General features: G+C 67.3%; 418 protein-coding genes, 3 tRNA genes, 1 other RNA gene and 3 pseudogenes (2 of these 425 only partly in view). 243 read left to right on the top strand and 182 right to left on the bottom strand.

Going from position 1 to position 449,888, the window contains the following annotated elements; genetic code table 11:
* On the top strand, window positions 1-36 hold the final stretch of the coding sequence (locus ACCD06_RS06860; protein ID WP_413339673.1) for an acetate/propionate family kinase. The gene continues 1,149 nt to the left of window position 1, outside the view; only the last 36 of its 1,185 coding nucleotides appear in the window; its start codon lies beyond the left edge, outside the window; it ends in the stop codon at window positions 34-36.
* Window positions 37-309: 273 nt separating this feature from the next.
* Window positions 310-1,200, top strand: coding sequence for a LysR substrate-binding domain-containing protein (locus tag ACCD06_RS06865; RefSeq protein ID WP_413339675.1), 891 nt, complete (start codon window positions 310-312; stop codon window positions 1,198-1,200).
* Between the two features lie 60 nt (window positions 1,201-1,260).
* Here ACCD06_RS06865 and ACCD06_RS06870 read toward each other — a convergent pair whose 3' ends face one another.
* Window positions 1,261-2,079 (bottom strand): hypothetical protein, encoded by an 819-nt coding sequence (locus ACCD06_RS06870; protein WP_413339677.1) that lies wholly within the window; start codon window positions 2,077-2,079, stop codon window positions 1,261-1,263.
* 263 nt (window positions 2,080-2,342) lie between these two features.
* On the opposite strand from ACCD06_RS06870, the gene ACCD06_RS06875 reads away from it, so the two are divergent.
* Window positions 2,343-2,957, top strand: coding sequence for a calcium-binding protein (locus ACCD06_RS06875; protein WP_413342468.1), 615 nt, complete (start codon window positions 2,343-2,345; stop codon window positions 2,955-2,957).
* A gap of 161 nt (window positions 2,958-3,118) precedes the next feature.
* On the opposite strand, the gene ACCD06_RS06880 is transcribed toward ACCD06_RS06875, so the two are convergent.
* Window positions 3,119-3,373, bottom strand: a complete 255-nt coding sequence (locus ACCD06_RS06880) for a hypothetical protein (RefSeq protein WP_413339679.1) — start codon at window positions 3,371-3,373, stop codon at window positions 3,119-3,121.
* Between the two features lie 151 nt (window positions 3,374-3,524).
* Window positions 3,525-5,177 carry a glucose-6-phosphate isomerase gene (gene pgi / locus ACCD06_RS06885; RefSeq protein ID WP_413339681.1) on the bottom strand — a complete coding sequence of 551 codons (1,653 nt, stop codon included), beginning with the start codon at window positions 5,175-5,177 and terminating at the stop codon, window positions 3,525-3,527.
* 205 nt (window positions 5,178-5,382) lie between these two features.
* Between pgi and ACCD06_RS06890 the strand changes: the two genes are divergently transcribed.
* On the top strand, window positions 5,383-5,550 hold the full coding sequence (locus ACCD06_RS06890) for a hypothetical protein (RefSeq protein ID WP_169055046.1): 168 nt from the start codon (window positions 5,383-5,385) through the stop codon (window positions 5,548-5,550).
* A 138-nt stretch (window positions 5,551-5,688) separates the two neighbouring features.
* On the opposite strand, the gene ACCD06_RS06895 is transcribed toward ACCD06_RS06890, so the two are convergent.
* The 5 genes from ACCD06_RS06895 to ileS all read right to left on the bottom strand — a co-directional run bounded on the left by ACCD06_RS06895 (window position 5,689) and on the right by ileS (window position 12,982).
* The gene (locus tag ACCD06_RS06895) at window positions 5,689-6,960 is read right to left on the bottom strand and encodes a M16 family metallopeptidase (protein ID WP_413339683.1); all 1,272 of its coding nucleotides are present in this window, start codon (window positions 6,958-6,960) and stop codon (window positions 5,689-5,691) included.
* Between the two features lie 248 nt (window positions 6,961-7,208).
* Window positions 7,209-8,606, bottom strand: a complete 1,398-nt coding sequence (locus tag ACCD06_RS06900) for a M16 family metallopeptidase (protein ID WP_109073407.1) — start codon at window positions 8,604-8,606, stop codon at window positions 7,209-7,211.
* A 123-nt stretch (window positions 8,607-8,729) separates the two neighbouring features.
* The gene (locus ACCD06_RS06905; RefSeq protein ID WP_109073408.1) at window positions 8,730-9,320 is read right to left on the bottom strand and encodes a DUF3035 domain-containing protein; all 591 of its coding nucleotides are present in this window, start codon (window positions 9,318-9,320) and stop codon (window positions 8,730-8,732) included.
* Window positions 9,321-9,426: 106 nt separating this feature from the next.
* On the bottom strand, window positions 9,427-9,930 hold the full coding sequence (gene lspA / locus ACCD06_RS06910; RefSeq protein ID WP_109073409.1) for a signal peptidase II: 504 nt from the start codon (window positions 9,928-9,930) through the stop codon (window positions 9,427-9,429).
* Window positions 9,931-10,138: 208 nt separating this feature from the next.
* A complete protein-coding gene (ileS, locus tag ACCD06_RS06915; RefSeq protein ID WP_413339686.1) occupies window positions 10,139-12,982 on the bottom strand; it encodes an isoleucine--tRNA ligase in 2,844 nt (947 codons plus the stop codon).
* 375 nt (window positions 12,983-13,357) lie between these two features.
* On the opposite strand from ileS, the gene ACCD06_RS06920 reads away from it, so the two are divergent.
* The 5 genes from ACCD06_RS06920 (at window position 13,358) to ACCD06_RS06940 (ending at window position 19,709) form a co-directional block, all read left to right on the top strand.
* The gene (locus ACCD06_RS06920; RefSeq protein WP_413339688.1) at window positions 13,358-14,335 is read left to right on the top strand and encodes a glycosyltransferase family 10 domain-containing protein; all 978 of its coding nucleotides are present in this window, start codon (window positions 13,358-13,360) and stop codon (window positions 14,333-14,335) included.
* 18 nt (window positions 14,336-14,353) lie between these two features.
* Complete coding sequence (locus ACCD06_RS06925) at window positions 14,354-15,076, top strand: hypothetical protein (protein WP_413339690.1); 723 nt, start codon at window positions 14,354-14,356, stop codon at window positions 15,074-15,076.
* 8 nt (window positions 15,077-15,084) lie between these two features.
* Window positions 15,085-17,739: a tetratricopeptide repeat protein gene (locus ACCD06_RS06930; RefSeq protein ID WP_413339692.1), complete on the top strand. Its 2,655-nt coding sequence runs from the start codon at window positions 15,085-15,087 to the stop codon at window positions 17,737-17,739.
* Window position 17,740: 1 nt separating this feature from the next.
* Window positions 17,741-18,553, top strand: coding sequence for a galactosyltransferase-related protein (locus tag ACCD06_RS06935; protein WP_413339694.1), 813 nt, complete (start codon window positions 17,741-17,743; stop codon window positions 18,551-18,553).
* 175 nt (window positions 18,554-18,728) lie between these two features.
* Window positions 18,729-19,709 (top strand): hypothetical protein, encoded by a 981-nt coding sequence (locus ACCD06_RS06940; RefSeq protein WP_413339696.1) that lies wholly within the window; start codon window positions 18,729-18,731, stop codon window positions 19,707-19,709.
* A gap of 52 nt (window positions 19,710-19,761) precedes the next feature.
* Here the strand turns inward: ACCD06_RS06940 and ACCD06_RS06945 are convergent, their stop codons facing one another.
* The 3 genes from ACCD06_RS06945 to ACCD06_RS06955 form a co-directional block, all read right to left on the bottom strand.
* Entirely contained in the window at window positions 19,762-20,445 is a 684-nt protein-coding gene (locus tag ACCD06_RS06945; RefSeq protein ID WP_014247028.1) for an orotate phosphoribosyltransferase, read from the bottom strand.
* Window positions 20,446-20,556: 111 nt separating this feature from the next.
* Complete coding sequence (locus ACCD06_RS06950) at window positions 20,557-21,078, bottom strand: bacteriohemerythrin (RefSeq protein WP_413339698.1); 522 nt, start codon at window positions 21,076-21,078, stop codon at window positions 20,557-20,559.
* Between the two features lie 140 nt (window positions 21,079-21,218).
* Window positions 21,219-22,925 carry a methyl-accepting chemotaxis protein gene (locus ACCD06_RS06955; RefSeq protein ID WP_413339700.1) on the bottom strand — a complete coding sequence of 569 codons (1,707 nt, stop codon included), beginning with the start codon at window positions 22,923-22,925 and terminating at the stop codon, window positions 21,219-21,221.
* 246 nt (window positions 22,926-23,171) lie between these two features.
* On the opposite strand from ACCD06_RS06955, the gene ACCD06_RS06960 reads away from it, so the two are divergent.
* On the top strand, window positions 23,172-24,809 hold the full coding sequence (locus ACCD06_RS06960; RefSeq protein WP_413339702.1) for a S10 family peptidase: 1,638 nt from the start codon (window positions 23,172-23,174) through the stop codon (window positions 24,807-24,809).
* A 105-nt stretch (window positions 24,810-24,914) separates the two neighbouring features.
* Here ACCD06_RS06960 and ACCD06_RS06965 read toward each other — a convergent pair whose 3' ends face one another.
* Window positions 24,915-26,777, bottom strand: coding sequence for a flagellin (locus ACCD06_RS06965; RefSeq protein WP_413339704.1), 1,863 nt, complete (start codon window positions 26,775-26,777; stop codon window positions 24,915-24,917).
* A gap of 366 nt (window positions 26,778-27,143) precedes the next feature.
* Between ACCD06_RS06965 and ACCD06_RS06970 the strand changes: the two genes are divergently transcribed.
* Together ACCD06_RS06970 and ACCD06_RS06975 are read left to right on the top strand one after the other, a co-directional pair.
* A complete protein-coding gene (locus tag ACCD06_RS06970; protein WP_085088381.1) occupies window positions 27,144-27,611 on the top strand; it encodes a RidA family protein in 468 nt (155 codons plus the stop codon).
* Window positions 27,612-27,705: 94 nt separating this feature from the next.
* Complete coding sequence (locus ACCD06_RS06975) at window positions 27,706-28,869, top strand: GNAT family N-acetyltransferase (protein WP_109157703.1); 1,164 nt, start codon at window positions 27,706-27,708, stop codon at window positions 28,867-28,869.
* Window positions 28,870-28,872: 3 nt separating this feature from the next.
* Here the strand turns inward: ACCD06_RS06975 and ACCD06_RS06980 are convergent, their stop codons facing one another.
* The 5 genes from ACCD06_RS06980 to ACCD06_RS07000 all read right to left on the bottom strand — a co-directional run bounded on the left by ACCD06_RS06980 (window position 28,873) and on the right by ACCD06_RS07000 (window position 35,251).
* Window positions 28,873-29,985 carry a CaiB/BaiF CoA transferase family protein gene (locus ACCD06_RS06980; protein WP_413339707.1) on the bottom strand — a complete coding sequence of 371 codons (1,113 nt, stop codon included), beginning with the start codon at window positions 29,983-29,985 and terminating at the stop codon, window positions 28,873-28,875.
* Between the two features lie 229 nt (window positions 29,986-30,214).
* Window positions 30,215-31,255: a GTP 3',8-cyclase MoaA gene (gene moaA, locus ACCD06_RS06985; protein ID WP_413339709.1), complete on the bottom strand. Its 1,041-nt coding sequence runs from the start codon at window positions 31,253-31,255 to the stop codon at window positions 30,215-30,217.
* Between the two features lie 133 nt (window positions 31,256-31,388).
* Window positions 31,389-33,443, bottom strand: a complete 2,055-nt coding sequence (locus ACCD06_RS06990; protein ID WP_413339711.1) for a 4Fe-4S dicluster domain-containing protein — start codon at window positions 33,441-33,443, stop codon at window positions 31,389-31,391.
* Between the two features lie 129 nt (window positions 33,444-33,572).
* Window positions 33,573-34,430, bottom strand: coding sequence for a substrate-binding domain-containing protein (locus tag ACCD06_RS06995; protein WP_413339713.1), 858 nt, complete (start codon window positions 34,428-34,430; stop codon window positions 33,573-33,575).
* Window positions 34,431-34,549: 119 nt separating this feature from the next.
* Entirely contained in the window at window positions 34,550-35,251 is a 702-nt protein-coding gene (locus ACCD06_RS07000; protein ID WP_109157708.1) for an ABC transporter permease, read from the bottom strand.
* An 86-nt stretch (window positions 35,252-35,337) separates the two neighbouring features.
* Between ACCD06_RS07000 and fdhD the strand changes: the two genes are divergently transcribed.
* The 11 genes from fdhD (at window position 35,338) to ACCD06_RS07055 (ending at window position 44,816) form a co-directional block, all read left to right on the top strand.
* Window positions 35,338-36,219: a formate dehydrogenase accessory sulfurtransferase FdhD gene (fdhD, locus tag ACCD06_RS07005; RefSeq protein ID WP_413339715.1), complete on the top strand. Its 882-nt coding sequence runs from the start codon at window positions 35,338-35,340 to the stop codon at window positions 36,217-36,219.
* Window positions 36,209-36,847 (top strand): molybdenum cofactor guanylyltransferase MobA, encoded by a 639-nt coding sequence (gene mobA / locus ACCD06_RS07010; protein ID WP_109157707.1) that lies wholly within the window; start codon window positions 36,209-36,211, stop codon window positions 36,845-36,847. The genes fdhD and mobA overlap by 11 nt, the downstream gene beginning before the upstream one ends.
* Window positions 36,844-37,353 carry a DUF3305 domain-containing protein gene (locus ACCD06_RS07015; protein ID WP_413339717.1) on the top strand — a complete coding sequence of 170 codons (510 nt, stop codon included), beginning with the start codon at window positions 36,844-36,846 and terminating at the stop codon, window positions 37,351-37,353. The genes mobA and ACCD06_RS07015 overlap by 4 nt, the downstream gene beginning before the upstream one ends.
* A complete protein-coding gene (locus ACCD06_RS07020) occupies window positions 37,350-37,868 on the top strand; it encodes a DUF3306 domain-containing protein (protein ID WP_413339719.1) in 519 nt (172 codons plus the stop codon). The genes ACCD06_RS07015 and ACCD06_RS07020 overlap by 4 nt, the downstream gene beginning before the upstream one ends.
* Window positions 37,869-38,265: 397 nt before the next feature.
* Complete coding sequence (locus ACCD06_RS07025) at window positions 38,266-38,892, top strand: molecular chaperone (RefSeq protein ID WP_413339721.1); 627 nt, start codon at window positions 38,266-38,268, stop codon at window positions 38,890-38,892.
* A 17-nt stretch (window positions 38,893-38,909) separates the two neighbouring features.
* Window positions 38,910-39,161, top strand: coding sequence for a formate dehydrogenase (locus ACCD06_RS07030; protein ID WP_413339723.1), 252 nt, complete (start codon window positions 38,910-38,912; stop codon window positions 39,159-39,161).
* 13 nt (window positions 39,162-39,174) lie between these two features.
* A complete protein-coding gene (locus ACCD06_RS07035; RefSeq protein WP_136705270.1) occupies window positions 39,175-42,075 on the top strand; it encodes a formate dehydrogenase subunit alpha in 2,901 nt (966 codons plus the stop codon).
* 18 nt (window positions 42,076-42,093) lie between these two features.
* Window positions 42,094-42,771 (top strand): formate dehydrogenase FDH3 subunit beta, encoded by a 678-nt coding sequence (gene fdh3B, locus ACCD06_RS07040; RefSeq protein WP_109156041.1) that lies wholly within the window; start codon window positions 42,094-42,096, stop codon window positions 42,769-42,771.
* Between the two features lie 2 nt (window positions 42,772-42,773).
* Window positions 42,774-42,956 (top strand): hypothetical protein, encoded by a 183-nt coding sequence (locus tag ACCD06_RS07045; RefSeq protein ID WP_136705271.1) that lies wholly within the window; start codon window positions 42,774-42,776, stop codon window positions 42,954-42,956.
* A gap of 25 nt (window positions 42,957-42,981) precedes the next feature.
* Window positions 42,982-44,034, top strand: coding sequence for a formate dehydrogenase subunit gamma (locus tag ACCD06_RS07050; protein WP_413339726.1), 1,053 nt, complete (start codon window positions 42,982-42,984; stop codon window positions 44,032-44,034).
* 92 nt (window positions 44,035-44,126) lie between these two features.
* Window positions 44,127-44,816, top strand: coding sequence for a class II aldolase/adducin family protein (locus ACCD06_RS07055; protein ID WP_413339728.1), 690 nt, complete (start codon window positions 44,127-44,129; stop codon window positions 44,814-44,816).
* 13 nt (window positions 44,817-44,829) lie between these two features.
* On the opposite strand, the gene ACCD06_RS07060 is transcribed toward ACCD06_RS07055, so the two are convergent.
* The 10 genes from ACCD06_RS07060 to ACCD06_RS07105 form a co-directional block, all read right to left on the bottom strand.
* Window positions 44,830-46,833: an ATP-binding protein gene (locus tag ACCD06_RS07060; protein ID WP_413339730.1), complete on the bottom strand. Its 2,004-nt coding sequence runs from the start codon at window positions 46,831-46,833 to the stop codon at window positions 44,830-44,832.
* 199 nt (window positions 46,834-47,032) lie between these two features.
* Window positions 47,033-47,842 carry a DODA-type extradiol aromatic ring-opening family dioxygenase gene (locus ACCD06_RS07065; protein ID WP_413339732.1) on the bottom strand — a complete coding sequence of 270 codons (810 nt, stop codon included), beginning with the start codon at window positions 47,840-47,842 and terminating at the stop codon, window positions 47,033-47,035.
* Window positions 47,843-48,011: 169 nt separating this feature from the next.
* Window positions 48,012-48,491, bottom strand: coding sequence for a F0F1 ATP synthase subunit B (locus tag ACCD06_RS07070; protein ID WP_109156035.1), 480 nt, complete (start codon window positions 48,489-48,491; stop codon window positions 48,012-48,014).
* Window positions 48,488-49,138, bottom strand: a complete 651-nt coding sequence (locus tag ACCD06_RS07075; RefSeq protein WP_109156034.1) for an ATPase — start codon at window positions 49,136-49,138, stop codon at window positions 48,488-48,490. The genes ACCD06_RS07070 and ACCD06_RS07075 overlap by 4 nt, the downstream gene beginning before the upstream one ends.
* A 94-nt stretch (window positions 49,139-49,232) precedes the next feature.
* A complete protein-coding gene (locus ACCD06_RS07080; protein WP_012973363.1) occupies window positions 49,233-49,457 on the bottom strand; it encodes an ATP synthase subunit C family protein in 225 nt (74 codons plus the stop codon).
* A 79-nt stretch (window positions 49,458-49,536) separates the two neighbouring features.
* A complete protein-coding gene (locus tag ACCD06_RS07085) occupies window positions 49,537-50,280 on the bottom strand; it encodes a F0F1 ATP synthase subunit A (protein WP_109154072.1) in 744 nt (247 codons plus the stop codon).
* Between the two features lie 12 nt (window positions 50,281-50,292).
* A complete protein-coding gene (locus tag ACCD06_RS07090) occupies window positions 50,293-50,661 on the bottom strand; it encodes an AtpZ/AtpI family protein (protein ID WP_109154071.1) in 369 nt (122 codons plus the stop codon).
* 263 nt (window positions 50,662-50,924) lie between these two features.
* Window positions 50,925-51,539, bottom strand: coding sequence for an SCO family protein (locus ACCD06_RS07095; RefSeq protein WP_413339736.1), 615 nt, complete (start codon window positions 51,537-51,539; stop codon window positions 50,925-50,927).
* Window positions 51,540-51,612: 73 nt separating this feature from the next.
* Complete coding sequence (locus ACCD06_RS07100; protein WP_413339738.1) at window positions 51,613-53,802, bottom strand: bacteriohemerythrin; 2,190 nt, start codon at window positions 53,800-53,802, stop codon at window positions 51,613-51,615.
* Window positions 53,803-54,030: 228 nt separating this feature from the next.
* Complete coding sequence (locus tag ACCD06_RS07105) at window positions 54,031-54,786, bottom strand: PhoH family protein (RefSeq protein WP_109154068.1); 756 nt, start codon at window positions 54,784-54,786, stop codon at window positions 54,031-54,033.
* Between the two features lie 765 nt (window positions 54,787-55,551).
* Here ACCD06_RS07105 and minC point away from each other — a divergent pair.
* The 8 genes and pseudogenes from minC (at window position 55,552) to dgcA (ending at window position 63,849) form a co-directional block, all read left to right on the top strand.
* Window positions 55,552-56,319 carry a septum site-determining protein MinC gene (gene minC, locus ACCD06_RS07110; protein WP_136705279.1) on the top strand — a complete coding sequence of 256 codons (768 nt, stop codon included), beginning with the start codon at window positions 55,552-55,554 and terminating at the stop codon, window positions 56,317-56,319.
* A gap of 94 nt (window positions 56,320-56,413) precedes the next feature.
* The gene (gene minD / locus ACCD06_RS07115; protein ID WP_085088446.1) at window positions 56,414-57,229 is read left to right on the top strand and encodes a septum site-determining protein MinD; all 816 of its coding nucleotides are present in this window, start codon (window positions 56,414-56,416) and stop codon (window positions 57,227-57,229) included.
* Window positions 57,226-57,474: pseudogene (gene minE / locus ACCD06_RS07120) on the top strand (cell division topological specificity factor MinE); the annotation flags it as partial. The gene minD and the pseudogene minE, both read left to right, overlap by 4 nt.
* 379 nt (window positions 57,475-57,853) lie before the next feature.
* Complete coding sequence (locus tag ACCD06_RS07125) at window positions 57,854-59,239, top strand: CRTAC1 family protein (protein ID WP_413339741.1); 1,386 nt, start codon at window positions 57,854-57,856, stop codon at window positions 59,237-59,239.
* A 242-nt stretch (window positions 59,240-59,481) separates the two neighbouring features.
* Window positions 59,482-60,006: a PAS domain-containing protein gene (locus ACCD06_RS07130; protein WP_109156028.1), complete on the top strand. Its 525-nt coding sequence runs from the start codon at window positions 59,482-59,484 to the stop codon at window positions 60,004-60,006.
* Window positions 60,007-60,034: 28 nt separating this feature from the next.
* On the top strand, window positions 60,035-61,339 hold the full coding sequence (locus ACCD06_RS07135; RefSeq protein WP_305764678.1) for a methyl-accepting chemotaxis protein: 1,305 nt from the start codon (window positions 60,035-60,037) through the stop codon (window positions 61,337-61,339).
* Between the two features lie 391 nt (window positions 61,340-61,730).
* Window positions 61,731-62,777, top strand: a complete 1,047-nt coding sequence (locus ACCD06_RS07140) for a methyl-accepting chemotaxis protein (RefSeq protein WP_109156026.1) — start codon at window positions 61,731-61,733, stop codon at window positions 62,775-62,777.
* Window positions 62,778-62,856: 79 nt separating this feature from the next.
* On the top strand, window positions 62,857-63,849 hold the full coding sequence (gene dgcA / locus ACCD06_RS07145) for an N-acetyl-D-Glu racemase DgcA (RefSeq protein ID WP_413339744.1): 993 nt from the start codon (window positions 62,857-62,859) through the stop codon (window positions 63,847-63,849).
* A 159-nt stretch (window positions 63,850-64,008) separates the two neighbouring features.
* On the opposite strand, the gene ACCD06_RS07150 is transcribed toward dgcA, so the two are convergent.
* On the bottom strand, window positions 64,009-64,419 hold the full coding sequence (locus tag ACCD06_RS07150; RefSeq protein WP_109156024.1) for a 4a-hydroxytetrahydrobiopterin dehydratase: 411 nt from the start codon (window positions 64,417-64,419) through the stop codon (window positions 64,009-64,011).
* Window positions 64,420-64,555: 136 nt separating this feature from the next.
* Between ACCD06_RS07150 and ACCD06_RS07155 the strand changes: the two genes are divergently transcribed.
* Complete coding sequence (locus ACCD06_RS07155; RefSeq protein WP_136705285.1) at window positions 64,556-65,161, top strand: uracil-DNA glycosylase; 606 nt, start codon at window positions 64,556-64,558, stop codon at window positions 65,159-65,161.
* On the opposite strand, the gene ACCD06_RS07160 is transcribed toward ACCD06_RS07155, so the two are convergent.
* A complete protein-coding gene (locus ACCD06_RS07160) occupies window positions 65,151-65,810 on the bottom strand; it encodes a class I SAM-dependent methyltransferase (protein WP_413339747.1) in 660 nt (219 codons plus the stop codon). The genes ACCD06_RS07155 and ACCD06_RS07160 overlap by 11 nt on opposite strands.
* Window positions 65,811-65,952: 142 nt before the next feature.
* Between ACCD06_RS07160 and ACCD06_RS07165 the strand changes: the two genes are divergently transcribed.
* Window positions 65,953-66,795: a CHAP domain-containing protein gene (locus tag ACCD06_RS07165; protein ID WP_413339749.1), complete on the top strand. Its 843-nt coding sequence runs from the start codon at window positions 65,953-65,955 to the stop codon at window positions 66,793-66,795.
* 167 nt (window positions 66,796-66,962) lie between these two features.
* Here the strand turns inward: ACCD06_RS07165 and ubiA are convergent, their stop codons facing one another.
* The gene (ubiA, locus tag ACCD06_RS07170; RefSeq protein ID WP_413339751.1) at window positions 66,963-67,910 is read right to left on the bottom strand and encodes a 4-hydroxybenzoate octaprenyltransferase; all 948 of its coding nucleotides are present in this window, start codon (window positions 67,908-67,910) and stop codon (window positions 66,963-66,965) included.
* On the opposite strand from ubiA, the gene ACCD06_RS07175 reads away from it, so the two are divergent.
* The 4 genes from ACCD06_RS07175 to ACCD06_RS07190 all read left to right on the top strand — a co-directional run bounded on the left by ACCD06_RS07175 (window position 67,909) and on the right by ACCD06_RS07190 (window position 70,824).
* Window positions 67,909-68,157, top strand: a complete 249-nt coding sequence (locus ACCD06_RS07175; protein WP_136705289.1) for a hypothetical protein — start codon at window positions 67,909-67,911, stop codon at window positions 68,155-68,157. The two genes, ubiA and ACCD06_RS07175, sit on opposite strands and share 2 nt — an antisense overlap.
* Window positions 68,154-68,537: a response regulator gene (locus tag ACCD06_RS07180; RefSeq protein ID WP_247870947.1), complete on the top strand. Its 384-nt coding sequence runs from the start codon at window positions 68,154-68,156 to the stop codon at window positions 68,535-68,537. Before ACCD06_RS07175 ends, ACCD06_RS07180 begins: the two co-directional genes overlap by 4 nt.
* Window positions 68,538-68,631: 94 nt before the next feature.
* Complete coding sequence (locus tag ACCD06_RS07185) at window positions 68,632-69,411, top strand: 16S rRNA (uracil(1498)-N(3))-methyltransferase (protein ID WP_109156019.1); 780 nt, start codon at window positions 68,632-68,634, stop codon at window positions 69,409-69,411.
* A gap of 48 nt (window positions 69,412-69,459) precedes the next feature.
* The gene (locus ACCD06_RS07190) at window positions 69,460-70,824 is read left to right on the top strand and encodes a glutamate--cysteine ligase (protein ID WP_252137063.1); all 1,365 of its coding nucleotides are present in this window, start codon (window positions 69,460-69,462) and stop codon (window positions 70,822-70,824) included.
* A gap of 165 nt (window positions 70,825-70,989) precedes the next feature.
* Here ACCD06_RS07190 and fdxB read toward each other — a convergent pair whose 3' ends face one another.
* From fdxB to nifE, 6 genes are read right to left on the bottom strand one after another with little or no spacing between them, the layout of a single operon-like run.
* The gene (fdxB, locus tag ACCD06_RS07195; RefSeq protein WP_109050545.1) at window positions 70,990-71,283 is read right to left on the bottom strand and encodes a ferredoxin III, nif-specific; all 294 of its coding nucleotides are present in this window, start codon (window positions 71,281-71,283) and stop codon (window positions 70,990-70,992) included.
* A 56-nt stretch (window positions 71,284-71,339) separates the two neighbouring features.
* Window positions 71,340-71,540, bottom strand: coding sequence for a CCE_0567 family metalloprotein (locus ACCD06_RS07200; protein WP_413339754.1), 201 nt, complete (start codon window positions 71,538-71,540; stop codon window positions 71,340-71,342).
* A gap of 19 nt (window positions 71,541-71,559) precedes the next feature.
* The gene (locus ACCD06_RS07205) at window positions 71,560-72,015 is read right to left on the bottom strand and encodes a NifX-associated nitrogen fixation protein (protein ID WP_413339756.1); all 456 of its coding nucleotides are present in this window, start codon (window positions 72,013-72,015) and stop codon (window positions 71,560-71,562) included.
* Between the two features lie 2 nt (window positions 72,016-72,017).
* A complete protein-coding gene (gene nifX / locus ACCD06_RS07210; protein ID WP_413339758.1) occupies window positions 72,018-72,416 on the bottom strand; it encodes a nitrogen fixation protein NifX in 399 nt (132 codons plus the stop codon).
* 50 nt (window positions 72,417-72,466) lie between these two features.
* On the bottom strand, window positions 72,467-73,849 hold the full coding sequence (gene nifN, locus ACCD06_RS07215; protein WP_413339760.1) for a nitrogenase iron-molybdenum cofactor biosynthesis protein NifN: 1,383 nt from the start codon (window positions 73,847-73,849) through the stop codon (window positions 72,467-72,469).
* Window positions 73,850-73,854: 5 nt separating this feature from the next.
* Window positions 73,855-75,261, bottom strand: a complete 1,407-nt coding sequence (gene nifE / locus ACCD06_RS07220; RefSeq protein ID WP_413339762.1) for a nitrogenase iron-molybdenum cofactor biosynthesis protein NifE — start codon at window positions 75,259-75,261, stop codon at window positions 73,855-73,857.
* A 275-nt stretch (window positions 75,262-75,536) separates the two neighbouring features.
* Here nifE and ACCD06_RS07225 point away from each other — a divergent pair, with 275 nt between their 5' ends.
* Window positions 75,537-76,037 carry a hypothetical protein gene (locus ACCD06_RS07225; RefSeq protein ID WP_413339764.1) on the top strand — a complete coding sequence of 167 codons (501 nt, stop codon included), beginning with the start codon at window positions 75,537-75,539 and terminating at the stop codon, window positions 76,035-76,037.
* A 30-nt stretch (window positions 76,038-76,067) separates the two neighbouring features.
* Here ACCD06_RS07225 and ACCD06_RS07230 read toward each other — a convergent pair whose 3' ends face one another.
* From ACCD06_RS07230 to ACCD06_RS07250, 5 genes are all read right to left on the bottom strand, one after another.
* Complete coding sequence (locus ACCD06_RS07230) at window positions 76,068-77,558, bottom strand: methyl-accepting chemotaxis protein (RefSeq protein WP_413339766.1); 1,491 nt, start codon at window positions 77,556-77,558, stop codon at window positions 76,068-76,070.
* A gap of 461 nt (window positions 77,559-78,019) precedes the next feature.
* Complete coding sequence (gene nifK / locus ACCD06_RS07235) at window positions 78,020-79,579, bottom strand: nitrogenase molybdenum-iron protein subunit beta (RefSeq protein WP_413339768.1); 1,560 nt, start codon at window positions 79,577-79,579, stop codon at window positions 78,020-78,022.
* A gap of 31 nt (window positions 79,580-79,610) precedes the next feature.
* On the bottom strand, window positions 79,611-81,062 hold the full coding sequence (nifD, locus tag ACCD06_RS07240; RefSeq protein WP_109156009.1) for a nitrogenase molybdenum-iron protein alpha chain: 1,452 nt from the start codon (window positions 81,060-81,062) through the stop codon (window positions 79,611-79,613).
* 204 nt (window positions 81,063-81,266) lie between these two features.
* Window positions 81,267-82,163, bottom strand: a complete 897-nt coding sequence (gene nifH, locus ACCD06_RS07245; RefSeq protein WP_109156008.1) for a nitrogenase iron protein — start codon at window positions 82,161-82,163, stop codon at window positions 81,267-81,269.
* Between the two features lie 262 nt (window positions 82,164-82,425).
* Window positions 82,426-83,736 carry a hypothetical protein gene (locus ACCD06_RS07250; RefSeq protein ID WP_413339771.1) on the bottom strand — a complete coding sequence of 437 codons (1,311 nt, stop codon included), beginning with the start codon at window positions 83,734-83,736 and terminating at the stop codon, window positions 82,426-82,428.
* Between the two features lie 204 nt (window positions 83,737-83,940).
* Between ACCD06_RS07250 and ACCD06_RS07255 the strand changes: the two genes are divergently transcribed.
* Window positions 83,941-84,813: an NAD(+)--dinitrogen-reductase ADP-D-ribosyltransferase gene (locus tag ACCD06_RS07255; protein ID WP_413339773.1), complete on the top strand. Its 873-nt coding sequence runs from the start codon at window positions 83,941-83,943 to the stop codon at window positions 84,811-84,813.
* Window positions 84,814-84,919: 106 nt separating this feature from the next.
* Window positions 84,920-85,813: an ADP-ribosyl-[dinitrogen reductase] hydrolase gene (gene draG / locus ACCD06_RS07260; protein ID WP_413342470.1), complete on the top strand. Its 894-nt coding sequence runs from the start codon at window positions 84,920-84,922 to the stop codon at window positions 85,811-85,813.
* A 174-nt stretch (window positions 85,814-85,987) separates the two neighbouring features.
* Here draG and ACCD06_RS07265 read toward each other — a convergent pair whose 3' ends face one another.
* A complete protein-coding gene (locus ACCD06_RS07265; RefSeq protein ID WP_413339775.1) occupies window positions 85,988-86,932 on the bottom strand; it encodes an IS110 family transposase in 945 nt (314 codons plus the stop codon).
* A 187-nt stretch (window positions 86,933-87,119) separates the two neighbouring features.
* On the opposite strand from ACCD06_RS07265, the gene ACCD06_RS07270 reads away from it, so the two are divergent.
* The 3 genes from ACCD06_RS07270 (at window position 87,120) to ACCD06_RS07280 (ending at window position 89,167) form a co-directional block, all read left to right on the top strand.
* Entirely contained in the window at window positions 87,120-87,533 is a 414-nt protein-coding gene (locus ACCD06_RS07270) for an ArsC/Spx/MgsR family protein (protein WP_413339777.1), read from the top strand.
* 80 nt (window positions 87,534-87,613) lie between these two features.
* Entirely contained in the window at window positions 87,614-88,384 is a 771-nt protein-coding gene (locus tag ACCD06_RS07275; protein ID WP_413339779.1) for a class II glutamine amidotransferase, read from the top strand.
* A gap of 159 nt (window positions 88,385-88,543) precedes the next feature.
* Window positions 88,544-89,167: an FMN-dependent NADH-azoreductase gene (locus tag ACCD06_RS07280; protein WP_413339781.1), complete on the top strand. Its 624-nt coding sequence runs from the start codon at window positions 88,544-88,546 to the stop codon at window positions 89,165-89,167.
* A 222-nt stretch (window positions 89,168-89,389) separates the two neighbouring features.
* Here ACCD06_RS07280 and ACCD06_RS07285 read toward each other — a convergent pair whose 3' ends face one another.
* The 8 genes from ACCD06_RS07285 to ACCD06_RS07320 all read right to left on the bottom strand — a co-directional run bounded on the left by ACCD06_RS07285 (window position 89,390) and on the right by ACCD06_RS07320 (window position 98,065).
* Window positions 89,390-90,898, bottom strand: coding sequence for an AMP nucleosidase (locus ACCD06_RS07285; RefSeq protein WP_109075256.1), 1,509 nt, complete (start codon window positions 90,896-90,898; stop codon window positions 89,390-89,392).
* A gap of 96 nt (window positions 90,899-90,994) precedes the next feature.
* Window positions 90,995-92,338, bottom strand: coding sequence for a signal recognition particle-docking protein FtsY (gene ftsY, locus ACCD06_RS07290; protein WP_413339783.1), 1,344 nt, complete (start codon window positions 92,336-92,338; stop codon window positions 90,995-90,997).
* 22 nt (window positions 92,339-92,360) lie between these two features.
* Window positions 92,361-93,629, bottom strand: coding sequence for a tRNA (N(6)-L-threonylcarbamoyladenosine(37)-C(2))-methylthiotransferase MtaB (gene mtaB, locus ACCD06_RS07295; RefSeq protein ID WP_109075255.1), 1,269 nt, complete (start codon window positions 93,627-93,629; stop codon window positions 92,361-92,363).
* The gene (locus tag ACCD06_RS07300; protein WP_413339786.1) at window positions 93,619-93,900 is read right to left on the bottom strand and encodes a DUF2442 domain-containing protein; all 282 of its coding nucleotides are present in this window, start codon (window positions 93,898-93,900) and stop codon (window positions 93,619-93,621) included. The genes mtaB and ACCD06_RS07300 overlap by 11 nt, the downstream gene beginning before the upstream one ends.
* A 3-nt stretch (window positions 93,901-93,903) precedes the next feature.
* Window positions 93,904-94,746 (bottom strand): diaminopimelate epimerase, encoded by an 843-nt coding sequence (gene dapF, locus ACCD06_RS07305; protein ID WP_413339788.1) that lies wholly within the window; start codon window positions 94,744-94,746, stop codon window positions 93,904-93,906.
* Window positions 94,747-94,837: 91 nt separating this feature from the next.
* Complete coding sequence (locus ACCD06_RS07310) at window positions 94,838-95,266, bottom strand: GtrA family protein (protein ID WP_109075251.1); 429 nt, start codon at window positions 95,264-95,266, stop codon at window positions 94,838-94,840.
* A complete protein-coding gene (locus ACCD06_RS07315; RefSeq protein WP_136705307.1) occupies window positions 95,266-96,324 on the bottom strand; it encodes a glycosyltransferase family 2 protein in 1,059 nt (352 codons plus the stop codon). The genes ACCD06_RS07310 and ACCD06_RS07315 overlap by 1 nt, the downstream gene beginning before the upstream one ends.
* A gap of 70 nt (window positions 96,325-96,394) precedes the next feature.
* Complete coding sequence (locus tag ACCD06_RS07320; protein WP_413339790.1) at window positions 96,395-98,065, bottom strand: hypothetical protein; 1,671 nt, start codon at window positions 98,063-98,065, stop codon at window positions 96,395-96,397.
* A gap of 295 nt (window positions 98,066-98,360) precedes the next feature.
* On the opposite strand from ACCD06_RS07320, the gene leuD reads away from it, so the two are divergent.
* A complete protein-coding gene (gene leuD / locus ACCD06_RS07325; RefSeq protein ID WP_109075248.1) occupies window positions 98,361-98,972 on the top strand; it encodes a 3-isopropylmalate dehydratase small subunit in 612 nt (203 codons plus the stop codon).
* 71 nt (window positions 98,973-99,043) lie between these two features.
* Window positions 99,044-100,159, top strand: a complete 1,116-nt coding sequence (gene leuB, locus ACCD06_RS07330) for a 3-isopropylmalate dehydrogenase (RefSeq protein WP_109075247.1) — start codon at window positions 99,044-99,046, stop codon at window positions 100,157-100,159.
* Between the two features lie 105 nt (window positions 100,160-100,264).
* On the opposite strand, the gene ACCD06_RS07335 is transcribed toward leuB, so the two are convergent.
* Both ACCD06_RS07335 and ACCD06_RS07340 read right to left on the bottom strand, forming a co-directional pair.
* Complete coding sequence (locus tag ACCD06_RS07335; protein WP_085088553.1) at window positions 100,265-100,555, bottom strand: general stress protein; 291 nt, start codon at window positions 100,553-100,555, stop codon at window positions 100,265-100,267.
* Window positions 100,556-100,720: 165 nt separating this feature from the next.
* A complete protein-coding gene (locus ACCD06_RS07340; protein ID WP_413339793.1) occupies window positions 100,721-101,602 on the bottom strand; it encodes an HpcH/HpaI aldolase/citrate lyase family protein in 882 nt (293 codons plus the stop codon).
* Window positions 101,603-101,788: 186 nt separating this feature from the next.
* Here ACCD06_RS07340 and pdxY point away from each other — a divergent pair, with 186 nt between their 5' ends.
* The gene (gene pdxY / locus ACCD06_RS07345) at window positions 101,789-102,649 is read left to right on the top strand and encodes a pyridoxal kinase PdxY (RefSeq protein WP_413339795.1); all 861 of its coding nucleotides are present in this window, start codon (window positions 101,789-101,791) and stop codon (window positions 102,647-102,649) included.
* A gap of 7 nt (window positions 102,650-102,656) precedes the next feature.
* Here the strand turns inward: pdxY and ACCD06_RS07350 are convergent, their stop codons facing one another.
* A complete protein-coding gene (locus ACCD06_RS07350) occupies window positions 102,657-104,846 on the bottom strand; it encodes an ATP-binding protein (protein ID WP_413339797.1) in 2,190 nt (729 codons plus the stop codon).
* 265 nt (window positions 104,847-105,111) lie between these two features.
* Here ACCD06_RS07350 and zapE point away from each other — a divergent pair, with 265 nt between their 5' ends.
* Window positions 105,112-106,284: a cell division protein ZapE gene (gene zapE, locus ACCD06_RS07355; protein ID WP_109075243.1), complete on the top strand. Its 1,173-nt coding sequence runs from the start codon at window positions 105,112-105,114 to the stop codon at window positions 106,282-106,284.
* Here the strand turns inward: zapE and bioB are convergent.
* From bioB to ACCD06_RS07405, 10 genes are all read right to left on the bottom strand, one after another.
* Entirely contained in the window at window positions 106,226-107,290 is a 1,065-nt protein-coding gene (gene bioB / locus ACCD06_RS07360) for a biotin synthase BioB (protein ID WP_413339800.1), read from the bottom strand. The two genes, zapE and bioB, sit on opposite strands and share 59 nt — an antisense overlap.
* Window positions 107,290-107,883 (bottom strand): biotin transporter BioY, encoded by a 594-nt coding sequence (locus tag ACCD06_RS07365; protein WP_413339802.1) that lies wholly within the window; start codon window positions 107,881-107,883, stop codon window positions 107,290-107,292. Before ACCD06_RS07365 ends, bioB begins: the two co-directional genes overlap by 1 nt.
* Window positions 107,884-107,974: 91 nt before the next feature.
* Window positions 107,975-108,619, bottom strand: a complete 645-nt coding sequence (locus tag ACCD06_RS07370; protein ID WP_247882706.1) for a GntR family transcriptional regulator — start codon at window positions 108,617-108,619, stop codon at window positions 107,975-107,977.
* A gap of 74 nt (window positions 108,620-108,693) precedes the next feature.
* Window positions 108,694-109,629: a lipoyl synthase gene (gene lipA / locus ACCD06_RS07375; RefSeq protein ID WP_109075239.1), complete on the bottom strand. Its 936-nt coding sequence runs from the start codon at window positions 109,627-109,629 to the stop codon at window positions 108,694-108,696.
* Window positions 109,629-110,738, bottom strand: a complete 1,110-nt coding sequence (locus ACCD06_RS07380) for a 2,3-butanediol dehydrogenase (RefSeq protein WP_413339805.1) — start codon at window positions 110,736-110,738, stop codon at window positions 109,629-109,631. The genes lipA and ACCD06_RS07380 overlap by 1 nt, the downstream gene beginning before the upstream one ends.
* 52 nt (window positions 110,739-110,790) lie before the next feature.
* Window positions 110,791-111,576 (bottom strand): glucose 1-dehydrogenase, encoded by a 786-nt coding sequence (locus ACCD06_RS07385; protein WP_413339807.1) that lies wholly within the window; start codon window positions 111,574-111,576, stop codon window positions 110,791-110,793.
* A gap of 81 nt (window positions 111,577-111,657) precedes the next feature.
* Window positions 111,658-112,782, bottom strand: a complete 1,125-nt coding sequence (locus ACCD06_RS07390; RefSeq protein WP_413339809.1) for an acetoin dehydrogenase dihydrolipoyllysine-residue acetyltransferase subunit — start codon at window positions 112,780-112,782, stop codon at window positions 111,658-111,660.
* 188 nt (window positions 112,783-112,970) lie between these two features.
* On the bottom strand, window positions 112,971-114,002 hold the full coding sequence (locus ACCD06_RS07395) for an alpha-ketoacid dehydrogenase subunit beta (protein WP_413339811.1): 1,032 nt from the start codon (window positions 114,000-114,002) through the stop codon (window positions 112,971-112,973).
* Between the two features lie 38 nt (window positions 114,003-114,040).
* A complete protein-coding gene (locus ACCD06_RS07400; RefSeq protein WP_109075236.1) occupies window positions 114,041-115,024 on the bottom strand; it encodes a thiamine pyrophosphate-dependent dehydrogenase E1 component subunit alpha in 984 nt (327 codons plus the stop codon).
* A 32-nt stretch (window positions 115,025-115,056) separates the two neighbouring features.
* Window positions 115,057-116,124, bottom strand: a complete 1,068-nt coding sequence (locus tag ACCD06_RS07405) for an ATP-NAD kinase family protein (protein ID WP_109075235.1) — start codon at window positions 116,122-116,124, stop codon at window positions 115,057-115,059.
* Between the two features lie 345 nt (window positions 116,125-116,469).
* On the opposite strand from ACCD06_RS07405, the gene ACCD06_RS07410 reads away from it, so the two are divergent.
* On the top strand, window positions 116,470-117,873 hold the full coding sequence (locus ACCD06_RS07410; protein WP_109155518.1) for an FAD-binding oxidoreductase: 1,404 nt from the start codon (window positions 116,470-116,472) through the stop codon (window positions 117,871-117,873).
* 192 nt (window positions 117,874-118,065) lie between these two features.
* Here the strand turns inward: ACCD06_RS07410 and ACCD06_RS07415 are convergent, their stop codons facing one another.
* A complete protein-coding gene (locus ACCD06_RS07415; protein ID WP_199231854.1) occupies window positions 118,066-118,530 on the bottom strand; it encodes a YaiI/YqxD family protein in 465 nt (154 codons plus the stop codon).
* A gap of 177 nt (window positions 118,531-118,707) precedes the next feature.
* On the opposite strand from ACCD06_RS07415, the gene ettA reads away from it, so the two are divergent.
* Window positions 118,708-120,384, top strand: coding sequence for an energy-dependent translational throttle protein EttA (ettA, locus tag ACCD06_RS07420; RefSeq protein WP_109155516.1), 1,677 nt, complete (start codon window positions 118,708-118,710; stop codon window positions 120,382-120,384).
* Window positions 120,385-120,464: 80 nt separating this feature from the next.
* Here ettA and ACCD06_RS07425 read toward each other — a convergent pair whose 3' ends face one another.
* From ACCD06_RS07425 to ACCD06_RS07450, 6 genes are all read right to left on the bottom strand, one after another.
* Entirely contained in the window at window positions 120,465-121,586 is a 1,122-nt protein-coding gene (locus tag ACCD06_RS07425) for a YsnF/AvaK domain-containing protein (RefSeq protein WP_109155515.1), read from the bottom strand.
* A 5-nt stretch (window positions 121,587-121,591) separates the two neighbouring features.
* Window positions 121,592-122,056 carry a YsnF/AvaK domain-containing protein gene (locus tag ACCD06_RS07430; RefSeq protein WP_413339815.1) on the bottom strand — a complete coding sequence of 155 codons (465 nt, stop codon included), beginning with the start codon at window positions 122,054-122,056 and terminating at the stop codon, window positions 121,592-121,594.
* Window positions 122,057-122,075: 19 nt separating this feature from the next.
* Window positions 122,076-122,216, bottom strand: a complete 141-nt coding sequence (locus ACCD06_RS07435; RefSeq protein WP_158282065.1) for a hypothetical protein — start codon at window positions 122,214-122,216, stop codon at window positions 122,076-122,078.
* Between the two features lie 158 nt (window positions 122,217-122,374).
* Window positions 122,375-123,871 (bottom strand): pentapeptide repeat-containing protein, encoded by a 1,497-nt coding sequence (locus tag ACCD06_RS07440; protein WP_413339817.1) that lies wholly within the window; start codon window positions 123,869-123,871, stop codon window positions 122,375-122,377.
* Between the two features lie 193 nt (window positions 123,872-124,064).
* Window positions 124,065-124,739 carry a phospholipid-binding protein MlaC gene (locus ACCD06_RS07445; RefSeq protein ID WP_247871099.1) on the bottom strand — a complete coding sequence of 225 codons (675 nt, stop codon included), beginning with the start codon at window positions 124,737-124,739 and terminating at the stop codon, window positions 124,065-124,067.
* Window positions 124,740-124,901: 162 nt separating this feature from the next.
* Window positions 124,902-125,687: a VacJ family lipoprotein gene (locus ACCD06_RS07450; protein WP_109155513.1), complete on the bottom strand. Its 786-nt coding sequence runs from the start codon at window positions 125,685-125,687 to the stop codon at window positions 124,902-124,904.
* A gap of 468 nt (window positions 125,688-126,155) precedes the next feature.
* Here ACCD06_RS07450 and ACCD06_RS07455 point away from each other — a divergent pair, with 468 nt between their 5' ends.
* From ACCD06_RS07455 to ACCD06_RS07505, 11 genes are all read left to right on the top strand, one after another.
* Window positions 126,156-127,151 carry an ArsR/SmtB family transcription factor gene (locus ACCD06_RS07455; protein WP_109155512.1) on the top strand — a complete coding sequence of 332 codons (996 nt, stop codon included), beginning with the start codon at window positions 126,156-126,158 and terminating at the stop codon, window positions 127,149-127,151.
* The gene (gene metF, locus ACCD06_RS07460; RefSeq protein ID WP_109155511.1) at window positions 127,148-128,053 is read left to right on the top strand and encodes a methylenetetrahydrofolate reductase [NAD(P)H]; all 906 of its coding nucleotides are present in this window, start codon (window positions 127,148-127,150) and stop codon (window positions 128,051-128,053) included. Before ACCD06_RS07455 ends, metF begins: the two co-directional genes overlap by 4 nt.
* Before the next feature lie 75 nt (window positions 128,054-128,128).
* Window positions 128,129-128,602 carry a DUF29 domain-containing protein gene (locus ACCD06_RS07465; RefSeq protein WP_413339821.1) on the top strand — a complete coding sequence of 158 codons (474 nt, stop codon included), beginning with the start codon at window positions 128,129-128,131 and terminating at the stop codon, window positions 128,600-128,602.
* A gap of 4 nt (window positions 128,603-128,606) precedes the next feature.
* Window positions 128,607-129,080, top strand: a complete 474-nt coding sequence (locus ACCD06_RS07470) for a DUF29 domain-containing protein (RefSeq protein WP_247871098.1) — start codon at window positions 128,607-128,609, stop codon at window positions 129,078-129,080.
* A gap of 51 nt (window positions 129,081-129,131) precedes the next feature.
* The gene (gene metH, locus ACCD06_RS07475) at window positions 129,132-132,623 is read left to right on the top strand and encodes a methionine synthase (protein WP_413339823.1); all 3,492 of its coding nucleotides are present in this window, start codon (window positions 129,132-129,134) and stop codon (window positions 132,621-132,623) included.
* Window positions 132,624-132,689: 66 nt separating this feature from the next.
* Window positions 132,690-133,022 carry a nucleotidyltransferase domain-containing protein gene (locus tag ACCD06_RS07480; RefSeq protein ID WP_085088676.1) on the top strand — a complete coding sequence of 111 codons (333 nt, stop codon included), beginning with the start codon at window positions 132,690-132,692 and terminating at the stop codon, window positions 133,020-133,022.
* Window positions 133,012-133,413 carry a HEPN domain-containing protein gene (locus ACCD06_RS07485; RefSeq protein ID WP_413339825.1) on the top strand — a complete coding sequence of 134 codons (402 nt, stop codon included), beginning with the start codon at window positions 133,012-133,014 and terminating at the stop codon, window positions 133,411-133,413. The genes ACCD06_RS07480 and ACCD06_RS07485 overlap by 11 nt, the downstream gene beginning before the upstream one ends.
* 3 nt (window positions 133,414-133,416) lie before the next feature.
* The gene (locus ACCD06_RS07490; RefSeq protein WP_109155506.1) at window positions 133,417-133,749 is read left to right on the top strand and encodes a nucleotidyltransferase domain-containing protein; all 333 of its coding nucleotides are present in this window, start codon (window positions 133,417-133,419) and stop codon (window positions 133,747-133,749) included.
* A 107-nt stretch (window positions 133,750-133,856) separates the two neighbouring features.
* The gene (locus ACCD06_RS07495; RefSeq protein ID WP_413339828.1) at window positions 133,857-134,354 is read left to right on the top strand and encodes a thioesterase family protein; all 498 of its coding nucleotides are present in this window, start codon (window positions 133,857-133,859) and stop codon (window positions 134,352-134,354) included.
* A 46-nt stretch (window positions 134,355-134,400) separates the two neighbouring features.
* Window positions 134,401-134,937: a pentapeptide repeat-containing protein gene (locus tag ACCD06_RS07500; protein WP_109155504.1), complete on the top strand. Its 537-nt coding sequence runs from the start codon at window positions 134,401-134,403 to the stop codon at window positions 134,935-134,937.
* A gap of 120 nt (window positions 134,938-135,057) precedes the next feature.
* A complete protein-coding gene (locus ACCD06_RS07505; RefSeq protein ID WP_109155525.1) occupies window positions 135,058-136,086 on the top strand; it encodes a GGDEF domain-containing protein in 1,029 nt (342 codons plus the stop codon).
* 37 nt (window positions 136,087-136,123) lie between these two features.
* On the opposite strand, the gene ACCD06_RS07510 is transcribed toward ACCD06_RS07505, so the two are convergent.
* Window positions 136,124-137,215, bottom strand: coding sequence for an NAD(P)H-dependent flavin oxidoreductase (locus ACCD06_RS07510; RefSeq protein WP_413339830.1), 1,092 nt, complete (start codon window positions 137,213-137,215; stop codon window positions 136,124-136,126).
* A 116-nt stretch (window positions 137,216-137,331) separates the two neighbouring features.
* The gene (gcvA, locus tag ACCD06_RS07515; RefSeq protein WP_413339831.1) at window positions 137,332-138,240 is read right to left on the bottom strand and encodes a transcriptional regulator GcvA; all 909 of its coding nucleotides are present in this window, start codon (window positions 138,238-138,240) and stop codon (window positions 137,332-137,334) included.
* Window positions 138,241-138,359: 119 nt separating this feature from the next.
* On the opposite strand from gcvA, the gene ACCD06_RS07520 reads away from it, so the two are divergent.
* A complete protein-coding gene (locus tag ACCD06_RS07520; RefSeq protein WP_413339832.1) occupies window positions 138,360-139,304 on the top strand; it encodes a DMT family transporter in 945 nt (314 codons plus the stop codon).
* 76 nt (window positions 139,305-139,380) lie between these two features.
* Here ACCD06_RS07520 and ACCD06_RS07525 read toward each other — a convergent pair whose 3' ends face one another.
* Entirely contained in the window at window positions 139,381-141,003 is a 1,623-nt protein-coding gene (locus ACCD06_RS07525; RefSeq protein ID WP_413339833.1) for an ABC-F family ATP-binding cassette domain-containing protein, read from the bottom strand.
* A gap of 321 nt (window positions 141,004-141,324) precedes the next feature.
* On the opposite strand from ACCD06_RS07525, the gene ACCD06_RS07530 reads away from it, so the two are divergent.
* Window positions 141,325-142,554, top strand: coding sequence for an MFS transporter (locus ACCD06_RS07530; protein WP_413339834.1), 1,230 nt, complete (start codon window positions 141,325-141,327; stop codon window positions 142,552-142,554).
* A 60-nt stretch (window positions 142,555-142,614) separates the two neighbouring features.
* Here ACCD06_RS07530 and cysC read toward each other — a convergent pair whose 3' ends face one another.
* From cysC to ACCD06_RS07545, 3 genes are read right to left on the bottom strand one after another with little or no spacing between them, the layout of a single operon-like run.
* Entirely contained in the window at window positions 142,615-144,483 is a 1,869-nt protein-coding gene (gene cysC, locus ACCD06_RS07535; protein WP_413339835.1) for an adenylyl-sulfate kinase, read from the bottom strand.
* Window position 144,484: 1 nt separating this feature from the next.
* On the bottom strand, window positions 144,485-145,282 hold the full coding sequence (gene cysD, locus ACCD06_RS07540; protein WP_085088709.1) for a sulfate adenylyltransferase subunit CysD: 798 nt from the start codon (window positions 145,280-145,282) through the stop codon (window positions 144,485-144,487).
* Window positions 145,279-145,989, bottom strand: a complete 711-nt coding sequence (locus ACCD06_RS07545) for a phosphoadenylyl-sulfate reductase (protein ID WP_413339837.1) — start codon at window positions 145,987-145,989, stop codon at window positions 145,279-145,281. The genes cysD and ACCD06_RS07545 overlap by 4 nt, the downstream gene beginning before the upstream one ends.
* Before the next feature lie 272 nt (window positions 145,990-146,261).
* On the opposite strand from ACCD06_RS07545, the gene ACCD06_RS07550 reads away from it, so the two are divergent.
* From ACCD06_RS07550 to ACCD06_RS07570, 5 genes are all read left to right on the top strand, one after another.
* Window positions 146,262-146,819 (top strand): bifunctional precorrin-2 dehydrogenase/sirohydrochlorin ferrochelatase, encoded by a 558-nt coding sequence (locus ACCD06_RS07550; protein ID WP_413339838.1) that lies wholly within the window; start codon window positions 146,262-146,264, stop codon window positions 146,817-146,819.
* 129 nt (window positions 146,820-146,948) lie between these two features.
* Entirely contained in the window at window positions 146,949-147,251 is a 303-nt protein-coding gene (locus tag ACCD06_RS07555) for a DUF2849 domain-containing protein (protein WP_109155522.1), read from the top strand.
* A 57-nt stretch (window positions 147,252-147,308) separates the two neighbouring features.
* The gene (locus ACCD06_RS07560; protein ID WP_109155497.1) at window positions 147,309-149,000 is read left to right on the top strand and encodes a nitrite/sulfite reductase; all 1,692 of its coding nucleotides are present in this window, start codon (window positions 147,309-147,311) and stop codon (window positions 148,998-149,000) included.
* A complete protein-coding gene (locus tag ACCD06_RS07565; protein WP_109155496.1) occupies window positions 148,987-149,487 on the top strand; it encodes a DUF934 domain-containing protein in 501 nt (166 codons plus the stop codon). The genes ACCD06_RS07560 and ACCD06_RS07565 overlap by 14 nt, the downstream gene beginning before the upstream one ends.
* Window positions 149,488-149,738: 251 nt before the next feature.
* Window positions 149,739-150,440 carry a hypothetical protein gene (locus tag ACCD06_RS07570; protein WP_413339839.1) on the top strand — a complete coding sequence of 234 codons (702 nt, stop codon included), beginning with the start codon at window positions 149,739-149,741 and terminating at the stop codon, window positions 150,438-150,440.
* Between the two features lie 96 nt (window positions 150,441-150,536).
* On the opposite strand, the gene ACCD06_RS07575 is transcribed toward ACCD06_RS07570, so the two are convergent.
* Window positions 150,537-151,187, bottom strand: coding sequence for a DUF882 domain-containing protein (locus ACCD06_RS07575; protein ID WP_247871097.1), 651 nt, complete (start codon window positions 151,185-151,187; stop codon window positions 150,537-150,539).
* A gap of 559 nt (window positions 151,188-151,746) precedes the next feature.
* Between ACCD06_RS07575 and ACCD06_RS07580 the strand changes: the two genes are divergently transcribed.
* Entirely contained in the window at window positions 151,747-153,051 is a 1,305-nt protein-coding gene (locus ACCD06_RS07580) for a pentapeptide repeat-containing protein (protein WP_109153254.1), read from the top strand.
* Window positions 153,052-153,077: 26 nt separating this feature from the next.
* Here ACCD06_RS07580 and ACCD06_RS07585 read toward each other — a convergent pair whose 3' ends face one another.
* From ACCD06_RS07585 to ACCD06_RS07595, 3 genes are all read right to left on the bottom strand, one after another.
* Window positions 153,078-154,796: a sensor histidine kinase gene (locus tag ACCD06_RS07585; protein ID WP_413339842.1), complete on the bottom strand. Its 1,719-nt coding sequence runs from the start codon at window positions 154,794-154,796 to the stop codon at window positions 153,078-153,080.
* Window positions 154,797-154,932: 136 nt separating this feature from the next.
* Window positions 154,933-155,529, bottom strand: a complete 597-nt coding sequence (locus tag ACCD06_RS07590) for a response regulator transcription factor (RefSeq protein WP_109153252.1) — start codon at window positions 155,527-155,529, stop codon at window positions 154,933-154,935.
* Window positions 155,526-157,709: a two-component system sensor histidine kinase NtrB gene (locus ACCD06_RS07595; protein WP_413339844.1), complete on the bottom strand. Its 2,184-nt coding sequence runs from the start codon at window positions 157,707-157,709 to the stop codon at window positions 155,526-155,528. Before ACCD06_RS07595 ends, ACCD06_RS07590 begins: the two co-directional genes overlap by 4 nt.
* Window positions 157,710-157,886: 177 nt before the next feature.
* On the opposite strand from ACCD06_RS07595, the gene ACCD06_RS07600 reads away from it, so the two are divergent.
* From ACCD06_RS07600 to ACCD06_RS07650, 11 genes are all read left to right on the top strand, one after another.
* Window positions 157,887-158,909: a TRAP transporter substrate-binding protein gene (locus tag ACCD06_RS07600; RefSeq protein WP_109155492.1), complete on the top strand. Its 1,023-nt coding sequence runs from the start codon at window positions 157,887-157,889 to the stop codon at window positions 158,907-158,909.
* Window positions 158,910-159,147: 238 nt separating this feature from the next.
* Window positions 159,148-159,717, top strand: a complete 570-nt coding sequence (locus ACCD06_RS07605; protein ID WP_199231850.1) for a TRAP transporter small permease — start codon at window positions 159,148-159,150, stop codon at window positions 159,715-159,717.
* Window positions 159,714-161,012 (top strand): TRAP transporter large permease, encoded by a 1,299-nt coding sequence (locus tag ACCD06_RS07610; protein ID WP_109155491.1) that lies wholly within the window; start codon window positions 159,714-159,716, stop codon window positions 161,010-161,012. Before ACCD06_RS07605 ends, ACCD06_RS07610 begins: the two co-directional genes overlap by 4 nt.
* Window positions 161,013-161,200: 188 nt before the next feature.
* Window positions 161,201-163,252: a molybdopterin-dependent oxidoreductase gene (locus ACCD06_RS07615; RefSeq protein WP_413339848.1), complete on the top strand. Its 2,052-nt coding sequence runs from the start codon at window positions 161,201-161,203 to the stop codon at window positions 163,250-163,252.
* A gap of 292 nt (window positions 163,253-163,544) precedes the next feature.
* Window positions 163,545-165,341: a single-stranded-DNA-specific exonuclease RecJ gene (recJ, locus tag ACCD06_RS07620; RefSeq protein ID WP_413339850.1), complete on the top strand. Its 1,797-nt coding sequence runs from the start codon at window positions 163,545-163,547 to the stop codon at window positions 165,339-165,341.
* Window positions 165,342-165,450: 109 nt separating this feature from the next.
* A tRNA-Glu gene (locus ACCD06_RS07625) sits at window positions 165,451-165,526 on the top strand.
* Window positions 165,527-165,670: 144 nt separating this feature from the next.
* A complete protein-coding gene (locus ACCD06_RS07630) occupies window positions 165,671-169,912 on the top strand; it encodes a hypothetical protein (RefSeq protein WP_413339852.1) in 4,242 nt (1,413 codons plus the stop codon).
* Between the two features lie 59 nt (window positions 169,913-169,971).
* Entirely contained in the window at window positions 169,972-171,024 is a 1,053-nt protein-coding gene (dusA, locus tag ACCD06_RS07635; RefSeq protein WP_413339854.1) for a tRNA dihydrouridine(20/20a) synthase DusA, read from the top strand.
* Between the two features lie 185 nt (window positions 171,025-171,209).
* Window positions 171,210-172,631, top strand: a complete 1,422-nt coding sequence (gene thrC / locus ACCD06_RS07640; RefSeq protein WP_413339856.1) for a threonine synthase — start codon at window positions 171,210-171,212, stop codon at window positions 172,629-172,631.
* Entirely contained in the window at window positions 172,628-173,887 is a 1,260-nt protein-coding gene (locus ACCD06_RS07645; protein ID WP_109155486.1) for a M16 family metallopeptidase, read from the top strand. Before thrC ends, ACCD06_RS07645 begins: the two co-directional genes overlap by 4 nt.
* Before the next feature lie 151 nt (window positions 173,888-174,038).
* Window positions 174,039-174,629 (top strand): GNAT family N-acetyltransferase, encoded by a 591-nt coding sequence (locus ACCD06_RS07650; protein ID WP_109155485.1) that lies wholly within the window; start codon window positions 174,039-174,041, stop codon window positions 174,627-174,629.
* Between the two features lie 37 nt (window positions 174,630-174,666).
* On the opposite strand, the gene ACCD06_RS07655 is transcribed toward ACCD06_RS07650, so the two are convergent.
* The 6 genes from ACCD06_RS07655 to efp form a co-directional block, all read right to left on the bottom strand.
* Window positions 174,667-174,933, bottom strand: a complete 267-nt coding sequence (locus tag ACCD06_RS07655) for a hypothetical protein (RefSeq protein WP_211103601.1) — start codon at window positions 174,931-174,933, stop codon at window positions 174,667-174,669.
* Between the two features lie 68 nt (window positions 174,934-175,001).
* Window positions 175,002-176,396, bottom strand: coding sequence for a peptidoglycan -binding protein (locus tag ACCD06_RS07660; protein WP_413339859.1), 1,395 nt, complete (start codon window positions 176,394-176,396; stop codon window positions 175,002-175,004).
* A 35-nt stretch (window positions 176,397-176,431) separates the two neighbouring features.
* Complete coding sequence (locus ACCD06_RS07665; RefSeq protein ID WP_413339861.1) at window positions 176,432-177,625, bottom strand: flagellar motor protein MotA; 1,194 nt, start codon at window positions 177,623-177,625, stop codon at window positions 176,432-176,434.
* Window positions 177,626-177,673: 48 nt separating this feature from the next.
* Window positions 177,674-178,468: an OmpA family protein gene (locus ACCD06_RS07670; protein WP_413339862.1), complete on the bottom strand. Its 795-nt coding sequence runs from the start codon at window positions 178,466-178,468 to the stop codon at window positions 177,674-177,676.
* A 117-nt stretch (window positions 178,469-178,585) separates the two neighbouring features.
* Complete coding sequence (locus tag ACCD06_RS07675; RefSeq protein WP_109154967.1) at window positions 178,586-179,383, bottom strand: inositol monophosphatase family protein; 798 nt, start codon at window positions 179,381-179,383, stop codon at window positions 178,586-178,588.
* A 97-nt stretch (window positions 179,384-179,480) separates the two neighbouring features.
* Window positions 179,481-180,047: an elongation factor P gene (gene efp, locus ACCD06_RS07680; protein ID WP_063634101.1), complete on the bottom strand. Its 567-nt coding sequence runs from the start codon at window positions 180,045-180,047 to the stop codon at window positions 179,481-179,483.
* 347 nt (window positions 180,048-180,394) lie between these two features.
* Here efp and epmA point away from each other — a divergent pair, with 347 nt between their 5' ends.
* On the top strand, window positions 180,395-181,477 hold the full coding sequence (epmA, locus tag ACCD06_RS07685) for an EF-P lysine aminoacylase EpmA (RefSeq protein WP_413339865.1): 1,083 nt from the start codon (window positions 180,395-180,397) through the stop codon (window positions 181,475-181,477).
* Window positions 181,478-181,643: 166 nt separating this feature from the next.
* Here the strand turns inward: epmA and ACCD06_RS07690 are convergent, their stop codons facing one another.
* From ACCD06_RS07690 to ACCD06_RS07715, 6 genes are all read right to left on the bottom strand, one after another.
* Window positions 181,644-182,978, bottom strand: a complete 1,335-nt coding sequence (locus ACCD06_RS07690; protein ID WP_109155480.1) for an OmpP1/FadL family transporter — start codon at window positions 182,976-182,978, stop codon at window positions 181,644-181,646.
* Window positions 182,979-183,224: 246 nt separating this feature from the next.
* Window positions 183,225-184,031, bottom strand: coding sequence for a TSUP family transporter (locus ACCD06_RS07695; RefSeq protein WP_109155479.1), 807 nt, complete (start codon window positions 184,029-184,031; stop codon window positions 183,225-183,227).
* A 31-nt stretch (window positions 184,032-184,062) separates the two neighbouring features.
* Window positions 184,063-184,728, bottom strand: coding sequence for a thiamine phosphate synthase (gene thiE / locus ACCD06_RS07700; RefSeq protein ID WP_109155478.1), 666 nt, complete (start codon window positions 184,726-184,728; stop codon window positions 184,063-184,065).
* A gap of 3 nt (window positions 184,729-184,731) precedes the next feature.
* A complete protein-coding gene (locus ACCD06_RS07705; RefSeq protein WP_109155477.1) occupies window positions 184,732-185,661 on the bottom strand; it encodes a class I fructose-bisphosphate aldolase in 930 nt (309 codons plus the stop codon).
* A gap of 166 nt (window positions 185,662-185,827) precedes the next feature.
* On the bottom strand, window positions 185,828-186,064 hold the full coding sequence (locus tag ACCD06_RS07710; RefSeq protein ID WP_247871096.1) for a hypothetical protein: 237 nt from the start codon (window positions 186,062-186,064) through the stop codon (window positions 185,828-185,830).
* 110 nt (window positions 186,065-186,174) lie between these two features.
* Complete coding sequence (locus ACCD06_RS07715) at window positions 186,175-186,648, bottom strand: hypothetical protein (RefSeq protein WP_413339869.1); 474 nt, start codon at window positions 186,646-186,648, stop codon at window positions 186,175-186,177.
* Between the two features lie 201 nt (window positions 186,649-186,849).
* Here ACCD06_RS07715 and ACCD06_RS07720 point away from each other — a divergent pair, with 201 nt between their 5' ends.
* On the top strand, window positions 186,850-187,194 hold the full coding sequence (locus tag ACCD06_RS07720) for a type II toxin-antitoxin system HicB family antitoxin (RefSeq protein ID WP_085088791.1): 345 nt from the start codon (window positions 186,850-186,852) through the stop codon (window positions 187,192-187,194).
* 162 nt (window positions 187,195-187,356) lie between these two features.
* Window positions 187,357-189,045: a methyl-accepting chemotaxis protein gene (locus ACCD06_RS07725; protein WP_413339871.1), complete on the top strand. Its 1,689-nt coding sequence runs from the start codon at window positions 187,357-187,359 to the stop codon at window positions 189,043-189,045.
* 206 nt (window positions 189,046-189,251) lie between these two features.
* Here ACCD06_RS07725 and gap read toward each other — a convergent pair whose 3' ends face one another.
* A complete protein-coding gene (gap, locus tag ACCD06_RS07730; RefSeq protein ID WP_413339874.1) occupies window positions 189,252-190,259 on the bottom strand; it encodes a type I glyceraldehyde-3-phosphate dehydrogenase in 1,008 nt (335 codons plus the stop codon).
* A 59-nt stretch (window positions 190,260-190,318) separates the two neighbouring features.
* Entirely contained in the window at window positions 190,319-192,313 is a 1,995-nt protein-coding gene (tkt, locus tag ACCD06_RS07735) for a transketolase (protein ID WP_109156243.1), read from the bottom strand.
* Window positions 192,314-192,710: 397 nt separating this feature from the next.
* Between tkt and ACCD06_RS07740 the strand changes: the two genes are divergently transcribed.
* The 19 genes and pseudogenes from ACCD06_RS07740 to ftsH (ACCD06_RS07830) all read left to right on the top strand — a co-directional run bounded on the left by ACCD06_RS07740 (window position 192,711) and on the right by ftsH (ACCD06_RS07830) (window position 208,064).
* Window positions 192,711-192,935 (top strand): hypothetical protein, encoded by a 225-nt coding sequence (locus tag ACCD06_RS07740; protein ID WP_085088803.1) that lies wholly within the window; start codon window positions 192,711-192,713, stop codon window positions 192,933-192,935.
* 4 nt (window positions 192,936-192,939) lie between these two features.
* A complete protein-coding gene (locus ACCD06_RS07745) occupies window positions 192,940-193,248 on the top strand; it encodes a cell division protein ZapA (protein ID WP_014247204.1) in 309 nt (102 codons plus the stop codon).
* 14 nt (window positions 193,249-193,262) lie between these two features.
* A non-coding RNA gene (ssrS, locus tag ACCD06_RS07750) (6S RNA) lies at window positions 193,263-193,426 on the top strand.
* A 31-nt stretch (window positions 193,427-193,457) separates the two neighbouring features.
* Window positions 193,458-194,042, top strand: coding sequence for a 5-formyltetrahydrofolate cyclo-ligase (locus ACCD06_RS07755; RefSeq protein WP_413339877.1), 585 nt, complete (start codon window positions 193,458-193,460; stop codon window positions 194,040-194,042).
* 22 nt (window positions 194,043-194,064) lie between these two features.
* Window positions 194,065-194,889 carry a YmdB family metallophosphoesterase gene (locus tag ACCD06_RS07760; RefSeq protein ID WP_413339879.1) on the top strand — a complete coding sequence of 275 codons (825 nt, stop codon included), beginning with the start codon at window positions 194,065-194,067 and terminating at the stop codon, window positions 194,887-194,889.
* Between the two features lie 172 nt (window positions 194,890-195,061).
* Window positions 195,062-195,814 (top strand): YebC/PmpR family DNA-binding transcriptional regulator, encoded by a 753-nt coding sequence (locus tag ACCD06_RS07765; protein ID WP_109156246.1) that lies wholly within the window; start codon window positions 195,062-195,064, stop codon window positions 195,812-195,814.
* 90 nt (window positions 195,815-195,904) lie between these two features.
* Window positions 195,905-196,396, top strand: a pseudogene (ruvC, locus tag ACCD06_RS07770) (crossover junction endodeoxyribonuclease RuvC); the annotation flags it as partial.
* A gap of 135 nt (window positions 196,397-196,531) precedes the next feature.
* Window positions 196,532-196,936 (top strand): endonuclease domain-containing protein, encoded by a 405-nt coding sequence (locus tag ACCD06_RS07775; protein WP_413342472.1) that lies wholly within the window; start codon window positions 196,532-196,534, stop codon window positions 196,934-196,936.
* Complete coding sequence (gene ruvA, locus ACCD06_RS07780) at window positions 196,933-197,559, top strand: Holliday junction branch migration protein RuvA (protein WP_252137148.1); 627 nt, start codon at window positions 196,933-196,935, stop codon at window positions 197,557-197,559. The genes ACCD06_RS07775 and ruvA overlap by 4 nt, the downstream gene beginning before the upstream one ends.
* Entirely contained in the window at window positions 197,556-198,641 is a 1,086-nt protein-coding gene (gene ruvB, locus ACCD06_RS07785) for a Holliday junction branch migration DNA helicase RuvB (protein WP_109074593.1), read from the top strand. Before ruvA ends, ruvB begins: the two co-directional genes overlap by 4 nt.
* Window positions 198,628-199,116, top strand: a complete 489-nt coding sequence (gene ybgC, locus ACCD06_RS07790; protein WP_136705361.1) for a tol-pal system-associated acyl-CoA thioesterase — start codon at window positions 198,628-198,630, stop codon at window positions 199,114-199,116. Before ruvB ends, ybgC begins: the two co-directional genes overlap by 14 nt.
* Before the next feature lie 63 nt (window positions 199,117-199,179).
* Window positions 199,180-199,911, top strand: coding sequence for a protein TolQ (gene tolQ, locus ACCD06_RS07795; protein ID WP_109074591.1), 732 nt, complete (start codon window positions 199,180-199,182; stop codon window positions 199,909-199,911).
* A gap of 3 nt (window positions 199,912-199,914) precedes the next feature.
* Window positions 199,915-200,397: an ExbD/TolR family protein gene (locus ACCD06_RS07800; RefSeq protein WP_109074590.1), complete on the top strand. Its 483-nt coding sequence runs from the start codon at window positions 199,915-199,917 to the stop codon at window positions 200,395-200,397.
* Window positions 200,398-200,413: 16 nt separating this feature from the next.
* The gene (locus ACCD06_RS07805) at window positions 200,414-201,613 is read left to right on the top strand and encodes a hypothetical protein (protein WP_413339883.1); all 1,200 of its coding nucleotides are present in this window, start codon (window positions 200,414-200,416) and stop codon (window positions 201,611-201,613) included.
* Between the two features lie 2 nt (window positions 201,614-201,615).
* Window positions 201,616-202,968, top strand: coding sequence for a Tol-Pal system beta propeller repeat protein TolB (tolB, locus tag ACCD06_RS07810; protein WP_109074588.1), 1,353 nt, complete (start codon window positions 201,616-201,618; stop codon window positions 202,966-202,968).
* Window positions 202,969-203,116: 148 nt separating this feature from the next.
* A complete protein-coding gene (pal, locus tag ACCD06_RS07815; RefSeq protein ID WP_109074611.1) occupies window positions 203,117-203,587 on the top strand; it encodes a peptidoglycan-associated lipoprotein Pal in 471 nt (156 codons plus the stop codon).
* A gap of 247 nt (window positions 203,588-203,834) precedes the next feature.
* Window positions 203,835-204,692, top strand: a complete 858-nt coding sequence (gene ybgF, locus ACCD06_RS07820) for a tol-pal system protein YbgF (protein ID WP_413339886.1) — start codon at window positions 203,835-203,837, stop codon at window positions 204,690-204,692.
* Window positions 204,680-206,044 (top strand): tRNA lysidine(34) synthetase TilS, encoded by a 1,365-nt coding sequence (tilS, locus tag ACCD06_RS07825; RefSeq protein WP_413339888.1) that lies wholly within the window; start codon window positions 204,680-204,682, stop codon window positions 206,042-206,044. Before ybgF ends, tilS begins: the two co-directional genes overlap by 13 nt.
* An 82-nt stretch (window positions 206,045-206,126) precedes the next feature.
* Window positions 206,127-208,064 (top strand): ATP-dependent zinc metalloprotease FtsH, encoded by a 1,938-nt coding sequence (ftsH, locus tag ACCD06_RS07830; RefSeq protein WP_109074586.1) that lies wholly within the window; start codon window positions 206,127-206,129, stop codon window positions 208,062-208,064.
* Between the two features lie 214 nt (window positions 208,065-208,278).
* Here ftsH (ACCD06_RS07830) and ACCD06_RS07835 read toward each other — a convergent pair whose 3' ends face one another.
* Together ACCD06_RS07835 and fabI are read right to left on the bottom strand one after the other, a co-directional pair.
* Window positions 208,279-209,442: a hypothetical protein gene (locus ACCD06_RS07835; RefSeq protein ID WP_109074583.1), complete on the bottom strand. Its 1,164-nt coding sequence runs from the start codon at window positions 209,440-209,442 to the stop codon at window positions 208,279-208,281.
* A 135-nt stretch (window positions 209,443-209,577) separates the two neighbouring features.
* Window positions 209,578-210,426, bottom strand: a complete 849-nt coding sequence (gene fabI / locus ACCD06_RS07840) for an enoyl-ACP reductase FabI (RefSeq protein WP_109074582.1) — start codon at window positions 210,424-210,426, stop codon at window positions 209,578-209,580.
* A 118-nt stretch (window positions 210,427-210,544) separates the two neighbouring features.
* Between fabI and ACCD06_RS07845 the strand changes: the two genes are divergently transcribed.
* Entirely contained in the window at window positions 210,545-211,900 is a 1,356-nt protein-coding gene (locus tag ACCD06_RS07845) for a YihY family inner membrane protein (RefSeq protein WP_413339891.1), read from the top strand.
* Window positions 211,901-212,055: 155 nt separating this feature from the next.
* Here ACCD06_RS07845 and ACCD06_RS07850 read toward each other — a convergent pair whose 3' ends face one another.
* The 3 genes from ACCD06_RS07850 to ACCD06_RS07860 all read right to left on the bottom strand — a co-directional run bounded on the left by ACCD06_RS07850 (window position 212,056) and on the right by ACCD06_RS07860 (window position 215,143).
* Complete coding sequence (locus ACCD06_RS07850; RefSeq protein WP_413339893.1) at window positions 212,056-213,405, bottom strand: class I SAM-dependent methyltransferase; 1,350 nt, start codon at window positions 213,403-213,405, stop codon at window positions 212,056-212,058.
* A 237-nt stretch (window positions 213,406-213,642) separates the two neighbouring features.
* On the bottom strand, window positions 213,643-214,605 hold the full coding sequence (locus tag ACCD06_RS07855) for a DnaJ C-terminal domain-containing protein (RefSeq protein WP_413339895.1): 963 nt from the start codon (window positions 214,603-214,605) through the stop codon (window positions 213,643-213,645).
* A 64-nt stretch (window positions 214,606-214,669) separates the two neighbouring features.
* On the bottom strand, window positions 214,670-215,143 hold the full coding sequence (locus ACCD06_RS07860) for an RT0821/Lpp0805 family surface protein (protein WP_109074578.1): 474 nt from the start codon (window positions 215,141-215,143) through the stop codon (window positions 214,670-214,672).
* 198 nt (window positions 215,144-215,341) lie between these two features.
* On the opposite strand from ACCD06_RS07860, the gene pdxH reads away from it, so the two are divergent.
* From pdxH to ACCD06_RS07885, 5 genes are all read left to right on the top strand, one after another.
* Entirely contained in the window at window positions 215,342-215,950 is a 609-nt protein-coding gene (gene pdxH / locus ACCD06_RS07865; protein ID WP_413339898.1) for a pyridoxamine 5'-phosphate oxidase, read from the top strand.
* 120 nt (window positions 215,951-216,070) lie between these two features.
* Window positions 216,071-217,006, top strand: a complete 936-nt coding sequence (locus ACCD06_RS07870) for a cation diffusion facilitator family transporter (RefSeq protein WP_199231942.1) — start codon at window positions 216,071-216,073, stop codon at window positions 217,004-217,006.
* Between the two features lie 270 nt (window positions 217,007-217,276).
* Window positions 217,277-218,671, top strand: a complete 1,395-nt coding sequence (locus tag ACCD06_RS07875; RefSeq protein ID WP_247871281.1) for a methyl-accepting chemotaxis protein — start codon at window positions 217,277-217,279, stop codon at window positions 218,669-218,671.
* A gap of 123 nt (window positions 218,672-218,794) precedes the next feature.
* On the top strand, window positions 218,795-219,907 hold the full coding sequence (gene hypD, locus ACCD06_RS07880) for a hydrogenase formation protein HypD (protein WP_109074576.1): 1,113 nt from the start codon (window positions 218,795-218,797) through the stop codon (window positions 219,905-219,907).
* Between the two features lie 195 nt (window positions 219,908-220,102).
* A complete protein-coding gene (locus tag ACCD06_RS07885) occupies window positions 220,103-220,924 on the top strand; it encodes a universal stress protein (protein WP_109074575.1) in 822 nt (273 codons plus the stop codon).
* Window positions 220,925-221,148: 224 nt separating this feature from the next.
* Here the strand turns inward: ACCD06_RS07885 and ACCD06_RS07890 are convergent, their stop codons facing one another.
* The 5 genes from ACCD06_RS07890 to ACCD06_RS07910 form a co-directional block, all read right to left on the bottom strand.
* Window positions 221,149-222,834, bottom strand: coding sequence for a methyl-accepting chemotaxis protein (locus ACCD06_RS07890; protein ID WP_413339902.1), 1,686 nt, complete (start codon window positions 222,832-222,834; stop codon window positions 221,149-221,151).
* Between the two features lie 326 nt (window positions 222,835-223,160).
* A complete protein-coding gene (locus tag ACCD06_RS07895) occupies window positions 223,161-223,637 on the bottom strand; it encodes a GNAT family N-acetyltransferase (RefSeq protein ID WP_413339904.1) in 477 nt (158 codons plus the stop codon).
* A gap of 13 nt (window positions 223,638-223,650) precedes the next feature.
* Window positions 223,651-224,061, bottom strand: coding sequence for a hypothetical protein (locus ACCD06_RS07900; protein ID WP_413339905.1), 411 nt, complete (start codon window positions 224,059-224,061; stop codon window positions 223,651-223,653).
* Window positions 224,062-224,100: 39 nt separating this feature from the next.
* Entirely contained in the window at window positions 224,101-224,520 is a 420-nt protein-coding gene (locus ACCD06_RS07905) for a hypothetical protein (protein ID WP_109074571.1), read from the bottom strand.
* Between the two features lie 114 nt (window positions 224,521-224,634).
* Entirely contained in the window at window positions 224,635-225,147 is a 513-nt protein-coding gene (locus ACCD06_RS07910) for a ferritin-like domain-containing protein (protein ID WP_413339907.1), read from the bottom strand.
* A gap of 139 nt (window positions 225,148-225,286) precedes the next feature.
* Between ACCD06_RS07910 and ACCD06_RS07915 the strand changes: the two genes are divergently transcribed.
* A complete protein-coding gene (locus ACCD06_RS07915) occupies window positions 225,287-225,541 on the top strand; it encodes a DUF6898 family protein (protein WP_109074569.1) in 255 nt (84 codons plus the stop codon).
* Window positions 225,542-225,969: 428 nt separating this feature from the next.
* Window positions 225,970-226,428, top strand: a complete 459-nt coding sequence (locus tag ACCD06_RS07920; protein WP_413339909.1) for a hypothetical protein — start codon at window positions 225,970-225,972, stop codon at window positions 226,426-226,428.
* Between the two features lie 209 nt (window positions 226,429-226,637).
* On the opposite strand, the gene ACCD06_RS07925 is transcribed toward ACCD06_RS07920, so the two are convergent.
* Entirely contained in the window at window positions 226,638-227,081 is a 444-nt protein-coding gene (locus ACCD06_RS07925; RefSeq protein ID WP_042701716.1) for a MucR family transcriptional regulator, read from the bottom strand.
* 569 nt (window positions 227,082-227,650) lie between these two features.
* Between ACCD06_RS07925 and rpiB the strand changes: the two genes are divergently transcribed.
* From rpiB to nrdR, 3 genes are all read left to right on the top strand, one after another.
* Entirely contained in the window at window positions 227,651-228,088 is a 438-nt protein-coding gene (gene rpiB / locus ACCD06_RS07930) for a ribose 5-phosphate isomerase B (RefSeq protein WP_109074567.1), read from the top strand.
* Between the two features lie 149 nt (window positions 228,089-228,237).
* On the top strand, window positions 228,238-229,539 hold the full coding sequence (gene glyA / locus ACCD06_RS07935) for a serine hydroxymethyltransferase (RefSeq protein ID WP_109074566.1): 1,302 nt from the start codon (window positions 228,238-228,240) through the stop codon (window positions 229,537-229,539).
* A 20-nt stretch (window positions 229,540-229,559) separates the two neighbouring features.
* Window positions 229,560-230,027 (top strand): transcriptional regulator NrdR, encoded by a 468-nt coding sequence (nrdR, locus tag ACCD06_RS07940; RefSeq protein WP_014247245.1) that lies wholly within the window; start codon window positions 229,560-229,562, stop codon window positions 230,025-230,027.
* Window positions 230,028-230,187: 160 nt separating this feature from the next.
* Here the strand turns inward: nrdR and ACCD06_RS07945 are convergent, their stop codons facing one another.
* The 9 genes from ACCD06_RS07945 to ACCD06_RS07985 all read right to left on the bottom strand — a co-directional run bounded on the left by ACCD06_RS07945 (window position 230,188) and on the right by ACCD06_RS07985 (window position 238,858).
* Complete coding sequence (locus ACCD06_RS07945) at window positions 230,188-232,290, bottom strand: sodium-translocating pyrophosphatase (RefSeq protein WP_413339913.1); 2,103 nt, start codon at window positions 232,288-232,290, stop codon at window positions 230,188-230,190.
* Between the two features lie 244 nt (window positions 232,291-232,534).
* Window positions 232,535-232,990: a hypothetical protein gene (locus ACCD06_RS07950; RefSeq protein WP_109074564.1), complete on the bottom strand. Its 456-nt coding sequence runs from the start codon at window positions 232,988-232,990 to the stop codon at window positions 232,535-232,537.
* Window positions 232,991-233,081: 91 nt separating this feature from the next.
* Complete coding sequence (thiL, locus tag ACCD06_RS07955; protein WP_109074563.1) at window positions 233,082-234,074, bottom strand: thiamine-phosphate kinase; 993 nt, start codon at window positions 234,072-234,074, stop codon at window positions 233,082-233,084.
* A 163-nt stretch (window positions 234,075-234,237) separates the two neighbouring features.
* Complete coding sequence (gene nusB / locus ACCD06_RS07960) at window positions 234,238-234,828, bottom strand: transcription antitermination factor NusB (RefSeq protein ID WP_413339916.1); 591 nt, start codon at window positions 234,826-234,828, stop codon at window positions 234,238-234,240.
* Between the two features lie 35 nt (window positions 234,829-234,863).
* Window positions 234,864-235,328, bottom strand: a complete 465-nt coding sequence (ribH, locus tag ACCD06_RS07965; protein WP_109074562.1) for a 6,7-dimethyl-8-ribityllumazine synthase — start codon at window positions 235,326-235,328, stop codon at window positions 234,864-234,866.
* 22 nt (window positions 235,329-235,350) lie between these two features.
* A complete protein-coding gene (gene ribB, locus ACCD06_RS07970; RefSeq protein ID WP_109074561.1) occupies window positions 235,351-236,520 on the bottom strand; it encodes a 3,4-dihydroxy-2-butanone-4-phosphate synthase in 1,170 nt (389 codons plus the stop codon).
* Window positions 236,517-237,104 carry a riboflavin synthase gene (locus ACCD06_RS07975; RefSeq protein WP_413339918.1) on the bottom strand — a complete coding sequence of 196 codons (588 nt, stop codon included), beginning with the start codon at window positions 237,102-237,104 and terminating at the stop codon, window positions 236,517-236,519. The genes ribB and ACCD06_RS07975 overlap by 4 nt, the downstream gene beginning before the upstream one ends.
* Window positions 237,105-237,182: 78 nt before the next feature.
* The gene (ribD, locus tag ACCD06_RS07980) at window positions 237,183-238,337 is read right to left on the bottom strand and encodes a bifunctional diaminohydroxyphosphoribosylaminopyrimidine deaminase/5-amino-6-(5-phosphoribosylamino)uracil reductase RibD (protein ID WP_413339920.1); all 1,155 of its coding nucleotides are present in this window, start codon (window positions 238,335-238,337) and stop codon (window positions 237,183-237,185) included.
* Between the two features lie 26 nt (window positions 238,338-238,363).
* A complete protein-coding gene (locus tag ACCD06_RS07985) occupies window positions 238,364-238,858 on the bottom strand; it encodes an outer membrane protein assembly factor BamE (RefSeq protein WP_136705379.1) in 495 nt (164 codons plus the stop codon).
* A 132-nt stretch (window positions 238,859-238,990) separates the two neighbouring features.
* On the opposite strand from ACCD06_RS07985, the gene ACCD06_RS07990 reads away from it, so the two are divergent.
* The 8 genes from ACCD06_RS07990 (at window position 238,991) to ACCD06_RS08025 (ending at window position 244,050) form a co-directional block, all read left to right on the top strand.
* Window positions 238,991-239,572, top strand: a complete 582-nt coding sequence (locus ACCD06_RS07990; RefSeq protein ID WP_413339922.1) for a ubiquinol-cytochrome C chaperone family protein — start codon at window positions 238,991-238,993, stop codon at window positions 239,570-239,572.
* 169 nt (window positions 239,573-239,741) lie between these two features.
* Complete coding sequence (locus ACCD06_RS07995; RefSeq protein WP_109074556.1) at window positions 239,742-240,329, top strand: YceD family protein; 588 nt, start codon at window positions 239,742-239,744, stop codon at window positions 240,327-240,329.
* Between the two features lie 190 nt (window positions 240,330-240,519).
* A complete protein-coding gene (gene rpmF / locus ACCD06_RS08000; protein WP_012973646.1) occupies window positions 240,520-240,708 on the top strand; it encodes a 50S ribosomal protein L32 in 189 nt (62 codons plus the stop codon).
* Window positions 240,709-240,790: 82 nt separating this feature from the next.
* On the top strand, window positions 240,791-241,843 hold the full coding sequence (gene plsX / locus ACCD06_RS08005) for a phosphate acyltransferase PlsX (protein WP_413339925.1): 1,053 nt from the start codon (window positions 240,791-240,793) through the stop codon (window positions 241,841-241,843).
* Window positions 241,844-241,846: 3 nt separating this feature from the next.
* Window positions 241,847-242,818, top strand: a complete 972-nt coding sequence (locus ACCD06_RS08010; RefSeq protein WP_413339927.1) for a beta-ketoacyl-ACP synthase III — start codon at window positions 241,847-241,849, stop codon at window positions 242,816-242,818.
* 157 nt (window positions 242,819-242,975) lie between these two features.
* Window positions 242,976-243,308, top strand: a complete 333-nt coding sequence (locus tag ACCD06_RS08015) for an integration host factor subunit alpha (protein ID WP_014247260.1) — start codon at window positions 242,976-242,978, stop codon at window positions 243,306-243,308.
* A 106-nt stretch (window positions 243,309-243,414) separates the two neighbouring features.
* Window positions 243,415-243,879, top strand: a complete 465-nt coding sequence (locus ACCD06_RS08020; RefSeq protein ID WP_413339930.1) for a MerR family transcriptional regulator — start codon at window positions 243,415-243,417, stop codon at window positions 243,877-243,879.
* Between the two features lie 94 nt (window positions 243,880-243,973).
* Window positions 243,974-244,050, top strand: a tRNA-Pro gene (locus ACCD06_RS08025).
* 368 nt (window positions 244,051-244,418) lie between these two features.
* Here the strand turns inward: ACCD06_RS08025 and ACCD06_RS08030 are convergent.
* The gene (locus tag ACCD06_RS08030) at window positions 244,419-245,855 is read right to left on the bottom strand and encodes a glycosyltransferase family 87 protein (protein WP_413339932.1); all 1,437 of its coding nucleotides are present in this window, start codon (window positions 245,853-245,855) and stop codon (window positions 244,419-244,421) included.
* Window positions 245,856-246,531: 676 nt separating this feature from the next.
* Window positions 246,532-248,163 carry a copper resistance CopC/CopD family protein gene (locus ACCD06_RS08035; protein ID WP_413339934.1) on the bottom strand — a complete coding sequence of 544 codons (1,632 nt, stop codon included), beginning with the start codon at window positions 248,161-248,163 and terminating at the stop codon, window positions 246,532-246,534.
* A gap of 449 nt (window positions 248,164-248,612) precedes the next feature.
* Here ACCD06_RS08035 and ACCD06_RS08040 point away from each other — a divergent pair, with 449 nt between their 5' ends.
* The 10 genes from ACCD06_RS08040 to ACCD06_RS08085 all read left to right on the top strand — a co-directional run bounded on the left by ACCD06_RS08040 (window position 248,613) and on the right by ACCD06_RS08085 (window position 256,248).
* The gene (locus ACCD06_RS08040) at window positions 248,613-249,104 is read left to right on the top strand and encodes a DUF2946 family protein (protein ID WP_413339936.1); all 492 of its coding nucleotides are present in this window, start codon (window positions 248,613-248,615) and stop codon (window positions 249,102-249,104) included.
* 62 nt (window positions 249,105-249,166) lie between these two features.
* A complete protein-coding gene (locus ACCD06_RS08045; RefSeq protein ID WP_109074550.1) occupies window positions 249,167-249,703 on the top strand; it encodes a YcnI family protein in 537 nt (178 codons plus the stop codon).
* Between the two features lie 29 nt (window positions 249,704-249,732).
* Entirely contained in the window at window positions 249,733-250,398 is a 666-nt protein-coding gene (locus tag ACCD06_RS08050) for a MotA/TolQ/ExbB proton channel family protein (RefSeq protein WP_413339938.1), read from the top strand.
* 5 nt (window positions 250,399-250,403) lie between these two features.
* Window positions 250,404-250,847 (top strand): protein TolR, encoded by a 444-nt coding sequence (tolR, locus tag ACCD06_RS08055; protein WP_413339940.1) that lies wholly within the window; start codon window positions 250,404-250,406, stop codon window positions 250,845-250,847.
* Between the two features lie 2 nt (window positions 250,848-250,849).
* Window positions 250,850-251,692 (top strand): TonB family protein, encoded by an 843-nt coding sequence (locus ACCD06_RS08060; protein WP_413339942.1) that lies wholly within the window; start codon window positions 250,850-250,852, stop codon window positions 251,690-251,692.
* Between the two features lie 10 nt (window positions 251,693-251,702).
* Window positions 251,703-252,104 carry a hypothetical protein gene (locus tag ACCD06_RS08065; protein WP_413339944.1) on the top strand — a complete coding sequence of 134 codons (402 nt, stop codon included), beginning with the start codon at window positions 251,703-251,705 and terminating at the stop codon, window positions 252,102-252,104.
* 49 nt (window positions 252,105-252,153) lie between these two features.
* Entirely contained in the window at window positions 252,154-254,250 is a 2,097-nt protein-coding gene (locus ACCD06_RS08070) for a TonB-dependent receptor family protein (protein ID WP_413339946.1), read from the top strand.
* Window positions 254,251-254,540: 290 nt separating this feature from the next.
* Complete coding sequence (locus ACCD06_RS08075) at window positions 254,541-254,960, top strand: organic hydroperoxide resistance protein (RefSeq protein WP_012973667.1); 420 nt, start codon at window positions 254,541-254,543, stop codon at window positions 254,958-254,960.
* A 128-nt stretch (window positions 254,961-255,088) separates the two neighbouring features.
* Window positions 255,089-255,544 carry a MarR family winged helix-turn-helix transcriptional regulator gene (locus tag ACCD06_RS08080; RefSeq protein ID WP_109074545.1) on the top strand — a complete coding sequence of 152 codons (456 nt, stop codon included), beginning with the start codon at window positions 255,089-255,091 and terminating at the stop codon, window positions 255,542-255,544.
* 113 nt (window positions 255,545-255,657) lie between these two features.
* Complete coding sequence (locus tag ACCD06_RS08085; RefSeq protein ID WP_413339949.1) at window positions 255,658-256,248, top strand: N-acetyltransferase family protein; 591 nt, start codon at window positions 255,658-255,660, stop codon at window positions 256,246-256,248.
* On the opposite strand, the gene ACCD06_RS08090 is transcribed toward ACCD06_RS08085, so the two are convergent.
* Together ACCD06_RS08090 and serA are read right to left on the bottom strand one after the other, a co-directional pair.
* Window positions 256,239-257,219: an alpha/beta fold hydrolase gene (locus ACCD06_RS08090; protein WP_413339951.1), complete on the bottom strand. Its 981-nt coding sequence runs from the start codon at window positions 257,217-257,219 to the stop codon at window positions 256,239-256,241. The two genes, ACCD06_RS08085 and ACCD06_RS08090, sit on opposite strands and share 10 nt — an antisense overlap.
* 119 nt (window positions 257,220-257,338) lie before the next feature.
* A complete protein-coding gene (serA, locus tag ACCD06_RS08095) occupies window positions 257,339-258,583 on the bottom strand; it encodes a phosphoglycerate dehydrogenase (protein WP_413339953.1) in 1,245 nt (414 codons plus the stop codon).
* Between the two features lie 241 nt (window positions 258,584-258,824).
* Here serA and arsC point away from each other — a divergent pair, with 241 nt between their 5' ends.
* The 3 genes from arsC (at window position 258,825) to ACCD06_RS08110 (ending at window position 260,937) form a co-directional block, all read left to right on the top strand.
* On the top strand, window positions 258,825-259,166 hold the full coding sequence (gene arsC, locus ACCD06_RS08100; RefSeq protein ID WP_109074543.1) for an arsenate reductase (glutaredoxin): 342 nt from the start codon (window positions 258,825-258,827) through the stop codon (window positions 259,164-259,166).
* Between the two features lie 34 nt (window positions 259,167-259,200).
* A complete protein-coding gene (gene prmB, locus ACCD06_RS08105; protein ID WP_109074542.1) occupies window positions 259,201-260,145 on the top strand; it encodes a 50S ribosomal protein L3 N(5)-glutamine methyltransferase in 945 nt (314 codons plus the stop codon).
* 69 nt (window positions 260,146-260,214) lie between these two features.
* Entirely contained in the window at window positions 260,215-260,937 is a 723-nt protein-coding gene (locus ACCD06_RS08110) for a hypothetical protein (protein WP_413339956.1), read from the top strand.
* 6 nt (window positions 260,938-260,943) lie between these two features.
* On the opposite strand, the gene ACCD06_RS08115 is transcribed toward ACCD06_RS08110, so the two are convergent.
* Complete coding sequence (locus tag ACCD06_RS08115; protein ID WP_109151515.1) at window positions 260,944-261,288, bottom strand: HNH endonuclease; 345 nt, start codon at window positions 261,286-261,288, stop codon at window positions 260,944-260,946.
* 86 nt (window positions 261,289-261,374) lie between these two features.
* On the opposite strand from ACCD06_RS08115, the gene ACCD06_RS08120 reads away from it, so the two are divergent.
* Window positions 261,375-261,602, top strand: coding sequence for a hypothetical protein (locus ACCD06_RS08120; protein ID WP_136705397.1), 228 nt, complete (start codon window positions 261,375-261,377; stop codon window positions 261,600-261,602).
* A gap of 51 nt (window positions 261,603-261,653) precedes the next feature.
* On the opposite strand, the gene carA is transcribed toward ACCD06_RS08120, so the two are convergent.
* Window positions 261,654-262,826: a glutamine-hydrolyzing carbamoyl-phosphate synthase small subunit gene (gene carA / locus ACCD06_RS08125; protein WP_413339959.1), complete on the bottom strand. Its 1,173-nt coding sequence runs from the start codon at window positions 262,824-262,826 to the stop codon at window positions 261,654-261,656.
* Between the two features lie 376 nt (window positions 262,827-263,202).
* Between carA and ACCD06_RS08130 the strand changes: the two genes are divergently transcribed.
* The 10 genes from ACCD06_RS08130 (at window position 263,203) to ACCD06_RS08175 (ending at window position 273,821) form a co-directional block, all read left to right on the top strand.
* Window positions 263,203-263,667, top strand: coding sequence for a GatB/YqeY domain-containing protein (locus tag ACCD06_RS08130; protein WP_413339961.1), 465 nt, complete (start codon window positions 263,203-263,205; stop codon window positions 263,665-263,667).
* 82 nt (window positions 263,668-263,749) lie between these two features.
* Entirely contained in the window at window positions 263,750-264,346 is a 597-nt protein-coding gene (locus ACCD06_RS08135) for a Uma2 family endonuclease (protein WP_413339962.1), read from the top strand.
* 113 nt (window positions 264,347-264,459) lie between these two features.
* Entirely contained in the window at window positions 264,460-266,370 is a 1,911-nt protein-coding gene (gene dnaG, locus ACCD06_RS08140) for a DNA primase (protein WP_413339964.1), read from the top strand.
* A gap of 198 nt (window positions 266,371-266,568) precedes the next feature.
* A complete protein-coding gene (rpoD, locus tag ACCD06_RS08145) occupies window positions 266,569-268,581 on the top strand; it encodes an RNA polymerase sigma factor RpoD (protein ID WP_109074534.1) in 2,013 nt (670 codons plus the stop codon).
* Between the two features lie 145 nt (window positions 268,582-268,726).
* Window positions 268,727-268,802 (top strand) — tRNA-Ile (locus tag ACCD06_RS08150).
* Window positions 268,803-269,015: 213 nt separating this feature from the next.
* Window positions 269,016-270,170, top strand: a complete 1,155-nt coding sequence (locus tag ACCD06_RS08155; RefSeq protein ID WP_413339966.1) for an efflux RND transporter periplasmic adaptor subunit — start codon at window positions 269,016-269,018, stop codon at window positions 270,168-270,170.
* The gene (locus ACCD06_RS08160) at window positions 270,167-271,300 is read left to right on the top strand and encodes an ABC transporter permease (protein ID WP_413339968.1); all 1,134 of its coding nucleotides are present in this window, start codon (window positions 270,167-270,169) and stop codon (window positions 271,298-271,300) included. The genes ACCD06_RS08155 and ACCD06_RS08160 overlap by 4 nt, the downstream gene beginning before the upstream one ends.
* Before the next feature lie 4 nt (window positions 271,301-271,304).
* The gene (locus ACCD06_RS08165) at window positions 271,305-271,994 is read left to right on the top strand and encodes an ABC transporter ATP-binding protein (protein WP_109074532.1); all 690 of its coding nucleotides are present in this window, start codon (window positions 271,305-271,307) and stop codon (window positions 271,992-271,994) included.
* Between the two features lie 370 nt (window positions 271,995-272,364).
* Window positions 272,365-272,874, top strand: coding sequence for a sigma-70 family RNA polymerase sigma factor (locus ACCD06_RS08170; protein WP_085089022.1), 510 nt, complete (start codon window positions 272,365-272,367; stop codon window positions 272,872-272,874).
* Window positions 272,874-273,821: an anti-sigma factor family protein gene (locus ACCD06_RS08175; RefSeq protein WP_413339971.1), complete on the top strand. Its 948-nt coding sequence runs from the start codon at window positions 272,874-272,876 to the stop codon at window positions 273,819-273,821. The genes ACCD06_RS08170 and ACCD06_RS08175 overlap by 1 nt, the downstream gene beginning before the upstream one ends.
* Window positions 273,822-273,837: 16 nt before the next feature.
* On the opposite strand, the gene ACCD06_RS08180 is transcribed toward ACCD06_RS08175, so the two are convergent.
* Window positions 273,838-274,488, bottom strand: coding sequence for an alpha/beta hydrolase (locus ACCD06_RS08180; protein ID WP_413339973.1), 651 nt, complete (start codon window positions 274,486-274,488; stop codon window positions 273,838-273,840).
* 232 nt (window positions 274,489-274,720) lie between these two features.
* On the opposite strand from ACCD06_RS08180, the gene ACCD06_RS08185 reads away from it, so the two are divergent.
* The 7 genes from ACCD06_RS08185 (at window position 274,721) to ACCD06_RS08215 (ending at window position 282,574) form a co-directional block, all read left to right on the top strand.
* The gene (locus ACCD06_RS08185) at window positions 274,721-275,464 is read left to right on the top strand and encodes an SRPBCC family protein (RefSeq protein ID WP_413339975.1); all 744 of its coding nucleotides are present in this window, start codon (window positions 274,721-274,723) and stop codon (window positions 275,462-275,464) included.
* On the top strand, window positions 275,461-276,642 hold the full coding sequence (locus tag ACCD06_RS08190; protein ID WP_109074529.1) for a zinc-dependent alcohol dehydrogenase: 1,182 nt from the start codon (window positions 275,461-275,463) through the stop codon (window positions 276,640-276,642). Before ACCD06_RS08185 ends, ACCD06_RS08190 begins: the two co-directional genes overlap by 4 nt.
* Before the next feature lie 20 nt (window positions 276,643-276,662).
* A complete protein-coding gene (locus ACCD06_RS08195; protein ID WP_109074528.1) occupies window positions 276,663-276,917 on the top strand; it encodes a hypothetical protein in 255 nt (84 codons plus the stop codon).
* A 153-nt stretch (window positions 276,918-277,070) separates the two neighbouring features.
* Window positions 277,071-279,065, top strand: a complete 1,995-nt coding sequence (gene treZ / locus ACCD06_RS08200) for a malto-oligosyltrehalose trehalohydrolase (protein ID WP_413342474.1) — start codon at window positions 277,071-277,073, stop codon at window positions 279,063-279,065.
* Between the two features lie 12 nt (window positions 279,066-279,077).
* Entirely contained in the window at window positions 279,078-281,129 is a 2,052-nt protein-coding gene (locus ACCD06_RS08205; RefSeq protein WP_109074527.1) for an amylo-alpha-1,6-glucosidase, read from the top strand.
* A 592-nt stretch (window positions 281,130-281,721) separates the two neighbouring features.
* Window positions 281,722-282,072: a hypothetical protein gene (locus ACCD06_RS08210; protein ID WP_109074526.1), complete on the top strand. Its 351-nt coding sequence runs from the start codon at window positions 281,722-281,724 to the stop codon at window positions 282,070-282,072.
* Window positions 282,073-282,211: 139 nt separating this feature from the next.
* A complete protein-coding gene (locus ACCD06_RS08215; protein WP_109074525.1) occupies window positions 282,212-282,574 on the top strand; it encodes a hypothetical protein in 363 nt (120 codons plus the stop codon).
* 27 nt (window positions 282,575-282,601) lie between these two features.
* On the opposite strand, the gene ACCD06_RS08220 is transcribed toward ACCD06_RS08215, so the two are convergent.
* Window positions 282,602-284,236, bottom strand: a complete 1,635-nt coding sequence (locus ACCD06_RS08220; protein ID WP_413339979.1) for a polysaccharide deacetylase family protein — start codon at window positions 284,234-284,236, stop codon at window positions 282,602-282,604.
* Between the two features lie 327 nt (window positions 284,237-284,563).
* Between ACCD06_RS08220 and ACCD06_RS08225 the strand changes: the two genes are divergently transcribed.
* Window positions 284,564-284,932, top strand: coding sequence for a DUF2934 domain-containing protein (locus ACCD06_RS08225; protein WP_109074523.1), 369 nt, complete (start codon window positions 284,564-284,566; stop codon window positions 284,930-284,932).
* Window positions 284,933-284,936: 4 nt separating this feature from the next.
* On the opposite strand, the gene ACCD06_RS08230 is transcribed toward ACCD06_RS08225, so the two are convergent.
* On the bottom strand, window positions 284,937-286,256 hold the full coding sequence (locus ACCD06_RS08230) for a L,D-transpeptidase family protein (RefSeq protein ID WP_413339981.1): 1,320 nt from the start codon (window positions 286,254-286,256) through the stop codon (window positions 284,937-284,939).
* Between the two features lie 380 nt (window positions 286,257-286,636).
* On the opposite strand from ACCD06_RS08230, the gene ACCD06_RS08235 reads away from it, so the two are divergent.
* Window positions 286,637-287,281: a DUF882 domain-containing protein gene (locus ACCD06_RS08235; RefSeq protein ID WP_109074521.1), complete on the top strand. Its 645-nt coding sequence runs from the start codon at window positions 286,637-286,639 to the stop codon at window positions 287,279-287,281.
* 638 nt (window positions 287,282-287,919) lie between these two features.
* Here the strand turns inward: ACCD06_RS08235 and ACCD06_RS08240 are convergent.
* Window positions 287,920-288,172: pseudogene (locus ACCD06_RS08240) on the bottom strand (helix-turn-helix domain-containing protein); the annotation flags it as partial.
* A 541-nt stretch (window positions 288,173-288,713) separates the two neighbouring features.
* Window positions 288,714-289,433: a hypothetical protein gene (locus ACCD06_RS08245; RefSeq protein ID WP_413339983.1), complete on the bottom strand. Its 720-nt coding sequence runs from the start codon at window positions 289,431-289,433 to the stop codon at window positions 288,714-288,716.
* A 149-nt stretch (window positions 289,434-289,582) separates the two neighbouring features.
* Between ACCD06_RS08245 and ACCD06_RS08250 the strand changes: the two genes are divergently transcribed.
* The 13 genes from ACCD06_RS08250 (at window position 289,583) to ACCD06_RS08310 (ending at window position 305,977) form a co-directional block, all read left to right on the top strand.
* On the top strand, window positions 289,583-291,055 hold the full coding sequence (locus ACCD06_RS08250; RefSeq protein ID WP_413339985.1) for a dynamin family protein: 1,473 nt from the start codon (window positions 289,583-289,585) through the stop codon (window positions 291,053-291,055).
* 107 nt (window positions 291,056-291,162) lie between these two features.
* Entirely contained in the window at window positions 291,163-292,026 is an 864-nt protein-coding gene (locus ACCD06_RS08255; protein ID WP_413339987.1) for a substrate-binding periplasmic protein, read from the top strand.
* 153 nt (window positions 292,027-292,179) lie between these two features.
* Window positions 292,180-292,629: a type II 3-dehydroquinate dehydratase gene (aroQ, locus tag ACCD06_RS08260; RefSeq protein ID WP_014247329.1), complete on the top strand. Its 450-nt coding sequence runs from the start codon at window positions 292,180-292,182 to the stop codon at window positions 292,627-292,629.
* Window positions 292,630-292,651: 22 nt separating this feature from the next.
* Entirely contained in the window at window positions 292,652-293,101 is a 450-nt protein-coding gene (locus tag ACCD06_RS08265; RefSeq protein ID WP_109074517.1) for an acetyl-CoA carboxylase biotin carboxyl carrier protein, read from the top strand.
* 19 nt (window positions 293,102-293,120) lie between these two features.
* Entirely contained in the window at window positions 293,121-294,461 is a 1,341-nt protein-coding gene (accC, locus tag ACCD06_RS08270; RefSeq protein ID WP_109074516.1) for an acetyl-CoA carboxylase biotin carboxylase subunit, read from the top strand.
* Between the two features lie 499 nt (window positions 294,462-294,960).
* A complete protein-coding gene (locus tag ACCD06_RS08275; RefSeq protein ID WP_413339990.1) occupies window positions 294,961-297,444 on the top strand; it encodes a methyl-accepting chemotaxis protein in 2,484 nt (827 codons plus the stop codon).
* A gap of 211 nt (window positions 297,445-297,655) precedes the next feature.
* A complete protein-coding gene (locus ACCD06_RS08280) occupies window positions 297,656-300,133 on the top strand; it encodes a PAS domain S-box protein (protein WP_413339992.1) in 2,478 nt (825 codons plus the stop codon).
* The gene (locus ACCD06_RS08285; protein WP_109074513.1) at window positions 300,130-301,791 is read left to right on the top strand and encodes a sensor histidine kinase; all 1,662 of its coding nucleotides are present in this window, start codon (window positions 300,130-300,132) and stop codon (window positions 301,789-301,791) included. The genes ACCD06_RS08280 and ACCD06_RS08285 overlap by 4 nt, the downstream gene beginning before the upstream one ends.
* On the top strand, window positions 301,791-302,228 hold the full coding sequence (locus ACCD06_RS08290) for a response regulator (protein WP_085089060.1): 438 nt from the start codon (window positions 301,791-301,793) through the stop codon (window positions 302,226-302,228). Before ACCD06_RS08285 ends, ACCD06_RS08290 begins: the two co-directional genes overlap by 1 nt.
* 12 nt (window positions 302,229-302,240) lie before the next feature.
* Window positions 302,241-303,644: a diguanylate cyclase gene (locus ACCD06_RS08295; protein ID WP_413339995.1), complete on the top strand. Its 1,404-nt coding sequence runs from the start codon at window positions 302,241-302,243 to the stop codon at window positions 303,642-303,644.
* Between the two features lie 18 nt (window positions 303,645-303,662).
* On the top strand, window positions 303,663-305,102 hold the full coding sequence (locus ACCD06_RS08300; RefSeq protein ID WP_413339997.1) for a response regulator: 1,440 nt from the start codon (window positions 303,663-303,665) through the stop codon (window positions 305,100-305,102).
* A 135-nt stretch (window positions 305,103-305,237) separates the two neighbouring features.
* On the top strand, window positions 305,238-305,642 hold the full coding sequence (locus ACCD06_RS08305; protein WP_109151486.1) for a response regulator: 405 nt from the start codon (window positions 305,238-305,240) through the stop codon (window positions 305,640-305,642).
* On the top strand, window positions 305,639-305,977 hold the full coding sequence (locus tag ACCD06_RS08310; RefSeq protein WP_109074508.1) for a hypothetical protein: 339 nt from the start codon (window positions 305,639-305,641) through the stop codon (window positions 305,975-305,977). The genes ACCD06_RS08305 and ACCD06_RS08310 overlap by 4 nt, the downstream gene beginning before the upstream one ends.
* A gap of 6 nt (window positions 305,978-305,983) precedes the next feature.
* Here ACCD06_RS08310 and ACCD06_RS08315 read toward each other — a convergent pair whose 3' ends face one another.
* Together ACCD06_RS08315 and ACCD06_RS08320 are read right to left on the bottom strand one after the other, a co-directional pair.
* Complete coding sequence (locus ACCD06_RS08315; protein ID WP_247871287.1) at window positions 305,984-306,604, bottom strand: nitrogen fixation protein NifQ; 621 nt, start codon at window positions 306,602-306,604, stop codon at window positions 305,984-305,986.
* A gap of 109 nt (window positions 306,605-306,713) precedes the next feature.
* Window positions 306,714-307,175, bottom strand: coding sequence for a CoxG family protein (locus ACCD06_RS08320; protein ID WP_109074506.1), 462 nt, complete (start codon window positions 307,173-307,175; stop codon window positions 306,714-306,716).
* 138 nt (window positions 307,176-307,313) lie between these two features.
* Between ACCD06_RS08320 and ACCD06_RS08325 the strand changes: the two genes are divergently transcribed.
* The 5 genes from ACCD06_RS08325 (at window position 307,314) to ACCD06_RS08345 (ending at window position 313,309) form a co-directional block, all read left to right on the top strand.
* Entirely contained in the window at window positions 307,314-307,733 is a 420-nt protein-coding gene (locus tag ACCD06_RS08325) for a secondary thiamine-phosphate synthase enzyme YjbQ (RefSeq protein WP_109074505.1), read from the top strand.
* A gap of 171 nt (window positions 307,734-307,904) precedes the next feature.
* On the top strand, window positions 307,905-309,503 hold the full coding sequence (locus tag ACCD06_RS08330; RefSeq protein ID WP_413340000.1) for a DegQ family serine endoprotease: 1,599 nt from the start codon (window positions 307,905-307,907) through the stop codon (window positions 309,501-309,503).
* A gap of 110 nt (window positions 309,504-309,613) precedes the next feature.
* Complete coding sequence (locus ACCD06_RS08335; RefSeq protein ID WP_109074503.1) at window positions 309,614-310,294, top strand: response regulator transcription factor; 681 nt, start codon at window positions 309,614-309,616, stop codon at window positions 310,292-310,294.
* 228 nt (window positions 310,295-310,522) lie between these two features.
* Entirely contained in the window at window positions 310,523-311,953 is a 1,431-nt protein-coding gene (locus tag ACCD06_RS08340) for an ATP-binding protein (RefSeq protein ID WP_413340002.1), read from the top strand.
* A gap of 252 nt (window positions 311,954-312,205) precedes the next feature.
* The gene (locus ACCD06_RS08345; RefSeq protein ID WP_413340004.1) at window positions 312,206-313,309 is read left to right on the top strand and encodes an AI-2E family transporter; all 1,104 of its coding nucleotides are present in this window, start codon (window positions 312,206-312,208) and stop codon (window positions 313,307-313,309) included.
* 19 nt (window positions 313,310-313,328) lie between these two features.
* On the opposite strand, the gene ACCD06_RS08350 is transcribed toward ACCD06_RS08345, so the two are convergent.
* The 3 genes from ACCD06_RS08350 to ACCD06_RS08360 form a co-directional block, all read right to left on the bottom strand.
* Window positions 313,329-314,885 carry an MDR family MFS transporter gene (locus tag ACCD06_RS08350; RefSeq protein ID WP_413340006.1) on the bottom strand — a complete coding sequence of 519 codons (1,557 nt, stop codon included), beginning with the start codon at window positions 314,883-314,885 and terminating at the stop codon, window positions 313,329-313,331.
* 85 nt (window positions 314,886-314,970) lie between these two features.
* On the bottom strand, window positions 314,971-316,722 hold the full coding sequence (gene sppA / locus ACCD06_RS08355; protein WP_413340008.1) for a signal peptide peptidase SppA: 1,752 nt from the start codon (window positions 316,720-316,722) through the stop codon (window positions 314,971-314,973).
* Between the two features lie 42 nt (window positions 316,723-316,764).
* Window positions 316,765-317,337, bottom strand: a complete 573-nt coding sequence (locus ACCD06_RS08360; protein ID WP_109074497.1) for a peroxidase-related enzyme — start codon at window positions 317,335-317,337, stop codon at window positions 316,765-316,767.
* Between the two features lie 167 nt (window positions 317,338-317,504).
* On the opposite strand from ACCD06_RS08360, the gene ACCD06_RS08365 reads away from it, so the two are divergent.
* Window positions 317,505-318,572, top strand: a complete 1,068-nt coding sequence (locus ACCD06_RS08365) for a response regulator (RefSeq protein ID WP_109074496.1) — start codon at window positions 317,505-317,507, stop codon at window positions 318,570-318,572.
* Window positions 318,573-318,737: 165 nt separating this feature from the next.
* Here the strand turns inward: ACCD06_RS08365 and ACCD06_RS08370 are convergent, their stop codons facing one another.
* Window positions 318,738-320,810: a methyl-accepting chemotaxis protein gene (locus ACCD06_RS08370; protein WP_413340011.1), complete on the bottom strand. Its 2,073-nt coding sequence runs from the start codon at window positions 320,808-320,810 to the stop codon at window positions 318,738-318,740.
* A 293-nt stretch (window positions 320,811-321,103) separates the two neighbouring features.
* On the opposite strand from ACCD06_RS08370, the gene ACCD06_RS08375 reads away from it, so the two are divergent.
* From ACCD06_RS08375 to ACCD06_RS08395, 5 genes are all read left to right on the top strand, one after another.
* Window positions 321,104-322,378: an LL-diaminopimelate aminotransferase gene (locus ACCD06_RS08375; protein WP_109151472.1), complete on the top strand. Its 1,275-nt coding sequence runs from the start codon at window positions 321,104-321,106 to the stop codon at window positions 322,376-322,378.
* On the top strand, window positions 322,378-323,682 hold the full coding sequence (locus ACCD06_RS08380) for a homoserine dehydrogenase (RefSeq protein WP_413340013.1): 1,305 nt from the start codon (window positions 322,378-322,380) through the stop codon (window positions 323,680-323,682). Before ACCD06_RS08375 ends, ACCD06_RS08380 begins: the two co-directional genes overlap by 1 nt.
* 100 nt (window positions 323,683-323,782) lie before the next feature.
* A complete protein-coding gene (gene glpX, locus ACCD06_RS08385) occupies window positions 323,783-324,784 on the top strand; it encodes a class II fructose-bisphosphatase (RefSeq protein WP_174757304.1) in 1,002 nt (333 codons plus the stop codon).
* A 210-nt stretch (window positions 324,785-324,994) separates the two neighbouring features.
* Window positions 324,995-325,207 carry a DUF1127 domain-containing protein gene (locus ACCD06_RS08390; protein WP_158281976.1) on the top strand — a complete coding sequence of 71 codons (213 nt, stop codon included), beginning with the start codon at window positions 324,995-324,997 and terminating at the stop codon, window positions 325,205-325,207.
* 283 nt (window positions 325,208-325,490) lie between these two features.
* On the top strand, window positions 325,491-326,702 hold the full coding sequence (locus ACCD06_RS08395; RefSeq protein ID WP_413340016.1) for an ATP-binding protein: 1,212 nt from the start codon (window positions 325,491-325,493) through the stop codon (window positions 326,700-326,702).
* A 34-nt stretch (window positions 326,703-326,736) separates the two neighbouring features.
* Here ACCD06_RS08395 and ACCD06_RS08400 read toward each other — a convergent pair whose 3' ends face one another.
* On the bottom strand, window positions 326,737-327,054 hold the full coding sequence (locus ACCD06_RS08400; RefSeq protein WP_413340018.1) for a hypothetical protein: 318 nt from the start codon (window positions 327,052-327,054) through the stop codon (window positions 326,737-326,739).
* 129 nt (window positions 327,055-327,183) lie between these two features.
* On the opposite strand from ACCD06_RS08400, the gene cutA reads away from it, so the two are divergent.
* The 5 genes from cutA to pbpC all read left to right on the top strand — a co-directional run bounded on the left by cutA (window position 327,184) and on the right by pbpC (window position 337,318).
* A complete protein-coding gene (gene cutA / locus ACCD06_RS08405; protein WP_413340020.1) occupies window positions 327,184-327,540 on the top strand; it encodes a divalent-cation tolerance protein CutA in 357 nt (118 codons plus the stop codon).
* A gap of 109 nt (window positions 327,541-327,649) precedes the next feature.
* A complete protein-coding gene (gene glp / locus ACCD06_RS08410; RefSeq protein WP_413340022.1) occupies window positions 327,650-328,888 on the top strand; it encodes a gephyrin-like molybdotransferase Glp in 1,239 nt (412 codons plus the stop codon).
* On the top strand, window positions 328,885-329,796 hold the full coding sequence (locus ACCD06_RS08415; protein ID WP_413340024.1) for a LysR substrate-binding domain-containing protein: 912 nt from the start codon (window positions 328,885-328,887) through the stop codon (window positions 329,794-329,796). The genes glp (ACCD06_RS08410) and ACCD06_RS08415 overlap by 4 nt, the downstream gene beginning before the upstream one ends.
* A gap of 220 nt (window positions 329,797-330,016) precedes the next feature.
* Entirely contained in the window at window positions 330,017-335,230 is a 5,214-nt protein-coding gene (locus tag ACCD06_RS08420) for an MG2 domain-containing protein (protein WP_413340026.1), read from the top strand.
* Window positions 335,231-335,233: 3 nt separating this feature from the next.
* Complete coding sequence (pbpC, locus tag ACCD06_RS08425; protein WP_413340028.1) at window positions 335,234-337,318, top strand: penicillin-binding protein 1C; 2,085 nt, start codon at window positions 335,234-335,236, stop codon at window positions 337,316-337,318.
* 17 nt (window positions 337,319-337,335) lie between these two features.
* On the opposite strand, the gene ACCD06_RS08430 is transcribed toward pbpC, so the two are convergent.
* Window positions 337,336-337,608 carry a hypothetical protein gene (locus ACCD06_RS08430; protein ID WP_247882721.1) on the bottom strand — a complete coding sequence of 91 codons (273 nt, stop codon included), beginning with the start codon at window positions 337,606-337,608 and terminating at the stop codon, window positions 337,336-337,338.
* Window positions 337,609-337,758: 150 nt separating this feature from the next.
* On the opposite strand from ACCD06_RS08430, the gene ACCD06_RS08435 reads away from it, so the two are divergent.
* Together ACCD06_RS08435 and ACCD06_RS08440 are read left to right on the top strand one after the other, a co-directional pair.
* Window positions 337,759-338,121 carry a hypothetical protein gene (locus tag ACCD06_RS08435; RefSeq protein ID WP_413340030.1) on the top strand — a complete coding sequence of 121 codons (363 nt, stop codon included), beginning with the start codon at window positions 337,759-337,761 and terminating at the stop codon, window positions 338,119-338,121.
* A 70-nt stretch (window positions 338,122-338,191) separates the two neighbouring features.
* A complete protein-coding gene (locus tag ACCD06_RS08440; protein WP_413340032.1) occupies window positions 338,192-339,820 on the top strand; it encodes a multicopper oxidase domain-containing protein in 1,629 nt (542 codons plus the stop codon).
* Between the two features lie 84 nt (window positions 339,821-339,904).
* Here the strand turns inward: ACCD06_RS08440 and ACCD06_RS08445 are convergent, their stop codons facing one another.
* From ACCD06_RS08445 to map, 4 genes are read right to left on the bottom strand one after another with little or no spacing between them, the layout of a single operon-like run.
* Entirely contained in the window at window positions 339,905-340,342 is a 438-nt protein-coding gene (locus ACCD06_RS08445; RefSeq protein WP_413340034.1) for a cupin domain-containing protein, read from the bottom strand.
* 7 nt (window positions 340,343-340,349) lie between these two features.
* Window positions 340,350-340,943, bottom strand: a complete 594-nt coding sequence (locus ACCD06_RS08450; protein WP_413340036.1) for a Uma2 family endonuclease — start codon at window positions 340,941-340,943, stop codon at window positions 340,350-340,352.
* Between the two features lie 38 nt (window positions 340,944-340,981).
* Window positions 340,982-341,572, bottom strand: coding sequence for an NUDIX domain-containing protein (locus tag ACCD06_RS08455; RefSeq protein WP_413340038.1), 591 nt, complete (start codon window positions 341,570-341,572; stop codon window positions 340,982-340,984).
* The gene (gene map, locus ACCD06_RS08460) at window positions 341,569-342,378 is read right to left on the bottom strand and encodes a type I methionyl aminopeptidase (RefSeq protein ID WP_413340040.1); all 810 of its coding nucleotides are present in this window, start codon (window positions 342,376-342,378) and stop codon (window positions 341,569-341,571) included. Before map ends, ACCD06_RS08455 begins: the two co-directional genes overlap by 4 nt.
* A 187-nt stretch (window positions 342,379-342,565) precedes the next feature.
* On the opposite strand from map, the gene radA reads away from it, so the two are divergent.
* The 4 genes from radA to ACCD06_RS08480 all read left to right on the top strand — a co-directional run bounded on the left by radA (window position 342,566) and on the right by ACCD06_RS08480 (window position 347,085).
* Complete coding sequence (radA, locus tag ACCD06_RS08465) at window positions 342,566-344,014, top strand: DNA repair protein RadA (protein WP_413340042.1); 1,449 nt, start codon at window positions 342,566-342,568, stop codon at window positions 344,012-344,014.
* Between the two features lie 44 nt (window positions 344,015-344,058).
* Window positions 344,059-344,748 (top strand): CvpA family protein, encoded by a 690-nt coding sequence (locus ACCD06_RS08470; RefSeq protein WP_109074476.1) that lies wholly within the window; start codon window positions 344,059-344,061, stop codon window positions 344,746-344,748.
* A gap of 103 nt (window positions 344,749-344,851) precedes the next feature.
* Window positions 344,852-346,300, top strand: a complete 1,449-nt coding sequence (gene purF / locus ACCD06_RS08475; protein ID WP_413340045.1) for an amidophosphoribosyltransferase — start codon at window positions 344,852-344,854, stop codon at window positions 346,298-346,300.
* Window positions 346,301-346,377: 77 nt separating this feature from the next.
* The gene (locus tag ACCD06_RS08480; protein ID WP_413340047.1) at window positions 346,378-347,085 is read left to right on the top strand and encodes an SDR family NAD(P)-dependent oxidoreductase; all 708 of its coding nucleotides are present in this window, start codon (window positions 346,378-346,380) and stop codon (window positions 347,083-347,085) included.
* A 129-nt stretch (window positions 347,086-347,214) separates the two neighbouring features.
* Here ACCD06_RS08480 and mutS read toward each other — a convergent pair whose 3' ends face one another.
* Window positions 347,215-349,848 carry a DNA mismatch repair protein MutS gene (gene mutS / locus ACCD06_RS08485; RefSeq protein WP_413342477.1) on the bottom strand — a complete coding sequence of 878 codons (2,634 nt, stop codon included), beginning with the start codon at window positions 349,846-349,848 and terminating at the stop codon, window positions 347,215-347,217.
* Window positions 349,849-350,095: 247 nt separating this feature from the next.
* On the opposite strand from mutS, the gene ACCD06_RS08490 reads away from it, so the two are divergent.
* Window positions 350,096-350,602, top strand: a complete 507-nt coding sequence (locus ACCD06_RS08490; RefSeq protein ID WP_413340049.1) for a hypothetical protein — start codon at window positions 350,096-350,098, stop codon at window positions 350,600-350,602.
* Window positions 350,603-350,786: 184 nt separating this feature from the next.
* Here the strand turns inward: ACCD06_RS08490 and ACCD06_RS08495 are convergent, their stop codons facing one another.
* Window positions 350,787-351,137 (bottom strand): hypothetical protein, encoded by a 351-nt coding sequence (locus tag ACCD06_RS08495; protein WP_136705446.1) that lies wholly within the window; start codon window positions 351,135-351,137, stop codon window positions 350,787-350,789.
* A 230-nt stretch (window positions 351,138-351,367) separates the two neighbouring features.
* On the opposite strand from ACCD06_RS08495, the gene ACCD06_RS08500 reads away from it, so the two are divergent.
* The gene (locus tag ACCD06_RS08500) at window positions 351,368-354,214 is read left to right on the top strand and encodes a [protein-PII] uridylyltransferase (RefSeq protein ID WP_413340051.1); all 2,847 of its coding nucleotides are present in this window, start codon (window positions 351,368-351,370) and stop codon (window positions 354,212-354,214) included.
* A gap of 159 nt (window positions 354,215-354,373) precedes the next feature.
* On the opposite strand, the gene ccoG is transcribed toward ACCD06_RS08500, so the two are convergent.
* On the bottom strand, window positions 354,374-355,891 hold the full coding sequence (ccoG, locus tag ACCD06_RS08505) for a cytochrome c oxidase accessory protein CcoG (RefSeq protein ID WP_413340053.1): 1,518 nt from the start codon (window positions 355,889-355,891) through the stop codon (window positions 354,374-354,376).
* Window positions 355,892-356,053: 162 nt separating this feature from the next.
* The gene (locus ACCD06_RS08510) at window positions 356,054-356,632 is read right to left on the bottom strand and encodes an HD domain-containing protein (protein ID WP_413340056.1); all 579 of its coding nucleotides are present in this window, start codon (window positions 356,630-356,632) and stop codon (window positions 356,054-356,056) included.
* 84 nt (window positions 356,633-356,716) lie between these two features.
* On the opposite strand from ACCD06_RS08510, the gene ACCD06_RS08515 reads away from it, so the two are divergent.
* From ACCD06_RS08515 to ACCD06_RS08550, 8 genes are all read left to right on the top strand, one after another.
* A complete protein-coding gene (locus tag ACCD06_RS08515) occupies window positions 356,717-357,907 on the top strand; it encodes a vWA domain-containing protein (protein WP_413340058.1) in 1,191 nt (396 codons plus the stop codon).
* A gap of 332 nt (window positions 357,908-358,239) precedes the next feature.
* Window positions 358,240-360,003, top strand: a complete 1,764-nt coding sequence (locus ACCD06_RS08520) for an AIPR family protein (RefSeq protein WP_413340060.1) — start codon at window positions 358,240-358,242, stop codon at window positions 360,001-360,003.
* 219 nt (window positions 360,004-360,222) lie between these two features.
* Entirely contained in the window at window positions 360,223-360,963 is a 741-nt protein-coding gene (locus ACCD06_RS08525) for a hypothetical protein (protein ID WP_413340062.1), read from the top strand.
* Between the two features lie 183 nt (window positions 360,964-361,146).
* Entirely contained in the window at window positions 361,147-363,243 is a 2,097-nt protein-coding gene (locus tag ACCD06_RS08530; protein WP_413340063.1) for a multicopper oxidase family protein, read from the top strand.
* 140 nt (window positions 363,244-363,383) lie between these two features.
* Window positions 363,384-364,829, top strand: a complete 1,446-nt coding sequence (locus ACCD06_RS08535) for an NADP-dependent isocitrate dehydrogenase (RefSeq protein ID WP_413340065.1) — start codon at window positions 363,384-363,386, stop codon at window positions 364,827-364,829.
* A 42-nt stretch (window positions 364,830-364,871) separates the two neighbouring features.
* Window positions 364,872-365,423, top strand: coding sequence for an RNA polymerase sigma factor (locus ACCD06_RS08540; RefSeq protein ID WP_109074463.1), 552 nt, complete (start codon window positions 364,872-364,874; stop codon window positions 365,421-365,423).
* Window positions 365,423-366,223 (top strand): anti-sigma factor family protein, encoded by an 801-nt coding sequence (locus ACCD06_RS08545; RefSeq protein ID WP_413340068.1) that lies wholly within the window; start codon window positions 365,423-365,425, stop codon window positions 366,221-366,223. Before ACCD06_RS08540 ends, ACCD06_RS08545 begins: the two co-directional genes overlap by 1 nt.
* A 174-nt stretch (window positions 366,224-366,397) precedes the next feature.
* On the top strand, window positions 366,398-366,766 hold the full coding sequence (locus ACCD06_RS08550; protein WP_109074461.1) for a GcrA family cell cycle regulator: 369 nt from the start codon (window positions 366,398-366,400) through the stop codon (window positions 366,764-366,766).
* 93 nt (window positions 366,767-366,859) lie between these two features.
* Here ACCD06_RS08550 and ACCD06_RS08555 read toward each other — a convergent pair whose 3' ends face one another.
* From ACCD06_RS08555 to rpsF, 9 genes are all read right to left on the bottom strand, one after another.
* Entirely contained in the window at window positions 366,860-367,303 is a 444-nt protein-coding gene (locus ACCD06_RS08555; protein ID WP_247871594.1) for an NfeD family protein, read from the bottom strand.
* A gap of 4 nt (window positions 367,304-367,307) precedes the next feature.
* Window positions 367,308-368,264 (bottom strand): SPFH domain-containing protein, encoded by a 957-nt coding sequence (locus ACCD06_RS08560; protein ID WP_109074459.1) that lies wholly within the window; start codon window positions 368,262-368,264, stop codon window positions 367,308-367,310.
* A gap of 105 nt (window positions 368,265-368,369) precedes the next feature.
* On the bottom strand, window positions 368,370-368,750 hold the full coding sequence (locus tag ACCD06_RS08565; RefSeq protein ID WP_413340071.1) for an oxidoreductase: 381 nt from the start codon (window positions 368,748-368,750) through the stop codon (window positions 368,370-368,372).
* 148 nt (window positions 368,751-368,898) lie between these two features.
* Window positions 368,899-370,122, bottom strand: coding sequence for an NADP-dependent isocitrate dehydrogenase (locus ACCD06_RS08570; protein WP_085089173.1), 1,224 nt, complete (start codon window positions 370,120-370,122; stop codon window positions 368,899-368,901).
* A 325-nt stretch (window positions 370,123-370,447) separates the two neighbouring features.
* The gene (locus ACCD06_RS08575; RefSeq protein WP_413340073.1) at window positions 370,448-371,716 is read right to left on the bottom strand and encodes a class I SAM-dependent methyltransferase; all 1,269 of its coding nucleotides are present in this window, start codon (window positions 371,714-371,716) and stop codon (window positions 370,448-370,450) included.
* Between the two features lie 254 nt (window positions 371,717-371,970).
* Window positions 371,971-372,534, bottom strand: coding sequence for a 50S ribosomal protein L9 (gene rplI / locus ACCD06_RS08580; RefSeq protein WP_136705457.1), 564 nt, complete (start codon window positions 372,532-372,534; stop codon window positions 371,971-371,973).
* Window positions 372,534-373,493 (bottom strand): DUF2232 domain-containing protein, encoded by a 960-nt coding sequence (locus ACCD06_RS08585; RefSeq protein WP_413340075.1) that lies wholly within the window; start codon window positions 373,491-373,493, stop codon window positions 372,534-372,536. Before ACCD06_RS08585 ends, rplI begins: the two co-directional genes overlap by 1 nt.
* Before the next feature lie 50 nt (window positions 373,494-373,543).
* Window positions 373,544-373,813 carry a 30S ribosomal protein S18 gene (gene rpsR, locus ACCD06_RS08590; protein WP_012974291.1) on the bottom strand — a complete coding sequence of 90 codons (270 nt, stop codon included), beginning with the start codon at window positions 373,811-373,813 and terminating at the stop codon, window positions 373,544-373,546.
* Window positions 373,814-374,254, bottom strand: coding sequence for a 30S ribosomal protein S6 (gene rpsF / locus ACCD06_RS08595; RefSeq protein WP_085089177.1), 441 nt, complete (start codon window positions 374,252-374,254; stop codon window positions 373,814-373,816). It lies immediately after the preceding gene.
* Window positions 374,255-374,672: 418 nt separating this feature from the next.
* Between rpsF and ACCD06_RS08600 the strand changes: the two genes are divergently transcribed.
* From ACCD06_RS08600 to ACCD06_RS08630, 7 genes are all read left to right on the top strand, one after another.
* Window positions 374,673-375,659: an acyltransferase family protein gene (locus ACCD06_RS08600; RefSeq protein WP_247871596.1), complete on the top strand. Its 987-nt coding sequence runs from the start codon at window positions 374,673-374,675 to the stop codon at window positions 375,657-375,659.
* A 266-nt stretch (window positions 375,660-375,925) separates the two neighbouring features.
* A complete protein-coding gene (fabD, locus tag ACCD06_RS08605) occupies window positions 375,926-376,867 on the top strand; it encodes an ACP S-malonyltransferase (RefSeq protein WP_413340078.1) in 942 nt (313 codons plus the stop codon).
* 41 nt (window positions 376,868-376,908) lie between these two features.
* Window positions 376,909-377,646, top strand: coding sequence for a 3-oxoacyl-[acyl-carrier-protein] reductase (gene fabG / locus ACCD06_RS08610; protein WP_109074453.1), 738 nt, complete (start codon window positions 376,909-376,911; stop codon window positions 377,644-377,646).
* 188 nt (window positions 377,647-377,834) lie between these two features.
* Window positions 377,835-378,074 carry an acyl carrier protein gene (locus ACCD06_RS08615; protein WP_014247969.1) on the top strand — a complete coding sequence of 80 codons (240 nt, stop codon included), beginning with the start codon at window positions 377,835-377,837 and terminating at the stop codon, window positions 378,072-378,074.
* Window positions 378,075-378,201: 127 nt separating this feature from the next.
* Entirely contained in the window at window positions 378,202-379,464 is a 1,263-nt protein-coding gene (gene fabF / locus ACCD06_RS08620; RefSeq protein ID WP_136705461.1) for a beta-ketoacyl-ACP synthase II, read from the top strand.
* Window positions 379,465-379,512: 48 nt separating this feature from the next.
* Window positions 379,513-380,520, top strand: a complete 1,008-nt coding sequence (gene mltG, locus ACCD06_RS08625; RefSeq protein WP_136705462.1) for an endolytic transglycosylase MltG — start codon at window positions 379,513-379,515, stop codon at window positions 380,518-380,520.
* Window positions 380,521-380,644: 124 nt separating this feature from the next.
* Complete coding sequence (locus tag ACCD06_RS08630) at window positions 380,645-380,935, top strand: DUF2934 domain-containing protein (protein ID WP_413340081.1); 291 nt, start codon at window positions 380,645-380,647, stop codon at window positions 380,933-380,935.
* A gap of 26 nt (window positions 380,936-380,961) precedes the next feature.
* On the opposite strand, the gene ACCD06_RS08635 is transcribed toward ACCD06_RS08630, so the two are convergent.
* Window positions 380,962-381,201, bottom strand: a complete 240-nt coding sequence (locus ACCD06_RS08635; RefSeq protein ID WP_109074449.1) for a hypothetical protein — start codon at window positions 381,199-381,201, stop codon at window positions 380,962-380,964.
* A 701-nt stretch (window positions 381,202-381,902) separates the two neighbouring features.
* Between ACCD06_RS08635 and recG the strand changes: the two genes are divergently transcribed.
* The gene (recG, locus tag ACCD06_RS08640; RefSeq protein WP_413340084.1) at window positions 381,903-383,984 is read left to right on the top strand and encodes an ATP-dependent DNA helicase RecG; all 2,082 of its coding nucleotides are present in this window, start codon (window positions 381,903-381,905) and stop codon (window positions 383,982-383,984) included.
* Here recG and ACCD06_RS08645 read toward each other — a convergent pair.
* Both ACCD06_RS08645 and ACCD06_RS08650 read right to left on the bottom strand, forming a co-directional pair.
* Window positions 383,936-384,772 carry a DUF502 domain-containing protein gene (locus ACCD06_RS08645; RefSeq protein ID WP_247871597.1) on the bottom strand — a complete coding sequence of 279 codons (837 nt, stop codon included), beginning with the start codon at window positions 384,770-384,772 and terminating at the stop codon, window positions 383,936-383,938. The two genes, recG and ACCD06_RS08645, sit on opposite strands and share 49 nt — an antisense overlap.
* An 82-nt stretch (window positions 384,773-384,854) precedes the next feature.
* Window positions 384,855-385,256, bottom strand: coding sequence for a hypothetical protein (locus ACCD06_RS08650; RefSeq protein ID WP_109074447.1), 402 nt, complete (start codon window positions 385,254-385,256; stop codon window positions 384,855-384,857).
* A 203-nt stretch (window positions 385,257-385,459) separates the two neighbouring features.
* Between ACCD06_RS08650 and ACCD06_RS08655 the strand changes: the two genes are divergently transcribed.
* Complete coding sequence (locus tag ACCD06_RS08655) at window positions 385,460-386,206, top strand: Crp/Fnr family transcriptional regulator (RefSeq protein WP_413340086.1); 747 nt, start codon at window positions 385,460-385,462, stop codon at window positions 386,204-386,206.
* A gap of 111 nt (window positions 386,207-386,317) precedes the next feature.
* Here ACCD06_RS08655 and ACCD06_RS08660 read toward each other — a convergent pair whose 3' ends face one another.
* Together ACCD06_RS08660 and ACCD06_RS08665 are read right to left on the bottom strand one after the other, a co-directional pair.
* Window positions 386,318-386,515 (bottom strand): hypothetical protein, encoded by a 198-nt coding sequence (locus ACCD06_RS08660; RefSeq protein ID WP_413340088.1) that lies wholly within the window; start codon window positions 386,513-386,515, stop codon window positions 386,318-386,320.
* 42 nt (window positions 386,516-386,557) lie between these two features.
* Window positions 386,558-386,752, bottom strand: a complete 195-nt coding sequence (locus tag ACCD06_RS08665) for a hypothetical protein (protein ID WP_247870680.1) — start codon at window positions 386,750-386,752, stop codon at window positions 386,558-386,560.
* 260 nt (window positions 386,753-387,012) lie between these two features.
* Between ACCD06_RS08665 and hisE the strand changes: the two genes are divergently transcribed.
* Window positions 387,013-387,453: a phosphoribosyl-ATP diphosphatase gene (gene hisE, locus ACCD06_RS08670; RefSeq protein WP_413340090.1), complete on the top strand. Its 441-nt coding sequence runs from the start codon at window positions 387,013-387,015 to the stop codon at window positions 387,451-387,453.
* Here hisE and ACCD06_RS08675 read toward each other — a convergent pair.
* Window positions 387,450-389,144, bottom strand: coding sequence for a sensor histidine kinase (locus ACCD06_RS08675; protein ID WP_413340092.1), 1,695 nt, complete (start codon window positions 389,142-389,144; stop codon window positions 387,450-387,452). The two genes, hisE and ACCD06_RS08675, sit on opposite strands and share 4 nt — an antisense overlap.
* 481 nt (window positions 389,145-389,625) lie before the next feature.
* Here ACCD06_RS08675 and ACCD06_RS08680 point away from each other — a divergent pair, with 481 nt between their 5' ends.
* The 4 genes from ACCD06_RS08680 to ACCD06_RS08695 all read left to right on the top strand — a co-directional run bounded on the left by ACCD06_RS08680 (window position 389,626) and on the right by ACCD06_RS08695 (window position 393,508).
* Window positions 389,626-391,386: a DUF3369 domain-containing protein gene (locus tag ACCD06_RS08680; protein WP_413340094.1), complete on the top strand. Its 1,761-nt coding sequence runs from the start codon at window positions 389,626-389,628 to the stop codon at window positions 391,384-391,386.
* An 81-nt stretch (window positions 391,387-391,467) separates the two neighbouring features.
* A complete protein-coding gene (locus ACCD06_RS08685; RefSeq protein ID WP_247871602.1) occupies window positions 391,468-392,040 on the top strand; it encodes a SiaB family protein kinase in 573 nt (190 codons plus the stop codon).
* A gap of 23 nt (window positions 392,041-392,063) precedes the next feature.
* Complete coding sequence (locus ACCD06_RS08690; RefSeq protein WP_413340096.1) at window positions 392,064-392,462, top strand: DUF1987 domain-containing protein; 399 nt, start codon at window positions 392,064-392,066, stop codon at window positions 392,460-392,462.
* Window positions 392,459-393,508 carry a sensor histidine kinase gene (locus tag ACCD06_RS08695; RefSeq protein ID WP_109155527.1) on the top strand — a complete coding sequence of 350 codons (1,050 nt, stop codon included), beginning with the start codon at window positions 392,459-392,461 and terminating at the stop codon, window positions 393,506-393,508. Before ACCD06_RS08690 ends, ACCD06_RS08695 begins: the two co-directional genes overlap by 4 nt.
* A gap of 1 nt (window position 393,509) precedes the next feature.
* Here ACCD06_RS08695 and ACCD06_RS08700 read toward each other — a convergent pair whose 3' ends face one another.
* From ACCD06_RS08700 to ftsH (ACCD06_RS08715), 4 genes are all read right to left on the bottom strand, one after another.
* Complete coding sequence (locus ACCD06_RS08700; RefSeq protein WP_109155528.1) at window positions 393,510-394,268, bottom strand: response regulator transcription factor; 759 nt, start codon at window positions 394,266-394,268, stop codon at window positions 393,510-393,512.
* Between the two features lie 165 nt (window positions 394,269-394,433).
* Window positions 394,434-396,032 (bottom strand): SpoIIE family protein phosphatase, encoded by a 1,599-nt coding sequence (locus tag ACCD06_RS08705; protein ID WP_413340099.1) that lies wholly within the window; start codon window positions 396,030-396,032, stop codon window positions 394,434-394,436.
* Window positions 396,029-396,817 carry a substrate-binding periplasmic protein gene (locus ACCD06_RS08710; RefSeq protein ID WP_413340101.1) on the bottom strand — a complete coding sequence of 263 codons (789 nt, stop codon included), beginning with the start codon at window positions 396,815-396,817 and terminating at the stop codon, window positions 396,029-396,031. Before ACCD06_RS08710 ends, ACCD06_RS08705 begins: the two co-directional genes overlap by 4 nt.
* Window positions 396,818-396,946: 129 nt before the next feature.
* Window positions 396,947-398,728: an ATP-dependent zinc metalloprotease FtsH gene (ftsH, locus tag ACCD06_RS08715; protein ID WP_413340103.1), complete on the bottom strand. Its 1,782-nt coding sequence runs from the start codon at window positions 398,726-398,728 to the stop codon at window positions 396,947-396,949.
* A gap of 251 nt (window positions 398,729-398,979) precedes the next feature.
* Between ftsH (ACCD06_RS08715) and ACCD06_RS08720 the strand changes: the two genes are divergently transcribed.
* The 3 genes from ACCD06_RS08720 to ACCD06_RS08730 are packed head-to-tail and all read left to right on the top strand — an operon-like array spanning window position 398,980 to window position 401,686.
* On the top strand, window positions 398,980-399,801 hold the full coding sequence (locus ACCD06_RS08720; RefSeq protein WP_109151415.1) for an ABC transporter ATP-binding protein: 822 nt from the start codon (window positions 398,980-398,982) through the stop codon (window positions 399,799-399,801).
* A 5-nt stretch (window positions 399,802-399,806) separates the two neighbouring features.
* The gene (locus ACCD06_RS08725; RefSeq protein ID WP_109155532.1) at window positions 399,807-400,607 is read left to right on the top strand and encodes an ABC transporter permease; all 801 of its coding nucleotides are present in this window, start codon (window positions 399,807-399,809) and stop codon (window positions 400,605-400,607) included.
* Between the two features lie 35 nt (window positions 400,608-400,642).
* Window positions 400,643-401,686 carry an ABC transporter substrate-binding protein gene (locus ACCD06_RS08730; RefSeq protein WP_413340106.1) on the top strand — a complete coding sequence of 348 codons (1,044 nt, stop codon included), beginning with the start codon at window positions 400,643-400,645 and terminating at the stop codon, window positions 401,684-401,686.
* Window positions 401,687-401,805: 119 nt separating this feature from the next.
* Here the strand turns inward: ACCD06_RS08730 and ACCD06_RS08735 are convergent, their stop codons facing one another.
* The gene (locus ACCD06_RS08735) at window positions 401,806-402,201 is read right to left on the bottom strand and encodes an acyl-CoA thioesterase (RefSeq protein ID WP_085089201.1); all 396 of its coding nucleotides are present in this window, start codon (window positions 402,199-402,201) and stop codon (window positions 401,806-401,808) included.
* Window positions 402,202-402,309: 108 nt separating this feature from the next.
* Between ACCD06_RS08735 and parE the strand changes: the two genes are divergently transcribed.
* From parE to ACCD06_RS08760, 5 genes are all read left to right on the top strand, one after another.
* On the top strand, window positions 402,310-404,298 hold the full coding sequence (gene parE, locus ACCD06_RS08740; RefSeq protein ID WP_109155534.1) for a DNA topoisomerase IV subunit B: 1,989 nt from the start codon (window positions 402,310-402,312) through the stop codon (window positions 404,296-404,298).
* Window positions 404,299-404,343: 45 nt separating this feature from the next.
* Window positions 404,344-404,781, top strand: coding sequence for a hypothetical protein (locus ACCD06_RS08745; RefSeq protein ID WP_109155535.1), 438 nt, complete (start codon window positions 404,344-404,346; stop codon window positions 404,779-404,781).
* Between the two features lie 141 nt (window positions 404,782-404,922).
* Entirely contained in the window at window positions 404,923-405,399 is a 477-nt protein-coding gene (locus tag ACCD06_RS08750; protein WP_136705478.1) for a hypothetical protein, read from the top strand.
* Between the two features lie 125 nt (window positions 405,400-405,524).
* Window positions 405,525-406,331 carry a hypothetical protein gene (locus ACCD06_RS08755; protein WP_413340109.1) on the top strand — a complete coding sequence of 269 codons (807 nt, stop codon included), beginning with the start codon at window positions 405,525-405,527 and terminating at the stop codon, window positions 406,329-406,331.
* A gap of 89 nt (window positions 406,332-406,420) precedes the next feature.
* Window positions 406,421-406,975, top strand: a complete 555-nt coding sequence (locus ACCD06_RS08760; RefSeq protein WP_109155591.1) for a hypothetical protein — start codon at window positions 406,421-406,423, stop codon at window positions 406,973-406,975.
* Between the two features lie 6 nt (window positions 406,976-406,981).
* Here ACCD06_RS08760 and ACCD06_RS08765 read toward each other — a convergent pair whose 3' ends face one another.
* Window positions 406,982-407,698, bottom strand: coding sequence for an alpha/beta fold hydrolase (locus tag ACCD06_RS08765; protein WP_413340111.1), 717 nt, complete (start codon window positions 407,696-407,698; stop codon window positions 406,982-406,984).
* A gap of 16 nt (window positions 407,699-407,714) precedes the next feature.
* Window positions 407,715-408,260 carry a hydrolase gene (locus tag ACCD06_RS08770; RefSeq protein ID WP_413340113.1) on the bottom strand — a complete coding sequence of 182 codons (546 nt, stop codon included), beginning with the start codon at window positions 408,258-408,260 and terminating at the stop codon, window positions 407,715-407,717.
* Between the two features lie 257 nt (window positions 408,261-408,517).
* Here ACCD06_RS08770 and ACCD06_RS08775 point away from each other — a divergent pair, with 257 nt between their 5' ends.
* Together ACCD06_RS08775 and ACCD06_RS08780 are read left to right on the top strand one after the other, a co-directional pair.
* Window positions 408,518-410,077, top strand: coding sequence for a DEAD/DEAH box helicase (locus ACCD06_RS08775; RefSeq protein WP_109155539.1), 1,560 nt, complete (start codon window positions 408,518-408,520; stop codon window positions 410,075-410,077).
* A gap of 4 nt (window positions 410,078-410,081) precedes the next feature.
* Entirely contained in the window at window positions 410,082-410,324 is a 243-nt protein-coding gene (locus ACCD06_RS08780; RefSeq protein WP_085089209.1) for an Lrp/AsnC ligand binding domain-containing protein, read from the top strand.
* 64 nt (window positions 410,325-410,388) lie between these two features.
* Here ACCD06_RS08780 and ACCD06_RS08785 read toward each other — a convergent pair whose 3' ends face one another.
* From ACCD06_RS08785 to ACCD06_RS08795, 3 genes are all read right to left on the bottom strand, one after another.
* Complete coding sequence (locus ACCD06_RS08785) at window positions 410,389-410,808, bottom strand: winged helix-turn-helix domain-containing protein (RefSeq protein WP_109155540.1); 420 nt, start codon at window positions 410,806-410,808, stop codon at window positions 410,389-410,391.
* 17 nt (window positions 410,809-410,825) lie between these two features.
* Complete coding sequence (locus tag ACCD06_RS08790) at window positions 410,826-411,953, bottom strand: PLP-dependent cysteine synthase family protein (RefSeq protein ID WP_413340116.1); 1,128 nt, start codon at window positions 411,951-411,953, stop codon at window positions 410,826-410,828.
* Between the two features lie 92 nt (window positions 411,954-412,045).
* Window positions 412,046-413,734 (bottom strand): methyl-accepting chemotaxis protein, encoded by a 1,689-nt coding sequence (locus ACCD06_RS08795; RefSeq protein ID WP_413340118.1) that lies wholly within the window; start codon window positions 413,732-413,734, stop codon window positions 412,046-412,048.
* A 234-nt stretch (window positions 413,735-413,968) separates the two neighbouring features.
* Here ACCD06_RS08795 and ACCD06_RS08800 point away from each other — a divergent pair, with 234 nt between their 5' ends.
* A complete protein-coding gene (locus ACCD06_RS08800) occupies window positions 413,969-414,700 on the top strand; it encodes a DUF6065 family protein (RefSeq protein ID WP_413340120.1) in 732 nt (243 codons plus the stop codon).
* Here the strand turns inward: ACCD06_RS08800 and gmk are convergent, their stop codons facing one another.
* Window positions 414,701-415,348: a guanylate kinase gene (gene gmk, locus ACCD06_RS08805; protein WP_109155544.1), complete on the bottom strand. Its 648-nt coding sequence runs from the start codon at window positions 415,346-415,348 to the stop codon at window positions 414,701-414,703. It lies immediately after the preceding gene.
* Between the two features lie 22 nt (window positions 415,349-415,370).
* Entirely contained in the window at window positions 415,371-416,237 is an 867-nt protein-coding gene (locus ACCD06_RS08810; protein WP_136705485.1) for a YicC/YloC family endoribonuclease, read from the bottom strand.
* A gap of 142 nt (window positions 416,238-416,379) precedes the next feature.
* Here ACCD06_RS08810 and ACCD06_RS08815 point away from each other — a divergent pair, with 142 nt between their 5' ends.
* Window positions 416,380-417,141, top strand: a complete 762-nt coding sequence (locus ACCD06_RS08815) for an SDR family NAD(P)-dependent oxidoreductase (RefSeq protein ID WP_413340123.1) — start codon at window positions 416,380-416,382, stop codon at window positions 417,139-417,141.
* 25 nt (window positions 417,142-417,166) lie between these two features.
* Here ACCD06_RS08815 and ACCD06_RS08820 read toward each other — a convergent pair whose 3' ends face one another.
* On the bottom strand, window positions 417,167-418,453 hold the full coding sequence (locus tag ACCD06_RS08820) for a hypothetical protein (RefSeq protein WP_109155547.1): 1,287 nt from the start codon (window positions 418,451-418,453) through the stop codon (window positions 417,167-417,169).
* A 284-nt stretch (window positions 418,454-418,737) separates the two neighbouring features.
* Window positions 418,738-419,928, bottom strand: coding sequence for a ribonuclease D (gene rnd / locus ACCD06_RS08825; protein WP_136705488.1), 1,191 nt, complete (start codon window positions 419,926-419,928; stop codon window positions 418,738-418,740).
* A gap of 343 nt (window positions 419,929-420,271) precedes the next feature.
* Here rnd and aspS point away from each other — a divergent pair, with 343 nt between their 5' ends.
* From aspS to gloA, 16 genes are all read left to right on the top strand, one after another.
* Window positions 420,272-422,098, top strand: coding sequence for an aspartate--tRNA ligase (aspS, locus tag ACCD06_RS08830; protein WP_136705489.1), 1,827 nt, complete (start codon window positions 420,272-420,274; stop codon window positions 422,096-422,098).
* A 241-nt stretch (window positions 422,099-422,339) separates the two neighbouring features.
* Window positions 422,340-423,122, top strand: coding sequence for a 30S ribosomal protein S2 (rpsB, locus tag ACCD06_RS08835; protein ID WP_109155550.1), 783 nt, complete (start codon window positions 422,340-422,342; stop codon window positions 423,120-423,122).
* Between the two features lie 149 nt (window positions 423,123-423,271).
* Window positions 423,272-424,204: a translation elongation factor Ts gene (gene tsf / locus ACCD06_RS08840; protein ID WP_136705490.1), complete on the top strand. Its 933-nt coding sequence runs from the start codon at window positions 423,272-423,274 to the stop codon at window positions 424,202-424,204.
* A gap of 67 nt (window positions 424,205-424,271) precedes the next feature.
* A complete protein-coding gene (pyrH, locus tag ACCD06_RS08845) occupies window positions 424,272-425,027 on the top strand; it encodes a UMP kinase (protein ID WP_109155552.1) in 756 nt (251 codons plus the stop codon).
* Window positions 425,028-425,031: 4 nt separating this feature from the next.
* Window positions 425,032-425,589, top strand: coding sequence for a ribosome recycling factor (gene frr / locus ACCD06_RS08850; protein ID WP_012974236.1), 558 nt, complete (start codon window positions 425,032-425,034; stop codon window positions 425,587-425,589).
* 6 nt (window positions 425,590-425,595) lie between these two features.
* A complete protein-coding gene (locus tag ACCD06_RS08855) occupies window positions 425,596-426,336 on the top strand; it encodes an isoprenyl transferase (RefSeq protein ID WP_413340128.1) in 741 nt (246 codons plus the stop codon).
* Between the two features lie 19 nt (window positions 426,337-426,355).
* A complete protein-coding gene (locus ACCD06_RS08860) occupies window positions 426,356-427,168 on the top strand; it encodes a phosphatidate cytidylyltransferase (RefSeq protein WP_413340130.1) in 813 nt (270 codons plus the stop codon).
* The gene (locus tag ACCD06_RS08865) at window positions 427,159-428,367 is read left to right on the top strand and encodes a 1-deoxy-D-xylulose-5-phosphate reductoisomerase (RefSeq protein WP_109155555.1); all 1,209 of its coding nucleotides are present in this window, start codon (window positions 427,159-427,161) and stop codon (window positions 428,365-428,367) included. Before ACCD06_RS08860 ends, ACCD06_RS08865 begins: the two co-directional genes overlap by 10 nt.
* A 36-nt stretch (window positions 428,368-428,403) precedes the next feature.
* A complete protein-coding gene (gene rseP, locus ACCD06_RS08870) occupies window positions 428,404-429,537 on the top strand; it encodes an RIP metalloprotease RseP (protein WP_136705493.1) in 1,134 nt (377 codons plus the stop codon).
* A gap of 27 nt (window positions 429,538-429,564) precedes the next feature.
* Entirely contained in the window at window positions 429,565-431,904 is a 2,340-nt protein-coding gene (bamA, locus tag ACCD06_RS08875) for an outer membrane protein assembly factor BamA (protein WP_199231857.1), read from the top strand.
* 1 nt (window position 431,905) lies between these two features.
* On the top strand, window positions 431,906-432,550 hold the full coding sequence (locus ACCD06_RS08880) for an OmpH family outer membrane protein (protein WP_109155557.1): 645 nt from the start codon (window positions 431,906-431,908) through the stop codon (window positions 432,548-432,550).
* Window positions 432,551-432,765: 215 nt separating this feature from the next.
* Window positions 432,766-433,248, top strand: coding sequence for a 3-hydroxyacyl-ACP dehydratase FabZ (fabZ, locus tag ACCD06_RS08885; RefSeq protein ID WP_413340133.1), 483 nt, complete (start codon window positions 432,766-432,768; stop codon window positions 433,246-433,248).
* Window positions 433,245-434,039: an acyl-ACP--UDP-N-acetylglucosamine O-acyltransferase gene (gene lpxA, locus ACCD06_RS08890; RefSeq protein WP_136705494.1), complete on the top strand. Its 795-nt coding sequence runs from the start codon at window positions 433,245-433,247 to the stop codon at window positions 434,037-434,039. Before fabZ ends, lpxA begins: the two co-directional genes overlap by 4 nt.
* Before the next feature lie 12 nt (window positions 434,040-434,051).
* On the top strand, window positions 434,052-434,909 hold the full coding sequence (locus ACCD06_RS08895; protein WP_413340135.1) for an LpxI family protein: 858 nt from the start codon (window positions 434,052-434,054) through the stop codon (window positions 434,907-434,909).
* On the top strand, window positions 434,906-436,117 hold the full coding sequence (gene lpxB, locus ACCD06_RS08900; RefSeq protein ID WP_413340137.1) for a lipid-A-disaccharide synthase: 1,212 nt from the start codon (window positions 434,906-434,908) through the stop codon (window positions 436,115-436,117). Before ACCD06_RS08895 ends, lpxB begins: the two co-directional genes overlap by 4 nt.
* A 17-nt stretch (window positions 436,118-436,134) precedes the next feature.
* Window positions 436,135-436,530 (top strand): lactoylglutathione lyase, encoded by a 396-nt coding sequence (gene gloA, locus ACCD06_RS08905; RefSeq protein WP_109151382.1) that lies wholly within the window; start codon window positions 436,135-436,137, stop codon window positions 436,528-436,530.
* Window positions 436,531-436,542: 12 nt separating this feature from the next.
* Here the strand turns inward: gloA and ftrA are convergent, their stop codons facing one another.
* Window positions 436,543-437,571 carry a transcriptional regulator FtrA gene (gene ftrA / locus ACCD06_RS08910; protein ID WP_413340139.1) on the bottom strand — a complete coding sequence of 343 codons (1,029 nt, stop codon included), beginning with the start codon at window positions 437,569-437,571 and terminating at the stop codon, window positions 436,543-436,545.
* 100 nt (window positions 437,572-437,671) lie between these two features.
* Between ftrA and ACCD06_RS08915 the strand changes: the two genes are divergently transcribed.
* Complete coding sequence (locus tag ACCD06_RS08915) at window positions 437,672-438,070, top strand: rhodanese-like domain-containing protein (RefSeq protein WP_109155560.1); 399 nt, start codon at window positions 437,672-437,674, stop codon at window positions 438,068-438,070.
* A 9-nt stretch (window positions 438,071-438,079) separates the two neighbouring features.
* On the opposite strand, the gene ACCD06_RS08920 is transcribed toward ACCD06_RS08915, so the two are convergent.
* The 3 genes from ACCD06_RS08920 to gltX all read right to left on the bottom strand — a co-directional run bounded on the left by ACCD06_RS08920 (window position 438,080) and on the right by gltX (window position 441,096).
* Complete coding sequence (locus ACCD06_RS08920; protein ID WP_158280154.1) at window positions 438,080-438,253, bottom strand: hypothetical protein; 174 nt, start codon at window positions 438,251-438,253, stop codon at window positions 438,080-438,082.
* Between the two features lie 22 nt (window positions 438,254-438,275).
* The gene (gltA, locus tag ACCD06_RS08925; RefSeq protein ID WP_109155561.1) at window positions 438,276-439,589 is read right to left on the bottom strand and encodes a citrate synthase; all 1,314 of its coding nucleotides are present in this window, start codon (window positions 439,587-439,589) and stop codon (window positions 438,276-438,278) included.
* A gap of 100 nt (window positions 439,590-439,689) precedes the next feature.
* On the bottom strand, window positions 439,690-441,096 hold the full coding sequence (gene gltX / locus ACCD06_RS08930) for a glutamate--tRNA ligase (RefSeq protein WP_109155562.1): 1,407 nt from the start codon (window positions 441,094-441,096) through the stop codon (window positions 439,690-439,692).
* Window positions 441,097-441,252: 156 nt separating this feature from the next.
* On the opposite strand from gltX, the gene ACCD06_RS08935 reads away from it, so the two are divergent.
* Window positions 441,253-443,406, top strand: coding sequence for a ComEC/Rec2 family competence protein (locus ACCD06_RS08935; RefSeq protein WP_413340142.1), 2,154 nt, complete (start codon window positions 441,253-441,255; stop codon window positions 443,404-443,406).
* 134 nt (window positions 443,407-443,540) lie between these two features.
* Here the strand turns inward: ACCD06_RS08935 and lexA are convergent, their stop codons facing one another.
* From lexA to ACCD06_RS08975, 8 genes are all read right to left on the bottom strand, one after another.
* A complete protein-coding gene (gene lexA / locus ACCD06_RS08940; RefSeq protein WP_413340144.1) occupies window positions 443,541-444,266 on the bottom strand; it encodes a transcriptional repressor LexA in 726 nt (241 codons plus the stop codon).
* Between the two features lie 198 nt (window positions 444,267-444,464).
* Entirely contained in the window at window positions 444,465-445,694 is a 1,230-nt protein-coding gene (gene glp, locus ACCD06_RS08945; RefSeq protein WP_136705502.1) for a gephyrin-like molybdotransferase Glp, read from the bottom strand.
* Window positions 445,695-445,698: 4 nt separating this feature from the next.
* A complete protein-coding gene (gene moaC / locus ACCD06_RS08950; RefSeq protein ID WP_413340146.1) occupies window positions 445,699-446,202 on the bottom strand; it encodes a cyclic pyranopterin monophosphate synthase MoaC in 504 nt (167 codons plus the stop codon).
* Window positions 446,199-446,672 carry a GNAT family N-acetyltransferase gene (locus tag ACCD06_RS08955; RefSeq protein ID WP_109155567.1) on the bottom strand — a complete coding sequence of 158 codons (474 nt, stop codon included), beginning with the start codon at window positions 446,670-446,672 and terminating at the stop codon, window positions 446,199-446,201. Before ACCD06_RS08955 ends, moaC begins: the two co-directional genes overlap by 4 nt.
* Window positions 446,673-446,676: 4 nt before the next feature.
* Window positions 446,677-447,480 carry an indole-3-glycerol phosphate synthase TrpC gene (trpC, locus tag ACCD06_RS08960; RefSeq protein WP_413340149.1) on the bottom strand — a complete coding sequence of 268 codons (804 nt, stop codon included), beginning with the start codon at window positions 447,478-447,480 and terminating at the stop codon, window positions 446,677-446,679.
* Complete coding sequence (trpD, locus tag ACCD06_RS08965) at window positions 447,480-448,514, bottom strand: anthranilate phosphoribosyltransferase (protein ID WP_413340151.1); 1,035 nt, start codon at window positions 448,512-448,514, stop codon at window positions 447,480-447,482. The genes trpC and trpD overlap by 1 nt, the downstream gene beginning before the upstream one ends.
* Window positions 448,511-449,119 carry an anthranilate synthase component II gene (locus ACCD06_RS08970; RefSeq protein ID WP_109155570.1) on the bottom strand — a complete coding sequence of 203 codons (609 nt, stop codon included), beginning with the start codon at window positions 449,117-449,119 and terminating at the stop codon, window positions 448,511-448,513. Before ACCD06_RS08970 ends, trpD begins: the two co-directional genes overlap by 4 nt.
* Window positions 449,120-449,231: 112 nt before the next feature.
* On the bottom strand, window positions 449,232-449,684 hold the full coding sequence (locus ACCD06_RS08975) for an STY0301 family protein (RefSeq protein WP_413340153.1): 453 nt from the start codon (window positions 449,682-449,684) through the stop codon (window positions 449,232-449,234).
* A 139-nt stretch (window positions 449,685-449,823) separates the two neighbouring features.
* Here ACCD06_RS08975 and ACCD06_RS08980 point away from each other — a divergent pair, with 139 nt between their 5' ends.
* Window positions 449,824-449,888, top strand: partial view of a divergent polysaccharide deacetylase family protein gene (locus ACCD06_RS08980; RefSeq protein ID WP_413340155.1) — the 5' end (the start) only. The gene runs 1,075 nt beyond the window's last position; only the first 65 of its 1,140 coding nucleotides appear in the window; its start codon is at window positions 449,824-449,826; the stop codon falls past the right edge of the window.

Genomic DNA, 449,888 nt, shown 5'->3' on the forward strand with positions numbered 1-449,888 from the left:
GCACTGCACACCCGCAAGGTGCTGACGGGGCGGTGAGTGTTTTTGGGGCGTTAGACCCCCACCCTAACCCTCCCCCGCTGGGCGGGGGAGGGGATACGCGCTTGTTCGGCAGAGTGGCGGCAGTCCCTCCCCCGCCCAGCTCTCGCACAAAGCTTTGCTTTGTGCTGACGCGGCAGGCGGACCGTAGGTCCGCTGAGAGCGGGGGAGGTTAGGTGGGGGTCTAACTCATCCGCCCCCACATCCCCCTGGAGCCCACCCCGCATTCGATGCTAGCTCACCCCCGGCATCAAGCATTTGTCCGGGGAACCCGTGGTCCGGCCCTATCTGCCTTTGAACGCCCTGCGCGCCTTCGAGGCGTCGGCGCGGCATCTCAGCTTCACCCGTGCGGCCATCGAGCTGTGCGTGACCCAGGCCGCCGTCAGCCATCAGGTCAAGCTGCTGGAGGAGCGGCTGGGCGCCAGCCTGTTCCACCGCCTGCCGCGCGGCCTTGCCCTGACCGACGAGGGACGGGCGCTGCTGCCGACGCTGGAGGAGGCGTTCGACCGCATCGGCGGCCTGCTCGACCAGTTCGAGGGCGGGCGGTTTCGCGAAGTGCTGACGGTCGGCGCGGTCGGCACCTTCGCCGTCGGCTGGCTGCTGCCGCGGCTGGCCCGCTTCCGCGAGGCTCATCCCTTCGTCGACCTGCGCCTGTCCACCAACAACAACCGCGTCGACATCGCGGCGGAGGGGCTGGACTATGCCATCCGCTTCGGAGACGGCGCGTGGCACGGCACCGACGCAATCCGCCTGTTCGACGCGCCGCTGTCGGTCCTGTGTGCGCCGGAGATCGCCCGGCGGCTGCGCGAGCCGGCCGATGTCGGGCGCGAGACCCTGCTGCGCTCCTATCGGTCGGACGAATGGCCGGGCTGGTTCGCCGCCGCAGGGGTGGAGCCTTCGGCAATGCCTTCGATCAAGGGGCCGGTCTTCGACTCCTCCTCGCTGATGGTGGAGGTGGCGATCCAGGGGGCGGGGGTGGCGCTGGCCCCGGTGTCGATGTTCCGCCGGCCGCTGGTGCTGGGCCTGATCGAGCAGCCCTTCGCCGTCACCGTCTGCAAGGGCGCCTATTGGCTAACCTCACTGAAGTCGCGGCCGGAGACGCCGACCATGCGCGCCTTCCGCGACTGGCTGTTCGCCATGGTCGCGGAAGACGCGGCAGCTTGAAAGGGCAGGGTGAAAGCGCGACGTCGGACTACAGCCGACGTCGCTCCGAGCCTCCCTGTTTTATTGGCTACCGGTGCCGCTCTCGGCCAAGCCGGGCAAGTAGCGGCCGACCGCCTTGACGATTGCCAGCGCTGAAGTCGCGAAATCGTCCATACCGACGGAACGGATCGCGGCGGCGACTCTCGCGTTCTGCCCTGCGTCGCCATCGGTGACCGCGAACATGCTTGCATCATCTCCGCCGTTGGGCGACAGCAACTTGGCCAGCGCGCCGCCATTCCGCGGATCATCCAACCGTACCAGCGTCATGGACTCCGGTGCGATTCCGGCGGAACGGTTGAACGCGACATCCAGCTTTTGGCCAAACCGTGGATCCTGCCGGTCGGTGACGCTCAACCCGATGAAGCCTGTACCAGCCTTGCGATCCTCTGCAGTTGCTCCCGCCTCGCTCTCGCCGGCCTCCGCCAGTACGGATGGCAGTTTGGGCTTGGCGATTCCCCGGCTGGTCGCGACTGCGTCCATCATGGCCGTCCCTGCCCCGCCGGAGGTGATCGAGATGCTGTCGGATAAGCCAAAGGCGGTGCGAAATGCGTCGGCGGCCTTTCCCATATAGTCGCTTGTCGCACTGGCCCAATCCGCCATTGCCGGAATTGCCGCGCCGATGCGTCGGATCTCCTGATCACGTTCCGCCGATAGGGCTGTCGGTTGTTCACGCCCCATTGTTCGGCGCGCAGCATCGGACAGATCCACAATATCCGTAAGGGGCGGGCGCGGGGGAGTCTGAGAAGCGACGGTGGACGAAGCGCGCGCAGGTAACCCGGTGGGCTTGACCATGCCGGTGGTTGCGTCGAGCAGAATCTGCGACCCAATGATCTTGGTCATCTCACAGCCCCTCGGTGCATATTGCTTGATAGTACACGCCATAAAATGGCGCACCAAGAAAAATGAGATGACTTACGATGATAAAAACTTATTTATTTGCCTTTCTAAGTTTATTTTCTGCTTGGTGGAGCCCATTGAAAGTAGAAAATTTTCCAATTCATCAACTTCCCAAACTGGGTGGTCGCCATGCCCTACTCGATATCTTTGAACGAGAAAGATAATCCTTTCAGGTTCCTACATCTGGCTCTCAAGTCGGGGACTGGATTGTTGATGCAAAGTCTGGAAATGACACCGTTGTCGGATGGACCGGGGCAGATACCTTGCTAGGAGGCGATGGCAATGACCATCTAAACGGTCATTTGGGAAATGACAGGTTATATGGTCAGTATGGTGATGATTGGCTTTGGGGTGACGTTGGGAACGACAGTCTGGATGGAGGCCCCGGACGTGACGCTCTCTATGGCGGAGATGGAGACGATACATTGATCGGTGGAGGGACTGATCCTGGCTTTGGTTTTGCTGACCTTTTGCAAGGTGGATCAGGAAACGATCTTTATTATCATGACTTTTCTGTTCCCGGAATCACTCTTATAAATGACGCGGCAGGCTCGGAAATAAACAATCAGGACATAATTTATTTTGCGAATGTTACAACAAATCTCCAAATAACCTTTGGGGACGACCGGTCTACGCTTTACGTTTATAAGCCGGGAGAGTTGGACGACGGGAGTTTTGATAATGGAGATATTATCCAATCTCAGACAACGAATACTGGATACAATGGGGTAGGAACTGTTGAGTATGCGTTTGTGAATGGAACGCAGTCTACGGGATGGATGGCCAGCGTCTATAACACCTGGGATTCTCTGTTCACTTAAAGGTCCGAAGATATTTGAGAATCTATGCGGAGACGCCGCGATATGCGACGTCTCCGCTCCTCATAACTGGTCAGGCATCACACCCAATGCGTCGGCCACCGCGCCGTTCTTCCGCGACTGGCTGTTCGGCAAGGTCGCGGAAGACGGCACGGACTGAGCGGTCAGGACAGCGTAACCCGGCGCGGCGCCTGCTGCCGTTCCTCCCGCCGCTGCCAGAAGCGCAGCCGCAGCCGCGGCGCCATGAACCAGGCGATGGGGGCGGCCAGAACGATGCTGAGAATCACCACGGTCGGCATCAGCGTCATCGCCTGCTCGGAAAGGCTGGGGACGCCGAGGACCAGGACGGTGCCGATGCCGAAGACCACACCCTGGATCATTCCGTAGATCAGGATGGCGAGGCGCAAGCGTGTGGACATTGGGTCGCTCCGGTTGTGTGGGTTGGTGCAAGGACCGTTTCCCTCTTCAACCGGAACGCAACCGCAATGTTCCGAACGCCATCGGGGGGAGGTTGTCCCGCCCGATTGCGTTCGCGCACATACAATTATTTGGCGTAAGCCGGGCCGTTCCTTAGCGGTGCGCCCGCCACCATGCCATCAGCCCGGTGGTGGAGCTGTCATGCGCCCCCTCGGCCGGACCGCTCTCCATCTCCGGCAGGATGGTGTTGGCCAACTGCTTGCCCAGCTCGACGCCCCACTGGTCGAAGCTGTTGATGTCCCAGACGATGCCCTGGACGAAGACCTTGTGCTCGTACAGGGCGATCAGGGCGCCCAGCGTCGCCGGCGTCAGGCTCTGGATCAGGATGGTGTTGGACGGACGGTTGCCGGGGAAGACGCGGTGGGGGACCAACGCCTCCACCTCGTCGGCCGGCTTGCCGGCCCTGGTCATCTCCGCCCGCACCTCGTCGGCGGTCTTGCCGCGCATCAGCGCCTCGGCCTGGGCGAAAACGTTGGACAGCAGGATGCGGTGATGGGCGCCGGCCTCCGCCCCGATCGGGTTGTGGGTGGTCGCCGCCGCGATGAAGTCGCAGGGGATCAGCGAGGTGCCCTGGTGGATCAGCTGGTAGAAGGCGTGCTGGCCGTTGGTGCCGGACTCGCCGAACAGCACCGGGCCGGTCTGGTAATCCACCGGCTCGCCGCCGCGGGTCACCGACTTGCCGTTGCTCTCCATGTCCAGCTGCTGGAGATAAGCGGGGAAGCGGTGCAGATACTGGTCGTAGGGCAGCACCGCGTAGGACGAGGCGTCCCAGAAGTTGCGATACCAGACGCCGAGCAGCCCCATCAGCACCGGCATGTTGCGCTCCAGCGGCGCGGTGCGGAAATGCTCGTCCATCGCATGGGCGCCGGCCAGCAGTTCGGCGAAGCGCTCCGGCCCGATGGCGATCATGATCGGCAGGCCGATAGCCGACCACAGCGAATAGCGGCCGCCGACCCAATCCCAGAAGCCGAACATGTTGGCGGGGTCGATGCCGAACTTGCGCACCTCCGCCTCGTTGGTGGAGACGGCGACGAAATGCTTGGCGACATGCGCCTCGTCCCGCGCGGTCTCCAGGAACCAGCGGCGGGCGGAGTGGGCGTTGGTCAGCGTTTCCTGCGTCGTGAAGGTCTTGGACGCGATGACGAACAGCGTCGTCTCCGGATCCAGCCACTTCAACTGCTCGGCCAGATGGGTGCCGTCGACGTTGGAGACGAAATGCAGGGCGACATGGGCATGGGCGAAGGGCTTCAGCGCCTCCGTCGCCATGACGGGGCCGAGGTCGGAGCCGCCGATGCCGATGTTGACCACGTCGGTGATCGGCTGGCCGGTATAGCCGCGCCACTCGCCGTCACGCACCGAGTTGGCGAAGGCGTCCATCCGCTCCAGCACGGCGCGCACCCCCGGCATCACGTCGCGGCCGTCGACGGTGACGGCGCGGTCGGAGCGGTTGCGCAGCGCGGTGTGCAGGACCGCGCGCTTTTCCGTCAGGTTGATCGGCTCGCCGCCGAACATGCGGGCGCGGGCACCCTCCACATCCTGCTGGCGGGCGAGGTCGAGCAGCAGGCCGACCGTGTCCTGGGTGATGCGGTTCTTCGAATAATCGAGGAACAGACCCGCGGCCTCCATCGAGAAGGCTTTGAACCGGCCGGGATCGGCGGCGAACAACTCACGCATGTGCGTGCCGGCCATGTCCTGGCGGTGTCGGGCGAGAGCGGCCCAGGCGGGGGAACGGGTCAGCGCGGTCATGATGCTTTGGACTCCTTGACGTCAGCGGTCCTTTGACGCGGCCCATCTGCGGGGCGCAGGGAGCCTAACACCGACCGCCGGTGACGGCCACGGGCCAAAACGCGGCGGTTGGCGCGGCTTAACGGCCTATGCGGGGCGGCCGAGCCGTGCAACCGGATGGCGGGCGGAGTGTTGTGGTTTTCAGGATTTGCGACAGGAGGAAGCCATGTCAGACAAGCCCGCCACGCCGCCTCTGGAAGAGCGCGAGGACGACCGCGACCGTGACGATGCTGCGCGGCCGGATCAGGTCGGCATCATTCCGGGCAAGGTGCCGGGGAGCCCGGTCGATCCCAGTGATCCGCGCTTTCCGGGGAGTCAGCCGGATTTGGCGTAGAATCTCGAGGAGTTAGACCCCCACCTAACCTCCCCCGCTGGGCGGGGGAGGGACTGCCGCCGCCTTCGCGAACAAGCGCTGAATCCCCTCCCCGGCCCAGCGGGGGAGGGTTAGGGTGGGGGCATTCGAAGCCGACACTCAACTCCCGCCGTCGATCGTCCGCGTCGGAGAGACGCCCTCCGGCTTGCCGACCAGCACGGTCAGCAGTTTGGCCGGGTCGAGCAGGCGCTGGGCGATGCGCTTGATGTCGGCCTGGGTCACCGCGTTGATGTAGCGGTCGCGCTGGTTCAGGTAATCGATGCCCAGATTGTCGCGCTTCACCTGCAGCAGGATGCGGGCGATCGCCTGGGTCGAGCCGAGTTGTAGCGGGAAGGAGCCGGTCAGGTAGGTCTTGGCGTCGGCCATCTCCTGGTCGGTCAGCCCGTCCTTCGCCATGCGCGCCCATTCCTGCCGCATGATGTCGAGCGCCTGTCCCGCCTTGGCGTTCACGGTCGACCCGCTGGCCATCACCAGCGCCGCATGGTCCATCGGGATCAGATAGCTGTACACGCCATAGCTGAGGCCGCGCTTCTCCCGCACCTCTTCCATCAGGCGGGACCCGAAACCGCCGCCGCCCAGCACGTAATTCATCACCGTGGCGGCATACCAGTCGGGATCGTCGCGCTTCACCCCCGGCTGACCCATCAGCATCACCGTCTGGGCCGTCGGCCGCGGCAGCAGGATGGTCTGGCCCAGACCGGACATCGTCACGTCGGGAATGGGCGGCACGTCGGCCTTCGCCGGCAGGCCGCCGAACACCTTGTCGAGCGCCTTGCCGAGATCCTCCGGCGAGATGTCTCCGGTGGCGGCCACCACCAGCCGGTCGCGGCCGAACTGACCCTTCACGAAGCGGCGCAAGTCGTCCGGAGTGATGGTCGGCAGGCTGTCCAGCGTGCCGCGGACCTCGTCGCCATAGGGATGGTTGGGGAAGGCGGTGGCGTAGAACTGACGCCGCGCGACATAGTTGGGGTCGGCGAGATCGCGCCTCAGGCTGGCGGTGATCGAGGCGCGCATGCGGTCCAGGGACTCGGGCGCGAAATGCGGGTCGGTCAGGGACAGGCGGGTCAGTTCCAGCGCCTCGTCGCGGTGCTCGGTCAGGGTGCGCATCGACCCGCTGAAGCCGTCGCGGCCGGCATCGAAGCCAAGCGCGATGGCTTTGTCCTGCAGCCGCGCCTGGAACGCCTGCGAATCGTACGGCCCGGCACCCTCGTCCAGCATGGTGGAGGTCAGGTTCGCCAGCCCCTCCTTGCCCTTTGGATCGGTGCCGCCGGCGCCTTCGAAGGCCCATTCCAGTGCCAGAACCGGCACCTTGTGGTCCTCGACCAGCCACGCCTCGATCCCGCCGGGGCTGACCACGCGCTTGATGTCCATGGCGTGGGCGGGGGAGATGAGCGCGATGACCGTTATGAATACGGCTGCCAGACCGACGCGCAGATCCCCTCTCCCCCCCGGGGAGAGGGTTAGGGTGAGGGGGAGCCGCAGCGAGGAGAAGCTCTTAGGCATACGCTTCGCCAGTCGGGAAAAGCCACGCCGTGCATCCCCCTCACCCCGACCCTCTCCCCGGGGGGGAGAGGGGGGAAGCCCGCGGGCAGATGAAACATCGTGAAACAAGCTCATCCTCAACTGTCCTTTCCGGTCGGGGGCAGCAGCAGGCCGGTGACGTGGTTGGTCTGGCTCAGCACGGCGCGGGCGGCGGCGTTGACCTGATCGGCGGTGACGGCGTCGATGCGCACCGGCCAGCTTTCCACATCGTCGATGCTCTGGCCGGTGGCGAGCGCCGCGCCCAGCGTCTGGGCCGGCCCGGTCAGGCTGTCGCGGGCATAGGCCGCGGCGGCCAGCATGCGCTTGCGGGCGGTGGCGACCTCCTCCTCCGTCACGCCGGACTTCAGCAGCTTGTCGATTTCGGCCCACAGCGCCGATTCGAGCTTATCCATCGGCACCCCGGCGGCCGGGCTGGCGCCGACGCTAAGCGTCGCCATGTCCCAGGCGGTCGGGCCGTAGCCGAGCCAGGCCGAGGTGGCGAGCTTCTGATCGACCACAAGGCTGCGGTAGAGGCGGGAGGTGGTGCCGCCGCTCATGATCTCGGCCAGCACCTGCAGCGCATAGGCCTGATGCTCCGGGTCGAGGCGATAGGACGGCGCGGTCCAGATGCGGCGGACCGACGGCTGCCGCACCTCCTCGTCACGCAGCACCACTTGGCGGGAGGAGTTGAGCGGCGGCTCGGACACGCGCTTGCGCTCCGGCACCGGGCGGGCGGGGATGGCGCCGTAATAGCGCTCCGCCAGCGGCTTCAACTCCGCCGCCGTGACGTCGCCGGACACCACCAGGATGGCGTTGTTGGGCGCATACCACGTCTTGTAGAAATGCTCCGCCATTTCCCGCGTCAGGGTCGACATCTCCTGCGGCCAGCCGATCACCGGGGTGCCGTAGGGGTGATGGACGAACATGGTGGCGTTGATCTGCTCGCCGATCCGGTCGGCCGGTTCGTTCTCGATGCGCTGGCGCCGCTCTTCGATGATGACGTCGCGTTCGGGATAGACCACCGCGTCGGTCAGCTTCAGGTTGGCCATGCGGTCGGCCTCCATCCGCATCACCATCTCCAGCCGGTCGCGGGCGACGTTCTGGTAATAGGCGGTGTAGTCGTAGCTGGTGAAGGCGTTGTCGCGCCCGCCGTTCTTGGCGATGATGCGGCTGAACTCGCCGGGCGGGATGACATCCGTTCCCTTGAACATCAGATGTTCCAGGAAGTGCGCGACGCCGGATTGGCCGCGCTCCTCGTCGGCGGCGCCCATCTTGTACCAGACCATGTGGGTCACGACCGGCACGCGGTGGTTGGGGATCACCACCACCTGCATGCCGTTGGACAAGGTGAAGCTTTCGGGGAAGAACACCCCCTTTTCCGCCGCATGGGCAGGCGCGGGGCCAAGCGGCATTGGGGCCAGGGGGGCCGCGACGGTCATCGTCAGGGCCAGGAGACCGGCCACGGCGAAGCGGCGGGCGGATAGGACGGCAGGCATGAGGGCTCCCGGATCAGGAGGTCCGAATCGAAAGGGCGCCCTTCATTGGGAAGGGCGCCCCCGGAAACTGGTGTGATGTCGTGCCTTGGACAAGGCTGAAACGCCCGTTCGGATGGCCGTCGCTTAGAACAGGCCTTCCAGCGGCGCCTTGCGCTTGCGCTCGATCGTCGGGGTGGCGGCACCGTCCAGCGACTTGCCCTGGGCCTGGGCCTCGCGCAGGCGCTGCTGCTCCTTGGCAGGGTCGACCAGCGAGTAGGGCTGTTCCTGCTTCTGCCAGAACAGCAGCGAATCGATCCAGCTCTTGTCGGCGATGATCAGCTGGGTGGTTTCCTGATCGACCTTGGCACGGATGTTCGGGTCGATGCCGTCGCGGGCCGAGGCCTGGGCGACCAGCGAGCGTTCGCCGGTCGATTCGCCGGCCGCCTTGCCGGTGCGGCGCGCGCCGCCGCCGAACACGGCGCCGGCCGCCGTCTGGGTCGGCGTGCTGTCCTGCGGGCGGGCAGCGCCGGGGCGCGGCTTCGGCAGGTCCTGCATGCTGGGCGGCAGGGTCAGCGGAGCGCGGGAAACGACGGCGAATTCGTCGGGGCTCTGGCGGTCGAGACCGATGGACCGGCGCACATCCGAGCAGCCGGCGAGCGCCAACGCCGCAAGCGCCAGCCCGATGAGCGGAAGCCGATTCCGGGGGAAGGAGAGGGCGGAGGAGATGCTGGTCACGTTCGGAAGATCCCGTCGTCTGTCACGTCGTAGCGACCCGGCCCGAAGGTCGGGACCGCATGGTCAGCGCTCGCCGGCGGTTATAACGCCACCGGCGACGGAACTCTTACGACTTTTCGCGGCCCGCGAACAGTCCGTCGATCAACAGCAGCACCACGCCGACGCTGATTCCGCTGTCGGCCACGTTGAAGGCCCAGAAATGCCAGCCGGCGAGATGGAAATCGAGGAAGTCGACCACCGCGCCGTGCAGCAGCCGGTCGACGACGTTGCCCACCGCCCCGCCGATGATGAAGCCCAGCGCCAGTGCGATCAGCCGCCGTTCGGCCTGCCGCAGCCAGAAGATCAGGCAGACGGCGATCACCGCGGCGATGGCGCTGAGGATATAGGGCATCAGCGCCCCGCCGCCGGCGAAGGTGCCGAAGCTGACGCCGTAGTTCCACACCAGCACGAGGTTGAAGAAGGACGTCACCTCGATGACATGCGGCACCGGCTGCATGACCTGTTCGAGGATCCACCATTTGCTGCCCTGATCGAGCACGACCACCACCACGGCGACGATCAGCCCGAACAGCCAGTAGGAGCGGGATTGGTTGGCGACGAAGGCGTTCATGGGGCCATACATCCTTCCTCTCCCCTCTGGGGGGAGAGCCGGGGTGAGGGGGATGCGCGGCGAGGGGCGTCCGGCAGGCGGACCCCCCTCACCCTAACCCTCTCCCCGCTTTCGGCGGGCCGGGGGTGCGCCTGTCGCGTCAGCGCAAACGAAGTTTGCGCGAAAGCGGGGGGGAGAGGGAATAGAGCCGCGGATGTGGTAACTGGCCTCATGCCACCGCGTCGGAGCAGCGGACGCACAGCGTCGGGTGGTCGGCGACCGTGCCGACTTCCTCCAGGACCTTCCAGCAGCGCTCGCACTTCTCGCCTTCGGCCAGGGCCGGGGCGACGGCGATGCCGGGGACGTCGGGCAGGGTGAAGGCCCCCTCCGGCGCCGCGGCATCCGTCACCTCGATGGCGGAGGTGATGCAGACGTCCTGGAAATCCACGTCGGCCAGCAGGGCCTTGGTCGCCGAGTCGACATAGACGGTCGGGTCGGCCTGCAGCGACGAGCCGATGGTCTTGTTGGCGCGTTCCAGCTCCAGCGCGCCGGTGACGACGCGGCGGACGTTGCGCACCGACTCCCACTTGGCGGCGAGAGCGTCGTTGCGCCAGTCAGCCGGGACCTCCGGGAAACCGCGCAGATGCACGCTTTCGTCGGTCCAGCCATCCCCCTCCTCGAGGCCTTCCGGACGCGCCAGCCAAGCCTCCTCGGCGGTGAAGCAGAGGATCGGGGCCAGCCACGCGGTCAGGGTGGAGAACAGGTGCTCCATCACCGTCCGCACCGACCGGCGGCGCACCGAATCGACCGGATCGCAATAGAGGCTGTCCTTGCGGACGTCGAAGTAGAAGGCCGACAGCTCCACCGCACAGAAGTTGTGCAGGGCCACGAACAGGGCGTGGAAGTCGTAGGCTTCGACCTTCTCGCGGACCAGCGCATCCAGCTCCGACAGGCGGTGCAGGACCCAGCGCTCCAGCTCCGGCATCTGGGCGGCGTCGATCCGTTCGGCCGGGGTGTAGTCGGCGAGCGCGCCCAGCAGGTAACGCAGGGTATTGCGCAGGCGGCGGTACAGGTCGGCCTGGGTCTTGATGATCTCCTTGCCGATGCGGAGGTCTTCCGAATAGTCGGAGTTGATGATCCACAGGCGCAGGATGTCGGCACCGTACTGGTCGCAGACCTCCTGCGGGGCCACCACGTTGCCCAGCGACTTGGACATCTTGCGGCCCTGCTCGTCCAGCACGAAGCCGTGGGTCAGCACCGCGTTGTAGGGCGCCCGGCCGCGCGTGCCGCAGCTTTCCAGCAGCGACGAATGGAACCAGCCGCGATGCTGGTCGGAGCCTTCCAGATAGAGGTCGGCCGGCCAGGCCAATTCCTCCAGCCGCTGTTCCAGCACGAAGGCGTGCGAGGAGCCCGACTCGAACCAGACGTCTACGATGTCCCGGACCTGCTCGAACTCCTCGGCGGAATAGGCGTTGCCGAGGAAGTCCTGCGGATCGCGGGCGAACCAGGCGTCGGCACCCTCCTGCTGGAAGATGTCGGCGATGCGGGCGAACACCGCCTCGTCGCGCAGGATCTCGCCGGTCGCCTTGCGGACGAACAGCGCGATCGGCACGCCCCAGGCGCGCTGGCGGCTGATGCACCAGTCCGGACGGCTCTCGATCATCGAACGGATGCGATTCTCGCCCTGCGGCGGGACCCAGCGGGTGTCGGAGATCGCCTGCAGCGCCACCTTGCGCAGGTCGTTCGTCTCCATCGAGATGAACCACTGCGGCGTGGTGCGGAAGATCAGCGGAGCCTTCGACCGCCAGCTGTGCGGATAGCTGTGCTTGATGCGGTTGCTGGCCAGCAGCGACCCGGCTTCATCGAACGCTTCCAGCACCGCCTTGTTGGCCGGGCCGGACTTGCCCTGGTCGGTGTAGACCGCCAGACCGGCGAACAGCGGCACATGGGCGTAATAGCGCCCGTCCTCGCCCACCGTCTGCGGCACCTCGATGCCGTTGGCCTGACCCAGGCGGAAGTCGTCCTCGCCATGGCCGGGGGCGATGTGGACGAAGCCCGAACCGGCGTCGGTGGTGACGAAGTCGCCGGCCAGCAGCGGCACCTTGAAGTCGTAGCCCTTGCCGTTCAGCGGGTGGCGGCACCAGGTGCCGGCAAGGCGCGCGCCGGGGAAGCGGTGCAGTTGCTTCCACTCGGTGACGCCGGCCTCCTTCAGCACGCCCTCGGCCACGCCGGTGGCGAGCACCAGACGCTCGCCGACCACGGCCTTGCTGCCCTCGGCGACGGCGGTCACCTTGAAGGTGGCGTATTCGATCTCCTCGCCATAGGCGATGGCGCGGTTGGCCGGCAGGGTCCAGGGCGTGGTCGTCCAGATGACGATGCTGGCCTCGTCCACCTCCGGCGCCGACGACCCCCAGACGGGGAAGCGGGCGAAGACGGTGGTGGAGGTGTGGTCGTGGTATTCCACCTCGGCGTCGGCCAGCGCGGTCTTCTCGACCACCGACCACATCACCGGCTTGGAGCCCTTGTAGAGGCCGCCGTTCATCGCGAACTTGTGGATTTCGCGGACGATCTGGGCCTCGGCCGGGAAGGTCATGGTGGCATAGGGGTGCTTCCAGTCGCCCTCCACGCCCAGACGGCGGAACTCGGCGGCCTGGATGCCGACCCATTCCTCGGCGAACTGGCGGCATTCGGCGCGGAACTGGATGAGCGGCACGTCATCCTTGTTCTTGCCGGCCTTGCGGTACTTCTCCTCGATCTTCCATTCGATGGGCAGGCCGTGGCAGTCCCAGCCGGGGACATAGTCGGCGTCGAAGCCCTGCATCTGGCGGAAGCGGACGATCACGTCCTTCAGGATCTTGTTGACGGCATGGCCGATGTGGATGTTGCCGTTGGCATAGGGCGGGCCGTCGTGCAGCACGAACTTCTTCCGGCCCTTGGCGCCGGCGCGCAGCTTGCCGAACAGGTCCATCTCGGCCCAGCGCTTCAGCAGCTCGGGCTCCTTGGTCGGCAGGCCGCCACGCATGGGGAAGTCGGTGCGCGGCAGGAAGACGGTCGATTTGTAATCGCGGGTCATATCGGATCCCTGGGGGAAGGCGTCACCATCGGGCGGCTGGTTCCTGCCACCCGACGCACATAAGGTCTCGATCCCGGCCCTCCTCAGAGAGCCGGGCCGGTAATTCGCGCGCGATGCGCCGGTGCGCGCATCATCATCGGGATCCGTACAGAGACGTCCATGGCGCCGGATATTAGCGGCGCGGGCCGTCCGGTCAAGGACCGCTCACATCCGTTGTGTGCAACTGCGAACCGGCTTTGCGGGGGCAGGCCCGGCCCGGCGGCTCCAAAAATACCGCTGGCAGCCCGGCGATGGCATAACTACGGTGTGTCCGCCGAGCTTGTCCGGGCAAAAGGGCCGCTCGCGGCAATCAGTGCGTGCGGGAGCGTCTTGGGCATGATCGACCAGCGGACCAGCGATTTCCTTTCGGAATTTCTGGCGTCTTCCCATCAGGACCCGGCACGTCTCGACCGTTTTCTGCTGCATGGACCGGACCGCGGCGGGCGCGGCGCGAAGCCTCGGCTGAAGATCGCCTTCTTCGATTTCTGGCCGGAGTTCGATCCGGCCACGAACTTCTTCGTGGATATCCTGTCCGCCCGCTTCGACGTATCGGTCGTCGACAACGACAGCGATCTCGCCATCATATCGGTGTTCGGCACCAGTCCCCGGGAAATACGGACCGCCCGGTCGATGTTCTTCACCGGCGAGAATGTGCGGCCGCCGCTCGACGCCGTCGACATGTCGGTGTCGTTCGACCGCATCGACGATCCCCGGCATTACCGCCTGCCGCTCTACGTCATGCATGCCTGGGACCACAGGCGCGAGGGGGCGACGCCGCATTTCTGCCATTCCGTCCTGCCGCCGGTGCCGCCGACGCGGGAAGAGGCCGAGAAGCGGAAATTCTGCGCCTTCCTCTACAAGAACCCCAACTGCGCCCGCCGCAACGACTTCTTCCAGATGCTCTGCGCCCGGCGGCACGTGGAGTCGGTCGGCTGGCTGCTGAACAACACCGGCAGCGTGGTGAAGATGGGCTGGCTGCCGAAGATCCGCGTCTTCTCGCGCTACCGCTTCGCCTTCGCGTTCGAGAATGCGAGCCATCCCGGCTATCTGACGGAGAAGATCCTGGACGCCTTCCAGGCGGGCGCCGTGCCGCTTTACTGGGGCGATCCGGGGGTCCTGCGGGATGTCGCCGCCGGCAGCTTCATCGACGTGTCGCGCTATGCGTCCGACGAGGAGGCCTGCGACGCCATCCTGGCCGCCGATGACGACTACGACACCTACCGCCGCTATCGCAGCACGCCGCCCTTCCTCGGCGCGGAGGATTTCTATTTCGACGCCTTCCGTCTGGCCGAATGGATCGAAAGCCGACTTTGAGCGGCGGGAGGACGGACGATGAAGCGGGTGCTGCTGAACTATGCCGACGGGGCCTTCACCACGGCGCAGAAACACAATGCGAAGACCGGTCTTGCCGCGGGCGGCTTCGACGGCGTGGCCATGATGGGGCGGCAGCACATAGACGCTACGTTCGCCGCACGGAACCGCCATATCCTGGAGCAGCCGCGCGGGGCCGGATATTGGCTGTGGAAGCCTTATTTCATCGATCTCATGCTGCGGGAGCATCTGCAGGATGGCGACATGCTGTTCTACAGCGACAGCGGCGCCCATTTCGTCCACAGCGCCGATCCGGTGATCGAGATTTGCCGCCAACGGCGTGACCTGCCGGTGCTGCTGTTCACGCTGGAGGACCATCACAGCAACCGCGTCTGGACGAAGCGCGACTGCTTCCATTTCATGGGGCTGGACCGTCCGCCCTTCATCGACGCGCCGCAGATCCTGGCCAGCTTCATCGTCTGCGAGCGTGGGCCGGAAAGCAGGGACTTCATTTCCCGATGGCTGCGGTATGCCCAGGATGCCCGGCTGATCACCGACGCCCCCAACGAATGCGGCCTGCCGAACTATCCGGAGTTCCGCGACCATCGCCACGACCAGAGCATCCTCAGCCTGCTCGGCCGCCGGTACGGCGTGACCACCATTCCCGACATCTCGAACTGGGGTGATGCCAGCCGTCCGGCCGAGATCCCCCGCATCCTGGAACACACGCGCTGGCGCGATTGAGGTCGGCTATGGCAGACAAAAGCCAATCGACCGGCTTCACCCGCGCCCTGTCGGCGGAAAGGGCCGGCAAGTTGGAGGAGGCGAGGGCCCGTTACCTCGAAGCCCTGCAGGCCGAGCCGCAGAACCCGAAGGCCCTGCACCGGCTGGGCGTCGTGGAGTTGCGGCTGGGTCGGGCGCGCGAGGCGGTGATCCTGTTCCAGAAGTCGTTGGCCATCGCCAAGGATCCGGAGGTTTATCTCGATTTCGGCGCGGCGATGGCCGGCATGGCCCGCTGGGATGCGGCGGCGACGGTCTATGCGGCGGCGCTGCGGGTCGCGCCCGATTCGGTCGATGCCCATTATGGTCTGGCGCTGGCCCTGCACAGCCAGGGACGGCCGCAGGACGCGGAACCTCATTACCGCAAGGTACTGGCGACCCATGCCCATCTGGGAGAGGTCCACAACAATCTCGGCGTCGCCCTGCAGGATCTGGGGCGCTTCGCCGAGGCGGTGGCCGCCCACTGGGAGGCGGTGCGGCTCTCTCCCGCCGACGCCTCGTCACTGTCCAGGCTGGGCGTGGCGCTCCATCACCTTGGCCAAAATGCGGAGGCGGAAGCGGTATTCCGCAAGGCCATCGGGTTGGCGCCGCTCGACGTGGGCATCCGGCACGACCTGACCTGCCTGCTCCATGCCGTTGGCCGGCCGGCCGAAGCGGTCGCCGCCGGCCGTCCTGCGGTGGCGCTCGATCCGTCGAGTGCGCGAAGCTGGCTGGCATTGGGCAACGCGGCACATGATATGCGCCATCGTGAGGACGCCTGGCGCGCCGCCGCCGCCGCGGTCCGGCTGGAACCGTCCGATCCGGCCGCGCACAACAATCTCGCCAACGCCCTGCGGGAACTCGGCCGCCTGCAGGAGGCCGTCGCCCAATATCGCACGGCGTTGGACCTGCAGCCCGACTTCCCGGTGGCGGAGATCAATCTGGCCCAGGTCCTGTCGATCATGCGCGAGTCCAACGGCGCGCTGGCGATCCTGAGAAGCCTGCTCGTCCGGCAGCCGCTGAACGCCGAGGCATGGCGGCGGCTGGCGGGCGTGCTGGCGGAGGCATTCCGCCCCGATCTCGCGGTCGCCGCCCTGCGCAATGCCGTCGCCGTGGCTCCCGACGATACCGACGCCTCTGTCGATCTGGCGATGGCCGCCGCGATGAGCGGCTGGAGCGCGGTATCGGCGGAGGCCTGCCGGCGGGTACTGTGGCTGGTTCCCGGCCATGGCGCGGCCCTGGGCCAGTTGGTTCACCAGCAGAGGCTGCTTTGCGATTGGCGTGACCTGGACGGTCTGGAGGCGCTGCTTCTCCGCCGGGTGCGGGAGGGGGCGGAGGGCGTATCCCCGTTCGACGTCCTGTCCTGCGCCTCGACCCTTGCCGACCAGCAATCGGCCGCGACCCGCTGGGCGGCGGCGAAGGCCCGCGGCGCCGTTCTTGTCCACCGATCCGCCCCCGCGCCCGCCGCGCTTCCACGGGATGGCCGTCTGCGCATCGGCTATCTGTCGTCGGATTTCCGGGAACATGCGATGGGCCATCTGATGGTGGATGCCCTGGAGACGCATGACCGGTCCCGCTTCGCCGTCACCGCCTATTCGACCGGCATCGACGACGGCAGCCCGCTGCGCCGTCGGTTCGAGCAGGGACTCGAACGGTTCGTCGACCTGTACCGCCATGGCGACGCCGATGCGGCGCAGGTCATCGCGGCGGACGGCATCGACATTCTGGTCGATCTGACCGGTTTCACCACCTTCTCACGGACGTCGATCCTGGCCGCCCGCCCGGCTCCGCTGCAGGTCAACTGGTTGGGTTATCCGGGCACGCTGGGAGCCGGCTATGTCGATTACATCCTCGCCGACCCCGAGGTGATCGCGGAGGGCGAGGAGGCGTTCTTCACCGAGCGGGTGGTGCGGCTGCCGGATTGCTACCAGCCCAACGACCGCCGCCGTGCCATCGCCGCCACCACCCCGTCGCGCGCGGATTGCGGGCTGCCGGCCGATGGATTCGTCTTCTGCTGCTTCAACAGCGCCTACAAGCTGACTCCCGCCCTGTTCGACGGCTGGGCGCGCATCCTCGCCGCGGTTCCGGGCAGCGTCCTGTGGCTCTATGCCGGAAATCCGCAGGTGGCGGCCAACTTGCGCCGCGAAGGCGAGGCCCGCGGTCTTGATCCCGACCGTCTCGTTTTTGCCGGCCCGATTCCCCATGCCGAGCATCTGGCGCGCCACCGGCTGGCGGACCTGTTTCTCGATACGCTTCCCTACAACGCGCACACCACGGCCAGCGACGCGCTGTGGGCGGGGCTGCCGGTGCTGACGCGGCGCGGCACGACCTTTGCCGGGCGCGTGGCGGCCAGCCTGCTGCGGGCTGCCGGACTGCCGGAACTGATCGTCGACGGGCAGGAGGCCTACGAGGCGGCGGCGGTGGACCTCGCCCGCTCGCCCCAACGGCTCCGCGCCCTGCGGGAGCGGCTGATGCGCAATCGGCAGACCTGCCCGCTGTTCGATACCCCACGATTCACCCGGCATATCGAGGCGGCCTATCGGGCGATGTGGGACATTCATCTTGCGGGCGGACAGCCGCGCGTGATCGCCATCGCGGCCGAGGGCGGCAGCGGTTTGCCATCCGCCGCACAGGGAGGGAAGGACTGACATGACGACCGGCGACAGCGCGGACGCGCGCCTCCACATCGTCGTCCCCTATCGGGACCGGGAAACCCATTTGCGGCAGTTCGTTCCGTGGGTGAGCGCGTATCTCGACCGGCTCGTGCCGCGGATCGACCATCGCATCACCATCGTGGAGCAGGAGGCCGGCCTTCCCTTCAACCGCGGGGCGCTGATGAATGCCGGTTTCCTGCTGGGCGAGGGGCAGAGCGACTACACCTGCCTGCATGACGTCGATTACCTGCCGGTCGATGCCGATTATTCCCCGGCCGACTGCCCCACGCCCATCCTCTGGTACGGGGCGGAGCAGCGGCCGGTGGCGCCGGGGCGCTCGGACCGGACGGTGACGACCGACCTTGCAAGCAATATGGGCGGCGTGCTTCTGATGCCGAACGCGACGATGCGGCAGGTCGACGGCTATTCCAACCTGTACTGGGGCTGGGGATACGAGGATTTCGACTTCTCGCTGCGCATCCGGGCGCGCCGCATCCCCACCGGCCGGCGCAAGGGCCGCTTCCAGCCGCTCGACCATGACAATGACGGCTTCACGCCGGATGCGACGCCGTCACCAATCTCGCGCGTTAACCGCCGCGTCTTTCAGGAGCTTTGGTCCACCGGGAAAATCCCGACCGGCGACGGGCTGTCGACGCTTTCCTTCGACGTGCTGGACCGCCGCCCCTGCGATGGCGGTGCCGTGGAGGGGCAGGGGCGGTGTGAAATCGTCCGCGTGCGCTTCAACCACCGCCCCCGGCCGGAGCAGGAAGCGGCCGTCGGAGCCGATGCGGCCTCCCGTTCGGCATAGGCCGCCGCGGTATCATTCCACCGCTTCCCCATCCGTCGGGTATTTGCGAACAGCCATCCGGCCAAGGCTCCGATTTTCGAGTTTGCGAAGCTGTGTTAAGCACGTCCGGTCGGGCGAGACTTTGGAATTCCGCCTATGGCGGGCATATGGCGAACTCTGCAGAAGTGGAAGCATCATGAGCAGCGGACAGGAACTTTCCAATCCTTCCTGGAAAATCGCAGTCACCTATCAGAATGATAAGATGACCGACGGCGTCGGTGCCCAGTTGCAACGGATTTACGGCATCTACGCTCTTTCGCGGCTCTTGAAGGTTCCCTACATCCACTCTCCCCTGGCCAAGGTCGATTACCAGGGTTTGAAGTCACTGGAAGAGAACAGTGGGAGCCAGGATTTCGTCGACGCGTTCAATCGCCGATTCACGATCAAATCGGATGTTGCGGTTCCTCAATCCTACTACGTCGTGAATGTTCACAATATTACGCCTGAGGCAATGGAGGCCATCACCGCGCAGGCCCAGTCTGTCGATCGGCCGATCATCGTCAGGATATCGCTTCCCTACGGCATCACAGACGCTCATCCGGCATGCTACGAATGCTGCAGGGAGATTTCCCCCTTCTCCCATCTGCCTCCGAACAAGGAGAAGCTGCGCGTGGCGGTTCACGTCCGTCGCGGCGAAATGATGGTGGTGGCCGCCAACCGCATGCTGCCGAACGATTATTACATCAAGGCGTCGCTGCGCGTTTCGCGGCTGCTGGAGGAAATGGGCGTCCCCTGCAGCTTCGAAATTCACACCGAGATACCGACCAAGGAGGTCGAGCTAAAGCCCGGCGAGAACGGGATCGAAAAATCCATTGGGGAGCCGAAGCGGATTAGCCCCGAGGAATCGAAAATCGAAGAGTTCGCCGCCATCCCGAACGCGACGATCATGGCGAATGCCGAGGCGCTCGATTGCCTGTCCCTGTTTTCGACCGCAGACGTGCTGATAACCAGCCGGTCGTCCTTCAGCTATCTGGGTGGAATGCTGAACAGGAAGCGGTCGGTGATCCTCTACAACCCGTTCTGGCACCCGGCTCTGCCCGGTTGGATTTCAACCGCCAACGACGGCACTTTCGACGAGGCGGCTTTCAGAGACAGGATCCAGGCGCTGATGGCCTGACGGCCACCGGCGGAGCCGGGGGCGGGAAGCGTTTCCCCGCCCCCATTTGGCATCACATGCTCGACTTGCCGCCGTGGGCCGACGACCAGCCGACCGGGTCGTTCAGGAACTTCTCGACTTCCGACAGGGTGTTCTCGTCGAAATAGCGGTTGTCGCGGGCGACCTTCAGCACGTCCCACCAGGTGCACAGCGCGTGCAGGCGGACGCCGATGGCGTCCATGTTGACCTTCGACTGCGGGAAGATGCCGTAGTGGAAGATCACGAAGGTATCGGTCACCTGGGCGCCGCCGTTGCGTAGCGCGGTGACGAAGTTCTCCTTGCTCTTGCCGTCGGTCGCCAGATCCTCGACCAGCAGGACGCGCTGCCCCTCCGTCAGCAGGCCCTCGATCTGGGCATTGCGGCCGAAGCCCTTCGGCTTCTTGCGCACATACTGCATCGGCAGTTCCAGCCGGTCGGCGATCCAGGCGGCGAAGGGGATGCCGGCGGTCTCGCCGCCCGCCACCGCGTCGATGGCCTCATAGCCGATCTCGCGCTCGATGGTGGCGACGGCGAAATCCATCAGCGCCTTGCGGGCGCGCGGGAAGGAGACGATGCGGCGGCAGTCGGTGTAGACCGGGCTCGCCCAGCCCGAGGTGAAGATGAAGGGCGTCTCGGCGTTGAAGTGCAGCGCCTTGATCTCCAGCAGGATCTTGGCCGCGGTGGCGGCGATGGTGGCCTGATCGGGCAGGGTCGACATGGAAGAACGCTCCGGAAAACGGGATTGCTCGCGCGGATGCCCCCTGTGTAGCGGCGGTTCCGGCGAATCGCAACGGCGGGCGGTCCGGATCCCGCCCGAGCGGGACGGGAATCAGACGGGAATGTCGCCGAACACCCGGCCATCGGGACCCGCCGGGCCCCCAGGGGCGGCGCCGGACGCGGTGCCGGGAGCCATCGTGCCCTTCAGCCAGCGGGCGAACTGGCGGTCGGCGGTGTTGATGTGCAGCATCAGCCACTGCGGCAGGAATTCGGCCAGGCTCCGCCGCATTTCCTCGTCGGCCATCTCGCCGGCCCCTTCGACTGAAGCGAAGGCATGCACCCGGTCCCAGGCGAGTTGGTGCTGGCCGATATGGTCGTCGAGGAAGGGATAGCCCGCCTCCTCCATCACCCGCTGCTCGTCGGCGAAATGCGACTCGGTGTAGGCGACGGCGGCGGCCAGGGTGCTGCGCATCTCCTCGGCCGGCCGTCCTTCGGTGACGGCGCGTTCGAAGGCCTGGACCAGCGCGATCCATTCGCGATGCTGCTCGTCAATGGAGTTGACGCCCAGAACCAGATCGTCGCTCCAGACGAGGCGGCCGTAATCGACGGGGCCGGTGTTTTCGCTGTCGCTCATGGCGGACCCGTGACGGTCGAAGGGTGCATCCGGCGGATGGCTCGCGCAGGAGATGCAGCGGCCGGGAATTTCCTAGAGTTCCCGGCCGCCACCCGCAAGCATGGGCTTTGCTACCTTTTGCCCCACCCCCCGTTCCAGACTCAGACCTTGCCGCGCACGCTGCCGAGGAAGCGGTCGACCTGCGCGTGCAGCAGTTCGGCCTGCTTCGACAGTTCCCCGGACGAGGAGAGCAGGCGGCTGGCGCCGCTTCCGGTCTCCGACGCGGCCTGCAGGACGCCGCCGATCGAGGAGGAGACCTCGTTGGTGCCGGCCGCCGCCTGCTGGACGTTGCGGGCGATCTCCATCGTTGCGGCGTTCTGGCCGTCGACCGCCTGGGCGATTGTGCCGACGATGACGTTCACTTCACCGATGGTGGCGGCGATGCTCTGGATCGCCTGGACCGCGTCGGCGGTCGCCGTCTGGATCTCTGCGATCTGCTGCGAGATGTCGCCGGTCGCCTTGGCGGTCTGGTTGGCCAGGCTCTTCACCTCGCTGGCGACCACGGCGAAGCCCTTGCCCGCCTCGCCGGCCCGCGCCGCCTCGATGGTGGCGTTCAGCGCCAGCAGGTTGGTCTGCCCGGCGATGGAGTTGATGAGGTTCACCACGTCGCCGATCTGGTTCGCCTTGGACGACAGGCCGTCGACGATGCGGTTGGTGCCGTCGGCCTGATCGGCAGCCTGCTTTGCCTTGCGGCTGCTCTCGCCGATCTGCCGGCCGATCTCGGCGATGGAGGCGGCCAGTTCCTCGGCGGCGGCGGCCACGGTCTGGACATTGACCGACGCCTGTTCGGATGCGGCGGCGACGGTGGTCGCCTGCGTCTCGGTATGGTCGGCGGTCGTCGCCAGCGACTGCGCCAGGGACCGCACCTCGGTGGAGGAGGAGGCGACGCTGTCGACCACGCCCTTCACCTCGCTTTCGAACCGGTCGGCCAGCGCCGCCATCTCGGCCCGCTTGCGCTCCTCGGCGGCATGCTCGGCCTCGGCCTGACGGCGGCGGAAGGCGTCGGCCTCCACGGCGTTCGCCTTGAAAACCTCGACGGCGCCGGTGATCTGCCCGATCTCGTCCTTGGCCTCGGACGGCGGCACGGCGACGCTCAGATCGCCCTTGGCCAGCATCAGCATCGCGTCGGTCAGGCGGCGCAGCGGGCGCAGGGCCGCCACTGTCCACAGGCCGAAGGCGCCGGACAGCAACAGGGCGGCGGCGCACAGCGACAGCATCAGCGTCTGGAAACCGCTGGCGACCGTGCGGGTGCGGGCGGCGATCTGCTGGTTCTTGTACTCCTGCAGGTCGATGAACGCGTTGATGCGCTTCAGCCATTCGGTGAAGGCGGGACGGGCGTCCTGCATCAGGGCCTTCTGCGCGGCGGCCATGTCACCGGCCTTGCGGGCGGTGGTGACCGCCTTGATCGCCGGCAGGGTCTTCGCCTCGATCTCCTTGATGCCGGCGAGCATGGCCCGCTCTTCCGGCTCGATGTCGGTCATGGTCGCGAACATGGCGTCGAGCGGCTTGGCCGCCTGGTCATAGAAGCTGGCCAACCGGTCGATGTCGGCCAGGACGGCGGACAGGGTCGTCGCATCGCTGGTCAGCACCACGTCGCGGAGCGCGATCGCGCGGTCATGCACGCTGCCGCGGAAATTGATGGCATAGCGCTGTTTGACGCTGTTCACGTCGTTGATCCGGGTGAGATCGGCATCGATCTTCCGCACCTCGCGGACCCCGATGACGGTCAGGCTGATCAGAAGCACAAGCACCGCGCCGAAGCCGAGGAACAGCCGTGCGCGTATGGTGGCATGCCGTGGAAGGAGCATGTCGGCGGGATCCCGTCAAAGTTGGCCCGGGTGGGCGGTGGAAGAACTCTAACCCGGAAGATGTTACCTTTTCGGGTTAATCAGTATGTATCGCGCGGCGCAACCGGCAAGCCCGGCGCCGACGCCGTCGCCGAAAAAATATGTCCTAAAAATGGCACCGGACTGCGGGCCGGTTGCGGATCGCGGGCGGGACCGCAATATGCGGTGGCTGGAGATCGCCCCGCAGAAACTGTCTTGGATTCCCAGATGCCGCTCCTGTCCGCGCCTTCCCGCTCCCGCAGCCTGTCACGTCTGTTGGCGATGGCCCTGCTCCCGGCCCTGCTGATGCCGCCGCTGGTCCCCGGTTCCGCGGCAGCGGCGGACCGGCCGGAAGGCGGCACGGCCGAAGCGGGAAAGGCCGAAGCGGGAAAGGCGGATGCGGCAAAGCCGGACGAACGCAACTCGGACGGCCGCAAAGCCGACAGCCTCCAGGGTTTCGACCCCCAGCGCAGCGTCACCCGGCACAGCCTGCCGCTGCCCGGCGGGGCGCTGTCCTATAGCGCGACGGCCGAATTCCTGCCGCTTCGCGACGGCGTGAAGGAGGAACTGGCGGCGCGCATCTTCACGGTGTCCTACACCGCCGAACCGGCCGAATCGAAGAGTCCCTCCGACGGTCCGCGTCCGGTCACCTTCGTCTTCAACGGCGGGCCGGGGGCGGCATCGGCCTATATGCATCTGGGCGCCGCCGGTCCGAAGGTCGTCGCCTTCGGGCCGGACGGAACCCTGCCGCGGCCGCCGGCGCCGCTGGTCGACAATCCCGACAGCTGGCTGGCCTTCACCGATCTGGTCTTCATCGATCCGGTCGGCACCGGCTACAGCCGCGCGCTGAAGCCCGACGAGGATGAGAAGCGCTTCTGGTCGGTGGAAGGGGATGCACGGTCGATGGCCGAGATCGTCCGGCTGTGGCTGACCCGCAATGGCCGCTGGTCGTCGCCGACCTTCCTGGCGGGAGAAAGCTATGGCGGCTTCCGCATCGCCAGGATGGCGGACGAGCTGATCGAGCGGGTCGGGCTTGCAGTCAACGGCCTGATCCTGGTCTCGCCGGTCGTCGATTTCGCCGCCATCGACGAGGACGGCATCCTCGGCCCGGCCCTGAAGCTGCCGTCGATGGCCGCCTCCGCCGCGGCGCTGGGGCGCACGGCCGGCACGCCGGAGCAGGCGGCCGAAGCGGCGGAACGCTTTGCGCTCGGCCCTTACCTGACCGGACTGGCCCGGCTCGATTACGGCCGCCTCGACGCGGAAAAGGACCTCTTCGCCGAGGTGGCGCGCATCACCGGCCTGCCGGTGGAAACCGTGCGGCGCCAGCGCGGGCGCGTTCCGATGGGCGTCTTCACGCGCGAGCTTCTGCGCGACCGGGAACGGATCCTCAGCATCTATGACGGCACCTTCACCGCGCCCGACCCCGATCCGGGAGCGCCGCGCGTGCCGTTCGACCCCTTCCTGAAGGGCACGATCCCGACCTACACCACGGCCTTCGCCGCCTATGTCCATGATACGCTCGGGGTGCGGACGGACGAGCCTTATCGGCTGCTCAGCGACCGGGTGAACCGGAACTGGGACTGGCCGCGCATGACGGTGCCGAGCGCCGTGGACGCGCTGCAGACGGCATTGACCCTGCAGCCGGCGCTGCGGGTGCTGATCGCCCATGGCCGCACCGACCTGATCACGCCCTACATGGCGTCGCGCTGGGTTGCGTCCCGGCTGGAACTGCCGGAGGGAGAACGCGGCCGGGTTTCGGTGACGGTGCATCCCGGCGGCCACATGATGTACACGCGGGGCGAAGGCCGGGCCGCGCTGGCCGCCGACGCCCGGGCGCTGATCGGGGACGCCCTGCGGCCGCGCTGACCGGCGCCCAAATAGTATTGAATGGGCCTGTTCGGAAAGCCCGGAAACGAAAAGGGGCGCCCCGGCGGGGGCGCCCCTTTTCGTGTGTCTGGCTGTCGTTCCGGATCAGAACAGGCGCAGGATCGACTGCTGCGACTGGTTGGCCAGCGAGAGGGCGATGGTGCCCAGCTGCTGCCGGGTCTGCAGCATCAGCAGGCTGGCGCCTTCCTCGTTCTGGTCGGCCAGCGTCAGCTTGCTGGCACCTTCCGTCAGCACGTCGCTGAACTCCTTGGTGAAGCTCTCGCGGGTCGTGATGATGTTCAGGTTGGTCGACAGGTTCTGTGAGGCGGAGCGGATCGTCGACTTGGCATGATCCAGGCCGGCGACCGCCTTGTCGATGTCGGAACGGTCCATCCAGCCGTTCTGCGCCGCATCCATCTGCAGGCCCTGGCCGCTGGTCGACAGGTTGACCGCGTTCACCGTGATCGAGTTGGTGTTGCGTTCGTTCAACTGGACGGTGATGTCGTTCGACGTGTTGGCGTCGGAGATCTGCTTGGTGACGATGTTGGCCGAGCAGTTGCTCGAAGCAGCCTGCTTGATGGTCTTGGCATCGACGTTCAGGCGCACCGTGCCGCTGTCGAAGTTGAAGGACTGCTCGCCGCCGTCCAGCTTGCCGTCGCCGCGGTCGCTCATGCCGTCGCGGGTGATCTGGGCGCCGTTGGAGTTGGTGACCTGGATTTGCAGGTCGACCTTCTTCTCGATGGTCGAGATGCCGTTGCCCTGGTTGTTCGCCGCTTCCAGCAGGCGGCGGTCGACCGTGAAGGACACGATGGTGCCCGACGCGAAGCTCTCCGAGATCTTCTTGGTCAGCGCGTTGGTGGCGCCGGTCGTCACCGTCATCTCCCGCACCACGCCGGTCGTGGTGTTGCCGGTCAGGGTGATGGTGCCGCTGCCGCCGATGGCGGCGGAGGCGACATCCTTGCCGGCCAGACGGCCGGTGCCGGCGATGGCGCTGGTGATCGAGTTCTTCAGGTTGGTCGCCACGTTCTTGGCGGCGTTCTGGCCGACGGCGACGTCGCCGCTGGTGGCGGTGTAGCTGAAGGACTGGCCTTCCACCGTGATGGTGAAGATGTCGCCTTCCTCGATGGTGCCGCTGATGTTGACGTTCGAAATCTGGGGCTGCGTCGAGGTCGCCGCCTGCGTCAGCTTGGCTTCGATCGTCTGGGTGTTGTCGAAGTAGGAGATCGTGCGGCTCTCGTCGCCGTCCTTGACGATGAAGTCGCGGGTGCGGCCGTTGGCGCCGCGCACCTCGATCTGGACGTCGGAGAAGCTGCCCAGCGTGCTGGACATCGTGCCCGACAGCTTCAGACCGACCAGGCCATGCGCGTTCTCCGCGGTGGAGATGTCGGCGGTCTTGCCTTCGACCGAACCGTCACCCTTGATGCGGATGGCGTAGGTGTCGGCTGAGATGACGTTGGTGACGCGGGCGTTGTCGACGCCGACGATGGTGTTGACGGCGGCACGGGACGCGCTGGTGCTGTCCATGCTGAGGCCGTTGCCGTTGATCAGGTTCTTGCCCTGATAGCCGCTGTCGGAGGCCAGCTTGTCGATCTGGTCCTTCAGGGTGTTGAACTGCGAGGCCAGCGACTTGCGGGTGGCGATGGAGGCGGCGTCGTTGCCGAGCGCCGCGTAGGCGGCGGTGGTCAGGCCCTTGGCCTGGTCGACCAGCGAGTCGATCGAGGTCAGGCCTTTGTCGGCGGCCTGGATGGTGCTGATCGACTGACCCATCGCGTCCTTCAGCGACGTCAGGTCGCCGGCGCGCTGGTTCAGACCCTTGGCGGCGAAGAAGGCGGTAGGACCATCCAGAGCCGAGTTGATCTTGTTGCCCGTCGACAGGATGTTCTGCTTCTTGTCGATACCGGCCTGCGTGCTCTGCAGCTGCAGGAGGTTCGTGCGCATCGAAGCGGTCAGGGTCACATTTCCGGCCATGGTCCTAGTCTCCTTCTGAGGCTGTCCCCGCCCCTGGTCATTTGACCGGCGAGGCAACGTGCGTTTTCCTGACACCACTCTTTCAAGCGCCGTGCCAACTGCGGTGGTGTGGCATAAGTGACTGATTTCGCTATGAAATAAAAATAGGTCGGCAAAAAGGGCAGGGTTGGGCCCGCGCTTCTCGGTCCGGCGTCCGAAAAACTTTCCCGGAATCTTTTGCCGCTGACGGACGGTTCTGCCGGGATGCCGGGCGGCAAGAATCTTCCCACCACCCGGCAGGCCCGGCTATGGTCGGGCTCCAAACCACGTCCCAAACATCGAACGCATGGCCCCGACGCGGGCCAAAGCAGGGAAGGGAGAAGCATCATGACCGGTCGGATCGACGCACGCCTGGCGGAGCTGGGCATCGAGTTGCCGCAGGCCGCCGCCCCGGTGGCCGCCTATGTGCCCTACACCCGTTCGGGCAACACCCTCTACATCTCGGGCCAGGTGACGGTCTGGAACGGCGAGCGCAAGTTCGTCGGCAAGGTCGGCCAGGACTTCACGGTCGAGCAGGGCAAGGAAGCCGCACGCCTGTGCGCGCTGAACATCCTGGCCCAGGCCAAGGCCGCGCTGGGCGGCGACCTGGACCGTGTCACCCGCGTGCTGCGGCTGGGCGGGTTCGTCAATTCCGGCGCCGATTTCCACGACCATCCGCTGGTCATCAACGGCGCGTCGGAACTGATGCGCGACGTCTTCGGCGAGGCCGGCCAGCATGCCCGCGCCGCCGTCGGCGCTCCGTCGCTGCCCGGCAATGTCGCGGTCGAGGTCGACGCGATTTTGGAAGTGGCCTGAGGGAGGTGGCCTGAGGAATTTACGGCGGTGACGGCGTCTTGCTGTCTTGCGGCATGAGGCCTACCTCCTTGCCAGTGTTCAAGGAGACGCATGCATGCCCGACGGCAACGATGCCATCACCGTCAAGGTTCTGACCGGGATCGGCGAGGCGGACCAGCAGGGCTGGGACGACTGTGCCGGTCCCGGCAATCCCTTCCTCTCCCACGCCTTCCTGTCGGCGCTGGAGGAATCGGGATCGGCGACCGGCAAGTCCGGCTGGCAGCCCAGCCACCTCGCCGCCTATGACGGCTCCGGCCGCATGGTTGGCGCGGTGCCGGCCTATCTGAAAAGCCATTCCTACGGCGAATATGTCTTCGACCATGCCTGGGCCAACGCCTATGAGCGGGCGGGCGGCAGCTATTACCCGAAGCTGCAGGTGGCGGTTCCCTTTACGCCGGTGCCGGGGCCGCGCCTGCTGGTGGCGCCCGGTCCACGGGCCGATGCCGTCGCCGACGCGCTGATCTCGGCGCTGGAGCAGGTGGCGGAGCGTTACGGCGTCTCCTCCGCCCACGTCACTTTTCCGGAGCGCCAGGAATGGGACCGGTTGGGCGAGGCCGGCTGGCTGAAGCGGCTGGGTGTGCAATACCATTGGCACAACCGTGGTTACGGCAGCTTCGACGAGTTCCTTGAGGCGCTGAACTCCCGCAAGCGCAAGGCGATCCGCAAGGAACGGCGCGAGGTCGCGGAGAGCAGCGTGCGCCTGCACACCCTGACCGGCGACGAGCTGAAGCCGGAGCATTGGGACGCCTTCCACCGCTTCTACCTGGACACCGCCGACCGCAAATGGGGCGGCGGCTATCTCAACCGCCGCTTCTTCGACCTGCTGGGCCGGACGATGGCCGACCGGGTGGTTCTGGTGATGTGCGAGGATGGCGGGGAATGGGTGGCCGGCGCGCTGAACCTGCTGGGCGACGATGCGCTGTACGGCCGCAACTGGGGTTCCGACGGGCGCTACCGCTTCCTGCATTTCGAGGCGTGCTATTACCGTGCTCTCGATTTCGCCATCGAGCGTGGTCTGGCGCGGGTCGAGGCCGGCGCCCAGGGCGAGCACAAAATCCAGCGCGGCTATCTGCCGGTGCCGACCTACAGCGCCCATTGGATCGCCGACCCCAGCTTCCGCCGCGCGGTGGAGCGTTACCTGCAGCAGGAACGCCCCGCCGTGGAAGCGGAGATCGCAGCGCTGGACGAGGAACTGTCGCCCTACCGGCGGGAGGGCTGAGCCTTACGCCCAGCCGGCCAGCACCGCCGCGGCGTCGCTCTCCTGCACCGGCGCGCGCTCCGGCGGCGGGGCGCCGTCGACGCGCAGGCCCATCAGCGTCTCCACCAGCGGTTCCGGCCCCGGCGTGACGCGGACCTGTCCGCGCGCGGCGATGTGCGGATGGGACGGCACCTCCGTCAGTTCCGGAACCGCTTCGAAACAGCAGTCCACCGGGTCGAGTTGGGCCTTCCACTCCGCCAGCGTCCGGGTGGCGAACAGGGCGTCCAGTTCCCCCGTCAGGTCGGTCTGGGGCATGGGATCCTCCTGCCGGGCGATCCAGTCGGGACGGCCGACCGCCTCGCAGAAGTTGGCCCAGAACTTGGCCTCCAGCGCCGACAGGGTGACGAAGCGGCCGTCGGCGGTGCGGTAGATGCGATAGCAGGCGGCGCCGCCCGATAGCAGCGCCTCGCTGCGTTTCGGCATGGTGCCGCGCGCCGCCGTGGTGAGGTTCATGCCCTGCCAGCCCAGCACCGATTCCATGATCGACAGGTCGAGGAAGCAGCCCTGTCCCGTCCGTTCGCGCCCCAGCAACGCGCCCGCCACCGCCAGCGCCGTATGCTGGGCCGAGGCGAAGTCGGCCACCGGCAGATAGCTGATGACCGGCCGGTCCGGCAGTCCGGAGGCGTCCAGCCCGCCGCCGACCGCCATGTAATTCAGATCGTGCCCGGCCCGCGTCGCATAGGGGCCGTCATAGCCCCAGCCCGACAGGCTGGCATGGACCAGTCGCGGATTGATCTCCCGCAGTCGCTCGCGCCCCAGCCCCAGCTTGTCCATCACGCCGGGCCGGTAGCTTTCGATCAGCGCGTCGGCCTTCGCCAGCAGCCCTTCCAGAGCCGCACGCCCGTCGGCGGACTTCAGGTCGATGCGGATGACGGTCTTGCCGGCGTTCAGCAGCTTGTAGGCGGCGGTGGTGCCGTCGCTGTCGGTGGGGCCGAGCCGGCGGAGCGGATCGCCGGCCGGCGCCTCCACCTTCACCACGGTGGCGCCCAGGTCGCCGAGCAGCTGCGCCGCATAGGGGCCGGGCAGGTACTGGCCGAGGTCGATGACGCGCAGTCCGGACAGGAAGGGCAGGGGCATGGCGGTGCTCGCTCTTGGTTGTGGAGTGTCGGCTTCGATTGCCCCCACCCCAACCCTCCCCCGCTGGGCAGGGGAGGGGGTAAGTGCTGATGCAGGAGAGTGGCGGCAGTCCCTCCCCCGCCCAGCTCTCGCACAAAGCTTCGCTTTGTGCTGACGCGGCAGGCGGACCGTAGGTCCGCTGAGAGCGGGGGAGGTTAGGTGGGGGTCTAACGCTGCCGAGAAAAGAAACTCACCCCCCCGTCACGCTCATATGCCGCCCGACGGCCGGACCCTGGTGGCGGCGGTCGATGATGAAGTCATGGCCCTTGGGCTTGCGCGTGATCGCCTCGCGCACCGCGTCGATCAGCGGGCCGTCCTCGTCGCTGACGCGCAGCGGCGTGCGCAGGTCGGCGGCGTCCTCCTGGCCCAGGCACATGTAGAGCGTGCCGGTGCAGGTCAGCCGCACGCGGTTGCAGCTCTCGCAGAAGTTATGCGTCAGCGGCGTGATGAAGCCCACGCGCTGGCCGGTCTCCTCCACCCGGACATAGCGGGCCGGGCCGCCGGTGCGGTGGTCGCTCTCGGTCAGGGTCCAGCGCTTTTGCAGCTCGGCCTTCAGCATGGTCAGCGGCCAATACTGGTCCAGCCGGGCGCCCTCGCCGATGTCGCCCATCGGCATCACCTCGATGAAGGTCAGGTCGAAGCCCTGTTCGCCGCACCACGCCACCATGCGGTGGATTTCGTCGTCGTTGACGCCCTTCAGCGCCACAGTGTTGATCTTGATCTTCAGCCCGGCGTCCTTGGCCGCCTGGATGCCGCCCAGGATCTTGTCCAGCTTGCCCCAGCGGGTGATCGCCTGGAATTTGTGCGGATCGAGCGTGTCCAGCGACACGTTGATCCGCCGCACGCCTGCCTCATACAGGCCGGCGGCATGCTTGAACAGCATGGTGCCGTTGGTGGTCAGCGTCAGTTCGTCCAGGTCGCCCGATTCGATGTGGCGGCCCAGCGAGCGGATCAGCCGCATCACGTCGCGCCGGACCAGCGGTTCGCCGCCGGTCAGCCGCAGCTTGCGCGTGCCCAGCTTCACGAAGGCGCTGCACAGCCGATCCAGCTCCTCCAGCGTCAGCACCTCCGCCTTCGGCAGGAAGCTCATGTCCTCCGCCATGCAGTAGACGCAGCGAAGGTCGCAACGGTCGGTCACCGAGACACGCAGGTACTCCACCTTGCGGCCGAACGGGTCGACGAGCGGGGCGAGGCTGGCTGGCGACGGGGCTTCGGACACGGGATCGATCATCGCTGGACTCCAGGGGCGGCCGCTGGCGGGCCGCCACAGTATATGTTCGCCACACGCACGATGTGCAACGATCGCGCAAGCCTATTCCACATCACGGTATGCCGACTTTGATGACGATCAAGAGGGACGTCCGTCAGATCAGCTTTTGCCGTGCCTCCGCCAGCCGGGCTTCCCGTTCGGCTTCCTCGCGTTCGCGCAGGTCGTCGTCGGTGGTGCGCGGCACCGGCGGGCGGCCCATGGCGAAGGGCTCGTTCCCACGCTCGAACTGGTCGCGCACGCGGCAATCCTCGCACATGCGGATGCGGTTGGCGGCCTCCGGCGTCGCGAACATCCAGTGCTTGCCCGCCAGCGTCGTCACGATCTTCTCGATCGAGGATTTGGTGGCGAAGGGCTTGCCGCAGGAGACGCAGCAGAAGGGCTCCTCCTCCTTCACCACCGTCGCACCGCGGGCCTGATCGCGGAAGTCGATCTCCGGCACCAGCGAGATGACCTTCTCCGGGCAGGTGGTCTTGCACAGGCCGCACTGCACGCAGGCATCCTGGGCGAAGGACAGCATCGGCTTGTCGGCATTGTCGAGCAGCGCCCCGGTCGGGCAGGCGCCGACGCAGGACAGGCAGAGCGTGCAGCCCGCCACGTCCACCGACACCCGGCCGAAGGGCGCGCCCGGCGGCAGCGGCAGAACCTCTACCGGTGCAGGGGCGACCTTGTGCAGGTGGCGCAGCGCCAGCATGATCACCGTGCGCTTCGGCCCCATCGGCAGGAACATCCCCGCTTCGACCGCATCGGCAGGCAGGTTCCAAAGCTCGTCCGCCACCGCGTCGGGATCGGCGGCGTCGATCACCGCCACCCGGCCGGAGCCGTAGCCGAGCCCGCTGAAGGCGGCCTCGGCCAGCCCGATCTGGTTGGCGAGGCCGGCGGTCTCCCCCTCGTTCTCCGGGCCGGTCAACACGCGGACATGGGTGCAGCCATAAGCCAAAGCCAGCGCGAACAGGTCGAAGCCGACCTGCGTCACCTCGTTCAGCGCGAAGGGCAGCACGCGGGCCGGCAGGCCGCGGCCATGCCGAGCCATCATGCCGACCAGCGCGTCGCCGTGGCGCGGGTCGTGGATCAGCAGGGCGGGGGCGGTGCCGCCGGCTTTCCGGTAGGTGCCCAGCAGCGTGCGCAGCCGCTCATAGACGGTGGCGGCCGGCGGCAGGGCATAGGTCGCTGCGCCGGTCGGGCAGACCGCGGCGCAGGATCCGCAGCCGGCGCAGACATGCGGGTCGATGGCGACATGGTCGCCGTTCGGCGTGATCGCCCCGGTCGGGCAGACGTCAAGGCAGCGGGTGCAGCCGGTCTTGCGGCTGCGCGAATGGGCGCAGAGATCGGCCTTGAAATCGACGAAGCGCGGCTTCTCGAACTCGCCGACCAGATCGGCCATCTCCAGCAGCGCCTTGGCCACCTGGGTCGGGCTGTTGGGGTCGGGGCGCAGATAGCCGTCGCGGCGCTTGTGGTCGGGGAACAGCGGCGTGCCGCCGGTCAGGTCGAGGATCAGGTCGCAGCGGGCCGAGGCCCCCTGCCGTGCCGGCTCGAACCCCAGCGCCCCGCGCGAGGAGGGCAGGGCGGGAGCGTAATCATCCACCACGATCTCGAAGGCGCCGACCCAGCCGCGGGCGGCGCGGATGCGGCCACGGAAGATCGCCACGTCCATCAGCGGCGGCGGCGCGATGTCCTTCGCGCTGGTCAGCAGGACGGTGACGTCCAGCCGCTTGGCCAGTTCCCGCCCGGCTTCGATGGCACGCTCGTCATTGCCATAGACCAGACAGGTGCCCTGAGAGGTCAGGGTCAGGGCGCCGGTCGGGGGGATCGGCAGGGCCGCCTCGGCCAGCAAGGCGGCGATCTTCGGCAGCGCCAGTTCGCCCTCGTCCGACCAGCCGGCGCGTTCGCGGATGTTGGTGAAGGTCAGGGACGTGTCGGGCGCCACTTCCGCCGCGACTTCGCTGAAAAGCGGCGCTTCCTGCGTGCAGGCGACCAGCAGCGGCTGCCCGTTGGCGACCGCCGCCTCGAATCGGTCGAGCTGCGCCCGGCACAGCTGGGTATGCACGGTGACGGCGCTGCCGTCGCCGCACGCCTTGCCGAGCGCCGCCCCGTCCAGCGCGATGCTGTGCGCACAATCGCAGACGAGCACCGTCCGATCGCCGATCTTCATCGTCCCCAAAACTCCTGTCGCTTGGGGCTGACGCCCCTGGCCTGAGGACACTCATATGGGGGAATGCGGCGTAATGGGAACGGGAATCTTGTTGGGGTTGGTCCGTATAGACGCTGACTGGACAGTTCCTTACGCCCCCGGCTCGTTGGCGTTGGGGAAGAACAGCTGTTCGCCGTTGATGGTGTAGTCGGCGATGGCCTTCTGGCCCTCGGCGGAGACCAGCCAGTCGACGAAGGCCTGACCGTCGGCCGCCTTAACGTGGGGGAACTTGGCCGGGTTGACCAGCATCACGCCATACTGGTTGAACAGCCGCTTGTCACCCTCAACCAGCACCGTAAGCGGACCGCGGTTCTTGAAGTTCAGCCAGGTGCCGCGGTCGGTCAGGGTATAGCCGTTCATCGCGGCGGCGGTGTTCAGCGTCGGACCCATGCCCTGGCCGATGGAGCGGTACCAGTCCCCCTTGGCATCCGCCTTGGCCGGGTCGAGCTTGGCCGTCTTCCACAGGGCCAGTTCGGCCTTGTTGGTGCCGCTGTCGTCGCCGCGCGACACGAAGGGGGCCTTGGCCTCGGCGATCTTCGACAGAGCGGCGGCGACGTCCTTGCCGCCCTTGACGCCGGCGGGGGCGCCGGCCGGGCCGACGACGACGAAATCGTTGTACATCACCGGCTTGCGCTCGGTGGAGAAGCCTTCGGCGACGAACTTGTCCTCCGACGGCTTGTGGTGGACGAACAGCACGTCGGCGTCGCCGCGCTTGGCGAGGTCGATGGCCTGGCCGGTGCCCTTGGCGACGACCCGCACCTCGATCCCGGTCTTGGCGGTGAATTTCGGCAGGATGGAGCCGAACAGGCCCGAATCCTCGGTCGAGGTGGTGGAGGCCACCGTGATGAAGCGGTCGGCGGCCAGCGCGGCCGACGGGGCGGCGAGCTGGACCAGACCGGCCAGCGCTGCGGCGGCGGCACAGCGCAGCACGAATGAACGGCGCAGCATCACTCAACTCCTCCCATTGGCGTTATTGCTTTTCTGGCATAGCGCATCGCGACGCCATTGCAAAGGTCTGGGCAGCTTTTTCCATTTTGGTGTCATGCACCCCGGATCAGGCACCCGGATCAGGCCGGCCTGTCTCCCGCCTCCTTCAGCAGCGACGCGGCGAGATTGACCGCCAGCGACAGGGTCATCAGCACCATGCCCAGCCCCAGCGCCATCGGCAGGTCGCCCTTGCTGGTCTCCAGCGCGATGGCGGTGGTCATGACGCGGGTGACATGTTCGATGTTGCCGCCGACGATCATCACCGCCCCCACCTCGGCCGACGCACGCCCGAATCCGGCCAGCACGGTGGTGACGAGGCTCCAGCGCGCTTCCGACAGCAGGGTGGCCAGCCGGCGGATCGGCCCGGCGCCGGTAACGCGCAGCAGGTCGTCATACTCGACCAGCAGATCCTCCACCGTCTGGCGGGCGAGCGAGGCGACGATCGGCACGATCATCACCGTCTGGGCGACGATCATCGCCGCCGGCGTGAACAGCAGCCCCAGCACCCCGAACGGGCCGGAGCGCGACAGCAGCAGATAGACCACCAATCCGACCACCACCGGCGGCAGCCCCATCATCGTGTTCAAGGTGATGGCGACGGCGCGCCGGCCGGGAAAGCGCAACGCCGCGACGGCGGCGCCCAGCGGCAGGCCGATCAGCGTGGCGATGGCGACGGCGGACAGGCTGACCCGCAGCGACAGGCCGATGATCCGCATCAGCCCGTCATCCATCGACACGATCATGGAAAAAGCGACGGCGAGGGCTTGGGAAAAATCCTGCATTCAGTCCAAATCACTTTTCGAATCATTCCGGCGGGGGCTTGTCCGATGGACGCCGCTCGCCCACACTCGCGCGCATGAGCCCGACCATGAGCCTGAAGACCTTCACCATAGCGCCGGATCCGGCGAACCCCAAGCTGACCGAGCGCGTCCGCGGTCTCGACCAGGACGGCCGCGAGATCGAGACCTCGGTCACGGTCGAACGGCCGCTGACCCTGTACCTGAACGGGCAGGAGATCGTCACCATGATGACGATCGGCGACTATCCGGACTGTCTGGCCGTCGGCTATCTGCTGAACCAGAACATGCTGCGGCGCGACGACCGCATCACCGGCATCGACGTGGACGAGGAAACGGACACCGTCGTCGTCCGCACCGAGCGCGCGACCGATTATGAGTCCAAGCTGAAGAAGAAGACGCTGACCTCCGGCTGCGCCCAGGGCACCGCCTTCGGCGACGTGATGGAGACCTTCGAGTCCGTCAAACTTCCCGCCGACGTCCGGCTACACACCTCGTGGATCTACGCGCTGTCCAAGCAGATCAACCTGCAGCCCAGCCTGTATCTGGAGGCCGGGGCCATCCACGGCAGCGTGCTGTGCCAGGGCGACCGGCCGCTGGTCTATATGGAGGATGTCGGCCGCCACAACGCGGTGGACAAGGTCGCCGGCTACATGCACCTGAACGGCATTTCCGCCGACGACAAGATTTTCTACACCACCGGCCGCCTGACATCCGAGATGGTCATCAAGACGGTGCAGATGGGCATTCCGATCCTGGTCTCGCGCTCCGGCTTCACCGCCTGGGGCGTGCATCTGGCGCGGCAGGCCAACCTGACGCTGGTCGGCCGGGCCAAGGGCAGGCGCTTCATCGCGCTGGCCGGCACCGACCGGCTGGTGTTCGATGCCGATGCCGCCGGAGCAACCGACGAGGATGCCCGGCATGGACGCAAGGGAAGCCGCGATGACGACTGACTCCACTCATCCCGATATCGGCGGCGTCCTGCTGGCCGGCGGCCTGTCGCGCCGGATGGGCGGCGGCGACAAGTGCCTGCGCCCGCTGGGCGACCGCAGCATCCTGGAGCGCATCGTCGCCACCGTCCGGCCGCAAGTCGGGCCGCTGGTGCTGAACGCCAACGGCGATCCGGCGCGCTTCGCCCATCTCCACCTGCCGGTGGCGGCCGATGTGGTGGAGGGCTATGCCGGCCCGCTCGCCGGCGTGCTGACCGGCATGGAGTGGATGCGTGGCACGGCGCCCGGCGTCGCCTGGGTCGCCAGCTTCGCCACCGACGCCCCCTTCATCCCGCGCGACCTCGTCACCCGCATGGTGGCGGCGTTGGAGCATGAGGGCGCCGACCTTGCCTGCGCCCGTTCGGGCGGGCAGGAGCATCCGGTCTTCGGCCTGTGGCCGATCCGTCTGGCCGGGGACCTCCGCCGCGCCATGGTCGAGGAGGGTGTCCGCAAGGTCGATGCCTGGACCGCCCGCTACCGGCTGGCCGTCGCCGACTTCGCCGTCGATCCAGTCGATCCCTTCTTCAACACCAACCGGCCGGAGGATCTGGCCGAGGCGGAACGCCTGCTGGCATCGGGACATGTGTCATGACGGAACAGCCCGCCCCTCAATCTCTTGAGCGCATCGAGACCATGCCGCTGGGCATCGTGGTGGAGCGCCGCCGCGGCGTCACCGCCTGGGCCGACTGGAGCTGGCGCCCGGTGTCGGTCATCCCCGGCGCCGGACCGGTCGATCCGCCCGGCCGGCTGCTGATGGAGGGCGAGGGCTGGACCCACAGCCACGCCGCCACCCTGACGCTGGAGCTGTTCCGCACCGACACCGAGGGCTACCGCCTGAACCTGTCGCAGGATCCGCCGCGCCTGTGGGTGGTGATGCGCCCCGGTGCGGACGGCGAGGAACTGGTGCCCTTCACCGTCACCGCGTCGGCCCATGAAGGGGAGGGCTATCAGGTCGGCGCCGACGTGGTGGAGACGGTGCCGATGCCGGCGGAGGTGATCGCGCTGGTCCGTGATTTCGTCGAGCAGCACCATGTCGACGTCCCCTTCCACAAGCGCGAGCGCAAGCGCCATTTCGAGAAGGAGGACCGGCAGCGGTGAGCGACGAAGCCTTCCTGTCGCGCTGGTCGCGCCTGAAACGCACGGCAGTCAAGCCGGAGCCGGCACCGGTCGAGGTGCCGCCGGTGGAAGAGACTGCGGAGCTTCCCGTCGCCGTCACCGAGGACATCCCGGTCGATTCCGCCCAGCCGGATGCTGAACCCGAAGACCCGTTGAAAGACCTCCCGCCGATCGAGGAACTGACCAGCGAGTCCGACTTCACCCCCTTCCTGCGCGCCGAGGTGCCGGAGGATCTGCACCGTCAGGCCCTGCGCAAGCTGTGGACCTCCGATCCGGTCTATGCCAACGACGACGGGTTGAAGGACTACGCCGACGATTACGCCAGCCTGTTCACCGGCAGCGTCCCGGTGAAGACCCTCTACCGCGTCGGCAAGGGTTTCCTCGACACATTGGACGAGGTGGCGGAGCAAGGCGGGCCCTCTCCCGTCCCGGGAGAGGGAGGGGACCCGCAAAGCGGGGAGGGTGAGGGGCAATCCGAGAAACCCGAACCTGTCTGATCCTTGGGTGACCCCTCACCCTTCCCACCGCTTTGCGGCGGGTCCCTTCCCTCTCCCGGGACGGGAGAGGGACCTTTCCTCCTCGCAAAACGACTTTCAAATTGCGACGGATTGTCGCGCTGAATTGGCCGCCTTCAAAACAAAGGGGCGCTCTGATAGCGCGAACATAGCGCGACGATAAAGTTTCATTTGTTCTCTCTTCCGGGCGCGTCCTTAGTTGACAAACGGACAGGTTCAGTCCTTCTATTATCCATCTGGAGAATGCTAAGCCACTGTAAGGCAAAGGCTTTTCGCAGGTGCATCAAAAGGGGTGCAGGGCCTTGGGTCCAAATACGGCGCGCGGTGGGACCGTGAACGCCGACGCATCCGTCTTGTGTCCGAGAGGAGTTTGCGGCGCGTGTCCAGGGCCGTCGATCACACCGTTCCCCCCGCCGTCGCGGAGGAGGAGCTGCTGCGTGCGCAGGTCTATGCCCTGCTGGCGCGCCTGCTCGCCCGCGCGCCCGACGCGGCCTTCCTGACCGTGCTCGGTGAGCTGGCAGGGGAGGGCGGCGACTTCGGCGCGGCTCTCGACCAGCTGGCCGGCGCGGCGCGCGACAGCGATCCCGCGGCGGTGGAGGAGGAGTTCACCACCCTCTTCATCGGCGTCGGCGGCAGCGAGCGCACCCCCTACGGCTCCTTCTACCTGACCGGATTCCTGAACGAGAAGCCGCTGGCTGAGCTGCGCGCCGACATGGCGCGGCTGGGCATCGCCCGCGCCGACGGCGTGACGGAGCCGGAGGACCACATCGCCGCCCTGTGCGAGATGATGGCCGGCCTGATCGCCGGCGCCTTCGCGCCGGAGGATGGCGGGGCCGTCGGGCTCGATGCGCAGCGGGCCTTCTTCGACCGCCACATCGGCTCCTGGGCCGGGCGGTTCTTCGCGGATTTGGAGTCCTCGCCGTCGGCCCGCTTCTATCGGGCGGTCGGTGCGGTCGGACGGAGTTTTCTGGCGGTCGAGGCGCGCGCCTTCGACCTTGCGGCGTAAAGGTGAGGAGCGAAGCCATGACGCGGAACGCGGTCAAAGCCACTGATGAAGCAGCAAAGCAGAACACGGACAGTCAGGGCACGGAAAAGGGTCTCGCCCGGCGCGAGCTGTTCCGCGTCGCCGGTCTCGGCGTCGGCGCGCTGGGTGCCGTCGCGGCCGGCGTGACCGCCACGAGCGGAACGGCCGAGGCCGCCCCGGCCGAGACGACCTCCACGGGCTACCGCGAGACCGACCATGTCCGGAAGGTCTACGAAGTCAGCCGCTTCTAAGAGGAAAGCCCCGATGCTCATCAAGAAAAGCTCGGCCACCTCCGGCGGCCGCCATCTCGCCCGCAGCTTGACCCAGACGCTGGCAACCGCCACCGGCGTCACTGTCGACCGCCGCGCCTTCCTGCGCACCTCCGGCATCGCCGCCGGCGGCGCCGCGCTGGCCTCGGCCATGCCCTTCGGAATGGTGAAGAAGGCCGACGCCGCCACGGCCGCCACCGTCGCCGGGGCGCCGGTGAAGCAGATCAAAACGGTCTGCACCCATTGCTCGGTCGGCTGCACCGTGGTCGCCGAGGTGCAGAACGGCGTCTGGATCGGCCAGGAGCCCGGCTTCGACAGCCCGATCAACCTCGGTTCCCACTGCGCCAAGGGCGCCTCGGTGCGCGAGCACGCCCATGGCGAGCGCCGCCTGCGCTATCCGATGAAGATGGTCGACGGCAAGTGGACCCGCATCAGCTGGGACCAGGCGATCGAGGAGGTCGGCTCGAAACTGCTGTCGATCCGCGAGCAGTCGGGTCCGGATTCGGTGTTCTGGCTCGGCTCTGCCAAGCACAGCAACGAGCAGGCCTATCTGTTCCGCAAGTTCGCGGCGCTGTGGGGCACCAACAACGTCGACCATCAGGCGCGCATCTGCCATTCCACCACGGTGGCCGGCGTGGCGAACGTCTGGGGCTATGGCGCCATGACGAACAGCTACAACGACATCCAGAAGTCGCGCGCGCTGTTCTTCATCGGCTCCAACGCCGCCGAGGCGCACCCCGTCGCCATGATGCATGTGCTGAAGGCGAAGGAGCAGAACAACGCGCCGCTGATCGTCGCCGATCCGCGCTTCACCCGCACCGCCGCCCACGCCAACGAATATATCCGCTTCCGTCCCGGCACCGACGTGGCGCTGATCTGGGGCATCCTCTGGCATGTTCTGCAGAACGGCTGGGAGGACAAGGACTACATCGCCAAGCGCGTCTACGGCTTCGACGACATCCGCGCCGAGGTCGCCAAGTGGACGCCGGAAGAGGTGGAGCGCGTCACCGGCGTTCCGGGCTCGCAGCTGCAGCGCGTCGCCCGCACGCTGGCCTCCAACCGTCCGGGCACGCTGGTCTGGTGCATGGGCGGCACCCAGCATCACATCGGCAACAACAACACCCGCGCCTATTGCGTGCTGCAGCTGGCGCTCGGCAATGTCGGCGTGGCGGGCGGCGGCACCAACATCTTCCGCGGCCACGACAACGTCCAGGGCGCCACCGACTTCGGCGTCACCTCCGACAGTCTGCCCGGCTATTACGGGCTGGCCGAGGGCGCATGGCGCCATTGGGCGCGCGTCTGGGATCTCCCCTATGACGACGTCCTGAAGCGTTTCGGCTCCAAGGCGCTGATGGAGAGCACCGGCATTCCGGTGTCGCGCTGGTTCGACGGCGTGCTGGAAGCCAAGGAAAACCTGGACCAGCCGAATCCGGTCAAGGGCATGGTCTTCTGGGGCCACGCGCCGAACAGCCAGGTCCGTCTGCCCGACATGAAGAAGGCGATGGAGAAGCTGGAGCTGCTGGTCGTCGTCGATCCCTATCCGACGATGACGGCGGTTCTGCCCGACCGCAAGAACGACTTCTACCTGCTGCCGGCCGCGACCCAGTTCGAGACCTCCGGTTCCGCCACCGCGTCCAACCGTTCGGTCCAGTGGCGCGACAAGATCGTCGAGCCGCTGTTCGAATCGAAGACCGACCACGAGATCATGTATCTCTTCGCCAAGAAGTTCGGCTTCGCGGCGGAACTGGTGAAGAACATCAAGGTCAACGGCAACGAGCCGCTGGTCGAGGACATCACCCGCGAGTGGAACCGCGGCATGTGGTCGGTGGGCTACACCGGCCAGTCGCCGGAGCGGCTGAAGCTGCACATGCAGCACCAGGGCACCTTCGACAAGACGACGCTGCGCGCCGTCGGCGGCCCGTGCGACGGCGATTACTTCGGTCTGCCCTGGCCCTGCTGGGGCACGCCGGAGATCAAGCATCCCGGTTCCGCCAACCTCTACGACACCTCGCTGCCGGTGGCCGAGGGCGGCGGCGCCTTCCGCGCCCGCTTCGGCGTCGAGCGCAACGGCGTGACGCTGCTGGCCGAGGGCTCCTATCCGGAAGGGTCGGAGATCAAGGACGGCTATCCGGAAGTCACCATGGCGATGCTCCAGAAGCTGGGCTTCGACAAGGACCTGACGGCGGAGGAACTGGCGGTCATCCAGAAGATCGGCGGCGACAAGATCGGTGCAGTGTCCTGGACCACCGACCTGTCCGGCGGCATCCAGCGCGTGGCGATCAAGCACGGCCTGAACCCGCCGGGCAATGCCAAGGCGCGCTGCGTCGCCTGGAACTTCCCGGACCCGGTTCCGATCCACCGCGAGCCGCTCTACACCCCGCGCCGCGATCTGGTCGCCAGCTATCCGACCTACAAGGACACCAAGTCCTGGCGCGTCCCGACTCTGTACAAGTCCATCCAGGACCGCGACGTTTCGAAGGAATATCCGATCATCCTCACCTCCGGCCGTCTGGTCGAGTATGAGGGCGGCGGCGACGAGACTCGCTCCAACCCCTGGCTGGCCGAGCTGCAGCAGGACATGTTCGTCGAGATCAACCCGTTCGACGCGAACAATGCCGGCATCAAGGACGGACAGCTGGTGTGGGTGGAAGGCCCGGAAAAGGGCAAGGTGAAGGTCAAGGCCATGGTCACCGAGCGTGTCGGCCGCGGCGTCGCCTTCATGCCCTTCCATTTCGGCGGCGTGTTCCAGGGGCAGGATCTGCGCTCCAAATATCCGGCCGGGGCCGATCCGATCGTGCTGGGCGAGGCCGCCAACACGGCGACCACCTACGGCTATGACTCGGTGACCCAGATGCAGGAAACCAAGACCACCCTTTGCCGCATCCAGGCGGCCTGACGCGCGGGAGTTTGAACCATGGCCCGGATGAAATTCCTGTGCGACGCCGAGCGCTGCATCGAGTGCAACGCCTGCGTCACCGCCTGCAAGAACGAGAATGAGGTGCCCTGGGGCATCAACCGCCGCCGCGTCGTGACCATCAACGACGGCCGGCCGGGGGAGCGGACGATCTCGGTCGCCTGCATGCATTGCTCCGACGCGCCCTGCAAGGCGGTCTGCCCGGTCGACTGCTTCTACCAGACCGCCGAGGGCGTGGTCCTGCACAACAAGGACCTGTGCATCGGCTGCGGCTATTGCTTCTACGCCTGCCCGTTCGGTGCGCCGCAATATCCGCAGGCCGGCAACTTCGGCACCCGCGGCAAGATGGACAAGTGCACCTTCTGCTCCGGCGGTCCGGAGGCCGACAATTCGGAGGCGGAGTTCAAGAAGTACGGCCGCAACCGTCTGGCCGAAGGCAAGCTGCCGCTCTGCGCCGAGATGTGCTCGACCAAGGCGCTGCTGGCCGGCGACGCCGACACGGTGTCGGACATCTACCGCCAGCGCGTGGCCGCCCGCGGCTTCGGTTCCGGCGCCTGGGGCTGGGGCACCGCCTACCAGACCAAATCGGGTCAGGAGCGCGGCCAGCCCGGCGGATCGCTGTTCCAGGGCACCGGCGGTCCGGCCGGCGGCCCGCCTGTGCAGAAGCAGGGGCTGTGACGGTGACGCGCCTCGTCCTGCTGGCGTTCGGCGCCGCGATCCTGCTGGCCGGTTGCCAGGAGGACGGGGCGCCGCGCCCGGTCCATCTCGACAAGGGTGTCTACCAGGGCGCGGCCGACACGCCGCTGACCGCCGAGCAGGTGCGGGCGCTGCAACAGCGCACCGCCTATCAGGCTGTGCGATAGGGAGCGTCCGATGGAAGGTCATCGCATGAAGTCGGCTCTTGCCGCTCTGCTGCTCGGGATCGGTTTTGCCGGCGGCCTGGGCGGTGGCTTTGCGCTGCCGGCTGCCGCCCAGTCCAGCGTCCGCGTCGGCGGGCCGGTGGCGGAGCAGCAGGTCGACCGCGACGGTCCGCAGGTGCCGACACAGATCCCGGGCCAGAGCTTGGGCGACACGTGGCACGGCATCCGGCTGGGGGAACAGGGCACCGTCTCGATCCCCAACAAGCAGGCCGGCGTCTTGATCCAGTCGGAAGGCGAGGCGTGGCGTGCCGTGCGCAACGGACCGCTCAGCCAATATGGCTCCTGGGTGCTGGGCGGCATCCTGGTCCTGCTCGCGCTGTTCTTCCTGGTCCGTGGGCGCATCCGCATCGACGGTGAGAAGACCGGCCGCACCATCCAGCGCTTCAACGCCTTCGAGCGCGGTGTGCATTGGATGACCGCCGGCAGCTTTGTCGTGCTCGCCATCTCCGGCCTGAATGTTCTCTACGGCCGGTTCACGCTGCTGCCGCTGATCGGGCCCGAGCCTTTCGCCGCCCTGACCCATTACGGCAAGCTGGCGCACAATTTCCTCGGCTTCGCCTTCATCCTGGGCGTGGCGCTGATCTTCGTCATGTGGGTCGGGCACAACATTCCGTCACGCCATGACCTGATCTGGTTCCTGAAGGCGGGCGGCCTGTTTTCCAAGGGCGTCCACCCGCCGGCACACAAGTTCAACGGCGGCCAGAAGGTCATCTTCTGGTCCACCGTCGTCGGCGGTGCTGCGCTCGGCTTCACCGGCGTGCAACTGGTCTTCCCCTTCAGCTTCGCCACGCTGGAGGAGCTGCAACTCTTCCAGCTGGCCCACGCCGCCATTGCCGTCATCATGATCGCCATCATTCTGGCGCACATCTACATCGGCTCCGTCGGCATGGAAGGCGCCTTCGCCGCCATGGGCGACGGTCAGGTCGAACTGCAATGGGCGCGCGAGCACCATTCGCTGTGGGTTGAAGAGGTCACCGGCGAGAAGGTGCGCCACGGCCACCACGGGACGCCGGCGGAGTAGGGCACTTTGGGGGGATGCGTTCGTCGTCCCCCTTGACCCTTCCCGCACTCCATGGCCCCCTTGGCGCTCCAATCATCCCGGATGCGCCTGCCATGACCAGCCACCTTGCCGAACGCCAAGCCGTGATCGACGGCTGCCTCGCCATGAACCGGCTGGGCGTCAATCAGGGCATGTCGGGGAACCTGTCGCACCGGGTCGACGGCGGCTTCCTGGTCACGCCGACCAGCATGGCCTATGACGCCATGACCCCAGCCGACATCGTCGAGATGGGCTTCGACGGCACCTATCTGGGCAACCGTCGCCCGTCGTCGGAATGGCGCATCCACCGCGACATCCTGCGGGCGCGGCCCGACGTGACGGTCGTCCTCCACGCCCACCCGACCTTCGCCACCGCGCTGGCGGTGCATGGCCGCGGCATCCCGTCCTTCCATTACATGGTGACGCTGGCCGGCGGCGATTCGATCCGCTGCGCCCCCTACGCCACCTTCGGCACGCAGGAACTGTCCGACCACGCCTTGGTGGCGCTGGAGGGGCGGCTGGCCTGTCTGCTGGCCAATCACGGCATGATCGTGCTGGGCACCACTGTGCAGTCCGCCCTGTCGCTGGCGGTCGAGGTCGAGACGCTGGCCCGCCAGTATCTCTTCGCCCAGCAATTCGGCGAGCCGGTCATCCTGCCGGCCGATGAGATCGCGCGGGTGGCGGAGAAGATGCGGCGGATGAAGTACGGCCAGCCAATCGACGACGGCGACGCGCCGGAAGACACCGCACGCCCCCGCTACTGACCCGCGGCTACGATTACGGCCCGATCTGTGTCATCGACGTGCTGCTGGCAAGATGCCCGGCCGGCTTCAAGGAAGCGACGCGCAGCAGCGGCTTGGCGTTGCCGACCGCCTCCACCTGCAGGGGACGCTCTTCCGCCGGCGGTTCATAGACGGCGGGCAGGGCGATGGTGATGCGTGTGCCCTGGCCGGGCTCGCTCGCCACCTCAATGTCGCCGCCCAGCATGGCGGTGTAGTGCCCGACCAGCGTCAGCCCCAGCCCGGCGCCGCGCGGTTTGCCCTGGCCGCGGGTCGCCACCGCACCGTTGCCGGCGCCCTGGACGAAGGGCTGGAACAGCCGGCCGGTCTGGGCGGTGGGGAAGCCACGGCCGGTGTCGGCGACGGTGAAGCGGTACCAGCGGGCGCCGTCGCGCTCCACCTTTTCCGCCGACAGGGTGACGGTGCCGTCCTGGGTGAACTTGCAGGCATTGTCCAGCAGATTCAGCAGGGTCTGCCGCACCTTGGTGAAGTCGGAATGCATCTGGCCGAGCCCGGCCGGCGCCGACAGGTCGAGCGCATTGCCGTAGAGGTCGGCGGCCGGCATCGAGCGCTCGCGCGCTTCGGTCAGCAACCGGTTGATGTCAAAATCCTGCAGGCAGACGTCCATCGCCCCGGCCTCGACCTTGGCGTAATCCAGCAAGGCGTCGACCAGGGTCGTCAGCTGCTCGCCGGTCCACTGGATATGCTCGACGTCGGTCGCCAGTTCGTCGACGCCCAGTCGGTGCAGGTCGGTCATCAGCGTCTGGCTGGCATTGACGATCTCGGTCAGCGGTCCGTGCAGTTCGTGGCCCATATTGACCAGGAAGTCGCTCTTGGCCCGGCTGGCCGCCTCGGCCATCGCCTTCTCGCGCAGCAGGCGGGTGTGCTCGATTTCCGCCTCGCGGCGCTCGCGGTCGGTATCCTCGGCGGTGCCGCGCAGCGCTTCCACCGCGCGGGCCATGGCGGCGATCTCGTCCTGACCGGTCAGCGCCGGCAGGGTGACGTCGGTGCGGCCTGCGGCAAGCGCCGTCACCGCGTTCGCCATCGTCCTCACCGGAACCGCGACGCTGCGCTGGACCAGCCACAGCGCGACGAGCCCGGCCAGCAGGATCAGGCCGCCGATCCACAGCGCCACGTTGGTGTAGCCGGACAGGCCGTTGCCCAGCGTTCCGCGCAAGGCCTGGATCCCGGCCTCCGACCGGCGGCGGATTTCGCCCAGATTGGCGGCGATGCCGGCCGCGTTGGCCGCCATCGCCTCGGCGCGCAGATTGTCTTCCTCGACCACCGAGGATTCGATCGCCGTCAGCACGCCGCCCGCCTTCGCCAGCAGGGCGGTCACCTCGTCGATGGCCTGCTTGGTGCCGGGCACCCACAGGTAGCGGTTCATCTCCGCCAGCCGGTCGCGGGCGACGGCCAGTTGGGCGCGCATCGCCTCGGCATCCTGCGGATCGCGACGGTCGATATAGCGGGTCAGATGCTCCTGCATCAGCAGGGTGGCGATGGCGGCGTCGCTGGCGAGCGCGGTCGAATCGACACCGCCGGCATTCTTGAGCTGGTTCAGCTTCTGGCGGGTCTCTGCGACCAGAGGCTCCAGCACGCCGGTCATCTGTCCGTTGCGGTCGCCGCGCAGGGCGATCAGCTTCTGCACCGCCGCCCAATAATCCTCCAGCGCGGCGCGGGCCTTGTCGACGCCCTGCCGGTCCGCCGTCTCCACCACGCCCTTGCCCAGCGCATCGAGCCGCTCGCGCAGCGTGTCGTGCCGCCAGGAGGCGTCGATGAGGCTCTGGTCGTCACCGTAGGTCAGATGGTCGCGCACCGCGACCTCCAGGTCGCGCAGGCTGACGTCGGCGTCGGCCGCCACCTGTGACAGGTCGGCGCGGCCGGAGAAGGCGCCGATGTCGCGCGACACCGCGTAGAACCAGCCAAGCCCAACCAGGGCCAGCAGGACCACCAGCCCAAGCGCGATGCCGAAGCCCGCGCCCACCCGCGCCGACACGGTCATGTCGCGGAATCGGGTCCGGCGGCCGCTCCGGGACAGAATGCCGTTCCGCTTCACACCGACTCCCGCTCGCGCTGTGCCTGACGATTCCCGCGTCCGACCGGCCACAACCAATGAGCGGCCGGTCGCCGCGCGGCGCGGATTGTAGCTTGGCTATCCCCTCAGGCAAACAGACAAGTGTGCGACGGAGTACCGCCAAAGATCAGGCGGCGGCAGTCTCGGTGTCGGCGTCGGTGAACGCGTAGGCGTGCATGCCCAGGCTGCCATGTTCGAAGCCGGCATGCAGCCGCTCGGTCCTCGGCCGAGGCCCGGCGGCGCCGAGAGCCACCGGCAGCGGCAGGAAATGCTCGTCCGTCGGGTGGGCGCGGCGGGCGTCCGGACTGGCGTCGAGCCAATTGCCGAGCGCTTCGGCATCGCCGGCCTCCAGCGTGTTGTCCAGCCAGCCGGCGAAGCCCGTCGCCCAGGGGGCGGCGCTGGTGCCGCCGAAGCGGAACTCCCGCAGGTTGTGCACGGCGCCGCCGCTGGCGAGGATCAGCACGCCATCCCGCCGCAGGGGTTCGAGCGCCCGGCCGAGAGCGATGTGGTCGGCGGCGCTGCGGCCGGGCATCACCGACAGCTGCGCCACCGGGAGGTCGGCCTCGGGATACATCAGCATCAGCGGCACCCAGGCGCCATGGTCCAGACCCTGCGACGGATCGACGACGGCTCCGGTCAGATCCGCCACCCGCCCGGCAAGCGCCGGTGCGCCCGGTGCCGGGTAGCGCATGCGATAGAGCGCATCGGGGAAGCCGTAGAAGTCGTGGATGGTCTCCGGCGCCGTCGCCCCGCTGACGGCCGGCATCCGCGTGGTCCAATGGGCCGAGACCGCGAGGATCGCGCTCGGCCGCCCAAGCCTGCGGCCCAGCCCGGCCAGGAAGTCGCGTCCGGCGCTGGTCTCCAGGATCAGCGTGGGGGCGCCGTGCGAGACGAACACGGAAGGGAGCGGGGCAGGGTGCGGGTTGATATCGGACATTGGTGAACGGAACTCCGGCCGGGCGATAGGGGAGGGCAGAGGAGGAGTGGCGACCGTTCCATTCGAGCAAAGAAAAACCCCGGCGCATAGGCCGGGGTTTTTCTAAAGTCCGTTGTCCACTCTGCAACAATCGCTGCCGCGGAACCCGGCTGACCGATCGGGGGACCGATCAGTGCAGATGCTTCGGCAACTCGCCGATCGACTGCTCGATCAGCTTGTTGGCCTGGGCGGCGGGCAGGCCGCCGGACAGGACGCGCTTGCTGGCGCCGATGGCGATGTCGACCGTCAGGTTGCGGACCTCGGCCAGCGCCGCGGCTTCCGCCTGGGCGATGCGGTCCATGGCCTGGGCCTCGCGACGCTTCAGCGACGCCTCCAGGTCGCTGCCGGCCTGGCTGCGCAGGCGGGCGGCTTCCTCGCGGGCGTGGGCCAGAACGGCCTCCGCTTCCTTCTGGGCGTCGGCCAGACGGCTCTGGTAGCCGTTCAGCAGGGCCTGTGCGTCCTTGTGGAGACGCTCGGCCTCGTCCAGTTCGGAGCGGATGCGTTCGGCACGGCCATCGAGCATGGTGCCGATGGCGGCCGACGCCTTCTTCCAGACCAGGGCCACGAAGATGACGAAGGCGACGAAGACCCAAAATTCAGGTGCGTTCATCCCCGGCGCTCCTCAAGCACGGCCGCGACGGCGGCATCCGCCTGGGCCTGATCGACCTCGACGCCGGCCAGACGGCCGGTGATGTCCTGGACGATGCCGGTCGACTCGGCGCGGATGTTGGCCAGAGCCTGTTCCTTCGCCGCGGCGATGGAGGCTTCGGCATTGCGCAGGCGTTCGGAGATGTCGGCGTTCAACTGGGCCTGACGGGCCTGGTTGTTCGCCTCGATCTCGGCGCTGGCCTCGGCGATGACGCCTTGGGCCTGGCTGCGGGCGCCGGCGAGGGACTTCTCGACCTGGGCCAGGATGGCCTCGGCCTCTTCCTTCAGCTGGGCAGCCTTGGCGAGATCGCGCGAGATGCGCTCCTGCCGCGCTTCCAGAACCTCAGCCACGCGCGGGAGCGCCTTCTTGGACATGAGGTAGTAGAGAACGCCGAAGGTCAGAGCCAGCCAGAAGATCTGGGTCGGGAAATTGGCGGGATTGAGCTGCGGCAGGCCGCCGGAAGCGTGCTCGCCGCCGTGCGCCGCGTCCGGAGCGTGCTCCGCCGCGGCCGCCAGGACGGTGCCGGCCATCGTGGTGAGGGTAGCGAGCGAAGCGCCCGCCACTCCCGACCAGCGGGCCAGCCGGCCTTTGGCCAACAGGTTCGGCATGATCGGTCCCCCTAGGCAAAGGAGCGGCGCCGAAACTCCGATCAGGAAGCCCGGCGCCGCGTCAGAGCTGTTTTTTTAAAAAGCCGCTCTGGCCTTAGGCGAACAGGATCAGGAAGGCGATCAGCAGGGCGAACAGCGCGACGGCTTCCGTCAGCGCGAAGCCCAGAATGCCGATCGGGAAGACCTTCGGCTGGACGGCCGGGTTGCGGGCGATCGAGCCGATCAGCGTCGAGAAGATGTTGCCGATACCCAGGCCGACACCGGCGAGGGCGATAACGGCAAGACCGGCACCGATGAACTTGGCGGCTTGAGGATCCATAGTACTCTCTTCCTCTAGGTAAGGGTGAACTTGTTGGAACTGTTGGTGAACTCAGGGTCCGGCCAGCGCCGGGAGCGGCTTAGTGCAGCTCCAGGGCGTCGCGGATGTAAAGGCAGGTCAGGATCGAGAAGACGTAGGCTTGCAGGAAAGCCACCAGGAACTCGAAGCCGGTCAGGGCGACGTTGATCGCCAGCGGGACGAGGCCGGTGACGAAGCCCAGCGCGCCCATGCCGCTGATCATCATGACCGTGAAGCCGGCAAAGACCTTCAGCATCGTGTGACCCGCCATCATGTTGGCGAAAAGTCGGATCGAGAGGCTGACGGGGCGCATCACGTAGGAGATCACCTCGATCGGGATGAGGATCGGGGCGAGCGCGATCGGAGCGCCATGCGGCATAAAGAAGGAGAAGAAGTGCAGGCCGTGCTTCATCAGGGCCAGGATGGTCACGAACACGAACACCGTCGCCGCCAGCGCAAACGTCACGATGATGTGGCTGGTGAAGGTGAAGGTGTACGGGATCATGCCGATCATGTTGCCGATCAGCACGAACATGAAGATCGAGAACACGAACGGGAAATAGGGGCGGGCGTCGTGGCCGGCGTTGTCGCGCACCAGGTTCGCGACGAACTCGTAGAACATCTCGGCCAGCGACTGCAGGCGGCCCGGAACCATCGACTTGTTCGCCACGCCCATGACCAGCAGGGCGTAGATCGCCGCCACGGCCACGACCATGAAGAAGGCCGAGTTCGTGAAGGACACGTCGTAGCCGCCGAGCACGATCTGGAACAACGGGTTGATTTGGAACTGGTGCAGCGGATCCAAGGTCGTCCTCGCTCAGTGTGCGTCGCCGTCTTGGCGCTCGTTGTCGTCCCCAGTGGGCCGGCGGTAGCCGGCGGCGATGCCGAAGCCGGTGACGGCCCGGTAGACGTTCAGGACTCCCGCCGCGGCTCCCAGGAAGAACATGACGATCAGTCCCCAGGGCGCGGTGCCGAGCCAGCGATCGAGCAGAAGCCCGCCGCCGACGCCGACGATCATGGCCGCAACCAGTTCAGTCCCGATGCGCCAGGCGGTAGCGAGAGCGCCCTGCGGCGGACGGTGGTATTTGCTACCGGGTCCGCCCGACCAGCCGCGTTGTCCCTCACGCGCCTTACGCAACCGGGCTTCGAGGTCATCCAAGGGATCGGGGGGCGATTTGTTGTTCATTCCGCCTCTCAATCACTCTTGGCTCGCAGCCATGCGAAAGCGGCGAGACCATACGGGCGGGGCGTTACCCTGTCAAGTCGCAAAACCTGTGGTGTAAGTCTTTGAAAGATAAGGAAAAGGGCCGAAAACTCGCGGATTCTGCCGCGGTGCGGCGCGATGTCCCGCTCCAGCATGCGAAAAAACCCGGTGGTATGACCGCTTTTCAGGGTTTTTTCGCCGCTTTTCACCCGGTCCGGGGCCGGTCCGCCCCCGGTCCGCTTGATTCAGCCCGCGATGCGGGATGACAGATCCTGCACGATCTTGTCGGCAGTGGTGCCGCCGGGATACACCCCGACGAACGTCCCGTCCGGCCCCATCAGGTAAATAAAGCTGGAGTGATCCATAAGGTAGTCGTCGGCTTTTCCATCCTTTTGCGGTGCTTTGGCATAATAGACGCGATAGGCGCGCGCCGCCTCCCGCACCTGCTCCGGCGTGCCGGTCAGGCCGACCAGCCGGGGGTGGAACAGGCCCACATAGTCCTTCATGTGCGCCACAGTGTCGCGGTCCGGGTCGATCGTGATGAAAATCGGCTGGACCTGCTCCGATTTCGGCCCCAGCCGGTCGAGCGCCTGGGTCATCACCCCAAGTTCGGTCGGGCAGACATCCGGGCAATAGGTATAGCCGAAATAGATCAGCATATACTTGCCGCGGAAATCGGCGTCGGTGACCGACTTGCCGGTGTGATCGGTCAGCGTGAAGGGACCGCCGATCGGCACGGCGGACTTCGTTCCGCTTTCCACCGTGGTGGCGGCGTTGCGCACCTGCCACCAGGCGATCCCGGCGGACACGGCGATGGCGAGGACGGAGGCGGCGGCGATGCGCAGGATTCGTGTCTTCATGGTCCGTCAGGAATGGGGCCGTCCGCAGCCGAGGTCAAGGGGGTGCGGCGCCATCGCCTGGCCGATGCTCCGGTCAGGCCGCCTTCGCCTCGATGTTGCGGCCCGTTGCCGCCAGATGCTCGCCGATCCGCTTGTCGGCGCGCTGGATATGCTCGAACAGCCATTCGCGCAGCAGTGCCAGCAGTTCGTCCGCCACGGAGTCGCCGGCGTCCAGACGGCGGCGCAATTCGCCGGCACGGGTGCGCAGAGCCTCGTGCTGAGCCTTGTGGGCGGTGATGTCGGGGTAGCCGCACTGGTCCATCAGCCGCTCCTCCTGCTCGAAATGCAGGGCGGTGTAGGCCAGCAGCCGGCCGACGGCCTCGCCCAATGCCCGGCGGTTGCCGCCCTCCCGTCCCTTCGGCCCGGCCTTGGCCTGCTGGGCGAGAGAGGCCGCCTCGTTCATCAGGGCGATCAGAATCATGTGGTCGGTGTCGATCACCTCCTCACCCACCGCAAGGCCGTCGGTCCAGGGCATGAACAGCTCCGACCCTTCCGACGGCGCATCATGCAGGGCGGTGAGCGGCGCGGAGTTGATCGCCCCGACATTGACCAGGAAGGCATCGACCATGCCACGCAGCCCCTGTGCCTGCCGCGACAGACCGCCGGCGGCTTCCAGCAGGGCGTCGGCCGACCGTTCGGTCTCCAGGGCCGCGCCGGACACCGCGTCGATGCTGGTGGAGACCTGCCGCGTGCCCTCCGCCGCCTCGCCGGCGCTGCGGGCGATCTCGCCGGTGGCGGCGCCCTGCTGCTGGACGGCGGTGGCGATCGAGGTGCCGATCTCGTCGCTGCGGGCGACGATGGTGCCGATCTCGCGGATGGCGGCAACGGCGGCACGCGTCGCCTCCTGCACGTCGGCGATATGGCGGGCGATCTCCTCGGTGGCCTTGGCGGTCTGGTTGGCCAGCGTCTTCACCTCGCCGGCGACCACGGCGAAGCCCTTGCCCATCTCGCCGGCGCGCGCCGCCTCGATGGTGGCGTTCAGCGCCAGCAGGTTGGTCTGCCCGGCGATGCCGGCGATCAGGTCGGCCACCTCGCCGATCTTCTGGGCGGCCTGGCCCAGCCCGTCGATCCGCTCGCCCGCCTTCTGCGACGCCTCCACCGCCTGGGTGGAGATGGCCGAGGAGGTCACCACCTGCTCGCCGATCACGGCGATGGAGCCGGTCAACTGCTCCGCCGCCGAAGCGACGGTCTGCACGCTGCTGGAGGCCTGCTGCGAGGCGCTGGCGACGGAGGTCGCCTCGCGCCGGTTGCGGTCGGCGGTGGCGGACAGTGCGCGGGCGGTGGTCTCCAGCGTGCCGACGGCGCTGCCGACGGTGCGGATCGTCTCGGCGATGGTGGCGTCGAAGCGGTCGGTCAGCCGTTTCAGCGCCTGGGCGCGCTGTTCGGTCACCCGATGCTCGATCTTCTGCCGGTCCCAATGGCGGGCGAGGTCGATCTGCTGGACGCGGAAGATATCCACCGTGCGGGCCATCGCGCCGATCTCGTCGCCGCGGTCCAGGCCGGGCACGGCCACCGCGCTGTTGCCGCCGGCCAGATCCTGCATGACGCGGCCCAGCCCGTCCAGTGGCCGGACGATGGCGCGGCTGACCAGCAGGGCAAGCAGCACGGCGGCAAGCGCAATCAGCAGCCCGGTGCCCGCCAGCCGCATCGCCGCCTTGCGGAAGGCGACGTCGACGTCGTCGATGTAGATGCCCGACCCGATCAGCCAGCCCCAGGGGGCGAAGCCCTTGACATAGGACAGCTTCGCCACCGGCTGCGCCGATCCCGGCTTGGGCCAGAGATAGTCGACGAAGCCGGCGCCGTCGGCCTTCACCACCCGGACGAACTCCTGGAACAGCAGCTTGCCGTTGGGATCGGCGTTGCGCGACACGTCGGTTCCGTCCAGCTCCGGCTTGATCGGATGCATGATCATGCGCGGGGCGAGGTCGGTGATGAAGAAATACTCGTCGCCATCGTGGCGCAGGGCCTTCAGTGCGGTCTTGGCCTTGTCCTGCGCCTCGGCGCGGGGGAGGGTGCCGGCGCGCTCCTGCGCCTCGAAATGGGCGATCAGGCTGTGGGCGACCTCGACGACGTTGCGGGTCTTGTCCTGGCGGTCGGCCATCATCTCCGCACGCAGGCCGATCAGGCTGACCACGGCCACCAGGATCAGCCCAAGGCAGGCCGCGGCCAGGATCAGTGCGATCTTGCCCTTGATGCTGATGCGTTCGAACAAGGCAACGGTCACGGCGGCAACCCCCTCCGGCAACGAGACGGCGATGTCCCTAAAATTTTGTGGACTTTTGCCGTATCGGAGCGGGTCGTCAAGCGGAATTGTTTGCGTGTCTTACGTTACGTTCAACTGAATGTCATAATTGCAACCATAATTGGGTGTGCCTCGCGAAAGGGGCGGTCGCATTCTGCGGGAGGCGCTGCCGACGCGCCTCCCGCACAACCACGGGGAGACGAAGCGCCGTCAGAGTACCGTCAGCATGCTGGCGACCAGCGGGTGGCGGACGATGTCCTTCTCCGTCAGACGGGCGACGGCGATTCCCTCCACCGCCTCCAGCCGGCGGGCGATGTCGGCCAAGCCCGACAGGTTGTCCAGCAGGTCGGTCTGGTCGGGATCGCCGGTCAGCACCATGGTGGAATGCCAGCCCAGCCGGGTCAGCAGCATCTTGATCTGGGCATAGGTGCAGTTCTGCGCCTCGTCGATCACCACGAAGGCGTTGTTCAGGGTGCGGCCGCGCATGAAGCCGACCGGGGCGATCTCGATGGTGCCGTCGGCCATCATGGTGCGCAGCCGCTTGGATCCCAGCCGGTCGGTCAGCGCGTCGTAGAGCGGGCGCAGGAAGGGCGCCATCTTCTCATGCATGTCGCCGGGAAGGTAACCGATGCTCTCGCCCGCTTCGATGGCCGGGCGGGACAGGACGATGCGGTCGACGCTGCCCGATTCCAGCGCCTCCACCGCCGACGAGATGGCGATGTAGGTCTTGCCGGTGCCGGCCGGCCCAAGCGCCACCACCAGATTGTGAGTCTTGATGGCGTCCATCAGAAGCTTCTGGTTGGGGTTCTGCGGCTTCACCTTGCGGAGATAGCTCTGGTCCCGGCGATCCTCGCTCCCACCGAGCGGATCCCAGCCGAAAGCGGCGGGGGCGTTCATACCGGGGAAAAGCGGGTGGACGGTGGAGTCGCCCGCCGCGGCGATGCCTTTGCTCGAACGCTTGGCCATGTCGCATCTCCTCGAATGGTGGGGGTGGCGCCGGATTTGGGCACAAAAAAGCCTCCCGCAGGGGGGAGGCTCGATCGGTCGCATGGATGCGCGGTGATGAGTGCTTCGCCGGGCACTGCGGCCGGTTGCCGTGCCGGGTCCGTACATGCCGGTGCGGGCCGACGGGGGAGGTGCTCTATGGGCGAAACAAGGTGCAAGAGAACCTCGTCGTCGTTGAAAGCCACGCAACCTGACTGTACCGGTCATAACGCGCGGCGTCAGGCAAAATTGCGGCCGACGCAAAATATTCATACCAGATGTGGTGTGGGTGCCGCAGGAAAGCCGCCAGAGCGGGCTTGGTAACCCTTTCCGCCGAGCCGGACCGGCCGCGGGATAGCCTTCCGGCGGAGGCGGCCGAAAGGCTTTGCCGCTGTCGCGGGCTTTCATTACTATGGTCGGTCACGGGGGAAATCGAAAGTCATGTTGCAACCCTGGCCTGTCCACCGCGGTGGCGGGCTGCGATCTCAGGTCGCCGCATCCGGCGGTGGCCGGGGAGGGTTGGTGTTTGCCTGGCGTTCGCTCGAGGGCGGCAGGCGGCGGCGCGGCTTTCGATTGTCACCCCGGCGGACGGGGAAACTCTTGAATCCGACCGGTGTGGACGGCTAGAAGGCGCTGATTGGCTGGCTCGATGCCGGGGCTGCGCAACGGCAGTTCCGGGGCGGTTCCGGGCGCATGAGTGAACCGGAAGCACGGCACGGGGCGGCAGGAACGAACGGGAAGGCTACGGTGAGCAGCGCCAGTCAGGTCGCCGAACGGGATGCGCCGTTCCAGTTGCGGGGCAACTCCTTCACCATGATGGTGCTGAAGGTTTTCGCCCCGACATCGCCGGATTTCTTCACCCAGCTGAACGTCAAGGTGCGGCAGGCACCCAACTTCTTCCGCAACGCGCCGGTCGTGCTGGATTTCGATGACCTGCCGGAGAGCATCGTCTTCGATCTTGGCGCCTTCGTGGCCCAGGTGCAGGCGCTGCAACTGCTGCCGGTCGGCTTTCAGGGCGGGCCGCAGCCGGTGCGCGAGGCGGCGATGACGGTCGGGCTGACGCCGATGCCGTCTGGCCGCGCCGCCAAGCTGGAAGAGGTGGTGAAGGCCCCCGACCCGCGGCAGCAGGATCAGCAGACCCCGATTCCGGCGCCGCAGGTGCTGATCGAGGTCGTTCATCGCCCGACCGTGGTGGTGACCGAGCCGGTGCGCTCCGGTATGCGGGTCTATGCCGAGAAGACCGACCTGATCGTCACCAGCTCCGTCTCTCCGGGGGCGGAGCTGCTGGCCGACGGAAACATCCATGTCTACGGCGCGCTGCGCGGCCGGGCGCTGGCCGGCTTCTCCGGCGACAGCAACGCCCGCATCTTCTGCCACAGCCTGGAGGCGGAGGTGCTATCGGTCGCAGGCAATTATCGCGTCAGCGAAGACATCGGCAGTGACTTTTATAAGAAAGCCGTGCAGGTTTTCCTGCGCGACGGCGTCCTCAGCATGGACCTGCTGAAGACCGCCTGAGAGTTGAAGCGACGGAATCTTGTCCGAAGGCGGCAATCTTCGGACGGTGTTTGGTATCGGTGACGGCAACTTTGGGATTATGGGAGAGGCTCCGTTGAGCAAGATCATCGTCATGACCTCCGGCAAGGGCGGTGTCGGCAAGACGACCTCGTCCGCGGCCTTTGCGACCGGGCTGGCGCTTCGCGGCTTCAAGACGGTCGTCATCGATTTCGACGTTGGCCTGCGCAACCTTGACCTGGTGATGGGTTGCGAGCGCCGGGTGGTCTTCGACTTCATCAACGTCATCAATGGCGAAGCGAAGCTGAACCAAGCGCTGATCAAGGACAAGCGGATCGAGAACCTGTACATCCTCCCGACCTCGCAGACGCGCGACAAGGACGCGCTGACCCGCGAGGGGGTGGAGAAGGTGCTGAACGAGCTGTCGAAGGAATTCGACTACATCCTGTGCGACAGCCCGGCCGGCATCGAGCGCGGCGCCCTGATGTCGCTCTATTTCGCCGACCACGCGATCATCGTCACCAACCCGGAAGTCTCGTCGGTGCGCGACAGCGACCGCATCCTGGGCGTGCTGAACTCGCGGTCCCGCCGGGCGGAGCAGGGGCTGGAGCCGGTGACGCAGCAGCTGCTGCTGACCCGCTACGACCCGGAGCGTGTCGAGCGGGGCGAGATGCTGAAGGTCGACGACGTGCTGGAGATCCTGGCGATCCCGCTGCTCGGCGTCATTCCGGAAAGCCAGGCGGTGCTGCGCGCCTCCAACGTCGGCATGCCGGTGATCCTGGACGAGGTCTCCAACGCCGGACTGGCCTATTCGGACGCGGTCGGCCGCTTCCTGGGCGAGGACATCGAGCACCGCTTCGTCACCCCCCAGAAGAAGGGCCTGTTCAGCCGGCTCCTGCGGAGGAGCGCATGAGCATTTTCAACTTCTTCCGCGCGGCCCCGCGCGCGTCGGCCGTCCAGGCCAAGGAGCGTCTGCAGATCGTCATGGCGCACGAGCGCGCCGGGCGCAGCGGACCCGACTATCTGCCGATGCTCCAGCAGGAGCTGCTGGCGGTCATCGCCAAATACGTCAACATCGACGAGAACAAGGTCGAGGTGAAGCTCGACCGCGGCGGCGACTGCTCGACGCTGGAAGTCAACATCGAACTGCCGGCCCGCGAGCAGGCCAAGGCCGCGGCGGCCGCCAAGTCGGCGGAAAAGCCGGCCGGCAACGACGATGCGGCGGCCAAGCGTGCCGCCGGCAATGCCGGCGCGAAGAAGCGGCTCTGAACGACCCCGTCGTTCGACCATTCGAAATCCTTCTGGCGAAATCCCTCCGGCGTCACCGCGCCGGGGGGATTTCGCTTTCAAGGGAAACGGCCGCCCGGCCTGGATCCGGGCTGCGGCATCGGGCATAGGCCGTCCCTGATCCTCCGTCCGGGTTTACGGCCGGGCGGGGACGGGGTATCAACAGGGATACACCGCTCGAAAGCCCAATGGCTCCAAAGGCCTGTTGAGGGCGGCGAGGGTGGACCGACCACGGGACAAGAGGGTGCATATGTTCCTCGATTGCTCGTCGCTGCTCGCCGAGAACCCGCCGCGGCCGTCGAACGGGATTGCGGTCACGGACATCGACGGCGACGGCGCCTTCGAGCTGGTCGTGGCCGGCTACCGCACCGCCAACCTTGTCCTGAAATGGGTCGATGGCCGTCTGGTCGATATCGCCACCCCGCTGATCGCCGATCCCTCCAGTCCCGCCATGGGGCTGGCTGCCGCCGACATCGACGGCGACGGGCGGGAGGAGCTTTACGTCGTCAATTGCGACCGGGTCACCGGTGCCAAGGACATGGCCGATCGGCTCTTCGCCTGTTTCGGCAAGCATTGGCTCGACCTGTTCGCCCAGGCGGAGAATGCCGGGGCGGCCAACCACACCGCCGCCGGCGCGGTGGCGGCGCTCGACCGCTGGGGCCATGGCCGCTACGGCTTTCTGGTGGCGACCGACGGCGGACCGCTGCGCCTCTATGAGCTGACCCGGCGCGGCCGGCTGGAGGATGGGGCGGAGGAGGCCGGTCTGGACTCCATCGGGGCGGCGCGCGGCGTCGTCACCCTGCCGATCGTCTCCGACCATATGGATGTGGTGACGGTCAACGACGGCGGTCCCAACCAGCTGTTCCGCAACCTGGGCGACGGCAATTTCGAGGAGATCGCCGAGGAGCGCGGCATCGCCGATTCGCGCCCGTCCGGACGCGCGGTCGCGGCGCTGGATGTCGACGGCGACGGGCTGTTCGATCTGGTGGTCGGCACCTGGGACGGGGCGCAGCGCCTGTTCCACCAGCGCATGGGCGGCGCCTTCATCGAATCGGCCGACGCCGACCTGTCGATGCCCGGCCGCATCTTCACCGTCGTCGCCGCCGATTTCGACAATGACGGCTATGAGGAGCTGTTCTTCCACGCCCACGGCGAGCCCAACCGCCTGTTCGGCTGGCGCAACGACCAGTGGCAGGAGCTGGAGTTGGGCGACGCGGCGGAGCCGAAGGGGCTGGGCACCGGCGCGGTCGCGGCCGACATCGACGGCGACGGCCGGCTGGAGCTGGTGCTGGCGCATGGCGCCGCCCATGACGGACCGGATGCCGTGGCGCAGCCGCTGTCCATCTACCGTCCGGCCGCCTCGCACAATGGCTGGCTGCGTGTGCAGCCGCTGACCCCCTACGGTGCGCCGGCCCGCGGCGCCGTCGTCAGCCTGACCGCGGGCGGGCGCCGGCAGCGCCGGATCGTCAATGCCGGGTCAGGCTATCTCTGCCAGGGCGAGCCGGTGGCGCATTTCGGGCTGGGCGCGCTGCATGAGGTGGAGCAGGTCGAGGTGCGCTGGCCCGACGGCACGGTGGTCACGGTGGACAACCCGCCGGCCGGCCGGCTGCTGACCATTCCCTATCCGCCGGAGTAGGCGGATTTCATCCGACTGGATGATGGATACCCAAATATTTCGGCACCGCAATGGGTAGGGTCTTTCCTGATAGCTTCCGTCACATTAAAGTGCTTTTCGTTACAGCTCCCGCGGTGCGGGGCATCGCGTGGCATGTCGATCCGGAAATAATCCGTTCCTGCCGCTCGATTCTCGCCGGGAAGTAGCGCAGGCAGGACCGCACGGGTCTGGGCAGGTCTGGGAAGCGGGGGACCGGAAGGCACATGGCACGACGCGACGTCCCCCTGACGGGGGTGGAACGCTTCTTCGACCCGGATGAAGTCATCGTTTCCAAGACCGATCTGAAGGGGCGCATCACCTACGCGAATCGGGTGTTCCAGCAGGTCGCCGGCTATGAGGAGGCCGACCTGATGGGCGCCCCCCATTCCATCGTCCGCCATCCCGACATGCCGCGCTGCGTCTTCAAGCTGCTGTGGGACACGCTGGCGGCGGGGAAGGAAATCTTCGCCTATGTGGTCAACCGTGCCCGCAACGGCGACCATTACTGGGTCTTCGCCCATGTCACGCCCAGCTTCGACGCCGAAGGGCGGGTGATCGGCTATCACTCCTCCCGCCGGGTGCCGGAACGGTCGGCGCTGGACAAGGTGATCCCGCTCTACCGCCAGCTTCTGGACATCGAGAACAGCCATGCCGACCGCAAGAAGGGGATGGAGGCAGGCTTCGCCGCCGTCCTCGCCCTGCTGGCGGAGAAGGGGATCGGGTATGACGAATTCGTCTTCTCCCTCTAAGTCGTCCTCTCCGAAGGCGTCCTCCCCCATGGCGTCCTCGCTGACGCGGGCCGGCGGCTTGGCGATGCTGGGCGGGGTGGCGCTGGCGGCGTTGCTGACGGTCGACCTGCTGGGGATCGGCGGCATCGCCCTGCGCGCCGGGCTGGCCGTGGCCGGGTTGGCGGCGATCGGCGGGGCGCTGCTGTTCCTGCGCCGCGCCTGTGCGGTGGTGGACCAGCTGACCCGGGTGAACCGTGCGGTCTCCGCCGGCGATTTCGAGGCGCGGGTGATCGGCATCCGCGAGGGCGGGGCGCTGGGCGAACTGATGCACGCCACCAACGACGCCATCGACCGCACCGACGCCTTCGTGCGCGAGGCGACCGCGTCCATGCATGCGGTGTCGGAGCACAAATATTTCCGCCGGATCGTCCTGCGCGGCATGCAGGGCGGCTTCCTGCACGCCAGCCGCACCATCAACGCGGCGACGGAAAGCATTTCGCAGAAGGTGGCGGGCTTCGCCGGCGTGACCCAGCGCTTCGAAGGCCAGATCCAGAGCGTGTGCAGCGAGGTGGCCGACACCGCCCACCAGCTGGAGGTCTCCGCCCGCACCATGGAGACGGACGCGACCCAGGCCACCGGCAAGGCGTCGTCGGTCGCGGCCTCCGCCGCCCAGACCGGCAGCAATGTCGGCAGCGTCGCCGCCGCGACGGAGGAACTGTCCGCCTCCATCGCCGAGATCGCGCGCCAGATCGGCGAGGTCGCCCAGGTCGCCGAAAACGCGGCGGGCGAAGCCGAGCGCTCCAACGCGCTGGTCGGCAACCTGTCCGGCGCGGCGCGGACGGTGGGCGACGTCATCACCCTCATCAACGACATCGCCAGCCAGACCAATCTTCTGGCGCTGAACGCCACCATCGAGGCGGCCCGCGCCGGCGAGGCGGGGAAGGGCTTCGCCGTCGTGGCGCAGGAGGTGAAGCGGCTGGCCGATCAGACCGCCAAGGCCACCGGCGACATCGCCGCCCAGATCGCCGGCATCCAGTCCTCGACCGAGGAGGCGGTGGGCGCCATCGTCGGCATCGGCCGCACCATCCAGTCGATCAACCAGATTGCTTCCGGCATCAGCGCCGGGATCGAGCAGCAGGGCTCCGCCGTGCGCGAGATCGTCGTCAACATGGAACAGGCCGCCGCCGGCACCCGCGCGGTGTCCGACGACATCCGCGAGGTCACCGACGCCGCCGGCCGCACCAGCGGCACCGCGCACGAGGTGTTCGCCGCGTCCGAACGCATGGCCGCCGAGGCCGACCGCCTGACCCGCGAGGTCCAGCGGTTCCTGGATGAAATGCACCGCGTGGCCTGACGGCTTTTCCGTGGTGCATTTTCCGTGGTGCAGTGACGCGCTCCGCATCAACTGCCCGGCGAATGTGCACAGCATGCGCATGGGATTTTGCAATGCGGAATTGATCTGGCGTGTTGCTGCTCAGACAGGAATTTTTATTGCGAATTTGCGGAGAATCCGTGTTACGTGTCCGCAACATGGACGCCGCGCCCATGGCAAGTTCGCAACCTGTTGAGCAACCCGTCGCCAGCATGCCTGCTGTTTCAGCAGCTTAACCGTACAACTCCCCCGAAATGCCGGATGGCTCCCTGTCATCTGCGGCCAAGCGCCGCGGAAACCGGGAGGGCGGGCCGTTCACGGGGCGCCGGTGACCGTTGGCACGGCTTTTGATTTGGAGAATGCAGGGACGGTCATGACGGGGGACAAGACGATGAGCATGGCGGGCACCGATCTTTTCGAGCTGTCGCGGGGCGTGCTGGATGTTGCGTCGAAGAAGGTGTCCTTGATCGAGGACATCACCCGGCGCACCAAGATGCTGGCCATGAACGCCTTGATCGAAGCGGCGCGGGCCGGCGATGCCGGGCGCGGCTTCGCCGTCGTCGCCAACGAGGTGTCGGAGATCTCGACCCAGGTCAACAGCATCACCAAGGAGCTGCGGTCGGAGATCGTCGCCCGCGTCGACCATTTGACCACCACCGGCAGCGCCATGGTGCAGGAGATGCACGGCAAGCGGCTGGCCGACCTGTCGCTCAACATGATCGAGATCATCGACCGCAACCTGTATGAGCGGTCCTGCGACGTGCGCTGGTGGGCAACCGACAGCGCGGTGGTCGATTGCGCCGCCGACCCGACGGAGGAGGCGCGCCGCCATGCCTCGCGCCGGCTGGGCGTGATCCTGGAATCCTACACCGTCTATCTCGACCTGTGGATCGCCGACCGCAACGGCACCGTCATCGCCAATGGCCGGCCGGACCGCTATCCCGGCGCGCGCGGCGCCAATGTGTCGGACGAGCCGTGGTTCCGGCAGGCGCTGGCCACCCGCAATGGCGGCGAGTTCACCGTCGGCGACGTCGCCCGCAACCGCAGCCTGGATGACCGCGTCGTCGCCACATATGCCACCGCGATCCGGCGCGACGGCGAGGCGGACGGCGACGCCATCGGCGTGCTCGGCATCTTCTTCGACTGGGAGCCCCAGGCCGCCGCGGTGGTCGAGGGCGTGCGGCTGGAAGCCGGGGAACGGGAAAAGTCGCGCTGCCTGCTGCTCGACGCCCGCCACCGGGTGATCGCCTCGTCCGACGGCCGCGGCCTTCTGACCGAGACGGTGCCGCTGCGCCGCAGTGCCACCACCATGGGCCACTACATCGACGACAAGAACCGGCTGGTCGGCTACGCCCTGACCCCCGGTTACGAGACCTACAAGGGGCTCGGTTGGTACGGAGTCATCATTCAGGACCGGTGATCCCGCCGACTTGACTGTCGCCTTCGGGAACGGGGCCGGGATACACTCCCGGCCCTGTTCCGTTTCGGGGTTCGCGATCATGTCCGCCCAGCAGCTCACCGTCCGTCGGGAGACCTTTCCCATCCGCGGCGCCTTCCGTATCTCGCGCGGGGCCAAGACCGAAGCCGCGGTGGTGGTGGCCGAGGTGACCGACGGTCCCCACCGCGGCCGTGGCGAATGCGTGCCCTATGCCCGCTATGGCGAGAGCGTCGACGGGGTCGTCGCCGCGCTGGAGGCGATGGCCGACGCGGTGGCCGGCGGCCTCGACCGCGACTCGCTGGCCCGGCAGATGCCGCCGGGCGCCGCCCGCAATGCGCTGGACTGCGCGCTCTGGGACCTGGAGGCCAAGCGCAGCGGCGTGCCGGCCTGGAAGCTTGCCGGGCTGGCCGAGCCGCCGGGGCCGCTGGTCACCTGCTACACGCTGAGCGTCGACGAACCCGACGCGATGGCCGCCGCCGCCCGCGACCGGGCGCCGCGCCATCCACTGCTGAAGATGAAGCTGACAGGGGAGGGCGACCTCGACCGCGTGCGCGCCGTCCGCGCCGCCGCGCCGTCCGCCCGGCTGGTGGTCGATGCCAACGAGAGCTGGACGCTGGACCAGCTCCACCAGTTCGCCCCGGTTCTCGCCGGGCTGGGCGTGGAGATGATCGAACAGCCGCTGCCCGCCGGCCAGGACGAGGCGTTGCGCGGAGTCGACTGCCCGGTGCCGCTCGGCGCCGACGAGTCCTGCCATGGGCTGGAGTCGCTCGACCGTCTGCGCGGGCTCTATCGGGTGGTGAACGTCAAGCTCGACAAGACCGGCGGCCTGACCGAGGCGCTGGCGATGACCCGCGCCGCCCACGCCATGGGCTTCGAGGTGATGGTCGGCTGCATGGTGGCGACCTCGCTCGCCATGGCGCCGGCGATGCTGGTGGGGCAGGGCGCGCGCTACGTCGACCTGGACGGCCCGCTGCTGCTGGCCCGCGACCGCGAGCCGGGGCTGGTCTATGACGGCGCGGTGGTCCAGCCGCCGGTCGCGGAACTGTGGGGGTAGGGCGCGGGGAGGTGTCGGCTGACGATGCCCCCACCCTGACCCTCCCCCGCTGGGCGGGGGAGGGGATTGGACCTTTGTCGGCGTTCAGCGGCAGTCCCTCCCCCGCCCAGCGGGGGAGGATAGGTGGGGGTCGAACTTCACCAATCCAGAAACATTCCCTCACGCCCCCTGCACATAAGGCGGCGGCGGAGTCCCCACCGATGCCGGCACATAGGGCGCATCGGCCAGCCCATTGACCTTCGCCGCCATCACGAAGTCGTTCTCGTGCAGCCCCCTGATCTTATGGGTCCAGAAGGCGACCGAGCAGTGGCCCCAGCCGTAGCGGATCTCCGCGTGATGGCCTTCCGCTTCGCAGAGGTTGCCGACCTGAACGGCGAAGGCCTGGGCTTGGGCGAAGTCGGGGAACTTGAAATCGCGTTCGATGCGGTCCGGGTTCTCCTTCAGGTCCCATCCCGGCACCTGCACCAGATAGGAGGCGGCCATCGCCCGGTCCATCGGCGGTATTCCGCCGCGGCAGGGCTCGCAGGTCTTGCCCGCCAGTTCCTGCGTCGTCGGTGCTTGCGGTGTCATCCCGATCTCTCCCTTGTTGGTAGGCTGGACGGTCTGGGCTAGAACCTCACCGCCTACAAGCTTGGGGTCGGGCCGATGCTTCGGCAAGCCCGGTTCCTCGACTGCACCCATTGCCGGGAATTTGGGAAGCGATCCGATGACAGAGCTGCGCACCGACATGCCCTTCGCCGACTACCAGTACCCGACCAAACCGGTGGACGGGCCGCGGCTCGCCATCGTCGGCGAGGCGCCGGGGGCTGAGGAGGCGCGGCAAGGCACCCCCTTCGTCGGCCGCAGCGGCAAGCTGCTGGACGAATCGCTGGCCGCCGTCGGCATCGAGCGGGCGGAATGCCTCGTCGCCAACGTCTTCCGTTACCAGCCGCCCGGCAACAAGGTCGGGCATTTCTTCTCCTCGCGCGCCCGCGCCCGCAAGGAGGGGCGGGAGATCGACGAGAGCTGGGGCGCCTTCGGCACGTCGGACCGGCTGCTGGCCGAGTTCGCCGGCGAGATCGAACATCTGCGCGCCACCCTGGCCGACTACCGCCCGTCGGTGATCGTCGCGCTGGGCCGCACCCCGACCTGGGCGCTGACCGGGGAGAACGGCATCCTGCAGCTGCGCGGCAAAGTGCTGCCCTGCCGCCTGCTGGACGGGGTGGAGGTGGTGCCGACCTTCCACCCCAGCTATCTGCTGCGCGGCCAGCTGGTGGAACAGCCGACCTTTCTGGCCGACCTGCGGCTGGCCGTCTCGCGACTCACTCGGTAGGAAGCAACCGCCAGATCGTCGTTTCCCGCGCCTCGCGGTCTTCCAACTCCAGCGAGGTCGGGACGGTGTAGGTCGCCACCTTCTCGATGCCGCCGGCGGGGGCATAGGCGCGGCCGGGGTCGCCCAGCAGCACCAGCGTGCCGGTGGCGGCGACCTCGCGCAGCCATGCCGTCACGCGCTCCGCCATCGGCCGCTCGTAGCAGACGTCGCCGGCCAGAACCACGTCGATGCCCGGCAGGGGGCGGCCGACCAGATCGGCGCTGACCGGCTTGATCTGCACCCCGTTGGCCTCGGCGTTCAGCGCGATGGCGGCTAGCGAGAAGCGGTCGATGTCGCAGGACTGCACCCGCGCCGCCCCGGCCTTCATCGCGGCGATGCCGACCAACCCGGTGCCTGCGGCAAAATCGAGCACGGACTTGCCGGCCACCAGCTCCGGCCGGTCAAGCAACAGCCGCGCCACAGCTTGTCCGCCCGGCCAAGCGAAAGCCCAGTATGGCGGTGGCAAATTCGTGGCGGCCAAGGTCTCCTCGGTCGCCTGCCAGAGTGGCGTGACCTCGGTGGCAAGATGAAGCTGGATTTCCGGCAACAGCGGGGTGGTCGTCAGCGCCGTGTTGTCGCGGACGAAATCTGGCGGGGATGCATTGTTCATACGAGGATTCCCAAGGGACTCCGCTGTTGGGGGGAGGGCGGTCGATGGCTTTTGAATGTTACATAATTCAAACGGTGTAGACACAGCTGCGAACCCGTGTTACCCGTTCTGCCAAGGGGAAAACAGAGGGATTGGGGGAGTCATGCGGCAGAGGGGAACCGCCATCGGCCTTTCGTTTGCGGCTTTGATCGCGCTCAGCCCCCTTACCGTGTCGACGGCTGCCGCACAAGACGGCGATTGCGTGCGCACGGTCCGCTCCATCTCCGATTTCACCATTCGCGGCGACGCCTGGACCTGGTGGGACCATGCCGCCGGCCAGTATGACCGCGAACACCGCCCCGCCGTCGGCTCCGTCCTCGTCTTCAAGCGCACCGGCCACATGCGCCGCGGCCACGTCTCGCTGGTCAGCGCGGTGATCGACCGTCGCACCATTGAGGTCGACCACAGCTGGCTGGATGGTGACGGACTGCGCCGCGGCATGCGGGTGGTCGATGTGTCCCGGAACAACGACTGGTCCTCCGTCCGCGTCTGGCACGAGCCGACCGACCAGCTCGGCCTGCGCGTCTATGCCGCTTACGGCTTCATCATGCCGGAAGGCGAAGAGGCGCCGCGCAGCGGCCGGATGCTGGATGCCGGCGACCGCGGCATGGACCAGGGCTTCGCCAGCAGCCCGCGTGGCCGCAGCAAGGCCACCGGCCCGCGCATGCTGGAAGCGTCGCTGCACCCGCAGAAGGGTCTCAGCGTCTCGGTTCCCGGCCGCAAGCCGCAGAGCCTGCCGACCACGGCCGTCGCCTCGCACACGCCGCAGAAGCCGCAGCGCATGGACGTCGCCGTGCTGCCGTCGCGCAAGCCGGCCAGCGCGCATGCCGCCCCGGTCACGGTCGCCGAGGTCTCCTCGCCCGGCAGCCGCCGCACCGTCGCTCCCGGCCGCAAGCCCGGTTCCGGCAACTCCGTCGCCCAACTGGCCGAGACCAGCGGACGCTGATCGGAACGGATTTCAGGTTTTCAGGAAGGGCGGGGCTTTGCTCCGCCCTTTTTGTTTGTGCGGGAGCTGGGCAGGGGAGGGGACAAGTGCTTGTTCGAGAGAGCGGCGGCAGTCCCTCCCCCGCCCAGCGGGGGAGGTTAGGTGGGGGCAATCACACAGGAACCGCCCTAAATCTTCCCCGCCAGGATCGCCGCCAGCACCAGCCAGCCGAACCAGCGGTTTGACTTGAACTTGTCCAGGCAGTCGCCCTGGTCATCCGGCCGCCATGTCGCGACCTGCCAGGCCAGTTGCAGGGCGGCCAGCGACAGCACCGGCAGGAACAGTCCGCCCAGCCCGGCCAGACGGCCGGCGATGCCGATGCCGACATAGGTCAGAGTGTAGAAGCCGTAGATCCAGATCTTGCTCTGGTCGCCCAGGCGCAGCGCGGTGGACTTCACGCCGATGCGGGCGTCGTCCTCCTTGTCCTGATGGGCGTAGATGGTGTCATAGCCCAGCGTCCAGGCGATGCCCGTCACATAGAGCGCCACCGCCGGCCAGCCGACATCGTTCTGCACCGCCGCCCAGCCCATCAGGGCGCCCCAGTTGAAGGTCAGCCCGAGAAAGGCCTGCGGCCACCATGTGATCCGCTTCATCAGCGGATAGGTGAAGACCAGCAGCAGCGACAGCACGCCCAGACCGATGGCGGTCGTTCCCAACTGCACCAGAATCAGCAGCGACACCAGAAGCTGGGCCACCAGGAAGGCCAGCGCCTGACGCACCGACACCTGCCCTGACGGGATCGGGCGGGAGCGGGTGCGCTCCACCATCGCGTCGAACTTGCGGTCCAGGATGTCGTTGACGGTGCAGCCGGCGCCGCGCATCAGCACCGCGCCGATCCCGAACAGCGCCATCAGCCAGAGCAGCGACGGCCAGTCCCGGAAGGGCTGCGGCATGGCCAGCGCCACGCTCCACCAGCAAGGGAACAGCAGCAGCCATGTCCCGATCGGGCGGTCGAGACGCGCTAGCGTGACATAAGGGCGCAACCGGGCGGGAATCCGGCGGGTGACCCAGCCGTCCCTGCGAATGTCGGTGAAACCGGAGTCGGGAAGAGTTGGGCCGGTGGAAGCAGTGGGCATGACGGCGGTGTTTCCGCTGTGCTATGGAGATGTCGGAACAGCAATCATGGCGAAGGTATCGGGCTGCCGTCCGTGCGGCAAGTGCGGCGCACCGCTTGCGACCGGACTGAAGTCCGGAAAGGATGCGGCGAAACAGCCGGGTTCAAGCTATGAAAAATTGCAGTTCCAGGACTTGCGCGCGCCAAAATCGTGCCAATACTGTTTCTTTATCAGAACCTCAGCGGCTTGCAATCTGAAATGGACATGAGCACGAAACCGGACCGTTTCGCCGTCGTCATCGATGACGAGTCGATCATCTTGGCCGGGATGGAGATCATGCTGGACACCTGGGGCTATCAGGTGCTTGCCGCGGAGGATGTCGAAACCGTCCTGGCGAAGCTGCCCGGCTGTCCGGCGCCGGACGTGATCCTGTCCGATTACCGGCTGCGCGACGGCTGGTCCGGCATCACCGCCGTGCGGGCGGTGCGCGAGGCCTGCGGCGCCACCGTGCCCGCCATCATCCTGACCGGCGACACCGGGGCCGAACTGATGGCTGCGGCCAAGGCGGATCAGATCCGCATCCTGCACAAGCCTGTCCAGCCCAACGACCTGCGCCGCCAGATCGACGCCCTGATAGCCGCAGCCTGAGCGGCCTCGCGTACCCGCATGTCTGGCTTCTGACCTGCTGACTTGCACGCCCGCGGCCGGCTATAGTCGGCGCCGCCCCGCGGAGACGAAAACCATGGCCGACCCGATCAAGACCCGCCTGTTTGTCGACAGCCCGCTGGCCGAAGGCCAGTCGGTCGGGCTGGACCATGAGCGCGCCCATTTTCTGCGCCATGTCCTGCGGCTGGACCGCGGCGACTCCGTCGCGGTGTTCAACGGCCGCGACGGCGAATGGCGGGCGGTGATCGACGGCTTCGGCAAGGGCTGGTGCTCGCTGACCGTGGCGGAGCAGCGGCGGCAGCAGGATACGACCCCTGACCTCTGGCTTCTCTTCGCCCCGCTGAAGAAGGGCCGCATCGATTTCGTCGCCGAGAAGGCGACCGAGATGGGAGTTTCCCGGCTTTGGCCGGTCTTCACCCGCCGCACCGATCCCAACCGCGTCAACAGCGACCGGCTGCGCGCCAACGCGGTCGAGGCGGCCGAACAGTGCGAGCGCCTGAGCGTGCCGGAGATGGGGGAGGCTCTGCCGCTGGACCGCGCGCTGGCCGGCTGGCCGGCCGACCGCCGGCTTTACCTGTGTGCCGAGGCCGGTTCCGCCCGCCCCATCGCCGAGGTTCTGCGCGACGCCCCTGCGGGACCTGCAGCCCTGCTGATCGGGCCGGAGGGCGGTTTCGACCAGTCGGAACTTGACGAACTCGTCAAACTTCCCTTTGTTGTACCGGTGGGATTGGGTCCGCGCATCCTGCGGGCCGACACGGCGGTGGTGGCGGCGCTGGCTTGCTGGCAGTCCTTGGCCGGGGACTGGACTGCCGGGGGAAGCGACCGGCGTCCGCCTTTCCGCGCGCCGATCCCGTAACCGGCCGTCACCCGGCCGATCCTCCGTCCACTTCCCGCGAGAGACTTCATGTCCGCACCCCCGACCACGCGCGGCGAACCCATCACCGACCGCCGCCAGCTTGCGGCCTATCTCGAATCCGGCTGCAAGCCGGCGCCCGACTGGCGCATCGGAACCGAGCACGAGAAATTCGCCTACCGCACCTCCGACCTGCGGCCTCTGCCCTATGACGGGCCGGACGGCATCCGCGAGCTGCTGACCCGCATGACCCGCTTCGGCTGGCAGCCGGTGGAGGAGAAGGGCAACATCATCGCGTTGGTCCAGGACATGGCCAACATCACGCTGGAGCCCGGCGGGCAGGTCGAGCTGTCCGGCGCCCCGCTGGAGACCCTGCACCAGACCTGTGCCGAGGTGCACCGCCACCTGCGCCAGGTGAAGGAGGTCGGGGCCGAACTGGGCATCGCCATGATGGGGCTGGGCTTCCAGCCGAAATGGACGCGCGACGACATCCCCTGGATGCCCAAGGGCCGTTACAAGATCATGCGCGACTACATGCCGAAGGTCGGCTCGCTCGGCCTCGACATGATGACGCGGACCTGTACCGTGCAGGTCAATCTGGACTTCGCGTCCGAAGCCGACATGGTGAAGAAGTTCCGCGTGTCGCTGGCCTTGCAGCCGATCGCGACCGCGCTGTTCGCCATGTCTCCCTTCACGGAAGGCAAGCCGAACGGCTTCCAGAGCTTCCGCAGCCACATCTGGACCGACACCGATCCGGACCGCACCGGCGACATCCCCTTCGTGTTCGAGGACGGCTTCGGCTTCGAACGCTATGTCGACTATCTGCTCGACACGCCGATGTACTTCGTCTACCGCGACGGCACCTACATCGACGCGGCCGGCCAGTCCTTCCGCGATTTCCTCGATGGCAAGCTGCCGGCGCTGCCGGGTGAGCTGCCGCTGATCACCGACTGGGCCGACCACACCACCACCGCCTTCCCGGAAGCGCGTCTGAAGAAGTATCTGGAGATGCGCGGCGCCGATGGCGGCCCGTGGCGCAGCCTGTGCGCCCTGCCGGCCTTGTGGGTCGGGCTGCTCTACGATCAGGTGGCGCTGGATGCGGCGTGGGATCTGGTGAAGGACTGGACGACCGCCGAACGCGCGCACCTGCGGGCCGAAGTGCCACGCTCGGGCCTGCGCACGACGTTCCGCAATGGGACGGTGCGCGACGTGGCGCTGGAGATGCTGGCGATCGCCCGCGACGGTCTGGCCCGCCGCGCCCGCAACGACAATTGGGGCGACGACGAGACCCACTTCCTCGACACGCTGCAGGTCATCGCCGAGACCGGCCGCAGCCCGGCCGACGAACTTCTGGAGAAGTTCAACGGCCCCTGGGGCGGCAGCGTCGATCCGGTGTTCAAGGAGTACGCGTACTGAGGCTTAGGTCGGGTGGGGAGGTTAGACCCCCACCTAACCTCCCCCGCTGGGCGGGGGAGGGACTGCCGCCGCGTTTCTGAACAAGCACTTATCTCCTCCCCCGCCCAGCGGGGGAGGATTAAGGTGGGGGCAATAAGCAGGCGCTTCAACGAACCGGCAAGCACCCTATGCCGCCACCGGCGCATGGGTGATGCAGCTCTTCGAGCACACCTTGGAGCAGCTCTCGCAGCCGATGCAGTTGGCCGCTTCCTTGACCGTCATGATCTTCTTCTCGGCCTCGTCGTCGAAGGCGTCGACGATGTCGCCGTCCTCGGTCAGGCCGATCATGTCGAGCACGCCGCGCCCGCACACCTTGAAGCAGCGGCCACAGCCGATGCACTGCTTCCGGTCGATGGATTGGACGAATTTCGGGGTCCAGCTCTGACCACCGCGGGTGGTGCCGGTCAGGAATTCAGCCATGGGAATGCTCCTCTCGGGAAAGGGTGCGCCTAAGCTCTTCTTGAAAAATGGAGGGGTTATGCCGTCTCCAGTGCCTTCAGCGCCGCCCGCTTCTCCGTCAGGGTCTTGAAGGCGTCATAGGTTTCCTGCGCCACCGACAGGATGCTCTGCCAGTTCTGCGGAAGCTCTTCCGACAGATCGTGCAAATCCATCTTCTTCTGGGTGGCTCGCGCGTTCAGCTTCTTGATCTCGTCCTTCAGCGCGTCGATGTCGCTCATGGTCATGCTCCCGGCAGGGTCAGAGATTCGCGACCTCGGGGTACTCCCGGATCAGCGCCACGGCGTTCTCGACGAGCTTGGCGCCGTCGGCGGCCAGCTTCTCCAGGCTGGGGAAGCCGAAGCGATGGACGTCGCGCAGAGTCTTCGACACCACCACCAGCCGGCCGGTGATCAGGATCATGCGGCCGAAGCCCTCGTGGCTCATCTTCATCATCGGCGAGGCCATCATGCCAGTCTGCTTTTCGACCGTGACGCCGACCGCCTTGTAGAACAGCTCCAGCCGCCACAGCGTGTCCGGGTCGGGATCGCCGATGATCGGGATGGCGGCGCGGGCCTCCTTGTCCAGAATGAAGGGGGCGAGCAGAGCCTCATCCGGCTTGCCTTCCCAGGCGCCATAGCTGTCCTCGGCACGGAACAGCAGGACCAGCGTCTTCACGAACTGGTCGGCGACGGATATCTCGGCCACATCAGCCATGGTCAGGCCTCCTCCTCGTCGAAATGGAATTGCGGCGTCTCGCCCATCGCCTTGCGCAGCCAGGGCGGCGGATTGCCGTTCAGCGTCTGGACCAGCTTGTCGAGCAGGGCCGGGATGGATTCGGTTGCCTCGACCTTCACCGGATGAATCTTCTTCGCCACCACGCGGGCGGCGGCCGAGGCGCCGATGGCCGACAGGTAGAGGATGGCGACGTCGGCCAGCGCCTCCAGCTTGGGCACCAGCTTGTCCTCGTTGCCGTCCTCGAACATCGAGCCGCCGAACTGGAAGGTCTCCAGAAAGGCATGGCCCTGGCGGTCGACCTGATAGACGGCGATGTTCTTGGCCCAACCGAAATGCGCATCGACGTGCTGCATGTCCTGGGTGCAGAAAGCGACCTTCATCGATCCTCCTCGTGTCGGATGGTGTGTCGGGCGTGGGTCCTGCACCACGCTCAGCCGGCGTTGCATCCGCATGATCCGCCTCCGCAGCCGTGGGTTTCCCCGTGGGATTCCCCGCGGTCATGGCTCTCGTGGTCCATCTCGCGGGCGAGGAACAGGTTGCCGATGTTGCACAGCAGCTCGCGCGTGCCGCGGTAGCCGACCTGGACGCGCAGTCCCGCGCCCAACCGGTCGAACATCGGCAGGCCCATGCGGTGCAGCGGCACGCCGATCCGCGCGGCACCCTGCCGCCCGTGCGAATTGGAGACGATCAGGTCGGCGTCGCGGGCCAGCGTCTCCACGTCGGAATGGTCGCCGACCATGATGGTGGCGGCCTTCAGCCGCTCCAGAACCGGGCTTTGCGTCGGCGACACCGCGGCGACCACCTCCGCCCCCATGTCGCCGAGGAAGCCGGTGACGGCGTAGAGCAGGTCGGGTTCCAGCGCCACGGCGATGCGCTTGCGGCTGTAGAAGAAATGCCCGTCCAGCATGGCGTCGACCAGGGCTTCACGCTGGCGCCGCAGCCGGGCCGGCGCCGGCTTGCCCGACAGCTCCATCAGCAGACGGACCAGCTTGTCCGTCGCCTCCAGGCCGGTCAGGCGGCTGAAGAAATGGCTCGGCACGTCGGTCTTCAACTCAAGCGCGTTGCCGGCCACCCGCATATGCTCGCCGACCACGATGGTGGCGGCCGAGGCGCCCATGGCGCGGATCTGCTCCACCGTCACGCCGCCCAGCGAGGTGGCGGTGAAGTCGGTCGGCTGGCGGCCGGACATCGACAGCGACAGGTCGGGCAGGAAGATCGGCGACAGGCCGAAGCCCTCGATGATGTCGCGCAGCTCCTCGACATCGCCGGGCGACAGGTGGCTGCCGGCCAGCACATTGACCTGGGTCGGGATGCACACCGGCGAGGGTTCGACCAGCCGCTCCACGACGGCGGTGACGGCGGCGGCGAAGCCGTCCTCGAAGCCGCCGGCGAAGTCGGGGGTGTTGGCGAAGACCAAGGCGGTGTCGGCCATGTCGGGGTTGCGCTGGCGGAACAGCGTGTACTGTCCGCCCATGTCCTCGCCCTTGGTCTCGGTGACGCCGGTGGTGGCGACGCCGATCATGGCGGGCTTGTTGCGCTCGACGATGGTGCGGATCGCCTGTTCCAGATTCTCGTAACCGCCGAGGATGGTGGAGACCTGATCCATCGCCGTGGTCTGCAGCGGGATCGCCTCGCGGAAGTGGCGGACCAGCAGGACCAGCCCGAAGGCGGTGCAGCCCTGCGATCCGTGGAACAGCGGCAGGCAGCGGTCGACCCCGAGATAGGCCAGCGCCGCGCCCAGCGGCTGGCTCATCTTCAACGGGTTGGTCGAGGCGGCCTTGGCGGCGGAGGGGAAGCGCTGGATGTGCGACATCGGCCTCACTCCGCTGCCAGAAGGGTGGAGGACGGGCCGGATTCCCACGGCGCCGGCTGGCGGACCTGATGCCAGATCGGATTCGACAGCGTCTTGTCGATCTCCTCGCAGAGATTGACGATGCCGTCATAGCCGGCATAGGCGTGGTGGCGCTCCTGGTTGATATCGAGCCAGGGTACCTTGGCCTTCAGCGAGATGAACTGCGACCGGCCGCCGGACATCATGATGTCGGCTTGGTTGTCGGCCAGCATCCTGTAGATGTCGCGCGGCTTCAGGTCGTCCCACTGGTGGAACTCCTCGCCCTTCATCTTCCTGATGCGCTCCTTGTCCTCCTTGGTCGATTTCTTGGTGGAGGTGCCGAGGATGGTGAGCCCGGCGCCTTCCAGCGCGCTGACCATCGACCAGCTCTTGACCCCGCCGGTGAACAGCAGGACCCGCTTGCCCTCGAACCGCGGCTTGTAGGGTTCCAGCCGGCGCCAGACGCGGCTCTCTTCCCGCGCGATCACGCCCTCCGCCCGGTCGATCAGCCCCTTGTCGGCGCCGCGCTCCACCAGCATGCGGGCCATGGTGCGCAGGGTGTCCGACATGTCGGAGACGCCGTAGAAGGAGCCCTCGAAATAGGGGATGCCGTAGCGTTCCTGCATCTTGCGGCCGACATTCACCAGCGCTTGGCTGCACACCATCATGGTGACGCGGGCGCGGTGGGCCTGCGCCACCTCGTTGTAGCGGCCATCGCCGGAGATGCAGGACAAGAGGCGGATGCCGATCTCGTCCAGCAGCGGCTTGACCAGCCACAGCTCGCCGGCCAGGTTGTATTCGCCGATGATGCAGACGTCGGTCGGGGTGGTGACCTCCGGCTCCACCGTGCCGATGACATGCTCCAGGAGGGCCTCGCCGGCCAGCTTGTTGCCGAGATTCTTCGACCCGACGAAGCCCGGCGCTTCCACCGGGATCACCGGCTTGCCCAGCTTCTGCGTCGCGAATTTGCAGACCGCGGCGATGTCGTCGCCGGTCATCGCCGGCACGCAGGTTTGATAGACGAAGACGGCCGGCGGGTCGTATTGCTGAACAATCTCCTTGATGGCGCGGTAGAGCTTCTTCTCGCCGCCGCCGATGACGTCCAGTTCCGACAGGTCGGTGGTGAAGCCGGTGCGGTAGAGCTGCGGGCCAGAGGATTGCGAGCCGCGGTTGTCCCAGCTGTTGCCCAGGCAGGCGATGGGGCCATGGACCAGATGGGCGGCGTCGGCGATCGGCTGCAGCACGATCATCGCGCCGTCATAGGCGCAGCCGCCGGCCGCGGCCCCGGGCTTCAGCGACTTGGTGCAGCCCTTCTTCTTCTCCTTGGCCGACTTGGCCTGGTTGGTCGCGCAGCCCGGTTCGTTGAAGACGTCCTGGATCTTGTCCTGGAGCATGCCCGCTCTCCCATCCTGGCGCCGGAAATGGCTCTGCGGCTAGTGATGCAGGGGGCGTGCCAGCGGGTAAGCTACTGATAAAGAAGGATTGTCATCTTTCCCGTCGCTGTCCGATAGCTGACAATCTCCCCTGGCCGCCCGCGGCTTGTCGGGTGTCGCACAGCACTGGGCGGGAGGCACGCGCAGGGAAGGGGTGGGGACTGCCGTATCAGGACGGTTCGCGGGAATGGAAGGTCATGATGGTATGGTTAGGGCGGCGCGGCGGCCGAGAGGTAATGAGCGGACTGCTGCTGGCGCTGGCGGCAATGCCGACCATGGCCGCGCAGAATGACGCGATGATCCGGCTGGCGACGGAGCCGGGTCATGAGATCGGCATCGCCTGCCGTTTCCTTGACCCCGACCAGCGCCCCGTTCCACCGGAGGCCGAGACACTGTGTGCAGCCGCCGCCGATCTCGTCGCGGGCAAGACCGCCGGTCATGGCAAGGCGGTGGTGCGTCTCGGCCTGCGTGCCGTGCCGGCTGACGACGGGGAGCCGGAGGAGAAGCCGCCGGCGGTCGACGGCCCGATCCTGTTGCTGGTCCTGGAAGGTCGTCAGGATTGGAGCGGCACGGCCCATCCCCGCCTGCTTCTGCGCGCCCGTCCGGTCCGTGACGGCATGGCCGCTCCGTCGGTCGGCCTGCCGCCGGTCTCGGTCGAACTGGGTGGAGAGAACTGGCGGGCGGCTGCCGACCTTGCGCTGGAGCGGGTGGTCGGCTTTGCCATTCGGGGCAGTTGAGGCGGGTTGGCCGAAGTCCGCCGGTCCCGGTCAGCGGGCGAGCACCTGTGCCGCTTCCTTGGTCGAGGCGATGGCGGTTCCGACCTGCGCGAAGGCGGTGGAGATCGCGGTGATGTTCCGGTCCACCACCGCCACCGAGGTCGATGCTCCCTGCATGTTGGCGGAGATGCTGGCGGTGACGGTGGTCTGTTCCTCGACCGCGCCGGCGGACATGACGACGAATTCGCGCAGATTGGTCATCGCCGTGCGAATTGCCGACAGGGAAGACACGACATCGCCGGAAACGGACCGCATTCCCTCGATTTCGCGGGAAATCTGGGCGGTCGCGTTTGCCGACTGGTTGGCCAGGTTCTTGACCTCGTTGGCAACCACGGCGAAGCCCCTGCCGGCCTCACCCGCGCGCGCCGCCTCGATGGTCGCGTTCAGGGCCAGCATGTTGATCTGTCCGGCGATGGAGCGGATCAGTTCGACGATGCCACCCATCGCCTTCGCCACTTCCGTCAAGCGGGTCGCAGCGCGGTCGGCGTTGTCGGCCTCGCTCACGGCGGCATCCGCAGCCTGCTGCGACCGCGACATGCTGTCGGCGATCTCACGGGCGGCGGCGGCCAGTTCCTCCGCCCCGGCCGCAATGGTCTGCACCGTCCCTCGCGTCTCCGACGATGCGGCCGCGGCGGTGTCGGCCTGTTGGTGGGCGACGCTCATCGCCTGTTCGATCTCGGTGAAATTGGTGTCGATCAGGGATTTCAGGCGCTCCAGCAAACTGATCTGGTCGGTGATGTCGGTCGCGAACTTCACGACCTTGCACAGGCGGCCGGCACCGTCGAAAACCGGGTTGTAGGATGCCTGGATCCAGACGACGCGACCGCCCTTGCCGATGCGCCGGTATTGGGCGGCTTCGAACTGCCCCTTGTTCAGCCTGGACCAGAAATCGCGATAGGCGGAACTCTCGCGCTCCTGCGCATCGACGAACATGCTGTGATGGCGTCCGCGAATCTCGTCCAGACTGTAGCCGAGCACCTTGAGAAAATTCTCGTTGGCGGTGATGACGGTGCCGTCGGGATTGAATTCGATCACGGCCTGCGAGCGCGAAATCGCATCGATCTTGCCGCGCATGTCGGCGTTGATGGCCTGTCTTTCCGTGACGTCGGTGGCGACCTTGACGATTTTGCAAGGACGGCTGGACCCATCGAGTACCGGATTGTAGGTCGCCTCGATCCAGACCTCCCGACCGTTTTTGCCAATGCGCCGGTACAAAGCCCGCTGGAACTCGCCGCGCTTCAGCCGATCCCAGAACTCCCGATAGGCCGGACTGCCATGTTCGGCCGGATCGATGAACATCCGGTGATGCTGTCCGACGATCTCCGGCAAGGAATAGCCCATCACTGCAAGGAAATTGGCGTTGGCGGTCAGGATCGTTCCGTCCAGCGAGAATTCGATCACCGCCTGCGAACGGTCCAGGGCGGACAGAATCGCTTGGCTGTCGGATGCCTTTCCATTCATCGGCCGAATAAAGCCAAACATCTCTGCCTTCCCCTTCCTGTGCCTGCGCATTTGTTCCGCATGCATCATGAAAGCCCGAGTGAGGCGATCGGTCAATAAGTGTTGGCACTAAAGTCCCATGAATTCCTTGGATAAATTCTAAACATAAGAGCGAACTAATGATAGAAATCGTTGATTTTTCTTTCTGTGTTTAAGAAGTGCGTGAATGTTGTCGTTTTCGGTTTCTCGCGAGTAAATTTGCGACGTCAAAGTAAGCAATAAAATGTATGGGTTGGAGAAACGAAATGTCGAATTTTGCCCGGCATTTTGGTTTCCCGCCAGCTCCGGCCGTTGGCCTGCCTTCAATGCAAAGAAACCCGGAGGGCGCCGTCGCCGACGCTCTCCGGGCTGGGGAGGTTGCCGCCGGGCCGGGGGGATGGAGGCCCCGGCGCGACGGTTGGGCTGAACCGATGCCTATGAAGTGAAGCCTGGGTTGCCGCCGATCAGCGGATCAGGTCGAACGAGTAGTCGGTCTGGCCGACGATGTTGGTGTTGGCATCGATGTCCTCGAAGATCCGGTCCAGGATCCGCACCAGCACGTTCAGCGCACCCTGGTAACCCCAGGTCGGATAGCGGTGGTGGTGGTGGCGGTCGAAGATCGGGTAGGTCAGGCGGATCAGCGGAACCTTGGTGTCGCGCTCCAGATACTTGCCGTAGCTGTTGCCGATGATGTAGTCCACCTTGTCGGTGAAGATCAGCGAGCGCAGGTGCCACAGGTCCTTGCCGCCATAGGCCGCACCCGACTTGCCGAAGGGCGAGCCGTCCAGCACCTTCTGGACCTGCTTCTCCCACTTCTTGGAGCCGGAGGTCGACAGGATGTGCACCGGCTCCGCACCCAGTTCCAGCAGGAACTTGGTCATGCCCAGGCAGAAGTCCGGGTCGCCATAGACCGCGAAGCGCTTGCCGTGCAGGTGGGTGTGGCTGTCGGCGATGGCGTCGACCAGACGGCCGCGCTCCAGCTTCAGGCTGGCCGGCACCGGCTTGCCCGACAGTTCCGCCAGCTTCAGAAGCAGTTCGTCGGTGGCGGTGACGCCCATCGGGTAGTTGAACTTGGCGACCTCCTGGCCCTTCTCCTTGCAGAACTGCAGGGTCTGGGTCGTGTTGTACTCCTGCATGGAGATGGTGGCCTTGGCGTGCAGGGCCTCCTTGGTTTCCTCGATGGTGGTGCCGCCGTCATACATGCGGTACTCGCCATCCATCGGCGTGTCGAAATTGTCGGACACGTCGGACAGGATCTGCAGCTTCAGGCCGAACTCGCCGGCGATGCGCTTCAGTTCGCGGTTGTTGCCGACGGCGAAGCCGTCGAAGCCCGGGATCAGGTTGATCTGCTCGGTCTTGGGCGTGTCGAAATTCTCCGACGTGCCCCAGAAGTTGGACAGGATCCCCTTGATCATGTTGTCGTAGCCGACGATGTGGCTGCCGACGAAGGCCGGGGTGTGGGCGAACGGCACCGGAAAGTCCGCCGGGACGCTTTCCTTGTTCTTCGCGTTGGCGATAAAGCCCTGAAGGTCGTCGCCGATGACCTCGGCCATGCAGGTGGTCATCACCGCGATCATCTTCGGCTTGTAGAGCGCGTAGGCGTTCGCCAGACCGTCGATCATGTTGTTCAGGCCGCCGAACACCGCCGCGTCCTCCGTCATCGACGAGGAGACCGCGCTGTTCGGCTCCTTGAAGTGGCGGGTCAGGTGGGTGCGGTAATAGGCGACGCAGCCCTGGGAGCCATGGACGAAGGGCAGGGTGCCCTCGAAGCCCTGGGCGGCGAACATCGCACCGATCGGCTGGCAAGCCTTGGTCGGGTTGATGACGACCGCTTCACGGGCGAAGTTCTTCGCCTTGTATTCCTCGGACTTGGTCCATTCGGAAACGCGGGCGACTTCCTCGTCCGAATGGCCGTACTCGAACTCGGTCTTCTTCTTCTCGAACATCGCCGCATATTCGGGCTGCCGGAAGAGGGTGTAGTGGTCGAGGACCTTGTCGGCGCTCTGCGAAAGCTTGTCGGTCATTCTCAAATTCTCCTGTTCCAGAGGCCGATGGTCAGAACGGGGCCTTCATCACGCCCCAGACGGGGTTGTTGATGGCCAGGTCCATGTCGCGGGCGAAGATCGCGAAGCCGTCATAGCCGTGGTACGGGCCGGAGTAGTCCCAGCTGTGCATCTGGCGGAACGGCAGGCCCATCTTCTGGAACACGTACTTTTCCTTGATGCCCGACGCGACGAGGTCGGGACGCATCGCCTCGACGAACTTCTCCAGTTCGAACGCGGTGACGTCGTCGTAGATCAGCGTGCCTTCCTTCACATAGTGCGGCGTGCGCTGATAGTCGTCGTTGTGGGCGAACTCGTAGCCGGTGCCGATGATCTCCATGCCCAGGTCATGGTAGGCATCGACGACGTGGCGGGGACGCAGGCCGCCGACGTAGATCATGACCTTCTTGCCGTCCAGCCGCGGCTTGTACTTGGCGATGACCGCATCGACCATCGGCTGGTAGCGGGCGATGACCTTCTCGGCGTTCTCCTTGATCTTGTCGTCGAAGAGAGCGGCGATCTTGCGCAAGGACTCGGCGATCTGGCTCGGGCCGAAGAAGTTGTATTCCATCCAAGGAATATTGTACTTCTCCTCCATGTGGCGCGCGATGTAGTTCATCGAGCGGTAGCAGTGGATCAGGTTGACCTTGGCCTTCGGCGTGTTCTCCAGCTCCGCCATGGTGCCGTCGCCCGACCACTGGGCGATCACGCGCAGGCCGATCTCCTCCAGCAGGATGCGGGACGACCAGGCGTCGCCGCCGATGTTGTAGTCGCCGATGATGGTGACGTCATAGGGGGTGGAGACGAAGTCGGCCTTGGGTTCCGTCTTCTCGAACACCCAGTCGCGGATGGCGTCGTTGGCGATGTGGTGGCCCAGCGACTGGGACACGCCGCGGAAGCCTTCGCAGCGCACGGGGATGACCGGCTTGCCGATTTCCGCCGACTTGGCGCGGGCGACCGCCTCGATGTCGTCGCCGATCAGGCCGATCGGGCATTCCGACTGGATCGAGATGCCGTTCACCAGCGGGAACAGCTCGTTGATTTCCTCGATGACCTTGTGCAGCTTCTTGTCGCCGCCAAAGACGATGTCCTTCTCCTGGAAGTCGGAGGTGAAGTGCATCGTGCCCCAGCTGTCCACACCGGTGTCGCCGATGTAGTAGTTGCGGCGGCCGGACCAGGAGTAATAGCCGCAGCCCACGGGCCCGTGGGAGATGTGGATCATGTCCTTGATCGGACCCCACACCACGCCCTTCGAGCCGGCATAGGCGCAGCCGCGGATCGTCATGACGCCGGGGATGGACTTGACGTTCGACTTGACGCCGCAGTCCTTGGCCTCGGCCTCCAGCACGTTCAGGTGCTTGGCGCGGCGCTTGCGGGACTTTTCGGGATAGGCTTCGAGGACTTCGTTGACGAGGGTCTTGACGTCGACCGCGGTGGTGGTCTGGGTGTTCTCGGACAGGCTCATAGCCGGCCTCCTGCTTGAATATTCCGCGCCACTGCAGCGCGTGACCGAGCCCCTCCCTCCCACGCCGACGTCACCCGGCCGGAACCGGTGGGCAGTCGTTGGGTCGACGTCGTGCGGGGCTGGGGAAAAGGGCCAGTGTTCAGGCGGTCCCCCCTGCGCGGATGGGGCAGGGGGGCCGGTAGGCAACCGTCGCTACGCCCGGGATCAGGCGCCGGCCTTCGCCGCTTCCTTGGCAGCCAGCTCGGCGAGCTGCTGCTCCTCGGTCTTCATGATGCCGAAGTCCATCAGCATCTCTTCCAGCTCTTCCATCGTGATCGGGGTCGGGATGCAACCCTGGCCGGAGTTGTTGTGCACCTTGCTGGCGAGCTGGCGGTACTCTTCCGCCTGCTTGCTCTCCGGCGCGTACTCGATGACGGTCATGCGGCGCAGCTCGGCATGCTGCACGATGTTGTCGCGCGGCACGAAGTGGATCAGCTTGGAGCCCAGGCGCTTGGCCAGGGCCTCGGCCAGATCGATCTCCTTGTCGGTCTGACGCTCGTTGCAGATCAGGCCGCCCAGGCGCACGCCGCCGCTGTGGGCGTATTTCAGGATGCCCTTGGCGATGTTGTTGGCGGCGTAGAGCGCCATCATCTCGCCCGACATGACGATGTAGATTTCCTGGGCCTTGTTCTCGCGGATCGGCATGGCGAAGCCGCCGCAGACCACGTCGCCCAGCACGTCGTAGGACACATAGTCCACGTCGTCATAGGCGCCGTTCTCTTCCAGGAAGTTGATCGAGGTGATGACGCCGCGGCCGGCGCAGCCGACGCCCGGCTCCGGACCGCCGGACTCGACGCACTTGATGCCCTTGTAGCCGATCTTGACGACGTCTTCGAGTTCCAGGTCCTCCACCGAACCGGCCTCGGCGGCGAGGTGGAGAACGGTGTCCTGGGCCTTGGCGTGCAGGATCAGGCGGGTCGAGTCGGCCTTCGGATCGCAGCCGACGATCAGGATCTTCTGATTCAGCTCGACCAGCGCGGCCAGCGTGTTCTGAGAGGTGGTGGACTTACCGATACCGCCCTTGCCGTAAAAGGCGATCTGACGCAGAGGCGCTTTGGCCATGTGGGTCGCTCCTGTGCTTGGGTCGTGGGGACTGTGCTTCGATCCGGTGCGGCCGGTTCGTGGCCGCTTCGGATTTCATGGGTTGCACGACCCGTGCCAGAGCGGAGAATGATGTTAAGTTATTGAAATAACGATATTATTTCGAACGGAAGTGCTTTTGGCCCCTTTGTCGGGGTCCCGACACACACGACAAAGCCCGACATTTTGTTTGGTCTTTATGGCGGCGGAGGGTTTGTGGGGAGGGAGCACCTACAGGAGAACCTTACCGCTCCTCGCCCAGCGCCTCCGCCGCGACGACGATGCGTAGCGCCAGCTCCTCCACCGCCTCGTCGCGGTCCATGTCGTAGAGCAGTTGCGCCAGCAGCCGGCCGCGCGCCATCAGGCGGCGGGCGAGCGCCGGATCGGCGGGCTTGGCCAGCAGCGCCTCGACCAGACGTTCGCCGGTCAGGCGGGCCAGCGCGTCGCAGCGGTCGACCAGCCGCTGCTTCAGCGTGTCCACGGCGGCGGGGCGGCCGGCATGGCTGAGGTCGGCGCAGAAATGGTGCAGGCTGCGCAGTTGCCGCAGCAGGGCGGCGAATAGCAGGTCGTCCAACTCGCCGCCCGCCGCCGCCTTGCCGATCAGATCGAACAAAGTGTCGGAAAGCCGCCATGCCGCCGACAGCCAGTCGTTCATCGCCTTGCGGTCGGCCGGCTCGACGAAGGGGCCGGATTCCTCCTTCGTCTCTTCCTGGTCGTCCAGGTTGCGCAGCGCGATGACGATCAGCCCGTCGGCCTGGGCCAGCGTGGCGAGGCTGGCGTGCAACGTCTTCAGCCCGCGGTCGGCGACGAAACCTTCGATCGCCTCCGTCGCCCGGCGCAACGAATAGCGGGCGAGCCGCCGCGACTGATAGACGACGTCGAGCAACGCGCTGCCGCCGCCCAGCGCCTCCAGCGCCATCCGCCGCACTTCGAAGCGCAGCAGGGCGCGGGCCAACTGGTCGATGCCGCCGACGTCGATAGGGCGGCTGTCCTTGGTCAGCCTGTCGGCGGTGGCGCGGGCATCGGCCTCGATGGCGGCGATCACCGACTGGAGATGGCCCTTGCCGCCGCCGCGCATCCGGCTGACCAGCATCCGCATCGCCTCGGCAAGGTCGACGGCGCCCGGCAGGCTTTCCTCATGGTCGGTGCGGCCGGTCACCAGCCGGTCGATCAGATGGTCGCGCACCCCCGGCAGCAGCACGTCCGTGATGATCTGCCCGATCGGCCGCAGCAGCGCTTCCATCAGGCGGCCGGGCGGCTGTCCGACCAGTCCCGGCAGCGGGTTGATCGGCTTGGGCACCAGCCGCGGCCGGTGCGGCTCCAGCAGCTCCAGCACGGCATCGCCGCGCAGGGGCGTGATCGAGCCGCGCAGGAGCTGGGCGAGCCGCAGGGTGGTGCGCGCCTCCGCCATGCCCCGCGGCGGGCGGCTGTCGGGAGCGCCGGGCGTGGGGGTCGCGGGTTCGGCGGGAGGCGAGGGCCGGACAAGCGCCTGCGTGGGCACGGGCGGAGTGCGCCGGCGCCGGCTGTCGTCATACTTGGTCGGCCAGAAGGCCATGCGGGTGCCGCCGGATCGTAAGCGTCGCTGTATTGAGTATGGGGACGGAAGGTTCGGCTTCAAATGGACAATATTGCGACATGCGGCGACACGCCCCCCGCCGGTTGCAGCGGTGAAGGCTTGGCACGCGCCGGCTTATGCAATATCCATATAAGAAATAATGATATTTGGACGGAGCGGCTTGGCGTGACGGATGGGGGGCTGATGCGCGATGCGAGTGGACGGACGCCGGAGGCCGACTCGCCGCCCGATTCTCCGCTGGCGCTGCGTGCTCACCGCACCAACCTCGTCAACGTCCCGGCCGCCCTGCTGTGCAGCGAAGCCTACAATGACGAGCCGCGGCGCCTGCGCATCGGCGCCACCCGCAGCGAACACGCGGCCTTGTTCGAGGCGCTGGACGAATGCCTCGACGCACTGACCGCGTCGGATATCTTCCAGCGCCATGTGGCCGAGGTGTTCGGGGTGAATCCCGACTTCTCCGGAACGGAAGGGCCGGACGGCAAGCGCCGGTTCCGCGCCAGCTACCTGCGCCTGCTGAAAGGCTGGATGTTCGACAGCAACCGCGCGGAAGGGGCGGTGCTGAAGGGGTGGGTGGAGAGCCGTTTCGGTCTGCTGCCGACCTTCCATGGCGAACCGATCCACCGCTTCGCCTCCGACGCCTGGGCGGCCTATGGCGAGCAGAAACAATCGGCCCGCTTCCACAACAACAACATCCATCTGCAGCTCGACCTTCTGTACGAGTTCTGCCAATGGACGATCCGCCGTGGCTGGACCGACGCGCCGATGCCCAACTGGGCCTCGCACATCCGGCTGTACCGCGGCGTCAACGATTTCGAGGAACACCACATCGTTGCCCGGCCGGACAAGCGCACGGCGGTGCTGCGGCTGAACAACCTGTGTTCCTTTTCCATCAACCGCGACATCGCCGGCCAATTCGGCGACTACATCCTCGATGCCTGGGTGCCGCTGCCCAAGGTGGTCTTCTTCCGCGACATCCTGCCGCGCTACCCGTTCCAGGGCGAAGGAGAATATCTGGTCATCGGCGGGGATTACCGGGTGGGTGTGTCGCTTCTCTGACAACCTCACGCCGGGCGTCGGCTTGTGGGCCGTTTGCCGGGCGCACCAGGAAAGGGCGGGCGCTTTGCCCGATGGCATGACCGATCCGACGATACCGACACCCGAGATCCGCTCCCCCGAAATCCGCTCAAGGGCGCTCGGCGCCTATCTCGGCCTCGCCTGCGGCGATGCGCTGGGGGCGACGGTGGAGTTCCTGACCAAGGGGGAGATCGCCCACCAATACGGCGTCCACAAGCACATCAAGGGCGGCGGCTGGCTGAAGCTGCCGGCCGGGCAGGTGACCGACGACACCGAGATGTCGCTGCATCTCGGCCGCGCCATCCTGTCCGGTCCGGAGTGGGAGGCCCGCCGCGCGGCCGAGGAGTTCGCGATCTGGCTGAAGTCGGTGCCAGTCGATGTCGGCGACACGACACGCCGCGGCATCCGCCGCTTCATCATGAACGGCACGCTGGAGGAGCCGGAGTCGGAATACCACGCCGGCAACGGCGCTGCGATGCGCAACCTGCCGGTGGCGCTGGCGACGCTGGGCGACGACGCGGCGTTCGAACGCTGGTCGGTGGAGCAGTCGCACATCACCCACTGCAACCAGCTGTCCGATTCCGCGGTGATCGCGCTGGGCCGGATGGTGCGGCGTCTGGTGCTGGGCGGCGGCATCGTCGCCGCACGGGAGGAGGCGAACGCCCTGATCGCCAAGCACCGCCAGTTCAAGTTCGAGCCCTATCGCTGTCTGTCCACCGCCTTCATCGTCGATACGGTGCAGACCGTCTTCCACTATTACTTCCAGACCGATTCGGTCGAATCCTGCGTGGTGGAGACGGTGAACCAGGGCGGCGACGCCGACACCACCGGCGCCATCGCCGGCATGCTGGCCGGCGCTACCTATGGCGTCGAGTCGATCCCGCCGCGCTGGCTGCGCAAGCTGGACCGCAAGGTCTATGACGAGATTTGTCAGCAAACCGACGCGCTGCTGGCCCGCGCGCCGCTGTTCCGGGAGACATGACGATGGCTGAGCAACCGTCTTAATGACGAAACGTGCTTGAACCGGATGTGCTCCGCGTCAAGGCTCGCGCGGACGCGCGCCCGCCCTTCGGGCGGCTGCGGCCTTGACCCGTCCGCGCACCCGGTTCATTGGGTTTGGCATGGGGTCGGCGGCGAGCGCCGACCGCCGGCATCGTCAGGCGGTTTTGATCTCCCAGGTCCGTCCCTTTGCGAGCATAGCGTTGAGGCGGACGATCAGCTTGTGCATGCAGGCGACGAGAGCCAACTTCGGCGGCTTTCCGCGCTTGGTCAGTTGGGCATAGTGGTCGGCGATCACGCCGGTGGTATGGAGGGCTGCGACGGCGGCGGCCATGTAGAGGATTCGCCGAACATCGGGGCGGCCGCCACCGATACGACGGCGGCCATGCGCTTGCCCGCTGTCATGATCGAAGGGCGCAACGCCGACCAGGGCGGCGACCTTCCGACCGGTCGTGTGGCCCAGTTCCGGGAGCAAAGCGGCGAGGCCGATCGCCACCACCGGTCCGACCCCGGGAGCAGTCTGGAGCGCAGCCACGGTTTCAGCCATCACCGGCACGGTGGCGAGCGTGCGCTCGATCGCGGCTTCCAGCGTGGTCAGCGCCTCGGTCAAAGCGTCAATGGCCTCTTCCAGCGCCGCTTTGGCTGCTGCCGGAGCGGAGATCAAGGCGCGGCGCAGATCGCCTCGCTTGTCGACGAGCAGACGACGCGCCTTTACCAAGCCGGCCAATTCCTCGCGGGTCGGATCCACCGGCGTGGCGGTCGACGCAGCCCCGGAGGCGGTGAAGGCCGCGATCAGGGCGGCGTCGATGGTATCGTTCTTGGCCCGCCGCCCCATGGCTTTTGCATAAAAACGCACGCGTGCCGGATCAAACACCCGCACCGACAAGCTCGCCGCGCGCAACGCATCACGGACCGGCCGCTCGTAGCCGCCGCTGGCCTCGATGCCGACATCCGTGATCCCTCGATGAGCCAACCACGCCGCCAGTTCCTGATGCCCAGAAGGCGTGTTGGCGACTTGGATCGTGTCACCGGTGGCGGAAACCGCCACATCCAAAAAGCGCTTGCCGCAGTCAATACCAGCGGCCATCTCGATGGTGGACATCCTTGCTGTTCCTTCCTTGTGGTGCGGGCTCGAGCCCAAGCAACCGTTCGGACTTCAAGGAAGGGCTGACCGCCTCCGAGCTCAGTCACGGCCTGTCCGCCAAGGTGATTGCGGGGTCGGTCAGCCCAGACGGCCCGCCAATGGCGGGCCGTCTGGGCATCAATTTAGGACTTTCCCACGACACAAGGTGATTTTCTTCGAGAAACCCGGCTGCGGCGGCAACGCCCGGCAGAAAGCCCTGCTGGAGCAGGCCGGTCACCGCGTGATCGCCCGCGACCTGCTGAGCGAACCCTGGACGGCGGAGACGCTCCGTCCCTTCTTCGGCGACCGGCCGGTGGCGGACTGGTTCAACCGCGCCGCCCCGGCGGTGAAGACCGGCGAGGTGGTTCCGGAGGCGATGAATGAGGCCGCGGCGCTGGCGGCGATGGTCGAACGCCCGCTGCTGATCCGCCGCCCGCTGATGCAGGTCGGCGACCGCCGCGACTGTGGGTTCGAGACCGATCGGGTGGACGCCTGGATCGGCCTGGGTGGTGCTGTGCCAACGGAAGGCAAGATGGAGGGGTGCCTGCGGCCGGATATGCCGCCCTGTTCTAAACCATGAACGTCAGCGCGTGACCTTGCGCACCACCTGTCGTAGCTTGTCGCTCCCAAGGGCGACGACCAGCGGCAGACGAGGACACCATGTGCGAACTCCTGGGCATGAGCGCCAACGTGCCCACGGACATCTGTTTCAGCTTCGCCGGCCTGATGCGCCGCGGCGGGCAGACCGGTCCGCACCGCGACGGCTGGGGTATCGCCTTTTACGAGGGGAAGGGCTGCCGCACCTTCCACGACCCGTCGCCCAGCGCTGAGTCGGAGATCGCCCGGCTGGTCAGCCAATATTCGATCAAGTCCTGCACCGTGATCTCGCACATCCGCCGCGCCAACCGCGGCCGGGTGTCGCTGGAGAACACCCACCCCTTCACCCGCGAGCTGTGGGGCCGGGTGTGGACCTTCGCCCACAATGGCCAGCTGAAGGGCATCAAGGACCGAATCCTGACCTTCTACGAGCCGGTCGGCAGCACCGACAGCGAACATGCCTTCTGCTGGCTGCTCGACCAGATCCGCATGCAGTATCCGGAGCCGCCGAAGACCACCTCCGGCCTGATGAAGCTGATCCGCCATCTGGCCGCCGATCTGGGCACGCTGGGCGTCTTCAACATGCTGCTCAGCGACGGGCGCTATCTGTGGTGCCATTGCGCCACCAACCTCGCCTGGCTGACCCGCAAGGCGCCGTTCGGCGCCGCCACCCTGGTCGACGCCGACATGAGCGTCGATTTCTCCAAGGAAACGACGCCCAACGACATCGTCACCGTCATCGCCACCCGGCCGCTGACCAGGGACGAGGCGTGGACGGTGATGCAGCCGGGTCAGATGGCGGTCTTCCGCAGCGGGCTTCTGGTAACGCGCTGATCCCGCCGGGCCGATGGTCGCTTGGCCGCCGATTGTTGCTTCTCCAGAGACGATCTTTCGCGCACAGCCCGGCTTAACCGCTGGAAAACAAAGGGGCATCTTGGGTGTCAGAAACCGGCCGGACCTGACGGCCGCAACAACCAAGAGGCTCCTTCCGCCATGACCACGATCCTGCATGTCGACTCCAGCCCGCTCGGCGCCGCCTCCGTCACCCGCCAGCTGACCGCCTCCATTGTCGACGCTCTGGTGAAGGCCGAACCGTCGGCCACCGTCGTCACCCGCGACGTCGCCGCCAACCCGCCGGACCACCTGAACGGCGAACTGATGCAGGTCGTGAAGTTCCGCAATCTGGAAGGCCTCAGCGAGCGCCAGCGTGAAGAACTGGCCCTGACCGACGCCCTGGTCGATGAGTTCTTGGCCGCCGACGTCGTCGTGATCGGCGCGCCGATGTACAATTTCTCGATCCCGACCCAGTTGAAGGCCTGGATCGACCGCCTTGCCCAGGCCGGCCGCACCTTCCGCTACACCGAGAAGGGGCCCGAGGGGCTGGCCGGCGGCAAGCGCGTGATCGTGGCGTCGGGCCGCGGCGGCGTCTATTCGACCAACCCGGCGCTGGCCGGCCTTGACCACCAGGAGGCCTATCTGCGCACGGTGCTCGGCTTCTTCGGCATCACCAACGTGACCTTCATCCGCGCCGAGGGCATCGGCATGGGTCCGGAAGCCAAGGCGAAGGCGCTGGCCGGTGCGGCGAAGGAGATCGAAGGGCTGCTGGTGGCGGCTTGAGTTGTTAAGGGGGCGGGTGCTGCACTTGCCCCCACCCTAACCCTCCCCCGCTGGGCGGGGGAGGGGACCAGTGCTTGTTCGGGAGAGCGGCGGCAGTCCCTCCCCCGCCCAGCTCTCGCACAAAGCTATGCTTTGTGCTGACGCGGCAGGCGGACCGTAGGTCCGCTGAGAGCGGGGGAGGTTAGGTGGGGGTCTAACGTCAAACCCCAGCCGACACTCCCCCTACTGGAACGCCACCTCCGCCAAGCTGCGCAGCTTGCGGGAATGCAATGTCTCCATCCCATGCTCGCGCAGCAGTTCCATCGCCAGCACGCCGATCTTCAGATGCTGGTCGACCCGCTCGCGGTAGAAGCGGTCGGCCATGCCGGGCAGCTTCAGCTGACCATGCATCGGCTTGTCCGACACGCACAGCAACGTCCCGTACGGCACGCGGAAGCGGAAGCCGTTGGCGGCGATCGTGGCGCTTTCCATGTCCAGCGCGATGGCGCGGCTCTGGCTGAAGCGCATCAGCGGCTCGCGGTGGTCGCGCAGCTCCCAGTTCCGGTTGTCGATGGTCGCCACCGTGCCGGTGCGCATGATGCTCTTCAGGTCGAAACCCGACAGCCCGGTCACCCGCTCCACCGCCGTCTCCAGCGCCCGCTGAACCTCGGCCAGCGCCGGTACCGGCACCCACAGCGGCAGGTCGGCGTCCAGCACATGGTCCTCGCGGACATAGCCATGGGCCAGCACATAGTCGCCCAGCCGCTGCGTATGCCGCAGCCCGGCGCAATGGCCCAGCATCAACCACGCATGCGGGCGCAGCACCGCGATATGGTCGGTGATCGTCTTGGCGTTCGACGGGCCGACGCCGATGTTCACCAGCGTGATGCCGTTGCCGTCCGGACGTTTCAGGTGATAGGCCGGCATCTGCGGCATGCGCGTCAGCTTGGCCGAGACGGCATCCACGGTCCCGCCGAGATTCTGGTTGGTGGTGACGATGTCGCCCGGCTCGACGAAGCTGTCATATTGGCAGCGATAGGCCGCCAGTTCGGCATCGCCGGTCGGCTCCATGATCTCGCGCGACAGCCGGATGAACTCGTCCACATAGAACTGGTAGTTGGTGAACAGGACGAAGTTCTGGAAATGCTCCGGCGCTGTGGCCGTGTAATGGCGCAGCCGGTGCAGCGAGAAATCCACCCGGGGAGCGGTGAACAGGGCCAGCGGCTTCACCGCATCCGGCCCGCCGTCGCAGGTGCCGTTGACGATGGTGTCGTCCATCCGCGCCAGATCGGGCAGGTCGAACAAGTCCGGCAGCTTGGTCAGCCGGTCCGGCGGCAGATCGCCTTCCACATACATGCCGTTGGGAAAGGCGAAATGGATCGGGATGGCTTCCTCGCTGACACCGACCTCCAGCGGGACGCCGTGGTTGCGCAGCAGAAGCGTGAACTGTTCCAGCAGATAGCGTTCGAACAGGTCGGGCCGCGTCACCGTGGTGGAATGGACGCCGACCCCCTCGACAAAGCCATAGGACAGCCGGGTGTCGACCCCGGCCCCCGACACGGCGGTCAGCCGCACATAGGGGTAATAGGCCCGGTTTCGTCCGCCTTCCTCTTCGCCCTGGGTATAGGCGGCGAAGCGGTCGCGCAAGTATGCGGTGTTGCGGTCATAAATGTCCCGCACGCAGGCCAGTGCGGCTTTGGCATCGGTGAAGCGCCCGGCCGACCCGGGCTGGAGCGGGGCTTTGTCATTCATGTCATCAAAGATGGGGTACGAACGACAAGCTGGGAAGGCCGAATTTCGGCCAACCTCCGGTGCTTACCCAATCGGCGATGACCGTTCCCCGGCCGGTCAGTCTGCGTGCAGTCCCATCAGCGACTTGGCGAAGGCATCCGCATCGAACGGGCGCAGGTCATAGACTCCCTCGCCGACGCCGATGGCGTGGACCGGGATCTTGAACTTCTCCGCCAGCGAGACCAGCACGCCGCCGCGGGCGGAGCCGTCCAGCTTGGTCAGGATCAGGCCGTTGACGTTGACCATGTCGCGGAAGATCTCGACCTGACTGTGCGCGTTCTGGCCGGTGGTGGCGTCCAGCGTCAGCAGGGTGGTGTGCGGCGCCGTCTCGTCCAGCTTCTTGATGACGCGGACGATCTTGCGCAGTTCCTCCATCAGGCCGGTCTTGTTCTGCAGCCGGCCGGCGGTGTCGATCAGCAGCACGTCGACCTTCTCGGCCCGGGCGCGTTCCAGCGCGTCATAGGCGAGGCCGGCGGCGTCCGCCCCGGTGTCGCGGGCAACGACCGGGCAGCCCGTGCGCTCACCCCAGATCTTCAGCTGGCTGACGGCGGCGGCGCGGAAGGTGTCGCCGGCCGCCAGCATCACGCTCTTGCCCTCCGCCTTGAACTGGCGGGCCAGCTTGCCGATGGTGGTGGTCTTGCCGGTGCCGTTGACGCCGACGACCAGGATGACATGCGGCTTCAGCGCCGGGTCCAGCACCAGCGGCTTGGCAACCGGCGTGACGATCTTCGACACCTCGGCGGCGAGCGTCGACTTGACCTCCTCCGGCGAAACCTCCTTGCCGAAGCGGGTCCGTGCCAGTTCCGCCGTGACCTTCGCCGCGGTGGCCGGGCCGAGATCGGCTGTGATCAGCAGCTCCTCCAGTTCCTCCAGTGCCTCGTCGTCCAGCTTGCGCTTGGTGAAGATGCTGGTGATGCCGTCGGTCAGCTTGGACGAGGACTTCGACAGCCCTTCCTTCAGCTTGGCGAACCAGCCTTTCTTGGTCGGCGGCGCTTCTTCGGCAGCAGCAGGGGTAGCCGCGACCGGTGCCGGGGCGGGCGCCGGCGGCAATTCGGGAACGGGTTCCGCCTCAGGCGCCGGAGGCGGAGCCACCGGGGCAGGAGCGGGCGGCGGCTCGACCGGCGCGGCAACGGCAGGAGGCGTGACCGGGATCGGCGCGACCGGAGGCTGCGTGATCGGAGCGGGCGGCGGCTCGGCGCTCGGCGGGGCGGGCGCCATTTCCGGCACCGGCTCGACTTCCAGCATCGGCGGCGGCGGAGCGGTCGGCGGCTCCGGCTTCTTTTCCGCTTCCGGTTGCGGCGCAGGCGTGGCGGTGTCCAGATTCACCGATCCGTTCTTCGCCGCCTCTTCCTTGGGAGCGGTCTCTTCGGGCTTCTTGCGGCCGAACCAGCGGAAAATCATGGAGTGTCCACTATAAGAGAGGTCAGAGCGGGGTGCCGGTCAGCACGCCGTCCTTGATGCCGGTGATGGCGGCGGGCACCAGCGAGCCGGGCGCGAAGGTTTGACCCAGGCGGATCGCGGCGAAATGCTCGGTGCGGCCCAGGTCGTCCTTCTCGACCAGCACCGTGGCGGTGCGGCCGACGAGGCTCGCCAGCGTGCGGGCCTCCGCCGCTTCGCCGACGGCGCGCAGGCGGGCGGCGCGCTCCTTGCGGACGGCGCCGTCGACCTGCGGCATGCGGGCGGCCGGCGTGCCGGGGCGCGGGCTGTAGGGGAAGACATGCAGCCAGGTCAGGCCGCACTCCTCCACCAGCCGCATGGTGTTCTGGAACATCTCCTCGGTCTCCGTCGGGAAACCGGCGATGAAGTCGGCGCCGAACACCACGTCGGGCCGGATCGAGCGCACCCGCTCGCAAAACGCGATGGAATCGGCGCGGCCATGGCGGCGCTTCATCCGCTTCAGCACCATGTCGTCGCCGGCCTGGAGCGACAGGTGCAGGTGCGGCATCAGGCGCGGCTCGTTCTCGATCAGGCGCCAGAGGTCGTCGTCCATCTCGATGCAGTCGATGGAGGACAGGCGCAGCCGCGGCAGTTCCGGCACCAAAGCCAGCAGCCGGCGCACCATCTGCCCCAGCGACGGCGAACCCGGCAGGTCGGGGCCGTAGCTGGTGATGTCGACGCCGGACAGCACAACCTCGTTGTAGCCGGCCTTTACCAGCGCCTGGACCTGTTCGACGATGCCGCCGATCGGGACGGAGCGCGACGGACCGCGGCCATAGGGGATGATGCAGAAGGTGCAGCGGTGGTCGCAGCCCTGCTGAACCTGAACGAAGGCGCGGGCGCGGTCCTCGAACCCGCCGATCAGGTGACCGGCGGTCTCCTTCACCGACATGATGTCGTTGACCAGAACCTTCTCGGCCGGCGGCAGGCCCCAGCTTTCCGGCTGAAGCTTTTCCTGGTTGCCCAGCACCTGATCGACCTCCGGCATCGCGGCGAAGCGCTGCGGGTCGATCTGCGCGGCACAGCCGGTAACGACGATGCGGGCGTCCGGCCGCTCGCGCCGCAGCTTGCGGATGGTCTGCCGCGCCTGCCGCTCGGCTTCCGAGGTGACGGCGCAGGTGTTGACGATCACCACGTCGTCCAGCCCGGCGCTACGGGCATGGTTGCGCATCACCTCGGACTCGTAGGTGTTGAGGCGGCAGCCGAAGGTGACGATCTCGGGGCCATCGGTCTTCAGGACGACATCATCGGGCATGCTGAGCCCCTCCCATACCGGGCAAGGGGGCGCCGGTTATCGAAGAATAGAGAACGGCGGGATCAAGATCGGCCCCGTTCGGCCAGACCACAGTCCCAAGCTCCGGGTCGACGCGAACCGCGGCGAAGGTTTCCGGTTCGCGCAGCACGGCAAACACTCCGGTGAAAGGAACCAGGGCGGACACGTCGACATTCCCCTCCGCACCATCCTCGAATCGGAGGTGCAGGCGGTAGCCGTCGAGCGGCTTGGCGGCGACAATATCCTTCAGCATTGCTCAGTCCTGGAGGGCGTAAAGCTCGGCCGAAAGTCGGCCACTGAAGGCGAGCGCCACCGGGCCGGTCATCAGGACGCGGTCGTCTTCGGTCCACTCGATTGTCAGGGTGCCGCCGTCCAGCAGGATGTCGGCCTTGCGCCCGGTCAGGCCGCGGCGGGCGGCGGCCACCAGCGTGGCGCAGGCGCCGGTGCCGCAGGCCTGGGTGATGCCGGCGCCGCGCTCCCACACCCGCATCCGGATGGCGCTGGGCGACAGGACCTGAGCGAACTCGATGTTGGAGCGCTCCGGGAAGCTCGGGTGGTTCTCGAACACCGGGCCGACCTCGGCCAGCGGCACCGCCTCGGCATCGTCGACGAAGAAAACGGCGTGCGGGTTGCCCATGTTGACCGCGACCGGAGCCGCGAAGCCGCCATGCTCCACCGATTCGACCCGCAGCGTGTCGGTGGGGGCGGCCAGCGGGATGGCGCTCCAATCCAAGCGGGGCGGACCCATGTCGACCGTGATGCGGCCGTTGTCGGCGCGATAGGCGTGCAGCAGACCCGCGGCGGTCTGGAAGCTGGCGCGGTCGCGCCCGCTCTCCTCCATCAGCAGCCAGCCGACGCAGCGCGACGCATTGCCGCAGGCCGCCGCTTCGCTACCGTCCGCGTTGTGGATGCGCATGAAGGCGTCGGCCCCCGGTGCGTCCGTGCGTTCCAGAATGATGAACTGGTCGCATCCCACGCCGGTCTTGCGGTCGGCGATGGCGCGCACCTCCGCGCCTGAGGGGCGGTAGGGTTCGGAACGGGCGTCGATCACGACGAAGTCGTTGCCGAGGCCGTGCATCTTCAGGAATTCGCGGGTCATGGCCGCCGTTATATGGCGAGCCGCGGGCATAAGTCCATAAGGCGCCGCGCAACGCAGATTCGCGGGCGCCTCCAGATGGCCGGGCCCCCCGTTATGCCCCCTTGAACACCAGATGCTTCGACGCGGCGAAGTTGAAGAACATGCCGGCGATCGACCCGGCGGCCACCGCCAGGAACGGGTGCTCGGCGACCATCTGCACGCTCGATTCCAATCCCACCGACACGCCGTAATTCACCACGCCGCCGATGGCGTTGGCGGCGATGAACTTGGCCCACTGGCGGTGCAGCGGCTCGCTCACGGCGCCACGGAAGGTGAAGGCGCGGTTCAACGCCCAGGTGGCGGTCGCCGCCGCGAAGAAGGACGGCACGCGGGCGGCGAAGAACTGCAGCCCCAGCGCCAGGCCGGCGTAGAGCACGATCGTGTCCACCACCAGCCCGACGACGCCGACGACGCCGAACTTGGTGAACTGCACGCCCAGCCGGCCGAGCCGGCTGTCAAGCAGGCTTGCGACCGATGCCATCACCGGCGCTCGTCCCCGCGCGCGCCGGCCAGCGGCGGGTGGTTGCCCGGGGCGCGCAGCGACAGGTAGCTCATGCGCTTGGCCTCGCGGCGGCCATGGGTGACGGTGTCCAGGATCAGGCCGCAGGTCAGGCTGAGGAAGGCCAGCAGCATCAACCCGGTCGCGAGCAGGGCGGTGGGGAAACGCGGGACCAGCCCGGTCTCGAAATAGGTCGCGATCACCGGCACGCCCAGGATCATCGACAGCAGGGCCAGCAGCCCGAAGGCGGCGGAGAAGAAGGGCAGCGGCCGCTCCTCCTTCACCAGGATGATGATGGTGCGCAGGATGCGGATGCCGTCGCGGATGGTGTTCAGCTTGCTGTGCGATCCGGGCGGACGGTCCTTGTAGGGGGTCTTCACCTCGGCGATCGGCATGCGCAGCTCCAGCGCATGGACGGTCAGCTCCGTTTCGGTTTCGAAACCGCTGGCCAGCGCCGGGAACGACTTCACGAAGCGGCGGGAGAACACCCGGTAGCCCGACAGCATGTCGCCGATGCGGCTGCCGAAGATCTTGGCGACCATGCCGGTCAGCACGAGGTTGCCGAAGCGGTGACCGGGACGATAGGCGGCGACGATCTCCGTCACCCGCGCGCCGTTGACCATGTCCAGCTGCTCGTCCCACAAGCGCTTGACCAGTTCCGGGGCGCTGGGGGCGTGATAGGTGTCGTCGCCGTCGACCAGCACATACACGTCCGCCTCGATGTCGGCGAACATGCGGCGCATGACGTTGCCCTTGCCCTGCAGCGGCTCGCGCCGGACGACGGCCCCGGCGGCGCGCGCGACCTCCACCGTCCGATCCTTCGAGTTGTTGTCGTAGACATAGACGATGGCGTCGGGCAGGGCGGCGCGGAAGTCCTGCACCACCTTGCCGATCGCCGCCTCCTCGTTGTAGCAGGGGATCAGCACCGCGACGGTGGGGGCCGGGCCGGCCTGCACAGCCGCCGTCTGCGCTCCGGAAGCGTCGGCGGCCGGGGGGAGGGCGGGGCGGTCGGCAGGACGGTCGAGGGTCGATACGGTCATGGCGCTGGCTTCTGGCTGGGGACGGGACAGGCACGGCTGTCAGCGGCGATAAACAGCACAAACCCGCCGATTATTCCACTGTCTCCCGATTCCCGCCCGCCCGGTCAACGGCGCAGAGGTTCAGCGTCTCGCCCAAATTGTTGGGAATCGGACGGCAGCGCTGTGGGTCGAGCCGCAGGCCGAGCAACTCCGCCGCCTTCGCCGCGCCGGCCGTGTCGGGGATGGTGCTCAGCATCAGGAAGGGGCCGTGGTGGGACGCAACCTTGTCCTTCATGATGGCGAGATAGCCGTTGCCGACCGAATCCGGCTGCAGGAAGTTCGATTGGATGCGCACGAAGGTGATGCGCGGCGGGAAGGACGGCATGACGTGGGAGATGGCCCAATAACCGGCCATCAGCACCATGGTGTCGTCCGCATCCTCGATGGGAGGCACCTCCGCCGTCACCCATTTGTCCGCCCAGGCGACCCGCCCCCAATCGGCCGGCTGCACCGTCACCTGCACCAGCGCCAGCAGCGCCACCGCCAGCCCGATGCGCAGCCGGCGCGCCAGCGGCAGCAGCCCGACCGCCATCGCCAGCCCCAGCGGCGCCAGCATCTCCAGCGGCACCAGATAGCGGTAGATGCAGAACATCACCACCCACAGCGCGTAGGTGACGCTCAGCGCCGTCAGCAGGAACCGCGTCGCCGGTCCCTCGGTCAGCCAATCATTCCGCTTCCCCATCGATCGGCCGGCAACCGCGCAGACGAACCCGACCGGTACCAGAACGAACAGCGCCAGTACCCGCAGGTCGAACCACGGCACCTCGCCCACCGTCAGGGGGTGGACGGTGAAGACGAAGGGGAAGAACAGCCGCTGCCACAGGCCGGGCGGGAAGAAGCCGACATTGACGTAGTCGGAGAGGGCGGCGAAGGGCGACCGGAAGATGTGGTTCATGTGCGGGAAGACCGGATTCCCGTAATCGTGCCACAGATGCGCCATCCACACGCCGCCGCCCAGCGCCAACCCCACCAGCACGCCGATGCCGAAGAAGAAGGCCAGCCACAGCCGCCGCCACGGTCGCGCCGGCAGGGCCAGGAAGCCCAGGCACAGCCCGACCGCATAGATCACCGTCGGATTCTTCAGCCCCATCGCCGCCCCGGCCAGCAGACCGGCCGCCGCGACGCGGGCGAAGCTGGGCAGCGGCCGTCCGTCCAGGATGCCGGGAAGGCTGGCGGCGACGACCGCTGCCGCGCCCAGAACGCCCAGGCTGACCACATTGTCCTGAAAGGTGGTACCGATCAGCCCCAGCGTCCCACCGCCCAGCCCGCCCATCACCGCCAGCGCCATGGCAACCAACGTCCGTTTCAGATCCGGAACGTTCCGCAGGCAAAATGATGCCAGCAGATACAGCAGCGACAGGTTGATCCCCTGCAGCGTCCCCCACAGGAAGCCGGCCACCCTTGCCGGCAGGTGGGTGGCCAGCCAGTAGAAGGGCACGTCGAGGAAGGGGCTGTAGAAGCTCGGCATCTGCGCCGCGAGCAGATCGCGTCCGATCCGCCCGGTCAGCATCGCATAGCCGTTGTACCAATGGTAATTCCGCAGGTCCCAGTTCGCGTCCATGCCGAAGGCCAGCGTCAGCAGACCATAGGCCGGCGGGGCCAGCAGTAGGAAGGCGATGCCGATCAGGCGGGCGCGGCGATCCAGTGGGCCATCCGATGGGCGGTCTGACGGGCGGTCTTCGCGGGAGGCGGCTATCGGCATCGGAATGGGACAACCTTGCTGTTGCGCGGTATTGTCCTTAGGTGGCGGTCGCGCTCTCCGCAAGGGGAATGCCGGTTCCGGCGCGGCGTTTCGGAGCCGGCAATCGGGCCGGACCGCGACGATGCGCGGCCAATCGCGCAACAAAGATGCGCGGCAGTGCATTCGCGCATGCCTGTTCGCTCATTGCGTGCCGGGAAAAGGGCAAGCTTCCTCTGGCAATGGCTTGTTCGGTCTGCTATTCACCACGCTCTGCATGCGCACGCTTGCGCCTTCTTGCGCGACAGGATTTCTGGCGATGGAAAAGTTCACGGTTCTCACCGGCGTTGCGGCGCCGCTGCCGATGATCAATGTCGATACCGACATGATCATCCCGAAGCAGTTCCTGAAGACCATCAAGCGGACGGGGCTTGGCAAGCATCTGTTCGACGAGATGCGTTACACCCCCGACGGGCAGGAGATCCCGGACTTCGTCCTGAACAAGCCGGCCTACCGCAAGGCCAGCATCCTGGTTTCCGGCGACAATTTCGGCTGCGGCTCCTCGCGTGAGCATGCGCCGTGGGCGCTGGCCGACTTCGGGATCCGCTGCATCATCGCCCCCAGCTTCGCCGACATCTTCTACAACAACTGTTTCAAGAACGGCATCCTGCCGATCAAGTTGCCGAAGGAGCAGGTGGACCTGCTGCTCGACGACGCGTCGCGCGGGTCGAACGCCGTCATCTCGGTCGACCTTGAGAAGCAGACCATCACCGGCCCGGACGGCGGCACCATCTCCTTCGAGCTGGACCCCTTCCGCAAGCATTGCCTGCTGAACGGCCTGGACGATATCGGCCTGACGCTGCAGCAGGCGGCCCATATCGACGGGTACGAGGGCAAGCAGCGCGCCGGCCAGCCGTGGATGTGGGGCTGACCGCCTCCATCCTCCCCCGATCTCCTCAACTTCTGTCTTCTTGACGTCTGATATTTGGGAGTGCGCCCGCCATGGCCGCCAATAAGAAGCTTCTGTTCCTCCCCGGTGACGGTATCGGCCCGGAGGTGATGCGCCAGGTTCGCCGGGTCATCGACTGGATGGACCGCAAGCGCAAGATCACCTTCGACGTGTCCGAAGGCCTGGTCGGCGGCGCGGCCATCGAGGCCCACGGCGTTCCGCTGTCCGACGCCACGCTGGCCGAGGCGCTGGCGGTGGACGCGGTGATGCTGGGCGCCGTCGGCGGCCCGAAGTGGGACAACCCCAGCGACTACACCAAGCGTCCGGAAGCCGGCCTGCTGACCCTGCGCAAGGAACTGGGCCTGTTCGCCAACCTCCGCCCGGCCGTGGTGTTCGACGCGCTGGTCGACGCCTCGACCCTCAAGGCCGACGTCATCCGCGGCCTGGACATCCTGATCGTTCGCGAGCTGACCGGCGGCGTCTATTTCGGTGAGCCGCGCGGCATCACCGACATCGGCAACGGCGAGCGCCGCGGCGTCAACACCCAGGTCTACACCACGTCGGAAATCCGCCGCGTCGCCCGCGTCGCGTTCGAGCTGGCCCGCAAGCGCGGCAACAAGCTCTGCTCGATGGAAAAGGCGAACGTCATGGAATCCGGCCTGCTGTGGCGGCAGGAAGTGACCAAGCTGCACCAGGAAGAGTTCCAGGACGTCGAGCTGAGCCACATGTACGCCGACAACGGCGCCATGCAGCTGCTGAAGAACCCGAAGCAGTTCGACGTGATCGTCACCGACAACCTGTTCGGCGACATCCTGTCGGACGAGGCGGCGATGATGACCGGCTCGCTCGGCATGCTGCCGTCGGCCTCGCTGGGCGCCCCGGATGCCAACGGCAACCGCAAGGCGCTGTACGAGCCGGTGCACGGCTCCGCCCCGGACATCGCCGGCCGCGATCTGGCCAATCCCTGCGCCACCCTGCTGTCCTTCGCGATGTGCCTGCGCTACTCGTTCAACCTGGACGAGGACGCCAAGCTGATCGAGCGGGCCATTCAGAACGTGCTGGGCGGCGGCATGCGCACGGCCGACATCATGGCCCCGGGCATGGCGCGCTGCTCCACCACCGTCATGGGCGATTCGATCCTGCGCGAGCTGGACAAGCTGGCGTCCTGATCTCCCATTCGGTAGTGCCTTAAGAAAAAGCCCCCGTCCGCAAGGACGGGGGCTTTTTCGTCTGCACGATCCATAGCGTTTCAATCGCCCCGGTCGGTCGCCGCGTCAGTCGCCGCCTGCCGGACGGTCGGCCGACCGTCCGCCATGGCTCGCCTGTCCACCCTTGCGGCCGGCTTCCGCCGCCAGCGAGGGGTTCTTGGAGAAGCTGCGCGAGGAGGCGGGGACACTGCGCCCACCCTTGCGCCCGGCTTCCGCCGCGAGTTCCGGGTTCTTTGAAAAGCTACGTTTGTCGGCCGGCACGCTTTCGCCGCCCTTGCTGGCGATTTGGCGTTGCCGATCAGGGTCCATCGACGCAAAGCCGCGGCCCGACGTGCGATTGCTCTCTTTCGAGGCCATAACCAACCTCCGACTGTGCCTTGTTGACTTGACAACCGGACAGCCGGGGGGTTGGTTCCAAATCACCGATAAATTCTCCAACCGGAATTGTCGGTGCGGCGATCATTTCGTTTTGGGAACGGTCTCGTCGCGACCGTTGCTCATTTCGCTGATCACCCCCGTTGCTCATCCTGGGGCTTGCAGCTTGGCGATCGCTTCGGCCAGGGTCACCAGCCTCCGGGCGTTCTCGACATGCAGGTTCTCCACCAGCTTGCCGTCGACCAGAACCACGCCCTTGCCGGCGGCGGCTGCCTCCGCGTGGGCGGCGATGATGCGGTGGGCCTGGGCGATCTCCTCGTCATCCGGGGCGAAGGCGGCGTTGCAGGCGGCAATCGTCTTGGGATGGATCAGCGTCTTGCCGTCGAAGCCCAGCTCGCGCCCTTGGAGGCAGGAGGCGGCGAAGCACTCCTCGTCGTTCAGGTCCAGATGCACGCCGTCCAGCACCGCCAGCCCATAGGCCCGTGCCGCCAGCAGGCACAGCCCCAGGCTGGTGATCATCGGCAGCCGCTGCGCCGTGTGGGCGGCGTGCAGGTCCTTGGCAAGGTCGGAGGTTCCGAGCACCAGCGCGCCGACGGCGGGGGAGGCCCCGGCGATCTCCTTGGCGTTCAGGATGCCCAGCGGCGTCTCCATCATGCACCAGATGGTCTGGCCGGCCGGTGCGCCTGCGGCGCGCAGCACCGCCTCGGCCTGCCGCACCGCGTCGGCGCTCTCCACCTTCGGCAGCAGCACGGCATCGGCGCCGCTGGCCGCGGCCATGCGCAGATCGTCATAGCCCCAGGGGGTGTTCAGGCCGTTGACGCGGACGATCAGTTCCCGCCCGCCATAGCCACCGGCCGACAGCGCGGCCGCGATGGTGTCGCGCGCCATCGCCTTGGCGTCGGGGGCGACCGCATCCTCCAAGTCGAGGATCAGCCCGTCGGCGGGCAGGCTGCGTCCCTTCTCCAGGGCGCGGGCGTTCGAACCCGGCATGTAGAGCACGCTGCGGCGGGGGCGGACGGTCGTGGCCATGACGGTTTCCCGGAAATGCGGATGGTTGGAGACGGCAGCTTTAGCCGCGGGGCGCCGCCCTGTCCATGGGCCAGGCCGTCACAGTGCCCGCACGGGCCGGCGCATGGCAGCCATGCCGCAAGCCCCGGCCATCGTCCCGGAGTCGGCGGCTTTACGCCCGGCGGACGGTCGCTTACGCTTTCCCGCATGAAAAGCGTCCTCACCATCCAATCGCACGTCGCCTATGGCTATGTCGGCAACCGGGCCGCGGTGTTTCCGCTGCAGCGGTTGGGGATCGACGCCACGGCGGTGAACACCGTCCAGTTCTCCAACCACACCGGCTATGGCGCCTGGACCGGACAGGTCTTCACGGCGGAGCATATCGCCGACATCGTCGACGGCATCGCCGCCCGCGGCGTGCTGCCGGCTCAGGACGCGGTGCTGTCCGGCTATATGGGCGCCGTCGAACTGGGGCAGGTGATCGTGGAGACCGCGGCGCGGGTGAAGGGCGTCAATCCGAATGCGATCTATTGCTGCGATCCGGTGATGGGCGATGTCGGCCGCGGCTTCTTCGTGCGGCCCGGCCTGCCGGAATTCATCCGCGACCATGCGGTGCCGGCCGCCGACCTGATGACGCCGAACCAGTTCGAACTGGAGTATCTGACCGGCCGCAAGGTGGAAACGCTGGACGACGCGCTCGCCGCCACCGCTGCGTTGCGTGCGCGCGGGCCACGGCTGGTGCTGGTCACCAGCCTGACCCGCAGCGATGCCGATCCCGACAGCATCGAGATGCTGGCGGACGGCGCCGACGGCTCCTGGCTGGTGTCCACGCCGCGCCTGACCTTCGACCCGCCGCCCAACGGGTCGGGCGACGCGGTGGCGGCGCTGTTCCTCGCCCATTACCTGACCGCCTTCCACCCGGCCGACGCGCTGGAAAAGGCGGCGGCGGCGATCTTCGCCATCTTCGAGGCGACCAAGCGCATCGGCACGCGGGAGCTTCAGCTGATTGCCGCCCAGGACGACTTCGTCAACCCGCCCCGCCGTTTCACCGCAACGCGGATTCGCTGAGGCGGTCTCAGGCCGCAGGCGCGGCGTGGCTGCCCATTTTCATGGGACGATCCACCACCCGTTCCACCGGCAGCCGCACCGTCATCGCGGTCCCGGCCCCCGGCGCGCTGCGGCAGGTCAGCGTTCCGCCATGCAGGTCGATGAAGTTCTTCGAGATCGACAGGCCCAGCCCGGTGCCCTCGTACCTGCGGTTCGCGGCATTCTCCGCCTGACGGAAGGGCTGGAACAGGTCGGCCATGAAGTCGGGCGGGATGCCGATCCCGGTATCGGCCACCGTCAACGCGAAGCCGCCATCCTCGTCCAGCCCGGCGGTGATGGTGATGCTTCCGCCGTTGGGCGTGAACTTCACGGCGTTGGACAGCAGGTTCAGGATCACCTGCTTGAAGGCCCGGCGGTCGACCCACAGGGTGGCGACGGCGGCGGTCGCCTCGTTGTGGATGGCGACCGCGCCGGCGGCGGCGCGGTCGCGCACCATCATCAGGCATTGCCCGACCGCCTCATGCGCCTCGACCGCCTCTTCGCACAGCTCGAACTGGCCGGATTCCAGCTTCGACATGTCCAGCACGGCGTTGACGATGTCGAGCAGATGGCGGCCGCTGTCGTGGATGTCGGCGATGCAGGACTTCTGCCGTTCGTTGACGGCGCCGAAGAACTCGCTGTCCAGCACCTCGGCGAAGCCGATGATGGCGTTCAGCGGGGTGCGCAGCTCGTGGCTCATGTTGGCCAGGAACTCGCTCTTCGCCCGGTTCGCCAGTTCCGCCTGCGTCTTCGAGGCGATCAGTTCCGCCTCCTGCTGCTTGCGGCGGGTCATGTCGCGGATGACGCCGACATAGATGCGGGGTTCGTCCGGACGCAGCGCGCCGACGGAAGCCGGGTAGGAGTCCGCGGCGCAGGGGCCGCCGCCCAAGCGCAGATCGCTGACGGTGAAGCCGACCGGAAAAGCACGGCCGTCGCGGCGCAGGGCGGTCAGGTCGCGGTCGTTGGCGCCGCCGCGGGCGTCGGGGATCAGCGCCTCGATCGGCTGGCCGATCATCTCGCGCTCCGGCACGCCGAACATCATCTCGGCCGCCCGGTTGAAGGTGACGATGCGCCCGGCGGTGTCGAAGGTGACCACGGCATCCAGCATGGAATCGAGGATGCCGCGGATCCGGCGCGAGGCGCGGGCCAGCCGGGCCTGATCCTCCTCGCGACGGGCATGCTGGCGGACGACGAAGGAGGTCAGCAGGGCGATTGCGATCGTCATCGCCGTGCCGATGGCGGTCCAGGCCGCCGTGTCGCGCCGCCATTCGGCCAGCGCCACCGCCACCGGCAGGGTCGCCACGATGACGAAGGGATAGCCCTGCACCCGCCGCACGCTGACCAGACTGTCGATTCCGGCCCCCGGGCCGGGTGCCATGCCGCGGATGGTGGTCTCGTCGTGCGCGGCAAGCGCAGTCCACACCGCCGGCCAGTCGGTCAGCCGGTCCGGTCCGTTGCGGCCCGGCGGCCGGTCCAGCAGGACGGTGCCGTCCTCCAGCGCCAGGAACACGCTGCCCTTGCGGTCGATGTCCCGCGATTCCAGCGTCGCCGCCAGGCGCGTCGGATCGACCATGGCGACCATCACGCCGCGGAAGCCGCCGTCCCGGTCCAGCCAGCGCCGGCTGAAGGGGATGACCTGGGTGCCGGGCCTCACCCGGCTGTTGATGGCGGCACCGACATACAGCCCCTCTCCGGCCCCCGTGAGCGGCCCGGTGAAATAGGCGCGGTCGGACAGCGGAAGCTTCGGAAGAGGCAAGTCGGCCGAATGATGCAGGGCGAAGCCGTCACTGTCGACCACCACCAGATCGGCCAGTTCGGCAAAGGAATCGCGCCGCTGGCGCAAATGGTCGTGGATGGCCGTGCTGCCGCGGCGCGTGCCCTCGGGAAGCGTGTCGAGTGCGAAGGACAGGTCGCGCAGAAGCTGGTCCACCGCGAAGGCCGTCCGCAGCGTCTGCGATTCCAGCATGCGTGCAAGATCGCGGGTGGCGCGCTCGCCGGCATCCAGCGCCTCGCGCCGGCCCTGGACGATGCCGTAGCCGATCAGCGCGTTCACCACCAGGATGAAGGCAAGGCCGGACGCGGTCATCAGGAACCGCACCGATCCCAGGCGGCCGCGCAACGCCCGCGCCAGATTGGCGGGGCAGGACAGCGGGGGGGAGGCTGACCCGGGGACGGGCATCGGCGTTTCGGCTTCCAGTGGGGCTTGCGGCCGGACGGCCCGTGTTGACTAGATGAACCGGCACCCTAAAGAAAGTGTAATTGGACTGAAACATGGGGATTGCCGATGCGCGCAGATGCCGCGCCGCCGTGTTCCCGTCCTGGGAGCCGACATCGCGCCTTGCGCCACCCTGCCATTCCCCGTCACCGTCCCGTCGGCGGTTGCCGGGAGCGGCTCCATCCGCTAGGTAAGGGACCATCTTGGCAGCCGGATTGCCCATAGTCCCATGACCGACGGACCGCTTTCGCTCTACCGCGCCCGCCGCGGCAGCGGCACGCTTCGCCCCGATCCCGACCAGGAACTGGCGGCGGAGAAGTTCCAAAGCCTGTATCAGGCGCTGAAGGGCTATCAGCCGCAGCCCGCCGGCGACGACAGGCCGGCCGGGGGAGGGTGGCTGGAACGGTTCGGCCTGGGCCGCCGCCGCGCCACGCCGCCGCCGCCGGACATCGCCTCCACCGCGCCGCAGGGGCTGTACATCTACGGCAGCGTCGGGCGCGGCAAGTCGATGCTGATGGACCTGTTCTATGAGACCGCCCCGGTCGACAAGAAGCGGCGCGTCCATTTCCACGAATTCATGCTGGAGATCCACCAGCGCATCCACGACCACCGCCAGTCCGGCAAGGGCAGGGGAGACGGCCCGGACGAGGCGCTGCCCGAACTGGCCCGCGCGCTCGCCGACGAGGCGTGGCTGCTCTGCTTCGACGAGTTCCACGTCACCAACATCGTCGATGCGATGATCCTGGGCCGGCTGTTCACCAACCTGTTCGATTTGGGCGTGGTGGTGGTGGCGACCTCCAACTGGCCGCCGGACATGTTGTACAAGGACGGGCTCCAGCGCGAGCTGTTCCTGCCCTTCATCGCGCTCCTCAAGGACAAGCTCGACATCCTGTCGCTGGACGGCCCGACCGACTACCGGCTGGACCGGCTGAAGGGCGTGCCGATCTACCACCACCCGCTGGGCGCCGCATCGGATGCCGCCCTTGCCAAGGCCTTCTCCGACCTGACCGGCGGTGCGGCTGGCGAGCCCTGCCACCTGACGGTGCAGGGCCGCCGCGTCGAGATCGACCGTGCCGCCAAATGCGTGGCCTGGGTCGATTTCTGGAACCTGTGCGGCAAGCCGCTGGGGGCGGCCGACTATCTGGCCATCGCCACCCACTTCCACACGGTCCTGATCAACCACGTGCCCACGATGAAGGACGAGCTGCGCAACGAGGCCAAGCGCTTCATGACGCTGATCGACGCGCTGTACGAGCACAAGGTCAACGTCGTCATCGCCGCCGAGGGCCCGCCCGAACGCCTTTATCCGGAAGGCACCCACGCCTTCGAGTTCGAGCGCACGGTCAGTCGGTTGATGGAGATGCAGAGCGAAGATTACCTGCAACGGCAGCATTTGACCTGACCGGTCCCGGCGCCATCCGCATACCCATCGCCGCCAGCAGTGCGGCATCCTGCGCACGCTGGGGGTTGCCGGTGGTCAGAAGGGTGTCGCCGGTGAAGATCGAATTGGCACCGGCCAGGAAGCACAGGGCCTGCCACTCGTCGCTCATGGCATGGCGGCCGGCCGACAGCCGCACCACGCTGGCCGGCATCAGCAGGCGGGCCAGCGCGACCAGCCGGACGAAGGCGATAGGCGTGGCCGGTTCCGCCCTGTCCATCACCGGGGTGCCGGGAATGGCATTCCACATGTTCAGCGGCACGCTTTCCGGCGGCGGGGCCAGGTTGGCCAGGATGACCAGCATGGCGATGCGGTCGTCCACCGTCTCGCCCATGCCGACGATGCCGCCGCTGCACAGCTTGATCCCGCCTTTCCGGACGAGACTCAGCGTTTCCAGACGGTCGTCCATCGTCCGGGTGGTCGCGATCCGGGGATAATGGGCGCGCGAGGTGTCGATGTTGTGGTTGTAGTAATCCAGCCCCGCATCGCCCAGCCGCCGGACCTGATCGGGCGCCAGCATGCCCAGCGTCACGCAGGTCTCCAGGCCCAGCGCCCGGACGCCTTCGATCATCCGGCAGACACTGTCCAGGTCGCGGTCCTTCGGGCTGCGCCACGCGGCCCCCATGCAGAACCGCGTGGCGCCGGCCTCCCGCGCCTTCCGCGCTTCGGCCAGCACGCTGTCGACCTCCATCAGCTTCGTCGCCTTGACGCCCGTCTTGTGATGGGTGCTCTGCGAGCAATAGCCGCAGTCTTCCGGACAGCCGCCGGTCTTGATGCTGAGCAGCGTCGCCGTTTCGACCTCGGTGGGATCGAAATGCCGGCGGTGCAGGGTCTGCGCCCGGAACAGAAGCTCCGGCAGGGGTAGGTCGTAAAGGTCGCGCGCCTCGGCCTCGGTCCAGGCGACGGATTGGCCGGCATTGGACGCCGTCACTGCTTCCGCCTTGCCTTGGATGTCGGTGGTGGGGTTCATCAGCCGGCCCCCTCCCGACGACAACCGGGCAGGAAGCTGGCCGGCAGTAGGGCCGCGCCGGCGGCGACCACCGCGATCTTCGTCAGGTCGCCCAGGATGAAGGGGGTGAAGCCGAGGTCGAGGAGGCGGCCGGCTGGAACGAAGAGGGCCAGCCACGCGAGGCCCAGCGCATAGACCGCGGCCAGTCCGGCCAACATCGCCCCGACCTTGCCGAAGGTTCCGCGGCCTTGCGCCAGCGTGCCGGTGATCCAGCCCGCAGCGAGATAGCCCACCAGATATCCGCCGGTCGGTCCCGCCATATAGGCGAGCCCGATCCCGCGTTCCGGCGTGCCGGAGAAGACCGGCAGTCCGGCCGCCCCGGCGGCCAGATAGGCGAAGAGGGTAGCGGTGGCAAGTCGCGGACCGGCGGCCACGGCAATCGCCATGACGGCCAGCGTGTGCAAAGTCATCGGCGTCGGCCAGAAGGGCACCTGGATCTTTGCCGACAGCGTGATCAGGCACATGCCGAGCAGAACGGCGGCGCCTGCGGGAATGATCGTTGCCCTGGAGACCGGGCGACCGGTTGCTTCGCTGAGGATCGATGGACGGGTCATGCTGTAAATTTCCAATTATAGATAATCGACAGGGCTATCTATAACGAATCCACAGCCACGCTTCCGGCGCAAGCGAATTATAGATAAACCGTCAGCCAACGATGGCGAAGCTGTCCCGGAGCTTGCCACCGGAAACCGGAACCGGGCGGTGGCCGATCCATTGGACATGGCGCGCAAGGGTGGCGCAGGCGGCATCCACCTGCCCCCGCCGCAGTGCGCCGAGGATCGCGCGATGGTCGTGGTCGGTGCGCGCCTCCCACTCCGACCGCCAGGTGGCGAACAGGAAGCGGGCGCTGGCCGCATGCAGATCGTCGATGGTCGCCAGCAGCCGCGGCATGTTGCAGGGCGCCAGCAGCAACCGGTGGAAGCGCCGGTTGGCTTCCTCCCAACTGCGGACGTCGCGGGAGGAATCGACCGCCCCGGTCGCGTCCTCCGCCTCGTCAAGGATGGCGGCGGTCAGGTTGGGCGCCGCATGGCGCAAGGCCAGGACCTCCAGCGCCGCCCGCATCTCCGCCACTTCCTTCACTTCGGCCAGGGTGAAGGAGGCGACCCGCACGCCGCGGCGCGGTTCGCTGACCACCAGCCCCTGCGCTTCCAGCCGGCGGAACGCCTCCCGCACCGGGACATGGCTTGCCCCGAATTCCTCGGCGATGTGGTCCTGGCGAAGCCGGGAACCCGGGGCGATGGTGCCGGCGATGATCCGCTCCGCCAATACCCGGCTGATGCGGACCGCCAACGTGTCTTCCTTGGGAGCGTTCATTCATAATAGATAAAATGACGACCGCCGAAAGTCGATCAGACTGTCTCGGCTCACTGGGGTGCGGCGGCTCCCATTGCCGACGCCCGTGCCCGCCGCCGCAACTCCTCGAAGTCACGCCCGGCGTGGTGGGAGGAGCGGGTCAGTGGCGTCGCCGACACCATCAGGAAGCCCTTGGCCCGTGCCACCGTGCCGTAGCGCTCGAACTCCTCCGGCGTGACGTGGCGGGCGACCGGGTGGTGGTTGGGGGTGGGGCGGAGATACTGGCCGATGGTCAGGAAATCGACGCCCGCCGCCCGCAGATCGTCCATCACCTGCAACACCTCCGCCGGCTCCTCGCCCAGCCCGACCATGATGCCGGACTTGGTGAAGATCGACGGATCGCGCTCCTTCACCCGCTCCAGCAGGCGCAGCGAGCCGTAATAGCGTGCCCCCGGCCGCACATCGGCATAGAGCCGCGGCACGGTTTCCAGATTGTGGTTGTAGACGTCGGGCCGGGCGTCCGCCACGGTCTCCACCGCCCCCGGCTTGTTGCGGAAATCGGGGGTCAGCACCTCCACCGTCGTGGCTGGCGCGGTCTCACGCAGGCGGCGGATGCAGCGGGCGAAATGAGCGGCACCGCCGTCGGCCAAGTCGTCGCGGTCGACCGAGGTGATGACGACATGGGCGAGGCCCAGTTCGCCCACCGCCTCGGCCAGCCGGTCCGGCTCGTGGGGATCGAGCGCGTCCGGCCGGCCGGTGGCGACGTTGCAGAAGGCGCAGGCCCGCGTGCACACGCTGCCCAGGATCATCACCGTGGCGTGCCGCTTGCTCCAGCACTCGCCGATGTTGGGGCAGGCGGCCTCCTCGCAGACCGTGTTCAGGCCGTGGCGGCGGACGAGCGACTGCGTGTCCTCGAACGCCGCCCCGCCGGGGGCACGGGCGCGGAGCCAGGCCGGCTTCTCGGCCCGATGCTCCGGGCGGGGCTTGTGCATCGCGGGCAGGGCCATCAGTGGACGAGCTCCGGCTGTTCGGCCGCCGCACTTTGCGGCTGCACGATGATCTTCACGTTGCGGTCCTTGTGGGCGACCAGCTCCTCGAAGCCGCCGCTGACGATGTCATCGAGCGTGATGCGGCCGGTGATCAGCGGCTGAACGTCGATGCGGCCGTCGGCGATGAAGCGGATGACGTCGGCGAACTCGCCGTTGTAGGCCAGCGAGCCGATGACCTGCTTCTCGGTGGCGACGATCTCGAAGAAGTTGAAGGAGCTGGGCTCCTCGAAGATGCCGACCAGCACCGCCTTGCCGGCCTTGCGGATCACGTCGATGGCGAGCTTGGCGGTGTCGCGGTGGCCGATGCACTCGAACGACACGTCGGCGCCGTAGCCGCCGGTCAGCGCCTTGACCTCCGCCACCGCGTCGCACTCCTTGGGGTCGAGCACGATGCTGGCGCCGACCTCCAGCGCCTTGGCCTTGCGGGCGGCGGACATCTCCAGGACGATGATCCGGCCGGCGCCCGCCGCCTTCGCGCACATGATGGTGCACAGGCCGATGGTCCCGGCGCCGACCACCACCACGGTCTCGCCGACGATGCTGCCGGCCTTCTTCACCGCATGCATGCCGACCGCCAGCGGTTCGATCAGGGCGCCGGCCTCGGTCGGGAAGCCGTCGGGAAGCTTGTAGAGCAACTCTGCGGGAACGTTGACCAGGCTGGCGAAGGCGCCGTTGTTCATCAGGCCGGTGAAGGCCAGCTTTTCGCAGATGTTGTACATGCCGTGCTTGCAGTAATAGCACTCGCCGCAATGCTGGCAGGCGTCGGCCGCCACCCGGTCGCCGACCGCAAAGCCGGTGACGCCCTCGCCGAGCGTCGCGATCTCGCCGCTGAACTCGTGGCCCAGGATGCACTGGCCCTTCAGGCCGGTCAGCGGGTGGGGGGTGTCGACGGGGATGAAGACCGGGCCGGCGACATATTCATGCAGGTCGGACCCGCAGATGCCGCACCAATGCACCTTGATCTGCACCCAGCCGGCGGGCGGGGCGCCCGGCAGCGGCACGTCTTCGACGCGGATGTCCTTGCGGCCATGCCAGACGGCGGCCTTCATCGTGTCGGTCGAACTCATCGGATGTGTCCTCCGGATTTATTCTTCTGAGCGGGGCAGGCGTTCAGGACGGTCAGGCGAACACCATCCCGCCATCGACCAGCAGGGACTGGCCCGTCATGAAGTCGCTGTCGGACGAGGCGAGGAAGCGGGCGACGCCGACCAGATCGTCGGGCCGCGAAGGCCGGCCCAGCACGGCACCGGCGGCGAACATGTCGAAGGCCTCGTTTTCCGACTTGGTGATGCCGGTGTCGCGGAAACCCTGGTCGATGACCTTCCACATCTCGGTCGCCACCACGCCGGGGCAGATGGCGTTGGCGGTGATGCCGTCCTTGCCGAAGCCGCGCGCGGCGGCCTGGGTCAGGGCCACGACGGCGAACTTGCTGGCGGAGTAATGGGCCAGCGGCTCGTAGCCCTGCTTGCCGGCGATGGAGGCGGTGTTGACGATCTTGCCGCCGCCGCCCTGCCTCTTGAACGTCTTGATCGCTTCCTGCATGCCGATCAGCACGCCCAGCGCGTTGACGTCGTTGACCGTGTGCCAGTCGTCCTCGGTGATGTCGAGGAATGGCTTGGTCTGGGCGATGCCGGCATTGTTGAAGATGACGTCGAGCCGGCCATGGGCCTTCACCGTCTCGTCGATCATGCGGCGGACCGCGGCGCGGTCGCGGACATCGACGGTGACGGCGATGGCGCTGCCGCCGGCGGCGCGGATGGCTTCGGCCACCTGCCGGGCGTCGGCCTCGGTGCGGTCGGCGATGGTCAGCTTGGCACCGTCGGCGGCCAGCGCCTTGGCGATGGTGGCGCCGATGCCGCGGCCGGCACCGGTGACGATGATGCTCTTGTCCTTGAGATCAGGCATGAGCTGTCTCCTGCCGGCGCGCTGGCGGACGGCCTGCGCGCCGGTGGCGAGATGTTCGGAGATGAAGAGCGGGGAGGTGTCTCAGCCCGCCTTGGCGATGTGGTCCTTCAGCAGCGCGTTCACTTTGCCGGCCGCCTCCATCTGCACCATGTGGCCGGCGCCGGGGATGACGGCGACCTGTGCCGTGTTCGCCAGCGCCTGGGCGTGGTCGGCGGGGATGACGCGGTCCTCCTCGCCCCACACGACCAGCGTCGGCGTCCTGGCGTCCGCGATCCCGGATGCCAGCACGCTGGCCTGCCGGCCCTCGGTGAACAGCGACGCCGACAACGCCCGCAGGGCCTCGTCAACGCCGTCCAGCCGCTTGTACTTCAAGAGGTCGTCAACCAGATTGCGGCTGACAAGGCCACGGTCGGCGAACAGCGTCTCCAGGACCGGTTTCAGGTCGCGGCGCGATGTCGCACCGATGAAGCCCTGGATGTAGCCGTGGTCGATCTGCTCGCCCAGGCCGGCCGACGCGATCAGCGACAGCGACGCTACCCGGCCCGGCGCGTCGAGCGCGGTGCGCATCGACACCGCTCCACCCATCGAATGGCCGACGAAATGGGCGCGCTCCACCCCGACGGCATCGAGGAAGCCCAGCACCGCCTGCGATAGGCCGGACAGGCTGGCGTCGGCGATCTGCTTGGTCGACTGGCCATGGCCGGGCAGGTCGAGCGCGTAGACGGTGGCGTTCTCCGCCAGCGCGTCGATGGTGAACAGCCAGTTGTCGAGATCGCCGCCGAAGCCGTGGACCAGCAGGACGGTCGGGCCGCTCTCTCCTCGCTTGGCGTAGCGGATGGTGCCGGCGGGCGTCTCGGCGGTGTGGTATTGCGGGCCGGCCTCGGCCTCGCCGTCGTCTTCGCTGGCCGGCACGGCATAGGCGCTGATGAAGGCGTCGATGTCGTCGTCCGGCACGTCGGGTTCGGCCAGTACGGCGATCAGCGCCTTGACCGGATAGACGGTGCCGGGCTCGCCCAGCACGCGGCGCAGGACGCCGGTCTCTCCCGCCTCGACCACGTTGGTGATCTTGTCGGTCTCGACCTCCAGCAGCTCATCGCCGATGGAGATGGTGGACCCCGGCCGCTTCAGCCAGCCGGTGACCTTGCCCTCCGACATGGACAGGCCCCATTTCGGCATGACGATGGGCTTGATGCGCTCGTTCAACATGTGGTTCAGGCTCCTGGGAATGCTTTTTTGATTGGGGCGTGGTGCCGCCCCGCAGTTCTTTGCCCCCACCCCGACCCTCCCCCGCTGGGCGGGGGAGGGGATTGGCGCTTGTTCGGGAATGGGGCGGAGTTCCCTCCCCTGCGAAGCGGGGGAGGGTTAGGGTGGGGGCAATCAGGCCGGCGCCTACCTCACGCCGCGATGCTGCGCGCCCCCTTGGGCGACAGCGTGCGGCGCACGGCGCTGGCGATGCTGTCGGCGCTGGGGACGTACAGGTCCTCCAGCGACGGCGCGAAGGGCACCGGCGTATGCGGCGCCGTCACCATCTGCACCCCCGCCTTCAGCGCCCCGAAGGCGTTCTGCCCGACGAAGGCCGCGATGTCGGTGGCGAGGTTGCAGCGCGGATGCGCCTCGTCCACCACCACCAGCCTGCCGGTGCGCTCGACGCTCTCGACGATGGTGTCCCAGTCGATGGGCGACAGGGTGCGCAGGTCGATCACCTCCGCTTCGGTGCCGTCCTTCGCCAGGGCGGTAGCAGCTTCCATGGCGCGGTGGACGGTCAGGCCGTAGCTGACGATGGTCACGTCGTCGCCGTCGCGCAGGACGTTCGCCTCGCCGAAGGGGATGGCGTAGCTCTCCGCCGGAACCTCGCATTCCAAGCCGTAGAGGTTCTTGTGCTCGCAGAAAATCACCGGGTCGTTGTCGCGGATCGACTGGATCAGCAGGCCCTTGGCGTCATAGGCGTTGCTGGGGCAGACCACCTTCAGCCCGGGAATGTGGGTGAACAGCGGGGTGAGCATCTGCGAATGCTGGGCGGCGGCGCGGAAACCGGCGCCGACCATGCCCCGGATCACCACCGGCGTCACCGCCTTGCCGCCGAACATGTAGCGGAACTTGGCGGCCTGGTTGAAGATCTGGTCGAAGCAGACGCCCATGAAGTCCAGGAACATCAGCTCCGCCACCGGCCGCAGGCCGCAGGCGGCGGCACCGATGGCGGCGCCGATATAGGCGGATTCCGACAGCGGCGTGTCCATCAGCCGGTTGCCATGCTTGGCGTACAGCCCCTTGGTGACGCCCAGCACGCCGCCCCAGGCGTCATCCTCGCCGTGGGCGCCGGTGCCGCCGACGATGTCCTCGCCCATGACGATGACGGTGGGGTCGCGGCGCATCTCCAGGTCCAGGGCCTCGTTGATCGCCTGCTTCATGCTGATCTTGCGGGACATGTGTTTCCTCCGCGCGTTTGGCGTTTCTTGGAATTGGCTCAGTAGGTGACGTAGACGTCGCTCAGCAGGTCTTCCGCCGCCGGCAGCGGGGCGGCCTTGGCGGCGCGCACGGCGTCCTCGATCAGCGCGTTCACCTCGCGGTCGACCGCCTGCAACTCCTCCCGTGCGATCACCCCGGCCTCGATCAGCCGTTCCGACAGGATGGTCAGGCAGTCGCGCGACGCGCGGATCGCCTCCAGCTCGCCCTTGGCGCGGTAGGTCTGGGCGTCGCCTTCGAAATGGCCGTAGAAGCGGACCATGTTGCATTCCAACAGCGCCGGACCGCCGCCGTCGCGGGCGCGGCGGATGATCTCGCCGGCCGCCTCGTAAACCGCGAAGAAGTCGGTGCCGTCCACCGTGACCCCCGGCATGCCGAAGCCGGTGGCGCGGTCGACATAGCTGTCGCAGGACACCGCCCATTCCATCGCCGTGGATTCGGCGTAGCCGTTGTTCTCCACCACGAAGACCACCGGCAGGTTCCACACCGCGGCGAGGTTCAGGCTCTCCAGGAAGGTGCCCTGGTTGGACGCGCCGTCGCCGACGAAGGTGATGCCGACGCCGCGGTCGCCGCGCACCTTGGCCGCCAGCGCCGCGCCGCAGATCAGCGGCGCGCCGGCGCCGAGGATGCCGTTGGCCCCCATCATGCCCTTGGACAGGTCGGCGATGTGCATCGACCCGCCCTTGCCCCGGCAGGCGCCGGTGGAGCGGCCGTAGATCTCCGCCATCATCGCGTGAACGTCGACGCCCTTGGCGATGCAGTGGCCATGGCCGCGGTGGGTGGAGGCGATGCGGTCGTTGTCGTTCAGGTGCATCATGATGCCGGTGGCGCAGGCCTCTTCGCCGGCATAGAGGTGGACGAAGCCGGGGATGTCGCCCTTGGCGAAATCGACGTGCAGCCGCTCCTCGAACTCGCGGATCGTCCGCATGGTGCGGTAGGCCTTCAGCAACTCGTCCTTGCCGAGGGGGAAGGGATTCTGGGCCATGAGGTGTTTTCTCCCTGACTGGTGTTTGGTGGTTAGAAGGCGGCCGTGACGGGCACCGGGGTGCCGGTCAGCAGCCGGTTCTGGCCGGCGTGCCGCATGACCGCGGCGACGTTGACCGTGCGGAAGGCGTCGTCCCGGAGCGTCAGGGACAGACGGTCGCGTTCGGTGAAGGACAGTTCGCGCTCGCCATCCAGCGCGATGGAGCCGGCGGTGACCTCCGGCACGAAGGCCACGTCGGCCGGCATGCGGCGCCAGTCGGTGACGCCGACGCGCGCCATCATCCCCGGCGCGATGGGGGCGTGGAGCGTGGTGGTGCCCTTGCGGCAGTCGGCGTCGGGTGACAACCGCACCATCAGGCCGCCGCTCTCCTCGCGGCCGACGGGTTCCAGCAGGCCGGCGATGGCCGACATGCCGATCACCTCCGGGTCGGCGAAGGTGACGTAGAGTTCGCGGAAATTCTCGGTCCGCCAAAGGGCGCGGGCGCCGATGTAGCGCTCCGTCACCAGCGCCACGTCGACCAGCGCCATCTCGGTGACGGCACCGCCGTTTGCCCCGCGGTCGAGGGACACGTCGATGCGCTTGTTGGCGGCGAAGGCGATGTGCGGCGGCACCCGCCCGGTCACCGCCAGCCCGGTGGCGAGCCCGGTGATGGTCGGCTCCCGGTGTTCGGGGAAGGCGTTGTTGGTGCCGGTGGAGATGCCGGCGATCGGCACCGTCCCGCATTCGGCCGCCACCGCCCGGTGGGTGCCGTCGCCTCCCAGCACCACCAGGGCCGACACGCCGGCCCGCCGCATCTCGGCGGTGGCGCGATGTGTATCGGCGACCGTGCCGGTGATCGGCATCGAAACCGGGTGGAGAGCGGGATAGATGTCCTCGCCGCGTGAGCGGGCACGCATCATGCCGCGGTCTACATGGGCGCGGATGCCGCCATTCTCCGGCATCATCAGAACGTCGCGCACGCCGCAGGCATGCAGCGCCGCCAGCACCCGCAGGAGGATGTTCGCCCGGTCGGCGATCTGCAGGCTGGTGGCGTTGGCGACGACCCGGCGGATGTCGCGGGCGGAAACCGGATTGGCGACGATGCCGACGACCGGAGCCAAGATTGCGCCTCCCCCTCGTTGCGGCGCGCCGTTGATCGACGCGCGGTTCGAAGGGGTAAGAGCAACCGCCGTGCCAGATGGTCAGTTCAGCGGATTTTCTTGATTTTCAACGGTCGGAGGTGATGCGGCGGGGTGGGGCGTTGCAACAGGTGTTGCACGGACTGTTGCGCCGCCGGTGCAACAGGTGTGGCGGTTTCTGTGTCAGGGTGTCGCCAACCTGTGGCATCCCGGCATCCCACCCCTGCACAGCGCCCGTCTTGCCAAGGGCTTGCCTGCCGCTTTAGCCTCGCTTGGTCATACCAATGAACCATCCCAATGAATCTTGGAGCGGGGAGGACAACACCCATGACCGTCATCGCCACCACCCAGCCGCGCGCGGCCCTGACCGAGGAGGCTCGGGCCGAGCTGACGGCTCTGCTGGGCGACCGGTTCACCACCTCCCTGCCGGTGCGCGAGCATCACGGCAAGGACGAGTCCTATCACACGCCCTGTCCGCCGGATGGCGTCGCCTTCGCCAACTCGACCGAGGAAGTCAGCGCGATCGTGAAGATCTGCGCGAAGCACAAGCTGCCGGTCATTCCTTTCGGCACCGGCACCTCGCTGGAGGGTGGCATCGCCGCGCTGGCCGGCGGCATCACCATCGATCTGTCGGGCATGCAGCAGATCCTGCGCGTCAGCCCGGAGGATCTCGACGTCACCGTCCAGGCCGGCGTGACCCGCAAGCAGTTGAACGAGCATCTGCGCGACACCGGCCTGTTCTTCCCCATCGATCCCGGCGCCAACGCCTCGTTGGGCGGCATGACGGCGACGCGGGCCAGCGGCACCAACGCCGTGCGCTATGGCACGATGCGGGAGAATGTCCTGGGCCTGACCGTGGTTCTGGCTGACGGCCGCGTCATCAAGACCGGCGGGCGGGCGCGCAAATCGGCGGCCGGCTATGACCTGACCCGCCTGTTCGTCGGCTCCGAAGGCACGCTCGGCATCATCACCGAGGTGACGCTGAAGCTCTACGGCATCCCCGAGGCCATCTCGTCGGCCGTCTGCGCCTTCCAGACCATCAAGGGCGCCGTCGACACGGTGATCCAGACCATCCAGGTCGGCGTTCCGGTCGCCCGCATCGAACTGTTGGACGAGGTGCAGATCGACGCCGTCAACAAATACTCCAAGCTCGACTACGCGGTCGCCCCGACCCTGTTCTTCGAATTCCATGGCACCGAGGCCGGCGTGAAGGAGCAGGCGGAGATGGTCGCCGCCATCGCGCAGGAACATGGCGGCATGGAGTTCGCCTGGGCCACCCGGCCGGAAGACCGCAGCAAGCTCTGGCAGGCCCGGCACGACGCCTACTACGCCGCACTCGCGCTGCGTCCAGGGTCGAAGGGCTGGCCGACCGACGTGTGCGTGCCGATCTCGCGTCTGGCCGACTGCATCCTGGAGACCAAGCAGGATCTGGCCGAGTCCAACATGCTGGCCCCGATGGTCGGCCATGTCGGCGACGGCAACTTCCACCTCGTCTATGTCCTCGACCCGGAGAACCCGGCCGAGTTGGCCGAGGCCCAGCGCCTTGCCGACAAGATGGTGACCCGCGCGCTGGAGATGGGCGGCACCTGCACCGGCGAACACGGCATCGGTTACGGCAAGATGGCGTTCCTGGAACAGGAGACCGGCGAAGCGTTCAACGTCATGGGCGACCTGAAGCGCGCCTTCGATCCGGACAATCTGCTGAATCCGGGCAAGGTGGTTCGGGTGTAGGGGCGGATTGCCCCCACCCCAACCCTCCCCCGCTCTCAGCGGACCTACGGTCCGCCTGCCGCGTCAGCACAAAGCGAAGCTTTGTGCGAGAGCTGGGCGGGGGAGGGGGCAAGTGCTTGTTCGGAAAAGTGGCGGCAGCCCCTCCCCCGCCCAGCGGGGGAGGTTAGGTGGGGGCAACCGTTGCGTCAGCTCTCACCGGAACTTCGGCCGGCGCCCCGCCTTCAGCGCCTGTACCGCCTGGTCCAGCGTCTGCAGGAACTGCGACTTGTCGCGCTGGCTCATCGGAGCGTTGCCGCCGCCGACCACGCCCATGTCGCGCAAATCCTGCATCAGCGCGCGGGTGGCGAGCGCCGAGCCGACGCTGTCCGGTGTGAATGGGCGCCCGGTCGGGCCGATCACCACCGCGTTGCGCTTCACGCAACGGTCGGCGAGCTGGATGTCGGCGGTCACCACGATGTCGGTCGGGCCGGCCTGTTCGGCGATCCAGTTGTCGGCGGCGTCGAAGCCGTCGCTGACCACCACCAGCTCCGCCATGCACTCGGTCGGCAGGCGCAAGGGCGCGTTGGCGACGATCCACACCTTGCAGCCGGTGCGGCCGGCGACCTTGTAAATCTCGGCCTTGACCGGGCAGGCGTCGGCATCGACGTAGATTTCCACTTTGGAACTGACCAATCCTCTTCCTCCTGTTGCCGCCCGATCCCCGCGAGTCGGCTCAACAAGGTTTCATGCAAGCTCCTTATGCGCTAAAACCGGACCCTAGCGACAGGGTGCCGTAGAACCGCAAGGAATGGGCGGCGCCAATTCTCACATCTTTTCGGAAGGTCGGAGCGGCGCATGGCGTCCTACCAGTATGTCTATGTCATGAAGGGCCTGAGCAAGGTCTATCCTGGCGGCAAGAAGGTTCTCGACAACATCTGGCTGTCGTTCCTGCCGGGTGTGAAGATCGGCGTGCTCGGCGTCAACGGCGCCGGTAAGTCGACCCTGATGAAGATCATGGCCGGTCTGGACAAGGACTACTCCGGCGAGGCCTGGGCGGCCGAGGGCGCCAAGGTCGGCTACCTCTCGCAGGAGCCGCAGCTGGACCCGACCAAGAACGTCCAGGAAAACGTCATGGAGGCGCTGAAGGAGACGAAGGCGCTGCTCGACCGCTTCAACGAAGTGTCGAACCTGATGGCCGATCCGGACGCCGATTTCGATGCGCTGCTGGCCGAACAGGGCGAGCTGCAGGAGAAGATCGACGCGGCCGACGCCTGGGACATCGACCGCACGGTCGAGATCGCCATGGACGCCCTGCGCTGCCCGCCGGGCGACGCCGACGTGACCAAGCTGTCGGGCGGTGAGCGCCGCCGCGTCGCTCTCTGCAAGCTGTTGCTGGAAAAGCCCGACCTGCTGCTGCTCGACGAGCCGACCAACCACCTCGACGCCGAATCGGTCGCCTGGCTGCAGAAGCACCTGGAGGACTACAAGGGCACCGTCGTGCTGGTCACCCACGACCGCTACTTCCTGGACAGCGTCACCGGCTGGATCCTCGAACTCGACCGTGGGTCGGGCATTCCGTGGGAAGGCAACTACTCGTCCTGGCTGGAGCAGAAGCAGAAGCGCCTGGAGCAGGAAGGCCGCCAGGAGGAAGCCCGGCAGAAGCAGCTGGCCACCGAACTGGAGTGGATCCGGCAGTCCCCGCGCGCCCGTCAGGCCAAGAGCAAGGCACGTATCACCGCCTACGAGACGTTGCTGGCCGAAAGCGCCAAGGAGCAGGGCGGCGAGACGCGGATCGTCATTCCGGTGCCGCCGCGCCTGGGCAACGTCGTCATCGAGGCGGAGAACATCGCCAAGGGCTTCGGCGACCGCCTGCTGATCGACGGCCTGTCCTTCCGGCTGCCGCCGGGCGGCATCGTCGGCGTCATCGGCCCGAACGGCGCCGGCAAGACCACGCTGTTCCGCATGATCACCGGGCAGGACGGGCCGGACGCCGGCACCTTCCGCGTCGGCGACACGGTGAAGCTCGGCTATGTCGACCAGAGCCGTGACAGCCTCGACGCCAAGAAGACGGTGTGGGAGGAGATCTCCGACGGGCTGGATCTGGTCGAGCTTGGCAAGAAGACCATGCCCAGCCGCGCCTATGTCTCCAGCTTCAACTTCCGCGGCCCCGACCAGCAGAAGAAGGTCGGCCAGCTGTCGGGCGGTGAGCGCAACCGCGTCCACCTCGCCAAGATGCTGAAGTCCGGCGCCAACGTCCTGCTGCTCGACGAACCGACCAACGACCTGGACGTCGACACGCTGCGGGCGCTGGAAGACGCGCTGCAGGCGTTCGCCGGCTGCGCCGTGGTCATCAGCCACGATCGCTGGTTCCTCGATCGCATCGCCACCCACATCCTGGCCTTCGAGGGCGAAAGCCACGTCGAATGGTTCGAAGGCAACTTCCAGGATTATGAGGCCGACAAGAAGCGCCGCCTGGGCGCCGACGCCGACCAGCCGCACCGCATCAAGTACAAGCCGCTGGTCCGCAGCTGATCCTGTAGGCTGAACGAAAAAGGCCGCCCCCTCCGGCTGGAAGGGGCGGCCTTTTTCATGTCCGCGAACGGTAAGTCCGGTCAGCGGGTGACGTCGTCCGACCGGTCGGTGCGGCGGTCGCGCAGGTTCTCGTCCCGCGTATCCTCGATCTCGACCTCGGTGCGGCGGACGGTGTCGCGGACGCTCTGGGCGCGCTCCTCGACATCCTTGCGGACCACGACCGTCTCGCGGACATGGGCGGTCTTGCTGACCACCGCTTCCTCGTCGGTCTCCGTCACCTCGATGGTGCGTTCGCGGAAGGCGTCGGCCGGAACCTCAGTGCTGCCCTCCACCATGCCGCCGGGGCGGCGCTCGACGGTGACCGTCTCGTCACGCAGGCGCACCTGCTCCTCGACCGGCGTCTCGACGACATAGCTGCGGACGCGGACGCCACCGCGCTCGACCGTGCGCTTGCCGATGTTGACCTGCTCCTCGACAACCGGGATCTGCTCCTCGCGTTCGGACGTGCCGCTGCGGGTGCGTTCGGTGTTCACGTCGCGCATGGCCGCCGCGGCGCCGGTCAGGCCGGTCCCTTCGGTGGTGGTGCGGCCCGGCGAATAGCGCAGCCGCTCCTCTTCCGCCGAGCGGTCGTCATAATAGTCGGCGGTCTCGTCGTAGCCGGTCCAGCCGGACTCGCGATAGGCGCTACCGCGTTCCTCGACATCCACCACATTGCCGCGCTCCAGCACCTCCATGGCGCGGTCGACATCGTCCTCGTCCAACCGGACCTTCAGCAGCGAGCCGCCGCGGCGGACGCCTTCGGCATAGACCTCCGCATCCCGGTTCGGGACTCCCCAGCCGGCGAGGCGGGTCAGCATGCCCCCCGAACCGGTGCCGGTCGTGGACCCCGTGTAGCCCGCGGTCCCCGTCGCCGTCGTGCCGGTCCCGATGCCGCTGCCCGGCACTGTGTTGGGCGAGGCGACATAGCCGGTGGACAGGTCGGTGCGGGCCATGCCGCTGGCCGCGCCCAGCGACGCGTCGCCGGTGGTGGTGCCCATACCGGTTCCGGTCGCGGACGTCCCGCCGCTCCAGCCGCCGCCGATCAGGTCGCCGTGCGACAGGATTTCGATGGCGCTGGACTCGAAACCGGCGGCCTGCAGGTCGCGCGAGGCGGTTTCGGCGTCGGATCGGTGGTCGTAGAGGGCGACGATGGTCTTGGTCATCGGCTTTACTCCTCAGACATGTTCTGATTGGGGGACCGGACGGGTGCGGTCGGGGCTGTGACCCGCTCCACCACCGCCTCTTCGGAACGCAGGGTGACGGGCTGCTCGAATTCGACGGTGCGCCTGGATTTGCGGATGTGCAGTTCTTCGCGGAGGATCAGGCGGCGTTCCACCACCAGCACTTCCTCGACCAGCGGGATCACCGTCACGTCCCCTTCCTGGCGGATGCCGGGATGGGCGTCGATCTCGCGATCGATGGGCACGCGGGTGACCGTGGCCTCTTCATGCTCCAGCGCTTCGCGGACCATCTCTTCGCGTTCGGAAACGCGCGTGGTGACGCGGACGCGGCTTCGTTCCACCCGCTGCTTGCCGACGGTCACCGACTCGTCGTGCAGGGGAATGACCGCATCGCCTTCGCCATCGCCTTTGTCGGCGCTCCGGGCGAGGGGCGGTCCGTTGTCGGCCGTCATGGCGGCGGGTGCTGCCGGGTCAGCGGAACAGGAGATAGAGGACGATCGCGACCACGATCAGGCCGATGATGATCCACATCCAGTTCATGCCCGAACTGCCGGCCCCGCCGTCGGAGCCGTCATACACACCAACTTTCCTGGGCTTCTGTTCGTCTGCCATGGGAGCCTCCTTCGGGTGTCGACCGGCGGGCTCTTGCTCCCATCCGGCGTGCTCCCTTCAAACAGGAGGTCCTTTGGATCGTTCCCCCTGTTCGTTTCGGAGAATCAACGATCCTGTGTTTTCGAACGATTTGGCGGAAGGCGGAATGAATGCCGGCCTCAGCCGGCCATCTTCTGGTGCTCCAGGAAGGCGGTCTTCAGCAGCGCCTTCAGGTCGTCGCCATATTGGTGGAAGCGGACGGACAGCTGGCCGCGCTCCTCGTCGCGATGCAGGACGACAAGGTTGGCGACGGCGGCCACCTCCTGCCGGTCGGCCAGAACGACGCGGGCCTGGAAGGTCTGGCCGCGCTGGTAGGGCTGGTTGACCGCCAGCAGGCACAAGCCCCCCACCGACCAGTTGCGGGCCGGGAAGCTGCCATGGTCGGTGTGGACGACCATGCCGGGCCGGACGAAGCGCTTCTGCCGCCGCCGCTCTTCCGGTGGGGGAGGGGGGAAGGGGCTGGACGCGCCGGGCATGTCGATGCCGGACCGGTCGGTCAGCGCGTTCTTGAACACGGCGCCCCGCACCACCGCCGGCCCCATGGTGGAGTCGCGCAGGTCGGAGTCCGAGAAGTCGGCGCCTTCGAAATTGGCCGGCCAGTCGCGACCGCCGGCCAGCGGCACCGGTCTTGCGTCCACACCATTCATCAGCGTGTGCGCCAGATAGGCGCGGCGCAGGGTGGCTCCGCGCAGCACGGCGTCGCGCAGGTCGGCCTCGTCCAGATCGATATAGGATAGCTCCGCCATTTCCAGGCTGGCCTTGGTCAGGCGGGCGCCGGGCAGGCGGCAGCGGCGCAGCCGGGCCGCCGCCAGCGTCCGCCCATGCAGGTCCGCTCCGGCCACCGACACGAGGTCGAGGTCGAGCCGCGCCCCCTCCGCGCCGCCGCTGTCGACCCAGCGCTCGTGCCGCTCCACCAATTCCAGGAACTCGGCGACCGGCATCGCGGTGTAGCTGGGCCGAACGATGGCGTCGGGGGGCAGGGCGAAGGGGATGAAGGTGCGGGTCAGGGTGGCGTGGTCCATCACCGTGTTGCCGAACACCGCCCCGTCCAGATTGGCGCCGCAGAAATCGGTGCCCATCAGCACGGCCGAGGTCAGTTCCGCCCCGGTCAGGTCGGCATCGTTCAGGTCGGCGCCGGTCAGGTCGCAGCCGGAGAAGTTGGCGCCGGCCAGGATCGACCGTTCCATCTTCGCTTCGGTCAGTCGGGTGGTCCCGGTGCCGCGGGCCGTCGGGCTGCCGTCCGTTCCGCCGCTGTCCACCAGTTCGCCGGCGCGGAAATCGGCGCCGCGCAGGTTGGCGTCGGTCAGCAGCGCACGGTGCAGGTTGGCGCCGCGCAGATCGGCGCCGGTCAGGATGGCGCCGGTCAGGTTCACCGCCTCCATGTCGGCGCCGAACAGATCGGCCTGCGACAGGTCTGCCTTCACCATGCGGGTGTTGCTGAGATTGGCCCCGGCCAGCTTAGCGCCGGCCAGCGACACGCGCTCCAGGTTCAGCCGCGACAGGTCGCGGAAGCTGAGGTCGGCGCGCCGGCCGCTGGACGGACGCTTCAGCCACGCCTGATGCGCCTGGATGATCGTCCGGAATTCGTCGATCTCTTTCGGATCGCGTTCGGCCATGGCGTCGGGTTCCCGGATCCACCGTATGACGAAAGACAGCAGCGTCGGGGCAACGATAGCCCGTTCGGGCAGGCGCGTCACGGTTTCTGAACGGCCGGCCAATGGCAGCACCGGCAAGCTGAACAAGGAAAAGGCCGCTTCCCGTCGGGAAAGCGGCCTTTTGCGGATTGTTGTCTGCCTGGCCGCCCGGCTGTCAGCCGGTGCGGCCGACCTTCTGGCGCAACGCCTGGATCAGGCCGTCGACGCGGCCGCCATTCTGTTCGATGACGGAAGCGAATTCCTGCCGCTGGGTCACGCCCATGCTGACATTCTCCACCACCACGTCGATGATCTTGTAATCGGCGCCGACCTTGCGGACACGCCAGCTGACATTCACCGGCGGGCCGTTGGGGCGGACGATCTGCGTCGTCACCATGCTGTCCGATTCACCGGCCGGGGTGACGCCGGTGATCTTGAAGGTCTCGCCCGAATATTCGACGAAACGCTCGGCATAGGTGTTGACGATCAGCTGTTCGAACAGCTTCTGGTACTCGGTCCGCTGCGCCTCGTTGGCGCTGTTCCAGTAGCGGCCCAGCACCCAGCGCCCGATGTACGGCACGTCGAAGCCGGCGTACAGCAGCTTGCGGAAGCGCTGGATCGCCTGATCGCGCGACAGGCTCTTGTCCGAGAAGGTTGCGATGGCGTCGTTCCCCAGTTTCTGGATGAACGAGGCTGCCCCCTGGTCCGCGCTCTGCGCTGCGGCGGGAGAGATGAGAGAGTGCCCGGCCCAACCGCTCACCGCGAGCAGGGCAGCGGACGCGACAAACTGGCGGCGTGTCAGCATGATGGGGCGAAAGGTGGCTGTTGCGGCGACTTTGTCAACGGTCATCTGGCCTTTGGGCGGCATCTGAACGCTTTTGGGACGGTCCCGACCGGGTCTCGGCCCACGCCCGCCGGATCGGACGCCGCCGGATGGCCGCTCCCAACCCGAAGGGCAGGGTGCGGCAATTCCGGTGCGGCCCCCGGCGCGGCCATGGCATCGATGAGGTGCTCAGGGCTTCGGCGGCGTGGTGAAATCCGGGAATTCCGGCGTCGTATCCGCCTTGTTGTTGTTGATCGCCGCCCGGCGCTGCTGCTGGTACAGGCTGCGCACGGTGGCGTAGAAGTCCAGCGAGTTGCGGCGCAGGTCGTCGATCTCCTTCAGCACCTCCGACCGGCGGTCGACGGCGCTGACGATACCGCGGGTCATATAGATGCCCTTGTGGTCGGTGCCGTAGGCCCAGATGCGGATCGGGTCGCCGACGGTGTCGACGGCATAGCCGGCGGTGTCGCGCAGGTTCGACGGGCCGAGCAGCGGCAGGACCAGATACGGGCCGTCGCCGACGCCCCACACTGCCAGGGTCTGGCCGAAATCCTCCGGCGCGTGCGGGATGCCCGCCTCGCTGGCGACGTCGGCGAGACCGCCCACGCCAAGGATGGTGTTGGTCAGGAAGCGGCCGGTGGCGTTCGATGCCCCTTCGACATTGCCCTGCAGCAGGTTGTTGGCGATGTAGAGCGGCGCCATCAGGTTGTCGATGAAGTTGTGGACCGCCTCGCGAACCGGATCGGGCACGACACCCACATAGACCTCCGCCGCCGGGCGGATCACCAGGACGTCGGCCGCCTCGTTGGCGGCGAAGACGAAGCGGTTGGGGATTTCCAGCGGATCGCTGACCCGGTAGGCCGCATCCGAAGCACCCGAGTCGCCCGGATTGGTCGCGCAGGCGGTGGCCGTCAGGGCGAAGGCCAGGACGGTGGCCGTACGGAGGAGGGAGCGGGAAAGGCTGGCCAGCTTCATGTGCGACGGCTCTTTATCTGTGGGCTCGACTCAGGTGCGGGGCGTCGCATGTCCTGTCCACAACCGAAGACTCCGATGTCCGAAGTCCTCAACCTTGGCAAGGTGGCTACGCGGTCGGGGGGAAGATTGGGCGAGATATCGCAGAATTTCCACCGTTTCCTGACCTAACACAGGCTTGACCCTTTGACCAGCATGCGCGGGCCCGCCCTCCGGAACGGCGCAACGATTGTGGCGGCTTTGCCGCAGAACCCCGGTAAAGCTTGCGCAGGGTCGGCTCGGACCGCGGAACTGCGCAGTGAAAGCGGCCGGGCGAGGCCGTTTCGCGGCCATTGCCGCCGCCGTTCGCGAAAAGCGGTTTACGACGCATAAAGATATCTTTATATCTGTATCCGGAGCGGCCGGGCATGGTGCACCGGCCGGCCACCACCCTCTCCGGCCCTCCCCCTGGCCCGAATCGGACGTGAGGCGATGGACGATCTGCTTGCGACGCTGAAGGCGGCGGCCGAAACGACCCGGCTCAGGCTGCTCGCGCTCTGCGCGCATGGCGAACTGACGGTGACGGAGCTGACCCAGATCCTGGGCCAGAGCCAGCCGCGCGTCTCGCGCCATCTGAAGCTTCTGTGCGATGCCGGACTGCTCGACCGCTTCCGCGAGGGCACCTTCGCCTTCTACCGCCTCGCCGAGAAGGGGCAGTCGGCCGAGCTGGCGCGGGTGCTGGTCGCCGCCATCCCCGCCGACGATCCCACCCTGATCCTGGATCTGGAGCGGCTGGACGCCATCAAGCGCGCCCGGTCGGAGACCGCCGCCGCCTATTTCCGTGAGAATGCCGCGCGCTGGCACGAAATCCGCTCCCTTCACGTTGCGGAAGGCGAGGTCGAGGCCGCCCTGCTGCGCCTGTTCCCGGAAGAGGGGGTGGAGGAACTGCTGGATATCGGCACCGGCACCGGAAGAATGCTGGAGGTGCTGGCCGGGCGCGTCCATCGCGCGATCGGGGTAGACCAGTCGCGCGAGATGCTGGCCGTCGCCCGCAACCGGCTGGAGGAGGCGGGCCTGCGCCACTGCCATGTCCGGCAGGCCGACATGTACCAGCTGCCGTTCCCGTCCGGCTCCTTCGACGCCGCTGTGATCCATCAGGTGCTGCATTATACCGAATCGCCGGCCGGCGTCCTGGCCGAGGCGGCGCGGGTCCTGCGCCCCGGCGGCCTGCTGCTGGTCGTCGATTTCGCCCCCCATCATCTGGAAGCCCTGCGCGAGGAGCATGCGCACCGCCGCCTGGGCTTCTCGGACGCCGAGGTCGCCGGCTGGTGCCGCCAGTCGGGCCTGGATTGCGGCCCGGTGGTGCATCTGCCGGGCGACCCCCTCACCGTTTCGATCTGGCCGGCCACCCGTATTGCGGCCGGCGCGCAAATTCCTTCCCCGCAAGTCCAAAAGCCAGCCCACTCGCTCAGCGGAGTTCCGTCATGACCGCGCCCACCTCTGCGCTGCCCTCCATCAGCTTCGAGTTCTTCCCGCCCAAGTCGGAGAAGATGGAGCAGAGCCTGTGGCAGTCGATCCGGCGGCTGGCCCCGCTCTCGCCCAGCTTCGTGTCGGTGACCTACGGCGCCGGCGGCTCTACCCGCGAACGCACCCATGCCACCGTCTGCCGCATCCAGGCGGAAACCGGCATCCCGGCCGCCGCCCACTTCACCTGCGTCGGCGCCACCCGCGACGAGATCGACGCGATCGCCCGCACCTATTGGGACGCCGGCATCCGCCATCTGGTGGCGCTGCGCGGTGACCCGCCGGAGACCGCCGGCGGCGTCGGCGGCCGGTACGAGCCGTTCCCCGGCGGCTATGCCTATGCCGCCGATCTGGTCGCGGGGATGAAGCGCATCGCCGATTTCGAGATCTCGGTCGCCGCATATCCGGAATCCCATCCGGAGGCGCCGAGCGCCCAGTTCGACCTCGACAACCTGAAGCGCAAGGTCGATGCTGGCGCCACCCGTGCCATCACCCAGTTCTTCTTCGACAACGACGCCTATTTCCGCTTCCTCGACCGCTGTGCCGCGGCTGGGATCCATGTGCCGATCGTCCCCGGCATCCTGCCGATCACCAACTTCGCCCGCGCGGTGGAGTTCGCCGGCAAGTGCGGCGCATCGATGCCGAAGAAGCTGGCCGAGACCTTCGAGGGCCTGGACGACGACCCGGAAACCCGCCAGCTCGTCGCCGCGACCGTGGCCGCCGAGCAGTGTCAGGCGTTGCAGGCCCAGGGCGTGAATGACTTCCATTTCTACACGCTGAACCGGTCGGATCTGACCATCGCCATCTGTCGCATGCTGGGCGTCAAGGCGAAGGCCGTGCCCGCCGCGGCGGCGGTGGCGGGATAAGGCACCAGACGCCGCCCTATGCTACGCTGGGGCGGCGGAACTGGGCAGCTGAACGGGGCGCGGGAGGGCGATGCCATGGACAGCCGGATCGGGTACGACACGGACTTCTACGCCTGGACCCAGGAACAGGCGAGGCTGCTGCGCGAAGCGGCGACTGAACGCTCCAACTCGCCCATTGATTGGGAGCACATCGCCGAGGAGCTCGACATCATGGGCGGTCAGGTCAAGGACGCGATCCGCAGCCATCTGGCCACGGTGATCGAGCATCTCCTGAAGCTGGAGCAGTCGCCCGATCCCTATCCACGCCGGAAGTGGCGGATCTCCGCGACCAAGGCCCGCCGCCATCTGCAGGACAAGTTGGAGGAGCATCCAAGCCTGAAGCGCTGGCCCGCCGAAATCCTGGAGAAGGCGTGGCTCGACGGCCGCGACGACGCCTGCCAGGACGACAGCATCGCCATCGACGCGCTGCCGAAGGAGTGCCCCTACGCTCTGGAGGATCTGCGCGATCCCGACTGGTGGCCGGTGAACCGGCATGGGCTGGAGGGCTGACGACATGGACAGCCGGATCGGATACGACACCGACTTCCTCGCCTGGACCGAGGAGCAGGCGCGCCTGCTTCGTGAGGCGTCGCGCGAGCGCATCAACACGCCCATCGACTGGGAGAATGTCGCGGAGGAGATCGAAAGCATGGGCCGATCGGAATTGCGCGCGGTCGAAAGCGCGCTGGTCCGTGTGATCGAACATCTGCTGAAACTGGAATACTCGCCCGCAGGCGAACCGCGTGGCAACTGGCGCCGTACCGTCCGCGAGCAGCGCGACCAGGCAATCGACGGCCTGGAGGACAGCCCCAGCCTGCGCGGCAAGATCGACCTCACCAAGGCTTATCGGCGCGGTCGCGACTATGCGGCCGAAGGGCTGGAGCAGGACAGGCTGTCTGCCGATCTGATGCCTGCCGACTGCCCCTATTCGCTGGAACAGCTTCTCGACACCGGCTGGTGGCCCACCAACCGCCACGGCCTCACCTGACCACACTGCTTCTGCTCTGAACCCGCCAAATAACGGACAAGACGCATTCCCATGGCCCACATCCTCGACACCCTGCGTGACCGCGTTCTGCTTTGTGACGGCGGGTTCGGCAGCCGCATCCAGGCGCTCGACCTCGACGTCGAGAAGGATTACTGGGGGCACGAGAACTGCACCGACATCCTGCCCCTGTCGCGCCCGGACATCGTCCGCGACATCCATCGCGGCTATTTCGAAGCCGGCGCCGACATGGTGGAGACCGACACCTTCGGCGCCTCGCCGGTGACGCTGGGTGAGTTCGGCATCTCCGAGAAGGCTTTCGAGATCAACCAGCGCGCCGTCGAACTGGCGCGCGAGGCGGCAGAAAGCTTCAAGGACGGCCAGCCGCGCTTCGTCATCGGCTCAATCGGGCCGGGCACCAAGCTGCCCAGCCTGGGGCACATCGCCTATCAGCCGGCGGAGGACAGCTTCTATGTCCAGGCCGCAGGCCTGATCGCCGGCGGCGCCGACGCCATCCTGGTCGAGACCTGCCAGGATCCCCTGCAGATCAAGGCCGCCGTCAACGGCATCAAGCGCGCGCGGGCCGAGGCCAAGTCCGACACCCCCGTCTTCGTTCAGGTCACCGTCGAGACCACCGGCACGCTGCTGGTCGGCACCGACATCGCCGCCGCGGCCACCGTCATCCAGGCGCTGGACGTGCCGCTGATGGGCCTGAACTGCGCGACCGGCCCGCTGGAGATGAGCGAGCATGTGCGCTGGCTGTCGCAGAACTGGCCGGGCCTGATCTCGGTCCAGCCGAATGCCGGCCTGCCCGAACTGGTGGACGGCAAGACGCACTACCCGCTGCGTGCCGACGACTTCGCCCACTGGCTGGAGCGCTTCGTGTCGGAGGACGGGGTCAACCTCGTCGGCGGCTGCTGCGGCACCAACGTCCCGCACATCGCCGCGGCGAACCAGATGCTGCGCAAGCTGGCCCCGGCCGGCTCGCACCGCCCGGCGCCGAAAGGCCGCACCGTCCATTGGGTGCCGGCGGTGGCCTCGCTCTACAGTCAGGTCACGCTGCGCCAGGAGAACGCCTTCTTCGCCATCGGCGAACGCTGCAATGCCAACGGCTCCAAGAAGTGGCGCGAGCTGCAGGAGAAGAACGACTGGGACGGCTGCGTCGAGATGGCGCGCGAGCAGGTGAAGGAAGGCAGCCACGCGCTCGACGTCTGCACCGCCTTCGTCGGCCGTGACGAGGTGGCGGAGATGAACGCGGTGATGTCGCGCTTCGTCGGCTCCGTCACGGCGCCGCTGGTGGTCGATTCGACCGAATACGGCGTGCTGGAGCAGGCGCTGGCGCTGTATGGCGGCAAGGCGATCCTCAACTCGATCAACTTCGAGGATGGCGAGGAGCCGGCGCGCAAGCGTCTGGCGCTCGCCAAGAAGTTCGGCGCCGCCGTCATCGCCCTGACCATCGACGAAGAGGGCATGGCGAAGACGCCGGACCGCAAGCTCGCCATCGCCAAGCGGCTCTACGATCTGGCGGTGAACGAGTACGGCCTCGCCCCGTCCGACCTGCTGTTCGATCCGCTGACCTTCACCATCGCCACCGGCAACGAGGACGACCGCAAGCTCGCCATCTGGACGCTGGAAGGCATCGAGGCGATCGCCCGCGAGATGCCCGGCTGCCAGATCATCCTGGGCCTGTCCAACGTCTCGTTCGGCCTGAACGCGGCAGCGCGCCATGTGCTGAACTCGGTCTTCCTTGACCATGCGGTCAAGAAGGGCATGACGGGCGCCATCGTCCACGTCTCCAAGATCCTGCCGCTGCACCAGATCCCGGAAAACGAGGTCAAGACCGCCGAGGACCTGATCTTCGACCGGCGGGCGGAAGGGTACGATCCGCTGCATGCCTTCATCGCCCTGTTCGAAGGCCGCAAGGCTGCCGACGCCAAGAAGAAGGCCCGCGCCGAGACGGTCGAGGAACGGCTGAAGGAGCGCATCGTCGACGGCGACCGCACTGGCCTTGAGGACGATCTGGCCGAGGCGATGAAGACCCATCCGCCGCTGGAGATCATCAACACCTACCTGCTCGACGGCATGAAGGTGGTCGGCGAACTGTTCGGCGCCGGCAAGATGCAGCTTCCCTTCGTTCTCCAGTCGGCGGAGACGATGAAGGCCGCCGTGGCGTGGCTGGAGCCGCACATGGAGAAGGTGGAGGGCCAGCAGAAGGGCACGCTGGTTCTCGCCACCGTGAAGGGCGACGTCCACGACATCGGCAAGAACCTCGTCGACATCATCCTGACCAACAACGGCTACAAGGTCGTCAACCTCGGCATCAAGCAGCCGGTCACCGCCATCATCCAGGCCGCCAAGGAGCACAAGGCGACCGCCATCGGCATGTCCGGCCTGCTGGTGAAGTCCACCGTGGTGATGCGCGAGAACCTGGAGGAGATGACGCGCGAGGGTCTGGAGGTGCCGGTGCTGCTCGGCGGCGCCGCGCTGACCCGCGCCTATGTCGAGGGCGACTGCGTGGCCTCCTACGGCTCCGGCCGCGTCGCTTACGCCGGTGACGCCTTCGACGGGTTGACCCTGATGGACAAGGTGGTGGAGGGCAGCTTCGACCAGCAGCTCGCCATCCAGCAGGCCAAGCGCGCCGGCAAGGCGACCAACCGCCGCCGCGTCCTGGGGCAGGCGACCAGCGCCGCCACCGGCCCGGTGGACAAGGACGCCGTCCGCGCCCGCCGCCACCGGCTGGCCGAGGGCGTGCCGGTGCCGACCCCGCCCTTCTGGGGGCCGAAGCTGATCGACCATGTGCCGCTGAAGACTCTGGTCACCTACCTGAACGAGCGCATGCTCTATCAGCTGCAATGGGGCTACCGGAAGGACGGCAAATCCTTCGAGGAGTTCAAGGAGTGGTCGAAGAAGGAGCTGCGGCCGGTGCTCGACCGCATCCTCCAGATCGCGGCGAAGGAGGAAATCCTGCGCCCGACCGCCGTCTACGGCTATTGGAAGGCGGCGGCCGACGGCAACGACGTCATCCTGTTCGAAGAGGACGGCACGACCGAGGCCGCGCGCTTCACCTTGCCGCGTCAGGCCAAGGAGGATGGCGAGTGCATCGCCGACTTCCTGCGCGACGTGACCGATCCGGAGCGTGACGTCATTGGCCTGCAGGTCGTCACCATGGGCCAGCATTGCGCCGAGGTGGCGCGCGAGTGGTTCGCCGAGAACCGCTATCAGGACTATCTCTACCTGCACGGCCTGTCGGTGGAGATGACCGAGGCGATGGCGGAATATGTCCACGCCCGCATCCGTGCGGAGCTGGGCTATGGCGCCGAGGACAGCCGCGACAAGGAGAAGCTGCTGCAGCAATCCTATCGCGGCAGCCGCTACAGCTTCGGCTATCCGGCCTGCCCGAACCTGAAGGACCAGGAGCAGCTTCTGAAGCTGCTGGACGCCGGCCGCATCGGCATCGAGATGTCGGACGAGGACCAGCTGCATCCGGAACAGAGCACTTCCGCCATCGTCCTGCACCACCCGCGGGCCAAGTACTTCTCGGTGTGATGCCCTCGGTTTGAGTTTGATCCTCCTCCGCCCGTTCCGTGTTAGGATGGGCGGCGGAGGATTTCCATGGGCACGGTCGACGCACGGAACGACGAAAAGCTGCAACGCCTGCTGGACCGGATCGTCCCGGCCCTGGAGCCGGAAGCCGTCTACCTGTTCGGCAGCCGGGCGCGCGGTGATTTCGATGAGGACAGCGACTACGACCTGCTGGTGATCGTGCCGGACGACGCGCCGAAGGAACGGCGGTCGATGGCCACCGCTTTCGAGGCCAGCCGGCAATCCCGGGTTCCGGCTGACATCATTCCCTGCTCCCGCACCGGATTCGAACGCTACAAGGACTCGGTGGGAACGCTCTATTACGAGGCGAACCACCACGGGGTGCAGGTCTATGGTCGATAAGGTGGTCGCAGCCTGGCTGGCGGTGGTGGACGAGGACATCCGCGCGATCCGCGCCTGCCTCGTCGGCTCGGCGGTCAAATCGGCGGCCTACCATTGCCAACAGGCGGCGGAGAAGCTGGTCAAGGCGGTTCTGGTCTCGCTCGGCCGCCATCCGCGCAAGCAACACAACATCGTCGTGTTGTTGGACGATGTGCCGCCGGACCACCCCTTGCGTGCGACCTTGCTGCCGTTGGAGCGTTTCACCATCTTCGCCGCGGCCTTCCGTTATCCGAGCATGGATGTTTTCGACAGCCCGCCGGATGAGCCCGATCCCGCCGATGTGTCCCGTTGGCTGGCTGAAATCGAACAGGTCCGGGCAACGGTTTCCGCTTTTCTGGAAGCAAGGGCATAGACGATGGCCGCCATCGACGCAGAACATGACGAAAAGCTGCAAATCCTGCTGGACCGGATCGTGCCGGCCCTGGAGCCGGAAGCCGTCTACCTGTTCGGCAGCCGTGCCCGCGGCGATTTCGATGAGGACAGCGACTACGACCTGCTGGTGATCGTGCCGGACGACGCGCCGAAGGAGCGGCGGTCGATTCACTACGCGTATGCGTCGAAGATTGGTACTGGCATTCCGGCCGACATCATTCCCTGCACGCGCACCAATTACGAGGCGTCCAAGGACGTCGTCGGCACGTTGAGCTACAAGGCCAAGCATGAAGGAGTACGGGTCTATGGGGTCTAGAGTTGGACCGGACGCATGACTGGAAACGGTCTGTGTCTGCCTGTGCACCAGCCTGACATCTCGGTTCGTTCCCGATCCCATCCTCACGTCCGTAACGGATCTCGTCCATGACCCCCACCACCCCCCTGACCCTGCACCGCGAGACCGTCCGCCCGGAGTGGATCGACTACAACGGGCACATGAACGTCGCCTATTACCTGCTGGCCTTCGACCATGCGACGGACGCCGTGCTCGACCGGTTCGGGATCGGCAAGGCCTATGTGGCGGCGGAGAACCGGTCGGTCTTCGTCGTCGATGCCCACCTGACCTACGCCCGCGAGGTGACGGAGGGAACGCCGCTGCGCTTCGAGTCGCTCCTGCTCGGCACCGATCCCAAGCGCCTGCACCTGTTCCACGAGATGCGGCATGCGGAGGAAGGCTGGCTGGCGGCGACGGCGGAGTTCATGCTGCTGCATGTCGACCTCGGCACCCGCAAGACCAGCCCATTCCCGCCGGCCGTCGCCGCGGCACTGACCGAACAGGCGACGGCCCACGCCGCCCATCCCCGGCCACCGCAGGCCGGACGGGCGGTGGTCCGGCTGGATGGGGCTTTGACCGGCCGGTAGCGTCCGGGTGGTTGAGTTGACGGTTGCTGCCCCCATCTATCGAAGAATGAAGACTGCATCCGTCCAGCCGATCCGCTCGCCTATCCGTTCCGGCATTCTCTTCGCCGCAGCCGCTGTCCTGGCCGTGCTTTCCGCCGCGCCGGCGCTGGCCGATTGCACAGAGGCGGCGCAGCCGAAGGTCAACTGGCGCCGCTGCTCGCTGGAGGGGCAGACGCTGACCGGTGTCGACCTCAGCGGCGCCATGCTGCGCGATGCGACCTTTCAGCGCGCCACGTTGGGGGAGGCGAAGCTGACCGATGCCGACGGTTATCGCGCCAAATTCATCAGCGCCACCGCCCCCGGCGCGGTATTCGACAAGGCGCGGCTGATCGAGGCGGACTTCACCCGCGCCGACCTGACCGGCGCCAGTTTCCGCGAGGCCGACCTGCGCAACGCAAAGATGGTGGGCGCATCGCTGGCGCGGGCCGATCTGACCGGAGCCAGATTGTCCGGCACCGACCTGCGCCATGCCGACCTGTCGGGCGCCCGCTGGACCGACGGCACGCACATCTGCGCGGAAAGTTCGGTCGGTCAGTGCAACTAATCGGATGAGGCGCAACCAAACCGTTCGCAGCATCTCGTCGCGCTTCCAAGAACCTTCTTGCCGTAAGGGCTTGCGCCGCGTACCGTTCGAAACCGAATGATTTTTGAACGGACGGCAGTCGTGGCAACCGCGGAGGATTTCGAGCGTTCCAGCGGCCTCGCCGCAAAGGCCATGGAGCGGATGCTGTCCGACGGGCTGGCGCCGATCCCGGAGAATTTCACGCTCTGGTACGTCTATTTCAGCGGCAACAACCCCGATCTGACCCGCGCCGTCGATCTGGCGCGGCGGGACGGGCTGGCCGTTTCGCAGACCCTGTGCGACGAGCTGTACAAGCGCTTTTTCACCACGGATGCGGAAGCGCAGGCGATCCGCGAGACCTCCGACAAGGCGCGTTTCGCGCTGGGCCGTATCCTGGAACAGCTGGGCAATGTCGGGTCGGAGACGGAGCGCTACGGCAACGCCCTGTCCGGTTTCCGGGAAGAGCTGGACCAGCCGATCAGCCTGCCGGAACTGCGCGCCATGATCGCCGCCATCGCCGCGGAAACCAGGGAGATCGTCGACCGCCAGGCCGCCCTGCAATCCCAGCTTCAGGAATCGAGCCAGCAGCTGGCGGAGATGCGGGTCAGCCTGGACAGCGCCCGGCGCGAGGCGCTGACCGACGGGCTGACCGGCATCGGCAACCGCAAGGCCTTCGACCAGATGCTGCAGGAGGCGATGGAGTCCTCGGTGCGCGACGAGCAGCCGCTGTCGCTGCTGATGGTCGACATCGACCATTTCAAGGCCTTCAACGACACCCACGGCCATCTGGTCGGCGACCATGTGCTGAAGCTGGTCGCCCGCATGCTGACCGAATGCATCAAGGGCCGCGACACCGCCGCCCGCTATGGCGGCGAGGAGTTCGCGATCATCCTGCCGCGCACCAGCCTGGAAAACGCCATCAAGCTGGCCGATCAGGTGCGGACCTTCGTCGGCGGCCGCCAGATCGTGAACAAGGCGCGCAACGCCAATTACGGCACCGTCGCCCTGTCGGTCGGCGTCGCCCAGTTCCGCCCCGGCGAACAGGCCATGTCGCTGGTCCGCCGTGCCGATCAGGCGCTCTATTCCGCCAAGCGCGGCGGCCGCAACCGCGTGTCGGTCGAGGCGGGCTGAGCCGCCCCGCCCGACAGCCGCCCCGCCCGACAGCCGGTCAGCCGGCCAGCCTCCGCCGCACCTCCTCGGTCCCGCGCAGCAGTTCCGCCACCAACTCCCCCGCCGCGCGCCGGCGCGCCAGCCCCAGCCCCTGGCCGGCCCACAGCGACAGGAACTCCGGCCGGCCGGCCTTGCCGGCGGCGGTGCGCAGCGGCCTGGTCAGCGTGTTCTGCAAGGGGAAGGGCAGCACCGCGTCGGGCGCGTCCGGGTCCTCCACCGCCTCCATGAAGCGGTTGACGATGCCGCGCGCCGGCCGGCCGGAGAAGGCGCGGGTGATTCGGGTCTGGTCCTCCCGCGCGGCCAGGATGGCGGCCTTGTGCGCCTCCGGAATGCCGGCCTCCTCGGTGGGCAGGAAGACGGTGCCCATCTGCACCGCCGTCGCGCCCAACGCCAGCGCCGCGGCGATGCCGCGCCCGTCCATGATGCCGCCCGACGCGATCACCGGCACGCCCACCGCATCCGCAACCTGCGGCACCAGCGCCATCGTGCCGACCAGATTGGCCCCCCGATCCTTCCAGGCATCGCCGATGAAGCTGCCACGATGCCCGCCGGCTTCGCCGCCTTGGGCGATCACCGCATCGACACCGGCCTGCTCCAGAGCCACCGCTTCCGCCACCGTGGTCGCGGTGCCCAGCACCCGGATGCCGCGCGCCTTGGCCGCGGCGACGCTGTCGGCCGGCGGCAACCCGAAGGTGACGCTGTAGAAGGCCGCTCCGCTGTCCAGCACCGCCGCCATCTGCCGGTCGAACGCATCGCCGGCGTAAGCGGGTTCCTCCGCCTCCGGCAACCCAAGCTCGGCGTGGAAACCTGCCACGCGGGCCATCGCCTCGGCCATCATCGGCGCCGGTCCGGGCGCCGGCGTCGGCGCGAACAGGTTGATGCCGAAGGGCAGGGCGGTGCGGTCGCGGATGTCGCGCGCCCGTTCGGTGATCTGCGCCGGGGTGAGGTAGGCGGCGCCGACGAAGCCCAGCCCGCCGGCCTCATTGACCGCCGCCACCAGCGCGGCGGTGTCGCCGCCCCCGGCCATCGGCGCCTGGATCACCGGCGACCGCAGCCCCAGCCGTTCAAGGGATTCCGTGTGAGAGGGCATCTCCGCCTCCGTCGCTTCGACAAGTGAGGCGATGCTACGCCCTGGCGTCCTTCACGACCAATGACTTGTTCTGAAGGAGGCGTTCACTTGGAGTGAAGGGAGAGGGCGACGGTGCTTCATGCTTCGACAGCGATTTTGAACTGCTCCACTTCGTCTTTGATCCAGGCTCTGACCGCGCAGACCTTCGGGTGGTCGCGCTGCCCCATTGGGTAGACGAGGTCGTATCCGTGCTCGACGTCCAGGCGGGCTTCCGGGAAAAGGGCGACAAGGCGGCCCGCGGCAATGTCCTCCGAGACGAGAACGCTTCGCCCGAGCGCCACACCTTCCCCTCGGATCGCCGCCTCGATCGACATGCTTCCATGACTGTAGCCTGGGCCCCGTGCGGCAGGGGTCGGAATCCCCATCATTCCGAACCATTGATGCCAATCGGCCTTCATCCCGTTCTCATGGATGAGGCGAGCTGACGCGATGTCTTTGGCGGTTCGAAGACCGCCCATCCGCTCACGGTACCCGGGCGAGCAGACGGGGCTGACGGTCTCATTCATGATCCGCTCCGACTCCGCATTGGGATAGCGCCCATTCCCATACCGCATCGCCACGTCGGTCTGCGACTTCGCGAAATCAATCTCGACATCGGTCACTTCAAGCTGAACGTCATAAGTGGGGTAACGGTCCATCAACCGATGCAGACGCGGGGTTAGCCACTTGCTCGCAAACGAGACGCCGGAACTCACAACGAGCCGCGCGGTCTCGTTTCTGCGACGGATGCTTTCCGTTTCTCGGGAGAGTTCCGACAGAAGGCGTGTGACGACGGCGAAGAACGCCGCACCTTCCGCGCTGAATTCAATTCTGCGGGTCATCCGTCGGAAGAGTTGGACACCGAGATGCTCCTCCAACGCCTTGATCTGCCGGCTGACCGCACCGTGCGTAACATGCAGTTCTTCAGCCGCCAGCGTCATGCTCAATCTCCGCCCGGTCGCCTCGAAGGCACGCAGCGTTTGCAGCGGTGGAAGTCGATTCGTCATGGCGGGCCTATGTGTGCGATTTCCTCACGCATACTGTGACGACAAATGGTTTGTCTGCAAGGCCGACAGAACTTTAGATGTGCTCAAAACAAGAGCATACCGATGGACTGCGACACGCCATGAGCCAGATCGCCAACGAAACCGCATCTCTTTCGCCGGTCGCCGTCTCACGTCCCGTCTCGCTTGGGAATTTCGGGGCGATGCTGCTCCTTGCCCTGGTGTGGGGTTTGTCGATCCCGGTCACGAAGTTCGGTCTGATTACGATGCCGCCCCTGACCCTGACGGCGATCCGGTTTGCTGTCGCGATTCCTTTCATGATGCTCCTGCTCATCGGGAAAGAGCCTCTGCCGTGGAAGGCTCTCCCAGCGGTCGCCAGTCTTGGCGTGCTTGGCATCGGTGTGGGGCAGGTGGCGCAGACATTCGGGGTGGCCGGAACTTCGGCCTCTATCGGCACGATACTGTCTGCGACCATTCCGCTGTTCATCGTGTTGTTTGCGATGATCCGGCTCAAGCAGGCGGTCTCAATTTCACAGATTGTTGGTGTGGTGGCCGCCTTCGCAGGAATCGTCGTCGTGGCTTCGGAAAACGCGGGCGATGCGGGAGTTGCCGGAACAACCGCCCTCGGGCCGATCTGGATGCTGGTATCGGCGCTGGCAGTCGCCTTCTACTATGTTTGGAGCGTCGAGCTTACGAACAGATATGGCACCGTGGTGGTGGCGACTTGGAGCACGGTTTTCGGATTCTTGGCGCTGGTGCCATGGGCGGGCTGGGAGGCCCGTCACACGTCCTTTGAATTGACAGGCCAGGCATTGGGAGCGGCTGCATACCTTGGCCTCGCTGTGACGGCGGCCGGTCTTTTCCTGTGGCTGCGTATCCTGCGTGACGTGCCCGCCTCCATTGCGGCTAGTGTGCAGTACCTCCAGCCCGTATTCGGTATTGCCGCCTCTGCGATCATGTTCGGAGACAAGATCGGACCCCGGTTCCTGGCGGGTGTTGCTCTTATCCTGGCAGGGCTTGCGATGGCGCTTCGAGTGCGCAGCCCGAAGCAGGGCGATGCTTCGTAATGGGTCAAAAGCGGCGGGCCGGCGCGATGACCGGCCCACAGCGGGAGTGCGGCAGGGGGCGTGATGCCGCCCCCTGTCAGCTGCGCAGCCCCGGCGCCTCCTGCCCGGTGCGCTCCACATATTCGGTGTAGCCGCCGCCATACTGGTGGATGCCCTCCGGCGTCAGTTCCAGCACGCGGTTGGACAATGCTGCCAGGAAATGGCGGTCGTGCGACACGAACAGCATGGTGCCCTCATAGGCCGCCAGCGCCTGGATCAGCATCTGCTTGGTGTCGAGGTCCAGGTGGTTGGTCGGCTCGTCCAGCACCAGGAAGTTGGGCGGGTTGAACAGCATGATCGCCATCACCAGACGAGCCTTCTCGCCGCCCGACAGCACGCGGCACTTCTTCTCCACATCGTCGCCGGAAAAGCCGAAGCAGCCGGCCAGCGCCCGCAGCGATCCCTGGCTGGCCTGCGGGAAATGCGCCTCCAGCGATTCGAAGATGGTCTGGTCGCCGTCCAGCAGCTCCATGGCATGCTGGGAGAAATAGCCCATCTTGACGCTGCCGCCGACGGTGACGGTGCCGCTGTCGGGTTCGGCCGCGCCGGCGATCAGCTTCAACAGGGTCGATTTACCGGCGCCGTTGACGCCCATCACACACCAGCGCTCCTTGCGACGGATGGTCAGGTCCAGCCCCTCATAGATGGCGCGGCTGCCATAGCCCTTGTGGACGTTCTTCAGGACCGCCACGTCGTCGCCGGAGCGCGGGGCAGGCGGGAAGTCGAAGGTCACCACCTGGCGGCGCTTGGGCGGCTCGAAGCGTTCGATCTTGTCCAGCTTCTTCACCCGGCTCTGCACCTGTGAGGCGTGCGAGGCGCGGGCCTTGAAGCGTTCGATGAACTTCAGTTCCTTGGCCAGCATCGCCTGCTGGCGCTCGAACTGCGCCTCCTGCTGCTTTTCCTTCAGTGCCCGCTGCTTCTCATAGAAGCTGTAGTCGCCGGAATAGCTGGTCAGCGTTCCGCCATCGATCTCGATGATCTTGGTGACGATGCGGTTCATGAACTCGCGGTCGTGCGAGGTCATCAGCAGCGCGCCCTCATAGCCCTTCAGGAAGCCTTCCAGCCAGATCAGGCTTTCGATGTCCAGATGGTTGCTCGGCTCGTCGAGCAGCATGGCGTCGGGGCGCATCAGCAGGATGCGGGCCAGCGCCACGCGCATCTTCCAGCCGCCCGACAGGCCGCCGACATCGCCGTCCATCATCTCCTGGCTGAAGCTGAGGCCGGCCAGCACCTCGCGCGCCTTGCCCTCCAGCTCATAGCCGCCCAGCTCGTCGAAGCGAGCCTGCACCTCGCCGTAGCGTTCGATGATGGCGTCCATCTCGTCGGCGCGATCAGGGTCGGCCATGGCGGCTTCCAGCTCCGCCAGTTCGGCGGCGACGACGCTGACCGGCCCGGCGCCGTCCATCACCTCCGCCACGGCGGAGCGGCCGGACATCTCGCCGACATCCTGGTTGAAATAGCCGATGCTGACCTGCTTCTCGATCGCCACCTGACCGCCGTCCGGCTGTTCCTCGCCGGTGATCATGCGGAACAGGGTCGTCTTGCCGGCGCCATTCGGACCGACCAGCCCGATCTTCTCACCCCGGTTGAGCGCCGCGGAGGCCTCCAGGAACAGGATGCGGTGGCCGTTCTGCTTGCTGACGTTATCGAAGCGGATCATGGGCGACAGGGGTCCTTGGAGGCATGGTGCTTGGGGGCGTGATGGCGGCCCCTTATGCCACAGGATGCGTGCCGCGACAGAGTCCTGATCGCAGCGGTGCTCCCGCTACCGTCCCATCTCCTCTGCCGATGCCGGGAAGCCGTCGATGTGCTCCAACCCTTTCATTTCCGCGGGTGCATGAAAATCTGGCGATCGAGCATTCATGACGCCTGATCATTCGGCCCATGTGGACAAACCGTTTCCGTTCATACCGCTGCACCGCTAATCCTGGATCGACCACCGCGTCGGCCCGGTCCGCCGCCGCATCGCCCGAGGAGTCCCATGTCGCAAGCCGAAGTCACCCCCCGGAGCGAATCTGCGTCCGCGGTCTCCCAGGCGCATGAGCTTGGCAACATCGCCCGGCTGGTGATCGCGCAGGCGCTTGCCGGTGCCAACGCGATCGTCGTCTATGCGACCGGCGCCATCGTCGGCAACACGCTGGGCCCCAACCCGGCGCTGGCGACCCTGCCGATCTCCATCTTCGTGGTCGGCATGGCGATCTGCACCTTGCCGGCCGGGACAATCGCCCGCCGCTTCGGCCGGCGCGCCGCCTTCCTGGCGGGGACCGGCTGCGGCGTGCTGGTCGGGCTGCTGTCGGCGCTGGCCATCCTGTTCGGATCGTTCTGGCTGTTCTGCGCGGCGATGATTCCCGGCGGGGCCTATGCCGCGGTGGTGCTCTCCTTCCGCTTCGCCGCCGCCGACTGCACCTCGGTGGAGCGCCGGCCGCGCGCCATGTCGGCCGTGATGGCCGGGGGCGTGGTCGCCGGGGTGGTCGGGCCGCAGCTGGTCACCCACACCATGAACCTGTGGCCGCCCCACCTGTTCGCCGCGACCTATGTCGCGCAGGCCGCCGTTGCGGCGCTGTCGGCGCTCGTCCTGATGGGCGTCCGCCTGCCCAAGCCGACCGCGGCGGAGGTCGCCGGCGGGCGGCCGCTGGGCGCCATCCTGCGCCAGCCCCGCTTCATCACCGCGGTGATCTGCGGCGTGGTGTCCTACCTGCTGATGAACTTCCTGATGACCGCCGCCCCGCTGGCGATGCGGCTGTGCGGCCTGCCGCAGGAATCGGCCAACCTTGGCCTGCAATGGCACGTCATCGCCATGTACGCCCCCAGCTTCTTCACCGGACGGCTGATCACCCGCTTCGGCTCCCCCCGGATGGCCGCCGCCGGACTGACACTGATCGCCGCCGCCTCGGCCGTCGGGCTGGCCGGGCAGGACGTCGCCCATTTCTGGATCAGCCTGATCCTGCTGGGGGTGGGGTGGAACTTCGGCTTCCTCGGCGCCTCGGCCCTGGTGCTGGACTGCCACCGGCCGGAGGAGAAGACCCGGGTCCAGTCGGTGAACGATTTCCTCGTCTTCGGCACGATGGCCTTCGGCTCCTTCGCCTCGGGCAGCCTGCTGACGAGTTACGGCTGGGACACCGTCCTGCGCATCTCCTTCGTGCCGCTGGCGCTGGCGACCGCAGCACTGATCGTCACGGCGATGTATCGTCAGGAGCGGAAGACGGCCTGAAAACGGCTTCGGGCGCGGTCTTTCCCCCGCGCCCGAAGCCTCACCTTGTAGAGCCGACCCTCAGATCACATAGGTCAGCTCTTTCTCCGACTTCAGGCTGTTCTTGCCCAAGGTCTCATCCACATAGTCCAGCAGCTGGGCCAACGCCTCGCTGCGGCTCAGCGTGTCGGTGTCGATCACCAGTTCGGGCTGGTCCGGCGCCTCGTAGGGAGCCGAGATGCCGGTGAACTCGGCGATCTCGCCGGCGCGCGCCTTCTTGTAGAGGCCCTTGGGGTCACGCTCCTCGCAGGTGGCGAGGTCGGCCGCCACATACACCTCGTGGAAGCGTTCGCCGCCGATCACCCGCGCCCGCGCCCGGTCGGACTTCAGCGGCGAGATCAGCGAGGCGATCACCACCATGCCGGCGTCGGCGAACAGCTTCGCCGTCTCGGCCACCCGGCGGATGTTCTCCGCCCGGTCGTCGGCGGAGAAGCCCAGCCCGGCGTTCAGCCCGTTGCGGACATTATCGCCGTCCAGCACGAAGGTCTGCCAGCCGCGGTCGAACAGCGCGCGTTCCAGCGCCATCGCCAGCGTCGACTTGCCGGCGCCCGACAGGCCGGTCAGCCAGACGATGCCGCCCTTGTGGCCATTGGCCTGGGACCGCTCCTCCAGCGAGACGGTGTGCGACACCTCGGTGATGTTGGCCGCAGCACTGTCCTCGATCTCCACCACCAGGCAGCCGCCGACCACGTCGTTGCCGTCGATCAGCGCTCCGCGGCCGGTGCGCGGCAGGTCCGACGCCAGATCGAGCGCGATCGGCGAGCGGGAGCGCAGGACGACTTCCGCCACCTCGTTGCGGCGCACCGCCTTGCCGGGCGTGCTGGACAGGTCCTCCACATTGATGACCGCCGTCACCTGCTCCACCGTCACCCGGTGCTCGGCGGTGGCGATCTTCAGCGTGTAGGTCTTGCCGACCACCAGCGGGTCGGACACCAGCCAGAACAGCCGCACGCTCAGCCGGTGGGCCAGCGTCGGGGCGTCGGCCTGATGGTGGGCGATGTGGCCGCGCTCGGCGAAGATGCGCTTGTCCAGCGTGATGCCGATGCTCTGCCCGGCCTGAGCCGACAGCACGGTCTCCGGGTGGTTCCACGCCTCGATGCTGACGACCTTGGCGCTGGCCCCGGTCGGCGAGAAGTGCAGGGTGTCGCCGACGCGCAGCCGCCCGCTTTCGATGCGGCCGGCCAGGATGCGGCGGTCGTCCGGCTTGTAGACATCCTGCAACGGGAACCGCAGCGGCTGGTCGGGCGAGGTCTGCTGCGGACGGAAGGCGTCCAACTGCTCGATCACCGTCGGCCCCAGATACCAGTCCGACTGCTCGCTGCGGCTGACGATGTTGTCGCCGTTCCGGGCGGAGACCGGGATCACCGCCTTGGGCTGCAGGCCCAGCTCGGCCAGATAGTCCTTGATCTCCTGTGCCACCACCTCATAGCGGCGGCTGGAGAACTCGACCTTGTCCATCTTGTTGACGACGACCGCCACCTGACGCACGCCCAGCAGGTGCAGCAGGAAGGCATGGCGGCGCGACTGCTCCAGCGCGCCCTCGTCGGCGTCGATCACCAGCAGCGCGGCGTCGGCCTGGGACGCGCCCGTCACCATGTTCTTCAGGAACTCGGTGTGGCCCGGCGCGTCGATGATGACGTAGGGGCGCTGCTTCGTCTTGAAGTGGATCTGGGTGGTGTCGATGGTGATGCCCTGGTCACGCTCGGCCTGGAGGGCGTCCATGACGAAGGCCCATTCGAACGGCATGCCGCGCTTGCGGCTCATCTCGCGGACCTGATCCACCTTGCCGTCGGGCAGGCTGCCGGTGTCGTTCAGCAGGCGGCCGATCAACGTGGACTTGCCATGGTCGACATGGCCGACGATGACGATGCGAAGTTGAGAATGCGGCATCTTACATGTACCCCACGCTGCGCAGGCGCTCGAAGCTGTCTTCGGATTCGTTGTCCATCGCGCGGCCGGCGCGTTCCGGCACGCGGGTCACCTGAAGCTCGGCGATGATCTCGTCGATGGTCGAGGCGTTGCTGTCGACCGGGAAGGTGATGTTCTTCTCGCCCAGCGAGCGATAGCGCTTGCCGTCCTTGGCGAAGTACAGCGGGACGATGGGAATCCCCTCGCGCTGCGAATAGCGCCAGATGTCCAGCTCGGTCCAGGCCAGCAGCGGGTGGATGCGGACATGGACGCCTTCGGGAAAGCGGGTCTTGTAATGGTCCCAGAATTCCGCCGGCTGGTCCTTCACGTCCCAATCGCCTTCCAGCGAGCGCGGCGAGAACACGCGCTCCTTGGCGCGGGTCGCCTGCTCGTCGCGGCGGATGCCGACCATGACGCCCTGGTACGCATGGTCGCGCAGCAGGTTCTTCAGACCTTCCGTCTTGCGCGCGGCGGCGCGGGTCAGCGGCGGCAGGGTCTGGTCCATCTCCTCCTCGGGCGGGCATTGCTCCACCTTGAGGTCGAGGTCCCATTCCTTGGTGATGCGGTCGCGGAACTCGTAGACCTCCGGCAGCTCCATGGCGGTGTCGAGCTGTACGACGGGGAAGGGGATGCGGCCGAAGAACGCCTTGCGGCAGAGCCAGAGCAGCGCGTTGCTGTCCTTGCCGATCGACCAGAGCATCGCCAGCTTGTCGATGCGGTTGTAGGCCTCGCGCAGAATATAGATGCTCTGGTTTTCGAGCTGGTCGAGATCGGCGCTCATCGGGCGATTCCAATCATGGTGGTGTGTATGCCGCATTCGGTCTTGGCGCTGCCGGCCCAACGGCCGGAACGCGGGTCGGCACCGGGCGCCACTCGCTCGGTGCAGGTGTAACAGCCGATCGACAGGAACCCGTCGGCCTCCAGCGGGTGGCGCGGCAGGTCGCGCCGGGTGAACTCTTCCTCCAGCCGGTCCTTGTCCCAGTTGGCCAGCGGGTTGACCTTCACGCGGCCGCCCTCCGCCTCGAACAGGGGCAGGGCGGCGCGGGTCGCCGCCTGGAACCGCTTGCGCCCCGTCACCCAGGCCTCCAGCCCGGCTGCGGCCAGCGCGCGGTCCAGCGGCACCGTCTTGCGCAGATTGCAGCAGGCGTCATAGTCGCGGTTGAACAGCAGGCCGTCCTTGTCGCCGGCGGCGAGGTCGTCGGCGGTCGGCCCGATCTCCCGTACGTCCGTCAAGCCAAGCCGCTTCACCAGCTCGTCGCGGTAGCGCAGGGTCTCGCCGAACAGCTTGCCGGTATTCACAAACAGAACCGGGAAATCCGGCGTCGCCTCGGCGGCCAGCGCCAGCAGCACCGCGGATTCGGCGCCGAAGGACGACAGCAGCGCGATCCGCCCGCCGAACACCTCATGCATGGCGGCCAGCAGGGGCGCGCCTTCCAGCGTGCCGTAGCTGTCGGTCAGATGCTTCACCCGTGTTTCCGCGTCCATCATCGGCTGCCTTTCGCGGTGGCTTATTAAATCTACTTATCTAGTAGATAATGCGTTTGTGTTTGCACATTATCACCGGCGGAAAACCCGTGCAACGTAAATACATTCTCTACTTGTTTAATAGGCTTGTGCTTTGCTGCAAGAGCTTGTGTGAAATATGTTGATTGTCGTGCTGCGGCTGGGCTAAATACCGCCATGCACAGCATCACCCTGATAGGCGTCGCGATCCGCCGCTCCGTTCCGTCAAGCCCGGCATCGGCATTGGGGATGCGGCGATGATTCCGATGGCGCTCGACCCGGCGCAGGTGGTGATCGCGCTGGCCGGCAACGGCCCGCTCGCGGTGCGCCGCCTGACCCAACTGCGCGAGGGCGGGGCCGACCCGCAGGTCTTTTCACCGGAGCCGGATGGGGAATTGGCCGCACTGGCCGGCGACCGTCTGGTGCGGGCTCTGCCCATAGCCGCCGATTTGGACAAGATCGGCGTGCTGTATGTCATGGGGCTGGGGACGGAGACCGAGACGGCGCTGGCGGAACTGGCGCGGCAGCGCCGGGTGCTGGTGAATGTCGAGGACGTCATCCCCTTGTGTGATTTCCACTCGCCCTCCGTGGTGCGGCGTGGCGATCTGGTGATGACCATCTCCACCGGCGGCCGTAGCCCGACCCTTGCCAGCCTGCTGCGCCAGCGGCTGGAGGCGCTGTTCCCGGAAGAGTGGGCGGAGCGTCTGCGCACCATCGCCGACTTCCGCAACCGCCGCCGGGCAGAGGGGGCGTCGATGTCCGAGGTCGCCCGCGAGACTCGCGCGCTGATCGACCGGGAGGGTTGGCTGCCATGACCGGTACGCCGGCCGCCCCGCCGAATTCACTGCCGGACCATCGTCGGTTCGGGTAAGACACCACCGCTTTAGAGAACGACCAGCCAGGAGAGCCAGATGTCGGCCAAGGATCGATCGAAGGAAGGGTCGATGAAAGCCATCACCGCCAACCGCCTGCGCGACGGGGAAGTCGTGTTCCTGGGCGAGGGCGGCCGGTGGGTCGAATCCTTCGCCGAGGCCGCGCTGTTCCCGCGCGCCGAGGCCGACGCCGTGCTGGCCCCCGCCAAGGAGAAGGCGGAGCGCGAGCAGTTCGCCGTCGACATCTACACCTTCGAGGTGGAGCAGCAGGACGGCGTTCCGGTCCCGGCGACGATGCGCGAGCGCATCCGCATCGCCGGCCCGACCGTCCGCCTGGATCTCGGCAAGCAATCTCTCGGCAAGCAGGCCGCCTGAGTTAACGCCAGATTTAATAAACGCTGGCCGTTCCGGCGGCCCTGAGGGCTTATCGACATGAACCACATCGCGCCCGGCGCCCGTGCCGGCATCTATCATTACGACGAAATCGACCGGCAGTTCGTCGCCGAGCGCGTCGAGCAGTTCCGCAAACAGGTCGACCGCCGCTTGTCGGGCGAGCTGTCGGAAGAGGAGTTCAAGCCGATCCGGCTGATGAACGGCCTCTATCTCCAGCTTCACGCCTACATGCTGCGCATCGCCGTGCCCTATGGCGTGATGTCGGCCACCCAGCTGCGCAAGCTGTCGGCCATCGGGCGCAAGTACGACCGCGGCTACGGCCATTTCACCACCCGCCAGAACCTGCAATACAACTGGATCAGGCTGGAGGACACCCCGGCGATCCTGAACGAACTGGCCGACGTGGACATGCACGCGCTGCAGACCAGCGGCAACTGCGTGCGCAACGTCACCACCGACCCCTTCGTCGGCGCTGCGCGCGACGAGGTGGTGGACGGCCGCGTCTATGCCGAGATCCTGCGGCAGTGGACGACGATGCACCCGGAGTTCACCTATCTGCCGCGCAAGTTCAAGATCGCCATCTCCGGCGCCGAGAGCGACCGCGCGGCGGTGCGCATCCACGACGTCGGTCTGGTGGCGCGCCGCAACGACAAGGGGGAGGCCGGCTTCTCCTTCTATGTCGGCGGCGGTCTCGGCCGCTCGCCCTTCGTTGGCAAGCTGGTGCGCGAGTGGGTGGCCCAGGAGGATTTCGTCGCCTACCTGGAAGCGATCCTGCGCGTCTACAACCAGTATGGCCGCCGCGACAACATCTATAAGGCCCGTATCAAGATCCTTGTCCACGAGCTGGGGCTGGAGAAGTTCACCCAGGAGGTGGAGGAGGAGTTCGCCCGTCTGCGCGGCCCCAAATACCGCCTGGACCCGGAGATCGTCGAGTCGATCCGCAAGCATTTCGCCCCGCCGCCGTTCGAGGAACTGCCCGACCACTCCGAAGCGCTGGAGCGCGCCCGTGCGGCCGACCCGGCCTTCGCCAACTGGCTGGCGGTCAATGTCGCGGAGCACAAGGCGCCCGGCTATGCCATCGCCACCATCTCGCTGAAGCCGGCCGGTGGCATCCCCGGCGACGCCACCTGCGACCAGATGGACCTCGTCGCCGATCTGGCCGAGCGTCACAGCTTCGGCGAGCTGCGCGTCACCCATGTCCAGAACCTCGTCCTGGCGCATATGAAGAAGGACGAGCTGTACGATCTGTGGAAGCAGCTGGACGCCGCCGGTCTTGGCAGCGCCAATGCCGGGCTAATCGGCGACATCATCGCCTGCCCGGGGCTGGATTACTGCGCGCTGGCCAATGCTCGCTCGATCCCGCTGGCGCAGGCGATCTCGGCCCGCTTCGCCGATCCGGTACGCCAGCGCACCATCGGTGAACTCGGCATCAAGATCAGCGGCTGCATCAACGCCTGCGGCCATCACCATGTCGGCGCCATCGGCATCCTCGGCGTCGACAAGAAGGGCACCGAGTATTACCAGATCACCGTCGGCGGCGACCCGACGCTGACCACGGCCATCGGCGACATCCTCGGCCCGGCGGTGACGGAGACCGAAGCGGTGGACGCCATCGAGGCGATCGTCGACGTCTATCTCGCCAACCGGTCGGACGAGAGCGAGCGCTTCATCGACACGCTCAAGCGCGTCGGCCATGCCCCGTTCAAGGAGAGAATCTATGCCGCTGATTGAGAATGGGCGCATCGGCGAGGATGCCTGGAGCTTCATCCCCGACGGGGAGCCGGTGCCGAACGACCGCCCGGTGATCATCAGCTTCGAGCGCTGGCAGGCGGAGCGTGACAGCTTCGAGGGCCGCAACGCCCGGCTGGGCGTGCGTCTGAAGAGCGGCACGCTGGCGGGCGCCATTGCCGCCGACCTCGACCGCTTCTCCCTGGTGGCGGTGGAGTTCCCCAAGTTCCGCGACGGCCGCGGCTTCTCGACCGCGCGCGAGCTGCGGGAGCGCTACGGCTACACCGGTGAGATCCGCGCGGTCGGCCATGTCATCCCCGACCAGTATCTCTATCTGGTCCGCACCGGCTTCACCTCGGTCGAGGCGCCGGAAGGCACCAACCCGGACAGCTGGGCCAACGCCCTGACCGAGGTCACCGTCGCCTTCCAGCCAAGCCTGGACGACACCGCGCCGCTGTCTCTGCTGCGCCGCAAGCTGAAGGTGGGGTAGGGCGGTCCGGCATAGGGCCGGCATAGGGATGCCTGCAAGGCGCCGTCTCCCGGGACGGCGCCTTTTTCATGTCCGACCGACGGCGAACGGATTTCCGCAATGCGTGAGGTCTGGTGAGGCTTGTCGCGTTTGCGTTGCTCTGATTGTGCCGATACCCTCCAACCCGTGCATGGCTCGATCGTCCGCGCCGGACCCGCAAGCGGCCGGCCGACGGCGAACGGAGCCGGGAACAGGGAAGACAGAGGGGCTTCATGGATATCGCGTTCTGGAACATTCAGCGCGCCTCGTCCTGGGGTACGTCGGACGCCGCCGCCCGCTATGGCCTGATGGCCGCCTGGGTCGACGAGATGGCGAAGCGCTTCGACCTCATCGTTCTGGCGGAGGTGACGCAGAACGGTCCGGCGCTGGTGAAGGAGATGAAATCGACCAACATGTGGTGCCAGTTCGTGCCCGTGGCCAACAAGAAGGGCGGCGTCAGCCCCTGTTCCTTCATGGTCCTGTCCAAGGGCGTGAAGGTGGAGGCCATGGCGGTCGGCGACGGCAAGCGCCCGCTGATCTTCATCGATACCGGCGACATCCTTGTCGGCGCCTGCCACACCATCGCCACCCAGGGGGAACCGTCCAAGGAGGAGATCCTGGACATGCTGGCCCATCTCGGCGGCACCGCGTCCACCCACAAGCGCAAGGGGGCCATCCTGCTGGGCGACATGAACTATGCCGTCGACAAGTGGAGTGTGTTCGATTCGGCCTACACCAAAGGCTGGACCCTCCGCGTGCCCTGCAAGGCCTCGAACGCGGCGCAGGCGCTGTCGAAAACCCATCGGCTGGGGCGTGTGATCGATTATGCCTGGCTCGCCGGCATCGACGGCTATGCCCGCGCGGCATCGGCGACCCATGATTGGACGGACTGGGACGTCATCGACCACACGCCGATCGGATTCCGCGTCGCCTGATCCAGGACGAGGAGCCTGAAACGTCGCCCCCGAAACGTCGAAGGCCCCGGATGGGCGTCCGGGGCCTTCGACGTGGATCTCCGTGTCGGATAGCGCTCACCAGTGGCGCAGCGGGCCGACGTCGACATGGACGAAGTTGCTGTCGGGGTAATAGCCGACCCCGCCGCCGCGCAGGCTCAGCGCCGCCCGCTGCAGATGCCGGGTGGCCATGTTCGGCACCCGCAGGTCGATGGCCATGCCGCGCATGTGGAAGCTGTTCTGGGCGACGCCGCTGTGGTCGGCCTCGCGCAGCATCGCGTTGGTCTCCGGCGAGCGGTAGCCGGAGACGATCTCGATTGGGCCGCGGCGGCCGAGCTTGCGGCTCAGCGCATGGACCAGATCCAGCAGCTTCGGGTCGATGGCGTGCACCGAGTTGTTGCGGTGGTCGCGCAGCAGATGGTTGACCGCGCGCATCGCGTCGCGCACGTAGCGGCCCCTCGACCAGTATTCGGCGTTGAGCTTCTCGCCGGTGTGCAGGTTCACCAGGGACAGCACCCGCGGCGGGGCGCGCAGGGCGGCGGCCTCCGCCTCTTCGCTGCTGAACAGGGTTCCCCCGGCTGATGCCGCCGCCGCCAGCCCCAGGCCGGCGCGCAGAAGATGGCGGCGATCGAGATGGCAGCGATCAGGATGATGGCGTTCGGTGGCGTGGCTCTCGCCAGCGCTCGGGCGTGCGGTCATGATCGACCGGGCGTCCGCATCCTTCATCATTCTTCCTTCATATCCCGTTTTTCCGCTCCGGCACCCGGGATCCGTCCTCTGGAGCCCATCGTTCCGGTTACGGCCAAAGTCACACCCTGGCTAAGGTCAAGGCGCGCTGCGGTGCGTTATTCCGAAAGGTGGGACACTTTTAGGATGCCCGTGGCCTTTTCTGTCAAGAAACCATTGCTTAACCGATGCCGGTTTTTCGGTGACTCCAGGGTTTCCGCCGACTCGCCCGCCCGCCGTCCCAGCAGCCGAGTCGAAGCTGTTCGCGACTCGTTCGCAGGTGGTTCGATTACAGAACCGTAACGTGCGCGACTCGGGACCAATGCCGTATCATCACCGGCAGAAACAGGGAGGGGCCTATTGCCGCGCCTAGGCCAAGCGTCTGTTTTCCATATCCGTCCCGCCGGACCCTGACGCCGCATCGGCGAGGAGCCATAGCGGCGGGCGGCCGAAGCGCATCCCCCGAAAGGGAGTGCGCAAAAGGGGGATTCATTCAGCCTTCGGTAAGGAATGAATCGCATGATTGTCGCGATGTAACCATTTTCACGGCGACAACTTGTCCGTGCCAACCACCTCACCGACCGCCTCGACCGTGTCCTTCTTCCGGCCCGACCAACTGGCCGAGGTGCTGGATCGGCATGCCCGCTGGATCAAGGGCCAGCCGGGCGGTGCCCGTGCCAACCTCGCCATGGCCGACCTGGAGGGTGCGGACCTGTCGCAGCGTGACCTGCGCGGCGCACGTCTGGTCGGTGCGCGGTTGGCGCGCGGGCGGCTGAACGGCACCAATCTGGCCGGCGCAGACCTGTTCGGCGTCGATCTGCGCGATGCGGACATCAGCCGCGCCAACCTGATGCAGACCGATCTGCGCGGCGCGCGGCTGCGCGCGGCCGACTTCTCCAATGCCAACCTGAAGGGCGCCGACCTGCGCGCCGGCACGCTGGAACCGGGCGGCACCGCGCGGCGCGGCGCCGGCCCCGATGCGCAGGACGCCGAAAGCGCCCGCCAGATCCACAAGGCAGCCCTGGCCCGCCTGCAGAACGGCCTGACGGCGGAAGGCGGCATTCCCACCGACCTGACCGGCGCGGTGCTGCGCGGCGCCAATCTGGCGGACGCCGACCTCAGCGGCGCGGTGCTGCAGAACGCCGACCTGTCGGGGGCGGTGCTGAACGGGGCGGACCTGACGGGGGCGCGGCTGAACGGCGCCAACCTGTCGGGCGCGGCGCTGGACGGCACCCGCTTCGACAAGGCCGACATGGTCGGCACGCGGATGGCCGACTGCGACCTGTCCTCCACCCGGATCGCCACCGCGCAGATGACCCGCCCCATCGACAGCATGGGGTCGGAGATCCAGCGCGCCATCTTCGACCATGAACGCTGGATCGACAGCTTCGGCCAGCGCGGCCAGAGGGCCGACCTCGACGGCACCGACCTCAGCCGCGCCGACCTGCGCAACGTCAATCTCAGCGCCGCAAGCCTGCGCGGGGCGAACCTGTCGGCGGCGGCGCTGACCGGCGCCCGGCTGATGATGACCGACCTGTCCGGCGCCAATCTGGAGGGCGCCAACCTGATGGGCGCCGACCTGTCGGGCGCCAACCTCAGCTACGCCGTGCTGACCGGCGCCGACCTGACGCGGGTTCGGCTGGGTCCGGCGGCGATCAAGGATCCCTCGGGCCGCCCCACCGGCCGCTCCTGGGCCGCCAACCTGATGGGGGCCGACCTGCGCGGCGCCCTGATGGTCGGCACCTGTCTGGTGCAGGCCAACCTGTCCGACGCGAACCTCGACAGTGCCGACATGGACGGCGCCGACCTTGCCGGCGCCAAGCTGCAGCGCGCGATGCTTCCCGGACGCCCGCCCCGCCGGGGTTGAGGCACTCCCTCAACGGCAACCTGTCCCTACGGCAGCCTGATCGTCACCGCGGTGCCGACGCCGGGGCTGCTGTCCAGGGTCAGGCTGCCGCCATGGGCCTCGATGAATCGGCGGGCCAGTGGCAGGCCCAGCCCGGTTCCGGCCTCCGCCTTGGTCAGGTAATTGTGGACCTGACGGAACGGCTCCATCGCGATCAGCAGCTCGTCCGCGGTCATGCCGACGCCGGTGTCGGCGATCACGATGACCGCGCCCGTGCCGTCGGAGCCGGGGGCCGCCTCCACCCGCACGGCGCCGCCCGGCGGGGTGAACTTGATGGCATTGGACAGGACGTTCAGCACCGCCTGACGCATGCGCACGCCATCCACCGTGACCCGCAGGTTCTTCGCGATGGCGCCGCCGGTCAGGGTCACGCCCTTGCGCAGGGCCAGCGCCTCCACCAGCCCCAGGCAGTCGTCCAGCAGTTCGTCCAGTGCGACGTTGGCCGGGAACAGCTCCAGCCGGCCGGCTTCGATCTTGGCCATGTCCAGCAATTCGTTGACGAGGTCCAGCAGGTGGCGGCCGGACTGGTGGATCGCGGACAGATACTCGACATGCTTGGGCGGGGCGGCGCCGAAGATGCCGGACATCAGCGCCTCGGCGAAGCCAATGATGGCGTTCAGCGGCGTTCGCAGCTCGTGGCTCATGTTGGCCAGGAAGTCGCTCTTGGCCCGGTTGGCCGCCTCGGCATGCTCCTTTTCCGATTCCAGCCGGCGGCGCTGTTCGATCAGCACCGCCTCGCGGGCGCGGCGCACCTCCTCCTCGGCGCTGCGGCGGCGGCGAAAGGCGCGCGTCACCAGCAGGGCCAGCATCAGCGTCGCCGCGCAGGCCAGGGCGCCGCCGCCGACCACCGTCATCCGGGTGGCGTTCAGCTCCCGCTGCACGATATCCGAGGGCACGCCCAGCACCACCGACCAGCCGGTTTCCGGGGAGCGGTGGATGACGGCATGGACCTCCACCCCATCCTTGGTCCTGCCGAGGAACATGCGGTTGCTGCCGGTCCGGATTCGCGCCTCCAGCGCCGCATAGGTCTTCTGGCCCAGATAGGCGGCGGCGTTGTGGGAGCGGGCGGCGATCAGCATGGTCGGGTCGATGACCGTGACCGTCCATTCCGGCGGGGTGTCGCGGGTTCGCAATGCGCCGCTCAGCCCCTCCAGCCCGACGGCCAGCGACAGGATATACCGCACCCGGTCGCTTTGGCGCACGGGGTCGAACTGCATGATCGGCGCGCGCAGGATCAGCGACGGACGGCCCGGCGGCCCACCCGGCGGCAGCACGCCGCCGATCACCGCGCGGCGGCTTTCGATGACGTGTCGGGTGACCTCGTCCAGCCGCGGCGGCGGTAGCGGCTGGACCCCCAGCGGGTAATGGGTGTGGAAGACGAAGCGCCCGGTGTCGGCGTCGATCAGCCCCATCGCCAGCCAGCCCGGTTGGCTGTGGGTGGCGGTGGTCGTCTCCTGGTACAAGGTCCTCAGATCGTCGACATTGGGCTGAAGCAGCGATGCCAGCAGTTCCAGCGGCCGCAGCTGGCTGGCCAGTTCGCGGTCGGCCGACAGCGACAGCGACTGCGCCACCGATTGCAGCGCGTCCTCCGTCTCCGCCCGTTCGCGCATGTCCAGCTGCCAGACCAGAACGGCGCCGAACAGCAGCAGGGGCGCGACCACGGCCAGACCGATGGCGAGCAGGGAACTGGGTAACCGAAAACGCAACCGCCGATGCTCCAAACCACTGCGTAAAACCACCGGAGTGGCAGGGCAGAGTAGTACGGGATCCGCACCGACTCCAGTGACGTCCGCGTCTTCGCGGGTTTCCCCCAATCGGGCCCAGCTGTTCGGGAGGGGCCGTTCAGGACGCGCCGGTCAGCAGCCGGGTCAGTTCGACCGCCGTCTTCACCCGCATCTTCTCGAACACATGGCTGCGGTGGACCTCCACCGTCCGCATGCTGATGCCCAGTTCGTCGGCGATGACCTTGTTCAGCCGCCCGGCGACGACCAGCTCCATCACCTGCCGCTCGCGCTGGGTCAGGGTGGCCAGCCGGGCCGTCAGCCCCGCCTGTCCCGCCTCGCGCTCGCGCTGTTCGGCATCGAAGGCCAGCGCGTCGATCACCCGGTCGACCAGTTCGTTGTCGTTGAAGGGCTTCTCCACGAAATCGCGGGCTCCCTTCTTCAGGGCGCCGACGGCGATCGGCACGTCGCCGTGGCCGGTCAGGAAGATCACCGGCATGCGGCAGCCCTTGGCGAGCAGCCGGTCGAACAGCTCCAGCCCGCTCATCCCCTCCATGCGGATGTCCAGCAGCAGGCAGCCGGCGGTGTCCGGACGCCATGCCTCCAGAAAGGCTTCGGCGGACGGCCAGCCGGCCACCGGGACGTTGCGCGACTGGAACAGCCAGCCGAGCGCGTCGCGGATGGCCTCGTCGTCGTCGACGATGTGGAGCGTGGTCATTCGGCGGCCTCGGTGGTGTTGTCTTGAGAGGTGTTGTCTGGCGCGGTGCGGTCGGGAAGACGGTCCGCAGCCTGGGCGTGAACGGGCAGGGTGAACAGGAAGCGCGTTCCCGCGGGGGGGCCGTCCCCGTCCGCCACCGCCTCGAACCACAGCCGGCCGCGGTGGTGCTCGACGATGGAGCGGCAGATGTTCAGGCCCATGCCCATACCTTCGCGCTTGGTGGTGAAGAAAGGGGAAAAGAGCCGGTCGGCGACATCCGGCGCGATGCCGCAGCCATGATCGCGGATCTCCGTCAGCAGCACGCGGCCTTCGCCGTCGCCGGCCTGTCCGCTGTCATCGCCGCCGGCCAGACGGACGGTGACGGTCAGCCGGCGGTCGGCGCGCGGGGTGCGGGCCATCGCCTCGATCCCGTTGCGCATCAGGTTCAGCACCACCTGCTGCAGCAGGATGCGGTCGCCGGTGACCGGCGGCAGGTCGGCCGGGGCGTCCAGCTCCACCCGCACGCCCAGCCTTGCGGCATCGCTGCCGGCCAGCCCGACGCAATCCTCCAGCACGCGGGACAGCGAGCAGGGGGCGACCTTCGGATCGCGCTTGCGCACGAAGTCGTGGATGCGGCGCACCACCAGCCCGGCGCGCTTGGCCTGGGCCGCCAGCTTTTCCAGCGCCGCCGCCACCTCTTGATTGTCGCAGCGGTCGGAGCGCAGGCGGTTGAGGCAGCCGGTGCAATAGCTGGCGATGGCCGACAGCGGCTGGTTCAGCTCATGCGCCAGGGTGGAGGCCATCTCGCCCATGGTGATCAGGCGCGAGGTCTGTTGCAGCCGTTCCTGCTGCTGGCGGGCCAGCTCCTCGGCGCGCTTGCGCTCGGTGATGTCGAGGACGGAGCCCATCCAGCCGGTCTGGCGCCCGTTGGCGTCGATCAGCGGCGCCTCGTAGATCAGGGCGTCGAAGCGTTCGCCGTTGGGGCGCTGGAACCGCATCTCCAGCCCGCTCTCCGGCGCGCGGCCGGCCAGCACGTCCTGGAAGGCGGCCTCGGCCTGGTCGATCTCCTCCGGCAGCCAATAAGGCGCCGGCGGGCCGCGTCCGATCAGATCCTCGGCCTCCAGCCCGACCATCTTGCAAAAGGCCGGATTGACGTAGGTGATGCGCCCTTCCAGATCGCGGGCGCGCATGCCCACGGTCAGGCTGTCCTCCATCGCCTTGCGGAAGGCGTGCTCCTCGCGCAGCGCCTCCTCGGCGCGCAGCCGGCCGGCGATGTGGCGGCGCAGCGACCACAGGCTCCACAGCGCCGATCCGGTCAGCGCGAAGATCGCCGCCACCAGAACCGTGCGCATGACGTTCGAATCGCTGGGATAGGCGGTGGCGACCAGCGCCAGCCCGTGGCCGGGCGGGTCGAACGGGATGACGTGGCTGCGCGCCGGGTCCGGCGCCGGCCCCGCCATCGACCCCGGCACCGACATCCGCGACTTCGACCCCAGGACCGCCCCCCTCGCGTCGATCACCTCCAGCTGGTAGCGCTGGGCGAACCACCAGGGGACATGGTGGGTCAGCATCGCCTCGAACGAGAAGACGCCGACCAGCGCGCCGGCGAACTTGCCGTCGCGGAACAGCGGGAAGGCGGCGTCGAAGCCATGGTTGCCGGCATCGACCCGATAGGGCGCGCTGTGGGCGCGCAGGCCGGAGGAGCGGGCGATGCGCACGGCGTCGGTCCGGCTCAGCCCGCCGAGCCGGCTGTCGTCCCCATCCGCATTTTCCTTGGCCGCATTTTCCCCGGCCGCCGCGCCGGTGCCCCGCCGCGGCGGCTCGGCCAGTTGGGTGCGCCCCTGGGCGTCCAGCCACAGCACCCGTTCGATCGCCGGGTTGGTGTTCACCACCAGCCGGGCCATTGCGGCGAACTGCCGCATGTCCACCTCGGTGCGCCCCAGCGTCTCCGCCAGCCTTTCCAGCTTGTCCTCGTCGGAGGCGAGTTGGAAATGCAGGTTCTGCTCGACCCACAGCGCGTCCTTGATCAGCGCCAGCGCATCCTCGTCGCGCTCGTTGCGCTGAAGCAGCCACAGGAAGGCGCCCAGCAGCACCACGACCAGGGCCATCGCCACCACCGGCATGGCGTGCCGCACCGCCCGCCCGAAATTGCTCAAGGAGGGGCGGGCAGGGGAGGCGCCGGTGCGGAACGGGTGCGACATTGGAACGGACACGAAAGTGTGGCTGCGGGAGATGGCGGGACCGGACGAAAGTGGGATAGGCCGACTCTGCGGATATCCACAATAGCCGCAATTCGTCCGATCATGAACAATGCGCGACAAGTACGGGGCGGAACAATCCGCACTGTCGACAATCAACACCGGAAGGGGGACGCACCCATGAAACTCGTGAAGCTCCTGTGCGCGGCTGCGGTCGGCTGCATGATGGCGGCGCCGATGGCCATTTCGACGGCCTGGGCCCAGGACCAGATCGTCATCAAGTTCAGCCACGTCGTCGCGCCGGAGACGCCGAAGGGCAAGGGTGCCGAGAAGTTCAAGGAACTGGCCGAGAAGCTGACGGCCGGCAAGGTCAAGGTCGAGGTCTATCCGAACAGCCAGCTCTACAAGGACAAGGAAGAGCTTGAGGCGCTGCAGCTGGGTGCCGTGCAGATGCTGGCCCCGTCGCTGGCCAAGTTCGGCCCGCTGGGCGCCAAGGAATTCGAGGTCTTCGACCTGCCCTACATCTTCCCCAGCAAGGAAGTCCTGCAGCGCGTCACCAAGGGCGAGATCGGCAAGAAGCTGTTCCAGAAGCTGGAGTCCAAGGGCATCATCGGGCTGGCCTATTGGGACAACGGCTTCAAGATCATGAGCGCCAACAAGCCGCTCATCAAGCCGGAGGACGTGAAGGGCCTGAAGATGCGCATCCAGTCGTCCAAGGTTCTGGACGCCCAGATGCGCGCGCTCGGCGCCCTGCCGCAGGTGATGGCCTTCTCCGAAGTGTACCAGGCGCTGCAGACCGGCGTCGTCGACGGCACCGAGAACCCGCCGTCGAACATGTACACCCAGAAGATGCACGAGGTGCAGAAGTACGCCACGCTGACCGACCATGGCTATCTCGGCTATGCGGTCATCGTGAACAAGAAGTTCTGGGAAGGCCTGCCCGCCGACCTCCGCGGCAAGTTGGAAGAGGCGATGAAGGAGGCGACCGACTACGCCAACGACATCGCCCAGAACGAGAACGACGTCGCGCTGGCCCAGATGAAGGCGTCGGGCAAGACCGAGTTCCACACCCAGACCAAGGAAGAGCGCGAGGCCTGGATCAAGGCTCTGAAGCCGGTCCACAAGGAAGCCGAATCCCGCGTCGGCAAGGACCTGATCGAAGCGATCTACAAGGAAGCCGCCGCGGCCGGGTTCAAGATGTAAGGACTTGCGAGCGGGCGGCGTCTTCCCGTCGGAAGGCGTCGCCCATTCCAACGCGACTTCCACCTTATTCGGCCGTCATTCCCGCAAAGGCGGGAATCCAGCCTTTCCGGTGCTTTCGCTGCGGCAGTCGCCTGGATCCCCGCATTCGCGGGGGTGATGGCCAGACGGAGCGCCGTGGGTTTTGCGGCGCCTCTCCAGCGCACCGGACCATCTCCGCCGACCGGGAGATCCCCCCGACATGCTCATGAAACTGCTCGACCGCCTTGAGGAGACGCTGATCGCCTCGCTCATGGCGGTGGCGACGCTCGTCATCTTCGCGGCCGTCCTTCACCGTTATCTTTCCGGCGTGCCCTACATCCAGGACTACGTCATCCACTGGAATTTGGCCTGGGCCCAGGAGTTGTGCATCTACCTGTTCGTGTGGATGGCCAAGTTCGGCGCCGCCTATGGCGTGCGCACCGGCATCCATGTCGGCGTGGACGTGGTGATCAACCGGCTGCGGCCGGATATCCGCGGCCGCTTCGTCATCTTCGGCCTGCTGGCCGGCGCCCTGTTCACCGGCGTCGTCGGCACGCTGGGCGCCACCTTCGTCTACCACATGTCGGAGACGGAGCAGGTGTCGGCCGACCTGGAATGGCCGATGTGGATCATCTATCTGGCGATCCCGCTCGGCTCCTACCTGATGTGCTTCCGCTTCCTCCAGGTCGCCTGGACCTTCATCCGGACCGGCGAGCTGCCCCACCACGATCATGCCCAGGTCGAAGGTATCGACCCGGTCGAAGCCGCCAATGAAGGAGGCCCGGCATGAACGCCGCCATCATCTTCGGGCTGCTGCTGGCCCTCATGCTCACCGGCATGCCGATCTCCATCTCGCTCGGCCTGACGGTTCTGACCTTCCTGTTCACCATGACCGACGTGCCGATCGCGGCGGTGGCGCTGAAGCTGTTCACCGGCATCGAGAAGTTCGAGATCATGGCGATCCCGTTCTTCATCCTGGCCGGCAACTTCCTGACGCACGGCGGCGTCGCCCGGCGCATGATCAACTTCGCCACCTCGATGGTCGGGCACTGGCACGGCGGCCTCGGTCTGGCCGGCGTTCTCGCCTGCGCCCTGTTCGCGGCGGTGTCGGGCTCCAGCCCGGCGACGGTGGTCGCCATCGGCTCCATCATTCTGCCGGCGATGGTCAATCAGGGCTTCCCGAAGAATTTCGGCGCCGGCATCGTCACCACCTCGGGCGCTCTCGGCATCCTGATCCCGCCGTCGATCGTGATGGTGATGTACTGCGTCGCCACCACCGGCCACCCGCAGGCGCCGTCCATCGGCCAGATGTTCCTGGCCGGCGTGGTGCCGGGCCTGATGCTGGCCGCCTTCCTCGGCTTCACCACCTGGTACCGCGCCCGCAAGTACGGCTATCCCCGCCTGCCCAAGGCGTCGGCCGGCCAGCGCTGGCGCTCCTTCCGTGAAAGCTTCTGGGGCCTGCTGCTGATCGTCGTCGTCATGGGCGGCATCTACACCGGCGTCTTCACCCCGACGGAAGCGGCGGCGATGGCCGCGGTCTATGCCTTCATCGTGGCGGTGTTCGTCTACCGCGACATGCCGCTCAGCCGGGTGCCGAAGGTGCTGCTGGACAGCGCCAGCATGTCGGCGATGCTGCTCTACATCATCACCAACGCGGTCCTCTTCTCCTTCGTCATGACGTCGGAGCAGATCCCGCAGACGATGGCCGCCTGGATCCAGAGCCAGCATCTGGGCGTCTGGGTCTTCCTGCTGGTGGTGAACATCGTGCTGCTGGCCGCCGGCAACTTCATGGAGCCGTCGTCCATCGTCCTGATCATGGCGCCGATCCTGTTCCCGGTGGCGATGTCGCTGGGCATCGACCCGGTCCATTTCGGCATCCTGATCATCGTGAACATGGAGGTCGGCATGTGCCACCCGCCGGTGGGCCTGAACCTCTACGTCGCGTCAGGCATCACCAAGATGGGCATCACCGAACTGACGGTGGCGGTGTGGCCGTGGCTGCTGACGATGCTGATCTTCCTCGGCCTCGTCACCTATGTGCCGGCGATCTCGCTGTGGTTCCCGCGCCTGATCGGGGCCATGTGAACCGATAAGGGTAGAACCACAAGTCGTCAGGGGATTTTCTCGTCGAAACGGCAGGGGCCGCGAAGTCCGGAATTGGGCTTCGCGGCCCTTCATTATTGTACCCATACATTGTTGTGCATTGAAGCGGACGCGCGGCCGGGCCTAAACTTGCGGTCTTCTCCCGCCGCCAGCCAGACCAGAGGTTAGCCTTGCCGGCCCAGCTCCTCCCCACCGCCTGTCCGCACGACTGCCCCAGCACCTGCGCGCTGGAGGTGGAGCGTCTCGCCCCCGATCGCATCGGCAAGGTGCGCGGCGCGGCGGAGAACAGCTACACCGCCGGCGTCATCTGCGCGAAGGTCAGCCGCTATGCCGAGCGGGTGCATTCCCCCGACCGGCTGAAGACGCCCCTGTTGCGCAGTGGCCCCAAGGGCTCCGGCCAGTGGAAGGAGATCGGCTGGGACGAGGCGCTCGACCGCATCGCGGACGCCTTCCTGACCGCCGAGCGCACCTACGGCCCCGAGGCTGTCTGGCCCTATTTCTACGCCGGCACCATGGGTCTGGTGCAGCGTGGCGCCATCCAGCGCCTGCGCCATGCCAAGGGCTATTCGCGCCAGACCAGCACGGTGTGCGACACGCCGGCCAACATGGGCTGGCTCGCCGGCTATGGCGACATCCGCGGCGCCGACCCACGCGAAATGGCGGAGAGCGACCTGATCGTCAACTGGGGCGGCAACCCGGTGGCGACCCAGGTCAACGTCATGACCCATGTCAGCCGCGCCCGGAAGGGCCGCGGCGCCAAGCTGGTCACCATCGACCCCTACCGCACCGGCACGGCCGAGGTCTCCGACCTGCACCTGATGCTGCGGCCGGGCACCGATGGGGCCCTGGCCTGCGCGGTGATGCATGTGCTGTTCCGTGACGGCTACGCCGACCGCGCCTATCTGGCCCGCCTCGCCGCCGGCACCGACCGGCTGGAGGCGCATCTCGCCACCCGCACTCCCGAATGGGCGGCGTCCATCACCGGCCTGACGGTGGCGGAGATCGAGGAGTTCGCCCGCCTCTACGGCACCACCAAGCGGTCCTACCTGCGCATCGGCTACGGCCTGTCGCGCGCCCACAACGGCGCCGCCCAGGTCCATGCCGTGTCCTGCCTGCCGGTCGTCACCGGTTCCTGGCAGCACAAGGGCGGCGGCGCGCTCTACTGCTCGTCCGGCATCTACAAGCTCGACAAGACCCTGTCGGAGGGGTTGGACCGCCTCGACACCGGCGTCCGCAGCTTCGACCAGTCGCGCATCGGCGCCGTCCTGACCGGCGACCCGCGTGACCTGACCAGCGGCCCGCCGGTGACGGCGATGCTGATCCAGAACACCAACCCGGCGACGATCTGCCCGGACTCGACCCGCGTCCGCCAGGGCTTCCTGCGCGAGGATCTGTTCGTCGCGGTCCACGAGCAGTTCATGACCGACACGGCCAAGCTGGCCGATCTGGTGATCCCCGCCACCACCTTCCTGGAGCATGACGACATCTACCGCGGCGGCGGCCAGATGCACATCCTGATCGGCCGCAAGGTGATCGAGCCGCAATTCGAGGCGCGCGAGAACCACTGGGTGATTTCCGAGATCGCCCGCCGCGTCGGTGCCGAACATCCCGGCTTCGGCATGACCGCGCTGGAGATCATCGACGCCATGCTGAAGGCGTCCGACCTCGGCGATGCGGCGACGCTGACCGAGAACCGCTGGATCGACGCCCAGCCCGATTTCGAGACCTCGCATTTCCTCAACGGCTTCGCCCACCCCGACGATAAATTCCGCTTCGCGCCCGATTGGGCGGCGCTCGGCCCCTATGGCGGCATGCCGGAACTGCCCGACCACATGCCCCCCGGCCGCGATGCCGACGCGGAGCACCCGTTCCGTCTGGTCACCGCCCCGGCCCGCCAGTTCCTCAACACCTCCTTCACCGAGACGCTGACCGCCCAGCGCCGCGAAGGCCGCCCCACCGCGCTGATCCACCCGGACGACGCGGCCGGGTTGGGTCTGGCCGATGGTGACGCGGTGCGGTTGGGCAACCCGCAGGGCAGCGTGCTGGTTCATGCCAAGCCCTTCGCCGGCGTGCCGCGCGGCGTCGTGATCGTCGAAGGCATCTGGCCGAACAGCGCCTTCGTCGAGGGCATCGGCATCAACAGCCTGACCTCACCGGAGCCGGTCCCACCGGCGGGTGGCGCGGCGTTCCATGACACGGCGGTGTGGATGCGGGCGGCGTAGGTGGCGCGGGTGCGGGTGCGTTAGACCCCCACCCCAACCCTCCCCCGCTGGGCGGGGGAGGGGCAAGTGCTTGATCGGTAAGGCAGCGGCAGTCCCTCCCCCGCCCAGCTCTCGCACAAAGCTTTGCTTTGTGCTGACGCGGCAGGCGGACCGCAGGTCCGCTGAGAGCGGGGGAGGTTAGGTGGGGGCAATCGAAGCCGACGACATCCCACCCCTGTCCACACCCGCCGTGCGCCGCGCGCCCATCTCTGCTATGGCTGTGGACCCATCCCAGCGACCGTGCAGCACCGCCATGACCGAAGCCGCCGCCTTCCTCAACGTCGCCAACTCCCTGTCCGGCAAGCGCTGGCAGGCGCGGCCCTGCGACGAACGGCAGGCGCAGGCTCTCACCCAGGGGCGCGGGCTGCCGGAGATCGTCGGCCGGGTGCTTGCCGCCCGTGGTGTCACCGACGACACCTGCGAAACCTTTCTGAACCCGACGTTGAAGGCGCTGCTGCCCGACCCCTCGCGTTTCCGCGACATGGATCCGGCGGCCGAGCGCATCGCCCGCGCCATCCGCGACGGCGAGCCGGTGGCGGTCTTCGGCGACTACGATGTCGACGGCGCCACCTCCGCCGCGCTGCTGCGCCGTTTCTTCCGCTCGCTCGGCGCCGACATCCGCGTCTATGTCCCCGACCGCATCACCGAAGGCTACGGCCCGAATGCCGCGGCGCTGCTGCGGCTGAAAGGGGAGGGGGTGCGGCTGGTGGTGACCGTCGATTGCGGCATCTCCGCCTTCGCGGCGCTGGAGGCGGCGGCAGAGGCCGGGCTGGAGGTCGTCGTCCTCGACCACCACGCCGCCGAACCGCGCCTGCCCCCCGCTGTCGCCCTGGTCAACCCCAACCGGCTGGATGAGGACGGCGCCTATCGCACGCTCTGCGCCGCCGGCGTCACCTTCATCACCATCGTCGCCGTCAACCGTGCGCTGCGCCAGTCCGGCTTCTACCGCGACCGGGCCGAGCCCAACCTGATGGAATGGCTCGACCTCGTCGCTCTCGGCACGGTGTGCGACGTGGTTCCGCTGACCGGCCTCAACCGTGCGCTGGTGGCGCAGGGGCTGAAGGTGATGGCCCGCCGCGCCAACCCCGGCCTCGCCGCCCTGTCCGACGTGGCAGGCGTGAAGGAGAAGCCGGACGCCTATCATGCCGGCTATGTCCTCGGCCCCCGCGTGAATGCGGGCGGCCGGGTGGGCGCATCCGACCTCGGGGCGCGCCTGCTCTCCACCGACGACCCCATCGAGGCGATGGAACTCGCCCAGCGGCTGGAAGGCCACAACGCCGAACGCCGCACCATCGAGCAGGCGGTGCTGGACGAGGCGCTGGAGCGTGTCGCCGCCGAGGCCGGACGCGAGACCGATCTGGTCTTCGTCACTGGCGTCGGCTGGCATCCCGGCGTCATCGGCATCGTCGCCGCCCGCCTCAAGGAGCGCTACAGCCGCCCCGCCTGTGTCGTCGCCCTGGAGGAAACCGCCGACGGCACCGTCATCGGCAAGGCGTCCGGCCGCTCGGTCCGTGGCGTCGATCTGGGGTCGGCGGTGATCGCCGCCCGGCAGGAGGGGCTGCTGCTGGCCGGCGGCGGCCACCGCATGGCGGCCGGCTTCACCGTGGCCGGCGACAAGATCGACGCTCTGCGCGACTTCCTGCACAGCCGCATCTCCGAACAGGTGGCATCCGCCCCGCTGGTGCCGACGCTGGAACTGGACGGCGCCCTGTCGGTCGGCGGCGCCAGTGTCGGTCTGGTGACCATGCTCGACAAGCTCGGCCCCTACGGCACCGGCAACTCCGAGCCGCGCTTCGCCATCGCCGACGCCCGCGTCGTGCGCGCCGACGTGGTGGGCGCCAACCATGTCCGCTGCATCCTGCAGGGCAACGACGGCGCCCGGCTGAAGGCCATCGCCTTCCGCGCGCTGGACAGCGACATGGGCCAAGCCCTGCTGACCGGCCGCGGCACGCCCTTCCACCTCGCCGGCGTGCTGCGCATCGACCGCTGGAACGGCTCGGAGGGGGTTCAACTGCTGATCGACGACGCGGCGCCTGCGCGCTCCGCCTGAGTCTTCGCAAGACGCCCGGCGGGCAGGGCGCAAAAAAGTATCGGGGGATGCAAAAAAGCGCTTGCGCTCCCCGGCTCCGATCTTTAGAAAGCGCGTCACCGCGAACGACGTCCCCGTCGTCTAGAGGCCTAGGACACCGCCCTTTCACGGCGGCGACACGGGTTCGACTCCCGTCGGGGACGCCATCTTCTCGGTTCATGACTTAAGCCCCGCCTTGTGCGGGGCTTAGTCGTTTTTGGAGCGTCAAGTCCGCTGCCGTAGGGTCGCATTGCGGATCGGCTTTCATTCATGCTACTGGAAGCTGATATCCTCAGAATTTCAGACGCGGCATGCGCGATTTTCCCGAAGCTTTTCGACTGGACCCGATGAAGGGCGCCCGAAGAGCGTCTTTCGAAAAGCCCGATGACGCCTTCCAGCAACTCGTCGGCGACTGGGTGCGGGAACTGGATGCGCAGGCGCTGGTCACGTCGACCGCCGGTCAGGACGGCAGCATCGATCATTGGATGGAGTGCAAACGGCTGGATGCGCCGCTGCTTGCCGGTGCGGCCTTTCCGCTGATCATCGAATGCAAATGGCACTCCGAAGCGTCGGACAACCATGCCGCCAACATTCTGAAGGGCTGGGCGGCGGTCGAGGAAAAGCTGAAGAAACAAGCGGACGCCGGATGGCCGAACCTTTACGCGCCATGGCGCCGCGCGCGGGGGTATCTCTATTGCATTTCCGGCCGCCTGCCGAACCAGCAGGCGCGCGACGACCTGAAGGGGCGGATTGAGGGCTTTTTCCGTAGCTTGCCGGACGGCCGCCGCCCGCCCATCGATTGGGTCGAGGTCGTCGACTGGTCGATGCTGCGCAGCGCCTTCAATGGCCATGCCCGGCTGCGGGACGGCTGGCTTGGCATCGGAGTCGAGGCGTTGCTGGACCATGCCACGGTCGAGGCGGGGTTGCGCGGTGTCCGGGCATATCTGAAAAGCGAGACGCTCGCCTTCATCCCCCCGCCGGAAGAGGCGCCCGAGCATCCCCAACGCATCCTGGCGGAGTTGCAGGAGCGGGCGAACGAGGGAGGCGTGCTTCTCATCGGTCCCGGCGGCATCGGCAAGACGCGCACGGCGATGGAGGTCGCGCGGCTGGCGCTGGCCGGCGGCTGGCGTGTGCTCCACACCGCATCGACCGGCGGTGAAGGCGGCCCGGACATTTCGGCCATCAAGCAGGAGGTGCTGCCCGGCCTGGAAACCACCCCGGTCCTTCTGATCGTCGATTATCTGGAACAGCACCGCAGTTTGCGCGGGAACGAGGAGCTGCGGGCGCTGCGCGATCAGCTTCTGGTTCCCGCGGCCGCCCGCGGCGGCCGGGTGGCGGTGCTGGCGATGGCGCGCCCCGGCACCGCCACCCTCAACGACAACGAATGGAAGACATTCTTCGTCACCCATGAGATCGCCCCCGCCGAGGAAAGGCGGGAACGGATCGCCCAAGCGATGATCCGAACTGCGGCGCCGCAGGCCTGCATCCGTTTCGGGATGGACCTGCTTGCCGAGATCGTCGGGCGACGCCCGATCATCGCGCTGTTCGTCGCACGCGAGATCGAACGGCGTCTGGCCAGCGGGCATGACACGCTCCAGGAACTGATCGCCGAGGCGCGGCAGACCGGTCCGGATTTGCGCCGCTGGCTCGAAAGCCGGCTGAGGGAGGATGAGCTTCTGCCGCCCCCGGCCCCGACGACCGGTCTGCTGCGCCGCGCCCCGCCACCCGACGGGCCGGTCATCGCCGTCATGGCCATGCTGGCGGCGGCGCCTTTGGCCCGGACGAAGATGCCGGCTGTGGCAGCGTCCGTTCTGCAGGCGGCCGGTGGCGGGGACGAGGCCGATGCCGCCTATCTCTGCGATTTGCTTCACCGCATGGGATGGCTGGAGGATGAGGCCGGCTATTCCGTCGTCGCGCATGACGTGGTGGCGGACGAACTGGTCGAGCGCTGTCTGTTCGAGCCGGCGGCGCCACGGATCCGGTCCGAGGTGCTCGAAAACCTGCTTGAACCGGGCCTGCGGGATGTAAGGGTGCTTGGCCGCATCGCCACCGCCTTCGTCAGAGCCTTCGCCTCGGCGGAGCCGCCCGTTCGCGATGCGCTGGAACAGGCATGCGCGTCCTGGCTGGACCGCCGCTCCGCCGATTTCACCCGCCTGTTGCGGGAGGATAAGCCGTCGACTGTCGCCTATGCCGTCGGGGCCTTGCTCGACTCGCCCTTCGCCTCTCCCTTGTTCGCGCAATGGGAGTCACTGTTCGGCCCCTGGCTGGCTGGCTGCGCCACCGTCGTCGATTCGCGTCATCTGTTGCGGGCGGCGTTGAAGCATGCTCCTGCCGGGCATTTCCACACGATCAGCGATGCGCTGTTTCGATGGATCGATGCCCATGGATCGTCGCCAGTCGCCTCGCATGTGCTAGCGCCCCTTCTTGAGCGCTCCGATCTGGATGACCCATCAACGGACCTGTCCATTCGGTATGGACTGTCCTGGCTGACGGCGCATGGCCTTTCGCCAGAGGCTCGGTTTGTTCTGCCACCTCTAATTGGGCGTCCGGAACTTTCGGGTGAATGCCTTGAAGTGTCGGTTACCCATGTTCTGTCATGGTTGACGCCGTATGGTCGTTCCTTGGAGGCAGGGTTTGTACTGCGCCCTCTACTTCGGCGTCCGGAGCTTTCAGGTGAACAATTTGATGCGTCGGTGGCCCACGGTCTGTCATGGCTGGCGGAGCATGGCCGTTCCCTGAAGGCGCGATTCGTCTTGCACGCGTTGCTTGAGCGTTCGGAGTTATCGGGCGAACGTCTTGAAGCGCTGGTTGCAGATTGCCTGTCATGGTTGACAGAGAATGGCCGTTCGCTGGAGGCCGGGTTTGTTCTGCGCTCCCTACTTGGGCGTCCGGAACTTTCAGGCGAACAATTTGATGCGTTGGTTGCCCATGGACTGGCATGGCTGGCGGAGCATGGCCGCTCCTTGGAGGCCGGGTTTGTTCTGCCTCCCCTACTTGGGAATTCGGAGCTAACGGGCCGGCGTCTTGAAGCGTCGGTGGCCCACGGTCTGTCATGGCTGGCGGAGCATGGCCGTTCCCCGAAGGCGCGATTCGTCTTGCATGCGCTGCTTGAGCGTTCGGAGCTATCAGGCGAACGTCTTGAAGCGCTGGTTGCAGATTGCCTGTCATGGTTGACAGAAAATGGCCGTTCCCTGGAGGCCGAGTTTGTTCTGCTCCCCCTAATTAGGCATTCGGAGCTATTGGGTGAACGTCTTGAAGCGGTGGTCGTGCATGTCCTGTCATGGCTGACAGTGCATGGACGTGCCCTGGAGGCATGGTTTGTCTTACATACGCTATTTGAGCGTTGGGAGCGATCGGGCGAGCGTCTTGAAGCAGTGGTTGCGCATGGTCTGTCATGGCTGGCAGCGCATGGCCGCACCTTGGAGGCAGGGTCTGTTCTGCCTCCTCTACTTGGGCGTCCGGAACTATCGGGCGAGTGTCTTGAAGCGTCGGTTGCCTATGGTCTGTCATGGCTGACGGTGTATGGCCGCTCCCTAGAGGCGGGCTTTGTTCTGCCTCCCCTGCTGGGACGTTTGGAGCTATCGGGCGAACGCCTTGAAATGTCAGTTGCCTATGCTCTGACATGGCTGACGGCGCATGGACGTTCCCTGGAGGCGGGGTTTGTTCTATCGCCGCTCATAAGGCGCCTGAATGCGTTGAGCAGTGTTACGTCAGTAGTGGAAAAGGCTATTTCTTGGCTTTCATATGTAGAGTTGCGCTCGGAATTTGGTGCATCTTTTGTTATTTCTGAATTTTTGGAGAAGATAAGATATCTCGACGACGGTGTTCAGGAATCTATTGTTGAAATATCTGTTAATTGGATTGCCATGAGAAGTAATCCTGGGGAAATCGATTTTGTTGCCAGCCGCCTTCTACGTACATCTATTACTTCGCTTGAGCAATGGCGTTCCGTTGCGGCACGTGCTATTGCAGCATTAAGTGCGGGTGTGATCGATAATCCGGCATTCATGGTTTCAGCCTTGCTGACTCGCCCTGACGTCTTCAGGCAGCAGGCGACCCGCCGCTGGTTGATGGCCCGCTTCCTGATGGCGGTGCAGGAGGGGACGGCCATACCCGACACTCTCCCTCGTGCGATGGGATTCCGGCTCATCCGGACTCTCCACAGCGCAGCGGTTCGCAAACGGTCCTTCCCGGCCTTGACGGCGGCGGTCTGCCGTTTTTTCGAAAGGATTCGCTGGTCCGGGGAGGAAGTCGACGGATATGGGAATTTCATCGCTCCCCTTCTGCCGCTCGCTCATCGCAGCGGGGACAGTCGGCTTTGCGCCCGTGCCCAAGCGCTTGCCGCCCGCCTGCTCGCTGCGGAGGGGCTGACCGATGACGGCCGGGAGATCTTCCTGTTCGGATGCGAAGCCCTGCTCGACCGTGGAGCGTGGGAGCATCGGGAAACCGGTCTGGCGGCGCTGCGCAGGCTCGTCACCGATTGGGACGAGAGGGAGCGGCCGGTTCGGCCAGCGATGCGCCGGACCCATGCATTGGCGTCTGCCGACGCCTGAAACAGACCGTTTTGAACGCCGGACTTGCCTTCCATCGCCATTTGCCACAAGTGATGGCGATGTGTTCCGCCACCACCGATCTGACCGTCCTGATGACTTCGTCCACCCCCGCCATCCCCCTCAGCGTCGCCCCGATGATGGACTGGACCGACCGGCATTGCCGGTACTTCCACCGTCTGCTGTCGCGCTCGACCCTGCTCTATACCGAGATGGTGACCACAGGCGCCGTGCTGCATGGCGACCGCGAGCGGCTGCTGGGCTTCGACGCGGCGGAACATCCGGTGGCGCTCCAGCTTGGCGGTTCCGATCCGGCCGATCTCGCCGCCTGCGCCCGCATCGCGGAAGAGTGGGGCTATGACGAGGTGAACCTGAACGTCGGCTGCCCCAGCGACCGGGTGCAGTCCGGCCGCTTCGGCGCCTGCCTGATGGCGGAGCCCGATCTGGTGGCGCGGCTGGTCGGCGCCATGCGCGACGCCGTGTCGATCCCCGTCACCGTCAAGTCGCGCATCGCCATCGACGAGATGGAGGAATGGCCGACGCTGGACCATTTCATCCGCACCGTCTCCGCCGCCGGCTGCACCCACTTCATCGTCCATGCCCGCAAGGCGTGGCTGAAGGGGCTCAGTCCCAAGGAGAACCGCGACATCCCGCCGCTGCGCTACGACCTGGTTCACCGGCTGAAGGCGGAATATCCGCATCTGACCATCGCCATCAACGGCGGCATCCGTACGCTGGACGAGGCGGAGGCGCATCTGGGCAAGGTCGACAGCGTGATGATAGGCCGCGCCGCCTACGAGACCCCCTATCTGCTGGCCGACGCCGACCGCCGCCTGATGGGCGGAGAACCCGGTCCCGACCGCCACGCGGTGATCGATGCCATGCTGCCCTACATCGAGGCGCGCATGGCCCGCGGCACGCCGCTCTCCTCCATCACCCGCCACATGCTGGGCCTGTTCCAGGGCCTGCCCGGCGCCCGGGCCTACCGCCGCCACATCGCCGAGAACGCCCACCGCCCTGGTGCCGGCCCGGAGGTGCTGGAACGCGCCGCCTCCCTGGTGCGCCGCCGCACGGCCGACGAGGGGGCCGACGAGGCGGTGGAGGAGGCCGCGTGAAAGGCTCCGGCCCGGATGGAACACTGAACACCCCCCGGAAAACTGTTTCACGGCGTTTCAAACGTTCCATCCTCGGCCACCGGGCGGCCCCCACCGGCGGGAATATGCGCCGTGCGTCCCGCACCGCTTGCGTGCGGGCGGGGTCCTCGCTAACTATGCCCACTTCATCGGACGGAGTGTAAGCGGTGCGGTACGTCAGCACGCGGGGCGCGGCCCCGGTCTTGGGTTTCGAGGACGTCCTTCTTGCCGGGCTGGCGCGCGACGGCGGCCTCTATGTGCCGGAGACTTGGCCGCAGTTCACGGCCGACGACATCCGCGCCATGCGCGGGCTGCCCTACAGCGAGATCGCCGTCCGCGTGATGCTGCCCTTCCTGGGCGGCGCCATCGCGGAGGACGAGTTCCGCGCCATCGTCCGTGACGCCTATGCCAGCTTCGACCATGCCGCGGTGACCCCGCTCGTGCAGGTCGACCCGACCACCTGGGTGCTGGAACTGTTCCACGGGCCCACCCTGGCCTTCAAGGACGTGGCGCTGCAGTTGCTCGGCCGCCTGTTCGACCATGTGCTGGCCAAGCGCGGGCAGCGGGTGACCATCGTCGGCGCCACCTCCGGCGACACCGGCTCCGCCGCCATCGAGGCCTGCCGCGACCGCCAGAACGTCGACATCTTCATCCTGCATCCCAAGGGCCGCACGTCGGAGGTGCAGCGCCGGCAGATGACCAGCGTGCTGTCGTCCAACGTCCACAACATCGCGCTGGACGGCACCTTCGACGATTGCCAGGACCTCGTGAAGGCGATGTTCAACGACGGCGCCTTCCGCGACCGGATGGGGCTGTCGGCGGTGAACTCGATCAACTGGGCGCGCATCATGGCCCAGATCGTCTATTACTTCACCGCCGCGGTGGCGCTGGGCTCCCCCGACCGCAAGCTGGCCTTCACCGTGCCGACCGGCAATTTCGGCAACGTCTATGCCGCCTATGGCGCCCGCGCCATGGGGCTGCCGGTGGAGACGCTGGTGGTGGGGTCCAACAGCAACGACATCCTGGCGCGCTTTTTCGCCAGTGGGAGCATGGTCGCGGCGCCCGTCGTGCCTACCTTGTCTCCCAGCATGGACATCCAGATCTCTTCCAACTTCGAACGGCTGCTGTTCGACCTGCTCGACCGCGACGGCACCGCGGTGACGGAGGCGCTGAACCGCTTCCGCACCGAGGGCAAGTTCGCGGTGACCGACGCGCAGCTCGCCCGCGCGCTGGCCATCTTCTCCGGCCATCGGGTGGACGAGGCCGCCACCATGGCGACCATCGCCGATGTCTGGAAGGGCAGCCTCTATCTGCTCGACCCGCACACCGCGGTCGGCATCGGGGCGGCCAAGGCCGCGGTTGCGGCCGGCCGGGTCGATCCGTCCGTTCCCATGGTGGTTCTCGCCACCGCCCATCCCGCCAAGTTCCCCGACGCGGTGGAAAAGGCGACCGGCCGCCGGCCGGAGCTGCCGCCGCGCCTGTCCGATCTTTATGTGCGCGAGGAGCGCCTGTCCGAACTGCCGAACGATCTGGCGGCGGTCCAGGACTTCGTCACCGCGCGCGCCCGCGCCGCCCAGGAGGCCGCATGAGTTCCATTCGTGTGACGACGTTGCCCAATGGGCTTCGCGTCGCGACCGACACCATGCCCGACGTGCAGTCCGTTTCGCTCGGCTGCTGGGTCGGGGTTGGCACCCGCAACGAGGCGGCAAGCGTCAACGGTGTCGCCCACCTCGTCGAGCATATGCTGTTCAAGGGCACCCGCCGCCGGTCCGCCTTCCGCATCTCCGAGGAGATCGAGAATGTCGGCGGGCAACTGAACGCTTACACCACCCGCGAGCAGACCGCCTATTACGCCAAGGTCCTGCACGAGGATGCGCCGCTGGCGCTCGACATCCTGTCCGACATGATCCAGCACTCCACGCTGGACGCCGAGGAACTGGTGCGCGAGCGCACGGTGGTTCTGCAGGAGATCGGCCAGAGCGCCGATACGCCGGACGACATCATCTTCGACCATTTCCAGTCCACCGCCTATCCGGGGCAGGCCATCGGCCGTCCGGTGCTGGGCTCGGCCGAGATCGTCGGCGCCCTGCCGCGCGAGGCTCTGGTCGACTACATTGCCGGCCATTACGGCGCGCCGGGAATGGTGCTGACCGCCGCCGGCCGCATCGAGCATGACCGCATGGTCGATCTTGCGATGAAGGCCTTCGGCGATCTGCCGAGCGGTGCGCCGCCCAAGCCGGAGTCGGCCCGCTATGCCGGCGGCGACTTCCGCGAGGACCGCGATCTGGAGCAGATGCACCTCGTGCTCGGCTTCGACGGGGTGGGGGTCCATGATCCGGACTTCTACGCCCATTCGGTGCTGTCCACCCTGCTGGGCGGCGGTATGTCGTCCCGCCTGTTCCAGGAGGTGCGGGAGAAGCGCGGGCTGGTCTATTCCATCTACACCTTCACCGGCGGCTACCATGACGGCGGTCTGTTCGGCGTCTATGCCGGCACCGGCGAGGATGAGGTGGCGGAACTGGTCCCTGTCGTCTGCGACGAGATCGCCAAGGTCGGCGCCGACGTCACCGAGGACGAGGTCGCCCGCGCCCGCGCCCAGTTGAAGGCCGGGACGCTCATGGCGCTGGAAAGCACCATGTCGCGCTGCGAGCAGTTGGGCCAGCAGATCCTGATCTACGACCGGCCGGTTCCGGTGGAGGAGATCGTGGCGAAGATCGACGGTGTCGACCGCGATGCCGTGGTCAAGGCCGCCGCCCGCCTGCGTGCCAGCCGCCCGACCGTCGCTGCCCTCGGGCCGATCGCCAAGCTGGAAAGCTACGACCGCATCGCGGAGCGTCTCGCCTGACGATGAAGACGGTGGCAGCCACCTCTCTCCCCCTGCGCTTTTCTCCCTCTCCCCCCCGGGGAGAGGGTCGGGGTGAGGGGGAGGCATCGCGTGGATCATCCGGCCGGCGGAGCCCCCTCTTACGGAGAGCGGTGGGAAGGGTGGTCGCTCAATGATCCGCCTCCTCGGCAGCGGCCTCATCAGCCCGCCCGCGGTCCGTCTCGACGGCCCTCACTGCTACATCCGGCCGCCGCTCCCGCGCGACTGGCGGGAATGGGCCGACCTCCGCGCCGCATCCCGCGCTTTCCTGACGCCCTGGGAACCCACCTGGCCGGCCGACGCCCTGACCCGGACGGCCTTTTCCCGGCGGCTGCGGCGTCAGGCGCAGGAATGGCGCGACGATCTCGGCTACAGCTTCCTGATCTTCGACCGCGCGACCGACGCGCTGGTCGGCGGACTCGGCCTGACCAACATCCGCCGCGGCGTTGCCCAGATGGGGACGCTCGGCTACTGGGCCGGCCAGCCCTATGCCCGGAACGGCTATGTGTCGGGCGGCACCCGGCTGGTCCTGGAATTCGCCTTCGGGCAACTCGGCCTGCATCGGGTCGAAGCCGCCTGCCTGCCGACCAACCTGCCGAGCCGCGGCCTGCTGGAAAAGGTCGGCTTCACCCACGAGGGCTATGCCCGAGGCTATCTGCGCATCGACGGCGCATGGCGTGACCACGTCCTCTACGCCATATTGCGGGAGGAGTGGAAGGGCTGATCGAAGCACCCCGCCGCTCCATCCCGTTCGGCAGCGGTTACTTCGACGGCTGGTTGTTGCCGTGGGAATCCTGCTGCTGGTCGGTCTGCTTCTTGGCCTCGTCCTTCTTCTTGGCTTCGTGGTGGCCGACTGCGCAGCCGACCGCGGCACCGGCAGCCCCGTGGCCAGACCCGACCATATGGCCCGCAACGCCACCGACGGCGGCGCCTTTCACGCATCCCTTGGCCTCGGCCGGGTGGGGGAGGGCGGCGAGGCCGCCGGCCAGGACCGCGACCGACAAGGCGGCGATGACTGTCTTCATCATGGATGATCCTTCGTTTCGACAAGAGCGTCGATGCGAAAGAAACAGCCACCCAGGCGCCGCGGTTCCGATCAGCGTTGGTCCAGCTTGATTTCGATGCGGCGGTTCTTCGCCAGCGCCTCGTCCGATGTGCCGGGGTCGATGGGCTGGAATTCGCCGAAAGCGGCGGCGGCCAGCCGTTCGGGCGGAATGCCCTGGTCGATCAGGAACTTGACCACCGAGATGGCGCGGGCGGACGACAGTTCCCAGTTGGAGGCGAACTGGAAGCGCACCGGCTTGATGTCGGTGTGGCCATCCACCCGCAGAACCCAATTGATGTCGGATGGGATCGCCTTGCCGATCTCGAGCAGGGTGCGGGCGAGGTCGGCCAGCCGTTGCTTGCCGGCCTCCTCCAGCGTCGCCGAGCCCGACGGGAACAGCAGTTCCGACTGGAAGACGAAGCGGTCGCCGACGATCTTCACATCCGGCCGGTTGCCCAGCGCCTCGCGGACGCGGCCGAAGAACTCCGACTTGTAGCGCGCGAGGTCCTGAACCTTGGCGGCGAGCGCCTGATTGAGCCGGGCGCCCAGCTCCGCGATCTGCACCTTCTGCTCGGCCGAGGACTTTTCCGACGCTTCCAACGCCGCGCCGATGCGGGCGAGCTGTTCACGCAGGGCCAGAAGCTGCTGGTTCAGCAGGTCGATCTGCTGCTTGCTCTTGGTCCCCTCCGCCTTCTCGCCGGTGAGGGAAGCCATCAGGTCGCGGATGCGCAGGTCGCGCTGGTCGATATCCTTCTGGGCTTGGCTGCGGCTATCGGCCAGCTGCGATTCCAGCGCCTTCAGCCGGATGTCGCGCTGGTCGATCTCCTTCTGCGCCAGCATCGTCTTCTCGGTGGCGGAGGCCAGTTCCGACTCCAGCGCCTTGGCGCGGTCGCGGGTGGTGCCGAGTTCGGCCAACAGGGCTTGGCGTTGCTGTTCGGTCAGCTTGGCGGCGGCGACGGCGGCGGCAAACTCGCCCTCCAGCTTCTGCCGGGCCTCACGCAACGCCTTGATGTCGTTCTGAAGGCTGAGGATTTCCTTCAGCTTCAGGTCGAGCGTCTCGCGGTCGACGCGGACGTTGCGCTGCAGCTCCTCCAGCGTGCGGGCGGTGCGGTCGCGGTCCTCCTGAAGCTGGCTCAGCGACAGGGTCATGTCATCACGGGCGGCGACGGAGGTCTGCAATTCGGTCGACAGTTGGGTGATGTTGACGCGCAGGTCGGCGTTGGCATCCCGCTCCATCGCCAGCAGGTCGTTCATCTCCGCGATCTTACGGTTCAGCGCGGTCAGCTGCTCGTCCCGGCCGGTCAGGGCGGTGGCGAGGTAGAACTGCGCCACGACGAAGACCATCAGCAGGAAGATGACGACCATCACCAGCGACGACAGGGCGTCGACCCAGCCGGGCCAGGCGCTGGCGTCGCGGTGGCCGTTGCGGCGGCTGATGCTGGCCATGGGAACTCCCGGCGTTGGCCTACGGTGTCAGAGTGTCAGCGCTGCTGCTGGTCGGCTTCTTCGGCCAACGCAGCGATGGTGCGGGCCAGCAGCTTGATCTCGCTGCGGATCTCCTGCACCGCCTGGACGCGGCCGTTGGAGGATTCCTCGACGATGCGAGCGAGATAGATGTCCATGTTGCGCAGATGCTGGCGCGAGGCATCGTCGAAGCCGCCACCCGCGTTCTCCGCCAGCCGGTCGAGCAGGCCCTTCACTTCCAGCTGGTTCTCGCCCAGCCGCAGGAGGAGCTGCTGCTCGGCGCGCATGTGGTCGGTCAGGCTCGACAGCCGCTCGGTCAGCGCCATCAGGTTGGCGTTGGCGGCACGCCGCCCCTCCTCTGCGGTGGCGACGGTGCGCTGCAGGGAGTCCAGGTTCTCGGCGGTCTGCTCCAGCAGGGCGGTCAGATAGGCGGAAGCGGAGTGGTCGCCCGATTCGAGCCCGCCGGCGGCGCCGCTCGACAGGCGGGTGGCGCTGGACAGCCAATCCTCAAGGTCCTGGAAGAAGCGGTTGTGGGCCTGGCTGGCCTGGAGTTCCAGGAAGCCCAGCACCAGCGAACCGGCAAGGCCGAACAGCGAGGAGGAGAAGGCGGTGCCCATGCCGACCAGCGGCGCTTCCAGCCCCTGCTGGAGGTGGGAGAACATGGTGCCGACGTCGCCGCCCTGGACCGATAGGCTGCCGATGACGCCACCCACCGACTGGACCGTGTGGAGCAGGCCCCAGAAGGTGCCGAGCAGACCGAGGAAGATCAGCAGGCCGATCAGGTAGCGCGACAGCTCCCTCGATTCGTCGAGGCGTGAGGCGATGCCGTCGAGCAGCGAGCGCATCGACAGCGCCGACAGCGTCAGCCGGCCGCGCCGTTCGCCCAGCATGCGCGCCATCGGCGCCAGCAGCACCGGCTCCTGCAAGGAGGCGGGGGCGACCCCGCTCTGGTACTGCTCCAGCCAAGCCACTTCAGGGCGGAGCATCAGGACTTGCCGGAAGATGAAGGCGATGCCGGCGAGCAGAGTCGCCAGGATGACGCCGTTCAGCGGCGCGTTGTTGAGGAAGGCCGAGCGCAGGGCGGGGAACAGCAGGCCAGTCACCGCGCCGACCACGACCAGGAACAGGATCATCCGGGTCAGGAACCGCTCCGGGCGTGTCATGAGGGCGGATACCTCCAGCGGTCGGGTCGTCGGGGTTGTGGCGGTCATGATGCTCCGAAGGGGTGTTCCGATCAGACCTCGCGCACGGGTTGGGCGCTATTCATTCAGAAAGACTGCATCGATCCGGTCGGGCGGCCCACCTCCGTCGTCCAGGCCCAATGCGCGGACATCGACGCGGGTGCTGCGGATCCCGAAGGCCGTCAGCCGCTCGCGCAGCGCCAACGCCCGGGCCAGTGCCAGCTGCCGCGCCTCGCGCGCCGTGTCGGCGGTGCCGCTGGCGTAGGAGCGCAACTGGAGCCTTGCGGTGTCGCTGGCGCGCAGCCGTTCGACGATCCGGTCGATCACGGCGTCTGCCGCATCCGGCAGATTGGTGGCGCCGACAGGGAACACAAGGCTCAAAACGCTCGAAGGTGGCAGGTTAGCCGCAGGGGGTGCCGCTTCCGGGGGAGGGGGCAGCGCGGCGGTGTCGGTTCGCGGTGCGGTCAGCGGCTGACCGGGCGCCGGGGCAGCGGGTGTTTGGGCGGCAGGTGCCTGGACAGCAGGCTGCTGCGGCTGGGCCGCCGTCGGTGCCGTCGTCGGAGCCGGCTCGGTCCGGGCGTTGGCGCGCGGCGCCGGCTGGGCCGGGCCTTCCGTCAGGACGGGCGGAGGCGGGGCCTCCAGCGGCTGCGGCAGGACGAGTCGCGGCGGCGCCTTGACCGGCGGGGGGGTGCGCAGGTTGGGCCGGGGCGGCACGGACAGCGGAACTGCGTTTTCCAACGTCAGTCCGGCGGAAGACTGTGCCGGGCCGGTGGCCGGAGCAGCCGCCGACAGGACAGCCGGAAAGAGCGTCCAGACCGCGCACAGCGCGGCGGCGGCAAGGTGCTTGCGGTCGGCGTGTCCCCAGCGGCCCAAAACGATGTGTCCCGTTAAACCTTTGTCCTGCAAACCATAGCCTATCGATCGCTCCAGCCACAACCACCCATCCGCCTGTCCCGTATGGGAAGGCGGATGGGTGGGCAGGGCAAGGGGTCAGCCCTTGGCGGACTTCAACAGGCGGGCAACCGGGACCTGGAGATGGCTGTTGGCGGCGAGCACGTTGCCGGTGAAGACCGGGTTGCGGCCGCCCTCGATCTCACCGACGAAACCGCCGGCTTCGGTGACCATCAGCACGCCGGCGGCGCAGTCCCAGGGGGCCAGGCCGCGTTCCCAATAGGCGTCGAACCGGCCGGCGGCGGTGTAGGCGAGGTCGAGCGAGGCGGCGCCGAAGCGGCGAATGCCCGCGACCTCCTTCATCACCGCTTCCTGTTCCTTCAGGAAGGTGGCGTGGTCGCCGCGGCCCTTGAAGGGGATGCCGGTGGCGATCACGCAATCCTCCAGCTTGCGGCGTTCCGACACGCGCAGGCGGGTGTGGTTGACGAAGGCGCCGGCACCCTTCTCGGCCCAGAACAGCTGGTCGCCGATGGGGGCGTAGATCACGCCGGCGACGATCTCGCCATTGCGCTCGGCGGCGATGGAGATCGCCCAGTGCGGCAGGCCGTGCAGGAAGTTGGTGGTGCCGTCGAGCGGATCGACGATCCAGCGCGCCTCGGCATCGCTGCCCTTGGACGCGCCGCTCTCCTCCATCAGGAAGCCGAATTCGGGCCGCGCCTTCTGCAGTTCCTCGCGCAGGGTGCGTTCGGCCTTCAGATCGGCGGCGGACACGAAGTCCGCAGGCCCCTTGCGCGACACCTGGAGGTGTTCGACCTCGCCGAAGTCGCGGACGAGACCGCGGGCTGCCTTTTCGGCGGCGCGGACCATGACGTTGATGAGAGCGGAGCGGGTGGCCATGGGTGTTGGTGTACCGTTTCGTGCAGGAACCAGAAAACAATACACCGGCCTCCGCGCATGGCGAAGACCGGTGATGGCAGAACCGACCTGGGAAGGATCAGTCCTTCGCGCGCTCGACGTATTCGCCGGTGGCGGTATCGACGACGACGCGGGTCCCGGCCTCGATGTGCGGCGGAACCAGGATCGACACGCCGTTCTCCAGCTTGGCCGGCTTGTAGGAGGAAGAAGCCGTCTGGCCCTTCACCACCGGGTCGGATTCGGTGATCAGCAGCGTGACCTTGCCGGGGATCTCGACGCCCAGCGGCGAGCCTTCATGGCTCTGCACCGTGACTTCCATGCCGTCCTGCAGGAAGACGGCCGGCTCGCCGATGATGTCGCGGGGGATGGCGACCTGTTCGAAGCTTTCCTTATCCATGAAGGTGAAGCTGTCACCTTCCGCGAAGAGGAAGGTCATCTCATGCTCGTCCAGGCGAGCGCGCTCAACGGTCTCCTGGGTGCGGAACCGCTCGATCGACTTGTTGCCGGTGCGAACGTCCTTCATTTCCAGCTGGATGAAGGCGCCGCCCTTACCAGGCTGCACGATGGCGGTTTTGGTGATGACCCAGAGCTTACCGTTGTGCTCCAGCACATGGCCGGGGCGCATCGTGTTGGCATTGACCTTCATGGCGTACTCGTGAATTCCAGAATCAGGGCGGCGCGGACCCTACCAGCTTGACCGCCCATAGGCAACGGCGCGGAACGCTAATGGCGGGTGATCCGGGCGATTGGCGGGCGATTCTTCGCCAAAGCGGGGCCGGTGGTTTAGAATAGCTCCAACAATGAGACGTTTGGAACGTTTTTGCCGACCCTGTTCAGTGTTCCATCCGTCCCAACCGCGCCGTTCGGCGGCGATTGGGCGAGTTTACCACGGGAGGCCGCTGTGACCAATGCCAAGCCGACTTGAGTACGCCGCCCGTGGGTGCTCTGATGCGCCTGCACCCCTTTCGACCGTCCATCAAGAGCGCGCCCTTCATGTCCGTCCCGATCCGATCCACCTCGATTCCTTCCGGCGACCTTCCCCCCTGGCATCCCGAGGCGCTGGCCCGCCGCCGTCCCTATCTGGCGGCGCGCGGCCGGGTGCTGAACGCCGTCCGTCGCGTGTTCGAGGAGTTGGCCTTCGTCGAGGTCGACACGCCGGCCCTGCAGGTCTCGCCGGGGATGGAGCCGCATCTCCAGGCCTTCGCCACCGAGCTGCAGGGGCCGCATCCGGACGACCGCCGGCGGCTGTACCTGCACACCAGTCCCGAATTCGCCATGAAGAAGCTGCTGGTCGCGGGCATGCCTCGGCTTTGGCAACTGGCGCATGTCTACCGCAACGGCGAGCGGTCGGGGACCCATGCGCCGGAATTCTCGATGCTGGAATGGTATCGCGCCGGAGACGGCTATCGCACGCTGATCGACGATTGCCGGGAGCTGCTGTGCGCCGGCGCCGACGCGGGCGGGCGACGGACGTTCGGCTTCCGTGGCATGACCTGCGATCCCTTCGCGCCATGGCGGGTGCTGACCGTGCCGGAGGCGTTCCGGGAGTATGCCGGCATCGACCTGATGGCGACCTATGACGGCAGCCACGATCCCGACCCGGCGGCGCTGGCGGCGGAGGCGGCGCGCATCGGCATCGCCCCCCATCACGGCGACCGCTGGGAGGACATCGTCTTCCGCATCATGTTTGACCGCATCGAGCCGCATCTGGGCGAGGGCGTGCCCTGCGTGCTGACCGACTATCCGCTGTGCATGGCGGCGCTGTCGCGGCCGAAGCCGGAAGACCCCCGGCTGGCCGAACGGTTCGAGCTGTATGCCTGCGGGCTGGAACTGGCGAACGCCTTCGGCGAACTGACCGATCCGGCGGTGCAGCGCGCCCGCTTCGAGGCGGACATGGCGTTGAAGGAGAGGCTTTACGGTGAGCGCTTCCCGGTGGACGAGGATTTCCTCGCCGCGCTCGAGCACGGCATGCCGCAGAGCAGTGGCATCGCCATGGGCTTCGACCGGCTGGCGATGCTGTGCAGCGGCGCCGAGAGCATCGAGCAGGTGCTTTGGCTGCCGGTGGCGGGTGTGTAGGGGGAGCAGGTTCCCTCTCCCGTCCCGGGAGAGGGAAGGGGCCCAAGCGTAGCTTGGGAAGGGTGAGGGGTGATCCGAGGATATGAATCCATGTCCGGATCACCCCTCACCCTCCCGCCTTCGGCGGGTCCCTCCCTCTCCCGGGGCGGGAGAGGGCGAGATTCCCTTAGAACGTGAACTTCGCCTGCAGGCCGATCAGGTCGATGCTGCTCTTGTAGTCCACATTCAGGTTGCCGCGGCCGGCTTCGGCGCCGGTCAGGTCGTCGGTGAGGGCGACCGACGTCTTCGGGATGAAGACGTGCGAATAGGCGGCGTCGACGCGCAGATTGTCGGTGACCTGATAGCCGGCACCGGCCGAGAGCCAGTAGCGGTTCTGTTCTGGAATGCGCGGCGTGCGGTATTCGACACCGACCGTGCCCTTGTCGAAGGCGATACCACCGCGCAGCGTCAACTTGTCGGTCACCTTGTAGGAGGTGCCGAGCGCGTAATACCAGCTGTCCTTCCAATGCTCTTCCGTGACGGAGCTGAGCGCCGGGTTGGCGATGTTGACGCGCAGTTCCTTGAAGCGCGACCAGTTGGTCCACTGAACGTCGGCCATCACCGCCCAGCGGTCGTTGACCTCGTGGTACAGGCCGATGGAGGCGATGTCCGGCGTGGTCAGGTCGGCGCTGGCGCTCTGGGCGGGCAGGGCGCCGGCGAGCGGGGCCGGCAGGCCGGTGAAGGAGATGCTGCCGGTCAGCGTGTGCTTGACCGCCGAGCGGTAGGCGAGGCCGACGCGGGTGCCCTTCACCGGCTCGATCAGGGCGCCGAGCGTGAAGCCCCAGCCCCAATCGTCACCGGTCACATCGCTCTTGACGTCGAGCGCGCCGGGACGGCCGAGGCGGCTTGCACCGAAGTCGGAGGCCTGCGACAGCTTAGCCTTGGCGTACTGGACCTGGACGCCGCCGCCGATGGTGATCATCGGGTTGATGCGGTAGGACACCGACGGCGCAAAATTGTAGGTGCGCAGGTCGGAGCGGATGCCGTGATAGCGGCCGATCCAGCTGTCGCCATAGTCGGTGACCAGACCCCAGGGGCCGTTGGCCGACAGGCCGACCTTCAGGTCGTCGCTGATCGAATAGACGAAGTAACCGGCGGGAACCAGGGCATCCTGCGCGATGTCGCCAGGCGAGGCATTGCCGCTGATCGCTGTGCCGCCCAGGCGCCGGGCGCGGGTGGCGCTGGCGCCGTCGACCTTCGACTTCACGATGACGCCGGTGGCGGTCTGCACCAACTCGGTTCCGGTCACCAGACCCATGGTGGCCGGGTTGTAGAACATCGAGCTGGCATCGCCGTTGCCGCCGGCGGTCACGCCGGCATAGGAGGTGCCTTGACCCGATACGCTCTGCTCCTTCAACGCGAAACCGGCGGCAAGCGCGGTCGAGGCGGTCACGAACGGTGCGGTCACCGCGATGGCGGCAGCGGCGGTCAGCAGGCGTGTCTTGAGCGTCGTCGGAGACATGGTTCCTTCCCCAAATTGTGTTATTGACGCAATGATACACAAACTGACGTTTACGTAAAGGGGCGCGCACCACTTTTTGTTGGCTCGGTAAACAATTCTCCGAACTCGGCAGGCAAGCGGCAGGGGGAAAAGTTGAGCACGTACAGGAGAATGCCGCCCGCCGGCCGGGGGTAATCCGGCCGGGGCGCGATGGTGCGGCGAATTGTCGTGGGGGATAACCTAAAGAGGGCCGCCGGGTGACGGCCGTCAGGCGATCCAGGCGGCGGCAGCGGCGAACAGCTCGCGCAGAATGTTGTGCTCGTCGGTCCACACCAGCTTGGCGGTGATGACGATGGAGGCGACCACCAGCATCGGACGCACGACTCGGGCGCCATTGCGGATCACCATGTGGGCGCCGACCTGGGCGCCGATATACTGTCCGACCCCCATCAGCAGCCCGACCGTCCACAACACGTGGCCGCCGACGATGAAGAACAGCAGCGAGGCGACATTGCTGGTCAGGTTCAGCACCTTGGTGTGGGCGGTCGCCTTGCGCAGGTTGTGGCCCAGCAGCGAGACGAAGGCGATGGCGAAGAAGGTGCCGGTGCCCGGCCCGAAGAAGCCGTCGTAGAAACCGATGCCGGTGCCGATGCTGAGAGCGAAGGCATGTTCGCCGATGCGCTGGTGGGCGTCGACGTCGCCGGCCTTGGGCGACAGCAGCAGATAGAGGGCGATGCCGATCAGCAGGATCGGGATGACGTCGCGCAGGAATCCGGCGTCCAGCATCTGCACCAGCGTGGCGCCGATGGCGGCGCCGATGAAGGTGCAGAGGATCATCGTGCGCATGGCGCCGGGATGGACCTCGCCGCGGCGGACGAACTTGATGGTGGCGGACAGCGAGCCGAAGCTGGACTGCAGCTTGTTGGTGGCCAGCGCCTCGGCCGGGGACATGCCCGCGGCCAGCAGGGCCGGAATGGTCAGCAGACCGCCGCCCCCGGCGATCGCATCGACGAAGCCGGCCAGCAGGCCGACGGCGAACAGGATGCCCAGCGACTCGGGCGTCAGAAGGTCCATGATCTTGGGGACGTCCAGGTAATCGGCCGGCCTAGCCGGCGAGTGCGGCCTCGATGGCGGCGTTCAACGCCCGGACTCCGGCGCCGGGACCCTGGGGATGGCCCCAGACGGCGTTGACCACGGCCAGGAAATCGGCGCCCGCGGTGACCAGCGGCGCGCAATTCTCGGCGGTGATGCCGCCGATGGCGACACAGGGGACCTCCATCAGCTCCGACCACCAGCTCAGCAGTTCCGGCTCGGCCTTGTATTCGGCCGTCTTGGTGCTGGTGGGGAAGAAGGCGCCGAAAGCGACGTAGTCCGCCCCTTCCTCGCCGGCGATCATGGCGAGATGGCGGCTGTCGTGGCAGGTGACGCCGACGATGGCGTCGTTGCCGACGATCTTGCGGGCATCGCGATAGGGCGTGTCGCTTTGTCCGACATGGACGCCGTCGCAGCCGGCCTCCCGCGCGAGGCGCGGATGGTCGTTCAGGATGAAGGCGACCTCACGCTCCTGCGCGATCGGGCGCAGGATGTCGCAGGCGCGGCGGATGTCGTCCTCTGAGCAGTCCTTGAGGCGGAGCTGCACGCAGGCGACGTCGCCGGCATCCAGCGCTTCCTCCAGAAGCGGCGCGAACGCCGCCGGCTCCAGGGCCGGCGGCGTCACGAGGTACAGTCGGCAGGCGGCAGGTTCCGCCTGCGTCGGCTTTCCCTTGGCCAAGTGTTACTCCCGGCCCTGGTAGATCTTCATGATCCGGTCGAGCAGCTTGAGGGCATCCTCGCGCGGGCGCTGGAAGGCGTTGCGGCCGATGATCGAGCCGTTGCCGCCGCCGTCACGGATGGCGCGGGCGTCCTCGAACACCGCGTCCTCGCCCTTGGTGGCGCCGCCGGAGAAGACCACGATGCGGCGGCCGTTGAAGGCGCACTGCATGATGTGCTTCACGCGCTCGGCCTGGGTGCCGATGGCGATCTGCTTCGACTCGTAGACCTTCTTGGCTTCCGGCTGCTCCAGATGGGCCGACGGCAGCTTCACCTTGATGATGTGGGCGCCCAGCAGAGCGGCCATGTGGGCGGCGTAGCCGATCACATCGATGGCCAGCTCGCCGTCCTTGGTGACGGCGCCGCCGCGCGGATAGGACCACAGCACGGTGGCGAGGCCGTAGGACTTGGCCTCCTTCGACAGCTCGCGGAACTCCTCGTACTGGGAGTACATGGCGTCGGAGCCGGGATAGATGGTGAAGCCGATGGCCGATGCGCCGATGCGCAGCGCGTCCTGGACCGAGGCGGTGACGGCCTGGTCGGCGGCTTCCTTCTGGGTGGACAGCGAGTTGGCGCTGTTCATCTTCAGGATCAGCGGGATCGACCCGGCGAAGGTGCCGGCGCCGGCCTCCAGCGAGCCCAGGGGAGCGGCGTAGGCGTTGCAGCCGGCGTCGATGGCCAGCTGGTAGTGGTAGTGCGGGTCATAGCCCGGCTCGTTCGGGCCGAAGCTGCGGGCCGGGCCGTGCTCGAAGCCCTGGTCGACCGGCAGGATCACCAGCTTGCCGGTACCGCCGAGCTTGCCTTCCATCAGGATGCGGGCGAGGTTCGCCTTGGTGCCGGGATTGTCGCTCTCGTAGTTGGCGAGAATGTCTTTGACGCGGCGCGTGAGCTTCATTGTGGCTCTTCCCCTGGGGCATTCTTGGAAATGGCGCCGTCTTAGCCCGTATCGGCCCGCTTTGCAACGGCGGGAGGGGCATAAAGCGGCCATTTGCCACGCCTGAACGGCCTAGGGCCTGCGGCGGGGGAAGCCCGCGGGGGGTGGAACGGCTCGGCCGGAGGGGTTACGGCAGAAGAGAACTGACCACGGTATAGAGGCCGTATCCGGCACCGCCCAGCACCGCCCAGGAGCCGGCGGTCAGCCCGACCCAGACGGCGACCAGCCGCAGGCCGCGCATCTTCTCCGGCCGGGGAGCCGGACTGTTCCCCATCCGGTCGCCTGCCCGGCCGTTTGCGGCCTGCCCCGGATGGTGCGGTTGCGCGATGGTCTGATCCGGCGTGGTCAGGGAGGTGATGCTCATGGGTGGCTCTTCCGGCATCGGAGGGAGGGTGCTGTGTCACAAAAATATCCTAAGGTGACGTTACACCACCTTTGCGCGGTGAGGCTGTGCGAAAAAGCGGTAGTCCGGACCTAACCCCCGGCACGACTTTCGGCCCAACCTTTGGCCTGTGTCAGCCAGTCGCGGCATAGCGCCCTCAGCAGGGCCGGCCGGATGGAGCCATGACCTTCGGCGGCGAGGTCGAGCAGGGGCGGGCAGGCGGTCAGCAGCACGGCGCCGTGGGCTGCGGCGATGGCCGCCAGCCGGTCCGCCGCCGCCGTGCCGCCGGTGAACAGCAGGGCCGGTACCCCGGCTGCCAGCGCCCCCTGTGCCTCGCCGGCGCGGTCGCCGCAGTCGAGCAGACCGGTCACTCCCAAGCCGGGGTGGGCCCGGCGCACACGTCCGATCAGGCCGAGCAGCCACGGCGCCCCGCCCGCCGGCGGCGCCATCAGGGCGAGGGCGACACCGGCCGAGTCGGCGGCGGCGGCGGCGGCCAGCGCGTCGGCGAGGCCGCGGACAAGGATGGGGCGGAGGAGGGACGGGGGGATTTGCGGGGCGGCGGGCATGGGCGGCGGGGCGGGGCAGGGTGGCGGCTGGGCGGACACTCTAGCGGTGGGGGCGATGGGGCTCCAGCCTTCAGCCGGTTGAGAGAATTGAGGCAGGTCAAACCCTGCGATCGCGGTCCCGGAGTATGGTCAGTCACAACGGACAGCAGGCCGGGGCACCGGCGTCCGTTTCATTGGAATACCTCCCCCGGGAATGCCGCGATGATGGAATACAAGGGTTACAAGGCCCAGATCGACTTCGACAACGACGCGGGCGTCTTTGTCGGCGAGGTCATCAACACCCACGACGGCATCACCTTTTCCGGCCGCTCTGTGGACGAATTGCGCGACTCCTTCCGGCGGGCGGTCGACGATTACCTCGATCTGTCCTGCGATATGGGGGGCGAGGGCGAACAACCCTTCTCCGGACGGCTGGCCATCCGCATCAACCCGATCCTGCACCGCGCCGTCGCCGACTGCGCCGCGCGGGAGGGCAAGAGCGTGTCGGCCTGGATCGCCGAGTGTCTGGGCCGTGCCGCCGGCGTGACCAATGTGAAGGCCGGTTGAGTTTCGCAAAATGCGAAGCAGCTTGCGTGCGAGGGGGCGTGAGTTTGGCGAAACGCTCGGATAGTACGTTCGGCTAATCATAGCGGAGCAATCGCTCCATCCCGTTTTGCGATTGGCATCGTCCTTGCTGTGAAGTCCCCGATCTAAAGGGGGGACTTCCTCATGAGCGGACTGAAACTGACTCTGCGAACGAAGCTGTGGACACTGGTCGCGCTGGCCGGGGCCGTCAGTGTTGCGCTTGCCGCCGCCGCGCTGTGGTTGAACCAGCGCAGCACGCTGGAGGATCGGAAGGAAGCCCTGCGCTCCGTCGTGCAGACCGCTCATGGTCTCGCGACCGGCTACGAGGCCGAGGTCAAGGCCGGCCGGCTGACCCACGATCAGGCGTTCGAGCGCTTCAAGGCCAACATCAACACGATGTTCTACAACGGCAAGGACTATATCTTCGTCCTTGATACCGGCTACCACAGCGTCATCCATCCCGTCCGCCCCGACGTGATCGGCAAGGATCAGCGCGACCAGAAGGATGCCAACGGCGTCTTCTTCACACGCGAGATGGTCGACACCGCCAAGGCCAAGGGCGAGGGCTTCGTCGCCTACAGCTATCCCAAGGCCGGCGGCGACCAGCCCTTCCCCAAGCTCAGCTACGTGAAGATGTTCGAGCCTTGGCAACTGGCCATCGGGACCGGCGTCTATATCGACGATCTGGATGCCCGCTTCTCCCGCAGCCTGTGGACCATGGTGGCCATCGTCGGCGGGCTGGCCCTGCCGGTGGTGGTATTGATCGCGCTGGTCGGCAACTCGATCAGCCGGCGCATCCGCCGCCTGTCCGACGCCATGCGCTCGCTCGCCGACGGCAACCTGTCGGTCACCATCCCGGAGACCGGCAGCGGCGACGAACTGGGCGACATGGGCCGGGCGGTCCAGGTCTTTCGGGTCAACGCCGAGGCCAGCCGCCGGCTGGAGGCCGAACAGGCAGAGGCCGCGCGCCGGGCGGTGGAGGAGAAGCGGCAGGCGATGGACCGGTTGGCCGCGCAATTCGAGGGGACGGTGGGCGGCATGATCCGCTCGGTCTCCACCACGACCGACGCGCTGGGGCAGAAGGTTCGGGCGATGTCGCACGCCGCGGAACAGACCAGCCATCTTGCCGGAATCGTGGCGAGCGCCAGCGACGGCACCGCGGCCAATGTGCAGACCGTAGCCGCCGCGTCGGAACAGCTGTCCTGCTCCATCGTCGAGATCGGCCGGCAGGTGTCGGAAGCCAGCCGCGTCGCCGGCGAGGCGGTGGGCATGGCGCAGGAGGCGACCGGCCGCATCGGCAGCCTCGCCGAGGCGGTCGAGCGGATCGGCGCGGTCGTCGGGCTGATCAACTCCATTGCCGGCCAGACCAATCTGCTGGCGCTCAACGCCACCATCGAGGCGGCGCGTGCGGGCGAGGCCGGCAAGGGCTTCGCCGTGGTGGCGAGCGAGGTGAAGGCGCTGGCCAACCAGACGGCCAAGGCCACCGACGAGATCGGCGGCCAGATGAGCGGCATCCAGGTGGTGACCGGTCAGGCGGTGACGGAAATCCAGAAGGTGTCGGCGGTGATCGAGCGGCTGAGCACCATCGCCACGACGATCTCCGCCGCGGTCGACCAGCAGAATGCCGCCACGGCGGAGATCTCCCGCTCGGTCCAGCAGGCGGCATCCGGTACCGGCGAGGTGTCGTCCAGCATCTCCGGCGTCACCGCCGCCTCGGACGAGAGTGGCCGCACCGCCCGCGAACTGGTCGAGGCGCTGGGCAAGCTGACCAGCGAAGCGGCCGGGCTGAACGCGAAGGTCGGCGACTTCCTGGCGACGGTGCGGGCGGCGTGAGGGGAAGCGTCGGCTTGCGAATGCCCCCTCCCTAACCCTCCCCCGCTCACGCGGGAGAGGGAACTGCCGCTGAACCCTTGCAAGGCTCCTACCCCCTCTCCCGCGGAACGCGGGGGAGAGATGGGTAGGGGCCTCGAACCCTGAACTCCGGACAACAAAAAAGGCGCCGTCCCGGGGAAGGCGCCTTTTTCTTGGCCAAGCGAGGCTTACTTGGCGTTCGCCATGGCGACGGCGGTGTCGCTCATGCGGTTGGAGAAGCCCCACTCGTTGTCGTACCAGGTCATGATGCGGACGAAGTTGCCGTCGATGACCTTGGTCTCGTTCAGCGCAAAGATCGAGCTGTGCGGGTCGTGGTTGAAGTCGGTCGACACCAGATCCTCGGTGTAGGCCTCAAGCACGCCCTTCAGCGGGCCGTTGGCGGCGTCGGAGATCGCCTTGGTGATCTCTTCGACCGAGGTGGCGCGCTTGGCGGTGAACTTGAAGTCGACGACCGACACGTTCGGGGTCGGAACGCGCATGGCAGTGCCGTCCAGCTTGCCCTTCAGCTCCGGCAGCACCTTGCCGACGGCCTTGGCGGCGCCGGTGGAGGTCGGGATCATGTTCAGGGCGGCAGCGCGGGCGCGGTGCAGGTCCTTGTGGTTGGTGTCGACGATCCGCTGGTCACCCGTGTAGGAGTGGATCGTGGTCATGAAGCCCTTCTCGATGCCCACCAGGTTGTGGAGGACATGGGCGACCGGGGCCAGGCAGTTGGTGGTGCAGGAGGCGTTGGAGACGATCCGGTGCTCGGCGGTCAGCTTGTCGTGGTTGACGCCGTAGACGACCGTGATGTCCTCGTCGGTGGCCGGGGCCGAGATCAGCACCTTCTGCGCGCCGGCTTCCAGATGCTTGGCGGCATCGGCGCGCTTGGTGAAGATGCCCGAGCATTCCATGGCGATCTCGACGCCGAGATCCTTCCACGGCAGCTTGGCCGGGTCACGCTCCTGCACGACCTTGATGGAGTGGCCGTTGACGATCAGCACGCCCTCGCCGGTCTCGATGGTGCCGGGGAAGCGGCCGTGGACGCTGTCGTACTTCAGCAGGTGCGCATTGGCCTTCAGATCGGCGAGGTCGTTGATCGCCACGACCTCCACGTCCTTGCGGCCGCTCTCGTAGATGGCGCGCAGAACCAGACGGCCGATGCGGCCAAAACCGTTGATCGCTACCCGTACAGCCATGACTTCCTCCAGTTGGATATGGGGCGCCCGAATTCTGCTGGACGCCCCTTCGGCTTCTCTCAGAGACGCGCCTTTACGGCGTCCACGACCGCTTCGGCGGTGATGCCGAAGTGCTTGTACAGTTCCTGGTAGGGGGCCGATTCGCCGAAGCCGGCCATGCCGACGAAGGCGCCGTTCGCGCCCAGCCAGCGGTCCCAGCCCAGACGGATCGCCGCCTCGACACCGACGCGCACGCCGTTGCCGAGCACCGACGCCTTGTAAGCGTCGTCCTGACGCTCGAACAGTTCCCAACTCGGCATAGACACAACGGCGGTGCCGATGCCCTGGGCCTGCAGGGCCTTGCGGGCCTCCATCGCCAGCGACACTTCCGAACCGGTGGCGAGGATGGTCGCCTTGCGCTCGCCCTCGGCCTCGGCCAGGACGTAGGCGCCGCGGGCGGACAGGTTCTCGGCCGTGTGCTCGGTGCGCAGGGTCGGCACGTTCTGGCGAGTCAGCGCCAGGACCGACGGGCTGCCGGTGGCCTCCAGCGCGATCTGCCAGCACTCGGCGGTCTCGACCGCGTCGGCCGGGCGCAGGACCAGCAGGTTGGGGATGGCGCGCAGAGCGGCCAGATGCTCGACCGGCTGGTGGGTCGGGCCGTCCTCGCCGAGGCCGATCGAGTCGTGGGTCATCACGAAGATCGTGCGCTGCTTCATCAGCGCGGCCAGACGGATCGACGGACGGCAATAGTCGGCGAACTGCATGAAGGTGCCGCCGTAGGGGATGATGCCGCCATGCAGCGTCATGCCGTTCATCAGCGTCGCCATGCCGTGCTCGCGCACGCCGTAGCGGACGTAACGGCCGGCGAACTCGCCCTTGCCCTTCACGTCGGCGGTGTTCTTGACCTTGGTGTTGTTCGACGGCGTCAGGTCGGCGGAGCCGCCGATCAGCTCATGGATCGCCGGGACCAAGACTTCCAGCGTGTTGCCGGAGGCGACGCGGGTCGCCCAGCTCGGCTTCTCGGCACTGACCTTCTGCTTGAAGGCGACGATGGTGTCGGCGAGCGCGGAGGGAACACCGCGGCCGAAGGCCTCGTCGAACGCCTTGCCGGCACCTTCGGTCAGGGTGGCGCGGCGGCCGGCCCAGGCGGCGTAGGCGTCGGCGCTGCGGGTGCCCGCGGCGCGCCAGGCCGACAGAACCTCGTCGGGAACGACGAAGGGCTCATGGGTCCAGCCGATGGCGGTGCGGGTCGCGGCGACCTCGTCGGCGCCCAGCGGCGAACCGTGGCAGCCGTGGGTGTTGGCCTTGTTCGGCGCACCCTTGCCGATGATGGTGCGGCAGGCGATCAGCGTCGGCTTGTCGGTGGAGGTCCGGGCCTGGGCGATGGCCTTCGACACGGCGTCGGTGTCGTGGCCGTCGACGGCGATGGTGTTCCAGCCGTAGGAGCGGAAGCGCGCCTGGGTGTCGTCGGTGAAGCTGAGGTCGGTCGAGCCGTCGATGGAGATGTGATTGTCGTCCCACAGCACGATCAGGCGGTTCAGCCCGAGATGGCCGGCCAGCGAGCAGGCCTCGTGGCTGACGCCCTCCATCAGGTCGCCGTCCGAGGCGATGACGTAGGTGTAGTGGTCGATCAGCTCGTCGCCGAAGCGGGCGTTGGTGATCCGCTCTGCCAGCGCCATGCCGACGGCGGTGGAGACGCCCTGGCCCAGCGGACCGGTGGTCATCTCGATGCCCAGGCTGGGATCGACTTCCGGGTGGCCGGGGGTCAGGCTGCCCAGCTGGCGGAAGCGCTTGATCTCGTCGATGGTCATCCGCTCGTAGCCGGTCAGATAGGCCAGCGAGTAGATCAGCATCGACCCGTGGCCGGCCGACAGCACGAAGCGGTCGCGGTCGGGCCAGGACGGGTTCTTCGGATCGAACTTCAGGTACTGGGTGAACAGGACCGTGGCGACGTCGGCCATGCCCATCGGCATGCCCGGGTGGCCGGACTTCGCGGCCTCGACCGCGTCCATGGAGAGCGCGCGGATCGCGCTGGCCATCGTGTGGAGGGAGGGCTGGGCGGAGGCAGCGGACATCTGGCGTTTCCTGCGGAGTCGGGCGCGGTTGCGGCGTCGGCAACGGACGTTGCGCGGTCGCCCTGAAAGGCGCCGCGAAACGGGCGCACCATGCAGAACCGCCGTCCGCAGGTCAACATGGGAATGGGGTAGGAAATGGTATGGCAGAGGCCCCTCTTCCGTGTGGAAGGCGGCCCGTCCGGCTTTGTTTCGTCACTGTCGCATCCGCTGCGGCCTTCCGTCACGCCCCGGCATTCCGTATGGGCATTCGGTGGAAGAGTCCCTCGTGACGGTTGACGAGGTCGGCGTGCCGGCCCAACTCTAGGCGCTCCGAATGGCAGCGGCTCGGCTTGGCGACAGCCGGGGCGGGACCGATGCCCGGCGAACATGACGTGCCCACAGGTCGAGGTTGACGTCCATGGATTCCCTGAAAGCCGCTCTCGACCGTCTCGGCCGCGCCGTGGACCGGCTGGAACATGCCGCGACGGCCCGCGATGAGCGGGTGGTCCGGCGCGAACAGGACTTGTCGCAGGCGCTGGAGACCGCGCGGGCGGACCGGGCGACCGCCCAGGCGACCGCGGAGGCGGTGTCCCAGCGGCTGGAGGTCGCCATCGCCCGACTGCAACAAGTGCTGGAGAGCTGACGCCATGGCCCAGGTCGACATCGAAGTGAACGGCCGCTTCTATCGCATGCTGTGCGAGGACGGGCAGGAGGCGCGGCTGCGGGAACTGGCGGCCTATGTCGACGACCGGCTGCGCCGGCTGACCGGCGGCGGCCGCAGCGGGTCGGAGGCGCAGATGATGCTGATGACCTGTCTGGTGCTGGCCGACGAGCTGCAGGACGTGATGTCCGGCAAGGGCATAGCGCCTGCCGTGGACGAGGGCGCGGTGGTCGGCGAACTCGATCGTGTGGCAAAACGCATCGAAGAGGTTGCCGCGCGGCTCGAGCGCGCCTAGATTGGTACACGGAAGGACCGCTGCCTGGTTCGACAGGCTGCAATAATCCCCAGGGCCGATAACCTTGATCTCTAGGGAGCTGTCCCTGTCCGGCCCATTGGGCCGGGTACACGGCGCCCACCTGCTCATGCAGGCCATGGAGGATAGGCACATGGCCACCGGCCGAGGCGGCGCCTTCCACCCTTTTCTCCCTTGCCGTGCAGTCCGCGATGACCGATCCGCAAGCCAAGGACGCCGCCCGACGCGAGGCGCGCGTCCGGCGCGACGCCATCGCCGACTCCGACCGCCCCGCCGCATCCGCCGCCGTGCGCGACCGCATCGCCGAACTGGCGCGCGACGGCCATCTGCCGCGCGGCGACGCCGGGGGATATTGGCCGCTCGGCTCCGAACTCGACGCGCGGCCGGCTTTGCTCCATCTTAGGCGACTTGGTCACTCCGTCGGGCTGCCGGTGTCGGGGCCGCGCGGCACCGCGCTGGTCTTCCGCGACTGGGATCCGCAGGCGCCGATGGCGGCCGGCCGCTACGGCATCCAGGAGCCGGGTGAGGGCCGTGCGGTGCTGCGTCCGTCGCTGCTGCTGGTGCCGCTGCTGGCCTTCGACCGCTCCGGCCATCGGCTGGGCTATGGCGCCGGCTATTACGACCGGACGCTCGATGCCCTGCGCGACGGCAGCGTAGTGGTCGCGATAGGCGTGGCCTTCGCGGCTCAAGAGATGCCTGCGGTGCCGGTGGACGGCCATGACGAGCGGCTGGACTGGATCGTGACGGAGCGCGAGACGCTCCGCATTCATAGATAAGTTCTTCGGGAAGGTTGGGGCGATGCGGATTCTGTTCTTCGGCGATGTGGTGGGCCGGGCCGGGCGCGAGGCGGTGCTGGCGCACATGCCGATGCTGCGCGAACGGTTGGACCCCGACCTGACCGTGGTGAATGGCGAGAATTCCGCCGGCGGCTATGGCGTCACGGTCAAGATCGCCGAGGAGTTCTTCGAGGCCGGCATCGACGTGGTGACGCTGGGCAACCACACCTGGGACCAGAAGGAACTGGTTTCCACCATCGAACAGCAGCCGCGCATCATCCGCCCGTTGAATTACCCGGAGGGCACGCCCGGCCGCGGATTCGTGCTGCTGCAGGCGCGCGGCGGGCGCAAGGTGCTGGTCATCAACGTGCTGCTGCGCCTGTTCATGGAGCCGATGGACGATCCGTTCGCCGCCGTGGACCGGGTGCTGAAGGCGCATCGCCTCGGGCCGGGGGGCGTCGATGCCGTGCTGATCGACATGCATGGCGAGGCCACCAGCGAGAAGATGATCATGGGCCATTTCTGCGACGGCCGCGCCTCGCTGGTGGTGGGTACCCACAGCCATGTGCCGACCGCCGACCATATGGTCCTGCCGAAGGGCACCGCCTATCAGTCGGACGCCGGCATGTGCGGCGATTACGACAGCGCCATCGGCATGAAGAAGGAGGTGGCGCTGGCCAAGATGGTGCGCAAGCTGCCGACCGAGCGGCTGTCCCCGGCGGAAGGGGAGGGCACCGTCTGCGGCTGCTATGTGGAGACCGACGACCGCACCGGGCTGGCGGTCCGCATCGAGCCGTTGCGCATCGGCGGGCGGCTGAGCCAGACTTTGCCGGAACGGATGCAGTAGGGCGTTCACAGCTCGACCCCGGCCGCGCCGCAATCTCGCCATATTGACTTTCTAATCCCGTGGGTGTCGTCTCCCGCGCCGAAAAGGTGCGGTGGGGCGGCAGACCTGTTACATGTGTCGTGCGCTCACCCCGCCCGATTGACCATTTTCCGTTTCGAGGCTCGTTCGACCCATGGCCGGTCATTCCCAGTTCAAGAACATCATGCACCGCAAGGGCGCGCAGGACGCCAAGCGGTCCAAGATCTTCAACAAGCTCGCCCGCGAGATCACCGTCGCCGCCAAGAGCGGGCTGCCGGACCCGGCGGCCAACCCGCGCCTGCGCGCCGCCATCCTGGCCGGACGCGCGCAGAACATGCCGCGCGACCGCATCGACCGCGCCATCAAGCAGGGCACGCCCGGCGGCGGCGACGACGCGAACTATGAAGAGGTGCGGTACGAGGGCTACGGCCCCGGCGGCGTCGCGCTCATCGTCGAGGCGCTGACCGACAACCGCAACCGCACCGCCGCGGAAGTGCGCTCCAGCTTCACCAAATATGGCGGCAGCCTGGGCGAGACCAACTCGGTCAGCTTCATGTTCAACCGCATCGGCGCGATCTATTACCCGGCCGCCGCGGCGGATGCCGACGCCGTGTTCGAGGTGGCGCTGGAGGCCGGTGCCGACAACGTCGAATCCGACGAGAACGGCCACGAGGTCACCACCACGGTGGAGAATTTCGGCGCCGTGCGCGATGCGCTGGAGGCAAAGTTCGGTGGCGCGGAGAGCGCGCGCCTGACTTGGCGTCCGCTGAACACCGTCGCCCCGTCCGAGGATGCCGCGGCCAGCCTGCTGAAGCTGCTGGACGTGCTGGAGGACAACGACGACGTCCAGGTGGTCGAAGGCAACTTCGACATCTCCGACGAGTTGATGCAGAAGCTGACCGCGTAAGCTGAACGCTGGTCTTGCGAGCGGAGTACGGGTGCCGTGTTTGCCCACGCCGGACGGCCCGGACGGACTGATGCGACGGTGCCTTCGCCGGTGCGGCTGCTGGGGATCGACCCCGGCCTGCGCCACACCGGCTGGGGCATCATCGACGTGGCGGGCAACCGCCTGAGCCACGTCGCCGACGGCGCCGTGCATTCCGACGACTCCTGCCCGCTGGCCGAGCGGCTGGTGCAGCTCCACGACGCGCTGTCGGCGGTGGTGGAGCGCTACCGCCCCGACGAGGCGGCGGTGGAGGAGACCTTCGTCAACAGCAACGCCGTTTCGACGCTGAAGCTGGGGCAGGCCCGCGCCGTGGCGTTGCTGGTGCCGGCCCAGGCCGGGCTGGCGGTGGCGGAATACGCCAACAACATGGTCAAGAAGGCCGTCGTCGGCCAGGGCCGCGCCGAGAAGGCGCAGGTCCAGACGATGGTGCGCCTGCTGTTGCCCGGCTGCGAGATCGGCAGCCCGGATGCCGCCGACGCGCTCGCCGTGGCGATCTGCCACGCGCACCACCGCGCCAGTTGGACGATGTGGCGGCGGGGCGGCGACACCGCGGGGAAGCAAACCCTCTCCCCCCCGGGGAGAGGGGAGGGTGAGGGGGGCGCGCGGCGTGCCGCGCCCAAGGCTCCCCGCGGTGCTTCCCCCTCACCCCGACCCTCTCCCCGGGGGGGAGAGGGGGATATGGCGAGCATCGCAAAGGCGAAGCCCACTGACTACATAACCGGGCGCGCGCGAGACCTGCGGATGAACGCCACGGATGTGGAAAAGATCGTCTGGCAGAAGCTGCGCAATGCCCAGCTCGGCGCGAAATTCCGGCGTCAGGAGCCGATCCTGGGCTTTGTCGCGGACTTTGTTGCCCATGACCATCGCCTGATCATCGAACTGGACGGCGGCCAGCATGCCGAGCAGCGCGCAGCCCATGACGAGAGGCGGGCGCGCATGCTGGAGCAGGCCGGCTTCCGTATCCTGCGCTTCTGGAACACCGACGTGATCGACAACCTTGACGGCGTGCTGGAGACCATCCGCGCGCGTCTCGAAGAGACCCCCATTCTTCGCAGCCAGCCCTCGGGCCGGGAGTTCCCATGATCGCCAAGCTGACCGGCATCGTCGATTCCACCGGCACCGACTGGGTCGTGCTCGACGTGAACGGCGTCGGTTACCTGCTGTCCTGCTCCAACCGCACGCTGTCGCGCATGGCGGTGGGGGAGCGGGCGTCGCTGGTGGTCGAAACCTTCATCCGCGAGGAGCGCATCGTCCTGCATGGCTTCGGCGATCAGGCGGAGCGGGAGTGGTTCAAGCTGCTGACCACCATCCAGGGCGTCGGCGCCCGGCTGGCGCTGTCGATCCTGGGCGTGCTCGACCCCGACCAGCTGACCCGTGCCATCGCCTCGCAGGACAAGACCGCGCTGGTGCGCGCCGACGGAGTCGGGCCGAAGGTGGCGGCGCGCATCCTCAACGAACTCAAGGACAAGGTCGGCAATCTGGCGCTCGGCCCCGCGGCGACCGCGGGTGCGCCGGCCGGCAAGGGCGCCCCCGCCGCCGTTCCGGGCGCCAGCCCGGCGCTGGCCGACGCGGTGTCGGCGCTGGTCAATCTCGGCTATGGCCGGTCGGAGGCCTTCGGCGCGGTCGTCGCCGCCGGGCGCGTGCTGGGCGATGACGCCGGCGTGTCCGATCTGATCCGCCAGGGCCTCAAGGAACTCAGCCAATGAGCGACCCCCACAACGATCGTCTGGTCCAGCCGGGCCAGGGACACGGCGATTCCGCCGAGTCGTCGATCCGCCCGCTGTCGCTCGCCGAATTCATCGGCCAGCGGCAGGCGCGCGAGAACCTGTCGATCTTCATCCAGGCCGCCCGCTCCCGCAACGAGGCGCTGGACCATGTGCTGCTGTTCGGGCCCCCCGGCCTGGGCAAGACGACGCTGGCGCAGATCGTGGCGCGCGAGCTGGGGGTGGGGTTCCGGGCCACCTCCGGGCCGGTCATCGCGCGGGCCGGCGATCTGGCGGCGCTGCTGACGAATCTGCAGCCGCACGACGTCCTCTTCATCGACGAGATTCATCGCCTTAATCCCGCCGTGGAAGAGGTGCTCTATCCCGCCATGGAGGATTTCCAGCTCGACCTCATCATCGGCGAAGGCCCGTCGGCGCGGTCCATCCGGATCGATCTGCCGCCCTTCACCCTCGTCGGCGCCACGACGCGCAGCGGCCTGATCACGCGCCCGCTGCGCGAACGCTTCGGCATTCCCGTGCGCCTGCAATTCTACGAGCCGGACGAGCTGGAGCTGATCGTGCGCCGCGCCGCCGGCGTGCTCGGCATGGGCATCACGCCGGAAGGCGCGCGCGAGATCGCCAACCGCTCGCGCGGGACGCCGCGCGTGTCGGGCCGGCTGCTGCGCCGGGTGCGTGATTTCGCCGCGGTCGCCGGGGTGGAGGAGGTCGACAAGCGGGTCGCCGATGCCGCGCTGACCCGGCTGGAGGTCGACCGGCTGGGGCTGGACAGCATGGACCGCCGCTATCTCGGGCTGGTCGCCAACAACTATGGCGGCGGGCCGGTGGGCGTCGAGACGCTGGGGGCCGCGCTGGGCGAGCAGCGCGACGTGCTGGAGGAGGTGGTCGAACCTTACCTGATCCAGCAGGGCTTCCTGCAGCGCACCCCGCGCGGGCGCATGCTGACCGACCAGGGTTTCCGCTATCTCGGCCTCAACCCACCGAACGCGCCGCTCCGGCAACTCGATCTGCTGGACCGGGTTCCCGATCCGACCGAAGGCCCCACGGACGAGGATGGCGATGAGTAACGTCGCTCCGTCCCTCTCGGGCCGGTTCGCGGAGGACGGCACGCACCGCTATCCGCTGCGGGTCTATTACGAGGATACCGACGCCGGCGGCATCGTCTACCACGCCAATTACCTGCGATTCGCGGAGCGGGCGCGGACGGAGATGCTGTACCTGATGGGCTTCCGTCAGAAGGAGATGGCGGAGGGTTTGGGCGATGTCACAGGTGTGTCATTTGCGGTACGGCGCCTGACCATCGATTTTGACGCCCCTGCCAAGCTGGAGGACACGCTTGAAGTGGAAACCCGAATCGTCGATATCCGCGGAGCCTCCTTCGCAGTTGCACAAGTCATCCGCCGCGACGGTCGCGTGCTGGCGCGCGCCGACCTGCAGCTGGTGACGATCAACCGGGCCGGGCGGGCCGTGCGCCTTCCCGAACCGGTGAAAGCGGCGATGGAGTCGCTGCATGCAAAGCAAAGCTCTCTTCCGCCTGTCTGACCCTGCTCGACCGTTTCCTTTCCACATCCCCGTGCCAACAGCGCAACCGCGAGACTGACTGCGATGGACGCCCTGCAAACCGCCCAACTGGCCGGCAACGCCGCCACGACGGCACATGAGATCACGATCCTCGGCCTGTTCTGGCAGGCCGACGCGGTCGTCAAGATCGTGATGATGATGCTCGTCGTCGCCTCGATCTGGTGCTGGGCGATCATCATCGAAAAGCTGATGCGGATCCGCCGCCTGAACGCCCAGGCCGACTCCTTCGAGGAGGCCTTCTGGTCGGGCGGTTCGCTTGACGCGCTGTACGACCGCATCGGCCAGACCCCGGCCGACCCGATGGCCGCGACCTTCGCCGCCGGCATGCGCGAGTGGCGCCACGCCGCCGACCGCGGCATCGCCGGCACCATGAAGGGCTCGCTGCAGCAGCGGGTGGAGCGGGTGATGGCGGTGACCATCGGCCGCGAGATGGCGCGGGCCGAACGCTACATGACGTTCCTGGCTTCGGTCGGCTCGACCGCCCCCTTCATCGGCCTGTTCGGCACGGTGTGGGGCATCATGAACTCCTTCACCTCGATCGCCGGTTCGGGCAACACCAGCCTCGCCGTGGTGGCGCCCGGCATCGCCGAGGCGCTGTTCGCCACCGCCATGGGCCTGCTGGCCGCCATCCCGGCGGTGCTGTCCTACAACAAGTTCTCGACCGACCTCGGCCGCTACGCCGACCGGCTGGACACCTTCTCGGGCGAGTTCTCGGCGATTCTGTCCCGCCACCTCGAGGAGCGGGGAGCCGCCTGAACCATGGCCGGACAACTCGCAGGCAAATCCCACGGACGCGGCAAGCGCCGGGGCTATCGCGCGATGGCCGAGATCAACATGACGCCGTTCATCGACGTCATGCTGGTCCTGCTGATCGTCTTCATGGTCGCCGCCCCGATGCTGACCGTCGGCGTGCCGGTCGACCTGCCCAAGACCAATGCCGCTCCGCTGGAGCAGCAGAAGGACCCGCTGTTCGTCACCGTGCAGACCGACGGCCGCGTCTTCGTCCAGGAGACTCCGGTCGAACTGGGCAACATGGTGCCGCTGCTGATCGCGGTGACCAACAACAACCCGGAAGCCCGCATCCTGGTCCGCGGCGACGCCAAGATCGCCTACGGCAAGATGCTGGAGGTGATGGGCACCATGAGCGCCGCCGGCTTCAAGAAGGTCGGTCTGGTCGCCGAGATGCCGAACGGCCCGACCGCGTCCAGCGCGCGGGTCGGCGCGCCCAAACCGGCGCGTTGAGGCGGGCAGAACTCCCATGCGCAAGCCCCTGATCGCCTCGGCGGTGCTGCACGTCGCGCTGGTCGCGCTGATGGTGCTCGGCATGCCGCCCAGCGATCGCAAGCTCGAAATCGCCTCCTCGATCCCGATCGAGATCGTCGACATCGGCGAGGTCACCCAGGCCGCCCGCGTCGAGAAGGGCGAGCCGAAGCCGGCCAACGCCGCGCCGCGCCCGCCGACGCCGGAAGCCAAGCCGTCGCCGCCGGCGCCCGAGCCGCCGGACGAGGAGGACGAACCGCCTCCGCCGCCCCCGCCGCCTGCCAAGACGCCGGAGCCGCCGAAGGTCGCCCAGGTGCCGCCGCCGCCGCGCGAGCCGACGCCGCCGCCCAAGCCGGCTCCGACGCCTCCGCCACCGCCTCCGCCACCCCCGCCGCCTCCGCCCCCGGATCCGGCGCCGTCGCCGACTCCGAAACCGCCGGAGCCGCCCAAGCCCGAGCCGCCGAAGCCGGAACCGCCCAAACCGGAACCGCCGAAGCACGAGCCCAAGCCTGAGCCTCCGAAGCCGGAACCGCCCAAGCCTGAGCCGAAGAAGCCAGAGCCTCCCAAGCACGAGCCGAAGCCGGAACCGCCCAAGGCGGAACCGAAGAAGCCGGAGCCGGCGAAGGAGGTCGCGAAGGCGGAACCGAAGAAGGCGGAAACCCCGGCCAAGCAGCCGGAGAAGCCGTCGGCCAAGACCGACCCGCTGTCCGACCTGCTGTCGAACGTCGGGAAGATCAAGCCGTCGGACAACCCGAAGGCGGACGGCAAGGCATCGGCCAGCGCCAACAGCGACGCCAAGCCCAGCCAGAAGACCGCCTCGGCGGCGCCGGCCGGGGCGGCGAAGGCAACCAACGGCCCCGACAAGCCGTTCAAGCCGTCGGGCCGCGCGCTGGACGCCATCCGCGGCCAGTTGAGCAAGAACTGGAACTTCGACAGCGGCCGCAAGGACGCTGGGTCGATGCAGATCGAGATCCACGTCGAGGTCGGCCGCGACCACAGCGTGATCCGCGCCTGGATCGACGAGAAGTACAAGTCGCGCTACATGTCGGACGCCGCCTTCCGGGCGTCGGCCGATGCGGCGGTGCGCGCGGTCAAACGGTCCAGTCCGCTGGACCTGCTGCCCAGCGAGTTCACGTCGCAGACTTATGAAGACTGGCGCTTCATCGTGTTCAATTTCGACCCGAGGGACATGTTCTGACCATGACGACGAAGACGAGGCTTCTGTTGAAGCTGGCCGGGGCCACCGGCGCGCTTCTCCTCTCCCTCGGCGTTGCCGCTCCGCAGGAGGCGCGCGCCGAGTTGCGCATCGACATCACGCGGGGCGTGTCCGAGCCGCTGCCAATCGCGATCACCAGCTTCGCCGGAGCGGGCGGACGCGATGCCCAGCTGGGCGCCGACATCTCCAAGGTCATCTCCGCCGACCTGGAGCGGTCCGGCCTGTTCAAGCCGCTGGACCCGCGCGGCTTCCTGCAGACGCCGGAGCAGCTGCGCAGCGGCGAGCCGCGTTACCCCGACTGGAAGGCGCTGGGCGCCCAGGCGCTGGTCGCCGGCAACACCACGACGGGTGGCGACGGCCGCATGAAGGTGGACTTCCGCCTGTGGGACGTCGCCGCCGGCCAGTACATGCAGGGGCTGAGCTACAGCGCCTCGCCGCAGGAATGGCGCCGCATCGCCCACATTGTGGCCGACGCCATCTATAAGCGCCTGACCGGCGAGGACGGCTATTTCGACACGCGCATCGTCTATGTCGCCGAATCCGGCCCGGCGAACGCGCGCAAGAAGCAGCTGGCCATCATGGACCAGGACAGCGCCAACCATCAGTTCCTGACCGACGGCCAGACCCTGGTCCTGACGCCGCGCTTCTCGCCGACGTCCCAGGAAATCACGTACATGTCGTACTTCAACAAGAAGCCGCGCGTGTACCTGTTCAACATCGATACCGGCCGCCAGGAGGTCCTGGGCGACTTTCCCGGCATGACCTTCGCCCCGCGCTTCTCGCCCGACGGCAACAAGGTCATCATGTCGATGGCCCAGAACGGCAACACCGACATCTACACGCTGGACCTGCGCACCCGCCGCCAGACCCAGCTGACCGACGCGCCGGGCATCGACACCGGTCCCAGCTATTCGCCGGACGGCCAGCGCATCGTCTTCGAGTCGGACCGCGGCGGCACGCAGCAGCTCTATGTCATGGGCGCCGACGGATCGGGCGTGAAGCGGCTGACCTTCGGCGAGGGCCGCTACGGCACGCCGGTGTGGTCGCCGCGCGGCGACCTGATCGCCTTCACGCGCCAGCGTGGTAGCAGCTTTGCAATCGGCGTAATCCGTCCGGATGGAACCGGGGAACGAATCCTGACCGAAGCCTTCCACGTCGAGGGGCCGACCTGGGCGCCCAACGGCCGTGTTCTCATGTTCTTCAAGGACTTGCCGACGGGTGACGGCCGTGGCCGCAATGCCCAGCTGTACAGCATCGACATCACCGGCGCGAACGAGCGTCGCGTGAGCACCCCGGTCGGCGCGTCGGACCCCGCGTGGTCGCCCTTGATTCCCTAGTGGAGTAGCCCTATTTTGCGGCGGCGCGGGAGCAATGCTCAAGACAAAGGTCGGACGTCGTCTTTTCGTCGGGGATTGGCGAAAAGAAGCGGCTCTCGTGCTGACTAGTCCGGCCACTCAACAATTGTCGTTCAAGGGGTCCCTGAACATGCGCATGAAGTTCCTCGCCCTCGCCGCGGTCGCCCTGCTCGCCGCTTGCGAATCCACGCCGAACGACGCCGCCAACGGCGCCAACACCGGTGCCCAGCAGACCTCGGTCCGCCCGGGCTCGGCGGAAGATTTCGTCGTCAACGTCGGCGACCGCGTCTTCTTCGGCCTCGACCGCTTCGACCTGTCGCCGGAGGCTCGCGCCACCCTCGACCGTCAGGCCAAGTGGCTGCAGACCTACGGTTCGGTCACCGTGACCGTCGAGGGTCATGCCGACGAGCGCGGCACCCGCGAGTACAACCTGGCCCTGGGTGAGCGCCGCGCCAACTCGGTGAAGAACTACCTGGCCGCCAAGGGCATCCCGGCCGGCCGCGTCAACGTCGTGTCCTACGGCAAGGAGCGTCCGGCCGTGGTTGGCTCGAACGAGGCCGCCTGGTCGCAGAACCGCCGTGGCGTGACCGTCGTCAACTAATGACGCCGGTCCCCGCCTGACGGGGAATTGGGAAAAGGCGCCGCCACCGGACAACCGGGGCGGCGCCTTTTTCTTTTCGGCAGGCGGCATTCCCGGATCTTTTGATGGCCGGATTCCCGGCGCTGTCGGTTCTTTTGCGCCGGTGCGCAAGTTCTGCTAAACAGCGGCCATCGCGTCGCCTTTTTCGTTCGCCATGGTCGCCGTGGGTGTTCCCCCCGGCATCAGATCTCCTCAGGATCCCACGCGCATGACCAACATCCGTCCCGTCGCCGCCCTGCTGCTGGGTGGCATGCTCGCGGCAAGCCCCGCCCTGGCCCAGTCGAAGGGGCAGATCGAACGGCTGCAATCGCTGGAAACCCAGGTTGCGGCGCTGGGCGGTCCGGTGGAGGTGGCGCAGCTGTCACCCTCCGTCGCCGCCGATTTCGAGATCCGACTGCAGAACCTGGAGCGCGCCATCCAGGACCTGACCGGCAAGTACGAGGAATCGACCTATCAGGTCACCCAGCTGCGCGAGCGCCTGGAGAAGGTGAATGCCGACGTCGATTTCCGCTTGAAGGAGCTGGAGAAGGGCGGTGGGGCCACCGGAGGGGCGATGGGCGGCGGCGCCATGGCCGATGCCGCGCCGTCGAAGCCGGCGAAGGCCGCTCCCGACGAGAAGAAGCCGGCCGACAAGCCGGCGCAGACCGCAGCAGCGAATCCGCCCTCGACCGCCGGTCTGTCGCCGGAAAAGCAGTATGAACAGGCGTTCGAACTGCTGCGCAACTCCGACTATGACCGGGCCGAGAAGGCGCTGCAGGAGTTCATCTCCAAGAACAAGTCCCATGCCTATGCCGGCAACGCGCAATATTGGCTGGGCGAGAGCTATTACGTCCGCAACCGCTTCCCCGAAGCGGCCCAGGCCTTCGCCGAGGTGCTGTCCAAGTACCGCACCAACCCGAAGGCGGCGGACAGCCTGCTGAAGCTGGGCATGACTCTGCAGCAGATGAACAAGAAGTCGGATGCCTGCACCGCCTTCAACCAGCTGCTGACCAAGTTCCCCGAAGCCTCGGCCAGCGTGAAGCGTCGCGCCGACACGGAGCGCAAGCGCATCAATTGCCCGGCCTGATGGGCGGGGCCGGCGACTCCGATCCGGTATCGCGGGAGGAGTTCGCCCGTGCGATGGCGGCGCTGGGCGGATTCGAACCGGCGCCGGCCGTCGCCGTCGGGCTTTCCGGCGGCGGCGACAGCATGGCGCTGGTTCTGCTGCTGCGGCATTGGGTCGCAGAGCAGGGCGGAAGCCTGCTGGCGCTGACCGTCGACCATGGCTTGCGGCCCGAATCGGCCGACGAGGCGGTGGCGGTCGGGCAGATGATGGCCCGACTCGGAATTCCTCACCGCATCCTGCGCTGGGACGGGGAGAAGCCCTCGGCCGGATTGCAGGCGGCGGCCAGGGCGGCGCGGCACCGGCTGCTGGCGGCGGCCTGCGGCGAGGCCGGCATCCTGCATCTGGCGCTCGCCCACCATCGCGACGATCAGGCGGAAACGGTGCTACTGCGGCTGGCCCGCGGCTCCGGCATCGACGGGCTGGCCGGAATGGCCGCTGTGCGCGCCGACGGGGCGGTGCGGGTGATCCGGCCGCTGCTGAATTTTTCCCATGACCGGCTTCTGGCGACCTGCCGCGCCGAGGGTGCCGACTGGATCGAGGACCCGTCCAACCGCAATCCGCGCTTCGCTCGCGCCCGGCTGCGTGCCGCCGTCGATCTGCTGGGCGGGGAGGGGCTGGACGCCATTCGGTTGACCGAGGTCGCGCGCCGCGCCGGACGGGCGCGGGCGGCGCTGGAACAGGCGACCGCCGGGCTGCTTGCCGAGGCGGCGACCGTTCATCCGGAAGGCTGGATCACGCTGGCTCCCGCACCGTTGCTGGCCGCGCCGGCGGAGATCGCGCTACGGGCGCTGGCCCAGGCTCTGACCGCGGTCGGTGGGCCGGCCCATCCCGTGCGCGACGAGGCGCTGGAGCGTCTGCTCGGTGCCCTGGCGGACGGGCAGGGCACGACCTTGGGCGGCTGCGTGGTGCGGATGCGGCGGGGCGCCGTCATGGTGGCGCGCGAGCCGGTTGCGGCACTGGAGCGGCTGAGCGTACCGCCGGGCGGGCGGGTGCTGTGGGACGGCCGCTTCGACCTGCGAGTGTCTCCGCGACATGGCAAGCCCGTTATGGTCGCTGCGCTGGGGGCGCCGGGCTGGCGCGAATGGGTGGCCCGGCTGGCGCCGGAGAGGGTGCCCGATCTGCCGGTTCCGGTGCGGGAAGCCCTGCCAAGCCTTTGGTCGGGAACGGAATTGCTTGGCGTACCAATGGTTGGCGGACGATACGGGTTGGACGCGGATGGACAGGTCCCGATGGACCGCGCGATCTTCCGTCCGCTTTCGTCGTTGGGGAGACCAGCTTTTACGGTTGTTTCGGACCGGCGCGGCATTATTTAATCAGGGAACGTGCCCGTAGGAGTCCGGGGTGCGGCCTTGTCGGCGCACCGCATGGCGATGGGTTCGCAGAAAGGCGTGTGACGTGAACAATTTCGGCAAGAACCTCGCGCTCTGGATCATCATAGGGCTGCTGCTCGTGGCCCTGTTCAATCTGTTCCAGAGTTCTTCCACCCGCAGCCCGCAAACGACCGTTCCGTTCAGCGAGCTTCTCGCCGAAGTGGACCGGGGCCAGGTTGCAGACGTGACGATCAAGGGCAACCAGGTTTCCGGCCATTTCTCGGACGGCCGCTCCTTCAGCACCTATGTCCCGCCCGAAGCGGGTCTGGTGGAGCGCCTGACCAACAAGAATGTCCGGATCAATGCGGTCCCCGACGACAGCAACGTCCCGTCGCTGTTCTCGGTGCTGCTGTCCTGGTTCCCGATGCTTCTGCTGATCGGCGTCTGGATCTTCTTCATGCGCCAGATGCAGTCCGGCGGCGGCAAGGCCATGGGCTTCGGTAAGTCGCGGGCTCGCCTGCTGACCGAGAAGGTCGGGCGCGTGACCTTCGACGATGTCGCCGGCATCGACGAGGCCAAGCAGGAGCTGACGGAAATCGTCGAGTTCCTGAAGGACCCGCAGAAGTTCCAGCGGCTGGGCGGCAAGATCCCGAAGGGCTGCCTTCTGGTCGGCCCGCCGGGTACCGGTAAGACGCTGACCGCCCGCGCGGTGGCCGGCGAAGCCAATGTCCCGTTCTTCACCATTTCCGGCTCGGACTTCGTTGAAATGTTCGTCGGCGTCGGCGCCAGCCGCGTCCGCGACATGTTCGAACAGGGCAAGAAGAACGCCCCCTGCATCATCTTCATCGACGAAATCGACGCGGTCGGCCGCCATCGCGGCGCCGGCCTGGGCGGCGGCAACGACGAGCGTGAGCAGACCCTCAACCAGCTGCTGGTCGAGATGGACGGCTTCGAGGCGAACGAGGGCGTGATCCTGATCGCCGCGACCAACCGTCCGGACGTTCTCGATCCCGCGCTGCTGCGTCCGGGCCGCTTCGACCGGCAGGTCGTGGTGCCGAACCCCGACGTGCTGGGCCGCGAGAAGATCCTCAAGGTCCACATGCGAAAGGTCCCGCTGTCGCCGGACGTCGACGCCAAGGTCATCGCCCGCGGCACCCCCGGCTTCTCCGGCGCCGATCTGGCGAACCTGGTCAACGAGGCGGCGCTGCTGGCGGCCCGCATCGGCAAGCGCGTCGTCGGCATGAACGAGTTCGAGAACGCCAAGGACAAGGTCATGATGGGTGCGGAACGCCGCTCCATGGTGATGACCGAGGACGAGAAGAAGCTGACCGCCTACCACGAGGCCGGCCACGCCATCTGCGCCATCCACTGCGCCGACAGCGACCCGGTCCACAAGGCCACCATCATCCCGCGCGGCCGTGCGCTGGGCATGGTGATGCGCCTGCCGGAAGGCGACCGCATCAGCCTGTCGCAGGCCAAGCTGCTGGCCGACCTGACCGTCGCCATGGGCGGCCGCATCGCGGAAGAGCTGATCTTCGGCAAGGAGCGGGTGACCACCGGCGCCTCGGGCGACATCAAGATGGCGACCGAGATGTCGCGCCGGATGGTGACGGAGTGGGGCATGAGCGACAAGCTCGGCCCGCTGCTCTACGGCGAGCCGACGCAGGAGGTGTTCCTGGGCCATTCGGTGACCCAGCACAAGAACATGTCCGACCGCACCGCCCAACTGGTCGACGAGGAAATCCGCCGCATCGTGGACGAGAGCTACGACCGCGCCCGGACCATCCTGACCGAGAACATCGACCAGCTGCACACCCTGGCCAAGGGCCTGCTGGAGTACGAGACGCTGAGCGGCGACGAGATCAACCGTCTGCTGCGCGGCGAGCCGATCCTGCGCGACGACGACCGCGAGACGATGGCCGTCCCGCCGCGTCCGACCACCGGCACCGGCCGCCGGTCTTCCGTCCCACCCAGCACCGGGCAGGAGAGCGGCGGCATGGGTCCGGAACCGCAGGGCACCTGACGGTTCGGGGTTCCGAAATGAAGAAGGCGGCGCTGCGAGGCGCCGCCTTTTTTTTGTGGAAGAACTTGTGTTGTGGTGAGCGCTTCGACCTCCTGCCCCGGATCACGGGAGAGAGGGCTGCTGCCGACGCTTCGCGAAACACTCACGTTGTCAAGCGTCCTACCCCCTCTCCCGCGGAACGCGGGGGAGGGATGGGGAGGGGGCCGTCGGCTTGTTAGAGCGACCCCTTCTGCTCGCGCCGGCGGTCCAGCGCCACGTCGAACTGGCGCAGCAGCTTCTGCATGCCCTCGAAGTACAGCTTGCGCGACGGCGTGTTCTTCATGCAGCGGGCGTCCAGATGGGCGACGCTGGTGAGCGCCGAGACGCAGTAGCCGAGCAGCCAATAGCGCGAGCGGATGCTGCGCAGGTAGTCGCGGAAGGGCTCCGGTTGGCCGTTCATGAAGCTGCTGAACGACGTCTCGTAGTCCGACAGGATGGTGCGGATGTCGAGCAGCGTGGTCTCCAGCAGCTTGCCCACCCGTTCGATGTGCATCAGCAGCTGGGTCTCGTAGGGCTTGTGCATGCGGATGTCGACCGGAATGCACTCGCGCGACTTCAGCCAGGTCAGGATGGTGCGGGCGCGCGGGGCAATGCGGCGCAGCTGGTATTCGTAGAAGGTCGTGCCCTTCCAGGCGCTGAAGATGGTGTCGGCCTCCGACCGCTCGATGCCGAAGGCGGAGACGAACAGGCCGGCCTCTTCCAGATTGGGATTCCAGATCGCTTCCAGGAAGCGCTCGATGCTTCCGGCGCTGCCCTGGCTGCCGGACAGCGCCTTGCGGACGATCGGTTCGATGCGGGCGCGGATCAGGCGGCGGAGCTGGTGGTCCTCCTCGTTGGAGATCAGCCAGTGGCGCGGGTCGACGTTGACCTTCTCCGCCTCGAAGCAGGTCTTCAGCAGGAAGGCGTCGAGCGACGGAACGTCGTCGATCATCTGCAGCATCTTCATGTCGCCGATGATGCCGTTTTCCTGCGGCCCGTGCTTCAGGCCGAACTGCTCTTCCAGCAGGGTTGCGCTGTTGCGGCCGCGCAGGTAGATGGCGATGCCGCCGGCCTCCGGCGCACGGGCGTTGTGCGGCACATAGATGCCGGTCTCGACCGGGCGCTCGCCGCCTTCCAGCTCCTCGTCCTCGGCGATGGGATCGCCGCCGTCGTCGTCGCGGTCGTCGAAGTTCGGGTATTTGAACAGAATGCAGTTGTTCAGGCCCTGGGCCTTGAACATGCGCTGCTCTTCCGGAATCTCGCGCGTGATGGCGATGAGATTCATCGACACGCTGGAGCCGCCATAGAGAATCTGCTCAAGGATCGGAGAAACCGAGTCCATTTTCTTGCGAGCGCGCATGAATATTACCCAAATCCGCGAATATTGCGCAAATCATAGACGCCGTTTTTGCAAACGCAAAGAGGGATCGGCGTGCCGATCCCTCTCCTCGTCATGCGATTGCGGGCGCCGTTCTCCGGCTCAACCGACTGGATTTCAGCCGGCCTTCGGCGTGCCGCCCAGCGAGCCCAGCAGGCTGGCGACCTCGGCCGCCTCGTCCACCGCGACCATGCCGACGGTGTGATAGCCGCTGTCGACATGCATCACCTCGCCGGTGACGCCGCTGCCGAGATCGGACATCAGGAACAGGCCGGCGCCGCCGACCTCCTGGATGGTGACGTTGCGCTTCAGCGGGGCGTTCAGCTCGTTCCACTTCAGGATATAGCGGAAGTCGCCGATGCCGCTGGCGGCCAGAGTCTTGATCGGACCGGCGGAAATGGCGTTGACACGGATGTTGCGGCCACCCAGATCGACGGCCAGATAACGCACACTGGCCTCCAGCGCGGCCTTGGCGACACCCATCACATTGTAATGGGGCATGACGCGCTCGGCGCCGTAATAGGATAGAGTGAGCAGGCTGCCGCCGTCCTTCATCAGCGGCACGGCGCGCTGCGCCACCGCGGTGAAGGAGTAGCAGGAGATGTCCATGGTGCGCAGGAAGTTGGCCCGCGTGGTGTCGAGATACAGCCCGTCCAGCTCGTTCTTGTCGGAAAAGGCGATGGCATGAACCACGAAGTCCAGCCCGCCCCATTCCTTTTCGATGGCGGCGAAGGTCGCGTCGATGCTGCCCTCGTCCGTCACGTCGCAGGGCAGGACGAGCTTGGCGCCGACCTGATCGGCCAGCGGCTTCACCCGCTTCAGCAGCGCATCGCCCTGATAGGTGAAGGCAAGCTCCGCCCCGTGCTGGGCCAGGGTGGAGGCGATCCCCCAGGCGATCGAACGATCGTTGGCCACGCCCATGATCAGGCCACGCTTGCCGGCCATGAGCGGCATCGGATTGGACATCGGAACCTCGTGAACGACGGATGTGCCGCGGGACAAGCCGCGAAAAGTGGGGCGCATCCTACACGAAAGCGCCCACCGGTCAAACCGACGCGGGCGGTCCCGCCGCAGGAGGTGTCGCATGGCTCACCCTAAGGACACAGACGGCCGCGAGGAGGAGGAGCGCAGCCGCATCCTCAGCGGTCTGAGGGAGCTTGGCGGCTTCTTCGGCCACTCGATGCTGCGCTTCTACAACGACAACTGTTTCCAGACCGCGGCGGCGCTGACCTACACCTCGCTGCTGGCCATCGTGCCGATGATGACCATCGGCTTCGCCATCTTCTCCGCCTTTCCGGCCTTCAGCGCGCTGCAGCTGCGCATCCAGACGGCGCTGGTCAAGAATCTGGTGCCGGAGATCGGCGACGCGATCCTGGAATATCTCGGCCGCTTCATGGCGAATGCCGGGCAGATGCCGATTTTCGGCGTGATCGGGCTGGCGGTGTCGGCGGTGCTGCTGATCTGGACCATAGAGGGGTCCTTCGCCACCGTCTGGCGCGTGCGCGAGCCGCGCTCCTATGTGACCCGCATCCTGTCCTTCTGGGCGGTGGTATCGCTGACCCCGCTGTTCGCCGGCGCCAGCCTGTCGCTGTCCAGCACGCTGTGGACCGCGCTGGAGGTGGCGCACCTGCAGGGTGTGGTCCATCCGCTGGCGGGAATCGGCATGCTGCTGCCGTTCGGGCTGCAGTTGCTGGGATGTACGCTGCTGTATCTGGTGATCCCGAATCGCGACGTGTTCTGGCTGGACGCGCTGTGCGGCGGCGCCATCGGCTCGATCCTGCTGGAAGGGTCGAAGGCGATCTTCGGCTGGTACATGCGCGAATACCCGGCCTACCAGACCATCTACGGCGCCCTGTCGGTGGTGCCGATCTTCCTGTTCTGGCTCTACATCGCCTGGTCGACGGTGCTGTTCGGCGCGGTGGTCGCCGCATCACTGCCGGAGTGGCGCGCCGGAAAGGTCACCCGCGGCGGCATGGAGGGGCTGCTGCCGGCCCAGCGGCTGGCGCTCGCGCTGGCCGTCCTGCACGAACTGATGGAGGCCAGCCGGCTGGGCGTCGGCATGCGCCGCCGCACGCTGGTCGGCCGGGTGCCGGTGGGCACGCTGCTGATCGACGGCATCCTGGAACAGCTGCGCGACGCCCATTGGGTTGCCCACACCACGCGCGACGCCTGGGTGGTCACCCGCGACATGGGCGAGGCGACGCTGCTGGAGCTGATGAAGGCGCTAGGCATCGGCATGCGCGGCTCGGTCCACGGTCTGGGCGGGCTGGACCTGCCCTGGCAGGAGCGCACCGCCCGCCTGCTGGACGCCGCCGAGGCACGGCAGAGCGATCTGCTGAACGTGCCGCTGAAGAGCCTGCTGAACGACGATCTGCCGCCGGAGGGGCAACCGGCCGGGCAGGGAAGTGGAGCGGTTTCGCTGCGGGCGGTTAAAAGTTGAATGCGGCCTTTTGATTGCTGCGCAAAGGAGCGCATCATGTCGAGTGGTTTAGGGTTCGTCAGATGGAAGTCGAAACACCTGATAAGCTCTAGAATCATAATTCGCGATAAAATCGCAAAATCAAGCGTTCCGTCGATTCGATGTATGCTGACGATCTAATGCTGGATCTTGCGAAAATGCGGAATTGTGCAGGTCCAGGTGTCGAGACCAATAATCTCAATTCTGGCTTCCACATTCCGGCATTCCGTATCGATTGTAAAAATCCTTGTTAGGACCGCGACATCATTCATCTTGATGGTGAATCGTTCCTTGGGGTGGATGGTTACATTTCCGTGGTTGCATACCACGTCGAACGCCGCATGCGACTCGGGGCCGGTCACTTCCTGGCCGTCCGAGCGTGCCAGCAGCAGCGTTATCTCATAGTCTCCGGGTTCCAGCGTCGCATATGGCCCGTAACACAGGTAGCCTCCGTCGCTCCGCGGGGTGCGGGTGCGGATTGCGGGCTGTCCGCACAGGTCGGCAGATTCCCCGATCTGGCTATGATACTGCATGGATGACCACGCCTCGCTGCCCCGTTTCATGACTTCCGCGTGACCAAGGGCAAGGGCGCGCTCGGCTATCATCGTGAGTCTGTTCGGATTTGCGCAAGCGATGGCGATTTCACCGCCGCCGTGTCCACCTCTGAAAAACCGGAGTTCCATCGAATTGCGTTCGAAGCAATCCCGAATGAACTTGTGGGACCATCCGGATTCGAACCAGCCGTATTTGCGCGCTACATACACGGATTCGTAATCGAGTCGAATTCCCCAGTGCTTCCACCAAGTTTGTTGGATCGGTTCGCCCGTGAAGCCGATAATACCGTCATCAATGATTTTCCCCGATAGGATTTTGACCAGATCCCACGGCCTTGTGCAGTGGTGAAAAGACTGAAAGAAATAAGCCGCGTCGTATAGTTTATCTTCGATCTCGGCAGTGTCATCAAAATTCATCGTGCTTCTTTTGAGTTCATATCCCAGTCTTTGGCTTCGAAGTCTGCTGAGTTCCGAGAGGGCGGGATCGATATCGATGGCGTGTACATTGGCTCCACAGAAGGAAAAAACCTCCGAACTGAGCCCGTGGCCTGCTCCCATATCGAGTATCTTGGCAGCAACGCCAAGTCCGGAAAGTGACATCAGCGCGGTGAGCGCGCGCACCATTTCTGATACATGCGAAGTGTTCCAGATACCCAGGGGGTTGGGAGCGCGAAGCAGCGATGAAATGTTAACCGGATGCAGTTCTCCATCTGACTGATTCAGTTTTCTTCCTGAGATTTCCTCATAAACGGAAAGTTGCTGATTGAAATATTCTTCTGAAAAAGGACAGAGGTTTTCGTCGATCTCTGTTTTGAGAGTAACCCTGAAATCCCCGAACTCCTGGAGAAAATCCTGGGTCCCCATAACTCCGCCATATTTCCTGTCAACCAAATCAACCCATTGATCCAGATCGCTGCTTGAAATTACGGCCATCTATACATCCTTGAGCTGACTGCTTCGGGAGGCTCCCTCCCATTGAGATGATGGCGGCATTAGGCCCCGGCAAACCACGAACGACGCTCGAAGACGTCGAGCGATATCGGGATCGCGATATGATGCACGTTCTGGTAGAGGCGCGTTGGGGGCATGCCGATATGCAGCGCCGGATTAAGAAATATCCTTGGTCGGACGAAACTGCGCCTGAACCACCACTCAGGCGCAGCCCCCGTCTTACTCCAGCCCGGCCTTCTTGCGGACGTCGTAGCTGCGGGTCTTAGCCCACTGTTCCACGAACTTGACCAGTTCGGCGTCGGGCGGATCGGGAAGGACGACCTTCAGCTTCACATACTGGTCGCCCGGCTGCTTGGTGGCCTGATTGACCACGCCCCTGCCGCGCAGCCGCAGGACGGAGCCGGTGTTGGCACCGGGCGGCACCTTGACGGCCACCTTGCCGCTGATCGTCGGCACATTGACGGTGGCGCCGAGAACCGCCTCGTTCAGGGTGATCGGCACTTCGACATGGATGTCGCTGTCCTGCCGGGTGAAGTAGGGGTGCGATTCGACATGCACCTCGACGATGGCGTCGCCGTTGGGCATGCCGCCCATGCCGGGCAGGCCCTGGCCCTTCAGGCGCAGCTTCGTCTCGTTCTCCGTCCCCGGCGGGATGGCGACGTCGATGCTCTTGCCGTTGGACAGGTTGATCCGGCGCTTGGACCCGTTCGCCGCCTCGATGAAGGGGACGGTGACCGAATAGGAGATGTCGCTGCCCCGCACCCGCGGCCCGGGGGAGCCGCCGGCTCCCGCACCCGCTCCGGCCCCCGGCCCGCCGGGGCGGCGCCGGCCGCCGCCGAACAGGTCGGAGAACCAGTCGTCGCCGGCACCGAAGAACGTGTCGTCGGCCGTGCTGCTGTAGGCCCGGCCGCGGCTGCCGGAGCGGCCGCGCGAGCCGAAGCCCGCGTGCCGTTCCTGCCCCGACGGGTCGATCTCGCCACGGTCGTAGCGGGCGCGCTTCTCGGCATCCGACAGCAGCGTGTAGGCGGCCGAGATTTCCTTGAACCGCTCCTCGTTGGCGGCGTCGCCCGGCTTCAGATCCGGGTGATGCTGCTTGGCGAGCTTGCGGTATGCCTTCTTGATGTCGTCGGCACTGGCGGACCGGCTGACGCCGAGAACGCTGTAGGGATCGCGCGTAGCCACGGGCAGAGGGTTCCCGCCCCAGGGGGGCTCAGAGGTTGCGAGTGCGGGGTGCTGGTCGGCGAAGTTACGAGTTGCCGATGATCTTCCACGTACCGTCGGCCTGTTTGCAAGCGGTTCCGTACGCCTGCTCCGTCCGGCCCTTCACGACGATGGTCTGCTGGAACTCGCGGCAATAGGTGCCGGCGCTGCTGTAGCCGTCGCGGGTGGTGACGATGGTGCCGGAATTGCCCGACTGCGGGTTGTTCCAGTTGATGCGGTCGCCGACCGGGGCGGCGTAGGCCTGACGGGCCGCGGTCTCGGCATAGCCGGCATCGGCCTTGTCGAGCGAGCTGCCGACCTCCCTGCCGATGAAGGCGCCGAGCAGCGTGCCGACGCCGGTCGCCACCAGCTTGCCGGTACCGCCGCCGATCTGCGAGCCGATCAGGCCGCCGGCGACCGCGCCGCCCGCCGTGCCGATCGTTTCCTTCTGGCCACCCAGCTGGCAGCCGGCCAGCAGGCCGGCGACGATCATGGCCGGAACGACTTTCTTCACGAACATCCTTGCGCCTCGAAAAGGTTGGTTGCCGCGGCACCTTATCGGTGGCTTCGCGGTGGACAGTGATATAAGCGACCCTATGCTTGCTGTGAATTGTGATGAGGCTGTGACCCTTACGCTTTTGCACGGAAGCCCGCCCGCTCCCCTGGCCGCGCACTGCCCGGCCGGCGGCGCGGGACCCATCGATACAGGACCACAGGCATGACGGACAGCACCGACCGCGACCCTTACGATCTCTTCGCCGAATGGATGAAGGAGGCTGAGCAGAGCGAACCGAACGATCCCAACGCCATGGCGCTCGCCACCGCCGACGCCAACGGCATCCCGTCGGTGCGGATGGTTCTGCTGAAGGGGATCGATCCGCGCGGTTTCGTCTTCTACACCAACACCGAAAGCCGGAAAGGCACCCAGCTGCTGGCGAATCGGAACGCCGCCCTGTGCTTCCATTGGAAGAGCCTGCGCCGTCAGGTGCGGGTGGAGGGGCCGGTGGAGGTCGTCACCGATGCCGAGGCCGACGCCTATTTCGAAAGCCGGCCGCGCGAAAGCCGGATCGGCGCCTGGGCCTCGCTGCAGTCGCGCCCGCTGGAGGGGCGGTGGGAGCTGGAGAAGCGCGTGGCGCAGTTCGCCGCCAAATACGCCATCGGCACCGTGCCGCGGCCGCCGCACTGGACCGGCTTCCGCGTGCTGCCCTCGCGGATCGAATTCTGGCGCGACCGCCCGTTCCGCCTGCACGACCGGCTGGTTTTCCAGCGCGCCGAGGGGACCGAGGGCACGCAGACGGGTTGGACCACCGAGCATCTTTATCCCTAACCGGGGTACGTCTGGCACAAGCCGACGGTAAGCGATCCGTAAGGATGCGCCGCTACGGTCGCGCGCCGGCCATGGCGGCCGGGCATCAGGATCGGGGGCGAAGCGGATGGGGCCAAGCAGATGGGGGAAGCATTGAGCGACAGTGCGCAAAACTCGGCATCGGCGGACCGGCTGCGCCGCTATGCCACCTATGCCAGCGTGTCGGTGGCCTCCACCCTGATCGCGGCGAAGCTGGCCGCCTATCTGCTGACCGAATCGGTCAGCATCCTGTCGTCGCTGATCGATTCCTGCACCGACCTGATGGCGTCGGTGGTGACCTTGCTGGGGGTGCGCCATGCCCTGCGCCCGGCCGACGCCAACCACCGCTTCGGGCACGGCAAGGCGGAGGCGCTGGCCGCACTCGCCCAGGCCGCCTTCATCGGCGGCTCGGCCCTGCTGCTGAGCGTCGAGGCGGTGCGGCGAATTGTCCGGCCAGAGCCGATTGCCGAGGGGACGATGGGCGTCGCCGTGATGCTGCTGTCGATCCTGCTGACCGCCGGGCTCATCACCTTCCAGCGCCGGGTGCAGACGGCCACCGGTTCGGTCGCCATCGGGGCGGACCGGCTGCACTATTCCGGCGACCTGCTGATGAACAGCGCGGTCATCGTCGCCATCCTGCTGACCGAGGCGACCGGGCTGACCGTGGTCGACCCGCTGTTCGGCATCGGCATCGCCCTGTTCCTGCTGAACGGTGCCCGCGGCGTGGCGCGCGACGCGCTCGACGTGCTGATGGACCGCGAACTGGCCGAGGAGGAGCGCGCGCGCATCGTCGAACTGGCGCGGGCCGAGCCGGGGGTGCGCGGTCTGCACGACCTGCGCACGCGCAATGCCGGCACCGGCTGTTTCATCGAGCTGCATCTGGAGCTGGACGGCGGCATCAGCCTGACCGCCGCGCACGAGATCGCCGACCGGGTGGAGCAGCGGTTGCGCGAGGCCTTCGTCAACGCCGAGGTTATGGTCCACCAGGAGCCGGCCGGACTGGCCGACGAGCGGCTGGATCACCGGATCGCCGGCTGAGAGCGGTGGCTGGACACCGAGTCCCGGCGATTGACGGTTGTGGGCGGTGCAGCCGGTGATACGGGTCCGTATTGCGGGATAACCCTCATTTCGCACCCGATAAGGATTGATACACAATCTTCGGGCGTGCCCTCCCCTTAACGTATCCTACCAAAGGACAGGGGTGCCGGCCGCCGCTTTGGCACCCCCTACGTTGCGAATCTGTATCAAAAGCGCAATAATAGTACTCGGGAGAAAGCGCTCGGTTATAAAACAGCAAGAATGGTGGATATGATGGATGGTGGCGTTGGGCTTCGTCCGCATCTGATCGCGGACATCGCGCAGGAAGCAGGCAATCTCGGAATCGAGATCGCGGATATCGCCGGCCATATCGAGGATGTTAACGCCCGAGTCACCCACCAGTCGGAGGTGTTCACGCAGTTGCGCGATACCGGCGCCAAGATGTCGCGCAGCACGCAGCGCATCTCGGAGGCCTCGGCCGTCGCGCGCTCGGTCACCGAACAGGCGCGGCAGGAGGTCGACAGCTCCCACGACCGGGTGCAGCAGTCGCTGTCCGACATCCATGCGCTGGTGTCGTCGGTGACGGGGATCGAGGGGCAGATCGCCGGGCTGCGCGAGGCGCTGGACCGCGTCGGCAAGGTCGCCAAGGAGATCTTCACCATCGCCAAGCAGACCAACCTGCTGGCGCTGAACGCCACCATCGAGGCGGCCCGCGCCGGCGAGGCCGGGCGCGGCTTCGCCGTGGTGGCGAACGAGGTGAAGTCGCTGTCCACCAAGACCAGCGAGGCGACGACGGAAATCGACGCGACGCTGAAGGTGCTGAACGAGCAGGCCCAGCGCCTGATGACGGAGAGCGCCGCCAGCGCCGCCAAAGCCCGCGCGGTCAGCGAGGGAACCACCGCCATCGGCACGGTGATCGAGACGGTCGGCCGCGCCATGCGCGAACTGAACGGCGAGACCGACAAGATCGACGCCGCGTCGGCCGAGATCGGCGGCAACTGCGGCGAGCTGGAGCACGAGATCGCCGACCTTGCGGTGGGCGTGAAGCTGTCCAGCGACAATCTGGCGCAGGCGCGCGACCGGGTGAACAATCTGGTCGGCATGAGCGAGCGGCTGATCGGCATCACCGCCGAACTGAACATCGAGACGGTCGACACCCCCTTCATCGCCGCGGTCAAGGACGCCGCCGAGAAAGTATCCGCGGCCTTCGAGGATGCGCTGGCCCGTGGCGACATCAGCGAATCCGACCTGTTCGACCGCAATTACCAGCCGGTCGCCGGATCGGACCCGCAGCAGGTGCTGACCCGCTACACCCAGCTGTGCGACCGCGTGCTGCCCGGAATCCAGGAGCCGGTGCTGGCGGCCAACAGCCGCATCGTCTTCTGCGTGGCGATCGACGAGAACGGCTATCTGCCCACCCACAACCGCCAGTTCAGCCAGCCGCAGGGCCGTGACCCGGTGTGGAACGCCGCCAACTGCCGCAACCGCCGCATCTTCAACGACCGCGTCGGTCTGGCCGCCGGGCGCAACACCAAGCCCTTCCTGCTGCAGACCTACCGGCGCGACATGGGCGGCGGGAAATACACGCTGATGAAGGACGTCTCCGCTCCCGTCATGGTCCGTGGCCGCCATTGGGGCGGGCTGCGGCTGGCCTACAAGGTGTGAGGTAGCGGCAAGCACATGGCCAAGCACATGGCCGAGCACATGGATTGCCGAACTTCCCTCTTGATCCGTATCAACGCATACGATCAGCCTTGCGGGTGAAATGGCGGGGCAGAGGGAGCGACCATGAAATACGTCGAAGAGTTCCGCGATCCGGTGCTTGCCCGCAACGTCGCCGCCGCCATCGCGCGGGAGGTGCGGGCCGACCGCACCTATCACCTGATGGAGTTCTGCGGCGGCCACACCCACGCCATCTCCCGCTACGGCATTCCCGACCTGCTGCCCGACACTGTGCGCATGATCCATGGGCCGGGCTGCCCGGTCTGCGTTCTGCCGGTCGGGCGGATCGACGACGCCATCGCGCTGGCCCGCCGGCCGGAGGTGACGCTGTGCACCTATGGCGACGTCATGCGGGTGCCGGGGTCCGGGCGGCTCAGCCTGCTGAAGGCCAAGGCGCAGGGCGCCGACGTGCGCATGGTGGTGTCGGCCGACGCGGCTGTGCGCATCGCCGCCGAGAATCCGGACCGGCAGGTGGTGTTCCTCGCCATCGGCTTCGAGACGACGACTCCGCCCACCGCGCTGGCGGTTCGGGCGGCGGCGGCGCAGGGGCTGACCAACTTCTCCGTCTTCTGCAACCATGTGCTCACCCCCTCGGCCATCCAGGGCATCATGGCGGGAGCGGACGAGGGGCTGTCGCTGGACGGGTTCGTCGGGCCGGCCCATGTCTCCGTCGTCATCGGGTCGGACGCCTATGCCCCGGCCGCGGCGGATTACGGCAAGCCGGTGGTGATCTCCGGATTCGAGCCGCTGGACGTGCTGCAGTCGATCCTGATGCTGATCCGCCAGATCAACGACGGGCGGGCGGAGGTCGAGAACCAGTATACCCGCGCCGTCACCGCCGACGGCAACCGCAAGGCCCAGGCGCTGGTGCTGGAGATCTTCGAGACGCGACCGTCCTTCGAATGGCGCGGCCTGGGCAGCATCCCGCACAGCGGCCTGAAGCTGCGCGAGGCCTATGCCGCCTTCGACGCCGAACGACGCTTTCCCATCGCCGGGGCCAGCGTTCCCGACCATAAGGGCTGCGATTGCGGCGCCATCCTGCGCGGCGTGAAGCGGCCGATCGACTGCAAGCTGTTCGACACCGTCTGCACCCCGGAAAACCCGATGGGGTCCTGCATGGTCTCGGCCGAAGGCGCCTGCGCGGCGCACTACACCTATGGACGGTTCCGCGACGCCTGACCGGTTCCGGGCGATGCGTTTGCGCCATTGCGACCTTTCACCGCAGGCTGGACGAACGCTGCTGGACGAACGCCGCCCGGTTAAACATGATGCACATGAAACAATCCGTTGGGCCGGCCATAAACCCCATGGCATCGGCCCTGCGGAAAACGGCAGACGTCGCAAGACTTCGCATTTCAGACCGGGAGGACCCGCATGACCTATAAGCACATCCTCGTCCATCTCGACAGCAGCCCGCATGTCGAGGCGCGACTCGACGCCGCCATCGCGCTGGCCCAGAGCCACGGCGCCTTCCTGCGCGGCCTGTTCGCGCAGGGCGACCGCAACGCCAGCAGCGTGATCGCCCGTCGGTCCAGCGACCATCTGGTCGAAGCGGCGGCACGCAGTGAGGCGCTGTTCAACGAAAAGCTCGCCGCGTCCGGCCTGCAGGGCCATTGGCACGGCCTGACCCACGGCGAATACAACCACGTCATCCGCGAGGTCATCATCTGGTCGCGCTTCGCCGACCTGACCATTCTGGGCCAGTATGACCGCGAGGCCGGATCGCAGGCTGCGCCGGAGGAACTGAACGAGCAGGTGGTGCTGAACTCCGGCCGGCCGGTGCTGGTCATTCCCTATGCCGGCCGCTTCCCGGTGATCGGCAAGCGCATCGCCGTCGCCTGGAATGCCGAGCGCGAAGCAGCCCGCGCCCTGTCGGACGCCATGCCGATGCTGGAGAAGGCTTCCGAGGTGACGGTCATCACCGTGCTGACCCAGGCCTCGAACGCGGCGCCGGAAGCACCGCGGGTCGGGCTGCTCGACCATCTCGCCTTCCACGGCGTGAAGGCGGAGCAGACCCACTTCACGGTCGACGACATCGGCGCGATGGACGCCCTGCTGGCCCGCGCCATGGACACCGGCGCCGACCTGCTGGTGATGGGCGCCCACGGCCATTACGGCTTCCCGTTCCTGCATCGCGGCAGCGGGACGCGCCACGTCCTGCGCACCTGCCCGGTGCCGCTGCTGCTGTCGCACTGAGCGGGAGTGGGGGAGTTTTTGCCCCCTCCCTAACCCTCCCCCGCTTCGCGGGAGAGGGGACTGCCGCCGCTCCGCTGTGAAACTCCTGCAAGCGTCCTGCCCCCTCTCCCGCGAAGCTCTCGCACAAAGCTATGCTTTGTGCTGACGCGACAGGCGGACCGTAGGTCCGCTGAGAGCGGGGGAGGGATGGGGAGGGGGCAACACGGTGCCCCCCCAAACATCCCTCACGCCGCCTTCACCCCGCTCAGGAAGCTCTCCACCTCCTGGCGCAGGCGGGTGGATTCGATGCTGAGATGGTCGGCGACGTTGCGGACCTCGCCGGCGGCGCGACCGGTGTCGCCGGCGGCGCGGGTGACGCCGACGATGTTGCTGGTCACCTGCTGCGTGCCCTGGGCCGCTTCCTGGACGTTGCGGCTGATCTCCTGAGTCGCCGCACTCTGCTGTTCCACCGCCGAGGCGATCGTCGCGGAGATCTGGCTGATCTCGGTGATGATGCGGCCGATGTCCTCGATGGCGGAAACCGCCTCGCGGGTCGCGCCCTGGATGGTGGCGATCTGGCCGGTGATGTCCTCCGTGGCCTTCGCCGTCTGGTTGGCCAGGCTCTTCACCTCGCTCGCCACCACCGCGAAGCCCTTGCCCGCCTCACCGGCGCGGGCCGCCTCGATCGTGGCGTTGAGCGCCAGCAGGTTGGTCTGCGCCGCGATGTTGTTGATGAGGTCCACCACCTCGCCGATCTTCTGCGCGCCGTCGGCAAGGCCGGAGACGACGCCGTTGGCCCGGCTGGCGCCGCTGACCGCCTGTTCGGCGACCCGGGTCGACTGCGAGACCTGACGGCCGATCTCGTCGATGGAGGAGGAGAGTTCCTCCGCCGCCGCGGCGACGGTCTGGACATTGGCGGAGGCCTGTTCGGCGGCCGAGGCCACCGTGGTGCTCTGGCGGTTGGTCTCGTCGGCGGTGCTGGTCAGCATGCCGGCCGACTGCTGCATCTGGGTCGCCGCGCCCGACAGGCTCTGCACCACCGCGGTCACATTGCCTTCGAAGGTGCGCATCAGCTCCTCCAGCCGGGCGGTGCGGCGGGCCTTGGCTTCCTCTTCGGCGCGCTGGGCGGCGGTGAGGCGGTCGGCCTCGATGGCGTTGCGCTTGAACACGTCGACCGCTTCGGCCATGGCGCCGACCTCGTCCTTGCGGCCGACGCCGGGCACCTCGACCGCCCGTTCGCCGCCGGCCAGACGGCCCATGGCGGCGGTCATGGCGACGATGGGCGAGGCGATGGCCCCGCGCAGCACCATCCCGGCGGCCACGGCGACCAGGACGGAAGCCAGCGCGCCGATGATGGCGGTGAGATAGCCGGTGGAGAAGGCGGCCTTCTGTTCGTCCTTGCGTAGGGTCAGCAGCGCGCGCTCCGCGTCCTCGATCTGCGCGACCAGCGTACGGACATTGTCCATCGAGGCCTTGCCCAGCGCCTTCGCCTCCATCGCGCGGGCTTCCTCACGCGATTCGGCCTTGGACATCAGGGCGATCTCCTTTTCGGCCACGGTCTGACGCCAGGTGGTGGCGTTCTTGCGCAATTCCTCCAGCCGGGCCTGCTGCTGCGGATTGTCGGCGGTCAGCGACTTCACCTCCGCCAAGGCGCGGTCGAACGCCTGTTCACCCCGCCGGTAGGGCTCCAGGAAAGCCTGGTCACCGCTGACGAGATAGCCGCGCAGTCCGGTCTCCTGGTCCACCAGCGCCGCCAGCGCCGCATCGGTGGTCTGGATCACGCGGTAGGTGTGGATCGTCCAGCCGATGGAGGATTGGATGGACGACAGCGTGGCATAATTGGCAAAGCTGATCGCACCGATGATGACGATCAGCGCGGCGAACGCCGTCAGCAGCTTTCCGCCGATTCGGAGATTGGTGAACCAGGACATTTCTTGCGCCTCATGTGACCGGACGGGCTTGTGATTCGCGCGGACAGTCGCCTTGCCTCGCGGAGTTGCATCCGATTGGGTGAGTGTCTAACCCGTTCGATTGCAAAACCTGATACGGCAGGAATCCCGATTTCGATCACCTAAAATTTTACGTATGTCGAAATCTTCTGTCTGTCACGTAAGGCCTATACCCGCCTTGCAAACAAAGCGTTAACAGTCTGACGTTGTTCTACCGGCAGTAACTGGTCTGCGCGCCATCATTGCCTTGGCGCGCATGCGGCAGGGTGACGCACCAACCTATGGAGATCGGAGGGCCGCTTCGGCGGTCAGCGACGAAGCCGCATGTCGATGTGGGGAATGCCGAAATCGTCATAGGGCTCGGTGACCCGGACAAAACCGAAGCTGCCGTAAAAGCGCTCCAGATAAAGCTGTGCGCCGATCAGCACGTCGCGGTCGGGCCAGCGTTCCGCCAGCACCGCCAACGACTCCGCGACCAACGCCCGACCCAGCCCAGTGGAGCGTTGCGACCGGTCCACCGCCAGCCGGCCGAAGGAGACCGTCGTATCCGGACCTTCGGAACCGGGGACCTCGCGGTCTGGGCCAAGGCAGCGGGCACAGCCGACGATGGCGCCGCTGCCGTCCGCCGCGATCAGGTGAAGCGCCTCGGGGTCGCGGCCGTCGATGTCGGGATAGGGGGACGACTGCTCGACCACGAACACGCGGCTGCGCAGGGCCAGCATGTCGTGCAGGTCGGTCAACGACAGGGCGTCGAAGGCGACGCGGCGGATCGGCGGAGCGGACATTCCGGCGGGCCGCTCAGGCGATCGCGTTGCGGATCATGTAGTCGGCGATGTCCTTGGGCTTGACCTTGATTTCGGTCAGCGGCTCGTCGGCGGTCATCGCCTTGGCGACCAGCAGGCTGTTCTGCACATTGGTCAGGGTGATGCGGTAGACGCCGGCCGCCCCCTTCAGGCGCGGGTAATAGGTGGGGTCGATCACCTTCTCGCGCCGGCCGAGCCGGGCGAGCGCGCTGTCCTCGTCCAGATCCTCGACCTGTTGGGACTGGACCAGCTTCCAGTCGGATTCGCCACCCCAGCCGGCGGCGACGGCGGCCTTGACCGCGGCCTCGTCCTCCGCGACGCCCAGCTTGTAGATGTGCTTACCCTGTCCGACGTCGGACGCCCATTTGGTCAGGGCGGCGCTGCGCGCGACATAGACGACGGGCATGACGACTCGATCCTCCCGGCACGGGCTGTTGGAGTTGCGTTATTGCAGCGACGATTGGCGTGCGATGGGCGTGATCAGGATGCGGCTGACCACGTCCTTGCCGAACATGGCGACGACCGATTCGTCGATCCGGCGGCGCAGGGCTGGGACGTTCGCGATGTTGCCGCGGACGATCCATCCCTCGTCCACGCCCCTGTAGATGGCGGTCAGGATGGCGTCGTGCAGGCGGGGGATGCTCAACTGCACCTCGCCCAGCTTCAGCGCGTCGCCGATTTCCAGATTCACTTCGACCTGGGTGTATTTCTCGATCCGGCCGGCATTCACCACCGGGACCATCAGCGGCTTGATCCGCACGGACGGGGGCAGGGCGCCCGCCGCCCCTTCGTTCGCGGCGGCCGGCAGCGCCGACGGCAAGGTCAGGAACAGGGCAAGGCAGAGGGCAGGCAGAAAGCCGCGCATGACAAACACCGCGAAGGACCGGAAGGCTGGATTCTACCGGTCCGACGCGGCGGTTGCAACCGCCGCCCGGGTCTTTTGCCGACCCAGGGGCGATTGGTCACGGTCTGGCTGGAATCAGGCGGCCTTCTTGCCGCTGGCCGCGATCGCCTTCTTGTTGACGTCGCCGATGGCCAGCTTGTTCAGCAGCGAGTCGGTGTCTTTTTCCTCCTGCAGCGTCTCGTCCAGCAGCTTGGCGACCTTGTCGAGGCCGCAGGCGCTGGCATAGGCGTGGAGCGTGCCGTAGCTGGCGATCTCGTAATGCTCCACCTTCTGGGCGGCGGCGATCAGGGCGGCGTCCTGAACCTCCGGCGCCAGACCCATTTCGAGGATTTCCTGCGCCTCGCTGATCAGCCCTTCCATCGCGTCGCAATGCTTGCCGCGGGGGCGGGTGTCCATTTCCTCGAACACCTGCTGCAGCCGCTCGATCTGGCCGTTGGTCTGTTCCAGATGGGTCTCGAAGGCTTTGCGCAGCTGGTCGGAGCTGGCGGCCCTGGCCATCTTGGGCAGGGCCTTCGCGATCTGCTTCTCGGCGTGGTAGATGTCGCGAAGATCCTCGATCAGCAGGTCCTGCATCGTCTTGGCGGCCATTATGATGGTCCTTCCTCGCTGTGGGTATTGGCGGAGCGGGGCTCCTGCGCGCCGAATGGCAGCGGGAACAACAGCGGCGGTCACCGGGCGTTGCGGTCTCGAACGGGGATCGGCCTTCGGATAGGGGAGGGGACGGATCATGACGGCAGCGGGCGGCGACGGCGAGGTGCTGTTCGAATTCCAGCGGGTCGGCAGCTATCTGAGGGTCACCGCCATCGACGCGAAGACGGGCGTCGAGGTGACGGTGGCCGGCCCGGCGACCGGCAGCCAGGAGCTGCTGAAACGGACGGCGATCAACAAGCTGCGCTTCGTCCAGAACAAGAATGCGGACAACGGAGGTTCTCCCGGGGGACCGGGAAAGCCGGCGCCGAAGGGGCGTGGCGGCCTTTACTGATCGGCTGTTGTTGGCCGGCTGCTTTTGACCGACCGCTTTTGACCGCCTTCCGGGGCCTGCCAAAGAAAACGCGCCGCCGGACGGGGCCGGGCGGCGCGTATCGAAGTCTGGCTTTTGCTGATGGTGAGCGCCGGCATGCCTCCGCCGGCAACCCCGCATGGGACATGGTCCCAATCCGGATCGCCGGTCGTAGAGCGAACCGCTCGACCCAGACAGTAGACCTATGCCTGCCCGTTGGCACTGGCGCAGGGGGTGTAACGCTTGTAGAACCGCGCATCTCTGAACGAATGGCGCATAGAAAGGGCCCTTCTCCCGTGCCGTCGGGGCGGGTAAGCGAAGAAAGGGCCCGGCCGTTGTCCGGCCGGCTTTCGCACAGAGGAACGAAACACCAGAGGATCGAGGCAATGGTTGGTGTGAGGGCGGTTCGTGTGACGGCTTTCCTGCGCGTGTCGGTGATGTCGGCGGTCTTGACGGCAACCGCCCTGGCGGCGGCCCTGCCGGTGCTGAGCACGGCGCGGACGGCAAGCGCCGCGACCTCGCAGAAGCCGGGCCATGGGACGCAGGATCATGGCAGCCGGTCTGCCGCGCCCGCTGCGCCGTCACCGGGCACTCAGGCTGGCGGAGCGGCATCGACGGCGCCCCAGCCCACCACCCCGGCGGCGGGCTGTCTGAAGCCGGGCGTGCCGCTGTGCATGGACGACCAGTCCACCTTCCTCAGCGCCGACAAGATGTCGTCCTGTCAGGGCGAGGTGAAGGAGTATGTCGACAAGTCGATGGCCTACCTGACCTGCCTGAACGAAGAGAATGTGGCGACCGGGCGGGAACTGAGCCGCAATGTCGACCGGTTCAACTGCCGCCTGTCGGGCCGGAAGGGCTGCGCCAACTGAGATTGGCAAAGCGGGAGGCTGGCGGGGTGCGCCGGGGCGGTTGAGATGCCGGCGGCGATCGGTCCGCCGCAGCTGGCGGGGGGGGCTGGCTCGCGTCTTCAACCAATCCGATGGCTTCGCCGTCAATCCGACCGCTTTGCCATCGTTCTGACATGCACACGGGCCGCATCCCATGGGACCGGCCCGGGTTGCATACGGACTTTACACGATCAGCCGGCCTTGCGGCGGGTCTGGCGGCCGGAGCTGCGGCCGAGGCCGATGCGCTTGGCGAATTCCGAACGCTGCGCCGCATAGTTCGGCGCCACCATCGGATAGTCGGGCGGAAGTCCCCAACGGGAGCGATACTCGTCCGGCGACATGTTGTAGGTCGAGCGAAGGTGCCGCTTCAGCATCTTCAGCTTCTTCCCGTCTTCCAGGCAGACGATGTATTCGGGCGTCACCGACTTGCGAATCGGAACGGCAGGCTTCAGCGGTTCCGCTGCGACCTCGCGAGGCTGACCATTCAGGCCAGTCAGCGACGAGTAGACCGTATTGATCACATCGGGGATTTGCTGAGCAGGCAACACGTTCTTGCTGACATACGCCGATACGATGTCGGCGGTCATCCGCAGCAGCGCATTGTCCGGTACATCGGCGCGAAGCTGGTCGCTCATTGCACTGTGTCCTGGTTTTTCATTTGTCCGTACGAACCAAGTTGCATACCGTGATTTGGGTGTCAATATAATTTCGGCAAGCTCCAAATTAGTTGCTCTTGGCTGCCAGAACAAAGGAGCGAGGTGCAAATCAGCCTTCGCTGAATATCGTTGCGCGGTTGTGGCTGTGCCGCAGCTTTAGCGGCGGTCTAGTAAGCGCAGGCTTGCGATTTTCCGCCGAGTCCGCAGCGGCAATTGGGCATCTTCCCGCTCCTATAACGAATCGGCTAACTCCCTTGTTTCGGCTTCTCGGCAACGCAGAGGTGAAAACCGTCTCCACACCTTCGCGGTGACGGGGTGCGATGGTTCGGTGCGGACGGGGAGCCGCGAAAAGCGGCCCGCATCCCGGTGTCTCCGGTCGCGGTCGGGGCCGGCCGGGTTTGGCCCCGAGCTTAGCTATGCATCCACGTCATGGTGTGGCAGTGGCGGTCTGCACCGACATCTGGTAGGGTGCGGGCGTCTTTCGCCGCATTGCCGGCGCTGTCGTCGTTTGTGCATCCGCTACCGCACGCACCGGAGTTTTTGCCGTCATGACCGTCCGCACCGTGGCACTCGCTTCCGATCACGCCGGCTATGAGCTGAAGGCCCAGATCGCCCGGCAGCTCGAGGACGCCGGCTTTACCGTCCTCGACCTCGGTACCGACGGGCCGGCCTCGGTCGATTACCCGGATTTCGCCGCGGCGCTGGCCGCCGCCGTCACCGACGGCCGGGCGCAGCGCGGCGTGCTGATCTGCGGCAGCGGCATCGGCATCAGCATCGCCGCCAACCGCCATCCCGGCATCCGCGCCGCCCTGGTCCATGACGTGACCACCGCGCGCCTGTCGCGCGAACACAACGACGCCAACGTGATCGCGCTCGGCGCCCGCGTCATCGGCCCGGAGATCGCCAAGGATTGCGTCGACGTCTTCCTGAAGACCGCTTTCGAGGGCGGGGAGCGTCACAGCCGCCGCATCGCCAAGATGGGCTGAGCGCGCCTGTCGCGCCGCCTTTTCCTGGCCCGTTATTTGGCCGCCAAGGCCCGCAACCGGGACGCGACAGAACCCGGAAAGACCCAACGGAAGCCGCCGGACCGGGCGTCCGGCCGGCTTCGCGCCCTTCGATCGAGGAACCTTCCGCCATGACCAGCAGCAACACCGCCGAGATCGGCCGCTTCTTCGCCGCCTCGCTCGCCGAGACCGATCCCGAACTGGCCCGCGCGGTGCGCGACGAGCTGGTCCGCCAGCAGGAGCAGATCGAACTGATCGCGTCCGAGAACATCGTCTCGCAGGCGGTGCTGGAGGCGCAGGGCTCGGTCCTGACCAACAAGTATGCCGAAGGCTATCCGGGCAAGCGTTACTACGGCGGCTGCGAGTTCGTCGACATCGCCGAGAACCTGGCGATCGAGCGCGCCTGCAAGCTGTTCGGCTGTGATTTCGCCAACGTGCAGCCGAACTCCGGTTCCCAGGCCAACCAGGCGGTGATGCTGGCCCTGCTGCAGCCGGGCGACTGCGTTCTCGGCATGTCGCTCGCCGCCGGCGGCCACCTGACCCACGGCGCCGCCCCCAACATGTCGGGCAAGTGGTTCAAGGCCGTGCAGTACGGCGTTCGCAAGGACGACCACCTGATCGACTTCGATCAGGTCGAGGCGCTGGCCCGCGAACACAAGCCGAAGCTGATCATCGCCGGCGGCTCGGCCTATCCGCGCGTCCTTGACTACCAGCGCTTCCGCGCCATCGCGGACGAGGTCGGCGCCTACCTGATGGTGGACATCGCACACTATGCCGGCCTGATCGCCGGCGGCGTCTATCCGAACCCGTTCCCCTATGCCGACGTGGCCACCACCACCACCCACAAGACCCTGCGCGGCCCGCGCGGCGGCATGGTGATGACCAACAGCGAAGAGATCGCCAAGAAGATCAACTCGGCGGTGTTCCCCGGCCTGCAGGGCGGCCCGCTGATGCATGTCATCGCCGCCAAGGCGGTGGCCTTCGCCGAGGCGCTGCGTCCGGAGTTCAAGACCTACGCCCAGGCGGTGGTCGACAACGCCCAGGTGCTGGCCAAGACGCTGATCGGCGGCGGGCTGGACATCGTGTCGGGCGGCACCGACAGCCACATCGTGCTGGTCGACCTGCGTCCGAAGAACCTGACCGGCAAGGCGGCGGAAGCCAGCCTGGAGCATGCCGGCATGACCTGCAACAAGAACGGCGTGCCGTTCGACCCGCAGAAGCCGATGATCACCTCCGGCGTCCGTCTGGGCAGCCCGGCGGCGACCACCCGCGGCTTCGGCACCGCCGAATTCAAACAGGTCGGCGAGATGATCGTCGAGACGCTGGACGGGCTGGCCGCCAGCAACTCCGGCGACAACACGGCGGTCGAGGCCGCGATGCGCGAGCGGGTGCGCGGCCTGTGCCGTCAGTTCCCGATTTATCCGACCCTCTGATCCGATAAGGTGATCGACAGATGCGCTGCCCGTTCTGCGGAAACGAGGATACCCAGGTCAAGGACTCGCGCCCGACCGAAGACAACTCGGCAATCCGCCGGCGGCGCTTCTGTCCCAGTTGCAGCGCCCGCTTCACCACCTTCGAACGCGTCCAGCTGCGCGAGCTGACGGTGGTGAAGAGCAACGGCCAGCGCGAGCCCTTCGACCGCGAAAAGCTGCTGCGGTCGATGAAGATCGCGCTGCGCAAGCGCCCGATCGACGCCGACCGCATCGACCGGGTGGTGAACAGCATGGTCCGCCAGCTGGAATCCTCCGGTGAGAGCGAAATCCCGTCGAAGCAGATCGGCGAGAAGATCATGGAGGCGCTGCAGACGATGGATCAGGTGGCGTACATCCGCTACGCCTCGGTCTACAAGGACTTCCGCGAGGCGTCCGACTTCAACGAGTTCGTGGAGCAGCTGGCTCCAGAGGCATCGCCGGGGATGTGAAGTGTGGAGAGGGGGCGTGTCGGTGCCCCCTCCCTAACCCTCCCCCACCTTCGGTGGGAGAGGGGACTGCCGCCGCTCCGACACTTAACTCTCTCTCCCGCGAAGCGGGGGAGGGTCGGGGAGGGGGCAAATGACGATGCCCCATCCCCGCACCGATCCGTCAGCCGAACTGCGCCAGGATGGCCAGCAGCAGGATCGCCACGATGTTGGTGATTTTGATCATCGGGTTCACCGCCGGGCCGGCGGTGTCCTTGTAGGGGTCGCCGACGGTATCACCGGTCACCGCCGCCTTGTGGGCGTCGGAGCCTTTGCCGCCGTGGTTGCCTTCCTCGATGTATTTCTTGGCGTTGTCCCAGGCGCCGCCGCCCGACGTCATCGAAATGGCGACGAAGATGCCGGTGACGATGGTGCCAAGCAGCATGGCGCCCAGCGATGCGAAGCCGGCCGCCTGACCGCCGATGGCGGCGATCACCACATAGAGCACCACCGGGGCCAGCACCGGCAGCAGCGAGGGGATCACCATCTCCTTGATCGCCGCACGGGTCAGCATGTCCACCGCCCGGCCGTAGTCGGGCTTGGCGGTGCCCTCCATGATGCCGGGGATATCGCGGAACTGGCGCCGCACCTCCACCACCACCGATCCGGCGGCGCGGCCGACGGCGGTCATGCCCATGGCGCCGAACAGGTAGGGCAGCAGGCCGCCCACCAGCAGCCCGACGACGACATAGGGGTCGTTCAGCCGGAACTCGACCGGAATGTTCGGGAAGTAATGGCCGAGGTCCTGGACATAGGCGGCGAACAGGACCAGGGCGGCCAGACCGGCGGAGCCGATGGCGTAGCCCTTGGTCACCGCCTTGGTGGTGTTGCCGACGGCGTCCAGCGCGTCGGTGGTGACGCGGATGTTGGCGGGCATGTCCGACATCTCGGCGATGCCGCCGGCATTGTCGGTGACCGGGCCATAGGCGTCGAGCGCCACCACCATGCCGGCCAGCGCCAGCATCGTCGTCGCGGCGATGCCGATGCCGAAGACGCCGGCCTGCCCGTGGGCGATGAGGATGCCGGCGCAAATGACGATCACCGGCAGGGCGGTCGATTCCATCGAGACGGCAAGGCCCTGGATGACGTTGGTGCCGTGCCCGGTCTCAGACGCCTTGGCGACGCTGCGCACCGGGCGGAAGGCGGTCGAGGTGTAGAACTCGGTGATCCAGACCAGCAGGCCGGTGACGCCCAGCCCGACCAGGGCCGAGACGAACAGGTTGAAGCCGGTGATCACCGTGCCGTCCGTCATCGGGATGGCGCGGGTGAAGCCGAACAGGATCGCGGTGACGATCAGGATCAGCACCAGCGACAGACCCGCCGCAACGGCCAACCCCTTATAGAGCGCCTTCATGATGGCGTTGTCGGCGCCGAGCTTCACCGCGAAGGTGCCGGCGACCGAGGCCAGGATGCACACGGCGCCGATCAGCAGCGGATAGACCAGCATCAGCCGCAGCACGCCGCCGGTAAAGAAAATCGCCGCCAACAGCATGGTGGCGACGATGGTGACGGCGTAGGTTTCGAACAGGTCGGCGGCCATACCGGCACAGTCGCCGACATTGTCGCCGACATTGTCCGCGATGACCGCGGGGTTGCGCGGGTCGTCCTCCGGAATGCCGGCCTCCACCTTGCCGACCAGGTCGGCGCCGACGTCGGCGCCCTTGGTGAAGATGCCGCCGCCCAGCCGGGCGAAGATGGAGATCAGCGACGCGCCGAAGCTGAGCGCCACCAGCGCCTCCAGCACGGTGCGGACCTCGACCGGGTCGTTGACGTGGTAGACCAGCGTCAGGATGCCGAAATAGCCGCCGACCCCCAGGATCCCCAGCCCGACCACCAGCATGCCGGTGATCGCCCCCGACTTGAAGGCGATGTCGAGCGCGGGAGCCAGCCCGTTGGTTGCTGCCTCCGCCGTACGGACATTGGCGCGGACCGACACGTTCATGCCGATATAGCCGGCGCTGCCCGACAGGACGGCGCCGATCAGAAAGCCCAGGGCCACCGGAAAGCCCAGCGTGACCCACAGGATCAGCAGCAGGACGACGCCGGCGATGGCGATGGTGGTATATTGGCGGTTCAGGTAGGCGCGCGCCCCTTCCTGCACCGCGGCGGCGATGGCCTGCATCCGGTCGGACCCCGGCGACGCGGCCATGACTTCTTTTCCGGTACGAAAACCGTAGGCCAGCGCGAGCAGGCCGGCGGCGATGATGACGATGAACGCTAGAGCCATCGCATCCCCCGATTGCTTTTAAGGACGCGCCCCGGAAAGGCTGGTCCCACCACGCATTCAAGTGGGGGAGAAGTCGGGCGCAAGTATTATCGGGAAAAGCATGCGCCCGGTCCCGCCGCTTTGCAACCGCCGCACGGGGCGACGCAACGCGGCGAAATGGCCGAGGGTGATCCTGACCTTTATGGGTAGTGCAGGGATTCTGCACCGCAAAATGGGTGCAAATCGCGGGTGTTGTGCAGTGCGGTCAGAGATTGCGTTGCGTAACCGCCTGAACCAGCACGTCATAGACTGCGTCCTTGCCAACCACTTTGATGGCGGCCTCCTTCAATTTCGCCTTTACGGCAGGAATATTGACCAAAGCACCGTTCAGGATCGACTTGTCGGCAACGCCGCCGTAGAGCGCGGTCAGGAATGCATCGGTCAGGCGCGGCTGGTTGGCCTGGACCATGGGCTGCTGTTCCAGAATCACCTCAACCGCGACCACGACGGTGACGAACTGCTCGACTCGGGACGGGCCGATCATCGGCACCACCAGGGGGGGCAAGCGGACGAAGGCGGTGGGAGGCTTCGGCGGCGGCTCCACCTTCTTCGGCTCTTCCGGATGCGGTGTGAAGTATTTCTGATAGACGAACCAGCCGCCGAAGCTGGCGCCGCCCAGCAACACGATGCCGAGCACGAGCACGATCAGGGCCTTGACCACGGCAGCACACCTTACGCAGACGAAAGTTCGCCGAACCCTGCGCCGGGGATGCTTTCGATTGTCTTAAATGCAAGAAATCTGATGCGGCTGGTCAGAAATGGTCCCAGCCCCGCCGGGCCAGCGGCAGGGGCGCGCCGGAGGCATCCAACACGGCGACCTCGCCCGGCGTGCCGGGGCGGAATTCACCGATTTCGGTGATCGCAACGCCGCACTCGGCCGCCAGGGCCGCCAAGGCGTCGCGGGCCGAGGGCGGAGCGGTGAACAGAAGCTCGTAATCGTCGCCGCCGGTGATGGCGAGCGCCAGCCGGACCGGATCGCCGTCGATGGCGCCGCGCGCCGCATCCGACAGCGGCACCGCATCGGCCCGCAGCAGAGCGGCGCAGCCGGATTCTTCGCAGAGATGGCCGAGATCGGCGACCAGACCGTCCGACACGTCCATCGCACCGCCGGCCAGCCCGATCAGCCGTGGCCCGACGCTCATGCGCGGGTCCGGCCGGCGCATCCGGCGCAGCAGATGGGCGCGGGTTTCCTCGTCCGGGACGTCGAGGCGGCCATAGGCGATCTCCAGCCCCAGGGCGGCATCGCCGATGCTGCCGGTGACGAAGACGCGGTCGCCCGGCTGTCCGCCCCAGCGCGGCAGGGCGCGGCCGGTGGGGACCAGCCCGAAAGCGGTCACCGACAGGGTGATCGGACCGCTGGTGGACACCGAATCGCCGCCGGCCAGCGCGATGCCGAACTGCCGCTGGTCCTCGCCCAGGCCGGCGGCGAAGGCCTCCAGCCAGGATTCGTCCAGGCCGCGGGGCAGGGCGGTCACCAGCGTGTAGGCCAGCGGCTCCGCCCCCATGGCGGCGAGGTCGGACAGGTTGCTGCGCATCAGCTTGGCCGCGATGTCGGCCGGCGCGTCGTCGGGGAAGAAATGCACCCCGGCCACCATGGCGTCGGTGGTGACGACCAGTTCCCGCCCCTCCGGCACCCCGAACACGGCGGCATCGTCCCGCAGCCCACGGGCGCCGGAAAACCCGGCGGCCAGCGGTTTGAAGAAGCGGGCGATGCGACCGAACTCGCCGAGGTGGGGATTGGTCATGGGGATGCTTTCACTGATTCCAAGCCGGGCATTTCCCCCTCTCCCCCCCGGGGAGAGGGTCGGGGTGAGGGGGATGCACAGGGTGGATTCTCGTGAAAGGCACGCGGTGCGACCCCCTCACCCTAACCCTCTCCCCGGGGGGGAGAGGGGACTTCTTCCGGTATCACTCCTCGCCCGCGCTACGGCCGGGGTCGGGCTTGGCGAGGTCGTCGGCGCGGAGCGCGCGGGCGACGTTGTCGAGCACGCCGTTCACCATCGCCGGCTCGCGGCCGGAGAAGAAGGCGCGGGCGACGTCGACATACTCGCTGATGAGGATACGCGGGTGGGTGTCCATATGGACCGCGATCTCATAGGCGCCGGCGCGCAGGATGGCGCGCAGCAGCAGTTCCAGCCGGTCGAGCGGGAAGCGCGGGTCGAGCGCGGCGCCCAGCACCCCGTCGACCTCCGCCCGGCGGTGGACGACGCCGCGGACGATGTCGGCGAACAGCTGCGGATCGCCGGCGACGAACTTGTCGCCATCGATCTCCTCGCCCAGCCGGTGGGCGACGAATTCGCCGACGACATTCTCGACCGGGGCCTGGGCCAGATCGATCTGGTACAGCGCCTGGGCCGCGGCCAGACGGGCGGCCTTGCGGCGCGCCTTGGCGGAGCCGCCGCCGGTCTTGTTCTTGCGGGACTTCGATTTGCCCTTGGAGTCGCCGCCCTTGGAGGCGTGATCGGGTGTCACGGGGCTGCCCGCGTCGTCGTTGCTCATGATCTGCAGTCGCTAAAAGAGAGGAGATGTCGGGGTCAGCGCGGATAGAGGCGGAATTTGCGCTTCAGGTCAATCATGTCAAGACAGGCCCGCGCGGCACGGCCGCCCGTATTGACCGATCCGACATTGGCCCGCGCCCAGGCCTGCTCGCGGTTTTCCACCGTCAGGATGCCGTTTCCGACCGCCAGACTGTAACGCAGCGCCAGATCCTGCAAGCCGCGGGCGCTTTCGGTACAGATCGTTTCGTATCGCGTCGTCTCGCCCCGGATGACGCAGCCCAGCGCGACATAGCCGTCGAAGCGCTTGCGGGCGGTGAAGAAATCCATGGAGCGGATGGCGTACATGATCGCCGCCGGAAGCTCCAGACAGCCGGGCACGCCATAGCGGATGTGCGTGGCGCCGGCGCGGTCCAGTTCCGCGACGGCGCCACGCGCCAGTTCATCGGCGATGTCCTCGTGGACGCGGGCGTCCACGACCATGATGTGGGGCGTGTCGGTCATCCGGCGGCGACCAGTCCCTTCCTCAATCGTCGCCTGGGGCGGTGGCGCCCGTTCCATCGGCGCCCATTCCATCGGCGGCGGGGCCGATCGCGCGGTGGCCGACCACGGTCAGGCCATAGCCCTCCAGCCCGATGATCGGCTTCTTGCGGTTGGAGATCAGCACCATCTTGCGCACGCCCAGATCCAGCAGGATCTGCGCGCCGATGCCATAGTCGCGCAGTTCCGGCACGCTGCTGGCCTGACCCTCCAGCCGGGCCTTCAGCGTGACAGACAGGCCGTTCGGGTTCGGCTCGCGCAGAAGCACGACGACGCCGCGGCCTTCCTTGGCGATCAGCTCCATCGAGGCGTGGAGTTCGTTGTCGCGGCCGGAGTTGCGGTCGCCCAGCACGTCGTCCAGCACTGATTGGGCATGCATGCGGACCAGTACCGGCTCGTCGCCGGAGATGTCGCCACGCACCAGCGCGATGTGCTCCGCATACTGGATCTTGTTGATGTAGACGTAGGACTGGAAGCGGCCGCCATAGCGGCTGTCCAGCGTGCCTGCCAGCACCTGCTCGACGATGGTCTCGGTGCGGCGGCGATAGGCGATCAGGTCGGCGATGGTGCCCACCTTCAGCCCGTGGAATTGGGCGAACTGCACCAGGTCCGGCAGGCGGGCCATGGTGCCGTCGTCGTTCATGATCTCGCAGATCACGGCCGAGTTGGAGTGGCCGGACAGCCGGGCGATGTCGACCGACGCCTCGGTATGGCCGGCGCGGACCAGCACGCCGCCGTCACGCGCCAGCAGCGGGAAGATGTGGCCGGGGGTGGCGAGGTCCTGCGGGCCGGACGCCGGGTCGATGGCGACCGCGATGGTGCGGGCGCGGTCGGCGGCGGAGATGCCGGTGGTCACGCCTTCGCGCGCCTCGATCGAGACGGTGAAGGCGGTCTGGTGGCGCGAGGCGTTCTGCTGCGCCATCAGCGGCAGGCGCAGCCGTTCGATGTTCGGCCGGTCCATGGTGAGGCAGATCAGGCCGCGGCCATGCTTGGCCATGAAGTTCACCGCTTCCGGCGTGGCGCAGGAGGCGGGGATCACCAGATCGCCCTCGTTCTCCCGGTCCTCGTCGTCGACCAGGATGAACATTCTGCCCTGACGCGCCTCTTCGATGATCTCTTCGGCCGTCGACAGGTACTTGTGAAACTCGGACGTCATTCCTGCCCCGCGAGCCGGGCGACATAGCGCGCCAGCATATCGATTTCGAGATTGACCGGATCGCCCTCCTTCAGCCCGCCGAATGTGGTGGCGGTCTGGGTGTGGGGGATGATGTTGACGCCGAAGCGGTTGCCCTCGACCTCGTTGACGGTCAGCGACACGCCGTCGATGGCGACCGAGCCCTTCGGTGCGATGTATTTGGCGAGAGTGGCCGGCGCCTCGAAGGTCAGGCGCAGAGATTCGCCGTCGGGGCGGATCGACAGCAGCCGGCCGACGCCGTCGACATGGCCGGACACGATGTGGCCGCCCAGCTCGTCGCCGACCTTCAGCGCGCGCTCCAGGTTGACGCGCGTGCCGGGTTCCCACCCGCCGAGCGTCGTCTTCGACAGGGTTTCCCCCGACGCCTGGATGACGTAGGTCCCCGGTCCCTTTTCGATGACCGTCAGACAGACGCCGTTGTGGGCGATGGACGCCCCGATCGCGATCGTCTCCGTGTCGAAGGCGGTCTCGATGGTGAACCGGGTGTCGCCCTGCCGCTCCACGGCCCGGACGCGCCCGACATCGGTGATGATTCCGGTGAACATGGCGGGGAATTTAGCAGGTTTCGCGGCCAGGGGAAGCGCGCGCGACACCGCGGGCGGCGCAACGGTCTGTTGCGTCGGCTAGGCCGATGCCTTGGCGGGGATCCGGCGGTAGCTTTCGGCCAGATCGGCGCCGGCGTTGCGGACGGCGGTGCGCTCGAAGCGCGTCATGGCGGTCAGCGCCTCGACTCCGAATCCGGCGACCGCCGGCAGCCCGTCGCCGCCGATCAGCGACGCGGCGCGGAACCACTCCAGCCAGTCGACCAGACCGGCGCCGAGCAGGGCGCCGGCGATGGACGCTCCGCCCTCCACCAGCACGCGGGTGATGCCGCGGGAGGCGAGGGCGGCCATTGCGGCGGCTGGATCGATGCGGTCATCAACACCGGTGGCGACCGGGATCACCTCGACGCCGAGCGCGGTCAGGGCCTCGGCACGGGCGGGGTCGGGGGAGGGGCCGGTGAGGACCCAGGTCGGGATGCGGCCGGCACCGATGGCGAGTTTCGCCGTCGGGGGCAGGCGGAGGCTGCTGTCCACAACCACGCGGACCGGGCTGCGGTCTTCCAGGCCGGGAAGGCGGCAGGTCAATTCGGGATCGTCGGCCAGCGCGGTGCCGATGCCGACCAGGATGGCGTCGTGGCTGGCGCGCAGCCGGTGGCCCCAGGCACGGGCGGTGGGGCCGGTGATCCATTGCGACTCGCCGGTGGCGGTGGCGATGCGGCCGTCGAGCGTGCTGGCGACCTTCAGCGTCACCAGCGGGCGGCCCAGCGTGATGCGGTTGAAGAAGCCCTCGTTCAGGGCCAGCGCCTCGGCCTCGCAGACGCCGGTCGTGACCTCGATGCCGGCATCGCGCAGCCGGGTCAGACCGCCGCCGGCAACGCGCGGGTCGGGGTCCTGGCAGGCGACGACGACGCGCGCCACCTTCGCCTCCACCAGCGCCAGGGCGCAGGGCGGCGTCTTGCCATAATGATTGCAGGGTTCGAGCGTGACGTAGGCGGTGGCGCCGACTGCTCCCTCACGGGCTCCGCCGGAGAGGCTGCGGGCGCGGACCAGCGCCTCCGTCTCGGCGTGCGGCCGGCCGCCGGGCTGGGTCCAGCCGCGGCCGATCACGGCGCCGTCGCGGACCAGAACGCAGCCGACCGCCGGATTCGGCCAGGTCCGCCCCAGCCCGCGCGCGGCGAGCGACAGGGCGGCGCGCATGTGGCGCAGGTCGGTGTCTGTATCGGAATGAACGGGCACGGAGGGTCAGGCTATCGGCCAAGCGATCAGCTGCCGGGGCCCTTGCCCTTGGTATCCTTGGCGGAGAAGCGGCCGACGTTGCCCATCATCTGTTCCAGGAAGCCCATCTCGCGGCCGGCGGTCGGGGTGGTGCGTTCCACCAGATCGACGTCCTGGCCTGCCGACTTGTCGAGCGTCTTGATCTCGCGCAGGACGCCGCTGTCGTCGAAATGGGCGACGACAACGCGGCGCTCGGTCACTTCCGGCTCGAAGAAGGCGGTCTTCTCGGTCTTCTGGCCGATATAGTACCAGACGTTCGGATCGAAGGTGCCGACCGAGGTCGGCGTGCCCAGCACCGCGGCGACGTCGTCGCGCCGGCTCTGGCCCGGCTGCAGCTCTGCCACCAGCTGTGGGTCCGTCAGGTTGCCGCGGGTGGCGACGACGGGCGAGCAGCCGGTCGCGGCAAGGCCGGCGAGCAGGACGCTGCCCAGCAGGGCGGTGCGAATGACGGTGCGGGGGGCGGAAAAGTTCGATCTGGTCATGGTGCTCGGGCTATGATGGAGCCGGCGGGGCAGAGAGGCCGTCCACGGCTGTGGACAGTCTCCGGGCAGGACAATCGCACCGGCTGCTTCGCCCTGTCAACGAGACTCCGAGTCGGGGAAGGGCTGCCGTTCGTGTCAGGAAGCTTTATCGGCCGTCTGCTGGCCCCTTTGATGTCCGGGATCGGCGGCGGCGCGCGTGCCCGCAACGCCACGGCGGTGGGCGGGCTGTTCATCGCCATCGTCCGCCGCGCCCGCGAGCCGGCCTTCTACAGTGCGCTCGCCGTGCCCGACACGCTCGACGGACGGTTCGAGATGGTGGCGCTGCATCTGCTGCTGGTGATGCGCCGGCTGAAAGGGCAGGGCGCGGAGGCGGGCAAACTGTCGCAGCGCCTCTATGAGACGATGGTCGACGATTTCGAGAAGTCGCTGCTGGAGATGGGGGTTGGCGACAGCGGCATCGCCCGGCGGGTCAAGACGATGGCCCGCGGCATGGCCGGGCGAATCCGCGCCTATGACGAGGCGCTGGCCGACTCCGACCACGGCAGGCTGGAGGTGGCGCTGGACAACAACCTCTACGGCACGGTGGACCCGGTGCCGGACGGGGCGCTGGCGACCATGGTCGCCTATGTCCGCGACTGCGCCGCGACGCTCGACGCCCAGCCGCTGGAGTCGCTGATGCGGGGGGAGGTCCGCTTCGCCCCGGTGCCGGCGTGAGCGTCGCACTATATAAGGTGAGCGGTGAATCGCTCGCAGCCCGGCGGCCGATGCCCCGGGAGATTCTTGAGGGCTTGCCTTTCCGGTCCGGCGGCTGCATGTGACTCAAGGAGATGCCGGTCGCCCGTCGCGCCGGCCGTTTCGGTTTTCGATCAGAGAGTCTTTCGCCATGAGCCCTGCCAACGGTGCCCTGCCGGCCCCGGAATTCTCGCGCATCGTCCCTGCCGACGCGGTGCGCCGTGCCGACGTGACCGAAACCATCGAAGCGACGGAGACGGAGCGCAAGGCGCTGGCCGAACGGCTGGAGTTGGAGGCGATCGGCAGCCTGACCGCCACGGTGAAACTGCGCGCGGTGCGCGGCGGCCAGATGATCCGCGTCTCCGGCCAACTGGAGGCCGACGTGGTGCAGACCTGCGTCGTCACGCTGGAACCGGTGCCCGCCCATGTCAGCGAGAGCTTCGATGCGCTGTTCGCCCCGCCATCGATGATCGAGGACCAGGGGCTGGAGGTCGATTTCGACCCGTCCCTGTCGGACGAGGACATTCCCGAGCCGATGGAGAACAACCGAATCGACATCGGCGAACTGACGGCGCAGCACCTGTCGCTCGGTCTCGACCCCTATCCTCATGCCGAGGGCGTGGAATTCGAGGACTATCGCGAGCATGAGGGCGAGGAGACGGCGGAGGAAGAGGTGGCGGAAGAGCCTGAAAAGCCCAATCCATTCGCCGTCCTGCAGCAGTTGAAGTCGCGCAACTGATCAGGCTGTTGCTTTCCCCGCCGTGCCTTGTATAAGGGCCGGCATTTCCACCCCCACCAATGAGCGGCGCGGGGTTGCGAAATGGGGGTTGTTCGGGCTTGCCCTTTGGGGGCATTTGCCTTATTGAATGCCGCTCGCGCTGGGCGGCCCCTGTTCGGGCCGCCCTTTCCAATGAAGAGAGTTTACGGTCATGGCTGTTCCGAAGAAGAAGACCTCCAAGTCGCGGCGCAACATGCGGCGTTCGCACCACGCTCTGCCGACCTCGGCGTACAACGAGTGCCCGAACTGCGGCGAGCTGAAGCGTCCGCACCACGTCTGCGGGTCTTGCGGCCATTACGACCAGCGTGAAGTGGTTCAGAGCGGCACCGCGGCCGCTTGATCCGGATCGCGTTGTCTGAGGTCCCGATGACCGGGGGCGCTGGTCGCCCCTGCCGGGGTCCAAGCCGGGGAGCCTGTTCGCGGTGAGCCAGCGCCTGACCATCGCCCTGGATGCCATGGGTGGCGATCACGGCCCCGACATGGTCATTGCCGGGGCGGACATCGCGCGGGAGCGCCATCCCGACGTGCGCTTTCTGCTGTATGGCGACCAGCAGCGGCTTGAACCGCTGCTGAACCAGCGGCCTGCGTTGAAGGCGGTGGCGGAAATCCGCCACACCGCCGACTTCGTGGCCGGTGACGCCAAACCGGCAGTGGCGCTGCGCGCCGGTCGCCAGTCCAGCATGCGGCTTGCCATCGACGCCGTTGCGGCGGGCGAGGCTGCCTGCGTGGTGTCGGCCGGCAACACCGGCGCCCTGATGGCGATGGCGAAATTCGTGTTGAAGACGCTGCCGGGCATCGACCGGCCGGCGATGGCCTCCTTCTTCCCGACGCAACGGGGCGAGAGCGTGATGCTGGACCTCGGCGCCAACGCCGAATGCCAGCCGGAAAATCTCGTCCAGTTCGCCGTGATGGGGGCCGTCTTCGCGCGCGCCATCCTGGGCCTTCCGGAGCCGTCGATCGGTGTGCTGAACATCGGGTCGGAGGACATGAAGGGCAACGAAGTGGTGCGTGCCGCGGCGGCCAGCCTGCGCGACATGCCGCTGCCCGGCCGCTTCCATGGCTTCGTCGAAGGCACGGACATCGGGTTGGGAACGGTCGACGTCATCGTCACCGACGGCTTCACCGGCAATGTCGCGCTGAAGACGGCGGAGGGCACGGCCAAGCTGTTCTCCGAGTTTCTGCGCCGGACCTTCGCGACGTCGTTCCTGGCTCGGATCGGTTATCTGCTGGCACGCGGCGCCTTCAAGCGCTTTCGCGAGCGGATCGACCCGCGCCGCTACAACGGCGCGATGTTCCTGGGCCTGCGCGGCGTCTGCGTGAAGAGCCATGGCGGCACCGACGCGGTCGGCTTCGCCAACGCCGTCGCGGTCGCCGTCAATCTGGCGACGCACGGCTTCAACGAACGCATCAAGGAAGAGATGGGGCGCATAGCCGACGCGAACCCTCTTCGCGACACGAAGGCGGCGGCGGGCTGAACAATGGTCATGCGTTCCCGAGTTCTGGGTTGCGGTATCTTCCTGCCGTCCAACGTCGTCACCAACCAAGATCTGGAACAGCGGGTCGACACGTCGGACGAGTGGATCGTCCAGCGCACCGGCATCAAGTCGCGCCACATCGCCGCGGAGGGGGAGAAGACCTCCGACCTCGCCATCGCCGCGGCGACCCGCGCGCTGGAGCATGCCGGCGTGCCGGCCGGCAGCATCGACTGCATCATCCTGGCCACCACCACGCCCGACAACACCTTCCCGGCCACCGCCACCAAGGTGCAGGCGGCGCTGGGGACCAAGGGCTTCGCCATGGACATCCAGGCGGTCTGCGCCGGATTCGTCTATGCCATGTCGGTGGCCGACAATTTCCTGCGCAACGGTCAGGCGCGCCGCGCCCTGGTGATCGGGGCGGAGACCTTCTCCCGCCTGCTCGACTGGAACGACCGTACCACCTGCGTGCTGTTCGGCGACGGCGCCGGCGCCATCGTTCTGGAAGCCTATGAGGGCAAGGGCGATTCGTCCGATCGCGGCGTGCTGTCCACCCACCTGCATTCCGACGGCAGCCAGTACGACCTGCTCTATGTCGACGGCGGCGCGTCGTCCACCGGCACCATCGGCCATGTCCGCATGCATGGGCAGGAAATCTTCCGCCATGCCGTGTCAAAGCTGTCGGCGGTGGTGGAGGAGGCTCTGGTCGCCAACGGCCTCGAGTCGACCGACATCGACTGGATGGTGCCGCACCAGGCCAACCGCCGCATCATCGACGGGCTGGCCCGCAAGATGAAGCTATCGCCGGAAAAGGTGGTGCTGACGGTGGACCGCCACGGCAACACCTCGGCCGCGTCGATCCCGCTGGCGCTGGGCGAGGCGGTTGCCGACGGCCGCATCAAGCGCGGCGACCTGATCCTGATGGAAGCCATCGGCGGCGGCCTGACCTGGGGTTCGGCGCTGATCCGCTGGTAAGCCGCCGGCGCTCCTTCCCCATCTCCCCGTCAGCATGCTGCGCTGCAACCCCGGCCGGACTTCGGCCGGGCCGTTTGCGCCTGCCAAGCTTTTGAATTGACGGACCTTCTTCCCCCGGATTACCGTCTTCGCAATGGTTGCGGGGGGAGGTCGAACAATGTCGCAAAACACTGTCACGCGCGCGCAATTGAGCGAAGCCGTCTATCAGGAAGTCGGTCTTTCGCGCAATGAATCGGCTGATCTGGTCGAAACCGTCCTGGACGAGATTTCCGATGCGCTCGCCCGAGGGGAGATGGTGAAGATCTCGTCCTTCGGCAGCTTTCAGGTCCGCCAGAAGGGCGAGCGAATCGGCCGCAACCCCAAGACCGGGGAAGAGGTGCCGATCCTGCCGCGCCGCGTCCTGGTCTTCCGCGCCAGCCATGTGCTGAAGAACCGCATCAACGACGTTCAGGAGGGTGGGGCGCCGACGCCCGCGCGGGCGCTGTCCTGACGCCGGCCGTTTCCGATGATGATCCGGAAGCCCTGCCCATCGCCGTGCCGTGCCGTCTCGCGGACCGCCGCCCCCGATTGTTGTCGGATGGCGGCCTGATCCGGTCATGAAATCCGCCACGGCCTATCGCACCATCAGCGAGGTATCGACCGACCTCAACGTGCCTCAGCATGTGCTGCGGTTCTGGGAGACGAAATTTCCCCAGATCCGCCCGCTGAAGCGCGGCGGCGGCCGACGCTATTACCGGCCGGAGGATGTCGAGCTTCTGCGGCGCATCCAGGCGCTGCTGTACGAGGACCGCTATACCATCAAGGGCGTTCAACGCCTGTTGAAGGAAGGGCGGATGGCCGACCCGACGCCGCCGTTGCCGGAAGATACGGATGAAGGCGGCGACGTAGCGGATGCCGAGGCTTTTGCCGGAGACGAGTCCGATGACGGCGGGGACGGCGGTGCCGATCATCCGCCCCTGTCCGATGCCGTGCGTCACGAGATCACCATGGTGCTGGACGAGCTGAAATCGCTGCGATCGGTGCTGTCCCGCCTGTCCGAAATGGGGAGCAAAAAAAGCTGAAAAATCATCACGGGAGATGTTGCATCGGCAAAAGCCCGCGGCTATAGTCCCGTTCCCTTCCGGAGCCAAGCCGCAAGCACTGCGGTGAAGTTGACGGAGCGTAGCGCAGCCTGGTAGCGCATCAGACTGGGGGTCTGGGGGTCGCAGGTTCGAATCCTGTCGCTCCGACCAGTTCCGGAAGGACCGGAAAAGCCCTGGAACCTAATGGTTCCAGGGCTTTTCCTTTGCCCGCGTCCTGGGGTGTCTTCGATGCAGCCTCGGCATCCGTTTGCGACTCTTGTTTGCGACTTGGCGACGCTACCGCGTTGGCGAAGACCTTCATCGGGATCGACTCCACCGCATTGCGTGCCGCTTCGTCGGCTACCTGCAGATACCGCTTCGTCGTCGCGCAACTCAGGTGCCGCGCCAACTGCTGGGTGACGGCGGCGGTCACATAGCTTGCATTGGTGTCGTGGAAGCAATCCAACCGGCACGTCTCCGGTGGAAAAGAGGGCGACTAAGCGAGGCTTTGGGCCGGGGGCAGGTCGCTATGACTCTGGTTACCGACTTCTGCATCTCCCAAGGTTGGGGGAGGCGGTGCGGCCGGCCAGCAGGATGATCAGGCCCAGCAGCATCAGGGCTGCGAAGAACATATAGGACTGCAGAACGTTCAGCGGCGTGTCGGCCAGCGCGTTGAGCGGCCAGAACAGCATATTGCCGGCCAGGAAATAGGCTGCGGCCAGCAGCGGCACCGCACTGGCCGGCCGCTGCAGACCCGGTTCCAACAGCATCAGGAAGGCCAGCGCGAAGGCCGGCAGCAGGATGCCGTAATGATGCACCCAGGCAACCGGCGAACCGACCGTGAAGCAGATGCCGGCAATGACGAAGGGCAGGAGCCGCTCTGTCGCCCGGTCGCGCCGGCGCCACAGCAAGCCGAAGCCGACGAAGGCGATACCGGAGATCTGCGTCGCAAGGTGAACGGCCGGATTGTACGGGGCGAAGGCCTCCGCCGACCAGTCGAGGTTGTTACCGTTGTGCAGCAGGCGGTTGACCAACCCGTTGACGGTTTGATTGGCGTAGTAGCTCTCGCCATGTTGGTCGATGAACACCAGCACCTGCAGATAATCGGCCATCGGCGCGAAGCCGTAGAACAGCGTCGCCAGCGCGACACCCGGCACCACAACCGCCGCCCAGCCTGCCGCCATCCGCCAATCGCCGCGCAGGGCGGCCCAGAGGAGAAACAGCGACATCTGCGGCTTCAACAAGGTCGAGGCACCCAGCAGCGCGCCGCACAAAAACCGGCGGTCCCGCAGCAGGGCGATGCAGGCGAACACGAAGGCCGCATCCAGCCAAAGTTGGATCTGGCCAAGCGAGAAGGCTTCCATCACCGGGTAGAAACACAAGGTGGTCATGAACCCGAAGCCGACCAGTAGCACCTGAGTCGGCCGGTCACTCGACGCGCCCGGTATCCGCAATCGGGCAGCCATCTCCAGCACCAGGATCGCCATCCCGGCTGCAGTCACCAGCACGAACAGCAGGTTGACGCGCGCGAATGCGATGAGATTCAGCACCCCCAGCGCCTTCATCGCCTCCAGGGGCAGAAGCGAGGTCAACGGGTACTGAAACTTGATGTGCTGTTTGAAGAACACCTCGTCATAGACGTTCTCGCCGTGGCGTTCTTGCAGCCAGTTCAGCGCTTTGATCATCGGGTACCAGCTGTCGACCTGGATCAGATCCGGGTTCTGCAGCATGAACAGATTATGGATATTCGTCAGATTGCTGGCATGACCGCCGCGGTGCAGCGCCAGACCGACCAGTCCGGTCGTCAGCGCCACGAACATCCATGCCAGGATGATGATGAACTTGACCCGGCCAGCGCCGTGGGGACCTGTTCGCAGGAACTGAATCGTTGGTTGCATACTGATTCTGGGGTATCTGGCGGTTGCGTCGACACCTTGCCGTCGCGTCAGCGCGTCGTCGGCAAAGCGATCCGGCACGGCAATCGAAAGCGCAATGCGGCAGTGAGGCTCATCATGTGCGCAGGGAAATGTTGGTATCCTTGGATATTTTAGAGGATATAGGAAAAGTTGTGGCGCAGACTCGCCAATGCGAAGATTTTGTTTTCTCTCAACCAGTTCGGTTTATTTGAAGATACACAGCATCGTTACGTTGGGGATTCCCGATTTCGTGTATCGATCGCCACAAAATGGACTAGCGACTGGCTTTCTTTTTTGTTTCAGCCGTTATGGCGAGGTAGTCCGGGCGGCGTTGATTGCCATGACTGGCGACTGATCAAGGTGGCGTATTGGCACGGGCGGGTAGGGCAGGCGGCCAACTTTGCCAATAGGTCGGCGTTTGCGACCGACCGTTCGAAATTTTGGAGCGGGCCAGCGCACGGAAAAGCTCGCTGAGATGAAGCGCCCGCCTACGGGGAAGCAGGTGCGCCACTCAACTGGGCTGTCGCAAAAAGCGTGTGCCGAACGTTTCTGTATCCCTCCGCCCAACCTTTAGAAATGGGAACAGGGCCGGCGGGAATCGGAGATCGCCGGGCAGTTCAATCTACGCGTCATCAAGAAATGTGCGGAGGCAATTGGGGAGAGTCGATGCCCGATGATGACATTATTGCGGGCTGAGTGCGCAGTGCCGTTTTCAGGCTTGCACGTCAGAATGCCGTCACTTGATCGTCCCGACATCCACCGGCGCCTCACCGATCGACACCTCCGTTTGGAACGTCCGCTTGTCGAAATCGTCGATCAGCACCTCAAGGCGCAACGACCATCGACCAGCAAGCGGCAGAGTCATGTCGTCAACTCCAGAAAAGCCAGGGCCGTAGGTTGTCAGGGTACGCCGCAGCGGGGCCACACCCGCTGCCGACAGCTCCCAGTTCATCGTCACCTCACGGGTGGAAACCGGCTTGCCATCCTCATCCTGAAGATGCAGCCGAACGCCGTTGTTTCCCGGCTTCGCCGGAACAACGTCGATGATGGCGACGAGACCTCCCTTCACCGCAAGGGTGGAAAATCCGGCCGGTGGCTTTTCCTCGGCTGCGCTCAATGCGCGGGGCGGGGGTGTCAGGGCGAAGGCCGCTGTCAGCAGCAGGGCAGCGCCGGCCGCCGCCATCTCCAGGACGATGCTCCGCCGCAGTGCCCTGACGGCGTGGTCGCCACCCCGGTCGCCATCTCCGTCGAGGGCGGGGCTCAGGGACTGCCTGTTCCACGCCGCCAGTCCGAGCAGCAACAGGACCGCCACCATCTTGCCTGCCCACACCCATCCATAGCTGCTGGACAGGATCGCCTGGAAGGAGCGGAGTTGGATCGCAGACAGAACCATGCCGACGCCGGCCAGGATGGCCACGGCACCGACGGCCAAGCGCGAGAATCGGCGGGTCAGCCTTGCGGCGACGACCGGCGACTCCAAGCGCAATGCCATGGTCAACGGCCAGAACGCCCCGACCCAGTAGGCCGCCATCAGCCCATGCAAACCGACGAGCGGCGCGCTCAGCCATCGGGGAGAGGCCGTGGCCGCATGGCCGGTGACGGCGAGCGAGGCGGCCCCCAGCAGTGCCCCCGTCACCAGCAGCGCCTGCCCGACCGCGGGACGGAACTCCAATGCCAAGCCGCAGGCCGAGCATAGCAGGGCCAATAGTGCGACTCCGGCGCTGAGGCCGACGCTGCTCCCCGCTCCGGTGGTCCAGGGGCTCCCGGTCAGCAGGGTGGCGAGGGGTTGACCTGCCAGCGTCACCCCGGTCACCCCCACCAGCAGCGTCCCCGACAGGCCGGCCGCCAGCAGCATCAGGCACAGAAAAGGCTTCAGACGGTCGTTGAGCGTCGCCCAGCGTCCCGTCACCAGAACCAGGAACAGGCCACCGCCTGTGCCGGCCAGCAGGGTGGCGTAATGCAAGGTCCGCAACAGCAGGCCGGCCAGGGCGGCGGTATGGGACGGGTCGTCCTGCTGAGGCCGGCTGGCCGTCGATGACGGCGCCACGCCGATCCCGAACGTGAAGGAACCGGCGACGGGATGGCCATCCGCCGAGGTGACGCGATAGCTGGCGACATAGAGGCCGTTCGGCAGTCCCGGCGGCAGGGCGAGGCGGATGCTGTCGTTCTCCGTCACCGCGCTTTGCTGCTCGGCCATGTCCCGTCCCTGCTGGTCGAGCAACTGGATACGGACGGGTGTGACGGGTTCATTGAAGCTCAGCGTCAAGCTTGCCGGCGCGGTGTCGAGGCTGGCGCCTTCGGCCGGAACCGACTCCATCAGGACCGCATGAGCCCAGCCGCTCGGCGGGAAGGCTGCGAGGATCAGCACGGCCAAAACCACGATTGGAAGAACGCCGGTCGTACGACGGAGGCCGGGACGCATGAGGATGCCTCGCTCTTGTAGGGGGCATGGTCGAGGGGCTGCATGCGGTGCGGTCATCGCCGCGGCCGGCATGCAGCCCAATCACCCGGCTGGTGCCGGGTGTCAGTGCGGTTGGGGCTCGATCAGCGTGACACCCGCATGCTTCGGACTGTCCGGCGACGAGCCATACGAGGGCAGCCAGCTGTTGCGGAAAGCCGGAACCAACGATCACGCGCGGCATCGTCCAGTCAAGCCGTTCGACAAGGGTGAGACGATTTAGCCATGCTGCCCGAGATAATGGCTCCGGGGCAGGTTTCTACGTCGGATTGATCCTCGCTTGATCTCGGACAAGTCCGGGGGCGACCGATCCTGATACCTCTGCCCGCACAACAGCCAATGCCGAGCCGTCGCGTCGAATGTCCCGCCGCCTCCCTCCAGCCTCTTGCCGACCGACCGCTCTTTGCGGTTGCTCGGGGCATGGCGGTCGGCGGCGGGTTCTGGCGTGGCTGGCGATCCTGGCCATCCTGGTGCAGACCATCGTTCCGGATTTCGCCATGGCGGCCCGCGCCGCCGGCTACCGGATCGGAAACGCGGTCGAGGCCGCGGCGGCACATGACTGCCACCAGGAAAGCGGCGAGCCGGAGCTTGGCGCCGGGGCCGGGATGCAGATGCCGACGGGGGCGGCGCACAGCCCACAGGCTCCCGCCGGGGGCGACGACCACGGGGCTGTTTGTCCGTTCTGTCTGGCGCTCGGCACCCACGGCCTGATCACGGAACCGGGCGGCAAGCTTCCGGTCCCAGCCTTTCATTACGCGGTCGCGCAACCGCAGGAGGCCGGCGTCCGTCCGCGCCTGCTTTTCCTGACCTGCCTCCATCCACGGGCACCGCCGGGCACCGCACAGGTCTGATCGCCGTCAACTGGGCGCGCCGCGCGTGCGCCCACCCGATCTCCTGTTCGGAAACTCCCATCATGAACCGTATTCAAGCCCTGGCGCTGGGCGCCGGGTTCCTGTGCCTTGCCGCAACGGCCGGCACCGCGTCCGCGCATGTCACCCTGGAAACCCGCGAGGCCCCGGCCGGCAGCTATTACAAGGCCGTCGTCAAGGTGCCGCACGGCTGCGGCGGCGCCGCCACCACCGCCGTCCGCATCCGGCTGCCGGCCGGCGTCGTCGCCGCCAAGCCGATGCCGAAGCCCGGCTGGACGCTGACCACCAAGGACGGCGAATACGCCCAGCCCTACCAGTCGCACGGCCGCACCATCACCCACGGCGTCACCGAGATCGCCTGGACCGGCGGTTCGCTGCCCGACGCCTGGTATGACGAGTTCGTCTTCCAGGCCGTGCTGCCCAAGCAGCCCGCCGGCACGGTGCTGTATTTCCCGGTGGTGCAGGAATGCGACACCGGCGTTGCCCGCTGGATCGAGATTCCGGAGCCCGGCAAGACGTCCGCCGACCTCCCCGAACCGGCCCCCGGCCTGACCCTGACCGCCCCGCCATCCGGTCACTGACCGCCAAGGCGCATCCAAGGGAGGGGTTCATGCCAGACCATGATTTCTCGATCGTGGGCCTGTTCCTTGCCGCCGATCCGGTGGTGAAGGGCGTGATGATCCTGCTGCTCGCCGCGTCGATGGCGTGCTGGGCGATCATTCTGGAAAAATCCATGGCGCTTGCCCGCGCCAAGGCGCAGGCCCGCGCCTTCGAGGCGGCGGTCGCCGGCGGAGGAGGTCTCGACACCGTCTTCTCCGGGCTGCCCGCCGCCATCGCCGCCGCCGGGCGGCACGAGTGGCACGATTTCGATCCGGGCGAGAGCCGGACCGAGCAGCGCGAGCGGCTGGAGCGTGCCATGCGCACCGCCATGTCCGAGGAACTGCGCCGTCTCGACGGCCATCTGCCGGTGCTCGCCACCGTCGGCTCCTCCGCCCCCTTCGTCGGGCTGTTCGGGACGGTGTGGGGCATCATGCGCAGCTTCGTCGCGATCGCCGGGGCGAACGACACCAGCCTTGCCGTGGTGGCGCCGGGCATCGCCGAGGCATTGTTCGCCACCGCCATCGGTCTGGTCGCCGCCATCCCGGCGGTGGTCGCCTACAACGCGTTGACCAGCGGTCTCGGCCGGCTGTCGCAGCGCCTGTCGGTCGCCATCGGCCGCCTTGCCGGACAGGCGGTGCGCAGCCGCAGCCTGCCCCATCGCGTGGCGGCCGAGTGATGGGGATGACACCTGCGGAGAACCGGGCGGGGGACGAGTTCTCCTACCGTCCGGTCGCCGAGATCAACGTCACGCCCTTCATCGACGTGATGCTGGTCCTGCTGGTCATCTTCATGGTGGCCGCACCCCTGATGACGGCCGGCGTGCCGGTGCAGTTGCCGAAGACCGCCGCGCAGAAACTCAGCCAGCCGCGCGATCCCGTCCAGGTCAGCATCGACCAGGACGGCCGCGTCTTCCTGGGCCAGGAGGAGATGGTGCCGGCCGATCTGCCGGCGCGGCTGGCGGCCCTGGCGCGGGAGGCCCCCGACACGGTCGTCTATGTGCGGGGGGACCGTGCGCTGAGTTATGGCCGGGTCATGGAGGTCATGGGGCAGGTCAGCCAGGCCGGCTTCGCCCGGGTGTCGCTGATGGCGGAGGGGCTGGCCCCGGCCGCGAAGAAGGCGCCCTGACCATGTGCCCCCCGACCATGCGCCGGACAGGACGCCATTGGGCACGGGCCCTCTCGATCGCCCTGCATGTCGGGGCGCTGGCTCTTCTGGCTGCGCGCTATGATCCCGTGGCGCCGGCTCCGGCCGCGGTTCTGGTCGACCTCGACCTCCGGCAGCCCGATCCGGAACCTCCGGCGGAGGTGACGCCCCCGGCTGATCCATCGCCGCCGGAGCCGGCCGCTGAACAGGAGGCCGAGCAGCAGGCACCGGCGGACCCGTTGCCCGAGCAACCGTCCCCGCAGTTGTCCGACCCGCTCCCCCAACCGGTCGCCGTCGCCGAGCCCACGCCCATCGAGGAGGTTCCGCCTCCGCCGGCGGCTGCCCCGGACGTGGCGGCGACACCGCTTCCGGCGGTCAAGCCCCGCCCGCCGGAAACGGTCAAGCGCCCGGCCGCCCGCCCGGATCTGCGCCCGGTTGCGTCCGCCGCGGCGCCGGTCGCCAACCGTCCTCCGGTGGCCCAGCCTCAACCCCAATCTCAATCCGCGCCGCCCCAATCGGCGCCGGTTCGCGCCGCGGGGCCGCCGCCCGATTATCTGGCGCGGCTCCAGGCCCGGCTTGCCCGCTACAAGACCTATCCGCGTGCGGCCCAGCTCGCCCGCGAAGAGGGCACCGTTCTGCTGCGCTTCGTCGTGGCCCGCGATGGTGCCGTGCTGTCCTGGCGCATCGAGCGTGGTTCGGGCTTCGACAGCCTCGACCGACAGGTGGAGGTGATGATCGAGCGGGCGGCTCCCTTGCCGCCGATGCCGGACGACCTTCCCGGCGACCGGCTCGACGTCGTGCTGCCCGTGCAGTTCGCGTTGCGGTGACGGACCCGTCATGACCCCGGTGCCGCGCCCGTTCCGCCTTGTCGCCCTCCTCGCCGCCCTGGCGCTGCTTCTGCTGCAGTGCTGGGCGCCGAGGCAGGCCGTGGCGATGCTGGTGGCCGAAGCGGCCGCGGCCGTCGCGGAACAGTCGCTGTGCCAGCACGACGAAGCGCCGGACTATAACGGCCCGGCGAAGCCGGATGCGGGCCATGGGCACCGCCTGTGCCCCGATTGTCTGACCTGCTGCGCCGTCCCCGCAGCCATTCCCCCCGACGGCGGCGTGCTTCCGGTGCCGCATCGGCACGGCCTGGTGCACCGCCGCCGCATCGGGTCTCCGCCGCGTCGCCGGTCTTCCATCCACCGCCCCAACGCCCGTGCGCCTCCGGGATCGTCGCATCGCCGATACAGCCGCTGAACGACGAGACCGGCCGGCCCGTGATGCCGGCCCGCAAGGGAGAGCTTTTGTGACCCGTTCCCAATCCATCGGACGCGGTGCCGCCGCGTTGGCCGCACTTCTTCTGACGACCACCGTGCTGACCCCGGTTCCGGCCGCCGCGCAAACGGCAGCCCCGGTGACCCTCGACACCCTCACCATCAACGCGCAAGGCGCCGGCTCCCCGACCGCCCCGTCCGCCGAGCAGGCGCGCGACGACCTGAACCGCACGGCCGGCTCCGTCGGCTTCATCGATGCCGAGGCCTACAAGGGCCAGCATGCCAAGGATCTGCGCGACGTCCTCAAGGACACGCCCGGCGTCTTCGTCGAAAGCCGCTATGGCCAGGAGGTCCGCCTGTCGATGCGCGGCTCCGGCCTTGCCCGCGGCTACCATCTGCGGGGGATCGAGCTGCTGCAGGACGGCATTCCGGTCAACCTCGCCGACGGCAGCGGCGACTTCTACCAGATCGACCCGCTGGCCCTGCGCTATGCCGAAGTCTTCCGCGGCGGGAATGGGCTGGCTTACGGCTCCTCGACCCTCGGCGGCGCCATCAATTTCGTGACGCCGACCGCCCGCACCGCCGTCGCGCCCAACGTCCTGCGGGTGGAGGGGAGCAGCTATGGCGCGGCCACCGCCAGCGGCCAGGTTTCCCGCGTGATCGGCGACGCCGACTATCTGATCAGCGGCACCTTGGCCCATTCCGACGGCTATCGCGACCATTCGGAAGGACAGGGCGAACTGCTGAACGCCAATGTCGGCTACCGCTTCAACCCGACTGTCGAGACCCGCTTCTACGCCGGCGCCTATGTCGTCGACCAGAAGCTGCCCGGCGCGCTGAGCCTGGGCGATGCCTTGAACCGGCCGCGCTCCGCCGCGGCGGCGGCGCTGTCGGGCGACCAGTCGCGCATGACCTGGACCGAACGGCTGGCCAACCGCACCACCATCCATCTCGACGGTGGACAGCTGGACATCGACAGCTGGGGGATTCACAAGAAGCTGTTCCATCCGATCTTCCAGGTCATCGACCAGGACGGCTGGACCTACGGCATCGGCACCCGCTACACGACGTCCTTCACCGTGGGCGGGCTGCGCGACGAGCTGACCGTCGGCTTGCGGGCCTATGCCGGCACCAACAAGGCGCTTCAGTTCGTCAATGTGAAGGGCAGCCGCGGCGCCCAGACCGCCGACACCCGCCAGGAGGCCCGGAATTACGAGGGTTACCTCGAAAACCGGCTCAATGTCATGCCCACCCTGGCGGTGATGACCGGGGCCAAGATGCTGCGCAACGAGCGCAGCTTCACCGACCATTGGAACCCGCGGCGCACCTCCGACCGCACCTATGACGGGTTCAACCCCAAGCTCGGCCTGTTGTGGGAGCCGCTGCCGGACGTGCAGGTCTTTGCCGACGTCACCCGCAGCATGGACGTGCCGGACTTCAGCGACCTCACCCAGACCCAGGTGAACGGCAATCCCGCCTTCGTGCCGCTGCAGGCGCAACGGGCCTGGACGGCGGAGGTGGGGACGCGCGGGCAGAAGGGGCGTTTCGCCTGGGACGCCACGCTGTACCGCTCCCAGGTGAAGGGGGAGATGCTGCAGTTCACCACCAATCCCAGCATCCCGGCCGCCACCTTCAATGCCGACCGCACCGTGCACCAGGGCCTGGAACTGGGCGTCAAGGTCGAGGTCGCCAGCAACATCACCGGCCCCACGGCCGGCGACAAGCTCATCGTCGGACAGCTGTGGAACCACAACGACTTCCACTTCCGCAATGACCGGCAATACGGCAACAACAGCATCGCCGGCGTGCCGAAGAACGTGCTGCGGACGTCCCTGTCCTACACGCGGCCGGACGGCTTCTATGTGACGCCGACCGTGGACTGGGTGCCGCAGGGCGCCTGGGCCGATCAGGCGAACACGCTGCGGGCGCCGGGCTACACGCTGTTGGGCGTCCAGACCGGAATGGAGGTGAAGGACGGGGTCCTGCTGTTCGTCGACGCGCGCAATCTGACGGACAAGCGCTACGTCAGCGACATCGGTACCATCACGGACGCCCGCCGCGCCGGCACCCAGATCTTCTATCCGGGTGAGGGGCGTACCGTCTACGCCGGCCTCCGCGCCGCCTTCTGAGCGGGAGCGCGCCTCCACGGTCCACCGGGTCAAAGCGTCGCTGCCGCTGAACCGCACCGTCACCCGCTCGATCAGCGGGTGCAGCCGGTCACACGCTTCGATCCGGTGCTCCTGCTACGGCGGGACTCGAAAGACGGGCCATGCGTCAGACGCATTGCGCACAATTAGATTACGCACTGCCAAATTCATTGCGCGCAATCGAATTGTGCGCGATAGTCAGTCCCACGAGATCGACGGGCGCCGGTCAAGGCCGCCGCCCCGGAAACAAACTCAATGAAGGAGCACACGCCATGAAGACCCTCTATTCGACCAAGGTGACCGCAACCGGTGGCCGTGACGGCAAGGCCGTCAGCGAGGATGGACTGCTGTCGGTCGCACTGGCCGCGCCGAAGGAACTGGGCGGCCAGGGCGGCGCCACCAACCCGGAACAGCTGTTCGCCGCCGGCTATTCGGCCTGCTTCATCGGTGCCATCAAGTTCGTCGGCAACCGTGACAAGATCGCCGTTCCGGCCGATCTGACGGTGAACGCCACGGTCGGCATCGGCGCCCGCGACGACGGCGAGGGCTTCGGCCTGACGGTCGATTTCGTGGTCTCGCTGCCGGGCATGGACAAGGCCGCGGCCGAGGATCTGCTGGCCCGCGCCCACAAGGTCTGCCCTTACAGCCACGCCACCAAGGGCAACATCCCGGTCACCACGACGGTCGCCTAAGGGCATCGTCAGAGGCGAGAAGCCTTCGGCATTGCGCCGCCGGGCTGTTGCGCGCGATTGTGCAGGTTGCACGATCGACCGACGCGCGGCATCCCGGCGGCGCGCCGCATTTGCAAGGTTCACCCATCATGGCAGCCGACAAGGACGACCCGCTTCTGCTTTCCAACCAGGCGTGCTTCGCGCTCTATTCGGCCAATCTGGCGATGAGCCGCGTCTACCGCCCGATGCTGGAGCAGCTTGGCCTGACTTATCCGCAGTATCTCATCATGCTGCTGCTGTGGGAGCAGGACGGACAGTCGATGAAGCTGCTGGGCGAGCGGCTGGGGCTGGACAGCGGCACGCTGACCCCGCTGCTGAAGCGAATGGAAGGGCAGGGGCTTCTCACCCGCGCCCGCGATCCGCAGGATGAACGGCTGGTCCGCGTCGGCCTGACCGCCGAGGGGGCGGCTCTGCGCGGCAAGGCCGAATGCCTGCCGACGCGCATCGCCGCCGCCGCCGGCAGTTCGGCCGGGGAACTGATGTCGCTCCGCGATGCGCTGCTGCGGTTGCGCGACGACCTGAACCGGGCCGCCGATCAGGGCTGAACGGATGGGGGTGAGCGGGCCGGCTCGCACGAAAGGGGCTGGAAATCCGCGGCGGGAGGGCCTCTTCTATTCGGCCGCTCTCCTGATCGAAGGTTCCCGCCGTGAGCCCTGCATTGACTGACGACCGTCTCCGCATCCGCCCGGCCGATGCCGACGACGCCCCGGAACTGGCGCGGCTGATCGACATTGCCGGGGGCGGTGTCTACGAATTTCTGCTCGACGGGCTGATGCCGGGAATGACCGCGACGGAGATTCTGGTGCCGGGATTGGCCGGGCGCAGCGGGTCGCTGTCGCACCGGCAAAGCGGGGTGGCGGAACTGGACGGGCAGGTGGTCGGCGTCGCCCACGGCTATCCCACCGACTGGATCCGAACGGAGGATTACAGCGGCCTGCCGCCCGACCGGGTCGCCCATATGGCCGAATTCACCGAGACGCTGGACTGGGGCAGCTATTTCCTGTCGGCGCTGGCGGTCGATCCGGACCTGCGGCGGCAGGGCATCGCCGGGCGGCTGCTCGGCTGGTTCTACGAGCGGGCGCGGACCGGCGGCTTCGACCGCGTCACTCTGCATGTCTGGGCTGACAACGAGGCCGCCCGCCGTCTCTATGCCGGCGAGGGGTTCGAGGAGATCGGCCGCGCCGGCATCCCCTGGCACCCCCGCCTGCCGCACCAGGGCGGCAGCATCCTGATGCGGCGTTATTTGTGAGCGGCGACCTGCGGCACCGCCTTTTCGGCTGACAGCTCGTCGATCCGGCGCACGACCAGCTCCGGGTCGGCGTAATGCACCATGTGGCCGGAGTCCGGCACCCAATGCAGGGTGCTGTCGGGCAGGACATGGTGAAGCCGGCCGCTTTGTTCCTCCTGCGATACCACCCGGTCATGATGCCCGGCGAAGATCGCCACCGGGACCGTTACCCCGGCATAGCGGTGCTGCAGCCGCTCGGCGGCGGGCACCATGGTGACGCCGTCCTGGGCGTTGGCGCGCAACTGGCCCGGCCGGATCGTCAGGGCGGCGGGGAAGCTCTCCGTCAGGTGGTCCGGCACCGGCCGCGGCGAGAACAGCGTCTTCAGTAGCCCCGGCATCATTGCCTTGGAGACCGGCGGCGACAGGGTGTGGCGCAGCAGGCCGCCCAGCACCGGCATCGCCAATGGCGCCACCAGAACCGTGTCGACCCGCGTCGTCGGGAAGTAATAGCCGGCCAACAGCACCAGCCCCTTCACCGTCCGCGGATGGTCCAGCGCCAGCGCCAGGGCGACGAGGGTGGCGTAGGAATGCCCGACCACCACGGCGTTCTCGATCTCCAGGGCGGCGAAGGCCTGGGCCAGCAGGTCGGCCTGATCCTCCGGTGTCCAGTCGCGGTCATGGGGGCGATCGCTGTGGCCCATGCCCGGGCGGTCGAAGGCGATCACCCGGTGATTCGGCGCCAGCCGCTGGAACAGGCCGCTCGCCAGCGAATCGCCGAGGGCGGAGACGTTGCCGTGCAGCAGCACGACCGGCGGACCTTCGCCGGCCTCCATGTAATGCAGGCGGACGCCGTCGACGGTCAGGAAGCGGCCTTCCGGCGGATAGCGGCGCTCGGCCGCGCGTGCCGCCAGGGTATTGGCGACGGCCAGCCCGCCCAGCGCCAGCGCGGTGAGGCCCAGGGTCTTGAGCATGGTGGAGTGGCTGTCGGTCATGGCGGTCGTCCTCTCAAGGCTGGTGCTGCGGCGCAGCATCATGAGGGGACAACCGGGCGGCGGGGGAAGGGTTCCCGGGGGGAAGCAGTCGCGTCCCCCGGAACCCTTCCCCTATCCGATCAGCGCTGAGACGGGAACAGGAAGCGCGCCTTCAGGGTGCCTTCGATGGCGCGCAGGTCGTTGACGACCTCCAGCTCGTCGACATCGCCGTTGACGTCCACCACCACATAGCCCAGCTCCGGATCGGTCTGGAGATACTGGGCGGCGATGTTCAGGTCACGGCCGGAGAACACCTCGTTCACCTTGCGCAGGATGCCCGGACGGTTCTCGTGGACGTGCAGGAAACGGGTGCAGCCGGACTGAACCGGCAGCGCCACCTGCGGGAAGTTGACCGCGCCGACGGTGGAGCCATTGTCCGAATATTCGAGGAGCTTCTGCGCCACCTCGGTGCCGATGTTGGCCTGGGCCTCCATCGTCGAGCCGCCGATGTGCGGGGTCAGGATGGCGGTCTTGATGCCGCGCAGCGCGCTCTGGAACTCGTCCTTGTCCGAACCGGGCTCGACCGGGAAGACGTCGATGGCGGCGCCCAGGACGTGGCCGGAGTTCATCGCGGCGGCCAGCGCCTCGATGTCCACCACCTGCCCGCGGGCGGCGTTGATCAGGTGGCTGCCCTTCTTCATGGCGGCCAGTTCACGCTCGCCGATCATGTTGCGGGTCTGCGGGGTGTCCGGCACATGCAGGGTCACCACGTCGGACACCGACAGCAGCTCCTCCAGCGAGTCGCAGGCGCGCGCATTGCCGAGAGCCAGCTTGCGCACGACGTCGTAGAAGCGGACCTGCATGCCCATGGCTTCCGCCAGGATCGACACCTGGGTGCCGATATGGCCGTAGCCGACGATGCCCAGCGTCTTGCCGCGGATCTCGTAAGAATCCTTGGCCGACTTCATCCAGCCGCCGCCATGGACCAGCTGCGACTTCTCGAAGATGCCGCGCATCAGCATGATGATCTCGCCGATCACCAGCTCCGCCACCGACCGGGTGTTGGAATAGGGGGCGTTGAACACCGGCACGCCCTGGCGGCGCGCAGCCTTCAGGTCGACCTGATTGGTGCCGATGCAGAAGCAGCCGACGGTGATCAGCTTGTTCGCCGCCTCCAGCACCTTGGCGGTCAGATGGGTGCGCGAGCGGATGCCCAGGATGTGGACCGAACCGATGCGCTCCAGCAGTTCGGACTCGTCCAGCGCGCGCGGCAGCCGCTCGACGGAGGCATAGCCGCCGCGGGCCAGCTCATCGATGGCGTTGTCGTGGACACCTTCCAGAAGGAGGATGTTGATCTTGTCCTTGGAGAGCGAGAGCTTGGTCACGGCCGGCATCCGTATCTGGGCATCGGATCTGTTCCGCATGGCCCGCCCACCGGGATACGGCGCGCACGGGCCTTCGGAAAAGCGAGCGCGCAAAGTAATACCAAAGCCATCCCTTGTCACCTGAGGGATGTTGCGCCGCGGCGTCCGTTTCCGCATGCCGGATTGGCGCGGCACGCGGGTTGGGTGTATCAGTCTGACCGCTCTTCAAACCGAGAAAGCAACCAAGGTCTGGAAGTCTGGCATGAGCGACGTGACGATCTATCACAACCCCCGCTGCAGCAAATCGCGCGAGACGCTGGAGCTTCTGCGGTCCCGCGGTGTGGAGCCGACGGTGATCGAGTATCTGAAGACCCCGCCCGGCCCGGCGGAGCTGTCGGCCATCCTCGCCAAGCTGGGCAAGGGGCCGCGCGACATCACCCGCGCCAAGGAAGCGGCGGAGGCAGGCCTGCCCAAGGATCTGGACGGAGAGGCGCTGATCGCCGCCCTGTCCGCCAATCCGGCCGCCATCGAGCGCCCGATCGTGGTGAAGGGCGACCGCGCCCGCGTCGGCCGTCCGCCGGAGTCGGTGCTGGACATCCTCTGACCCCTTTCCCGTTCCTGACCGGAGCCAGCGCCCCATGACCAGCAAGCCGACCAGCAAGCACACCGCCGCCGCAGCCGCCGCCGAGCTGTCGACCATCCGCGATTTCCTGCGCTACGGCGTCAGCCGCTTCAACGAGGCCGATCTGGATTACGGCCACGGCACCACCACGGCCTTCGACGAGGCGGTGTTCCTGGTGCTGGAGACGCTGCACCTGCCGGTCGACCAGCTCGACCCCTATCTGGACTCCCGGCTGACCGCGGCGGAGCGCGAGGCGGTGGCCGGCATCCTCCATGCCCGCATCGACACCCGCAAGCCGGCGCCCTACCTGCTGAACAAGGCCTATATCCAGGGCATCCCCTTCTATGTGGACGAGCGGGTGATCGTCCCGCGCTCCTACATCGGGGAGCTGCTGTTCTCCGACCTGTTCGGCGGCGACGATTTCACGCTGGTGGAGGATCCGACCTCGGTGGAGCGGGTGCTGGACCTGTGCACCGGTTCCGGCTGCCTCGCCATCCTGGCCGCCCGCATCTTCCCCGAGGCCCAGGTGGACGCCGTCGACCTGTCGCCCGACGCGCTGGAGGTGGCGAAGCGCAACGTCGCCGACAGCGGCTTCGAGGACCGCATCACCCTGCATCAGGGCGACCTGTTCGCTCCGCTGAAGACGCGCAAGTACGACGTCATCATCACCAACCCGCCCTATGTCGATGCCGAGTCGATGGACGCTTTGCCGCCGGAGTTCCGCGCCGAGCCGGAAATGGCGCTGGCCGGCGGCGACGACGGGCTGGACATCGTCCGCCGCATCCTGAAGGAAGCGCCCAAGCACCTGACCCCCGAAGGCGGTCTGCTGTGCGAGTTCGGCACCGGCCGCGAGATCCTGGAGGCGGAGTATCCGCATCTGGATTTCCTGTGGCTGCAGACCGCCAACAGCTTCGGCGAGGTGTTCTGGCTGACGCGGGAGCAGCTGAAGGCCGGGAAGTAAGGGGTATGGGGTGACTTCCACCCTTCCATATCTCTTGTCGGCGAACGGTTTCCCGGTAACAGTGCTGGGATGACCGTTCGCCTCCTGTTCCTTTCCCTGCTGGGTCTCCTTCTCGCGGCGATGCCGGCCGCGGCGCAGTCCAATGGCTGCGGCGGCTTTCCGCCGACCAAGCTGACGCTCGACACCGTGCTGGCGCCGATCAAGCGCGACGACAGCCTGTCGATCGCCCAGCTGACCCGGCTTCCGGGGCGGACGCCGGGGCCGGTCAGCACCACCGACAGTCATGTGCTGGGGCTGACCCAGGCGCGTTACGGCGAGCAGTCGCAGGTGCAGGCGCTGTTCAAGTCGATGGGCGACGGCACCTATTGCGCGTCGGCCAGCGCGCTGACCATCAGCTTCGGCTTCCAGCAGCGCATCGTCCATGTCGCCGGCGAGATCCCGGCCAATTCCTGCCTGCATGGCGAGGTTCTGGCCCATGAGATGCGTCATGTCGCGGTGGACGAGGCGCTGCTGAACGAGATGATGCCGCAGATCCGCAGCCGTCTGGAGCAGGTGATCGACGGGATGGCGCCGGTGCGCTCGCGCAGCCAGACCCAGGCAATGGCGGCGATCCGCCGTCCGCTCGAATCGGCGATGCGGCGGATCATGCAGGAGTTCGGCCGCGAGCGCGACCGCCGGCAGGCCAAGGTCGACACGGTGGAGGAGTATGAGCGGGTCAGCCGCGTCTGCAACGGCGAGGCCCGCGAGTATCTGCCGAAGCCGGCTGCGCGGCGGGCGATGCAGCGGGGCTGAGGGCGGTCAGCGCTTGCGCCGCCGCCGGTCGGTGGCATGGCCGTCGATGAACTCCGGCGGCTTGCGGCGGACCCAGCGGATGAAGGCGGCGATGTCGGGATGGCCGCGCAGCGCGTCGATCTCGTGATAGTGGTCGCGCAGCTGCTGTTCGGTCAGCACCGCGTGAATTTTCGCATGGCAGATGCGGTGCATCGTCACCGTTTCCCGGCCGCCGTAGGTGCGCGGGATCAGGTGGTGCTCGTTCAGGCTGGCGCCCGGCACCATCGGCCGGCCGCAGAGCGGGCAGGCGGGGCCGTCGGGCTGGGCCGCCGGCGCAGACTTGTGGGAAAACGGATAATCCGGAAGGCGCATATCTGTTGGAACCGCTGATCACTGCCCATGTTGGCAATCTAGGAGAGGCCATAATCGATATGGTCCGCAACCTCCAGGAGGCCACTGTGAACGATTCCAAATCACAGCCTCGTGACCAGACGCATGGCGGCGACAAGGCGGCCGTTACCCAGACCGCCGCCGGCCAGACAGCCGATTGCACACAGTACGGCCAGGCCGCCGGATCGCCCGGCGGGCGTGGCGGCACCAGCTGCTACGGCGGCATCCAGCGGGTCCAGCCGCGCACGGCGACCGCCGCGACGCCGTCCCCTGACAAGGACCGTTACGCCAAATAGAAAAGGGGGAGCCGCGCGAACGGCTCCCCCTTTTTTGCTGCCTGTCGAGCGTCAGGCTGCCTTCTTCTCGGCAATCAGCTGGACGAAGCGGTCGAACAGATAGTGGCTGTCCTGCGGGCCGGGCGAGGCTTCCGGGTGGTACTGCACCGAGAAGACCGGCTTGCCCTTCAGGCGGATGCCCTCGTTGGTGCCATCGAACAGGCTGACATGGGTGACCTCGGCGTCGGCCGGCAGGGTCTCCGGAACGACGACGAAGCCGTGGTTCTGGCTGGTGATCTCCACCCGGCCGGAGGCGAGGTCCTTGACCGGATGGTTGGCGCCACGGTGGCCCAGCGCCATCTTGGTGGTCTTGGCGCCCAGCGCCAGCGACAGCATCTGGTGGCCGAGGCAGATGCCGAACATCGGCACGCCGGTGTCGAGCAGGCCCTTGATCGTCGGCACGGCATATTCGCCGGTGGCGGCGGGGTCGCCGGGGCCGTTGGACAGGAAGACGCCGTCCGGCTGGTGGCGCATCACGTCCTCGACCGTGGCGGTGGAGGGAACCACCGTCACCTTGCAGCCGGCGGCGGCGAGGCAGCGCAGGATGTTGCGCTTGGCACCGTAATCGATGGCGACGACATGGTACTGCGGCTTGTCCTGGGTGGCGTAGCCACCGCCGATGGTCCAGCCGGCTTCGGTCCAGTCATAGGTCTGGCGGCAGGACACGTCCTTGGCCAGATCCATGCCTTCCAGACCCGGCCAGCCCTTGGCCTTGGCGACCAGCGCCTCGATGTCGAACTTGCCGTCCGGCGAATGGGCGACGACGCCGTTGGGCGCGCCCAGGTCGCGGATGCGGCGGGTCAGGCGGCGGGTGTCGACGCCGGCCAGACCGATGAGGCCGTAGCTCTTCAGCCAGTCGTCCAGGTGGCGGGTGGCGCGCCAGTTCGACGGGTCGGTGATGTCGGCGCGCAGGATCAGGCCGCGGGCGGCGGGCGTGACCGTCTCGATGTCTTCGGCGTTGGCGCCGGTGTTGCCGATGTGCGGGAAGGTGAAGGTGATGATCTGGCCGGCATAGCTGGGATCGGTCAGGATCTCCTGATAGCCGGTCATGGAGGTGTTGAAGCACACCTCGCCCACCGAATCCCCCGTGGCGCCGATGCCTCGGCCGCGGAACACCGTGCCGTCGGCCAGGACCAGGACGCCGGTGTGAACCGCATTGTCGGAGGGGGGAGTGGCGAGAGTCATTCCTGTGAACCTTCCCAAAAACCGCGGCCGGCGACGGATCGGGTGATCGGCGGAACGGCGACGGCCTAGCGTCCCGCCGGGCGCGCACACGCAACCGCTCGCACCCCATATCCGCCCTGGCGGGCGATGACGTGGGATCGAGTGGGCTGATCGGGTGGGCCGGACATCCTATATGACGATTGGCGGCCGGATTTCCAGCAATAGCTTTGCAAGGCGGCCCTGATCTGCGGACAAAGTCGGAGGGTTCCGGGCGGCCATTCGCCGGATGGGGCTTTTGCCATGGAAATCGACGGCCATTTTCGGAATAGTCGGCTGTCCGGCCGGAGCCTTTCGATCCCGGCCCGCTCCCGGCCCGACGAACCAAGGAAGACAGGACATGACGCTGCGCACGCAGTTCAACGACAGCCTTAAGGATGCGATGCGCGCGAAGGACCAGCGCGCGGTGTCCACCATCCGCATGATCCTCGCCGGCCTGAAGGACCGCGACATCGCCGCCCGCTCGCGCGGCGTGACCGACGGCATCGACGAGGCGGAGATCCTGTCGATGCTGCAGACACTGGTGAAGCAGCGCAACGAATCGGCGGGGCTGTACGATCAGGGCGGCCGTCCCGAACTGGCGCAGCAGGAGCGCGAGGAGATCGCCGTCATCGAACGCTTCCTGCCCAAGCAGATGAGCGAGGAGGAGTCCACGGCCGCCATCGACGCCATCGTGACCGAACTGGGCGCCTCCAGCATCAAGGACATGGGCAAGGTGATGGCCGAGCTGAAGGCCCGCCATGCCGGCCAGATGGACTTTGCCAAGGCCGGCGGTCTGGTGAAGGCCCGGTTGTCCGGGAAATAAGGGGCGCTGGCCGCCGCGGGGCGACTCAGGCTAGGCTTGAGGTCTGATGCGACCCGTGGCAGTCGGGCAGGAGGACGGTGGAATGGTCGCGGTCCGCAAATCCAGCTTTTCAGGCATGACCGTCGCGGAGTTCCTGGACTGGAACGGCGACGGCACCGACACGCGCTATGAGCTGGTGAACGGCGAACCGCGGGCCATGGCCCCGGCGAGCATCACCCATGGCATTCTGCAGAGCACCGTCGCCCGCCTGATCGGCAACCATCTGGCCGACCGCGCGCCCGGCTGCCATGTCGTGACCGCGCCGGGCGTGCAGCCCCGCGTCCGGTCCAGCCACAACATGCGCATCCCCGACCTGGGCGTGACCTGCGCCCCGGATGAACGGGGCCTGCGCACGCTGCCCGATCCGGTCCTGCTGATCGAGATCCTTTCGCCAAGCAACGAGGCCGAGACGTGGGAGAATGTCTGGACCTACACCACGCTGCCGTCGGTCCGCGAGATCCTGGTGCTGTGGACGGCCGGGGTCGGTGCGGAGCTTCTGCGGCGACAGGCGGATGGCAGCTGGCCGGAAAGTCCGCAGGTGATCGTCGGGGACGAGGTGCTGACTCTGGACAGCATCGGCTATCAGGCCCCGTTGCGGACGCTCTATGCCGGGACGCATCTCGTCACGCAGCCGGACTGACGCACTCCACTTGCGCCATCTGCACCCTTGGGGCCGGCGGCGCTGGTTCCCATACTATGCCTCTGCTATAGCCTAGCGCCCTTTGCCCATCCCTCCCCGGTGACCGTTCGACCATGGCTTTCCCGCCCCAATTCCTGGAAGAACTGCGCACCCGGCTGACATTGTCGGAAGTGGTTTCCAAGCGGCTGCGGCTGATCCGCGCCGGCCGCGAGTACAAGGCTCCCTGTCCCTTCCACAATGAGAAGTCGCCGTCCTTCTACGTCAACGACCAGAAGGGCTTCTTCCATTGCTTCGGCTGTGGCGCCCATGGCGACATCATCGGTTTCGTCATGCGCCACGACAACCTCGGCTTTCCCGATGCGGTCGAGCATTTGGCCGGCGAGGCCGGCTTGCCGGTTCCGCGTCCGACGGAGGAGGACCGGCAGCGCTACGAGCGGCGCAAGACCCTGCACGATCTCGTCGAGCAGGCGGCGCGCTGGTTCGAGCAGCAGTTGCACACGCCCGCCGGGCGGCCGGGGCTGGACTATTTCATGCGGCGCGGGCTGGACGGCGAGACCATCGCCCGCTTCCGGCTGGGCTATGCCCCCGGCGATTCGAACGCGCTGCGCACCTATCTTGGGAAGCAGGGTTTTTCCGACGAGGACATGGTCAATGCCGGGCTGCTGAAGCGGCCGGACGACGGCCGGGCGCCCTACAGCTTCTTCCGCAACCGCGTGATGTTCCCGGTCACCGACCGGCGCGGGCAGGTGGTCGCCTTCGGTGGGCGCATCCTGGAGGGCGACGGGCCGAAATACGTCAACACCGCCGACACCCCGCTCTTCCATAAGGGCACGCTGCTCTACGGCCTGTCGCGGGCACGGCAGGCGGCGGCGGACGGCAAGCCGGTGATCGTCGCCGAAGGCTATATGGATGTGATCGCGCTGGTCCGTGCCGGCTTCGAGGGCGCCGTGGCGCCGCTGGGCACCGCGCTGACCGAGACGCAGGTGCAGGAGCTGTGGAAGTTGATCCCGGCGGCGGAGAAGGTACCCTTCCTGTGCTTCGACGGCGACAATGCCGGCCGGCGCGCGGCATGGCGGGCGGTGGAGCGCATTTTGCCGCACCTCGCCCCCGGCCAGTCGGCCCGCGTCGCCTTCCTGCCGGAGGGCGAGGACCCCGACAGCCTGATCCGCGCCAGCGGCGCCAAGGCGATGGGGGCGGTGCTGGAGGCGGCCATCCCGCTGTCCGACGCCTTGTGGCGGATGGAGAGCGAGGGTCGGCCGACCGACACGCCGGAGGCCAAGGCCGCGGTGAAGGCGGCGCTGGAGGCCCGCGTCGCCACCATCGCCGACCGCGACGTCCAGAGCTTCTACCGCACCGAGATGCGCCGCCGCGTCGACGAGGCCTTCGCCCCGGTGCGCCAGGGCTACAATCGTGCCCCATGGGTGCCGGGGCAGGGGCGGGGCCGCTTCGGCGAGGCGCCGCGCCGCCATGTGCCGGGCACGCCGGGCCGCCTGACGTCGAAGCCGGTGGGGGAGGGGCGCGGCCGCGCCTCCCGCCTCGCCTCGATGCGCGAACGGATCCTGCTGGCGACGCTCATCAATCATCCGGAATTGTTCGGCGAACTGGCCGAGCCGCTGGGGCTGTTGCCGTTCGGTGACCCGGAGCTGGAAAAACTGCGCTGGGCGGTCATGGAATGCCTTTCCGACGACCGCAATCACGACTCGACACTTGACGCCGCTGCGCTTTGTCGCCACTTGTCATCCGCCGGCCATGAGACCATGGTCGGTGCTTTGCTAGGCGAGTCGACCTATGTCCATGCCGGCTTCGCCCGTCCTGATGCCTCCACGGAGGATGCCAGGAAGGGATGGTGGCCTGCGTGGCGGCATCTGCATCACGAGCGGGTGCTCGACGATCTTAGGGAAGCGAAGGCGGCTCTGACCCGTGACAACAGCGAGGCCAACTTCGCGAGGGTCGTGGCTCTTCAGCAGGAGGTCATAAGGTCCGGTCTGGGTAGTGCGGACGACAGTGACTTTGACGATGTCTGACGGTTGATGATCAATATCGTCGCCAATCGGGCATCGGTTGACGGGACACAGGGCAATAGGACGGGGCCGCATGACAGTTTCTGTGATGGCGGGTTCTGGGTAGATACATGGTTGGGGGTGGGGCGGACGGGCCGGGTAACCGGGACCGGACGCTCCTTTCGTCTTTATTCACTGGGGTAATGCGGGGGCACCGATCGCATGGCCACGAAAGCTGCGAACAGCGTGGAAGTTTCCGAAACGCGGGAGGAATCCGCAGACGGTCCTCTGATGGACGGCATGGGTTTGGCCGTCAAGAAGATGATCGCCCGCGGCAAGGAGCGCGGGTATGTCACCTATGACGAGCTGAACGCAGCGCTGCCGCAGGATTCGTCCTCGTCCGAGCAGATCGAAGACACGATGGCGATGCTGTCCGAAATGGGCATCAACATCGTCGAATCGGAAGAGCAGGATTCGGAGAACAGCGGCGAGGGGGCAGGCGAGGGCGAAGGCCGTTCGTCGGGCAATCTCGACGACGACGACATCGGTCGCACCGACGACCCCGTGCGCATGTATCTGCGCGAGATGGGTTCGGTGGAGCTGCTGTCGCGCGAAGGCGAAATCGCCATCGCCAAGCGGATCGAGGCCGGCCGCGAGATGATGATCGGCGCGATCTGCGAATCGCCCCTGACCATCCGCGCCATCCTGGAGTGGCATGATTCCCTGATGGAAGGGAAGATGCTGCTGCGCGACATCATCGATCTGGACGCCACCTATGGCGGCGGCCCGGACGGTGAGGAGATTCCGGAGGGGTTGGCCGAGGTGGTCGAAGCCGGCGGCGCCCCTGGTGCCGCCCCGGCCCCCGCCGCCGAAGCGCCGGCGGCCGAGGAGGACGGCGACGAGCCGCGTCCGCCGCGCGCCGAAGGCGAGGGCGAGGAGGGCGATGAAGGCGACGAGGGCGAGAACAGCCTGTCGCTGTCCGCGATGGAAGCCGCGCTGAAGCCGCAGGTCATCGAGACCTTCGAGAACATCAAGGCGACCTACGACAAGCTGCACAAGCTGCATGAGTCCCGGATGGCGGCGATGCAGCGCGGCGAGGACGTCGGCAAGCAGACGGACAAGAAGTACGACAAGCTGAAGCTCGAAATGGTCGAGCTGATGAACACCGTCCGCCTGAACAACCAGCGCATCGAACAACTGGTCGAGCAGCTCTATGGCCTGAACCGCAAGCTGACCGGCTTCGAAGGCCGCCTGCTGCGCATGGCGACCGAGTGCCGGGTGAAGCGCGAGGACTTCCTGAACCAGTATTTCGGCCACGAGCTGGATCCGAACTGGCTGGAGCGCATCCGCGGCCTGAACCCCAAGACCTGGGGCAAGTTCGCGGAGAAGTACGACGGCGACATCCGCAAGACGCGCGAGGCGATCTCCAACGTCGCCGAGGAAGCGCGCCTGCCGATCAACGAGTTCCGCCGCATCGTCTCCACCGTCCAGAAGGGCGAGAAGGAAGCGAGCCGGGCCAAGAAGGAGATGGTCGAGGCCAACCTGCGTCTCGTCATCTCGATCGCCAAGAAGTACACGAACCGCGGCCTGCAGTTCCTGGACCTGATCCAGGAGGGCAACATCGGCCTGATGAAGGCGGTGGACAAGTTCGAGTACCGGCGCGGCTACAAGTTTTCGACCTACGCCACCTGGTGGATTCGTCAGGCCATTACCCGCTCCATCGCGGACCAGGCGCGGACCATCCGCATCCCGGTCCACATGATCGAGACGATCAACAAGCTGGTCCGCACCAGCCGCCAGATGCTGCACGAGATCGGCCGTGAGCCGACCCCGGAAGAGCTGGCCGAGCGTCTGATGATGCCGCTGGAGAAGGTCCGCAAGGTCCTGAAGATCGCCAAGGAGCCGATCTCCCTCGAAACGCCGATCGGCGACGAGGAGGATTCGCATCTCGGCGATTTCATCGAGGACAAGAACGCGGTCCTTCCGCTGGATGCCGCCATCCAGGCGAACCTGCGCGAGACGACCACCCGTGTCCTGGCCTCGCTGACGCCGCGCGAGGAGCGTGTGCTGCGCATGCGCTTCGGCATCGGCATGAACACCGACCACACGCTGGAAGAGGTCGGCCAGCAGTTCAACGTGACCCGCGAGCGTATCCGGCAGATCGAGGCGAAGGCGCTGCGCAAGCTGAAGCACCCGTCGCGGTCGCGCAAGCTGCGCAGCTTCCTCGATACCTGATTGGGATACCTGATCCGGGAGCGTATCGTTCGAGACGAAGCGGGGGCCGATCGGCCCCCGTTTTCGTTTTCGGACCTCCGTGTCGGACCGACGAACGAGGGGTTGCATTTCCCCGAAGCTTTGTCGCAAAGTGCGCCCCGCGGTAGGGCCTGTAGTTCAGCGGTTAGAACGCGCCGCTCATAACGGTGTTGTCGTCGGTTCGAATCCGGCCGGGCCCACCACTCATTCCAGACGATTCCGACAGGCCGTCGGCCCTTCGTCCCCGTCGCGCATCGCGTCGGATAAGATACACCATCTCCTCGGACATGATCGGGCAGCCTTTCGGTTGGCCTGCGGCGGTTCGCCCCGCCCGCGTCGGTGACAATCTCACCGACGCGGGCGCGTGGCGGGGTGTATCGTTTCCGCAATGGGGAACGGGCGAAGGGAATCCGGACATGCGTCGGCTGCGGCTCGGTCTCGCGCTGCTCGTGATTCTCGGCGTCCTGGCCGGCGGAGCCTGGGCGTTGTGGCTGCGCCCGCTGGCGGTGCCAGTCGCGGCGGCGGAGGGCGACGTGCCTTTGGAGGTCTACGGCATCGGCACAGTTGAGGCGCGGGTGCGCTCGGCGGTCGGGCTGGAGGTCGCCGGCACGCTGACGGAGCTGTTCGCCGACCACGCCGACCGCGTGCCGCAGGGCGCTGTGCTCGCCCGTCTCGACACCCGCCAGCAGGACGCCCGCGTCGCCGAGGCCAAGGCCGCCGTCGGGCAGGCGCGGGCGGCGCGCGCCAGGGCGGAGGCCACCATCCTCAAGGCGCATTCACTGCTCGACAAGCGCCGGCAGGCCGCCGGACGACGGCAGCAACTGCTGGCCAAGGGCAGCGTGTCGGTGGAGGTGGCGGAGGACAGCGCCGCCGACCTGCGCGTCGCCGAAGCGGAATTGACGGTGGCGCAGTCCGACCTCGCGGTGGCGGAAGCCGCCGTTGCCGATTCCGAGGCGCGGCTGCGTTACGAATCCGCGCGGCTCGACCGCTACACGCTGACCGCTCCGTTCGACGCGTTGGTGATCGCCCGCCACAAGGAGCTGGGCGCCGCCGTCAATCCCGGCGAGCCGCTGTTCACCCTGATCGCCCCGGACAGCGTCTGGGCGCTGGTCCACATCGACGAGGCCTCGGCCGGCGGCCTCGTGGAAGGGCAGGTTGCGACGGTGCGGTTGCGTTCGCATCCCGGCGAGACCTTTCGGGCGCGCGTGACGCGCATCGAACTGGAAAGCGACCGCGTCACCGAGGAGCGGAAAGTCTATTTGAAATGCGAGGTCTGCCCGCCGCGCGTCTACCTCGCCGAACAGGTCGAGGCGACCATCGCGGTGGGCCGCCTGCCGCGCGCCGTGTTGGTGCCGCAGACGGCGATCGATCGCTTCGACGGAGCGAGCGGCACGGTGTGGACTGTCGAGGACGACCGCCTCGCCCGCCGCGCGCTGAGTTTCGGCCGGCGGACCCTGGATGGCCGGTTGGAGGTGACCGGAGGCCTGCCCGATGGCGCGCGGCCGGTGGTCGCCGCCGTGCCCGGCCTGCGCGAGGGCCGGCGTGCCGATCCGCTGGGGACGCCGCCATGAACCTCGCCCTGCGCGATGTCCGCCACAACCTCGGCCGCTTTCTGCTGACCTGTCTGGGGCTGAGCCTGCTGCTGGGCGTCGTGCTGTCGATGATCGGCATCTACCGTGGGCTGGTGGACGAGGCGCTGACCCTGGTGCGCGCGCCCGGCGCCGACATGTGGATCGTCGAATCCGGCACCCGCGGCCCGTTTGCCGAGGCCTCGCGCATTCCCGGCGACACGCGCGACGCGGTGGCGCGGTTGGCCGGGGTGGCGGCGGCGGGATCGCTCACCTTCCAGTCGGTGGAAACCGCACACCGGGGGCGGACGTTGCGCCTGTACGTGGTCGGCTACGAGCCGGGCCGGCCGGGTGAACCGAAACGCCTCGCCGCCGGGCGGCCGATCACCCGCAGCCACTATGAAATGCTCGCCGACCGCCGCGCCGGGCTGGAGATCGGCGAGCGGGTGCGGCTGGGGCGGGACTCCTACGAGGTGGTGGGGCTGACCGAGGGCATCGTCGCGTCGGGCGGCGATCCGGTGGTCCATCTGACGCTGAAGGACAGCCAGCGGCTGCAGTTCGAACTGGACCCGCCCGCCGCCCGGCGCGAATTGGCGCGCGGCGCCCGCCCGGCCGGTCTCGACACCGTGAACGCGGTGGTGGCGCGGCTGCTGCCCGGCGTGCCGGCGGCCGGCGTTGCGGCCGAGGCGGCACGCTGGAAACATCTCGGGGCGCTGACGCAGGAGGACCAGGAAGGGCTGCTGCTGAGATCGGTGGTCGAAAAGGCGCGGCGGCAGATCGGTCTGTTCACGGCGATCCTGCTGGCGGTTTCGGCCGTGGTGATCGCGCTGATCCTCTACACGCTGACCATGGACAAGGTGAAGGCCATCGCCACGCTCAAGCTCATCGGCGCGCCCGACCGCACCATCGTCGCCCTGATCGTGCAGCAGGCGCTCGCCATGGGGCTCATCGGCTGGGGCGCCGGCACGCTGCTCATTCTGCTCGCCAAGGATCACTTTCCGCGCCGCCTGCTGCTGCTGCCGGAGGACGCGCTGATGCTGGGCGCGGCGGTGCTGGTCCTGTGCGTGGCGGCGAGCGGGCTTGGCGTGCGCCTGGCGCTCAAGGTCGATCCGGCCACGGCGCTGGGAGGGTAGGGCGATGGCCGCGCCGCTCGTCGAGCTTCGGGGAATCGCCAAGACCTATGGCCGCGGCGAGACCGCCGTGCATGCGCTGAAGGACACCGACCTGCGGGTCTATCCGGGGCAGGTGGTCGGGCTGCTCGGCCCCAGCGGATCGGGCAAGACGACGCTGCTGAACCTGATCGGTTGCATCGTGGAGCCGACGCGGGGCCGCCTGGACCTCGACGGCGAGACGGTCTACGACGGCCGCTGGCTGCGATCCGACCTGCGCCGGCTGCGGCTGGAGAAGATCGGCTTCATCTTCCAGTTCCACAACCTGCTGCCGTTCCTCACCGCCGAGGAGAACGTCGCGGTCGCGCTCGACCTTGCCGGCGTTCCCGGCGCCGAGGCGCGGCGCCGTGCGCGGGCCTTGCTGGACTATCTGGAGGTGGGACACCGCGGCGCGACGCTGCCGTCGCGGCTGTCGGGCGGCGAGGCGCAGCGCGTCGCCATCGCCCGCGCGCTCGCCAATCGCCCGCGCATCATCCTGGCCGACGAGCCGACGGCGGCCCTGGACTCCGGGCGCGCCGCCATGGTGATGGACCTGCTGCGCCGGCTCGCCATCGAGCAGCAGGCGGCGATCCTGGTCGTCACGCACGACGAGACGATCTTCGGCCGTTTCGACGTCACGGTGACCTTGCGCGACGGACAGGTCGTCTCCAAAGGGTGAAAGATGCGGCGGGGGGCCACATCCGCATGATTGCCGCCATAGCCGAGGGCCGGGGGCTCTCCGCTTTTCCAGGGCAACTCCAGGGTGGGCATATCCCATCCGATCATCGACGCGGCCGGCCCTGAAGCCTTTTCGGCACAAGCGTGGCCGTACCGCATAAATTTTGCTGCAAGCCCGACAAAGTCTGGAATAAAGGATGCGCGGCGCGCGTTCGCACCCATATGCATCGGGTCCCCATTTCGGCCGCAGGGTCGAGTGAGCCGGCCCGGCCCTGGAGTTGCGGCGCCCTCGTCGTCCCGTCCGGCCTCTCGCTGGAAGGGGGAGTCCATGGCGTGAGCCTTGGCGTTACCGGTAAGGAACGGGTGCGCGGTTGAGCAAATTCGGGGTCGATCTGGAAGTCCACATCGCGTCCTTGCGGCGCTACGCGCGTGCGTTGCTGCGCAACGGTGCGGATGCGGAGGATCTGGTGCAGGAGGCGCTGACGCGCGCGGTGGCGCGCGCCGACAGCTTCCAGGCGGGGACGAACCTGCGGGCATGGCTTTTCACCATCCTGCACAACGTCCACGTCAATCAGGTCCGTTCCAAGGCCGCCCGGCCGCAGGAGGTCGACGTCGCCGACGTCGAATCGAAGCTGGTCAGCCCGGCCCGGCAGGAAGAGCGTGTCGAACTGCGCGAAATGATGCGCGCGGTCGACGAGTTGCCGGAGGAACAGCGCAAGGTGCTGCTTCTGGTGGCGCTGGAGGGCCTGAAGTATGACGAGGTCGCCGACATGCTCGGCGTACCGATCGGGACCGTCATGTCGCGCCTCTCCAGGGCGCGCGAGGCGGTGCGGGCGAAACTGGCGAACGAGGGTGGCGTCACCCTCCGGCGGGTGAAGTGATGAACGCGCATCAAGCGACTGGACGGATCACGGAGGACGAACTCCACGCCTATGTGGATGGCCAGCTGGACGGCAACCGCCGTCTGGCGGTGGAGCGATGGCTTGCCGAGGATCCGGAGGCGGCGCGCCGGGCGGAGGATTACCGCGCCCAGGGGCTGCTGCTGCATGAGATGTTCGACACCGTTCTGCGCGAGCCGCCGAGCGACACGGTTCAGGAGCTGTCCGACCGGCTGAAGGGCCGCATCGCCTTCAACGACAACCGTTCGGCCTGGCATGCCCGCCCGCTGGTGCGATTCGCCGCCGCGGTGATGCTGGTGGTCGCCGGTGCGGCCGGCGGCTGGATGGGCCGCGGCGCCGACCAGCAGGCCGCCGCCCCGGTCGCCCAGCAGCGCCAGACGCTGGCCACCTTCGCCCAGGAGGCGACGCAGGCGCACCGTTTCTATACGTCGGACGAACGGTTCCAGGTGGAGCTTGGCGCCGACAATCAGGATGAGCTGAACGGCTGGCTGTCCAAGCGGATGGGCCGCGACGTGTTCGGTCCGGACCTGGGCCGCGTCGGCTACCGGCTGATCGGCGGCCGGTCGCTGCCGACCGATCTCGGCGCAGGCGCCCAGTACATGTACGCCAACGACGGCAACAAGCGGATCACCCTGTTCGTCGGCGCACCGCAGAGCGGCAACCAGTCCAACTTCAGCTTCACCCAGAACGGCGACGTCGCCACCTTCTATTGGGTCGAGGGTCCGTTGGCCTATGCGTTGGCCGGCCGCCTGTCGAAGGAGGAACTGCTGGAGATCGCCAAGGCGGTCTATCAGGACGTGAAGGCCGGCCCGCCGCGCCGCGAACCGCCGCCGGAACAACAGCCCCAGCAGCAACAGCCGCAACCGCAGCAGGAACACCCGCCGGGCGTGCAGCCGATCAGCGACACCCAGAAGGCGAAGGAAAGCTGAGGGGGGCGTCAGCCCCCTACCTTTTCAGCAGATTATCCTTCAGCCAGTCGCGCACCTCGCGGCAGACCGCCTCCGACGCCTCCTCCAGGGCGTGACCGGTGCCGGGGACCAGGACCAGCTTCTTCGGTTCGCGCGCCTTGCGGTGGACGTGGATGGAGCAGCTGGGCGGCAGGATCTCGTCCGCCTCGCCGTGGATCAGCAGGATGGGGCAGGACAAATCGCCGACCGGGTCGGTGCCGTAGCCCTGGGTCGCCAGCGCCACCACGGTGCAGACCGCACCCCGGTTCGACGCCGCCGCCTGGATGACCACGGCGCCGCCGAAGGAATGGCCGACCAGGGCCACATGGTGGATGCCCTGGCGGCCAAGGAAGCTGAGCCCGCACAGCAGGTCGTACACCGCCTCTTCCAGGTCGCGCGGATCGCGGAAGCGCAGGCGCAGCGAGGCGATGCCGTCCGCGGTCAGGTCGGCGCCCAGACGGGGGTAGAGCCCGCGCGCCGGCGTGTCGAAGCCGCCGCCGACCCCGCCGACCCACAGCACCGCCAGCTCCCCGCCCGGCACCGGGTAATAGCGGGTCTCGACCGGGCCACGGTCGGTTTCCAGCGTCACCGGCTGAAAGCCCTCGGCGTCGGCGATGCCCATGGTGGCGTCCAGAAGCGGCACGGCCATTCTCCCTTCCGATCTTGGCTGCTGAAGATGGTAACAGCGGGAACGCCCCGCGGTTGCCGTTTGCCGAGGCAAGCGAGGCAACGAAGCCGCAACCCGGCTGTTCTCTGTGCAAAGGCTTTGGCCCAAAGGCTTTGGCCGAAGAATTTGCACAGACGGGAAAGGAGCGGCGATGGCGTCGAACAGTTTGACCGGGCGGGGCCGCTGGCCGCAGCCGGACTCTTTTCTTTCGGGCTTGGGCGCGAACCTTGGCTCGGGCGAGGCCGCGACCGGCGGCCGCTGGCTCGCCATGATGGGTGGCACCGCGCTGGGCGTGATCGGGTTGCGGCGGTCGGGTTGGGGTGGGGCGATGCTGGCGCTGGGCGGTGCCGGCCTGTTCGCCGTCGGTGCCCTGGGGTTGCGGCCCCTGGGTGAGCGGTCCCTGCGTGCCGTGCCGAACCCCGGCGCCTGGCGCAGCGTCCCGGCCTCCCGCCGCCGGTCGCTGACGCCGGAGCGCACGCAGGCGGTCGTCACCATCGCCTCGGAACCGGGGGCGGTCTTCCGCTTCTGGCGCAACTTCGCCAACCTGCCGAAGCTGATGCCGCAGCTGGAGCGGGTCGACGTGCTGTCGGCCACCGAAAGCCGTTGGATCGCCAAGGCCGTCTCGGGTGGCGAGGGACCGAGCTGGCGCTGCGTGCTCGACCGCGTCGACGAGGACCGGCTGCTGACCTGGCACACGGTGGGCGAGACGGCTCTGCCGCACCGCGCCTCGCTGATGCTGAGCCCGGCGCCGGGCGACCGCGGGACGGAGGTGCGGCTGACGCTGGTCTACCGCGTTCCGGCCACCGAGGTGGCGGCGCTTCTGGGCGTGACGCCGGAAGGGCAGGCGGAAGAGGCGCTGCGCCGGCTGAAACAGCGGGTGGAGACCGGCGAGCTGTCGACCATCGAACGGCAGCCGCGTGGGAATGGGTCCGGCTCTTTCCGGGAGGCGACGGAATGAAGGCGCTCTGCTGGAACGGAACCAACGACCTGCGGGTGGAGCGGGTGCCCGACCCGGTGCTGGTCAATCCGCATGACGTGATCGTCAAGGTGGCGCTGTCGTCGGTCTGCGGGTCGGACCTGCATCTGATCGACGGCTATGTCCCGACCATGCGGCCCGGCGACATCATCGGCCACGAATTCCTGGGCGAGATCGTGGAGAAGGGACCGGAGGTCCGCTATCTCAACCGCGGCGACCGGGTCATCACCGTGTCGATCATCGGGTGCGGCCATTGCGGGCATTGCCAACACGGCGAAAGCTCGCTGTGCGACAACTCCAACCCGAACCCGGACTATGCCCGCACCGCCTACGGCCATTGCGGCGCCGGCATCTTCGGCTACAGCCACGCCTTCGGCGGCTATGCCGGCAGCCATGCCGAATATATCCGCGTGCCCTATGCCGACTTCAACGCCTTCCGCGTGCCGGAGGGGGTGAGCGACGAGAAGGCGGTCTTCGTGTCCGACGCGGTGCCGACCGGCTACATGGCCGCCGACATGGCCGGCATCAAGCCGGGCGACGTGGTGGCGGTGTGGGGCTGCGGCGGCGTTGGCCAGATGGCGATCCGCAGCGCCACTCTGCTGGGGGCGGAGCGGGTGATCGGCATCGACCGCTTTCCCGACCGGCTGCGCGCCGCCCAGATGAAGGTGGGGGCCGAGACGCTGGACTACAGCCGCGTCGACATCTTCGATGCGCTGCAGGCGATGACCGGCGGGCGCGGTCCCGACGTCTGCATCGACGCCGTCGGCATGGAGGCCGACAGCGCGTCGAACGCGGTCGAGGACCTGTATGACCGTGCCAAGCAGGCGGTGGGGCTGCAGACCGACCGGCCGGCGGTGCTGCGCCAGATGATCGAGAGCTGCCGCAAGGGCGGCACCCTGTCGATCGTCGGCGTCTATGGCGGGCTGATCGACAAGTTCCCGATGGGGGCGGCGATGAACAAGGGCCTGACCTTCCGCATGGGTCAGCAGAACGGCCAGCGCTATGCCGACCGGCTGTTCGAGCACATCCGCAACGGCGACCTCGACCCATCCTATCTGATGACGCACCGGCTGCCGCTGGACGACGGCCCGCAGGCCTACCGCATGTTCAAGGAGAAGGCCGACGACTGCCTGCGCGTCGTCTTCGCCCCGCAAGGCTAGAGCGAAAAGGGAGAGCCGCCATGGAACTGGTCTATGCCTATCCCGCCGAACGCGGCCGGGGTGTGGAGGCCGAAATCGTCGGCAGCCTGCGCGACCGCTTCGGCGATGTCGTGCAGCTTGGGCGGGAGGAGCGCGACGCCGAGCGCGGCGACCGCTCGGACGTGCTGGTGACGTTGGAGGTCACCGACGACAAGGTGGAAGCGGCGCTGACTGCGCTGCGCGCCCACCCGCTGGTGATCGACGCGGCGGCGCGGAGTTTTGGGGAGCGGGTGTGAGGGGTTGGGGTGGGGGCACCGCCAGCCGGAACTCCCCCAAACCCTTAGCCCCTGAAACAATTTTCAGCCCACCCGTGACCACGCCGCCCCACCCCTGTTGACCATCCCCGCAAGACAAGTCCGCATCACTCATCGGGGGCAACTGCCGTGAAGATGTCCGCCGCCGTACCGCCTGTCGAACAGGCGCAGGCCACCGTCAAACGCCGCTGGCCCATCGGTGTGGAGTTGCTACCCGGCGGCGCCCATGCGCGGGTCTGGGCGCCGAAGGCCGGACGGGTGGAGCTTGTGGCCGAACCGGACGGGCGGGCGACGGCGCTGGAGCGCGAGGGGAACGGCTATTTCTCCGGTGCCGTGCCGGGGCTGGAGGCCGGTGGGCTCTACCGCTTCCGGCTGGACGGCGGCGACATGCTCTATCCCGACCCGATGTCGCGCTTCCAGCCTGAGGGGCCGCACGGGGCCTCGCAACTGGTCGATCCGCACCGCTTCGCCTGGACCGATCAGGACTGGCAAGGGCGCGCCATCCGGGGGCAGGTGATCTACGAGATGCACATCGGCACCTTCACGCAGGAAGGGACCTGGGACGCCGCGCTGCGGGAGCTGCCGGCGCTGGCCGATCTCGGCGTCACGGTACTGGAGGTCATGCCGGTGTCGGAGTTTCCCGGCCGCTTCGGCTGGGGCTATGACGGGGTGAACCTGTTTGCGCCGACGCGGCTCTATGGCGATGCCGACGCCATGCGGCGCTTCGTCGACGGGGCACACCGGCTGGGGCTCGCCGTCATCCTGGACGTCGTCTACAACCACTTCGGTCCGGACGGCAATTACCTGAAATGCTTTTCCGACGACTATTTCACCGACCGCTACAAGAACGAGTGGGGCGAGCCGATCAACTTCGACGGCGCCAACTCCAAACCGGTGCGGGAGTTCTTCCTGTGCAACGCCGCCTTCTGGATCGAGGAATACCATCTGGACGGCCTGCGGCTGGACGCCACCCAGTCGATCCATGACGCCAGCGAAGGCCGCGGTGAGCCGCACATCCTGGCCGAGATCTCCCGCGTCGTGCGCAAGGCCGCCGGCGGGCGCGCCACCATCCTGGTGGGCGAGAACGAGCCGCAGCACGCCAGCATGGTGAAGCCGGCCGACGAGGGCGGCTGCGGGCTGTGCGCCATCTGGAACGACGACCTGCACCATTCGGCGATGGTGGCGCTGACCGGCCGGAACGAGGCCTATTACACCGATTATCGCGGCACGCCGCAGGAGTTGGTGTCGGCGATGAAGCACGGCTTCCTCTACCAGGGGCAGTGGTATCGCTGGCAGGGCAAGCGGCGCGGCATGCCCGCCTTCGCCATGCCGCGGCCGGCCTTCGTCAATTTCCTGCAGAACCATGACCAGATCGCCAACTCCGCCCGCGGTTTGAGGCTGCATGCGCTGACCACGCCGGGGCTGCTGCGGGCGATGACCGCACTGATCCTGCTGGGGCCCGGCACGCCGATGCTGTTCCAGGGGCAGGAGTTCGCCGCCGGCGCCCCCTTCCTCTATTTCGCCGACCACAAGCCGGATCTGGCCAAGCTGGTCGAGGCGGGCAGGGCGGAGTTCCTGGCGCAGTTCCCCAGCATTGCCGAGCCGGCAATGCGGACCGGGCTGCCCAAGCCGCAGGCGGAGGACAGCTTCACCCGCTGCAAGCTCGACCACCGCGAACGGGAGGCCAACGCCGCAGTCTGGACGATGCACCGCGACCTGCTGCGCCTGCGCCGGGAGGACCCGGTGTTCGCCGCCCAGCGCGTCGGCGGGCTGGATGGCGCCGTGTTGGGCGAGGAAGCCTTCGTCCTGCGCGTCTTCGGGGAGGAGGAGGGCGACGACCGGCTGGTCCTGGTCAATCTGGGCCGCGACCTGACTCTCCGCGCGCTGGCGGAGCCGCTGCTGGCCCCGCCACTCGACGGGGCATGGACGGTGCTGTGGTCCAGCGAGGAGCCCGTCTATGGCGGCTGCGGCACGGCGGCGGTGGAACAGCCGGACGGCGCATGGCGGTTGCCCGGCCATGCGGCGCTGGTTCTGGGCCCCGCGCGCGCTTTTCCGACGAAAAGCGACGAGTCCGGAGGCAACACAACCCCGGTCATCATGGTTTCCCAAGGGTCGGAAACCGATAGCTGAGCGTAGGTCCCCATGGCTGATTTCGTCCGCACCCTGTCGCGCGAGGTTCTGAACACCGGTCCGAAAGGTGCCGAAACCCGTGAATGGCTGGTCGCCAACGGTCTCGGCGGCTATGCCTCCGGGTCGGTGTCGGGAGCGGTGACGCGGCGCTACCACGGGCTGCTGATCGCGGCATTGCCGGCCCCGCTCGGCCGCGTGCTGATGCTGAGCCAGTTGAGCGACGTGGTCATCGACGGCGACGGCCGCAGTTTTCGCCTGAGCTGCCGCGATACCGGTGGCGATCCGGCGGGCGGCGAAGCGGGGGAGGAAGGGCAGACCGCCGCCCTGCAGGAATTCCGCATGGAGGCCGGACTGCCGGTCTGGCGTTTCCGTGCCGGCGGGGCGGTGATCGAGAAGCAGGTCGTCCTGCCGCATGGCCAGAACATCGTTCATGTCACCTACCGGGTGATGGAGGCGAAGGCGCCGGTGCAGCTGCGCCTGCGGCCGGTGATGGCCTTCCGCACGCTGGAATCGGCGGTCGATCGGCCGCTGGCCGGCGCCTATCGCATCACCGCGGCCGGGCAGCGCTACGAGGTTTCCGCCGGTCCCGACCTGCCGGTGCTGCGCATGGCGATCGAGGGCGGCGATTTCCCGATGACGCTCGACGGCGGCATCCGGCGCGACGTCTATTACCGGGTCGAGGACGAACGCGGCTATCAGGCGCGCGGGTCGCTGTGGACGCCGGGCTATTTCAGCGGCGAGGTCGGTCCCGGTCAGAGCATCACCTTCGCCGCCGCGACCGAGGACTGGTGGCGGCTGGAGGCGCTGCCGCCGGCGGACGTGCTGGTGTTCGAGACGGAGCGCCGCCGCCGCATCATCCAGAACGCCCATCCCGCCTTGCGCGACGGGGCGATGGCGGAGCTGGTGCTGTCCGCCGACAGCTTCCTGTTCGTGCCGGCCGGCCGGGTCGCCGACCAGATGCGGGCGCGGGCCGAAGGCGACGAGGTGCGGACGGTGATCGCCGGCTACCACTGGTTCACCGATTGGGGCCGCGACACCATGATCGCGCTGGAAGGGCTGACGCTGGCCACCGGGCGGCATCTGGAGGCGGGCTGGATCCTGCACACCTTCGGCCATTACATCCGCGACGGCCTGATCCCCAACATGTTCCCCGACGGCAAGGACCGCGGGCTGTACCACACCGCCGACGCGACGCTGTGGTTCTTCCACGCGCTGCACCGCTATCTGGGCGCCACCGGCGACCGTGACACGCTGCGCCTGCTGCTGCCCAAGCTGCGCGAGGTGATCGACTTCCACCGCCGCGGCACCCGGTTCGGCATCGGCGTCGATCCGAAGGACGGGCTGCTGCGCCAGGGGCAGGAGGGCTACCAGCTGACCTGGATGGATGCCAAGGTCGACGACTGGGTGGTGACGCCGCGGCGGGGCAAGGCGGTGGAGATCAACGCACTCTGGCACAACGCCCTGCGGCTGATGGCCGGCTGGCTGCGCGAGGAGGACGGCGAGGCCGCCGCCCGTCCGCTGAGCGAGTTGGCCGATCAGGCCCACGCCTCCTTCAACGCCCGCTTCTGGTGCCCCTCGGCCGGCCACCTGTTCGACGTGGTGGATGGCGAGCATGGCGACGACATCGCCTGCCGGCCCAACCAGATCTTCGCCGTCTCGCTCGACCATCCGGTGTTGGAGCGCGAGCGGTGGGAGCCGGTGGTGGAGACGGTGCGCAGCCGCCTGCTGACCCCGGTGGGCTTGAGGTCGCTGGCGCCGGGCTGCCGCGACTACAAGGCGAAGTATTTCGGCGACCTGCGGGCGCGCGACGCCGCCTATCACCAGGGCACCGTCTGGGGCTGGCTGATCGGCCCCTACGTCGATGCGTGGCTGAAGCTGCACCCGGAGGACAAGGCGGGGGCGCGGCGGCTGCTGGAGGGCTTCCTGCCGCATTTGGACGAGGCCGGCATCGGCACGATCAGCGAGATCTTCGACGCCGAGGCACCTTTCACCCCGCGCGGCTGCATCTCCCAGGCCTGGAGCGTGGCGGAGGTTCTGCGCTGTTGGGCGAAGACGGAGAGCTGAAGGGTTCAGGCGGTTGCGGAGACCCCACCTTTCCGAAGGTCATAGGGCGGCCGATCAGGGCCGCCCCACCCGCAACGATGGTGGAATGCCCTTGGGAGCAGTTGTCAACAGGGCACAACAGGGTGTGAAATCGCAGGATCTGACGGAATGTGACAGATTTCGGTTGACACGCGGCCAGGGCTCCAAGAGCCAAAAAACAGGGTTTTCTTTTATAAATCAGGCGCTTGCGTTATTTGCCTGATTTTTGGGCAAACACCGTAGCCCCCTTGAATCGCCTAGCGCGAATCGGGACTGCCCACGGCTTGCCCACACAGTTATCCACAGCCTCTGTGGAGACCGTCGGCTTTGCCGGCGGCCATGCCTCCCGTCGTGCCTGCTGGCCGGACCTATACTTTCGATGCCCATGCTTTGGGCCGGGGCAAGGGTGGGGCTCTGCACAAGGAGGTAATCGTATTGGATTTTAGCCAGGCCGGAGAAAGCATCCTATAGTTCCCGCACCGGTTCTCTCGGTACCCCGACTGGCGGTAATCCGGGCGAATCTTCGAAATGCGGCCGTACGGAGTGCGGAGAGACAGCCAGAGCGGAGGTGCCAATGCGGAGTGTTGTGCGGGGCGTCGCCGGCATGCCGTACCCGGCGGGCCGGTCGGGATGGGCGGCGGAGGATGCCGCTGCGGCCGGGACTGCCGGGCGCTCGCGGCGTGGCACCCTTGGCCTGCTGCCGGCCGTTGTCGGTCCGCTGCTGGCGGTGTCGGTGCTGGGGGCGCTGATCCTGCATCTTCTGGCCGGGCTGGTGGCCCGGCTTCCCGCCTCCGATGCGCTGGGAGCCTTGTCGGTCATGGTCGGGATGGCGGTGGTCCTGGTGACCCTGCTGCCCTTCGCGCTGCTGTCCGTCAGGCGGGCGCAGCGGGCTTGGGCCGCCATGCAGGAGTCCGTCCGCCGCTGATGCGCTTCCCCAGGATTCCCTAGGATTCCTCCCGATCAGGTTTCCGTTGCTCCACGAAGCATGTCCGCGTTTAATCGCGGGTGAGGGCGGCATTCGCCCTTCCTCCCGGTGATCCGGGGCGGTTTTCCGGGGGCGCGGGATGGGGCTTTTCGATTTCCTGAAGGTCGCGGTGAAGGACAAGAAGCCGTCCAAGCCCGCCGGCCGCATGCCGGTCAGCGTCATCCAGTGCGACGGTAAGAGCTTTCCCATCGTGTCGCTGACGCCGAAGGGCTTCGTTGCCCGCGGCTTCGACGGGTCGCTGATCGTTGGTCAGAACGCCAAGGTGTCGGTGCGGGTCGACGATCCGGCCGGCAAATTCACCTTCAACGCGACCGTCGCGGTGGTGGAGATCAAGGGCGACACCATCGGCGCCACCTGGACGATCCTGCCGACGGAAGTCGATGCGGTGATCCGCCAATACGCCCAGAACCGCAAGAAACAGGACGGCAAGCCCGCCCGGTAAAGGCCCCGGTAAGGGCGCAAGCGGCCCTTACTGGCGGTCCGTGGGCGTTCCGGCCACCGGCGAGGGCATGCCGGCGTTGACGATCTTCGGCAGTGCCAGGACGCGCGCCCGTTCCAGCCATTCCGACAGGGTGACGAATTCGCAGCCCTTGGCCTTCAGTTCCGCGATCACGCGGGGCAGGGCCTGCGCCGTGCTGGCATAGGTGGAGTGCATCAGGAAGACGTTGCCCGGCAGGCCGCCCAGCTTGATCTGGCTGACGATCTTGTCGGCATTGCGCACCTGCCAGTCGCGCGTGTCCACCGACCACAGGACGGAGCCCATATGCTCCTCCCGCGCGATGGTCAGCAGATCGTCCGAATAGCGGCCGTAGGGCGGGCGGAACAGCACCGGATTGGCGCCGAACTCGCGCAGGATGCGGTTGGTCTCCGTGATCTCGTAGCGGGCCCCGGCGGCGTCCATCTTGCGCAGGTCGGAATGGGTCAGGCTGTGGTTGCCGATCTCATGTCCGCCGGCGACGAAGTCGCGGATCAGATCCCCCTGCCGTTCGGCGATGCGGCCGACCGGGAAATAGGTGGCGCGCACGCCTTCGCGGTTCAGGATGTCCAGAATCTGGCGGGTGACCGTGCGGTGCGGCCCGTCGTCGAAGGTCAGGGCGCAGAGGTTCCAGTTCTCCCGCTTCAGCGTCGCCGGCATCACGTCGTAGCGTGAATCCGGCATCACCGAGCGCAGCCGGCCCTTGCGGCGGCTGTGCTGCTCGATGTCCGCCATGGTGCGGGCATCTTCCTCGTTGTAGATGACCAGACCGTCGGCCGGCGGCAAGGCTGCGGCGACCGACGGCGGCGGCAGCGGAGCGGCATTGGCGGAGCCGATCGGCGCCAGGACGGAGGTGGTCGTCGTCGTCACCGTCTCGCGCTCGACGGCCGGCTGCGGCGGCTTGTTGTCGGGCAGCGGCGGGGCGACGGCCACGGTCACGGCCGGCGGCTTGGTCGCGGGCGACGGAGTGAAGGCCGGCTCCGCCGGTGATGCCGCCCGAATGGGGGCAACGTCGGGAGCAGGCGCAATCTTTTCTGGAGCCGCCTTTTCGGGAGCGGTCTTCGCCACCGTGACGGGCGCCGGCGTCGCCGTCGGGGCCGGGCGGTCGACGACGAGGCAGCCGAAGCCGGCGCCGACGATCCGCCGGCACAGCGCCCGTGCATCGGTGCCCTTGGCGACCTGGGCGTAAAGCGCCACGCCGCCGGCCTCGCTCTTGCCGTCCAGCAGCATGACCGAGGCGGTCATCCCGGCCGTCAGATCATGCTCGCGCCGCTGCAGGTTCTTCCAGCTCCACCAGGCGTCGCCGTCGCCGGAATAGATGCCCAGCCGCAGGACCGGGCCGTCGGGTATGGCTGCGGCTGGGGCGGCGGCTGGGGCGGCGGCCGGGTTCGGCGCCGGCGCCTTCTGCTCGACCTTGGCGACGGGCTGGCGTTTGGCGGGCGATTCGGCGGCGTGGGAGGGCAGGGCGGGCAAGGCGATCGCGCAGGCCAGCAGGGCGACCTTGAGCAGCCCGCCGGAGCCCTGGCCGCGCGCCGGCAGGACCAGCGCGAGGCCCCGGCCCCGGCGGCTGTCGGCCACCCGGAGGCTGGAACTGTGGGATGCGGCGTTCGGCCAGGAAATGCGCAACATATCGGTCCCGTCGCTTGGCCCAGCCACTATCTGCGGACCGCCGGTTGATGGCGGTGCAATATCATCCCGATGGGGTTAATTCAAACGACAAGCGGCGAAAATGTGGCGGCTCCGCCGCTTTTCACAGGGGCGTTGCCGTTCGGAAACGGTGCCGCCACCGGGCATGCCCAAGGGGTGGGCAAAGGCGGGTGGAGAGGCGCGTCGGAACCGGCGGGGGAGCGGCGGGGTTCATTAGGGGACAGGCGGAGCGGCCGGGCGCCGGAACAGGCGCCGTGGGTCGCGTCCGCACCCCCTCTGGAAGGCCCACCCGTGAAGGAGAAGACCCGTATGGCCGAGGATTTGGAAAGCCGCATCCGTCGGCGCGCGCATGAGATCTGGGAGCGCGAAGGCCGGCCGGAAGGCCGCGACGCCGCCCATTGGGAACTGGCCAGCGAGGAGATCGCGATCCAGGACAACTACCGCGACACGCTGAAGCCCAACCCGGCCGGCGGTCCGGAAGCGACCGCGATGCGGACCGAGCCGGTGGAGCCAGTGCTGAGCATCGCCAATCAGGGCGAACAGCCCGGCCTCGCCGACCAGGGCGACGAGATGGGCATTCCGATGCGCGGCGACCGTGATGCGTGGCCGACACCGGAAGAAGCGGCCTCCACCGCCGTCCCGCCCAACCGCAGCAAGAAGACGCGCCGTCGGGGATAGCCCCTCAGACGCGGGACTTTTCCACTGTGCCGCCGGCCGTCCCCTCTGCCGTGCCGCTCCTGCCCTCGGGCATGGCAGCGCGGCCGGTGTCGGCCGGCGTTACCGCCGGGGCGGTTGCCGGCGCGACGGCCGGAAGCGAGCCGGGCGCCGGCTCCACCGCCGGGGCCGATGCGCCGACCGGCACGTCGTCCAGGCGGTCGTAGATGTCCGGATGCAGGCGGACGGCGCCGTCGGCCTCGACCGTGGCGATCCAATAGACGAACTGAACCGGCATCGGCGTGGGCAGCTTGACCCACTGCGGCTGCGGCTTGTTCAGCATGCGGTCGATCCGCGCCGGGGTCACGCTGGTTCCCTGCAGCAGCAGCTCGGCCAGCCGGCGCGGGTCCTCCAGCCGGACGCAGCCGGAGCTGATGGAGCGCAGCTCGCGCGCGAACAGCCGCGGCTCGTTGGTGCCGTGCAGATAGATGTCGTAGGGGTTGGTCAGGTTGAAGCGGAACCGGCCGAGCGCGTTGTGGTCGCCCGGCTGCTGCACGATACGGACCCGGCCGGGCGAGACGTCGTGCCAGTCGACCGTTTCCGGCGCCACCTCCTGCCCGTCGAGATAGACGATGGCGTTCTGGATGCCGGGCACGCCCTTCGCCCGCAGCATCGGCAGCTTGTCTTCCTTCAGGACGGTGGGCGGCACGGTCCAGGTCGGGTTGACGATGATGTGGGTGATGCGGTCGGTCAGCAGCGGCGTCTCGCGCGACGGCCGGCCGACGATGGCGCGCATCGTCAGCTCCTCCTCCCCGCCGCGCACCAGCGTGGTGGTCTGGTCGGTCAGGTTCACCACCAGGACATCGTCCGGGGCGGTGTCGCGGAAGCTGCGCATCGCGACGGCGCTCTGCCGCATCAGCGCCGCGGCCTCCGCCGGCGTGCGGTCGAGGGCGGCGCGGGTGCCGGCGCCGATCAGACCGTCGGGCTTCATCCGCTGGGCGAGCTGGAAGGCCTTGACCGCGCGGTCGATGTCGGGGGTGAAGACGTCCGACACCTTGTCCGCCGGCAGCAGGCCGAGTTCGACCAGCCGCTGCGACAGCCGGCCGACGCGCTCGCCGCTGCTGCCCAGCTTCATCAGGCCGCCTTCGCCGATCCGGGTCGACGGCTGCACCGGGTTGCGGTCCAGCTCCATGGCGGCGGCGTCCAGCCGGTCGGCCCATTGCGTCAGCGTGTCGCGGTAGGGCAGGGCGTCCGCGGGGCCGACGCCGAGCAGCGCCAGCGCCGATGCGGCAGCGAGCGCCAGCATGGCCAGCTTGCGGGGCTTGCGGAGGTCGGCGGAAACGGTCATGTCGGATACCCTCTGTCACAGTGGGCCGGCTGTGCGTACGAATGAACGCGCCGCGGCCCTTTCGAACAATTTATGCAACGCAATAATGGAAGGCGAGGCGTGCGGCGCGAAATTCCGTCGATCATTCTCCCGGTGTGATCTTCCTGCCGCCGTCCTATGACCTGCCTATGCAAGAAGGTCACAGTGCAAAATTTTTTGGTTGCCTCGACCGATGACCTTCCTTATACGGATATCCGTCCGAAGACGATTCACACCAGACGGGACGCTTCGGACCAGCGTTGGTCATAAGGTTATACCAGCCGCGGGCGCCAAGCGACCCGCCAAACGCCGAACGGCCACAGCGTAGAACGGCCAAAAACGTAAAACGACGAGGTTCGGGGATGCATTTGGGGGATGACGAGCGTGCCGCTCCGGCCATCGGTCGGCGCGGGTTCCTGGGTTTTGCCGCCGCGGCGGTAACGTCGGCCCTTCCGGCCGCTTCGGGATTGATGACGGGGGTCGCCACCAGCGTGGCGACGGGTGTGGCGACGGCGCCGGTCCTTCTGGGGTCGGGCAGCGCGGAGGCCGCTCCCCTTGCCGGCAGCGTCCGGCGCATCAGCCTGCACAACATCAACACGCAGGAGCGGTTCGACGGCGTCTATTGGGCCGACGGCCATTACAAGCCGGATGCGCTGCGCAAGCTCGACGTGCTGCTGCGCGACCATCGGGCCAAGCAGGTCTGCCGTTACGATCCGCGCCTGTTCGACCTGCTCGCCCGCGTTCACCAGAGCGTCGGGTCGGACGATCCGTTCGAAGTGATCTGCGGTTACCGCTCCCGCCGCACCAATGCGATGGCGCGGCGCCGGTCGCGCGGGGTGGCGAAGGAAAGCTATCACACCCGCGGCATGGCCATCGACATCCGCCTGCCCGACACCCAATTGCGCGCCATCTCGGAGTTGGCGAAGTCGATGCAGTCGGGCGGCGTCGGTTATTACCCGCGCAGCGGCTTCGTCCATCTCGACGTCGGCCCGGTTCGCAGCTGGTAGGCATCGGATTGTCGGCTGTCTCAGCCGACACCCCGGGTTCGCCATTCCATGGAAAACCATTCCAAGCAAAAAGGCTCCGCATCGACCGATGCGGAGCCTTTTTGCTATGCGGATGATGTGCCGGCGGCCTGTCGGTCGCCCTGTAGCCCTGTAGCCCTGTCGCCTTCAGCTTCGCGGCGATGGCTTGGTGGCACGCAGGATGTCGGTCGGGTCCCAAACCGCCCCATGACGGCGGCGCGCCTTGCTCTCGCTGGAGCTGTCGGCGGATTTCACCGGCTTGACCCGCGGCGCATCGCTGCGGACGGTGCGGCCGGCCTTGCGGGCGCTTTCCCTCTCCGGGGCCGCGGCGACGATTTCGCTGCCCGCCAGGCTGCTGCCGCCATTGGATGACTGCATCGGGTCCTGGGACGTCGAGGAGTCGGGATCGCCGTCCTCGCCCTCGTCGGGGCCTTCCGGCGGCTCCTTGATTTCCGGTGACAGGGCGGAGAGCAGCGACAGCATCTCGTCCGACACATGGGAGGGGGCGGCGCGCCACAGGCGCAGAAGCCGCGCCTCGCGCCGGCTGATCTGGGTGTCGTCGTCGTCCGACTCCTGAAAGCCGCCGCGGGAGCGGCGCAGGCCGCCGGCATCGTTGTAGGTGTCGAAGAAAAAGCTCACCGGAACATCCAGCACCTGTCCAAGACGGTACAGGGTTCCGGCCGATATGCGGTTGGAGCCGCGTTCGTATTTCTGAACCTGCTGAAAGGTCAGGCCGATCGCCTCGCCAAGTTTTTCCTGGCTCATTCCCAGAAGGGTCCGGCGCATCCGCACGCGCTGCCCGACATGGGCGTCCACGGACCAGGATTCCGGCGATCCGCGTCGTCCTCTTTTGCGCGCCGTCGGTTCACTCATGTCCATTGGTCTCCGATGCCCAGTCTTTCGCAGCCTCTCTTTGCGAGAATGAAAAGATTGTTCACACATTCCTTGGGGATGTTCAAGAGAAAACTTTTGAATATTGGTACACGGTCGCCATATTCCGATAGGCATCGATGGTGCCGCAGCATTCGCGAGAGTTGTCGTGTTACAGCTTTGTATTATTTCGCAGGCGATGAGGATCAATTGCCAGAAGGGCTTGTCCGATCCCTGCATTCAACCCTTTTGCGGAAATGCCGGAATTTTCCGGTTCGCCCAATGGTTGGGTCGATAGCTTTTTGTTTACAGGAATTCGACGATCGTGACCGGATAGGGTTTTTACCGCCACAAATGGTGATCAGAAAGCTTCTGGTTGTGGTAAATATTCGGACGATTGCAGAATAACTTCTGTTCGACAGGCCGATACACGGCATCACGCACCGGCGGCCGGCCGCCACGGGCCGGCATCGTTGGCCGGACCATCGTTAATACATAATTAACTATATTTGCGCGGCACCGATCGGCATCCGACAGGGCGGAATCAGGGCCGCGAGGGCCGTGGAGCGTGACCATCCGTATCGGCCTTGCCCCCAATCGCCGTCCGGGCAGCAGCGGACCTGGAAGCGGGCGGTACCGCCCACGGGCCACCGGCGGCGGCAAACCCCTCCACATGGTCGCGCAGCTTCTGAACCTGCGACGGAGTGACGCTGCGGCCGAAGCGGGACTTCAGCAGGGCGGCCAGCGCGCCGCGTGTCGGGCGGACACCGTCGGCCGACAGGGTGCGGTAGGCGACGAAGGCCTCGGCATAGAGGCGGATGCGGTCGGGCCGCGCGCGCAGCTGCGCCGCCTGGGCGGAGGCGCAGCGGTTCAGGTGGTCGGCCAGCCGCTCCGCCGCCTGCGCCTGGGTCAGGTCGGGCAGGGCGGTGGCCGGCTGCTCCGGCGGTTCGGGACGGCCGATGGAGTCGCGCCGCCGCCGTCGCCGCTGGCGCTCGCGGTCGCCGGCGCGCAGCCGCTCGGCATAGGCCGGGTCGGCGGCACGGCGTTCGGTGCGGCTGCGGTTGGAGCGGGCGGCGCGCTCCGCCTCGCGCGCCTGCAGCATCGGGTCGCGCAGCAGGAATGCCAGTTCCTCCGCGGTCAGCCGATGCTCCTGCTCCAACCCGGCGGGCACGGAGGTGGAGGGGCTGTCGCGGTTGCCGTCGGTGTCGTCCATCGCGAAGGAACGCAACGGCCGCCCGCCATGTTCCCGCGCCCGGTCGGACACCCCGGCCGGAGTCTCCGCATGGATGATGAGGGAGATTTCATGTCCGGTGCCGGTCCCGCCCGTGCTAGAGAAAGGCCGTCCTTGTTCGGGCCGCCGTCCTCTCTCCGGCCCGTCTTCCCGGCCCGTGCAACAGTGGAATTCGCCCGCCCATGACCCCCCGGCAAGCCCTTCAGCAGCGCCTTGCGGCCTTGGATGCCCATCTGCGCGCGGAAAACCCCAACCTGCTGCCGGTCCTTCCGACCTTCCGCGCCTTCGACCGCATCCTGGCCGGGCTTGGGCTGATCGACCGCCATGAATCGCTGACCACCCGCATTCCCTGGTGGCCGATGGTCGCGGTGCTCGGCACCTTCTCGGCCGGCAAGTCGACCTTCCTCAACGGCTATCTGGGCGAGGTGCTGCAGAACACCGGCAACCAGGCGGTCGACGACAAATTCACAGTGATCTGCCACGGGCCGGAGACCCGCAAGGAGGCGCTGCCCGGCACCGCGTTGAACGCCGATCCGCGCTTTCCCTTCTACCGCATCGCCGACGAGATCGAGAAGGTGGCGGCCGGCGAGGGCAAGCGGATCGACAACTACCTTCAGCTGAAGACGCTGGCCGGCCCGCGGACCAAGGGAAAGATATTCATCGATTCGCCGGGCTTCGACGCCGACGACCAGCGCCGCTCGGTCCTGCGGCTGGTGGACCATATCGTCGAGCTGTCGGACCTCGTGCTGGTGTTCTTCGACGCCCGCCATCCAGAACCGGGCGCCATGCAGGACACGCTGCGACATCTGGTCGCCAAGACGGTCAACCGCGCCGATGCCCGCAAGGTCTGCTACATCCTCAATCAGGTCGACACCACGGCCAAGGAGGACAATCTGGAGGCGGTGTTCGGCGCCTGGCAGCGCGCCATCGCCCAGGCCGGTCTGGTGTCGGGCCGCTTCTACGCCATCTACGACCAGCGCTCTGCCGTCGACATCGAGGATGACGGCCGCCGCGCCCGCTACGAGGCGCGCCGCGACCACGACCTCGCCGAGATCCACACCCGCATCAACGAGGTGGAGGTCGCCCGCGCCTACCGCATCATCGGTTCGATCGACAGCCTGACCAAGGAGCTGGAAGGCGAGGTGCTGCCCAAGCTGCGCGAGGCGATGGCGACGTGGCGCCGCCGCGTGCTGACCGGCGACGCGGTCTGGGGCGTCCTGCTGCTGGCGCTGCTGGGAACGGTGGTCCAGACGGTGGGCGGCGGCTTCGGCGTTTTCCTGGGCTGGCTGTTCGAAAATGCCGACGGCGGGCTGCCGCTGCACCTGATCGGCACCGCTGTGCTGCTGGGCGGGCTGTTCCTGGCCGGGCACTTCAAGATCCGCCAGTTCTTCGCCCGCCGCATCGCCGCGTCCCTGAGCGACCGCTTCGGCGACGTCGACCTGGACCTGCGGGCGGCCTTCCTGAAGAACACGCGCTTCTTCCGTTCGATCTTCGCCAAGCAGCCGGCCGGCTGGGGCGGGCGGGCCCGCCGGGCGATCTTCGCCATCCGCGAGGCGACGGCGGTGCATGTCCAGCGCGTCAACGACCTCTACACCGACCCGGCCGGCCGCCGCGCCCGGGAAGCCGCGCCCGGCCCGGCCGCCGCGGCGGAATGACCGCGGGCCGCATAGGACCTCGGCCACCCTTTACAGCGCAACGGATGGGTCGTTAGATCTGCGCTCGCCCGCCGGACGGCGGCGCGGGACTCACCGGTGGACGACCAGTGGACTTGCGGGATTCGGCAGGCGGGGTGAGACGGGCGGCGCTGGGCGCCGTCATGGCCGGGCTGTTTCTGTGCGCGGCGCCGGCTCGGCCGTCGGCGCTGGAGACGCAATCCGGCCCGGTGCCGGCGCCCTACACCGGCCTGGATCTGGTGACCGGCAATGACTACGCCCCCTACACCGGCGAGGATCTGCCGGGCGGCGGTCTGGTGACGGAGCTGGTCCGCCAGGCCTTCGCGGTCGGCGGGCGCCGCTACGATGTGCGCTTCATGCCGTGGAAGCGGGGCTATGACGGCGTGGTCCTGGGCCGTTTCCTCGCGACCTTCCCCTATGTCCGCACGCCCGAACGGGAGCGCGAGGTGCTGTTCTCCGACCCGGTGATCGAGGTGCGGCAGTTCGTCTATCTGTCGAAGCGGTCGGCGATGGAGTTCCATGACGGTGGCGCCGGCGGCAAGCCCGGCGGCGACTCCGGCGGCGTGACGGACTTCCGCGGGCGGACGGTCTGCCAGCCGGCCGGCTACGCCCTGCCGGCCGAGCTGGAAGAGCTGGTGCAATTGGGGCGGCTGACCCGGCACACGCCGTCGGACCTCGGCGCCTGCATGCGCATGGTGGCGACCGGCCGCGCCGACGCCCTGGTGATCGACGAATACAGCGCCGCCGCGGCGATCGTCCGTGCCGGTCTGGCCGAAGAAATCCGGGTATCGGAGCGGCCCTTCGCCGTGGTGACCCTGCATCTGGTGGTGGGGCGGGCCACGCCGGGGGCCGAAGCGATGGTCGCCGCCTTCAACGACGGGCTGAAGACGCTGAAACAGCAGGGGGTTTACCTTCGGCTGCTGGCCGCCCACACGGTTCAGCCTCTTCCCTGATTTCCCTCGGTTTTGCGCGGTCTTTGCGGAGACCGGGGCGATTTTCCGGTCCGATGCCGCGCTTTTCCGCGCCATAGGCCCCCGTCGCCATGGACAGGACGGTGCTTCGTGCTATAAACGCGCGGTTTCGATCATGGAAAAGGGGCGCGGGCCGTGGCCATCGACGCGTCGATTCTGGTCCTCAACGGGCCGAACCTCAACATGCTGGGCGTGCGGGAGCCGCAAATCTACGGGTCGATGACCCTGGACGACCTGGAGGCCGCCTGCCACGAGCGTGCCGATCAGCTGGGTCTGACCGTGGATTTCCGGCAGTCCAACCACGAAGGCGAACTGGTCTCGTGGATCCAGCAGGCGCGCACGGAGAATGACGGCATCGTCATCAACGCCGGCGCCTACACTCACACCTCGGTCGCGATCATGGACAGCCTGATCCTGTCGGAGCTGCCGGTGATCGAGGTCCATCTGTCGAACATCTTCAAGCGCGAGCCGGTCCGCCATCACTCCTACATCTCGCCGGTGGCGAGGGGGATGATCTGCGGGTTCGGGCCGCACGGGTATCTTCTGGCGCTGGACGCCATCGCGAACATCATCGACCGCGATTAAGGAAACGGGAACGACTGACATCATGGCGAGCTTCGACATCGACGGCGATCTGGTCCGCAAGCTGGCGGACCTCCTGCGTGAGACGGGCTTGAGCGAGATCGAGTTCGCCGAGGGCGAAAAGCGCATCCGCGTCACCCGCCCGACCGCCGCCCAGACGGTCGCCGTCCAGGCAGCCCCGGTCCTGGCGGCCGCCCCGGTCGTCGCCGCGGCGGCTCCGGCGGGCAAGCCGGTGAACCATCCGGGCGCGGTGACCTCGCCGATGGTCGGCACCGCCTATCTGGCGGCCGAGCCGGGCGGCACGCCCTTCGTCCGTCCGGGCGACGTGGTCAAGGCCGGCCAGACCATCATGATCATCGAGGCGATGAAGGTCATGAACCCGATCAAGGCCCCGCGCGGCGGCACCGTCGCCGAGGTGCTGGTGTCCGACGCCCAGCCGGTCGAGTTCGGCGAAGTTCTCCTCATCATCGAGTAAGCGGGGCATTCCCTTGGCGATGTTCGAAAAGGTCCTGATCGCGAACCGTGGTGAGATCGCTCTGCGCATCCACCGCGCCTGCCGCGAGATGGGGATCCAGACCGTGGCGGTGCATTCCACCGCCGACGCCGACGCCATGCACGTCCGCCTCGCCGACGAAAGCGTGTGCATCGGCCCGGCGTCCGCGCGCGACAGCTACCTCAACATTCCGGCCATCCTGTCGGCGGCGTCGATCACCAATGTCGACGCCATCCACCCCGGCATCGGCTTCCTGTCGGAAAACGCCCAGTTCGCGGAGATGGTGGAGGAGCACGGCTTCACCTTCATCGGCCCGACGCCGGAGCATATCCGGATCATGGGCGACAAGGTCACCGCCAAGAAGACGGTGATGGAGCAGGGGCTGCCGGTGGTGCCCGGCTCCGACGGTCCGGTGACGTCGCTGGAAGATGCGGAGAAGATCGCCCACGAGACCGGCTATCCGGTGCTGATCAAGGCGGCGGCGGGCGGCGGCGGCAAGGGCATGAAGGTCGCCCGCAACCCCGACCAGCTGAAGGAAGCCTATCAGCTGGCCCGTGGCGAGGCGCGCGCCGCCTTCGGCAACGACGAGGTCTATCTGGAGAAGTATCTCGGCCATCCGCGGCACATCGAGATCCAGCTCCTGGGCGACACCCACGGCACCTGCGTGCATTTCGGCGAGCGCGACTGCTCGGTCCAGCGCCGGCACCAGAAGGTGATCGAGGAGGCGCCGAGCCCGGCGCTGAACGCCGAACAGCGTGCCTTCATCGGCGATCTGGCGGCGAAGACGGCGGCGGCCATCGGCTATCGCGGCGTCGGCACGATGGAGTTCCTGTACGAGGACGGGCAGTTCTATTTCATCGAAATGAACACCCGCCTGCAGGTCGAACACACCATCACCGAGATGATCACCGGCATCGATCTGGTGCGCGAGCAGATCCGCGTCGCCGCCGGCGCGCCGCTGGGCTACGGCCAGTCGGATATCCGCTTCGAAGGCCACGCCATCGAATGCCGGGTGAATGCCGAGAACCCGGAGACCTTCATCCCGTCGCCGGGCAAGATCGACGGCTATCACGCGCCGGGCGGCCTGGGCGTGCGCGTCGATTCGGCTCTCTATGACGGCTACCGCGTGCCGTCGCATTACGACAGCCTGATCGCCAAGCTGGTCGTCCACGGCACCACCCGCAACGAGTGCCTGATGCGCCTGCGCCGCTCCATCGAAGAGTATGTGATCGGCGGCATCCAGACGACGCTGCCGCTGCATGACCGCATCATCGCCCAGCAGGCCTTCATCGACGGCAATTACGACATCCATTGGCTGGAACAGCTGATGGCGAAGTCCTGACCGCGCCGCGTCTATAGTACATACCCGCAAATGCTGCGGCGAACTGTCGCAGTGTTGAAAGCCCCTCCCTCAAGTCGAGAGAGGGGCTTTTCTTTTATAACGTTTCGCTGATAAAGCCGGCTTTATTCTCCGGTGACCATCTGGTCTTTTGCAATCTGGCAATCCGGCGGCTCGCCTGCGCTTTTTCTCGCAAACTGCGACGCTGAATGCATATGACCGCCGCCGGGCGGCTGCAATCCCCCGTCCCCCCGGCGTTGCCGTCCATAGGGGTTTTCCCGGAAGTCCGCTTTTCGGCCAACCGCGCGAGCATGGCACACCTCTTGCTGACTTGATCTGCATCAGTGCGGGGCGGTGCCTACCCAGGGTAGACGAAACTCCATTCCGTTAGCTGTGCCGAACCATCGCTTTTTTCCGGCGATGGTGTGTTCCCCTGGTCCGCATCCTGGCTGCGCATCCCTTGCGCCGCCGAACCTGCCCCCTGCCCGACGAGGTTCCGTCCATGCGTCTCAATGAACCGATCACCGACCGCGAAATCGAGATGGAAGACGGCGTGCTGCTGGTGTCGAGAACCGACACGGGCGGCCGCATAACCTTCGTCAACAAGGCCTTCGTCGACATCAGCGGCTATGCCGAGGACGAGCTGATCGGGGCACCGCACAACCTGATCCGCCATCCCCACATGCCGAAGGAGGCCTTCGCCGACCTGTGGGCGACGATCAAGGGCGGCCGGCCGTGGGAAGGGCTGGTGAAGAACCGGACCAAGACCGGCGATTTCTACTGGGTCCGCGCCAACGTCACCCCGGTGGTGGAGGACGGGACGGTGACCGGCTTCATCTCCATCCGCACCAAGCCGTCGCGCGAGCAGGTGGCGGCGACGGAACGGCTCTACGCCGACATTCGCGAAGGACGGGCGGGCCATCTGTCGGTGCGCGAGGGCCAGGCGGTGGCGCGGGGCGGCGCTGCGGCGCTGCGGCGCTGGGTGGCCAGCATCACCGGGCGGCTGACCCTGATCTTCGCCTTCATGGTCCTGTCGATGCTGGTGGTGGGCGGCGTCACGCTGCGCGGCATGTCCGACAGCAACGCCTCGCTGAAGACGGTGTATGAGGACCGGACGGTTCCCGCCGTGCAGATCGGCCAGATCCTGGACCATATGCGCGACAATGTGCAGACGCTGCAGCAGCTCATCATCGATACCCGCGACGGCACCGACTCCAAGGTGATCGCCGGCCGGGAGCAACGCATCTCCGGCAATGCCGCAACCATCGACCGGCTGTGGGCGGACTTTCTCACCACCCATCTGACGCCTGAGGAGAAGGAACTGGCGGAGCGTTTCGCCAGGCAGCGCGCCGCGTTCCTGAACGAAGGATTGAAGCCGGCGGTGGAGCTGGCGCGCCAGGGCGATTCGCTGCGGCTGGAGGTGATGGTCCGCGACCGCATCTATCCGCTGTTCCAGGCCGCCTTCCAGACCAACAAGGACCTGCTGCAGCTGCAGCTGACCGTTGCCCGTGGCGAATATGAGGGGGCGCTGGAGGATTTCCGCTGGCATCTGGTCTTCGCGGTGGCCGCCGGGCTGGCGGTGCTGGTGGCGGCGGTGCTCTGCGGCTTCATGCTGCTGCGCACCGTGCGGCGGCCGCTTGCCGATTTCTCGGCCGATTTCGACGCCATCGCCCGCAACGACCAGACCCACATCATCGACCTGCCGGCGGCGGTCGAGTTCCATCCCATCGCCGGGCAGCTGCGCGGGTTGAAGGCCCGGCTGTGCTACGCCGTGCAGGAGCGCGTCGAACGCGCCCGCCACGCCGACGAGGAGCGGCGCCGCGCGCTGGAGTCCATGGCCTCCACCGTGGAGCGCGAGGCCGGCCGTGCGGTGGAGGAGGTGGCCCAGCGCACCGGCGCCATGGCCAACGACGCCGAAGGCATGTCCGGGTCGGCCGAGCGGGTCAGCATCAACGCCCAGACTGTGGCGTCAGCTGCGGGCCAGGCGCTGGCCAACGCCCAGACCGTCGCCGCCGCCAGCGAGCAGCTGGCCGCCTCGATCCGCGAGATTTCCTCGCAGATCGCCCATTCCAGCGCGGTGACCCGCCGTGCGGTGGAAAGCGGCCACCACACCCAGGCCACCATCCGCTCCCTGTCGGAGACGGTGGCGAAGGTGGGCGAGGTGGTGAACCTGATCCAGTCGATCGCCGGCCAGACCAATCTTCTGGCGCTCAACGCCACCATCGAGGCGGCGCGGGCGGGGGAGGCCGGCAAGGGCTTCGCCGTCGTGGCGCAGGAGGTGAAGAACCTCGCCAACCAGACCGCCTCCTCGACCGAGGAGATCACGCGCCAGATCACCGCCATCCAGTCGGTGACCGATCAGGCGGTGCAGGCGGTGGAGGAGATCGGCCAGACCATCGCCGAGATCGACCACATCGCCGGTTCGATCGCCGCGGCGATGGAGGAGCAGTCGGCCGCCACCCAGGAGATCAGCCGCAACGTGGTGGAGACCTCCACTGCGGCGCAGGAGGTGTCGCACCGCATCGCCGCGGTGTCGGAGGAGGCCGACCGCACCGGCGAGCAGGCCACCCAGGTCAAGCACGGCTCCGGCGACGTCGCCCGCTCCATCGAGAGCCTGCGCATGGTGCTGGTCCGCATCGTCCGCACCTCCACCGGCGATGCCGACCGCCGGCGCAAGCCGCGCTATCAGGTGGAGGAGACGGGGACGCTGCTGATCGGCGGCGATCGACTGGCGGTGACCGTGCGCAACCTGTCCATCGGCGGCGCGATGATCGACCCGGTGACGGCGACCGACGGCGGTTCCCTGGCGGGCGCCACCGGCAAGCTGCGCTTGGACCGCTACGGCGCCGAGACGACGGTCGCGGTCAAGGCGGTGGAGCATAACCGCATCCATCTCGCCTTCGATGGCGAGACGATGTCGCGCGACTTCGTCCGGGCCGTCGAGATCGCCACGAAGGATCGTTCGCCGGTCGACGTGGCGGCCTGAACAGTTCCGGCAGTATCCAGCGCCTTACCAACAGTGGTCGACGCGGAACTTTGTGTGTCTTCTCCATTCCCTAGGTTGAGGAATGCTCCCCTGTGACAATTTCGCAAGGGAGTCCTTAGGGAGTGAAGGAGTATTATTGGGCTTGTCGCCGGGATCCTGTGCTCGTTCACGCGTCCCGCCGCTTGCACGGAATCGAGGGCCGGCCGCATCCATGGTCAACACCACAGCCTTGTCCCCCCTGATGGAGTGTCCCGAGCAGGACGCTTCGCGTTCGGGACTCCTCCAGACCGTTGCCGGCCCCCCGAACGCCACGCCGTCGAACGCCGCGCCGGGGACCGGACGGACGCCCCGCACCCGCCTGCGCTGGCGGCGCGGCCGGCAGGCGGCGGCGGTTCCGCGGCTGTATCAGGCGACCGACGCCGCCGGTGACGGGCTGTGGGATTGGGACATGGCCAGCGGCGCGGTGTGGTACAGCCCGCGATGGCAGACGATGCTGGGCTTCACGCCGGGCGAGGTGCCGCCGCATGTCGAATTCTGGCGCTCCCGCGTGCATCCCGATGACCTGCCGCTGGTCGAGGCGGCCCTGGCGGCGCATCTGTCGGGCGAGCGCCCGGTCTATGAATGCGAACACCGGGTCCGCGCCAAGTCGGGGGCGTGGCTCTGGATACTCGACCGCGGCCGGGTGATGAGCTGGGATGCGGAGCGCCGTCCGTCCCGCATGATCGGCACCCATGTCGACATCACCGCCCGCAAACGCATCGAGGAGGAACTGGCCGAAAGCCGGCTGCAGCTGGACGCCATTCTCGACAACGCGCCGGTGGGCGTCCTGCTGGTCGACCGCGACCGGGTGATCCGCCGCGTCAACAAATCGGTGGCCGCCACCTTCCAGCACCGGCTGGAGGACATCGTCGGCTGCAGCGCCCGCGTCATCTACGGCGACGACGGGGTGTTCGAGGAGGTGGGCCGGCGCGCCTATCCCCGGATGGAGGCCGGCGGCCAGTTCGACGAGGAGGTGGCGATGCGCCGCGCCGACGGCGCCGGCATCCGTTGCCGTCTGATCGGCCGGTCGGTGAAGGCGGGCGATCCCGAGCGCGGCTATGTCTGGGTGGTGGAGGACGTGACCGTCCGCTGGCGCGCCGAACAGGCGCTGAACGACCGCGCCGGCTTCCAGCGCGTGCTGCTGGACACGGTGCCGGTGCCGATCTTCGTGCAGGACGTGATGGGCCATTACGTCGACGCCAACAGCGCGTTCGAACGCTGGATGGGCATCGACCGGCAGGCGCTGTTCGGCCGCACCGTCTTCGATCTCGCCCCGCCGCACATCGCCGAGGCCGACGAGGCGGTGGACAAGGCCCTGCTGGCCGACCAGAAGCCGCAGAGCTACGAGACGCAGTTGCGCTGCGCCGACGGGACGCTGCGCGATGTGCTGTTCTCCAAGGCGGTCTATTGCCGGACCGGCGGCAAGCCGGCCGGGATCGTCGGCGCGGTGATGGACATCAGCGAGCGCAAGCATGCCGAACAGGCCCTGCTGGAACGGCAGCAGCTGTTCGAGCAGATTTTCGTCGCCAGCTGCGCGGTGAAGCTGCTGGTCGACCCGGCGGATGGGCGGATCGTCGACGCCAACCCGGCGGCGGCGGAGTTCTACGGCTATCCGCTCGACCGGCTGCGCAGCATGCATATCCAGGACATCAATGCCGCCCCGCGCACCGAGGTCGAGCGGGACCTGCATCACGCGGGCAGCGCCGGACAGCGGCATTTCCAGTTCCGTCACCGGCTGGCCTCCGGCGAGGTTCGCGATGTCGAGGTCTATATCAGCAACATCGTCGTGCATGGCCGCACCATGCTGATGTCGCTGATCCACGACATCACCGAACGCTGCCTGGCCGCCGACGCCCTTCGCCGCAAGACGCGCGAGCTTGAACGCTCCAACGCCGAGCTGGAGGCCTTCGCCTACGTCGCCTCGCACGACCTGCGCCAGCCCTTGCGCGTCATCACCAGCTATCTGACCCTGCTGGAGCGGGGCTTGGGCACGTCGCTGGACGAGGAGGCGCGGGAGTGCATCGACTTCGCCCGCGACGGCGCCCAGCGCATGGACCGGCTGATCGTCGACCTGCTGGAATATTCGCGGGTCGGGCGCAAGGCCAAGCCCTTCCGGCCGGTGCCGCTGGAGGAGCCGCTGCGTCTCGCGCTGCTGAACCTGGAGGTGGCGGTCCAGGACGCCGGCGCCACGGTGACCGTCGAGATGGCCGGCGTTGGTATGACCCCGACGGTGGCCGGCGACGACAACGAGCTGATGCGGCTGTTCCAGAACCTGATCGGCAACGCGGTGAAGTACCGCGAGCCCGGCCGTTCGCCCATCGTGCGCGTCGCCGTGGCGGCGGACCGGCAGGATGGCGTCGCCGTCTGGCGGATCGACATCCGCGACAACGGCATCGGCATCGCCGCCGAGGACCGCGAGCGTGTCTTCGGCATCTTCCAGCGGCTGCACCGCCGCGACGAGTATGAGGGCACCGGCGTCGGACTGGCGGTCTGCAAGAAGATCGTCGAGCATCACGGCGGCCGGCTGTGGGTCGCCGACCTTCCTTGGGACCTTCCCGGCGAGGGGGCGGACGATCTGCGTGGCGAGGACGGGCGCCCTTGCGGCAGCCTGTTCCGCATGGTCCTGCCGGCCCTCCCGAGTCCGCAATGACGATGCAGCCATCGCCCGCCCTGCGCCGGCCGCTTCCGGTGCTTCTGCGCCGGCTGCTGTCCGACGCACGGCGCATCTGGAAGCTCGCCGCCCTCCAGGCCGCGGTGACGCTGGTGCTGGTGCTGAGCTATCTCTGGATGGGCGACGTCTATGTCCGCGTCCTGGTGGCCGAATACCGCGCCAGCGCAGGGCTGACCGCCTCCTCGCTGGCCAGCACCCTGTCCAGCGCGCTGAACGAGCGTCTCGCCCTGGTCCGCGGCCTGACCGCCTTCGTCGAGGTGGCATCCGGCGCCGGCAACCTCGCCGACCAGTTCCCGCGCTATGCGGAGAGCCTGCGGCGCTCGGTGGTGGGGGTGCGCAACATTTCCGCCGCCCCGGATTTCGTCGTCCGCATCGTCTATCCGGTCGAGGGCAACGAGAAGGTCCTGGGCAACGACCTGCTGAAGGATTCCCGTCCCGGCTTCGCGGAGACGGTGCAGCGCGCCATCATCAGCCGTGACGTGACCATCCACGGCCCGGTCGACCTGCTGCAGGGCGGGCGGGGGCTGATCGCCCGCCAGATCGTCTATGGGCTGGATAAGGGAGGGCCGGTCAAGCCCTGGGGCGCGGTCGGACTGGTGTTCGATGTCGACGCCATCCTGAAGGAGGTGCGGTTCGACCGGGTGCCGCCGCATCTGACCTTCGCCCTGGTGACCGACTCCGGGCAGCGGGTGGCCGGCGACGCCCTGGTGATGAGGAACGACCCGCTGGTCGAGCGGATCAACCTGCCGGAAGGCCAGTGGGATCTGGCGCTGGCTCCGCGCAGCAGTTGGGAGGGGCTTGCCCATGCCGACCCGGCCTTCCGCGGGTTCCAGGCCGCCTTCCTGCTGCTGGCCCTGCTGACCGAGGCGATCACCTTCATGGCGGTCAGCCGCCGCTATTCGCTGGAAAGGCAGGTCGACCTGCGCACCGCCGAGCTTGGCCGCGCCAAGAACGAGCTGGAGCAATTCGCCTATGCCGCCGCCCATGACCTGCAGGAGCCGCTGCGCGCCATCGCCAGCTATGCCCAGCTTCTGGAGAAGCAGCAGAAGGGCAAGCTGGACGACGAGAGCGAGGGCTTCATCCGCGAGATCGTCGAGGGCGCCGGACGGCTGAAGATGCTGCTGCGCGACGTCCAGCTGTTCCTGGCGGAGGACCGGGTGCCGCTGGGCGGCGTCGTCGTGCCGGCGGGCGACGCGCTGAGGGCCGCGCTGAGCGCGCTGAAGCGGCGCATCGCCGAAGCGGGGGCCACCGTGACGGCGGCGGACCTGCCGGAGGTGCAGGGCGACGAGCGGCGCCTGCGCGAGATCTTCATCGTGCTGATCGGCAACGCCATCGAATACCGCCATCCCGACCGCCCGGCGGAGGTTCACGTCTCCCACCGGCGGGTCAATGGCCATGACGTGATCGACGTGCGCGACAACGGCATCGGCATCGACCCGCGCTACCGCGACCAGATCTTCGAGGTGTTCCGGCGCCTGCATTCGCGGGACGAGCATCCCGGCACCGGCATGGGGCTGGCCATCGCCCGCAAGATGGTGGAGCGGCTGGGCGGCCGCATCACCGTCGTTTCCAGCCCCGGCATCGGCAGCGTCTTTTCCATCCATCTGCCCACCCCCGCCTTCCGAGGATTCCCGTGATGCAGGACCTGACCACCCCCTTCGAGATCCTGCTGGTCGAGGACGATCCGGCCGACGCCGGCCTCGCCAAGCGCGCTTTGCGCGACGGGCGCATCCTGTGCAACGTCGGCCATGTCCGCGACGGGGTGGAGGCGATGGAGTATCTGCGCCGCCAGGGCTCCTTCGCCGGCGCCGCCCGCCCGGACCTGATCCTGCTCGACCTCAACATGCCGCGGATGGACGGCCGCGAGGTGCTGCAGGAATTGAAGGCGGACGACGAACTGAAGACCATTCCGGTGGTGATCCTCACCACATCCGACGTCGACCGCGACGTGAACGCCAGCTATCTGCTGGGCGCCAACAGCTTCATCACCAAGCCGATGGACATGGACGCCTTCTTCGATGCGGTGAAGAGCATCGAGGAATACTGGTTCCGTGTCGTCCGGCTGCCACGGTGAGGGAGGTCCGCCATGTCCATCGCCTTATCCGGCAAGCCGCTCTTATCCGACACTGCCGACCAGGAGCAGGGCCGCACCGCCATTCTGCTGGTCGAGGATGACGATGCCGACGCGCGTCTGGTCACCCGGTCGCTGACGCCCTATGCCCGCCGCGCCAGCGTTGCGCGCGCCACCTCGCTGAAGGAGGCGCGGGCCTGGCTGCACCGCAATGCCTGCGACGTGGTGCTTCTCGACCTGTCGCTGCCCGACAGTTTCGGGCTGGAGACGGTAACCCGCCTGCATGCCGACGCGCCGTCGCTGCCGCTGGTGGTGCTGACCGGCTATGACGACGAGGATTTCGCGCTGGATATCCTGGCCCACGGCGCGCAGGACTATCTGGTCAAGGGGCAGACCGACGGGCCGCTGATGTGGCGCGCCGTCCAGCACGCCATGGCCCGGAAAAGGCTGGAGGAGGAACTGCGCCTGTCGGAGGAGCGGCTGCAGGGCATCATCGGGCTGGCGCAGGACGCCATCCTGACCACCGACGCCAACCTGAACATCACCCTGTTCAACCGGGCGGCGGAAAGCTTGTTCGGCTATGACGCCGACGACATCCTCGGCCGTCCGCTGTCGCTGCTGATCCCCGAACGCTTCCGGCCGGACCATGACGCGCACATCGCCGACTTCAGCGTGTCGGAGACCCAGGCCCAGGTGATGACCAACCGCCGCGAGGTCCTGGGCCTGACCGCCGATGGCCAGGAATTTCCGGCGGAGGTGTCGATCGCCAAGCTGCACCACGCCCATGGCCTGCTGTTCACCGCCGTGATCCGCGACGTGTCGGAACGCAAGCGGGTGGAGAGCGAACTGCGCCGCATGGCGACCACCGATCCGCTGACCGGGCTGAACAACCGCCGCCGCTTCCTGGAGCTGGCCGAGGTCGAGATGGCGCGGCTGCGCCGCTATGGCCGGCCGGTGTCGGTGCTGATGCTGGACATCGACCGGTTCAAGGCGATCAACGACACCCACGGCCATGCGGTGGGCGACCATGCCCTGGTCAGGCTGGCGGAGGTCTGCCGCGACGAGCTGCGCGACACCGACCATATCGGCCGGCTGGGCGGCGAGGAGTTCGCCATCATCCTGCCGGAAACCCCGCTGGCTTCGGCAACCGAGGTGGCCGAACGGCTGCGTCAGCGTCTGGCGCTGGCCGAGGTGCCGATCGTCCCCGGCGACCATAGGCATGGATGCCTGCGCATGACCGTCAGCATCGGCGTCGCCATGTGCGGCGACGAGGAGTCCAGCATCGAACGCGCGCTGGGCCGCGCCGACCGGGCGCTCTACGAGGCGAAGGCGGCGGGCCGCAACCGCATCGTCGTCAGCGACGGCTATCCGGGCCCGGCCTTCGCCGCCGCGTCCGGCCCCATCTCCATCGCGAGCTGACGGCATCGTCGAGGAAAAATGACCGAAGGAACCTTGACCCAGCGGACCACTGAAATGGCGGCTGCAACGGCGAAGACCCCGGAGCCGGTTCTTCTGGTGTCCTCGCAGGCGGCGCTTGCCCGGCGCTACGCTCCGGTCTTCGGAGCGCCGGCGCGGGTGGAGACCGTGGCCGCGGCGCTGGACCGCCTGCGCGGCGGCGGTGCGGCGTCGGGCGAGACGGTGGTGTTGCTGGATGCTCCCACCGTGGCGGCGGTCGAGGCGCTGGCCCGGCTGGACCCGGCACCGGCGGTGGTGGTGCTGCTGCCGGACGCTCAGGGTGGGGGCCAGGGTGGGGGCCAGGGTGAGGGCCAGGGTGATGCGCGGGATGAGGTCGCGGGCTTCATCGCGGCCGGGGCGCAGGACGCCTTGCCGGTCGGCGACCTCACTGCCGAGTGCCTGAGGGCCGCGGTGTCGGCCGCCCGCCGGCGGCAGATGCGGGAGAACCGGCTGCGCGTGGCGCTGGCCGAGGCGGAGCGGGCACGGGGAGAGGCACAATCGCTGCTCGACGCCGCGGGGGACGCGGTGGCGGCGGCGCTCGACCCGATGATGGCGCTGACCTCCGCCGCGCTGGAATCGCCGCTGTTGCCGCGCCAGCAGGAGCGGCTGATCGCGGTCCAATTGGCGGGGGCCGCCCTGCGCGCCACCCTGTCGGCCCTGCGCCCGGTCGGGCGGGAGGCCGCCGTGGAGGAAAGCCTGACGCTCGCCGCGCTGGCGGACGGCGTCGGGGCGGTGACGGTGGAAGGCGGGGCGGAGGAGTGCTTCACCGGCGATGCCGCCGCACTGCGGGCGCTGCTGCCGCTGCTGACGGCGGAGGCGGGGGCTTCGGTGTCGCTGGGGGTGCGCCCGGCCGGCGACGGGGCGGAGCTGTCGGTGCGGCGCCGGGGCGATGCGCGGCTGCGCCCGCTGCTGCTGGCGGCGATCCAGCCGGCGCTGCGGCGGCTGCGGGGGCGCCTGCTGCCCGATAGTCCGGAGAGCGGGGCGGGGGAGGGGATGGTCATCCGCATCCCCGTCCGCCGGATGGAGCGGCCGGCCGCCCTGTCGGTGTTGCTGGTGGAGGACAATCCGATCGGCCGTCTGGTCGCCGCCGGCTTCTTCAAGGCGCTGGGCCATGGCGTGACGACGGCGGAGGATGGGGCGCAGGGGCTGGCCGCCGCGACGGACAAGCGCTTCGACCTGATCGTGATGGACGTTCAGATGCCGGTGATGGACGGCCATGAGGCCTGCCGCGCCATCCGCGCCCTGCCGGGGGAGGCCGGCCGCGTGCCGATCGTCGCGCTGACCGCCGGCACCGATGCCGAGGACGACGCGCAGTGCCGCGACGCCGGCATGGACGACTGCCTGCACAAGCCGCTGACCATGGATCGTCTGCGCGCGGTGCTGGAGCGCCTGTTCCCCGGCCGGGTGCAGGTCGGCGGATAGCCGCGGGCGGTGCAAATTGTCGAAAATTTTACAGAAGCAAAACCATATTCCACTCCATGGTAACCGAGCATCGGTTGCCGGCCGCCGGTTCGGACGGTATCAGTGGAAAGCGGTGATCTGGCCGGAGGATTGCGGATGGACATGCAGGTGATCGACTATTCCCGGCATCGTATCCTGGTCGTGGAGGACCAGCCCTTCGTCCGCCGCACCATCGTCCAGATCCTGGGCCAGATCGGTTTCCGCGACGTGGCGGAGGCCGAGGACGGTGAGACGGCGATGCGGGAATCGATCCGCGTCAACCCCGACCTGATCGTCTGCGACATCGACATGAAGCCGGTTTCCGGCCTGCAGTTCCTGGCCCGCCTGCGCGCCAGCACGGAGGCCGCCAACCCGCGCGCCCCTGTGGTGTTCCTGACCAACCACACCGAATCGGAGATCGTGAAGCAGGCGATGGCGCTGGGCGTCAACGGCTTCGTGGTCAAGCCGCCCTCCTTCTCCGCGCTGAAGGAGCGGGTGGACAGGCTGCTGGGGGGACGGTGAGACACGCCATCCTGCTCGCCACGCTGCTGCTCGCCGCCTGCTCCGGCGAGCCGTCGGAGGGCGACATGCGCAAGCTGGTGGAGGCGCACACCCGCCGCACGCTGGAGCGGCAGGGCAATGCCGGCTTCCGCGCCTTCGAGGACTTCCGCAAGCAGGGCTGCGTCGACGCGAAGCTGAAGGGCGGGCAGGACAATGGCGGCCAATATGACTGCTATTACGCCGCCACCTTCGTGCCGCAGCCGGGCCAGCCGCCGCTGACCGTCAACGGCAAGGGTCGCTTCCGCCGCACCGACAAGGGCCTGACCTTCGAGGATCTGGGCGCGCAGCCGCGCTGACTCCCATTACCCCCCACGTGCGAGGCGGGAGAGGGTGGACAGCGGATCGCCGGCCTCCTCGCCGAAGCAGACCTCCACGTCGTCGCACACCTCGCAGTTGGGGGACTTGCACAGCATCAGCCCCTCGCGCTCGCATAGCTGGCGATAGAAGAACTTCTTCCATTTCATGTCGCCGGCATTCATCGCCACCAGCGCCGGGAAATGCCGCTGGAACAGGAGGTTGAGTTCGCCGCGGTCGTGGAAGCCCATATCCTGCCAAAGATGGTTCGGCTCCAGCGACCGGCGGGCCAGGATGGCGGCGAGCCAGCGCTCCTCGTCCGCCCCCCGCGCGCCATGCTCGGCCAGGAAGGCGCGCAGGTCGGCCTCCTCGATGGCGTCCTCGCCGGCTTCGTCCCCGTCGGACAGGGCGGCGACCGTATCGGCAAGTTGCGGGGCGTGACGCGCCGCAAGCTCCGCCAGTTCCGCCTTGGTCAGCGCCAGCGCCTGGGTCATCGTCCGCACCGGATCGGCGGCGGCCAGCGCCAGGATCCGGCCGAAGATCATGCGGTCGGCGGCAACCTCGTCAGCAGCGGGAGTTTGGGCAGCGGTTTGGGCAAGGGCTTGGGCAGTGGGCTGGGACAGGACCACTCGGCATCTCCACCGGCAAAGAGCACCCGCGACGCCTGTTATCCTGACCCATCATGCTGCACCTGCGAAAGGCACTGCTCGCCTGCCGGCACTGCGGCATTGCGCCGCATCAGCCGGCTGGCCCGTCGATCTCCGCCGTGATCTCCGCTGCGAAACGTTCGAAGAAGCCGGCGAGCACACGGTCGGTTTTGGCCTGCACCAGCTTCACCGCCAGCCGGCCGACCGCGCCGCCCAGCGCCACCGACAGGCTGTAGGTCAGCAGGGTGCGCCCGTCCGCCTCTTCCAGCACCACCAGCGCCTCGCCCTTCACTGCTCCGGCCAGCCCGCCGTTGCCCTGGGCGACCAGCCGGTAGCGGTGGGCGCCGTCCTCCGGCTCCAGCCGCAGCCGGCCGGAGAAGCGCGCCTTCATCGGCCCAAGGGTGGTGCGCACCCGCGCGGCATAGTCGGTGGCGGACAGCCGCTCCATCTCTTCCAGAACCGGGATGCAGCGCATCAGCACCCCCGGGTCGCAAAGCGCCGCGAACACGCGGTCGCGCGGTCCGGGGACGCTGTGGGTGCCGGTGATGTCCATGCGCGCTCTTCCTTCCTTGCCGTCCCGGTACAACAGTTTTGCCGGGCCGAATCATCCCGGCCAATCCGTTCGGGCCATGACATCTGGTATTGCTTGGCCCTTGAGCCAAGCCAGTGAAAAAGACGGAGATCGAAAGCCATGCGACAAGCCGCCACGACGCTGACCGTCCCCACCCGCGGCGCCGGGCTGGTCGAGGTGACCGCCCAGGTGCGGCATTGGGTGGCGGAGCAGGGCATGGACACCGGGCTGCTGACGGTGTTCTGCCGCCACACCTCGGCATCCCTGACCGTCCAGGAGAATGCCGATCCCGACGTGCAGGCCGACCTGCTGCGCTTCTTCCGCCGTCTGGTGGCGGAGGACCCGTCGCTCTACGCCCACACCACCGAGGGGCCGGACGACATGCCCGCCCACATCCGCTCGGCCCTGACCGGCGTCAGCCTGTCGATCCCGGTGATGGAAGGGGAGCCGGCGCTGGGCACCTGGCAGGGCATCTACCTGTTCGAACATCGCGCCCGGCCGCACCGGCGCGAGATCGCGCTGCACCTGATCGGCGACTGAGGGGCGGCCCGCCTGACCTCTCCTTGCCTGAAATATCTTTCATCCGGTCGCAAGGCGGCGGTGAAGGGCGGTTCCCTATGTTCAGGACAACAGCGGTGAGGCGGTGCGGCGGTCTGAAGGCCGGCCATCGCCTCCCGGAAGTCGGAATCGCCTGATTGGAGTGTCGCCGTCATGACCACCCTTCCTCCCACCCAGAGCCAGACCCCGAACCAGACCCAGCGTCCGGGCCGTTTTCGTCGGACCGTCGCCGCCCTGCTGCTGGGTTCGACCGTGCTGACGGCTCCGGCGCTGGCCGGCTGGGCGGTGTCGCAGGCCCAGCAGAACGGCGCCACGCCCCCCGCCGTCACGATGACGCAGGACACGCCCTCGACCTTCGCCGATCTCGCCGCCAAGGTCAGCCCCGCCGTCGTCAACATCTCCGCCACCCAGGAGGCCAAGGCCGACCCGCGGGCTCAGCGCGGCCCGCAGATCCCCGGCTTCCCGCCCGGTTCGCCGTTCGAAGAGTTCTTCCGCCAGTTCCAGGACCAGATGGGCCAAAACGGCGGCCCCGGCGGCGGCCCCGGCGGCGGTCAGGATGACCAGGAACAGGCGCCGCGCGGCAAGATGGGGGCGCTCGGCTCCGGCTTCATCATCGACCCGGCCGGCTATGTCGTGACCAACAACCACGTCATCGACGGCGCCAGCGAGATCACCGTCACCCTGCAGGACGGCACCGCCATGCCGGCCAAGCTGATCGGCCGCGACGCCAAGACCGATCTCGCCCTCTTGAAGGTGAAATCGGACAAGCCGCTGCCGTCGGTCGAATGGGCGGACAGCGACAAGACCCGCGTCGGCGACTGGGTGATGGCGGTCGGCAACCCGTTCGGGCTGGGCGGCACCGTCACCAAGGGCATCGTGTCGGCCCGCGGTCGCGACATCCACAGCGGTCCCTACGACGATTACTTCCAGCTCGACGCCGCCATCAACCGTGGCAATTCGGGCGGCCCGACCTTCGACCTCAGCGGCCATGTGATCGGCATCAACACCGCCATCTATTCGCCCAACGGCGGCTCGGTGGGCATCGGCTTCGCCATTCCCTCCAACCTCGCCAAGGAGGTGGTGGCCCAGTTGAAGGAAAGCGGCAAGGTTGAGCGCGGCTGGCTCGGCGTGAAGATCCAGGAGGTGACGCCGGACATTGCCGATAGTGTGGGGTTGCCCAGCGCCAAGGGCGCCCTGGTGGCCGACGTCACCGCCGACAGCCCGGCCCAGCGCGCCGGCCTGCGCCAGGGCGATGTCGTGCTGTCCTATGCCGGCAAGCCGGTCAACACCCTGCGCGACCTGACCCGCAACGTGGCGGAGACCAAGGCCGGCGATACGGTCGAGATGAAGATCCTGCGCGACGGCCGCGAAAAGACGGTTCCGGTGCGCATCGACCGCCTGTCCGACCAGCCGCAGGTCGCCTCGGCCGACACCGGCAACAGCCCTGCCGGGCAGGAGGAGGTCGCGCCGGTGAAGGGGCTGAAGCTCGCCCCGCTGGACCGGGCCGCGCGCAAGCGGCTGGGCATCGACGATGCTGTCCAGGGTGTGGTGGTCACCGGCCTGTCCTCCAGCGTCGATGTGCCGATCCGCCCCGGCGACGTGATCGAACGGGTCGGTGACGCCGAGGTGAAGAGCCCGGCCGACGTCCGCCACCGGGTGGCGGAGGCCGAGAAGGCGGGGCAGAAGGCGCTGCTGATGCTGATCAACCGCCAGGGCAACGAGTCCTTCGTCGCGCTGAAGCTGAAGGCGTGAGGCAAAGTCCGGTCTGTTCTTAACGCCGTAAGAGTCCCCTCTCCCCCCTGGGGAGAGGGGGCATCTTGTCGTGCTTGGCCGGGCTGTTTTGGGAGGCTACACTCGTGCTCATGAAGATTCTCGTCATCGAAGATGATCGCCAGGCCGCCAGCTACCTTGCGAAGGGGCTGAAGGAGGCTGGCCATGTGGTGGACGTCGCCAACGACGGGAAGGAAGGCCTGTTCCTGGCCGGGGCCGAGCATTACGACGTGATGGTCGTCGACCGCATGCTGCCCGGCCGCGACGGGCTGTCACTGGTCCAGGTGCTGCGGGCGGCCGGCAACGACACGCCGGTGCTGTTCCTGTCGGCGCTGGGCAGCGTCGACGACCGGGTGAAGGGGCTGAAGGCCGGCGGCGACGATTACCTGACCAAGCCCTTCGCCTTCTCCGAACTGCTGGCCCGGATCGAGGTGCTGGTGCGCCGGCGCGGCGCCGGCCAGCCGCAGACCCGCCTCAGCGTCGGCGACCTGGAACTCGACCTGCTGTCGCGCAGCGTCAAGCGGGCCGGCAAGGCCATCGACCTGCTGCCGCGCGAGTTCTCGCTGCTGGAATATCTGATGCGCAACGCCGGCAGCGTGGTGACCCGCACCATGATGCTGGAGAATGTGTGGGACTATCACTTCGATCCGCAGACCAACGTGATCGACGTGCACATCGCCCGTCTGCGCCAGAAGATCGACAAGGACTTTCCCACGCCCCTGATCCACACCGTGCGCGGCGCCGGCTACAGCCTGCGCGCGGCGGAGGCCTAAAAGACTTTATGGAGTTTGGCTTTTGACGGCGGCGATTCCCCTCTCCCCCCCGGGGAGAGGGCAGGGTGAGGGGGAACCGCCTGCCGGACGCTCCTCGCAATGCATCCCCCTCACCCAACCCTCTCCCCGCTATCGGCGGACCGATGGTCCGCCTGTCGCGTCAGCGCAAACGAAGTTTGCGCGTGAGCGGGGGGGAGAGGGCCTCTTCTCGGAGGGGGAAAACCCTTGTTGAGGGGAGAGACGCATTCCGTCGGCCTGCACGGCTTCGTCGCCGCGGGCTTTCGGCTGGTGCGGGCCACGGCGTTCCGGCTGGCGCTGCTCTATCTGGCGATGTTCGTCCTGTCGGTCGGGCTGATCCTCGGCGTCGTCTATCGCACCACGGCGGGCTTCCTCGAACAGGAGATCGGCGAGACCATCGCGCTGGAGGTCGCCGGCCTGCAGGACCATTACCGCAATTACGGACTGTCCGGGCTCATCGACGTGGTGCGGACGCGCAGCGCGGTCGCCAACAACAACTCCATCTATCTGCTGACCACGCCGGCCGGGACGATCCTGGCCGGCAACCTGTCGGGCTGGCCGGCGGCGGTGCCCAACGCCAGCGGCTGGACCCACTTCAAGGTCGCCGATTACGGCGGGGTCACCGACCGCCCGTCGACGGCGCAGGCCGTGACCTTCACGCTGCCGGGGCAGTTCCGCCTGCTGGTCGGCCGCGACATGAGCGAGATCGACCAGCTGCGCACCCGCATGTTCCGCTCGCTGGGCTGGATCCTGGGGTCCACCGCCCTGCTCGGGCTGGGGGGCGGGCTGCTGATGAGCCGCGGCGCCATGCGGCGGATCGAGGCGATCAACCGCACCACCCGCCAGATCATGAGCGGCGACCTGAGCGACCGCGTTCCCCGCTTCGGCGGCGGCGACGAGATGGACCGGCTGGCCGGCAACCTCAACGCCATGCTGGACCGCATCGAACGGCTGATGACCGGCATGCGGCAGGTGACCGACAGCGTCGCCCACGACCTGCGCACGCCGCTGACCCGCCTGCGCTCCCGCATCGAACTGGCGCTGCTGCACGAGACGGAGGACCCGGAAGTCTACCGCAGCGTCCTGCAGGATACCATCGTCGAGGCCGACCGGCTGCTCGCCACCTTCACCGCCCTGCTGTCGATTGCCGAGGCGGAATCGGGCGCCAAGCGCCAGGACTTCGTTCCGGTCGATCTGGCCGAGGTGGTCGAACTGGCCGCCGACCTCTACGAACCGGTGGCGGATGAGCGCGGGCAGCGCCTGTCAGTGGACATCCGCGGCAAGCCGACCGTCCGCGGCAACGGCCAGCTTCTGGCGCAGGCGGTGTCGAACCTGCTGGACAACGCCATCAAATACACGCCGGAGGGCGGCGTCATCATGCTGGTGCTCGACGGGCCGGCCCCCGGCCGCGCCGCCAGCATCGAGGTCGCCGACAGCGGCCCCGGCATCCCGGCGGAGATGCGCGACAAGGTCCTGCAGCGCTTCGTGCGGCTGGACACCGCCCGCGCTTCGCCCGGCAACGGGCTGGGGCTCAGTCTGGTGGACGCGGTGGCGACGCTGCACGGCGCCCGGCTGGAGCTGAGCGACAACGAGCCGGGGCTGAAGGTCACCCTGATCTTCCCGCCGGAAGCCCGGCGGTAAGGGCGGAACGTTCGGCTGCCCGGATGGCGGCCAAAAAAAAGCCCGCCGGGGGGCGGGCTCTTCAAGTGACATCAGCGAGAATGACTCCTTGGCGTCACATTTGATATGGGGCGGCGCCCGGCTGCTTCCATACCCATTTTCGGACTATCGCCGACGACCTAGCCTGTTGACTTTCCGCAACGTCGACGGTCTTTGCGCGTTCTCCCCGAAGGCCGTCCGTCAGGGCGGCGCCAAGTGCGGGAGTTTCGAAAGATGGCGATACCCAGCAGGCCCACCGCTCACCATGTCGCCAAGCCGGGCGGCGGGGCGACGCAGGACGAGCCGCCGGCGCGTGCCGGGCGCGGGGAACTGGCCGTCTTCACCTGGAAGGTGCTGATCGTCGCCGGGGTGGCGGCGCTGGGAATCTTCCTGTGGAAGGTGTCGGGCACGCTCCTGCTGATCTTCACCGGCGTTCTGTTCGCCATCCTGCTGCAGCGGCTGACCGGCTATGTGCGGCGGTGGACCGGGTTGGCCCACGGCTGGGCGCTGGCCATCGTGCTTCTGGTGCTGGTGGTTCTGGTCGGCGGCGGCGCCTGGCTGATGGGCACTTCGATGGCGGCGCAGTTCGACCAGCTGCGCGATCAGGTGGTCAAAGCCAGCGGACTGCTGCCGGACAGCTGGCGCGAGCGCATCGTGGAGCAGGGCAAGGAGTGGCCCTGGATGAACCAGCTCGGCAGCTTCGCCTCCACCCTCGTCTATATCGTCGGCGATGCGGTGGTGGTGATGTTCGCGGCGCTCTATCTGGCGGCATCGCCCGGCGTCTACCAGCGCGGCGTCGTCCTGCTGGTGCCGCCGCGCGGCCAGGAACGGGCCTGCGAGGTGATGGACGTGGTCGGCGACAGCCTGTGGAAATGGCTGATCGGACAGCTGGTGGCGATGGCCGCGGTCGGCACCCTGACGGTCGTCGGGTTGCTGCTGCTGGGGATTCCGTCAGCGCCGGCCCTGGGGCTGGTGGCGGCGCTGCTGGAGTTCATTCCGCTGATCGGCCCCTTCCTGGCGGCGGCGCCGGCGCTGATGATCGCCTTCGCCCAGTCGCCGCAGGACGCGCTGTGGGTCGCCGGGCTCTATCTGATCATCCAGCAGATCGAGGGCAACCTCGTCACCCCGCTGCTGCAGAAGCGGGTGGTCGATCTGCCGCCGGTGGTCACCATCGGCGCCATCGCCGCCGGCGGCGTGCTGTTCGGCATCCTCGGCATGTTCCTGGCGACGCCGATGGCGGTGGTCGCGCTGGTGATGGTCAACATGCTCTATATCGAGGACAAGCTGGGGCAGCCCCGGCACTTCCCCAGCGACAAATCGCAGGGGGACAAATCATAGGTCCACCGGTCCCGACCGGTCAGCCTTCCGCCGCCGGGGCGGCATTGGAACGGCGCGGATCGGCGGACCGCAGCGGCAGTTCCTTCAGGAACAGCGTCATGGCGAAGGAGACGACCGCCAGCGCCGCGGCCAGCAGGAACAGGGTGGCGAAGCCATGCTCCAGCGTCGCCACCACCCCGCTGCGGGCGGCCGGGGGCAGGGTGGCCAGGGCGGCGGCGCCATGGTCCAGAACCGAGCGGCCGGACAGGCCGGCGCCTTCCAGCCGGTCGGACACCACGGCGTTGAAGACGGCGCCGAACACCGCGACGCCGACCGACCCGCCGAGCGAGCGGAAGAAGCCGACCGACGCGGTGGCGGCGCCGAGGTCGCGTTGCTCCACCGCATTCTGCACGGCCACCGTCATCACCGGCATCACCAGCCCCAGCCCCATGCCCAGCGGCACCAGGATCAGCGTCGACCACAGCCCGTCCGCCGCCAGCTCCGGCAGGGTGCCGAGCAGCGCGTACATCGCGCCCGACAGAGCCAGCCCGGCCAGCGGGAAGACCTTGTAGCGGCCGGTCTTCGCGATCAGCCGTCCGCCGCCGACCGAGCCGAAGGTCATGCCGAGCACCAGCGGCAGAAGCAGCAGCCCCGACACGGTGGCGCTGGTCCCCTGCACCAGCTGCAGGTGCAGCGGCAGATAGACGATGCCGGCGAACAGCACCATCGCCGACACGGCGACCACCGGCGTCGCCACCGCCACCACCGGGCGGCGGAACAGGTGCAGCGGCAGGATCGGCTCCTCGATCCGCCGCTCGTGCCACAGGAAGACCACCAGCATGACGAGGCCGGCCGCCAGCAGGCCGAGCGCCGCCGGGCTGCCCCAGCCCATGGCTTCGCCGCGGGTGGCGACGATCAGCAGGCTGGTCACCGCACCGGTCAGCAGCGCCGCCCCGGCCAGATCGATGCGCGGCTTCGCCCGGCCGGCGGGCAGTCGCGACAGGGTGCTGCGCGTCATGGCGAACGCCGCGACGCCCAGCGGCAGGTTGATGAGGAAGATCCAGTGCCAGCCGATGGTCTCGGTGAAGATGCCGCCCAGCAGCGGCCCGGCGACGCTGGCCAGCGCGAAGACGCCGCCGATCATGCCCTGGTAGCGTCCGCGTTCACGCGGGGCGACCACGTCGCCGATGATGGTGAAGGCCAGCGACATCAGCCCGCCGCCGCCCAGACCCTGCAGGCCGCGGAACAGGATCAGCTGGGTCATGCTCTGCGCCATCGCGCACAGCAGCGAACCGGCCAGGAACAGCATGATCGCCGTCTGCAGCACCCGCTTGCGGCCATAGAGGTCCGACAGCTTGCCGTAGATCGGCGTCGTGGTGGTCGAGGTCAGCAGATAGGCGGTGACCACCCAGGGCAGCATTTCCAGCCCGCCGAACTGGCTGGCCATCGTCGGCAGCGCGGTGGCGACGATGGTCTGGTCCATCGCCGCCATCAGCATCGCCAGCGCCACCCCGCTGAACACCCGCAGGATTTCCTGGTGGGTGAAGACGGGATGGTCGGCGGCGGCTTGCGACGGGCTGGCGGCGGTCTCTGTCATGATCGGTCGTCTCGGACGTTGAGGTCTTTGAGCGGAAATATCCCCCTCTCCTTCCGGGGAGAGGGGATTTTCTGACTGCTTGGACTCACCGCTCCAGCGTCATCGCCGGCATGCGGGCCTGCACGCCGTCGGCCTGGGTGGCGGCGAGCAGGGGGCGCAGATGGGCCAGCAGCGGGCGCAGTTCCGATACCGCAGCCAGCGCGCCGACGAGTTCGCCCTTGCCGGACATCAGGTCCAGCAGCTGGTCGGTCATCGACTTCGGCGGCGGGTAGGGGGCCAGCGTCACCGGGGCGTCGGGCGACAGTCCGGCGGCGGTGCGGGCCAGGGTCAGCGCCTGCTCCTGCCCGCCGAGATCGTCGACGAGGCCGAGTTCGCGGGCCTGGGCGCCGGTCCAGACGCGCCCCTTGGCGACGCCGCGCGCCTGTTCGGGCGTCATGTGCCGCGCCTCGGCCACCCGTTGCAGGAAGTTGGCGTAGGTGTCGTCGATGATGGCGTTCAGCCGTTCGGTTTCGCTGTCGTCGAAGGGACGCAGCGGCGACCACATGCCGGCGTTGCGCCCACCCTGCACCCGGTCCCACTGGATGCCCAGCTTGTCGGAAAGGCCGCCGATGGCGAACTTGCCGGCGACGACGCCGATCGACCCGGTGATGGTGGCGGGGGAGGCGACGATGCGGTCGGCGGCGAGCGCGATCCAGTAGCCGCCCGACGCGGCGGTGTCGCCCATGCTGGCGACCACCGGCTTGCCGCTCTGCCGCGCCCGGACCAGCGCACGGCGGATCGCCTCGGACGCCGAGACGGCGCCGCCGCCGCTGTCGATGCGGAACAGGATGGCGCGCACGTCGGGATCGTCGGCGGCCTCCTCGATGGCGTCGACGATGGTCTCCGACCCGGCGGAGGTACCGCCCAGCGCCGGCTTGCCGCTCTCGCCGCCGGTGATGGTGCCGACGGCGTGGATCAGGGCGATGGTCGGCCCCTTGCCGTTCGGGCTGCCGGCGACCGACAGGTAATCGGCCGGCTCCATCGCCTCCGCCCCGGCGCCGGCCCGCTTCAGCGCCTCGTCGCGCGCCTCGTCGGCGTAGCCGAGCCGGTCGACGAACTTCTGGTCGAGCGCCTCCTTGCTCAGCAGCGGCGCCTTGTCGATGGCGGCCCTGACCATTGCGGGGGCGAGGCGCCGGCTCTTGGCGATGCCGTCGACCAGCTGGTTGCCGAGATCGGTGACCAGCGCCTCCATCATCTCGCGGTTGGCCGGGGTCATGCCGGACTTGGTGAAGGTCTCGGCGAAGCTCTTGTATTGCTCGCGCTGGGCGAAGTCCGGCTGCACGCCCAGCTGGTCGAGGGCGCCGCGCGCGAAGGGCAGCTCCGCCGACAGCCCGGTGATGCCGAGCGTGCCCATCGGCTGCAGCCAGACCTCGTCGAAGGCGCTGGCCAGCAGGTAGGAGCGGTTGCCCGCCCCGGCCCCGCCATATTCCTCGGCGAAGGCGACGGCGAAACGGCCCGACGCGCGGAACCGCTCGATGGCGGTCCGCAGCTCCTGCGTCTGGGCGAAGCCGATGCTGTCGTCGCCGAAGCGGGCCAGCACGCCCTTCACCCGCGGGTCGCGCCGGCCGCCGTCCAGCGCGTCCAGCACCTCGCGCAGGGTGGTGTGGTGTTCGAACAGGCTGCCGATCTTGCCGCTGTCGCTCTCCGCCAGCGGCTTGGTCAGGTCGAGGTCCAGCACCACCGCATCGGGCAGGGTGGGTTCATGACGCACCACCAGCACCGCCACCGTCACCGCGCCGGCCACCAGAAGCAGGCCGATGAGCGCGAACAGACGGACGAAGAAACGGACGATCGCCATGATTCCTACCCTGTGTGACCTCGACGAAGGCGATAAGCGGCCTTAACGATCCTGGCTGTGGTACTCGCGGTTCGGGATCATGTCCACCGCGGTCGCCAGACGGTTGGACATGTTGTAGAAGGCGGCCGTGTCGGCAATGTCGAAGATGTCCTCCGCGCTGAATCCGACGGCGCGCAGCGCCTCGCGGTCCGCCTCGCCCACCGACATCGGGTTCTCGGTCAGCTTCCAGGCGAAATCGAGCATGGCGCGCTGGCGCGGCTCCAGCGGGGCGACGCGGTAGTTGGCGACCAGCATCTCGCCCAGTTCCGGATCGCCGGACAGCTTGCGCACCGCCTGCCCATGGGCGACGAGGCAATAATAGCAATGGTTGGCCGAGGAGACGACGACGGCGATCATCTCACGCTCCAGCTTGCTGAGACCGCTCTCGCCCAGCATCAGCTCGTTGTAGAGCATGGCGAAGTTGCGCAGCTTCTTCGGCCGCAGGCTGTAGGCCTGGAGCACGTTGGGCACGAAACCCAGCTTCTCATTGCACTTGTCGAACAGGACCTGCATGTCGGGATCGAGGTCCGGCTTCTCCGGCAGGGGCAGGGCCATGACGTGATCGGGTTGCGGCATCGGGCGGTTCCTCTCCTGATTGATTGTTGGGCCTTCCGGCGGGGGGAGGGTAACCGCGGCGAACCGGTTTGTCTCCCGTTCCGCTTGCCGCTCGCCAATCGGGCGCGGTTGTGCCAGAAGTGGAATTTGAATGCGGCAAAATGGCCCGGTTGGCGAAGCAGAGGGCGATGACCCAGCCGAAGCTCGATCTTCTCTCGGTCCTGGTGGTGGAGGACAGCGGCTTCATCCGCTCGGTCCTGACCGCCACCCTGCGCGCCATCGGCATCGGCCGGGTGGAGGGGGTGGCGAGCGGTGCCGACGCCATCCGCTGGCTGGAGGAGCGCCGCGCGGCGCTGCCGCCGGGGACCGCCCCGGTCGACCTGATCCTGTCAGATCTGGTGATGCCCGAGGTGAACGGGCTGATGCTGCTGCGCTGGATCCGCTACAGCCCGAAGAGCCCGGACAAGTTCCTGCCGGTGCTGATGCTGTCGGGGGCCGCCGACCGCCAGTATGTGGAGCAGGCACGCGATCTCGGCGCCACCGACTTCATCGCCAAGCCCTTCTCCGCCCAGACCATCGCCAGCCGGCTGCTGTTCGCCATCGCCCGGCCGCGCCGCTTCGTTCTGGCCAAGGGTTATTTCGGTCCCGACCGCCGCCGCGCCGACAAGCCGGTCGCCATGGACTGCCGGACCACCGCACCGTCGGAGATCCTGGTGGTGCACAGCGCGTCGAAGGCGCGCGGCATCGACCGCTTCCCCGTCATCTATTTCGACCTGCCCAACCGTCTGGGCGCCAAGGTCGGCCTCGCCCCGCGCGATCCGGTGCCGACCCTGCCGCCGGAGGTGCTGGCCGCCGCGGAGGAGGAAATCCTGAACCGCGCCGGCGATTATGCCGTGTGGATCGGCTCGGAGGTGGAGGAGATGGGCCGCCGCGTCGACCGCCTGCCGCGCGAGCCGGAGTCGGTGCCCGGCCTGCTGGCCCAGGTCAACCGTTCCGCCCACGAGATGCGCGGGCAGGGCGGCATCTTCGGCTATCCCCTGATCACCCACATCGCCAAGTCGCTCTACGAGGCCACCCGCAGCGGCCTGACCACGGTGACCGCCAACGAACATCTGCTGTTCAAGGCCCATGTCGACGCGATCAAGGCGGTGATGACCGGCCGCGTCAGCGGCGACGGCGGGGCGACCGGTCAGCAGCTGTTGGCGTCGCTGGAGGTGGCGAAGCGGAAATACGCGAAGGCGACCGGGGTGGGGTGAGGGTCGGCTTTGAAGTATGAGTGAGGGCGATGCTTGCCCCCACCCCAACCCTCCCCCGCTGGGCGGGGGAGGGGACCAGTGCTTGGGCGGGAGAGCGGCGGCAGTCCCTCCCCCGCCCAGCGGGGGAGGTTAGGTGGGGGCATCCGGAGCCAAAGCTTCGCCCCGTCACGCCGCCCGGATCTTCCCGATGAAGTCGGCCACGTCGCTGCGCAGGCCGTCGGCGTTCTGCTTCAGCGCATCGGCCATCCACAGCACCTCCTTCGCCATGGCGCCGGCGCGACCGGCTTCGGTGCCGACCAGCGACGCGTTGTGGGAGACCTGATCGGTGCCGTCGGCGGCCTGACGGACGTTGCGGCCGATCTCCGCGGTGGCGGCGTTCTGTTCCTCCACGGCGGCGGCGACGGCGGAAATGTTCTCCTCGATGTGGGTGACGATGGTGCCGATGCCGCCGATGGCGCGGACGGTGTGGTCGGTCGCCAATTGGATTTCCGCGACCTTGGCGGTGATGTCCTCCGTCGCCTTGGCGGTCTGGCTGGCGAGCTGCTTCACCTCCTGCGCCACCACGGCGAAGCCCTTGCCGGCCTCGCCCGCGCGGGCGGCCTCGATGGTGGCGTTGAGGGCCAGCAGGTTGGTCTGGCTGGCGATGTCGGTGATCATCCGCACGATATCGCCCACCTGCTGGGCGGCGCCGCTGAGGTCGGCGATGATGCCGGCGGTGCGGCGGACGTCGGTGACCGCCCGTTCGGCCATCTCGGTCGAGCCCGTCATCTGCCGGCCGATCTCCGAGATGGACGCGGTCAGCTCCTCGGTCGCCGCGGCCACCGCCTGGACATTCTCGGAGGCGCCTTCGGACGCGCGGGCAACCGACAGCACATGGTTTTCGGTTTGCGACGCGATGCTGCTCATCTGCTCGGCATTGCCGCGCAGGCCGCTGGCGGCGCCCGCCAGCTGTTCGGCAACCGCCTCGATGTGACGGTCGAACTCCGCCACCAGCCGTTCCAGCCGCTCGGCCTCACGCAGGCGATCCTCCTGGTGCCGCCGCTGTTCGGCGGCGAGCCGGTCGGCTTCGGCGAGGCCGAGGCGGAAATGATCCAGGCTGCGGGCCATGGCGCCCAGTTCATCGGCGCGTTCGGCGCCATGGATGGCCAGTTCGCGCTCCCCGGCCTGCATCCGCGCCATATCGGCGTTCAGGCGGGCGATCGGCCGGGTGATGTTGCGGGCGACCAGCACGGCGATCACGGTCATCATCGCCAGCAGGACCGTCAAGCCGACGACCATGCCGGTCAGCCGGTTCATCGCGTCCTGCGCGTCGCGGTTGGCAAGCGCGATCAGGTCGTCGGCCACGCGAATCTCGACGCTGCGCAGCATGTCGATGTTGGCGGTGATGGTGTCGAACCACTTTCCGGCGTCGACACCCTGGTTGCCGGCGCCGTAGGCGGAGGCGACGCCGATCCGCCGCATCCGCTCCACCTCCGCAATGGCTGGCCCGGCAACGGTCTGGTCGTGGTAGCGGGCCTGCTCAGGCGTCAGTTTCCCCATCAGGCCGCCCATCAGCGCCTTGTACTCGCCCGACAGTTCGATGAAGCGCTCATGCGTGTCGGCGGGGAAGCGGTCCTTGCGGAAGGCCCCGCCGCCGACGGCGCGCTGCTGGCCCAGCCGCTCCTTCGCCTCCGAAAGGGAGACCATGGCGTCGGCGGCGCGCAGCTGGTCGCTGTCGGCGGACAGGTTGCGCGCCTGCCCGGAGGCATCCAGCAGCTTGCGGATCAGGGCGCTGTAGCTCGCCACCACCTCCATGGAGGATTGGGCGGTGCCGTCCACCCCGGACCGCAGCCGCGACAGCTGCGACAGTGCGTCGCGGGCGCCGGCCATCGCGTCGGCGACATGGGGGTCACGGATGCGGGCCTCGGCGAATTGCCGGGTCAGATCGGACAGTTTCGCGTCGGCCGCGCTTCGAACCGTCTCCATGCGGCGGCGGTCGTCATCGCGCTTGCCGCTGATGAAGATGGAGGAGGCTCCGCGTTCCTTCTGCAATTCATGCACGACGCTGGTCATTCCGACCGAAAGGCGGGTGACGGAGGCGAGATCGGCGGCCCGGCGGCTGGTGTCGACCTGTTCCCACACCAGCAACGACGACAGGACGACCACGCCGCCCATCGGAACCGACAGGGCGAGCGCCATCTTCCGTGAGAAACGCATGTTCCCGAGCAGGCCATCGGCGATCTTCAGAAGCGCTACCATCTCACATCTCCAGCAAACGGAACCATCGCAGCCCGGCGCGATCACTCAGGTTCAGGACTGTATGAAAGCTAATGAGTTAAGACACAGTTAGGTTTAACCATGACGTCGCTAGGGAGATTGTTAAGTCACTCTATTAGCAGCGCCCCCAAGCTCATTGCGGCCAAAGCGCCGGGTGGAAAGGCCCGGCAACGAAATTTGCCTCGCTTCCGTCGCGTCGGGGCGGTAGAACGTCAGTCCCGGTCCGCAGGTCTCTTGGGTTCGTGGCGTGACCGGAGCGGTCTTCCGGAGCGTCCATGTCGAACAACGAATTCCATCGCATCAAGCGCCTGCCGCCCTACGTCTTCGCCGAAGTGAACGCGATGAAGGCGCGAGCTAGGGCCAACGGCGCCGACATCATCGACCTCGGCATGGGCAACCCCGACCAGGCGACCCCGCAGCACATCGTCGACAAGCTGGTCGAGGCCGTGCGCGATCCGAAGACGCACCGCTACTCGAACTCCCGCGGCATCCCCGGCCTGCGCAAGGCCCATGCCGCCTATTACAAGCGCCGCTTCAACGTCGATGTCGATCCGGAGACGGAGTGCATCGTCACCATCGGCTCGAAGGAAGGTCTGGCGAACCTCGCCCAGGCGATCACCAGCCCGGGCGACATCATCCTGGTGCCGAACCCCAGCTATCCGATCCATCCGTTCGGCTTCATCCTGGCCGGCGCCTCCGTGCGCCATCTGCCGGTCGGCATGGAGAACGGGGCGTCGACCGACATCGACAGCTTCATGATCATGCTGGAGCGCGCCGTGCGCCACAGCGTGCCGAAGCCGCTGGCCCTGGTGCTGAACTACCCGTCGAACCCGACGGCCGAGGTGGTCGGGCTGGACTTCTACCGCCCGATCGTCGAGTTCTGCCGCAAGCACGGCATCTACATCCTGTCCGATCTGGCCTATGCCGAGATCTTCTTCGACAACGACCCGCCGCCCTCGATCCTCGAGATCCCGGAAGCGCGCGAGATCGCGGTCGAGTTCACCTCGATGTCGAAGACCTATTCGATGGCCGGCTGGCGCATCGGCTTCGCCACCGGCAACAAGACGCTGATCACCGCGCTGGCCCGCATCAAGTCCTATCTGGACTACGGCGCCTTCACGCCGATCCAGGTCGCCGCCGCCGCCGCGCTGAACGGTCCGCAGGACTGCGTGCAGCAGGTCCGCGACATGTACAAGCAGCGCCGCGACGTGATGATCGAGGGTCTGGCCGCCGCCGGCTGGGAAGTCCCGAGCCCGAAGGCGTCGATGTTCGCCTGGGCGCCGATCCCGCCGCAATTCGCCCATCTCGGCTCGCTGGAATTCTCCAAGCTGCTGCTGCAGCAGGCGGAGGTCGCGGTGGCGCCCGGCATCGGCTTCGGCGAATACGGCGACGGCCATGTCCGTCTGGCGATGGTGGAGAATGTCCACCGCATCCGTCAGGCGACCCGCAACATCAAGGAGTTCTTCCGTTCCAACGCCGGCGGCGTTGCGGCGAGCAAGGACCCGGTGGCCCGCGCCGCCCTTCTGGAATCCGAGAAAGCGAAAGCCTGATGTCCGACGCCCGGCAAGCCCCCCTGAAAATCGCCGTCGCCGGCCTTGGTACGGTCGGCGCCGGTGTCCTGAAGCTGCTGGACACCCAAGCCTCGCTGATCGAACAGCGCTGCGGCCGCCGGATCGAGGTGGTCGCGGTCAGCGCGCGCTCCAAGGGCAAGGACCGCGGCGTCGACCTGTCCCGCGTGCAGTGGTTCGACGATCCGGTCGCGATGGCCGCGCAATCCGGCGCCGATCTGGTGGTGGAGCTGATCGGCGGGTCGGAAGGCCCGGCGCGCGACACCGTCGCCACGGCGCTGGAGACCGGCAAGCATGTGGTCACCGCCAACAAGGCGCTGCTGGCCGTCCACGGCACCGAGATCGCCCAGAAGGCCGAGTCCCGCGGCCTGACCGTCGCCTTCGAGGCGGCGGTGGCCGGCGGCATCCCGATCATCAAGGGGCTGCGCGAGGGTCTGGCCGCCAATTCCGTGTCGGAAATCCACGGCATCCTGAACGGCACCTGCAACTACATCCTGACGGAGATGCGGACCACCGGCCGCGATTTCGCCGATGTGCTGGCCGATGCCCAGGCGCTTGGCTATGCCGAGGCCGATCCCAGCTTCGACATCGACGGCGTCGATGCCGCGCACAAGCTGGCGATCCTGGCCTCCGTCGCCTTCGGCACGCCGGTCGATTTCCCGTCGGTCTATATCGAGGGCATCCGGCAGGTCTCGGCGGTCGATTTCGACTATGCCGACCAGTTGGGCTTCCGCATCAAGCTGCTGGGCATCGCCCGGCGCACCGACACGGGCGTCGAGCAGCGCGTGCATCCCTGCATGGTGCCGAAGAATGCGCCGATCGCATCGGTGGACGGCGTGTTCAACGCCGTGGTGGCCCAGGCCGATTTCGCCGACCGCGTGCTGTTCGTCGGCCGCGGCGCCGGTGCCGGCCCGACCGCGTCGGCGGTGGTCGCCGACCTGATCGACATCGCCCGCGGGCGGTCTACCCCCACCTTCGGCGTTCCGGCCGATCGGCTGGGCGCGGCAACCCCGTCGCCGATGGAATCGCGCCGCGGGTCGTACTACGTCCGCCTGATGGTCGTGGACCGTCCCGGTGTGATAGCGGATATCGCAGCGGCGATGCGCGACCAGAACGTCTCCATGGAGCAGTTCCTGCAGCGCGGCCGTTCGCCGGACGAAGGCGTTCCGGTGGTTCTCACCACCCATGACACCGACGAGGCGGCCATGCAGCGCGCGCTTGCGACCATCGCGGCCAGCGACAACGTGCTGGAGCCGCCGCGGATGATCCGGATCGAACAGTTCTGAGAGCAGAGCCCTTTCCCGAACAGGACAGTCCTGACCTGCCCCGTTTCCCACAATAACCAAATTCAGCCTGATACGACCGAAGAGTCGGGGGGAGCACACGATGTCTACGCCGTCTACGCATGTCGATCTGTCCCATATGGACCGCAACCTCGCGCTGGAGGCCGTCCGCGTGACCGAGGCCGCCGCCCTGTCGGCCTCGCTGCTGATGGGCCGTGGCGACGAGAAGCTGGCCGACCAGGCCGCGGTCGACGCCATGCGCCAGGCTCTCAACACGCTCTACATCGACGGCACCGTCGTCATCGGCGAGGGTGAGCGCGACGAAGCCCCGATGCTCTACATCGGCGAGAAGGTCGGTGCCGGCATCGGTTCCGGTCCGAAGGTCGACATCGCGCTCGACCCGCTGGAAGGCACCACCATCTGCGCCACCGGCGGCCCGAACTCGCTGGCCGTGATCGCCATGGCGGAGGAGGGCGGCTTCCTGAACGCCCCCGACGTCTACATGGACAAGATCGCCGTCGGCGCCGGCCTGCCGGACAACATCGTCGACCTGGACGAGACCCCGGCCAACAACCTGAAGGCGCTGGCCGCCGCCAAGGGCACCGAGGTGCAGGAGCTGCTGGTCTGCATCCTGAACCGTCCGCGCCATGCCGAGCTGATCGCCCGCGTCCGTGAAGCCGGCGCCCGCATCATGCTGATCAACGACGGCGACGTGTCGGGTGTCATCGCCACCAGCCAGGCCGGCACCGGCGTCGACATGTATGTCGGCTCCGGCGGTGCGCCGGAAGGCGTGCTAGCTGCCGCGGCCCTGCGCTGCATCGGCGGTCAGTTCCAGGGCCGTCTGCTGTTCCGCAACGACGACGAGAAGGCCCGCGCCGCCAAGTGGGGCGTCACCGACCTCGACAAGAAGTACAGCCTGCATGAGCTGGCGCGCGGCAACGTCATGTTCGCCGCCACCGGCGTGACCGATGGCGCCATGCTGAAGGGCGTCCGCCGCTTCCCGGGCGGCGCCTACACCCACTCGGTCATCATGCGCTCCAAGTCGGGCACGGTCCGCTACATCGAGGCGCACCACAACCTGTCGCGCAAAGTCAGCGTGAAGTAAGCGGACCGGCGGCCAAGCCACTGTTCCGAAAGGCGCGCGGGGGGGAGACCTCCCGCGCGTTTTTTTATGCCCGCGTTGATATGCCCACGAATGTTCTATCGAATTCCCGCAGGTCTGCCGACGCGGGGCCGCAGAGGGTCGGCCATTGATTTCGCGGGTGCGAAAGGCAAAATAGGCTCATGTAATCAGCGCCAAACGCAGGAGATCATCATGGCCTACTCTTCGATGCAGTCTTCGTCCGGTGAATTGTTTGCCGCCGGAACAAAGGAAAATACCCTCTTTCAACGTGTCGTTCATTGGGTCCGCGAACGGATTGAACTTCACCGTGCGGAAGATGAGCTGAACCATATGTCCGACGCCGAACTGTCCGACATCGGACTGACCCGCGGCGAGATCCATATGGCGGTCCGCCGGGGGTTCTGAGGGCCGGTCTCTCGAAAGGTTTGCCCACGACGCTTGGCGCAGGACCGCTTATCGAGTCCCGAATGCGGAAAGCCCCGGAAAAATGCCGGGGCTTTCGCATATGAACCACCATTAACCTTTTCTTCATGGACCCTGCCCATGCGGCACATATGCCTGGGAGGGGTTGCGCGCTGCAGCATGATTATGGTTAATGCAGTTTAACATTATCCCCGGTTCTGTTCGAAAATGGAAACGGGGCGCCTTCGGGAACCCCATCATCCTCCGTGAGAGCCGTGGTCGAAGCATGAGTCTCATTCATCGCCTTCAGTCGCTGGAAGCGGAGCGCGATGCCGCCCGGGAGGAAGCCGAGCGCGCGAATCTCGCGAAATCGAAGTTCCTCGCCGCCGCCAGCCACGATCTCCGCCAGCCGCTCCAGGCCCTGTTCTTCCTGTCCGCCGCACTCGCCCGCCATGTCGGCGACCACAACGGTCGCGATCTGCTGTCCCGGCTCGACCAGGGGCTGGACACCATGAAGGGCCTGCTCGACGGGCTGCTGGAGGTGTCGCGGCTGGAAGCGGGCGTGGTGACGCCTGTGCTGGACACTTTCGAGATCGGCGAGATCACCGATGCGCTCGACGCCGCCTATGGCGAGCAGGCGACCGCCAAGGGGCTGGTCTGGCGGGTGGAGAGCTGCGAGGCGGTCCTGCGCAGCGACCGCGGCCTGCTGATGCAACTGCTGCGCAATCTGGTCGACAACGCCCTGCGCTACACCGAGGCCGGCGCGATCCGCATCCGCTGCCGCATCGACGCCGCGCCGGGCGGCGACCGGCTGGCGATCGAGGTGCAGGACACCGGCATCGGCATCCCGCCCGAACATCTCGACCGCATCTTCGACGAGTTCCATCAGGTCAGCAATCCGGAGCGCGACCGGCTGCGCGGGCTGGGGCTGGGGCTCGCCATCGTGCGGCGGCTGTCGCAACTGCTCGACCATCCCGTCGAGGTCCGGTCGGTGCACGGTCAGGGATCGGCCTTCCGCGTCCTGGTGCCGCTGGCCCCGGCCCGCTTCCTGGCCGGACGGCCGGGTGGTCCGGAACGGCCGCCGGCCATCGACCGGCCGCGGCTGGCGGTTCTGGTCGATGACGACGCGGTGGTGCTGCTGGGCTTGCAGTCGGTGCTGACCGAATGGGGTTTCCGCGTCGTCGCCGCCGACAGCGCCGACCGGGCGATGGACCGGCTGGAGTCGCTGGGGCGCGTGCCGGACATCGTCATCGCCGATTACCGTCTGCGCGAAGGGCGTGTCGGCACCGAGGTGATCCGCCGCGTGCGCGCACATTATGGGGCCGAGGTTCCCGCTCTGATTCTGACCGGCGAGACAGGCGCCGATACCCTGGCCGATGCCTCCGCCCACGGCGTCGCCGTCCTGCACAAGCCGGTGACTCCGCGCCAGCTTCAGGCCGAGGTCGACCGCCAGCTGCGGATCAGGCGCGGCAGCGGCCTGGCGGAAGCGGCGCAGTAAATCGCAGCGCCGGGCCGATCGCCGCTTTTCTCCTTTAAATCAGCGCGCCTTGCCGAACATCGTCCTGCGGCTCCCCGACCGGGGCGGCGTCGCCGTGGCCATTGCCGTCGAGCGCGGCGCGGCCGGTCTCGGTCAGGCGGCAGACCAGCCAGTCGGGCTTCAGCGGATTGTCGAACCAGCGCTCCGCCCAACCGGCCTTCAGGCAGGCCTCCACCGTCACCTTCTTCACCCGCTGGCCGCGCTCGTCGAACAGCGGCAGCTTGCCGCCCGGCTGGTCCACTCCGCGGCGCAGCCACGCCCCCTGGACGTCGGACGGGGTGCTGCGGGACGACGAACGGCGGGACTTGGCCATGGGACGGGCTGCTCTTGCGGATACGGGATCGGACAGGGGATTGCCGGCCCCCATGGGGGCTGTGGCAAAGTGCGGGCATCCTACGCGAAAGCGCGGCACAGGTGCATCGAAAAGGAGGGGGCTTTCCCCATGCCGGAAACCAGCCCAGCGACCCGCCCGGAAACCCGTAACGACGATCTGGTCTTCGCCTATATCACCGCCGGTTCGAAGGAGGAGGCCCTGCGCATTGGCCGCAGTCTGGTGGAGGAGCGGCTGGCCGCCTGCGCCAACGTGCTGGACGGCATGACCTCCGTCTATCGCTGGAACGGTGCGGTGGAGCAGGCCGACGAGGCGGTGCTGATCGCCAAGACCCGATCCTCCCTGTTCGACCGCCTGACCGCCCGCGTGCGCGAGCTGCACAGCTACGACACCCCCTGCGTCGTCGAACTGGCGCTGGGGCGCGGCAACCCGGCCTATCTGGACTGGCTGCGGGCGGAGACGGCGTAAAGGCTGAATTGCCGCCATGCCCAAACAGAGCCTTGACGTCGATCAAAGTCGTGGGCTGCAGTTGGCGATAGGAAAGGCGCCGCCACACCTCATCAAGGACACCGAGACCATGGACGATTGCTCCGCACACGGCCCCATTCCCCTGTCGCTGGACGAGGCGGTCGCCCGCGTCGCGCAGGGTTATGGCGCGGTGACCGGGACGGAGGAGGTGCCGCTGCGTCAGGCGCTCGGCCGCGTGCTGGCGGAGGAGGTGGTGGCCCCGGTCAATGTGCCGCCGGCCGACGTCTCCGCCATGGACGGCTGGGCCTTCGCCGCCGCGGCGGGGGAGGGGTTCCGGCGGCTGGACATCGTCGGGCGTGTGCCGGCCGGATCGACGTTCGACGGCATCGTTGGGGCAGGGCAGGCGGTGCGCATCTTCACCGGCGCGCCGGTGCCGGCCGGGGTCGACACCGTGGCGATGCAGGAGGATTGCCGGACCGACGGCGACGCCGTGCTGGTCCCGGCCTCGCTGAAGCGCGGCTCCAACGTCCGTCTGTCCGGGGAGGACATGACCGCCGGCGCGGTGGTTCTGCATTCCGGCCAGCGCCTGCGCGCACAGGAGGTCGGGCTCGCCGCCGCGGTCGGCCGCTCCAGCCTGATCGTGCGCAAGCGATTGACCGTTGTGCTGTTCTCCACCGGCGACGAGCTGCGGGAGCCGGGGACGCCGAAGCCCGACCACGCCATCTATGACGCCAACCGCTATACGCTGGCCGCCCAGCTCGACGCGCTGGGGGTGGAGGTGCGCGACCTCGGCATCCTGCCCGACCGGCCGGACGCCACCCGCGCCGCCCTGGCCGAGGCCGCCGGCACCGCCGACCTGATCGTCACCAGCGGCGGGGTTTCGGTCGGCGAGGAGGACCATGTCAAGGCGGCGGTCAACGCGCTGGGCTCGATCGACCTGTGGACGCTGGCGATCAAGCCGGGCAAGCCGCTGGCGCTCGGCCGCGTCGGCGACACGCCTTTCCTGGGGCTGCCCGGCAATCCGGTGTCGGCGATGGTGACCTTCCTGCTGGTCGGCCGGCCGCTGGTGCTGCGCCTGTCCGGGGCGACCGGCATCGCCACGCCGCGCAGCCTCGTTGTCGCCGACTTCACCTTCACCAAGAAGCCGGGCCGCCGCGAGTTCCTGCGCGCCCGGCTGGAGCGCGGCGCGGATGGCCGCCCGGTCGCCGTGAAGTTCCCCAGCAACAGCTCCGGCGTGCTGACCTCGATGGTGGAGGCCGACGGGCTGGTCGACATGCCGGCGGAGGCCACCGCGGTGAATCCCGGCGATCTGGTCGATTTCCTGCCCTTCACCGGTCTGTTCGCGTGACGCTGGAGCAGCTGCGCATCTTCGCCACGGTGGCGGAGATGCTGCATTTCACCCGTGCCGCCGAGGTGCTGCACCTGTCGCAGCCGGCGGTCAGCGCCGCCATCGCCGCGCTGGAGGCGGAGCATGGCCTGCGCCTGTTCGACCGCATCGGCCGCCGGGTGGAGCTGACCGCCGCCGGTCAGCTGCTCCACGGTCAGGCCCGCGCCATCCTGGCGAAGGTGGACGAGGCCGGGACCATGCTGGCCGAGCTGTCGGGACTGTCGCGTGGCGCGCTGCGGCTGGCGGCGAGCCAGACGGTCGGCAATCACTGGCTGCCGTTGCGGCTGCTGCGCTTCGCCGCCGCTTATCCCGGCATCCGCGTCGACCTGTCCATCGGCAACACCGAGCAGGTGGCCGAGGCGGTGCGCGACGGCCGGGCCGAGCTGGGCATCGCCGAGGGGGTGGTGACCGATCCGGCTCTGGTCAGCGAACCGGTCGAGGGCGACCGGCTGCGGCTGGTGGTGGGGGGCTCCCATCCCTGGGCCGGGCTTGGCCGGGTGGGGCGGGACGAACTGGCGGCCGGGCGCTGGATCCTGCGCGAACCCGGCTCCGGCACCCGCGCGCTGTTCGAATTGGCGGTGCGCGGCGTCGGTCTTGACCCCGCCGGGCTGGATGTCGCCATGACGTTGCCCGGCGGCGGGATGATCCGCGCGGCGCTGCTCGCCGGTGTCGGGGCGAGCGTTCTGTCCGACCTGATGCTGACCGAGGATTTGGCGGCTGGGCGGATCGTGGCGCTGGAAGGGCTGGACCTGCCGGCCAGGCCTTTCCATTTGGTTCGCCACCGCGACCGCTACCGCAGCATCGCCGAACGGGCATTCGTGCGCGTGGCGGTGGACGACATTCCCTCTCCCTCCCGGGGAGAGGGTTAGGGTGAGGGGGACGCGCGGCGAGGATCTTCAAGAATCTCGCACTCTCCGTTCCCCACCGACTCCACCCCATGCATCCCCCTCACACCGACCCTCTCCCCGGGGGGGAGAGGGGGATCTGGCTGCCTATCGAGAAGTGGCATCGGCGGTTCGGCCTATCGCAACAGCCTGATTATCGGCGCTATAACCGGTTCGATTCGGTTTCCGGTTGTAAGGCGACAAGATGGCACGGCTGCTGACTCTGCTCTGGGTCCTCGTGGTGATGGTTTTTGCGGCCGGTCCGGTCCGTGCCGACTACACGCCGCCGGGGGCGCTGTCCGACGCCACCGCCTATGCCAACGGGCTGCTGCTGAAATCGCCGCCGCAGCCCAAGCCGCAGGTCATCGCCGACCTGCTCAAGCAGGCCCATGCCGCCCGCGACCGCAAGGACATGGCCGGCGCCATCCAGGCCTATGAGAAGACCATCACCCAGGGCGGCGGCTCGCCGTCGGTCTGGCTGGAGCTGAGCGCCGCCTGGACTGCCGCCACCCCGCCGAACAAGGACCGCGCGCTGCAGAGCGCCGTGATGGCCGGGCAGTTCAACCCGAAGGACGAGGAGCGCGTCGCCATCCTCTGGCGCATCGCCACCCTGATGGACGAGGCGTTCGGCAAGCCGGACGAGGCGGTGAAGGCGCTGAATGCGATTCGCGAGCTGGCGCCGAAGCTGGACACGGCGACACTCGATGCCCGCGCGCCGAAGCTGGAGGAACGCTATGTCGCCATGCGCCGCAAGGCCGGGCTGGCGATGACCGGCGTGACCGTGAATGCGGAGGGCAGCAGCCCGCGCGTCTGCTTCCAGTTCAACGACCGGCTGAGCGGCAAGCAGGGCGTGCGCTTCGACGACTATGTCCGGGTGGAGCCGCCGACGAAGACCGCCATCGAGGCGCGTGACAACAGCCTGTGCCTGCGCGGCGTCACCCATGGCAACGGCTACACCGTCACCCTGCGCCAGGGCCTGCCCGGCGAGGACGGCGTGGCGCTGAAGGCCGACGAGACCCAGCGCGTGCGCGTGCCCGACCGGCCCTCCATGGCGGCCTTCCGCGGCTCCGCCTACATCCTGCCGCGCAAGGGCGCCGACGGCATCCCGGTGGTCAGCGTCAACACCGACCGGCTCGACGTGTCGGTCTACCGCATCGCCGACCGCGCGCTGGTCTCCAACAAGTATGACGCCAGCCTGTTCAGCGAGCTGACCGGCTATACCGCCGACCGGCTGGCCCAGGAGAATGGCGAGCTGGTGTGGACCGGCTCGTTGGAGGTGAAGGGCGAGCGCAACCGCGACACCACCGCCGCGATCCCCTTCCGTCAGGCGGTGGGCGACGATCCCAAGGCCGGCCTCTATGTCGTTACCGCCCGCCCGCATGACGTCGAGGAGGGCGACCGCTGGGAGGCGCTGGCGACCCAGTGGGTCCTGCTGTCCGACATCGGCCTGACCAGCTTCCGCGGCGCCGACGGGCTGACCGTGTTCGCCCGCTCCTTCGGCTCGGCCAAGCCGCTGCCGGGGGTGGATGTCGCGCTGGTCGCCCGCAACAACACCGAACTGGCGCGGGTGAAGACCGACGAGTTCGGCCGCGCCCGCTTCGCGCCCGGCCTTTTGAAGACCGGCGGCAACGCGCCCGAGATGGTGATGGCCTATCTCGGCACCGATTTCGCCATGCAGGACCTGACCGGCGCCGCCTTCGACCTCAGCGACCGCGGGGTCGGCGGGCGTCCGGCGCCGGGGCCGATGGACGCCTTCGTCTATTCCGACCGCGGCGTCTACCGTCAGGGCGAGACGGTCAACCTGTCGATCCTGCTGCGCGACGACAAGACGGAGGCGGTCGACAATTTCCCGCTGACGGTGAAGGTCCTGCGCCCCAGCGGCACCGAATATTACAGCGGCGCCCTCAAGGGGCAGGAGGCCGGCGGCTTCTTCCTGCCGCTGAACCTGACCCGCACCGCGCCGCTCGGCGGCTGGGAGGTGCTGGTCTATGGCGACCCGAAGGGCGAGCCGATCGGCCGCGGCGGGTTCCAGGTCGAGGACTTCGTGCCGGTCAAGCTGGCGCTCGACCTGACCGCCAGCGCGCCGATCCTGGTGCCGAACCAGCCCTTCGAGGTGACGGCGCAGGGCCGCTTCCTCTACGGCCCGCCGGCCGCCGGTCTGGAGGGCACCGCCGAGGTGGCGCTGAAGCCCGACGCGATGCCCTATCCCGCCTTCAAGGACTATCGCTTCGGCCGGGTGCAGGACAACCCGACCGAGCGGCTCGACCCGCTGGAGTTCCCGACCACCGACGAGCAGGGCGTCTCGCACGTCGCCGTGACGCTGCCGGAGGTGCCCGACACCAGCAAGCCGCTGCGCGCCGACATCCGCGTCACCCTGTCGGAGCCGGGCGGGCGCCCGGTGCACAAGTCGGTGAGCGTGCCGGTGCGGCCCAAGACCTATGCGCTGGGCCTGCGCCCGCGCTTTTCCGACGGCCGCATCGGCGAGGGGGGCGAGGCCGCCTTCGATCTGGTCGCCGTGGCGCCGGACGGCAGCGCCATCGCCAAGCCCGGCGTCAAATGGGAACTGGTGGAGGAGCGTGTTTCCTTCGTCTGGTACCGCCGCGACGGCCGCTACAGCTACAACGCCTCGGTGCGCGACGTGCCGCTGGCCTCCGGAACCGTCGATGTCGGCGCCGACAAGCCGGCGCAGGTGGCGCTCGGCAAGCGCGACTTCGGCCGCTACCGGCTGGAGGTGACGGACAAGGCGGCCGGCGTCGCCAGCTCCTACCGCTTCTATTCCGGCTGGGCGAGCGGCGACGAGACCGCCGACATCCCGGACAAGCTGGAGGTCTCCACCGACAAGCAGTCCTACAAGCCGGGCGAGACCGCGCGCGTCCGCATCGCGCCGCCCTTTGCCGGCGAACTGCTGGTGACGGTGGCGACCGACCGCATCTTCGACGTCCGCACCCTGTCGGTCCCGGCCGAAGGGGCGACGGTGGAGATTCCGGTCGATGCCGCCTGGGGGCCCGGCGCCTATGTCACCGCCACCGCCTACCGCCCGCCGGTCAAGGGGCGGGAACGCCAGCCGGTGCGCGCCATGGGCGTCGCCTGGGTCGGCGTCGATCCGTCGGTGCGCACGCAGACCGTCGCGCTCGACGCGCCGCAGGTGATCCGCCCGCGCAGCCGGCTGGAGGTCGGGGTGAAGGTCGCCGCCGCCGATGGCGGGTCGATGGAGGACACCTATGTCACGCTGGCCGCGGTCGACGAAGGCATCCTGCGGCTGACCGACTTCGCCAGCCCGCAGCCGGAGAAGCATTATTTCGGCAAGCGTCGCCTCGGCCTGGACATCCGTGACGATTACGGCCGGCTGATCGATCCGCTCGACGGCCCCTATGGCGCCATGCGCCAGGGCGGCGATTCCAGCGGTGCCGGGCTGCCGGTGGTGCCCTTCAACGTGGTCTCGCTGTTCCATGGGCCGGTGAAGGTCGGCGCCGACGGCACCGCCCGCATCGGCTTCGACGTGCCGGACTTCAACGGCGAGCTTCGGCTGATGGCGGTGGCCTACAGCCGCGGCCGGGTCGGCTCCGCCGCCGGTCCGGTGACGGTGCGCGATCCGCTGGTGGCCGACGCCATCCTGCCGCGCTTCCTCGCCCCCGGCGACGACAGCCGCGTGACCCTGTCGCTGCACAATGTCGAGGCGGCGGCCGGCACCTATGAGGTGGCGGTCACCGCGCAGGACGCGGTGTCGGTGGAGGGCGGCACCCTTTCCGTCCCGCTGGCGAAGGGCGAGCGCAAGACGCTGGTCGTGCCGCTGAAGGGCGTCGCCGCCGGCATCGGCCATGTCGCCGTGGCGGTGAAGGGGCCGGAGAACCTGGCGCTGAGCCACGAGTACGGCATCACCGTCCGTCCGGCCCGCGCGGTGGAGACCCAGTTCGTCACCCGCCAGATCGCCCCCGGCGAGAGCGTCCGCTTCGATGGGGCGGAGCTGGCCACATATCTGCCGGGAACCACCAGCTGGTCGGCCAGTTTCACCACCGCGCCGCCCTTCGACGTCGCCGGCATCCTGCGGGCGCTCGACCGTTATCCGTTCGGCTGCCTGGAACAGACGGTCAGCCGCGCCCTGCCGCTGCTGGTGGTGCGCGACGTCGAACTGGCGCTTGGCAAGGACCGCAAGCCTGACGACGGGCTGGAGGCGCGGGTCCAGCAGGCGATTTCCCGCACGCTCGACAAGCAGCGCTTCGACGGAGCCTTCGGCCTGTGGGGTGCCCATGACGAGGCCGACGGCTGGCTGACCGCCTACGCCACCGAGTTCCTGGTCCGCGCCAAGCAGAAGGGGGAGGCGGTGCCGGACAAGCCGCTGACCGACGCCCTGACCTGGCTGCGCCAGCGCGCCATCGCCAGCGCGAGCGAGCCGGAGGAACTGGCGGTGCGCGCCTATGCCCTGCACACGCTGGCGCTGGCCGGCGTGTCGCTGCCGGGGCCGGCGCGCTACCTGCACGACACCGCGCTGGAAAAGCTGCCGACGCCGCTTGCCAAGGGGCAGCTCGGCGCGGCGCTGGCCCGCATGGGCGACAAGGAGCGGGCGGCCAGCGCCTTCGACAGCGCGGTCGCCCATCTGGCGCGCGAGGAGTGGCATGTCGATTACGGCTCCACCGTCCGCGACGCCGCGGCGCTGGTGGCGCTGATGACCGAGGTCGACATGGCCGGCACCCGCATCCCGGCGCTGATCGACCGGCTTCCGGCCTCCGCCACCGCCGCCGGCCGCACCAACACGCAGGAGAAGGCGTGGTCGGTGCTGGCCGCCGACGCCCTGCTGCGCGGCGCGCCGGCCAAGGTCGAAGTGACGCTGGGCGGTGCGAAGAAGGACGGCGCGCGGGTCGATCTGACCCCGACGCTGGCCCAGTTGAAGGCCGGCATCCCGGTCGCCAACGCCGGCAAGGCGGCGGTGTGGCAGGCGATGTCGCTGTCTGGCGTGCCGGTGGCGCCGCAGCCGGCGGCGCGCGAGGGGCTGCGCATCAAGCGCAACTTCTTCACCCGCAAGGGCGAGGTGCTGAACCTCGACAGCATCAAGCAGAACGACGTCTTCGTCGTCGTGCTGGAGGGCGAGGCCAACACCAAGCTGTTCCACCAGGGCATGGTCACACACGCGCTGCCCGCCGGCTGGGAAATCGAGAACGCCAAGCTGGGCGGCGGCACGCCGGAGGAGATGCAGTGGCTGGGCGATCTCAGCTACACCCGCACGACCGAGGCGCGCGACGACCGCTATGTCGCCGCGGTGGACCTGACGGAGGACCAGCAGACCTTCAAGCTGGCCTTCATCGTCCGCGCCATCACCCCCGGCACCTATGAACTGCCGGGCGCCACGTTGGAGGACATGTACAAGCCGCGCTTCTTCGCCCGCCAGACCACCGGGCGGATCACGGTCCATCCGGCGGAGTGACGATTGGCGCGGGTCTGGATGCGCAAGGCTTGGGTGCGGCGGACGGCGCTTGCCACGGCGGGCGTCGCCGCCCTGTTGGGGACGGCGCTGGCGCTCGACCGGCTGTTCCCGCCGCCGCTGGACCGGCTGGCCGACCTGTCGGTGACCGTCACCGACCGCAAGGGCCAGCCGCTGCGCGTCTTCACCAATGCGGCCGGCGCGTGGCGGCTGCCGGCGACGGTTGACGACGTGTCGCCCCTGTTGGTCGAGCTTCTGCTGGCCTATGAGGACCGGCGTTTCGAAAGCCATGCCGGCGTCGATCCGCTGGCGGTGCTGCGGGCGGCGGCGCAGAATCTGGGAGCGGGGAGGGTGGTCTCCGGCGCCTCCACCCTCACCATGCAGGTTGCCCGCCTGCTGGAGCCGCGCCCGCGCACCTTCGGCGCCAAGCTGATCGAGGCGGCCCGGGCGGCGCAGCTGGAATGGCGCTACGGCAAGCGCGACATCCTCGGCATGTACCTGACGCTCGCCCCTTATGGCGGCAATATCGAGGGGATCCGCGCCGCCTCGCTGATGCTGCTGGGCAAGGCGCCGGTGGAGCTGGACGCGGCGGAGGCGGCGCTGCTGGTCTCGCTGCCGCAATCGCCCTCCCGCCTGCGGCCCGACCGCTATCCGGAGCGGGCGCAGGCGGCGCGCGACAAGGTGCTGGACCGGGTGGCGGAGGCCGGCGCGCTGCCGCCCAAGGCGGTGGCGGAGGCGAAGACCCTGCCGGTACCCTCGGCCCGCCTGTCGCTGCCGGCGTCCGCCCCGCATCTGGCTGACCGGCTGCGCAGTGCCAATCCCGGCCATCCGGTGATCGCCACCACCATCGACGGCACGCTGCAGCACGCCATCGAGGCGATGGCCCGCCGGGCGGCGGAGACGCTGAACCCGCAGGCCGGGCTGGCGGTGCTGGTGGTGGACAACCGCGACCGCTCGGTCCTGGCCTATCTCGGCAGTCCCGACGCGCTGGACGAGACGCGGCAGGGACCGATCGACATGGTGCGGGCGGTGCGCTCGCCGGGGTCGGCGCTGAAGCCCTTCATCTATGGGCTGGGCTTCGACGACGGCATCATCCACCCGCTGACCCAGATCGCCGACGTCTCCACCCGCTTCGGCGACTGGGCGCCGCGCAACTTCGACCGCAGCTTCACCGGCGACCTGACGGTGATGGAGGCGTTGCAGCGCTCGCTGAACGTGCCGGCGGTGCTGGTGCTCGACCGCGTCGGGCCGCTGCGCTTCGCCGAGGCGCTGCGCAAGGCCGGCGTCCGGCTGGTGCTGCCCCGCGGCACGGCGCTGCCGGGACTGCCGGTGGCGCTCGGCGGGGCATCGATCAGCCTGTGGGATATGACGACTCTCTACAGCGGGCTGGCGCGCGACGGGTTGGTGGCCCCGCTGCGCACCACGGCGGAGCAGCAGGACGGGCCGGAGCAGCGGCTGCTGTCGGCCACCGCGGCGCAGCAGGTGCGGGCGATTCTGGAAGGCTCCCCGCCGCCGCCGGGGGTGGTGCAGGCGCAGGAACTGCGCGGCAGCGGTCCGGTGGCGCTGAAGACCGGCACCAGCTATGGCTTCCGCGACGCCTGGGCCTTCGGCGTCACCGGCCGCTACACGGTGGGGGTGTGGGTCGGCCGGCCGGACGGCACGCCCAGCCCCGACCATTACGGCCGCAACACCGCCGCCCCGCTGCTGTTCGAGGTGTTCGACCGGCTGCCGGCCGAGCGTGGCCGTCCCGCCGGGCCGGTGCGCAACGATGCGCCGCCGGAACTGCTGCGGCGCCTGCGGCCGGGCGAGGTGGAGTTGGCCGGCTCGCGCCAGACCGACCGGCTGCGCCTGACCTTCCCGGTCAGCGACATGGTGCTGGAGGCGCTGGGGCCGGACGGCAGGGGGGAGCCGATGACCCTGACCGCCAGCGGCGGGCGGCGCCCGCTGTCCTGGCTGATCGACGGCCGGCGCATCGCCCAGTCGCCCATCGCGCGCGAGGTGCTGTGGCGGCCGGCGGGGCCGGGGGTGGTGCGGGTGACCGTGCTGGACGCCGACGGCCGCAGCGACAGCGCGACCGTCGAGATTCGCTGACCCCCAATCAGGTACGGCTAAGAGGCGCGGCGCAGGCCGAACGGCGCGTCGTCGCGCTGGCTCCACACCCGCGTGCGCACCCGCATCTGCTTCTGGCAATCCACCGAGCAATAGAGCGGCGCCGGTCCCCGCGTGGACGGACGGACGAAGGGACGACCGCAGCAGGCGCAATGCAGCTGGCGGGTCGCGGTTTGCGGGAAATTGGCCGGACGGGCGGAGGCGGACATCTGGAAGGGTTCGGGCTGGTTTCGGGTGACCGCCAATATAGGGGTGGTGTGTTGCAGTTCCATGCTCGGGAAAACGCCTAAGACCGAATGGGTAGAAGGCTTGTCCCGCGGTGGGAGGTGGTTGACCGGTTCGGCCCTCGGGCCTATCTGAAAAGGCTGACAACAAGCGGGAGCGGTGCGGTGCCGATGCGCGTCGCCGACTGGATGCGAAGGTTGAGCGGTGTCGCGGGGGCGATGGTCCTCGTGATGTTCGGCCTGCTGCTGTGGTCGGGCGCCGCCACCGCCGCGTGCCCGCATGAGCGGCCGGGTTCACCCGCCACTGTCGCGTCGCGCACTATGTCCCACGCGATGGATGCGACCAGGGTGGACCATGGCCGGCAGGCACCGGGCCGACCGCACCATGCGGTGCAGCCCTGCTGCGCCGGAATGGCCTGCGCCGCCGTGCCGGTCGGATTGCCGGGTGCCGAGCTGGCGTCGCCGCTCGGGTCGGCGGGGCCCAAGTTGGGCTGGGCCGCCGGGCCGTTGCGCGAGGGGCTGGGCCTGCGCCCCGATCTGCCGCCACCCCGGCTGGGATGATGGTCTTGCGCCGCAGGTCCTGAACGGCGCCGTCATCCGTCCCATCTCCCCCGATCATCCGGAGTCCGTCATGGCTCTCGCGCTTTCCCGCCGCCGTCTGCTATCCACGGCGGTGGCCGGCGGCTGTGCCGCCCTGCTGCCGTCCTTTTCCCGCTCCGTCCTGGCAGCCGCTCCCGTTCCCGGCCCGACTGCCGGTGACGCCGTCCGCCTGACCGTCGAGCGCCGCACCCTGGAGGTGAACGGCAAGGCCGCCAGCATGTTCGGCATCCGCCAGCCCGACGGCACGCATGGGCTGACCCTCGATCCCGGCCGGCGCTTTCTGGTCGACCTCACGAACAGGGCCGGGGAGGACGCCGTCATCCACTGGCATGGCCAGACGCCGCCCTATGTCCAGGACGGCGTCGCCGACGTGAACCGGCCGACGATCCGCGACGGCCTGACGGTGCGCTACGACTTCGCGCCGCGCACCGGCACCCACTGGATGCACTCCCACCACGGGATGCAGGAACAACGGCTGATGGCCGCCCCCCTGGTGGTCCGCAGCGACGAGGATCTCCGCGCCGACGAGCAGGAGGTGGTCATCCTGCTGCACGACTTCACCTTCCGCGACCCGGCCGAGATTCTGGCGTCGCTGGGCGGGCCGTCCGGCGGGATGGGGCATGGCGGGCATGGTGCCACGAGCATGGGGCAGGGGGCCATGAACCACGGCTCCATGGATCATGGCGCCATGAATCATGGCCAGATGAACCACAGCCAGATGAGCCAGGGCCAGATGAGCCAGGGCCAGATGAGCCAGGGCCAGATGAACCACGGCGCCATGGGGCACGCGTCCACGCCTCAGGCCAACGGGCATGACATGATCGGCATGTCCGGCGGCATGGCGATGGACCTGAACGACATCGATTACGACGCCTATCTCGCCAACGACCGCACCCTTGCCGATCCGCAGGTGGTGCGGGTGGAACGCGGCGGGCGGGTGCGGCTGCGCGTCATCAACGGCGCCACCTCCACTGCCTTCCATCTCGACCTCGGGCGGCTGACCGGGCAGGTGATCGCCGCCGACGGCAACCCGGTGCAACCGTTGGCGGGCAGCCGTTTCGGCCTGTCGATGGGGCAGCGGCTCGACATCCGCCTGACCTTGCCCGCCGACGGCGGCGCCTTCCCGATCCTGGCTCTGCGCGAAGGGGCGGTGCAGCGCACCGGCATCATCCTCGCCACCCCCGGCGCGGCGGTGGAGAAGGTCGCGGAGACGGGGCAGGCGGAGACCGACGCGCTGGACCTGTCGCTGGAACGCCAGTTGGTCGCGATGACGCCGCTGGCGGCGCGGACGGCCGACCAGACGCGGCGGATGCAGCTGACCGGGTCGATGATGCCCTATGTCTGGAGCCTGGACGGCAGGACCTTCGGCCAGCACCGTCCGCTGCTGGTCCGCCATGGCCAGCGGGTGGAGCTGACCTTTGAAAACGCCTCGATGATGGCCCATCCCATGCACCTGCACGGCCACCATTTCCAGGTGGTGGCGATCGACGGCCGGCCGGTGGCGGGGGCGGTGCGCGACACCGTTCTGGTGCCGATGATGGCCAGCGTGACCGTCGCCTTCGACGCCGACAACCCCGGCCGCTGGCCGCTGCACTGCCACAACCTGCTGCACATGGCGACGGGGATGATGACGGAGGTGGTCTATGAGGGGTTCGTCTGAGAAGGGCTGACGCGCAGCATTGAACCGCGAGCCCAACCCTCTCCCGGTCTGAAAGCCGGGGGAGGGCGGGCGGTCAGCAGCCCCTCACAGCTCCTCCGCCGGCTCCCACCCGTCCGGCGCCATCCTGAACCCGGCGAACTCAAAGGCCGGCGCCACGGTGCAGCTCACCAGCGACCAGCCGTCCGGTCCGTCTGCCAGGCTCCGCGCCGCCTGCCACGCCCCGACCGGCACCACCGCCTGCGGCCGTTCGCCAGCGGCGATGTCCATCCCCAGCCGTCGGCGCTCGACCGTCCCGCCTTCTTCGAAAATCGAAAGCTCCAGCGGCGCCCCGCCATGCCAGAGCCAGATCTCCACGGCATCCACGGTATGCCAGTGCGACCGCTCCCCCGCCCGCAGCAGGAAATAGATCGCCGTCACCGCCCCGCGCTCGCCATCCGCCGGCGCCCGATAGGTCTCGACGTAACAGCCCCCTTCCGGATGCGGCTGCAACCCCATCAATTCGATCAGCCGCTCGGCGGACAAGGCGTGTTCAGGCGTCGTCAGTGTCGCCCAAATGGATGGTCAGGTCGAAGGTCACCCGCGTGTCCTCATAGATCGTGGACAGCGGCAACGTCATCTCCAGCGCGGCGATCGTAAGCACGCCTTCCCGCCCGGAGATCAACTCATGGGTCCAGCCGTCGTCCGCCCGGCGGAAGCTTTCCACCACAGCCACGCGCTGATGGACCAGCACATATTGGGTCAGGGAGGGCAGGGTGCGGTAAGCTGCGCTTTTGGTTGTGTGGTCGTAGCTCGACGTGCTGTCCGACAGCACCTCGACGATCACCGTCGGCTCGGTTGCCAGCCGGTCGCGGTCGTCCAGCGCAGTACAGGTGACGAAGACGTCCGGATAGAACACCGACTCGTCGGCCAGGATCCGCATCGTCTCCTGGAACACCCGGCAGGGCGAGCCGCGCAGCGCCGCGCGCAGGGCGGCGTAGATGTTGCCGGAGATCTGGTTGTGGGCGACCGTCCCACCGACCATGGCGACGATCTCGCCCTGGAGGAATTCGTGGCGGCTTTCCTGCCGCTCCTCCCAGGCGAGAAACTCGTCCAGCGTCATCCGGCGCTGTTTGCGCAGGGCCATGGCCGCCCTCCCGGTCAGTAATAGGTTGCCCTGTCTTTCTACACCGACCGCATCCGCGCCGCCATGCCCAGCCCGTCGCGCAGTTCCGGCATCAGCATCGCCCCCAGCATGGCGATCACCGGCAGCACCGCGTAATCGCCCTGCGCCGCCGCGTCGATCAGCTCACGCGCGCTGTGCAGCTCGATCCGCATGTCCTCAAGATCGCCGTTATCGGGCTCCGCCACCTTGCGGGCGCCCTTGGCGTGGAACATGTGGCAGGTGCTGCCCTTGGAATTAGCCCCGACGACGAAGCCGCCCAGCGCCGTCCAGTCGTCGGCGGCATAGCCGGTCTCTTCCAGCAGTTCGCGCTTGGCGGCCTCCAGCGGCTCCTCGCCAGGGTCGATGGCGCCGGCCGGGAAGGTCAGGCTGACGCGCCGCGCCCCGTGCTTGTAGGTGCGCAGCATCACGACCTTGCCGTCCTCGGTCTCGACATACATCAAGGCGAAGTCGGGCTGGTCCAGCTGATAGAAATTCTCCACCGTCCGCCCGTCCGGCAGCCGCACCGTCTCCGCCCGCACCTTCAGGTATGGGCTGGCGTCGAGCAGCTCCCGGCTGCCCACCACCTCCCACGGCTTCAGTTCGTCGCTCATGCGGCGTTTCCATAGGGAGGCTGGGTGAAGCCGGCGGGGGAGAGGGTGAAGATCTCGCAGCCGTCCTCCGTGATGCCGATCTGGTGCTCGAACTGTGCCGACAGCGAGCGGTCGCGGGTGACCGTGGTCCAACCGTCGGAGAGGATTTTCACCTCCGGCCGGCCGGCGTTGATCATCGGCTCCACCGTGAAGATCATGCCGGGGCGCAGTTCCACGCCGGTGCCGGGCTTGCCGAAATGATCGACATGCGGGGCGCCGTGGAAGACCTGCCCGATGCCGTGCCCGCCGAAATCGCGCACGACGGAGCAGCGCGCCGCTTCCGCCATCGTCTGGATGGCATGGCCGATGTCGCCCAGATGATTGCCCGGCTTGGCCTGGGCGATGCCGGCCATCATGCAGCGGTACGTCAGATCGACCAGCTTGCGCGCCTTCACGCCGATCTTCTCGCCGACGAAATACATGCGGCTGCTGTCGCCGTACCAGCCGTCGAGGATCACGGTGACGTCGATGTTGACGATGTCGCCCTCGACCAGCGTCTTGTCGTCGCTGGGGATGCCGTGGTTGACGATGTGGTTGGGCGAGATGCAACTGCTGGCCGGATAGCCCTGATAGCCCAGCGTCGCCGGAATCCCGCCGCGGTCACGCTGGAACTCCTCGATCAGCTTGTCGAGTCGCCCGGTGCTGACGCCCGGCACCACGAAGGGTACGATGTAGTCCAGTGTCTCGGCAGCCAGCCGGCAGGCGTTGCGCACCGCCTCGAACCCTTCCGGACCGTGCAGCACGATCCGCCGTCCATCCTTGTCCATCAAACCGTCATCCGTCACGTAATTCCTCTGACATCTTTCAACCGCTGCGCTCATCCGCAGACGGCGCAACAAGCTATCACGCCGGGGGTCTGAAAAAAGCCCCTGCATTCCACCCCTGCAAACGTAGGATTCGGCGGAACGGCTTGCTATATGTGGCGGGCCCTATCCCCATCGGACTACCAGACCTTTGGCGAAGCCCACCACCCGATATGTCTGTCAGGCCTGCGGCGCCTCCTTCCCGAAATGGGCAGGCAAGTGCGACGCCTGCGGCGAATGGAACAGCCTCGTCGAGGAGGCGGCGCCCGACAGCGCGCCCAAGGGGCTGGGCACCGCGCGCGGCCGCCGCATCGACTTCGTCGGCCTGCATGGCTCCAGCGAGGCGCCGGCGCGCCGCATGACCGGCATCGCGGAGTTCGACCGCGTCTGCGGCGGCGGGCTGGTTCCCGGCTCGGCGATCCTGATCGGCGGCGACCCCGGCATCGGCAAATCGACCCTTCTGCTCCAGGCGATGGCCCGGCTGTCGCAGGACCACCGCTGCGCCTATGTCTCGGGCGAGGAGGCGGTCGATCAGGTCCGCCTGCGCGCCCAGCGCCTTGGCTGCGCCACCGCCCCCGTCGATCTGGCCTCGGCCACCAGCGTGCGCGACATCGTCGCCTCGCTGGACGACGCCAAGGGTCCGGAGGTGATCGTCATCGATTCGATCCAGACCATGTATATGGACAATCTGGACAGCGCCCCCGGCACCGTCGCCCAGGTCCGCGCCAGCGCGCAGGAGCTGATCCGCGTCGCCAAGCGGCGCGGCGTCGTCCTGCTGCTGGTCGGCCATGTCACCAAGGAAGGCATGATCGCCGGTCCCCGCGTGCTGGAGCACATGGTGGACACCGTCCTCTATTTCGAAGGCGAACGCGGCCACCAGTTCCGCATCCTGCGCGCGGTGAAGAACCGCTTCGGCCCGACCGACGAGATCGGCGTGTTCGAGATGGGCGACGCCGGTCTCGGCGAGGTCGCCAACCCGTCCGCCCTGTTCCTGGCCGAACGCCGCGGCGACGTGTCCGGCGCCGCCGTCTTCGCCGGGATGGAGGGCACCCGCCCCGTCCTGGTGGAGGTGCAGGCGCTGGTCGCCCCGTCGCCGCTCGGCACGCCGCGCCGCGCCGTCGTCGGCTGGGACTCGGCCCGTCTCGCCATGGTGCTGGCGGTGCTGGAGGCGCGCTGCGGTGTGCAGATCGGCGCCAACGACGTCTATCTGAACGTCGCCGGCGGCCTGCGCATCACCGAACCCGCCGCCGACCTCGCCGTCGCCGCCGCGCTGGTGTCTTCGCTGACCGGGGAGCCGGTTCCCGCCGACGCCGTGGTGTTCGGCGAGATCGGCCTGTCGGGCGAGGTCCGCGCCGTCGGCCAGAGCGACACGCGCCTGAAGGAGGCGGCGAAGCTCGGCTTCTCCTCCGCCATTTTCCCGGCGCGCCGCACCGGCAAGAAGAGCAGCCGCGGCGACAACGGTCTGAAAACTGTCGAGCTCCAGCAGTTGGGCGAGCTGATGCCGCTGTTCCAGCCGCAGGGCTCCTCCGGCCGGCCGCCTTCGCGTCGCCCTCACGACGACAACGACACGCGCCGCTGGCGCGATGACGAATACATCTGACCGCACCCCCGTCATCAATCGGTACAGGCAATCGGCACAGGGACATGGACAATCTTCCCGTCAATCCGGTCGACATCGTCGTCATCGCCGTCGTGCTACTGGCCGCGCTTCTGGCCTTCAGCCGAGGTCTGGTGGCCGAGGTCGTGTCGGTCGCCGCCTGGGCCGGCGCCGCGATCGTCACGCTCTACGCGCTGCCCCATGTCCTTCCCTACGCGCAGATCTATATCCGCTTCGAGATGCTGGCCTACGCCGCCTCGGCGGTGGCGGTGTTCATCGTCGCGCTGATCGTGCTGTCGCTGCTGGGGCGCAGCCTGTCGCGCGGGGTGCAGGCCTCGGCCCTGTCGGCGCTCGACCGCACGCTGGGTTTTGCCTTCGGGCTGGTGAAGGGCGGGGTGCTGGTGTCCATCGCCTACCTGTTCTTCGTCTGGCTGGTGCCGAATCAGGCCGAACAGCCGGTGTGGCTGCAGCAGGCGAAGACCCGCCCCTTCCTGGCCGCCGGCGCCGAGACCCTCTATGCCTTCGTGCCGGAGACTCTGCGCCGGGAAGGTCTCGGCCAGATGGACATGGCGCGCGACCGTGCGCGTCAGGCGATTGAGGCCAAGCAGGCGCTCGACCGCCTGTCGACACCGGTGCCCAGCCCCGCGAAGACCGGGGGTGCGCAGGCGCCCGATACCGGTTATAAGGACCGCGACCGCGCCGACCTTGAAAGGCTGATGCAGAACAACGCCCGCTGAGCTTGACCGCTCGGTTTCGGCGCTATCGACGTTTGTGGACCGTTTTTTCGTTGCATGTGCTGACGCGCGCCCTCGGCGCCTCTTGGACGAAGGACTTCTGGTGATGCTGACGACGCATCCGTTCGACGACGACAAGCTGCGCGAAGAGTGCGGCGTGTTCGGCATCTACGGCAACCCGCAGGCGGGCGCCATCACGGCGCTGGGCCTGCACGCCCTGCAGCACCGCGGGCAGGAGGCGGCGGGCATCGTCAGCTTCGACGGCGGGCGCTTCCATCTCCAGCACACGCTGGGCCTTGTCGGCGACCATTTCAGCTCCGAGGCGATCATCGCCAAGCTGAAGGGCGGCAGCGCCATCGGCCATGTGCGCTACGCCACCACCGGCGACACCTCGATCCGCAACGTCCAGCCGCTCTATGCCGATTTCGAGTTCGGCGGCTTCGCGCTGGCCCACAACGGCAACCTGACCAACGCGCAGGCCCTGCGCCGCCAGCTGGTCCGCCGCGGCTGCCTGTTCCAGTCCTCCACCGACACCGAGGTGATCGTCCACCTGATGGCGACCGCCCGCGGCGGCTCGCCGGTCGATCGCCTGATCGAGGCGGTGCGGCAGGTCGAGGGCGCCTTCTCCCTGGTGGCGCTGACCTCCAAGGAGGTGATCGGCGTGCGTGACGCGCTCGGCGTCCGTCCGCTGGTGCTGGGCAAGCTGGGCGACACCCATCTGCTGGCGAGCGAGACCTGCGCCTTCGACATCGTCGGCGCCGAATATGTCCGCGACGTCGAGCCGGGCGAGATGATCGTCATCGACGGCAGCGGCGTCCACAGCCTGCGCCCGTTCCAGCCGCAGCAGCGCCGCCTGTGCATCTTCGAATACATCTACTTCGCCCGTCCCGACAGCGTGATGGAGGGCACCTCCGTCTATCAGGCGCGCCAGCGCATCGGCCGTGAACTGGCCCGCGAGGCCGGCGTGCCCGCCGACGTGATCGTGCCGGTGCCCGACAGCGGCGTGCCCGCGGCGCTGGGCTACGCCCAGGAAGCCGGCGTGCCCTTCGACCTCGGCATCATCCGCAACCACTATGTCGGCCGCACCTTCATCGAGCCGACCGACCAGATCCGCCACCTCGGCGTGAAGCTGAAGCACAACGCCAACCGCGCGATGATCGAGGGCAAGCGCGTCGTGCTGGTCGACGACAGCATCGTTCGCGGCACCACCTCGAAGAAGATCGTCGAGATGGTGCGCGCCGCCGGTGCCGCCGAAGTGCACATGCGCATCTCCAGCCCGCCGACCTCGCACCCCTGCTTCTACGGCATCGACACGCCGGAGCAGGGCAAGCTGCTGGCCCACCGCATGACGGTGGAGCAGATGCGCGAGTTCATCCAGGCCGACAGCCTCGCCTTCATCTCGCTCGACGGCCTGTATCGCGCCATGGGCGAGCAGAAGCGCGACCCGGCCAATCTCGGCTACTGCGACGCCTGCTTCACCGGCGACTACCCGATTCCACTGACCGACGCGCTGGAAAATCCGCCGGTCGAGGCGAACGTCGCCGTCCGCGCCTGATTTCACACCCTCTCCCGTCCCGGGAGAGGGTTTTTCATATGTGAACGAACAATAATCCCAGGAAACGAGTCGTCCCCATGTCCCGTCTCTCCGGCCGCATCGCCCTCGTCACCGGTGCATCGCGCGGCATCGGCGCCGCCGTCGCCAAGCGCTTCGCCGCCGAAGGCGCCCATCTGGTCCTGGTCGCCCGCACCGTCGGCGGGCTGGAGGAGACCGACGACGCCATCCAGAAGATCTCCGGCCAGTCGGCGACCCTGGTGCCGATGGATCTCCGCGACTACGACAAGATCGACCAGCTCGGCCACGCGCTCTACCAGCGGTTCGGCAAGCTGGACATCGTCGTCGGCAATGCCGGTGCCCTGGAGGCGCTCGGCCCGGTCGCCCAGTATGATCCGAAGCTGTGGGCGCGGGTGATGGACCTGAACGTGACGGCGAATTTCCGCCTGATCCGTTCGATGGACCCGCTGCTGCGCGCGTCGGGCACCGGCCGCGCCATCTTCGTCACCTCGGCCGCCGCCAAGGCGCCGCACCATTACTGGATGCCCTACGGCGCCAGCAAGGCGGCCTTGGAGATGATCGTGAAGACCTACGCGATGGAGGTCTCCGGCTCGACCCTGCGCGTCAACCTGATCGACCCCGGCGTGGTGGCGAGCAAGCTGCGCACCCAGGCCTTTCCAGGCGAGGATCCGACGAAGGTTGCTCAGCCCGACGATGTGACGGAGCCGTTCGTGGAGTTGGCCGAGGCCGGCTGCGAGCGCCACGGGGAGCTGGTGCAGGCGCAGTGAGTGTGTGGTGGGGCGTCGGCTGACGATGCCCCCACCTAACCTCCCCCGCTGGGCGGGGGAGGGACTGCCGCTGAACGCCGACAAAGGTCCAATCCCTCCCCCGCCCAGCGGGGGAGGTTAGGTGGGGGTCTAACGCAGCATCCCCCTTAGCCGATACAGCTCCTCCAGTGCCTGCCGCGGCGTCAGACTGTCCGGATCAATCCCCGCAAGCGCCTCCTCCACCGCAGACGGCCCTGCAGGCGCCACCTCCGCCTCCACCTTCGCCGCCGGACGCTTCAGCGCCGCGCTGAACAGCGGCAAATCCTCTGCCAGCCGGTGGATCGTCGCGTTCTGGTCGCCCGACTCCAGCAGTTTCAACACCTCGTCGGCCCGCCCGACCACCGCCGGCGGCAGGCCGGCCAGCTTGGCGACGTGGATGCCGTAACTGCGGTCCGCCGCCCCCGCCGTCACCTCGTGCAGGAACACCACGTCGCCCTGCCATTCCTTGATCCGCATGGTGTGGCAGGACAGCGCCGGCAGCTTCGACGCCAGCATCGTCAGCTCGTGGTAATGCGTGGCGAACAGCGCCCGGCAGCGGTTCACGTCATGCAGATGCTCGACGCAGGCCCAGGCGATCGACAGCCCGTCGAAGGTCGCCGTGCCGCGCCCGATCTCGTCGAGGATCACCAGAGCCCGCGCGCCCGACTGGTTCAGGATCGCCGCCGTCTCCACCATCTCGACCATGAAGGTGGAGCGTCCGCGCGCCAGATCGTCGGCCGCACCGACACGGCTGTACAGCCGATCCACCACCCCGATATGCGCCTGTTCCGCCGGCACGAAGCTGCCCATCTGCGCCAGCACCGCGATCAGCGCGTTCTGCCGCAGGAAGGTGGACTTACCGGCCATGTTCGGACCGGTCAGCAGCCACAGCCGGTTGTCCGGCGCAAGGTCGCAGTCGTTGGCCACGAACGGCCCGCCATGGGCGGCGTCCAGCACCGCCTCCACCACCGGATGACGCCCGCCCTTGATGGTGAAGCCCAGGCTGTCATCCACCAGCGGACGGCTGTAGCGCCGTTCCTCCGCCAGTTCGGCCAGCGAGGTGGCGACGTCCAGCGCCGCCAGCGCATGGGCAGCCTGGGCGATGGCGTCTGCGTTCCCGGCGACCACCTCCACCAGCCCGGCGAACAGCTCCAGTTCCACCGCCAGCGCCCGGTCGGCGGCTTCCGAAATGCGGCGCTCCAGATCCGACAGCTCCACCGTGCCGAAGCGCACGGCGTTCGCCATGGTCTGCCGGTGCATGAAGACCTCGCGGGCCCGGTCCGACATCAGCTTGTCGGCATGGGCGGCGGTGACCTCGATGTGATAGCCCAGCACGTTGTTGTGCTTGACCTTCAGCGACGGCACCCCGGCGATCTCGGCATATTTCGTCTGCAATCCGGCGATCAGCCGCCGGCTCTCGTCGCGCAGCGTCACCAGCTCGTCGAGCGCATAGCTGTAGTCGCGGGCGATGAAGCCGCCGTCGCGGGCCAGCAGCGGCAGCTCCGGCGCCAGCGCCTGGGTCAGCTGGTCGACCAGTTCCGAATGCGCGCCCAGCCGCTTGTCGAGCGCCGCCAGACCGTCCGGCAGCGGCATGGATCCTGCCAGCAGCTCGCGGACCAGCCCGGCCTGCCGCAGCCCGTCGCGGATCGCCGCCAGATCGCGCGGCCCCCCACGCCCCAGGGTCAGTCGCGACAGCGCGCGTTCCAGATCGGGGCAGCTCCGCAAGGCGCCGCGCAGTTCACCGCGCAGCCGCTCCTCGGCCAGCGCGAACTCCACCATGTCCAGCCGGCGCCCGATGGCGGCCGGATCGGTCAGCGGGGCGGCCAGATGGGCGCAGAGCAGCCGGGCGCCGGCCCCCGTCACCGTGCGGTCGATGGTGGCGAGCAGGCTGCCGCGCCGCTCCCCGCTCAGCGTCCGCGTCAGTTCGAGGTTGCGCGCGGTGGAGGCGTCGATCTCCATCACCGCGCCCGGCCCCAGCCGGCGCGGCGGCGACAGCCGGGGCACGCGTCCCTTCTGCGTCAGCTCGACATAGCCGACCAGCGCGCCGGCCGCCGCGACCTCCGCCCGGCTGAAGTTGCCGAAGGCGTCGAGCGTGCCGACTCCATACTGGCTCAGCAGGCGCTGCTTGCCGTTCTCGCTGTCGAATCGCGGGTTGGGCTGCACGGTCAGCCGCGACTTCCATTCGCCCCACAGCTCGAACAGCTCCGGCGTCTGGCTCAGCTTCTCGGAGATCAGCACTTCCTGCGGATCGAGGCGCCCCAGCGCCGCGCCCAGTCCGGAGCGCTCCACCGGCTGCACCACCAGCTCGCCGGTCGACATCTCCAGCCAGGCCAGCCCCAGCCCGCCCGCCGTCTCCGCCACCGCCGCCAGCCAGTTGGAGGAGCGGGCGTCGAGCAGGCTGTCCTCGGTCAGGGTGCCGGGGGTGACGATGCGGATGACGCCGCGCTTCACCACCGATTTCGACCCGCGCTTCTTCGCCTCGGCCGGGTCTTCCATCTGTTCGCAGATGGCGACGCGGAAGCCCTGGCGGATCAGGCGCTGCAGGTAATTCTCGTGGGAATGCACCGGCACGCCGCACATCGGGATGTCTTCGCCCAGATGCTGGCCGCGCTTGGTCAGCGCGATGTCCAGCGCCGCCGCGGCATTGACCGCATCCTCGAAGAACATCTCGTAGAAGTCGCCCATCCGGTAGAACAGCAGGCAATCGGGATGCGCCTGCTTGATCTCCAGATACTGCGCCATCATCGGGGTGGCGTCGGGCGGGATGACGATTTCTGCGGTGTCGGACACGGGAACCACGGGGCCTTGGGTGGGTGTTTTATCAGGCGCGCACCCTATCACGGGATATGCAGCCGCGGGATAGGCGGGTTGGCCGAGCATGGGACAATCAGACGCGCACCAACGACTCGAGGGTCCGTCCCTGTTGCGGTTGACGGGCGCGCGCCGCCGGTCGCTACAATAGGGCAAGCTGAAAAATAGGGAGACGGCCATCATGACGCAAATGACCGAGGAAACCGTACCCGCCGAGGTGCGGGAGGTCGTTGCCCTCTTCTCCACCCGCGCCGGTTTCGACCGTGCGGTGGAGGCGCTGCTGGCGGCCGGCTACGACCGTGCCGACCTGTCGGTGCTGGCCAGCCACGCCTCGCTGGACGCCGCCGATCCGAAGGGCAAGCCGCGGGACGAGGCGCTGACCGGTCTGGTGGGCGAACTGAAATATGCCTTCCCCCTGACTACCGCCGGTCTGATCGCCATTGTCGGCGGCCCGATCGAGGCGGCGCTGGCGGCCCTTGTCGCGGCCGGCGTCGGCGGCGCCGCCATCAAGGACTATCTGGACGAACTGACCAGCCACCCCAAGCCCGACGAGTTCACCCGTGCGCTGGAAGCCGGCGGCGTCATCCTGTGGGTGCGAATCGACACGCCGGACCAGGAGGCCCAGGCAGCATCCCTGCTGGAGCGCGAGGGCGGTGTGAATGTGCATGTGAGCGTGCGGGAGGGGTGAGATAGGGTTCTGCGGGCCGTCAAAGCCCTCTCCCGCCCCGGGAGAGGGAGGGGACCCGCCGGAGGCGGGGAGGGTGAGGGGGACTCCAAGAATCCCGATCCGCATGGCTTCGTGCCTAACCCCTCACCCTTCCCATGCTCCGCATGGGCCCCTTCCCTCTCCCGGGGCGGGAGAGGGACACCCCTCACGCCGCCCGAGCCCGCTCCATCCCGCGCCGCTCCACCATCCGTAGCCCGTGCACCCGGTACTGCGCCTGGACGATGGACGCCCATCCCATCCGGATCAGCGACAGCTTCACCGTGTCAGACACATCGTCGCCGGTGACGAGGTCGGTCACCTGCCACATCAGCGTGTCGTCCACCGACCGCGGGAACATCGCCGCGACCCGCAGCAGCCGCGCCATCAGCGCCGCCGTGGTCTGCCGGCCCAGCCCGCGTTCGGCCAGCGTCAGCGCGTCGTTCAGCGCCGCCAACTCCCGCCGCCCCTTCAAGGTAGGCTCTCCCGCCGCGCGCCCCGTGATCGTCCGGCCGGTCATGGCCCATCTCCCGCAATACGCTCCGTATGGGACCAGTCTGGCCCCGCAACACGGGTACCGCTGTGACGGCCGTCACAACCGCAGGCACAAGCACCGCCCGGCGCACTGGTTTTCCAGTGCGGGCGTGCTACCTGAAGGCTTTACCGCTATAGTGCGACCGTTGCGGCCGGTCCGGATCGCCTGAACGCCGCTGTTGAAGCCGCCCCAGAAGCCGAGGTTCCCCCCGACCGATGCTGTCCGCCCGCTCCAAGGCGCCGACCCCGCCAGAGTCGCCCGCGCCCGCCATCCCGAACAAGCGCGCCATCATCTCCCGTCGCAAGCTGGCGGGGGAGCTGGAGGATCTGGTCGCCGAACACGGCACCGGCGACAAGCTGCGGCCGGCGCTGATCGCCTGCCTGCGCAAGGCGCTGGCCGACGGCCGGGCGGAGGTGCGGCAGCGCTTCGACGCCGGCGGATCGGGCGAGCAGTGCGTGCGGGAGAACTGCTATCTCGCCGACCGGCTGGTCGGCACGCTGGCGGACTTCACCGTCCGCTTCATCTTCCCCACCGCCAATCCGACCTCCGGCGAGGTGTTCGACGTGGCGGCCACCGGCGGCTATGGCCGTGGCGAGCTGGCGCCGTTTTCCGACATCGACCTGCTGTTCCTGCTGCCCTACAAGCGCACGCCGCGGGTGGAGCAGGTGGTCGAATACATGCTCTACATCCTGTGGGATCTCGGGCTGAAGGTCGGCCATGCCGTGCGCAGCGTCGACGACTGCATCCGCCAGTCCAAGGCCGACGTCACCATCCGCACCGCCATCCTCGAATCGCGCTATCTCTGGGGTCCGGGCAAGCTGTTCGCCGAGTTGCGCAAGCGCTACGACAAGGAGGTGGTCGCCGGAACCGGCCCCGAATTCGTCGAGGCCAAGCTGGCGGAGCGCGACAACCGCCACCAGAAGATGGGCGACAGCCGCTATGTGCTGGAACCCAACCTGAAGGACGGCAAGGGCGGCCTGCGCGATCTCCAGACCCTGTTCTGGATCGCCAAGTATCTCTACCGCGTCGAGGGCGTCGACGAGCTGGTCGGCAAGAAGGTGCTGACGCCGGAGGAGGCGCAGCGCTTCGCCAAGGCGCAGAACTTCCTGTGGACCGCGCGCTGCCACCTGCATTACCTGACCGGCCGTCTGGAAGACCGCCTGACCTTCGACGTCCAGACCAGCATCGGCGCCGCCATGGGCTACACCGACCATGCCGGCACCAAGGGCGTCGAGCGCTTCATGAAGCATTACTTCCTGGTCGCCAAGGATGTCGGCGACCTGACGCGCATCTTCTGCGCCGCGCTGGAGGCCGAGTCGAAGCGTCCGCCCAAGTTCAACCTGCTGCGTCTGGCCTCCGTCGCCCGGCGCAAGGACGTGGACGGCTTCATCGTCGACGGCGAGCGGCTGAACGCCCGCAGCGACAAGCAGTTCAAGGAACAGCCGATCGACATGATCCGCCTGTTCCACACCGCGCAGATGAACGACATCGACATCCACCCGGCGGCGTTGCGCTCCATCACCCGCTCGCTGACCGCCATCGGCCCGAAGCTGCGCAACGATCCGGAGGCCAACCGCCTCTTCCTCGACATCCTGACCGGTCCCAAGGACCCGGAAATCACGCTGCGCCGCATGAACGAGGCCGGGGTGATGGCCCGCTTCATCCCCGATTTCGGCCGGGTCGTCGCGCAGATGCAGTATGACATGTACCATGTCTACACGGTGGACGAGCACACGCTGTTCGCTCTCGGCATCCTGCACAAGATCGCGTCCCACGAGCATGCCGACGAGCTGCCGCTGTCCACCGAGGTGATCCACAAGGTCGTCTCGAAGCGCGCGCTCTACGTCGCCGTGCTGCTGCACGACATCGCCAAGGGCCGCGGCGGCGACCATTCGGTGCTGGGCGCCCGCGTGGCGGAAAAGCTCTGCCCGCGTCTCGGCCTGACAGCGGAGGAAACGGAAACCGTGGCGTGGCTGGTGCGCTGGCACCTCGCCATGTCGCACACCGCCTTCAAGCGCGATCTGGAGGACGACAAGACCGTCCGCGACTTCGTGGCCCTGGTCCAGTCGCCGGAACGCCTGCGCCTGCTGCTGGTGCTGACCGTCGCCGACATCCGCGCCGTCGGCCCGCAGCGCTGGAACAACTGGAAGGCCACGCTTCTCCGCGAACTCTACAACCGCTCCGAAGAGTTGATGTCCGGCGGCATGACCGTCGAGGGGCGCGGCCGGCGCATCCAGTCGGCCCAGGCTGCGCTCCGCGCCGAACTGACCGACTTCGACGACGAGGCGTTCGAGCGTCACAAGAGCCTCGGCTATCCCGGCTACTGGCTGGCCTTCGACACCGACACCCTGGCCCATCAGGCCCGCCTCGTCCGCGAGGCGGAGCGGGAGCAGCGCCCGCTGACGGTGGAGACCCGCGTCGACCGCGGCCGGGCGGTGACGGAGGTGACGATCTACGCCACCGATCACAGCGGCCTGTTCTCCCGCCTCGCCGGGGCGCTGGCCGCCTGCGGCGCCGACATCGTCGATGCCCGCATCTTCACCATGACCAACGGCATGGCGCTCGACGTCTTCTCGGTGCAGGACGCCGCCGGCGGCGGTGCGTTCGAGAGCGGGGACAAGCTCGCACGGCTGTCGGTGATGATCGAGAAGGTGCTGTCGGGCCAGCTGAAGCCGCTGAACGACCTGTCGACCCGCCGCACCACCCAGGCCAGCCGCACCCGCGTCTTCCATGTGCCGCCGCGCGTGCTGATCGACAACAACGCCTCCACCACCCACACGGTGATCGAGGTCAACGGCCGCGACCGTCCCGGCCTGCTCTACGACCTGACCCGCGCCCTGTCGAACCTGACCCTGCAGATCAGCTCGGCCAAGGTCTCCACCTTCGGCGAGAAGGCCATCGACGTCTTCTATGTGAAGGACGTCTTCGGCCTGAAGGTGACGCATGAGGGCAAGCTGGCAAAGATCAAGGAACGCCTGCTGAGCGCCCTCGACGACCCCACCGGCGACGCCCCCCCGCCCGCGACGGTGAAGCGGGCCAGGACGAAGGTGACGGGGTCCTAATAAACCCCCTCTCCCCGGAGCGGTAACCCTCTCCCCCCCGGGGAGAGGGCTGGGTGAGGGGGAGGCACATGCCGAACCTCCCTCGAAGTCCCGCCGCGCATCCCCCTCACCCTGACCCTCTCCCCGGGGGGAGAGGGGATAAGCCCCGGAAACCGACGCTCAAGGCGCCATGAACACGCTGGCGTGCTTGCCGACTTCGCCACTCGTCTGGTCCTTGGCGATCACCGCCACGTCGGTCGAGCCCGACTTCACCGCCGACGCCGGCACCTTCACGAACACCCGGTAGGTCGCCACCGTGTCGGCATCGGCCTTCAGCGTCAGGCTGCTGCCGCTGCCGGCCGCCTCGTCGCCCGCCACCGACAGATGCGCGTCGCGCAAGCCGTCGAACGTCACGACATAGCTGCGGGCGATGTGCGTCTTGTTCAGCACCTTGATCGTGTAGGCGTTCTGCACCGACCCGTCGGACAGCGTCACGAACAGCGGGGCACGGTCGCGCAGCACGCTGACGTCCAGCGTCGGCCGCAGCATCAGCGCGATGCCCATGGCACACAGCACCACCAGCATGATCAGCGAGTAGATCACCGTGCGCGGCCGGACCAGCTTCACCCGCTCCGGCTTGCCGTCGATCTTGGCGATCTGGTTGGACTGGGTGTCGAAGCGGACGAGGTCGATCGGCCGGCCGATCTGCCGCATCACGTCGTTGCAGGCATCGACGCACAGGCCGCAGCCGATGCAGGAGATCTGCTGACCCTCGCGGATGTCGGTGCCGGTCGGGCAGACATGGACGCACTGCTTGCAATCGATGCAGTCGCCCAGCCCCGCCGCCTGACGTTCCTCCCAGCTCTGCGACTTGCGCAGCGGCCCGCGGCCTTCGCCGCGCCAGTCCTCATAGGTGACCAGGAAGGTGTCCTCGTCGACCATCGCCGACTGGAAGCTGCGCCACGGGCAGACATAGATGCAGATCTGCTCGCGCGCCCAGCCGGCGAAGAAATAGGTCGTGAAGGTGAACAGCGCGATGAAGGTGGCGACGCCGCTGGTGATGTTGCCGTGCAGCAGGTCGCTCATCAGCGTCGGCGCGTCGTTGAAATAGAACACCCACGCCCCGCCGGTCAGCAGCGAGATGCCGACCCACGCCGCATGCTTGGCCGTCTTGCGGGCGAACTTGGCCCCGGTCATCGGCGCCTTGTCCAGGCGGATGCGGGCGGTGCGCGGCCCTTCGATCTTGCGCTCCACCCACATGAACAGGTCGGTCCACACCGTCTGCGGGCAGGCATAGCCGCACCAGATGCGCCCGGCCAGCGTGGTGGCGAAGAAGATGCCGAAGGCGCCCAGGATCAGCAGGCCGGTCAGGTAATAGACCTCCTGCGGCCAGATCTCGATCCACAGGAAGTAGGCCCGGCGCCCGACCATGTCGATCAGCACCGCCTGATCCGGAATCCCCGGCCCGCGTTCCCAGCGGATCCACGGCGTGATGTAGTAGATCGCCAGCAGGACGATCAACGCCGCCCATTTGATCTGCCGGAACCGCCCCTTCACATCGGCGGCATAAACCTTGGGCCGGTTGACGAACCAGTGGCGTCCCGGCTCCTCATGCGGTTCGGCGTGCGAAGCGGCGGCCGGCTTGGCCGCGGGGGCGGGGCGACGGGTGAGGGTGGAGTCTTCTTGCGGAAGGGACATTGCGAGTTTCCTCGGCGCGTGTTTCCTCGGCCGTCAGCGGCACGGGCGGCATTCCCTTCTCCATAAGACTTCCGTTATGAAGCCGCATTGCGCGAAATCAATCCGGCCCCGATTCAGCCCCCCTCGGCTCGATTTACCCCTTCATTTCCCCGCGCCGGCCCCTCACGCAGCCTGTCCGCGCAGTTCCGCCAGCCCGTCGTGATAGGCGCGGTCGAACAGAGCCTCCAGCCGGGCATCGACGCCGCGCAGGCCCGCGACCACCGCATAGGCCCATTCGAAATACTCGACCTTGCGCGACAGCGGCCAGTCGGCGGGCGGGCTGTGCGCCATGGAGCGCAGGTTCGACACCTTGTCGGCCAGCTTCACCAGCTTCGCCCGCGTCGAGGCATGGGGCGCGGCGTCGATCTGGTGCTGCTTGCGCTCGGCCTTCGACATGCGCTTGTCGTCGGTGGTCTCGGCGACGACCTGCACCACCTCGATGCCGAACAGTTCCTCGATCTCCTCATAGCTGGCGTCGGTGTCCTCCAGCGTGTCGTGCAGCAGCGCCGCGATCACCACGACATGGTCCTTCCCCTCCGTCGCCTGCGCCACCAGCAGGGCCACTTCCGACAGGTGGTTGACGTAGGGCTCGGCCCGCACGCCCTTGCGGCGCTGGTCGATGTGCTTGTGCGCGGCGAAATCCAGCGCCCGCGCAAAATCGAGGAGGGGAGCGCCGGACAAGGAGGAATTTGGAAGGCTCATGCTGTTCTCTCGGCTGGGGCATTGCATTATTCTCCGCCCCGGGGCCCCCATCCTTGGGAGTCTCCGATTCGAAGGACCGCGCCCATGTTCACGTCTTTCTTCTTCGATCTGCGCAAGGCCGGCGTCCCCGTCTCGCTGACGGAGTACCTGACGCTCATGGAGGCCATGAAGCAGGGCACCGCGTCCTTCCGCGTCGAGGATTTCTATTATCTCAGTCGTGCATGCTTGGTTAAGGACGAACGCAACCTCGACCGCTTCGACCGCGTCTTCGGCGCCACCTTCAAGGGCCTGACCGACGAGGCCGCAGCCGCCGACGAGGTCCCCGTCGCAGACCTGCCAGAGGAATGGCTGCGCAAGCTGGCCGAACGCTTCCTGACCGACGAGGAGAAGGCGCAGGTCCAGGCGCTCGGCGGCTGGGACAAGCTGATGGAGACGCTGGCCCAGCGTCTGGCCGAGCAGAAGGGCCGGCACCAGGGCGGATCGAAATGGATCGGCACCGCCGGCACCTCGCCCTTCGGCGCCTACGGCTACAACCCGGAGGGCGTGCGCATCGGTCAGCACGAGAGCCGCCACCGCCGCGCCGTCAAGGTGTGGGACCGCCGCGAGTTCAAGAATCTGGACGACCGGGTTGAGATCGGCACCCGCAACATCAAGGTTGCCCTGCGCCGCCTGCGCAAATTCGCCCGCAGCGGCGCCGCCAGCGAACTGGACCTTCCCGGCACCATCCGCGCCACCGCCAACAACGCCGGCTGGCTCGACCTGAAGATGGTTCCGGAGCGTCACAACACGATCAAGGTGCTGCTGTTCCTCGACGTCGGCGGTTCGATGGACGACCACATCCGCCTCGTGGAGGAGCTGTTCTCCGCCGCGCGCAGCGAATTCAAGCACCTGGAGCACTTCTATTTCCACAACTGCGTCTACGAGGGCGTCTGGCGCGACAACGCCCGCCGCCACACCGAGCGCCTGTCCACCTGGGACGTCCTGCACACCTATCCCGCCGACTACAAGCTGGTCTTCGTCGGCGACGCCGCCATGAGCCCCTACGAGATCGTCTATCCCGGCGGCAGCGTCGAGCACTGGAACGAGGAAGCCGGTCAGGTGTGGATGCAGCGCCTGCTGTCGGTCTACGCCAAGGCGGTGTGGCTGAACCCGACCCCGCCGCAATACTGGGACTTCACGGAAAGCACCCGCCTGCTCCAGCGCCTGATGGGAGGCCGTATGTTCCCACTGACGCTGGAGGGGCTGGACGGTGCTATGCGGGAGTTGGGGAGGTGAGGATCAAAGGGGAAAGAGAAGAGGAGAATATTAAAAGATTGCGGTAAAAACACAATAACAACCATTATAATATCATAGACTTCTCTGTGTTTCTAGGATTTCGTTTATTATGTGCGTCGCGCTCATCTTAAGTGGCGATTCAAATTTCGAAGAATTTTTGATATTTACCGATATTTTCCCGTTTTTATCTTAATGGTTGCGGAAATTCGCCGTATGTATGACATGGTTCTCCCGGTGTCAAAAAAAGCGACGATGGATTGGGTTGATTTCTTCCTATGCGTGCTGATATCGTAAACGAACTCGCATTCGCTGACACATGCTAGGAATTTATAATGCCTCAGGATGTTGATTCTTCGTGGTTCAATGCATTTCGGGTTATGAAAGAGAATTATAGCTTATCAGACGATGCAATTGGAGTTTTTGCAATAAACCTTAGATTTAATCTTGACGATATACAAACGATTGCAGCTGAGTCCATCACTGGTGGCGGTGATGATAAGAAATGTGATGTTCTCTACGTCGACAAAGAGCGACGGATTGCTATAATTGCGCAATGTTATGTTTCGCAGAGAGCTCGTGAAGCGGCTCCTTCTAACAAGGCATCTGATCTCAACACTGCTATAACTTGGCTTTTGTCTGCAAACATTGATGATTTACCTGCTAGTTTGCGTGGACGGGCCGATGAGCTTAGATCAGCTATCAATTCTGGCGATGTTAAACAGATATACATATGGTATGTTCATAATGTTCCTGCCTCTAAAAATGTCGAAGAGGAACTTCGGGCTGTTGAAAAATCGGCTCGCGTAGCATTGTCTAACTATTCATCTGGTCGTGACATTAACATATTTGCTGAAGAAATATGTAACGCTAAGCTTGGCCGGCTTTATATGCAGGCCGAGAGAACAGTCATTGTGACAGATGAATTTAATCTGTCCGTTCCCGATGCTGTGGAAACGGAAGAGACCGACTGGAGCTCTATTGTAACTAATGTAAACGGTGAGTGGCTGTATAGTCTGTATAACAAATATGGCACAGACCTTTTTTCCGCGAATCTGAGAGGGTATCTAGGATCGCGAGATAGTGATTCTAATATTAATAACGGTATTAAGAATACTGCCAACACGCAGCCGAAGAATTTCTATGTATATAATAACGGAGTTACAGCGCTAGTGCTCGACTATGAGCTCGGGCGCCGTACTAGATCTGGTAGAAAGCTGAAAATTACTGGAATTGCGATCGTAAATGGCGCGCAAACTACAGGCTCGATCGGAAGCCTCGAGAGTCGCCCGTCTGGAGATCTAAAAATCCCGATCCGGTTTGTTAAAGCAAGTAAAGACTCTATCGTAGCAAATGTGGTTAGGTATAATAACCTTCAAAATAAGTTACAAGCAGCTGACTTCAGGAGTACCGATCAGATACAAGAGCGTCTCAGATTAGAGTTTGAATCTATCCCAGAGGCTGAGTACGAAGGAGGAAGGCGTGGAGGTGCCAGTGATGCAATCAGAAGAAGCAAGTTTACGCTTCCCTCATATACGGTCGGCCAATCTCTGGCTGCTTTTCACGGAAATCCAGTAACAGCTTATGATAAGAAATCAGAGCTCTGGACAAACGAAAATAACTATCGACAGACGTTCACGGAGAGAACAACTGCTAGGCATATTGTTTTCTGCTACTCTTTGCTGACGGCTATAAATGAGAAGAGGCTTGATCTTTCTTCGCGGGAGAAGCAGGATAAGCTTTCTCTTACGCAAGTTGAGAAAAACAGTCTAGATTTTTTGAATAACAAAGGAGCAAACTATCTTTTGCTTCATGTGATTTCACAATGCATGGAAACGATTCTTTCAAAGCCCATACCAAACAGGTTTGACTTAATTTTCCGTGACAACATTAGTCCAGGTCGAGCAGTTTCATTGTGGATGCCAATAGTCGATATGATGTTGTCTCTATCAAATCAGCTTGAGTCTGCTTTTTCCAGGAACCGTATTTCGAATGAAAGTGTTAACAGAACTGTACCGAATTTTGTTGGTGTAGTCGCTTCAATCCGGAATTTGCAGCAGGCCACTTTTAGCGAGTTCGCGTCAAAAGTGGTGGCTTAATACTAGTGTGGAATAGGGCTAATTTGCCCTATTCCACCTTCTAATTGGGTGAGCATCACGTGCGCAAAGTGAATTGATCTTCAACAGCATCGCCAAAATAAACGTGTTGCTAAGAATTTCATAGCGCAATCGCGGCGAAAAATTTTAGGATTTTTGTCCTTTGAAAGAGCGGAAATCCGGTATGCTGGGTGCAGTTGCCTATAATTGAGGAACTGCCCCATGCCCGACTGCCTGCCCCCCGCCAGCCACCCCGCCGACCGCTTCCCGCTCTGGGCCGAGGAGCCGCCGGTCCCGCCCGAAGGCTCCCTCGTCCCCGGTTCGCGCTTCCATGAGGAACAGTGGATCATGGCCGCCGGCATGCTGGCGCGCGGGGCCTCCTTCATGCAGGTCGCCCGCGCCATGGGCTGCAGCCGCACCACGCTGTGGCGGGCCTATTACGGGTCGAAGGCGTTCCGCCATCGCGTCTGGTGGGAAAGGCAGGCGCTGAACCGCGAATCGGACCTGCGGCTCGCCTCGCTGCGCGCCCAGGTGACGGAGCAGATCGAACGGCTGGTTTCCGCCGGTGATCCCTCCACCGTGCGCTGGCTGGCCGAGCGGCTCGGCCTGTTCAAGGAGTTCGACGCCCAGCCCGGCAAGGACGGCAGGGAGAACACCCCCGCCGCCGCTCCCTCCACCAAATCTCCGGACCTCCCGCCCGCCGATCCGCAGCCGGCACCCCCGGCCGCTTCGGCCGACCTTGCCGACCCTGCCGAACCGTTCGACGACGACTCCGTCCCCGGCGCGCTGCGCGAGCGCACGCCGCCCAACTCGGCGGAGGTCGCCGCCATCCTCGCCCGGCCGGAAGCCGAGGGGCCGAAGGGCGTCTATCCCTGGACCTACAACCCCGACGATGCCTTCCCCAACCTCGGCTCGGCGCTGGAACGGCGGGGCGGGCAGGGCGCCTTCACCCGCCGCCGGTGAGCGGATGCAACGATGGAACGCCGCCCGGAAAACGGTTCACAGCGGTTCAAACGTTCCATTCACCGCCGTCGGTCCCCCGCCCAGGCAGTCCGGCTCCATATGAAGGGACGTGTATAACCGTTGAAAAGATCAATTATCAGGAATCATATCGGCTCCCATAAGTCTTTTCAGAGGGAGTAATTCATGAGGCATGCATATTTGATCGGCCTGCTGCTGCCCCTCGCGCTGGGTGCGGCGCCGTCCGCCATTGCGGCGAAGGACAGTGCGGAAACGGCCGGAGAGGCGGTCGGCAATCCGCCGGTGTTGACCAACTCCGAATCGCCCCGCGTCGGTTCGCTGCTGATGCGCCAGCCGCAGGCGACCGCGCGTCCGCACGCCGGCCAGTCGCGCAATTACGACCTGTTCGTCTCCTTCACCGACGGCTACATCCGCAACCCGGCCCAGGGCCGTCCGGACGCGGTGCGGCTGCGCAGCTATCGCGGCACCAACGTCGACCCCGCCCATCCCTATGTCGCGCCGACCATCGAAGCGACGCCGGGCGACACCGTCCGCATCAAGCTGCACAACCAGCTGCCGGACGATCCGAACTGCGCCAATCAGGCTGCGGCGGACATCAACACGCCGCACTGCTTCAACGGCACCAACCTGCACAGCCACGGTGTCTGGGTCAGCCCGACCGGCAACAGCGACAACGTTCTGGTGTCGATCAATCCTGGCGTCGATTTCGAGTATGAATACAACATCCCGGCCGACCATCCGGCCGGCACCTTCTGGTACCACCCGCACCGCCACGGCTCGACCGCCCTGCAGGTCGGCAGCGGCATGGCCGGCGCGCTGATCATCCGCGGCGACCGCCCGCCGACCCCGGAGGCCAACGGCGACCTCGACACCCTGTTGAAGAGCCCCAAGGGCGTGCCGATGACCGAGCGGGTCCTGCTGTTCGAGCAGATCCCCTACGCCTGCACCAAGGACGGCCAGCTGAAGACCAAGTCCGACGGCTCGATCGACTGGAGCTGCGCGCCGGGCGAGGTGGGCGAGGTCGTGTCCTACCAGCAGTTCGGGCCGGGCACCTGGGAACAGTCCGGGCGCTTCACCACCGTCAACGGCCGCGTGCGCCCGATGTTCGCCAATGCGAAGACCGGGCAGGCCGAACGCTGGCGCCTGATCCATGGCGGCGTCCGCTCTCCCATCACGGTGGAATTCCGCAAGCTGGACGTCACCGACTTCCTCCAGCGGGAGAAGACCCTGTCGGCCGCCGACCAGGACCGCTTCGCCAAGGAACGCTGCACCGGGCAGCCGGTGCCCTACATCCTGGCGGCCTCCGACGGCCTGACCATGACCGAAGGGCAGGTGCGCACCAGCGTGCCGATGCAGCCGGGCTATCGTGACGACCTGCTGGTCAATTTCCCCGAACCCGGCATCTACTGCGTCGTCAACAAGCCGTCGGCGGCCAATTCCAGCCCGGACCAGACCGCCACCTCCACCGGCGTGCTCGGCTTCGTCCGGGTGAAGGGCGACCGCGTGGTCAAGGACCCGGTGAAGGAAACCATCCGCCAGCTGACGGTCAACGCGACGAAATACGCGCCGTCGGTCGCCAAGGAGGTCATCGACGGGCTGACCGCGCGTTGCTTCGCCAAGACCATGGTCGACACCCCCTATTGCCCGCGCTTTGCCAAGTTCACCGCCCACCGGCCGATCACCGAGCATGAGGTGATGAATCAACCCAAGCAGGAACTGACCTTCTTCATCAACCTGCCGCCGGAAGGGGGCAAGCGCACCAATCCGCTGTTCCAGGTCGCCAACAGCTTCCAGGTGGTCGAGAACCCCGACGGCACCTATGGTCCGAAGGGCGCCGCCGCCTACCAGCCGAGCGTGGTCAACCGGCCGGTGGTTCTGGGCACCGCCCAGCAGTGGGAACTGGCCTCCTACTTCGTCAGCCATCCCTTCCACATCCACGTCAATCCGTTCGAGATCATCTCGATCATCGGTCCCGACGGGCGCGACGTCAGCGAGCCCGGTTCGGGCGATCCGGACTATGCCGGCATGAAGGGCGTGTGGAAGGACACCATCTGGGTGAAGAGCGACAACAGCAGCGCTCTCACCACCGACCAGCCGCCGAAGGGCGTCTACAAGGTGACCGTCCGCACCCGCTATGAGCGCTTCATCGGTGAGTATGTGCTGCACTGCCACATCCTCGACCACGAGGACCAGGGCATGATGCAGAATGTCAGCATCGGCGTGCCCGACGGCCGCGGCGGCGTCGCCGGGGCGCATCACTGACCGGTGGCGCACTCCCTCCTTCCGTCAGGCCGGGAGGCAGGGAGTGCGCTCCGCCCGTTGCTGCGATCCGTCGCTGCCTCCAACCATTGAAAAAGGCCCCTGTTTGCGTCTACGGTCGCGCGTCCCCTTGGAGTGAGTGCATGCGCGATATCACCCCCGTCACGGTCGCACGCGGCGACGGCATCGGCCCAGAGATCACGGACGCGGTGCTATATGTGATGAACGCGGCCGGCGCGCGGCTGAAGGTGGAAGAGGTTCCGGCAGGCGAGGCCGTCTACAAGCGGGGCCATCCCGGCGGGCTGGATGCCGCTGGCTGGGGGTCGATCCGCCGCACGCGGGTCTTCCTCAAGGGGCCGATCACCATGCCCCAGGGATATGGCAACAAGTCGCTGAACGTGGTCGCCCGCACCACGCTCGGCCTGTTCGCCAATGTCCGTCCCTGCGTGTCCTACCACCCCTATGTGCGGACCCGGCACCCGCGCATGGACGTGGTCATCATCCGCGAGAACGAGGAAGACCTCTACGCCGGCATCGAGCATCGCCAGACCGACGACGTGATCCAGTCGGTCAAGCTGATCTCGCGGCCGGGGTCGGAGCGAATCGTCCGCTACGCCTTCGACTTCGCCCGCTCCAATCACCGGCAAAAGGTGACGGCCTTCGTCAAGGACAACGTCATGAAGATGACGGACGGGCTGTTCCTGAAAATCTTCTATGAAATCGCGGCCGACTATCCGGAGATCAAGGCCGACCATATGATCGTCGACATCGGCGCCGCCCGTCTGGCCGACCAGCCGGAGCGCTTCGACGTCATCGTCACCCTGAACCTCTATGGCGACATCGTTTCCGACATCGCCGCCCAGCTGACCGGCTCGGTGGGGTTGGCCGGTTCCGCCAACATCGGCGAGACCTGCGCCATGTTCGAGGCGATCCACGGCTCCGCCCCGATGATCGCCGGGCAGGGCATCGCCAACCCGTCCGGCCTGCTGATGGCCGCTGTGATGATGCTGGTCCATATCGGGCAGGGCGACATCGCCGCGCGCATCCACAATGCGTGGCTGAAGACCATCGAGGACGGCATCCACACCGCCGACATCTACGCCCGCGGGCTGGGCCGGGTGCGCGCCGGCACCGCCGCCTTCGCCGAGGCGGTGGTGGAGCGGCTGGGCCAGACCCCGGTCACCATGCCGCCGGTCGGCTATTCGACCGCGCGTCCTGCCTATGACGGCATCAACCGGCTGGCCCCGCGCGTGCGTGCGCTGAAGGAACTGGTCGGCGTCGACGTCTTCCTGCAATGGTCCGGCGGGCTGCCGGACGATCTGGCCGAGCTGGTGCTGCCGCTGTCGACCGACTCGCTGAAGCTGACCAGCATCTCCAACCGCTCGCAGCGGGTTTGGCCGGACGGCAACGCCGACGTCTTCTGCACCGACCATTGGCGCTGCCGCTTCCTGTCGCAGCACGGCCCGGTGCAGCACGGCGCCATCGTGGAACTGCTTGGCCGCTTGGCTGAAGCGGGGATCGACTTCACCCAGACCGAGAATCTCAGCAATTTCGACGGCAAGGCCGGCTTCTCCTCGCCGGGTCAGTGATCCCATGGCCGCAGCGGGAATAAACCGGCAGGGCAGGGCGTCATGACAGGTGACGACGCCCTGCCCGGACCCGACATGACCCCGCCAGACATCGACGACCGCGCCATCGCCGCGCATGTGCCGCGGCTCCGGCGCTATGCGACCGCCCTGGTGGGCAACCGGTTCGACGCCGACGACCTCGTGCAGGACTGCGTGGAGAAGGCGCTGGCCAACCGTCATGCCTTGCGTGACCCGTCGAAGCTCGGCGGCTGGCTGATGACGATCCTGCACAACCTGCACATCTCCGGTCAGCGCGGCCGGCGCCGGCGCGGCGCGGAGGTGCCGGTGGAGGATCTCGCCGACGATCTGGCGCTGAGCGCCCCGCCGGCCGACCGCGGGGCGGTGCGCGACTTCGTCCGCGCCTTCGCCCAGCTGTCCGACGAGCACCGCACCATCCTGCTGCTGACGGGAATGGAGGGGCTGTCCTACCGCGAGGTGGCGGAGGTTCTGGAACTGCCGATCGGGACGGTGATGTCGCGGCTGGCCCGGGCGCGCGAGAAATTGAGGGTCCTGCTGGACGGTGGAACCCAGCAGGTCGTCAGGAGGATCAAGTGATGAGCGGCACCAGCAATCCCGTGACTGAGGCCGAGCTTCATGCCTGGCTGGACGGAGAGTTGCCGGAGGAACGGCTGGCCGACGTCGAGCGCCACCTTGCCGACAATCCCGAGATCGCCCAGCGCTTCGAACGCTACCGTGCCCAGCGCTCGCTGCTGGGCCAGAGCTTCGGCCCGCTGATCGACCAGCCGCTGCCCGACCGCCTGACCCCGCCCTTCACCGCGCGCGACCATGCCGCTCCGGTCTCGCAACGCCGGGGCAGGGGATTTTGGTGGGGCACGGCGATCGCCGCCTCCCTCCTGATGTTCGTCGCCGGCGGCGCCGGCGGCTGGCTGCTGCGCGACCGCGTCGGCTGGCGGGCCGAGCCGCTGACCGCCGCCTTCATCGCCGATGCCGTCGCCGCCCATCGCGTCTTCTCCGTCGAGGTCCGCCATCCGGTCGAGATCGGCGTCGATGAGGAAGCCCATCTGGTGAACTGGCTGTCCAAGCGCTTGGGCAAGAACATGCGTTGCCCAAAAGTCACAAGGGGGGGTTACCAACTGATCGGCGGGCGGCTTTTGGCCGATTCCGCTGGACCTGTGGCAATGTACATGTACGAGGATGCGGCTGGGCGTCGCATCACGTTGTATATCCGCCCCTCTCCCAATACCTCTGGTTCGGCGTTCCGCTTCGCCCAGGATGGCGGTGTGCGCGCTTTGTATTGGCAGGACAATGGGTTGGCGCTGGCCGTCGCCGGAGAAGCCGATCGGGATACCCTGTCCGGCGTCGCCGAAGAGGTCTATGGCGCGCTGAACTCGTGAGTCTACCCACGGACTTATCAACAGGAATGTTGCCGCGCCCCCCTATCGTCTGCGGCCGTCATCTGGTAGCTTCTTCACCGGCTGGCACAAAATGTTGCGGCTTATGGAAAACGGCACTAGACCGTGACCTGTTTGCCACAGCATAACCGGACACCGGATCGGGAGTACTCGGGGATGAGTTGGACGGACGAGCGGATTCAACAGCTCAAGGATCTCTGGTCCCAGGGTTTGAGCGCGAGCGAGATCGCCGACATTCTGGGAGACATCACCCGCAACGCGGTCATCGGCAAGGCCCATCGCCTGGGCTTGTCGGGCCGGCCGTCGCCCATCAAGAAGAAGCCGACGCGCGGCGCCACCATCCTTGCTCTGACGGAGCGGATGTGCAAATGGCCGGTCGGCGATCCGAAGCACCAGGATTTCCATTTCTGCGGCAAGAACGCCTTGCCCGGCATGCCCTATTGCGCGGAACACGCCGCGTTGGCCTACCAGCCCGCCTCTGGCGGCAAGAAGCGTGAGGAAGACCGGAACGTCGGCGCCGCCTGACCGGTCGACAAGCCATTCAAAAAAGCCCGCTCTCGGGGGAGAGGCGGGCTTTTTTGTTGGCAACATCCCGTGATCGGCCACGCTGGGAAGGCCTTACCGTCCCTCTGCCGCATCGCGAAGCACCAGCACCATCCCCTTGTGTCCGGCGATCAGCATCGCCGCACCTGCCGGCCGATCGGGACCCTCGACCGACCACAAGGTATCGCCGACGAACACCCGTCCATGTCCATTGACGATCGGCTCGCTCAGCGTCACCGCGCGTCCGACCAGCTGCCCGGCGCGGTCATTGATCCGCTCCGCATTGCCCTCCACCGATGCGTTGCGGCGACGGGCAAGGATGATGGCGACCGAGACCGCCGCGCCTGCGGCGACGGTGAAGAATCCGGCCTCATTGACCAGTCCCCAGTCGTGCCACAGCGCCGTCACCAGCCCGGTCAGCAGCGCCGCCCCACCGAACCAAACCAGGAAAATACCGGGGATCACCAGTTCCGCCGCGATCAGCACGGCACCCAGCGCTCCCCACAACAATGGCGACATTCGCTCACTCCCCGTCCGACGCGGTCGTGGTGGGTGGCACCGACCAGGGATTACGCGGAGCGGGTGAAGGCGAGGAGGGCGGCCGGGGCGGGGTGGCATCGCGCACCAGATCGCCCAACCCCGCCAGCGCACCGGCGACGCCAGCCAATTCCACCGGCAGGATCATGGTCTTCTGGTTGGGGGACGCGGCAAAGGCCTTCAAGGCCTCCATGTATTTCTGGCCGAGGAAATAGCCCAGCGTCTGGTTCGACCCTTGGGCCACCGCCTCCGACACCAGACGGGTGGCCTTGGCCTCCGCCTCCGCCAGGCGCTCGCGTGCTTCGGCCTCCAGCTTGGCGGCTTCCAGCTTGCCCTGGGCGATGCGGATCTGGCTTTCCTTCTCGGCGTCGGCCTCCAGGATCTGGGCGCGGCGGAGGCGCTCGGCCTTCAACTGCCGGCCCATCGCCTGGACGATGTCTTCGGGCGGGGTGATGTCGCGCAGCTCGATGCGGGTCACCCGCACGCCCCAGGAGGCCGTGGCCTCGTCCACCGCGCGCAGCAGGCTGGCGTTGATCGCCTCGCGCTGGCTCAGCAGCTCGTCCAGGTCCATGGAGCCCATCACCGTGCGGATGGTGGTCATCGCCAGTGTCTGGGTCGCCCGCTGCAGGTCGTTGACCTCATAGGTCGACTTCATCGGGTCCATCACCTGGAAATACAGGACGCCGTCGGCGGTCACCGCGGCATTGTCCTTGGTGATGACGCTCTGCGACGGCACATCCACCACCGTCTCGCGCATGTCCACCTTGGCCCGCACAGAACTGATGATCGGAAAGATCACGTTGAAGCCGGGATGCAGCGTTTCCTGATAACGGCCCAACCGCTCGACGATGAAGTTGAAGCCCTGGGGGACGATGCGGACGCTGGTGATCGCCAGGATGACGACCAGCACGAACGCCGCGATAACCAGAATGCCGAGTTCCATCGATGGCCGCTCCTGACATGGGCGGACGCCGCGCCGGGCGTCCTCTGCCCATCATGAGGCAATTCGCGGAGGCTGCAAATCCCGCCTCCGCCGCGACGATCCGTCTCAATAATCCTGGGTGTCGTGCTTCAGCCGGACCAGTTCGCCATTCAGCAGCGACAGCATCAGCTGCACGACCATCTCGTGGACGATCACCGTATGGTGGTTGCCGGTCTCCTGCATCGCCTTGCGCAGCGCATCGCGCACGGCCGTCACGCCGGTGACGTCGATCAGCACATCCAACTGCTCGCCCAACTGCGCCAGCTCGTGGAAATTGGTGGTGGTCTTCACGCCGCGATGGTGCGCAAGCCGCATACCCGGCGCCTCGGGATCGAGGTCCGCCACACCCAGCAACTCGACGAAGGGGGCGGCCAGCAACTTGCGCAGCAGCGGCGTTCCGGTCTCGCCGGCGCCCACGACGGCGACACGGAACAGATTGTTGGGCATCGGGTTCGGTCCTTTCACGAATCGGGCAAGAAAAAAGCGGGGAGCCGAAACTCCCCGCCCGAACCCTAGCTGAGCCGCCGTCCGGTTTGACCCGGACGCGGCGTCGCACCCTGTGAAGTATAAGCGCTGGACAGAGACGGCGCCGGCCTTACGACCAAGCGGCCATCTTCTTTTCCAGGTTGTCCGACAGCTTGTCCAGGAACTGCTTGGTGGTCAGCCACGGCTGCTGCGGGCCGATCAGGATGGCGAGATCCTTGGTCATGAAGCCGGACTCGACGGTCTCGACGCAGACGCGCTCCAGCGTCTGGGCAAACTTGATCACGTCCGGGGTGTTGTCGAACTTGCCGCGGTAGGCCAGACCCTGGGTCCAGGCATAGATAGAGGCGATCGGGTTGGTCGAGGTCTCCTTGCCCTTCTGGTGCTCGCGATAGTGGCGGGTCACCGTGCCGTGGGCGGCCTCGGCCTCGACGGTCTTGCCGTCCGGCGTGACCAGGACCGAGGTCATCAGGCCGAGCGAGCCGAAGCCCTGCGCCACGACGTCCGACTCAACGTCGCCGTCGTAGTTCTTGCAGGCCCACACGAAGCCGCCTTCCCACTTCAGGGCCGAGGCGACCATGTCGTCGATCAGGCGGTGTTCGTAGACCAGGCCCTTGGCCTTGAACTGGTCGGCGTAGGTCTCGTCGAAGACCTTCTGGAAGATGTCCTTGAAGCGGCCGTCATAGGCCTTCAGGATCGTATTCTTCGTCGACAGATAGACCGAGTAGCCGCGCTCCAGGCCGTACATGAAGCTGGAGTGGGCGAAGCCCTCGATCGAATCGTCGAGGTTGTACATGCCCATCGCCACGCCGGCGCTCGGGTAGTCGAACACCTCGTGCTCGATCTGCTGGCTGCCGTCGGCCGCTTCCCACTTGATCGTCATCTTGCCCGGGCCGGGAACGACGAAGTCGGTGGCCTTGTACTGGTCACCGAAGGCATGACGGCCGATGATGATCGGCTTGGTCCAGCCCGGGACGTAGCGCGGAACGTTGGAGCAGACGATCGGCTCGCGGAAGACGGTGCCGCCCAGGATGTTGCGGATCGTGCCGTTCGGCGACTTCCACATCTTCTTGAGGTTGAACTCCTTCACCCGAGCTTCGTCCGGGGTGATGGTCGCGCACTTCACGCCGACGCCATACTGCTTGATGGCGTTCGCGGACTCGACGGTGACCTTGTCGTCGGTCTTGTCGCGGTTCTCGATGCCGAGGTCGTAGTACTTCAGGTCGATGTCGAGGTAGGGCAGGATCAGCTTGTCTTTGATGAACTGCCAGATGATGCGCGTCATCTCGTCGCCGTCGAGTTCGACGACCGGATTGGCTACCTTGATCTTGGTCATGGGTGCGAGATCTCCCCGAACGGGTAAGGGCGTTGTCATTCCTTAGGAGCCGGGCGCGTCGTCCAGCGGGCGCTTGTTGCCGGGGAGCATGCCGCTTGGGTGGCTCCCCGGTACCCCGGGCGGAAATCAATCGCGGTTATATAGCATCGCCCCGTGACGGAAAGGAAGGCACGGCGGTGGCTTAGGCGTCGATGTCGCATGATTCCGCTTGCAACGCAGCCCCGCAGCCGGCCATGATAGTCAATTGGTATTACCGGTTGGCCGGATCGAGCCGTTTTGGCGGCGGAATGCCGTCCAAGAACTACAAATCCGGCCCTTTGTGCGGTCAGGCCGCCGACTCCGGGGTGCGAGACGGCCGCAACTCCGCCGATTGGTCGGCCGATGCGCCGGCAATGTCCCGTTCCGCATTCAGCATGTAGTCGCGTGTCAGCGGCACGGCGCCCAGCGAGCGGGCGACCTGCACTTGGAACACCATATGGCCCTGCAGGCGGAAAGCCAGTTCGGCGCCGACCAGATAGAACTCCCACATCCGGCAGAAGCGCTCGTCATACAGTGCCTTCGCCTCCTCCCAATGGGCGGTGAAGCGGGCCCGCCAGTGGCGCAAGGTCTCGGCGTAATGCAGGCGCAGAACCTCCAGGTCGGTGGCCAGCAGGCCGGACCGCTCGATGACCGGCAGCACCTCCGACAGGGCAGGGGAATAGCCGCCGGGGAATATGTATTTCCGGATCCAGGGGTTGGTGCTTGCCGGTCCGTCCAGCCGACCGATGGAATGGATCAGCGCCACGCCCTCGTCGTTCAGCATGTCGCGCACTGCGTCGAAGTAGTTGCGGTATTGCGGCACGCCGACATGCTCGAACATGCCGACCGAGACAATGCGGTCGAAGGCCCCGCGATGGGCGGCGGCGAACTCGCGATAGTCGCGCAGTTCGAAGGTGACCCGGTCGGACAGCCCTGCCTCTTCCGCCCGCTGGCGCGCCACGGCGAGCTGTTCCGACGACAGGGTGATGCCGGTCACCCGCGCTCCGGTGTGCCGCGCCAGATAGAGCGCCATGCCGCCCCAGCCGCAGCCGATGTCGAGCACCCGCATGCCAGGCACGATCAGCAGCTTGGCGGCGATGTGCCGCTTCTTGGCCTCCTGAGCCTCGTCCAGCGACAGACCGGGCTCCGCGAAATAGGCGCAGGAATACTGCATGTCCCGGTCGAGGAACAGCTGGTAGAACTGGCGTGACAGGTTGTAATGGTGCTCCACATTCTGGCGGGAACGCTGCATCGGGTTGTATTGCTGCACGCGACGCAGCAGCGGCGACAGCGACTCCAGGGCGCGGCCCAGCGCGCCCTGCACCTCGGCACCGCTCATCAGCATCGACAGCAAATCGTAGATGCCGCCACCTTCGATCGAAAAACGGCCGTTCATATAGGCTTCGCCGAACCGCAGGCGCGGATTGATGAGCAGGTCGCGCTCCACGGCGCGGTCGTGAAGGCGGAGGGTCAGGTTTGGTGACCCGGATCCGATCCGATGGTGCTTCCCATCGGCCGTAATGAGATTGAGGGTTCCGTCGCCCTTGGCGGCGGCAAGCAGACGAACCAGCAGCATGCCGAACTCCTTCCGCGGTGCCGTTCCAAGCATGGCGCGCAGGAAGGGGTGCGACAATTCGTCAATCGGTCAGAATTGCTACCCAATTGGGTATTGCGGACGTATGCACACAGTCATGTCTGTCGTTGCTGCCGCCTGCCCAGAACGCGGAAAACCGCCCGGCCCCGAATGGGGCGGGCGGTTTCCGGACGAGCGGTACGACGTGCCGCCAAAATCCCAAAGGCGTCTTCGGGACTTCAGCCGCAGAAGGGCGATCAGCCCTCCTCTTCCTCGGTCGCGGTCTCTTCGACGTAGGTCTCTTCTTCCTCTTCCTCGTCGCGCAGGTCGGCGGCGGTGATCATGCCACCACGCTGGGCCTGCAGCTCGGCCTCTTCGGCCGAACGGGCGACGTTGACCGTGACCGTGATCGACACTTCCGGATGCAGGACGACGCGCAGCTTGAACAGACCCAGGGTCTTGATCGGGGTGTCGATCTGGACCTGCTTGCGGTCGGTCTTGTAGCCGGCGGCGGTCAGCGCGTCGGAGACGTCGCGGGTGGTCACGGAACCGTACAGGACGCCGGTCTCGGCGGCCTGACGGATCACGACGACCGACACGTTGTCCATCTTGGTCGCAACCTGCTCGGCGTCCTTGCGGCGCTCCAGGTTCACGGCTTCAAGGTGGGCCTTCTGCTTCTCGAAGACGGCCAGGTTCGCCTTGGTGGCGCGCATGGCCTTCTTCTGCGGCAGCAGATAGTTGCGGGCGAAGCCGGGACGCACATTCACGACCTGACCCATCTGGCCGAGCTTCTCGACCCGCTCCAGCAGAATAACTTCCATCACTCGTCCTCCTGACCGGGGGCCGCGGGGGAAAACCGGCGGCGCAGCCCGATCCATTGCTCGATCATGCCCAGGCCGACCAAAAGCAGGATCGGCCACCCGAAGAGAAACAGCATCATGTAAAAGCCAACCAGGATCAGCGTGCGCGCCGATTTGCTGCTGGCGAATACATGGACCACCGAAAGTCCGGCAAAGGCGAAGGGTACCGCCAGGATCAGAGCCAGATTGACCGCCAGGAACCCGAAGGTTCCCGGTACGGCCGAGGCCGCCGCGACCGCCACCGCGAACAGGGGCGCCAGCCAATGCGGCAATTCCAGCTCGGCCAGACGCATGGCAGGGCGCCGGTTGCGGCCGAACCGCATCAGCGCCCCCTGCGCCAGCACCGCGTTGACGATCGTCATGACAAGCCATGAGACCGCAACCAGCCCCGGCAGGACGGCCGCTACCCAGAAATCCTCGGGATCCGGAACCGGCTGGCCCTGCGAACGGAACGCCGGCTCGACGACTCGAGCCAGGGTCTGCCGCATCAGCCCTTCCAACCCACCGGGCTGGTCGAGCGTCAGGATCACCGCGGCGAGCAGCGCCGCCACGCCCATCCCGGTCAGGCCCATCAGGACCCGGCCGGGCGGATACCATTCCAGGGTTCCATCCTCCCGCGTGCGCGCCAGCAGCGACTGCCGCACCACCAGGATTGCCGGGGCGGCCCCGGTCACCAGGTAGGACAGCGCCACCAGCGTGCTGCCGGAGGTGCCCAACATCACCGCGGCGGCCCCGGCCAGACCGGCCAGCATCACCGCCGGCGCCCCCAGCCACAGCCCCGTCAGGAACAGCGGCAGGGGGGCCAGATAGCCCAGGATCAGCGCACCCATCCCGCCGAACGTCACCGACAGGTAGAAGAATGCGCTTGCCAGACCGCCGCCGACGGCGACCACCAGCGGTACGGCCGGACCCAAGGCCATGGAAACCCCTTGAAGAACCTTCACCGAAACAGTTCGGCCGTTTGCCGGGCTTACTTCACCACGTAGGGGAGAAGGGCCAGGAAACGGGCGCGCTTGATGGCGCGGGCCAGTTCACGCTGCTTCTTCGTCGAGACCGCGGTGATGCGGCTCGGGACGATCTTCCCGCGCTCGGAGATGAAGCGGGACAGCAGCTTGACGTCCTTGTAGTCGATCGCCGGAGCATTCGCGCCCGAGAACGGGCAGGTCTTGCGGCGACGGAAGAACGGGCGGCGTGCGCCGCCGGTGCGGGCCGGAGCGCCCGTGGTCTGCTTGTCGGACATTTACGCGGTCTCCCCTTCGGCGGCGGCAACGTTTTCCTGGCGGCGCGGCGGACGCGGGCCACGGTCGTCGAAGCGACGCGGACCACGGTCGCCACGATCGCCGCGCTCACCACGCTCGTTGCGGCTCTGCATCATAGCCGACGGGTTGGCGTCGAGGGCGTCGACACGCACGGTCATGAAGCGCAGCACATCTTCGCTGATGCTCATGTTCCGCTCCATCTCGGCGACGGCGGCGGCCGGCGCGTCGATGTTGAAGAGGGTGTAGTGACCCTTGCGGTTCTTCTTGATCTTGTAGGTGAGGGTCTTCAGACCCCAATATTCGCTCTTGGCGATCGTGCCGCCGTTGTCGCGAACGATCTGGGCGAACTGCTCAGAGAGCTGCTCGGCCTGGGCGGCCGAAATGTCCTGGCGCGCGATCAGCACGCACTCGTAAAGTGCCATTGCACTCCCCATGGCTGTTCATGGTCCGGCGCTGCGCCCCATCCCTCATGGATCGGATCAGCTGCCCGGGCCTAGCCGACGGCGGACCGCCGGCAAGGAGTTATGAAGCGGCGCAGTATGCACAGGCCGGCGGTGGTAGCAAGCGGAAATCCGGGCCGGGCTGCGCCACCTTTCGGAAAAATCTATTCGCGTTATAGAGAGCTGCCCGGATGACCCCCGCCGCGCTGCTCTGGGCATGGGTTGGGCGGGGCGGAGCAGGGGTGGCTATCGCGCGGGATAAGCTCCGGCGCATTTGACCGAAGTGCATTGGATCGCTCCAGGCGCCATGTTCAGCCTGCCGTTTACGGCGGAGCTTGCGGTGTGTCGCTCGACCACGCGCTCCGTCCGCGGCGCTGACAGCCCGGTGCCTGGAGTAGCCATGCGCAAGAACATGTTGCCGTATCATGTCGTGGAACTGAGGGGGCTGGCCTGCATCCTGCTGGTCGCGTACCACGTGGTCGGTATTCCCGGGGCCGGCATGCAGGTGGCGGAGGGGTCGGTCTACCGCTACGCCACCGACAGCTTCGAACTGATCCGCATGCCGCTCTTCACCTTCATTTCAGGGCTCGTCTACGCCCTGAACCCGGCCAGGGGCGACCGCCTGAGCACCTTCTTCGTCAAGAAGCTGCGCCGGCTGGGCTTTCCGTTCCTGGTGGTGTCCACTCTCTTCTATCTGCTGCAGACGCATGCACCGGGTGCGAACGGAACAGCGGCCCCCGATTCGATGTGGCGGATCTACGTCTTTTCCTATGCCCACTTCTGGTATCTGCAGGCGCTATTCCTGATCTTCACGGGCGTCGCGCTGCTCGACGCGCTGCACGCGATGGACCGGCCAGGGGGCTTTGTGCTCGCCATGGCGGCTGCGGTGGTCATGTGCCTGACGGTCCATGTCGACTCGAACGTCTTGTCGGTGAACGAGGCCTGCTTCCTGTTGCCGCACTTCCTGCTGGGGGTGGGGGTGACCCGCTTCCGCGCCATGGTTTCCCGGTCGGCGATGGTTGGCGGCGCCGCTGCCGCGCTCGCCATCGGCGTTGCCCTGCATCAGGCGTCGCTGTGGGGCTATCTGCCCCATTTCGGCTGGAACAGCGGTGTCGCGCTGCTGTGCGGGATGGGTGGAGCGGTGACGCTGCTGCATGCCATGCCGTCGGGCCGGGTTTTCCGGATGGTGGGAGCCTCCTCCTACGCCATCTACCTGCATCACGCCCTGTTCGCCGCCGGCGCGCGGGTGGTGCTGCACCGGCTGGACGCCGGGGATGGCGTGATTTTCTGCGTGGCGCTGATCGCCGGCCTGATCGGCCCGATGGTGCTGGAGGCGTTGGCACAGATCAGGCCCTGGACCAGGGTGGCGCTGGTGGGCAAGGCATGACCGCGGCGCTTTGATTTGCGCCGCAGCATAAGGCGCAAGACCCGCAAGACCCGATTTGCGGTACGTCTGGGTCAGCCCACGAACAACCCCTTCCGCACGGCGGTTTTTCGTGGGCCTTCTGCGTCAATACGTGGCCTTTTATCGCACCATTGTCGCTTTGGTCATCGCGCGTCGCTTGACTTGCTCAAAAGTGAGGGTATGACTGTCGCCCAATCCATGGTGCCGCCGCAGGGGCGGGGCGCATTCATCCAGGGTTTCACCGAAGCATGACCAGGGCGTTCGTCTTTCCGGGGCAGGGCAGCCAGGCTGTCGGCATGGGCCGCGAACTCGCCGAAGCGTTCGAAGTCGCTCGTCACACCTTCGAAGAGGTGGACGACGCGCTGAACCAGCGGCTGTCGCGACTGATGGTCGAAGGCCCGGAGGCCGACCTTACCCTGACCGAGAACGCGCAGCCCGCCCTGATGGCGGTCAGCGTCGCGGTGATGCGGGTTCTGGCGAGCGAGGGCGGGGTCGACCTGTCCAAGCATGCCACCTTCGTCGCCGGCCACTCGTTGGGCGAATATTCGGCGCTCTGCGCCGCCGGTGCCTTTTCGCTGGGCGACACAGCGCGCCTGCTGAAGTTGCGCGGGCAGGCGATGCAGAAGGCGGTTCCGGTCGGCAGGGGCGCCATGGCGGCCCTGCTGGGCGCCGACCTGGATCAGGCGCAGGCCATTGCCGCCGACGCCGCCCAGGGCGAAGTGTGCAGCATCGCCAACGACAACTCTGTCGGGCAGGTGGTGATTTCCGGCAGCGCCGACGCCATCGACCGGGCCATTGCCCTGGCGGCGGAACGCGGGCTGAAGCGCTCGGTGCGCCTGCCGGTGTCTGCTCCCTTCCATTGCTCGCTGATGCAGCCGGCCGCCGATGCGATGGCGGAGGCTCTGGCGAACGTTACGATCTCCGCTCCGGTGGTTCCGGTGGTGGCGAACGTCACCGCCTCGGCGGTGTCGGACCCCAACGCCATCCGCCGCCTGCTGGTCGAACAGGTGACCGGCATGGTCCGCTGGCGCGAATGCGTGCTCTCTATGAAGGAGCAGGGTGTCGAGCGGCTGGTCGAGGTCGGGTCGGGCAAGGTCCTCGCCGGGCTGACCAAGCGCATCGACAAGGATCTGACGGCGGTGTCGGTCGGAACGCCGGCCGATGTCGAGTCGTTCCTGAAGACCCTGTGACCACATCAGCCCCGTGATACATCAGCCTCGTGAGGCCATCCATGTTTGACCTGACCGGCAAGTCGGCCCTCGTCACCGGCGCGTCCGGCGGCATCGGCGCGTCGATCGCCCGTGCGCTGCATGCCCAGGGCGCCGCCGTCGCGCTGTCCGGCACCCGCGTCGCCCCGCTGGAGGCCCTGGCCGCCGAGTTGGGCGAGCGCGCCTTCGTCGTGCCCGGCAACCTGTCCGAGGCGGCGGCGACCGAGCAGCTGTTCAAGGACGCCGAGGCGGCCCTGGGCAAGATCGACATCCTCGTCAACAACGCCGGCCTGACCCGCGACCAGATCGCGATGCGGCTGAAGGACGAGGATTGGCAGTCGGTCATCGACGTGAACTTGACGGCGGCCTTCCGCCTGTCGCGGGCCGCCATGCGCGGCATGATGAAGCGCCGCTGGGGCCGCATCGTCAACATCACGTCGGTCGTCGGCGTCACCGGCAATCCGGGGCAGGCCAACTATGCCGCGTCCAAGGCCGGCCTGATCGGCATGTCCAAGTCGCTGGCCGCCGAGCTGGCCTCGCGCAACATCACCGTCAACTGCGTCGCGCCGGGGTTCATCACCACGGCCATGACCGACGCCCTGAACGACGAGCAGAAGCAGAAGCTGCTCCCCGCCATTCCGGCCGGCCGCATGGGCCAGCCGGACGAGATCGCCGCCGGGGTCGTGTACCTCGCGAGCGAGGAGGCCGCCTACGTCACCGGCCAGACGCTGCACATCAACGGCGGCATGGCCATGATCTGATGAGGATCCGACGGGGCGGCATCGCCACGTGTGAAGAACGGCGCCAACCGGGCTCCCTCGCGGGTGCTGGTCAAGGCTGCTGAAATGTGTTATCGGACGGGGCTTTTCGCGGCAGGACGGCACGTTCTTCGCGTGTTGCTCCGACCGGATTATCCCGAGCGGTTTCAAGGATTGGAAGGTCTTAAAAGATGAGCGACATCGCCGAGCGCGTGAAGAAGATCGTTGTGGACCACCTGGGTGTCGAGGAGTCGAAGGTGGTGGAGAACGCCTCCTTCATCGACGATCTGGGCGCCGACAGCCTCGACACCGTCGAGCTGGTCATGGCCTTCGAGGAAGAGTTCGGTGTCGAGATCCCGGACGACGCCGCGGAGAAGATCCTGTCGGTGAAGGACGCCATCGACTTCATCAAGGCCAACGCCGCCGCCTGATCGGGCCGCGGGCATTGAGCCCCCGAGGGCCAGGCGAACCGCAATTGCGATACCAGCAGCGCGGGGCCTGGCCGTCGACGACCAGATCGTCGACAGTTTATTCGAGGAAAGGTCAAGGAACAGCCTCATGAGACGTGTCGTCGTCACCGGACTCGGTATGGTCACGCCGCTCGGCGTCGGCCACACGCTGAACTGGGAGCGGCTGATTTCCGGAACGTCGGGAATCCGCGGCATCACGGGGTTCGATGCTTCGGACCTGGCCTCCAAAGTCGCCGGGCAGCTCCCGCGCGGAACGGGTGAAGGCGAGTTTAACGCCGACTCCTTCGTTTCGCCGAAGGATCAGCGCAAGATGGATGATTTCATCATCTTCGCAATCGCCGCGGCGCAGGAAGCAATCAAGGATTCGGGTTGGATTCCCCAGACCGATGAAGAGCGCGAGCGGACCGGCGTCATGGTCGGTTCGGGCATCGGCGGCCTTCCGGGCATCGCCGACGGCGCCGTGACCCTGCATGAAAAGGGTCCGCGCCGCCTGTCGCCCTTCTTCATCCCCGGCTGCCTGATCAATCTGGCCTCCGGCCACATTTCGATCCAGCACGGCTTCAAGGGCCCCAACCACGCGGTCGTCACCGCCTGCTCGACAGGCGCGCACGCCATCGGCGATGCCGCCCGTCTGATCATGTGGGATGATGCCGACATCATGGTCGCCGGCGGCACGGAGGCGGCGGTCAGCCGTCTCGGTGTCGGCGGTTTTGCCGCCATGCGCGCGCTGTCCACCAACTTCAACGACACGCCCGAAAAGGCCTCGCGTCCCTATGACAAGGATCGCGACGGCTTCGTCATCGGCGAGGGTGCCGGTGTCGTCGTGCTGGAAGAGTTGGAGCACGCCAAGAAGCGCGGCGCCACCATCTATGCCGAGGTCGTCGGTTACGGCCTGTCGGGCGACGCCTACCACATCTCCGCTCCGGCGGAAGACGGCAATGGCGGTTTCCGCGCCATGAAGGGTGCGCTGAAGCGCGCCGGCCTGAACCCGTCCGACATCGATTACGTCAACGCCCACGGCACCTCGACGCCGCTCGGCGACGAGATCGAGCTGGGTGCGGTGAAGCGCCTGTTCGGCGACGCCATGAACAATCTGGCGATGTCCTCCACCAAGTCGGCCATCGGCCACCTGCTGGGGGCCGCCGGTGCGGTCGAGGCGATCTACTCGATCAAGGCGATCAACCACGGCATCGTGCCGCCCACGCTGAATCTCGAGAATCCCTCGGAAAGCTGCATGGGCGTCAATCTGGTGCCGAAGGTCGCGCAGGAGCGCCGCGTGCGTGCGGCGCTGTCGAACTCCTTCGGGTTCGGCGGCACCAACGCCTCGCTGGTGTTCAAGGAATTCGCGTAAGCGAAGCTCCCACCGACGTTGCGGTCTGCAGTCTTCAAGAGGTGAGCGATGGGCTGGGGTCTCCGGATTTTCGCGGGGACGCTGGCCCTCGCGGTCGGTGCGGCGGGCGGAATCGGCGTCTGGGGTTACCAGCGCTATTCGGCCCCCGGACCTTTGGAGCAGGCTGAGACGGTCGTCATCCCGCGCGGCAGCGGGCTTGAGGCCATTGCCATCACGCTGGGCGACTCCGGCGTGATCGGCTCGCCGCTGGTGTTCGTCGCCGCGGCCAAGCTGTCCGGCACCTTCCGTGAGTTGAAGGCCGGCGAATACCAGTTCCCCGCAGGAATCAGCATCGAGGGTGTCCTGGAGCAGATGCGCCAGGGCCGCACCGTCGTGCATCGCCTCACCGTGCCGGAAGGGCTGACCTCGGCCCAAGTGGTGGCGCTTCTGGAACGGGAAACCATGCTGACCGGCAACCTCGCGAAGCCGCCGAAGGAAGGCTCGCTCCTGCCGGAGACCTACCACTACGCCTATGGCGACAGCCGCAGCACCCTGATCGAGCGGATGCAGACGGCGATGACCCAGACCTTGGCGGAGGCGTGGAAGACCCGTGACCAGAACCTTCCCTTCGAGACGCCGCAGCAGGCGCTGACCCTCGCGTCCATCGTCGAGAAGGAGACTGGCATCGCTGCCGAGCGGCCCAGGGTGGCGGGGGTTTTCGTCAACCGGCTGGAGGCCGGTATGAAGCTGCAGTCGGACCCGACGGTGATCTACGCGCTGTCCGATGGCAGTGGAGAACTCGGCCGGGCGCTGACCCGCAACGACTGGAAGTTCGAATCGCCCTACAACACCTATGTGGCGACCGGCCTGCCGCCGGGTCCCATCGCCAATCCGGGCAAGGCGTCGATCCAGGCGGCGATGAAGCCTGAGCGGCACGAGTTCCTGTATTTCGTTGCCGACGGCACCGGCGGTCATGTCTTCGCCAAGTCGCTGTCCGACCACAACCGCAACGTCGCCAAATGGCGCGAAGTTCAGCAGAGCCGACAGCCCGACCACGGCGAAACGTCATCGGAGTGACGGCCGGGGAGTACGGCGGTCTGCGGCGGAGGGCCGATAACGATCCGCTTGGTTGCGTGTATTTTGCGAATTGTGCAGTCTTCGCATCGCAGCAAGCCCAACCACCATTCCCTGGGGAGATGTGATGAGCGTGGATGTCGAACAGCGCATCCGTGACCGCGCCTATGCGATCTGGCTGGAAGAGGGCCGTCCACACGGCCGCGACGCCGACCACTGGTTCCAGGCCGAGCGCGCGATTCTGGCCGAAGCGGCGGCCGTTGCCGACGTCGCCCCGGTTGTCGCGGTGGTGAAGGCCCCGCGCAAGACCACCAACGCGAAGCCGCGGGCAGCGGTGAAGTCCATCGGACCGGAAGCCACGACTTCCGAGCCCACCAAGGCGCGCAAGCCACGCAGCCGCAAGCCGGCTTCCGCCTGACCGGAGTTCGACGGAGCCCGCCGGGATCAGGCGGCGTTGGAGGCCTGCGGCAATTCCAGGTTCGAGACGACCATCACCCCGGCGGTCGTGCCGTAGTTCTTGCGGGCGGCGCGCAATGCCTCCAGCGCCTCGATCAGGCTTTCCTCGGCGAAGCCCGGGGCCAGTCCGGCCAGTTCCCGCTCCGTCAAGTCGATGAAGGCGTCCAGCAGGCGCGCATGGATGCGGCTGGCCAAGCGGACTTCATCGGCGACCTTCTGTGCGGGCATGGGTAGCTCCCTTGGTGTCGTGTGGGTCTAATGATCGGTAGAGCGTCTTCTCGGGATCGAATGTCCCGCGCGGCTGATTAGGCGTCGAATAGGGTTAAAAGAACTTTAAATGCCAGATATCTCCGGCAGGGATTAAGAATTACCACTTCGGATTCTAGGGAGCCGCTGGTTGCCTGCTATCTATGATGACCGGATCATGCGGCCGCTCTAACCGCCACCAAAGAACTTCAGTGACCGGCCCCGCGCGACGACTCCGACGGCCCGCAATTGTGCCGTGGACCGGCATTTTGACGATCGCTGCAACCAAAAAGGCGGCTGCAGTTCATGAAGTGGATTTCATGGATGAGTCAGGTTGGGGACAGGGCGGCCGGGCTATTGTCCTTCTTGTGACGCGGTCGGGCCAGCCCCCCTGAAACACCGGCCCGTCACGAGAGCGTCTTCTTATCTGGTGTCTCTTCCCGATGGTCCCCTGCCATCGGATATGACCGTCCGGTTCTCCCGTTTGCCTCCGGACGGTACCTATCGGCGGAGCGCGTCCGTGGCCAAATCCAAGGCCGACGTTGCCCCCCACCATAGGCCCCTGGCCTCGGGTGCGCTCCGCCGTCCCTTCTTTTCTCAGATGCCGTTCAGTGGCCTTGACGTGGCTGGGTCCACCCGGCTTTCTGGAAGCCGTCGAAGGCTTTCCCGGTAGCGTCCCGCCCGTGCGTCCCGCCATCCTGTTTCCGCTGTTCAAACCGGTCACGGCACTCCCCGGCCTCGGCCCCCGTCTGGGCAAGCTGGTGGAGAAGCTTGCCGGCGCCCACGTCGTCGACCTGCTGTGGCATCTGCCCTGCGGCGTCGTCGACCGCCGATTTTCGCCGAAGATCGCGCAGGCGCCACACGGGCGCATCGCCACCCTGACCGTGCGCATCGATTCGCACGCTCCGCCGGTGAACCCGCGCCATCCCTACAAGATCCGCTGCACCGACGAGACCGGCGTGTTGGAGCTGGTCTATTTCCATGTCCGTGGCGACTGGCTGTCGAAGCAGATCCCGGCCGGCACCACCATGGTGGTCTCCGGCAAGGTGGAGTGGTTCAACGACACCGCCCAGATCACCCATCCCGACGCCGTCGTCCCGGTCGATGCCAAGGAAGAGCTGGAACTGGTGGAGCCGGTCTATCCGATGACCACCGGCCTGCCGGCCAAGACCCTGCGCAAGGCGGTGCGCGCCGCCCTGAACGACATTCCGGCGCTCGACGAATGGCAGGACCCGGCATGGCTCGCCCGTCGGCAATGGCCGACCTGGGCCGAGGCGCTGAAGCGCGCCCACACGCCGGAGGACGAGGGCGATCTTGCCGCCACCGCACCGATCCGCTGCCGCCTCGCTTATGACGAGCTGCTGGCGAACCAGCTGGCGCTGATGCTGGTGCGGGCGAGCCAGCGCCGGCTGGCTGGGCGCGCGACCGAGGGCGACGGCAGGCTCCGCCAAGCGGCGCTCGCGACGCTGCCCTTCTCGCTGACGGGCTCGCAGAAGGCCTCGCTGGAGGACATCTACGCCGACATGGCGGCCGAGCGGCGGATGCTGCGGCTCCTCCAGGGGGACGTCGGCAGCGGCAAGACCGTGGTCGCGCTGATGGCGATGCTGAACGCGGTGGAGACCGGCGCCCAGGCCGCGCTGATGGCCCCCACCGAGATCCTGGCCCGCCAGCATGCCGAAAGCCTCGCGCCGCTGTGCAAGGCCGCCGGCGTGGAGATCGGCCTGCTGACCGGCCGCGACAAGGGCAAGGCACGTCAGGCCGTGCTCGACCGGCTGGCGTCGGGCGAGCTGCCGCTGCTGGTCGGCACCCACGCCCTGTTCCAGGAGGATGTCGCCTTCAAGGATCTGGCGTTGGCGGTGATCGACGAACAGCACCGCTTCGGCGTCCATCAGCGCCTGCAGCTGTCGGCCAAGGGCCGGGCGGTGGATGTGCTGGTGATGACCGCCACTCCGATTCCGCGCACGCTGACGCTGACCGCCTATGGCGACATGGACGTGTCGCGCCTGACCGAGAAGCCGGCCGGCCGCAAACCGGTGCAGACCGTCACCATCGCGCTCGACCGGCTGGAGGAGGTGGTCCACGGCATCCAGCGCAAGGTGTCGGAAGGCGCGCGGGTCTATTGGGTCTGCCCGCTGGTCGACGAATCGGAACAGAGTGACCTCGCCGCCGCCACCGAGCGCCACGCCTTCCTGCGCGCCACCTTCGGCGACCGGGTCGGGCTGGTCCATGGCAAGATGCGCGGGCCGGACAAGGACGCGGTGATGGCCGCCTTCGCCGAGGGCAGCCTGGACGTGCTGGTCGCCACCACGGTGATCGAGGTCGGCGTCAATGTGCCCGAGGCGACCGTGATGGTGATCGAGCATGCCGAGCGCTTCGGTCTCGCCCAACTCCATCAGTTGCGCGGTCGCGTCGGGCGCGGTGAGAAGCCGTCGAGCTGTCTGCTGATGTTCGATTCGAACCTGACGGAGACGGCGCGGGCGCGGCTGAAGACCCTGCGCGACACCGAGGATGGCTTCGTCATCGCCGAGGAGGATCTGCGCCTGCGCGGCGCCGGCGAGGTGCTGGGCACCCGCCAGTCGGGGCTGCCCGGCTTCCGGATGGCCGACCTCGCCGTGCATGGCGACCTGCTGGCGGTCGCACGGGACGATGCCCGGCTGGTGGTGGACCGCGACCCCGACCTCGCCAGCCCGCGCGGGCAGGCGTTGCGGACCCTGCTCTACCTGTTCGAACGCGACGCGGCGGCCAAGACCTTGCGGTCGGGGTGATCGTCGCCGCCTTCCTGGTTGGGGCCGTCCTGGTCGGGGCCGGCCGGCGGCTCCACCAGCGTCGGGCGCCGCTCGGGCGGGACGACGATGCCGCCGGACATCACCAGCTTCAGCCCGTCTTCGACGCTCATGTTCAGCACGGTCACCTCGCGTCGCGGCACCATCGCCAGATAGCCGGCGGTGGGCGGCGCGCAGGGGATGAAGACGTTGACGAAATCGTCGGCCACGCCCGACAGCTGCAATTGCACCTCCGGATGGGCGGCGCCGGTTATGAAGCCCAGCGACCACACGCCGGGGCGCGGATACTGGATCGCCACCACCTCGCGGAAGGCATTGGATTTCTTGGCCAGCACCGTCTCGAAGATCTGCTTCACCCCGCCATAGACGGAGCGGACGACCGGCATGCGCCCGACCACCCCCTCGCCGACGCCAAGAACCAGACGGCCGACATAGCCGGCGGTGAAGGCGCCGATCAGGGTGACGGCGACGATGACCACCAGCACGCCGATGCCGGGAATCGAGAAGGGCAGGTAGTTTTCCGGATTGTAGGTGCTGGGAATCAGCGGCCGGATATAGCCGTCGATCAGCGAGACGAACCACCAGGCGATATAGACGGTGATGGCGATGGGGGCGGTCACCAGAATGCCGGCCAGGAAATAGGCGCGCAGCCTCCCCATAAACCCGATGCCCTCGCGGCGGTGCCGCGCCGGCTCTGCCGACTGGGCCTTCGTCTGGGCTTTCACCTGACCCTTGCCGGGGACCTTCGGTTCAGTCTGATCTCCGCTCACGCCCGCCCATCCGCCGATCGTCTGTCCGCGCCATAGTGGGGCAAGCGCGGCCCTCTCTCAACTGCCGTTTGGCGGTGATGGGTCAGCCGACCAGCGATCCGGCGATCACGCACAAGAGGGTGACGGCCCCGGCGATGGCGGCGCCGTCGACATGGTTGGGGAAGGCGCGCCAGAACTCTTCGCGCGACATCGGTTCCGGCGCGTCGAATTCGTCCATCGACAGGCCGGCGGCCATGCCGCCGCAGGTGCGGTCGGCGATGGCGCCGGACAGATGGGCCATGGCGACAGCCAGATAGCAGAACTTCACGAAATCCAGCAGGAAGCCCAGCGTGCTGTTCGCCTCGCCCAGAGGGCTGGCGGTGAAGCCGGTGGCAGCGACCGTGCTCGCCATGGCGATGGCCGCGGCGAAGGGGATCAGGGCGACCGCCAGCAGCCGTTGCGAATCGACACGGCGGGCGGTGGGCACGGTGAACGGGCTGGTCATGATCGGCGCTCCGGCAACGATGAACGGGGTGCGGTTGGGGGACGGGTCGGCGAGGCGTCGTTCCCTTCTGCGCGTTCGGCGTTAACGGAGGGTTGACACCGGCCATTGGTCACAGCGCCTTCCACCTTTGCGCAGGTCACGCTATCCTTTGGCGCAACAAACAGTCCGGGGCGGCTCCGGAACTTCCCGTGCCGAAGGCTGAAATGACCAAATCCGACAGTCTGCCCGATGCGCTGCCCGACACCCCGGCCGATACTCCGGTCGCCGGGCTGGACCGCATCGAGTTGCTGCGTCCGCTTTCCGCCGATCAGCGTGCCGCGGTGGCACGCCAATGCCGCTGGCGCCGCTTCGCTCCGGACGAGCAGCTGATCGACCACTGGGCCGAGACCCGTGACGTCGGGTTCGTGGTGGAGGGGCGGGTGCGGGTGCTCAGCCACTCGGCCGGCGGGCGCGAGATCAGCTTCAGCGATATCGATGCCGGAGAACAGGTGGGAGAGATGTCGGCGCTGGACGGCCGGCCGCGCTCCGCATCGGTGGTGGCGTTGGAGGAGGGGGCGCTGATCGCCTTCCTGCCGGCGAAGCCCTTCCAGACCCTGGTGACCGCCCATCCGGAACTGGCGATGGCGATGATGCTGCGCCTGTGCGACAAGCTGCGTGGCGCCACCGACCGCATCATGGAACTGTCGACGCTCGGCGCCAACAACCGGGTGCATGCTGAACTGCTGCGCCTTGCCCGGCGCGCATCGCGGCAGGGCTCGTCCGCGGTCATTACGCCGATCCCCGTCCATTCCGATATTGCCGCACGCGTCAGCACCACCCGCGAGACCGTGGCTCGCGTCTTGAGCGACCTGACCCGCGACGGGATGCTGGAACGCCGCTCCGACGCGCTGGTGGTGCGCGACCTTCCGCGGCTGGAGTTGCTGGTCGAGGATGTCCGCGGCGGCGCCTGAGGCAGGCCGAAAGCGGACCCGTAAAAAAGAAAAGGCCGCGGCCGCCCGAATGGTTGGGCTGTGCCGCGGTCGCCTTTCAAACCCTCAGATTTTCTTATTCTTGCGCTGTGATCAGCGATGCAGAGACTGGAACAGGATCATCGCCGGGGTGGACTTCACCCATTCCGTCAGGAACGCACCGACCGGACGCAGCAGGATGGCGGCGGGGGTGGCTTCCAGCCAGTCGGCAACGAAATCGCGGACCGGATGCAGGGTCTGGCTGTCGCCATGGACGCCATGGTCGCCGTGATGAAGGCTGAGGATGCTCATAATCGACTCCGTTGATTTGGTGTTGCGCGGGGTGGCCGGGCGTCAGCGCTTCAGCAGGCTCAGGACGAAGCCGGCCGGGGTGGCGGCGGCCCATTCGCGCAGGAAGGCGCCGATCGGGCCAAGGACCAGATAGGCCGGGGTGGCTTCGAACCAGGCCACCGGGAATTCGGCGACGGCGTGCAGGGCGTCGTTCGAAGTGTGGTTGTCGGTGCCGGGCTGGAAAGTGGTGGTGGTCATTGTCGTCTCCATCGGGCTGTTGAGGAGACTATATACTGGTATACCCAATGCCAAATACGCTGCCTTTGCATTGCTGGCTGCTGCAAAAATTACAGCTATACAGAGATTTCTTTCAGCCAATGGTCGAATACCAAATCAATCCGTATCACTGATTATTGCCGGTCGCCGGAAGCGCTCCGATTGTCCGGTGGCGCCGGTGAAATGTTTAGTCGACCAACCAACGTCTTGACAGCGCCGGTTTGAAAAACGATTTCAGGGACATGGTTCAATACATCGGTCCCGATCCGCTCCGCAGCCTGCACGAGGCCGTGCAAACCCTGCGGCGCGAGCCTTCCTCCGTCCCTGAAGCCTCGCGCACGGCAAAGCTGCTGGCGCAGGGCCGAGCCCGCATGGCACGGAAGGTGGGGGAGGAGGCGATCGAGGTGGCGATCGAGGCGATGCGCGGCGACCGCGGCGCACTGGTGATGGAGGCGGCCGACCTCTTGTATAATCTGGTCGTGCTGTTGGCCGACTTCGACATCGCCCCCGACGAGATCCTGGCTGAACTGCGGCGGCGCGAACTGGCTTTCGGCATCGCGGAAAAGCTTCCGAAATCCGAAGAACCGCCGAACGGTCCTGCAAGTTCCCCGGCCAATGGCTCCGCCGACGGTGTGGCGTCCAATGGCCAGAAGCCGGGTTCCGCAAAACGCTGCAAACGCTAAACGGCGTCGCTCTCCTGCGGGAAGACCAGATCGAACCGTGTGCCGGCGCCCCTGGTGAAATGATACTCGCCGCGTATTTGCCGGGCGAAGGCCCGGATCAGGTCCATGCCCATCGACCGTCGGCCGGGGGTGGAGGGATCCTCCGGCTCGGGGGCGCCGGTGCCGTCGTCCTGGATCGTCAGATGCAGCGATCCGTTCTCGGCCGTCACCACGATGTCGATGGTGCCGGTACAGCGGCCGGTGAAGGCGTGTTTGAAGGCGTTCGACACCACTTCATTCAGGATCAGGGCGAAGGGCACCACCCGGTTGAGGTCGAGGCTGAGCGGTTCCACCCGATGCCTGATGGTGATGGTCCTGCCCGGGCGGCTGTGGAAGCTGTTCAAATGGCCGGCCAGCGCTTCGATGAAGCTGTCGAGCGCGACCGCCGATACGCCGGTGGCGCGGTAGATCTGCTCGTGGATCAGTCCCATCGTGTTGATGCGGGTCAGCGCCTCGCTGAAGGGCGCCTCCAGTTCCGGCGCGCGCTGCGCCTGAAGTTCCAGCAGACTGAGGATCACCTGCAGATTGTTTTTCACCCGGTGATGGATGTCGCGCAGCAACACCTCCTTGTCGGCCAAGGCTTGGTCGAGGTGCCGGGTGCGTTCGGTGATCCGGTCCTCCAGCGCCTCGTTTGAGCGGCGCAATGCCTCCTGCGCCTCGGCGGCCTGACGCGAGCGGTGCAGCGCGATGCCGCCCAGCAGGACAAGCAATCCCAGTGCCGGGGTCGCGAACAGTGCGTAGGGCATCACCCGGTCGCGCCAAGCCCTCTCGATGGAGCCGACGTCGGTGCCGTAGACCACATAGATCGGCAGGTCGGGTACCTTGCGACGGGCCATCAGCCGCTCGACCCCGTCGGAGGGCGTCACCGCGCGGAAAACGCCGTTCCTGTCGGGGATCGAGATCAGTTCCGGCAACCGTCCGATGTCGGCGCGGTCGGGAGGGGCGTTCTGCGGGGTACGGACCAGCACCTCGCCATCTTCGCGCATGAGCAGGATGACGTCGCTCGACCCTCGCAGGACCGAACGGTAGAAGTCGGTGAAATAGCTGGGCAGGAGAGAGATCTGCGCCACCCCCTGGAACTGGTGGTTCGACAGTTCCATCCGGCGGCTGAGGGTGAAGAAAATCTCGGAGTTGATCTTGCCCGTCAGCCGCGGGCCGATGTGGATGGCGCTGCCGGGGTTCAGAAGAGCGCGGAAATATTCGCGGTCGCTCGCGTTCAGCGGGCGCATCGGCCATTCGAAGCTGCTGACGCGGACGCGTCCGCTCTCGTCGGTGATCCAATAGGATTGCACTTCCGGCGTCTGGGCCGCCATCGCTTTCAGGCGTTCGTGCAGCAGGGGAGAACTGTCGATCCGGTCCCATCCCAGGTCATCGACCATCCACTCCATGTGCGACAGGGTGGTGGCATGGATGCCGAGCGTCTTGGCTGCATGCTCCTCCAGCACGCGCGCAATCGCGGCGCTGCGGTTCTCCGCCTCGTCGATCACCTGGCTGCGGTATTGATAGGCCGCAAACACCAGCAGGGCGGCCGTAAGGGCGAGGGCCACCGCCAGCAGCGCCAGAATTGCCGGTGAAGCGGCCTTGCGTCCACCACGGATGGTGCCCGGGGGTCCTGCGGCATGTGCATCCTGTTCGAAGCCGGCAGGGGTCATCGGGGGGAGGTCGTCCGTTTGCGGAGGGGTATGGCAGGGCTCAAGAATAGCGCAAAAGTCAACGCCCGTCACTCAACAACCATGTCGCGATAAAACTGCATACAAATTCTCTGGATGATCGACATCTTCCGTATCGCTTCGATCCTGGGCGTCGATAGACGGCCCGAATTCGATGCCCCTGGAAATGAGCATCCCGGTGAATCGAAAAGGCGAGAATGCCATGGCGGCACCGGCCGGGCAGGGACGCTGTGGTCGTCGACGCTTTGCACTCTTACTTTCCGGACACTGCGCTATGCACTGTCGTAATAAATCATTGCACAGCATTGGCTCTGCCGTACATGACTCTTCGTTCATATGCGACAAATTGAAACGAATGCTGGCAATCCGCCTTATCGGTCTTGGAAGCTTCACCGTACGGTGGTTCCATTGCAGCAGGCATAGGCGATCACGCATAGTGTGACGGGGGCGGCGGATGGCGGGGATGGACGGGGGGCTGGACGACGAACTGCTGTTCGGCCCGGAGGACGGCGCCGCGACGGTGGCAAGTTCTCAACGGCCGTCCGGTACGCCCTGGCCCGTCCTGGTGGTGGACGACGATCCCCAGGTTCACGCCATGACTGCGGTGCTGCTGCGCGACTTCGACTTCGACGGACGCCCGTTCGAGGTGGTGAGCGCCCTGTCGGCGGAAGAGGCGAAGGCGGTCCTCGCCCAGCGCCCCGACCTGCCCATCGCCCTCCTCGACGTGGTGATGGAGACGGAGGATGCCGGCCTGAAGCTGGTCCGCCACATCAGGGAGGAATTGGGCAACCGCCGCATGCGGATCATCCTGCGCACCGGCCAGCCGGGTCAGGCGCCGGAGCGGGACGTCATCGTCGGCTACGACATCAACGACTACAAGGCCAAGAGCGAGCTGACCGCGCAGCGTCTGTTCACCACGCTGGTCAGCGGGCTGCGCGCTTGGCGCGACATCGTGACGATCGAGCGCAACAGGCAGGGGCTGGAACGGATTCTCAGCGCCTCCGCCCCGCTGTTCGAGATGCGGCCGATGCGCGCCTTCGTCGAACGGCTGGTGGAGCAGATCGCCCGCGTCGTCGATCACGGCAGCACGCCGGCGGTTCTGGCCTGCCGCTCGGTCGACCGCGCCGACGGCAGCCGGACGGTCGCCGTGGTGGCGGGATTGGGGGTCTTTTCCGGCTGCATCGGGCTGCCGGTGGCCGATGTCCTGTCGAACGGCGCGGCGGCGGAAGTGGCGGACGCCCTGCTGACCCAGCGCAACCTCTATCACGACGGCCATTGCGTCCTGGTCTTCCGCACGCGCGAGCATGGCGTGACCGTCTTCTGGCTTGAACGGGCGGAGCCCTACACCGCGGACGAGCACCGCCTGCTGGAGCTGTTCTGCAACCGTGTCGCCATCGGCTTCGACAACGTCTGCCTGTATGAGGAGCTGGTGGCGCTGAACCACTCGCTGGAGCAGCGGGTGGAGGAGCGCACGCTGGAACTGGCCGCCAATCAGAAGGCGCTGATCCTGGCCAAGGAACGGGTGGAGCGGGCGCTGGAGCGCGAACTGCTCGCCCGCGACCGGCAGCGCCAGTTCCTGGGCATGGTCAGCCACGAATTCCGCACGCCGCTCGCCATCATCGACAGCGCGGCGCAGCTGCTGGCGATGCGGGCCGGGCAGGTGGAGCCGGAGATGCTGGAACGGCTGGCGGTGATCCGGAGCAGCGTGCAGCGTCTGACCGGCCTGATCGACGCCCATCTGACCGACGAGCGGCTGCAGACCAACGCCCTCGTGCCGGAGCGGGCCGAGGTCGACTTGGCCGACCTGATCGCCAATGTCGTCCGGCCTTTCCGCGTCGCCTATCCCGACCGTGAATTCCAGATGACCCTGGCCGGTTTGCCGCGGCGGGCGGAGGTCGACGCCAACCTGATCGCGCTGGTCCTGACCAATCTCGTCAACAACGCCGTCAAATATTCCGGTCCGGGCGAAGCGATCCATCTTCACGGCGATACCGATGGCGCCATGGCGGTGATCGAGGTGACCGACCATGGCCGCGGCATTCCCGAACCGGAGCTTCCCCGCCTGTTCGACCGCTTCTTCCGCGGGTCGGGCGCGTCCGGCGTGCCGGGCACCGGCATCGGTCTGCACACGGTGCAGCAGATCGTTCATCTGCATGGCGGCGCCGTCGCGGTCGACAGCACGCTGGGAAAGGGATCGACCTTCCGGGTCGTGCTTCCCGTGTGATGCAGCCTGATGTCGCGCCTGCCCGAAAGACTATGGCCCTTTTCCAAGGGAAATGACATAGTCGGCTAACTCCAGGCACCTGTGGAACCTCAGGCCACAACCATGCTCGCTCAACAATATGCGTCGATTAAACGCGATCTCGACGAGCGGGGGATCGTGTTCTCTTTCAGCGGATACTTGTCGGAAGGGATACTTTATTCCCTCGGCGAAGCACTGCGTGAGAAAATGGCGCTGGAGGAGGCCGATGGCCCCACCATCCGCCGCGTCTTCTCGGTCTTCGTCGAGCAGATGCAGAACATCATCCGCTATTCCGCGGAAAAGATGTCGGGCAGCGCCGGCCGCGCGGTGGAACTCAGTGCCGGCATGGTCACCATCGGGATGGAGGGCGGCAAGGTCTTCATCGTCTGCGGCAACACCGTGCGCAACAGCGAGGTTCCTCGCCTGAAGGAGCGGCTGGACCATCTGAAGAGTCTGGATCGCGACGGCATCAAGACCTATTACCGCGAACAGCTTCGAGAGGAGCCGGACGACGGCAGCCGTGGCGCGACCCTGGGGCTGATCGAGATCGCACGGCGGGCCAGCGATCCCATCGACTATGATTTCGATGCGATGGACGCGGACCGCAGCTTCTTCTGCCTCAAGGTCCGCGTGTGAGCGGACGAACCGAGCGATACGACATGGACAGCCTGATCATCCCCGCCACCGGACGCACGCCGGGCGTCTTTTTCGATTTCTCCGTCGGCCATTTACGCATGACCGGAGAATCGTACCCGGACGACGTCGCCGGTTTCTTCGGTCCGGTGTTCAACGCATTGCGCGGCTTTCTCGACCGTCCGGACGGCGGCGCCATCCGTTTCGACATGGAGCTTCTCTATTTCAACAGCTCCAGCGCCAAGGCGCTGATGAACATCTTCCAGATGCTGGAGACGGTGGCCCGGGGCGGGCGGCCGGTGACGGTGACCTGGTGCGTCGAGGAGAATGACGAATCGATGCGCGAACTCGGCGAGGACTTCGCCGAGGATTTGCGGCATGTCGTCTTCCAGATGCGGGAGTTGCCCGCCGGCGGGGCCCCGTGAGCTTCAACCTCTTCGCCGCGGAGGAGGAGGCGCTCGCCAAGGCTCGCGCGCTGGAGACGAGGCTGGGCGCGCTGGCGCCCGATTGCCTGCCGGAGTTCCGCGACCTCATCGCCGCCTTCGAACTCAGCACGCGGGAGCAGCAGCGCCTCGTGCGGGTCAGCGACCGGCTGCAGGCCCAGTTGAGCGACGCCAACCACGAGTTGGAGCGGCGGCGCAGCGAGGCGGAGGCGGCGCTGGACAGGCTGCGCGAGGCGCAGGAGGCGATGATCCGGTCGGAAAAGCTGGCCTCCCTCGGTGCGCTGGTCGCCGGTGTGGCCCACGAGATCAACACGCCGGTCGGCATCGCCGTTTCCTGCGCCTCGCATCTGGCCGACGCCACCCTGGTGATGCGCCGGCGGGCCGCCGAAGGCGAGCTTGGCAAGGCGGAGTTCGCCCGCTATCTCGCCACCGCGACCGACACCACCGACCTGATCCTCGGCAATTGCGAACGGGCGGCGCAGTTGATCGCCGGCTTCAAGCAGGTTGCGGTCGACCGTGCCAGTGCCGAACGGCGCCGTGTCAACCTCGCCGCCTACATCCGGGAGACGCTGGTCAGCCTGCAGCCGAAGCTGCGGCCATCGGGCCATGCGGTCGCGGTGAACTGCCCGGCCGACCTGGAACTGGACAGCTATCCCGGCGTGCTGTCGCAGATCCTGTCCAATCTGGTGATGAACGCGCTGACCCATGCGTTCGCCGACGGACGGGCAGGGGACATGACGATCACGGTCGACTGTCCCGATCCCGACACCGTCCGCCTGTGCTTCACCGACAATGGGCGCGGCATGATCGAGGAGCATCGCGCCAGAGTGTTCGAGCCCTTCTTCACCACCCGGCGCGGTCGCGGCGGCAGCGGGCTGGGGCTGCACATCGTCCACAATCTGGTGGTCGGTGCGCTGATGGGTTCGATCACCGTGGACAGCGCGCCGGATCGCGGCACCAGCTTCACCCTGCTGTTCCCCCGCCGCACGCCCGATCGGGCGTCGCCGGGCCAGGGCTTTCCGGACTGACTCACCCCTGCGCGGCGCCCACCACCCGGATCGGCGCGGAGAAGACATAGCCGACCCCGTGCACCGACTTGAGCGGGGCCGGGCCGCCGATGGCGCCCTCCACCTTGTGGCGCAGGCGCCCGACGACGGTGTCGATGGAGCGGTCTTCCGGGTTCCAGCGGCGGTTGTAGAGCGCCTGCGAGATCTGGTCGCGCGTCGCCGGCTTGCGGGCCTGTGCGGCCAGCAGGCTGGTCAGCTTCATCTCCATGCTGGTCAGGCTGATGCGGATTCCGGCTGGGTTGGTCAGGCTCCATTCCGTGGGGTCCAGCGACCAGCGCGCCTCGTCGGCAGAATCGCCGGCCTCGCCGCCTGCGGTCCCGTTGGCGGCCTGGATCGCAGTTTCCGCGGCGCGCTCGCTCAGGCGGCGCAGCAGCGATTTCACCTGCGCTTCCAGTTCGCGAAGCTCGACCGGCTTCACCAGATAGGCGTCGGCGCCGATCTCCAGCCCGACCACGCGGTCGACGGTGGAACTGCGGGCGGTCACCATGATGATGCCGGCGCCATGGCTGTCGCGCAGCCGGGCCGCGATCTTGAACCCGTCCTCGTCCGGCAGGTTCACGTCCAGGATGATGATGGCGGCGTTGCGGTTCCGCAGCAGCCGGTCCAGTTCCGCCCCATCGCGTGCGCCGATTGCATCGAATCCGCAGCTCGACAGATACTCGACCATGTCGGACCGCAGGGAATTCTCATCTTCGACCACGACGATCGTCGGACCTGCCATGCCGTGCTCTCCCCAATCACCACTTCAGCGGGTGTAGCATACCCTAGGATGCCTAAATTTTGAAAGAAACTCGGCAGGCTTCTGCCGTTCGCGACGGGTTGCCGTCACAACCTGTCACAAAAAATAGCATCTCTGTAACAGATTTGAGGGAGGGGGTCAGGAGTTTTACGCAGCGTAGCGGCTGGATCCGGCGCCGGAAACGGCGGCTGCGTCGGTCAGCCGCACGCGGAAGCCGAACAGGGTGATGTCGTCCCGCTGCTCGCGGTTGCCCTGGAACCGGTCCAACGAGCTTTCCAGGTCGGACTTCAGCCGGTCGAGCGGTCCATCGCCGCCCTGGCTCAGCAGTTGGCGCAGCCTGCTCCGGCCGAAACTGCGCCCATGCTCACCGCCATTCTGGTCCACCAGCCCATCGGTGCCGATGAGGAAGGTCTGGCCGGGGCGCAGTGCGATGCTGTGGTTGGTGAAGGGCGACTCGGAAGTACCTGGGGCAGTGCCCGGGGCGTCTTCGGGGGCCGGCCCGCTCGCGGTGGGGCGATAGCCCAGGCTCAGGCGATCGCCGCGCAGCTCCGTCACCTCGCCGCCGGTCACCATCAGCAGCGGAACGCGGGCGCCGGCGAAGACCAGCCGTCCATCGGCCGGACGGATGTGGCACAGCCCCAGGTCAAGACCATTGTCGAAGCAGTCCATCCCGCTGCGCGCCTTCCCCTCCTGGTGCAGGGCGGCGCGGACCTTGCGGTCGACCGCGGCCAGCACCGCCGCCGGATCGTCCGCACCCATCTGGTCCAGCGCATTGTTCAGCATCGCGCTGGCGGTCATCGTCATGAAGGCGCCGGGCACGCCATGGCCGGTGCAGTCGGCCACCGCGACGACGAAGCCGTCCGCCACCTCGCGGCAGACATAGAAATCGCCGCTGACCACATCGCGCGGGCGCCACAGCACGAAATGCTCGGTCAGCCCGGCCGACAGCGCATCGGCCGACGGCAGGATGGCGGACTGGATCAGCTGGGCGTAATTGATGCTGTCCATGATGGCGCGGTTGGTGGCGGCCAGCGCCTCCGTCCGTTCGCGGACCCGACTTTCCAGGGTGCTGGTATGGTCCTGCACCGTCGCCGCCATCCGGTTGAAGCCGTCGGCCAGCACGCCGATCTCGTCGCTCCGCCCGGCGTCCATGCGGGCGCCATAATCGCCGCGCGCCATGGCGCTGGCCAGCTGGGTCAGCCGCCGCAGCGGTCGCAGGACCATGCGGTTCAGCGTCAGCCCCAGCGCCGCCATCGCCCCCAGCAGCGACAGCAGCAGCAGCCCGGCCACCGGAAGCAGCGCGTTCAACGTCGCCTGCCGCACCTCGGCCGTCGAATAGACGATGCGCAGATGCCCGACCGTCTGCACCCGTCCCTCGCGCCCATGCAGGACGATGGGGCGCTCGACCGTGATTCGACCGGCGCCGTCCCCGATATCTCCCGACGAGGTGCGTGCCAGCGGTTCCTCGCGGTCGCTCTCGAAGACGGCGATGGAGCGGATGGCCGGATCGCGGACGGTCAGCGCCTCGATCATGCGCTCGGCGCTGCGGTTGTCGAGTTCCCACACCGGGCCGCTCAGCGCGTCGGCCTGGGTGGCGGCGACCAGTTCCGCCCGGTGCAGCAGATCCTGGTGGCGCTGCCCCTCGACGATCTGCTCGGACAGCAGCATGACGGCGGCACCGATGCTCGCCGTCGTCAGCAGGATGGCCCCGGCCACCCGCGCCAGCAGGGAGGATCGCCGCCTCACGCGATGATTCCGCTGCGCCGCCACAGGGTCTCCAGCCGTCCGTCCGCCTCCAGCCGGTCCAGCAGCGCATCGAGCCAGCCGGCGGTGATCTTGCGGTCGCGCCGCGTCAGGATGGTGTGCTCGTAAATCTGGTCGGTGCGCTCGGACACCAGGACCTGCCGGGCCAGGTCCGGCTCGCGCTGCAGGAAGCGGGTCAGGAAGGAGCGGGTGACGATGGCGAGGTCGGCCCGGCCGGCGACGACGCTGCGGACATTGCCCTCATGCGTCACCGTGACACGGGTGTGATGGCGCTGTTCCAGCCGCTTAGGATCGGCCTCGAAGTTAGCGAAGGCGTAGTGATAGCCCAGCCGCCCGAGAATCGACTTGCCGCTCAGATCGTCGAAATAATGCTGGTCTATTCCCGGCGCCGCCCTGGCGACGAACACCTCCGCATCGCGAAGGAAAGGACGGGAGGCATCGACCGGACGATCCTGCCAGCCCCAGTTGCGGCACTCAAAGGCGATCATGTCGAACCGCCCCTGTTCCAGATCGTCATAGCGCCGCTGCGGAGCGGTCCTCACCATGTCGAACCGGAATTCATCCTGCGCGGCGTTGAACAGGTCCAGCAGGTCGCGCGTGACGCCGCCGCCCGATTCGTCGACATAGGGCGGAAATTCATAGGCGCCGACTCGGATGACAGTGGGGGTCTGGTGCGCCGCCGCCGGCCGGGAGACCAGGAAGGGCAGGGCGGAAAGAAGAGGCAGCGCGGTCCTTAAAACCCTGCGTCGGGATAGCGGCCCCGTCATCGCGCCCCTCTCCTGTAACCCCTATTCGCGTAAGGGTCAGTCTACCCCCGTATGCACCCATGCCGCAATGCGGGACATTCCCCTATCAGGGCAGCACCCCGGATAGTGCCGGACTGTCCGTGCCCGGCCTCAGGCCGCCTCGGTGGCGCGCTCCTGCTCGCGATCGGCCAGTTCGGCGATCTCGTGGCCGCTCAGGGTCTCACGCTCCAGCAGGGCCTGGGCGATCCCGTCCAGTGCGTCGCGGTTGGTGCGCAGCAGGCGGCGGGCATGCTCCATGCCTTCGTCGGTGAGGCGGCGAACCTCCTCGTCGATGCGCCAGGCCGTCCGTTCCGACCGCGCACCCGGTTCCGCCGCCGCATGGGCGACAAAGCCGATCTCCTCGCTCATGCCCCAGGCGGTGACCATGCGGCGGGCCAGATCGGTGGCGGCGCGGAAGTCGGCCTCGGCCCCGGTGGTGACGTGTTCGGGACCGAAAGCCATCTCCTCCGCCGCGCGGCCGGCCATGGCGACGGCGATGTCGGCCATCAGCTTGGCGCGCGAAACCGAGACCCGGTCGCCCTCCGGCAGCCGCACCACCATGCCCAGCGCGCCGCCGCGCGGGATGATGGTGGCCTTGTGGATCGGGTCGGCCTGCGGGCAGCGCAAGGACACCAGCGCGTGGCCGGCTTCATGCACCGCGATCAGCCGCCGCTCGTGTGCCGTCAGGGCGAGGCTGCGGCGTTCCGTTCCCATCAGCACGCGGTCCTTGGCGGCTTCATAGTCCGCCATGGTGACGACGACGCGGCCCTGGCGCGCCGCCGACAGCGCCGCCTCGTTGGTGAGGTTGGCGAGTTCCGCGCCGGAGAAGCCCGGCGTGCCGCGCGCCACGGTCCGCGCGCAGACGTCGGGGGCCAGCGTCAAGCGGCCGGCATGGACGCCCAGGATGGCTTCCCGCCCCGCCACGTCGGGCAGGCTGACATGGATGTGGCGGTCGAAGCGGCCGGGGCGCAGCACGGCGGGGTCCAGCATCTCCGACCGGTTGGTGGCGGCGATCACCACCACCTCGCCACCTTCGACGATGCCGTCCATCTCCACCAGAAGCTGGTTCAGCGTCTGCTCGCGCTCGGAATGGCTGGTCGATTCGCCGCGCTTGCCGGCCAGCGCGTCGATCTCGTCGATGAACAGGATGCAGGGGGCATTGGCGCGGGCGGTCTTGAAAAGGCTGCGCACGCGCGCCGCGCCCAGACCGACGAACATCTCGACGAAATCCGACCCCGACGCGGCGAAGAACGGCACGCCGGCCTCGCCCGCCGCCGCCTTGGCCAGCATGGTCTTGCCGGTGCCGGGCGGACCGACCAGCAGGATGCCCTTCGGCACGCGGGCGCCGGCCATGGCGAAGCGGCGCGGGTCCTTCAGGAATTGCACCGTCTCGCGCAGTTCCTCCTTCGCCTCGTCCACACCGGCCACGTCGGCGAACACCGTGTTGGTGTCCTCCGGCCGCACGCGGGTGGCGCGGCCCATGCCGAAGAACTGCCCGCCGCTCATCATCAGCCCGCCGATCAGCAGGGCCACCACCACGAAGGGCGCGGCGCGATCCAGCACGCCCACTGTCTTCGCCATCAGCCCGCCGGGGCCCTCTTCGAAGGAGATGGCGACCGTGTGGGCGCGCAATTCCTTCAGCAGATCGTCGGTGACCGGCATGACCACGCGATATCGGCTGCCGTCGGCGGCGACCGCATGGCCGGTGCCGTTGGCGAAGGTGATGGAGCTGATCTCCCCACGGCCCGCCTGCTCGATCAGCGCGCTGTAGCTGGCCGGCTGCTCGTCCGCCCGCTGGTGGTGATCGTACCAGGCGGCGAAACCGAGCCACGCGGCGAGCAGGGCGGCCAGGACGGCAAGTGCGATCAACGGGCGTTTCGGCAGCGTGGGCATATCGGCTCCGCGAAGGAAAAAGGACTGGCTTTCGATCTATGCCATTGATGGAAGCATTGATGCTGGACGGCGGGCCGCCGCGGCAACCGATAAGGGCCCGCGTCCCTTCTTTGACACCGTAAGCGGTGCGTTTGCGGAATGGCTCCTTTCGGATTCCACGGAGATCTCAATCGGTTGCCGATAGGCCTCAGTTCGGACAGTATGGCTCTCTAACCAAAGCGCATCGCCCGAACAACAAGGACCACACCGACATGGCCGAGGCCGCCGCGGCGCCCGCCCTCCAGCTGGAAGGCGTGACCTGCACCTTTCCCTCACCCGACGGCCGGGGACGTTCCTACACCGCCGTACAGGGCGCCAGCTTCACCGTCGCCGATGGGGAGTTCGTGTCGATCGTCGGCCCGACCGGCAGCGGCAAATCGACGATGCTCAACGTCGCCGCCGGCCTGCTGAAGCCCAGCGAGGGCCGCGCGCTGTCCTTTGGGCAGCCGGTGACCGGCATCAATCCCAAGGCCGGCTACATGTTCCAGGCCGAGGCGCTGATGCCGTGGAAATCGGCGCTCGACAATGTCGCCGCCGGACTGGAATTCCGCGGCGTCTCGAAGTCCGAAGCGCGGGACCGCGCGCGGCCCTGGCTGTCCCGCGTCGGGCTGGAGGGATTCGGCGACCGTTTCCCGCACCAGCTCTCCGGCGGCATGCGCAAGCGCGTTGCGCTGGCCCAGACGCTGATCGTCGATCCCAAGATCATCCTGATGGACGAACCCTTCTCGGCGCTCGACGTCCAGACCCGCCAGATGATGGAGAACGAGCTGCTCGACCTGTGGGCGGCGGACCGCAAGTCGGTGGTCTTCATCACTCACGACCTGGAGGAAGCGATCGCCATGTCCGACCGGGTGCTGGTGTTGTCCGCCGGGCCGGGGGCGCGGCTGATCGGCGAATACCGCATCGATCTGGACCGTCCGCGCGACGTGGCGGAAATCCGCATGACTCCGCGCTTCCTAGCATTGCACCAGGAAATCTGGTCGCAGCTGCGCGACGAGGTGCTGAAGGGCTACGCCCAGACCAAGCTGCGGTGACGAATATGAGATCCCACGCCAAACGCCTGCCCAGCCGTCCGGTCATCCTGCTGCTTCAGTTGGGCGTCCTGATCGCCTTCTTCCTGATCTGGCATGTCCTGACCGACACCAAAATCCTCAGCCCCTTCTTCTTCGGCACGCCGGGAGCGGTGCTGGCCCGCACCTGGGCCGATTTCGCCTCGGGCGTCATCTGGTACCATCTCGGCATCACGCTGCTGGAAACGGCGCTGGCCTTCGTCATCGGCACGGTGGCGGGCATCGCCTTCGGCTTCTGGTTCGCCCGCGCGCCGTTGGTCTCCATCGTCTTCGACCCCTACATCAAGGCGGCCAACGCGCTGCCCCGCGTGGTGCTGGCGCCGATCTTCGCGCTGTGGCTCGGGCTCGGCATCTGGTCGAAGGTGGCGCTGGGGGTGACGCTGGTCTTCTTCATCGTCTTCTTCAACGTCTATCAGGGCGTGAAGGAGGTCAGCCCGGTGGTCCTGGCCAACGCCCGCATGCTGGGCGCCAGCTCCCGCGACCTGTTCCGCCACGTCTATCTGCCCTCGGCCCTGTCCTGGGTCTTCTCCTCGCTGCACACCGCCGTCGGCTTCGCCATGGTGGGTGCGGTGGTGGGCGAGTATCTGGGCTCCGCCGCCGGGCTGGGCTACCGCATCCATCAGGCGGAGGGCGTGTTCGACACCGTCGGCGTCTTCTCCGGCATGCTGGTGCTGACGATCTTCGTCGTCCTGATCGACACCGCCGTCACCATGATCGAAAAGCGGCTTCTGCACTGGCGCCCGCAGGATACCAGCGGCGGGCAGCACTGAAATCCCACAGGGAAATTCAAAAAGGGAGGAAACCAATGAAATTCAAATCGCTGATCGCGGCCGCTGCGGTCGCCCTGTCCATGGGAACATTGGCGTTGGGAACCGCCGGACTGGCCGCGGCGCAGGACAAGCTCGAAAAGACCGACATCAAGATCGCGGTCGGCGGCAAGCCGCTGCTCTATTACCTGCCGCTGACGCTGGCCGAGCGGCTGGGCTACTTCAAGGATGTCGGACTGAATGTCGAGATCAGCGACTTCGGCGGCGGCGCCAAGAGCCTGCAGGCCCTGATCGGCGGCTCGGCCGACGTCGTCACCGGCGCCTACGACCACACCATCCAGATGCAGGCCAAGGGCCAGCCCATCGTCGCGGTGACGCAGCTCGGCCGCTATCCCGGTATCGTGCTGGCCGCCGTCAACAAGGCCGGCACCGTCAAGTCGGTGAAGGACCTGAAGGGCAAGAAGGTCGGCGTGACCGCCCCCGGCTCCTCCACCAACTTCATGCTGAACTATGTCCTGACTTCTCTGGGCATGAAGCCGGAGGACGTGTCGGTCATCGGCGTCGGCGGCGGCCCCAGCGCCATCGCCGCGATCAAGCGCGGGGAGATCGACGCCATCGTCAACCTCGACCCGGTCATCAGCCAGGCCGAGGCCGATGGCGACATCACCGTGCTGGCCGACACCCGGACCGCCAAGGGCACCATGGAGGTCTATGGCGGCCCCTATCCGGCCGCCGTGCTCTACGCCAAGCCGGATTTCGTGAAGGAGAACCCGAAGACCACCCAGGCGCTGACCGACGTCTTCGTCCGCACCATGCTGTGGCTGAACAAGGCCAGCACCGAGGATGTGCTGAAGGTGCTGCCGCAGGAGTATTTCCTGGGAAACCAGAATCTCTACGCCAAGGCTTTCGAGCATTCCAAGCCGACCTATTCGCCCGACGGCCGCTTCACCCAGGACGGCGCCGAGGCCGCGCTGAAGGTGCTGAAGGCCTTCGACCCGGCGGTGGCGTCGGCCAACATCGACCTGTCCAAGACCTACACCAACCAGTTCGTCGAGGATTCCCTGAAGCGCCTGCAGAAGTGAGCCTGACGGCCGCTTGAGAATATCCATAGAAAAGGGCGCGGCAGGATGTCGCGCCCTTTTCTATGCTGCGCCGCCAGCCGGACCGGACGAAAGCGAACGGCTCAAGGACCGGGACCCCCTCACTCCGGCGGCACTTCGCGCGGCTTGCGGTCCTCGCCGATGGCGACATAGGTGAACACGCCCTCCGTCACCTTGATCGGGTCGGAGCCGGAGCGTTCGCGCCGCACCCAGGTCTCGATGCGGACGCGCAGCGACGTGCGGCCGACCTTCTCGATGCGGGCGAAGCAACTGACCTCGTCGCCGACGAAGACCGGCTTGTGGAAGGTCATCGCCTCGATCCCGACCGTGGCGACGCGGCCATGGCTGCGCCGCACCGCCACCGTCCCGCCGGCCAAATCCATCTGCGCCAGCAGCCAGCCGCCGAAGATGTCGCCGTTCGGATTGGTGTCCGCCGGCATCGCGATGGCCCGCAGGGCAGGGCCATTGTCGAAGTCGTATGTGTCCGCTGCGCTCATGCTTCCTCCGGCGTCACGAAAAATTCCTGCCCCAAAGCCTGTGGCACCGCACTATAAACGGCCCAGGACGCGCTTGCGCACCCCTGACGAAATTCCTATCATCCCGTCATGAGCGATCTTTTCGAGAACACGGCCCCCAAGGCCGACAGCTATTCCGCCCAGGACATCGAGGTTCTGGAGGGGCTGGAGCCTGTCCGGCGCCGACCGGGCATGTATATCGGCGGCACCGACGACCGTGCGCTGCACCATCTGGTGGCCGAGGTCCTGGACAACGCCATGGACGAGGCGGTGGCCGGTCATGCCAGCCGGATCGACCTGGAGCTGACCGCCGACTACACGGTGATGGTCCGCGACAACGGGCGCGGCATCCCCATCGACGACCACCCGAAATATCCGGGCAAGTCGGCGCTGGAGGTCATCATGACCACGCTGCACTCCGGCGGCAAATTCTCCAATAAGGTCTACCAGACCTCGGGCGGCCTGCACGGCGTCGGCCTGTCGGTGGTGAACGCCCTGTCGGACCGGCTGACCGTTGAAATCGCCCGCGAAAAGCAGCTCTACGTTCAGGAATACAGCCGCGGCCTGCCACAGGGGCCGCTGGCCCATCGCGGCAACGTCAACCGGCGCGGCACCACCATCCGCTTCCACGCCGACCCGGAAATCTTCGGCGAGACCGCTCACTTTGAACCGCACCGGCTGTACCGGCTGGCGCGCTCCAAGGCCTATCTCTTCCGCGGCGTCGAAATCCGCTGGAGCTGCGATCCGACCCTGCTGTCGGTCGACGCCACCACGCCCGCTTCGGAGACCCTGCATTTCCCCGGCGGGCTTCAGGATTACCTGAACGCCGCGCTGAAGGACCGCAAGACGCTGACGCGGGCGCCCTTCGCCGGCGCGCTCGACTTCCCCAACGGCCAGGGCCGGGTGGAGTGGGCGGTTGCGTGGCCCGACGATGACGAGGGCTTCTCGCACACCTACTGCAACACCGTGCCGACCCCGCAGGGCGGCACGCACGAGGCTGGCCTGCGCACCGCGCTGACCCGCGGCCTGAAGGCCTATGGCGAGCTGACGAACAACAAGCGCGCCGGACAGGTCACCGCCGACGACGTGATGGGCGACGCCTGCGTCCTGCTGTCGGTCTTCATCCGCGAGCCGCATTTCCAGGGCCAGACCAAGGAAAAGCTGGTGACGGCGGAGGCGCAGCGCCTCGTCGAGACCGCGGTGAAGGACCATTTCGACCATTGGCTCTCCGGCGACCCGCAGAGCGCCAACGGCCTGCTGGAACGCCTGATCGAGAAGGCCGAGGAGCGGGCGCGCCGCAAGCAGTCCAAGGAAATGACGCGCAAGTCGGCCACCCGCCGCCTGCGCCTGCCCGGCAAGCTGGCCGACTGCTCGCGCAACTCCCCGGAGGGCACCGAGCTGTTCCTGGTGGAGGGCGACTCGGCCGGCGGCTCCGCCAAGCAGGCGCGCCAGCGCGAGACTCAGGCCATCCTGCCGCTGCGCGGCAAGATCCTGAACGTCGCCAGCGCGTCGGTCGACAAGATGAAGGCCAATCAGGAGCTGAACGACCTGACCCAGGCGCTCGGCTGCGGCATCGGCAAGGACTTCTCGACCGACAAGCTGCGCTATGAGCGGGTCATCATCATGACCGACGCCGATGTCGACGGCGCCCACATCGCGTCGCTGCTGATGACCTTCTTCTACCGCGAAATGCCGGGCCTGATTCAGGAGGGCCACCTCTACCTCGCCCTGCCGCCGCTCTACCGTCTCAGCCACGGCAACAAGCAGGTCTACGCCCGCGACGACGCCCACAAGGACGAGCTGCTGTCGAAGATGTTCAAGGGCAAGAAGCCCGACATCAGCCGCTTCAAGGGCCTGGGCGAGATGATGCCGGCCCAGCTGCGCGACACGACGATGGATCCGTCCAAGCGCTCCCTCCTGCGCGTGGTCGTGCCCAATGCCGCGGATCCGGAGGAAAAGCCGGAATGCGAGCGTACCCGATCGCTGGTGGAAGACCTGATGGGCAAGCGGCCGGAACTGCGCTTCAAGTTCATCCAGGACAACGCGAAGTTCGTGAAGGCCGACGACATCGACGTGTGATGGCGGCGGCCTGAGGCGCAGAGGCGCGAGATCGGCGGAGGCATTGTGGAGCTGTCGAGGAACCTGCTGGAGCGGGCGTTCGAGCTGATGGGTGACCTTGCCGCACAGGACGGCAAGGTCATCGACATCGCGGTTTACGGCGGATCGTGCCTTTTGCTTGCCGGCAACATCCGCGACGTGACGCGAGACGTCGACGCGGTTTTTCTCAGCGAACGCAGCCGCGGTTACCAGTTGGCCGATGCTGTCGGGCGCCGTCTCGGCCTACCCGACGACTGGCTCAATCAGGCGGTGAAGAACGTCGCTCCGCCGAAGGGCAATCCTCAGCCGAACCTGCTTCCGTTCGGGGAGTTTCCCAAACAGGGGCCGGTCGGTCTTCGCGTCTACCTGCCGACCCCGGAATACATGTTGGCGATGAAGTTGCTTGCCAGCAGGCTTGACGATCCCGAAGGTCTGGCCGGGACAGGCGGGACCTCTATTTTCTGATGGATGTCACGGGCTTGGCAACGCCAGAGCAGTTGGCCGAACTCGTGACGCTCTGCTATCCGCAGGTTCCCGGAATAAATGCGCGCATCGCCGCCAAGATCGAGGATATCGTTCAAGGTTACGCCGACCGGGGGTGCGAGAATGACCGACAACCTGAACCGCCGTCCTGGAACGCTGGGCGCGGCCATCCGACGTTATAAATCCGGACAGCAAACCTTCTCGGTGGCGTTGGGCGAATTCCTCGACGAATTCTACATGGACCGCGACGAGGCCAGCCGGTATGCCCGGGTCCAGGAGTCGCCGGAACTGCTCGGCGACGACGTCTTCGATGCCTATGCCGGAGCGGTGGGCGAACATCTGGTGCGCCGCTGGCATCTCGGCAAGCCGCCGGACTGGACCGAGGAACCCTGCCGCTTCCTTCGCCGCCCCTGGTTTCCGCCTGGGGTGCAGGCGGAAAAGCCGATCCTGCTGGTCGAAAGCCCGATGGCGTTCCGCCGCCGGATGCTGTTTGTCGAAGCCGAGCCTTTGCGGCGGGCGCGGATGCCGCATGACGACCGCTGGCGTGCGTATGAATACCTCAGAACCGGCATGATGCCGGACGGCGACGGCCAGCTCTGAAGGTCGGATGGAAATTCCCAAATTCGTTTCGCCGTTTTGGGGAATGCGTCCACTGGGCTATCATTCGCGATGCCGCCAATCCGGGAGACCGTCTCGCGGACCACGGCCCGACCCGCAGGAGGCGCATGCCCCCCTTGACCCATTCCGGCGCTGACATTCCGGCTGATCCCATCCCGCCCGAGATGGTTGCCGACGCGTTGTCGGCGCTGACCCCATTCGTCGCCGACCTGTTCGTCCCCCGCTACCGGCCCTGCGAGGTCGGGCGCTGGCGGTTGCAGGTGGCGCCGATCCTGCTCAGTGCCGGCTACTGGAGCCCGGCGCTTATGACGACCGATATGGCGGCCCTGCTGCGGCGCGAGGCGGACGGCGAGTATCGCTGCTGGATGTCGATGACGCCGATGGAGATCGAAAGCCAGGAGATCGGCGTCCGCGCCGCCACCGGCCATACGGTGGTGATGGGCATGGGCATGGGCTGGGCGGCGGTGAACGCGGCCTTGCGGCCGGAGGTGACGCGGGTCACGGTGGTCGAACTGGATCCCGACGTGATCGAAGTGAACCAGCGTGTCGGCCTGCTTGACCAGCTTCCGGCCGACGCCCTGGCCAAGATCTCCCTCGTCAACGCCGATGCGCTGGAATTCCGCACCGACGAGCCGGCCGACACGCTGATGACCGATATCTGGCTGCCGATCAACGGCGACGAGCGGATGGAGCAGTCCCGGATCATGGCGCGCAACACCGGCGCACGGCGGGTCTATGTCTGGGGCCAGGAACTCGTCATCGCCCGCCGCGCCCGCGCACTCGGGCTGGAATTGACCGACGAGACCCTGGCGCGGATCGTCGCCGAAATCGATCTTCCGCTGATCGGGCCGGAGCTTCCCGGCTATCCCGCTCTGATCGCCCGGGCTGCGGATAAATGGCTGAAGGACGTGTGACGCTCAGGCCACGCACCGGGCTGACCCTCTCGTCCGGTGCGGCGCCGCTCCCCATATCGGGGGCAGAGACACCAACGGACGATCACATCATGCGCATGCTCCCGCCGCTCGCCGCCCTCCTGCTGGGCGCTTCGACTCTCGCCGCCTGCACCAACGAGCGGGTGGTGGCGAGCGAGCCGGCTCCCGCCTACACGCTCAGCGAAGTCGCCTACGCAGCGGGCAACCGAGACCTGCGGGTGGTGCTGCACGGCGATCCCTTCGGTCTGCCGCCGGAGCGCTTCGCGGAGAAGGTGCTGCCGCACATGCAGAACCGCGTGATGGGCGTGAAGACCAATTTGACCACCACGCCCAACGATACGGCGCGGCGCGACTACAAGGTGGTGCTGGCCTTCAACGTGGCGGAAAACACGCTGAACTCGGAGCTTTGCACGAACGGCCCGATCCGGACCTCGCCGCCGGGCGGGGCCATCGTCGTGCAGGGGGCATTCTGCCGGTCGGGTGCCGCGCTGACCTCCGCCACCGGCTGGCTCGACCGGCCGCAGGGGCCGGACGATCCGGATTTCCGCAGCCTGATCAGCGACATGACCTTCTCGCTGTTCCCCAGCCCGCGGGCGGACCTGTTCTGCAACGGGCCCAATTGCTGAGCAGACTCAGTCCCGCAGCAGCCAGTCGCGCATCAGCGCGGTGACCGCCTGCGGCTGCTCCATCGCCGACAGATGGCCGCAGTCTTCGATCAGCACCAGCCGGGCGCCGGGGATGGCGTCCGCCATCTCCTCGTGCAGGGCCGGCGGCGTCAGGATGTCCTGGCGCCCGCAGATCACCAGAGTCGGGCAGCGGATGGCCGCCAGCCCGGGCCGGCTGTCCACCCGGTTGATGATCGCCTCCTGCTCCCGCGCATAGCCATCGACGCCCACACGCTCCATCTGCGCCAGGACAGAACGGACCAATCCGTCATCGGCCAATCGGTCCGGGTGGATCAGGCGGGGCAGGGCGGCACGGATCACCTGCCCATAGCGCCCCTGCCGGGCGAGTGCCACCGCCTCCCGCCGGGTTGCCGTCGCCTCTGTCGTGTCGGGTCGGGCGTTGGTGTCGAGCAGGGCCAGCCGCTCCACCCGCTCCGGTGCGCGGCGCAGGATCTCCAGCGCGACATAGCCGCCCATCGACAGGCCGGCGACGGCAAAGCGTTCCGGCGCCTGGGCCAGCACCTTGTCGGCCATCGCCGCGATGCTGGGGCAATCCGCCAGTTCGACCACCTGCGGGGTGGCGATGTCGCCGAGGTGCCGGACCTGATGGTCCCACAGCGCCGCGTCCAGCGGCATGCCGGGCAGCAGGATCAGGGCAGGGCGGCTGGTGGGATTCGAGGACATGCGGCTTCTCCTGCGCTCACTTCACCAGTGCGCTGACGACCTTGAAGACCGGCGTGCCGGCCCGTTCCATCCACTCGAACAGCACCATCTCGGTGGTGACGATGGTCACGCCGGCGGCACGCATCCGCTCCACCGCCATGGCGTGGTTGGCGGGGGTGCGCGACGACGACGCGTCGGCGACCAGATAGACCGCGTGGCCCTGCTGGCGCAGCCCCAACGCGGTCTGCATCACGCAGACATGCGCCTCCGTGCCGCACAGCACGATCTGCGGGCGATTCAACGCCTCGACCGCCGCATTGAAGGCCGGCTCGCCGGTGCTGCCGAAGGTGATCTTCTCGATCACCGGCGTGCCTTCCGGCAGGTGGGCGCGCACCGCGTCCACCGTCGGCCCCAGGCCGCGCGGATACTGCTCGGTGACCAGCACAGGCACCGACAGGGCGGCGGCCCCCTTCAGCAGCATCGCGGCGTTGCGGACGACGCGCTCGGAGTCGTGGATGGCCGGCAGCAGCCGTTCCTGCACATCAACCACCACCAGCACCGATTCCTGGGCACGAAGAATCATCAAATGCTCTCGACCGTTCCATTTGAAGCGGACAGCCCCCGATCGGGGCGCCGGCAAGCGCCGCGACTCGCGGTACTGCCGGACGACAGCCTAGCGCAGAGCGCCGAATTCGCCAACGCAGTGTGTTTTCGCGCCAATTTTCGGTTTCGGAACATCGGATCTATTGACATGCAGCTTTGACTTCCTATTCTTCGGCCTCATCCAGGCATCGGGCGTCGAACGCTCGATTTCCGCACTCCAGAACAGAAACAGGTTGGATGCTTTTTTCGGAACTTGGGCTTGGCCCTGACGTCCTGCGCGCCATCGAGGACAAGGGTTACACCCAACCGACGCCCATTCAGGAACAGGCAATTCCCTGTGTCCTGCAACGCCGCGACGTGCTGGGCTGCGCGCAGACGGGCACCGGCAAAACGGCGAGCTTCACCTTGCCCATGATCGACATCCTGGCGTCGGGCCGTGCCCGCGCGCGGATGCCGCGGTCTCTGATACTGGAGCCGACGCGCGAGCTGGCAGCCCAGGTGTCGGAAAGCTTCGAGACCTACGGCAAGTACCACAAGCTCAGCATGGCGCTGCTGATCGGCGGCGAGACCTTCACCGAACAGGTGAAGAAGCTCGACCGTGGCGTGGATGTGCTGATCGCGACTCCGGGTCGTCTCATCGACCTGTTCGAGCGCGGCAACATCATGCTGAACGACATCAAGGTCTTCGTCATCGACGAGGCCGACCGCATGCTCGACATGGGCTTCATCCCGGACATCGAGCGCATCGTCAGCAAGCTGCCGAAGAACCGCCAGACCCTGTTCTTCTCGGCGACGATGCCGCCGGAAATCCGTCGTCTGGCCGATGCCTTCCTGACCCAGCCGATGGAGATCAGCGTCGCTCCGCCCGCCTCGCCGGCGGAGACGGTGACCCAGGCGATGGTGCTGGTCCATGACATGGACAAGCGCAAGGCGCTGCGCCATCTGCTGCAGACCGAGGACGTCAAGAACGCCTTCATCTTCTGCAACCGCAAGCGCGACATCGCCGTCCTGCAGAAGTCGCTGGAGCGGCACGGCTTCAATGTCGGTGCGCTGCACGGCGACATGGTGCAGTCCAAGCGCACCGAGACGCTGGAGCGGTTCAAGCAGGGCGAGATTTCGCTGCTGGTCTGCTCCGACGTCGCCGCCCGCGGCATCGACGTCCAGGGTCTCAGCCACGTCTTCAATTTTGACGTGCCGCTGACCCCCGACGATTATGTCCACCGGATCGGCCGCACCGGCCGCGCCGGCAAGCAGGGCAGGGCCTTCATGCTGGCCACGCCGGACGACACGAAACTTGTCGGCGCAATCACGCGCCTCATCAAGCGGGAGATTCCCATGATCGCCATCGACGGCCTGGAGACGGCCGAGTTCGGCGAGGAAGACGGCAGCTCCCGCGGTCGTGGCCGTGGCCGTGGCGGCCGTGGTGCCAAGCCGGACAGCCGCTCGGAAGCCCGTCCGCCCCGCGGCGGCCGTGAAGAGCGCGCCCCGCGTGAGGAGGCCGCCGCCCCCCGCGACGAGCGTCCGGTCCGTGAAGAGCGTCCCGTCCGCGAGGAGCGCCCTGTGCGCGAAGACCGTCCGGTTCGTGAGGAGCGCCAGCCCCGCGAATCGCTGGCCGCTGCCGAAACCCGCCGCAGCAACGAGCCGCGCCGCGACCGTGATCGCGGCGACCGCCGCCGCCGCCGCGACGACGATGACGACGACGTGCCGGTGATCGGTTTCGGCGATCACATGCCGGCCTTCATGCTGCGCTCGGCCCGCCCGCGTCCGTCCAGCGAAGCCTCGACCGAGGAGGGCTGAGCCCGTGCAGACCATCTTCGTCATGGTCAAATGCGATCTCGGTCGCGCCTATGAAGTCGCCGATCAGGCGGTGCAGCTGATCGAACAGGTGTCGGAGGTGCATTCCATCTCCGGCCAGTATGATCTGCTGATGAAATGCTACCTGAAGCAGGACGACGACATCGGCCGCTTTGTGACGGAGCATGTGCAGACGCTTCCCGGCGTCCGCGACACCTTCACGCTGATTGCATACAAGGCGTTCGCGTAAGGGCAGTGACTTCCGACGAAAAAAGGCCGGGCGTGGAGCCCGGCCTTTTTTTCATGGAGTTCGGTTACTTGCCCGGCCCGCATCCCGGCCCCACCCCCGGATCGCCGGCAAAGCTCCCGTCGTCCACCTGCTTGTCCGCGCCGTAATCCGGATTGATCCCCGCGGCCAGCGCCGCCAGCCGGTGGGCGGTCGCCACATGCGCCTCGCGCTCGACCGCGCGGTAATGGTCGATCACCTGTTCTCCGAACCCGGTCAGAACCGTGCCGCCGCCATGCTTGCCGCCGACCGCGGCGCTCACAACCGGCTCGCGGAAGATGCGGTTCAGGTCGTCCACCAGCAGCCACGCCCGCCGATAGGACATACCCAGCGCCCGCCCGGCGGCAGAGATGGAGCCAGTCTCGCGAATCCGCTCCAGCAGAGCGATCTTGCCGGGACCGATTGAGCCGCCGGTCTCGAAATCGATGCGGATCCGCATGCGGGTCATGGCGGCCGGCTCCCCGGTCAGCGTCCGGCCGTTTCCAGCCCGTCGCCGCTCCAGGCGCCGGTCCGGAAGAAGCCTTCGATCCGTTCGCACCACGGGTCGATGTCAAACCCGTTCGCCTGCAGCCAATCGCGGTTGAAGTAGGTTCCCATATAGCGGTCGCCGGGATCGCAGATCAGCGTGGCGACGCTGCCCTGCCGGCCCTCGCGCATCATTTCGGCGATCAGCTCGATGGAGCCCACCAGATTGGTGCCGGTGGAGCCGCCGCAGGCGCGGCCCAGCCGCTCGCGCAGCACCCAGACGGCGGCGATGCTGGCGGCATCGGGCACGCGGATCATCCGGTCGATCACCGTCGGCTGGAAGGACGGCTCCACCGACGGCCGCCCGATGCCCTCGATGCCGGAACCCCGTCCGACGCTGGCTTTCGGGTCGTTGTCGCGGAACCCGGCGAAGAAGGCGGAATGTTCCGGATCGGCGACGCACACCCGCGTCGGCAGCCGGCGATAGCGCACATAGCGCCCGAAGGTGGCCGAGGTGCCGCCGGTGCCGGCGCCGCAGACGATCCAGTCCGGTACCGGATACGGCTCCTGCGCCAGCTGTTCGAAGATCGACTGGGCGATGTTGTTGTTGCCGCGCCAGTCGGTGGCGCGCTCCGCATAGGTGAACTGGTCCATGAAATGGCCGTCGCAATCGCGGGCCAGCCGCTGCGCCTCGGCACAGACCTCCGATGCGCGCTCCACCATATGGCAGCGGCCGCCATAGAACTCGATTTGCGCGATCTTGGCCGGCGAGGTGTTGCGCGGCACCACGGCGACGAAGGGCAGCTCCAGCAGTTGGGCGAAATAGGCTTCCGACACCGCCGTCGATCCCGACGACGCCTCGATCACGGTCGTGCCCTCGCGCACCCAGCCGTTGCAGATGGCGTAGAGGAACAGCGACCGTGCCAGCCGGTGCTTCAGGCTGCCGGTGGGGTGTGTCGATTCGTCCTTCAGGTACAGCGTGATCCCCTGCGCCGCCGGGACCGGCAGCCGCAGCAGGTGGGTGTCGGCGGAGCGGTTCACGTCCGCCTCGAGTCGGCGCAGCGCCTCGTCGAGCCAGCCCCGGCGGGCGGAGGTGGGGGTGGTCTGAGCGGGGGAGGGGGCGGTCATGGAGTCCTGTCCGACAATTCGCTGACCCCATCCATAGCGCGGAATTTTACCGAATGCATCCGGTAGAATACCCTCCCCACCGCAACAGGCGGTCAGCCCTGACGGATGCGGGCGACGAAGGCGGACACTTCGCCCAGCATGCGGTCGGCGCGCTCACCCACCGCACGGGCCGCGGCGGCGACCTCGGCGGAGGCCTGCCCGGTGGCGGTGGCGTGGCTGCACACCAGGTTCAGGCTGTCGGACACCGAACTGACGCCCTGCGCCGCCTCGTTGACGTTGCGGCTGATGTCGCGGGTCGCCGCTCCCTGTTCCTCGATGGCGGCGGAGATGCTGGACGCGACGCTGTTCACCGTCTCGATGGCGCCGCCGACCCCGCGCATCGCCTCGACCACCGACGAGGTGGCGTCGGTCATGGCGGCGATCTGCGCCTGGACATCGTCGGTGGCCTTGGCGGTCTGGTTGGCGAGGTTCTTCACCTCGCTCGCCACCACGGCGAAGCCTTTGCCGGCTTCGCCGGCGCGGGCGGCCTCGATGGTGGCGTTCAGGGCCAGGAGGTTGGTCTGTTCGGCGATGGAGCGGATCAGGTCGACCACCTCCACCGTGCGCCGGGCGACGCTGTCCAACTGCTCGATCAGGGCATAGGTGCGGCGGACATCCTCCACCGCACGGGCCGAGCCGGTCGTCGATTCGGCGATCTGCTGGGCGATCTCGCGGATGGAGGCGGCCAACTCCTCGGTCGCGCCGGCCACCGCCTGGACATTGCCGGAGGTGGTCCCCGCGGCGCGGGCGGCGCCGTCCATCAGCCGGGTGGTCTGTTCCGCCCCGCTGCTCATGGCGCCCGACGTGTGGGTCAGCTGACCCGCCGACTCGGCGACAGAGCGGACCAGCGCGCCGACCGTGCCTTCGAACTCGTCGGCCAGCCGCTTCATGGTGGCGCGACGGGCCTCGTCGGCTTCCCGTTCCAGCGCGGCATGGCGGCGGCGCAGGTCTTCCGCCTCGATGGCGCTGAGACGCAGGGTTTCCACCGAGCGGGCCAGCGCCCCCACCTCGTCGGCGCGGTCGGTGCCGGCGACCTGGGCGGCGAGATCGCCCTTGGCGATGCGGCCGGTGGCGGAGGCGATGCCGTCGAGACCCTTGCCGATGCGCGACACCAACTGGAAGCCGAACAGCCCCAGCACCAGCGCGGCCGCCAGCGTCACCGCCAGGGTTTCGATCAGTGTGCTGCGGAAAGCGGCGCCGACATCGTCGATGTAGACTCCGGTGCCGATCATCCAGCCCCACGGCTCAAAGATCGCGGCATAGGCCAGCTTCGGAAACGGTTCGGTGCCGCCGGCCTTAGGGAAGTTGTAGATCAGTGTGCCGTCGCCGCTGCGCGCCGAGTCGATCAGTCCGCGGATCACCAACACGCCGTTGCTGTCCTTGAAATCGGCCAGCTTGCGGGTGCCTTCCAGGTCGGGGCGGACGCCGTGGAACACGTTGGTGCCGTCGAATTCGTAGCCGAACATGTATTCGTTGCCGAAGAAGCGCAGGGCCCGCAGCGCAGTCTTGGCGCGGGCCTGCGCCTCCTCGCGGCTGAACTCGCCCTTGGCGGCGCGCGCGTCGTAGGATTTCATGATCGACAGCGAGGTCTGCACCACCGCCTCGATGGATTTGTGGTATCCCTCGACCATCGTCTCGCGCTTCGACGTCGCCGACCAGATGCCGGCCACCAGGATGGTGGCGAGGAACAGCCCCTGAAGGATCAGGAGCTTCGCCTTGATGCTGTTGAGTTTGGTGAACATTGCCCAGCCCCACACGATACGCGCACCACCGCGACCGTCGCCTGCGGGCACGGCATAGTGCGGTTCGCTAATTGATGTAACTCTAATGCGAAGTATGACACATACTTGGGTACTCCGCGACCGCGTAATCTCTAACGGGCGACTAGGAATAATCCGGATGGACAGGCGGCCGGTTGTGACCATCGCCAGCCTCAGGGTTACACCGGATGGCGAAGTCTGGCAGGATGCGGCGCCATGACGCTGACCGCTTATCCGCTTTCGGGCGTGCTGCCCGACATCCGCCCGGCCCGTCCGACCCGCGACTGGATCGACGCCCTGCCGGAGCAGTACGGCTATCGCTGCCTGCCGCTGAACATCGCCAGCATGCATGGCTGGGAGGTCTGCTGCCCCGTGGGGGTGACGGCCGTGTGGGACGGCGGCACCGGGTTGGAGGCCATCACCGTCACCGCGGAGGAGCAGCACCCTCTGCTTCCCGCCAGCCATTTCGGCAGCGGCGTGCTGACCTTCCACGTCGCGGCTCTGTTCCGCACGCCGCCGGGCGTCAACCTGATGGTCACCGGACCGCTGAACCAGCCGAAGCACGGCATCATGGGCCTGTCGGGCATCATCGAAACCGACTGGTCACCGTACCCCTTCACCATGAACTGGAAATTTACCGCGCCCGGCGTGCCGGTCACCTGGGAGAAGGGCGAACCCTTCGCCCATCTGATGCCGATCCAGCGGGGCTTGGTGGAAAGCCTGACGCCGGAGGTCCGCGACCTCGACAGCGATCCGGAGACGGCGGCGCAGTACCGTGCCTGGGCAGCCTCGCGCAGCCAGTTCAACAATGACCTGCAGACGCCGGGAAGCGCCGCCGCGCAGGAACGCTGGCAAAAGGGCTATTACCGCGGCAAACAGCCGGACGGTAGCGACGGCCCGCCCGGCCACGAAATCAAGGTCCGGGCGAAGCCGTTTCCAGACAAGTAGTTACAGCGTGTCTTGAATGCTGCGCACGAATTCCGGCAGGCCGACCTGACGGCGGCGGCGCAGCCGTTCGGCGTGCAGGATCGCTTCCACCGCGGCGATGCTTTCATTCACGTCGCTGTTGACGATGACATAGTCGTATTCCGGCCAGTGGCTGATCTCGTTGGAGGCCTTCGCCATGCGGTTGGCGATGACCTCCTCCGAATCCTGGCCACGGCCGCGCAGGCGGCGTTCCAACTCACCGACCGATGGCGGCAGGACGAAGACGCTGACCAGATCGTCGCGGGCGTTCTGCGCCAGTTGCTGCGCGCCCTGCCAGTCGATGGCGAACAGCACGTCGCGGCCGGCGCCCAGCGCATCCTCCACCGCCACTCGCGGCGTGCCATAGCAGTTGCCGAAGACACGGGCATGTTCCAGCAGATCGCCGGTCTCCGCCATGCGATCGAAGCGCTGCTGGTCGATGAAATAGTAATCCAGCCCTTCGGCTTCGCCGGGGCGCATCGGCCGGGTCGTCACCGATACCGACATGGTGATGCCGGCATCGCGCTCCAGCAGGCCGCGGGCAATGGTGGTCTTGCCGGCACCCGATGGGGAGGACAGCACCAGCATCAGGCCGCGCCGGTGGATCAGGGAGGTGTTGGTCGCAGCCATGGCGCTCACTCGGTGTTGATGATTACTCGATGTTCTGGACCTGCTCGCGAAGCTGCTCGATCGAGGCTTTCAGCGACAGGCCGATGCGGGTCAGTTCGACGTCCGCCGACTTGGAGCAGAGCGTGTTGGCCTCGCGGTTGAACTCCTGGCACAGGAAGTCGAACCGGCGGCCGATGGCCCCGCCCTCCGCCATCAGGTCGCGCGCAGCCTGGATATGCGCGCGCAGCCGGTCCAGCTCTTCGCGCACGTCGGCCTTGCCGATCAGGATCGCCGCCTCCTGCGCCAGCCGGTCTTCCGACAGGGCGGGGAAGGAGCCGAGGATCGCGGCGACCTGGGCGCGCAGCTTCTCGCGCAGCGCCTCCGGCTGGGTGGAGGCGCAGGCCGACGCGGCGTCCACCAGCCGGGCGATCTCGTCGAGATGGCCGTTCAGAACCTCGGCAATGCGCGCACCTTCGGCAAGGCGGTTGACCACCAGCTGGTCGACCAGCTTGGCCAGATCGCCCTTCAGCGCCGATTCGACGCGCTCGCGCGCCTCGGTCTCATCCTCTTCCACCGGCTCGATGATGCCGCGCACCGCCAGCAGCGAATCCAGCCGCGGCGGGGCGGCGCCGGCGCCCTCGATCTCCCGCGCGATCTCCAGAACCTGGGCCAGAAGCTCGCGGTTGATGCGCAGTTGGGAGACCGCCTGGGCGCGGTTGACGGTCAGCGTCAGGTTGACGTTGCCGCGGGCCAGCCGCTTGGGCAACTCGGCTCTCGCCACCGCCTCGACGCTGTCGAACCCCGACGGCAGGCGGCAGCGCAGATCCAGGCTGCGGCCATTGACGCTCTTGGCCTCGAAGGTCCAGGAATAGCCGTCGCCGTGCCCGTCGACGCGCGAGAAACCGGTCATGCTGGCAATGACGGGGCGATGGGCTGGCAAAGGCGGCCTCATTTGAAAAGCGGTGTCGATTTGTTTCGTGCTTATAAACGTGACATCACCCCACAACAAGCTTCGGCGCCATCGGGCAGCCGGCGAACAGGGCGGAACCTCCATGAAACAGCCGCGCTCCATCGTCATCACCGGCGCTTCCAGCGGCATCGGCGAGGCCCTGGCAGCCCTTTATGCAGCGCCCGGTGTGACGCTCGCGCTGACCGGGCGCGACTCCGCGAGGTTGGCGGCGGTGGCCGGGCGCTGTCGCGCCGCCGGCGCCCTTGTGGAGACGGCGGTGATCGACGTGGCCGACCGTGCCGCCATGGCCGGTTGGCTGGCTCAGGTCGATGCCGCAACGCCGGTCGATCTGCTGATCGCCAACGCCGGCATGTCGGCCGGCACCGGCGACGGCGGTGAGACGGAGGAGCAGGCCCGACGCATCCTGGCGGTCAACATCGACGGCGTGCTGAACAGCATTCATCCGCTGCTTCCGGCGATGCGGGCGCGGCGGCGCGGCCAAATCGCCATCATGGCGTCGCTTGCGGGATTCCGCGGCCTTCCCGGCGCGCCGGCCTATTGCGCCAGCAAGGCGATGGTCCGGGTCTATGGCGAGGCGTTGCGTGGCGATCTGGCGGGGGAGGGGATCGGCGTGTCGGTGATCTGCCCCGGCTTCGTCAAAAGCCGGATGACCGCGGTGAACCGCTTCCCTATGCCGTTCCTGATGGAAACCGATGCCGCCGCCCGCGTCATACGCCGTGGGCTGGAGCGCGACAAGGCGCGAATCGCCTTTCCCTGGCCGATGATGGCCGCAGTCTGGCTGCTGGCCCTGCTTCCCCCGGCCTGGACCGACGGTCTGCTGCGGCAGGCGCCGCGGAAGCCGTGAGCGCCGCCGTCAATCCACCTTGGCCTCAATCCACCTTGGCGTGTGCGATGGCCTCGCGGACGCTGACGCCCTTGCGCATGATGTTGTCGACCGCGCGGCCCTGGACCAGATTGATCCCCATCTTGTGGGCATAGACCAGGCTGGTCACGCTGTCGCAGCGCGCCAGGATGAACTTGCAGCGGTCCTGCTCGGCAATGCGGTCGCGGAAATACTTCTCGAACTGCGGGTCCATCTCCAGCATGTCATTGGACCAGAAGATCTTCGCATAGTCGGCGTTCAGATATTCCAAGTCGAAATTCGTCACCCAGAACGGGTTCAGCCCGTCCACCGCGATCTGATAGCGGCGGTCCTGTGCGAACTCCACCACCTCGTTGAACAGCGAAAGATTCTCGATCAGGTCACCCTTCGACACCTCCAGAACCACCTGCCCGCGGAAATCGATCGGCAGCCGCTCGTCGAACTTCACGAAGCCGGTGGAAATGACGGTCGACAGGTTGATGTTGATGCCGATCCGCCGCCCGCGCATGAAGCTCAGCCCATGGTTCAGCGCGCGAAGCACCGACTGGTCGAGATTGGCGGTGAAGTAGTTGAACAGCCACTTGTTGGCGGTAATGTCGTAATCGGGGCACAGCCGCTCCTGGAGCAGCTTGATGGAGATGTAGAGTTCATAATACTCCATCTCCGCATCGCCGCCGCCGATGTTGGCGATGCCCTGGTTGAACAGAAAGGGCGACAGGTCGAACATCTGCATCGAGCGTTCGAGCTTGCCCAGTTCCTCCAGCGTGATCGGCGGCTTGGTCTCGGTGACGTGTTGCCCGGTCTCGTTCGCCTGCAGTTCTTCGATGAAACGGATGACGTTGATGAAGTTCAACGCCAGTTCCATGATCGAATAAAGCGAATATTCCTTGTAGGGGTTCGGCCCGGTCAGCGTCGTCTTCGACAGGAAGACCTGTTCCACCGTCTGGCAGACGTCGGTGACGCCAGTCAGCTTCAGCCCCTTGTAGAGGACGATGACATCGCCGTTGGAAATGTTGAAGGACTGCAGATAGGAGGCCTTGGTCGCCAGTTCCTGGATGATGGAGCGGACCATCATCTGGCTGGTCGGATCGCGGTCCTTCAGAAGCGACAGATGCATGTGGATCAGCCGCATGCCCTGCAGTTCGTTCTTCGCCGACCGCAGCAGGTTCAGGAGCTTGTCGTTGTCGAATTCCGGCTTCTGGTCCTTGGCGGCGGCGACGGCGGCCTGCTTTTCCGTGGTGGAAAGCCGGACACGGTCCCGTCCCAGAGGTGGTCTGCCGCCAAACCTGCTCATACCTTGCTCACTCCCACAACAAGCGTCACGCCTGCCAACCACCCATGTCTTCGGCCGCTCGTTGTCCGGCAGCCTTTTGCTTTGCGTCCGGGCGCTTCCGCCCAGCCGACTCCGGCGGCCCGCGAACCGGCCGGGCATGCCTGATCCGTCCGATCCTACGAAGCCGAACCGATCTTAACGGTAACTTTCTTTAAAAAGCCCTTAAGGCTAAAGTCCGGGCGCTGGAGGCACCCGGACCGCCGCAAAAGGCGCCGCAATCATCGAAGCGACGCCATCCGAAAAGGTCAAGTTTCGGATTCGGCCGAATCGGTCGTCTGGCGCGGTTCGCCAGCAGGAACGATGCGGACGCGACGGTCTATGACCGCAAGTCCGATCTTCCCGTGTTTCAATGCGAGCGCATCATTGCCGAACAGTTCGCGACGCCAGCCCTGCATCGCCGGAATCTCTGCCCGATCATCGGCCGCCAACGCCTCCAGATCGGATGAGGACGCCACCAACTTCGCCGCGACATTGTTCTCGTCGCACTTCATCTTCAGAAGCACGCGCAACAATTCGACGATCGGTTGCAATCCGGGCGGCGGTTCCTCGCGCGGTTCGACACGGGGCAGGGCGCTGTCCGGCAGGTCCAGCCCCGCCTGCACCGCGGCCAGCACGTCGGCGCCCTGGCGTCCCTCGGCGAAGCCGCGGCCCAGTCCGCGGGTGCGGGCGAGGTCGTCGACGGTGGTCGGCGCGTGGGCGGCGATCTCCAGCAGCGCCTCGTCGCGCAGCACGCGGGAGCGCGGCTGGTCGCGGCGCTGGGCCTCGCGCTCGCGCCACGCCGCCAGCTCCTTCAGGATGGCCATGAAGCGCGGCTTGTTGGTCCGCACCTTCAGCCGCATGTAGGAGCTTTCCGGATCGACCTGATAGGTTGCCGGGTCGGTCAGGATCGCCATCTCCTCTTCCAGCCAATGCGAGCGGCCGGAGCGGGCGAGACGGCGCTTCAGCTTCTCATAGGCCGGGCGCAGGTGGATGACGTCGGACAGGGCGTAGGTCAGCTGGCGGTCGGTCAGCGGCCGGTGCGACCAGTCGGTGAAGCGGCTGGACTTGTCGATGCGGGCGCCGGCCAGCTTGGTCACCAGCGTCTCGTAGCCGACGCTCTCGCCGAAGCCGCAGACCATCGCCGCGACCTGGGTGTCGAACAGCGGATGCGGGATCTGGCCGGACAGGTGCCAGAAGATCTCCACATCCTGGCGGGCGGCGTGGAACACCTTCAGCACCGACGGGTCGCTCATCAGCGCGAACAGCGGCGCCAGGTCGATGCCCTCGGCCAGCGGGTCGATGGCGACCGCGCCGTCGGGCCCGCCGACCTGCACGAGGCACAGTTGCGGCCAATAGGTCTTTTCCCGCAGGAACTCGGTGTCGACCGTGATGTACTCGGCCCCTGCCAGCGACTGACAGAAGGCCTGAAGGGCGTCGGTTGTCGTGATGAGCGTCATGGTTGCTTCATACACGACCGTGCGGGTGCGCGAAAGTCCGCCGACGCGCGGAGCCGATGCGCGTTGCAAAAGGATATGTCGGGCGGGCGGCAGGCCGGATTTTCCCACTCCGCTTATCCCGCGGCCAAGGCGGTGTTAAACTGCGGTCCGGCAGCCGGCCTGCCGGCGGATGGAACGGTTGAACAGGGTGGTCCAGGATGTTTCAAACCGTTCCAAACGTTCCATCCGGGCTCCCGCCGCACTGCGCTGCACCCTATCGCGGCTTGACTTTCGCGCGCGTCCGGTGTGGTGTGTCGAACCGCTTTTTCCGCCGGAATCCGCCCTTTTCAAGGTGTTTCGACCCATGCACCCCTACCGCACGCACACCTGCGGCCAGCTTCGTGAAGAGAATGCCGGTGAAACCGTCCGCCTGTCGGGCTGGATGAACCGGAAGCGCGACCATGGACAGCTGCTGTTCATCGACCTGCGCGACCATTACGGCCTGACGCAGTGCGTGGTCGATACCTCCAACCCGGCCTTCGAGGTCGCCAACCGGCTGAAGCTGGAATCGGTCATCACCGTCACCGGCAAGGTGGTGAAGCGCACGGCCGAGACCATCAACGACAAGCTGCCCACCGGCCGCATCGAACTGCAGATCGCCGAGCTGACCGTGGAAGGCGAGGCGGAGCAGATCCCGCTGCAGGTCAACCAGGACACCGATGCCGGCGAGGACGTGCGCCTGCGCTACCGCTTCCTCGACCTGCGCCGCGAGCGCATCCACGAGAACATCATGCTGCGGTCGCGCGTGATCGCCTCGGCGCGCCGCCGCATGATCGACCAGGGCTTCACCGAGTTCCAGACGCCGATCCTCACCGCCTCCTCGCCCGAGGGTGCGCGCGATTATCTGGTGCCCAGCCGCAACCATCCCGGCAAGTTCTACGCCCTGCCGCAGGCGCCGCAGCAGTTCAAGCAGCTGCTGATGGTCGCCGGCTTCGACCGCTACTTCCAGATCGCCCCCTGCTTCCGCGACGAGGACGCCCGCGCCGACCGCAGCCCGGGCGAGTTCTACCAGCTCGATTTCGAGATGTCCTTCGTCACCCAGGAAGACGTCTTCGCCGCCATCGAGCCGGTGCTGCACGGCATCTTCGAAGAGTTCGGCGGTTTCCGCCGCGAGTCGAAGCCGGTCATCGACGGGCTGCCCTTCCGCCGCATCTCCTTCGCCGAATCGATGCTGAAGTACGGCAACGACAAGCCGGACCTGCGCAACCCGCTGGTCATCACCGACGTGACCGAGGTGTTCAAGCGCGACGACGTGGAATTCCGCGCCTTCAAGCAGACGCTGGAGAAGGGCGGCGTCGTCCGCGCCATCCGCGCCCCGAAGGTCTCCGATCGTCCGCGCAGCTTCTTCGACAAGCTGAACGACTGGGCCCGCGGTCTCGGCGCCCCCGGCCTCGGCTACATCGTCATGGAAGCCGGCGGCGGCAAGGGTCCGATCGCCAAGTTCGTGCCGGAAGCCGCCCAGGCCCAGCTGCGTGAGCTGGCCGGTCTCGAGGATGGCGACGCGATCTTCTTCGTCTGCGATCAGGTGGGCCCGGCGGCCAAGCTGGCCGGCCTCGCCCGCACCCGCATCGGCGAGGAGCTGGACCTGATCGAGAAGAACGCCTTCCGCTTCTGCTGGATCGTCGACTTCCCGATGTACGAGCTGGACGAGGAGACCAACAAGGTCATCTTCAGCCACAACCCGTTCTCCATGCCCCAGGGCGGCCTGAAGGCGCTGGAGACGATGAACCCGCTCGACATCAAGGCCTACCAGTACGACATCGTCTGCAACGGCGTCGAACTGTCGTCCGGCGCCATCCGTAATCACCTGCCGGAGGTGATGTACAAGGCCTTCGAGATCGCCGGCTATCCACCGGAGGAGCTGGAAGCCCGATTCGGCGGCATGCTGAGCGCGTTCAAGCTGGGCGCCCCGCCGCACGGCGGTTCGGCCCCGGGTATCGACCGCATCGTCATGCTGCTGGCCGACGAACCGAACATCCGCGAGGTCATCGCCTTCCCGCTGAACCAGCGCGCCGAAGATCTCCTGATGCAGGCCCCGGCACCGGTCGACACCGCCCGTCTGAAGGAACTGCACCTGAAGCTCGACCTGCCGAAGCCGAAGGTCGCCGCCCCGTCCGCGCCGCAGGCGTAAAGGAACTTTCACCGGTCCTTGGCGGTTTGCTGAAAAGGCCATCCGGACGCTGGTCCGGGTGGCCTTTTTCCTTGTCAACATGCGCGTGCGGGGCTATGTAAGCGCCGTCGTCAAAACCTCACGCGGGCTGGCGGACCCTCGGTTTTACTCCGATGGCCCGATCCGGTGTCTTCAGCCATGGTTTCCATGCGCCGTCGACAATGCCCGCGGCGGAGCAACCGGAAAAAGGGATTTTTTCCACATGACCATGCCCACCTTCACCATGCGCCAGCTGCTGGAAGCCGGTGTCCACTTCGGTCACCACACCCGCCGCTGGAACCCGAAGATGAACCAGTACATCTTCGGCGTCCGCAATGGCGTGCACATCATCGACCTCGAGCAGACCGTCCCGATGCTGCACCGCGCCCTGCAGGCCGTGCGTGACGTCGTCGCCGGCGGTGGCCGCGTCCTGTTCGTGGGCACCAAGCGCCAGGCCCAGGAGCGCATCGCCGAGGCTGCCGCCAAGTGCGGTCAGTACTACGTCAACCACCGCTGGCTCGGCGGCATGCTGACCAACTGGAAGACGATCTCCCAGTCGATCAAGCGCCTGCGCGAGATGGAAGAGCGTCTGGGTGGCGACACCTCGGGCCTGACCAAGCGCGAAGTGCTGGAGCTGACCCGCGAGCGCGACAAGCTGGAGCGTGCGCTGGGCGGCATCAAGGAGATGGGCGGCCTCCCGGACGTCATCTTCATCATCGACACCAACAAGGAGTCGATCGCGGTCAAGGAAGCCAACAAGCTGGGCATCCCGGTCATCGCGGTCCTCGACAGCAACTCCGATCCGGACGGCGTGGCCTTCCCGATCCCCGGCAACGACGACGCCCTGCGCGCCATCGAGCTGTACTGCGACCTGACGGTCGGCGCCGTGCTTGACGGCCTGCAGGCCGAGATGAGCGCCGCCGGCATCGACGTCGGCGCCGCCGAGGACGCCCCGGCCGAGCAGCTGCCGGAGGAAGAGACCGCCGCCGAGACCGCCCAGGCCTGACCCTGACGGTTGAAGGGCAGCCGGGCCTTATGACCTATGGCCCGGCTGCCTTTTTTATGGGCTGGCTTTTTTCTGGGTTGCCACCCGTTTTGACTTTGTGACTCAATCCGATCCGCCTGCCGGATCGCTTGGAAGGAAGAGGGCGCAACATGGCCGAGATTACCGCCTCGCTCGTCAAGGAACTGCGCGAGAAGACCGGCGCGGGCATGATGGACTGCAAGAAGGCGCTGAACGAGACGCAGGGCGACCTCGAGGGCGCCGTCGACTGGCTGCGCAAGAAGGGCCTCGCCGCCGCTGCGAAGAAGTCGGGCCGCGTCGCCGCCGAGGGTCTGGTCGCCGTCGCCACCGCCGGCACCAAGGGTGCCGTCGTCGAGGTGAACGCCGAGACCGACTTCGTCGCCCGCAACGACAAGTTCCAGGCTTTCGCCGCCAAGGCCGCCGAGCTGGCGCTGACCTCTGCCGGCGACGTCGAGGCACTGAAGGCCGCCACCTATCCGGGCACCTCGCACACCGCCCAGGATGAGCTGACCAGCCTGATCGCCACCGTCGGCGAGAACATGAACCTGCGCCGCGCCGTCACGCTGTCGGTCTCGGCCGGTGTCGTCGTCAGCTACGTCCACTCGGCCATCGCGCCGGGCCTGGGCAAGATCGGCGTTCTGGTGGCTCTCGAGTCGACCGGCGACACCGCCAAGCTGGCCGACCTCGGCAAGCAGATCGCCATGCACATCGCCGCTGCCCGCCCGGACGCGCTGGACATCGCCGATGTCGACAGCTCGTCGCTGGAGCGTGAGCGCAACGTGCTGGCCGAGCAGGCCCGCGCTTCGGGCAAGCCGGAGAACATCATCGAGAAGATGGTCGAAGGCCGCGTCCGCAAGTACTACGAGGAAGTCTGCCTGCTGGAGCAGACCTACGTGATCGACGGCGAGACCAAGGTCCGCAAGGTGGTGGAGAACGCCGCCAAGGACATCGGCGCTCCGGTCAAGGTCACGGCCTTCACCCGCTTCGCGCTGGGCGAGGGCATCGAGAAGGCCCAGTCGGACTTCGCCGCCGAGGTCGCTGCCGCTGCCGGCGGTCAGGGCTGAGACCGGTAAGGTCGAACGCTAAAGGTCCGTACGCCGCATTCTGAAACAGCAAGGGAGCGTTCCCCCCATGGTCGAAACCACCGGGACCACCGCGCCGGCCGAGGGCGTCCGCTACAAGCGCGTCCTCCTCAAGGTGTCGGGCGAAGCGCTGATGGGTCAGCGCGACTATGGTCTGGACCCGGAGATGGTGAATCGCATCGCCAACGAGGTGAAGGCGGTCATCGGGCTCGGCGTCCAGGTCTGTCTGGTCATCGGCGGGGGGAACATCTTCCGGGGTGTGAAGGGTGCGGCGAGCGGCATGGAGCGTGCTTCGGCCGACTATATCGGCATGCTCGCCACCGTGATGAACGCGCTCTCGATGCAGAGCGCGCTCGAACGGATGGGCGTCAGCACGCGGGTGCAGTCGGCCATTCCCATGGCGACGGTCTGCGAGCCCTATATCCGGCGCCGCGCCGTCCGCCACATGGAAAAGGGCCGGGTGGTGATTTTCGCCGCCGGCACCGGCAACCCCTTCTTCACCACCGACACCGCCGCGGCGCTGCGCGCGTCCGAAATGGGCTGTGACGGTCTGCTGAAGGGCACGCAGGTCGATGGCGTCTATACCGCCGATCCGAAGAAGGATCCGACGGCCGAGCATTACGAACGCCTCACCTACATGGACGTCCTGACCAAGGACCTGCAGGTGATGGACGCTTCGGCGATCGCGCTGTCGCGCGAGAACCACATTCCCATTCTGGTCTTCTCAATCCACACGCCCGGCGCCTTCGCCGAAGTGATGCAGGGCCGTGGCAAGCACACCATCATAACGGAAGAAAGGGAGTAGGCCCGTGGCTGCGCCCGACCTATCGGATCTGAAGCGCCGCATGGAAGGCGCGCTTGACTCGTTTCGCAAGGAACTGGGCGGTCTGCGCACCGGCCGCGCCTCGTCCAATCTGCTCGAACCGGTGATGGTGGAGGCCTATGGCAGCCGCATGCACCTCCGCGAGGTCGCGACGGTCTCCGTTCCGGAGCCGCGCCTGATCTCGGTCCAGGTGTGGGACCGTGGCATGACCAAGGCGGTCGAGAAGGCCATCCGCGACAGCGGCCTGGGCCTGAACCCGCAGGCCGAAGGCCAAGTCATCCGCGTGCCGCTGCCCGATCTGACGCAGGAGCGCCGCGCCGAGCTGGCGAAGGTCGCCCACAAGTACGCCGAGCAGTGCCGCGTCGCCATCCGCAACATCCGTCGTGACGGCATGGACGGCCTGAAGAAGGCCGAGAAAGCCAGCGAGATCACCCAGGACGAGCACAAGGTCCAGGCGGACAAGGTGCAGGTGCTGACCGACCAGCACATCAAGCTGGTCGACGACTCGCTTGCGCAAAAAGAAAAGGAAATCATGCAGGTCTGATCCGGAATGCGCGACGCGGACGACAACCGGTCCAACACGGCCCCAGGGCATGTCGCCATCATCATGGATGGCAACGGGCGCTGGGCCAAGGCGCGCGGCCTGCCGCGCACCGCCGGTCACAAGAAGGGCGTGGACGCCGTCCGCCGCACCGTGGAAGCGGCGCGCGAACTTGGCATCGGCACTCTGACGATCTTCAGCTTCTCCTCGGAGAACTGGCGCCGGCCGGAGGAAGAGGTCAGCGACCTGATGGGTCTGCTGCGCTTCTACCTGCGCAGCGAAGTCGCCGAACTGCACCGGGCGGGCGTTCGCCTGCGGGTGATCGGCGACCGCACGCGGCTGTCGGAGGACATCAACCGGCTGATCGAAAATGCCGAGGGCCTGACCCGCGACAACCGGGTGATGACGCTGGTGGTGGCTCTCAGCTACGGCTCGCGCCTGGAGATCGTCCATGCGGCTCGCCGGCTGGCGGAAGAAGTGGCGGCCGGTCGCCTGTCGCCTGAGGCCATTGACGAAGACGCGCTGTCGGCGCGGCTCTACACGGCCGATATACCCGACCCCGACCTGATCATCCGCACCAGCGGCGAGAAGCGGATCAGCAATTTCCTGCTGTGGCAGGCGGCCTATGCCGAGCTGGTCTTCGTCGATACGCTCTGGCCCGATTTCACCAAGCGCGATCTGGAGGCGGCGATTGAAGAGTTCCACCGACGGGAACGCCGCTTCGGCGCCACCACCGCCGGGTCCCGCTGACACGCCGGATTCGCTCGCAGTGCCGGCCAAGCCATCCAGGGCAGGGGACCTCAAGGTTCGTGTCCTGTCGGCATTGGTCATGGCGCCGGTCGTGCTGGGTGCCGTCTGGATTGGCGGCTGGGTGTTCCATGCCCTGATCGCCTTCGGATCGGTGGTCGCCGTGTCCGAATGGACCAGCATCGTTCCCAGCGCCCGCCGCTTGCCGGCCCGCATCATGGCGACGGTCGGCATCCTCGTGGCAGTGATGGGGCAGATCGCCGCCGGTCCGGCCGCAGGGCTGGGGGCGGCTGCAGCCTTCGCCGTTCTGACCGCCATTGTCGGTGGCGGCGCCGACCGCAACCTGCTCGGTTTTGGCGTGCTTTATGTCGCTGTGGGCATGGCCGGCCTGATGTGGCTGCGTGATCTGCCGGAGTCCGGGCTGTCGCTCTTCCTGTTCGTCCTCATTGCCATCTGGGCAACCGACATCGGGGCCTATGCCGCGGGCCGCAGCATAGGCGGACCTAAGCTGGCGCCGCGCATCAGCCCCAAAAAGACCTGGGCCGGACTGATTGGCGGCATGGCGTCGTCGGCGCTTTTCGGCTGGCTGGTGGCTCTGGCCTTCGGAGCGGCGCGCCCGGACATCGCTCTGGCGGTGGGCGCTGCCGTCGCCGTGGTCGGGCAGGCCGGCGACCTGTTCGAATCGGCGATCAAGCGGCGTTACAATGTGAAGGACAGCGGTCAGCTCATTCCCGGGCATGGCGGCATCCTCGACCGCATCGACGGGCTTCTGGCCGCGGCCCCGGTGCTGGCCCTGTTTCACGCGGCCGTTGGATCGGTTCTGTCATGGTGGTGAAAGCGGGAGCGGGGCCTGATGCGCCGCGCAGCGTAACGATCCTCGGGTCCACGGGCTCGGTCGGAACGCAGACGGTGGATCTCGTCTCCCGCGATCCGGAGCGCTTTCCGGTGGAGGCGCTGACCGCGAACCGCAACGTCACTCTGCTGGCTCAGCAAGCCCGGCAGTTGAACGCCCGCTTGGCCGTGGTCGCCGACCCCGCCGCCTATGCCGAGTTGAAGAGCCTGCTCTCCGGCACCGGCATCGAGGTCGCCGCCGGGTCCGAAGCGGTTGCCGCCGCGGCGGAGCGTCCGGCCGACTGGGTGATGGCCGCCATCGTCGGCGCCGCCGGTCTCGAGCCGACGCTCGCAGCGGTGCGGCGTGGCGCCATCGTCGCCTTCGCCAACAAGGAGGTGCTGGTCTGCGCCGGCGCCTTGATGATGGAGGAGGTGAAGGCCCACGGCGCGACGCTGCTGCCGGTCGACAGCGAGCATTCCGCCATCTACCAAGTCTTCGATTTCGACCGTACCGACAGCGTTGCCCGCCTGATCCTGACGGCGTCGGGCGGTCCCTTCCGCACCAGGGATCGCGCCTTCATGGCGGCTGCGACGCGGGAGCAGGCGGTCGCCCATCCGACCTGGGACATGGGCGCCAAGATTTCGGTCGACAGCGCCACGATGATGAACAAGGGGCTGGAGCTGATCGAAGCCCACTTCCTGTTCGGCATACCGGAAGAGCGCATCGATGTGCTGGTCCACCCGCAGTCGGTCATCCATTCGCTGGTCGAATATGTCGACGGCTCGGTTCTGGCGCAGCTCGGCACGCCCGACATGCGCACGCCGATCGCCTATGCGCTCGGCTGGCCCGCCCGCATCGCCACGCCGGCGGAGCGGCTCGATCTGGTCAAGGCGGCGACGCTGACCTTCGAGGCTCCTGATCCCGTGCGTTTCCCTGCACTGAGGCTGGCCCGGGCCGCCTTGCAAAGCGGGGGGGGCGCTCCTACTATACTCAGTGCCGCCAACGAGGTGGCCGTCCAGGCGTTTCTCGACCGCCGGATCGGCTTCCTCGACATCGAACGGATCGTCGAGGAGACGTTGACGGCGTTGCCCCACCGCCCGCTGCGCGATCTCGCCGCCGTGCGGGAGGCCGACGCGGATGCGAGGCGGGACGCCGCCTGCCGTGTTGCGGCCATCGGTGCGACGGCGGTTGGCAGCCGATGATCCGCGTTCGAGGCGCTGGAAGGCGCAAGGGTTGATATGGACGTTATCGGCGGTTTCTGGACCTCGGTGCTGGCCTTTCTGCTGGTCCTCACCGTGCTCGTCTTCGTGCACGAGCTTGGTCACTATCTGATCGCGCGCCGCAACGGCGTGCGGATCGAAACCTTCTCCATCGGCTTCGGACCGGAACTGTTCGGCTTCACCGACCGGGTGGGCACCCGCTGGAAATTCAGCGCGTTGCCGCTCGGCGGCTACGTCAAGATGTTCGGCGATGCCGATCCGGCCAGCACCCCGGGTGCCCATCTGACCGCCATGTCGGCGGAGGAGCGCGCGGTGTCCTTCCACCACAAGCGGGTGGGGCAGCGTGCAGCCATCGTGGCGGCCGGACCGATCGCGAATTTCGTCTTCTCCATCGTCGTTCTTTCCCTGCTGTTCATGACCGCCGGCCAGTCCTTCACCCCGCCGGACGTCGGTGGCATTCAGCCCGGCAGTGCGGCGGAACGCGCCGGCATTCAGCCGGGTGATCTGATCCTGTCGGTCGACGGCACCGGGGTTCAGCGATTCGAAGAGATCCGGCAGATCGTTTCGATCCGCCCGGGCGAGCCGCTGGCCATCGAACTGAAGCGCGATGGACGGGTTATGACCCTGACCGCCACGCCGGAGTCGCAGACGGTCACCGACCGACTCGGCAACGCTCACCAGATCGGCCTGCTCGGGATCAGCCGCGGCAGCGTCGGCATGATGCGTCATGATCCCGTGACCGCTGTCTGGCAGGCGGGACGTGAAGTCGCAGGCATGATCACCGGCACCTTCACCGCACTGGGCCAGATGGTCCAGGGATCGCGTGGGACGGAGGAGTTGGGCGGCCCATTGCGCATCGCCCAGATGTCGGGCGAGGTGGCGCAATCCGGCTGGTATCCGCTGGTCTGGTTCATGACGTTCCTGTCCGTGAACCTGGGCCTCATCAACCTGTTTCCGGTTCCGATGCTGGATGGCGGCCACCTGCTTTTTTACGGCATCGAAAAGCTGCTTGGCCGGCCGCTTGGAGCGCGGGCGCAAGAATACGGTTTCCGAATTGGATTGGCCTTGGTATTAACGCTCATGGTCTTCGCCACGTGGAACGACCTTGTTCAATTGCGCGTGGTCGATTTCTTCCGGGGACTGGTTTCCTAAAGCCAGCCCCTTGCCAGGGAGCGTGATTTGCCGGTGTCGAGCAAAGTTCTGGTGGCGGGCCTGATGGCCGGCTGCGCCATGACGACGGTGTCTGTCGCCCTCGCCCAAACCGCCGCCTCGCCCGGTCGGGCTCAGGCGGTCACCGGGTCCACGGTCACCCAGGTGTTCAGTGGCGGTACGGTGCGCGACATCCGGGTCGAAGGCACCCAGCGAATCGAACCATCCACGGTCCGCTCCTACCTGACCGTCCAGCCCGGCGACCCGTTCGATCCCGACCGGATCGACCAGTCGCTGAAGTCGCTGTTCAACACCGGCCTGTTCGCCGACGTCGTGCTGAAGCGCGAAGGCGACACGCTTGTGGTGACGGTGGCGGAGAATCCGATCATCAATCGCATCGCGTTCGAGGGCAATCGGCGCATCGAGAAGGATACGCTGGAGAAGGAAATCCAGTTGCGTCCGCGCGTGGTCTATACCCGAACCCGGGTCCAGTCCGACGTCCAGCGCATCCAGGAGATTTACCGGCGGCAAGGCCGATTCGGTGCGACCGTCGAACCGAAGATCATCCAGCTCGACCAGAACCGTGTCGATCTGGTGTTCGAGATCAATGAAGGCGTGCGCACCGGCGTGCGCGGCATCACCTTCATCGGCAACGAGCATTTCTCGGACGGAACCCTGCGCGAGAACATCCAGACCAAGGAATCCGCCTGGTGGCGGTTCCTGTCGTCGGATGACAATTACGATCCGGATCGCCTGAACTACGATCGTGACCTGCTGCGCCGCTACTACCTGAAGGAAGGCTATGCCGATTTCCGCGTCGTGTCGGCGGTCGCCGAACTGACTCCGGACAAGTCGGATTTCTTCATCACCTTCACCATCGAGGAAGGCGAGCGCTACAAGTTCGGCAAGGTCGACATCAAGACCTCGCTGAAGCAGCTCGACCCCGCGGTTCTGCAGAACAGCGTCACCACCACCGAAGGCGACTGGTACAACGCCCAGAAGGTGGAAGACACCATCACGAAGCTGACCAACGCGGTCGGCGATCTACAGTATGCGTTCGTCGATGTCCGTCCGCGGATTTCGCGCAATCGTGAAACCCACACCATCGACATCACCTACGAGATCAACGAGGGTCCGCGTACCTTCGTTGACCGCATCGATATTTCCGGCAACGTCCGGACGCTCGACAAGGTGATCCGCCGCGAGATGCTGCTGTCCGAAGGCGACCCCTTCAACGCGTCGAAGCTGAAGCGGTCGGAGCAGCGCATCAAGGATCTCGGCTTCTTCGAGCGCGTGAACATCACGACGTCCGAGAGCAGCGCGCCGGACCGTACCGTCGTCAACGTCGACGTGGCCGAGCAGTCCACCGGTGAAATCTCCATCGGTGCGGGCTTCTCGACCTCCGACGGTCCGTTGGGTGACTTCTCGATCCGCGAGCGCAATCTCCTTGGCCGCGGCCAGGATCTGCGTCTGGGTGCCACACTGTCCGGCCGGCGCCAGCTGTACGATATCTCCTTCACGGAGCCGTACTTCATGGACCGCGACCTGTCGGCTGGCGTCGACATCTTCCGGACGCGCTACAACTACCAGGATGAAAGCTCCTTCAACGAGAAGAACACCGGCTTCGCCCTGCGCCTCGGCTATCCGCTGACCGAGCGTCTGCGCCAGCGCGTTTACTATCAGCTGCAGGACACGCTGATCGAGGAAGTGCCGACCACCGCGTCGAAGTACATCCAGGAGCAGCGCGGTGAGCGTCTGACCTCACTGATCGGCCAGGAGTTGACCTACGACGTCCGCAACAGCAAGCTGACGCCGACCGAGGGGTATTTCGTCCGCCTGACCAATGACATCGCCGGTCTCGGTGGGTCGGTGCGCTTCCTGCGGAACAAGCTGGCTGCCGGCTACTACCTGCCGCTCGGCGAGGACCAGTGGGTGCTCAGCACCACCGGCGAAATCGGCTACATCCACGGCCTCGGCAAGAAGGTTGACCTAGGCGACCGTTTCTTCATCGGCGGCGACACGCTGCGCGGCTTCAACACCGCCGGTATCGGCCCGCGCGACATTTCGACTGGCGACGCGCTGGGCGGCACGCGCTATGCCCGCGCCTCGGTGGAAATGAGCTTCCCCTTCGGCCTGCCGGAGGAATTCGGTCTGCTCGGCCATGCCTTCACCGATGTCGGCACGCTGGGCAAGGCCGACATCAGCGATCCGAACGTGAAGGATGACGAGAGCATCCGCGTCTCCATCGGCACCGGCGTGTCGTGGAAGTCGCCGTTCGGCCCCATCCGGCTCGATGTCGCCCTGCCGATCCGCAAGGAAGGCTACGACAAGAAAGAGCTTATCCGCTTCAGCTTCGGAACCAGGTTCTAAGATGCAATCCACCCTGTCGAAGACGCCGTTCCGCGTCGCCGCCCTGTCGGCCGTTACGGCTGCCGGTCTCCTCTTTGCCGCGACCTCGGCCATGGCCCAGGCGGCTCCGGCCCAATCGGCACCCAAGACCGACGCCCCGAAGGCCGAAGTCCCGGGTCCGGGTGCGGAGCTCAAGGCGCCTGTCATCGCAGTGATCGACGTCCAGAAGATCATGCAGGAATCCGCCGCGTCGAAGGGCATCACCAAGTCCTTCGAGTCACTGCGTGATTCCTACCAGAAGGAAATTTCCGCGCTGGAGGACAAGCTCCGCAAGAACGAGGACGAACTGCGCAAGCAGCAGACCGTCCTGTCGCCGGAAGCTCTCGCCAACAAGCGCCGCGATTTCGAAAAGCAGGTCGCCGACGTGCAGAAGACGGTTCAGAACCGTAAGCGCGCTCTGGAGACCAGCCTGAACGAAGCGATGGCCGTCGTTCACAAGACGATGGTCGAGGTGGTCGCCGACATCTCCCGCGAGCGCGGCGCGAACCTCGTTCTGGCTCGCCAGCAGTTCGTTCTGGTCGACACGCAGCTCGACGTCACCGACGCGGTGATGGAGCGCGTGAACAAGAAGCTGCCGCAGGTCGCGCTGAACGTCCCCAAGCAGTGATGCTTGTCTGAACAGGGCCGTCGCCGTCCCGAGCGGGGACGGTGGCGGCCCTGTTCCGTTTCCGGGTTCGGCGGTTGCGGTCGCCGCGGAAATGGGGCAAGAAGGCGGAGCAAACAATAAGGCACCGGTGTTCCTTATCGGGGCGGCGGTGCCCGTTCCCTTCAAACAGGGAATGCTGAACTCTATCGGTTGGTGGAAAGGCGGGCGGCCGGGCAATGGACGTGACGGCGGACAACAACGCGCAAAGCAACAAGATCGACGACATCGACATCACGCGGATCATGAAGATGATCCCGCATCGTTACCCGATCCTGATGATCGACCGGGTGATCGATGTGACGCTGGGCGAAGGCGCCACCGGCGTGAAGAACGTCACGATCAACGAGCCATTCTTCCAGGGCCACTTCCCGTCGCGCCCGGTCATGCCCGGCGTGCTGATCATCGAGGCGATGGCCCAGACCTCCGCCGTGCTGGTCGTGGCGACCCTGGGTCCCGACGCCGAAGGCAAGCTGGTCTATTTCATGACCGTCGACGAGGCTCGCTTCCGCCGCCCCGTCACCCCCGGCGACACCATCCACATCCACGTCACCAAGCAGCGTCAGCGCGCCAACGTGTGGAAGTTCAAGGGCGAGGCCAAGGTCGATGGCGTCCTCGTCGCTGAAGCCGTCTATTCCGCCATGATCCTGGACGAAAAATGACCGTTACCATCCATCCGTCCGCCATCGTCGATCCCGCTGCCAAGCTGGGGGAGGGGGTCAGCATCGGCCCCTTCTGCGTCGTCGGTCCCGACGTCACGCTGGGCGACGGCGTTCGGCTGGTTTCGCATGTTGCGGTCGACGGGCGCACCAGCATCGGCGCCGAAACCGTCATCTATCCCTTCGCGTCCATCGGGCACCGGCCGCAGGATCTGAAGTTCCATGGCGAGCCGTCGGAACTCGTCATCGGCGCCCGTAACCAGATCCGCGAACATGTGACGATGAACCCGGGCACCGAGGGCGGCGGCATGATCACCCGCGTCGGTGACGACGGGTTGTTCATGATGGGTTCGCACGTGGCCCACGACTGCGTCGTCGGCGACCATGTCATCATGGCCAACAACGCCACTCTGGGTGGTCACGTCACGCTGGGTGACTATGTCATCATCGGCGGGCTGTCGGCGGTGCGCCAGTTCGTGCGCATCGGCTCCCATGCCATGATCGGCGGCATGTCGGGCGTCGAGAACGACGTGATTCCCTTCGGCCTGGTCATGGGGGACCGCGCCCGGCTGGCCGGCCTGAATCTTGTCGGTCTGGAGCGCCGCGGCTTCAAGAAGGATGACATCCACGCCCTGCGTGCCGCCTATCGCATGCTGTTCGGTCCGGAGGGGACCTTCGCCGAGCGGGTGGATGAGGTCGGTCGCGACTTCGGCGAGCGTGCGCTGATTTCGGACGTTCTCTCCTTCATCCGGGCCAAGGAAGCCCGGTCTCTCTGCCAGCCGCGCGAGAGCTGAGGCGACCGGCCTATGGCCGATACAACAAAAGGCACCGGATCGCCGCCAGCGGGTCCGAAGCTGGCGATCCTGGCCGGCGGCGGTACGCTCCCGGCCCGCATCGCCAATGCGGTGCGCGGGCAGGGGCGTGAGGTCTTCATCGTGGCCTTCGATGGACACACCGATCCCGAGACGGTTGCCGGGGCGCCCCATGTCTGGAGTCGCTTCGGTGCCGCCGGCACGATCCTGCGGCGTCTGCATGAGGAGGGCGTGGGAGAGGTGGTTCTTGCCGGACCGGTGAAGCGTCCCTCTTTCACCGAACTGATGCCGGATTGGCGCACCGCGCGTTTCCTTGCCCGCGTCGGCACCCGCGCGCTCGGCGATGACGGCTTGCTGCGCGCCGTTGTGCGCGAAGTCGAGGATGACGGGTTCCGTGTGGTCGGATTGCATGACCTGCTGAAGGATCTACTGACCGTTGCCGGACCGGTCGGCCGTTTCGCGCCCGACGCGGACGCGGAGCGGGACATTGCCCGTGCGGTCGAAGTCGCCCGCGCAATGGGGGTGCTGGACGTTGGGCAGGGTGCGGTGGTTCAGCAGGGAATCGTTTTGGCGGTCGAGGCGATCGAGGGCACCGACGCAATGCTCGATCGCTGTGCCGCATTGGCGCGTCCGGGGCCCGGTGGCGTGCTGGTCAAGGTAAGGAAGCCGAAGCAGGATCGCCGCATCGACCTTCCCACCATGGGCGTCACCACTGTGGAAAAGGCTGCGGCTGCCGGTCTGCGGGGGATCGCGGTCGAGGCCGGCGGCAGCCTGCTGGTGGACCGACCTGCGGTGGCCGAGGCGGCGGATCGCCTCGGCCTGTTCGTTGTCGGCATCGAGATTCCGCAATGAGTGGCCCGCTTGCGGCCGATGACGGTCCGACACTGTTCCTGATTGCCGGCGAGCCGTCCGGCGACGCGCTGGGCGCCCGGCTGATGGCTGCGGCCAAGCGGCTGACCGGCGGAAAGGTGAGGTTCGTCGGCATCGGCGGCGAGAAGATGATGGCGGAGGGGCTGGTCAGCCTCTTTCCTATGGCGGAACTGACCCTGTTCGGCATCTTCGAACTGCTGCCGCACCTGCCGAACCTGATCCGTCGCATCGACCAGACGGTCGCGGAGATCATCCGTATACGTCCCGACGCCGTGGTCGGAATCGACTCGCCGGGCTTCACCGTGCGCGTGGCAAAGAAGGTGCGTGCGGCGGCACCCGCCATCCCGTTGATCCACTATGTCGCACCGACGGTCTGGGCCTGGAAGCCGAAGCGTGCGGCGAAATATGCCACCATCTACGATCATCTGCTTGCCGTTCTTCCCTTCGAGCCGCCCTATTTCGAGAGGGAAGGGCTGGCCTGTACCTTCGTCGGCCATTCGGTGGTCGAGGGTGGGGCGGGGAAGGGCGACGGGGCCGGCTTCCGTGATCGTCACGGCATCGCACCGGCTGACCGCGTGGTCGCCATTCTTCCCGGCAGCCGCAAAGGCGAAGTGTCGCGTTTGCTGCCGGATTTCCGTGCGACGCTGGAGCGGTTGCAACCCGCGCACCCCACTTTGGTGGCGGTGGTGCCGACCGTGGCCACGGTTCGTGACCGGGTGGCGGCCGCCATTGCCGACTGGCCGGTCCGAGCCGTGCTGGTGGAAGGCGACGCCGAAAAATATGATGCCTTTGCCGCGGCGGAAGCGGCACTCGCCGCGTCCGGCACCGTTTCTCTGGAGTTGGCTCTCGCGCGGCTGCCGACGGTCATCGCCTATCGGCTGAACCCGGTCACGGTTGCGCTCTATCGGCGGCTGATTCGGGTGAAATACGTCAACCTCGTCAACCTGATGCTCGATCGGATGCTGGTTCCCGAACTGCTGCAGCAGGATTGCCGGCCGGATAGACTGGCGGCCGAACTGGCCCGCCTGCTGGACGATCCGGCGGCACGTCAGGCGCAGATCGATGGCGTTGCCGAGGTGGCCCGCTGGCTGGGGCAAGGCGACACTCCGCCCAGCGAGCGGGCTGCCCGTACGGTTCTGGACGTCATTGCGGAACGACGCTTGAACAGGCCCCAAGAGGGCAAACCCTGAATGGGAGAACAGAGACCATGAGTGAATTCCGTCTGCTGCACACGATGCTGCGCGTGCTGGATCTGGAGAAGTCGCTGGACTTCTACACGCGGCTGCTCGGCATGAAGCTGCTGCGCCGCAATGACTATGAGGGCGGTCGCTTCACCCTCGCCTTCGTCGGCTATGGCGAGGAGTCCGACACTGCGGTCCTGGAACTGACCCACAATTGGGATCAGAAGGAACCGTACGAGATTGGCACTGCCTACGGTCATATCGCCCTCGGCGTGCCGGACATCTATGCCACCTGCGAGAAGCTGGCGGCCGAAGGTGTCAAGATTCCGCGCCCGCCGGGCCCGATGAAGCATGGCACCACCGTGATCGCCTTCATTGAAGACCCGGATGGCTACAAGGTCGAGTTGATCGAGCGGAAGTGATCGGCCGTTCGGTCAAAGGTCAAGAGGAGGGGCGTGGTCGGTGACGGCTGCGCCCTTTTTCGTTGGCGCAGGCCCGGCCACGCGGCGGAAGCGTTCGCGGTAGTTGGCCGGGCTAAGTCCCAGCCGGCGGCGGAAATGGTGACGGAGGGTGGCAGCGGAGCCGAAGCCGGTCAGGGTCGCCACCTCTTCCACCGGCAGGCTGCTCGCTTCCAGAAGGTCACGGGCGCGACTCAGCCGCTCGGTCAGTAGCCAGTCGCCAGGGGTGGTGCCGGTCAGGGACTGGAAACGGCGCAGGAAGGTGCGGACACTCATCCCCGCCCGCGATGCCATGCCGGACAGGCTGTGTTCCTCCGCCAGCCTCTCCCGCAAATGATCGAGCAGGGGAGCCAAGCGGGCTCCTTCGCGGGCGGTCGGCACCGGCGTTTCGATGAATTGTGCCTGCCCGCCTTCGCGATGCGGCTGGACGACCAGACGGCGGGCCACGCTGTTTGCCGCCTCCGGTCCGAAATCGCGGCGGACCAGATGCAGGCAGAGGTCGATGCCGGCGGCACTGCCGGCTGAGGTCAGAATGTTGCCTTCATCCACATACAGCACGTCGGGCATCACCCGTATATCGGGGTAAAGTTCACCGAGCGTCGCGGTATATCGCCAGTGCGTGGTCGCCCGGCGTCCGTTCAGAAGTCCGGCGGCGGCGAGAACGAACGCGCCGGAGCAGATCGACAGGATCCGTGCGCCGCGCTTGTTGGCCCGGCGCAACGCGGCGATCAGGTCGCCGGGTACCGGCTCCCGTGCGCCGCGCCAGCCCGGAATGATGATGATGCCGGCTTGGTCGAGCAGGTCGAGTCCGCCATCGGCTTCCACGCGGATGCCGCCCACCGCGCGCAGCGGTCCGGCATCGAGGGCGGCGACCGCAAATCTGTACCAATCCGGCCCGAGTTCCGGGCGCGACAGGCCGAACACCTCGACGGCGACGCCGAACTCGAAGGTGCAGAGGCCGTCATAGGCGAGGGCGACGACCAGCGGGGGCGTGGCGATTGGCATGATCTGCACGATAGCTGGCGGTTGCGCCACTTTCCAGCCGAAGGAGCGATTGGAATGATGGGGGCGTCACGTCCAATCAGACCCCAGCAACGAGGACCCCATGCCCAGTCTCGTCACCGAAATTCCCGCGGCCCCGTCTGAGATTGCGGCGGCTCACTTTGCCAGGCGGCTGTCGCTGGAGACCGACTGCTGGGATGTTCACGACACGCTGAAATCCGGTAAACCGGACTTCATTCTGCTCGATGTGCGTGGACCGGCAGCATTCGCGCGTGGACATATACCGGGAGCCCTGAACCTGCCGCACGGCAAGATTACCGAGCGTCGGATGGCGGATTGGCCGGACGGCACGCTGTTCGTGGTCTACTGCGCCGGACCCCATTGCAACGGTGCTGATCGCGCCGCCTTGCGCCTCGCAAGGATTGGACGGCCGGTCAAACTGATGATCGGCGGCATCACGGGGTGGATCGACGAAGGCTTCGCACTGGAGTGCGAGAACTGAGGCGTTGCCTCAGATGAAGACGATCCCGGCGATCAGTGCCAGGATCAGCAGATAAACGATCAGGCGGCGGACGCGCCAGCCGAGTGGCGCCCTGTTGTCGTTGGCCGGCGGGCGCAGACGCACCCGCCGGGCCGGAACGATGTACGCAGTCGGGTCCTGGGCGGCTCCGTTGGAGCCGCCCATTCCGATGTGGGCTGTGGGCCGGTTAGCCACGCTCGGCCAGCGGCACGAACGGCCGCTTGGTCTGGCCGGTGTAGAGCTGACGCGGACGGCCGATCTTCTGCACCGGGTCCTCGATCATCTCCTTCCACTGGCTGATCCAGCCGACGGTGCGGGCCAGCGCGAACAGCACGGTGAACATGCTGGTCGGGAATCCCATCGCCTTCAGGATGATGCCCGAGTAGAAGTCGACGTTCGGATAGAGCTTCTTCTCGATGAAGTACTCGTCCGAGAGGGCGATCTTCTCCAGCTCCATCGCGATGTCCAGCAGCGGCTCGTCCTTGATGCCGAGCTCGCCGAGGACCTCGTGGCAGGTCTGGCGCATGACCTGGGCGCGCGGGTCGTAGTTCTTGTAGACCCGGTGGCCGAAGCCCATCAGGCGGAAGTTGTCGTTCTTGTCCTTGGCGCGGCGGACGAACTCGGGGATGCGATCCACCGAGCCGATCTCTTCCAGCATCTTCAGAACGGCTTCGTTCGCACCGCCATGGGCCGGACCCCACAGCGAGGCGATGCCGGCGGCGATGCAGGCGAACGGGTTGGCGCCCGACGAACCGGCCAGACGGACGGTCGAGGTCGAGGCGTTCTGCTCGTGGTCGGCGTGCAGGATGAAGATCTTGTCCATCGCCTTGGACAGGATCGGGTTGACCTTGAACGGCTCGCAGGGTGTGCCGAAGGTCATGTAGAGGAAGTTCTCCGCATACGACAGGTCGTTGCGCGGATACATGAAGGGCTGGCCGGTCGAGTACTTGTAGGCCATGGCCGCGATCGTCGGCATCTTGGCGATCAGGCGGTGCGCGGCAATCTTGCGCGCCTGCGGATCGTTGATGTCCAGCGAGTCGTGGTAGAAGGCCGACAGGGCGCCGACGACGCCGCACATGATCGCCATCGGGTGGGCGTCACGGCGGAAGCCGCTGTAGAACTTGGTCAGCTGCTCGTGCACCATCGAGTGGCGGCGCAGGATGTTCTCGAACTCCGTGCGCTCGGTCGCGGTCGGCAGATGGTTGTTGAGCAGGAGGAAGCAGACTTCCGGGAAGGTCGAATGCTCGGCCAGATCGTCGATGGCGTAGCCGCGGTGCAGCAGAACACCCTCGTCGCCGTCGATGTAGGTGATCTGCGACTCGCAGCTGCCCGTCGAGGTGAAGCCCGGATCGTAGGTGAAGTGGCCGGTCTCGGCGTAGAGCTTGCGGATGTCGATCACGCTCGGCCCGACGCTGCCGTGCAGGACCGGCATCGTGACCTGCTTGCCCGTCTTATTGTCGATGAGGGTTACGGTATCCTTGCCGTCCTCAGTCTGGGTCATCTCGGCACGTCCTTATCGTTGAGGGTCGGGCTTGGCGCCCTTTTTTCGTCGGCGCAGCATAGTTCCAAGGCTGCCCGATGGCAACGCACGGAAGTGACCATTATGCTGCACCCGCTGCATCGCGGATGCGAGAAAGCGTTGCTTCGCGGCCCAGCAGTTCGGCCACTTCGAAGATCGGCGGCGACACCGTCGATCCGGTCAGCGCGGCGCGCAACGGCTGAGCCACCTTGCCCAGCTTTTCGCCCCGTGCCTCGGCGAAGGCGCGAACCTGCGATTCCAGCGCAGCGGCGGTGAAATCCGGCACTTCGGCGAAGGCAGCCGCCAGTTCTTTCAACAGATTGCGGCCCTTTTCGTCCAGCAGCGCGGACGCTTTTTCGTCATAGCTGAGCGGCTGCGGCGCGACATAGAAGCGTGCGCTCTGCGCCAGATCGACCACGGTGCGGGCGCGCTGCTTCAGGCCGTTCATGGCCCGCGTCAGAAGGTCGCGTTCGGCGTCGCTCAGGCCGCGGCCGAGTTCCGCCTCCAGGCGCGGGGCGATCAGACCGAACAGTCGGGAATCGTCGGCAAGCCGCATGTAATGGGCATTCAGATTCTCGAGCTTGGCGAAGTCGAAGCGCGACGGCGAGCGGCCGATGCTCTCCAGGTTGAACCACTCGATGGCCTGTTCGGTCGAGATGATCTCGTCGTCGCCATGCGACCAGCCGAGCCGCAGCAGATAGTTACGGACCGCTTCCGGCAGATAGCCCATGTCGCGGTAGGCATCGACGCCCAGCGCGCCGTGACGCTTGGACAGCTTGGCGCCGTCGGGGCCATGGATCAGCGGGATATGGCCGAAGCGCGGCAGGTCCCAGCCCATGGCGTTGAAGATCTGGATCTGTCGGAAGGTATTGGTCAGGTGGTCGTCGCCGCGGATGACGTGGGTGACGTTCATGTCGTGGTCGTCGACCACCACAGCCAGCAGATAGGTCGGGGTGCCGTCGGCGCGCAGCAGGATCAGGTCGTCGAGCTGGGCGTTCTGCACCGTCACCTCGCCCTGGACAAGGTCGTTCAGGACGGTCTGGCCCTCCTGCGGCGCCTTCAGCCGGATCACCGGAGCAACGCCCGGAGGGGCATCGGAATCGGGACGGTCGCGCCAGCGGCCATCGTAGCGCATCGGCTGCCCGGCCGCCTTCTGGGCGGCGCGCATCTCCTCCAGCTCTTCCGGACTGCAATAGCAGCGATAAGCCTTGCCGGCGGCCAGCATCTGGTGCGCCACCTCGGCATGACGGTCCTTGCGCTCGAACTGGCTGACGGCGTCGCCGTCCCAGTCGAGCCCCAGCCACTTCAGCCCATCGAGGATGGCGTCCACCGCCGCCTGGGTCGAACGTTGCCGGTCGGTGTCTTCGATCCGCAGCAGGAACTTGCCGCCGGTGTTGCGGGCGTACAGCCAGTTGAACAGGGCGGTGCGGCCACCGCCGATGTGCAGAAAGCCGGTCGGCGACGGAGCGAAGCGGGTGACGACGGTCATCGGTCTCTCAATTTCCGGTTCGGCGCTGGTATGATGCGCCGGTGGTTCGACACCGTGGTTTAACACAGCCACCCGGCTTGGAGGCAATGCGATGCGTGCATGGACGGTCGTTGAAGGGCCCGCGGGCGGCATCGCTGCGCCGGGAAGCCGCTGCCGGTGACCGCCGCCGGCTGGCCGGAGGAGGAGACGGATAACCCGCCGGCGCTCAGCGGACGATGGCGGCGCCTGTTGACGCGCGCCGGCAGGCGACTCGCGGCGTTGGCAGGGGCGGAGGGGGAGCGTTGGGTTCTGTGGCTGCCCGTCGCTTTTGGGGCAGGGGTGTCGCTGTATTTCGAGTTGCGGCAGGAACCGGTCTGGTGGGGCGGACTCGCGGCGGTCGGCGGGGCGGTGATCCTGTTGTTGGCTGTGCGGCGCTGGTTCGCGTTGGCCGGGGTGGCGACGGCACTGCTGATGGCGGCAGCCGGATTCCTGGTGGCGCAGGCGCATACGGCGCGCATGGCGGCGCCGGTCCTGACCCGAAGCATCGCGGGCGCCACCGTCGCCGGGCGGGTGATGGCGGTGGAGCGGCGGCCGGGTGCGGTGCGCATCACGTTGCGCGAGGTGACGGTCAGCAGACTGGCACCGGAGCAGACGCCGGCCGCGTTGAGAATCCGCCTGTCCGACCGCAACCCTGCGCCCGCTCCGGGATCGGTGGTTCGGCTGCGGGCGACGCTGTTGCCGCCGCAGGCGCCGGCGGAACCCGGTGCCTTCGACTTCCAGCGGCGGGCCTGGTTCATGGGTCTGGGTGGGACCGGCTTTGCCACAGGGGCGGTGGAGCAGGTGGAGGCGCCGCCGGTGACGGGATGGAGCACGGTTGCCATCGCCTTCGAACATGCGCGGGGAGCCATCGCGGAGCGCGTGGCGGCGGCGATCGGCGACCCGGTGGAGGCGAGCGTCACCACCGCGCTGCTGAATGGCGAGGAGTTCGGCATTCCCGAAGCGACGCTGGATGATTTCCGCAACAGCGGGCTGGCGCATCTTCTGTCGATTTCCGGCCTGCATGTCGGCATCGCGGCGGGCATCCTGTTCTATGTGGTGCGGGCGCTGCTGGCGGCGGTGCCCTATATCGCTCTGCGATGGCCGATCAAGAAGATCGCGGCGCTGTTCGGGATCCTGTCGGCGCTCGCCTACACGCTGCTGGTCGGAGCGCCGTTGCCGACGGTGCGGTCGGTGCTGATGACCGGCATGGTGATGGGGGCGATCATGCTGGACCGCCATCCGCTGAGCATGCGGCTGGTCGCCTTCGCCGGGCTGGTCACCATCGCCATGGACCCGGAGGGGATGCTGGGGCCGAGCTTCCAGATGTCTTTCGCGGCGGTGGTGGCGCTGATCGCGGCGTTCGAGCGTGGCAGTGTCAGGCTGGCGGAATGGCGGCGCGACGCGGGATGGTTGGTGCGCGGGCTGTTCTATGTCGGCGGGATCCTGCTGACCAGCGTGGTGGCGACGCTGGCGACCTTGCCCTTCTCGCTCTTCCATTTTCAGCAGATTGCCTTTTATGGCGTGCTGTCGAACCTGATCGCGATTCCCATCACGTCCTTCTGGGTCATGCCGTGGAGCCTGATCGCCTACGCGCTGCTGCCCCTCGGGTTGGAGGCGCCGGCGCTGATTGCCATGAATTGGGGCGATCGGGCGGTGATCTGGACCGCGGAGTTCTTCGGTCGGTTGCCCTGGGCTTCGCTGACGGTGCCGGCGATGCCGGTGGAGGGATTCGCGGCGCTGGTGGTGGGCGGGCTCTGGCTGTGCGTATGGACGCGGCGGTGGCGCTGGCTGGGGATGCTGCCGATCCTGGCGGGGTTGGCCTCGCCGATGCTGGTGGAACGGCCGGATGTGCTGGTGGCGGGGGACGGGACGGTGGTGGCGGTGAGGCTGCCGGACGGGCGGCTCAGTGGCTCGGGCAAGGGCGGCGGGCGGCTGACCGAGACCTGGAGGGAGCGCGACGGGGAGCGGGCAGCGGCGGAGCCCTGGCCGGCGGCGGGCGGATGGAGCGAGGGCGGGCGGTCGCTGAGTTGCGATGCGCTGGGGTGTCTGTACCGGGTGCGGGGGAAGACGGTGGCATTGCCGCGGCTGCCCGATGCACTGGACGAGGATTGCGGATCGGCGGACGCTGTGGTGACGGCGGCGGTGGCGCGCGGGTGCCGGGCCGGTTTGGTGGTCGACCGATGGGCGCTGCGGCATGAGGGAGCGCATACGCTGACGGTGACGGAGGAGGGCATCCGGGTGGAGACGGTGCGAGGGCTTAGGGGGGATCGGCCCTGGACCGGGGGGAGATGAGGGAACGTTAGACCCCCACCCTAACCCTCCCCCGCTCTCAGCGGACCTTCGGTCCGCCTGCCGCGTCAGCACAAAGCGAAGCTTTGTGCGAGAGCCGGGCGGGGGAGGGGATTGGTGCTGAAGCGGAAAGGGCCTCAGTACTTGCGGACGAGACCGACCAGCTTGCCCTGCACACGGACGCGGTCGGCGCCGAAGATGCGGGTTTCGTAGGCGGCGTTGGCGGGTTCCAGGGCCACCGTGTTGCCCTTGCGGCGCAGGCGCTTCAGCGTCACCTCGCCTTCATCGACCAGCGCGACGACGATGGTGCCGTTCTCCGCCGCGTCGCAACGCTGAATGATGATGGTGTCGTGGTCGAGGATGCCGGCCTCGATCATCGAATCGCCGGAAACCTCCAGGGCGTAATGGTCTCCGCCGGTCAGCATGGAGGCCGGAACATCGACGAAGGCACTGTTGTCGCGCAGGGCCTCGATCGGTGTGCCGGCGGCGATGCGGCCGTAGAGCGGGAGCTGCACGGTCTCGTTGGCGGCGGCGGGCATCGTGGCGGGAGGCGTGGTGTCGCGGCCGGCAAAGGCGAAATCGCCCTTGATGACGTTGGGCTGGAACTTCGGCTTGGGCGCCGCGCTGCGGCTGCGGGCGGCGTCCAGGCCTTCCGGCAGGCGGAGAACCTCGAGCGCGCGGGCGCGGTGGGGCAGGCGGCGGATGAAGCCGCGTTCCTCAAGTCCGGTGATGAGGCGATGGATGCCCGACTTGGACTTCAGCCCCAGGGCGTCCTTCATCTCGTCGAACGACGGCGAGACACCGCCCTGGCCGAGCCGTTCGTGGATGAACAGCAGCAATTCGTGCTGCTTGCGCGTGAGCATGGATGCCTCCCGGCCGTCGCCAGACTGAAGATGGAACAAAAACTAAACGTTGCTCCATGTTCTAGTTTGGTTCCTGCCGCGCGTCAAGCCCCCCGTCGGCTTCTTTTAGAACTTGAACGGAACATTTGGAACAGCGTGAAACAGTTTTCGGGATGCTGTTCAACTGTTCCATCCGTCGTTCGGGGGGTGTTCCAAGTCCTAGATGCTGAGCGCTCCATCGGTCAGGGGGAGCACGGTCACCATGGCGCCGGCCGGTTCCGGATCGGCGTTGGGCGGGCGGGGGATCAGGCAATCGGCCTGGGCATAGAGAGTGGTGATGGCGCTGTCCTGCCGGGCGAAGGGCGTTACGGTCAGGACGCCGTCGGGGCCGGCGGCGAGCGTCGCACGGAGATACTCCTCGCGCCGGTCGTTGGCCTTCAGCGCGGTGGTCAGGCGGGCGCGCAGCGGCAGGCGGTCGTCCTCGGGCGGCAGGCCCTGCAGCAGACGCAGAATCGGGCGCAGGAACAGCACGCCGGTGACGCCGGTGGACACCGGGTTGCCGGGGAGACCCAGCAGCGGCACCGATCCGGCGCGGCCGAACATCAGCGCCTTGCCCGGCCGCATCGCCACGGTCTGCACCTCCAGCGCCACGCCGCGTTCGGCCAGCACGTCGCGCACGAGATCGTATTCGCCATGGGCGGCCCCGCCGGTGGTGACCAGCAGATCGCACCCTGCGGCCCCCTTCGCCAAGGCCGCCACACTCTCCGGCGTATCCTTGGCAATTCCCAGATTGTGGGCGAGGCCGCCCTGGGCGGTGACGAGGGCGCAGAGGCCGAGCGCGTTGGTGCTGACGATCTGGCTCGGCCCCAGCGGATCGCCGGGCAGGGCGATCTCGTCGCCGGTGGCGAGGATTGCGATGCGCGGCCGGCGATGGACCGAGAGCCAGGGCACATTGCCGCCGGCAGCCAGCGCAATGTCGCGGGCGGTCAGGCGACGTCCCTTCGGCAGAAGCTCCTGACCGAGGGTGAAGTCGAATCCCGCCTCGCGGATGAAGCGGCCGGCGACCACGGCGCGGCCGATCCGGACGGTGGCGTCGTCGGCGCTGCAATCCTCCTGCATCACCACGGCGTCGGCGCCATCGGGCAGGGGCGCTCCCGTGAAGATGCGCACCGCCTCACCAGGGCCGACGCTGCCGTCGAACGCATGGCCGGCGGAGGATTCGCCGATGCGGCGCAGGGGGACGGGCGAGTCGGCGGTCGCGGCGGCGATGTCGGCGGCGCGCACCGCCCAGCCGTCCATGGCGGCGGCGTGGAAGGGCGGCTGGGTCAGCCGGGCGATCACCGGCTCGGCCAGCACGCGGCCCAGCGCATCGGGCAGGGCGACGGTCTCCGCCGGCAGAGGGGCGAATGCCGACAGGATGCGGGCGCGCGCCTCGGCGACGGAGATCATCAGATTATGCTCCTGCGGATGGGACGGCGGTGGTGGACGCACCCCATTCGCCGCTCTTGCCGCCGGCCTTGTGCAGCAGGCGGACGTCGGTGATGGTCATGCCGCGGTCCACCGCCTTGCACATGTCGTAAACGGTCAGCGCCGCGACGGTGACGGCAGTCAGCGCCTCCATCTCCACGCCGGTCTGGCCCTTCAGCTTGCAGGTGGCGGTCACGTCCACGGCGTTGCGGGCGGGATCGCAGGAGAGGTCGACCTTGACCGAGGTCAGCATCAGCGGGTGGCACAGCGGGATCAGGTCCGGCGTGCGCTTGGCCCCCATGATGCCGGCCAGCCGGGCGACCGACAGAACATCGCCCTTCTTCACTCCGCCCTGCGTGATGAGCGCCAGGGTCTCCGGCTGCATCAGCACGGTGGCGGCGGCGGTGGCGGTGCGTTCGGTCTCCGCCTTGTCGGAGACGTCGACCATCACCGCCTTGCCCTCGGCGTCGAAATGGGTGAAGCCGGTCATCGGACGGTCTCCAGAAGCGGTTTTTCCATGAAGACGCTGACGCCGTTGTCTTCATAGCAGGCATATGGGCCGCGGTCGGCGAACCCGGCCTTGCGGTAGAGCGCCAGCGCCTCGTGCTGGTGGATGCCGGATTCGAGCAGCAGGGCGGTCAGCCCCTCGTCCCGCGCCTGTTCCTCCAGCCGGGTGAGCAGTCGGTCGCCGATGCGGTGGCCGCGGGCGGCGGGATCGACATACATGCGCTTCACCTCGCCGTAACCGGTCGGATCGACGCGGAGTGCGGCGCAGCCGACCGGAACGCCGTCTTTGCGGGCGACGAAGAAGCGAACGTCCGGCGCCTCCAGGGAGTCGATGTCCAGCAGATGGCAGGTGTCCGCCGGATAGAGGTCCAGCAGATAGCGATCGAGCGCGGCGACCAGGGCGATCACCGCATCCTGACGCGGGCTTTCCGCGGCGATGGCGATGTCGGGCATCGCGTCACACCGGAGACAGTAGGGCGCGGGTGGCGGCGGTCACGTCGGCCTGCCGCATCAGCGATTCGCCGACCAGGAAGCAGCGCGCCCCGACCTTCGCCATCCGGGCCAGATCGGCGGGGGTGTAGAGCCCGCTTTCTGCAACCAGCATGCGGTCTGCCGGCACGTTGGCCGCCAGTTCCTCCGTCGTCGCGATGTCGACGGCCAGCGTCTTGAGGTTGCGGTTGTTGACGCCCAGCAGCGGCGTTTTCAGCAGCAGCGCGCGGTCCAGCTCGGCGCGGTCATGCACCTCGACCAGCACGTCCAGACCCTGGCCGATCGCGGCATCCTCGATCTCCGCCGCCTGGGCGTCGGACAGCGAGGCCATGATGATGAGGATGCAGTCGGCCCCCAGCGCGCGCGCCTCCACGATCTGATAGGGATCGACCATGAAGTCCTTGCGCAGAACCGGCAGATCGACCGCGGCGCGGGCGGCCACCAGATACTCGTCCCTGCCCTGGAAATAGGGCTCGTCGGTCAGCACCGACAGGCAGGTCGCCCCGCCCTCGCGATAGGCGCGGGCCAGCGCCGGAGGGTCGAAGTCGGCGCGGATCAAGCCCTTGGACGGGCTGGCCTTCTTGATCTCGGCGATCAGCCCGTAGCGGCCGGCCTCCACCGCGGCGCCCAGCGCCCGGATGAAGCCGCGCGGCGGGTTGGTCTCGTTGGCGGCCTTGGCGGCGGCCTCGACCTCCGACAGCGGGCGGGCGGCCTTGCGGGAGGCGACCAGCGCGCGCTTGTCGTCGTTGATGCGGGTCAGAACGTCGCTCATCAGGCCACCGCCTCGTTGGTGATGGCGACCAGCCGGCGCAGGCGGTCGCGGGCGCCGCCGCTGTCGATGGCGTCGGCGGCTATCGCCACACCCTCCTTCAGCGTCGCGGCCTTGCCGGCCACATGCAGGGCGGCGGCAGCGTTCAGCAGCACGATGTCGCGGTAGGGGCTGTGCACCCCGTCGAACAGGGCGTGGATCGCCTCGGCGTTGACCTGGGCGTCGCCACCCTTCAGGTCCTCGATGCGGGCGCGGGGCAGACCGGCATCCTCCGGCGTCACCTCGAACACCGTCACCTCGCCGTCCTTCAACTGGGCGACGGTGGTGGGGCCGGTGGTGGTGATCTCGTCCAGCCCGTCGGAGCCATGGACGATCCATGCCGCTTCGGACCCCAGCCGCTTCAGTACCTGGGCCAGCGGCTCCACCCATTGCTTGGAGAAGACGCCGAGGACTTGGCGCTTGGCCGTCGCCGGGTTGGCGAGCGGACCCAGCAGGTTGAAGACGGTGCGGGTGCCGAGCTCGACCCGCGTGGGGCCGACGTTGCGCATGGCGATATGGTGGCGCGGCGCCATCAGGAAGGCGATGTGGGCATCCCACAGCGCCTTGCGCACCAGCGCGAAGTCGCAGTCGAGGTTGACGCCCAGCGAACCCAGCACGTCGGCCGCACCGGATTTGGAGGAGATGGCGCGGTTGCCGTGCTTGGCGACCGGCACGCCGCAGGACGACACCACCAGCGCCGCGGCGGTGGAGATGTTGTAGGTGCCGGCACCGTCGCCGCCGGTGCCGCAGGTGTCGATGGTGCCGGGAGGCGCCTCGACCGGGATCGCCTTGGCCCGCATGACGCGGGCGGCGCCGGTGATCTCGTCCACCGTCTCGCCGCGGACACGCAGCGCCATCAGGAAGCCGCCCATCTGCGACGGGGTGGCGTTGCCCGACATGATGATGTCGAAGGCGAAGCCGGCCTCGGCCTCGGTCAGGGCGGCGCCGGTGGCGACCTTGCCCAGGATGGCCTTCATATCAGTGAGGTCGCCGCTCATGCTGCGGTCTCCAGGGTCGCGTTCTCCGGGCGGGGACGGGTCAGGTCCAGGAAATTCTGCAGAATCTTGTGGCCGTGCTCGCTCTCGATGCTCTCGGGATGGAACTGCACGCCGTGGATCGGCAGCTCGCGGTGCGCCAGCGCCATGATGAGGCCGTCGGCTGTCTCGCCGGTCACCTCCAGGCAGGCGGGCAGCGTCTCGCGCTCGACGATCAGCGAGTGGTAACGGGTGGCGCGGAACGGGCTGGGCAGGCCGGCCAGCACGCCGCGGCCCTGGTGCAGGATGTTGTCGACCTTGCCGTGCATCGGCACCGGCGCGCGGATCACCCGGCCGCCGAAGGACTGGCCGATGGACTGGTGGCCCAGGCAGACGCCCAACAGCGGCAGGCGGGCCTTGGCGGCGGCGTCGATCAGGGGCAGGCAGATGCCGGCGCGGTCGGGATCGCAGGGGCCCGGGGACAGCACGATGCCGTCGGGGCGCAATGCCATCGCCTCCTGCACCGTCAGGGCGTCGTTGCGGCGGACCTGCACGTCGGCGCCAAGCTCGCCCAGGTAATGGACGAGGTTGTAGGTAAAGCTGTCGTAGTTATCGATGAGCAGCAGCATGCGCCTTCCGCCTTCCACCTGAACGTCGGGACCGTTCCGGCCCTGTTCCAACGATGGACACCCTAGCCGCTGAGGGGGCGGATTTCCAGCCTCCGCGCAGAACTTCGCCTCTTCACCGGCAGTCGAGCTGCGGTGGGGTTTTCGAGTCGTCCAGAACGGTGCCGCGGATGTCGGTTTCCAGCGTCAGGGTGCAGCGGCGGACATGGGACGGCAGGTCGGCGGCGAGCGTCGCCTGGGTGTCGCGATAGCGGCAGACCAGGAAGATGTTCCGTCGCCGGGCGCCGGTGAACTCCCAGACCTGAACGATGCTGCGGCCGCGCCGGACCTCGCGGTCGGGGGCGAGGGTGGCGGGCGAGGCGCTGGTCATTTCGCTGGCGCGGTCGCCTTCGACGATGGTGATGCCGGCAAAGCCGTGGCTGTCGTGGCCGGGGTAGGGCGACCAGCCGCCGGGGGCGTCGGGCTGCGCCTGCACCGTCAGGCTGGCCGGGCATTGCAGGCCGCCGGCGGCCAGTGCCGGGGCGGAAGCGGTCAGCAGGAGCGCTGCGGTAACAAAGATCGGACGCATCGGACGGACTCTTCCGGGTGGGCATGGCCGGGTGGGCTTGGCGGTATGGAAAAGACGGGTTCCGCCCCGATCCTTTGCGCCGTTTGGGCGGTTGCGGCGGCGGCGGCGGGGTGCCACTGTGCGGCGCCCCGGTTGCAGGATGGACATCGTCACCATGGCCCGCAAGGCGCCTTCGAAAGCCCGCAGAACTTCGCTTCCCCCGTT

Origin of the sequence: Azospirillum sp. CT11-132 (genome assembly GCF_047302835.1) — a bacterium.
In the GTDB taxonomy this organism is placed as follows: domain Bacteria; phylum Pseudomonadota; class Alphaproteobacteria; order Azospirillales; family Azospirillaceae; genus Azospirillum.

What these genes read in the sequence shown, in the direction of transcription:
- ACCD06_RS06870 (WP_413339677.1), bottom strand. Translation starts at nt 2,079, where the DNA reads ATGACCAAGATCATTGGGTCGCAGATTCTGCTCGACGCAACCACCGGC.
- ACCD06_RS06880 (WP_413339679.1), bottom strand. Translation starts at nt 3,373, where the DNA reads ATGTCCACACGCTTGCGCCTCGCCATCCTGATCTACGGAATGATCCAG.
- pgi (WP_413339681.1), bottom strand. Translation starts at nt 5,177, where the DNA reads ATGACCGCGCTGACCCGTTCCCCCGCCTGGGCCGCTCTCGCCCGACAC.
- ACCD06_RS06890 (WP_169055046.1), top strand. Translation starts at nt 5,383, where the DNA reads ATGTCAGACAAGCCCGCCACGCCGCCTCTGGAAGAGCGCGAGGACGAC.
- ACCD06_RS06895 (WP_413339683.1), bottom strand. Translation starts at nt 6,960, where the DNA reads ATGGACATCAAGCGCGTGGTCAGCCCCGGCGGGATCGAGGCGTGGCTG.
- ACCD06_RS06900 (WP_109073407.1), bottom strand. Translation starts at nt 8,606, where the DNA reads ATGCCTGCCGTCCTATCCGCCCGCCGCTTCGCCGTGGCCGGTCTCCTG.
- lspA (WP_109073409.1), bottom strand. Translation starts at nt 9,930, where the DNA reads ATGAACGCCTTCGTCGCCAACCAATCCCGCTCCTACTGGCTGTTCGGG.
- ileS (WP_413339686.1), bottom strand. Translation starts at nt 12,982, where the DNA reads ATGACCCGCGATTACAAATCGACCGTCTTCCTGCCGCGCACCGACTTC.
- ACCD06_RS06920 (WP_413339688.1), top strand. Translation starts at nt 13,358, where the DNA reads ATGATCGACCAGCGGACCAGCGATTTCCTTTCGGAATTTCTGGCGTCT.
- ACCD06_RS06925 (WP_413339690.1), top strand. Translation starts at nt 14,354, where the DNA reads ATGAAGCGGGTGCTGCTGAACTATGCCGACGGGGCCTTCACCACGGCG.
- ACCD06_RS06930 (WP_413339692.1), top strand. Translation starts at nt 15,085, where the DNA reads ATGGCAGACAAAAGCCAATCGACCGGCTTCACCCGCGCCCTGTCGGCG.
- ACCD06_RS06935 (WP_413339694.1), top strand. Translation starts at nt 17,741, where the DNA reads ATGACGACCGGCGACAGCGCGGACGCGCGCCTCCACATCGTCGTCCCC.
- ACCD06_RS06940 (WP_413339696.1), top strand. Translation starts at nt 18,729, where the DNA reads ATGAGCAGCGGACAGGAACTTTCCAATCCTTCCTGGAAAATCGCAGTC.
- ACCD06_RS06945 (WP_014247028.1), bottom strand. Translation starts at nt 20,445, where the DNA reads ATGTCGACCCTGCCCGATCAGGCCACCATCGCCGCCACCGCGGCCAAG.
- ACCD06_RS06950 (WP_413339698.1), bottom strand. Translation starts at nt 21,078, where the DNA reads ATGAGCGACAGCGAAAACACCGGCCCCGTCGATTACGGCCGCCTCGTC.
- ACCD06_RS06955 (WP_413339700.1), bottom strand. Translation starts at nt 22,925, where the DNA reads ATGCTCCTTCCACGGCATGCCACCATACGCGCACGGCTGTTCCTCGGC.
- ACCD06_RS06960 (WP_413339702.1), top strand. Translation starts at nt 23,172, where the DNA reads ATGCCGCTCCTGTCCGCGCCTTCCCGCTCCCGCAGCCTGTCACGTCTG.
- ACCD06_RS06965 (WP_413339704.1), bottom strand. Translation starts at nt 26,777, where the DNA reads ATGGCCGGAAATGTGACCCTGACCGCTTCGATGCGCACGAACCTCCTG.
- ACCD06_RS06970 (WP_085088381.1), top strand. Translation starts at nt 27,144, where the DNA reads ATGACCGGTCGGATCGACGCACGCCTGGCGGAGCTGGGCATCGAGTTG.
- ACCD06_RS06975 (WP_109157703.1), top strand. Translation starts at nt 27,706, where the DNA reads ATGCCCGACGGCAACGATGCCATCACCGTCAAGGTTCTGACCGGGATC.
- ACCD06_RS06980 (WP_413339707.1), bottom strand. Translation starts at nt 29,985, where the DNA reads ATGCCCCTGCCCTTCCTGTCCGGACTGCGCGTCATCGACCTCGGCCAG.
- moaA (WP_413339709.1), bottom strand. Translation starts at nt 31,255, where the DNA reads ATGATCGATCCCGTGTCCGAAGCCCCGTCGCCAGCCAGCCTCGCCCCG.
- ACCD06_RS06990 (WP_413339711.1), bottom strand. Translation starts at nt 33,443, where the DNA reads ATGAAGATCGGCGATCGGACGGTGCTCGTCTGCGATTGTGCGCACAGC.
- ACCD06_RS06995 (WP_413339713.1), bottom strand. Translation starts at nt 34,430, where the DNA reads ATGCTGCGCCGTTCATTCGTGCTGCGCTGTGCCGCCGCCGCAGCGCTG.
- ACCD06_RS07000 (WP_109157708.1), bottom strand. Translation starts at nt 35,251, where the DNA reads ATGCAGGATTTTTCCCAAGCCCTCGCCGTCGCTTTTTCCATGATCGTG.
- fdhD (WP_413339715.1), top strand. Translation starts at nt 35,338, where the DNA reads ATGAGCCTGAAGACCTTCACCATAGCGCCGGATCCGGCGAACCCCAAG.
- mobA (WP_109157707.1), top strand. Translation starts at nt 36,209, where the DNA reads ATGACGACTGACTCCACTCATCCCGATATCGGCGGCGTCCTGCTGGCC.
- ACCD06_RS07015 (WP_413339717.1), top strand. Translation starts at nt 36,844, where the DNA reads ATGACGGAACAGCCCGCCCCTCAATCTCTTGAGCGCATCGAGACCATG.
- ACCD06_RS07030 (WP_413339723.1), top strand. Translation starts at nt 38,910, where the DNA reads ATGACGCGGAACGCGGTCAAAGCCACTGATGAAGCAGCAAAGCAGAAC.
- ACCD06_RS07035 (WP_136705270.1), top strand. Translation starts at nt 39,175, where the DNA reads ATGCTCATCAAGAAAAGCTCGGCCACCTCCGGCGGCCGCCATCTCGCC.
- fdh3B (WP_109156041.1), top strand. Translation starts at nt 42,094, where the DNA reads ATGGCCCGGATGAAATTCCTGTGCGACGCCGAGCGCTGCATCGAGTGC.
- ACCD06_RS07050 (WP_413339726.1), top strand. Translation starts at nt 42,982, where the DNA reads ATGAAGTCGGCTCTTGCCGCTCTGCTGCTCGGGATCGGTTTTGCCGGC.
- ACCD06_RS07055 (WP_413339728.1), top strand. Translation starts at nt 44,127, where the DNA reads ATGACCAGCCACCTTGCCGAACGCCAAGCCGTGATCGACGGCTGCCTC.
- ACCD06_RS07060 (WP_413339730.1), bottom strand. Translation starts at nt 46,833, where the DNA reads ATGACCGTGTCGGCGCGGGTGGGCGCGGGCTTCGGCATCGCGCTTGGG.
- ACCD06_RS07065 (WP_413339732.1), bottom strand. Translation starts at nt 47,842, where the DNA reads ATGTCCGATATCAACCCGCACCCTGCCCCGCTCCCTTCCGTGTTCGTC.
- ACCD06_RS07070 (WP_109156035.1), bottom strand. Translation starts at nt 48,491, where the DNA reads ATGAACGCACCTGAATTTTGGGTCTTCGTCGCCTTCGTCATCTTCGTG.
- ACCD06_RS07075 (WP_109156034.1), bottom strand. Translation starts at nt 49,138, where the DNA reads ATGCCGAACCTGTTGGCCAAAGGCCGGCTGGCCCGCTGGTCGGGAGTG.
- ACCD06_RS07080 (WP_012973363.1), bottom strand. Translation starts at nt 49,457, where the DNA reads ATGGATCCTCAAGCCGCCAAGTTCATCGGTGCCGGTCTTGCCGTTATC.
- ACCD06_RS07090 (WP_109154071.1), bottom strand. Translation starts at nt 50,661, where the DNA reads ATGAACAACAAATCGCCCCCCGATCCCTTGGATGACCTCGAAGCCCGG.
- ACCD06_RS07095 (WP_413339736.1), bottom strand. Translation starts at nt 51,539, where the DNA reads ATGAAGACACGAATCCTGCGCATCGCCGCCGCCTCCGTCCTCGCCATC.
- ACCD06_RS07105 (WP_109154068.1), bottom strand. Translation starts at nt 54,786, where the DNA reads ATGGCCAAGCGTTCGAGCAAAGGCATCGCCGCGGCGGGCGACTCCACC.
- ACCD06_RS07125 (WP_413339741.1), top strand. Translation starts at nt 57,854, where the DNA reads ATGTTCCTCGATTGCTCGTCGCTGCTCGCCGAGAACCCGCCGCGGCCG.
- ACCD06_RS07130 (WP_109156028.1), top strand. Translation starts at nt 59,482, where the DNA reads ATGGCACGACGCGACGTCCCCCTGACGGGGGTGGAACGCTTCTTCGAC.
- ACCD06_RS07135 (WP_305764678.1), top strand. Translation starts at nt 60,035, where the DNA reads ATGGCGTCCTCGCTGACGCGGGCCGGCGGCTTGGCGATGCTGGGCGGG.
- ACCD06_RS07140 (WP_109156026.1), top strand. Translation starts at nt 61,731, where the DNA reads ATGACGGGGGACAAGACGATGAGCATGGCGGGCACCGATCTTTTCGAG.
- dgcA (WP_413339744.1), top strand. Translation starts at nt 62,857, where the DNA reads ATGTCCGCCCAGCAGCTCACCGTCCGTCGGGAGACCTTTCCCATCCGC.
- ACCD06_RS07150 (WP_109156024.1), bottom strand. Translation starts at nt 64,419, where the DNA reads ATGACACCGCAAGCACCGACGACGCAGGAACTGGCGGGCAAGACCTGC.
- ACCD06_RS07155 (WP_136705285.1), top strand. Translation starts at nt 64,556, where the DNA reads ATGACAGAGCTGCGCACCGACATGCCCTTCGCCGACTACCAGTACCCG.
- ACCD06_RS07160 (WP_413339747.1), bottom strand. Translation starts at nt 65,810, where the DNA reads ATGAACAATGCATCCCCGCCAGATTTCGTCCGCGACAACACGGCGCTG.
- ACCD06_RS07165 (WP_413339749.1), top strand. Translation starts at nt 65,953, where the DNA reads ATGCGGCAGAGGGGAACCGCCATCGGCCTTTCGTTTGCGGCTTTGATC.
- ACCD06_RS07175 (WP_136705289.1), top strand. Translation starts at nt 67,909, where the DNA reads ATGACGGCGGTGTTTCCGCTGTGCTATGGAGATGTCGGAACAGCAATC.
- ubiA (WP_413339751.1), bottom strand. Translation starts at nt 67,910, where the DNA reads ATGCCCACTGCTTCCACCGGCCCAACTCTTCCCGACTCCGGTTTCACC.
- ACCD06_RS07180 (WP_247870947.1), top strand. Translation starts at nt 68,154, where the DNA reads ATGAGCACGAAACCGGACCGTTTCGCCGTCGTCATCGATGACGAGTCG.
- ACCD06_RS07185 (WP_109156019.1), top strand. Translation starts at nt 68,632, where the DNA reads ATGGCCGACCCGATCAAGACCCGCCTGTTTGTCGACAGCCCGCTGGCC.
- ACCD06_RS07190 (WP_252137063.1), top strand. Translation starts at nt 69,460, where the DNA reads ATGTCCGCACCCCCGACCACGCGCGGCGAACCCATCACCGACCGCCGC.
- fdxB (WP_109050545.1), bottom strand. Translation starts at nt 71,283, where the DNA reads ATGGCTGAATTCCTGACCGGCACCACCCGCGGTGGTCAGAGCTGGACC.
- ACCD06_RS07200 (WP_413339754.1), bottom strand. Translation starts at nt 71,540, where the DNA reads ATGAGCGACATCGACGCGCTGAAGGACGAGATCAAGAAGCTGAACGCG.
- ACCD06_RS07205 (WP_413339756.1), bottom strand. Translation starts at nt 72,015, where the DNA reads ATGGCTGATGTGGCCGAGATATCCGTCGCCGACCAGTTCGTGAAGACG.
- nifX (WP_413339758.1), bottom strand. Translation starts at nt 72,416, where the DNA reads ATGAAGGTCGCTTTCTGCACCCAGGACATGCAGCACGTCGATGCGCAT.
- nifN (WP_413339760.1), bottom strand. Translation starts at nt 73,849, where the DNA reads ATGTCGCACATCCAGCGCTTCCCCTCCGCCGCCAAGGCCGCCTCGACC.
- nifE (WP_413339762.1), bottom strand. Translation starts at nt 75,261, where the DNA reads ATGCTCCAGGACAAGATCCAGGACGTCTTCAACGAACCGGGCTGCGCG.
- ACCD06_RS07225 (WP_413339764.1), top strand. Translation starts at nt 75,537, where the DNA reads ATGAGCGGACTGCTGCTGGCGCTGGCGGCAATGCCGACCATGGCCGCG.
- ACCD06_RS07230 (WP_413339766.1), bottom strand. Translation starts at nt 77,558, where the DNA reads ATGTTTGGCTTTATTCGGCCGATGAATGGAAAGGCATCCGACAGCCAA.
- nifK (WP_413339768.1), bottom strand. Translation starts at nt 79,579, where the DNA reads ATGACCGACAAGCTTTCGCAGAGCGCCGACAAGGTCCTCGACCACTAC.
- nifD (WP_109156009.1), bottom strand. Translation starts at nt 81,062, where the DNA reads ATGAGCCTGTCCGAGAACACCCAGACCACCACCGCGGTCGACGTCAAG.
- nifH (WP_109156008.1), bottom strand. Translation starts at nt 82,163, where the DNA reads ATGGCCAAAGCGCCTCTGCGTCAGATCGCCTTTTACGGCAAGGGCGGT.
- ACCD06_RS07250 (WP_413339771.1), bottom strand. Translation starts at nt 83,736, where the DNA reads ATGGCCTTCTGGCCGACCAAGTATGACGACAGCCGGCGCCGGCGCACT.
- ACCD06_RS07255 (WP_413339773.1), top strand. Translation starts at nt 83,941, where the DNA reads ATGCGCGATGCGAGTGGACGGACGCCGGAGGCCGACTCGCCGCCCGAT.
- ACCD06_RS07265 (WP_413339775.1), bottom strand. Translation starts at nt 86,932, where the DNA reads ATGTCCACCATCGAGATGGCCGCTGGTATTGACTGCGGCAAGCGCTTT.
- ACCD06_RS07275 (WP_413339779.1), top strand. Translation starts at nt 87,614, where the DNA reads ATGTGCGAACTCCTGGGCATGAGCGCCAACGTGCCCACGGACATCTGT.
- ACCD06_RS07280 (WP_413339781.1), top strand. Translation starts at nt 88,544, where the DNA reads ATGACCACGATCCTGCATGTCGACTCCAGCCCGCTCGGCGCCGCCTCC.
- ACCD06_RS07285 (WP_109075256.1), bottom strand. Translation starts at nt 90,898, where the DNA reads ATGAATGACAAAGCCCCGCTCCAGCCCGGGTCGGCCGGGCGCTTCACC.
- ftsY (WP_413339783.1), bottom strand. Translation starts at nt 92,338, where the DNA reads ATGATTTTCCGCTGGTTCGGCCGCAAGAAGCCCGAAGAGACCGCTCCC.
- mtaB (WP_109075255.1), bottom strand. Translation starts at nt 93,629, where the DNA reads ATGCCCGATGATGTCGTCCTGAAGACCGATGGCCCCGAGATCGTCACC.
- ACCD06_RS07300 (WP_413339786.1), bottom strand. Translation starts at nt 93,900, where the DNA reads ATGCTGAAGGATATTGTCGCCGCCAAGCCGCTCGACGGCTACCGCCTG.
- dapF (WP_413339788.1), bottom strand. Translation starts at nt 94,746, where the DNA reads ATGACCCGCGAATTCCTGAAGATGCACGGCCTCGGCAACGACTTCGTC.
- ACCD06_RS07310 (WP_109075251.1), bottom strand. Translation starts at nt 95,266, where the DNA reads ATGGCATCGGTCGCAAGCCTGCTTGACAGCCGGCTCGGCCGGCTGGGC.
- ACCD06_RS07315 (WP_136705307.1), bottom strand. Translation starts at nt 96,324, where the DNA reads ATGACCGTATCGACCCTCGACCGTCCTGCCGACCGCCCCGCCCTCCCC.
- ACCD06_RS07320 (WP_413339790.1), bottom strand. Translation starts at nt 98,065, where the DNA reads ATGCCGATAGCCGCCTCCCGCGAAGACCGCCCGTCAGACCGCCCATCG.
- leuD (WP_109075248.1), top strand. Translation starts at nt 98,361, where the DNA reads ATGGAAAAGTTCACGGTTCTCACCGGCGTTGCGGCGCCGCTGCCGATG.
- leuB (WP_109075247.1), top strand. Translation starts at nt 99,044, where the DNA reads ATGGCCGCCAATAAGAAGCTTCTGTTCCTCCCCGGTGACGGTATCGGC.
- ACCD06_RS07335 (WP_085088553.1), bottom strand. Translation starts at nt 100,555, where the DNA reads ATGGCCTCGAAAGAGAGCAATCGCACGTCGGGCCGCGGCTTTGCGTCG.
- ACCD06_RS07340 (WP_413339793.1), bottom strand. Translation starts at nt 101,602, where the DNA reads ATGGCCACGACCGTCCGCCCCCGCCGCAGCGTGCTCTACATGCCGGGT.
- pdxY (WP_413339795.1), top strand. Translation starts at nt 101,789, where the DNA reads ATGAAAAGCGTCCTCACCATCCAATCGCACGTCGCCTATGGCTATGTC.
- ACCD06_RS07350 (WP_413339797.1), bottom strand. Translation starts at nt 104,846, where the DNA reads ATGCCCGTCCCCGGGTCAGCCTCCCCCCCGCTGTCCTGCCCCGCCAAT.
- zapE (WP_109075243.1), top strand. Translation starts at nt 105,112, where the DNA reads ATGACCGACGGACCGCTTTCGCTCTACCGCGCCCGCCGCGGCAGCGGC.
- bioB (WP_413339800.1), bottom strand. Translation starts at nt 107,290, where the DNA reads ATGAACCCCACCACCGACATCCAAGGCAAGGCGGAAGCAGTGACGGCG.
- ACCD06_RS07365 (WP_413339802.1), bottom strand. Translation starts at nt 107,883, where the DNA reads ATGACCCGTCCATCGATCCTCAGCGAAGCAACCGGTCGCCCGGTCTCC.
- lipA (WP_109075239.1), bottom strand. Translation starts at nt 109,629, where the DNA reads ATGGCCCTGCCCGCGATGCACAAGCCCCGCCCGGAGCATCGGGCCGAG.
- ACCD06_RS07380 (WP_413339805.1), bottom strand. Translation starts at nt 110,738, where the DNA reads ATGAGTTCGACCGACACGATGAAGGCCGCCGTCTGGCATGGCCGCAAG.
- ACCD06_RS07385 (WP_413339807.1), bottom strand. Translation starts at nt 111,576, where the DNA reads ATGCCTGATCTCAAGGACAAGAGCATCATCGTCACCGGTGCCGGCCGC.
- ACCD06_RS07390 (WP_413339809.1), bottom strand. Translation starts at nt 112,782, where the DNA reads ATGTTGAACGAGCGCATCAAGCCCATCGTCATGCCGAAATGGGGCCTG.
- ACCD06_RS07395 (WP_413339811.1), bottom strand. Translation starts at nt 114,002, where the DNA reads ATGTCCCGCAAGATCAGCATGAAGCAGGCGATCAACGAGGCCCTGGAC.
- ACCD06_RS07400 (WP_109075236.1), bottom strand. Translation starts at nt 115,024, where the DNA reads ATGGCCCAGAATCCCTTCCCCCTCGGCAAGGACGAGTTGCTGAAGGCC.
- ACCD06_RS07410 (WP_109155518.1), top strand. Translation starts at nt 116,470, where the DNA reads ATGACCGTCATCGCCACCACCCAGCCGCGCGCGGCCCTGACCGAGGAG.
- ettA (WP_109155516.1), top strand. Translation starts at nt 118,708, where the DNA reads ATGGCGTCCTACCAGTATGTCTATGTCATGAAGGGCCTGAGCAAGGTC.
- ACCD06_RS07425 (WP_109155515.1), bottom strand. Translation starts at nt 121,586, where the DNA reads ATGACCAAGACCATCGTCGCCCTCTACGACCACCGATCCGACGCCGAA.
- ACCD06_RS07430 (WP_413339815.1), bottom strand. Translation starts at nt 122,056, where the DNA reads ATGACGGCCGACAACGGACCGCCCCTCGCCCGGAGCGCCGACAAAGGC.
- ACCD06_RS07435 (WP_158282065.1), bottom strand. Translation starts at nt 122,216, where the DNA reads ATGGCAGACGAACAGAAGCCCAGGAAAGTTGGTGTGTATGACGGCTCC.
- ACCD06_RS07440 (WP_413339817.1), bottom strand. Translation starts at nt 123,871, where the DNA reads ATGGCCGAACGCGATCCGAAAGAGATCGACGAATTCCGGACGATCATC.
- ACCD06_RS07445 (WP_247871099.1), bottom strand. Translation starts at nt 124,739, where the DNA reads ATGACCGTTGACAAAGTCGCCGCAACAGCCACCTTTCGCCCCATCATG.
- ACCD06_RS07450 (WP_109155513.1), bottom strand. Translation starts at nt 125,687, where the DNA reads ATGAAGCTGGCCAGCCTTTCCCGCTCCCTCCTCCGTACGGCCACCGTC.
- ACCD06_RS07455 (WP_109155512.1), top strand. Translation starts at nt 126,156, where the DNA reads ATGGACGATCTGCTTGCGACGCTGAAGGCGGCGGCCGAAACGACCCGG.
- metF (WP_109155511.1), top strand. Translation starts at nt 127,148, where the DNA reads ATGACCGCGCCCACCTCTGCGCTGCCCTCCATCAGCTTCGAGTTCTTC.
- ACCD06_RS07465 (WP_413339821.1), top strand. Translation starts at nt 128,129, where the DNA reads ATGGACAGCCGGATCGGGTACGACACGGACTTCTACGCCTGGACCCAG.
- ACCD06_RS07470 (WP_247871098.1), top strand. Translation starts at nt 128,607, where the DNA reads ATGGACAGCCGGATCGGATACGACACCGACTTCCTCGCCTGGACCGAG.
- metH (WP_413339823.1), top strand. Translation starts at nt 129,132, where the DNA reads ATGGCCCACATCCTCGACACCCTGCGTGACCGCGTTCTGCTTTGTGAC.
- ACCD06_RS07480 (WP_085088676.1), top strand. Translation starts at nt 132,690, where the DNA reads ATGGGCACGGTCGACGCACGGAACGACGAAAAGCTGCAACGCCTGCTG.
- ACCD06_RS07485 (WP_413339825.1), top strand. Translation starts at nt 133,012, where the DNA reads ATGGTCGATAAGGTGGTCGCAGCCTGGCTGGCGGTGGTGGACGAGGAC.
- ACCD06_RS07490 (WP_109155506.1), top strand. Translation starts at nt 133,417, where the DNA reads ATGGCCGCCATCGACGCAGAACATGACGAAAAGCTGCAAATCCTGCTG.
- ACCD06_RS07495 (WP_413339828.1), top strand. Translation starts at nt 133,857, where the DNA reads ATGACCCCCACCACCCCCCTGACCCTGCACCGCGAGACCGTCCGCCCG.
- ACCD06_RS07500 (WP_109155504.1), top strand. Translation starts at nt 134,401, where the DNA reads ATGAAGACTGCATCCGTCCAGCCGATCCGCTCGCCTATCCGTTCCGGC.
- ACCD06_RS07510 (WP_413339830.1), bottom strand. Translation starts at nt 137,215, where the DNA reads ATGCCCTCTCACACGGAATCCCTTGAACGGCTGGGGCTGCGGTCGCCG.
- gcvA (WP_413339831.1), bottom strand. Translation starts at nt 138,240, where the DNA reads ATGACGAATCGACTTCCACCGCTGCAAACGCTGCGTGCCTTCGAGGCG.
- ACCD06_RS07520 (WP_413339832.1), top strand. Translation starts at nt 138,360, where the DNA reads ATGAGCCAGATCGCCAACGAAACCGCATCTCTTTCGCCGGTCGCCGTC.
- ACCD06_RS07525 (WP_413339833.1), bottom strand. Translation starts at nt 141,003, where the DNA reads ATGATCCGCTTCGATAACGTCAGCAAGCAGAACGGCCACCGCATCCTG.
- ACCD06_RS07530 (WP_413339834.1), top strand. Translation starts at nt 141,325, where the DNA reads ATGTCGCAAGCCGAAGTCACCCCCCGGAGCGAATCTGCGTCCGCGGTC.
- cysC (WP_413339835.1), bottom strand. Translation starts at nt 144,483, where the DNA reads ATGCCGCATTCTCAACTTCGCATCGTCATCGTCGGCCATGTCGACCAT.
- cysD (WP_085088709.1), bottom strand. Translation starts at nt 145,282, where the DNA reads ATGAGCGCCGATCTCGACCAGCTCGAAAACCAGAGCATCTATATTCTG.
- ACCD06_RS07545 (WP_413339837.1), bottom strand. Translation starts at nt 145,989, where the DNA reads ATGATGGACGCGGAAACACGGGTGAAGCATCTGACCGACAGCTACGGC.
- ACCD06_RS07550 (WP_413339838.1), top strand. Translation starts at nt 146,262, where the DNA reads ATGATTCCGATGGCGCTCGACCCGGCGCAGGTGGTGATCGCGCTGGCC.
- ACCD06_RS07555 (WP_109155522.1), top strand. Translation starts at nt 146,949, where the DNA reads ATGAAAGCCATCACCGCCAACCGCCTGCGCGACGGGGAAGTCGTGTTC.
- ACCD06_RS07560 (WP_109155497.1), top strand. Translation starts at nt 147,309, where the DNA reads ATGAACCACATCGCGCCCGGCGCCCGTGCCGGCATCTATCATTACGAC.
- ACCD06_RS07565 (WP_109155496.1), top strand. Translation starts at nt 148,987, where the DNA reads ATGCCGCTGATTGAGAATGGGCGCATCGGCGAGGATGCCTGGAGCTTC.
- ACCD06_RS07570 (WP_413339839.1), top strand. Translation starts at nt 149,739, where the DNA reads ATGGATATCGCGTTCTGGAACATTCAGCGCGCCTCGTCCTGGGGTACG.
- ACCD06_RS07575 (WP_247871097.1), bottom strand. Translation starts at nt 151,187, where the DNA reads ATGATGAAGGATGCGGACGCCCGGTCGATCATGACCGCACGCCCGAGC.
- ACCD06_RS07590 (WP_109153252.1), bottom strand. Translation starts at nt 155,529, where the DNA reads ATGACCACGCTCCACATCGTCGACGACGACGAGGCCATCCGCGACGCG.
- ACCD06_RS07595 (WP_413339844.1), bottom strand. Translation starts at nt 157,709, where the DNA reads ATGTCGCACCCGTTCCGCACCGGCGCCTCCCCTGCCCGCCCCTCCTTG.
- ACCD06_RS07600 (WP_109155492.1), top strand. Translation starts at nt 157,887, where the DNA reads ATGAAACTCGTGAAGCTCCTGTGCGCGGCTGCGGTCGGCTGCATGATG.
- ACCD06_RS07605 (WP_199231850.1), top strand. Translation starts at nt 159,148, where the DNA reads ATGCTCATGAAACTGCTCGACCGCCTTGAGGAGACGCTGATCGCCTCG.
- ACCD06_RS07610 (WP_109155491.1), top strand. Translation starts at nt 159,714, where the DNA reads ATGAACGCCGCCATCATCTTCGGGCTGCTGCTGGCCCTCATGCTCACC.
- recJ (WP_413339850.1), top strand. Translation starts at nt 163,545, where the DNA reads ATGACCGAAGCCGCCGCCTTCCTCAACGTCGCCAACTCCCTGTCCGGC.
- ACCD06_RS07630 (WP_413339852.1), top strand. Translation starts at nt 165,671, where the DNA reads ATGCGCGATTTTCCCGAAGCTTTTCGACTGGACCCGATGAAGGGCGCC.
- dusA (WP_413339854.1), top strand. Translation starts at nt 169,972, where the DNA reads ATGTGTTCCGCCACCACCGATCTGACCGTCCTGATGACTTCGTCCACC.
- ACCD06_RS07645 (WP_109155486.1), top strand. Translation starts at nt 172,628, where the DNA reads ATGAGTTCCATTCGTGTGACGACGTTGCCCAATGGGCTTCGCGTCGCG.
- ACCD06_RS07650 (WP_109155485.1), top strand. Translation starts at nt 174,039, where the DNA reads ATGATCCGCCTCCTCGGCAGCGGCCTCATCAGCCCGCCCGCGGTCCGT.
- ACCD06_RS07655 (WP_211103601.1), bottom strand. Translation starts at nt 174,933, where the DNA reads ATGATGAAGACAGTCATCGCCGCCTTGTCGGTCGCGGTCCTGGCCGGC.
- ACCD06_RS07660 (WP_413339859.1), bottom strand. Translation starts at nt 176,396, where the DNA reads ATGGCCAGCATCAGCCGCCGCAACGGCCACCGCGACGCCAGCGCCTGG.
- ACCD06_RS07665 (WP_413339861.1), bottom strand. Translation starts at nt 177,625, where the DNA reads ATGACCGCCACAACCCCGACGACCCGACCGCTGGAGGTATCCGCCCTC.
- ACCD06_RS07675 (WP_109154967.1), bottom strand. Translation starts at nt 179,383, where the DNA reads ATGGCCACCCGCTCCGCTCTCATCAACGTCATGGTCCGCGCCGCCGAA.
- efp (WP_063634101.1), bottom strand. Translation starts at nt 180,047, where the DNA reads ATGAAGGTCAATGCCAACACGATGCGCCCCGGCCATGTGCTGGAGCAC.
- epmA (WP_413339865.1), top strand. Translation starts at nt 180,395, where the DNA reads ATGTCCGTCCCGATCCGATCCACCTCGATTCCTTCCGGCGACCTTCCC.
- ACCD06_RS07690 (WP_109155480.1), bottom strand. Translation starts at nt 182,978, where the DNA reads ATGTCTCCGACGACGCTCAAGACACGCCTGCTGACCGCCGCTGCCGCC.
- ACCD06_RS07695 (WP_109155479.1), bottom strand. Translation starts at nt 184,031, where the DNA reads ATGGACCTTCTGACGCCCGAGTCGCTGGGCATCCTGTTCGCCGTCGGC.
- ACCD06_RS07705 (WP_109155477.1), bottom strand. Translation starts at nt 185,661, where the DNA reads ATGAAGCTCACGCGCCGCGTCAAAGACATTCTCGCCAACTACGAGAGC.
- ACCD06_RS07710 (WP_247871096.1), bottom strand. Translation starts at nt 186,064, where the DNA reads ATGAGCATCACCTCCCTGACCACGCCGGATCAGACCATCGCGCAACCG.
- ACCD06_RS07715 (WP_413339869.1), bottom strand. Translation starts at nt 186,648, where the DNA reads ATGCCCGCCGCCCCGCAAATCCCCCCGTCCCTCCTCCGCCCCATCCTT.
- ACCD06_RS07720 (WP_085088791.1), top strand. Translation starts at nt 186,850, where the DNA reads ATGATGGAATACAAGGGTTACAAGGCCCAGATCGACTTCGACAACGAC.
- ACCD06_RS07725 (WP_413339871.1), top strand. Translation starts at nt 187,357, where the DNA reads ATGAGCGGACTGAAACTGACTCTGCGAACGAAGCTGTGGACACTGGTC.
- gap (WP_413339874.1), bottom strand. Translation starts at nt 190,259, where the DNA reads ATGGCTGTACGGGTAGCGATCAACGGTTTTGGCCGCATCGGCCGTCTG.
- tkt (WP_109156243.1), bottom strand. Translation starts at nt 192,313, where the DNA reads ATGTCCGCTGCCTCCGCCCAGCCCTCCCTCCACACGATGGCCAGCGCG.
- ACCD06_RS07740 (WP_085088803.1), top strand. Translation starts at nt 192,711, where the DNA reads ATGGATTCCCTGAAAGCCGCTCTCGACCGTCTCGGCCGCGCCGTGGAC.
- ACCD06_RS07745 (WP_014247204.1), top strand. Translation starts at nt 192,940, where the DNA reads ATGGCCCAGGTCGACATCGAAGTGAACGGCCGCTTCTATCGCATGCTG.
- ACCD06_RS07755 (WP_413339877.1), top strand. Translation starts at nt 193,458, where the DNA reads ATGACCGATCCGCAAGCCAAGGACGCCGCCCGACGCGAGGCGCGCGTC.
- ACCD06_RS07760 (WP_413339879.1), top strand. Translation starts at nt 194,065, where the DNA reads ATGCGGATTCTGTTCTTCGGCGATGTGGTGGGCCGGGCCGGGCGCGAG.
- ACCD06_RS07765 (WP_109156246.1), top strand. Translation starts at nt 195,062, where the DNA reads ATGGCCGGTCATTCCCAGTTCAAGAACATCATGCACCGCAAGGGCGCG.
- ACCD06_RS07775 (WP_413342472.1), top strand. Translation starts at nt 196,532, where the DNA reads ATGGCGAGCATCGCAAAGGCGAAGCCCACTGACTACATAACCGGGCGC.
- ruvA (WP_252137148.1), top strand. Translation starts at nt 196,933, where the DNA reads ATGATCGCCAAGCTGACCGGCATCGTCGATTCCACCGGCACCGACTGG.
- ruvB (WP_109074593.1), top strand. Translation starts at nt 197,556, where the DNA reads ATGAGCGACCCCCACAACGATCGTCTGGTCCAGCCGGGCCAGGGACAC.
- ybgC (WP_136705361.1), top strand. Translation starts at nt 198,628, where the DNA reads ATGGCGATGAGTAACGTCGCTCCGTCCCTCTCGGGCCGGTTCGCGGAG.
- tolQ (WP_109074591.1), top strand. Translation starts at nt 199,180, where the DNA reads ATGGACGCCCTGCAAACCGCCCAACTGGCCGGCAACGCCGCCACGACG.
- ACCD06_RS07800 (WP_109074590.1), top strand. Translation starts at nt 199,915, where the DNA reads ATGGCCGGACAACTCGCAGGCAAATCCCACGGACGCGGCAAGCGCCGG.
- ACCD06_RS07805 (WP_413339883.1), top strand. Translation starts at nt 200,414, where the DNA reads ATGCGCAAGCCCCTGATCGCCTCGGCGGTGCTGCACGTCGCGCTGGTC.
- tolB (WP_109074588.1), top strand. Translation starts at nt 201,616, where the DNA reads ATGACGACGAAGACGAGGCTTCTGTTGAAGCTGGCCGGGGCCACCGGC.
- pal (WP_109074611.1), top strand. Translation starts at nt 203,117, where the DNA reads ATGCGCATGAAGTTCCTCGCCCTCGCCGCGGTCGCCCTGCTCGCCGCT.
- ybgF (WP_413339886.1), top strand. Translation starts at nt 203,835, where the DNA reads ATGACCAACATCCGTCCCGTCGCCGCCCTGCTGCTGGGTGGCATGCTC.
- ACCD06_RS07835 (WP_109074583.1), bottom strand. Translation starts at nt 209,442, where the DNA reads ATGCGCGCTCGCAAGAAAATGGACTCGGTTTCTCCGATCCTTGAGCAG.
- fabI (WP_109074582.1), bottom strand. Translation starts at nt 210,426, where the DNA reads ATGTCCAATCCGATGCCGCTCATGGCCGGCAAGCGTGGCCTGATCATG.
- ACCD06_RS07845 (WP_413339891.1), top strand. Translation starts at nt 210,545, where the DNA reads ATGGCTCACCCTAAGGACACAGACGGCCGCGAGGAGGAGGAGCGCAGC.
- ACCD06_RS07850 (WP_413339893.1), bottom strand. Translation starts at nt 213,405, where the DNA reads ATGGCCGTAATTTCAAGCAGCGATCTGGATCAATGGGTTGATTTGGTT.
- ACCD06_RS07860 (WP_109074578.1), bottom strand. Translation starts at nt 215,143, where the DNA reads ATGTTCGTGAAGAAAGTCGTTCCGGCCATGATCGTCGCCGGCCTGCTG.
- pdxH (WP_413339898.1), top strand. Translation starts at nt 215,342, where the DNA reads ATGACGGACAGCACCGACCGCGACCCTTACGATCTCTTCGCCGAATGG.
- ACCD06_RS07870 (WP_199231942.1), top strand. Translation starts at nt 216,071, where the DNA reads ATGGGGGAAGCATTGAGCGACAGTGCGCAAAACTCGGCATCGGCGGAC.
- ACCD06_RS07875 (WP_247871281.1), top strand. Translation starts at nt 217,277, where the DNA reads ATGATGGATGGTGGCGTTGGGCTTCGTCCGCATCTGATCGCGGACATC.
- hypD (WP_109074576.1), top strand. Translation starts at nt 218,795, where the DNA reads ATGAAATACGTCGAAGAGTTCCGCGATCCGGTGCTTGCCCGCAACGTC.
- ACCD06_RS07885 (WP_109074575.1), top strand. Translation starts at nt 220,103, where the DNA reads ATGACCTATAAGCACATCCTCGTCCATCTCGACAGCAGCCCGCATGTC.
- ACCD06_RS07890 (WP_413339902.1), bottom strand. Translation starts at nt 222,834, where the DNA reads ATGTCCTGGTTCACCAATCTCCGAATCGGCGGAAAGCTGCTGACGGCG.
- ACCD06_RS07895 (WP_413339904.1), bottom strand. Translation starts at nt 223,637, where the DNA reads ATGTCCGCTCCGCCGATCCGCCGCGTCGCCTTCGACGCCCTGTCGTTG.
- ACCD06_RS07900 (WP_413339905.1), bottom strand. Translation starts at nt 224,061, where the DNA reads ATGCCCGTCGTCTATGTCGCGCGCAGCGCCGCCCTGACCAAATGGGCG.
- ACCD06_RS07905 (WP_109074571.1), bottom strand. Translation starts at nt 224,520, where the DNA reads ATGCGCGGCTTTCTGCCTGCCCTCTGCCTTGCCCTGTTCCTGACCTTG.
- ACCD06_RS07910 (WP_413339907.1), bottom strand. Translation starts at nt 225,147, where the DNA reads ATGGCCGCCAAGACGATGCAGGACCTGCTGATCGAGGATCTTCGCGAC.
- ACCD06_RS07915 (WP_109074569.1), top strand. Translation starts at nt 225,287, where the DNA reads ATGACGGCAGCGGGCGGCGACGGCGAGGTGCTGTTCGAATTCCAGCGG.
- ACCD06_RS07925 (WP_042701716.1), bottom strand. Translation starts at nt 227,081, where the DNA reads ATGAGCGACCAGCTTCGCGCCGATGTACCGGACAATGCGCTGCTGCGG.
- rpiB (WP_109074567.1), top strand. Translation starts at nt 227,651, where the DNA reads ATGACCGTCCGCACCGTGGCACTCGCTTCCGATCACGCCGGCTATGAG.
- glyA (WP_109074566.1), top strand. Translation starts at nt 228,238, where the DNA reads ATGACCAGCAGCAACACCGCCGAGATCGGCCGCTTCTTCGCCGCCTCG.
- nrdR (WP_014247245.1), top strand. Translation starts at nt 229,560, where the DNA reads ATGCGCTGCCCGTTCTGCGGAAACGAGGATACCCAGGTCAAGGACTCG.
- ACCD06_RS07945 (WP_413339913.1), bottom strand. Translation starts at nt 232,290, where the DNA reads ATGGCTCTAGCGTTCATCGTCATCATCGCCGCCGGCCTGCTCGCGCTG.
- thiL (WP_109074563.1), bottom strand. Translation starts at nt 234,074, where the DNA reads ATGACCAATCCCCACCTCGGCGAGTTCGGTCGCATCGCCCGCTTCTTC.
- nusB (WP_413339916.1), bottom strand. Translation starts at nt 234,828, where the DNA reads ATGAGCAACGACGACGCGGGCAGCCCCGTGACACCCGATCACGCCTCC.
- ribH (WP_109074562.1), bottom strand. Translation starts at nt 235,328, where the DNA reads ATGACCGACACGCCCCACATCATGGTCGTGGACGCCCGCGTCCACGAG.
- ribB (WP_109074561.1), bottom strand. Translation starts at nt 236,520, where the DNA reads ATGACGTCCGAGTTTCACAAGTACCTGTCGACGGCCGAAGAGATCATC.
- ACCD06_RS07975 (WP_413339918.1), bottom strand. Translation starts at nt 237,104, where the DNA reads ATGTTCACCGGAATCATCACCGATGTCGGGCGCGTCCGGGCCGTGGAG.
- ACCD06_RS07985 (WP_136705379.1), bottom strand. Translation starts at nt 238,858, where the DNA reads ATGACCAGATCGAACTTTTCCGCCCCCCGCACCGTCATTCGCACCGCC.
- ACCD06_RS07995 (WP_109074556.1), top strand. Translation starts at nt 239,742, where the DNA reads ATGAGCCCTGCCAACGGTGCCCTGCCGGCCCCGGAATTCTCGCGCATC.
- rpmF (WP_012973646.1), top strand. Translation starts at nt 240,520, where the DNA reads ATGGCTGTTCCGAAGAAGAAGACCTCCAAGTCGCGGCGCAACATGCGG.
- ACCD06_RS08010 (WP_413339927.1), top strand. Translation starts at nt 241,847, where the DNA reads ATGGTCATGCGTTCCCGAGTTCTGGGTTGCGGTATCTTCCTGCCGTCC.
- ACCD06_RS08015 (WP_014247260.1), top strand. Translation starts at nt 242,976, where the DNA reads ATGTCGCAAAACACTGTCACGCGCGCGCAATTGAGCGAAGCCGTCTAT.
- ACCD06_RS08020 (WP_413339930.1), top strand. Translation starts at nt 243,415, where the DNA reads ATGAAATCCGCCACGGCCTATCGCACCATCAGCGAGGTATCGACCGAC.
- ACCD06_RS08040 (WP_413339936.1), top strand. Translation starts at nt 248,613, where the DNA reads ATGTCCCGCCGCCTCCCTCCAGCCTCTTGCCGACCGACCGCTCTTTGC.
- ACCD06_RS08045 (WP_109074550.1), top strand. Translation starts at nt 249,167, where the DNA reads ATGAACCGTATTCAAGCCCTGGCGCTGGGCGCCGGGTTCCTGTGCCTT.
- ACCD06_RS08050 (WP_413339938.1), top strand. Translation starts at nt 249,733, where the DNA reads ATGCCAGACCATGATTTCTCGATCGTGGGCCTGTTCCTTGCCGCCGAT.
- tolR (WP_413339940.1), top strand. Translation starts at nt 250,404, where the DNA reads ATGACACCTGCGGAGAACCGGGCGGGGGACGAGTTCTCCTACCGTCCG.
- ACCD06_RS08060 (WP_413339942.1), top strand. Translation starts at nt 250,850, where the DNA reads ATGTGCCCCCCGACCATGCGCCGGACAGGACGCCATTGGGCACGGGCC.
- ACCD06_RS08065 (WP_413339944.1), top strand. Translation starts at nt 251,703, where the DNA reads ATGACCCCGGTGCCGCGCCCGTTCCGCCTTGTCGCCCTCCTCGCCGCC.
- ACCD06_RS08075 (WP_012973667.1), top strand. Translation starts at nt 254,541, where the DNA reads ATGAAGACCCTCTATTCGACCAAGGTGACCGCAACCGGTGGCCGTGAC.
- ACCD06_RS08080 (WP_109074545.1), top strand. Translation starts at nt 255,089, where the DNA reads ATGGCAGCCGACAAGGACGACCCGCTTCTGCTTTCCAACCAGGCGTGC.
- ACCD06_RS08090 (WP_413339951.1), bottom strand. Translation starts at nt 257,219, where the DNA reads ATGACCGACAGCCACTCCACCATGCTCAAGACCCTGGGCCTCACCGCG.
- arsC (WP_109074543.1), top strand. Translation starts at nt 258,825, where the DNA reads ATGAGCGACGTGACGATCTATCACAACCCCCGCTGCAGCAAATCGCGC.
- prmB (WP_109074542.1), top strand. Translation starts at nt 259,201, where the DNA reads ATGACCAGCAAGCCGACCAGCAAGCACACCGCCGCCGCAGCCGCCGCC.
- ACCD06_RS08110 (WP_413339956.1), top strand. Translation starts at nt 260,215, where the DNA reads ATGACCGTTCGCCTCCTGTTCCTTTCCCTGCTGGGTCTCCTTCTCGCG.
- ACCD06_RS08115 (WP_109151515.1), bottom strand. Translation starts at nt 261,288, where the DNA reads ATGCGCCTTCCGGATTATCCGTTTTCCCACAAGTCTGCGCCGGCGGCC.
- carA (WP_413339959.1), bottom strand. Translation starts at nt 262,826, where the DNA reads ATGACTCTCGCCACTCCCCCCTCCGACAATGCGGTTCACACCGGCGTC.
- ACCD06_RS08130 (WP_413339961.1), top strand. Translation starts at nt 263,203, where the DNA reads ATGACGCTGCGCACGCAGTTCAACGACAGCCTTAAGGATGCGATGCGC.
- ACCD06_RS08135 (WP_413339962.1), top strand. Translation starts at nt 263,750, where the DNA reads ATGGTCGCGGTCCGCAAATCCAGCTTTTCAGGCATGACCGTCGCGGAG.
- dnaG (WP_413339964.1), top strand. Translation starts at nt 264,460, where the DNA reads ATGGCTTTCCCGCCCCAATTCCTGGAAGAACTGCGCACCCGGCTGACA.
- rpoD (WP_109074534.1), top strand. Translation starts at nt 266,569, where the DNA reads ATGGCCACGAAAGCTGCGAACAGCGTGGAAGTTTCCGAAACGCGGGAG.
- ACCD06_RS08155 (WP_413339966.1), top strand. Translation starts at nt 269,016, where the DNA reads ATGCGTCGGCTGCGGCTCGGTCTCGCGCTGCTCGTGATTCTCGGCGTC.
- ACCD06_RS08160 (WP_413339968.1), top strand. Translation starts at nt 270,167, where the DNA reads ATGAACCTCGCCCTGCGCGATGTCCGCCACAACCTCGGCCGCTTTCTG.
- ACCD06_RS08165 (WP_109074532.1), top strand. Translation starts at nt 271,305, where the DNA reads ATGGCCGCGCCGCTCGTCGAGCTTCGGGGAATCGCCAAGACCTATGGC.
- ACCD06_RS08175 (WP_413339971.1), top strand. Translation starts at nt 272,874, where the DNA reads ATGAACGCGCATCAAGCGACTGGACGGATCACGGAGGACGAACTCCAC.
- ACCD06_RS08180 (WP_413339973.1), bottom strand. Translation starts at nt 274,488, where the DNA reads ATGGCCGTGCCGCTTCTGGACGCCACCATGGGCATCGCCGACGCCGAG.
- ACCD06_RS08190 (WP_109074529.1), top strand. Translation starts at nt 275,461, where the DNA reads ATGAAGGCGCTCTGCTGGAACGGAACCAACGACCTGCGGGTGGAGCGG.
- ACCD06_RS08195 (WP_109074528.1), top strand. Translation starts at nt 276,663, where the DNA reads ATGGAACTGGTCTATGCCTATCCCGCCGAACGCGGCCGGGGTGTGGAG.
- treZ (WP_413342474.1), top strand. Translation starts at nt 277,071, where the DNA reads ATGTCCGCCGCCGTACCGCCTGTCGAACAGGCGCAGGCCACCGTCAAA.
- ACCD06_RS08205 (WP_109074527.1), top strand. Translation starts at nt 279,078, where the DNA reads ATGGCTGATTTCGTCCGCACCCTGTCGCGCGAGGTTCTGAACACCGGT.
- ACCD06_RS08210 (WP_109074526.1), top strand. Translation starts at nt 281,722, where the DNA reads ATGCGGAGTGTTGTGCGGGGCGTCGCCGGCATGCCGTACCCGGCGGGC.
- ACCD06_RS08215 (WP_109074525.1), top strand. Translation starts at nt 282,212, where the DNA reads ATGGGGCTTTTCGATTTCCTGAAGGTCGCGGTGAAGGACAAGAAGCCG.
- ACCD06_RS08220 (WP_413339979.1), bottom strand. Translation starts at nt 284,236, where the DNA reads ATGTTGCGCATTTCCTGGCCGAACGCCGCATCCCACAGTTCCAGCCTC.
- ACCD06_RS08225 (WP_109074523.1), top strand. Translation starts at nt 284,564, where the DNA reads ATGGCCGAGGATTTGGAAAGCCGCATCCGTCGGCGCGCGCATGAGATC.
- ACCD06_RS08230 (WP_413339981.1), bottom strand. Translation starts at nt 286,256, where the DNA reads ATGACCGTTTCCGCCGACCTCCGCAAGCCCCGCAAGCTGGCCATGCTG.
- ACCD06_RS08235 (WP_109074521.1), top strand. Translation starts at nt 286,637, where the DNA reads ATGCATTTGGGGGATGACGAGCGTGCCGCTCCGGCCATCGGTCGGCGC.
- ACCD06_RS08250 (WP_413339985.1), top strand. Translation starts at nt 289,583, where the DNA reads ATGACCCCCCGGCAAGCCCTTCAGCAGCGCCTTGCGGCCTTGGATGCC.
- ACCD06_RS08265 (WP_109074517.1), top strand. Translation starts at nt 292,652, where the DNA reads ATGGCGAGCTTCGACATCGACGGCGATCTGGTCCGCAAGCTGGCGGAC.
- accC (WP_109074516.1), top strand. Translation starts at nt 293,121, where the DNA reads ATGTTCGAAAAGGTCCTGATCGCGAACCGTGGTGAGATCGCTCTGCGC.
- ACCD06_RS08275 (WP_413339990.1), top strand. Translation starts at nt 294,961, where the DNA reads ATGCGTCTCAATGAACCGATCACCGACCGCGAAATCGAGATGGAAGAC.
- ACCD06_RS08280 (WP_413339992.1), top strand. Translation starts at nt 297,656, where the DNA reads ATGGTCAACACCACAGCCTTGTCCCCCCTGATGGAGTGTCCCGAGCAG.
- ACCD06_RS08285 (WP_109074513.1), top strand. Translation starts at nt 300,130, where the DNA reads ATGACGATGCAGCCATCGCCCGCCCTGCGCCGGCCGCTTCCGGTGCTT.
- ACCD06_RS08290 (WP_085089060.1), top strand. Translation starts at nt 301,791, where the DNA reads ATGCAGGACCTGACCACCCCCTTCGAGATCCTGCTGGTCGAGGACGAT.
- ACCD06_RS08295 (WP_413339995.1), top strand. Translation starts at nt 302,241, where the DNA reads ATGTCCATCGCCTTATCCGGCAAGCCGCTCTTATCCGACACTGCCGAC.
- ACCD06_RS08300 (WP_413339997.1), top strand. Translation starts at nt 303,663, where the DNA reads ATGACCGAAGGAACCTTGACCCAGCGGACCACTGAAATGGCGGCTGCA.
- ACCD06_RS08305 (WP_109151486.1), top strand. Translation starts at nt 305,238, where the DNA reads ATGGACATGCAGGTGATCGACTATTCCCGGCATCGTATCCTGGTCGTG.
- ACCD06_RS08320 (WP_109074506.1), bottom strand. Translation starts at nt 307,175, where the DNA reads ATGGACATCACCGGCACCCACAGCGTCCCCGGACCGCGCGACCGCGTG.
- ACCD06_RS08325 (WP_109074505.1), top strand. Translation starts at nt 307,314, where the DNA reads ATGCGACAAGCCGCCACGACGCTGACCGTCCCCACCCGCGGCGCCGGG.
- ACCD06_RS08330 (WP_413340000.1), top strand. Translation starts at nt 307,905, where the DNA reads ATGACCACCCTTCCTCCCACCCAGAGCCAGACCCCGAACCAGACCCAG.
- ACCD06_RS08335 (WP_109074503.1), top strand. Translation starts at nt 309,614, where the DNA reads ATGAAGATTCTCGTCATCGAAGATGATCGCCAGGCCGCCAGCTACCTT.
- ACCD06_RS08345 (WP_413340004.1), top strand. Translation starts at nt 312,206, where the DNA reads ATGGCGATACCCAGCAGGCCCACCGCTCACCATGTCGCCAAGCCGGGC.
- ACCD06_RS08350 (WP_413340006.1), bottom strand. Translation starts at nt 314,885, where the DNA reads ATGACAGAGACCGCCGCCAGCCCGTCGCAAGCCGCCGCCGACCATCCC.
- sppA (WP_413340008.1), bottom strand. Translation starts at nt 316,722, where the DNA reads ATGGCGATCGTCCGTTTCTTCGTCCGTCTGTTCGCGCTCATCGGCCTG.
- ACCD06_RS08360 (WP_109074497.1), bottom strand. Translation starts at nt 317,337, where the DNA reads ATGCCGCAACCCGATCACGTCATGGCCCTGCCCCTGCCGGAGAAGCCG.
- ACCD06_RS08365 (WP_109074496.1), top strand. Translation starts at nt 317,505, where the DNA reads ATGACCCAGCCGAAGCTCGATCTTCTCTCGGTCCTGGTGGTGGAGGAC.
- ACCD06_RS08370 (WP_413340011.1), bottom strand. Translation starts at nt 320,810, where the DNA reads ATGGTAGCGCTTCTGAAGATCGCCGATGGCCTGCTCGGGAACATGCGT.
- ACCD06_RS08375 (WP_109151472.1), top strand. Translation starts at nt 321,104, where the DNA reads ATGTCGAACAACGAATTCCATCGCATCAAGCGCCTGCCGCCCTACGTC.
- ACCD06_RS08380 (WP_413340013.1), top strand. Translation starts at nt 322,378, where the DNA reads ATGTCCGACGCCCGGCAAGCCCCCCTGAAAATCGCCGTCGCCGGCCTT.
- glpX (WP_174757304.1), top strand. Translation starts at nt 323,783, where the DNA reads ATGTCTACGCCGTCTACGCATGTCGATCTGTCCCATATGGACCGCAAC.
- ACCD06_RS08390 (WP_158281976.1), top strand. Translation starts at nt 324,995, where the DNA reads ATGGCCTACTCTTCGATGCAGTCTTCGTCCGGTGAATTGTTTGCCGCC.
- ACCD06_RS08395 (WP_413340016.1), top strand. Translation starts at nt 325,491, where the DNA reads ATGAGTCTCATTCATCGCCTTCAGTCGCTGGAAGCGGAGCGCGATGCC.
- ACCD06_RS08400 (WP_413340018.1), bottom strand. Translation starts at nt 327,054, where the DNA reads ATGGCCAAGTCCCGCCGTTCGTCGTCCCGCAGCACCCCGTCCGACGTC.
- cutA (WP_413340020.1), top strand. Translation starts at nt 327,184, where the DNA reads ATGCCGGAAACCAGCCCAGCGACCCGCCCGGAAACCCGTAACGACGAT.
- glp (WP_413340022.1), top strand. Translation starts at nt 327,650, where the DNA reads ATGGACGATTGCTCCGCACACGGCCCCATTCCCCTGTCGCTGGACGAG.
- ACCD06_RS08420 (WP_413340026.1), top strand. Translation starts at nt 330,017, where the DNA reads ATGGCACGGCTGCTGACTCTGCTCTGGGTCCTCGTGGTGATGGTTTTT.
- ACCD06_RS08430 (WP_247882721.1), bottom strand. Translation starts at nt 337,608, where the DNA reads ATGGAACTGCAACACACCACCCCTATATTGGCGGTCACCCGAAACCAG.
- ACCD06_RS08440 (WP_413340032.1), top strand. Translation starts at nt 338,192, where the DNA reads ATGGCTCTCGCGCTTTCCCGCCGCCGTCTGCTATCCACGGCGGTGGCC.
- ACCD06_RS08450 (WP_413340036.1), bottom strand. Translation starts at nt 340,943, where the DNA reads ATGGCCCTGCGCAAACAGCGCCGGATGACGCTGGACGAGTTTCTCGCC.
- ACCD06_RS08455 (WP_413340038.1), bottom strand. Translation starts at nt 341,572, where the DNA reads ATGAGCGACGAACTGAAGCCGTGGGAGGTGGTGGGCAGCCGGGAGCTG.
- map (WP_413340040.1), bottom strand. Translation starts at nt 342,378, where the DNA reads ATGGACAAGGATGGACGGCGGATCGTGCTGCACGGTCCGGAAGGGTTC.
- ACCD06_RS08470 (WP_109074476.1), top strand. Translation starts at nt 344,059, where the DNA reads ATGGACAATCTTCCCGTCAATCCGGTCGACATCGTCGTCATCGCCGTC.
- purF (WP_413340045.1), top strand. Translation starts at nt 344,852, where the DNA reads ATGCTGACGACGCATCCGTTCGACGACGACAAGCTGCGCGAAGAGTGC.
- ACCD06_RS08480 (WP_413340047.1), top strand. Translation starts at nt 346,378, where the DNA reads ATGTCCCGTCTCTCCGGCCGCATCGCCCTCGTCACCGGTGCATCGCGC.
- mutS (WP_413342477.1), bottom strand. Translation starts at nt 349,848, where the DNA reads ATGATGGCGCAGTATCTGGAGATCAAGCAGGCGCATCCCGATTGCCTG.
- ACCD06_RS08490 (WP_413340049.1), top strand. Translation starts at nt 350,096, where the DNA reads ATGACGCAAATGACCGAGGAAACCGTACCCGCCGAGGTGCGGGAGGTC.
- ACCD06_RS08495 (WP_136705446.1), bottom strand. Translation starts at nt 351,137, where the DNA reads ATGACCGGCCGGACGATCACGGGGCGCGCGGCGGGAGAGCCTACCTTG.
- ACCD06_RS08500 (WP_413340051.1), top strand. Translation starts at nt 351,368, where the DNA reads ATGCTGTCCGCCCGCTCCAAGGCGCCGACCCCGCCAGAGTCGCCCGCG.
- ccoG (WP_413340053.1), bottom strand. Translation starts at nt 355,891, where the DNA reads ATGTCCCTTCCGCAAGAAGACTCCACCCTCACCCGTCGCCCCGCCCCC.
- ACCD06_RS08510 (WP_413340056.1), bottom strand. Translation starts at nt 356,632, where the DNA reads ATGAGCCTTCCAAATTCCTCCTTGTCCGGCGCTCCCCTCCTCGATTTT.
- ACCD06_RS08515 (WP_413340058.1), top strand. Translation starts at nt 356,717, where the DNA reads ATGTTCACGTCTTTCTTCTTCGATCTGCGCAAGGCCGGCGTCCCCGTC.
- ACCD06_RS08520 (WP_413340060.1), top strand. Translation starts at nt 358,240, where the DNA reads ATGCCTCAGGATGTTGATTCTTCGTGGTTCAATGCATTTCGGGTTATG.
- ACCD06_RS08525 (WP_413340062.1), top strand. Translation starts at nt 360,223, where the DNA reads ATGCCCGACTGCCTGCCCCCCGCCAGCCACCCCGCCGACCGCTTCCCG.
- ACCD06_RS08530 (WP_413340063.1), top strand. Translation starts at nt 361,147, where the DNA reads ATGAGGCATGCATATTTGATCGGCCTGCTGCTGCCCCTCGCGCTGGGT.
- ACCD06_RS08535 (WP_413340065.1), top strand. Translation starts at nt 363,384, where the DNA reads ATGCGCGATATCACCCCCGTCACGGTCGCACGCGGCGACGGCATCGGC.
- ACCD06_RS08540 (WP_109074463.1), top strand. Translation starts at nt 364,872, where the DNA reads ATGACAGGTGACGACGCCCTGCCCGGACCCGACATGACCCCGCCAGAC.
- ACCD06_RS08545 (WP_413340068.1), top strand. Translation starts at nt 365,423, where the DNA reads ATGAGCGGCACCAGCAATCCCGTGACTGAGGCCGAGCTTCATGCCTGG.
- ACCD06_RS08550 (WP_109074461.1), top strand. Translation starts at nt 366,398, where the DNA reads ATGAGTTGGACGGACGAGCGGATTCAACAGCTCAAGGATCTCTGGTCC.
- ACCD06_RS08555 (WP_247871594.1), bottom strand. Translation starts at nt 367,303, where the DNA reads ATGTCGCCATTGTTGTGGGGAGCGCTGGGTGCCGTGCTGATCGCGGCG.
- ACCD06_RS08560 (WP_109074459.1), bottom strand. Translation starts at nt 368,264, where the DNA reads ATGGAACTCGGCATTCTGGTTATCGCGGCGTTCGTGCTGGTCGTCATC.
- ACCD06_RS08565 (WP_413340071.1), bottom strand. Translation starts at nt 368,750, where the DNA reads ATGCCCAACAATCTGTTCCGTGTCGCCGTCGTGGGCGCCGGCGAGACC.
- ACCD06_RS08570 (WP_085089173.1), bottom strand. Translation starts at nt 370,122, where the DNA reads ATGACCAAGATCAAGGTAGCCAATCCGGTCGTCGAACTCGACGGCGAC.
- ACCD06_RS08575 (WP_413340073.1), bottom strand. Translation starts at nt 371,716, where the DNA reads ATGCTGCTGGTTCGTCTGCTTGCCGCCGCCAAGGGCGACGGAACCCTC.
- rplI (WP_136705457.1), bottom strand. Translation starts at nt 372,534, where the DNA reads ATGGAAGTTATTCTGCTGGAGCGGGTCGAGAAGCTCGGCCAGATGGGT.
- ACCD06_RS08585 (WP_413340075.1), bottom strand. Translation starts at nt 373,493, where the DNA reads ATGGCCTTGGGTCCGGCCGTACCGCTGGTGGTCGCCGTCGGCGGCGGT.
- rpsR (WP_012974291.1), bottom strand. Translation starts at nt 373,813, where the DNA reads ATGTCCGACAAGCAGACCACGGGCGCTCCGGCCCGCACCGGCGGCGCA.
- rpsF (WP_085089177.1), bottom strand. Translation starts at nt 374,254, where the DNA reads ATGGCACTTTACGAGTGCGTGCTGATCGCGCGCCAGGACATTTCGGCC.
- ACCD06_RS08600 (WP_247871596.1), top strand. Translation starts at nt 374,673, where the DNA reads ATGCGCAAGAACATGTTGCCGTATCATGTCGTGGAACTGAGGGGGCTG.
- fabD (WP_413340078.1), top strand. Translation starts at nt 375,926, where the DNA reads ATGACCAGGGCGTTCGTCTTTCCGGGGCAGGGCAGCCAGGCTGTCGGC.
- fabG (WP_109074453.1), top strand. Translation starts at nt 376,909, where the DNA reads ATGTTTGACCTGACCGGCAAGTCGGCCCTCGTCACCGGCGCGTCCGGC.
- ACCD06_RS08615 (WP_014247969.1), top strand. Translation starts at nt 377,835, where the DNA reads ATGAGCGACATCGCCGAGCGCGTGAAGAAGATCGTTGTGGACCACCTG.
- fabF (WP_136705461.1), top strand. Translation starts at nt 378,202, where the DNA reads ATGAGACGTGTCGTCGTCACCGGACTCGGTATGGTCACGCCGCTCGGC.
- mltG (WP_136705462.1), top strand. Translation starts at nt 379,513, where the DNA reads ATGGGCTGGGGTCTCCGGATTTTCGCGGGGACGCTGGCCCTCGCGGTC.
- ACCD06_RS08630 (WP_413340081.1), top strand. Translation starts at nt 380,645, where the DNA reads ATGAGCGTGGATGTCGAACAGCGCATCCGTGACCGCGCCTATGCGATC.
- ACCD06_RS08635 (WP_109074449.1), bottom strand. Translation starts at nt 381,201, where the DNA reads ATGCCCGCACAGAAGGTCGCCGATGAAGTCCGCTTGGCCAGCCGCATC.
- ACCD06_RS08650 (WP_109074447.1), bottom strand. Translation starts at nt 385,256, where the DNA reads ATGACCAGCCCGTTCACCGTGCCCACCGCCCGCCGTGTCGATTCGCAA.
- ACCD06_RS08655 (WP_413340086.1), top strand. Translation starts at nt 385,460, where the DNA reads ATGACCAAATCCGACAGTCTGCCCGATGCGCTGCCCGACACCCCGGCC.
- ACCD06_RS08660 (WP_413340088.1), bottom strand. Translation starts at nt 386,515, where the DNA reads ATGAGCATCCTCAGCCTTCATCACGGCGACCATGGCGTCCATGGCGAC.
- ACCD06_RS08665 (WP_247870680.1), bottom strand. Translation starts at nt 386,752, where the DNA reads ATGACCACCACCACTTTCCAGCCCGGCACCGACAACCACACTTCGAAC.
- hisE (WP_413340090.1), top strand. Translation starts at nt 387,013, where the DNA reads ATGGTTCAATACATCGGTCCCGATCCGCTCCGCAGCCTGCACGAGGCC.
- ACCD06_RS08675 (WP_413340092.1), bottom strand. Translation starts at nt 389,144, where the DNA reads ATGACCCCTGCCGGCTTCGAACAGGATGCACATGCCGCAGGACCCCCG.
- ACCD06_RS08680 (WP_413340094.1), top strand. Translation starts at nt 389,626, where the DNA reads ATGGACGGGGGGCTGGACGACGAACTGCTGTTCGGCCCGGAGGACGGC.
- ACCD06_RS08690 (WP_413340096.1), top strand. Translation starts at nt 392,064, where the DNA reads ATGGACAGCCTGATCATCCCCGCCACCGGACGCACGCCGGGCGTCTTT.
- ACCD06_RS08700 (WP_109155528.1), bottom strand. Translation starts at nt 394,268, where the DNA reads ATGGCAGGTCCGACGATCGTCGTGGTCGAAGATGAGAATTCCCTGCGG.
- ACCD06_RS08710 (WP_413340101.1), bottom strand. Translation starts at nt 396,817, where the DNA reads ATGACGGGGCCGCTATCCCGACGCAGGGTTTTAAGGACCGCGCTGCCT.
- ftsH (WP_413340103.1), bottom strand. Translation starts at nt 398,728, where the DNA reads ATGCCCACGCTGCCGAAACGCCCGTTGATCGCACTTGCCGTCCTGGCC.
- ACCD06_RS08720 (WP_109151415.1), top strand. Translation starts at nt 398,980, where the DNA reads ATGGCCGAGGCCGCCGCGGCGCCCGCCCTCCAGCTGGAAGGCGTGACC.
- ACCD06_RS08725 (WP_109155532.1), top strand. Translation starts at nt 399,807, where the DNA reads ATGAGATCCCACGCCAAACGCCTGCCCAGCCGTCCGGTCATCCTGCTG.
- ACCD06_RS08730 (WP_413340106.1), top strand. Translation starts at nt 400,643, where the DNA reads ATGAAATTCAAATCGCTGATCGCGGCCGCTGCGGTCGCCCTGTCCATG.
- ACCD06_RS08735 (WP_085089201.1), bottom strand. Translation starts at nt 402,201, where the DNA reads ATGAGCGCAGCGGACACATACGACTTCGACAATGGCCCTGCCCTGCGG.
- parE (WP_109155534.1), top strand. Translation starts at nt 402,310, where the DNA reads ATGAGCGATCTTTTCGAGAACACGGCCCCCAAGGCCGACAGCTATTCC.
- ACCD06_RS08750 (WP_136705478.1), top strand. Translation starts at nt 404,923, where the DNA reads ATGACCGACAACCTGAACCGCCGTCCTGGAACGCTGGGCGCGGCCATC.
- ACCD06_RS08755 (WP_413340109.1), top strand. Translation starts at nt 405,525, where the DNA reads ATGCCCCCCTTGACCCATTCCGGCGCTGACATTCCGGCTGATCCCATC.
- ACCD06_RS08760 (WP_109155591.1), top strand. Translation starts at nt 406,421, where the DNA reads ATGCGCATGCTCCCGCCGCTCGCCGCCCTCCTGCTGGGCGCTTCGACT.
- ACCD06_RS08765 (WP_413340111.1), bottom strand. Translation starts at nt 407,698, where the DNA reads ATGTCCTCGAATCCCACCAGCCGCCCTGCCCTGATCCTGCTGCCCGGC.
- ACCD06_RS08770 (WP_413340113.1), bottom strand. Translation starts at nt 408,260, where the DNA reads ATGATTCTTCGTGCCCAGGAATCGGTGCTGGTGGTGGTTGATGTGCAG.
- ACCD06_RS08775 (WP_109155539.1), top strand. Translation starts at nt 408,518, where the DNA reads ATGCTTTTTTCGGAACTTGGGCTTGGCCCTGACGTCCTGCGCGCCATC.
- ACCD06_RS08785 (WP_109155540.1), bottom strand. Translation starts at nt 410,808, where the DNA reads ATGACCCGCATGCGGATCCGCATCGATTTCGAGACCGGCGGCTCAATC.
- ACCD06_RS08790 (WP_413340116.1), bottom strand. Translation starts at nt 411,953, where the DNA reads ATGACCGCCCCCTCCCCCGCTCAGACCACCCCCACCTCCGCCCGCCGG.
- ACCD06_RS08795 (WP_413340118.1), bottom strand. Translation starts at nt 413,734, where the DNA reads ATGTTCACCAAACTCAACAGCATCAAGGCGAAGCTCCTGATCCTTCAG.
- ACCD06_RS08800 (WP_413340120.1), top strand. Translation starts at nt 413,969, where the DNA reads ATGACGCTGACCGCTTATCCGCTTTCGGGCGTGCTGCCCGACATCCGC.
- gmk (WP_109155544.1), bottom strand. Translation starts at nt 415,348, where the DNA reads ATGGCTGCGACCAACACCTCCCTGATCCACCGGCGCGGCCTGATGCTG.
- ACCD06_RS08810 (WP_136705485.1), bottom strand. Translation starts at nt 416,237, where the DNA reads ATGACCGGTTTCTCGCGCGTCGACGGGCACGGCGACGGCTATTCCTGG.
- ACCD06_RS08815 (WP_413340123.1), top strand. Translation starts at nt 416,380, where the DNA reads ATGAAACAGCCGCGCTCCATCGTCATCACCGGCGCTTCCAGCGGCATC.
- ACCD06_RS08820 (WP_109155547.1), bottom strand. Translation starts at nt 418,453, where the DNA reads ATGAGCAGGTTTGGCGGCAGACCACCTCTGGGACGGGACCGTGTCCGG.
- rnd (WP_136705488.1), bottom strand. Translation starts at nt 419,928, where the DNA reads ATGACGCTCATCACGACAACCGACGCCCTTCAGGCCTTCTGTCAGTCG.
- aspS (WP_136705489.1), top strand. Translation starts at nt 420,272, where the DNA reads ATGCACCCCTACCGCACGCACACCTGCGGCCAGCTTCGTGAAGAGAAT.
- rpsB (WP_109155550.1), top strand. Translation starts at nt 422,340, where the DNA reads ATGACCATGCCCACCTTCACCATGCGCCAGCTGCTGGAAGCCGGTGTC.
- tsf (WP_136705490.1), top strand. Translation starts at nt 423,272, where the DNA reads ATGGCCGAGATTACCGCCTCGCTCGTCAAGGAACTGCGCGAGAAGACC.
- pyrH (WP_109155552.1), top strand. Translation starts at nt 424,272, where the DNA reads ATGGTCGAAACCACCGGGACCACCGCGCCGGCCGAGGGCGTCCGCTAC.
- ACCD06_RS08855 (WP_413340128.1), top strand. Translation starts at nt 425,596, where the DNA reads ATGCGCGACGCGGACGACAACCGGTCCAACACGGCCCCAGGGCATGTC.
- ACCD06_RS08865 (WP_109155555.1), top strand. Translation starts at nt 427,159, where the DNA reads ATGGTGGTGAAAGCGGGAGCGGGGCCTGATGCGCCGCGCAGCGTAACG.
- rseP (WP_136705493.1), top strand. Translation starts at nt 428,404, where the DNA reads ATGGACGTTATCGGCGGTTTCTGGACCTCGGTGCTGGCCTTTCTGCTG.
- ACCD06_RS08880 (WP_109155557.1), top strand. Translation starts at nt 431,906, where the DNA reads ATGCAATCCACCCTGTCGAAGACGCCGTTCCGCGTCGCCGCCCTGTCG.
- fabZ (WP_413340133.1), top strand. Translation starts at nt 432,766, where the DNA reads ATGGACGTGACGGCGGACAACAACGCGCAAAGCAACAAGATCGACGAC.
- lpxA (WP_136705494.1), top strand. Translation starts at nt 433,245, where the DNA reads ATGACCGTTACCATCCATCCGTCCGCCATCGTCGATCCCGCTGCCAAG.
- ACCD06_RS08895 (WP_413340135.1), top strand. Translation starts at nt 434,052, where the DNA reads ATGGCCGATACAACAAAAGGCACCGGATCGCCGCCAGCGGGTCCGAAG.
- lpxB (WP_413340137.1), top strand. Translation starts at nt 434,906, where the DNA reads ATGAGTGGCCCGCTTGCGGCCGATGACGGTCCGACACTGTTCCTGATT.
- gloA (WP_109151382.1), top strand. Translation starts at nt 436,135, where the DNA reads ATGAGTGAATTCCGTCTGCTGCACACGATGCTGCGCGTGCTGGATCTG.
- ftrA (WP_413340139.1), bottom strand. Translation starts at nt 437,571, where the DNA reads ATGCCAATCGCCACGCCCCCGCTGGTCGTCGCCCTCGCCTATGACGGC.
- ACCD06_RS08915 (WP_109155560.1), top strand. Translation starts at nt 437,672, where the DNA reads ATGCCCAGTCTCGTCACCGAAATTCCCGCGGCCCCGTCTGAGATTGCG.
- ACCD06_RS08920 (WP_158280154.1), bottom strand. Translation starts at nt 438,253, where the DNA reads ATGGGCGGCTCCAACGGAGCCGCCCAGGACCCGACTGCGTACATCGTT.
- gltA (WP_109155561.1), bottom strand. Translation starts at nt 439,589, where the DNA reads ATGACCCAGACTGAGGACGGCAAGGATACCGTAACCCTCATCGACAAT.
- gltX (WP_109155562.1), bottom strand. Translation starts at nt 441,096, where the DNA reads ATGACCGTCGTCACCCGCTTCGCTCCGTCGCCGACCGGCTTTCTGCAC.
- lexA (WP_413340144.1), bottom strand. Translation starts at nt 444,266, where the DNA reads ATGCTCACGCGCAAGCAGCACGAATTGCTGCTGTTCATCCACGAACGG.
- glp (WP_136705502.1), bottom strand. Translation starts at nt 445,694, where the DNA reads ATGATCTCCGTCGCCGAGGCGCGCGCCCGCATCCTGTCGGCATTCGCC.
- moaC (WP_413340146.1), bottom strand. Translation starts at nt 446,202, where the DNA reads ATGACCGGCTTCACCCATTTCGACGCCGAGGGCAAGGCGGTGATGGTC.
- ACCD06_RS08955 (WP_109155567.1), bottom strand. Translation starts at nt 446,672, where the DNA reads ATGCCCGACATCGCCATCGCCGCGGAAAGCCCGCGTCAGGATGCGGTG.
- trpC (WP_413340149.1), bottom strand. Translation starts at nt 447,480, where the DNA reads ATGAGCGACGTTCTGACCCGCATCAACGACGACAAGCGCGCGCTGGTC.
- trpD (WP_413340151.1), bottom strand. Translation starts at nt 448,514, where the DNA reads ATGAGCGGCGACCTCACTGATATGAAGGCCATCCTGGGCAAGGTCGCC.
- ACCD06_RS08970 (WP_109155570.1), bottom strand. Translation starts at nt 449,119, where the DNA reads ATGCTGCTGCTCATCGATAACTACGACAGCTTTACCTACAACCTCGTC.
- ACCD06_RS08975 (WP_413340153.1), bottom strand. Translation starts at nt 449,684, where the DNA reads ATGCGTCCGATCTTTGTTACCGCAGCGCTCCTGCTGACCGCTTCCGCC.